The sequence below is a fragment of the Schlesneria sphaerica genome (genome assembly GCF_044336245.1).
In the GTDB taxonomy this organism is placed as follows: domain Bacteria; phylum Planctomycetota; class Planctomycetia; order Planctomycetales; family Planctomycetaceae; genus Schlesneria; species Schlesneria sphaerica.
The window spans coordinates 2,675,806-3,137,178 of the sequence record NZ_CP172346.1 but is presented as its reverse complement, the minus strand read 5'-3'; the positions used below and the strand labels follow the sequence as shown (position 1 = coordinate 3,137,178).

At 57.0% G+C, this 461,373-nt stretch carries 321 protein-coding genes, 6 tRNA genes and 1 rRNA gene (1 of these 328 only partly in view); 192 read left to right on the top strand and 136 right to left on the bottom strand.

Features of this window, described 5'->3' with window-relative positions:
- Nucleotides 1–137: 137 nt before the first annotated feature.
- Nucleotides 138–221 (bottom strand) — tRNA-Leu (locus ACGY09_RS11455).
- Between the two features lie 161 nt (nucleotides 222–382).
- Between ACGY09_RS11455 and ACGY09_RS11450 the strand changes: the two genes are divergently transcribed.
- From ACGY09_RS11450 to ACGY09_RS11230, 45 genes are all read left to right on the top strand, one after another.
- A tRNA-Thr gene (locus ACGY09_RS11450) sits at nucleotides 383–454 on the top strand.
- Between the two features lie 22 nt (nucleotides 455–476).
- Nucleotides 477–558 (top strand) — tRNA-Tyr (locus tag ACGY09_RS11445).
- Nucleotides 559–639: 81 nt separating this feature from the next.
- A tRNA-Gly gene (locus ACGY09_RS11440) sits at nucleotides 640–710 on the top strand.
- Between the two features lie 62 nt (nucleotides 711–772).
- Nucleotides 773–845, top strand: a tRNA-Thr gene (locus ACGY09_RS11435).
- Nucleotides 846–971: 126 nt separating this feature from the next.
- Nucleotides 972–2,168: an elongation factor Tu gene (tuf, locus tag ACGY09_RS11430; RefSeq protein ID WP_397571634.1), complete on the top strand. Its 1,197-nt coding sequence runs from the start codon at nucleotides 972–974 to the stop codon at nucleotides 2,166–2,168.
- Nucleotides 2,169–2,260: 92 nt separating this feature from the next.
- A complete protein-coding gene (rpmG, locus tag ACGY09_RS11425) occupies nucleotides 2,261–2,416 on the top strand; it encodes a 50S ribosomal protein L33 (protein ID WP_373650122.1) in 156 nt (51 codons plus the stop codon).
- A 15-nt stretch (nucleotides 2,417–2,431) separates the two neighbouring features.
- Nucleotides 2,432–2,504 (top strand) — tRNA-Trp (locus ACGY09_RS11420).
- Nucleotides 2,505–2,570: 66 nt separating this feature from the next.
- Complete coding sequence (secE, locus tag ACGY09_RS11415; RefSeq protein ID WP_397571633.1) at nucleotides 2,571–3,005, top strand: preprotein translocase subunit SecE; 435 nt, start codon at nucleotides 2,571–2,573, stop codon at nucleotides 3,003–3,005.
- A gap of 63 nt (nucleotides 3,006–3,068) precedes the next feature.
- Entirely contained in the window at nucleotides 3,069–3,638 is a 570-nt protein-coding gene (nusG, locus tag ACGY09_RS11410; RefSeq protein WP_373650124.1) for a transcription termination/antitermination protein NusG, read from the top strand.
- Between the two features lie 79 nt (nucleotides 3,639–3,717).
- Nucleotides 3,718–4,149, top strand: coding sequence for a 50S ribosomal protein L11 (rplK, locus tag ACGY09_RS11405; protein WP_373650125.1), 432 nt, complete (start codon nucleotides 3,718–3,720; stop codon nucleotides 4,147–4,149).
- A gap of 96 nt (nucleotides 4,150–4,245) precedes the next feature.
- Entirely contained in the window at nucleotides 4,246–4,950 is a 705-nt protein-coding gene (rplA, locus tag ACGY09_RS11400; protein ID WP_373650126.1) for a 50S ribosomal protein L1, read from the top strand.
- A 37-nt stretch (nucleotides 4,951–4,987) separates the two neighbouring features.
- Nucleotides 4,988–5,503 carry a 50S ribosomal protein L10 gene (rplJ, locus tag ACGY09_RS11395; protein ID WP_373650127.1) on the top strand — a complete coding sequence of 172 codons (516 nt, stop codon included), beginning with the start codon at nucleotides 4,988–4,990 and terminating at the stop codon, nucleotides 5,501–5,503.
- A 90-nt stretch (nucleotides 5,504–5,593) separates the two neighbouring features.
- The gene (gene rplL / locus ACGY09_RS11390) at nucleotides 5,594–5,992 is read left to right on the top strand and encodes a 50S ribosomal protein L7/L12 (RefSeq protein WP_373650128.1); all 399 of its coding nucleotides are present in this window, start codon (nucleotides 5,594–5,596) and stop codon (nucleotides 5,990–5,992) included.
- 361 nt (nucleotides 5,993–6,353) lie between these two features.
- A complete protein-coding gene (rpoB, locus tag ACGY09_RS11385; protein ID WP_397571632.1) occupies nucleotides 6,354–10,070 on the top strand; it encodes a DNA-directed RNA polymerase subunit beta in 3,717 nt (1,238 codons plus the stop codon).
- 125 nt (nucleotides 10,071–10,195) lie between these two features.
- On the top strand, nucleotides 10,196–14,473 hold the full coding sequence (gene rpoC, locus ACGY09_RS11380; RefSeq protein ID WP_373650130.1) for a DNA-directed RNA polymerase subunit beta': 4,278 nt from the start codon (nucleotides 10,196–10,198) through the stop codon (nucleotides 14,471–14,473).
- A 340-nt stretch (nucleotides 14,474–14,813) separates the two neighbouring features.
- A complete protein-coding gene (rpsL, locus tag ACGY09_RS11375; protein WP_373650131.1) occupies nucleotides 14,814–15,185 on the top strand; it encodes a 30S ribosomal protein S12 in 372 nt (123 codons plus the stop codon).
- A gap of 189 nt (nucleotides 15,186–15,374) precedes the next feature.
- The gene (gene rpsG / locus ACGY09_RS11370; RefSeq protein ID WP_373650132.1) at nucleotides 15,375–15,848 is read left to right on the top strand and encodes a 30S ribosomal protein S7; all 474 of its coding nucleotides are present in this window, start codon (nucleotides 15,375–15,377) and stop codon (nucleotides 15,846–15,848) included.
- A gap of 229 nt (nucleotides 15,849–16,077) precedes the next feature.
- Entirely contained in the window at nucleotides 16,078–18,156 is a 2,079-nt protein-coding gene (gene fusA, locus ACGY09_RS11365; RefSeq protein WP_397571631.1) for an elongation factor G, read from the top strand.
- A 281-nt stretch (nucleotides 18,157–18,437) separates the two neighbouring features.
- A complete protein-coding gene (rpsJ, locus tag ACGY09_RS11360; RefSeq protein ID WP_010587111.1) occupies nucleotides 18,438–18,764 on the top strand; it encodes a 30S ribosomal protein S10 in 327 nt (108 codons plus the stop codon).
- Between the two features lie 141 nt (nucleotides 18,765–18,905).
- Nucleotides 18,906–19,577, top strand: a complete 672-nt coding sequence (gene rplC, locus ACGY09_RS11355) for a 50S ribosomal protein L3 (protein ID WP_397571630.1) — start codon at nucleotides 18,906–18,908, stop codon at nucleotides 19,575–19,577.
- A 24-nt stretch (nucleotides 19,578–19,601) separates the two neighbouring features.
- Nucleotides 19,602–20,225, top strand: a complete 624-nt coding sequence (gene rplD, locus ACGY09_RS11350; RefSeq protein WP_397571629.1) for a 50S ribosomal protein L4 — start codon at nucleotides 19,602–19,604, stop codon at nucleotides 20,223–20,225.
- 85 nt (nucleotides 20,226–20,310) lie between these two features.
- Nucleotides 20,311–20,613 carry a 50S ribosomal protein L23 gene (rplW, locus tag ACGY09_RS11345; protein ID WP_397571628.1) on the top strand — a complete coding sequence of 101 codons (303 nt, stop codon included), beginning with the start codon at nucleotides 20,311–20,313 and terminating at the stop codon, nucleotides 20,611–20,613.
- Between the two features lie 24 nt (nucleotides 20,614–20,637).
- Nucleotides 20,638–21,495 carry a 50S ribosomal protein L2 gene (gene rplB, locus ACGY09_RS11340; RefSeq protein WP_373650136.1) on the top strand — a complete coding sequence of 286 codons (858 nt, stop codon included), beginning with the start codon at nucleotides 20,638–20,640 and terminating at the stop codon, nucleotides 21,493–21,495.
- Between the two features lie 52 nt (nucleotides 21,496–21,547).
- Nucleotides 21,548–21,817 (top strand): 30S ribosomal protein S19, encoded by a 270-nt coding sequence (rpsS, locus tag ACGY09_RS11335; protein ID WP_373650137.1) that lies wholly within the window; start codon nucleotides 21,548–21,550, stop codon nucleotides 21,815–21,817.
- Between the two features lie 53 nt (nucleotides 21,818–21,870).
- Nucleotides 21,871–22,242 (top strand): 50S ribosomal protein L22, encoded by a 372-nt coding sequence (rplV, locus tag ACGY09_RS11330; protein WP_397571627.1) that lies wholly within the window; start codon nucleotides 21,871–21,873, stop codon nucleotides 22,240–22,242.
- A 113-nt stretch (nucleotides 22,243–22,355) separates the two neighbouring features.
- Nucleotides 22,356–23,048 carry a 30S ribosomal protein S3 gene (rpsC, locus tag ACGY09_RS11325; protein WP_373650139.1) on the top strand — a complete coding sequence of 231 codons (693 nt, stop codon included), beginning with the start codon at nucleotides 22,356–22,358 and terminating at the stop codon, nucleotides 23,046–23,048.
- Entirely contained in the window at nucleotides 22,987–23,400 is a 414-nt protein-coding gene (gene rplP, locus ACGY09_RS11320; protein ID WP_373650140.1) for a 50S ribosomal protein L16, read from the top strand. The genes rpsC and rplP overlap by 62 nt, the downstream gene beginning before the upstream one ends.
- A gap of 130 nt (nucleotides 23,401–23,530) precedes the next feature.
- Complete coding sequence (rpmC, locus tag ACGY09_RS11315; RefSeq protein ID WP_373650141.1) at nucleotides 23,531–23,710, top strand: 50S ribosomal protein L29; 180 nt, start codon at nucleotides 23,531–23,533, stop codon at nucleotides 23,708–23,710.
- 110 nt (nucleotides 23,711–23,820) lie between these two features.
- Nucleotides 23,821–24,120 (top strand): 30S ribosomal protein S17, encoded by a 300-nt coding sequence (gene rpsQ / locus ACGY09_RS11310; RefSeq protein WP_397571626.1) that lies wholly within the window; start codon nucleotides 23,821–23,823, stop codon nucleotides 24,118–24,120.
- Between the two features lie 136 nt (nucleotides 24,121–24,256).
- Nucleotides 24,257–24,622 (top strand): 50S ribosomal protein L14, encoded by a 366-nt coding sequence (gene rplN / locus ACGY09_RS11305; protein ID WP_373650143.1) that lies wholly within the window; start codon nucleotides 24,257–24,259, stop codon nucleotides 24,620–24,622.
- A gap of 24 nt (nucleotides 24,623–24,646) precedes the next feature.
- Entirely contained in the window at nucleotides 24,647–24,988 is a 342-nt protein-coding gene (gene rplX, locus ACGY09_RS11300; RefSeq protein WP_373650144.1) for a 50S ribosomal protein L24, read from the top strand.
- A gap of 40 nt (nucleotides 24,989–25,028) precedes the next feature.
- A complete protein-coding gene (rplE, locus tag ACGY09_RS11295) occupies nucleotides 25,029–25,580 on the top strand; it encodes a 50S ribosomal protein L5 (protein WP_373650145.1) in 552 nt (183 codons plus the stop codon).
- A 144-nt stretch (nucleotides 25,581–25,724) separates the two neighbouring features.
- A complete protein-coding gene (locus ACGY09_RS11290; RefSeq protein ID WP_373650146.1) occupies nucleotides 25,725–25,910 on the top strand; it encodes a type Z 30S ribosomal protein S14 in 186 nt (61 codons plus the stop codon).
- A 4-nt stretch (nucleotides 25,911–25,914) separates the two neighbouring features.
- Nucleotides 25,915–26,304 carry a 30S ribosomal protein S8 gene (rpsH, locus tag ACGY09_RS11285; RefSeq protein ID WP_397571625.1) on the top strand — a complete coding sequence of 130 codons (390 nt, stop codon included), beginning with the start codon at nucleotides 25,915–25,917 and terminating at the stop codon, nucleotides 26,302–26,304.
- 30 nt (nucleotides 26,305–26,334) lie between these two features.
- Nucleotides 26,335–26,877: a 50S ribosomal protein L6 gene (rplF, locus tag ACGY09_RS11280; RefSeq protein ID WP_373650148.1), complete on the top strand. Its 543-nt coding sequence runs from the start codon at nucleotides 26,335–26,337 to the stop codon at nucleotides 26,875–26,877.
- Nucleotides 26,878–26,918: 41 nt separating this feature from the next.
- Nucleotides 26,919–27,281, top strand: coding sequence for a 50S ribosomal protein L18 (rplR, locus tag ACGY09_RS11275; protein WP_373650149.1), 363 nt, complete (start codon nucleotides 26,919–26,921; stop codon nucleotides 27,279–27,281).
- Nucleotides 27,282–27,329: 48 nt separating this feature from the next.
- On the top strand, nucleotides 27,330–27,812 hold the full coding sequence (gene rpsE, locus ACGY09_RS11270) for a 30S ribosomal protein S5 (RefSeq protein ID WP_373650150.1): 483 nt from the start codon (nucleotides 27,330–27,332) through the stop codon (nucleotides 27,810–27,812).
- The gene (gene rplO, locus ACGY09_RS11265) at nucleotides 27,813–28,280 is read left to right on the top strand and encodes a 50S ribosomal protein L15 (protein WP_397571624.1); all 468 of its coding nucleotides are present in this window, start codon (nucleotides 27,813–27,815) and stop codon (nucleotides 28,278–28,280) included.
- A gap of 8 nt (nucleotides 28,281–28,288) precedes the next feature.
- Entirely contained in the window at nucleotides 28,289–29,656 is a 1,368-nt protein-coding gene (secY, locus tag ACGY09_RS11260; protein WP_397571623.1) for a preprotein translocase subunit SecY, read from the top strand.
- A gap of 5 nt (nucleotides 29,657–29,661) precedes the next feature.
- Nucleotides 29,662–29,778, top strand: coding sequence for a 50S ribosomal protein L36 (gene rpmJ / locus ACGY09_RS11255; protein WP_373650153.1), 117 nt, complete (start codon nucleotides 29,662–29,664; stop codon nucleotides 29,776–29,778).
- Nucleotides 29,779–29,835: 57 nt separating this feature from the next.
- Nucleotides 29,836–30,222: a 30S ribosomal protein S13 gene (gene rpsM, locus ACGY09_RS11250; protein WP_373650154.1), complete on the top strand. Its 387-nt coding sequence runs from the start codon at nucleotides 29,836–29,838 to the stop codon at nucleotides 30,220–30,222.
- A gap of 140 nt (nucleotides 30,223–30,362) precedes the next feature.
- A complete protein-coding gene (rpsK, locus tag ACGY09_RS11245; protein WP_397571622.1) occupies nucleotides 30,363–30,743 on the top strand; it encodes a 30S ribosomal protein S11 in 381 nt (126 codons plus the stop codon).
- Nucleotides 30,744–30,800: 57 nt separating this feature from the next.
- Complete coding sequence (locus ACGY09_RS11240) at nucleotides 30,801–31,820, top strand: DNA-directed RNA polymerase subunit alpha (RefSeq protein WP_373650156.1); 1,020 nt, start codon at nucleotides 30,801–30,803, stop codon at nucleotides 31,818–31,820.
- Nucleotides 31,821–31,960: 140 nt separating this feature from the next.
- On the top strand, nucleotides 31,961–32,533 hold the full coding sequence (locus ACGY09_RS11235; RefSeq protein ID WP_397571621.1) for a bL17 family ribosomal protein: 573 nt from the start codon (nucleotides 31,961–31,963) through the stop codon (nucleotides 32,531–32,533).
- Between the two features lie 113 nt (nucleotides 32,534–32,646).
- Complete coding sequence (locus ACGY09_RS11230; RefSeq protein ID WP_397571620.1) at nucleotides 32,647–33,603, top strand: phosphate acyltransferase; 957 nt, start codon at nucleotides 32,647–32,649, stop codon at nucleotides 33,601–33,603.
- A 354-nt stretch (nucleotides 33,604–33,957) separates the two neighbouring features.
- Here ACGY09_RS11230 and ACGY09_RS11225 read toward each other — a convergent pair whose 3' ends face one another.
- The 3 genes from ACGY09_RS11225 to ACGY09_RS11215 form a co-directional block, all read right to left on the bottom strand.
- Complete coding sequence (locus ACGY09_RS11225; protein WP_397571619.1) at nucleotides 33,958–34,815, bottom strand: SGNH/GDSL hydrolase family protein; 858 nt, start codon at nucleotides 34,813–34,815, stop codon at nucleotides 33,958–33,960.
- A 69-nt stretch (nucleotides 34,816–34,884) separates the two neighbouring features.
- On the bottom strand, nucleotides 34,885–36,132 hold the full coding sequence (fabF, locus tag ACGY09_RS11220) for a beta-ketoacyl-ACP synthase II (protein ID WP_397571618.1): 1,248 nt from the start codon (nucleotides 36,130–36,132) through the stop codon (nucleotides 34,885–34,887).
- A gap of 85 nt (nucleotides 36,133–36,217) precedes the next feature.
- Nucleotides 36,218–37,495, bottom strand: coding sequence for a beta-ketoacyl-[acyl-carrier-protein] synthase family protein (locus ACGY09_RS11215; protein ID WP_397571617.1), 1,278 nt, complete (start codon nucleotides 37,493–37,495; stop codon nucleotides 36,218–36,220).
- Nucleotides 37,496–37,732: 237 nt separating this feature from the next.
- On the opposite strand from ACGY09_RS11215, the gene ACGY09_RS11210 reads away from it, so the two are divergent.
- Nucleotides 37,733–38,287: a hypothetical protein gene (locus ACGY09_RS11210; protein ID WP_397571616.1), complete on the top strand. Its 555-nt coding sequence runs from the start codon at nucleotides 37,733–37,735 to the stop codon at nucleotides 38,285–38,287.
- A gap of 105 nt (nucleotides 38,288–38,392) precedes the next feature.
- Here the strand turns inward: ACGY09_RS11210 and ACGY09_RS11205 are convergent, their stop codons facing one another.
- Nucleotides 38,393–39,949, bottom strand: coding sequence for a family 16 glycoside hydrolase (locus tag ACGY09_RS11205; RefSeq protein WP_397571615.1), 1,557 nt, complete (start codon nucleotides 39,947–39,949; stop codon nucleotides 38,393–38,395).
- 459 nt (nucleotides 39,950–40,408) lie between these two features.
- Between ACGY09_RS11205 and ACGY09_RS11200 the strand changes: the two genes are divergently transcribed.
- The 4 genes from ACGY09_RS11200 to acpS are packed head-to-tail and all read left to right on the top strand — an operon-like array spanning nucleotide 40,409 to nucleotide 44,943.
- On the top strand, nucleotides 40,409–42,853 hold the full coding sequence (locus ACGY09_RS11200) for an ABC transporter substrate-binding protein (RefSeq protein ID WP_397571614.1): 2,445 nt from the start codon (nucleotides 40,409–40,411) through the stop codon (nucleotides 42,851–42,853).
- 54 nt (nucleotides 42,854–42,907) lie between these two features.
- Complete coding sequence (locus tag ACGY09_RS11195; protein WP_397571613.1) at nucleotides 42,908–43,936, top strand: ABC transporter permease; 1,029 nt, start codon at nucleotides 42,908–42,910, stop codon at nucleotides 43,934–43,936.
- On the top strand, nucleotides 43,936–44,547 hold the full coding sequence (locus tag ACGY09_RS11190; RefSeq protein ID WP_397571612.1) for a hypothetical protein: 612 nt from the start codon (nucleotides 43,936–43,938) through the stop codon (nucleotides 44,545–44,547). Before ACGY09_RS11195 ends, ACGY09_RS11190 begins: the two co-directional genes overlap by 1 nt.
- Before the next feature lie 12 nt (nucleotides 44,548–44,559).
- Nucleotides 44,560–44,943, top strand: coding sequence for a holo-ACP synthase (gene acpS, locus ACGY09_RS11185; protein ID WP_397571611.1), 384 nt, complete (start codon nucleotides 44,560–44,562; stop codon nucleotides 44,941–44,943).
- 62 nt (nucleotides 44,944–45,005) lie between these two features.
- On the opposite strand, the gene ACGY09_RS11180 is transcribed toward acpS, so the two are convergent.
- The 3 genes from ACGY09_RS11180 to ACGY09_RS11170 all read right to left on the bottom strand — a co-directional run bounded on the left by ACGY09_RS11180 (nucleotide 45,006) and on the right by ACGY09_RS11170 (nucleotide 47,913).
- Nucleotides 45,006–45,455: a hypothetical protein gene (locus ACGY09_RS11180; protein WP_373650168.1), complete on the bottom strand. Its 450-nt coding sequence runs from the start codon at nucleotides 45,453–45,455 to the stop codon at nucleotides 45,006–45,008.
- 24 nt (nucleotides 45,456–45,479) lie between these two features.
- Entirely contained in the window at nucleotides 45,480–47,198 is a 1,719-nt protein-coding gene (locus ACGY09_RS11175) for an anti-sigma factor family protein (protein WP_397571610.1), read from the bottom strand.
- Between the two features lie 136 nt (nucleotides 47,199–47,334).
- The gene (locus ACGY09_RS11170; protein ID WP_397571609.1) at nucleotides 47,335–47,913 is read right to left on the bottom strand and encodes a sigma-70 family RNA polymerase sigma factor; all 579 of its coding nucleotides are present in this window, start codon (nucleotides 47,911–47,913) and stop codon (nucleotides 47,335–47,337) included.
- A gap of 385 nt (nucleotides 47,914–48,298) precedes the next feature.
- Here ACGY09_RS11170 and ACGY09_RS11165 point away from each other — a divergent pair, with 385 nt between their 5' ends.
- Together ACGY09_RS11165 and ACGY09_RS11160 are read left to right on the top strand one after the other, a co-directional pair.
- Nucleotides 48,299–48,643: an antibiotic biosynthesis monooxygenase family protein gene (locus tag ACGY09_RS11165; RefSeq protein WP_397571608.1), complete on the top strand. Its 345-nt coding sequence runs from the start codon at nucleotides 48,299–48,301 to the stop codon at nucleotides 48,641–48,643.
- Nucleotides 48,644–48,889: 246 nt separating this feature from the next.
- The gene (locus tag ACGY09_RS11160; RefSeq protein ID WP_397571607.1) at nucleotides 48,890–51,007 is read left to right on the top strand and encodes a DUF1501 domain-containing protein; all 2,118 of its coding nucleotides are present in this window, start codon (nucleotides 48,890–48,892) and stop codon (nucleotides 51,005–51,007) included.
- 146 nt (nucleotides 51,008–51,153) lie between these two features.
- Here the strand turns inward: ACGY09_RS11160 and ACGY09_RS11155 are convergent, their stop codons facing one another.
- Nucleotides 51,154–52,509 (bottom strand): right-handed parallel beta-helix repeat-containing protein, encoded by a 1,356-nt coding sequence (locus tag ACGY09_RS11155; RefSeq protein WP_397571606.1) that lies wholly within the window; start codon nucleotides 52,507–52,509, stop codon nucleotides 51,154–51,156.
- Between the two features lie 375 nt (nucleotides 52,510–52,884).
- Between ACGY09_RS11155 and ACGY09_RS11150 the strand changes: the two genes are divergently transcribed.
- The 7 genes from ACGY09_RS11150 to ACGY09_RS11120 all read left to right on the top strand — a co-directional run bounded on the left by ACGY09_RS11150 (nucleotide 52,885) and on the right by ACGY09_RS11120 (nucleotide 62,152).
- The gene (locus tag ACGY09_RS11150; RefSeq protein WP_373650174.1) at nucleotides 52,885–53,454 is read left to right on the top strand and encodes an NADH-quinone oxidoreductase subunit I; all 570 of its coding nucleotides are present in this window, start codon (nucleotides 52,885–52,887) and stop codon (nucleotides 53,452–53,454) included.
- A gap of 187 nt (nucleotides 53,455–53,641) precedes the next feature.
- Nucleotides 53,642–54,094, top strand: a complete 453-nt coding sequence (locus ACGY09_RS11145; RefSeq protein WP_373650175.1) for a DUF2203 domain-containing protein — start codon at nucleotides 53,642–53,644, stop codon at nucleotides 54,092–54,094.
- A 7-nt stretch (nucleotides 54,095–54,101) separates the two neighbouring features.
- On the top strand, nucleotides 54,102–54,677 hold the full coding sequence (locus ACGY09_RS11140) for an NADH-quinone oxidoreductase subunit A (RefSeq protein WP_397571605.1): 576 nt from the start codon (nucleotides 54,102–54,104) through the stop codon (nucleotides 54,675–54,677).
- A gap of 95 nt (nucleotides 54,678–54,772) precedes the next feature.
- On the top strand, nucleotides 54,773–55,297 hold the full coding sequence (locus ACGY09_RS11135; protein ID WP_397571604.1) for an NADH-quinone oxidoreductase subunit C: 525 nt from the start codon (nucleotides 54,773–54,775) through the stop codon (nucleotides 55,295–55,297).
- Between the two features lie 210 nt (nucleotides 55,298–55,507).
- Nucleotides 55,508–56,761, top strand: coding sequence for an NADH-quinone oxidoreductase subunit D (locus tag ACGY09_RS11130; RefSeq protein ID WP_397571603.1), 1,254 nt, complete (start codon nucleotides 55,508–55,510; stop codon nucleotides 56,759–56,761).
- A gap of 456 nt (nucleotides 56,762–57,217) precedes the next feature.
- On the top strand, nucleotides 57,218–61,435 hold the full coding sequence (locus tag ACGY09_RS11125; RefSeq protein ID WP_397571602.1) for a PAS domain S-box protein: 4,218 nt from the start codon (nucleotides 57,218–57,220) through the stop codon (nucleotides 61,433–61,435).
- A gap of 117 nt (nucleotides 61,436–61,552) precedes the next feature.
- The gene (locus tag ACGY09_RS11120; protein ID WP_397571601.1) at nucleotides 61,553–62,152 is read left to right on the top strand and encodes a cysteine hydrolase family protein; all 600 of its coding nucleotides are present in this window, start codon (nucleotides 61,553–61,555) and stop codon (nucleotides 62,150–62,152) included.
- A gap of 20 nt (nucleotides 62,153–62,172) precedes the next feature.
- Here the strand turns inward: ACGY09_RS11120 and ACGY09_RS11115 are convergent, their stop codons facing one another.
- Nucleotides 62,173–62,622, bottom strand: a complete 450-nt coding sequence (locus ACGY09_RS11115; RefSeq protein ID WP_397571600.1) for a MarR family winged helix-turn-helix transcriptional regulator — start codon at nucleotides 62,620–62,622, stop codon at nucleotides 62,173–62,175.
- Between the two features lie 224 nt (nucleotides 62,623–62,846).
- A complete protein-coding gene (locus ACGY09_RS11110) occupies nucleotides 62,847–63,326 on the bottom strand; it encodes a cupin domain-containing protein (RefSeq protein ID WP_397571599.1) in 480 nt (159 codons plus the stop codon).
- Between the two features lie 233 nt (nucleotides 63,327–63,559).
- On the opposite strand from ACGY09_RS11110, the gene ACGY09_RS11105 reads away from it, so the two are divergent.
- The 3 genes from ACGY09_RS11105 to ACGY09_RS11095 all read left to right on the top strand — a co-directional run bounded on the left by ACGY09_RS11105 (nucleotide 63,560) and on the right by ACGY09_RS11095 (nucleotide 67,137).
- Nucleotides 63,560–65,806 carry an NfeD family protein gene (locus tag ACGY09_RS11105; RefSeq protein WP_397571598.1) on the top strand — a complete coding sequence of 749 codons (2,247 nt, stop codon included), beginning with the start codon at nucleotides 63,560–63,562 and terminating at the stop codon, nucleotides 65,804–65,806.
- A gap of 306 nt (nucleotides 65,807–66,112) precedes the next feature.
- Nucleotides 66,113–66,505: a TraR/DksA family transcriptional regulator gene (locus tag ACGY09_RS11100; protein WP_373650184.1), complete on the top strand. Its 393-nt coding sequence runs from the start codon at nucleotides 66,113–66,115 to the stop codon at nucleotides 66,503–66,505.
- Entirely contained in the window at nucleotides 66,475–67,137 is a 663-nt protein-coding gene (locus ACGY09_RS11095; protein WP_397571597.1) for a signal peptidase II, read from the top strand. The genes ACGY09_RS11100 and ACGY09_RS11095 overlap by 31 nt, the downstream gene beginning before the upstream one ends.
- On the opposite strand, the gene msrA is transcribed toward ACGY09_RS11095, so the two are convergent.
- A complete protein-coding gene (msrA, locus tag ACGY09_RS11090) occupies nucleotides 67,103–67,717 on the bottom strand; it encodes a peptide-methionine (S)-S-oxide reductase MsrA (RefSeq protein ID WP_397571596.1) in 615 nt (204 codons plus the stop codon). The two genes, ACGY09_RS11095 and msrA, sit on opposite strands and share 35 nt — an antisense overlap.
- A gap of 404 nt (nucleotides 67,718–68,121) precedes the next feature.
- Here msrA and miaA point away from each other — a divergent pair, with 404 nt between their 5' ends.
- On the top strand, nucleotides 68,122–69,108 hold the full coding sequence (gene miaA, locus ACGY09_RS11085; RefSeq protein WP_397571595.1) for a tRNA (adenosine(37)-N6)-dimethylallyltransferase MiaA: 987 nt from the start codon (nucleotides 68,122–68,124) through the stop codon (nucleotides 69,106–69,108).
- A 64-nt stretch (nucleotides 69,109–69,172) separates the two neighbouring features.
- On the opposite strand, the gene ACGY09_RS11080 is transcribed toward miaA, so the two are convergent.
- From ACGY09_RS11080 to ACGY09_RS11060, 5 genes are all read right to left on the bottom strand, one after another.
- Entirely contained in the window at nucleotides 69,173–73,579 is a 4,407-nt protein-coding gene (locus ACGY09_RS11080; protein WP_397571594.1) for an inverse autotransporter beta domain-containing protein, read from the bottom strand.
- Nucleotides 73,580–73,802: 223 nt separating this feature from the next.
- Nucleotides 73,803–75,125: a GspE/PulE family protein gene (locus ACGY09_RS11075; protein ID WP_397571593.1), complete on the bottom strand. Its 1,323-nt coding sequence runs from the start codon at nucleotides 75,123–75,125 to the stop codon at nucleotides 73,803–73,805.
- Nucleotides 75,126–75,259: 134 nt separating this feature from the next.
- Nucleotides 75,260–76,150 (bottom strand): 4-hydroxy-tetrahydrodipicolinate synthase, encoded by an 891-nt coding sequence (gene dapA / locus ACGY09_RS11070; RefSeq protein WP_373650191.1) that lies wholly within the window; start codon nucleotides 76,148–76,150, stop codon nucleotides 75,260–75,262.
- Nucleotides 76,147–77,076: an NAD(P)-dependent oxidoreductase gene (locus ACGY09_RS11065; protein ID WP_397571592.1), complete on the bottom strand. Its 930-nt coding sequence runs from the start codon at nucleotides 77,074–77,076 to the stop codon at nucleotides 76,147–76,149. Before ACGY09_RS11065 ends, dapA begins: the two co-directional genes overlap by 4 nt.
- A gap of 106 nt (nucleotides 77,077–77,182) precedes the next feature.
- On the bottom strand, nucleotides 77,183–77,374 hold the full coding sequence (locus ACGY09_RS11060; RefSeq protein ID WP_397571591.1) for a hypothetical protein: 192 nt from the start codon (nucleotides 77,372–77,374) through the stop codon (nucleotides 77,183–77,185).
- A gap of 1,490 nt (nucleotides 77,375–78,864) precedes the next feature.
- Between ACGY09_RS11060 and ACGY09_RS11055 the strand changes: the two genes are divergently transcribed.
- Nucleotides 78,865–80,205, top strand: a complete 1,341-nt coding sequence (locus ACGY09_RS11055; RefSeq protein ID WP_397571590.1) for a hypothetical protein — start codon at nucleotides 78,865–78,867, stop codon at nucleotides 80,203–80,205.
- Between the two features lie 461 nt (nucleotides 80,206–80,666).
- On the opposite strand, the gene ACGY09_RS11050 is transcribed toward ACGY09_RS11055, so the two are convergent.
- From ACGY09_RS11050 to ACGY09_RS11030, 5 genes are all read right to left on the bottom strand, one after another.
- Complete coding sequence (locus tag ACGY09_RS11050; protein ID WP_397571589.1) at nucleotides 80,667–81,065, bottom strand: transposase; 399 nt, start codon at nucleotides 81,063–81,065, stop codon at nucleotides 80,667–80,669.
- Complete coding sequence (locus tag ACGY09_RS11045; protein ID WP_397571870.1) at nucleotides 81,059–81,487, bottom strand: transposase; 429 nt, start codon at nucleotides 81,485–81,487, stop codon at nucleotides 81,059–81,061. The genes ACGY09_RS11050 and ACGY09_RS11045 overlap by 7 nt, the downstream gene beginning before the upstream one ends.
- A 407-nt stretch (nucleotides 81,488–81,894) precedes the next feature.
- Entirely contained in the window at nucleotides 81,895–82,740 is an 846-nt protein-coding gene (locus ACGY09_RS11040; RefSeq protein WP_397571588.1) for a DNA-methyltransferase, read from the bottom strand.
- Between the two features lie 205 nt (nucleotides 82,741–82,945).
- Nucleotides 82,946–83,113 carry a hypothetical protein gene (locus ACGY09_RS11035; RefSeq protein ID WP_397571587.1) on the bottom strand — a complete coding sequence of 56 codons (168 nt, stop codon included), beginning with the start codon at nucleotides 83,111–83,113 and terminating at the stop codon, nucleotides 82,946–82,948.
- The gene (locus ACGY09_RS11030) at nucleotides 83,091–84,377 is read right to left on the bottom strand and encodes a DNA cytosine methyltransferase (protein ID WP_397571586.1); all 1,287 of its coding nucleotides are present in this window, start codon (nucleotides 84,375–84,377) and stop codon (nucleotides 83,091–83,093) included. Before ACGY09_RS11030 ends, ACGY09_RS11035 begins: the two co-directional genes overlap by 23 nt.
- 71 nt (nucleotides 84,378–84,448) lie before the next feature.
- Between ACGY09_RS11030 and ACGY09_RS11025 the strand changes: the two genes are divergently transcribed.
- Together ACGY09_RS11025 and ACGY09_RS11020 are read left to right on the top strand one after the other, a co-directional pair.
- Nucleotides 84,449–84,676 carry a helix-turn-helix domain-containing protein gene (locus ACGY09_RS11025; protein WP_397571585.1) on the top strand — a complete coding sequence of 76 codons (228 nt, stop codon included), beginning with the start codon at nucleotides 84,449–84,451 and terminating at the stop codon, nucleotides 84,674–84,676.
- Nucleotides 84,677–84,695: 19 nt separating this feature from the next.
- Entirely contained in the window at nucleotides 84,696–85,454 is a 759-nt protein-coding gene (locus ACGY09_RS11020; RefSeq protein WP_397571584.1) for a hypothetical protein, read from the top strand.
- Here ACGY09_RS11020 and ACGY09_RS11015 read toward each other — a convergent pair.
- Complete coding sequence (locus tag ACGY09_RS11015; RefSeq protein ID WP_397571583.1) at nucleotides 85,426–87,174, bottom strand: AIPR family protein; 1,749 nt, start codon at nucleotides 87,172–87,174, stop codon at nucleotides 85,426–85,428. The genes ACGY09_RS11020 and ACGY09_RS11015 overlap by 29 nt on opposite strands.
- Nucleotides 87,175–88,115: 941 nt before the next feature.
- On the opposite strand from ACGY09_RS11015, the gene ACGY09_RS11010 reads away from it, so the two are divergent.
- Nucleotides 88,116–88,757: a DNA alkylation repair protein gene (locus ACGY09_RS11010; protein WP_397571582.1), complete on the top strand. Its 642-nt coding sequence runs from the start codon at nucleotides 88,116–88,118 to the stop codon at nucleotides 88,755–88,757.
- A 660-nt stretch (nucleotides 88,758–89,417) separates the two neighbouring features.
- Here the strand turns inward: ACGY09_RS11010 and nhaA are convergent.
- The 6 genes from nhaA to ACGY09_RS10980 form a co-directional block, all read right to left on the bottom strand.
- Nucleotides 89,418–90,731, bottom strand: a complete 1,314-nt coding sequence (gene nhaA, locus ACGY09_RS11005; protein ID WP_397571581.1) for a Na+/H+ antiporter NhaA — start codon at nucleotides 90,729–90,731, stop codon at nucleotides 89,418–89,420.
- Between the two features lie 236 nt (nucleotides 90,732–90,967).
- A complete protein-coding gene (locus ACGY09_RS11000; protein ID WP_397571580.1) occupies nucleotides 90,968–92,161 on the bottom strand; it encodes a sensor histidine kinase in 1,194 nt (397 codons plus the stop codon).
- Nucleotides 92,162–92,609: 448 nt separating this feature from the next.
- Entirely contained in the window at nucleotides 92,610–93,284 is a 675-nt protein-coding gene (locus ACGY09_RS10995; RefSeq protein ID WP_397571579.1) for an ATP-binding protein, read from the bottom strand.
- A gap of 222 nt (nucleotides 93,285–93,506) precedes the next feature.
- On the bottom strand, nucleotides 93,507–95,210 hold the full coding sequence (locus ACGY09_RS10990) for an OprO/OprP family phosphate-selective porin (RefSeq protein WP_397571578.1): 1,704 nt from the start codon (nucleotides 95,208–95,210) through the stop codon (nucleotides 93,507–93,509).
- Nucleotides 95,211–95,693: 483 nt separating this feature from the next.
- Nucleotides 95,694–97,148, bottom strand: coding sequence for a sigma-54-dependent transcriptional regulator (locus ACGY09_RS10985; RefSeq protein ID WP_397571577.1), 1,455 nt, complete (start codon nucleotides 97,146–97,148; stop codon nucleotides 95,694–95,696).
- Between the two features lie 4 nt (nucleotides 97,149–97,152).
- Nucleotides 97,153–98,583, bottom strand: coding sequence for an ATP-binding protein (locus tag ACGY09_RS10980; RefSeq protein ID WP_397571576.1), 1,431 nt, complete (start codon nucleotides 98,581–98,583; stop codon nucleotides 97,153–97,155).
- A gap of 442 nt (nucleotides 98,584–99,025) precedes the next feature.
- Here ACGY09_RS10980 and ACGY09_RS10975 point away from each other — a divergent pair, with 442 nt between their 5' ends.
- The 3 genes from ACGY09_RS10975 to ACGY09_RS10965 all read left to right on the top strand — a co-directional run bounded on the left by ACGY09_RS10975 (nucleotide 99,026) and on the right by ACGY09_RS10965 (nucleotide 105,704).
- Nucleotides 99,026–100,390 (top strand): efflux RND transporter periplasmic adaptor subunit, encoded by a 1,365-nt coding sequence (locus ACGY09_RS10975; RefSeq protein WP_397571575.1) that lies wholly within the window; start codon nucleotides 99,026–99,028, stop codon nucleotides 100,388–100,390.
- Nucleotides 100,391–100,440: 50 nt separating this feature from the next.
- Entirely contained in the window at nucleotides 100,441–103,704 is a 3,264-nt protein-coding gene (locus ACGY09_RS10970) for an efflux RND transporter permease subunit (RefSeq protein ID WP_397571574.1), read from the top strand.
- A 230-nt stretch (nucleotides 103,705–103,934) separates the two neighbouring features.
- Entirely contained in the window at nucleotides 103,935–105,704 is a 1,770-nt protein-coding gene (locus tag ACGY09_RS10965) for a TolC family protein (RefSeq protein WP_397571573.1), read from the top strand.
- Between the two features lie 45 nt (nucleotides 105,705–105,749).
- On the opposite strand, the gene ACGY09_RS10960 is transcribed toward ACGY09_RS10965, so the two are convergent.
- Nucleotides 105,750–107,222: a lysostaphin resistance A-like protein gene (locus ACGY09_RS10960; RefSeq protein WP_397571572.1), complete on the bottom strand. Its 1,473-nt coding sequence runs from the start codon at nucleotides 107,220–107,222 to the stop codon at nucleotides 105,750–105,752.
- Nucleotides 107,223–107,561: 339 nt separating this feature from the next.
- Between ACGY09_RS10960 and ACGY09_RS10955 the strand changes: the two genes are divergently transcribed.
- Together ACGY09_RS10955 and asnB (ACGY09_RS10950) are read left to right on the top strand one after the other, a co-directional pair.
- On the top strand, nucleotides 107,562–108,671 hold the full coding sequence (locus ACGY09_RS10955; protein WP_397571571.1) for a glycosyltransferase: 1,110 nt from the start codon (nucleotides 107,562–107,564) through the stop codon (nucleotides 108,669–108,671).
- A gap of 11 nt (nucleotides 108,672–108,682) precedes the next feature.
- A complete protein-coding gene (gene asnB, locus ACGY09_RS10950) occupies nucleotides 108,683–110,629 on the top strand; it encodes an asparagine synthase (glutamine-hydrolyzing) (RefSeq protein WP_397571570.1) in 1,947 nt (648 codons plus the stop codon).
- Nucleotides 110,630–110,815: 186 nt separating this feature from the next.
- On the opposite strand, the gene ACGY09_RS10945 is transcribed toward asnB (ACGY09_RS10950), so the two are convergent.
- Both ACGY09_RS10945 and ACGY09_RS10940 read right to left on the bottom strand, forming a co-directional pair.
- Nucleotides 110,816–111,214, bottom strand: a complete 399-nt coding sequence (locus tag ACGY09_RS10945) for an Hsp20/alpha crystallin family protein (RefSeq protein WP_373650208.1) — start codon at nucleotides 111,212–111,214, stop codon at nucleotides 110,816–110,818.
- Nucleotides 111,215–111,256: 42 nt separating this feature from the next.
- A complete protein-coding gene (locus tag ACGY09_RS10940) occupies nucleotides 111,257–111,715 on the bottom strand; it encodes an Hsp20/alpha crystallin family protein (protein WP_397571569.1) in 459 nt (152 codons plus the stop codon).
- Nucleotides 111,716–112,192: 477 nt separating this feature from the next.
- Between ACGY09_RS10940 and ACGY09_RS10935 the strand changes: the two genes are divergently transcribed.
- Together ACGY09_RS10935 and ACGY09_RS10930 are read left to right on the top strand one after the other, a co-directional pair.
- Nucleotides 112,193–113,479, top strand: coding sequence for an efflux RND transporter periplasmic adaptor subunit (locus ACGY09_RS10935; RefSeq protein ID WP_397571568.1), 1,287 nt, complete (start codon nucleotides 112,193–112,195; stop codon nucleotides 113,477–113,479).
- 5 nt (nucleotides 113,480–113,484) lie between these two features.
- A complete protein-coding gene (locus ACGY09_RS10930) occupies nucleotides 113,485–114,714 on the top strand; it encodes an ABC transporter permease (protein WP_397571567.1) in 1,230 nt (409 codons plus the stop codon).
- Between the two features lie 371 nt (nucleotides 114,715–115,085).
- On the opposite strand, the gene ACGY09_RS10925 is transcribed toward ACGY09_RS10930, so the two are convergent.
- The 4 genes from ACGY09_RS10925 to ACGY09_RS10910 form a co-directional block, all read right to left on the bottom strand.
- On the bottom strand, nucleotides 115,086–116,543 hold the full coding sequence (locus ACGY09_RS10925; protein ID WP_397571566.1) for a c-type cytochrome: 1,458 nt from the start codon (nucleotides 116,541–116,543) through the stop codon (nucleotides 115,086–115,088).
- Nucleotides 116,544–116,552: 9 nt separating this feature from the next.
- Nucleotides 116,553–117,200: a redoxin family protein gene (locus ACGY09_RS10920; RefSeq protein ID WP_397571565.1), complete on the bottom strand. Its 648-nt coding sequence runs from the start codon at nucleotides 117,198–117,200 to the stop codon at nucleotides 116,553–116,555.
- Between the two features lie 76 nt (nucleotides 117,201–117,276).
- Nucleotides 117,277–118,011, bottom strand: a complete 735-nt coding sequence (locus tag ACGY09_RS10915; RefSeq protein ID WP_373650214.1) for a response regulator transcription factor — start codon at nucleotides 118,009–118,011, stop codon at nucleotides 117,277–117,279.
- 259 nt (nucleotides 118,012–118,270) lie between these two features.
- Nucleotides 118,271–118,975 (bottom strand): metallophosphoesterase, encoded by a 705-nt coding sequence (locus ACGY09_RS10910; protein ID WP_373650215.1) that lies wholly within the window; start codon nucleotides 118,973–118,975, stop codon nucleotides 118,271–118,273.
- Nucleotides 118,976–119,172: 197 nt separating this feature from the next.
- Between ACGY09_RS10910 and ACGY09_RS10905 the strand changes: the two genes are divergently transcribed.
- From ACGY09_RS10905 to ACGY09_RS10875, 7 genes are all read left to right on the top strand, one after another.
- Nucleotides 119,173–119,481 carry a hypothetical protein gene (locus ACGY09_RS10905; RefSeq protein ID WP_373650216.1) on the top strand — a complete coding sequence of 103 codons (309 nt, stop codon included), beginning with the start codon at nucleotides 119,173–119,175 and terminating at the stop codon, nucleotides 119,479–119,481.
- A 238-nt stretch (nucleotides 119,482–119,719) separates the two neighbouring features.
- Nucleotides 119,720–122,503, top strand: coding sequence for a serine/threonine protein kinase (locus ACGY09_RS10900; RefSeq protein WP_397571564.1), 2,784 nt, complete (start codon nucleotides 119,720–119,722; stop codon nucleotides 122,501–122,503).
- Nucleotides 122,504–122,803: 300 nt separating this feature from the next.
- On the top strand, nucleotides 122,804–123,859 hold the full coding sequence (locus ACGY09_RS10895; RefSeq protein WP_397571563.1) for an AAA family ATPase: 1,056 nt from the start codon (nucleotides 122,804–122,806) through the stop codon (nucleotides 123,857–123,859).
- Nucleotides 123,825–124,736, top strand: a complete 912-nt coding sequence (locus tag ACGY09_RS10890; protein WP_397571562.1) for a DUF58 domain-containing protein — start codon at nucleotides 123,825–123,827, stop codon at nucleotides 124,734–124,736. The genes ACGY09_RS10895 and ACGY09_RS10890 overlap by 35 nt, the downstream gene beginning before the upstream one ends.
- Nucleotides 124,737–124,929: 193 nt before the next feature.
- The gene (locus tag ACGY09_RS10885; protein WP_397571561.1) at nucleotides 124,930–125,577 is read left to right on the top strand and encodes a gamma-glutamylcyclotransferase; all 648 of its coding nucleotides are present in this window, start codon (nucleotides 124,930–124,932) and stop codon (nucleotides 125,575–125,577) included.
- Nucleotides 125,578–125,725: 148 nt separating this feature from the next.
- A complete protein-coding gene (locus ACGY09_RS10880) occupies nucleotides 125,726–128,212 on the top strand; it encodes a hypothetical protein (protein WP_397571560.1) in 2,487 nt (828 codons plus the stop codon).
- 73 nt (nucleotides 128,213–128,285) lie between these two features.
- Nucleotides 128,286–129,449, top strand: coding sequence for a TIR domain-containing protein (locus tag ACGY09_RS10875; protein ID WP_373650222.1), 1,164 nt, complete (start codon nucleotides 128,286–128,288; stop codon nucleotides 129,447–129,449).
- Nucleotides 129,450–129,497: 48 nt separating this feature from the next.
- Here ACGY09_RS10875 and ACGY09_RS10870 read toward each other — a convergent pair whose 3' ends face one another.
- The gene (locus ACGY09_RS10870; RefSeq protein ID WP_373650223.1) at nucleotides 129,498–130,868 is read right to left on the bottom strand and encodes a DUF1501 domain-containing protein; all 1,371 of its coding nucleotides are present in this window, start codon (nucleotides 130,866–130,868) and stop codon (nucleotides 129,498–129,500) included.
- A gap of 165 nt (nucleotides 130,869–131,033) precedes the next feature.
- Nucleotides 131,034–132,341, bottom strand: coding sequence for a DUF4832 domain-containing protein (locus tag ACGY09_RS10865; protein WP_373650224.1), 1,308 nt, complete (start codon nucleotides 132,339–132,341; stop codon nucleotides 131,034–131,036).
- Nucleotides 132,342–132,564: 223 nt separating this feature from the next.
- Here ACGY09_RS10865 and ACGY09_RS10860 point away from each other — a divergent pair, with 223 nt between their 5' ends.
- Nucleotides 132,565–134,064 (top strand): M81 family metallopeptidase, encoded by a 1,500-nt coding sequence (locus ACGY09_RS10860; RefSeq protein WP_397571559.1) that lies wholly within the window; start codon nucleotides 132,565–132,567, stop codon nucleotides 134,062–134,064.
- Nucleotides 134,065–134,111: 47 nt separating this feature from the next.
- Here ACGY09_RS10860 and ACGY09_RS10855 read toward each other — a convergent pair whose 3' ends face one another.
- From ACGY09_RS10855 to ACGY09_RS10820, 8 genes are all read right to left on the bottom strand, one after another.
- Nucleotides 134,112–135,698: a TolC family protein gene (locus ACGY09_RS10855; RefSeq protein WP_397571558.1), complete on the bottom strand. Its 1,587-nt coding sequence runs from the start codon at nucleotides 135,696–135,698 to the stop codon at nucleotides 134,112–134,114.
- Between the two features lie 736 nt (nucleotides 135,699–136,434).
- A complete protein-coding gene (locus tag ACGY09_RS10850; RefSeq protein WP_397571557.1) occupies nucleotides 136,435–136,866 on the bottom strand; it encodes a hypothetical protein in 432 nt (143 codons plus the stop codon).
- 108 nt (nucleotides 136,867–136,974) lie between these two features.
- Nucleotides 136,975–140,148 (bottom strand): efflux RND transporter permease subunit, encoded by a 3,174-nt coding sequence (locus ACGY09_RS10845; RefSeq protein ID WP_397571556.1) that lies wholly within the window; start codon nucleotides 140,146–140,148, stop codon nucleotides 136,975–136,977.
- Nucleotides 140,149–140,481: 333 nt separating this feature from the next.
- Nucleotides 140,482–141,681: an efflux RND transporter periplasmic adaptor subunit gene (locus ACGY09_RS10840; RefSeq protein WP_397571555.1), complete on the bottom strand. Its 1,200-nt coding sequence runs from the start codon at nucleotides 141,679–141,681 to the stop codon at nucleotides 140,482–140,484.
- A gap of 303 nt (nucleotides 141,682–141,984) precedes the next feature.
- On the bottom strand, nucleotides 141,985–142,362 hold the full coding sequence (locus ACGY09_RS10835) for a hypothetical protein (protein WP_397571554.1): 378 nt from the start codon (nucleotides 142,360–142,362) through the stop codon (nucleotides 141,985–141,987).
- Nucleotides 142,363–142,896: 534 nt separating this feature from the next.
- Nucleotides 142,897–143,748: a TIGR03067 domain-containing protein gene (locus ACGY09_RS10830; RefSeq protein ID WP_373650231.1), complete on the bottom strand. Its 852-nt coding sequence runs from the start codon at nucleotides 143,746–143,748 to the stop codon at nucleotides 142,897–142,899.
- Nucleotides 143,749–144,058: 310 nt separating this feature from the next.
- Nucleotides 144,059–145,492, bottom strand: coding sequence for a DUF1501 domain-containing protein (locus tag ACGY09_RS10825; protein ID WP_397571553.1), 1,434 nt, complete (start codon nucleotides 145,490–145,492; stop codon nucleotides 144,059–144,061).
- 9 nt (nucleotides 145,493–145,501) lie between these two features.
- Nucleotides 145,502–148,924, bottom strand: a complete 3,423-nt coding sequence (locus tag ACGY09_RS10820) for a DUF1553 domain-containing protein (RefSeq protein WP_373650233.1) — start codon at nucleotides 148,922–148,924, stop codon at nucleotides 145,502–145,504.
- A 318-nt stretch (nucleotides 148,925–149,242) separates the two neighbouring features.
- On the opposite strand from ACGY09_RS10820, the gene ACGY09_RS10815 reads away from it, so the two are divergent.
- A complete protein-coding gene (locus ACGY09_RS10815; protein ID WP_373650234.1) occupies nucleotides 149,243–150,532 on the top strand; it encodes a serine/threonine protein kinase in 1,290 nt (429 codons plus the stop codon).
- Here ACGY09_RS10815 and ACGY09_RS10810 read toward each other — a convergent pair.
- The gene (locus ACGY09_RS10810; RefSeq protein WP_373650235.1) at nucleotides 150,468–151,073 is read right to left on the bottom strand and encodes a Uma2 family endonuclease; all 606 of its coding nucleotides are present in this window, start codon (nucleotides 151,071–151,073) and stop codon (nucleotides 150,468–150,470) included. The two genes, ACGY09_RS10815 and ACGY09_RS10810, sit on opposite strands and share 65 nt — an antisense overlap.
- A 345-nt stretch (nucleotides 151,074–151,418) precedes the next feature.
- On the opposite strand from ACGY09_RS10810, the gene ACGY09_RS10805 reads away from it, so the two are divergent.
- Both ACGY09_RS10805 and ACGY09_RS10800 read left to right on the top strand, forming a co-directional pair.
- A complete protein-coding gene (locus tag ACGY09_RS10805; protein WP_397571552.1) occupies nucleotides 151,419–153,839 on the top strand; it encodes an FAD-linked oxidase C-terminal domain-containing protein in 2,421 nt (806 codons plus the stop codon).
- 2 nt (nucleotides 153,840–153,841) lie between these two features.
- Complete coding sequence (locus ACGY09_RS10800) at nucleotides 153,842–155,062, top strand: (Fe-S)-binding protein (protein ID WP_397571551.1); 1,221 nt, start codon at nucleotides 153,842–153,844, stop codon at nucleotides 155,060–155,062.
- A 124-nt stretch (nucleotides 155,063–155,186) separates the two neighbouring features.
- Here the strand turns inward: ACGY09_RS10800 and ACGY09_RS10795 are convergent, their stop codons facing one another.
- Both ACGY09_RS10795 and ACGY09_RS10790 read right to left on the bottom strand, forming a co-directional pair.
- Nucleotides 155,187–156,329 (bottom strand): class I SAM-dependent methyltransferase, encoded by a 1,143-nt coding sequence (locus ACGY09_RS10795; protein WP_373650238.1) that lies wholly within the window; start codon nucleotides 156,327–156,329, stop codon nucleotides 155,187–155,189.
- A gap of 188 nt (nucleotides 156,330–156,517) precedes the next feature.
- On the bottom strand, nucleotides 156,518–157,732 hold the full coding sequence (locus tag ACGY09_RS10790; RefSeq protein WP_397571550.1) for a class I SAM-dependent rRNA methyltransferase: 1,215 nt from the start codon (nucleotides 157,730–157,732) through the stop codon (nucleotides 156,518–156,520).
- 592 nt (nucleotides 157,733–158,324) lie between these two features.
- Here ACGY09_RS10790 and ACGY09_RS10785 point away from each other — a divergent pair.
- On the top strand, nucleotides 158,325–159,452 hold the full coding sequence (locus ACGY09_RS10785) for an HlyD family secretion protein (RefSeq protein ID WP_373650240.1): 1,128 nt from the start codon (nucleotides 158,325–158,327) through the stop codon (nucleotides 159,450–159,452).
- A 217-nt stretch (nucleotides 159,453–159,669) separates the two neighbouring features.
- Nucleotides 159,670–160,203: a hypothetical protein gene (locus tag ACGY09_RS10780; RefSeq protein WP_397571549.1), complete on the top strand. Its 534-nt coding sequence runs from the start codon at nucleotides 159,670–159,672 to the stop codon at nucleotides 160,201–160,203.
- 4 nt (nucleotides 160,204–160,207) lie between these two features.
- On the opposite strand, the gene murG is transcribed toward ACGY09_RS10780, so the two are convergent.
- Nucleotides 160,208–161,341, bottom strand: coding sequence for an undecaprenyldiphospho-muramoylpentapeptide beta-N-acetylglucosaminyltransferase (gene murG / locus ACGY09_RS10775; RefSeq protein WP_397571548.1), 1,134 nt, complete (start codon nucleotides 161,339–161,341; stop codon nucleotides 160,208–160,210).
- 289 nt (nucleotides 161,342–161,630) lie between these two features.
- Between murG and ACGY09_RS10770 the strand changes: the two genes are divergently transcribed.
- A complete protein-coding gene (locus ACGY09_RS10770) occupies nucleotides 161,631–162,488 on the top strand; it encodes a fumarylacetoacetate hydrolase family protein (protein ID WP_397571547.1) in 858 nt (285 codons plus the stop codon).
- A gap of 266 nt (nucleotides 162,489–162,754) precedes the next feature.
- Here ACGY09_RS10770 and leuS read toward each other — a convergent pair whose 3' ends face one another.
- From leuS to ACGY09_RS10750, 4 genes are all read right to left on the bottom strand, one after another.
- A complete protein-coding gene (gene leuS / locus ACGY09_RS10765) occupies nucleotides 162,755–165,667 on the bottom strand; it encodes a leucine--tRNA ligase (protein ID WP_397571546.1) in 2,913 nt (970 codons plus the stop codon).
- Between the two features lie 299 nt (nucleotides 165,668–165,966).
- On the bottom strand, nucleotides 165,967–167,106 hold the full coding sequence (locus ACGY09_RS10760) for a 5-(carboxyamino)imidazole ribonucleotide synthase (protein ID WP_397571545.1): 1,140 nt from the start codon (nucleotides 167,104–167,106) through the stop codon (nucleotides 165,967–165,969).
- Complete coding sequence (purE, locus tag ACGY09_RS10755; RefSeq protein ID WP_373650246.1) at nucleotides 167,103–167,603, bottom strand: 5-(carboxyamino)imidazole ribonucleotide mutase; 501 nt, start codon at nucleotides 167,601–167,603, stop codon at nucleotides 167,103–167,105. The genes ACGY09_RS10760 and purE overlap by 4 nt, the downstream gene beginning before the upstream one ends.
- Before the next feature lie 230 nt (nucleotides 167,604–167,833).
- Nucleotides 167,834–169,255: a hypothetical protein gene (locus ACGY09_RS10750; RefSeq protein WP_397571544.1), complete on the bottom strand. Its 1,422-nt coding sequence runs from the start codon at nucleotides 169,253–169,255 to the stop codon at nucleotides 167,834–167,836.
- A 684-nt stretch (nucleotides 169,256–169,939) separates the two neighbouring features.
- On the opposite strand from ACGY09_RS10750, the gene ACGY09_RS10745 reads away from it, so the two are divergent.
- From ACGY09_RS10745 to ACGY09_RS10735, 3 genes are all read left to right on the top strand, one after another.
- On the top strand, nucleotides 169,940–170,710 hold the full coding sequence (locus ACGY09_RS10745; protein WP_397571543.1) for an HpcH/HpaI aldolase/citrate lyase family protein: 771 nt from the start codon (nucleotides 169,940–169,942) through the stop codon (nucleotides 170,708–170,710).
- 243 nt (nucleotides 170,711–170,953) lie between these two features.
- Nucleotides 170,954–171,616 carry an HAD family hydrolase gene (locus tag ACGY09_RS10740; RefSeq protein ID WP_397571542.1) on the top strand — a complete coding sequence of 221 codons (663 nt, stop codon included), beginning with the start codon at nucleotides 170,954–170,956 and terminating at the stop codon, nucleotides 171,614–171,616.
- A gap of 141 nt (nucleotides 171,617–171,757) precedes the next feature.
- Entirely contained in the window at nucleotides 171,758–178,837 is a 7,080-nt protein-coding gene (locus ACGY09_RS10735) for a beta-ketoacyl synthase N-terminal-like domain-containing protein (RefSeq protein WP_397571541.1), read from the top strand.
- A 404-nt stretch (nucleotides 178,838–179,241) separates the two neighbouring features.
- Here ACGY09_RS10735 and clpP read toward each other — a convergent pair whose 3' ends face one another.
- Nucleotides 179,242–179,850: an ATP-dependent Clp endopeptidase proteolytic subunit ClpP gene (gene clpP, locus ACGY09_RS10730; protein WP_373650252.1), complete on the bottom strand. Its 609-nt coding sequence runs from the start codon at nucleotides 179,848–179,850 to the stop codon at nucleotides 179,242–179,244.
- A gap of 140 nt (nucleotides 179,851–179,990) precedes the next feature.
- Nucleotides 179,991–180,617 (bottom strand): ATP-dependent Clp protease proteolytic subunit, encoded by a 627-nt coding sequence (locus ACGY09_RS10725; RefSeq protein ID WP_373650253.1) that lies wholly within the window; start codon nucleotides 180,615–180,617, stop codon nucleotides 179,991–179,993.
- A gap of 469 nt (nucleotides 180,618–181,086) precedes the next feature.
- On the opposite strand from ACGY09_RS10725, the gene ACGY09_RS10720 reads away from it, so the two are divergent.
- Nucleotides 181,087–181,905 carry a segregation and condensation protein A gene (locus tag ACGY09_RS10720; protein WP_397571540.1) on the top strand — a complete coding sequence of 273 codons (819 nt, stop codon included), beginning with the start codon at nucleotides 181,087–181,089 and terminating at the stop codon, nucleotides 181,903–181,905.
- Between the two features lie 93 nt (nucleotides 181,906–181,998).
- Here the strand turns inward: ACGY09_RS10720 and ACGY09_RS10715 are convergent, their stop codons facing one another.
- Both ACGY09_RS10715 and ACGY09_RS10710 read right to left on the bottom strand, forming a co-directional pair.
- On the bottom strand, nucleotides 181,999–184,158 hold the full coding sequence (locus ACGY09_RS10715) for a serine/threonine protein kinase (protein WP_397571539.1): 2,160 nt from the start codon (nucleotides 184,156–184,158) through the stop codon (nucleotides 181,999–182,001).
- Complete coding sequence (locus ACGY09_RS10710) at nucleotides 184,155–184,763, bottom strand: sigma-70 family RNA polymerase sigma factor (RefSeq protein WP_397571538.1); 609 nt, start codon at nucleotides 184,761–184,763, stop codon at nucleotides 184,155–184,157. Before ACGY09_RS10710 ends, ACGY09_RS10715 begins: the two co-directional genes overlap by 4 nt.
- A 322-nt stretch (nucleotides 184,764–185,085) precedes the next feature.
- Here ACGY09_RS10710 and ACGY09_RS10705 point away from each other — a divergent pair, with 322 nt between their 5' ends.
- A complete protein-coding gene (locus ACGY09_RS10705) occupies nucleotides 185,086–185,646 on the top strand; it encodes a Crp/Fnr family transcriptional regulator (RefSeq protein WP_373650258.1) in 561 nt (186 codons plus the stop codon).
- Nucleotides 185,647–185,799: 153 nt separating this feature from the next.
- A complete protein-coding gene (locus tag ACGY09_RS10700; protein ID WP_397571537.1) occupies nucleotides 185,800–187,098 on the top strand; it encodes an SGNH/GDSL hydrolase family protein in 1,299 nt (432 codons plus the stop codon).
- A 48-nt stretch (nucleotides 187,099–187,146) separates the two neighbouring features.
- On the opposite strand, the gene ACGY09_RS10695 is transcribed toward ACGY09_RS10700, so the two are convergent.
- The 3 genes from ACGY09_RS10695 to ACGY09_RS10685 form a co-directional block, all read right to left on the bottom strand.
- Nucleotides 187,147–188,670, bottom strand: a complete 1,524-nt coding sequence (locus tag ACGY09_RS10695) for a DUF1598 domain-containing protein (RefSeq protein ID WP_397571536.1) — start codon at nucleotides 188,668–188,670, stop codon at nucleotides 187,147–187,149.
- A gap of 72 nt (nucleotides 188,671–188,742) precedes the next feature.
- Nucleotides 188,743–189,192, bottom strand: coding sequence for a hypothetical protein (locus tag ACGY09_RS10690; protein ID WP_397571535.1), 450 nt, complete (start codon nucleotides 189,190–189,192; stop codon nucleotides 188,743–188,745).
- A 175-nt stretch (nucleotides 189,193–189,367) separates the two neighbouring features.
- Nucleotides 189,368–189,553, bottom strand: coding sequence for a carbon storage regulator (locus ACGY09_RS10685; RefSeq protein WP_373650262.1), 186 nt, complete (start codon nucleotides 189,551–189,553; stop codon nucleotides 189,368–189,370).
- 341 nt (nucleotides 189,554–189,894) lie between these two features.
- On the opposite strand from ACGY09_RS10685, the gene ACGY09_RS10680 reads away from it, so the two are divergent.
- From ACGY09_RS10680 to ACGY09_RS10660, 5 genes are all read left to right on the top strand, one after another.
- Nucleotides 189,895–190,566 carry an OmpH family outer membrane protein gene (locus ACGY09_RS10680; RefSeq protein ID WP_373650263.1) on the top strand — a complete coding sequence of 224 codons (672 nt, stop codon included), beginning with the start codon at nucleotides 189,895–189,897 and terminating at the stop codon, nucleotides 190,564–190,566.
- A gap of 267 nt (nucleotides 190,567–190,833) precedes the next feature.
- On the top strand, nucleotides 190,834–191,901 hold the full coding sequence (locus ACGY09_RS10675) for a hypothetical protein (RefSeq protein ID WP_397571534.1): 1,068 nt from the start codon (nucleotides 190,834–190,836) through the stop codon (nucleotides 191,899–191,901).
- A 424-nt stretch (nucleotides 191,902–192,325) separates the two neighbouring features.
- The gene (locus ACGY09_RS10670) at nucleotides 192,326–193,135 is read left to right on the top strand and encodes an enoyl-ACP reductase (RefSeq protein ID WP_373650265.1); all 810 of its coding nucleotides are present in this window, start codon (nucleotides 192,326–192,328) and stop codon (nucleotides 193,133–193,135) included.
- Between the two features lie 218 nt (nucleotides 193,136–193,353).
- On the top strand, nucleotides 193,354–194,043 hold the full coding sequence (locus ACGY09_RS10665; RefSeq protein ID WP_397571533.1) for an SOS response-associated peptidase: 690 nt from the start codon (nucleotides 193,354–193,356) through the stop codon (nucleotides 194,041–194,043).
- Between the two features lie 191 nt (nucleotides 194,044–194,234).
- Nucleotides 194,235–198,983 carry a PQQ-binding-like beta-propeller repeat protein gene (locus ACGY09_RS10660; RefSeq protein ID WP_397571532.1) on the top strand — a complete coding sequence of 1,583 codons (4,749 nt, stop codon included), beginning with the start codon at nucleotides 194,235–194,237 and terminating at the stop codon, nucleotides 198,981–198,983.
- Nucleotides 198,984–199,729: 746 nt separating this feature from the next.
- Here the strand turns inward: ACGY09_RS10660 and ACGY09_RS10655 are convergent.
- A 16S ribosomal RNA gene (locus ACGY09_RS10655) occupies nucleotides 199,730–201,268 on the bottom strand.
- A gap of 618 nt (nucleotides 201,269–201,886) precedes the next feature.
- Here ACGY09_RS10655 and ACGY09_RS10650 point away from each other — a divergent pair.
- From ACGY09_RS10650 to ACGY09_RS10640, 3 genes are all read left to right on the top strand, one after another.
- The gene (locus ACGY09_RS10650; protein WP_397571531.1) at nucleotides 201,887–202,135 is read left to right on the top strand and encodes a hypothetical protein; all 249 of its coding nucleotides are present in this window, start codon (nucleotides 201,887–201,889) and stop codon (nucleotides 202,133–202,135) included.
- A gap of 187 nt (nucleotides 202,136–202,322) precedes the next feature.
- Nucleotides 202,323–203,417: an alanine racemase gene (locus ACGY09_RS10645; protein WP_397571530.1), complete on the top strand. Its 1,095-nt coding sequence runs from the start codon at nucleotides 202,323–202,325 to the stop codon at nucleotides 203,415–203,417.
- A gap of 58 nt (nucleotides 203,418–203,475) precedes the next feature.
- Nucleotides 203,476–204,240, top strand: a complete 765-nt coding sequence (locus ACGY09_RS10640) for an aldo/keto reductase (protein WP_397571529.1) — start codon at nucleotides 203,476–203,478, stop codon at nucleotides 204,238–204,240.
- An 88-nt stretch (nucleotides 204,241–204,328) separates the two neighbouring features.
- Here ACGY09_RS10640 and ACGY09_RS10635 read toward each other — a convergent pair whose 3' ends face one another.
- From ACGY09_RS10635 to ACGY09_RS10610, 6 genes are all read right to left on the bottom strand, one after another.
- Nucleotides 204,329–204,469: a hypothetical protein gene (locus ACGY09_RS10635; RefSeq protein WP_373650271.1), complete on the bottom strand. Its 141-nt coding sequence runs from the start codon at nucleotides 204,467–204,469 to the stop codon at nucleotides 204,329–204,331.
- A gap of 47 nt (nucleotides 204,470–204,516) precedes the next feature.
- On the bottom strand, nucleotides 204,517–205,371 hold the full coding sequence (locus ACGY09_RS10630; protein ID WP_373650272.1) for a hypothetical protein: 855 nt from the start codon (nucleotides 205,369–205,371) through the stop codon (nucleotides 204,517–204,519).
- Between the two features lie 72 nt (nucleotides 205,372–205,443).
- Complete coding sequence (locus tag ACGY09_RS10625; RefSeq protein ID WP_373650273.1) at nucleotides 205,444–206,127, bottom strand: hypothetical protein; 684 nt, start codon at nucleotides 206,125–206,127, stop codon at nucleotides 205,444–205,446.
- A gap of 406 nt (nucleotides 206,128–206,533) precedes the next feature.
- A complete protein-coding gene (locus ACGY09_RS10620) occupies nucleotides 206,534–207,253 on the bottom strand; it encodes an EscU/YscU/HrcU family type III secretion system export apparatus switch protein (RefSeq protein WP_397571528.1) in 720 nt (239 codons plus the stop codon).
- 119 nt (nucleotides 207,254–207,372) lie between these two features.
- Nucleotides 207,373–207,762, bottom strand: a complete 390-nt coding sequence (locus tag ACGY09_RS10615) for a Minf_1886 family protein (protein ID WP_397571527.1) — start codon at nucleotides 207,760–207,762, stop codon at nucleotides 207,373–207,375.
- Between the two features lie 206 nt (nucleotides 207,763–207,968).
- A complete protein-coding gene (locus ACGY09_RS10610; protein WP_373650276.1) occupies nucleotides 207,969–208,940 on the bottom strand; it encodes a 3'-5' exoribonuclease YhaM family protein in 972 nt (323 codons plus the stop codon).
- Between the two features lie 186 nt (nucleotides 208,941–209,126).
- Here ACGY09_RS10610 and ACGY09_RS10605 point away from each other — a divergent pair, with 186 nt between their 5' ends.
- Genes ACGY09_RS10605 through pta form a run of 4 tightly spaced genes read left to right on the top strand, consistent with a single transcriptional unit; the run spans nucleotide 209,127 to nucleotide 214,336 of the window.
- A complete protein-coding gene (locus tag ACGY09_RS10605) occupies nucleotides 209,127–210,236 on the top strand; it encodes a HEAT repeat domain-containing protein (RefSeq protein WP_397571526.1) in 1,110 nt (369 codons plus the stop codon).
- Between the two features lie 15 nt (nucleotides 210,237–210,251).
- Complete coding sequence (locus ACGY09_RS10600; protein WP_397571525.1) at nucleotides 210,252–210,983, top strand: plasmid pRiA4b ORF-3 family protein; 732 nt, start codon at nucleotides 210,252–210,254, stop codon at nucleotides 210,981–210,983.
- Nucleotides 210,984–211,012: 29 nt separating this feature from the next.
- Nucleotides 211,013–212,230, top strand: coding sequence for an acetate/propionate family kinase (locus ACGY09_RS10595; RefSeq protein WP_397571524.1), 1,218 nt, complete (start codon nucleotides 211,013–211,015; stop codon nucleotides 212,228–212,230).
- A gap of 12 nt (nucleotides 212,231–212,242) precedes the next feature.
- On the top strand, nucleotides 212,243–214,336 hold the full coding sequence (gene pta, locus ACGY09_RS10590) for a phosphate acetyltransferase (protein WP_397571523.1): 2,094 nt from the start codon (nucleotides 212,243–212,245) through the stop codon (nucleotides 214,334–214,336).
- Between the two features lie 18 nt (nucleotides 214,337–214,354).
- Here pta and ACGY09_RS10585 read toward each other — a convergent pair whose 3' ends face one another.
- Nucleotides 214,355–214,870, bottom strand: coding sequence for a hypothetical protein (locus tag ACGY09_RS10585; RefSeq protein ID WP_397571522.1), 516 nt, complete (start codon nucleotides 214,868–214,870; stop codon nucleotides 214,355–214,357).
- 248 nt (nucleotides 214,871–215,118) lie between these two features.
- Here ACGY09_RS10585 and ACGY09_RS10580 point away from each other — a divergent pair, with 248 nt between their 5' ends.
- Nucleotides 215,119–216,282, top strand: a complete 1,164-nt coding sequence (locus tag ACGY09_RS10580) for a M24 family metallopeptidase (protein ID WP_397571521.1) — start codon at nucleotides 215,119–215,121, stop codon at nucleotides 216,280–216,282.
- Between the two features lie 91 nt (nucleotides 216,283–216,373).
- Here ACGY09_RS10580 and ACGY09_RS10575 read toward each other — a convergent pair whose 3' ends face one another.
- Both ACGY09_RS10575 and cyaB read right to left on the bottom strand, forming a co-directional pair.
- Nucleotides 216,374–217,090, bottom strand: coding sequence for a YggS family pyridoxal phosphate-dependent enzyme (locus tag ACGY09_RS10575; protein ID WP_397571520.1), 717 nt, complete (start codon nucleotides 217,088–217,090; stop codon nucleotides 216,374–216,376).
- 64 nt (nucleotides 217,091–217,154) lie between these two features.
- Complete coding sequence (cyaB, locus tag ACGY09_RS10570; protein ID WP_373650284.1) at nucleotides 217,155–217,736, bottom strand: class IV adenylate cyclase; 582 nt, start codon at nucleotides 217,734–217,736, stop codon at nucleotides 217,155–217,157.
- Nucleotides 217,737–217,949: 213 nt separating this feature from the next.
- Between cyaB and ACGY09_RS10565 the strand changes: the two genes are divergently transcribed.
- Both ACGY09_RS10565 and ACGY09_RS10560 read left to right on the top strand, forming a co-directional pair.
- Entirely contained in the window at nucleotides 217,950–219,149 is a 1,200-nt protein-coding gene (locus ACGY09_RS10565; RefSeq protein WP_397571519.1) for a phosphoglycerate kinase, read from the top strand.
- Between the two features lie 249 nt (nucleotides 219,150–219,398).
- A complete protein-coding gene (locus tag ACGY09_RS10560) occupies nucleotides 219,399–219,905 on the top strand; it encodes a hypothetical protein (protein ID WP_397571518.1) in 507 nt (168 codons plus the stop codon).
- Between the two features lie 1,327 nt (nucleotides 219,906–221,232).
- On the opposite strand, the gene ACGY09_RS10555 is transcribed toward ACGY09_RS10560, so the two are convergent.
- Nucleotides 221,233–221,646 (bottom strand): DUF983 domain-containing protein, encoded by a 414-nt coding sequence (locus ACGY09_RS10555; RefSeq protein WP_397571517.1) that lies wholly within the window; start codon nucleotides 221,644–221,646, stop codon nucleotides 221,233–221,235.
- A 740-nt stretch (nucleotides 221,647–222,386) separates the two neighbouring features.
- On the opposite strand from ACGY09_RS10555, the gene ACGY09_RS10550 reads away from it, so the two are divergent.
- Nucleotides 222,387–223,085: an RluA family pseudouridine synthase gene (locus tag ACGY09_RS10550; protein ID WP_397571516.1), complete on the top strand. Its 699-nt coding sequence runs from the start codon at nucleotides 222,387–222,389 to the stop codon at nucleotides 223,083–223,085.
- A 252-nt stretch (nucleotides 223,086–223,337) separates the two neighbouring features.
- Here ACGY09_RS10550 and ACGY09_RS10545 read toward each other — a convergent pair whose 3' ends face one another.
- Complete coding sequence (locus tag ACGY09_RS10545) at nucleotides 223,338–224,222, bottom strand: alpha/beta hydrolase (RefSeq protein WP_397571515.1); 885 nt, start codon at nucleotides 224,220–224,222, stop codon at nucleotides 223,338–223,340.
- Nucleotide 224,223: 1 nt separating this feature from the next.
- On the opposite strand from ACGY09_RS10545, the gene ACGY09_RS10540 reads away from it, so the two are divergent.
- From ACGY09_RS10540 to ACGY09_RS10525, 4 genes are all read left to right on the top strand, one after another.
- Nucleotides 224,224–224,439, top strand: a complete 216-nt coding sequence (locus ACGY09_RS10540; protein ID WP_397571514.1) for a hypothetical protein — start codon at nucleotides 224,224–224,226, stop codon at nucleotides 224,437–224,439.
- Between the two features lie 308 nt (nucleotides 224,440–224,747).
- Nucleotides 224,748–226,004, top strand: a complete 1,257-nt coding sequence (locus ACGY09_RS10535; protein ID WP_397571513.1) for a PQQ-binding-like beta-propeller repeat protein — start codon at nucleotides 224,748–224,750, stop codon at nucleotides 226,002–226,004.
- Between the two features lie 459 nt (nucleotides 226,005–226,463).
- Nucleotides 226,464–227,927, top strand: a complete 1,464-nt coding sequence (locus ACGY09_RS10530) for a DUF1501 domain-containing protein (protein ID WP_397571512.1) — start codon at nucleotides 226,464–226,466, stop codon at nucleotides 227,925–227,927.
- A gap of 85 nt (nucleotides 227,928–228,012) precedes the next feature.
- A complete protein-coding gene (locus ACGY09_RS10525) occupies nucleotides 228,013–229,077 on the top strand; it encodes a TPM domain-containing protein (protein WP_397571511.1) in 1,065 nt (354 codons plus the stop codon).
- Between the two features lie 326 nt (nucleotides 229,078–229,403).
- Here the strand turns inward: ACGY09_RS10525 and ACGY09_RS10520 are convergent, their stop codons facing one another.
- Nucleotides 229,404–230,477, bottom strand: a complete 1,074-nt coding sequence (locus ACGY09_RS10520; protein ID WP_373650293.1) for a PfkB family carbohydrate kinase — start codon at nucleotides 230,475–230,477, stop codon at nucleotides 229,404–229,406.
- 437 nt (nucleotides 230,478–230,914) lie between these two features.
- On the opposite strand from ACGY09_RS10520, the gene ACGY09_RS10515 reads away from it, so the two are divergent.
- Nucleotides 230,915–232,945 carry an acetylxylan esterase gene (locus tag ACGY09_RS10515; protein ID WP_397571510.1) on the top strand — a complete coding sequence of 677 codons (2,031 nt, stop codon included), beginning with the start codon at nucleotides 230,915–230,917 and terminating at the stop codon, nucleotides 232,943–232,945.
- Nucleotides 232,946–233,602: 657 nt separating this feature from the next.
- Here the strand turns inward: ACGY09_RS10515 and rseP are convergent.
- The 6 genes from rseP to ACGY09_RS10485 form a co-directional block, all read right to left on the bottom strand.
- The gene (rseP, locus tag ACGY09_RS10510; RefSeq protein ID WP_397571509.1) at nucleotides 233,603–235,615 is read right to left on the bottom strand and encodes an RIP metalloprotease RseP; all 2,013 of its coding nucleotides are present in this window, start codon (nucleotides 235,613–235,615) and stop codon (nucleotides 233,603–233,605) included.
- The gene (locus ACGY09_RS10505; RefSeq protein WP_397571869.1) at nucleotides 235,588–236,754 is read right to left on the bottom strand and encodes a 1-deoxy-D-xylulose-5-phosphate reductoisomerase; all 1,167 of its coding nucleotides are present in this window, start codon (nucleotides 236,752–236,754) and stop codon (nucleotides 235,588–235,590) included. The genes rseP and ACGY09_RS10505 overlap by 28 nt, the downstream gene beginning before the upstream one ends.
- A gap of 402 nt (nucleotides 236,755–237,156) precedes the next feature.
- Complete coding sequence (locus ACGY09_RS10500; protein WP_397571508.1) at nucleotides 237,157–238,242, bottom strand: Gfo/Idh/MocA family oxidoreductase; 1,086 nt, start codon at nucleotides 238,240–238,242, stop codon at nucleotides 237,157–237,159.
- 63 nt (nucleotides 238,243–238,305) lie between these two features.
- Nucleotides 238,306–239,151: an acyl-ACP--UDP-N-acetylglucosamine O-acyltransferase gene (gene lpxA / locus ACGY09_RS10495; protein WP_397571507.1), complete on the bottom strand. Its 846-nt coding sequence runs from the start codon at nucleotides 239,149–239,151 to the stop codon at nucleotides 238,306–238,308.
- Between the two features lie 103 nt (nucleotides 239,152–239,254).
- Nucleotides 239,255–240,133 carry a UDP-3-O-acyl-N-acetylglucosamine deacetylase gene (locus ACGY09_RS10490; protein WP_397571506.1) on the bottom strand — a complete coding sequence of 293 codons (879 nt, stop codon included), beginning with the start codon at nucleotides 240,131–240,133 and terminating at the stop codon, nucleotides 239,255–239,257.
- 209 nt (nucleotides 240,134–240,342) lie between these two features.
- Entirely contained in the window at nucleotides 240,343–241,014 is a 672-nt protein-coding gene (locus tag ACGY09_RS10485) for an OmpH family outer membrane protein (protein WP_373650300.1), read from the bottom strand.
- Between the two features lie 355 nt (nucleotides 241,015–241,369).
- On the opposite strand from ACGY09_RS10485, the gene ACGY09_RS10480 reads away from it, so the two are divergent.
- The 3 genes from ACGY09_RS10480 (at nucleotide 241,370) to ACGY09_RS10470 (ending at nucleotide 245,627) form a co-directional block, all read left to right on the top strand.
- Nucleotides 241,370–242,836: a sedoheptulokinase gene (locus ACGY09_RS10480; protein ID WP_373650301.1), complete on the top strand. Its 1,467-nt coding sequence runs from the start codon at nucleotides 241,370–241,372 to the stop codon at nucleotides 242,834–242,836.
- A gap of 342 nt (nucleotides 242,837–243,178) precedes the next feature.
- Nucleotides 243,179–244,027, top strand: a complete 849-nt coding sequence (locus ACGY09_RS10475; protein ID WP_397571505.1) for a carbon-nitrogen hydrolase family protein — start codon at nucleotides 243,179–243,181, stop codon at nucleotides 244,025–244,027.
- A gap of 232 nt (nucleotides 244,028–244,259) precedes the next feature.
- On the top strand, nucleotides 244,260–245,627 hold the full coding sequence (locus tag ACGY09_RS10470) for a PQQ-binding-like beta-propeller repeat protein (RefSeq protein ID WP_397571504.1): 1,368 nt from the start codon (nucleotides 244,260–244,262) through the stop codon (nucleotides 245,625–245,627).
- A gap of 51 nt (nucleotides 245,628–245,678) precedes the next feature.
- Here ACGY09_RS10470 and ACGY09_RS10465 read toward each other — a convergent pair whose 3' ends face one another.
- Nucleotides 245,679–246,536, bottom strand: coding sequence for a formylglycine-generating enzyme family protein (locus ACGY09_RS10465; RefSeq protein WP_397571503.1), 858 nt, complete (start codon nucleotides 246,534–246,536; stop codon nucleotides 245,679–245,681).
- Between the two features lie 315 nt (nucleotides 246,537–246,851).
- Here ACGY09_RS10465 and ACGY09_RS10460 point away from each other — a divergent pair, with 315 nt between their 5' ends.
- On the top strand, nucleotides 246,852–247,868 hold the full coding sequence (locus ACGY09_RS10460; protein WP_373650305.1) for an SIS domain-containing protein: 1,017 nt from the start codon (nucleotides 246,852–246,854) through the stop codon (nucleotides 247,866–247,868).
- 213 nt (nucleotides 247,869–248,081) lie between these two features.
- On the opposite strand, the gene ACGY09_RS10455 is transcribed toward ACGY09_RS10460, so the two are convergent.
- Both ACGY09_RS10455 and lpxD read right to left on the bottom strand, forming a co-directional pair.
- Nucleotides 248,082–248,975, bottom strand: a complete 894-nt coding sequence (locus ACGY09_RS10455; protein WP_373650306.1) for an LpxI family protein — start codon at nucleotides 248,973–248,975, stop codon at nucleotides 248,082–248,084.
- 192 nt (nucleotides 248,976–249,167) lie between these two features.
- The gene (gene lpxD, locus ACGY09_RS10450) at nucleotides 249,168–250,268 is read right to left on the bottom strand and encodes a UDP-3-O-(3-hydroxymyristoyl)glucosamine N-acyltransferase (RefSeq protein WP_397571502.1); all 1,101 of its coding nucleotides are present in this window, start codon (nucleotides 250,266–250,268) and stop codon (nucleotides 249,168–249,170) included.
- 317 nt (nucleotides 250,269–250,585) lie between these two features.
- Between lpxD and aroH the strand changes: the two genes are divergently transcribed.
- Nucleotides 250,586–250,957, top strand: coding sequence for a chorismate mutase (aroH, locus tag ACGY09_RS10445; protein ID WP_397571501.1), 372 nt, complete (start codon nucleotides 250,586–250,588; stop codon nucleotides 250,955–250,957).
- Between the two features lie 183 nt (nucleotides 250,958–251,140).
- On the opposite strand, the gene ACGY09_RS10440 is transcribed toward aroH, so the two are convergent.
- The 6 genes from ACGY09_RS10440 to pilM all read right to left on the bottom strand — a co-directional run bounded on the left by ACGY09_RS10440 (nucleotide 251,141) and on the right by pilM (nucleotide 260,300).
- The gene (locus ACGY09_RS10440; RefSeq protein WP_397571500.1) at nucleotides 251,141–252,562 is read right to left on the bottom strand and encodes a DUF6513 domain-containing protein; all 1,422 of its coding nucleotides are present in this window, start codon (nucleotides 252,560–252,562) and stop codon (nucleotides 251,141–251,143) included.
- A gap of 159 nt (nucleotides 252,563–252,721) precedes the next feature.
- Nucleotides 252,722–253,636: a TatD family hydrolase gene (locus ACGY09_RS10435; RefSeq protein ID WP_397571499.1), complete on the bottom strand. Its 915-nt coding sequence runs from the start codon at nucleotides 253,634–253,636 to the stop codon at nucleotides 252,722–252,724.
- Between the two features lie 141 nt (nucleotides 253,637–253,777).
- Complete coding sequence (locus tag ACGY09_RS10430; RefSeq protein WP_397571498.1) at nucleotides 253,778–254,983, bottom strand: aldose epimerase family protein; 1,206 nt, start codon at nucleotides 254,981–254,983, stop codon at nucleotides 253,778–253,780.
- A 289-nt stretch (nucleotides 254,984–255,272) separates the two neighbouring features.
- Nucleotides 255,273–256,682: a DUF1501 domain-containing protein gene (locus ACGY09_RS10425; protein ID WP_397571497.1), complete on the bottom strand. Its 1,410-nt coding sequence runs from the start codon at nucleotides 256,680–256,682 to the stop codon at nucleotides 255,273–255,275.
- A gap of 325 nt (nucleotides 256,683–257,007) precedes the next feature.
- Nucleotides 257,008–258,702 carry a hypothetical protein gene (locus ACGY09_RS10420; RefSeq protein WP_397571496.1) on the bottom strand — a complete coding sequence of 565 codons (1,695 nt, stop codon included), beginning with the start codon at nucleotides 258,700–258,702 and terminating at the stop codon, nucleotides 257,008–257,010.
- 101 nt (nucleotides 258,703–258,803) lie between these two features.
- Complete coding sequence (gene pilM / locus ACGY09_RS10415; RefSeq protein ID WP_397571495.1) at nucleotides 258,804–260,300, bottom strand: type IV pilus biogenesis protein PilM; 1,497 nt, start codon at nucleotides 260,298–260,300, stop codon at nucleotides 258,804–258,806.
- A gap of 901 nt (nucleotides 260,301–261,201) precedes the next feature.
- Between pilM and ACGY09_RS10410 the strand changes: the two genes are divergently transcribed.
- Together ACGY09_RS10410 and ACGY09_RS10405 are read left to right on the top strand one after the other, a co-directional pair.
- Complete coding sequence (locus tag ACGY09_RS10410; protein ID WP_373650328.1) at nucleotides 261,202–262,203, top strand: SgcJ/EcaC family oxidoreductase; 1,002 nt, start codon at nucleotides 261,202–261,204, stop codon at nucleotides 262,201–262,203.
- Between the two features lie 119 nt (nucleotides 262,204–262,322).
- Nucleotides 262,323–265,121, top strand: a complete 2,799-nt coding sequence (locus tag ACGY09_RS10405; RefSeq protein WP_397571494.1) for a tetratricopeptide repeat protein — start codon at nucleotides 262,323–262,325, stop codon at nucleotides 265,119–265,121.
- A 322-nt stretch (nucleotides 265,122–265,443) separates the two neighbouring features.
- On the opposite strand, the gene ACGY09_RS10400 is transcribed toward ACGY09_RS10405, so the two are convergent.
- The 3 genes from ACGY09_RS10400 to ACGY09_RS10390 form a co-directional block, all read right to left on the bottom strand.
- Nucleotides 265,444–266,148: a PTS sugar transporter subunit IIA gene (locus tag ACGY09_RS10400; RefSeq protein WP_397571493.1), complete on the bottom strand. Its 705-nt coding sequence runs from the start codon at nucleotides 266,146–266,148 to the stop codon at nucleotides 265,444–265,446.
- A gap of 125 nt (nucleotides 266,149–266,273) precedes the next feature.
- Complete coding sequence (locus tag ACGY09_RS10395) at nucleotides 266,274–267,035, bottom strand: sugar phosphate isomerase/epimerase family protein (RefSeq protein ID WP_373650332.1); 762 nt, start codon at nucleotides 267,033–267,035, stop codon at nucleotides 266,274–266,276.
- 173 nt (nucleotides 267,036–267,208) lie between these two features.
- Nucleotides 267,209–269,095 (bottom strand): hypothetical protein, encoded by a 1,887-nt coding sequence (locus ACGY09_RS10390; RefSeq protein ID WP_397571492.1) that lies wholly within the window; start codon nucleotides 269,093–269,095, stop codon nucleotides 267,209–267,211.
- Between the two features lie 349 nt (nucleotides 269,096–269,444).
- Here ACGY09_RS10390 and ACGY09_RS10385 point away from each other — a divergent pair, with 349 nt between their 5' ends.
- The 3 genes from ACGY09_RS10385 to ACGY09_RS10375 all read left to right on the top strand — a co-directional run bounded on the left by ACGY09_RS10385 (nucleotide 269,445) and on the right by ACGY09_RS10375 (nucleotide 272,973).
- Complete coding sequence (locus ACGY09_RS10385; protein ID WP_397571491.1) at nucleotides 269,445–270,707, top strand: Gfo/Idh/MocA family protein; 1,263 nt, start codon at nucleotides 269,445–269,447, stop codon at nucleotides 270,705–270,707.
- A gap of 760 nt (nucleotides 270,708–271,467) precedes the next feature.
- Entirely contained in the window at nucleotides 271,468–272,436 is a 969-nt protein-coding gene (locus ACGY09_RS10380) for a hypothetical protein (protein WP_397571490.1), read from the top strand.
- Between the two features lie 36 nt (nucleotides 272,437–272,472).
- Nucleotides 272,473–272,973 (top strand): hypothetical protein, encoded by a 501-nt coding sequence (locus ACGY09_RS10375; protein WP_397571489.1) that lies wholly within the window; start codon nucleotides 272,473–272,475, stop codon nucleotides 272,971–272,973.
- A 148-nt stretch (nucleotides 272,974–273,121) separates the two neighbouring features.
- Here the strand turns inward: ACGY09_RS10375 and ACGY09_RS10370 are convergent, their stop codons facing one another.
- Entirely contained in the window at nucleotides 273,122–274,882 is a 1,761-nt protein-coding gene (locus tag ACGY09_RS10370) for an amidohydrolase (RefSeq protein ID WP_397571488.1), read from the bottom strand.
- 769 nt (nucleotides 274,883–275,651) lie between these two features.
- Here ACGY09_RS10370 and ACGY09_RS10365 point away from each other — a divergent pair.
- The 5 genes from ACGY09_RS10365 to ACGY09_RS10345 all read left to right on the top strand — a co-directional run bounded on the left by ACGY09_RS10365 (nucleotide 275,652) and on the right by ACGY09_RS10345 (nucleotide 282,269).
- The gene (locus tag ACGY09_RS10365) at nucleotides 275,652–277,589 is read left to right on the top strand and encodes an ABC transporter ATP-binding protein (RefSeq protein WP_397571487.1); all 1,938 of its coding nucleotides are present in this window, start codon (nucleotides 275,652–275,654) and stop codon (nucleotides 277,587–277,589) included.
- 158 nt (nucleotides 277,590–277,747) lie between these two features.
- Nucleotides 277,748–278,752: a glycosyltransferase family 2 protein gene (locus tag ACGY09_RS10360; protein ID WP_397571486.1), complete on the top strand. Its 1,005-nt coding sequence runs from the start codon at nucleotides 277,748–277,750 to the stop codon at nucleotides 278,750–278,752.
- 84 nt (nucleotides 278,753–278,836) lie between these two features.
- Nucleotides 278,837–279,682: a class I SAM-dependent methyltransferase gene (locus ACGY09_RS10355; protein WP_397571485.1), complete on the top strand. Its 846-nt coding sequence runs from the start codon at nucleotides 278,837–278,839 to the stop codon at nucleotides 279,680–279,682.
- A 93-nt stretch (nucleotides 279,683–279,775) separates the two neighbouring features.
- On the top strand, nucleotides 279,776–281,293 hold the full coding sequence (locus tag ACGY09_RS10350; protein WP_397571484.1) for a glycosyltransferase: 1,518 nt from the start codon (nucleotides 279,776–279,778) through the stop codon (nucleotides 281,291–281,293).
- 58 nt (nucleotides 281,294–281,351) lie between these two features.
- Nucleotides 281,352–282,269 (top strand): sulfotransferase family protein, encoded by a 918-nt coding sequence (locus ACGY09_RS10345; RefSeq protein ID WP_397571483.1) that lies wholly within the window; start codon nucleotides 281,352–281,354, stop codon nucleotides 282,267–282,269.
- 286 nt (nucleotides 282,270–282,555) lie between these two features.
- Here the strand turns inward: ACGY09_RS10345 and ppc are convergent, their stop codons facing one another.
- Together ppc and ACGY09_RS10335 are read right to left on the bottom strand one after the other, a co-directional pair.
- A complete protein-coding gene (gene ppc / locus ACGY09_RS10340) occupies nucleotides 282,556–285,315 on the bottom strand; it encodes a phosphoenolpyruvate carboxylase (RefSeq protein ID WP_397571482.1) in 2,760 nt (919 codons plus the stop codon).
- A gap of 510 nt (nucleotides 285,316–285,825) precedes the next feature.
- Nucleotides 285,826–287,292 carry a tetratricopeptide repeat protein gene (locus ACGY09_RS10335; protein ID WP_373650344.1) on the bottom strand — a complete coding sequence of 489 codons (1,467 nt, stop codon included), beginning with the start codon at nucleotides 287,290–287,292 and terminating at the stop codon, nucleotides 285,826–285,828.
- Between the two features lie 548 nt (nucleotides 287,293–287,840).
- Between ACGY09_RS10335 and secA2 the strand changes: the two genes are divergently transcribed.
- From secA2 to ACGY09_RS10315, 4 genes are all read left to right on the top strand, one after another.
- Complete coding sequence (gene secA2 / locus ACGY09_RS10330) at nucleotides 287,841–290,207, top strand: accessory Sec system translocase SecA2 (protein ID WP_397571481.1); 2,367 nt, start codon at nucleotides 287,841–287,843, stop codon at nucleotides 290,205–290,207.
- A gap of 157 nt (nucleotides 290,208–290,364) precedes the next feature.
- Complete coding sequence (locus tag ACGY09_RS10325; RefSeq protein WP_397571480.1) at nucleotides 290,365–290,832, top strand: MarR family winged helix-turn-helix transcriptional regulator; 468 nt, start codon at nucleotides 290,365–290,367, stop codon at nucleotides 290,830–290,832.
- 39 nt (nucleotides 290,833–290,871) lie between these two features.
- A complete protein-coding gene (locus ACGY09_RS10320; RefSeq protein ID WP_397571479.1) occupies nucleotides 290,872–292,311 on the top strand; it encodes an efflux RND transporter periplasmic adaptor subunit in 1,440 nt (479 codons plus the stop codon).
- Nucleotides 292,312–292,522: 211 nt separating this feature from the next.
- A complete protein-coding gene (locus ACGY09_RS10315; protein WP_397571478.1) occupies nucleotides 292,523–295,648 on the top strand; it encodes an efflux RND transporter permease subunit in 3,126 nt (1,041 codons plus the stop codon).
- Between the two features lie 112 nt (nucleotides 295,649–295,760).
- On the opposite strand, the gene dps is transcribed toward ACGY09_RS10315, so the two are convergent.
- The 3 genes from dps to ACGY09_RS10300 form a co-directional block, all read right to left on the bottom strand.
- Nucleotides 295,761–296,291 (bottom strand): DNA starvation/stationary phase protection protein Dps, encoded by a 531-nt coding sequence (gene dps / locus ACGY09_RS10310; protein ID WP_375314958.1) that lies wholly within the window; start codon nucleotides 296,289–296,291, stop codon nucleotides 295,761–295,763.
- Nucleotides 296,292–296,316: 25 nt separating this feature from the next.
- A complete protein-coding gene (locus tag ACGY09_RS10305) occupies nucleotides 296,317–297,159 on the bottom strand; it encodes an alpha/beta fold hydrolase (RefSeq protein ID WP_373650350.1) in 843 nt (280 codons plus the stop codon).
- A 618-nt stretch (nucleotides 297,160–297,777) separates the two neighbouring features.
- Nucleotides 297,778–299,031: a TIGR00300 family protein gene (locus tag ACGY09_RS10300; RefSeq protein WP_397571477.1), complete on the bottom strand. Its 1,254-nt coding sequence runs from the start codon at nucleotides 299,029–299,031 to the stop codon at nucleotides 297,778–297,780.
- 341 nt (nucleotides 299,032–299,372) lie between these two features.
- On the opposite strand from ACGY09_RS10300, the gene ACGY09_RS10295 reads away from it, so the two are divergent.
- The 5 genes from ACGY09_RS10295 (at nucleotide 299,373) to ACGY09_RS10275 (ending at nucleotide 304,818) form a co-directional block, all read left to right on the top strand.
- Nucleotides 299,373–300,428: a type II secretion system F family protein gene (locus ACGY09_RS10295; protein ID WP_397571476.1), complete on the top strand. Its 1,056-nt coding sequence runs from the start codon at nucleotides 299,373–299,375 to the stop codon at nucleotides 300,426–300,428.
- Nucleotides 300,425–300,943, top strand: coding sequence for a hypothetical protein (locus ACGY09_RS10290; protein ID WP_373650354.1), 519 nt, complete (start codon nucleotides 300,425–300,427; stop codon nucleotides 300,941–300,943). The genes ACGY09_RS10295 and ACGY09_RS10290 overlap by 4 nt, the downstream gene beginning before the upstream one ends.
- A gap of 160 nt (nucleotides 300,944–301,103) precedes the next feature.
- The gene (gene dprA / locus ACGY09_RS10285) at nucleotides 301,104–302,252 is read left to right on the top strand and encodes a DNA-processing protein DprA (protein ID WP_373650355.1); all 1,149 of its coding nucleotides are present in this window, start codon (nucleotides 301,104–301,106) and stop codon (nucleotides 302,250–302,252) included.
- 274 nt (nucleotides 302,253–302,526) lie between these two features.
- Nucleotides 302,527–303,585 carry a hypothetical protein gene (locus ACGY09_RS10280; protein WP_397571475.1) on the top strand — a complete coding sequence of 353 codons (1,059 nt, stop codon included), beginning with the start codon at nucleotides 302,527–302,529 and terminating at the stop codon, nucleotides 303,583–303,585.
- Nucleotides 303,586–303,603: 18 nt separating this feature from the next.
- Complete coding sequence (locus ACGY09_RS10275) at nucleotides 303,604–304,818, top strand: NPCBM/NEW2 domain-containing protein (protein ID WP_397571474.1); 1,215 nt, start codon at nucleotides 303,604–303,606, stop codon at nucleotides 304,816–304,818.
- A 15-nt stretch (nucleotides 304,819–304,833) separates the two neighbouring features.
- On the opposite strand, the gene ruvC is transcribed toward ACGY09_RS10275, so the two are convergent.
- Complete coding sequence (gene ruvC / locus ACGY09_RS10270) at nucleotides 304,834–305,385, bottom strand: crossover junction endodeoxyribonuclease RuvC (protein ID WP_373650358.1); 552 nt, start codon at nucleotides 305,383–305,385, stop codon at nucleotides 304,834–304,836.
- A 603-nt stretch (nucleotides 305,386–305,988) separates the two neighbouring features.
- Between ruvC and ACGY09_RS10265 the strand changes: the two genes are divergently transcribed.
- Nucleotides 305,989–309,546: a PVC-type heme-binding CxxCH protein gene (locus ACGY09_RS10265; RefSeq protein ID WP_397571473.1), complete on the top strand. Its 3,558-nt coding sequence runs from the start codon at nucleotides 305,989–305,991 to the stop codon at nucleotides 309,544–309,546.
- A 152-nt stretch (nucleotides 309,547–309,698) separates the two neighbouring features.
- On the opposite strand, the gene ACGY09_RS10260 is transcribed toward ACGY09_RS10265, so the two are convergent.
- Genes ACGY09_RS10260 through ACGY09_RS10250 form a run of 3 tightly spaced genes read right to left on the bottom strand, consistent with a single transcriptional unit; the run spans nucleotide 309,699 to nucleotide 312,535 of the window.
- Nucleotides 309,699–310,517, bottom strand: a complete 819-nt coding sequence (locus ACGY09_RS10260) for an SDR family NAD(P)-dependent oxidoreductase (protein ID WP_397571472.1) — start codon at nucleotides 310,515–310,517, stop codon at nucleotides 309,699–309,701.
- Between the two features lie 24 nt (nucleotides 310,518–310,541).
- Nucleotides 310,542–311,273, bottom strand: coding sequence for a hypothetical protein (locus ACGY09_RS10255; RefSeq protein ID WP_397571471.1), 732 nt, complete (start codon nucleotides 311,271–311,273; stop codon nucleotides 310,542–310,544).
- A 26-nt stretch (nucleotides 311,274–311,299) separates the two neighbouring features.
- Complete coding sequence (locus tag ACGY09_RS10250; protein ID WP_397571470.1) at nucleotides 311,300–312,535, bottom strand: aminotransferase class I/II-fold pyridoxal phosphate-dependent enzyme; 1,236 nt, start codon at nucleotides 312,533–312,535, stop codon at nucleotides 311,300–311,302.
- Nucleotides 312,536–313,328: 793 nt separating this feature from the next.
- Here ACGY09_RS10250 and ACGY09_RS10245 point away from each other — a divergent pair.
- The 4 genes from ACGY09_RS10245 to ACGY09_RS10230 all read left to right on the top strand — a co-directional run bounded on the left by ACGY09_RS10245 (nucleotide 313,329) and on the right by ACGY09_RS10230 (nucleotide 319,307).
- Nucleotides 313,329–313,802 (top strand): hypothetical protein, encoded by a 474-nt coding sequence (locus tag ACGY09_RS10245; protein WP_397571469.1) that lies wholly within the window; start codon nucleotides 313,329–313,331, stop codon nucleotides 313,800–313,802.
- A gap of 220 nt (nucleotides 313,803–314,022) precedes the next feature.
- Nucleotides 314,023–315,102: a ribosome small subunit-dependent GTPase A gene (gene rsgA / locus ACGY09_RS10240; protein ID WP_397571468.1), complete on the top strand. Its 1,080-nt coding sequence runs from the start codon at nucleotides 314,023–314,025 to the stop codon at nucleotides 315,100–315,102.
- Nucleotides 315,103–315,831: 729 nt separating this feature from the next.
- Entirely contained in the window at nucleotides 315,832–316,557 is a 726-nt protein-coding gene (locus tag ACGY09_RS10235) for a PEP-CTERM sorting domain-containing protein (protein WP_397571467.1), read from the top strand.
- Nucleotides 316,558–317,366: 809 nt separating this feature from the next.
- The gene (locus ACGY09_RS10230) at nucleotides 317,367–319,307 is read left to right on the top strand and encodes a serine hydrolase (RefSeq protein WP_397571466.1); all 1,941 of its coding nucleotides are present in this window, start codon (nucleotides 317,367–317,369) and stop codon (nucleotides 319,305–319,307) included.
- Between the two features lie 367 nt (nucleotides 319,308–319,674).
- On the opposite strand, the gene ACGY09_RS10225 is transcribed toward ACGY09_RS10230, so the two are convergent.
- A complete protein-coding gene (locus tag ACGY09_RS10225) occupies nucleotides 319,675–320,103 on the bottom strand; it encodes a hypothetical protein (protein ID WP_397571465.1) in 429 nt (142 codons plus the stop codon).
- Nucleotides 320,104–320,309: 206 nt separating this feature from the next.
- Entirely contained in the window at nucleotides 320,310–322,790 is a 2,481-nt protein-coding gene (locus tag ACGY09_RS10220) for an ankyrin repeat domain-containing protein (RefSeq protein WP_397571464.1), read from the bottom strand.
- A gap of 2,144 nt (nucleotides 322,791–324,934) precedes the next feature.
- Here ACGY09_RS10220 and ACGY09_RS10215 point away from each other — a divergent pair.
- A complete protein-coding gene (locus ACGY09_RS10215; RefSeq protein ID WP_397571463.1) occupies nucleotides 324,935–330,130 on the top strand; it encodes a PVC-type heme-binding CxxCH protein in 5,196 nt (1,731 codons plus the stop codon).
- Nucleotides 330,131–330,324: 194 nt separating this feature from the next.
- Here the strand turns inward: ACGY09_RS10215 and ACGY09_RS10210 are convergent, their stop codons facing one another.
- Nucleotides 330,325–331,800 (bottom strand): ATPase, encoded by a 1,476-nt coding sequence (locus ACGY09_RS10210; protein ID WP_397571462.1) that lies wholly within the window; start codon nucleotides 331,798–331,800, stop codon nucleotides 330,325–330,327.
- Nucleotides 331,801–332,331: 531 nt separating this feature from the next.
- On the opposite strand from ACGY09_RS10210, the gene ACGY09_RS10205 reads away from it, so the two are divergent.
- Together ACGY09_RS10205 and ACGY09_RS10200 are read left to right on the top strand one after the other, a co-directional pair.
- Nucleotides 332,332–334,257 (top strand): c-type cytochrome domain-containing protein, encoded by a 1,926-nt coding sequence (locus ACGY09_RS10205; protein ID WP_397571461.1) that lies wholly within the window; start codon nucleotides 332,332–332,334, stop codon nucleotides 334,255–334,257.
- Nucleotides 334,258–334,565: 308 nt separating this feature from the next.
- Entirely contained in the window at nucleotides 334,566–335,690 is a 1,125-nt protein-coding gene (locus ACGY09_RS10200) for a bifunctional transcriptional activator/DNA repair enzyme AdaA (RefSeq protein WP_397571460.1), read from the top strand.
- A 100-nt stretch (nucleotides 335,691–335,790) separates the two neighbouring features.
- On the opposite strand, the gene ACGY09_RS10195 is transcribed toward ACGY09_RS10200, so the two are convergent.
- Together ACGY09_RS10195 and ACGY09_RS10190 are read right to left on the bottom strand one after the other, a co-directional pair.
- Nucleotides 335,791–336,198, bottom strand: coding sequence for a hypothetical protein (locus ACGY09_RS10195; protein ID WP_373650370.1), 408 nt, complete (start codon nucleotides 336,196–336,198; stop codon nucleotides 335,791–335,793).
- 85 nt (nucleotides 336,199–336,283) lie between these two features.
- Nucleotides 336,284–337,252 (bottom strand): bifunctional N-acetylglucosamine-1-phosphate uridyltransferase/glucosamine-1-phosphate acetyltransferase, encoded by a 969-nt coding sequence (locus ACGY09_RS10190; RefSeq protein WP_397571459.1) that lies wholly within the window; start codon nucleotides 337,250–337,252, stop codon nucleotides 336,284–336,286.
- 347 nt (nucleotides 337,253–337,599) lie between these two features.
- On the opposite strand from ACGY09_RS10190, the gene ACGY09_RS10185 reads away from it, so the two are divergent.
- From ACGY09_RS10185 to ACGY09_RS10165, 5 genes are all read left to right on the top strand, one after another.
- Entirely contained in the window at nucleotides 337,600–340,791 is a 3,192-nt protein-coding gene (locus ACGY09_RS10185) for a PSD1 and planctomycete cytochrome C domain-containing protein (RefSeq protein WP_397571458.1), read from the top strand.
- Nucleotides 340,792–340,962: 171 nt separating this feature from the next.
- The gene (locus tag ACGY09_RS10180; RefSeq protein WP_373650373.1) at nucleotides 340,963–342,426 is read left to right on the top strand and encodes a DUF1501 domain-containing protein; all 1,464 of its coding nucleotides are present in this window, start codon (nucleotides 340,963–340,965) and stop codon (nucleotides 342,424–342,426) included.
- Between the two features lie 316 nt (nucleotides 342,427–342,742).
- A complete protein-coding gene (locus tag ACGY09_RS10175) occupies nucleotides 342,743–343,981 on the top strand; it encodes a hypothetical protein (protein WP_397571457.1) in 1,239 nt (412 codons plus the stop codon).
- A gap of 203 nt (nucleotides 343,982–344,184) precedes the next feature.
- Nucleotides 344,185–345,435, top strand: a complete 1,251-nt coding sequence (locus ACGY09_RS10170; protein WP_397571456.1) for a hypothetical protein — start codon at nucleotides 344,185–344,187, stop codon at nucleotides 345,433–345,435.
- Nucleotides 345,436–345,485: 50 nt separating this feature from the next.
- On the top strand, nucleotides 345,486–346,667 hold the full coding sequence (locus tag ACGY09_RS10165; RefSeq protein WP_397571455.1) for a M24 family metallopeptidase: 1,182 nt from the start codon (nucleotides 345,486–345,488) through the stop codon (nucleotides 346,665–346,667).
- Between the two features lie 34 nt (nucleotides 346,668–346,701).
- On the opposite strand, the gene ACGY09_RS10160 is transcribed toward ACGY09_RS10165, so the two are convergent.
- Nucleotides 346,702–347,238 (bottom strand): hypothetical protein, encoded by a 537-nt coding sequence (locus tag ACGY09_RS10160; protein ID WP_397571454.1) that lies wholly within the window; start codon nucleotides 347,236–347,238, stop codon nucleotides 346,702–346,704.
- A gap of 333 nt (nucleotides 347,239–347,571) precedes the next feature.
- On the opposite strand from ACGY09_RS10160, the gene ACGY09_RS10155 reads away from it, so the two are divergent.
- Nucleotides 347,572–348,090: a hypothetical protein gene (locus ACGY09_RS10155; protein ID WP_397571453.1), complete on the top strand. Its 519-nt coding sequence runs from the start codon at nucleotides 347,572–347,574 to the stop codon at nucleotides 348,088–348,090.
- Nucleotides 348,091–348,244: 154 nt separating this feature from the next.
- Here ACGY09_RS10155 and ACGY09_RS10150 read toward each other — a convergent pair whose 3' ends face one another.
- Nucleotides 348,245–349,171 (bottom strand): sugar phosphate isomerase/epimerase family protein, encoded by a 927-nt coding sequence (locus tag ACGY09_RS10150; RefSeq protein ID WP_373650378.1) that lies wholly within the window; start codon nucleotides 349,169–349,171, stop codon nucleotides 348,245–348,247.
- A gap of 390 nt (nucleotides 349,172–349,561) precedes the next feature.
- Between ACGY09_RS10150 and ACGY09_RS10145 the strand changes: the two genes are divergently transcribed.
- Nucleotides 349,562–350,272 (top strand): lysophospholipid acyltransferase family protein, encoded by a 711-nt coding sequence (locus tag ACGY09_RS10145; protein ID WP_397571452.1) that lies wholly within the window; start codon nucleotides 349,562–349,564, stop codon nucleotides 350,270–350,272.
- A 185-nt stretch (nucleotides 350,273–350,457) separates the two neighbouring features.
- Here ACGY09_RS10145 and rpe read toward each other — a convergent pair whose 3' ends face one another.
- From rpe to ACGY09_RS10130, 3 genes are read right to left on the bottom strand one after another with little or no spacing between them, the layout of a single operon-like run.
- Nucleotides 350,458–351,159, bottom strand: coding sequence for a ribulose-phosphate 3-epimerase (gene rpe / locus ACGY09_RS10140; protein WP_397571451.1), 702 nt, complete (start codon nucleotides 351,157–351,159; stop codon nucleotides 350,458–350,460).
- 44 nt (nucleotides 351,160–351,203) lie between these two features.
- Nucleotides 351,204–352,154 carry a metallophosphoesterase gene (locus ACGY09_RS10135; RefSeq protein ID WP_397571450.1) on the bottom strand — a complete coding sequence of 317 codons (951 nt, stop codon included), beginning with the start codon at nucleotides 352,152–352,154 and terminating at the stop codon, nucleotides 351,204–351,206.
- 27 nt (nucleotides 352,155–352,181) lie between these two features.
- Nucleotides 352,182–353,843 carry an NAD+ synthase gene (locus ACGY09_RS10130; RefSeq protein ID WP_397571449.1) on the bottom strand — a complete coding sequence of 554 codons (1,662 nt, stop codon included), beginning with the start codon at nucleotides 353,841–353,843 and terminating at the stop codon, nucleotides 352,182–352,184.
- A gap of 842 nt (nucleotides 353,844–354,685) precedes the next feature.
- Between ACGY09_RS10130 and ACGY09_RS10125 the strand changes: the two genes are divergently transcribed.
- The 9 genes from ACGY09_RS10125 to ACGY09_RS10085 all read left to right on the top strand — a co-directional run bounded on the left by ACGY09_RS10125 (nucleotide 354,686) and on the right by ACGY09_RS10085 (nucleotide 365,769).
- A complete protein-coding gene (locus tag ACGY09_RS10125) occupies nucleotides 354,686–355,819 on the top strand; it encodes a glycosyltransferase (RefSeq protein WP_397571448.1) in 1,134 nt (377 codons plus the stop codon).
- A complete protein-coding gene (locus ACGY09_RS10120; RefSeq protein ID WP_397571447.1) occupies nucleotides 355,819–357,033 on the top strand; it encodes a glycosyltransferase family 4 protein in 1,215 nt (404 codons plus the stop codon). The genes ACGY09_RS10125 and ACGY09_RS10120 overlap by 1 nt, the downstream gene beginning before the upstream one ends.
- 5 nt (nucleotides 357,034–357,038) lie before the next feature.
- A complete protein-coding gene (locus ACGY09_RS10115; protein ID WP_397571446.1) occupies nucleotides 357,039–358,583 on the top strand; it encodes an alkaline phosphatase family protein in 1,545 nt (514 codons plus the stop codon).
- Between the two features lie 546 nt (nucleotides 358,584–359,129).
- Nucleotides 359,130–359,492: a hypothetical protein gene (locus ACGY09_RS10110; RefSeq protein WP_397571445.1), complete on the top strand. Its 363-nt coding sequence runs from the start codon at nucleotides 359,130–359,132 to the stop codon at nucleotides 359,490–359,492.
- A 329-nt stretch (nucleotides 359,493–359,821) separates the two neighbouring features.
- Entirely contained in the window at nucleotides 359,822–361,120 is a 1,299-nt protein-coding gene (locus ACGY09_RS10105; protein ID WP_397571444.1) for an ATP/GTP-binding protein, read from the top strand.
- On the top strand, nucleotides 361,117–361,758 hold the full coding sequence (locus ACGY09_RS10100; RefSeq protein ID WP_397571443.1) for an RloB family protein: 642 nt from the start codon (nucleotides 361,117–361,119) through the stop codon (nucleotides 361,756–361,758). The genes ACGY09_RS10105 and ACGY09_RS10100 overlap by 4 nt, the downstream gene beginning before the upstream one ends.
- On the top strand, nucleotides 361,755–361,910 hold the full coding sequence (locus tag ACGY09_RS10095) for a hypothetical protein (protein WP_397571442.1): 156 nt from the start codon (nucleotides 361,755–361,757) through the stop codon (nucleotides 361,908–361,910). The genes ACGY09_RS10100 and ACGY09_RS10095 overlap by 4 nt, the downstream gene beginning before the upstream one ends.
- 414 nt (nucleotides 361,911–362,324) lie before the next feature.
- Complete coding sequence (locus ACGY09_RS10090) at nucleotides 362,325–363,692, top strand: sulfatase (protein ID WP_397571441.1); 1,368 nt, start codon at nucleotides 362,325–362,327, stop codon at nucleotides 363,690–363,692.
- Between the two features lie 79 nt (nucleotides 363,693–363,771).
- Nucleotides 363,772–365,769 carry a hypothetical protein gene (locus ACGY09_RS10085; RefSeq protein WP_397571440.1) on the top strand — a complete coding sequence of 666 codons (1,998 nt, stop codon included), beginning with the start codon at nucleotides 363,772–363,774 and terminating at the stop codon, nucleotides 365,767–365,769.
- 17 nt (nucleotides 365,770–365,786) lie between these two features.
- Here ACGY09_RS10085 and ACGY09_RS10080 read toward each other — a convergent pair whose 3' ends face one another.
- Complete coding sequence (locus ACGY09_RS10080) at nucleotides 365,787–367,316, bottom strand: hypothetical protein (RefSeq protein ID WP_397571439.1); 1,530 nt, start codon at nucleotides 367,314–367,316, stop codon at nucleotides 365,787–365,789.
- A gap of 368 nt (nucleotides 367,317–367,684) precedes the next feature.
- On the opposite strand from ACGY09_RS10080, the gene ACGY09_RS10075 reads away from it, so the two are divergent.
- Genes ACGY09_RS10075 through ACGY09_RS10065 form a run of 3 tightly spaced genes read left to right on the top strand, consistent with a single transcriptional unit; the run spans nucleotide 367,685 to nucleotide 372,241 of the window.
- On the top strand, nucleotides 367,685–369,421 hold the full coding sequence (locus ACGY09_RS10075) for a glycosyltransferase family 39 protein (RefSeq protein ID WP_397571438.1): 1,737 nt from the start codon (nucleotides 367,685–367,687) through the stop codon (nucleotides 369,419–369,421).
- Between the two features lie 60 nt (nucleotides 369,422–369,481).
- Nucleotides 369,482–371,437 carry an asparagine synthase (glutamine-hydrolyzing) gene (gene asnB / locus ACGY09_RS10070; protein ID WP_397571437.1) on the top strand — a complete coding sequence of 652 codons (1,956 nt, stop codon included), beginning with the start codon at nucleotides 369,482–369,484 and terminating at the stop codon, nucleotides 371,435–371,437.
- Between the two features lie 39 nt (nucleotides 371,438–371,476).
- Nucleotides 371,477–372,241: a 4'-phosphopantetheinyl transferase family protein gene (locus tag ACGY09_RS10065; RefSeq protein ID WP_397571436.1), complete on the top strand. Its 765-nt coding sequence runs from the start codon at nucleotides 371,477–371,479 to the stop codon at nucleotides 372,239–372,241.
- Nucleotides 372,242–372,250: 9 nt separating this feature from the next.
- Here ACGY09_RS10065 and ACGY09_RS10060 read toward each other — a convergent pair whose 3' ends face one another.
- Together ACGY09_RS10060 and ACGY09_RS10055 are read right to left on the bottom strand one after the other, a co-directional pair.
- Entirely contained in the window at nucleotides 372,251–373,294 is a 1,044-nt protein-coding gene (locus ACGY09_RS10060) for a hypothetical protein (protein ID WP_397571435.1), read from the bottom strand.
- Between the two features lie 165 nt (nucleotides 373,295–373,459).
- Entirely contained in the window at nucleotides 373,460–375,034 is a 1,575-nt protein-coding gene (locus tag ACGY09_RS10055; RefSeq protein WP_373650394.1) for an Hsp70 family protein, read from the bottom strand.
- 892 nt (nucleotides 375,035–375,926) lie between these two features.
- Between ACGY09_RS10055 and ACGY09_RS10050 the strand changes: the two genes are divergently transcribed.
- From ACGY09_RS10050 to ACGY09_RS10040, 3 genes are all read left to right on the top strand, one after another.
- On the top strand, nucleotides 375,927–376,520 hold the full coding sequence (locus tag ACGY09_RS10050; RefSeq protein ID WP_397571434.1) for a hypothetical protein: 594 nt from the start codon (nucleotides 375,927–375,929) through the stop codon (nucleotides 376,518–376,520).
- Between the two features lie 223 nt (nucleotides 376,521–376,743).
- The gene (locus ACGY09_RS10045; RefSeq protein WP_397571433.1) at nucleotides 376,744–379,149 is read left to right on the top strand and encodes a PSD1 and planctomycete cytochrome C domain-containing protein; all 2,406 of its coding nucleotides are present in this window, start codon (nucleotides 376,744–376,746) and stop codon (nucleotides 379,147–379,149) included.
- 129 nt (nucleotides 379,150–379,278) lie between these two features.
- On the top strand, nucleotides 379,279–380,691 hold the full coding sequence (locus ACGY09_RS10040) for a DUF1501 domain-containing protein (RefSeq protein ID WP_397571432.1): 1,413 nt from the start codon (nucleotides 379,279–379,281) through the stop codon (nucleotides 380,689–380,691).
- Between the two features lie 132 nt (nucleotides 380,692–380,823).
- Here the strand turns inward: ACGY09_RS10040 and ftsH are convergent, their stop codons facing one another.
- Nucleotides 380,824–382,830 (bottom strand): ATP-dependent zinc metalloprotease FtsH, encoded by a 2,007-nt coding sequence (gene ftsH, locus ACGY09_RS10035; protein WP_397571431.1) that lies wholly within the window; start codon nucleotides 382,828–382,830, stop codon nucleotides 380,824–380,826.
- 373 nt (nucleotides 382,831–383,203) lie between these two features.
- On the opposite strand from ftsH, the gene ACGY09_RS10030 reads away from it, so the two are divergent.
- The 5 genes from ACGY09_RS10030 (at nucleotide 383,204) to ACGY09_RS10010 (ending at nucleotide 389,765) form a co-directional block, all read left to right on the top strand.
- A complete protein-coding gene (locus ACGY09_RS10030; protein ID WP_373650399.1) occupies nucleotides 383,204–384,079 on the top strand; it encodes a DUF58 domain-containing protein in 876 nt (291 codons plus the stop codon).
- A gap of 573 nt (nucleotides 384,080–384,652) precedes the next feature.
- The gene (locus ACGY09_RS10025; protein ID WP_397571430.1) at nucleotides 384,653–386,539 is read left to right on the top strand and encodes a hypothetical protein; all 1,887 of its coding nucleotides are present in this window, start codon (nucleotides 384,653–384,655) and stop codon (nucleotides 386,537–386,539) included.
- 236 nt (nucleotides 386,540–386,775) lie between these two features.
- Nucleotides 386,776–387,849 carry a twin-arginine translocase subunit TatC gene (gene tatC / locus ACGY09_RS10020; protein WP_397571429.1) on the top strand — a complete coding sequence of 358 codons (1,074 nt, stop codon included), beginning with the start codon at nucleotides 386,776–386,778 and terminating at the stop codon, nucleotides 387,847–387,849.
- A 100-nt stretch (nucleotides 387,850–387,949) separates the two neighbouring features.
- The gene (locus tag ACGY09_RS10015) at nucleotides 387,950–388,513 is read left to right on the top strand and encodes a DUF1802 family protein (RefSeq protein ID WP_397571428.1); all 564 of its coding nucleotides are present in this window, start codon (nucleotides 387,950–387,952) and stop codon (nucleotides 388,511–388,513) included.
- Between the two features lie 376 nt (nucleotides 388,514–388,889).
- Nucleotides 388,890–389,765: an alpha/beta fold hydrolase gene (locus ACGY09_RS10010; RefSeq protein WP_397571427.1), complete on the top strand. Its 876-nt coding sequence runs from the start codon at nucleotides 388,890–388,892 to the stop codon at nucleotides 389,763–389,765.
- Between the two features lie 47 nt (nucleotides 389,766–389,812).
- Here ACGY09_RS10010 and ACGY09_RS10005 read toward each other — a convergent pair whose 3' ends face one another.
- Complete coding sequence (locus ACGY09_RS10005) at nucleotides 389,813–394,606, bottom strand: DEAD/DEAH box helicase (RefSeq protein ID WP_397571868.1); 4,794 nt, start codon at nucleotides 394,604–394,606, stop codon at nucleotides 389,813–389,815.
- 157 nt (nucleotides 394,607–394,763) lie between these two features.
- Between ACGY09_RS10005 and ACGY09_RS10000 the strand changes: the two genes are divergently transcribed.
- Together ACGY09_RS10000 and ACGY09_RS09995 are read left to right on the top strand one after the other, a co-directional pair.
- The gene (locus ACGY09_RS10000) at nucleotides 394,764–395,204 is read left to right on the top strand and encodes an RbsD/FucU family protein (RefSeq protein WP_373650404.1); all 441 of its coding nucleotides are present in this window, start codon (nucleotides 394,764–394,766) and stop codon (nucleotides 395,202–395,204) included.
- Nucleotides 395,194–397,215, top strand: coding sequence for an AAA family ATPase (locus ACGY09_RS09995; protein WP_397571426.1), 2,022 nt, complete (start codon nucleotides 395,194–395,196; stop codon nucleotides 397,213–397,215). Before ACGY09_RS10000 ends, ACGY09_RS09995 begins: the two co-directional genes overlap by 11 nt.
- Nucleotides 397,216–397,389: 174 nt before the next feature.
- Here the strand turns inward: ACGY09_RS09995 and ACGY09_RS09990 are convergent, their stop codons facing one another.
- Nucleotides 397,390–398,025 carry a DUF309 domain-containing protein gene (locus ACGY09_RS09990; RefSeq protein ID WP_373650406.1) on the bottom strand — a complete coding sequence of 212 codons (636 nt, stop codon included), beginning with the start codon at nucleotides 398,023–398,025 and terminating at the stop codon, nucleotides 397,390–397,392.
- 513 nt (nucleotides 398,026–398,538) lie between these two features.
- Nucleotides 398,539–399,228: a SufE family protein gene (locus ACGY09_RS09985; protein ID WP_397571425.1), complete on the bottom strand. Its 690-nt coding sequence runs from the start codon at nucleotides 399,226–399,228 to the stop codon at nucleotides 398,539–398,541.
- 18 nt (nucleotides 399,229–399,246) lie between these two features.
- Here ACGY09_RS09985 and ACGY09_RS09980 point away from each other — a divergent pair, with 18 nt between their 5' ends.
- The gene (locus ACGY09_RS09980; RefSeq protein WP_373650408.1) at nucleotides 399,247–400,233 is read left to right on the top strand and encodes a S8 family serine peptidase; all 987 of its coding nucleotides are present in this window, start codon (nucleotides 399,247–399,249) and stop codon (nucleotides 400,231–400,233) included.
- 188 nt (nucleotides 400,234–400,421) lie between these two features.
- Complete coding sequence (locus tag ACGY09_RS09975; protein ID WP_397571424.1) at nucleotides 400,422–401,747, top strand: GDSL-type esterase/lipase family protein; 1,326 nt, start codon at nucleotides 400,422–400,424, stop codon at nucleotides 401,745–401,747.
- A 285-nt stretch (nucleotides 401,748–402,032) separates the two neighbouring features.
- On the opposite strand, the gene ACGY09_RS09970 is transcribed toward ACGY09_RS09975, so the two are convergent.
- From ACGY09_RS09970 to ACGY09_RS09935, 8 genes are all read right to left on the bottom strand, one after another.
- Nucleotides 402,033–403,544: a sugar ABC transporter ATP-binding protein gene (locus ACGY09_RS09970; RefSeq protein WP_397571423.1), complete on the bottom strand. Its 1,512-nt coding sequence runs from the start codon at nucleotides 403,542–403,544 to the stop codon at nucleotides 402,033–402,035.
- Between the two features lie 101 nt (nucleotides 403,545–403,645).
- Nucleotides 403,646–404,554, bottom strand: a complete 909-nt coding sequence (locus tag ACGY09_RS09965; RefSeq protein WP_397571422.1) for a DUF58 domain-containing protein — start codon at nucleotides 404,552–404,554, stop codon at nucleotides 403,646–403,648.
- A 79-nt stretch (nucleotides 404,555–404,633) separates the two neighbouring features.
- Nucleotides 404,634–405,851: a hypothetical protein gene (locus ACGY09_RS09960; RefSeq protein WP_397571421.1), complete on the bottom strand. Its 1,218-nt coding sequence runs from the start codon at nucleotides 405,849–405,851 to the stop codon at nucleotides 404,634–404,636.
- A 419-nt stretch (nucleotides 405,852–406,270) separates the two neighbouring features.
- Entirely contained in the window at nucleotides 406,271–406,849 is a 579-nt protein-coding gene (locus tag ACGY09_RS09955; protein WP_397571420.1) for an isochorismatase family protein, read from the bottom strand.
- 118 nt (nucleotides 406,850–406,967) lie between these two features.
- Entirely contained in the window at nucleotides 406,968–407,798 is an 831-nt protein-coding gene (locus ACGY09_RS09950; protein ID WP_397571419.1) for a metallophosphoesterase, read from the bottom strand.
- A 261-nt stretch (nucleotides 407,799–408,059) separates the two neighbouring features.
- Nucleotides 408,060–409,325, bottom strand: a complete 1,266-nt coding sequence (locus ACGY09_RS09945; protein WP_397571418.1) for a tetratricopeptide repeat protein — start codon at nucleotides 409,323–409,325, stop codon at nucleotides 408,060–408,062.
- 534 nt (nucleotides 409,326–409,859) lie between these two features.
- The gene (locus ACGY09_RS09940; RefSeq protein ID WP_397571417.1) at nucleotides 409,860–410,306 is read right to left on the bottom strand and encodes a DUF423 domain-containing protein; all 447 of its coding nucleotides are present in this window, start codon (nucleotides 410,304–410,306) and stop codon (nucleotides 409,860–409,862) included.
- A 235-nt stretch (nucleotides 410,307–410,541) separates the two neighbouring features.
- Nucleotides 410,542–423,027 carry a DUF1583 domain-containing protein gene (locus ACGY09_RS09935; protein WP_397571416.1) on the bottom strand — a complete coding sequence of 4,162 codons (12,486 nt, stop codon included), beginning with the start codon at nucleotides 423,025–423,027 and terminating at the stop codon, nucleotides 410,542–410,544.
- Between the two features lie 240 nt (nucleotides 423,028–423,267).
- On the opposite strand from ACGY09_RS09935, the gene ACGY09_RS09930 reads away from it, so the two are divergent.
- Nucleotides 423,268–424,260 (top strand): AAA family ATPase, encoded by a 993-nt coding sequence (locus tag ACGY09_RS09930; RefSeq protein ID WP_397571415.1) that lies wholly within the window; start codon nucleotides 423,268–423,270, stop codon nucleotides 424,258–424,260.
- Between the two features lie 42 nt (nucleotides 424,261–424,302).
- Here the strand turns inward: ACGY09_RS09930 and ACGY09_RS09925 are convergent, their stop codons facing one another.
- Nucleotides 424,303–428,046, bottom strand: a complete 3,744-nt coding sequence (locus tag ACGY09_RS09925) for an FG-GAP-like repeat-containing protein (RefSeq protein ID WP_397571414.1) — start codon at nucleotides 428,044–428,046, stop codon at nucleotides 424,303–424,305.
- A 325-nt stretch (nucleotides 428,047–428,371) separates the two neighbouring features.
- Here ACGY09_RS09925 and ACGY09_RS09920 point away from each other — a divergent pair, with 325 nt between their 5' ends.
- The gene (locus ACGY09_RS09920) at nucleotides 428,372–429,817 is read left to right on the top strand and encodes a DUF1501 domain-containing protein (protein WP_397571413.1); all 1,446 of its coding nucleotides are present in this window, start codon (nucleotides 428,372–428,374) and stop codon (nucleotides 429,815–429,817) included.
- A gap of 198 nt (nucleotides 429,818–430,015) precedes the next feature.
- On the opposite strand, the gene ACGY09_RS09915 is transcribed toward ACGY09_RS09920, so the two are convergent.
- Entirely contained in the window at nucleotides 430,016–431,119 is a 1,104-nt protein-coding gene (locus ACGY09_RS09915; protein ID WP_397571412.1) for an alpha/beta hydrolase, read from the bottom strand.
- Nucleotides 431,120–431,454: 335 nt separating this feature from the next.
- Here ACGY09_RS09915 and ACGY09_RS09910 point away from each other — a divergent pair, with 335 nt between their 5' ends.
- From ACGY09_RS09910 to ACGY09_RS09885, 6 genes are all read left to right on the top strand, one after another.
- Nucleotides 431,455–432,783, top strand: a complete 1,329-nt coding sequence (locus tag ACGY09_RS09910; protein WP_397571411.1) for a lipopolysaccharide biosynthesis protein — start codon at nucleotides 431,455–431,457, stop codon at nucleotides 432,781–432,783.
- Complete coding sequence (locus tag ACGY09_RS09905; RefSeq protein WP_397571410.1) at nucleotides 432,780–434,102, top strand: O-antigen ligase family protein; 1,323 nt, start codon at nucleotides 432,780–432,782, stop codon at nucleotides 434,100–434,102. The genes ACGY09_RS09910 and ACGY09_RS09905 overlap by 4 nt, the downstream gene beginning before the upstream one ends.
- A 64-nt stretch (nucleotides 434,103–434,166) precedes the next feature.
- Nucleotides 434,167–435,576 (top strand): glycosyltransferase, encoded by a 1,410-nt coding sequence (locus tag ACGY09_RS09900; RefSeq protein ID WP_397571409.1) that lies wholly within the window; start codon nucleotides 434,167–434,169, stop codon nucleotides 435,574–435,576.
- Between the two features lie 113 nt (nucleotides 435,577–435,689).
- Nucleotides 435,690–436,751, top strand: coding sequence for an AAC(3) family N-acetyltransferase (locus ACGY09_RS09895; RefSeq protein WP_397571408.1), 1,062 nt, complete (start codon nucleotides 435,690–435,692; stop codon nucleotides 436,749–436,751).
- Nucleotides 436,752–436,762: 11 nt separating this feature from the next.
- Nucleotides 436,763–437,857 carry a hypothetical protein gene (locus tag ACGY09_RS09890; RefSeq protein ID WP_397571407.1) on the top strand — a complete coding sequence of 365 codons (1,095 nt, stop codon included), beginning with the start codon at nucleotides 436,763–436,765 and terminating at the stop codon, nucleotides 437,855–437,857.
- 58 nt (nucleotides 437,858–437,915) lie between these two features.
- Nucleotides 437,916–438,185 carry a hypothetical protein gene (locus tag ACGY09_RS09885; protein ID WP_373650427.1) on the top strand — a complete coding sequence of 90 codons (270 nt, stop codon included), beginning with the start codon at nucleotides 437,916–437,918 and terminating at the stop codon, nucleotides 438,183–438,185.
- Nucleotides 438,186–438,385: 200 nt separating this feature from the next.
- Here the strand turns inward: ACGY09_RS09885 and ACGY09_RS09880 are convergent, their stop codons facing one another.
- The 4 genes from ACGY09_RS09880 to ACGY09_RS09865 form a co-directional block, all read right to left on the bottom strand.
- Nucleotides 438,386–439,597 (bottom strand): Tm-1-like ATP-binding domain-containing protein, encoded by a 1,212-nt coding sequence (locus ACGY09_RS09880; RefSeq protein ID WP_397571406.1) that lies wholly within the window; start codon nucleotides 439,595–439,597, stop codon nucleotides 438,386–438,388.
- Between the two features lie 202 nt (nucleotides 439,598–439,799).
- A complete protein-coding gene (locus tag ACGY09_RS09875; RefSeq protein ID WP_397571405.1) occupies nucleotides 439,800–440,990 on the bottom strand; it encodes an FG-GAP repeat domain-containing protein in 1,191 nt (396 codons plus the stop codon).
- A gap of 89 nt (nucleotides 440,991–441,079) precedes the next feature.
- Entirely contained in the window at nucleotides 441,080–442,402 is a 1,323-nt protein-coding gene (locus ACGY09_RS09870) for a DUF1552 domain-containing protein (RefSeq protein ID WP_373650430.1), read from the bottom strand.
- 203 nt (nucleotides 442,403–442,605) lie between these two features.
- The gene (locus ACGY09_RS09865; RefSeq protein WP_397571404.1) at nucleotides 442,606–446,832 is read right to left on the bottom strand and encodes a DUF1592 domain-containing protein; all 4,227 of its coding nucleotides are present in this window, start codon (nucleotides 446,830–446,832) and stop codon (nucleotides 442,606–442,608) included.
- Nucleotides 446,833–447,115: 283 nt separating this feature from the next.
- Between ACGY09_RS09865 and ACGY09_RS09860 the strand changes: the two genes are divergently transcribed.
- Entirely contained in the window at nucleotides 447,116–447,487 is a 372-nt protein-coding gene (locus ACGY09_RS09860; protein ID WP_397571403.1) for a rhodanese-like domain-containing protein, read from the top strand.
- A 14-nt stretch (nucleotides 447,488–447,501) separates the two neighbouring features.
- Here the strand turns inward: ACGY09_RS09860 and lhgO are convergent, their stop codons facing one another.
- Nucleotides 447,502–448,698: an L-2-hydroxyglutarate oxidase gene (lhgO, locus tag ACGY09_RS09855; protein ID WP_397571402.1), complete on the bottom strand. Its 1,197-nt coding sequence runs from the start codon at nucleotides 448,696–448,698 to the stop codon at nucleotides 447,502–447,504.
- A 339-nt stretch (nucleotides 448,699–449,037) separates the two neighbouring features.
- Between lhgO and ACGY09_RS09850 the strand changes: the two genes are divergently transcribed.
- The 4 genes from ACGY09_RS09850 (at nucleotide 449,038) to ACGY09_RS09835 (ending at nucleotide 458,102) form a co-directional block, all read left to right on the top strand.
- On the top strand, nucleotides 449,038–449,643 hold the full coding sequence (locus ACGY09_RS09850; protein WP_397571401.1) for an RNA polymerase sigma factor: 606 nt from the start codon (nucleotides 449,038–449,040) through the stop codon (nucleotides 449,641–449,643).
- Nucleotides 449,644–449,823: 180 nt separating this feature from the next.
- On the top strand, nucleotides 449,824–451,248 hold the full coding sequence (locus ACGY09_RS09845; RefSeq protein WP_397571400.1) for a protein kinase: 1,425 nt from the start codon (nucleotides 449,824–449,826) through the stop codon (nucleotides 451,246–451,248).
- Nucleotides 451,249–451,394: 146 nt separating this feature from the next.
- Entirely contained in the window at nucleotides 451,395–454,145 is a 2,751-nt protein-coding gene (locus ACGY09_RS09840; protein WP_397571399.1) for a hypothetical protein, read from the top strand.
- Between the two features lie 474 nt (nucleotides 454,146–454,619).
- Nucleotides 454,620–458,102 carry a mechanosensitive ion channel domain-containing protein gene (locus ACGY09_RS09835; RefSeq protein WP_397571398.1) on the top strand — a complete coding sequence of 1,161 codons (3,483 nt, stop codon included), beginning with the start codon at nucleotides 454,620–454,622 and terminating at the stop codon, nucleotides 458,100–458,102.
- A gap of 75 nt (nucleotides 458,103–458,177) precedes the next feature.
- Here the strand turns inward: ACGY09_RS09835 and ACGY09_RS09830 are convergent, their stop codons facing one another.
- Complete coding sequence (locus ACGY09_RS09830; protein WP_397571397.1) at nucleotides 458,178–460,484, bottom strand: M56 family metallopeptidase; 2,307 nt, start codon at nucleotides 460,482–460,484, stop codon at nucleotides 458,178–458,180.
- Nucleotides 460,481–460,858 carry a BlaI/MecI/CopY family transcriptional regulator gene (locus ACGY09_RS09825; RefSeq protein ID WP_397571396.1) on the bottom strand — a complete coding sequence of 126 codons (378 nt, stop codon included), beginning with the start codon at nucleotides 460,856–460,858 and terminating at the stop codon, nucleotides 460,481–460,483. The genes ACGY09_RS09830 and ACGY09_RS09825 overlap by 4 nt, the downstream gene beginning before the upstream one ends.
- A gap of 428 nt (nucleotides 460,859–461,286) precedes the next feature.
- On the opposite strand from ACGY09_RS09825, the gene ACGY09_RS09820 reads away from it, so the two are divergent.
- Nucleotides 461,287–461,373, top strand: partial view of a hypothetical protein gene (locus ACGY09_RS09820; protein WP_397571395.1) — the 5' portion only. Its footprint extends 1,857 nt past the window's final position; the window shows 87 of its 1,944 coding nt (coding positions 1–87); it begins with the start codon at nucleotides 461,287–461,289; the stop codon falls past the right edge of the window.

Here is a 461,373-nt window from a genome sequence, read left to right as displayed (position 1 = left end):
AAAAAGAGACCCGACAATGTCGGGTCTCTTTTTTGTTGAAACTTCGAAGTAAGCTCATTCAATTCCGAGACTTACATCGAAGGATCTGCTGGCTTTCCCGCAGCACCCTCTGGTGCCTGATCGCGGCGATGCCATAGTGCCCAGGACAGGAATCGAACCTGCACGAGATTACTCCCACTAGGTCCTGAACCTAGCGCGTCTGCCAGTTCCGCCACCTGGGCAACAGGGGGGACAACCAAGATAAAGATTCTTCCTTTACGAGGCAAGCTACTTCGATCACAATCTGTCAAACAACGCGCGGAATCATTTTTGCGACAGCGCTTGCCAATCACAAAACAATCGCTATCATGCTCTCCCTCGCGGTAAAGCCGTCCGCTGCGCCGCTAGCGTAGCTCAACGGCAGAGTACCGGTTTTGTAAACCGGTGGTTGTGGGTTCAAGTCCCACCGCTAGCTTTTCTGCGAGGATTGCGATTCAGGCGGGATACCCGAGCGGCCAAAGGGGCCAGACTGTAAATCTGGTGGCTCTGCCTTCGCAGGTTCGAATCCTGCTCCCGCCATAATTTTAATCTAGGTGAGTCGCTGGTTGATTGCGCAGTGGATGGTGTTTCTGCAGGTTGTTTTTCGTTGAGAATTTGAACGCGGGTGTAGCTCAATGGTAGAGCTCCAGCCTTCCAAGCTGGTGGTGAGGGTTCGATTCCCTTCACCCGCTCTTCAGTTGACATGTCGGCTGTAACATACCATTGTGTGTGTTGCGGATTGCTGACCGGCGTCGCTGCTGTAGCTCAGTTGGTAGAGTGCGTCCTTGGTAAGGACGAGGTCAAGGGTTCAAATCCCTTCAGCAGCTTTGAAGTTCGGTTAATGGTCTAAGTGTCTTCGCCAAAGGCGGCGAAGCTGGTTTCATGTGGAATGTCTTCCGTTCCCGAGTTTTGGGTCGGTGGGACGGAGAGAGAAAAAGAGGACTGCGAGCAAAATGGCGAAGGAAACTTTTCAACGCACGAAGCCACACGTGAACGTTGGCACAATCGGCCACATCGATCACGGTAAAACGACAACCACGGCTGCCATCCTCGCCGTCCAAACCGCAAAGGGTATGGCCAAGTTCAAGAGCTATGCAGATATTGCAAAGGGTGGTACGGTCCGCGACGACACGAAGACGGTGACCATCGCCGTGAGTCACGTTGAGTACGAAACCCCAAATCGTCACTACGCTCACATCGATTGCCCAGGCCACGCTGACTATATCAAGAACATGATCACCGGTGCCGCTCAGATGGACGGCGCCATTCTCGTGGTTTCGGCTGCTGACGGCCCGATGCCGCAGACTCGTGAGCATATTCTTCTCGCCAAGCAGGTTAACGTTCCTGCTCTGGTTGTGTTCCTCAATAAGTGTGACCTCGTCGATGACGAAGAGTTGCTCGAATTGGTCGAGATGGAAATTCGTGACCTGCTGAATAAGTACGAATTCCCAGGCGACGATATCGCGATCGTTCGTGGTAATGCCAAGGGTGCCTTGGATAACCCCGCCGATCCAAAGTACAGCGAATGCATCACCAAGCTGATGGAAGCGCTGGATCGCGACGTTCCAGAGCCAGCTCGTGAAGTCGACAAGCCAATGCTCATGGCAATCGAAGACGTCTTCTCGATCGAAGGTCGTGGTACCGTTGTGACCGGCCGTATCGAGCAAGGTGTTCTCAAAGTTGGTGACAAGGTTCAGTTGCTCGGTCTGGCTGAGCCACAGGAAACCGTTTGTACCGGCGTTGAAATGTTCCAGAAGACTCTGGATCAGGGGATGGCTGGGGACAACGTCGGGGTTCTGCTCCGCGGTATCCGCAAGGAAGACGTTCAGCGTGGCCAGGTGCTGGCTAAGCCAGGTTCCATCAAGCCACACTCCAAGTTTGAGTGTCAGGTTTACGTTCTGAGCAAAGAAGAAGGTGGACGTCACACTCCATTCTTCAGTGGTTACCGTCCTCAGTTCTACTTCCGAACGACCGACGTGACCGGCGAGTCCACGCTGCTCGGTGGCGCCGAAATGTGTATGCCTGGTGACAACGTCAACATGCAGGTCACGCTCGGTAAGCCAATTGCAATGACCGAAAACGTCCGGTTTGCTATCCGTGAAGGTGGCAAGACGGTTGGTTCCGGCGTTGTCACGAAGATTATCGAGTAGTCTCGCAGCAATTGGTCTTGATGGCCGCCAGCGTTGATTCCTGAATCAACTGGCGGCCGTTGTTTGTGGTTGAGGGTGTCTGGAGAGAACACGTGGCTCGAGAGTATGTTTGGTTGGAGTGTACCGAAACTGGGTTGCGAAATTACCGAATCTCGAAAGAGACGAAGGGTACTGAGCGACTGGAGTTGATGAAGTACAATAAGAAGCTCCGACGGCACACGCTGCACAAAGAATCTCGGAAGAAGTGATCCTGTTCGCTTCGAACGGGCGTAGCTCAATTGGCAGAGCACTGGATTCCAAATCCAGGTGTTGGGGGTTCAAGTCCCTCCGCCCGTGTTTTGGGCACGAAAGGTATTAGAATACAGCTCGTGTTTAGGTGCGAATCGAGACCTGGAAGGACTTATGGCCAAAGTTCAGCGCGATACGCTGTTGAAAAGCATCTTAAGCACGGACCTCTATCAGCGTAAACAAGGGCGCGCAGTCAGACGTTGTACCGCAGGTGCAATTTTTCTGACGTTCGTGCTTGCGAGCCAGGCGTTGTATCACACAGTCCTTTTGGACTTCGGTACGTCGACGGCTTCCGCAGTGGTTGCGGTGATCAATGTCATTGGTGCCTGGTTTGCGTTTCGCGTGGTGAACTATCCGGTGTTCGCTGACTTCCTGATCGATGTTGAATCCGAGATGACCAAGGTCACCTGGCCGAGTTGGGTGGAACTGCAGCGGGCCACGCTGGTTGTGCTGGCGACGACGTTTCTGTTTTCGGCCTTGCTGTTCGGTTACGATATTGCATGGCAGAAGTTTTTGGAGATGACGGGGGTTCTCAGGCTGTCACGTTAGCCGACCCCCGTGAAAGTTGTGTGGGTCGGTTGCCGCGAGAGTCATTCTCCAAAGGGTTACAATATGACGACGGAATCCGGAGTCGAGGGTTCCCAAGACGGGCAGATGCTGTGGTATGTTTTGAAAATTCAAAGCAACCGCGAAAAGACGATTCGCGATTCGTTGTTGCGACGAATGCGGCAGGAAGGGTTGCAGGACTACTTCGGCGAGATCGTCATCCCAACCGAAAAGATCGTTGAGAACAGAAACGGGAAGAAACGGGTCATCGAACAAAAGCTGTATCCCGGCTACCTGATGATCCAGATGGTTTTGAATGACGATACTTGGTATCTGGTGAGAAGTACCGCAGGCGTCGGAGACTTCACGGGCTCGGCGGGTAAGCCATCACCAATGCCAATGCATGAAGTGCATAAGATGCTCGGAGCATCACACACGATTGCGGAAGAACCGGCCAAGGTGAAGCATGATCTGAAGGCTGGGGACAACGTCAAGATTATCGAAGGTCCCTTTGGGTCGTTCGATGGTACAGTCGGAAGTGTGGATGCGAGCAGCGGTAAGTTGACAGTAATGATTGAAATTTTCGGTCGCAGCACGCCGGTCGACGTTGAGGCATGGCAGGTTGAGCGGGTTTAGACTTGGTCGAGTGACTGAGTTCTTGCGGTCGGTGTCTTTAGTGTCTTGATTGGCGCAGACGACAGAGCGGAGATATCAGGTGGCGAAGAAAGAAGCGAAGATCAAGGCCCAGGTGAAGGTTCAGATCCCTGGCGGCAAGGCAACTCCTGCCCCTCCAGTTGGTACTGCGCTCGGTCCCCACGGGATCAACCTCGGCCAGTTCGTCATGCAGTTTAACGAGAAGACGCGTGACCTGAACGGGATGGTCGTACCCGTTGTAATCACCATCTTGGAAGATCGGTCTTTTACGTTCGTTCTGAAGAGCCCCCCTGCTTCCGTGCTGCTTAAGCAAGCCGCAAAGATTGCGATGGGTGCTCACAACGCTCGGACCGAAAAGGTCGGTAGCGTGACGCAGGCGCAACTGATTGAGATCGCGAAGACGAAGTTCGAAGATTTAAATACATCAAGCGTCGAGCAAGCTGCGAAGATGATCGCGGGAACCGCTCGAAGCATGGGCATTGAGGTGATCTGAGTGATCCGGTTTCGGGTTGTCAGTCATTCACGGTGCTGAGCCGTCGGGTCGGCATTATTCGCATCAACGTCGTTAACAGTGGTTTGGGTTTTTGAAATGGCTAATCAGTCAAAGCGGATTCGGCATCTCACGAAAGTTCTGGAAGCGACTCCTTCAGCGGACTTGCCAACAGCGATCGAGATTCTGAAGAATGTAGAAGGTTCTCTTCCCGAGAAGATCCGGAAGTGCCGATTCGACCAGACGGTAGCGATTGCTGTGCGGTTGGGCGTTGATCCGAAGCAGGCCGATCAGATCGTGCGAGGTTCAATCGTTCTGCCTCACGGTATCGGTAAGGCCCAGCGGGTGCTGGTCTTTACACAAGGCGATAACGTTGGCGTTGCTACGGCCGCAGGTGCTGACTACGTCGGCGGAAAAGATCTCGCCGACAAGATTCGCGGCGGTTGGATGGACTTCGATGTCGCGATCGCTACACCAGACATGATGGGTGTCGTTGGTCCGCTCGGTAAAGTGCTTGGTCCCCGCGGTTTGATGCCGTCGCCACGTGCGGGTACCGTCACCCAGGACGTCGCTTCTGCAGTTCGCGAATACAAAGCGGGTAAAGTCGAGTTCCGCGTGGATTCCGGTGGCAACGTTCACTGTGTCGTGGGGCGTTTGTCTTTCGATCATCAGAAGCTCGTTGAGAACACTGAGGCCTTGCTCAAGTATATCCGGTCCTTGAAGCCGTCGACTTCGAAGGGTCAGTATATCCGAAACGTTGCGATCGGTGCGACGATGACTCCGAGCATTACCGTCGCCGTATAGTCGACATTCGTAGTTCCTTCCGGTTGGTTTGAATTCCATGAGCAAGTACGTCAAAGATTTGATGATCGACGGCATTCAGAAGGTCGTCGGCGAATGTCGCGAAGTCGTTGTGGTCGACGTGTCAAAAGTTGACGCGGTCAATGCCAACAAGATGCGAATCGCTCTTCGTCAGAAGAACATTCGGCTGTTGAGCGTCAAGAACGCGGTCGCTCGTCGCGCACTCGGTGAAATTGGTCTATCTGGTGTCGGCTCCTCGCTGGTGGGTCCTTCCACCCTGGCGTTTGGTGGCGAAGACATCGTTGCCCTCGCTCGGGAACTGACCGAGTGGGCGAACAAGATTAAGGTTTTGGAAATCAAGGGTGGCGGACTGGGAGAGACTCCTCTCAGCGCACCTGATGTGGAAACACTCAGCAAGAGTCCAGGCCGCAAAGAGATGCTTTCGCAGCTCGTGGGTCTGATCCTGTCGCCAGGAGCTCGAGTTTCTGGTGCGGTATTGGGTGCCGGTGGTAAGTTGGCAGGTCAGGTCAAGACCCTGAGTGAGCGGACGGAATAGTCGCACGAGAGTGTCGCTCGGATGGTTTGGGCGGTTTGGATGTCGACTTGAAACAGAATTGTTAAAGACAATAAAGAAAGGTGAATTGGTATGTCCGAAGTGACGTTTGACGACACGACGAAGGAACTCGGCGACAAGATCGTTGGATTGACGCTGCTGCAGGCGAAGGCGCTGTCTGACTACTTGAAGCAAGTTCATGGTATCGAGCCAGCCGGTGGCGGCGTGATGATGGCCGCTCCTGCTGCTGGTGGTGGTGCAGCTGCTGCTGTTGAAGCGAAGACCGAATTTGACGTGATCCTCACCGGATTCGGTGACGCCAAGATCAACGTCATCAAGGTTGTTCGTGGTGCGACCGGCCTCGGTCTGAAGGAAGCCAAAGACCTGGTTGAAGGCGTGCCCAAGCCACTGAAGACCGGTGTTTCGGAAGACGATGCCAAGAAGCTGAAAGCGGAAATCGAGCAGGCTGGTGGTACTGCCGAGATTAAGTGATTTAGTTTCTGATCGATTCCTGCTGCCCAAACCACATTGTGACGACTTGTACTGAACGAATTTGGTGTCTTGATTGGCCCGGAAAGAATCACCGCTCTTTCCGGGCTGATCGCCCTTGTAGTCAAGGCATCGGTTCGCCTGTTGGTGGTCGGGTCACGTAAAGTTCGCGCCATGTACGAAGTGACTGTCTCCATTGGGTGAGTTGGCAGCCTTTGACGATTGTTGCGATATCCAAATTGTCTGCGGCATACCGATTTTAATGTAACGCAATCGTGGGCACTGCCTCGCCAGGCGACAAGGCGTCAGGCCGGTGCCGTTTTTGCGTTGCTCACCGCGGTTTGTCCTGAAGGGATTTTGTTCGATGCCCATTCCTGCCGTCCGTATCATCCAGACCAATGAAATTCGCAACTATGGGACAATTCAGGGAACGTTTGAGATTTCGGATCTGACACGGATCCAGACCGATTCGTATGTTCGCTTTCTCCAGCTTGAAGCCGATGCACGGGAACGTAAGGACGAGGGGCTCGAGGCGATCCTGCGGGAAGTTTTCCCGATCGAAAGTTACGACGGCAAGTACCGTCTTGAGTACATTAAATACGAACTTGGCAAACCACGCTATACCCAATTGGAATGCCGTCAGCTTCGCTTGACCTATGGTCGCCCGTTCCGCATCTGGCTGCGACTCGTCAAAGAGCAGCCGATCGAAGAAGAAGTTTATCTCGGCGACATGCCGATCATGATCGGCGGCGGTGAGTTCATCATCAACGGGGCAGAACGCGTTGTCGTCAGCCAGTTGCATCGTTCACCGGGAGTCGATTTTGTTCAGGGAGCTGAACCTGGCGAGCGTAAGCAGTTTTCCTGCCGCGTGATTCCCGAGCGTGGAAGCTGGATCGAGATCGTCATCAGTAAGCGAGATACACTCGGTGTCCGCATCGACCAGAGCGGTAAGTTCTCTGCGATGACGTTCCTCCGGGCGATGAATCCCGACTACGGTTCGAGTGCCAATCTCGTCAAGCTGTTCTACAAGACCGAAACGGTTAAGGTAAATCGAGAAGATTTAGTCGCGTACTTGAACGGAAAGTATGCTGCAGACGAGATCGTCTATCCTGCAAAGCATGAGAAATGCGGCGAGATTATCGTTGAGCTGGGCCACGTCATCAATAAGGCTGCCGCGGAAGAGATTGCAGGGTCGACGCTAAAGACAGTTGAGATCATCGAGACGATGGATGACCTCTTGGCGCTGTCCAGTATTCTGGAAGATCCAACGGTCACGCACGAAGACGCCTTGCTACGTATTTACCAGCGATTGCGTCCTGGGAACCCGCCGCAACTCGAGAAGGCAATCGAGTTGTTCAACGAGAAGTTCTTCGACGCCAATCGTTATCGTCTGGGTCGGGTGGGTCGTTTCCGCATCAATCGGAAATTTGATCAAGACATTCCCGATACAGAGATGACGCTGAAGGCCGAAGACATCGTTAACTCGATTCGATACGTCATCAAGCTGCGTATTGGCGATTCAGTGGCGCATGTCGATGATATCGATAACCTCGGAAATCGTCGCTTGCGAACGATCGATGAACTGGCTGCAGAAGAAATCCGAAAAGGGTTTTTGAAGCTGCGACGCACCGTGCAGGAGCGTATGCAGATGAAGGACGTCGAAGAGATGTCTCCTCGTACGTTGGTGAACCCGAAGAGCGTTTCGGCCGCGATTGAGTACTTCTTCGGGCGTGGTGAACTGTCGCAGGTCGTCGATCAGACGAACCCACTCGCCACCTTGACGCACGAACGTCGATTGAGCGCTCTGGGACCTGGTGGTTTGAACCGTAAGCGAGCGGGCTTCGAAGTTCGCGACGTGCACATCTCTCACTACGGTCGAATCTGTCCGATTGAGACCCCTGAAGGTACGAATATCGGTCTGATTTCCAGTCTGAGTATCTTCGCGAAGGTTGATGACTACGGATTCCTGATTACGCCGTATCGTGCAGTGGTGAATCGGAAAGTCAGCGAAGAAGTTCAGTGGCTGCGTGCTGACGAAGAGTCACGCGTGTTCATCGCGCCGGCAGATACGCATGTCGACAACGGCATGATTGCCGAAGATCGGGTGATGGCCCGATTCCATAACGACGTGGTCTGGATGGCATCCACCGATGTGCATTACATCGATGTTTCGCCGTGCCAGATGGTCGGTGTGTCCGCAGGTCTGATTCCGTTCCTCGAGCACGACGACGCCAACCGCGCGCTGATGGGTTCGAACATGCAACGGCAGGGCGTTCCGCTGCTGGTGGCAGAATCGCCGCTGGTGGGGACGGGTCTGGAAGCCGCCGTAGCTGAAAGCTCGGGAATGGTGCTGCGGGCCGAGAAGTCCGGAAAGATCACCTACGTCGACGCCGATCGCATTGAACTCGAAGGCAAATCGTTCCCGCTGCGAAAGTACACGGGACTCAACGAACGAACCTGCCTGAATCAGAAGCCGATCGTGAAGGTTGGTCAGAAGGTCAAAAAGGGAGAAATCCTTTGCGACAGTGCTGCCACGTCAAAGGGGGAGCTGGCTCTCGGTCGAAACGTGCTTGTCGCCTTCATGTCGTTTGAAGGCTTCAACTACGAAGATGCGATCATCCTGTCAGAGCGTCTGGTGAAGGAAGACGTCTATACGTCGATCCATATCGATGAGTTCGACGTGGAAGTTCGTGAGACCAAGCTCGGTCGCGAAGAATTCACCCGCGATATCCCCAACGTCAGCGAAAAGGCACTTCGTCACCTCGACGAAGTGGGGATTGTGAAGATTGGTACGTATGTCGAACCGGGTGATATCCTTGTTGGTAAGGTTTCGCCCAAGGCGAAGACGGAACTGACACCGGAAGAAAAGCTGCTGCACGCCATTTTCGGTCGTGCCGGTGAAGACGTGAAGAATGAATCTCTCGAAGTCCCCAGCGGTACCGAAGGGATCGTGATTCATACTGAGAAATTCTCGCGACGAATGAGTCTCTCGGAAGCGGACCGTAAGAAGTTCGAAGCCGAACTGAAAAGCGTTGAAGACACCAGTTACCAGACGATCTCGGCTGCATTCCGTGAGTTCCTCAAAGAATTCGAGAAGGCCTACGAGAAGAAGGTCACTGATGACGACTCACGCGACGTTCGCTCGATCACGGACGACAAGTTCGTGGCGACGTTTGCTGAGAGCTTCCTTACCAACTTCGAATCGCTGGACATCAAGAGTCCTCAGAAGCGGTCTGAGTGTAAGAAGGTGATCAAGGAGTTCTGGGGACCGGTCGAAGACGCCATTGATGCCCGCGATCGTAAGCTGAACACCATGAAGCGTGGCGACGAGCTGCCGAGCGGCGTTCTGCAGATGGTCAAGGTGTACGTGGCCTCGAAGCGTCAGATCTCTGTCGGGGATAAGATGGCCGGTCGGCACGGTAACAAGGGGGTTATCTCCAAGATCCTGCCAGAAGAAGACATGCCATTCCTCGCGGATGGAACTCCTGTGGACATCATTCTGAACCCACTGGGCGTTCCGAGCCGTATGAACGTGGGGCAGATTCTTGAGACTCACCTGGGATGGGCCGCAGCAAAGTTGGGCTTCAAGGTACGTAGTGCTGTGTTTGACAGCCCAAGCGAAGAAACCGTCCGTTCACTGCTTGTCGAGGCGGGGCTGCCTGAAGACGGGAAGGCTCAGTTGCACGACGGCCGAACGGGTGAGCCTTTCGAGCAGAAGACGACGGTCGGCTACATCTATATGTTGAAGCTGCACCATCTGGTTGAAGACAAGGTCCACGCCCGTGCGACGGGTCCATACTCATTGATCACCCAACAGCCGTTGGGTGGTAAAGCCCGATTCGGGGGTCAACGATTCGGCGAGATGGAAGTTTGGGCGCTGGAAGCTTATGGTGCGGCGTACATCCTGCAGGAATTGCTCACTGTGAAGAGCGACGACGTGGAAGGACGTACCAAGATTTATGAGTCGATGGTCAAGGGGGAGAACACTCTCGAGGCCGGTACTCCAGCGAGTTTCGAAGTGCTCAATAACGAAATTCGCGGGCTGTGTCTGAACATGCAGCTTGAAAAGAGTCCGAACTAGTTGGTGTTCCAGGCTGACGACTTTTGCCGGGGCGCCGTTTGTTGGATGCGGCGTCCCTGGTTGGTTGAGACAGCCGCAGTTTTCGCAAAATTCGACTTTCCGCCTGCCATATCAAGGAGCACGCCGTGAGCGTCGGTGAAACAACATACGATCGAGTGAACGAATACTCGGCAATTAAAATTGGCTTGGCGAGTCCTCAAGACATTCGCGGTTGGTCGTTCGGTGAAGTGAAGAAGCCAGAAACGATCAACTACCGCACGTACCGCCCGGAACGGGACGGTCTGTTCTGCGAACGGATCTTTGGACCTGAAAAGGACTGGGAATGTGCCTGCGGTAAATACCGTGGGATGAAATACAAGGGCATGATCTGTGACCGCTGTGGCGTGAAAGTGACGCACAGCCGGGTTCGCCGTAAGCGAATGGGCCACATTGAACTCGCCGCCCCTGTCGTTCATATCTGGTTCTTCAAATCAATGCCCAGCCGACTGGGGGCGTTGCTGAATGTCAAGACGACTGCTCTCGAGAAAGTCGTCTATTTCCAGGATTACATCGTCCTGGACCCGGGTGACACTCCCCTGCGCAAGGGGCAGTTGCTGACGGAAGAGGAAGCACGCCAGGCTCGGTCGAAGTACGGCGAAGGTACGTTCGATATCGAGATGGGGGCCGATGCAGTCAAGAAACTGCTGATGAGCCTCAATCTGGTTGAGTTGTCCGCGCAGTTGCGTGTCGAACTCAAGAAAACCACCAGTCAGCAGAAGAAGAAGGAGCTGATCAAGCGGCTGAAGATCTCTGAAGCGCTGCGCGACAGTGATAATAAGCCCGAGTGGATGGTGCTGGATTGCGTTCCTGTCATTCCACCCGATCTTCGTCCGCTGGTTCTGCTGGATTCCGGTAACTTTGCAACCAGCGATTTGAACGATCTTTATCGTCGAATCATCAATCGTAACAACCGTCTGAAGAAGCTGGTCGATCTCAACGCGCCCGAAGTGATCGTGCGCAACGAGAAGCGAATGCTTCAGCAGTCGGTCGATGCGTTGTTCGATAACAATCGTTGTAAGCGACCAGTCCTGGGTTCATCGAACCGTCCGCTGAAATCGCTGACGGACATGATCAAAGGCAAGCAAGGTCGATTCCGTGAAAACCTGCTCGGTAAGCGCGTCGACTACTCGGCACGAAGCGTGATCGTCGTGGGTCCGAATCTCGAGCTGCATCAGTGTGGTCTGCCAAAGAAGATCGCGCTGGAACTGTATCAGCCTTTCATCATTCGGCGACTGAAAGAACTGGGCCATGCAGATACGATCAAGAGTGCGAAGCGCATGCTTGAACGTCGCGACGAAGAGGTTTGGGATATTCTCGAAGAGGTCATCACCAACCATCCAGTGCTGCTGAACCGGGCTCCCACCCTGCACCGTATGGGGATCCAGGCGTTCGAGCCGATCCTGGTGGAAGGTAACGCCATTCGGATTCATCCGCTGGTCTGTAAGGGATTCAACGCGGACTTCGACGGCGATCAGATGGCAGTCCACCTGCCACTTTCGATCGAAGCTCAGGTCGAAGCCACGACGCTGATGATGTCGACGAACAACATCTTCAGTCCTTCCAACGGTGCGCCGATCATCAGCCCCTCGCAAGATATCGTGATGGGTTGCTACTACTTGACTTTGAAGAAGGAAGACCGTCCTGGTCACGGGATGATCTTCGCTTCGACCCAGGAAGTGCATACCGCTCATCTGCTCGGTAAGGTCACGCTGCACACGTTGATCAAGGTACGGTTGCCGAAGGATAAACGCGTCAAGGGCGAAGGGTCGGACGATTATTCACTCGGCGGGATCGTCGAGACGAGCGTCGGTCGGATCATGTTCAACGACATCCTCCCGCCGAAGATGGCGTACTACAACCAGACCATGAAGAACAAGGATCTGGCGAACGTTATCTCTGACTGCTACCTCGAGCTGGGACGTCGCGAGACGATCAAGCTGCTGGACCGGATGAAGGAAGTTGGGTTCCGTGAATCGACTCGCAGCGGTCTTTCATTCGCCGCCAGCGATTTGAAGACGCCGGACAACAAGGAAAAGGTGATTCTGGCTGCCGAATCGACCGTTCTCAAGAAGCAGAAGCTGTATGAGAAGGGCGTGATTACCGCGAAAGAGCGTTACGAGCAGGTTTTGGATACCTGGACGCACGCCAGCGATCTGATCAAGATCGCGATGATGGATGCGTTCAAGAACGACACCCGCGATAACGGCGCTTACGTCAACCCGGTTTACCTGATGGCGGACTCGGGTGCTCGAGGGGGTCAGGAACAGATTCGTCAGCTCGCTGGTATGCGAGGTTTGATGGCCAAGCCGAGCGGCGAGATCATCGAAACCCCGATTAAGGCGAACTTCCGTGAAGGTCTGTCAGTACTCGAGTACTTCAGCTCTACGCACGGTGCCCGTAAGGGATTGGCCGATACCGCATTGAAGACGGCAGACAGCGGTTACCTCACCCGTAAGCTGGCAGATATCTGTCAGAACATGGTTGTGACGACTCATGATTGTGGTACGACCAAGGGGATCACTCGTGGGGTCGTCTACCGCGGTGAGAAGGTGGAAGTCAGTCTGGCCGACGCCATCCGCGGTCGGGTCAGCCGACAAAACATCGTCAATCCAATTACTGACGAAGTGATTGTTCGTGAAAACGAAATGATCACCGTCGACATCTCGCGAAAGATCGAAGAACTCGGTCTTGAGAAGATTCAGGTCCGCAGCCCGATGACCTGTGAATCGGATCTGGGGATGTGCCGTCTGTGTTATGGGATGGACTTGTCCACCGGCTCGCTGGTGGAAGAAGGCTTGGCTGTCGGTATCATCGCTGCTCAAAGTATCGGTGAGCCCGGTACTCAGCTCACGATGCGTACATTCCACATCGGTGGGGTGGCAATCAAGGACATCCAGGAAAGCGAAATCAAGTCCCGTCGTCAGGGGCGTGTCCGCCTCGCTCGTATCCGCAGCGTGGTGAACGCTGATGGCAAGAGCGTGGTGCTGGGACGTAACGGCGAGCTGCTTGTTGTTGACTCCAAAGAGCGCGAGCTGGAGCGTTATACCGTTCCCACCGGTGCTGTGCTGCAGGTCGGTGAGAACGACACGGTCGAAATCGGGCAGGTGCTGTGTACCTGGGATCAACACTCCATTCCGATCCTCTGCGAAGTCGGCGGACGGGTTCGCTTCGAAGACCTCGTCGAAGGTCAATCCATTCGGTCTGAAAAGGATCCGAGCGGTAACATTCGTAAGACGGTCATCGAGCACAAAGGCGAACTGCATCCGCAGATCGTGCTGGAAGATTCGACCGGCAAGATCCTCGACTTCTACTACCTGCCCGAACGTGCAAGTATCGAAGTTGTCGAAGGTCAGCAGATCTCCGCTGGTACAGTTCTGGCAAAGAACCCCCGTGAAACGTCGGGTACTCAGGACATCACCGGTGGTCTTCCGCGAGTCACCGAACTGTTCGAAGCTCGAAAGCCGAAAGAGCCCGCGATCATCGCCGAGATCGACGGTGAAATTGAGCTCGTTGCCGAGAAGAAGCGTGGCAAGCGAATCATCATCGTTCGCGGAGCGGATGGAACCGAAAAGGAACACGTCATTCCTCACGGCAAGCAGTTGCTCGTGCATGCGAAAGACCAGGTCCGTGCGGGTGACGCACTCGTCCGGGGTCCACTCGTGCCGCACGATATTCTGCGAGTCAGTGGTGAAGAGGCTGTCCAGCAGTACCTGCTTCACGAAATTCAAACGGTGTATCGTTCACAACGCGTGGTAATCGACGACAAGCACATTGAAATCGTCTTGTCGCAGATGCTCCGCAAGTTGAAAGTGGAAGACGTTGGCGACACAACCATGTTGCCAGGCGTGCTGGTGGATCGATTCGAATTCCGAAAGATCAACCAGAAGCTGCAGTCCAGCGCACGGATCACCGACCCTGGCGATTCGGAATTCCAGGAAGGGGACGTCGTTCCCTTGGAGACCATCGAGCAGGTCAACCGGGAAATCGAAGCGTCGGGTGGGCCGCTGGTGAAATTCACCAAGCCGCGTCCTGCAAACGCCAGTACTCAGTTGCTGGGGATTACCAAGGCGGCCGTCCAGAGCGACAGCTTTATTTCTGCTGCCAGTTTCCAGGAGACGACTAAGGTATTGACCGAAGCGGCGATCGCCGGAAAGATCGATAACTTGGTTGGCTTGAAGGAGAACGTCATCCTCGGGCACCTGATTCCAGCCGGTACCGGTTTCCAGTTGCATCAGCAATCGGAAGTCAAAATCAAGCCGGAAGCGTTGGCAGAGATTTATGCTGAGCGAGACAGGATCATGGCCCAGCGAGCGAATCTGCTCAACGAGCCTGACTTGTCAAACAGTGCTGCTGATGTGAAGTAAGGGAAGTGTGAGAGGGAATTGTTATCAGGCCGATGAAGGCGTTGCCGATAAATCGAGAGAGTGGCCGAATCGGCCGAATCGAAATTCTGCAGCGCACTCATCTAAGCCTGATCACAGTACCGAAATGAAACCAATGTCTGGGATTGCGGTTTCTGTAATGCGTTTCTAAGATTTCCGGTCCGGTTCGACCTTGCGGCTTAAATAAAGTTTCAGCGGACCGGCTGAGTCTTCAGCGTATACCTTGAAGTTCTGTCGATCGAGATTTACACTGCTGAGTTCCGAGCTTGGGCGATTGATGCCGTTCGGAAGAGGCGACATTTGAAAAATAACAGGTAAAAGAATGCCGACGATCAATCAACTGATTCGGAAACCGCGCAAGCCTCAGCCCGTTCGCACCAAGAGCCCGGTGCTGGAAGGCTGTCCGCAGAAACGCGGCGTCTGTATGTTGGTCAAAACGGTAACACCGAAGAAGCCAAACTCAGCCCTTCGAAAGGTCGCCCGTGTGCGACTCTCGAACGGTAAGGAAGTAACCGCTTACATTCCCGGTGAAGGCCATAACCTGCAAGAGCACTCGATCGTGCTGGTTCGTGGTGGTCGTGTTCGCGACTTGCCAGGGGTTCGTTACAAGATTATCCGCGGTGTTCTGGATACTCTGGGCGTTGCCAAGCGTATGCAGGCTCGAAGCCGTTACGGTGCCAAGCGACCCAAGTAATCGGTTTTCGGATTCGCCCGAACGTGAAAATTTCGCGCGTTGGTGGGTCTCAGCCGTACGTGAGGTTTCAAGAGATTTCCGGGCACGGGTCCGGGTGGTGTGTTCTGTCGCGTGAAGGTTGTTTGTTGGGCTACGGTTCCAGTGCCTCGCCAATCCGCGCGTTGATTTTCTGTTGAAGAAGAATTTACGATGGCCGACAAATTTACTTGCAGTCGATCGCACCTCAAGCCAGATCCTCGGTATGGTTCGAAGCTCGCGTCGAAGTTTATTAACTGTCTGATGTATGATGGTAAGAAGAGCGTTGCTCAGCGCGCTTTCTATTCGGCAATGGATCTGATTTCTGAGAAGATCCCCGACAAAGAGCCGATCGAAATCTTCACTGTCGCAGTCGAGAACTGCCGCCCATCGCTGGAAGTGAAGTCGAAGCGTGTAGGTGGTGCGAACTATCAGGTGCCAACGCCGGTGAACTCCAAGCGTCAGCAGACCCTTGCGATTCGCTGGATCCTCGAAGTCTGTCGTGACAAGAAGGGGCGTCCAATGGATCGCCGTCTTGCTGACGAACTGATGGCTGCCTATCGCCGTGAAGGTGCCGCGATCACCAAGCGTGAGAACGTTCATCGTATGGCAGACGCCAATAAGGCATTCGCACACTTCGCATGGTAGCCCGCTGAACGGCCAGTTTGTGCTGGTGCTCGACGAGTGTAATGATGATGCAAGAAGACCCGGCGCCCTGTGGTGCCGGGTCTTGCCATTGAGTCTGCTGGCAGATTTGTCGATGGTAGCGTGATGGTGAGTTTGCTGTTGTTGCCTGGCCGTGCAGGGGTTTCTTGCTTCTGTGGTGTGTCCCGGTTCGAAGTATGTGTGCTGAGTTCTCTTTTTCTGGCGAGTGACTATGAGTGGTTTGATCAGCAAGATTCGAAACATTGGGATCATCGCACACATCGATGCTGGTAAGACAACGACGACTGAGCGGATTCTGTTTTACGCCGGTGCGACGCACCGGATGGGGGACGTTGACGACGGAACGACCGTCACGGATTTCGATCCGGAAGAGGCTGCTCGCGGGATTACCATCTACTCGGCGGCAATCTCCTGTCAGTGGCAGGGGCACGTGATCAACATTATCGATACGCCAGGTCACGTCGATTTCACGGCCGAGGTGGAGCGTAGTCTGCGTGTGCTGGATGGAGGTGTTGTTGTCTTCAGTGCCGTGGAAGGGGTGGAAGCACAGAGTGAGACGGTCTGGCGGCAGGCTGATCATTACCGTGTTCCCCGGATGTGTTTCATCAACAAAATGGATCGTATCGGTGCCGGCTTTGAGCGTGTTTTCGAGCAGATTCAGAGTCGGTTGCATGCCAGTCCAGTGGCGCTACAGTTGCCGATTGGTGAGGGGCCTGTCGAGCGGCAAGGTGGATTTTGTGGTGTGATTGACCTGGTCGAGATGAAGGCGCTGTACTTTGGTCGTGAAGATCAGGGTCGCGAAATCAGGGTGGAGCCCATTCCAGAGACAGAGTTTGAGCGAGCTCAGGAGTGGCGTACGAAGCTGATTGATTCCATCGCGCTGCTGGATGATGAGGCCTTCGCGATCTTCGACGAAACAGGCGATCTTCCCGTTGAGCAGGTGATTCGCGTGCTTCGAAAGGGCGTCGTCTCCTGCCAGTTGCAACCCGTGCTGTGCGGGGCTTCAAAGGATTACGTGGGGGTGCAGCCGATTCTCGACGGCGTGGTGCGGTATCTGCCGAGTCCGGAGGATGTGCCTCCTGTTGTGGGCAAGAATCCGAATCCGAAGAAGGCAAATGAAGAGGTTCGCAAGCCTCTTGATAGCGAGCCGTTTTGCGGTCTGGTCTTCAAGATTCATATCGATGAGCACACTGAACTCTGTTTTATCCGTATTTATTCTGGCGTTTTGAAGAGTCGTTCCCGGGTGTTGAATGCACGCACGAATGGCAAGGAGCTGATCAGTCAGCTTTGGCGAATTCAGGCGGACTCGCGTGAGAAACTGGAGGAGGCTGGCGCAGGGGATATTGTGGGGCTTGTTGGGCCACGCGACTCAGTGACCGGGGATACGCTATGCGATCCGCTCCATCCGATTCTGCTTGAATCGATCGAATTTCCAGAATCGGTGATTTCCATGGCGATTGAGCCAGAGAGTAGTGCCGATAGAAAGAAGCTCGAGGAAGTTCTATCGCTGATGGCCAAGCAGGATCCGACGTTTTCTCGGAATCCGAGTGAGGAAACCGGGCAGACGATTATCAGCGGGATGGGTGAGCTGCATCTGGAGATTATCAGTAAGCGAATTGAGCGGGATTTTAAGCTGAAGATTCGGACTCACCGGCCCAGGGTGACCTACCGTGAGAGCGTTTCCAAGGCTGCAGATTCAGAAGTTCGGGTTGAGCGGCAAGGACCTTCCGGGCCGCAGTTTGCCTTCGTTCGAATTCGAGTTGAGCCGACGAATAAATCGTTGCCGGTGGCTGTGGTGAATCGCTTGAAGCCAGGTGATCTGCCCGAGGAGTTGCAGGCGACGCTTGTCCGAGCGCTGCAGGAGCAGTTGGCTGGAAGTGGTGCGGTGGGTTATCCGTTACATGATCTTCAGGTGACGATTCTCGGGGCTCAGTATCGAGAAGGGGAGACGACGGAGGCTGCTCTTCAGTACGCGGCGGCCCTGGTGTTCCGGCAAGCGCTGGAGAAGGCGGGAACGATCCTGCTGGAGCCAGTGATGAAGCTGGAAGTGGTGACTCCAGAAGGGTTTGTGGGGAATGTGTCGGCGGATCTTAATTCCCGGCGGGCGATCATCGTCAATACGGAAGTGCGCGGGAACCTGGTTGTGATTGATGCAGAGGCGCCGCTGGCAACCATGTTCGGGTATTCGAATGATGTTCGGAGTCTCTCGCAGGGTCGAGCCTCCTATTCGATGGAGCCTTTGAAGTTCAGTGAAGCTCCGGCAAAGGTCTTGAAAGAAATGTTAGGATGAGATGGATTGTGAAAAACCGCTATAAACAAGCGGAATTGGCGGCTGCAAGTGAAAAAGCGCAGAAACCACAATCCCTTCGTTGACAATGTAAGCTGACAATAATAGTATCTCCGATCCCCCGCCGCATGGTTGTCACGCGGATGCTGTCATTACGGCGTCCCACAGTCAAAAGTGACGAGTCATTGCGAGGTGTTTCTGGGGAGTTCGGTCGCAGAAGTCGCTCTGTGGCTGATGTAAAGTTAACCGACTAACTGCACCAGTGTGTGCACAGGATTTCGCGAGTGAGCGCCATTAAACAAGATCGAATTCGGATTCGGATGGAGGCTTACGATCATTCTGTGCTGGATCAGTCGGCTGCAGAAATCGTGGATACGGCCAAGCGTACGGGTGCCGTCGTGCATGGTCCCGTGCCGTTGCCGACACGGATTGAGCGTTACACTGTGTTGAGAAGCCCGCACATTGACAAGAAATCTCGTGAGCAATTCGAGATTCGGACTCATAAGCGGTTGATCGACATTATCCAGCCGACCGGCAAGACTGTGGATGCGCTGAACAAGCTGTCGCTGCCAGCAGGGGTGGATGTCAAGATTAAGGCATCTGCTGGTTGATCTTGCGTTGAATGCTGAGCCGGCCATTTCTGCTGGTTCGCGGGTGTTGTTGGTGTTGTCTGTTGTTGCTCGCTGAATTGTGTCAGCGGCTCTTGTGGGGTCGGTTCGGCCGAACCCCGTCGCTTGAGAGGGTTGGTTGTCATGGCTGTTGGCTTGCTCGGTTGCAAGGTTGGGATGACGCAGATCTACGACGCTGCAGGGGCGGAAATCCCTGTGACTGTCGTCAAGGCCGGCCCTTGCGCTCTGTTGCAGGTGAAGACGGTTGAAGCCGATGGTTATGAGGCTGTTCAGCTCGGCTTTGCTCCAAAGCCTCGTCGATTGTGTTCACAATCGGAAGTTGGTCACGTCGCTAAGGTAAGTGACGCACTGATTGGTGCAAAGGTTCTGGGTGAAGGTGACGGATCGTTCCGTTTTGTGCGAGAATTCAAGGTTGCGGCAGGTGAGCCGAAGCCCGCTGTTGGCGATGTGTTGACCGTCAGCCAGTTTGAGCAGGGCGCGTTTATTGACATCACGGGTGTGTCAAAGGGGCGCGGGTTTGCTGGTGTGATGAAACGTCATAATTTCGGTGGTGTCTGTGCGAGTCACGGTGTGAAGAAGGTTCATCGCTCCGGCGGTTCGACCGGTCAGAGCACAGACCCTGGTAAGGTCTTCAAGGGGACCAAGATGCCAGGGCGAATGGGCGGAAAGCGTTCCACTGTTCGTCGTCAGAAGCTGGTTGCAGTTGATGCTGAACGAAATCTGCTGCTGGTTCGTGGTGCGGTGCCTGGGTTCTCCGGCGGCTATGTCACCATTCGTCCTACAAATTGCTATTGATCGATATCAGACAGGGTTATGACGATGCACACATTGCCAGTGTACTCTCAGGCAGGCGAACCCACCGGGGAAAACTTTTCTCTGGATCTCGCCAAGATTGCTGAGAGCGTTAATAAAGTACTGCTGCACGAAGCTGTCGTGATGTACCAGGCTAACCTGCGTGTCGGGACGGCCAAGACGAAGTCACGCGCTGAGGTGAGCGGTAGCGGTAAGAAAATGTATAAGCAGAAGGGGACCGGCAACGCCCGTATGGGTAACAAGCGGACTCCAGTGCGACGCGGCGGCGGTCATTGCTTTGCCAAGCGACCAAAAGACTGGGGGTATCGACTTCCAGCCAAGGCGCTTCGCCTGGCAACGCGGATGGCGATCCTCTCTAAGTTCGTCGATGATCAGGTGACTCTCCTGGATGGGATTCAGCTCGACGCTCCAAAGACAAAAACAATCAGTAGTCTTGTTGGTAAGCTCGGTCTGTCTGGGCAGTCCTGTCTCATCGCGATCGAGCAGCACGACCCGGTTGTCTGGAAGTCGTGCCGGAATATCGATCGGTTGTCGCTGTCACCCTGCGATGACTTGAACGCATTGAGTGTTTTGAGCCGTAAGCGATTTGTGATCACAAAGGCTGCTCTCAACCGTTTGCTTGCTCGGTAGGTCGTGCTGCAGGCGGAAGCCGGTTGAGTCAAAGTCGTTTGAGCAGATCGTGGTTTGAAGATTTTGTTGGTAGGGAAGGCGTATTGTGGCAACTGAGCTTTCAAGTGCGTTGAGCGTGTATAACGTCATTATAAGGGCGCACGTTACCGAAAAGGCGACGCACCTGGTTGAGCGGAGGAACATGTATACGTTCCTGGTCAACAAAGATTCGACCAAAACAGAGATTCGACAAGCGGTTGAAGAACTGTGGAACGTCCGGGTCGTGAGTGTGAAGACTGTGAGTCGGGTTGGTAAGCCTCGCCGTCACAAGATGCGCGAGACGACAGGGCCTGATACGAAGAAGGCAATTGTTGTTCTGCACTCAGAAGATCGAATCGCGTTCTTTTGATAATTGCTATTGAGGAAGATTCCGATGGGAATGCGATTTTATAAGCCGACCAGTGCAGGGCGCCGCGGCGGCATGGTCAGTGATTTCAAAGAAATCACTGATCGTAAGAAAAAGCCAGAAAAGTCGTTGCTTGAGCCATTCAAGAAGAAGGGTGGCCGCAACTTCCAGGGGAAGATCACGTCACGACACCGTGGTGGTGGTCACAAGCGGATGTACCGTTTGATCGACTTCCGACGCGAGAAAGATGGCGTCAACGGCCTCGTCACTCACATTGAGTATGATCCAAACCGAACTTCGCGCATTGCGCTCGTGCAGTACGCGGACGGCGAGAAGCGATATATCATCGCTCCCGAAGGTCTGGTTGCCGGTATGACCATCACCAATGGTCCCGACAGCGAGCCAAAGGTTGGTAACACGCTGCCATTGTCGAAGATTCCGACCGGGACAACGATTCACAATATCGAGATGCAGCCAGGTAAAGGCGCTCAGCTTTGCCGAAGTGCTGGCACCTCGGCTGTGATCAACGCAACGGAAGCCGGATGGGCGCAAATTACGTTGCCATCAGGTGAAGTGCGTCGTGTTCCTGCGTCATGCCGGGCGACCATCGGTCGCGTAGGTTATTCAGAACACTCCAGTCGTGTGCTCGCTAAGGCGGGTCGCGTTCGCTGGATGGGCGTTCGTCCTTATGTCCGCGGTTCTGCGATGAACCCAGTTGCCCACCCGATGGGTGGTGGTGAAGGTCGTCGTTCAGGCGGACGGCATCCGGTCAGTCCGACGGGCAAGCTGGCGAAGGGTGGTCGTACCAGAAATCCGCGGAAGCCAACACGCAACGCTATTGTGCGTCGGCGTAAGTCTGTCCGCTATGGCCAGTTGAAGCTCTGATTTTGATGATCTGGTTCTTCGCTCAGTCCTCTTGCATTCGTTGGAAAATAGGATGTCTCGATCGTTAAAGAAGGGTCCGTATATCGATGCTGGCTTGATTGCCAAGATCGAGAAGCTTGACTCGAACCGAAAGAAAGAGCCGATCAAGACTTGGGCTCGTCGATCAACGATCTCGCCCGAGTTTGTTGGCCATACGTTCCTAGTGCATAACGGCCGTACGCACGTCAGTGTGTACGTGACGGAAGAAATGGTCGGGCACAAGCTCGGCGAGTTCTCGCAGACCCGCTTGTTCCGCGGGCACGGGAACAAGGGTAATAAGTAAGGTTTGCAGAATACCAGGCGCGGTTCGAAGGCTTCGAATCGCCTGGCATTTGAATGAAACAACAGCATTTTCGGTCCGGTGTTAACATGGCTTACGTTGCAAAACTACAATACGCTCGAATTGCTCCGACGAAGGTTCATCACTTGTTGACCCTCGTGCGAGGAAAGACAGTGGACGCAGGTTTGGACACGCTGCGGTTCATGCCGCATCGGAGTGCGCGGATGATCGAGAAATTGATCAAGAGCGCACGGGCGAATGCTGAAGACCGTGGTGAGCGTAACGTCGGATCGCTTTACGTCTCGACAGCGACCGCAGGATCGGGTCCCACGCTGAAGCGTATCCAGCCTCATGCTCGCGGGATCGGCTTCATGATTAAGAAGCGGTTTACGCATATCACGATTGGTCTGGAAGCACGGAACAGCTGAAGATCGGGCCGGGCGAAATGCCGACGATGTTCGTCGACAGAAGATTTGTAGTTTTCGAGTGACAGATAGAACTTAAACGTACTCGTGGCGAGTGCGAATGGAGAACTCGGCAAATGGGCCAAAAGGTTCGTCCAACCGGATTTCGGTTAGGTATTTGCGAGGATTGGAGGAGTCGCTGGTACGCGACTAAAGCCGAGTTCGGCGACCTGCTGATCGAAGATCACAAGATTCGCGCGTTCGTCAAGAAGCGTTATGAGTTCGCTGCAATTCATAAGGTCGAGATTGAACGAACTCGCGATCAGGTGATTTGTCATGTTCATACGGCTCGTCCCGGGATCATCATTGGTCGCAAAGGCCAGGAAGTTGATCGTCTGAAGGGTGAACTCGAGGACCTGACTGGTCGGCATATGGATCTGAAGATCGTCGAGATCGGTCAACCCGCTCGCAGTGCTGTGCTGGTTGCAGAAGACATCGCACAACAGTTGGTAAAACGAGGCAGTTTTCGCAAAGTGATCAAGCGGTCGCTGGATCAATCGATGGAAGCTGGCGTCGATGGTGTGAAGATTGAGCTCTCTGGTCGCCTCGGTGGTGCAGAGATGTCTCGTACCGAAAAGGCTGCACGGGGATCGATTCCGCTCTCGACACTTCGAAAGCGAATCGATTACGGGCTGGCGGTCGCTCGGACAACGATGGGTACAATTGGCGTCAAGGTTTGGATCGATTTAGGCGACGAGGAGGTGAACGATGGCACTCATGCCCAAGCGGGTCAAGCATCGCAAAGAGCAAAGAGGACGCGTAAAAGGTAACGCGACGCGCGGTGCAACGGTTGCTTTCGGCGAATGGGGCCTTCAGACATTAGATGCTGGTCACATCCGTGGAAACACCATTGAAGCGTGTCGAGTTGCTGCAACGCAATACGTCCGTGGCGAAGGCAAATTGTACATTCGCATTTTCCCGAACAAGCCGATGACGGCTCGTCCGCTGGAAACGCGAATGGGTAAAGGCAAAGGGGAACCGGACCACTGGGTTGCGGTGATCCGTCCTGGTAAAGTTTTGTTTGAACTGGCTGGTGTTTCACAGGCTGCTGCGAAAGAATGTTTCGCCCGCGTCGCCTACAAGCTGCCAGTCCGCGTAAGAATGGTCGGAAGACACGTCTGATTTGTGTCGGATGAATTAGAGTGGTCGCGTCAATTTGAGTGAGAGCTGGTTCCTTCTTTCAGGAACAGCTCTCTGACGGCGACATTGAGTATCGGAGAGCATTGTGCATCGTTGCGATGATTTGCGTCAGATGGCGGTTGATCAACTGGAGAACCTGGCACTCGATTGTGCAAAGGAAGAGTTCGGTTACCGATTCGGTTCGCACGATGACGCCAAGAAGAAGGTTGGCCTCCGGTCATCCCTTCGTCGTCAGATTGCCCGTATTCTGACGGTGATCGCCGAGAAGCAGAATGCTGCTTCGGGTACTTGAGTTGAGTCGTTGCAATCGTCACTCGTGATGTAGACTCGTTAGTCAATGTCGTGATTCAGAAATTTGGTAAGAGCCCGTTCGGTTCGGCCGCGGCTGGCAGGAAATGATTTATGAGAAGGCGACTCGTTGGTGTTGTGGCTTCTGACCGTTGTGACAAGACACGAAGGGTCGAAGTTCGTCGTGTGTACCGTCACGCCAAGTATCAGAAGACGGTGACCGGAACGACCGTCTGCCACGCTCATGATGAAGAAAATGTCTCCAAGGTGGGCGATGTGGTCGAGATCATCGAGAGCCGTCCGATGTCGCGGCTCAAGCGATGGTGTGTCGTCAGCGTCGTGACCAGCGCAAGGAAGGCGGACTCGGCAATTCCTTACAACGACGCTCCTGCCACCGAATCGGCTCAGTCCTGATCCTGGATTGCTGTTGACGGTGTTGAGTTGAGACGTTGTGTTAGCGGATTTTGTAGCGGCCTTCACTCGAGAGAACAGTCGGCGAGCGGCCAGCAAAGACTCCTTGTCAATTGCGTCTGGGAAATTGGTGCCTTAAATGATTCAAATGCAGACAATGGTGAATGTGGCCGACAACACGGGCGCGAAAACCGCCCGCTGTATTAAAGTCCTCGGTTCAAATCGTCGCTATGCCGGCCTGGGTGACATCGTCGTAGTTGCCGTTCAGCGTGCTTTGCCTAACGGTGGCGTGGGCAAGAAGGCGGTCGTGAAAGGTGTTGTTGTTCGCACGCGGAAGCCATACCGACGCGTCGATGGCAGCTACATCCGGTTTGACGCCAATGCGATCGTTCTGGTTGACAACGATAACAATCCACGTGGTACCCGCATTTTCGGGGCTGTCGCCCGTGAGCTGCGCGATCAACGATTTATGAAGATTATCAGCCTGGCTTCGGAAGTTGTCTGAGCTGCAACATTGAAGGTAGTTATCATGCGGATGCGTAAAGGTGATCTTGTGGTGGTTGTCACTGGCGATGATGCCAGTAAGACTCCGCGTAAGGTTGTGCGTGTGCTGGATGGCGGTGAGCGCATCCTCGTGGAAGGTGTGAATCGCGTCTACAAGCATGTCAAGAAGGGCCATCCAAGCAGCCCCGGAGGCGGACGTGTGCCTCGCGACATGCCAATCGCCAGCTCAAACGCGATGGTTTACTGCAGCCAATGCAGTAAGGGCGTTCGGGTCGGGACGCGAGTCACTGCAGATTCACGAGAGCGATACTGCAAAGCGTGCAAGACATCACTGGGAACTATTGGTCGTAAGAAGGCTGACGCGTAGCGTTCGCCGGTAGATCTGGCGAATTGGTCAGGATAAGAAAATGTCACGGTTGCTTGAAAAGTATAAGACGACGATCCTTCCCGGTCTGAAGACAGCTCTGGGTCGCGAGAACGTGCACTCAATTCCACGGATCACTAAAGTGGTGGTCAGCATGGGTTTGGGGAAGGCACTTGCCGATCGCAAGCGGATCGATGAGGCTGTCGACCATTTGAAGACGATCGTTGGTCAGAAGCCACAGGTTACGAAGTCTCGCATCGCCGTTTCAGGTTTTCGGTTGCGTGAAGGTGTGGATGTGGGTTGTAAAGTGACGCTGCGTGGCGCACGGATGTACGACTTCATCGATCGCCTGATCACCCTGGCGTTGCCACGAGTCCGCGACTTCCGTGGTGTTCGGGCCACGGGCTTCGATGGAAACGGCAATTTCAGCATGGGGCTCAATGAGCAGACAGTGTTTCCGGAAATCGATCCGGATCGCGTCACCTACGTGCAGGGGATGAATATCGCGATCGTGACAACAGCAAGCAGTGATGCTGAAGCCTTGCTGTTGCTGCGGGAAATCGGTATTCCATTCGCAAAAGAACAAGTCGCCTGAGTCTCTGTCATCGCCGAATCGACTCCCTCGGTTGCAAGCGGGTTGGATCTCGGTCACGAAATTAAGCAGTACGTGGTTTTGAATTGAAAGTAGCTACGCCGATCCCGTGGATGACACGGACGCCGCAGTAGCGAGGGAGAGAAAATGGCAACGGCAGCGCATGTTGTGAAGGCGAACAAGAAGCCGAAGTTCAGCTCGCGCATCGAACATCGATGCCAGTTGTGCGGACGTTCGCGAGCGGTGTATCGCAAGTTTAAGTTGTGCCGCATTTGCTTCAGAAATCTGGCGTTGGACGGGATGATTCCAGGGGTCAAGAAGGCGAGTTGGTGACGTTATGGCAGACGGTGTGTCGGACATGATTACGAGAATTCGCAACGCGGTGAAGAACCAGAGCCCGTTTGTGAATGTACTTGACTCCAAGCTCAATCGTTCCATCTTGGACGCGATGGCTCGTGAAGGTTACATTTGGAGCCACGAAGCGCCAGCCGAAACCAAGGGCGTGATCCGTGTGACGTTGAAGTATGCTGCAGACGGTGGTGCGGTTGTGCGACACCTGCAGCGCGTCAGCCGGCCAGGTTGCCGGGTGTACTCGACCGTGGACAAGCTGCCACAGGTTTTGCAGGGACTCGGGGTTTGTATTGTTTCGACGAACAAGGGTGTATTGAGCAGTCGCGAGGCGCGTCAGCAGCGAGTCGGCGGCGAAGTGTTGTTCGTCCTTTGGTGATCGTCTGCGTATAGAAATTGAGACTAGAGAATGTCGCGAGTAGGTAAAAAACCGATTCCAATTCCGCAAGGGGTTACGTTCGCTTTCAAAGACGGTGTCGCAACCGCCTCGAAAGGGAATCGCACGCTGACTGTTCCTGTCGACAACCGGATCAGCCTGAAGGTGAACGATGGGAACACTGTTGTTGTTGAGCGAATCAACGATAACCGTGAGAGTCGCGCACTGCACGGACTGACGCGAGCCCTGGTCAACAACATGGTCGTTGGTCTGGTTCAGCCGTGGGAAGTCAAGCTTGAGATCGTCGGCGTCGGCTATCAAGCCGCTCTGAAGAACAATGTTATTTCGCTGCAGGTCGGTTTTGCGAACAACATCGAGTTGAAAGTTCCCGAAGGTGTTTCGTGTGAGCTTCCTGACAACACCCACGTGGTGATCAAGAGCGCCGACAAGCACGCTGCTGGACAGTTCGCGGCGAACATTCGCGCTGTGCGTCCGCCTGAACCTTATAAAGGTAAGGGCATTCGGTACGCGGGCGAGCATGTTCGTCGTAAGGCCGGTAAAGCGTTCGGTAGCTAAGTCAAGTCATTTGCTGATTCAACGGTGTCGAAGAGGTCTTTATGAACGGTCAGGAAATCATCGCGACGCAACGTCGCCGTCGTCAGTTTCGGGTACGAAACCGACTGAAAAGCGGTCGTCCCCGCTTGTCTGTCTTCCGCAGCGGTCGTCACATTTACGCCCAGGTGATCGACGACGCGACCGGTCAGACGCTGGCATCGGCTTCGTCACTGGATACCGCGCTCCGTGGTAAGGTTACCAGCGGTGGCAACTGTGCCGGAGCAGAAGTGATTGGACGCGAGATCGCCGAGCGGGCGCTGGCCAAAGGGATTAAGGCCGTTTCTTATGATCGTGGCCCTTACCGGTTCCATGGTCGTCTGGCGAAGTTGGCAGAAGCAGCCCGTGCTGCTGGGTTGGATTTCTAAGTCGATTGACCTTTTGGTTACGTGTCTGGGTGTCTGGAGATAAACAAAGTGGCGGGTGATAAATCAAATTCAGATTCCCCGGAACGCGTCGTCCAAATCCGGCGATGTGCTTGCGTGGTCAAAGGCGGACGTCGGTTCAGCTTTACCGCGCTTGTGGTTGTCGGGGACGGCGAAGGCCGCGTGGGATACGGTTACGGTAAGGCGGTTGAGGTTCCACTCGCGGTTGAGAAAGCTGTGAAAGCAGCCAACCGAACGATGATGCGATGCCCGCTGACCAAGAACTCGATCCCACACCAGGTGATTGGCAAGTATGGTTCAAGCCTCGTCATGCTGATGCCAGCGAATCCCGGAACGGGAATTATCGCCGGCGCTTGCGTGCGAGCAGTGGCAGAATCGCTTGGTCTGACCGACGTTTTGACGAAGGTTCGTGGATCGAGCAACCCCATCAACGTCATCAAAGCGACGTTCGATGCGCTGAAACAATTGAGAAGCCGCGAAGAGATCGGTCGGCTGAGAGAGGTGGGTGTCTAAATGATGATTCACGATTTGGGGCTTGAAACCCCAAGGAAAAAACGCAAACGAGTTGGACGCGGTATTGGCTCTGGCCACGGCAAGACCTCGGGACGCGGGCACAAGGGTGCCGGCAGTCGGTCTGGCCATAAAGATCGCGTCGGGTTCGAGGGTGGTCAGATGCCACTCGCCCGCCGAGTCGCCAAGCGTGGTTTCTCGAACAATCAATTCGCTCCGACTGTAGCTGAGATCAACCTGAAAGATCTCGACAAGGCATTCGAGTCAGACACCGTCGTCGATATCGCCGCTCTGCGTAAGGCCGGCCTGGCACCAAACGGCAAGGTCTCTGTTCGGATTCTCGGATTTGGCGAGTTGACGAAGCGGCTGACCGTGCATGCAAACCACTTCTCGCGGTCTGCTGAAGCGGCAATCGTTGCCAAGGGTGGCCGAGTCGAGCGATCCTTGCACAGCGCAGATTATGCTGGATAAACAAGTTCATGTTTAAGCACCTCCGCAACGTTTTTTCGATTCCCGAGCTTCGAAATCGGCTGCTGTTGACGCTGGTTCTACTGGCGGTCTACCGGCTCGGGTTCTCGATGCCTCTGCCATTCGTCAACCAGGAAGCGCTGGCAGAAAGCCTGTCGCGCCAGGGTGGCAGTGGCGTTGGTCAGATGATGAGCATGTTGTCGCTGTTCTCAGCGTCGAACATCGGTAATCTTACGATTTTCGGCCTCGGGATCATGCCGTATATTTCGGCATCGATTATCTTTCAGTTGCTTGGGACGGTTTATCCGCCTCTCGAAAAGCTGCAGAAAGAGGGCGAGGCGGGTCGGAAGAAGATCAACGAGTGGACGCGATATGCGACGGTGGTGATCTGCTTCATCCAGAGTTATTTCTGGATTGTTGTGCTTTCCGGTGGATCTGGCGGCAGTGAAAGAATCATTCTGCCTGAGTTTGACAATTTCTACATGCGGATTATCTGCACGGTGACGATGACGGCCGGCAGCGTGTTGCTGATGTGGATCGGGGAACAAATTGACGAGTATGGCGTTGGAAACGGCGTAAGCTTGCTGATCATGGCTGGCATTCTCTCCCGCCTTCCGACAGCACTGGGAAGTTTGATTGCACCCGCATTCAAAAGTGGAATCGGGTTGGGGAGCTCGGCCGGGATTGACCGCTTGATTCTTCTCGTGGTCGTCTTCTTCGGTGTCGTCTGGTGGGTTGTGCTGATCACGCAGGCGACCCGCAAGATTCCTGTCCAAAGCGCGAAGCATGTACGTGGGAATAAGGTCTACGGCGGCCGCGTCGATCATCTGCCATTGCGGCTTAACCAATCAGGGGTGATGCCAATCATCTTCGCATCGAGCCTGCTCATGTTCCCTTGGCTTGCGTTTAAGCAGCTCGCTGCGTTGAATATCGATTTTATGGGTTTGGGGGCGCTGTTCACGAAATTGGAGAGTGCTTTCTCGAATCACGGTGGTTTCCTCTACAATGTCTGCTACATCGCTCTAATTTTCTTTTTCTGCTATTTCTGGACGGCGATTACTTTCAATCCCACGGAAATGGCGTCGAATCTGAAAGATTACGGGAGCTTCATCCCAGGTTACCGTCCTGGTGATCGCACGGCGGCGTATCTGGAGCGAGTGATGACCCGAGTGACCTACGTCGGGGCGGCATTCCTGTCCCTGGTGGCGGTCATTCCAACGGTGATTTCCGGACTGCTGAATCTCGATGCCACGGTTTCGAGTTTCTACGGCGGAACTGGCTTGTTGATTTGCGTTTCTGTGGCGATCGATTTGATTCACAAGATAGACAGCTACCTCGTGGCCCGCCAACAACCCGGGTTGCTTGACGTGCAGGAGTAGAGACGATGAAGGTTCGTGCTAGCGTAAAGTTGATTTGCGAAGGCTGTAAGGTTGTCCGCCGCAAAGGTCGCGTATATATCATTTGCTCAACCAACCCACGCCATAAGCAGCGACAGGGTTAACAAGACTCGTTGGGCGTTGGGTAGTCAATAAAAAGTTTTTCGATTGGGTGATGAGTTATGCCGCGTATTCAGGGTGTGGATTTGCCGAACGACAAGCATGTCGTGGTGGCGTTGCAGTACATCTACGGCATCGGTGATTGGGTCGCGGCTGAGATCTGCTTCCGGTTAGGGATTGATCCCTTCCTGAAGGCGTCGGCGTTGACCGACGAGACCGTGTCCCGGATCACTGGATTGCTCGACAAGGACTACCTCGTTGAAGGTCAGCTCCGTCGTACGATTCAGCAGAACATCGCTCGTCTCCGAGATATTCAGAGCTATCGCGGGCTTCGTCATCGCCGCAACCTGCCCGTTCGCGGTCAGCGTACACGCACTAACGCCCGTACGCGTAAGGGCGTTAAGAAGACGGTTGCCGGTAAGAAGGGCGTCAAGGACATGAAGCACTGATCGAAATTCGATTCAGTCGATGTCTCGTTCGGCCAGTCAGGCGTATTTGTTCCATTGGGTGGCGTAATTGCCATCTGCACAGTAATCTGCCCTGCACAAGTGTGTCTCCGGGTTGTTGAATTTGGACTACAGGTTTCGTTATGGCAAAAGTTAAAAAACGCAAGGTGCGACGAAATATCACCCGTGGTATTGCGCACATTCAGGCGACATTCAACAACACGATCGTGACCATCACCGACGTAAACGGTGACGTGCTGTGCTGGGCTTCGGCCGGGACCGTTGGTTTCAAGGGGAGCCGTAAGAGCACCCCGTTCGCTGCACAGCGAGCTGCCGAGACCTGTTCGGAACGGGCCGCGAAGTTCGGTATGAAGGAAATGGAAGTCCAGGTCAAAGGTCCTGGCTCCGGTCGTGAGAGCGCGATTACCGGTCTTCAGACCTCGGGTGTCGTGGTTCGCTCGATTGAGGATATTACGCCAATCCCGCATAATGGGTGTCGGCCACGGAAGAAGCGACGCGTCTGATACCTTTGGTTCGGGCGTTCGTGGGTACGATTTTCGACGTTTGTAGGTGATTATTCAATGAGAATTCGCTGGCGCGGCCTTGAATTGCCGAATCGGGTCGTCACCGAGAAAGAGACCCTGACGAGCACGTACGGCAAATTTGTGATCGAGCCATTCGAGCGTGGCTTTGGTGCGACGATCGGAAACAGTTTGCGACGGATTTTGCTGTCGAGCCTGGAAGGTAGTTCGGTCACACGGATCAAGATTCAGGGTGTCCAGCACGAATTCACCACCATCCCCGGTATCGTTGAAGACGTCACGGACATCTGTCTGAATTTGAAGTCGGTTGTTGTTAAGAATCACGCTTTGGTTCCAAAGACGTTGCGTATTGAGCGTCATGAACGTGGCGTGGTGACCGCTGCGGATATCATTGTTGATGACCAGGTTGAAGTCTACAACAAGGATTTGGTCATCGCGACGATGACTGACGACGTCTCGCTGAACATCGAGATTCAGGTTGAGAATGGTCGCGGTTATTCCCCGGTCTCGGAACAGCCCGAGCATCAGAATGAAGTTGGGGTGATCCCCATCGACGCCATTTTCTCGCCGATCACGCGTGTTCGTTACAAGATCGAAGAGACGCGCGTTGGGCAGCGGACGAACTATGACCGATTGATTCTTGAGATCTGGACTAACGGGACCGTCACACCTGAGATGGCTTTGGTTGAGTCTGCCAAGATTCTGCGTAAGCATCTCAATCCGATCATCACTTATCGTGAGCCTGGTCCCGAAACGTTCCCCGACAGCGGCCTGCGTAATATGCATGAGTCGACGGGATACGCTCCGGTTGATCTGGAGTTGGAAGAACGGTTGTCACGTAGTTTGGCTGAACTGAATTTGTCGGTGCGGGCGACGAACTGTCTCGAGTCCGAAGGGATCAATACCGTTCGCGACTTGGTGACAAGGACGGAAGACCAGTTGCTGCAGGTCCGCAACTTCGGTGACACGACATTGCAGGAAGTTCGTGAGCGGTTGACGTCGATCAACTTGCGTCTGGGGATGCGATTGCCGCAATCGATGCAGCAGCGCGATCGCTAGAAGAGATTTTTGGAGTGATTGGCCCCTGATGCGCGTTGCTCGCGTTCAGGTTGTCAGTCGGGTAAAGTACAGCTTTCCGGTTCAGTCCGTTTCGACGTCTGGGCCGCTCGCAACATACTTGATATGGTTTTGAACAGATCATGCGACATCGAAAAAGCGGACGAAAACTGGGCCGGAATCAGAGTCACCGAAACTCGATGTTCCGCAACATGGCGACCAGTCTGATTTGTTCCAGCAAGCCGGACGCTGCCAGCGGCAATGCTCCTAAGGTGCCTGGACGTATTATCACAACCGTCGAGAAGGCCAAAGAACTGCGTCCCGTGGTCGAGAAGCTGATCACGATGGGCAAGAAGGCTCTTGCCCACCAGGATGCTGCTGCTCAGTTCGCGACTTCGGCTGCTCGAGGCAGTGCTGAATGGGAAGAGTGGCGAAAGTCTGATCGTTGGCAGAAGTGGAATGCCGCGATCGCTCCCGCCGTATCACTGCGTCGCCGAGCATTTGCTGCTCTGCGTAGCAAAGAAGCTGTGGCGATCCTGTTTAGTGAAATCGCTCCCCGGTTCCGTGAACGTCAGGGTGGTTACACTCGCGTTGTGCGACTGGCTGAGTTTCGTCTCGGTGATGCCGGGCGAAAGGCTTTGATCGAGTTCGTCGGTCAGAATGATCGCAAGAGCGTTCGACGTGGCGGAGCTGCCCGTTCGATCGCAACGACTTGATCGATCGGGTCAGGCGTTGTGGGCGCGTGAAATAGATAGCCTTCTTCAGCAGTATTGCTGAGGAAGGCTTTTTTGTTTTATGGTCTTGGATTGCTGTTGTTTGTGAGGTCCCGATGTCACTGCTGAGTTTTGGCTCTCTCTACCAGTTAGCGGATCAGTTGGCGTCTCCCCTGCCCGTCGTGGCTGCGGGAGGGGCAGATCGAACGGTTCTGGAAGCGTTATCGATCGCTCAGCGGCGCGGGTGGGTGAAGCCGATCCTGACAGGCTCGGTTGCTGAGATTGAGTCGCTGGCTCACGACCTTGATATTGAGTTGTCCGAGTTTCAATTGATTGACAGTGACCAACCCGCTGTGGCTGCAGTCGCGGAAGTGAAGGCGGGGCGGGCGAGTCTGCTGATGAAGGGGCAGATTGCGACGCCAGATCTCATGAAAGCGGTGCTTTCTCGTGAGAATGGCCTGCGAACGGAACGTTGCATCTGTCAGGTTGTATTGATGGAAATAGCAAGGGATTCCCGGCGTTTCCTGTTGTCGGACACCGGGATCACCATTCAGCCCACGCTGGAGCAGAAAGCAGATATTCTGCGGAGTATGGTCGACGTGGCGACGGCGTTGAGCGATGGAGCATCCAGTGAACTGCCTCGGATCGGAGTGATGTCGGCCACTGAAAAGGTGACGGAATCGATGCCCGATACTCTGGATGCCGCGGAACTGGCTCGTCGAAACCAGGCGGGCGAATTGCCGGGATGTATCGTACAGGGGCCGCTCTCGTTCGATCTTGCCTACGCGACAGACGCTGCGGAAAAGAAGCGGATCAGTGGATCTGTTGTCGGTGCTGCAGACGGGATGCTGTTCCCGAATCTACTGTCCGCAAATTTGACGGTGAAGGCGTTGATGTACACCGCGGACTGCAAGTTTGGCGGCGTGCTGTGCGGGGCGGCCTGTCCGGTGGTCTTCATGTCGCGAGCTGATTCGACAGAGACGCGGTTGAATTCGCTTGCTTTCACCTTGCGGATGCTGACCGCCAAGGATGAGTTTGTGCGGAGTGGGGGGCCGCAGGACGAAGGCTTGTAGAGGAAACCGGGGGGCCGCAGTTTGCTCTGCTCCGCTCTTCTCTGCCGTGCGATGCAGGTCAGGTCTCCGTTGCCCAGGCGAGTACTTCTTCTTCAGACTGCAGGCCGACGGTTGTGGCTTCTGGGGAATGTATCGGCCGCTTTCTGTGATGGGGGGGGCTTGTCTGCTCCTTCACACATCGTCGAGGATACGTCGACACGTGTCGGGACGGCTCCGGAGCTGAAACACCCCGGCAGCCGCGCTCAAGCGGCGAACTGGGGTGTCTGTCGTCTCGAATGAAGAGGGCCGAGTGTCGTAATGCGCTGAAGGCAGACTGGGAAATCAATTAGCCTGAGATCAACCTCACTTGAGGGTTCATGGCTTCACGAACTGCTTTCTGATCAGGGGAGTCAGGAACCTCGCTGTTTCGTCTCCGATGACGTGGTAACCTGCCAGATTCGGATGCCGATCGCCGAACCAGCCGGGAAGATGTCCAAAATGGGCATCCAGGCGGTTGTCGAGCACTTCGACGGTTGGGGAACTTCCAGGGACGACGAAGGGCTTCACAAATTCGCGTCGATTTTCCGGGATTTTATCCAGGGGAAAACGGCGGTAGTTGAGCATGTCAGGCCCCCGCTCCAGTTCCGCGGCGTATCGCGGGTAGATGTCGAAAAGCAGTAACCCTTCGGCCTTGGCGACTGCAACGTTCTGGTGGTTGATCCGCGTCGTCAACGCTTCATTTCCGTAGGGGATGACTGTCATCACGATGAGGGTGGCCTTCGGATGGTCGGTCTTCAGCCGCTCGATGAGTTCGTGATAATCCCTGGCAAAGTTCTCGTCGAAGTTTTCACGGCGGCCGACGTCATTCAAGCCGTAGCGAATGAGCACGTAATCGATACCGGGGAGCTTTGCAGCTTCCTTGTCGTAGCGGCCCGAGTCGAGCAGTCGGCGGATGTATTCGCCGCTCAAACCCAGATTGATGACATTGGTCGGAGGCAAATCCTGTTCAGCGGCCAGGAGTTCCCGAATGACGTCTTCCAGGTGAGGTCCTTTCGGGACATGTTGTTTGGGGATGATCCCTTCTGTCGTGCTGTCGCCCAGCAGCAGAATCTGAACTTTGCCATCGTGTTCGGCGTGTGCCGGGGCACCTCCGAAAAGGATCATCAGAAGGGTGACCGTCAGCAGGCTGAACGGCTGGATTCGAAGAGTGGTTCGTCTGGTGGCCAAGTTCATTCGCATCTCCCCTGATGTTCAAGTTGTCGGACCATGTTGCTGGAGCTTTTCATCCTGCCGGCGTGAACTTCAGTTCTCGACGGCGGCCAGGATGATGGACGAATTATGGCCGCCAAAACCGAAACTGTTGAGCATACCCATTCGAATTTTTTCATCGACGGGGGATGTATGGACAGTCTTTTTCAGCCATTCTTCGGATGGTTCGTCAAAGTTCAGCGTCGGGTGAATGACACCGTCGCGGATGGACATCGCGATGACGGCAGCGGCCACACTACCACTTGCGCCACAGAGGTGGCCGATCAGGCTTTTGGTGCAGCTGATTGAAAGTCGATCGGCCGCTCGTTCGCCAAATGCGGTCCGGATCGCTGTCGCTTCGGCGGCGTCTCCGAGTTCCGTGCTGGTGGCATGTGCGTTGATGTAGGGAATTTGCTCGGGCATGACGTGGGCATCCTGCATGGCAGCGCGCATCGCCTCCGCTGCACCGGCACCCGACGGATTGGGAGCCGTCATGTGATGGGCATCGGCGGTCTGTCCGCACCCCACGATTTCGCAGTAGATCCGGGCGCCCCGGTGGAGGGCGTGTTCATAATCTTCAAGGACGAGGATTCCAGCCCCTTCACCCAGCACAAATCCGTCGCGTCCCCGATCGAAGGGGCGACTGGCCTGGGTGGGAGCATCGTTTCGTTCGGAGAGAGATCGTGCAGCGCAGAAGCCAGCCAGGCCGAGCGGTGTGATGGGAGCCTCTGCTCCGCCAGTGATCACGATGTCACTCCGTCCGGTGCGAATCAGGTCACGGGCGGTGGAAATGGCGTCAGCGGCCGATGCGCACGCGGATGAGACACTGAAGCAGGGGCCGGTGACCCCGAAGTGAATCGAAATCGCCGCGGCCGCCGCGTTGGGCATGATGCGGGGAACGAAGAACGGGCTGACGCGTCCGGGGCCGACGTGCTGGAGCTTGATGCTCTCTTCCTCGAAGACTTCCATCCCGCCGATGCCGGTTCCGACGACGACGGCGGCTCGCCGGGGGTCGCCGCTTGTCGGGTCGAGTCCCGCGTCTTTCAGGGCTTCGATTGCGGCGACCAGTCCGTATTGCGCATAACGGTCGAGCCTTTTTGCCTGTTTGCCTCCGAGAATTTCGTCCGGCTGGAAGTTTTTGACTTCGGCGGCGATCCGGGTGCGGTAGTTAGAAGCATCGAATCGGGAGATCGTGCCCACCGCAGACTGACCGTCGCAGACCGCCTTCCAGAAGTCGGGCATATTGTTGGCTAAGGGGTTCACTGTTCCGAGGCCAGTGATGACCGCGCGGCGCATTTCCATGGGACGTCCTTGTCAGGTATTAACGGACCGCGCGGAATGGCGATCACGAGGAAACTTCGGGGGGAGAATCTTACGGGGGATTCACCTAGATTTGCGAGAACAGGAGCGACACGTTCTGACCGCCGAAGCCAAAGCTGTTGGAGAGAACGTGCGAAACGGGCAGTTCCCGCGCGGTGAGTGGGACGTAATCCAGATCACACTGAGGGTCTGGGGTCTCGTAGTTCATTGTCGGCGGGATGACGTTGGCGCCGATGGCCATGACGGAGAAGACGGCTTCGATCCCACCGCCGGCTGCGACCAGATGACCTGTCATGCTTTTGGTGCTGCTGACAGGAAGATGATCGGCGGCAGTTCCAAAGACCTTGCGGATGGCCAGAGTTTCCAGTGCGTCGTTCGCCTTGGTGCTGGTTCCATGCGCATTGAGGTAGCTGACGTCGGAGGGGTTCAAGCGGGCTTCCTGAAGAGCCAGCTTCATCGCGGTGACGGCTCCCCTCCCTTCGGGATGAATGTCCGTCACGCGGTAGGCATCGGCGGTGGAACCGTACCCGGTCAGCTCGGCGTAGATCGGGGCCCCACGCCGTCGCGCCGCTTCGTATTCTTCCAGAATGATGATCCCTGCCCCTTCTCCCAGGACAAAACCATTACGGTCCAGATCGAAGGGTCGCGATGCCCTGGTGGGGTCATCGTTACGCGTCGACAGAGTCGTCAACAGACAAAAACCAGTGACTCCGAACGGATGAATCATGGAGCTGCTGCCGCCCGTCAGTGCTGCATCGAGGAGTCCATCTTCGATCAGTTTGGCGGATTCCCCGATGGCTTGAGCGGCTGCGGCACAGGCCGTGAGGGTGTTGAGATTGGGGCCTTCGAAACCGAACTCCGCTGCGAGATGAGCGGATACCATGTGCGGTTCCTGCTCCATCTCTTTCGCGGCGTCGAGATTGGCCAGCACGAGCTGATTGAAGGCGGGGAGATCGCAGTTGCCATCCGTGGACGAGCGAGCCACCATGCTCATGAAAAGTTCAAAATCCTGACTTCCCTCGCCTGCACCGGTGTAAACGCCGATGCGGCCCGGATCGTATCCTGCCTGCTGCAGCCCCGAGTCCCGGACAGCTTGAGCCCCGGCAGCAATGGCAAAGTGAATGTTGCGTCCGGACTTGGGATATCGCTTTTGTACCTCTGGGAATGTCGTCCCAAAGTTCTTGACCTCGGCTGCGATCCGTGCGGGGTAGTTGGAGGCGTCGAATATGGAGATCGCGGAGACTCCCGACTGGCCATTCAGTAATGCGTTCCAGGACTCCGCGGGCGAGTTTCCGACCGGACTGACGCATCCCAGTCCAGTGACAACGACTCGTCTCTTTTTCACAAGTATCTCCTCGTTGGAACCGCATGTGAAAAACTTGTATATACAATTTCATGCAGCGTCAAGAGACGGGTTTCAAAGGGAATTGGCTGATCGATCGGGACACGAAACGCAGGCGGGGGTTCGTGCATCCGCGTGGCTCGGAATAGGATCAATGGCAGCCAATTCCAATCTTAGCGGTGTTATACTGCAGAAGAGAGTGTGATCGTGATTCCGGGCCAATTTGCTGAAAATGGTGAGATGTCGAGATTACAGCAGCGACTTCAGGATCAGCGGTTTCGAAACGACTACCAGTTGGTGGACGGCGCTGAGATGCATCGGGCAAACCCAGCGACATTTCACGTTCCGCCTGCTGTGCTGAAGCGTCAGGTCCGCCCGGGGCAATTCGTCGAGCTGCGGATCGATTCACCACGATTCTCGCTGCATGAGGAAGTCGCGGAGAAATGTCCGTGTCCTTCGTGCGCGGGGCCACTTTCCAAACCCATATTGAAGCATACGCACCCTGCATCCCTCTTTCCTTTACCCGACCGGGTGATCCCTTCACGTGGCTGGGGTGAAGACTTCTGGGGCCGGATCTCAGAACGAGTTGATGACCTCTTTCTGGGTGTTGTCGACAATGTGATGGTCGAGTCCCGGCTACATGGGGTTTGGTTTGGAAGTGAGATCGTCTTTCACGCAGACCATCTTCTTGCGGTGCATGATGTGCATCGTCGCGAGCTGGTTTCGGGGATGGACGTGCAGGACCTTAAAGAGTTGGCTGCGTGGCTGGCCGAACTGCGAGGCCCCACTACCTGAGAACACATGTTGATGACACGTGGTTTTAAGGTGACAGCCCATAAAGAGAAACGCTTCATGGGCTGTCGTCGTCAACGGTCTGAGTTCCAGGGGCTGCGAGGTTCTTTATTCGGCTGCGATTTTCGCCAGCTCGCCCGCTCCGGACTTGAGGCCATAAAGGAGCTGCACTTCATCGACGGACAACGCGCGGTCAAACACGGTCAGGTCGTCCATGTGTCCCACGTAGGCAGCACCGAGGACGAGCAGGACTCGTGACGGATCCCATGCGAATGAGAGATCCCAATTTTCAATCGCCCCTTGTCGGACGCCGTTGATGAAGAGTTGACCCGCTTGAGGTTTGCTCTTGTCATTGACGTTCTCCAGAGTGAATACCACATGAGTCCATTCTTCGCGTGAGAATGGGGCTTTCGCGACCTGAACCATGGGGCGCTTCTCAAAAGGAATATCGGCCCACTGGACATTGTTCGGATTCCAGATGTGGAAGAGGGGTCGAATGGCGTACCGGAAGAACCGAGGCGTTTCGTCCTTGGACCACTCGAGGAAGATGAAGCCTTTTTTCAGGTCGTCGCCAACAATCTGGACGGGGTCGCAGTAGCCGGGTTCAAGATCCAGATCGGGGTTGAGACGTAACCATGTGGAAACTGTGGTGCTCCAGTTCTTGTCGTTGTATCCAAGCACACCTCCATCCTTGTAGGTGGGGCGAAGGTTGTTCTTTCGAGTGAAGTGGAGGCCTTGACCGAATCGGCCCGCATCGGCTGAGAGACGAACGTCATCATTGGGTTTGGCAGGAACGAGGTTCGTGCCCTCAACGACATAGCAGGCCTTGTCGCCCCGGGCGAAGTCGGCATCCAGTCCGTGATCGAACGACGCGTGCAGAGTAAGGGCTCGCGCGAGGCGTGTCTTCGTTTCCTTGTCGGCTGCGGCAAGTCGCTGCTGTGCTTCGGCAGGCTCGATCTCATGCACGAAGATGTTTCGCCAGCGGATTTCTCCGCCGTGGGTTTGCAACATGATGGGGCCCTTCGCCGGCAGAGGCTTTGAACGGTCCCAGAAATTTTCCATGACAGCCCCATCGACGACGAGGTGATCGTTGAGCCAGACCCAGGTTCGGCTGCCGATCTGAGTAATTTTGAACTGGTTCCATTCACCGAAGGGGCGGTCGGCACGAACGAGTGGATCACGTCCCGCCGTCCAGGGAGTGTTGTTGAAGAGTCCGCCCGAGCCGAGGTGGGGGCGGCGTGTGGGAGCCTTGGGGTCGAAAACCTGGTTCCAGTCCCAGATCTGGACCTGCGGCGTTCCGCGAAGATAGATGCCGCTGTCGGCTTTCGCGACCGTCTTGTATTCAATCAGGAGATCGATGTCTCCAAATTCTTCCTCGGTGGTGGCATAAGGACCGTGACCATCGTTGACGAGTTCCCCATTTTCAACGGTCCAATTCTTGGGGAAGTCGAGTCGCTGCTGGGCGAGGTCTGCGGCTTTCTTGTCTCCTGTCAGATTCGTACCGTTGTGCGGATTATTGCCATACCAGCCGGCGAGATCCTTGCCATTGAAAATTGCTTTGAAACCTTGTGGAGGCTGCGGTTCTGCCGCAAGTGCGCTGCTGGGGCTCAGATGTTCCGCCAACGGAATCAGGGCAAGAATGGCAAGGCAGAAATTCACTCGCATCGATTGGCTCCGAGGTACAACATGGTGGACAGGACAGTTGTCGTGAGGGTCGCCGTCATATTCATGCCCGCCGCCTGGACGGGGCGAACTTGAGATCGAGAGCAGGATTCTATCGAAGTGCAGAATGGCATTCTAACGCGATCATGAACAGCCTGCATCCGGATCGGATCGTCCCATCGCATTTCCTTCTGCCCGAAGCCGATCGGCTCCCCCAGACCGCTTTGTGGTTTGGGAGATCCCTGTTCCGGAGATGAGAACCAAATGGATGATACGAGCAGGGGAGACGAAGTTGATGCTTGCTGTGATTTGGACTTGCGTCTATCTTCGGGTTACCTTTGAAAGGTAATTGTGCGATGATTCTGGACCCTTGAGGAGCGGGGATGCTTCACAACGTGTCAGAACAGCAGGTCGTCGGTCTCGCAATGTCTTCTGCGTGTCAGATAGGGAAGGATGCCGTCTATGGTTCGGTCTCACCAGTTCGCCGGTGCAGTCATTCTTGGTGTTCTGCTGTCGATGGGGTGTACCACCTCCAGCACTCCCGCCCCGGCCAAAACGTCTGGTTCGTCCAGCGCGACGTCCGAAAACACTGGCTCCGAAGCGAGTGGCGAATCGGTGTCGAAGGGATCAGGAACCAACGGGGCCGAGGCGAAGACCGCCTACTGGGAAGATTATCCAGACGTCCCGAAGATCGAAATTATGGCAGAAGTGGACGGCATCAAGATCCCCCGCATGCCGCCCAACAACGAAACGCTGTCACTTGCCGGACCGATTCCTGCTGATGTTGACAACGAGTGGGCCAAGTCGAGACCCAGTCAGCCCGTGTCCGGTGATGCGATCTCGATTCGGTTCAATTCCGAGCCTCGTGTTCTGAACCCCATTACAGAAACATCGGCCGTCCAGACGTATATCATGCAATACGTCAACGAAGGACTGGCCCGTCAGAATCCTGAGACGTTCGAGTATGAGCCGGGAATCGCAAAGAAATGGGTCGTCGAAGACTCCATCAAGCTCTCGCCTGATTATCCCGGGCGTGAACGCCGTGTCGCTCTGAAGGATGGAGAAGCCAAGGTTTCCTTCGAGATCGATTATGAAGTCGCCCCACCTGTTAACGGTAAACCTGCGGAATCGAAAACGATCTCTCTGGTCACATCGAATAAAGAAGGCCAACCGCAAGGGGGAGCCTGGGTTGGAATTTATCCTGTCGGAAGAATTCTGGGCGCCTCGACCACGGGCTACCACTATTGGAGCGACAGCAACGGTCAACTTGATGTCGGCGGATTTCCTGCTGGGAAATATGTCGTCAAGACGGGAGACGAAATCTTCGGTCAATCTGAACCGGGTGAAGACGGCAGTCTGATCGTTAAGCCGGGGACAGAAGAAAATCCTCTCAAAGAGGCACTGACACTTAAAAAAGACGAATGGCAGGACGTTCAGGCGAAGACCTACACGACGTTCTATCTGCGTGACGATGTGAAATGGTCAGACGGTGTCCCCTTCACGACCCGAGATATTGAATTTGGTTACGCTCTGCTGAACAGTCCGTATGTCGATGGCGATTCGATTCGGACGTACTACAGCGATCTGGTCGAGTGCACCGCACTGGGGACCCATACGATTCGGTTGCGATATCGACAGCAGTACTTCAAGGCTCATGAATTCTCGTACGGGATCTCGGCCTTTTCGCCACCGATCCATTTCTTTGAAGCGATCTTCAAAGAGAACGGTCGTGAGCTGACGCTGGCCCCGCTGACTCCGCAAGAAGAAGCCTCGAAGAACATGATCAGTGCTCGCGGGCAGGAGTTTGGCAAGTTCTTCAACACGGATGATCGCTATAACCGCAAACCACTGGGAACGGGTCCGTACATCGTCGACAAGTGGGAACGAGGCGACCGGGTCGAACTGGTGCGGAATCCTCATTACTGGGAGCCTGCCAAGGCGGGACACCTCGATCGAATCATCTTCAAGTTCATTATCGACCAGGTGTCGGCGATGGCAGCGATGAAGGCGGGTGAGATCGATTTCTTCTTCGACATGTCAGCCGAACAGTTTTTCGAGGACTGGCCGACGCTCGACAAGGAAACGCGTGAGACGTACGTGCGCGGAATGTGGTTCTCACCCATGTTCAGCTATATCGGCTGGAACCAGCTCGCGACGCCATTTAAGGACCGCCGGGTTCGAATTGCATTGACGATGTTGTTCGACCGGCAGGATTTCGTGGACAAGAAACTTCACAACGCCGGGGTGGTGGTCTCGGGAACGCAGTACCTGTTTGGTCCCGGGTATGACCGTGAAGTATTGCCGATTGCGTACGATCCCGAGGCGGCTCGTGAATTGTTGACCGAGGCTGGCTGGATCGATTCGGACAACGATGGGATTCTGGACAAAAACGGCGAGAAGTTTCAGGTGCTGCTGCGACTCCCCAAGGGAAAGCCTGTTAACGAGCAGATGTGCGAGATCATGCAGAAGAACTTCAAGAGCGTCGGGATCGACATGCAGATCCAGACCATGGAGTGGGCCTCGTTCATCGAGAAGCTGCGAGCAAAGGAATGTGATGCGGTCGCCCTTCGCTGGGCGATGCCGATTGAGAGCGATCCCTTCCAGATCTGGCACAGCTCGGAAGCGGCTCGCGAGAAACGGGGAAGTAACACGATTTCGTTCAGCAATCCCCTTGCGGACGAATTGATCGAGATGCTGCGTGTCACGCTGGATGAAAATAAGCGGAAGCGGATTCACCAGTCTTTTCACAGAGTGATTGACAGCGAGCAGCCGTACATGTTTCTCTGGATTCCGAAGGAATTCGGGGCGTACCACAAGCGATTCCGCAATGTGAAGTGGTACCGTCTGCGGCCCGGCTTTGATCTCTCAGAGTGGTACGTGCCGAAAGACGAGCAGGTTCACAAATAATGCGGCTTCGCAAGGTCGCCGTGTTCTCTCCACTATCCCAGATCGAGACGTGTTTTGGCCACTTACCTCCTCAAACGAATTCTGCTGATGATTCCGACGATGTTCGGAATTCTGCTCGTGTCGTTTCTGGTGATCCGTCTGGCCCCCGGGGATCCGGCGGCGGAAAAGTTTGGTGGAGCGGGACAGGCGTCCGCCGGTGTGAATGCAGAACGAGGGACGGAAGCGGCAGAGAAACGATTCCGTGAACGACACGGTTTCGATAAGCCGCTTCCGCACCAGTTCATGTTGTTTCTCAACCGGCTCGTCCAAGGGGACATGATCTTTTTCCAGACCGAGCAGAAGATCTGGCCTGAACTTTGGGATGCCCTGAAGGTCACGATGCTGCTGAACCTGATTGTCTTCACGTTGATCTATGTGGCGGCGATTCCCCTGGGTATCCTGAGTGCCGCCTATCCACGCCACATGTTTGATCGCGTCTCGACGGTCTTTCTGTTCGTGCTTTACAGCCTGCCGTCGTTCTGGGTGGCTGAGTTACTGCGTGAACTGTTCATGCAGAAATGGATCTGGACGAATCTGGGCTTCTCGAATTCCCCACTGCCCATCCTGGGACTGAAGTCCCAGAACTTCGATTCGATGCTCCCGTTCGAACAGTTTGTGGATTACGCGAAGCATATTGTGCTGCCGGTGCTCTGTATGACTTATGGAGGTCTGGCGTACGTCAGCCGGCAGATGCGAGCCGGGATGCTGGAAGTCATTCGTCAGGATTACATACGCACGGCTGAGGCAAAAGGGTGCAGCAAGCCTCGAGTGATCCTGGTGCATGCACTGCGGAACAGTCTCTTCCCGATCATCACGCTGCTCGCCTCGCTGCTGCCATTTCTGGTCGGTGGAAGCGTGATCATTGAGGTGATCTTCAATATTCACGGAATGGGGCTGTTGTCGTACGAAGGAGTGCTGCGCCGTGAGTACGATCTCGTGATGACCACGCTGATGCTGTCCGCCGTGCTGACACTTGTGGGGATTCTGGTCTCCGATATTCTCTACGTAGTGGTCAATCCGCGGGTTTCTTTCGAAGATAAGTAATGGACAGAGTCGGTCCTCACGATGCGCACGTGCCGGCGGAATTAGACGAGTCAGACGATTCGACGAGGGACTCGACACAGGGGGGCGGCGGATCGCTCGTCGTCTGGATGCTCGCCAGTTTGTTCTGCGTGGCCGTTCTTGCTCTAGCCGTCTCGCACGCACCTGCCCGCATCCGTCTGATCGGGCTTCTGTCGATTGGGTTTGGTCTGTTAGTGGGATGGCTGATCGTCTGGCTTGCCAATGTGTTTGAAGTACGGCCTTCTTTATGGACGTTATTCGTCTTCGCCGCTTCGCTGGCATGTGGAGGGTTCGTCTTAAGTACACTCCAGACGTTTCAACTCGATACCGCGATGCGTCAATTGTCGAAAGAGGAAGAGCTCGCCGCGAAGCTCATGCGGGAAATCGATCGACAGCGAGGTGTGGTCAAGGCGGACGAAACTGTTGTGCAGCGATTTCGGGAATTTCTCTCGCGACGAGTCCGACAATTGGGGGCGTGGCCAAGTCCCTGGCCCGAGGTCTTCTGGAGCGGCGAATGTCTGCTGACAGGGATCGCCGCTGGCGGTTTGTCGGTACGGCGGGCGTCAGCTTCCTCACGATCTCAACCTGAATAGAGGAGGCGGTTGATGATTGTGGGCTTAGGGACGGACATCGTTGAAGTTGAGCGAATCGAAAAAATGATCTCAGACCATGGAGATCACTTTTTAAACCGGGTCTTTACGGCGGATGAGATTCAACATTGCCAGCCTCGCCGCGAGCCGGCCCCGCACTATGCAGGGCGTTGGGCCGCCAAAGAAGCCGTGATGAAGGTGCTGGGGACCGGGTTTACACCGCAGGTCGGTTGGACTGACATCGAAGTCAAAGTCAGGTCCAGCGGTCAGCCGTACGTTGAATTGCACGGGGCCACTCAGCAGGTCGCGGTGGAACTCGGGGTTGATGAGATACTGATCACGATCTCACATACCAGGAAGTATGCGACGGCCACGGCTGTCGGCTTGCGAAGAGGCTGACGCAGAGAATTCAACCCCCGGCTGCAATTCATCGGGGCGTTTCTGGTCTCGACCTGCGTGGTTCAGTTCGAATGGCGCTGCTTATTCTTGAGGTAGTAGCTCTGGATTTCGGCGACACAGGAGCGACCGTTGGGGGCGAGCGTAGCACAGCGTGCGTCCGGCGACTGGGCTTTCAGCACGGCGGACTTGGTGCGGACGACGGTCCCTTCCGCCAGGTCGTCGTCAATGTCGTCCCGAGTGAGTCCAAAGCAACTGCATAAGGGAGCTGCGGGGTCTTTAATGGGAATGGGGCGAGTGAACTTGTCCCGCGTAACCTGTCCTGAAAAGTCATCGAAGAAGACGACATCGCACTGGCTGTCGGGGCAGAAGCTGGCCGATTCTGCGAGGCCACGACGAAGTTCGGGCGTCAGTTGCGCGTTGAGGGTTTGAGGGCCCACCGGCTGTCCCAGCGATTGACATCGAGGGCAGCGACTGGCGGTCTCGTCCGGTTCTCGGATAAAGGCTTTGTTCATGACAGAGCGGCACCCCTCAGTTGATCAGGGGACTTTGGAAGCCGGAGACTGCTCTGATCGCAACACGATCAACATCCTGACCAGTTTTTGAGTCCGATCGTTCCGGTCGGAAAGTGCTTGAGCTCGATTACGGGGGCCGAAATTCAGATCGAAGTTTTGAACCTGATTGGCTAACGGAGGAATCGCTGCCTGGGGGCCCATCCCCCCCATTACACCGTTTGAGATCCCGAGTGCAGGCATGCTTTCGCGTGAGACCCGGAAGTACGCCTTGTCATTACCAGAGGCGACGACGCCATTCGTTGTGTCGCGGTCTTTCTGCTGGGTTTGCCCCGGCTCTGGTTGTGATGGTTCGTCCGTAGCGGCGGGCTGGCTCCTGGCGCCATCGTTGGCGCTCGTCGCTCCGAAAGTCTCCGCGGGCTGCGAGGTATTGTTCCGTTCACCGAGCGAGTTGATCAATGCGTTCCGGGTTGCGAGATAGGTGACGGCGATATTCGCTTCCTCGTTGACTTCTTCCGGGAGTTCGACCGATTCACGATCCAGGTGTGCTTCGTTGGTTGGATCTGTTCCGGCGAGTGATTGGCTGACTTCCAATTTGGGCCCATAGTTCCCCACCATCGCCCGTGTTCCCGCTGGGAGTTCGATGGGTGGCTGAGGCGACCAGTTTCGGTAGAGATCGGGGTGAATCTTGATGAGGTCGTCGAGGGTGCTCGCGAGCTGGTCACCCGGAGCCCGGACATAAAAGACCTGCAGTTCATCGGACCAGTCAGATTCCTTACGGTCCGAATCACCTTTGAGTTGCCGGCGATCATCGAAGGCTTTGTGCTCGTCCCGCTTTTTCGCTGCCCCACTTGCTTCGTCGTTGACTTCCAGCACAGAGCGTTTCTGCAGCAGGAGCTTTAATTCTTCGGCCCCGCGTTCGATATCGACGACTGTCAAGTCAATGACTGCGACCGTGTTAGTAGGGTCCGCAATTCTGGATACGACGACGTCGCCATTGGTCAGTGACGAGAGAAAATCTTGTTGGGATTGCGGCTGGATCGTGTTTGTTACCGGATCGATCATCTCGGCAACGAGGACTGGAGAGATTTCTTCTCCCAGAGTGGGATCCGTCGACACGTGATCGGCAGAATTGAGCTTCGCACGAGGGGGAGCGTTTTCGTGCGATTCCATCGCCGCGCCTGCCGCGAAGCTGCTCATCGCAGACGCCGCTTCCATCTCTGCATTCATTGGCTGATCTATTGAGTCGACAGGCGCTGTGGCCTGCGACATCGCGATGCCGTCTTCCGGGGCCGCTTCGGGAGCGGCGGATTTTGAGAATCGGCCAAATGCGAGTTGATCCGGCGCGGGTCCCGTGTGTTCCAGTTCTGCCATCTGATCGGAGTTTTGATGGAGCGGCAGCTGCCTGACAGAGACCATTGCCAGAAGCGATGCCATGGTTGCCAGGATCCCGGCACCGAAAGCCGTCCATTCCCGACGCCAGCTACGGGCGGGGGTGGGATGTGAGCTGGGCGCGGTGGGGAGTGGAGCGGCGTCAACGCGTTTCTGAATATTGGCTGTCAGACCGGCAGGGGCGGACTCACGGGGAAACGAGTGCAGCAACGCGGAAAGCTTCGAGATTTCGTCGAGCTGTTGACGGAACTCGGGTGACGAGTCGAGTAATTGTTCAACTTCGGCGCGTTCGGCGGGTGTCGCTTCCCCATCGAAGTAGGCCGAGATCAACTCATCAGGAACCGGTAGGTTCATGGTACTGGTTTCTTCCTGCTGTCCCTCTGGACAGACTGCATTTACCTGAACAGAACAATAATCAAATTCCAGCGGGAAGTGCGAGATGAATCTTCATGATCAGAATATTTCCCCGCACTGCGATCACCCATCCCGCCTACAGTACCTCTGACTTCAACAGTACCGACAGTTTGTCACGTAACTCGATGCGGGCACGGTGGATCCGACTGCGAACCGTCCCCACCGGGACCTCGACCAGCTCAGCGATCTCTTCGTAACTCATTCCATCCATCTCTTTCAGCACCAGGGCGGTCCGAAATTCGTCCGAAAGTTCCGACAACGCCTGCTGGACAAGGCGTTGTCTGTCAGAAACTCCCAGTGCATACGACGGTTCGGTCGACGGATTCGCATCCGACGGCTCAACGCCGGTGGCGTCTTTGCGAGCTTCCAGGGAAACCGACATCCGCCGCGTCTTTCGCTTGTGGCTGACCGCTGTGTTGAACGCAATGCGGAACAGCCACGAGTAAAATTGGGACTGCCCTCGAAAACTTCCCAGTTTTTCGAAAGCCTGTACAAAGGCGTCCTGAGCCGCGTCCTGCGCGTCTTCCGTTGAACCGAGCAGATGCACCAAAGAATGAAAAAGCCGATTCTGGTACCGCTCAACGAGTTGCCCGAAAGCCTCCCGTCGACCAGCCAGGCAATTGTCAATCAGCGATTGGTCTGATATCTGGTTCACGATCGATTGCTATTAAGACGCTCGGTCAGAGTGGAAAGTTCCCATGCGTGGTCGTCTCAACTCTGGTTCTTTGTAAATGGGCAGAATTCGTCTGTTCCCGGCGGCTCACCAAGTCTTTGCGCCCCATTCGGGCTCCCGAAAGGACGATCGTCGCAGCCGCCATATGTCTCTGTCGAACTGATCGCGATCGCTTTGCGTTCGATCGAATGTGTCAAACAGAAATACTTCGTTCTGTCCCCTGCTGCAACAATCGGAACCCTCTTCAGGTGCCGTGTGTCCGACCTTCGGGTGAATGTCAGGGAATTGATGTTCTGGGGCGACTTTGACGGGTCGGCGGTTCATGAGCGGCTCTCGGCCTTATTCGGGAATCGGCAGGTGTAACGCGATGGTGGAACTGACTGGTGGGGCAGGAGAACATTTGAAGCCCCCGTACTACGCCGTGATCTTCACCTCAAAACGGTCAGTCGAGGACCCGGCAGGCTATTCGGGGATGGCAGAGAGAATGGAACAGCTTGCCAGCCAGCAGCCCGGCTTCCTTGGTGTGGAAAGCCACCGGGATCGTGACGGGCGTGGAATCACTGTTTCTTACTGGGCCGATCTGGCCTCGATCGGTGCCTGGCGAAGCCATTCCGAACATTTGCTGGCTCAACAGATGGGGAAGTCTGTCTGGTATGAGTCATACCATGTCCGCATCTGCCGGGTGGAGCAGGCCTATTCGTTCCCGGGTTGAGCAAGGTGCTGGCGAATCGGAGTTTCAGCACCAGAAAGGGGGGGGGGCGCTCGCGGAAACCTGTCTTGTTGGTGGGGGTGGAGTGAAGGTGCGACTTACCGGGCTGTCGCGGGGTGATTTGTCTCTTACTTGAGGGGGCAAATCTGGATTGACCGGATTTTGTTGCATCAATAGATAAGCATAGTGGAATTGGTGGCGGCGCGGTCATACAGTGGTCAGGGAACACATCAAGCTGTGGAGAATGCGATGCTGCGCCATCCGAGTGATCTGTCGTCCCTGCGAACCAGCCGTCGAAATGCGCTGCAAGTGGGGGGGCTGGCAGGCTTGTCCGCCTGTTTACCCGGTCTGCTGGGAAATTCCGTTCGTGCGGCGTCGGCCGAACAGGATCCGGTGAGCGGCCCGATGTTTGGGCGTGCCAAGCAGGTCATTTTCCTGTTTCTGGCGGGTGGTCCCCCGCAGCACGAAACGTTTGACCCGAAGCCGCAGGCTCCGCTGGAAATTCGGGGACCGTTCAAGCCGATCAGCACCAATGTCCCTGGCATCCACTTCAGTGAACTGCTGCCGCGCACGGCCCAGCGGGCTGAACAACTGGCGGTGATTCGCTCGATGTTCACGAATAATAATATTCATGGTGGCAGCGGTCACTGGATCTTGACCGGTCGGCCGATGCTCACTGGCGATGGAGAAAATGCACAACCGACCGACTGGCCGAATCTCGCCTCGGTTGTGAAGAAGTTCCGTCCGAGCGAGCGCGTTCCCGCCCTGACGTCGGTTTCGTTGCCGGAACTGTTCATCGGCAATGGAGGCAATATCGAGGCAGGTCAGTTCGGAGGCATTCTCGGGCCGCAGTACAGTCCCGAACTGATTGAGTGTCGTCCCTCTGAGTCGCAATCTTCTCTGGGGGGCTTGTACGCCAGCCGCGTTCCCGCCGAACACATGCAGAAGCGGGTCTCGCTGCTCGACGCACTTGGCCGGACGTTTGATCATACGCCGCGCAGTGCTACGGTTCAGTTGCATGAAGGGTTGAGGCGACAAGCATTCGATCTATTGACGACGGGTGCCGCACGGCAAGCGTTTCACCTGGAAGACGAACCGGACAAGATCCGGGAACGCTACGGTCGCAACCCGTTCGGACAAAGTGTTCTTTTGGCGCGGCGACTGGTGGAAGCTGGTGTGCGATTCGTGACGGTCAATTGGCCTCGTGTCCCCGGCGACCGGGGCGTGGAAAACCCGATCTGGGATACGCACGCGAGAAACTTTGACCGCATGGAAGATTGTCTGGCGCCGCAGTTCGATCTTGGCTTTACGGCCCTGCTGGATGATCTCAGGGAGCGTGGAATTCTTGACGAGACGTTGGTGATCGCCGTGGGTGAGTTTGGACGGACGCCTCGCGTGAATGGCAATGCCGGTCGTGATCACTGGGGATCGGTCTTCAGTTGTGTCCTGGCAGGAGCGGGGATTTCCGGCGGACAGGTTTATGGCTCAAGTGACCGGGAGGGTGCCTATCCCGCGTCTGACCCCGTCAATGCCGGTCATCTGGCCGCAACCGTCTTCCATCTGGTCGGGATTAACAGTCAGGGGACGTTTCCTGACCGATTGGGTCGGGAACTGTCGCTCACGGAATCAGAACCGTTGTACAAGTTGCTGGGTGAAGAACCTGCGACGACGCAGCGAACTGAGTCAACGGGGGATCTGGCCTTTGTTCCGCCGTACCAACCGGGCCTGCTGGCTTGCAAGGATTTTGAAACAACAACACATCTCGTTCCGCTGGACGGTCCCGCAAGTCCCAAAGGCTGGCGAGCCACTGTCCTGTCCGGCAACGGTGCTGGTTTTGGTGTGCGGCTCGACGAACCCAGTCGAACTCCTCGATCAGCCCTGCTGGGTATTTGGACGGCCAGCTCACAACAGGATGTCGCGATCCCCGTGAAGTCCAGCGTCGTGCTGGCTCAGCAGATTCGAGATCCACAGTCGGGGTATTTCACCATCAAGGCAAAGGTCTCTGCCGGTGGGACGAGTGCGGCGACGCTCGATTCACTGTTCATCACGAATTTCCGCTGTCGGCTGGTGTTCTTCCAATACCTGCACCCGAGCAAGACGGCGGTGGAGCGAATGGAGCTGGCTTCAGTCGAGTTCCACCCGATCTTCCTCGATGCGTTCGATGACCAGCTCTGCCAGACCATCACGCTGGAAAAACGTATGGCACCGACGCCGGGGATCAACTTCTCGTTTGGCTTGGGGGTCGGCGTTGCGGTGATGGTTGAGAATAAGCAAGAGGGACCGGTCACCATCGCGAAAGGATCGGGAGACGCCTATTTGCGTGTTCATCAGATCGACATTTCGTTTGACGGATGGACGTTCGCTTAACGGCGGTCTCATCCCCCTGCCCCGCAGGATGACTCCCGACAGAATGCCCCCGGTGGAGCACGGAACTGGCGCGGCGAGGCTCACTCGTTCCGCCATTCCTGCGCACGGTGTGGGCCGGGGGGCGTTGTTTGCGGCAGAAAGTGACGTCAGCCCTGGACGACATTCTGGCTGAAGCCACTGAAATGGTTGTCGACCAGTTTGATCTCTTTGGTCTCTTTGCCCAGTTTGATTCCAATTCGCTGAGCGGCTGCGCGTGTTTCGAGGATTTGATTCTCGCGAAGCGTCACCTGCTCGGTACCTCCCTGAACATCGATCGCGATTCCATCCGCGGGACCCGTGTTTTCGACGATGTTCTGCTCGATCAGATTTCGGTGTCCGCAGAATGAAGCGCCCCGTTCCGGCCGGAAAAGGATCCCCGTCTGTCCGCTGCTTCGGACCAGGTTCTTGCGGACAATATTATCGGTGTCGCGGTGCCCGATGGAAATTCCCTGCCCTCGGATGTCGAGTATAGTGTTCTCTTCGGCGAGTCCAAATTTCACTCCCCAGCAGAAAAAGATCCCAATCTGGCAGCGTTCGATCTTGTTCCGCCGCATCAGCGGCCGCTGCGAGCCTGAGCCCGGGTGCATACCGAGGTCAGCGTTATCGTGGCTGTGACAATCTTCCACCGTAACATCGTGGCAGATCTGCCAACTGAAGCCGTCACCGTTATTGTTTCGGGCTGTGACCTTGCGGATCTGAACCTGATTGACGTCCTGCAGGAAGAGGCAGCCACCGTAGTTGCCATCCAGGTGCTCGTTGTTGCCGCGATTCCCATCGAGAGTCAGGTTCTCAATGACCAGGTTTTCGACTTCCTCTCCTGTGACTAGTGGGAAGAGAGTCGAGCAGGTTGATTCTCCGATGATCCAGAAATTGTCACGCAGTGGTCGATCCAGTTTGAACCGGTTTCCCGATCGAGCGACAAGCGTTCGTTTGAGTACGGCAGGACTGCCGTTATGCGGGTTCCTGGTTCTGAGGCAGACGCTGTCCCCGACTTCAAAACCTTTCGCGTCGTTGAGCGTAATTTCCTGATCATACCAGTCGGAATCTTCCGCCAGTTTGGTTGTCACCGAGGCGGGTTTGGTGAGGATTGTATCTTCACCTGCGCCGAGCAGTCTTACGTGCGATCGCAGGTGCAGTGAACTTCTCAGCAGATAGGTACCTGGCTGGATTCGGACAGTTCCTCCTCCAAGTTGAGCAACGTAATCGATGGCGGCTTGCAGGACCTTGCTCGTCGTGCCGACGAGGTCTCCCTCCTTTTGCCCAACCGTCAGTGAGAGACGTTCATTCCAGTCAGGTTCGATGACCTTGTCGCCGGAAGTGGATCGCGACTTCGTCACGCGGGGGCGGCCATCAGGCTGACGCTCTGGGTCTTGAGCCAGCAGGTTGGGGAGCGATCCCGCGGCGATACTTCCGCCGGCTGCGAGACCGAAGAACTGACGTCGAGACCAGTGGGTTGGATTCATGACAGACTCCGGGGTCAAACGAACGAGTGTGATCCTTTGGCGAAGCGCAGTGACAATGACGGAATAAGCCGTGGATGCGTGAATTTCAACTGCAATGTGTGGAACGGGGGGGAGATCTTCCCGAGGGCGGGATCAACATTCGCGCGGGAATGCACGTCGCATCAGTGATGCGTGCGTGGGCAAGATTTGCTGAATCCGCTCTTCTCACTTGTGAGATCATGCGCGCCGGGTGGGACCCGTCGCTTGCGTTGGGGGGGAGGTGGCCTATAATCCTCAACGGTCTGAGATTGCAGTGGAGTCATGCGCAGTGATCTGACTTCACAGCTGACGCAACGGCGAGCGTCCCGCACGGCGTGATAAGATGAGACCCCTTTCATGCAGGCAATTCTGAACTTCCGAGACTGGTGCCGCAATGTCTACGTCGCAGTTTCGACGCTACTGCAGGGGATGTGGGTCACCATGCGGACCATGCTCCTGACCTACCGCAGAAAGACGTTCACTGAAGTTTTTGAATATCCTGAAGTTCCCATCCCCGTCAAAGCCCGGTACCGCGGTTTCCATCGATTCGATCTGACGACCTGCATCGGCTGCGAAAAATGTGCAGTCGCCTGTCCGGTCGATTGTATCTATATCGAGAAAGAGAAGAGCCCGGTCGGCAAGGGCTTTCGTGTGAATGGCTTCACCATTGACTACACCAAATGCATGTTCTGTGCATTGTGTGTCGAGCCTTGTCCGGTGGATTGCATATTCATGGGTTCGAACCACGATCTGAGCTGCTACAGTCGTGATGGCTGCATTGTCGACTACGCCAAGCTGCCATTGGAAGTCGCCTGGGGACAGGCGACGTTGAACCCCACGGCAGTGGCCGAGTCGAAGGTGCTTTATGAGCCAGTCTGGGTGAAAGGGGAAGAAAGTCCATTCCAATTCACTCCGTCTGAAGAGTAAAAAGGCGTTGTTGTTGTCATCCACGTTTTTAGAAGTGTAATGGCTATCAGGGGACGTCGGTTCCCGAGTTGTAGTTGTGGTTCCGAGTACTGATGAAACAATGCACTCGCATTGTTATACCGAGCGTTCCGGTCGTTCTACGCGAAATCCTGCTGCTGCGGAGCGGTAGCCAAACCAGGGAGTTTCGATGAGTGCCAAGCTGGCTCCGCGTCAGTATTTTTCGGTCGCCTCGGCAAATCAGACTTTGCCACTGGTGCGTGCAATCGTCAGTGATATCGTCGAGTTGTACCCCGAGGTTCGTGACCGTGAAGAACGTCTCATGAGGATCACCCGAGGTCGGTCAAAGGACGCCCGACCCGACGATCCGTACAGCGAAGAGGTCGAGCAGGTTCGTCGTGAGCTGGAACGCGACGTCGAACGCCTGCAAGGTTATATCGACGAATTGCTGGAACTGGGCGTTGAGTTCAAAGATCCCGTGATGGGGCTTGTCGACTTCCCCGCCATGCGCGACGGCGAAGAAGTTTGTCTGTGCTGGAAGCTGGGTGAGCCTGTCGTCGGTTTCTGGCATACGATTGATGCCGGTTTTCAAGGCCGGGAAAAACTGACCGAGACAGAGACCGACGTCACTCCGAAGGAATGATCCTGCCATGACTGAAGTTGTCGGACATTTTCTGGTCTTCACCGTCCTCGCCATTGTCTTTCTGATTACACCGCTTCTGATCGGAAAGCTCGTTCGTCCCCGGGTGCCGACACCCGAAAAGGACGCCAGCTACGAGTGCGGTGAGCCGTCAATCGGCAGCAGCTATATCCAGTTCGACCTGCGGTTCTACGTTGTCGCGTTGCTGTTCATTATCTTCGATGTGGAAGTGGTCTTCTTCTTCCCTTGGGCGACCGTCTTCGGGACGACGATGCAACTGGCTGATCCCGCCCTGTCGCTGGAAGCTCGGCGTCTCCTCTCAGAGCAATTGCTGTCTGCCAACCCTGGCTCAGTCACTCATGAATCGGCGATCAGTGCGGCGACGGCTTTGAAGCTGGGCTGGACGGCATTCATTGATGTCGCCGCTTTCTTCGCCGTACTCCTGGTTGGTTTTGCTTACGTCTGGAAACGCGGAGACCTCGACTGGGTCCGCTCGACGATCGAGCAGAAGAACAAGATTGGTTCCCCCGCCGGTCCGTTGTCGCATCTTTCCACGAAAAAGACTCCCCCAGTCACCGCCAGTTAGCTGAGACGTTCCGGGCTTAGACGTCGCGATTCGGGGTTGGATTGAGTGGTCGACGGTGACCTGGGCCGCACCTGCCGCAGCAAGAGACGAAAACTATGCAGATCCAAGATATCCATCAGAGATTGGTCTTGCAGTTTGGCGATGCGATCGTCGACCTGAAAGTTGAGACGAAGGACCCGTGGATTGAAGTGGCCGCGCGTTCAATTGCGGTCGTCTGCGAGTCTCTTCGATCAGATCCCGAGCTGAAATTCGAGGCGCTGAATGATCTGACGGGCGCCGATTGGCTGGAGACGGATCCGAAGAAAAAGACTCCTTGCGAGCCGCACGTCGAAGTCGTCTATCATCTCTACAGCTACTCGCTGAAACATCGTTGCAAGCTCAAGGTGAAGGTCCCTCGCTGGAAAGATGGGGTGGCGGGCGAGCTGCCCGAAGTTCCTTCTGTCGCGCATGTCTGGGGGATTGCTGACTGGCACGAGCGGGAGGCATACGACCTGGTGGGAATCCGCTTCACGAATCATCCTAACTTGCGGCGGATCCTGTGTCCTGAAGACTGGGAAGGCCATCCGCTGCGGAAAGATTATGAGTTTCCGCTGGAATATCACGGCGTGCGTGGGAAGTGAGTCTGCAGACAGGATTGCTGGTTCGGCCGTTCGTGCTGCTCTCGGTACAGACTGGTTTTGTGGACAGTGCCAGTCTGGTTTATCAAAGTTGATTTGCGAGTGAATCCCCTTCTCTGCAAGGGGTCAATTCACTGGTCTGCAACGAACTCAATTGCGAATTCGATCACCTCGTAAAGAGATCCATGGTTTTGCCCCTGGATGAAAGACATCATGAGCTTGACACTCGAAGACCCCCGCATCGTTGAGTTTGATGTTCGCACCGATGAAATGCTGGTGAATATGGGGCCGCAGCATCCGAGTACTCACGGAGTGCTGCGACTGTTGCTGCGAACGGACGGCGAGATCGTTCACGAGGTGACGCCCCACATTGGTTATCTGCATCGCTGTGCCGAGAAGATTGGTGAAAACCTGTCGCCGCCTCAGTGGATTCCCTACACCGACCGGATGGACTATCTCGCTGCGATGAACATGAATCTCGGATTCAGTCTCGCCATCGAGAAGCTGATCGGGATGGAAGTTCCCGAGAAGGCGATGACGCTGCGGGTCATCATCAGTGAACTCAATCGTATTGCCAGTCATCTCGTGGGTATGGGTGCTTACGGGCTTGATCTGGGGACTTTCAGCCCGTTCCTGTACGCGTTTCGCGAACGCGAAATCATTCTCGACCTGTTCGAAGAAGTCTGCGGTGCGCGTCTGACATACAGCTATCTCACGATCGGCGGTGCGACCCATGATCTGCCAGATCAGATCACAATTCCGCCCGGGCTGGCACAACTGACGGGCCGGGATCCCAATTTGAACCTGAGCTGGTCGGACGCGCTGCGGATGTTTCTCGACTGGATGGGGCCCCGAATCAAGGAATACCATACGCTGCTCACGCGGAATGCCATTTTCGTGCAGAGGACGGCAGGGTTGGGAATTCTCAGTCCCGAAATGGCGATGAGCTACGGCTGTACCGGGCCCGTGCTGCGAGGCAGCGGTGTCGACTACGACCTGCGGCGAGACGGTGAGCCCATCTACACACGGATGTATGAAGGCTACAACTTCAAAATTCCAGTGGCTCCCTTCAACGATTCGACCTTCGGAAAGATCCCTCCTGAAGTGCGCCTGGGGGATAACTGGTCTCGGTTCTTTGTGCGGATGATGGAAGTCGCGCAGTCGATCGAGATCGTTCGACAGGCACTTGATCGATATCCAACGACGAAGGGGGAGTATCGAGTCCCCTTCAAGATGAATCAGAAGCTGCCGACGGACGAGGTGTATCTGGAAACGGAATGCCCCAAGGGTTCGATGGGCTTCTACATCGTCGGCGACGGCGATGCGGAGCCGTTTCGGGCACGCGCCAAAAGTTCATGCTTCTGTAATCTGTCCATCACCGGCCCGCTGTGCCAGGGTGTGCTGATCGCCGATATTCCGTCCATCGTCGGTTCGCTCGACATCGTGATGGGCGAGATCGATCGGTAGTTGCACGCCTCTCTCAGGGAGGAGATGCGACGCCCGCTTGTCATTTCGGTTCAGTCGTGCATTCCGGGTATCGTGATCGAAGTTCGTGACGGGGCGGGGCGGTTTACGCTTGCGGCCAAGACTGGTGCGGTGCGCCGGTGTTCTTTTCCGGTCGCACAGGCTCGTCGGGATGTTTGTTCGGCGAAATTCAGCCCGGATACATCCGCTATCGGTTTCTCATGATTTCGCAGACTATAATTAAGTGAAGATAGAGCTCCACCCTTGTGAGACGAGGATTGAGGTCATCGGGTGCAATGGGCTCGTCGATGTGCCGTCTCGGGGGTGCTATTCCTGCCGGGCGGCGTGAAAAATGCAGCAATTTGTGTTCTATCGTTGTGGGACCACCAATGGGTGGACGCCAGTTCTGCTTTCGCTTACGCAGATTGACATCAATGAGACTTCGTAATCAGGCGATAAATGGCAGAATCGATGGGACGTGCGTACACTGACGCTGCATCAGGCGACTCGGGCAGAATTCTGTTGGTTGATGACAATCCGTCCAACCTGCTCGCTATACGCTCACTTCTCGAGGATCTGGCTCAGGACATTGTCGAAGTTCGCAGTGGCGACGAGGCGATTCAGCGAGCCGCGACTGAAGAGTTCGCCGTCATTCTCCTTGATGTGAAAATGCCCGGCCTCAGTGGTTTTGAAACCGCCGCTGCAATTCGATCGGGTGAGCGTTCTCATCACACCCCCATCATTTTGATCACTGCGGGAGATCTTGAGCGATCGCAGTTGCAAGAGGGTTACGCGCTCGGTGCAGTCGACTTCCTGAGTAAGCCGATCATGCCGGTTGCTCTTCAGGCCAAGGTCAAAAGCTTTGTCCATCTGTTTCAGGAGAAGCAGCGGGCACGACATGAATCTGACCAGTTTCGGTTGCTGGTGCAGGGGACGACCGATTACGCGATTTTCATGCTCGATCCCCAGGGGCGAGTGGCCACCTGGAACGCGGGGGCTGAGCGAATCAAGGGGTATCGGGCTGACGAGATCATTGGCCAGCACTTCACGAAGTTCTATCCGCAGGAGGCGATCGACCGGGGCTGGCCCGAGTATGAATTGAAAGTGGCCACTGCCGAAGGACGGTTCGAGGACGAGGGCTGGCGATTACGCAAGGACGGATCCCAATTCTGGGCCGTGGTTGTGATCACCGCTCTACGCGATGTGAATGGCAATCTGCGAGGATTCTCGAAGGTGACCCGGGATCTGACGGCCCGAAAACGAGTGGAAGAGTCGCTTCGTCAAACCGAAGAGCGATTTCGCCTGTTGATCGAGACAGCGACCGACTACGCCATTTTTGTTCTCGATCCCCAGGGGCACGTTGTCTCGTGGAATGCGGGTGCCGAGCGGATCAAGCAATACACGGCCCATGAGATTATCGGCCAGCATTTTTCGAAGTTCTATCCTCAGGAGGCCATCCATCAAGGCCGCCCGGACAACGCGCTGCGGCGTGCGCGGGAGGAAGGTCGGTATGAAGATGAGGATTGGCGGGTTCGCAGGGATGGTTCCCGTTTCTGGGCGAATGTGGTGATCGCGGCCCTGAAGGACGAGCATGGCCATCTGCGTGGTTTTTCCAAGATTACGCGGGATATGACGTCGCGAAAAGAGGCAGAGGAGAACACGCGAAAACTGATTGAAGAAGCCGCTGCCCGCAAGGCGGCGGAAGAAAACGCACGACTCATTCGGGATCAACGCGAATGGCTGCGAGTCACTCTTGCCAGTATTGGCGATGCCGTGATTGCCACGGACACATCCGGCCGGGTGACGTTGCTCAATCCGGTTGCGGAAGGGTTAACGGGTTGGACGATCGCGGAAGCGCAAGGTAGACCGCTCGACGAAGTCTTTGTCATTTGCAATGAGCAGACGCGGCGGACAGTCGAGAACCCGGTCGAAAAAGTGTTGCGCGATGGTGCCGTAGTGGGACTGGCAAACCACACCATTCTGATCGCGAAAAATGGGGACGAACATCCGATCGATGATAGTGCTGCACCGATCCGCAATGAAGCGGGGAACATGATCGGTGTGGTACTGGTGTTTCGCGACGTCACCGAGCATCGTCGAGCCGAACGTGAACTCAAGGCGAGTGAAGCACGGAAAAGCGCGATTCTGGAAACCGCGCTGGACGGCATCGTCACCATGGACCACCAGGGGAAGGTTGTTGATTTCAATTCAGCCGCAGAGAAGGCGTTTGGTTATTCACGAAGTGAGATCGTGGGACAACCCATGGCCGATTTTCTCGTCCCCGTGGCCCTGCGTCAGCAATTCTACGAGGGACTGGAACGCTACCTCCAAACGGGTATCGGCGCGCATGTAGGCCAGCGTCATGAACTGTCGGCACTCAACGCAGATGGCACGGAAACACCCTTTGAAGTCTCCATCACCCGTTCCACTTCAGAGGGCTTGCCCCTGTTCACGGCCTACCTGAGAGACATCAGGGATCGCAAACGGAGTGAGGCGGTTCTTCGTGGTCAAAAGCGAGTTCTGGAACTGCTTGTTCAAGGGGCACCGCTTCCGGATGTGCTCGATGCGTTGTGCGAAGTGATGGAGGGGAATGCCGAGGATAATCTCGTGGCGATGGTGCAATTAGCGAGTTCCGACGGCAAGCGACTTCGTGCAACGGCAGGTCGCCGCGTTCCTGCTGACTATTTCCGCGCGATGGACGGCATCGTGATCGGCCCCGATGCAGGAGCGTGCGGGTTGGCGGCTTTTCGAGGCGAGGCGACACTCGTTGCTGATCTTGCGAACGAGAACGTGACAGTTGAGAACCGGGAACTGGCACTCGCGCACGGGTTGACTGCGGGCTGGATTACTCCCATTCATTCCTCCGAGGGAAAGGTCCTGGGGACGTTCGCCGTTTACTTTCCGAACAGGCGTCAGCCCACTGAGGGGGAACGTCAACTGGTCGACGTTCTGACCAGTACGGCCAGCGTCGCTATTGAGCGACGTCGCGCGGAAGCTGCCGTCCGTGAGAGTGAGAAAACCGCTCGCTTCCTCGCAGAAGCGAGTGCTTCGCTGGCTGTTCTCGAAGATTTTGACAGCACTTTGCAGAAAGTGGCTTCACTGGCCGTTCCCCACTTTGCGGACTGGGCCACGGTCGATCTCGTCGAGGCGGACGGTGTCCTCAGACGCGTCGCCGTTGCTCATGTCGATCCCGTTCGGGTTGCTTTGGCTCATGAGGTCCACCGACGTTTCTCCGGTGATCAGATCTCGACGCGGGGGGCGTGGAACGTCATTCGAACGGGGCGGGCCGAGGTTGTTCCCGAGATCAGCGAAGAACTTCTCCGGCAATCCGTGAAAGATGATGAAGCGTTTCATGTCCTGCGGGAATTGGGGCTGAAATCCTACCTGGGAGTCCCCTTGAAGGTCCGCGGCAGAATCATTGGAGTGGTCACCTTCATCGGGGCCGAGTCGGGGAAGCGTTACACCGAAGTCGATCTTGTCACTGCCCAGGACCTTGCTGACCGGGCGTCAATCGCAATCGAAAATACGCGGATGTATCGCGAGTTGATTGATGCGGACAGACGGAAGGACGAGTTCCTGGCCACTCTCGCCCATGAACTTCGGAATCCTCTGGCCCCCATCCGCAATTCGCTTCAGATCCTGAAAATGCCGCAGGTGGACGAGGCAACCGCCAGACAGTCACGTGAGATGATGGAGCGTCAGGTTCATCATTTAGTGCGGTTAGTGGATGATCTCCTTGATCTTTCCCGTGTGATGCGTGGAAAGATTGAACTGCGTAAGGAAGCGGTGGAACTCGCGTCGATTGTGGCTCGCGCCGTCGAAACGGCCCGTCCACTCATCGATTCTCAGGGGCATCGTCTGGAGATCAGTCTGCCGGAGGAATCGCTGGTCATCGACGGCGATCCCGTGCGGCTCACCCAGGTTGTCGGAAACCTGTTGACTAACTCTGCCAAGTATACCGACGCAGGAGGTCACATCCATCTGACCATCCGACGCGAGGGGGACCTGGCAGTGCTCAGTGTGAAAGACACTGGTATCGGAATCGCACCCGAAATGCTGCCGCGAGTCTTTGAACTGTTCGTTCAGGCGGACCACGCAACAACAAAGGCCCAGGGGGGGCTCGGTATCGGACTCACGCTGGTTAAGAATCTGGTCGAGATGCACGGGGGAAGTGTGTCTGTGACCAGTGAGGGGTTGGGCCAGGGGAGTGAATTCACAGTCCGACTGTTGCTGATGAATCGCCAGCAGCAGAATGGTGACGACTCGAATCACACGGCGGACGGAGCAGAAGTTCCTCATGCGCGTCATCGTGTGCTGGTCGTCGATGATAATCAGGACGCAGCTCTCAGTCTGACCATGCTGTTACGCCTGCACGGCCACGAAGTACAGGTCGCCCATGATGGACTTTCTGCTCTAAAATTGGCCGAGACCTTTCACCCCGCTGTGATTTTTCTCGATATCGGCATGCCGGGGATGGACGGGTACGAAGTGGCACGTCGGATCCGTAAGAACCCTGAGATGAAAGGGACGGTGCTGACGGCCTTGACCGGTTGGGGGCAACTGGAGGACCGGCGTCGGACTGCAGAAGCCGGGTTTGACTACCATCTCGTCAAACCGCCCGAGCCACAGGCGGTTGAGAATATCCTGGCTTCGTTGCCGAAATCGATTTCTCCCTGACTGAGTGGGACAAAACTGCGGAGCGATGTGGCGAGCAACTGAGTGATCAATCGAACAATGCGCAGGGCGTGCCAGCCCTCTGAGGGGAGTGCTGGTAACTCGGAGTAAGGACGGATCATGACACGGCGGAATCGAGACCTTCATGGAAGTGCTCCAGATAAGTCGGCCGTAGCGTTGCTGCTGATCGATGTCATTAATGATCTGGATTTTCCCGAGGCGGAATCGATGCTGCCGCGCGCCCTTTCCATGGCTCAGCAGATTGCGGGGCTCAAACGGCGAGCCAGGGAGAATGACGTCCCCGTCATCTACGTCAACGACAATTTTGGCCGCTGGCGCTCTGATCTTCTCGCCCAGGTGGAACACTGCCTGCGTGACGGTGTCCGGGGGAAGCCAATCGTGCAGTCCCTGCGTCCCGAGGAAGACGATTACTTCGTGTTGAAACCAAAGCACTCGGGGTTCTTCTCAACGACGCTCGATACGTTGCTTGAGTATCTCGAAGTGAAGACCCTGATTTTGACAGGAATCGCGACCAATATCTGTGTCTTATTCACTGCGAATGATGCCTACATGCGTGACTTTAAGCTCGTCGTCCCGCAAGATTGTGTCGCCTCGAATACGCCCGAGGAGTGCGACTACGCCCTGGACCAGATGCAGAAGATCTTGAAAGCAGATATTCGTCCCGCGGACGAACTCTGCTTTGATGAGCTCAAAAAATAGTCTGTCGTGCAGCGTCGTGACTAACGTGGGGAGTTGAGAGACTTGATTCGGTGGATCGCGCCGTCCAGGAGTTTCAGTCCCTCGTCGCCGAGAATGGTCTTTGCCTGGGTCTGAGCTTGTTCCCAGGCGGGGATTGCTTGCTGCATGAGCCGCTTCCCTGCTTCCGTCAGGCGGAAGGGATGCGATCGCCCGTCCTCGTCAGGCATAATTTCCAGCCACCCTTTGGCCACCATTCGTTCGACTGTACGACTGAGAGTCGAAGCATCCAGTTCCAGGGATTTACAGACATCAGAGGGACGAGCAACTCCCAGCCTCGCGGTCACAGCCAGAATAATAAACTGCGTCAGTTTAAGGCCGAGCGGGCGCATGGCGTCGTCGTAGGTATTCGTTACCACACGGTTGAGCAATCGCAACCGCCCGGCAACGCAGGAGGTGGCGATTGTTTCAATGCTGGTCGCAGACTTGGCCATTCACGGGTCTCAGGGGGTTCCTCGATTGCTCGCTCAATGTATATGCAAGTAAACCGTCGTTCAAGAATGGGGCGTCGCTGGCTGGTTCATCGTAGCGCGGGACATCTGATGCTGTTCACCATATGAGTCTTGCTCGCGGCGGATTTGAAACCGCAGGCCACTACGGGAAGGGCGAATTCCGACTGACTATTAGGTAACCGGTTGGAGAAACCGTGGAGGTGTCATTATCGGGGGGGAAGCTGGATCTCGATGCCGTAGTTGGGGGCAATCTGAAGTAATTTCTGGATTTCTTCCATTGTCGGCGGGGGCGCGGTGACGGCGCCTTCGGCCAGAGGTACGCCGAATTCAAAAAACATCTTCTCCAAACCGGCAGGTGCGACCGTCACGAGCATTTTTGCGGGGCGATCGCTCTCGTTCTTGAAAGCGTGTGCGACCCCGACAGGCATGTTGGCGAACATTCCCGCGGTCGCAACGAACTTGCTGTCACCGATGGTGAATGTGATTTCTCCTTCGAGGATATAAAAACCTTCTACTTCCCGGCTGTGGGTATGGGGTGGAGGTCCTCCTCCTGGCGGGACGGTCGCCTCAAACTGAGAGTACTGTTGATGAGTTTCCTCCCCGGTCGCGAGAAAACGATAGACGTCTCCGACGACGGCGAGCGTTCTTCCTTGTTGAGCACTGAGCAAAGTTGGTTTTTCCGTCATCGTTCAAGAACTTTCCGATGGAATAGTGTGTCGTAAGTTACAACAGATTTCGTCCGTGCGGCATCGTTGTCGGCATGAACCGGTTCAGGCAGTTGTCCGTTCATCACTACGGTAGAGATCGCAGAATAAAAAGGAACGGGCTTCTCCTCTGAGGCCCCAATCCCGTTATAATTCTCGAGATCGATTCCCGTGCATGCAATGTCCAGGCGGTTTTCGCGTTGGGGAATGGAAGTATGAAGTGCCAATCAAAGCCTGACACAGTACGCGATATCGTATTGGCCAGCCTGTTCTCAATCATCCTGTTCGCTCCCGTCCGGGGTGCCGACGGACAGGAGGAACCCGTAGCGAGAACACGAGTTCCTCTCGGGCAGTTCGTGACGGTGACAAGCCCTGTTGACGATATTGTATACAGCCGGATTTCTTCCGCCGCCCTACGTCTTCAACAGCAAGCCACACAAGAAGATCGCCCTGCAGTGCTGGTGCTCCAGATCGAACCCGGGACCAGCCAGTTTCATCATATTCAGGGGCTGTCCAAGTTCCTGACTTCATCCCAGGTGGCGAACGTCACTACTGTGGCCTGGATTCCTGCGACCATCACGGGTCCCAATGTTTTGCTCGCCCTGGCCTGTAAACAAATTGTCATGCATCCGGATGCGGAACTGGGTGACATTGGTCGAGGCAAACCCCTCGAGGCAGAAGAGCAGCAAGCGATTCTCGCGATGGCTCAGAAACGCCACAACAGCAAAATCAATGCGGCGATCGTGAGGGGGATGATGGATCCGCAGGAGCAACTGTGGCGCGTCAGAGTTCGTTCAATGGCTGCGGGCACGGATGAACTGGAGACCCGCGTCGTGACGAAGGACGAGTTGGAAACGCTTCGTCGAACGAACGTTACGATCGAAAATGTGGAAATCGTCAAGGATCCCGGCTCGGTTGGGTTGTTTCGGGGTAGCACGGCGAGGTCACTGGATATTCTTGTCTCTCAAACCGCCGAGAATCGGACATCGGTGGCGACACTCTATGGCCTCCAGCGAGACTCGCTTCGCGAGACCGCATTCGAGAAGGAGAATCGCAAAGCCCGTCTGATCAAGGTGGATGGAATTATCGATCGACTTCAGGAAAGTTTCCTGATCAGGCAAATCAGTAGTGCGGTCGCCGATGGCGCACAGGTGATTGTGTTCGAGATCGACTCGCCTGGCGGGTTGCTCGTTGCCAGTATTACCCTGGCAAACGCTATTGCGGATCTTGAATCTAACAAGGTTCGGACGATTGCCTATGTTCCGCGAGAAGCGATCAGTGGCGCGGCAATCATCGCGTTAGGGTGTGACGATATCTATCTACGTCCCGATGCAAAGATCGGGGATGCCGGACCGATCGAGATGCGTCCCGGTCAACCGTTTGAGCGTGCACCGGAAAAAATCCTCAGCCCTCTCAAGGTGGCGCTGCGTGAGCTGGCCGAAAAAAAACATCGCCCCGCGGCCATTTGCGAAGCCATGGCTGACCGCACAATGAAAGTCTATCAGGTCACTCATCGGGATAGCGGCCAGATCTGGTACATGAGCGAGCTTGATATACACGCTTCCAATGGCGAGTGGATCCAGGGGCCCCTGTTGCGCGAAACCAACGGTGAACTGCTCTTCACTGCGAATGGGACCCGTGCACACGAGTTGAAGCTGGCGGAATCTCCCGTCAGTGACGTTGATGACTTGAAGGCCCGGATCGGTCTCCCTGTTTCGACAAAGCTGGTTCCGATCGCCAAGACCTGGGTTGATCGGCTGGTTTTCAGTCTAAATCATCCTGGAATGGTGATGCTGATGATCGTTTTGGGGGTCGCGCTGATTTATCTGGAACTGCACTTCATGACGGGCATCCTGGGGATTATGTCCGTGCTCTGTTTTTCCCTGTTTTTCTGGAGCAACTTCATGGGGGGGACAGCCGGATGGCTGGAGGTGGTCCTCTTCGTGCTTGGTCTGGGTTGCCTGGCTGTCGAAGCATTCGTGATTCCTGGTTTTGGAGTCTTTGGTGTCTCCGGCATACTGCTTGTGATCTGCTCGCTGGTGATGGCTGGCCATTCATGGACCTTCGATTTCATGACGAATATTGAGGAACTCACGTGGCAAACCGGCCAGATAATGCTGGCGTTCGGAATTGTTTTCGCGATTGGGCTGGCGATCACTCGGTATCTTCCCTCAATGCCGGGATTCGACTCCCTGGTTCTCGGCCCGCCCGGCGGGGGAGCCGACGAGCCACGTTTGCGGGGCGCGTCTCTCGCCGGGACAGTTGGATCGGGGGTTTCAATCGAAATTGGCGACAAAGGGCATGCCCTAACGATGTTACGTCCCGCAGGTAAAGCTCAAATTGAGAATAGGTCCGTCGACGTGATCAGTGAAGGCCCATTCATTGCTCCCGACGCAAACCTTGAAGTGGTTTCGATTTCCGGCAATCGCATCGTGGTTCGGCAAGTTCCGGAGAGAGCATGACGGCGCGGTAACTGCAAGTCGAACGCTCAAAACACCTTGGGCGCCACGACACGGCACCCGCTCGGGCCAGGAGCGTGGCAGGCCGGGCATCGTATTTCCTCTGGGGATCAACGTTTCAGTTCGGAATTTTGGCGGGATGCGCCGAACTTTCTATCGGCGCGGGTCGTAGGCCCCTGCGCGAATTGGCTCAAGGTAATTAAAGCTGTGCAAAAAGCCGCACCTTGATATTGGTTATGACAGAAACATATAATCCTCAGCTCGCCCTCTGTAGAGCACCGTGTGTGAACCTCGCGAGAGAACCTGGCCATGCTGAAGAAAACTGAGCTGGAAGAGTTTAAGGTTTTGTTGCAAAATCTTCGTGCACGTGTCCGTGGCGATGTCCTGCACCTGACCGCTGATGCCTTGGATCGGAACGAGAATGGCTCGGAGTCGAAATCTCCGACGCATCTCGCTGAGTTAGGGACCGAGACCTACGACCAGGAGTTTACGCTGCGGCGCGTGGAAAATGAGCAGGAAGTTCTTGAGGAAATCGAAGAGGCTTTCGAACGCATCAGTGACGAAACCTTCGGCGTTTGCGCCGGATGCCGCGAAGCGGGTCGCTCCCCAGCCAAGTCGATGATTCCCAAAACTCGCTTGCGAGAAATCCCCTACGCCAGGAACTGCGTCGAATGCGAACGGAAACGCGAGGCACGAATGTAACTTCAGGCGACGGGTCGGCGAGTAGCTGCGACACGGCGACTGCCACCTGTTCCTCTGCGTCCCGTCCCTGGGCGAGATACATCTGTTTTGCGGTCATTGCGGCCAGCGGTTTGATCGGTGATCTTTGGTCAAAACACGCGGTTTTCCAGTGGTTGCAACCGCATCACCAGCATGAAGTCTGGAGTGGCTCGTTTCTGGGCATTCCTGTCGACTTTCAGTTTGCCACGACATTTAACCTCGGTGCTCTGTGGGGCATGGGGCAAGGACAAACCTGGCTGTTCGCCTCACTCAGTGTTCTTGCTGTTTTTGTGCTGGTTTACTTCCTGTACACGGGTCAGGCGGTCGAGTCCTGGTGGCTGACAATCTCCTCTGGCTTACTCCTGGCCGGCACCCTTGGAAATCTTTACGACCGTCTCGGTCTGCACGGTCATCTCGATCTCAACGGCCGTCCGATTTATGGTGTTCGTGACTTCCTCGACTTCGTGTTTTTTAACGGGGGATTTCACTGGGCCACATTTAACCTGGCAGACAGCTATCTGGTCACTGGCGCCATTCTGCTGGTGTTGCAGTCTTTCACGCAGCCCGTCGCCGCTCCGGCTACTTCTTTGTCGGCGACGCAATCTTGTCCTTGAAGACCGCTCGGAACTTGGCGACTTTCCGCTTGATGACGGCATTGCAGTAAGGGGCGTCCGGATTGTTGCGGTAGTAGTTCTGGTGGTAGTCCTCGCCGGGGTAGAATACTTTCAGCGGCGAGATCTCGGTTACGATCGGTGAATCGAAGGCACCCGATTCGTCCAGCTTCTTCATGTACTCAGTCGCAAGGTTCTTCTGCGATTCATCGTGATAGAAGATCACCGAACGGTACTGCGTTCCACGATCCGCACCCTGACGATTGAGTGTCGTGGGGTCATGCGTCTTCCAGAATACTTCGAGCAGGTCGACGTAACTGACAACCTTGGGGTCATAGGTGACTTGGATGACCTCAGCATGCCCCGTGTTCCCTGTGCAGACCTGGGCATAGGTTGGGTTATCGACGTGCCCGCCACTGTACCCGGAGACAACCGACTTGACCCCCTTCAACTGCTGAAAAACGGCCTCGGTGCACCAGAAGCAACCGGAACCGAATGTGGCTTCCTCAAGTTTCGCTGCTGCGGGTGGGGCTGCCCCTTCTGATGCCGCTTTCTCATCGTTGCCGTTGGCGGATTCGACCATCTTCCAGTTTCCTTGTCCAAAGAGGATCGCGGCGGCGACTGACAGTTGAACGAGGAATCTGACTGCCGTTCTATCAGTTCCACTCGAGACGAACGTGGATGAGAAAGATGACGCCTGCATCGTTTGTCCTTTCAAAATGCTTCCTGCAGAAGCATAGTTACGGAACTGGAAGCAACTCGCTCGTTGCTGTCGAATCTGGCCGAACGAGTGGCCGAACCCAGCCATCTTCATTAAACATAGGCCTCGGCCGATTGATTGACAACGGTACTTTCGCCGAATTTCCTGCGTGGTAAACGTACTGCCGCAGAGGAATTTTCCAAACCGTCCGATGAGAGTCAGGGATGATCGCCGGGTCGCTTGCCACCCTGGTCCAAGTGACTCTGGCGATCGCAGGAAGGAACACTGTGGAATTTTCGGGCGAGCTCCTTTCCAGGTGCTGGTTTCTGGCTGGGCCTACGGCATGTGGCAAAACTGCCGTTTCGTTGCAACTGGCCCAGAAGATCAATGCCGAGATTATCGCGCTGGATTCGATGACCCTTTATCGGGGGATGGATATTGGCACCGCGAAGGCCACGCCCGAGCAACAGGCAATCGTTCCGCACCATCTGATTAATGTCCTGGACCCCAATCAGGATTACAGCCTGTCGGAATATGTCTCGGCGGCGGAAGGCGTCTGTCGTGAAATCGTCGGGCGAGGTCGCACTCCTTTGTTTGTCGGTGGGACGGGTCTGTACCTGCGGGGAGTCCTTCGAGGCGTCTTTGAGGGGCCACCCGCTGATTGGTCGCTTCGGGCACGATTTGAGGCCCTCAGCACTGAGCACGGCCCCCGGTTCCTGCATGATCGACTGAGTGAGGTCGATCCTGAAGCGGCTGCCCGCCTTCATCCGAACGACCAACGCAGGATCATTCGAGCCCTCGAAGTCTTTGAACTGCTGGGGCAACCTCTTTCGAACTTGCAGCGTCAAGGGCCGTTGCCGCTGGGTGTTCGTCCTCAGCAAGTCTACTGGCTGTCGCCTCCTCGGGACTGGTTGTACAAGCGAATCGACGACCGTGTCCGCCAGATGTTTGCCGAAGGGCTGGTCGACGAAGTGAAACGGCTGACCGCGCCACCCCATTCGCTCAGCCAGACTGCCCGTCAGGCGTTGGGCTATAAGGAAGTGATCGACTGGTTGGAGTCGATTAGCCCCGACTCCGGCGTCACGGGTGCTGATACGGTGCCACCCAAAGCCGCCGTCGAAGACCTGATTACTCTCATTCAAATGCGAACCCGGCAGTTTGCCAAACGTCAGCAGACCTGGTTCCGAAATCTCGAAGAGTGTCATCCCGTCGCCATTGAGAGAACTGAAAACGTTGACCAGATTACGGAAAAAATCCTCAGCATGAACCCCTGAATCAGGGAATCATGCTGAGGTGTCTCTTTCAGGTTCGATTCTGTCAGGACGAATCTCGGATCGATCAGGGGCCCGAGAATCCGTTGATCAGGAACTGGCCGAAGGTCGAATTCGTGGGCTGTTCAAAGTACCAGTTCTGCGAAGTAATACCTACGCCGTTGCCGTTGATGTTCACGATGTTGTTACGCACACCGCTGAGCGTGACTGGCGCCCCGGTGACCAGCGAGAAGTTGATCCCCTGGCCCAGGATCGGCTGAGCTCCAGTGATGTTGATGATGTTTCCGTTGAACGCGAACGAGGCGGGGGCCTGGATGTTTCGGAACAGCATCCCCTGGTTCAGCGGGCCCTGGGTCATCGTGATTTCATTGTCGAAGATATCAACAAACGAGTTTCTGGCGGTGGAGTTGGTGATCGAGATATCCGTTCCCAGGTCCGTCAGTGTCAGGTTGGCATTCACGGGTGGCGTGGTGAACGTCATCAGGTTTCGGCCAATGCTCAGGTTCGTCTGACTGAAGTTGTTGACGAAGATCCCGGTGTTGGCACCGTTGATCCCGGTGATGGTGTTCCCCTGGATCGCAAAGTTGGTCGTGTACCGGGTCGTCGCATTCTGAATCGCAAACGCGTTATTGAATCCCTGCAGGTTCATGATGTTGTTACTCATCGACGAGTTGATGTTGTCGACGACCGAGTTGGAGTCGATCTGGCCGGTCCAGTCGACGTTCACACCCGAAACGCGACCCACATCACCTGCCTGGACCAGCATGGCGTTGTTGTCAAACTGGAAGACCAGCGGAACACCGAATGTCTGGATCGGAATCGTGTTGACGATGGTTTCCAGGTCCCCACGAGTCCCCGAGACTCGGACCAGGTCCCCCGTGCCGGCGGCTCCGACGAATCCACCGAGGAACCCGTTGGTGTTGGTGTTGTTGGTGATGTTCCAGACGTACTTTCCGTTGGTGGGAAGAACCGTCGTGGTTTGTGGTTGTGCCAGGGGCCGCGTCGCGTGCAGGAAGATCGCGTGATCGAATTCATCGGTCCCGTTCAGATTGAACTGAGACGATTGAATGTCGACTCGCATGACGTTGCTGGCATCAATACCAACACCTGTCTGAACCCCCAGTCCCCCGATGTTACTGCTGATGTTCGAGTTCGCGACTTCCAGCTGGAGGATGTCCGAAGCCCGGATACCTACGGTGTTGTCCAGGATCGTCATGCTTCTGAAACGATAGCTGCCGGTCTGGATCAGGTTGGTATCCGTCTGTTCGACGTTGATACCGGCGATGGATGCGTCGGTGATCGTTCCACCCACGGTTTGTGGGTTAGGTGGCAGTGCACCGACGGTGAAGATGAAGTTGTCCAGCAGCGGAATCGTGGTGGCGTTGATCGCGTGGTTATTGACGAGGTTGATACCGTACTGTGGCGTTGTCGTGGTCGACGCGGCACTCGACACACTGGTCAAGTTCACGTTGATGGCAGAATTACGAATATCGACGGCGGTTCCGCCGAGGGCCGCGATGGTCCCCTGCCCGATCGTCAGGCCGGATGGGACGAGGGCTCCGATCGTCGATCCCACATTCTCAGCATAGAACGCAGTCCCTTCGGTCGCCGCACCCAGGTTGCCGATGTTCAAGGAGTTGAAGACGACGGAAGCACGGTTCCGCACACCGTCGAGGTCCCCGATGTTGACACCAATCGCGTTGAACCCGGCAGCAGCCGGTCCGGCGGCATTCTGAACGTTCAACGTCTGGAACGTCACAGTCCCTCGCAGGTCGGAGTTTCCTCGGATATCAAGACCAGGCAGGTTTGAGCCATTCTGGTTGTTGATCGTGGTCGTTCCATTGAAGGTAACGGGTCCGCGGTTGGAGCGGACAGCGATCCCGATGTCACCTCGTCCATTGATTGTGGTCGAAGCGGTGTTGAATCCACCGTTGAACAGGACGGTCGAGCTGTCGTCGAAGATATTGATGCCAATACCCGACAGGTTGCTGATCAGCGTGTCACCGTTCACCGTGAATCGACCGGTGTTTTCCGAGTCCAGTTCCCCGATCACGATCCCCTCGGAGCCATTCGTGATGCGGACATTGTTAAAGGTGACGTTCTTGGAGTTCCCCTGGTACTCGATAGCAGGCCGTGTGACGTTGCTGTCAGCGGCAGCAACGCTGGTCCCGGTTGTGAACGTGATGTTCGGTCCGGCGTCCGTCCCTGCGTTGTCATGAATGAAGATCCCGCGTCCCTGGCGGTTCAGGATGTTGATGTCGAATCCATTGCTGTTATTTGAGTCAATGTTGTTGTTGAAGTTGACGGAACTTCCCGCCGTCAGGCCTTCAATGTTGATCGCGTCTCCGGCGGATCCATCAATCGTGATCGTGCCGTTGGACGTGATGATCCCCGAGTTATTCAGGATGTTAAGTCCGATCCCGGTTCCGTTCGTCACGTTGAGATTGCCGAGGTTGATGAAGCCCGCAGAGTTCTGGACGAGCACCCCTTGTGCGTTCTCGTCGTTCACCGTCGAACGGGTGAAGTCAACAGTACTTCCCGCGGCGGTTCCCTGAATCACCAGAGCCCGGCCGCCGGTCCCTTCCACGTTGTTAATCACGCCGGGAGTTGGCACCAGCGCTCCCGAGGCATTACGCGGAGTGAGCAAGTCCTCGGTGAAGACCACGGTCCCCTGAGTGCCATTTACGAAGAACGTATTGGCATTGCTGGACGGGTCGTTAATTGTGTTTCCTTCAAACCGGACTGTTCCCTGTGTGTTGTTCAGGAACACAGCGGCCAGACCCGATCCCGAGACATCGGTCTGACGGACCGTGCTGTGGGTGGTGGAACCGATGATTCCATCGCCCACGATCCCTCGCAGGGTGGGATCGATGATCTGGAAGCCACTGAATTCCGAGCGGTTCGCCAGGGTGACCCCGTCGCCAGGAGCATCCGCAAAGATCGGACGCTCCCCAGGGCTGCCCGCCGCGATGACGTGTGGCAGCAGCAGCGTCGAGCCGTAGCCCGAGGTCGAGTTCATTGCGTTCGTGTTAACGACGTGCAGCACATTCGAGGCATCCCCCAGAACGCGGACGTCCGATTCCAGATTGACGTTCACGCCGGTGAACTGGCTGTCGGCATGGACGAAGATGATGTCGTGTTGCGAGCCTCCTTGAGCGTCGGCGAAGACCTTATACGGGTTCTCGACCGTTCCGTCGCCAACAACACCATTGACCGAGGTGGCTGTGGAGTTGCTGTCGACGTGGTTGAAAAAGTAGGGCAGGTCGGTTTCCGGATTGATCACCACGACATTCTCATCGGTGATCTCTTTCCGGCCTACAATCATGTTGTAGTTACGAATAACGGGTGTTGTCATACGGTCGTATTGCGATTTGCGCTCGCCCGGCGACTGCCTGAATCCCCCATAACTCCACGATCCCCCGAAGACAACGTTCGTTTTGAACTGGGGGTCATGAGTGACTTCGAGCTGAATCTGGATGCTGGGAATCGGACTGGCCTGGACACGAGTTCGCCAGCCACCGAAGGACTCAATCATATTGCTTTCGTACCAGTAACCACCGCCGAACACGCGCAAGTCATGTCGCTGTGGAATCGCACCGGGTATCGGAAAGCCGATTTCGCCGTCGAATCCGTGCAGCGCGGACGCGACCGTTCGCTGCTGATTGACTTGCAGAAAATGGCCAACAAACCGTTGAGTCCCGTCCAGATTCACCAGTGAGATCTGTTCATCGGAAGTCCCGGTGGGAAGATAGGCGTTGCTACGGATGTCATACCACTGGCCCAGGAACTCGGCACCGAAACCAATCTGACGGAATGTGGGACCACTTGTTGTGTCGTAATCGAAGAAGGCGTTCACGCCCAGAATGCGGTCAATCGTTGGCAGGTAACGGCGATAACCACCCCCCAGGTTGGCACCCCACGTATCGGCAGAACCCTTAAATGCCCGTAAATCGACGAAGAATAAGTTATTGTCGATCAGCGAGTAAGGCATCATCTCGATCGGATAGATCGCCTGCTTACGCCCGATGGCAGGACCTGTGAATCCGCCGATCCGGAAGAGGTTCCCAAGCGACTGGCCCGAGCGTCCTGAGAGCGTATCGCTAAACAGGAAGCCCCCATCATCCGGCTCCGGTCCTCCCATCTGTTGCATTGGCGGAGGAGGCATCTCCATTGGTCCCTGGCCACGGATGATCAGAGGAGTAATCGAGTTTCCCTGACCGCCCGAACGGCTGTCGGTCGTTTTGGACCGGACCCGTTCCGCGGTCGAAGCGCCGTCCTCTTCCGCGAGTCCGATCTTCTCGATCCATTCACGGGTCATCCGCGCTTCATCCTCTTCGAGGATCTGGGCCGCAGGCTGATCTTGGCCGCAGATCGCCTGCCAGGGGATGACCGCTAAGACTCCGAAGCAGATCCAAAGCAGTACCTGCATGGATCGGTCAAAGCGGTGATAACGACGTGAGAGAGACACGTGCATCGAGGCACCTCTACGATGGGCAGTCATGGCGCAGACCAGACGACGTCCGGACCTCGGACGACGCAGACCTGCAAACGATATGTCTGGGATGGGAGGGTCGCGTTGTAGTCACCGCTTCCAAACGCATCAACCCGAATTTGGGGGTGATTGAACGTGTCGACCCCCATTTCTGGGGTAAGTCGCACCCGATTCCAGCAAGAACTGCCGCCCGTAGGGAGGTTACCTACGATTTAAAGACGCGCTGGAGCTCTTCCAGCGAAGTTTTCCCCTCTGATACCAGTCGCAGACCATCTTTATGGAACGTCAGACAGCCTTCAGCCCGCGCAAGTGCCTTAATCTGGTCTGCAGGAGCCCCCGACGCAATCAGTTTGCGCAGCGGGTCCGAAACGATGATCACTTCCATCATCGCCACTCGACCGTAAAAGCCGACCCCTTTGCACTTTTCGCACGGTTCCTCTTCTTCACCGGTCTTCTCGTTGACGATCGGTTCACCCTTGCGATACAGAACCTTCGTTTCCGGAGGGAGACCCACCTTCTCCAGCAGTTTGGGATTGGGACGGAAGGCCTCGCGACATTCCGTACAGAGCAGACGGACCAGCTTGGGGCTGAAAACGGCGTCGATCCGCTCGCTCGCCATCTGCGGATCCCCTGCCCATTCGCGCAACTGCACGATCGCACTGGAGCAGTCTTTCGCCTGCATTTCGCTGACGATGCAGATGTTGTCGGCAACGCTGAAGAGTTGCTGAGCCGTATCCTGATCCCGGATCGGATCGACGAAGATTACATCCGCCTCTTCGCGCATCATTCGACCCATGGAGGTCGCAAGATCGTCGCCCGGGTTGACGTCGAATTTCTTGATATTCAGCAGTTCCCGCGTTGTATTGGCGATCGAATAGATCGAATACAGGTAAACGTCGATCCCGCGCAGCAGTGCGTAGGTGGTCGTCGTCACCCCGGACCCCGCCGGGCCACAGCAGATGATCAGGCCGTGCCGGTGGCCCGTGACTTCACGGATCGTCTGGCGCAACGAATCGCTGAAACCGAGATCCATCGGTGTTTCCAGCTTCTGGCTGAGGTCCCGAACGCGCACAACCAGTCGCTCGGTCCCCTCTGCCTGCGGCGTGAATTCGACCGAAAGCTCGTACTTTTTGCCCAGGAATTCGGCTTTCACGCCCCCCGACTGAGCCTTTCCTTTCAACCGAGCATCAAGCCCCGAAAGGACTTTCAACATCTGGAAGATGGCGGAGGCTTGCTGTTTGGCGAGTCGGCCACCGGAATAAGGCATTCCGTCGATCGAGAGAGCGACCTGAGCCCGCTCCCCTTTGACATCGACACGAATGACTTCGGCCCGCCGCTCGATCGCGTCCGTAATCAGGTCCTTGGTGGGACGCAGGGCCGCCTGGACCAGGCGCGCGTTCGCGGCCATGTCAGCGGTGTTTCCATTCATGGCACCCTGGAAATTCACCAGCTCGACATCGTCATCATCATCGTCGTCGTCTTCCTCGTGGCGGGTATTTTGATTCTTCTTTCCAAACCCGAAGACCATCAGATTCAGCCCCTCTCTCAACCAGTAAGGATCGACGCAACGGCGTTAAATGGGACTTAACGCCATTGTTCGCAGCAGACGATGCGGATTGGGATGTCTGCCAATCACGCGACAAACTCAAGTTACCATGCGCGCTAGGACAGCAGGCCATAAGCCTGCAATGTCTTTCGCAATCGTTCTTCTTCCGCAGCCGACAACGGCGTCAGTGGCAGCCGAAGTTCGCCCGTATCGCGGCCCAGCATCTTCATGGCGACCTTGACCGGAATCGGGTTGGTGGCGATCCCCAGCATGTCGCGGCACAGCGAAAACAGCTTGAAGTGCCAGCGCTGGGCTTCGGCCATGTCACCCGCCTTGAAGGCCTTCAGTAACTGGAGCATGTCGGCCGGAACGATGTTCCCCACCACCGACACAATTCCGCTCCCCCCCATGGCCAGCAGAGGCAGCGTCAGGCTGTCGTCACCGCTGAGAACGGTCAGATTGGTCTGGGCGAGTGTCTGAGAAGCCTGGTCCATCGAACCGGTGGCTTCCTTGATCGCGACGACACTGGGAATTTCGGCGATGCGGGCGACCACATCCGGTTCCATGTTCTTCGCGGTTCGGCCGGGAATGTTGTACAGAATAATCGGGATATCAACCGCTTCCGCGACCGCACGGTAGTGCTGGTAGAACCCTTCGCCGGTTGGCTTGTTGTAGTACGGGGCGACCATCATCGCTCCGTCAGCACCCGCCGACTTCGCAAAGCGAGTCAACTCAATGGCTTCGGCCGTGCTGTTGGAGCCCGTGCCCGCCATGACCTTGATCCGGCCGGCCGCATGTTCGCAGACGATCGCGATCACGCGTTCGTGCTCTTTCGTGGACAATGTCGGGGATTCGCCCGTCGTACCAACGGGACAAAGGCCGTTTGTCCCCTGAGAAATCTGCCAGTCGACCATTTTCTTCAGCGCGACTTCATCGACCTGACCATTCTTGAATGGAGTGACGATCGCGACGGTCAAACCAGCGAATTGTTCGCCTTTACGTATCATTGAACTGACTTTCTATTCTTCCAATCGATTCCCGACATTTCCGCCAATGCCAACATCAACGCGTGAGTCCCGTTTCGACCCCATCCCTTGGCTTTGACGGAGAGATAGAGCTGTTCGCCCAAGGCCAGACCGGGCAAGGACAGGCCCATCCGTTTCGCCTCGGACAGGGCAATTCCCATGTCCTTGATAAAATGCTCAACAAAGAAACCCGGATCAAAGTTGTCGCTGATGATGCGGGGGCCGAGATTATTCAGTGACCAACTGCCGGCGGCACCAGGGCCGACCGACTGCAGCATCGTGGAGAGATCCAGACCCGCCTTGTAGCCGTACAACAGCGACTCACACACGCCAATCATGTTCGTGGCAATCAGAATCTGATTGGCCATCTTGGCGTGCTGCCCGGAACCCGCTTTTCCCTGGTAGACCAGCGTCTTGCCCATCGTCGAAAACAGCGGGTTCAGCGAGTCAACCACCTCTTTGTCCCCCCCGATCATGATCGAAAGAGCCGCGTTCTTCGCGCCGATGTCACCACCGGAAACAGGAGCGTCCACACTGTGGACCCCTTTTTCACGGGCTTCTTCGTGAATCTCGACGGCCAGAGACGGTTCGCTGGTGGTCATGTCGACCAGAATCGTCCCGGCTTTGGATCCCGCCAGGGCACCGTTTTCGCCCAGCAGCACTTCCCGCACATCACTGGGAAATCCGACAATGGAAAAGACGACGTCCGACTGTTCCGCGACTTTCTTCGGACTGTCGGCCCACTTCGCCCCTTTTGCGACCAACGGGTCCGCCTTGGATTTGGAACGAGTGTACACGGTGGCGGCGTAGCCAGCCGCAATCAGATGGCCGACCATACTGGAACCCATCACACCGGTCCCAATCCAGCCAATTCGCGTCACACCTGGGCTGATCGCCGCTGACGTCATCGTCGTGATTCCATTTATCAGGTGAAAAAAGGGCGAAAGAGTGGCCGACGAAGGTCGTCGAATTCGCACGATCGGCTCACGAGTATACCGTCGACTAACTGCCTCGTCACGTAAGCTCCACCAAGGAAGCAGGCCCCGCCAGCGGGAGAACTCGTTCCGCCAAGGCGATCCCCTCCCATCCGGCCATCCCCCACATCGATTCCGCTGACTTCCCGAGGAAAAATCTGCCGAACTTCTGCAAGTTATCCAGGTTGTCGCGGTCGCGGGAAGGAAATGCACGCTGCGCGCGGTTGAGCATCTTGAGCACCTAATCAATCAATCCCCTGTTTTTCAAGGCTTTCCATTAGATGCTCAAGGTGCTCAACCGTGAGCACCTTGAGCATCTAATCAACCGGCCAAGTTGAAGCCGCCACCCCCGTCTGCAGCGAAGATTGTGCGCCGTCTCTGCGACTCCGCGCACCATTTCGTTTCCACCCTGTCATTAAATCGTCTGGGCTCTGTTTCACCTGATTCATCTGTTTCATCTGAGATGCCCCCTCCCCAACTCATCGAGTACCAACACGCCCCGCCCGCAAGAGTCAGAGACGAGAAAGTCCCTCGCGCCGAAATCCCTGGCCAGCCGGGCCAGTCCCCTGAAAATCTGTAAACCGTGATCAAAGCAGCACATGGGCCTGGCCAACGACTGGCCAAAGGCTGACCAGCTGGCCAGCCCCACTCTGTTTCACCCCTTCCCCATCCACCAAGATTCGTCGCCAAGACGGCACCGGCATGGCAGCGGCATCCTGCCGCTGTCTTCGATTCCTCCCCGTCCCCTCACAATACCCGCACATCCATCAATCTCCCCCCCTCTCTCATATGCGCCCCTTTGCCGTCGCGACGCCCACAAGATCCTGCCGACCAGTCGCGGTCGATGTCCAAATCTTCCTCTTCATCATCTAGATGCCGATGAAAGGCCCATGAGATGAAGGGGAGCAAATCGCCCTGGAGTTAAACGGCCAGAAAAACGGTACGTGCGGACCCTGCCCCATCTCGCTGTCGTCCTCCCCGCGAAGCTCCGATACTGCGAATCGGCCACTTCGCGCGTCTTTCTTATGTCCCCACATCAGATTGACTGGCGCAAGCAATGTCAGCAACAAACGGCAGTATCGCCATTGCAAACTTCCAAACCTCTGGAAGAAAGCTCACTTGCCAATGCGCCGGCCCGAGGGCACGGGCATCAAGATGCTGTCTGAAGGTCACTGTCCGAGCTGCGAGATTGCGGGCGTACATCGGCGGTCCCGCCCTTCCCGATGTCGACTGCGACGTCACCGTGCGGTGACCGAAAACGTGGCACCGGCTTCCAGCCGGTGATAGCTGAAGCCCAGCGGCTGGAAGCCACTGCCACTGATATCACAGATATGCAGTGTCAAAGTGGACCTTCCCAACTCATCTCTTCATCGTAGGTCGGTACCTATGGGTTGGGACGAATCAACCGTTCACATCTTTGGTCTGTAACGGACAAGGAAAGAACCAAACAAGGGCTTTTCGATCCGTAAGCGCCAATCCGTGGCACCAGTTTGCGAACGTGCACTACGAGATGTCACTGACATCGGTCTGGGCGGTTTCAAAGCAGTCAAGCGGAAGGTGATAGGGCGAAATCTTCTTGTTGGCGCGGGAAGCGGGAATCCACAACCGTTAATACATGCTGACATTCCCACGTTCGCCGAAGTCTGCTAACCACTCTCCGTCAGCCAATCTGGAATCTTGGCGTCCAGGCGCATTATCGATCCTCGGATGTGGAGCATCTTGATGAGTCGTCACTTCGCCAGTTTCCTCGTTGTTTTCACTCGACTCGTTTTTGCACCACTCATTTCAACGGCTGGTGCCGTCGTCTTGATCATCGGATCTACGCAGGCCCATGAGCCGCCGGAAAGGATCTTGCTGAAGGAGCAGAGTACAGAGGACCTAATCTGCGGGCTTGACTCGGCACCAAGTCCCCTCTGGTTATCGCTCGATGATCCAACACCCTATTACGAGGAGGTGCTTAAAGAGCTTATCGCGCGTGGTGGTTCGCGCGTTGAGCAGGCCTTGCGGGCGAAGCTTCGAACGAGTGCAGAAGTTCCACAACTGGCTCGAAAGCAACTTCAGGCGATGAAATCAGATGACGAAGGTCGGCGAAAACAGGCCGCGATTGTCCATAATCTGGAGCACAATCTGGAACGGTTGACGGCCTTGCGCCGGGTGCAGCATCGGGCGGATCCGCTGCAAATCATTGTCACGATTCCACCGACCGTAAAGGCGGGAACGCGATGCCTCCCTATTCTCGAGGTCGCACTGAAAAATCAGGACGTTGAAAAAATCCCGGTATGGATCAAGCACACAAACGGTTGTGCTCGCTGGGCCATTCACGTCTGGGATGATGATGGCAAGATGCTTCCGATTCGACACGGCGCGGCCCTTAATTTGGGGACGACGTGGTTCGGGCCGTTGGAATTCGGCGATACATCAGAGACGAAATTGTCCATGTCCGATTATGTGGACATCCAGGTACCCGGCGAATACAAGGTCCAGGTCCTGTACCACGATCAAATCGATATCGGCCAAGTCGAGGATGTTTTACTGCTGGAACGGCTGATTGTACTCAAATCCGAGCCGTTCGTTGTGCGAGTGGAACACGGACCCAAAATCACGATTGAATTGCAACCGGTCTCCATGCAGCAAGCACGGGACCTCATTCGCAAGCTGGACGGGAACCAGAAGCTGCGCATGGTAGTAGGAAAATACACCGACAACTTTCACAAATTCCTGGATCCGAAATCCGCACAGGGTGAACTGCTCACCATGAGTTGGCAAGCGGTTCCAGCGATGCTTGAGTCGCTGGAGGATGAGAAGCGATCGTTCCGCGAGCGAGCCTGGTTGTTAGCGTTGCTATATTCCATTACTGAAGAGCGTGGATTCGACCCCCGGATGGTAGTGGGCATATTGCCGAACTACGAATATCAGGAAGTAGCTGGCTCTGGCTGGCAAGGATCCTTCGAACAAAGCAGTTTCGATCAGAAGAGAGTCGATTCACAGCGAGAATTCTCGCGGAGATGGCTCCGCTTTCGCGATGACTACATCATCATCAAGTCACCAAGCGGGGCGAACTGACAATCGGCGTGCAGCGACGATGCAGCGCAGACGTGCAGTATCCCGGTAGATCTTCCCATCTGCATCGCGCAGCTGTACCAGCTTAAAGAGGAATTCAAAGCCACAGGTCTGACCGGTGCGGCACAATAGGATGCGCGCGAGCAGCACGCCGTTCCGATTCTGGAAGCCTTCCGAGTCCGGCTGAGAAAAAGACAGAACCGGGTGCTCCCATGAGCCCGATCGGGCGGGCCGTTACCTACGCGCTGAACCAGTTGAAGGCGGTATGCCGCCCGCAACGAGAACAGTCTACTGGAGATAGATAACACAGCAGAGCGGATGATGGAGCCTCCTCCTCATCCTGACGAAGAACATGCTGTTCGTCGCCGGTCTGCTCCCCAATCACTGGCTGAAGGCCCATCTCGAGAACCGCTGGAAGATCGAAGCGATCCGAAAAAAGAACGCCAAAGGTCCTAGAAGCAGTTTCAAAACCGGTTCAAGCATATCATTAGGCAGGCGAGGTGGAAAAAACCTTCGAAGAGATGCGGGTAGTATTCATGCCGGACAAGAAGTCTTCTCTGATAGCCTAACCAGCTGATCGTGCGTTCGACTTTCCAGCGACTCGCATATCTCCTCAGGCTTCGCCCGTCTTGTCGAGACGGCTTCTTCCGGCCTTTTCGGTGGGGTGTGATTTGCTCCATACCTCGCAGTTGGAGTGTGTCACGAACCCAATCCGCATCGGCCGCCTTATCGTACAGCAGCCTCTCTGGTCTCTGGCCAGCAACTTGAATGTCGACCAGCGTCTCGATCGTGTTGACTTCGGCGACCTGTGCAGAAATTGTGAACCCCGAGATGGGGACGCCGTTACCGTCCGTCATCAGCATGAGTTTCGTTCCTTTGCCTTTCTTGGTCTTAGCAACCTCGGCGCCCCTTTTTTTGCAGGCGAAATGGTGCCATCACCCATTGCCTGCGACCAGTTCAGCCGCTTCTGTCGATCAAGGGACTGAAGGAGTCGTTCCCACGTTTTGACCATGATTCCTCTTTCCGTCCACTCCTTGAGCCTTCGCCAGCATGTTGCAGGAGACGGGTATCGCTCTGGTAAATCTTGCCATCGCCCTCCGCTCTTCAGGACCCACAGAATTCCCTCCAGACACGGTCGAGGCTCGACTCGTGGTCGGCCTCCCAGTGGGGATGGAAGAGGGTTCGCAAACAGATCTTTGATGGAATTCCACTGGGCATCATCGAGAAAAGGCTTCGGGACCGTCCTGGACCCTGTCGTATTCGGCCGCCGTCGCTGGGGCCACATGGACAGGGTAATTCGCATGTAAGGGACTCCTTTCTCCCTTATCGGTATGCAAATTGCCTGCCAGAGTAGTTATTGCAAAAACAGGGTTTTGAAACTGCCTCTAACAGCAAGAAACCAACAAGAGAAAGAAACGCTCCACCCTAGACTCACCCCCGGTGGCCTACTTCACCGCGCGCTTACGGAGCAAACTCACCCCATCAGACGGGTCTGATCCCCAACCACTGGCTAAAGGCTATTTGGAGAACAGCTGGAGTGCTCCGATAACGGACAAATTTGATTATGCACGCATCGTATTTCACACCGTGGCCATCGTGTCGCTCGACATTGTGCTGATTGAGCGTGTTTCGTGATTCACTAAAGTGACGAGCCTTGCTGGCCGACGGTCATACCGTTAAGTATCGCAACAGTCAGGCAACACGCTTAGCTGGCGCAACCAAGCGGGCGTTACCACTGCGAACATACTCTGGATTCAGTTCGATTCCGAGGAACCGACGTTGCAGTGAATTCGCGACTAAGCAAGTAGTTCCTGATCCAGCAAATGGGTCAACCACTAAGTCACCCCTGTCAGAACACGTCTCAATTATTGGTCGGATGAGTTCAGGAGAAAAGGCTGCATAGTGGTCTGTGGCTGATGTGGTTGCTGCAACAGTTAAGACATCAGTTGGAATGCACCCCTTAGGGTTTAGTGTAAATCTTTGACCGTCACGCATTCTTGAATCATTGGCGTTAGGGCGTCGCTTGCTTTTTTCCCCGCCATAAATTTGTCCGTTCCCCCATCGACGAATTGTCACATCTGCATATGGAACGCGAATTGCATCAATATTAAAGCGGTAGCCTGACGGACGTTTTGTTAAAAACAGAATGTGTTCGTGACTACTGCGCCAGCGATTGCGGGGACTCTCAGGAGCGGGGGCAGGCTTCTTCCAGATTAGATCGTTCCGGACAACCCAGCCCAATTCATCAGCGACAATGGCTATTCGATGCGGCACAAGAAGTAACTTGCGATTGTGGTAAGTGTCACCAATCACCAGAAAGCAACTACCTTGTCTGTCGGTTGCACGCAGCGTTAATCGCAGAACTTCCTTTATTCGCTCAAGATATTCTGCTAGTGTGCCTTCTTGGCCGATTTGGTCGGAAACACCGTAATCTCGCTGTTTGTAGTAGGGTGGTGACGTCACCGTTAAAGCAATTGATTCCTTTTCCAATCCTTTAAGCACCTCGACGGCATCTCCACATCGAATCTCTCCCGTCATCGATCCGTCCCACTTTCAAGTTCTTCCATGAGCGTATTCATGCGGTTGACGACACTGCTGAAGTCGAGCGCAGTTTCATGTCCCAATAACTTCTACACCTTCCATCCACTCGTTCGGAGTTTCCGAAAGTCCGTTTTATCTGCCCCTCAATATTTTGTTGCCGGTATGGCACCAGCTTATGTTTCCGAGTAAGGATCCTCCACCCCTACCAGCAGTTGTCATCCGAGAATACTGCGGGTTTAATGGGCAAATAGACGAAGTCTGGCTTGCCGGTTAGGTTCGCGACATTCCTGAGATATGTCCAGCCCGATTCGGTGAAATTGGTAACCATTGCGACCTCAGCAAAGGTGTCATTTCCTCTCACCGCCTGCATCGTTCGCCGCTGTGACGGTGACATCTTGGCCACCGATAAATTCGCGGCTTTCAGCCTGATATGCGTCGAATACAGGCGTCAATACATTTTTATCAATCCACTGGATAACCGGCACACATACGGCATCGCCAAGCCCGTAAAGGTTCTGAATCGTATTTTTGACGAGTGGAAAGTCACCTGCTCCTTGCAGTCGAGCGTATTCCCTTGGTGACATCCAGCGAATCCGAAGCTGGCCACGATCGACGGCTATGATAATCTGTCTCGCACTTCCCCCTTTGGGAGTGCGCAGACATCCGGCCAACCCATCGAATCGAATCTCTGCTCGGGTTTTCCCGTTACGCTTGCGACGGTAGATCGTTCCCGTGAACTTCCCGCCGGATTCGAGCATTTCATCGACGATTTTTCGATGCCGATCACTCATCATGTCATGGTGTTTGGATACGGAAGTCGCATCCCACCACTCTTGATTGTCATCCAAGTCGATGATGTCGGCAATGTCCACGCGTTCTGCTTTGGGTTCACGCAAATCGAAAGCCGCCCAACCCGTGGGCAATTCGATCGCCTCCATTAGTTGGACAAGTTTGGGTGGTCTCAAAAACTTTCCGCCTGCGTCAATCCGACTTGACCATCGCCCTGAGAACCATTCGCTCTCTTCCTTGCGAACTGTCGGCGCTCCGTTCACAGATTCGTGTACACCGATGACAAAAATTCGGGGGCGACTTTGCGGTACGAAATACCGTGCATCTACGGCAAATGAATCGATCCAATAGCCGAGTTCCGCGAGAGCGCGAACTGCCGCCTCGTAGTCTTTGCCGTCCTGTGAAGTGAGGAAGCCAACCACATTCTCGAGCATAACTACCTTCGGACGGCGTCGGGCGAGTTCTTGCAGAACATTCACGAAGCCGAAGAAGCTTGAGGAATGGACGCCGTCAAAGCCCTTCCAGTTGCCAGCAAGCGAAGTGTCGATGCAAGGGAACGATGCGGTCGCGAGGAACGGCGATCCAGGGATTTTGGCAATCACTTCATCGCGATTCCACACGTCGCCCAAATGAAAATGGCCGTCAGAACCGAAGCAGGCCTCATAGAGCTGCCGCTTCTTCTCTGATATGTCATTGGCGTAGGCGCAGTACCACCCCGAGGCAGCGAGGCCCATTCGGACGAGGCCGATTCCTGCAAAGAATTCGCAGAAGACTTTCCGCGATGACGCTGAGGCCTCTTCCTTCAGTAGCTTAGGGGCGATGATGCCTGCTGTGGTGTCCCGCACTCCTGATCCTCTTATTTTCCGGGACGCAAAACCCGTGGATTTAAAGACCACTATAGTCGAAATTGCCGCACATGGACAAGGGAAAGGTGAAACTTCTGTTCGGAGCCCGCCTGCGTGAGCTTCGTAAAATTCGAGGCTACAGCCAAGAGGATTTTGCGCACCAAGTTGGGCTGGACCGAAGCTACATGGGCGGAGTCGAGCGCGGCGAGCGAAACATTAGCCTGGAAAATATTTGCCTTATAGCCGATGCACTTCAAGTTCCGCCTTCGACTCTGTTCGAGGGCTGGACGGAGTCATGATGACCCCGGAGCATAATTAATGCCAAGCACGACGCTCGAAGTTATTAATCGCCAGATCGACGAAGCACTCCCTGACTTAGAGAAATATCGGCCGACCGCAATGCAGTGGCATCAACGGGCAAAGCATGCGGCAGCCATTTTCGTCCCTTGGCTCGAATCCAATGCTCTCGCAATTAAGGCCTACGTCGAAGGTACTCTGAATGCTCCCAGTGAACTGCGTCGTATGTGGATGGAAATTCGACCGCATGTGCACTTGCCCAGAGAGCAGATCGAAGCTTTCGATCTACAGCTATCACTTGATGATGTGCTTCGTGAATCAGTGACCGGCGAAGTTGTTAGCAACGTCGTCACCAAGTTCCTCTTGGGGCATCATAGTGACCTGAAGAGCAACGGACGGAGTGACTATCCAGACGTATATGTCTCCACGTTGGACTATTCTGGTATTCCAGAATTCAAGAGGGATAAGTCGGGCGACGAAGAAACCTATGGAGCCGCAAGAAAGGGGAAAGAACAGAGGCCAGTCCGAGTTCCTGACGGGTTGGAAATCAAGACCTGTCGTAATCACATACGTGTGGATTGCCACAATCCCCATGCTGGTCTGCATCTGGCGCTTGTCTTCACTGAAGCCAGTCGGCTGTTTACTGTATCTGATCTCCGAATTGCATTCTTGAGGTCGGCCGATTATCGCGAATCGGGCCGGAATACGACTGCAACCACGGTCAAGTTCTCGTTCAATGGTGAGCGGTTCGTTACTCTGCTTTCGCGGAATTCAACTTAGATGACGTTGTTTTAGGTGCTGCTTTTGTGGTGTTCTTGTGGAGGTACCGTTCAATGTCACCATCTAGATTATTCGACTTCATTGCACCGTCAAGGTCGTTTGCGTAAGCGGGGTTTGCAGCGACTACATTCTTGAATGCAGACATCGCTGCCTCAAAGTGGGGACTAATTATTTGCTCGTTTGTCATCAGCGACTCGATCTGGCGTGGCATGGTGTGAATGTTAGTCCATTGATCAACCCCTCGCCAGAAAAATGCTCCAATCCTTGCGATATGAAACGCGCCGTTCTTGGCTAAGCGACGTGTGGTGTCGTCTGAGCTTTCTGTGCTCCCAGATTCTTTGAGCCATTTAACTGCAGATTTGTATAGCAAGAACGACAACACAAACGGCTCGATTACACCATCGTCGAAGATCTTCGAGTAGAGATCGCTCCAAACCCGGTACTTCCGACGTCGTGCGTCAGATGGCTTGCGCAGCACAACCGCAAGATAGCTCTGCGCGACCAATTCGTTGGGAGCGATTCTTGTGGGGTCGACGCCCGCCATTTTGTCATACTGACGAACTTTTCGCTCGTAGAGTAGTTTGTATTTGTTGAATCGCTGCTCCATCTCAACCTGTACTGAATCATTCGCCCTCAGGTCCCTGCTGCTAATGCGGTTCTGATTGTTCGTCGTCAGGACGATTTTATTCACCAGCACAGGGGGGGCCTCGTAGATGCGAAGAAGTACGAGGACATCCTTATGCAGAACCCTGTCCTTTGCGGCTCGGGCTAAAGTTGTTGCTGTTTGACAGCCGTTTACTATTTGAATGTTCTTAATTTTCACCACCGGCTGGTCAGGATCGGTGACCGCGTCGAAGCTGTCACACACGATTGTAATGCCGTTGTTCAGAAACCAGAATTGGTGGCTTTCTGCGCTGCTTATGCACGTGTTTCGAATGTCAGAGTTTACATTGCCACGCTCACCTAAGAAGCGTCTAATATTTGAATCGAAGAGGTATCCTGATTTATCTGCGTTGACTAGCTTGGCGATTTCTCGTCCAGGTACGCTGCAGACCATTCCCTTTAATCCAACTGCATGAAATTTGATGAGCGATGGATTATTTGCGTCGTATTTCATCTTAATGTCGGCGTTGATCTTCTTCGTTCTCTTCTCCGCGGCGCTGATTGCCTCAACTAACTCGTCGCTGCCCCAGATTTTGAGATTAAAGCTTTCGAACGTGCCGTTGTCATAAGTTTTTTTTATTGATTTCGCTTCCTGATTGAACTCAACAGAGCAGCCATTCGTATGACCCTTTGTAACGAATGCCACGACGAGCCGAATGTTCGATGCCCCCAATTCTCCTTGGGTTGAACGGTATGCTGAAATCCTGTCAATGAAGGACTGGTTCTTAAGCGTCTGCAATTCCAATTTAGGTTTATCGAAAATCCAGCTGAGGCCGTTCTTCATCAGGGCCAATTTGTTTGATTCGAAAGAATCGGTGTTCTTCACTTGGATGATGTAGACAGTCGCCTCATCTTCCTTGCTATCCTCAATGGTGATGGTGTCAATCTGCTTGTCGAAGCTTCCGTCAACGAGATCGGACGGGTTAAACGCATGAATGCTCTGGCCCGTAATGACCGAGTGCACGAGCCGCAAGAAGGCCATGTCTCTGTCTTTAAGGTTCAGAAGTTTTGCCGTGCTGTCAATGTGGTCATCGATGATCTGTTGGCGCAAAGACACTGCGGCCCTCCCGAGGAATCACGATTGCGGTTTGGAGTTTCGGATCACTTTACCGTCTAGTGAGCCTTTGTGCGATTACCTGGCAGGTTTTAAGGACGCGAACCTTAATCAACGACACAGGCGCGAAACGCGTGCTGACGCGTTTTCGACGGATGAACCGCCTGTTGTGCATGTGATCAACTTGGTTGATCGCCGGGCTTTCGGCTGGGGACCAATTCCCTGACCGGCAAGAACTATGTCCCTTGGAAGGGTATGGGGAGGCTGCTCAAACGCTATGCCGCCTACTTGGGGGCGAACTGCTGGGATTTGCGAGTCTTCTCAAATCACTTCCACCAGATCCTGCGGTCTCGTTCCGCTGTGGTTGCGACCGGGGATCATCCGGTACTCGCTCGACGGTGGTTGCTCCTATTTCCTCTCGGGAGGGATGACCACGGAAAACTAAGGAGCGGAATCAGGCCGAGTTTGATTTGATCCAGAACGATGCCCGGAAACTTGAACTCATTCGCTTGGGGTTGTCGGACATTGGTTAGGTAATTCAAAAGGGCAGGGTTCATTGAGTTTGGTTCTTGAAAATGCTGGCGCGATCAGCATGTAACAACCGCCACGAGCGGATGAAGCAGGGCCGCTGTACTATGTCTTGAATCGAGGCAACGGACGCCAGGAAATTGTACACGGGCCCGTTGATTATTCCGCATTCGGACAGATTCTTGTGGAAGGGTTGTGAAAAGGGAACTCGCAGGGATTTAAACATTGGCTCAAACAGGGAGGTCTCACGGGTTACCCGAATGGATCGAGCGAACGACCGCACGACTCGGTTTGGAATCGATCCTCTGAAATCGAGGACGTCCGCAGTTCCGCTTTCCCGATCCCCACGACTAGGGTAGAAACAATAAGTCCTGACGACTTTGTTACCTCTGACAAGCAGCGAAGAGGCAGAGAAAATGGTTCTGTCGGCAAAAGCAACGAAAATTGTCTCCGAGTTGACCCAAGATAAGCCCAAGCTTGGCGATCTCAAAAAACTGGGCGGGGAGATCAAGAAGGACCATGATCTGGCGATGGAGCTGTGGTCCACGGGGGAGTTCCATCCGCGTCTGCTTGCGACCCTCATTTTCGACCACAAACTGCTCACCGAAAGTGCCATCGACCAGCTTGCTTCCGATCTGCTGCAGCATGACCTGGAGCAACGGAATCAATTGAGTGACTGGCTGCTGGCAAACCAGCTCACCAAGAGCAGGAAGCTGGTCGCTCTGATTCCGACGTGGGAGACAAATCCTTCCCCGGTTTTGCGCCGCTGGTTCTGGTATCACCAGGCTCGCTTGCGCTGGACGGGACAGGTTCCTCCTGAAAATAGCGCGGAATTGCTGAAGTCTCTGGAAAAGGAGATGGCTGATGCGGAGCCGGAGGTTCAATGGGCGATGAATTTCTGTGCCTGCCAGATTGGGGTTCACGAGCCCCAATTTCGAGCCCGGTGCATCAAGCTCGGAAAAGCATTGGGGCTCTACAAGGACGAACACGTTTCGAAAAACTGTACACCGTCGTACCTTCCCGAGTTCATCAGGATTGAAGTTGCCAAACGTGAGTGACGCCCAGTAAACAACCAGTAAACAGTCAGTGGCATCGACGCGAGCACACCGCATCAATGATTGTCAGACAAGCGAGAGGAACTCGTCCGACTCAGTGTTGAATGAAGGCTTGAACTTATCCAAACATGCAGTGTCCCGTAGGGCGTGGCCTCCTCGGAGAAGCCGTCATTTCTTCTGGTTCGGGACGAAGGGGCGCACTGCATGCCCGAAGACGGTCATACAGTGGCATTCTTGGATTGAGAGGGGTTGGGTCTGAGGCGGGGGGCGGACGCGGTGTTGCCGCTGCGGATGACTTTGAAGGATTTGGTCCGCAGATTTCGCGGATTTTCGCAGATTAGTTTCTTGTTCTTGGAATCTGCGTCGCTCTGCGTTCTCTGCGGATCAAATCATTGATGTGCGGAATCATTGACGTGCGAAGGGGTGGTGCAGGCGCGGGGTGCATTCTCTGCTGCTGGTGCCGGGTTGGTGCGCGTTGCAGCCTGGGATGCATCGTGTGTTGGTCGAGCGGTCACTGTGGACTGGCAACCAGGAATTCGCCTTCTTCGCCGCAGGGGTCGACGTGAGGGGGAAGTTTGGCGAGCAGGCTCTGGTCGAACTCACGTCCGACGAATGTGGAGGGAAGCTGCCGAGGGACTGGTCCTTTGTGGCCGCTGAATCGAATTACGTGCTTCGTCGTGAAGCCAGCCATCTCAGTGCCGATAATCCGACCGTTGCAGAGACAATGGAACTCACGAGGATGCCGAGCTTGACGGAGTTCAAAACGCTGTCGTCGAAAGCCAATTCGGCAATCAGTAATGCCATTGTGAATCCAATGCCGGTCAATGTCGCACCGAAAAATATCAGCGTCCAATCCAGTTCGGGAGGAAGTATGGCCCAGCGGAATCGAACCGCCAAATAGCTGAACAGCACGACGCCGACAGGTTTTCCGAAAACGAAACCTGCAAATATGGCGAGTGTCAGTGATGTGTCAACCTGCATGGAGTAAAACGAGATGCCGGCATTCGCCATGGCGAATGCCGGGACGATCAATAAGGCAACCCAGGAATGAAGACCGATCTCCAGACGCTCAACGGGAGATAGTGCTTCCCGGGTCGCTGTATTTGCAAGCTGCAAATCCTGTCGGTCGCTTGTGTCGCCGCTCCAATGTTCACCACGAGGATAAGCAATCACACGCTCCAATATCGCGTGCAGGCGATCGTCCTTGACCCAGCTACGTGCAGGCGTCAGCAGTCCCAAGATCACTCCGGCGATTGTGGGGTGAATCCCTGATGCATCGAAAGTCAGCCAGACAAATCCGCCTGTCGCAAAATACGCTGGAAAATTTCTGATCCCCAGCGATGCAATCAGGACTACCACAGCAACCCCTGCTGCTGCCAGAGCCAGGGCGGTCAAATTCAAATCATTTCCGTAACCGAACGCGATGACGAAGATCGCGCCAATATCATCGAAGATCGCCAGCGAGAGCAAGAAGAGCCTCAAACTCTGTGGAATACGGGAGCCGAGAATCGCGAGGCAGCCAATCAGAAAAGCGGTGTCGGTCGACACCACCGTGCCCCAACCCTCCCAGCCCGTCCCACCGCGCAGTACCGACAAATAAACGCCGGCGGGTACGACCATTCCACCCAGTGCGCCGGCAAAAGACAGGGTTGCCAGTCGCCAATTGCGTAACTCGCCTAACACTGTTTCTCGTTTAAGCTCCAAGGCAACAAGGAAGAAAAATAGGGTCATCAATCCATCGTTGATCCAATGCTTTAGCGAATGTGTCAGTCCATAGTTTCCAAAATGGAACCCCAACGGGGTTTCCCAAAATGAAGAATAATGCGACGCCCACGGGGAATTCGAGAAAGCCAGCGCTACCAACGTGCAAAGGAGTAAGATGGTGCCAGACGCCGACTCAATATGGATAAACCGCTTGAATGTACTGGTAAGTGGATCCACCGACCTTGTCGGGAGCTGTTGTAGATTATCGTCCATGTCGAATTGGCCTTGCAGCTCGTCTTCACCGGGCGGGTGATCTCCTGGCTCGCCGGGGTGCGGAGGAGAGTCGCGTATACCGACACCACAGGGGTCAGCACAGAATTGAATGTTTTGACCTTGGGGAGTCAGGGGTGATGCATACTGAGTGTTAAAAATAAACAGGCGTACGACACGAGGTTGGCTTGAGTAGCCAGACGATTCCAAGCATCTAACGTGGAGAACGCACGCTTTTTTCAGATCACTTTGACGTGGATTTCGTCCAAAGCAACGTGCCGCGATTCCGCGCCGCTGTCGCGCGGAAGGCGCACAGTGAATTCGGTACCGAAATTCTTCGACGAGGTCACGTTGATGGTTCCCCCGTGCGATTCGACGACTGTGCGCGCAATGTACAGGCCGAGGCCAATGCTTCCAGGGCGGTTTACCTCTGGGTATTCCGCACTCGAGCCGCGGACGAGAGGATCAAAGATGTTTGCCATCGCACCAGGGGGGATCGGCGGGCCAGCGTTGTAGACCGTCAAGATGGCAACAGCACCCCCTTCTCCGCTTACTCTTAATTCTAATACGACGTCAGCATCATCGGGGCTATGTTGGATCGCATTGCCTAAAAGGTTCGAGACTACTTGTCGCAGACGGTCGATGTCCCAGTTGCCTCGCAATTCGCCTTCCGGTTTGAAGAAGATCTGGCGATTCGGATGGGTGGCGCGAAATTCGTTGACCACCTCTTGGCAGAGATCGCTCAAGTCCATCATCGCTGGCGAAACGGGCATCCCCGCTCCAAGTCGCGTGCGCGTATAGTCGAGCAGATCGCTGATCATCTTCGCCATCACGCCCACATTGCTTGAGATCTGAGAGCAAACTTTGGTTGCTTCGGTGGCGGGCTGCACCAAGTGGGGCAGCAGCGAGGCGGACATCAAAATCGAGTTCAGTGGATTGCGGAGGTCGTGTCCGAGAATTGCAAGGAAGAGGTCACGCGACTGGTCAACCCGTTTCGTGTAGCTGCTCACTGCCTTGGCAAGAGACTGGTCGATTGACTCGTTGAAGCGAGTCACATCATAGACATCACTATCATTGGGCGGAAACCCACTACCGTGCCACTGTCGAAGGACACTCGCGCGCAGAGCGCGATACTCCGCGACGACTTCCAGCAGACCAAATCCTGAGCCCAGTCGACCGATGGCATGTTGCTCGGAAGCGCCATTCAAGTCCTCGCCGTTGACCGTGTCCACGTGTCCTAGAGATTTGGCCAAACGTTCGGCTGGGCTTTGCACGGATCGCATATCTCGGACAGTCGCCAGAAGAATCTCATCCGCGTGATCTCGCAAAGCAAGTGCGTTGAGCTGCTTGCCAGTGATGCTGCTCCGCGCGAATGCGTCCCACTCCAGAAGGACGGGCTCGAGATTTGCGGTAATGAAATCGGCGAGGCGCATGCGTTCTCCCGTTTCGCTGCGTAATGCGCAACGGATGCCTGCTCAGCACCTCAAGATAGAGGTCTAGATAAAAATAGAGGTCTAGATGATTGTGCACCTGACCTGGAGGACAAAGCGCGTCTATCGAACGTCATTCAGCCGGAGAAACAGATAAAGCAACCGAAACATCAAAGATAATGAGTTATTGTTGCGTCAGTAGCGAAGCAGTAAAGGCCGGGGCGCGAAAGAAAGTTGAATGCACACCGTACACCTTGCTGATTTCCCCGCGACAAGTTGTCCGGACGATCAATTATCGGTGAATTATTCGAGGTCGCCACTTGGTTTTCATAACCGGGCAGTGTCTCTCGTCGAAGGTTTGGCAGAGGGAGCAACCCAATCCGCGGGTGTCTCCGCTCGCCCAGTTCCTGAGTTTTCCCTCTGACGTTATCCAGATTGGTGGAATGCTACTTCAAGGATTGGCGACGAGGTCGATGTAGTGGAAGCTGTCTCGCTCGGTCGTTTCGCCGAGGGTGACGGGGATGGGGTGCGTGAACATGGGGCCGGTGTGGCAGAAGGTGTGGAATTCCCCTTGTTCGCCGCAGGGGTCGACGTGAGGGGGAAGCTCGGCAAGCAGGCTCTGGTCGAACTCACGTCCGACGAAGGTGGAGGGAAGCTGCCGAGGGTCGATGCAGGTCAGTGTTGCGCGCAGACCTGCACTCACCATCGCGTGCGCCAGGTGGGGCGTCGCTGCGGGGGTTCCCCAGAGAGGGAAGATCGGTTCGATGCCTGATCCGTTGAGTTGCTGCTCACGATAGGTGCGAATGTCGCTCAGGAAGAGATCACCGAAAGCGAACGCGCGGATCCCCTCGGCGTGGGCTCGTCTGACGATCTTTTGCAGTTCTCTTTCGTAGATCTCATTGGGACAGGGCCAGGGAAGCGGGATTGTCCAAAGTGGTAACTGTGCCGCGTTGGCCTGAGCCTGGACGAGTTCCATTCTGACGCCGTGCATGGCGACTCGCTGGAGTTCTTCGTTGTAGGTGGTCACCAGGGCGACCACTTCAAACTGGCTGGACTGCCGCAAGATGTGCAGGGCCCAGGCACAATCCTTTCCGGAACTCCAGGAGAGCAACACGGGGACTTTCATAGAGTGGGTATTTCCATTACGGATTCGCAGTCGGGGTTGAGAACAGTGGGATGTTGTGGATGGAGAGGAAACCCGCTGGGAACGGATGCCCCCCGGCCAACCGCATTGATGCGGCGACCGGGGGGAGCCGTCAGTCAGGACTCAGCATTTCGTCAGGTGGCCTGTCGTGGGTCTGGTGTCTGCGGTTTCCGCTTATGGTGTGAACACGGCGGTTCAGGTTGACTAGAAATCCATCTGGCAGCGAGCGGCGATCATGTCGGTTTCGTTGCGGCGGCTGATGGCTCCTGCGACGGGTGCGGCGCCCCCGACTCCGGCGTAGTTGGAACTGGAGTGGATGTAGTTCAGCACCAGCTTGACGTTGGGGTTCACGTACCAGTTGAGGCCCGCGGTGTAGTCGGTAATGGTTCCTCCCTGAATCGATTTGTCGTTGAGGTCCAGGTGCGAAATTCGGCCGGCGATTTCCCAGGCTCCCATGCCGGTATTACATCCATCCCTGGTGAAGCTGAAGTTCTTGAAGGGAATGACCCGATCGATTTGTCCCAGTTTCCGGTCATAAGGACGATGTTCGCCCGTCAGGAAGTAGCCGACCTGAGTGTAAAAACCGGGCAGGACTGCGGTGGTGCCCGATTGGGTCACCAGATTGACCATCCCTTCCGACTGAACCGACAGAGGGCCGCGAACCCACAGCAGTTCCGTGCCGAGCACGTTGAAGAAGTTTACGGGCAGAGCCCCGGTGTTGACGAAGAACGGGGTCCCGTTTGCTCCGCCGGGAACCGGCTGGAAGCTGCTTCCTCCGCTCACGACGTTGGCGGACTGACCGATGTAAAGTTCGGGGATGGTGCGGAAGCTGGTCGTCTGTCCGGGCGGTGCATTGAAGTAGTGTCCGACCCCCAGATGCAGGTAGTCGGTCCCTTTTGAGGCTTCATCCCAGTACGGGACCCACGTGAATCGTTCCGCCGAACCGACCCCTCCCATATTGGTGTTGGTGAACAGTCCGCTCGACGTCTGGTTCTGAAACAGGGTGTTTCCGAACTGATCCTGACCTGAGGCAAAGACCGAAGCGGCCCACGTGGCTGACAGGTCCTCTGCATTATCGTAGAAACCAATCCCCAGCCGGCGAAAGGCGTCGAAGGGCTGGAACAGCAGGGAACGTTCCATGAAGGTCGTGTAGCGATAGCTGCTGGTGACTTCCAGGCTGAAGGGTTGTTTCCACTGACCGATGCGGACCGTTCCGAGGTAGGGGATGTTGGTCTGTTCGACGTAGACATCAGTAAAGGTGGGACGTCCGAAGAAGGCGAAGTCCATCTGGAACGCGTAGTTGACGTTCTCGTTGATCGCACCCTTTGCGCCGAGTCGAGCACGACGGAAGTCGGCACCGTTGGCAATGTGGCCATAGCTGAGCAAGCTGTTGGCATCTTGCATGAAGAAGCCGGTATCGGCCTGGAACGCACCGTTCATCTGAATGGTGGGATACGTCTTCTTGTTGAGTCGCTCAAGAACTCCTGCGATCTTCGACTCCACAGCACTCAGCTTGCTGTCCTGGGCGTGGTCGTCGCGAGGGGCGGCGACCGGGTGACGCCGCAAATAGTTTTCAATCAGGCTATTGATGCGTCGATCGTCGTCGGATTCGGGTTCCTCCTGAGCGGCGGAGTCATAGGGATCGGCGAAAAATGCCGCTCCGGGAGGGGGTGGCGGCATCTCGTCGAAATTCGCGGACGTGACGCTCGATTCCATATCCGCACGCAGAACACGGTTCTCCTTTTCCAGTTTTTCGATGCGGACCCGAAGTTCGTCAAAGACTTCCGAGGCAGAGACTTTGTGAGCGTGAAATGCCATCCCTGTGACGGCGAGAAGAGTTGCGAGAGTGGCTTGTACAAAGCGGCGACGACCAGAAGTCGACGGCGCAATCGAGATTCCATATCGCATTGGGGTGTCCATCAAAGAAGGATCTGAATTCGCTGCGATCCGTCATTCAGGCGGGATGACTCCAGTTGGCCACGGACTGGGCTCCCCCGACGAGTCGGCAGTTTCCTCTGTAGTGAATGTTTCGGAAATTCTGATTGGCGCACATAATCTCATGCGAAGATGGTGTAGGTGTTGTAAGCGATTGATTGAGAATAATTGGCAGTCTTTGTGAAATCGCCGCAGCTTTCCTGTCTTGCGCAGATTCGTTCCGGCCTGTTGTTCCGGCAACGAGGCACGAGTGGAGAGCGGATGTCAGGCGACCCATTTGCCTGCCGCAGAGGATGCCCGTTCTCGCCGCTCTTCAGGCGGTCGGAACTCAGACGGCGTTGAGAGCAGAGGGGCCGGACCGAGCCACCTGCGTTCAGGGTTGTTGCATGAGTTTGCGCGTCAATCGCGGGAACGCTGCCGCCGTTGGCAAGGGGGATGTCTGGCGAGAAGTTGAGTTCAGACTTGGCGTGGCGGGCGATTTTCTGCTTTCGCCATCAACGCGCGCAGCTTGCTGCGGACGGTCACGCGGCTGAGTCCCAGTCGATCTGCGGCCTGAGCCTGATTGTCGGACGTGTGGCGCAACACTCGTCCGATGATGTACTGATCGAAGTACTCGAGGGCCTTCCTGTAGATGTCGACTTCGTCGTCGATCAGCCAGCGATCAACCTTCGCGGGAATGGCATTCCACAATGCGAGGTCATCAGAAATCGGATCGAGGCTCAGGTCGTTGGTGGCCTCTTCTTCGTTCAGAATTTCAGCAGGCAGGAAAGCGGGGGACAGCACGGTGCCGGTGGCAGAGATGAGTGCTCCCCGGATGATATTTTGCAGTTCCCGGACGTTCCCGGGCCAGGAGTAATGGGTGAGGATATCGAGCGTCTCGGGGGCGATTGTCTGGACGGGGCTACCGACTTCCGCGGCATACCGGAACAGGAAGTGGTGGGCCAGTTCGGCGACATCTTCCTTTCGTTCCCGCAGCGGCGGCAGCGTGATCGTGACGCCTCGCAGGCGATAATTCAGGTCGCGCCGAAACCGCCCCTGCTTGATCAGTTGATCAAGATCATGATTCGTGGCGGCCAGAATCCGAACATCCGACTGGACGAGTTCGTTTCCGCCGATTCGTTCGAAACAACCGTCCTGCAGCAGCCTTAAAATTTTCGCCTGGGTTGCGGGGGCCATGTCGCCGATTTCGTCGAGAAATAACGTCCCTCCGTCACACTGCTCGAACTTGCCAATCCGGCGCTGATGCGCGCCGGTGAAGGCTCCTTTCTCGTGCCCGAACAGTTCACTCTCCAGCAGGTTTTCGGGGATGGCAGCGCAATTGATGGCCAGAAACGGCCCCTGGCTGCGGCGGCTGTGCTGATAAATTGCACGGGCGACGAGTTCCTTGCCGGTACCACTTTCCCCCAGGATCAGCACGTTGACGTTCTGCGGCGCGACGCGGCCGATCTGCTTGAAGACGTTTCGCATCAAAGGGCTGCTGCCGACGATCTGTTGTGGTTGCGATTCCGGGCGGTCGGCCTGGTTAATGAACGTGGGGACCTGAACCATGCGCCGAATGTCGCACGCCTGCCGGACCAGATCGCGGAGCAGGTTCATGTCGAGAGGTTTGACCACGTAATCAAAAGCACCATTCTTCATGGCCTCAATGGCGACTTCCGACGTACCGAAGCCGGTCATCAGAATGACGATTGCTTTGGGGTCGATCTCGCGGATCGACTTGAAGACGTCGAGTCCCGATTCATGCTTGAGCTTAATGTCGAGCAGAATGGCGTCGGGATTCCAGTCAGTGACCAGTTGCAGGCCCTGTTCACCGTTGTCAGCGGTCCGGACGTCGATATCGCTTTCTGAGAAAACGTCCGCCACACTGAAACGGACGTTTCGCTCGTCGTCGATGACCAGTAACTTCCCCATCGTTCTATTCCTTGCAATGAGATTCGCGTGTCTGAGGCAAGCGAACGACGAATGTGGCCCCGCCGCCAGGCACGTTTGTCGCGGTCAGTGTACCACCCTGCTCTTCAATTAACCGTTTGCTGATTGCCAGGCCCAGTCCCGAACCATTGGCGCGTGTGGTGACGAACGGTTCAAAAAGTCTTGCCAGGATCGCGGGCTCGATACCCGGTCCGGTATCAGAAAACTCGACGACCGCAAAGGACGTTTCGGGCTCGCACGACTGCCGTACTGTCAGGGTACCTCCCTCGGGCATCGAATCGATCGCGTTGATAATGATATTCACCAGCACCTGCTGAATCATGTTCGGATCACAGTGCAGTAACGCATGTGTGTTCCCGTTTTCCATAACCAGTTTGATGTGGTTCTGATAGAGGCGTCCTTCGAGCAGTGTCAGCGTTCGTTTGACGATGGCGGAGAGTTCGCAGTTCACGTAGTGCGGCTTTTCCGGTCGGGCGAAATCGAGAAGGCCCTGAACGGTGTTCTCCATTCTCGAGACTTCCTCGAGCAGGACGTGGAGTTGTTCTTCGGTGAGGGAATGAACCGGAGTTCGTTCTGCCGCACGCTGGATCAGAAGTTTGACCGATGTCAGCGGATTACGAATTTCGTGGGCGACGCCTGCGGCAACTTCACCGACCGCCGCGAGCCGTTCCGCTCGCAGCATCCCCTGTCGGGTTTCATGTAATTCATCGGCGACTCGTCGAAGATTGCGGACGACGTGATCGACCTGAGTTTCGATCAGAGATAACTCTTCCGGCGGGACATCCGAGATCACGTTGATGTGTCCCAGGTCGGTGTCGAGGTTTCCTTCCACGCTGCGGAGTGTCACGCTGATCTGGGACAGTGATCTCGTGAGACTGCGTGACATCCAGACTGCCAGACCCAGGCCGATCGCCAATCCCAGTACGAGTAGCACCGCTCGGACCACCATGACCGCGACGTCGGTGCGGCTGCGCTGATCGACGGCATCAAGGAGATGAACCTGTTCAGAGCGAATGAACTGCTGGCAGTCGACAATCAGATCCTGTAAGTCGGACGAGTCTTTCGGGTCGAGGGTCGTGGGATCCCAGGTGTCGACCCATGTGGCCATTCGGGCCAGCAGGACTTTGGAAGCGGGGTCGTCGAGTTGTCCCTGGAGCTTCACAATATCTGCAGAGAGGGCTTGTTGAAGTGATATCGTCTGTGCCTTGGCGTCGGGTTGCCCGGCCAGGGACTGCAGTTGCGAAAGCTTCTCTTGAATCCGAAGTGCGGTTTCCACGGTGGACTGGATTGAACTGAGTGCGGCGCGCTGTCGTTGATTCTGCCAGGGGACGTACATGGTGGTCGCCACACTGTGGACGATCCAGAGCAGTCCCAGTGCGACGGTTGGAAGACGAACACGTTGTGTCAGACGCCACATGCTCTGCCCTTGTAAACCTGGCGGTGCCTGTCATGCCCCGCAGGGGCGCAAGGCTCAGATCGCTCATGATAGTGAATCTCATTTCCATCGCTGCGACACCACCGGTTTTTCGCATCAGACCTGTTTCTGCTGAGCAGGGATGGACCCGCTTCAAGGTGAGTGAGGCCAGTTCTTCTCTATGGAGTGTCGCTAAGTGGACAGATTTCTCTCCGTTACGGGACAGAATTTGTCCACTCTCATCCGTCGTTGCCTCAGGTCGTTGAATCATGAGTCGAGGTTTCGTAGAAAGCTGAAAACGTCGCAAGTGTAGGGCCGTAAACTGTCGTAATTTCGATCGTTTTGCAGTTTGGATTTCTCAAGTCGGATCAACTGGTCTTTCGGCATACTTACTGCATAGTGCTGGCTAAGACGTTGAAACGTTGACCCCGAGGGATTGAGATCGATGGCAAAAGCAATTCGCAAACGAACATGGATCTTTGGGGCTGTGGTGGCAGCGGGCGCGGTTGGAGCCATCAATTATTTTCGCGTGTCGACCGACGCCGCTCAGCCTGCGGTGCCGCACGTTAAGCCAGCGACCGCTCCCTCTACGGTGACACGCGTGACCACCACGCGAGCCCAAGCGGGTGGTGCGGCGCGACAGACGTCTCTCCCCTGCTCTGCCCACTGGCATGACCATGCAGACTTGTTCGCGAAGGTGTCAGGCTATCTGGAAGAGCAGAACGTTGACATCGGCTCACCCGTGGAGAAGGGACAAGTCCTCTCGCGCATCGCGGTACCGGAACTGGAAAGTGATATCGAGCACGCGGAAGCGACGCGCGAGCAAACCCTGGCGGCCGTCAAACAGGCGGAAGCCCGCAAGGCCGCTGCGGTGATTGGACAGCGGGTCGCTGAAGCAACACATGCGAAAGCGATCGCGGATCGGGGACGCTGGGTGGCGGAACATACGTTCCGCGAAAAGGAATATCAGCGATTCAAGGCATTGAATAAATCTGACAGCGTCCAGGCGGCGCTGGTGGATGAGAAACTGTTTCAGTTGCAATCCGTCGAAGCAGGGGTCCAATCGGCTGAAGCAGCGGTGCTGACCTCGCGGGAACAGATTGCTGCCGCACAGGCTCAGACCGACCTCGCCGATGCGGACGTGTCCGCTGCGAAGGCGCATGCGCATGTCGCCACTGCGGCGCTCAACAAAGCGAAACTCTATGCCTCATTCGCCGAGATCGTCAGTCCCTACGACGGTGTGATCACGGTACGAAACTATCACCGTGGCGACTTCATCCGGTCTGCGGAAAAGGGGAACGGCCCCCCGATGTTCGTGGTGGCCCGTACCAGTCTGGTTCGCGTGGTCGTCTATATCCCCGATAAGGAAGTCCCTTATGCCCATGTAGGGGATGCAGTCTCCATCGAGTTCGACTCGCTGCCGGGCCGCGTCTTTGCGGGGACACTTTCCCGTATCGCTTACTCGGAAGATCGTAACACGCGGAGCATGCGAGCGGAGGTCGATCTGCCCAATGAGGATGGAGCAATCGTGGATCAGATGTACGGCAGAATGCAGATCCAGCTCGAACCCAGTGCCGAGACGTTGACACTTCCTTCCGTCTGTCTGGTGGGGGATCTTGCTGCAGGAAAAGGACAAGTCTTCATCGTTCGCGACGGTGTGGCGAGAAAGGAATCGATTTCGATCGGAGCTCACGACGGCGTCAACGTCGAGATCCTCGACGGCGTGACGGCGGAAGATAATGTCATCGTGCGTCCTCCCGCAGGACTCTCTGATGGAACTGAAGTGCACGCAGAAGCGTCCCGTTCCTAGCCACCGTCCTGCAGTTCTTCCGCCCACCTCCCCACCGAAAACGGGCCGTTATGAATAGTCTCATTCGTGGTTCTCTGGCTAACCCGTACGCAGTGACCGTGTTTTCACTGGCGATTCTGGTCATGGGTGTGCTGACACTTCAGTGGATTCCCATCGATATTCTGCCGGTGTTCAAGAACCCGGCTGTGCAGGTACTGACCTTCTACGGCGGGATGCCTGCGGTCGGAGTCGAAAAGAGTATTACAAACCGCATGGAGCGTGGGACGGGGATGGCGAGCGGGGTGGCTCGTCAGGAATCCCGTTCAATTGTCGGCGTGAGTATTGTCCGCAACTTCTTTCAGAACGGGACCGACCCCAGCGGCGCGTTGACCGAAGACAATTCGCTGGCTCAGTGGGAGTTTCCAACTCTGCCCCCCGGGACATTGCCGCCCGTGGTGTTGCCTTACGACCCCAGCAGTACGGTTCCGATCGCGCTGGTGGCTCTGGACAGCCCGACCGAATCCGAACAGGTGTTGTACGACGTCGCGCGTTACGAAGTGCGCAACATGCTGATGAACATCCCCGGCGCGATTGCTCCGGTGGTGTATGGGGGAAAGATTCGGGCGGTCATGCTGTATCTGGACCGCATCAAGATGCAGTCGCGACAACTGGCCCCGACCGACGTTATGCAGTCGATGGACAATTACAACATCTTCCTGCCCACAGGGAGTGTGAAGATCGGGGGGACCGATTATGCCATCGCTTCGAACTCGATGTATGACTATGTCGATCAGATGGAAGAGATTCCGCTGCGAAACAACTTTGGGAATCCGTCGTTCCTGCGGGATGTGGCGGACCCCAATGATTCGTCATTCATTCAAACGAACGTCGTGCGGGTGAATGGGCGTCGACAAGTGTACGTACCGGTCTACCGGCAACGGGGTGCCAGTACGCTGAGCGTTGTTGATGAGATTCGAAGACAGCTTCCCGAAATGCAATCCCGACTCAGCAAGTCGGATGTGAACCTGCAGTTGGTGATGGATCAGTCGGTCTACGTGCGGAGTTCGATTTCGGCACTGGTTCAGGAAGGGATTCTGGGTGCCATCTTGTGCTCACTGGTCATCCTGATGTTTCTCGGTCAGTGGCGAATGACACTGATTGCTGTGATCACCATCCCGCTGTCGGTGCTGGCCGCCATCGGTTGTCTGTACGCCAGCGGCCAGACGATCAACGTGATGACGCTGGCGGGGCTCGCCCTGGCGATCGGTCCGCTCGTCGATAACGCGATTATCTGTCTGGAGAATACGCACCGTCATATGTCGCTGGGAGTGCCGGTGCTGCGGGCCAGTTATCTCGGTTCCAGCGAAGTGGCCATGCCGGCATTGGTGTCGACGCTGTGTACGTTCCTGGTGCTGACACCTCTGGTGATGGTTCCGAGCATTGGTGAGTTTCTGTTCGGTCCCATGACGCTGGCGGTGTTCTTCGCGATGGTGGCCGCCTACATCCTGTCGCAATCGCTGGTTCCCTCCTTCAGTGCTCTGATGCTGAAGCCGCATGCCACACACGACGGACATGGTTCGCAGGGAGGACACGGCGTTGGACTTTTTGCACGGTGGGAACGACTGATCGATCGCGTGATTGCCGGCTATGTTCGCCTGCTGGACGGTGTGCTGAAGCAACGCGTGGCCACAATTGGGGGAGCGATTGCGGCGGTCGTCCTGATTACAGTCTTCCTGGGTCCGCGACTGGGACGCGAGTTCTTTCCCGAAGTCGATGCGGGGGCCTTCGAATTCACGGTGCGAGCACCTACCGGGACGCGAATCGAGGAAACGGAGCTGGCGGTCGAAAAGGTCGAGCATCTCATCCGGGAAGTGATTCCCGAACATGATCTGCAGATGGTCGTCGCTCAGATCGGAGTGACGCCTGATATCTCGGCTGCCTACACCCCCAACGCAGGTCCCATGGATGCACTGGTGAAAGTGCAGCTGAATCAGCACCACAAACATACTGCTCAGCACTACGTCCGCGAGCTGCGCCACGCGTTTGCTACTCATGCCGAGTTTGCACAGCTTGAGTTCTCATTCGATGCCGGGGGGATGGTGCGAAGTGCGTTGAATGAAGGAAAGTCGACGCCGATCAATATCCAGGTGACGGGAAAAAACCAGCAACTGACGAACGAAGTGGCACAGCAAATCCGCCGAGAGATTGCTGAGGTTCCGGGGGTGGTCGATGCACGCATCATCCAGCGATTGAACTACCCGCAGCTGACGATCAGTGTGGATCGTTCCAAAGCGGCCGCGCTGGGGCTCACTCAGCAGGATGTGATGAAAAATGTCGTGGCGGCATGTAATTCGAGCATCGCATTCAACAAACGCAACTTCTGGATCGATCCGGTATCCCGTAACCAGTACTACGTCGGTGTGCAGTACCCCGAAGACGACATCAAATCCATCGACACGCTGCTCGATATTCCGATCACCAGTCCGCAGCAGTCCTCGCCCGTCCCGCTGCGTTCGGTCGCGACGATCACGCGGACGACGGTGCCGTCGGAAATCACCCACTCGAACATTCAGCCGACAACCGATTTGACGCTGAACGTGGACGGTCGAAGCCTGGGTGAAGTTGCGGACGACGTGACGAAGATTCTGCACAAGTACGGGAAGCCGATCAGCAATGGAACGTGGTCGACCTTCGACCCGCGGCACCCAGGGGAATCTCAACTGCTCACGGGGTCCAAGATCATAATGGCGGGTGAGTATGCCAAGATGCAGTTGACGTTCACCAGTCTGGGGTATGGGTTGATCCTGGCGTCGCTATTGATGTACTTCCTGATGGTGGCCCTGGGGCGGTCGTTCATTGTTCCGCTGACCGTGATGTTGACCGTCCCGATTTCGCTGGGTGGCGTGATTCCGATGCTCTACTTCACCGGGACAGCACTGAATGTGCAGTCTCTGCTGGGAATTATTTTCGTGGTGGGGATCAAGGTGGCGAACACCGTTCTGATGACGGACTTCGCGCAGGAACTTCGTCAGAAAGAGGGGCTGTCTCCGACCGAGGCGATTCGAAAAGCGGCAGCGATTCGTGTTCGTCCCGTGACGATGACGGCGTTGGCGGCATTCTTCGCAATGGTCCCCGCAGCGCTGGCACTGGAACATGGGAGTGAAGCCAATGCACCGCTCGCCCGCGCGATTCTCGGCGGGTTGCTGGCGGGGGAACCGGCGACACTCTTCGTATTACCAGCGTTGTTTTCGCTCATGGTGCGTGATGAAAAGAAACCTGCGGTACCAGCCGTGTCAGTCGAGTCCGATGCAACAGCAGCAGTCTTGCCCGCCTGATTCTGCGGTGATCGTGCGAGAGAGACGGAGTGGCAGTGGTGGGGGCGGTTAACGCCGCTGGCCGGCACGAACCCCGAGCAATCGCCGTGAGAGGCGGATGAATCGTTACAGTCGGAATAATCGTTGCCTGAATTGTGACCTGGAATTCGGTTTCCAAGTGCGATGAATTGAGCGGAAGTCGATTAGTAATAGACAAGTCCAGGATGGACAGTGTCAGGGAGAAGGATCTCATGAGTTGGCGAAGCGGGAGCGCGATTGCGCTCATCTTTTGTCTGGCAGGTTGTGCCTCGTCAAGAACGAACACTATTGTTCAGCGAGACCATTCTCCGAAGACCTGGCACGTCACCTCGAAAGAGGACGGGGATCGAGCTGAATCGGCCACGGCAGAATCGGCCACGGCAGAATCGGCCGATGGCGCGGTGACGACGCGTAAGGTTCGACTGTCGAAAGACCTGGTGGTGTCGCAGGATCCGGCTCATACCCAGGCTACCGAGGAATCGTCCATTCGGAGTGTCAGCTCTGCCAGAACTTCCGGTGAACCGGCGGAGGACCGCTCGACGATCGTCCTCGCGGCTGATTCCCGGGAGGACTCTGACTCATTCGATGCATCCGAGGATGCACCACCCGAGCCAACAGGTGAAGGGGACGACGATCGTTCTTCCGACGCAATTCGGGATCGAGCGATCGTCGATGTCGAAGAGTCGCTGCCTCCCGGCTATCCGATCAGTCTCGATCATGTCTTGTCACTGGCCGATGCGCAGAATCCCAATGTGGCGTTCGCCCGCGAGCGAATTCTTGAGTCCTACGCCCGGGTTGATCGTGCTCAGGGACTGTGGCTGCCGTCCTTACGTGCCGGCGCGAACTACTATCACCATGAAGGGGAAGTTCAGGACGTGCTCGGAAACGTGTTCAGCACGAACAAGACGAATGCCTACGGAGGTCTCGGAGCCTCGGCAGGAGCAGGGTCGGGTTCACCGACCATTCCGGGAGTCGTGGCCCAATTCCACACAACCGACGCCATTTTCCAGCCCCGCATCATGGAACATCAGGCGGCGTCGCGACAGTTCGGGGCGACGGCCGCTCGGAACGATGTCCTGCGAAATACGGCGGTCGCCTATCTTGAGCTGCTGCGCGCGGAACAAAGCCTGGCGATCGCAGAAGAAGCCTTGTTCAACACGAAGAAGCTGGCGGAGTTGACCGGCAGCTATGCCGAGACAGGTCAGGGACTTCGTTCGGATTATGAACGAATGCTGGCGGAACAGGGGGTTCGTGAGGCAGAGGTGGCGGCCGGTGTCGAAGGGGTGCGGGTCGCGTCTGCACGCTTGATTCAACTGCTGCACGGGGATCAATCGGTCCGTATTTCGACAAACGAGCCGGTTGTCGCTCCACTGGCGCTACTGGACAAGGATGAGACGCCCGCGTCGCTGGTGGCGACCGCACTCACACGCCGTCCGGAACTGGCCGAGCAGCAGCACCTGGTCTGTGAAGCAGTTGAGCGATTGAACCGTGAAAAATATGCGCCTCTGATTCCGAGTGTTCTGCTCGGCATGAGCTACGGTGCGTTCGGAGGTGGACTGGGCAGCACGATCGGAAATACTAATGACCGACTCGACGTCGACGCCCTGGCCTTCTGGGAGGTTCGAAACCTGGGTGTGGGTGAGCGGGCTGCCCGGGGTGAAGCCGCTTCGGTCGTCAGGCAGAACCAGAAACGGCAGCTCGCGCTCATGGATCAGGTGGCACGCGAGGTCGTGGAGTTTCATGCAAAAGTCACCGAACGAGAAAAGCGGATCGAGTACAGCCGCAAAGGAATCATCGCGGCGGAACGCTCCTATCAGCTGAATACGGAACGCATCAAGAACGCCCAGGGACTGCCGATCGAGTCGCTACAGTCAGTTCAGGCTCTGGCGATTGCCCGTCTGGCGTATCTCAACGCTGTCATCGATTACAACACGGCTCAGTTTGAACTGTGCCGTGCAATTGGGTGGTTCGAGAATACCTGATCGAAGTTGACGTTTTGTGGTTTCAAGTTTGCCTGCCCCACCGGTCTATTCGGTGACCAGCAGCAGGAGCGTCGTCGTTCCGGCATTCACGAGAGCATGAGTGATCATGCACGGAACCAGTGAACCCCGCCATTCGCGGACGAGTGAGAAAACGGTCGCCAGCCCCATCAGGATCGGCAGGCCGAGTAACCCCTGAGGGTGGATGATGGCGAAGAGGAAACTGTTGAACAAAATCGCGAACGCAACACTCGGCACGTAACCCCAGTTCTCGCTGGCGGCCCGCAGATGCCGATAGAGGAAGCCGCGGAACATGATCTCTTCCGGTACCGCGGCAAAGATGGCGACGCACATGAGCTGGATTTTCGTCGTCCAGCTTCCTCGCAGGATATGATCGACAATTGGGTGTCCCGGTTCTGCCACGGCTTCTTCCGCGCCACTGGTCAAGCTGATCAGGAAGATCAGCAGGAACGTCACCACCATTGCTGCGGCGACCACGGGGGCTGCGGCGAGGTACGCTCCGATACCGACAAACGGAGCAGACCAGGCTTGAGGCTGAAAGGTCAGCCCCACATCTCGACGAACGTCTGACCAGCGGAGGCCTCTCATGACCGGCCACGCCAGCACGCCAAGGCTGCCGACCTGCGGAATGAACAGCCAGACCATGCTGCGGCTCGGAAGCGGCAGGAAGAGCACGACAACATTCAGTGTGACGAAGACCACCATCCACAAGGCAAAAGTCTCGGCATAGATGCCCGAGTCCCCTGCCAATGGACGGATTCCCGACTTCAACCAGCCCCCAATGGCCAGGCCCCAGAAGGTCAACTGAATCAGGGTACCGACGAGAAAGGCGACGAGAGCCAGTCCGAACGCGCCCATAATGGTAAACAAGGAACGGCGTGCCTGTTCCTTTAAGTTTTTGCGTTCGGTGTGGTCGTCGCTGTCCGGAGGTGTCATCGCCAGCCGGCCGACCCAACCGAGCCGTTCCTGCAGCAGAGTTCGGCCAGATTGCAGCTGCTCGGGAGAAATTGGTTCCTCCCCGTTCCGTTTACCGATCCGGGAAGTCTGAAGTTTTGTCAGAAAATGGACTGCCTCTGTATCTTCGGCGGACGCCTTCAGCGAACCGGCTTCGATTTGCGAATCGATGTCATCAATGACTTCAATTGCTTCTTCAGGCCCAATCAATTCCCCGACCAGGACGGCTCCAATCAGTTGATGCGTGACGGGACCGTGCCCGAACATCTCATCGAGTTGCTGCAGCAGGAGTTCCCGATTCTCCGGAAAGACCGACGATGCACCCACCAGATAGCGCGCTTGAATCGTCTGGATGGCGATGGACGAATCTGTCGCCGTGGGATCATCGCTCAGTTGCAGCGGCAGGGCCATCAGGACAACGGTGAGAATGATGGCGATCCACGCCAACCAGGTCCAACCGCGCGATCTCCTGACTGGGGAGTGTGTGTTCAAGAATTCCACTGGCGGGTCCGGCATGGGCGAGTCGTCGAACACGGGAGAATCCATGGGAAGTCCAAGTCGTAATTGGCTTGCTATTCTGTCGGGTCACAGGACGCTTCAGTGAACCGCATATCGTCGAATGCGACTCGCCTGATGTCCATACCGCAGGGGGCAGATTCACGGATTGATCGCCCTTTTGTTTGCCGCACTCGCCCCGTGTCCCGTCCCAAAAAAGGCAAGAATCGCGTTCCCCACCAGTTGAGGTGGATCTGTCTCAGCGGCGGATTGCGGATCAGCGGGGCACTGTGATGTCGAACCGGCGGGATGCACGATTGGCACTCTTTCGACGACCTGATTAGACTTGGCGCGGATTTCCGCGTTGCACCTTCCCGATATGAAAATACCGTGTCCAAGATTCGTCTGGTCTTATTGATTCCGACCCTCGACCGTTCCGGAGCCGAGAAGCAACTCGCACTGCTGGCGACCGGACTGCCGAAAGAGGAATTTGATGTTTCCGTCATCGCGCTGACCCGCGGCGGTCCCTGGGAAGAGGACTTACGTGCGGCGGGAATTCCGCTCACGATCATCGGCAAACGCTCCAAATTTGATCCGTTCGCCTTTATGCGACTCCGCACGGAACTCAAGCGACTGCAACCATCGATCCTGCACACCTGGCTGTTTGCCGCCAACAGTTATGGTCGCTTGTGCCGAGGAGCGATTCCCGATGCAAAGGTGGTCGTTTCTGAACGCTGTGTCGATCGGTGGAAAGCGGGTTGGCAGCTCTGGCTGGATCGACGACTGATCGAGAAGACGGATCGGTTAGTCGGTAACTCGCCCAGTGTCGTTGATTTCTACCGCGAGCTGGGGGTTCCGAACGAGAAACTGGTTTGCATTCCGAACGGAATCGAAGTCCCTGCGGCGCCCTCTTCCAGTCGTGCGACGCTGCGGCGAGCCCTGCTGGAAGAACTGCGGCTTCCTGCGGATGCCTTCGTCGCGGGGTACATCGGCCGGCTGGCAACGCAAAAGCGGGTCGAAGACCTGATCTGGGCCGTGGAGACGTTGCGACAAATTCGACCCAACCTGTTCCTCGTTCTGGTGGGCGATGGTCCCGAGCGCGAGCGGCTGGAGCGGTTTACCCGCGACATTGGCTGCACAGAGCATGTTCGGTTTCTGGGACACCGGGCCGATGCCGGACGCTGGTTAAACCTATTCAATGTGTTCTGTCTGGCCAGCAGCTTCGAAGGAATGTCGAACAGCGTGATGGAAGCGATGTCGGTCGGGCTGCCTGTGGTCGCGAGTGACATTCCGGCGAACCGCGAACTGGTCCTGCAGGGCGAGACGGGCTTTTTGCCGAAACTGGCGGACACGGTCGGTTACATGCAGTTCCTGCGTCGACTGATTGATGAACCCGGATTAGGCGAGTCATTGGGCCAGAATGGTCTCAAACGGATTCAACACTCGTTCAGTGTTTCGCGTATGGTGGATGCGTACGCAGCCTTGTATCGTAGCCTCTGAGAACCGATTTCATGTGTGGGATTGCTGGCGGGAGTTGGACTCAGGGAGCTGCGCCGCTCAGCGAACAGACTTTGCAGCGCATGACAGAAGCTCTCATCCATCGGGGGCCTGACGACGCGGGAGTCTACTTCGCCTCGTCGAATGGAACTCAGGGGGGCGGAGCGGCGCTCGGTTTTCGCCGGCTCTCCATCATCGATCTGTCCGGCGGTCATCAACCGATGTCCAACGAGGACGAGACGGTCTGGATTGCTTTTAACGGCGAAGTCTACAACTACCGTGAGCTGAAGCCGCAACTGGAATCGCTTGGTCACCGTTTCCGGACGTCGTCGGATACGGAATGCATCGTCCATGCCTACGAGCAATGGGGGCGCGACTGTGTGTCGCATCTGCGCGGAATGTTTGCGTTTGCCATCTGGGACGATCGTCGTCGCACGCTGTTTCTCGCTCGCGATCGCATGGGACAAAAGCCGCTGGTCTACCGACTGGCGGGGGGGCAGTTCACATTCGCCAGCGAGCTCAAGGCGCTAATGCGAGTCCCCGGTGCGACGCGCGAGATTGACCCGCGGGCAGTGGCCGACTTTGTCACGCTGCAATACGTCCCCCATCCTCGCAGCATCTTTCGGGGCTATGCCAAGCTGTCCCCCGCTCACTGGGCCGAGTTTCATGCGGATACCGGCGAATTGATCGTGCAGCGATACTGGGAAGCCCCCTTTGCTCGACCTGACGCGGCTGAGGCTGCGAGTTCAGTGCCGGAGCGAAGCCGGGAAGAATGGGCCGCCGACCTGCGAGAGACGCTCAGTGAGGCCGTTCGGATCCGCATGCGGTGCGACGTTCCGTTCGGAGCTTTTCTGTCCGGGGGAGTCGACTCCACGATCATTGCCGGGCTGATGCAGCAGCATGTGGATCGGCCCATTCAGACATTTTCGATCGGCTTCTCGGAGAAACGCTTCGACGAACGGAGCTATGCCCGCGAGGCGGCGGCGCATCTGGGGACCGACCATCACGAGTTTGTTGTTGATCCAACCTCGGTCGAGATGCTGCCGAAGCTGACATGGCACTATGACGAACCGTTCGCGGACAGCTCTGCCATCCCGACGCTCTACCTGTCGCAACTGACACGCAAGCAGGTGACGGTCGCCCTGACCGGAGATGGCAGTGATGAACTGTTCGCCGGTTATGATCGCTATCAGGCCGTTGATCTGGCGGCGCGAGTCGACAGCCTGCCCGCCCCCCTCAGAAGCCTGATTGCGTCTTCGTTCTGGCAAAAGGTTCCCACATCGGGTCAGCAGAAATCCCGACTCAGGCATTTGAAGCGGTTTCTCGCGGGGCTCAGTCAGACGGCTCAGCGGCGGTATACGAACTGGATCAGCATCTTCGACGATTCTCGCCGCGCTGAACTCTTCTCGCAGGACTTTCAGGAGACGCTGGGAGGCTATGACGGAGCGTCGTTCATCCTCGACAGCTATGCCCGCTGTTCCGAGTCTGACATGGTCCAGCGAACCTGCTGTGTCGACGCCGAAACGTACCTGCCGTGCGACATCCTCACGAAGGTGGATATCGCCAGCATGGCCTTCAGCCTGGAATGCCGCAGCCCCTTCCTCGATCATCGCGTGGTGGAACTGGCCGCGAGAATGCCGCGCAAGTGGAAGCTGCAGGGACGACGGGGTAAGCAGATCCTGATCAGCACATTTTCCGAACTGCTGCCTGCGTCGATTCAAACGCGTCGGAAGATGGGGTTCGGCGTTCCGCTCAACTACTGGTTCCGCAATTCTCTGCGGGAGTACCTGACGGACACACTGCTCGACCCCCGCTGCCTGAACCGGGGCTACTTCGACCCCGCTGCCGTCCGGCGATTACTCGAGGAACACATGAGCGGGAAATGGGACCATAGTCCCCGCCTCTGGCTGCTGCTGGTGTTTGAACTGTGGCATCAGCGGTTCGTCGATTCACGGGAATAACTGTCGGCCCGACCGCGCAAGGGGCGAATGCGTCTCGTATTCCCCGAACGCGGGACACGACCAGGATCTCCTGCGGCAGCCAGCGAGTGAGGGGGGCAGGACCGGGCAGGAGTTTGTCCCCTGTGGGACGCGTCGTGCTGGTCCCCTGAGGGCCCGGGCATGATCGCGTCCTGTGACTCACCGTATTCAGTCGGTCTGGATCTGGATTCGCCGTGGCTCGGGTTTCGCCAATCGGGGCAGAATCACCTCGAGCACACCTTGATTCAACTTGGCCGAGATCCGCTCGTGATCGACTTCATCACTCAGGATGAACGACCGCAGGAAGTGTCCGACCTGATATTCCTGATGGATGAGGCGTGCATCTGAGGGGACGGACGAAGAGACCTTGCCGTAAAGCGACAGTTTGTTGTCCTGCACCTGCAGTTCGAGCGAATCGGACGAGACGCCGGGAAGATCGGCCTGTAGCATCAACCCTTCGGGCGTTTCAAAGATGTCGATGGGGGGTGTGAACACAACCTGATCGACGGGATATTCCGGTGGGGGCGGAGGGGCGACCTCGGTCGCACGGACGATTTCGCTGGACATGGTCTTTCGATTCCTCAACGCAGGTGGTTGGTTCGTTCGCAGCTATTCCGCGGGGGATCGCGGGTTCCCGTTCACGACGGGAATCTGGCGAGGCTGCATCTCACGTGCTTTGGGCAGGCGAATACACAGGACACCATTCGTGAATTCGGCAGCCAGCTTCTCTTCGTGAATGTGATCGGGAAGTGTCAAAGAGCGTTGCCAGACGCCGCGAGGTCGCTCCTGTCGGCGGTAGCGGTCATCGGGAATTCCCTCTGGACCGGTTCGCCGTCCTTTGATCGTCAACACGCGGCCCGAGATCAGAACCTCAAGATCCTCGGGACGAGTCCCAGGCAATTCGGCCGTGATCAGAAACTCGTCGTCCCGTTCGTAGACGTTGACAGGTGGATACTGCCGTCCAAAACGAATTCCGTGAAACAGCGAAACCCGCGCGAGCAATTGGTCGACTTCACGCTCAAGATCCCGAAAAGGATCCCAAGTCTGTCCCCAGCGAAACACGGCCATCTCATTCCCCTTGATCGTCGGTGCCGACAATTCAGCTACTCCCGAGTTAGCAAACATCGTACCAATCAAAAACGACGTGGTTTTCCGGTTGCTCGATGAGAATTCGCCCCGTTCTTTACGGGACAGCGAAGCGAAACCAGGCGTGGCGTTCGACGAAAGCGGGACCACGAAGGCAGATCACTGCCAAACTGACAGAAGACGGTTGTCAGGTGGGCCCACTGGGTGTTTCCCGATTTGTCCCCCTGACAGACCTTGCGGCTGAGTTATCGTGCCAAAAAGAGGACCTCGGATACCGGGAGAATGAAAAGATCCTGAATTGAGCGGCCACTTCTTGTGGCTAACTGGGGCGACCACGCCCTATAGTGAGGGGACCGAGTGAGATTGCGTGGGATGATTTCCCGCAGGACGTTCCACTCTCCGCCAGAGATTCCGTATCTGACGCCGGCTGTGTGTTCTTCGATGTGGTGATTCCAGAACATGAAGATGCTTCTTCGATGGCTGCTGTTCATCCTGGTTCTGGTGGGAATCGGTTATGCGGCTGCCGCACCCATGCAGGCCTATCTCGCCAGGAGAAATCTGGTCCACTGGCGTACGGATAAGGTCGTGCAGGGTTCGATCAAGTCGATGGTGAATTCCACGGGCACCGTGAAGCCCAAGCTGCAGGTGGCTGTGGGAAGTTTCGTTTCCGGACCGGTGATCGAGCTGAATGTCGGTTTCAATCAGGAAGTGAAAGCGGGGGACCTACTGGCGCGGATCGATCCGCTGCTGTACGAAGCCAACGTCGCTCGCGACGAAGCCTCGCTGAGAAATCGTGAGGCGGACGTCGACCGCGTGCGGGCTCAACTGCAACAGGCCCGGAATGATGAGAAGCGGGCCATTGCGCTGCATCTCGAGGATTCCTCATTCATCGCTCAGGCCGAGATGGACAAGTTCAAGTTTGCCCGGTTGTCGCTCGAAGCGCAACTCAAATCCGCGATCACGGCAGTCAAGCAGGCAGAGGCGACTCTCAAGAATTCGGCGGCCAATCTGGGCTATACTGAGATCCGGGCCAAGATGGATGGAATGGTCATCGATCGCAAGATCAATGAGGGGCAGACAGTGGCTGCGTCATTTCAGACACCGGAGCTCTTCATCATCGCACCGGACCTGCGGAAAGAAGTCCATGTTTATGCTTCTGTCGATGAAGCCGACATCGGACAGATCAAGGCGGCTCAGGTCGAGCGGTATCCGGTGACCTTTACGGTCGATGCCTATCCCGACGAGCTGTTCGAAGGACACGTCGATGAAGTCCGACTGAATTTTACCACTTCGCAGAACGTGGTGACCTATCCCGTCATCGTGGCGGCACCCAATCCCGATCTCAAGCTGCTGCCGGGGATGACGGCCAGCCTGTCGTTCCAGGTAGCTTACCGTGAGAACGTTGTCAAAATTCCGAACGCCGCGTTGCGGTTCTACCCTGACGCGAAGCACGTGCGGGAAGAGGACCTGCCGATTCTGGAAGGTCATACGGAAAAGGTCAGAGAGCCTGACGAAGATCAGCCGCAGAGCAACAGCAACCTGGCCTCGGCCGAAGAGAGAACCCAACTCCGCAAGCAGCGTGACCAGCGACATGTCTGGGTGCAGGACGGGGCGAAGCTGCGTGCTGTCGCTGTTGTGACCGGCCTCAGTGACAGCCAGTATACGGAACTGGTCGAGGGGGAACTGAAGCCGGGAGAGGCGTTGGTGACGGGGATCCAGCCTCCGAAAGTCGGGGCGTCGCGATGAATCTGATGTTGACGCTTCGTATTGCCTGGCGAGCGCTGAACAAGAATCGAATGCGGGCCGGACTGACCGTGCTTGGGGTCGTGATCGGGATCGCTGCCGTCACGACGATGGTTTCACTGGGGCAAAGCGCCAGTGCTCTGGTACAAGGGCAGTTTCAGGCGCTGGGAACCAATATGATCCTGGTCTTCCCCGGCCAGCGCAATCGTGATGGCATTCAGCAGGCGATTGTGACTCTGACTGCGCGCGATGCGAAGGCCATCGGGGTCGAATGTCCTTCTGTCCTCGCGACAACCCCTGTGATCGGGACTTCAGGGCAAGTGATCTATGGCAGTTCCAACTTCAGTCCTCGCGAAATCACCGGGGTCAGCGAGGAATTTCCACTGGTGCGGAACTGGTCTGTGCGACAGGGTGAGTTCTTCTCCGAGCGGGATATCAGCAGCTCGAACAAGGTTTGTGTCATTGGGCACACGATCGTGGCCAAGTTGTTTCAGACGATCAATCCGATCGGAGAAACAATCCGGATCAAGAATATCCCGTTCCGCGTAGTGGGGGTGCTCGAGAAAAAGGGGGCCAACATGGTGGGACAGGATCAGGATAATCTTGTGCTGCTTCCCTATACGACCGTCCGGAAACGCCTGCAAGGTTCCGAATTTGATAACGTGGGGGCCATTATGGTGTCCGCCCGGTCGATGCAGGTCATGGCCGAGGCTCAGTTGGAGATAGACCAACTGTTGGCCGAACGGCATCGGATTCAGCCTGGCCAGCCACGCGATTACATCGTGCAGAACACGACGGAGATTGCGAATATCTTTGGTGCCGTGACCGGTACGCTGACGATGATGCTGGCGAGCATTGCGGCAATCTCTCTGGTCGTCGGCGGTGTCGGGATCATGAATATCATGCTCGTCTCTGTCACCGAGCGGACACGCGAGATCGGGATCCGGATGGCCGTTGGTGCGCGGGCGAATGATATCCTCAGGCAGTTTCTTGTCGAAGCGGTTCTGCTGTCGTGTGTCGGGGGGCTGATTGGTTTTCTGCTGGGCGTCGGTGCCTCCGTCGGACTGGTGACCCTGATCAATTCGTTCACCACCGGCACCAAGTGGACGCACGAAGTTTCGATTACGGCCGGCATCGTCGCTTTTTTGTTTGCCGCCGCGGTTGGGGTCTTCTTCGGTTACTACCCGGCACGCAGAGCCAGTCGCCTCGATCCGATTGAAGCCCTGCGCTACGAGTAATGCCTTGACTCGCAGCCGGCCCACGGGAGCCCTCCCGTAAACCCTTGCAGGGGTATAGGTCTCGGCATTTGACCGGCCTCAATCACTATTGTGCATTGTTTAACGAGCGAATTTCGCAGGCAGGAATGGGCTCCGCTGAAGTCGCGAATGGAAACCGAAGTCACGTTTGGGCCGATGCTCGCCCGATGAGAACGAGTCCGGAGAACTCTGTCGGCGGGGGCGGTAGTGGGGGGGCAGAGTTGGAGGGGTGGTGGCTATTGTTGTGGAAACCTCTTGCGGCTGACGCCGCCACGGTAGCCGCGAAGACGCGGCAACCGTGGCTATCCTTGAGTGGAGAATGAGAGTCGGTCCGCACAGGGCATGGAATGCCGTTACTCGGCTTCCAGTCGACCCTGAAAGAGTTTCGAAAGGGGGGACTTCAACAGGGCGGATCGGAAGTGGGTCCGATAGGCACTCTGCAGGAGCGGTAACTCCGACTCGTCTGCCGCCAGTGTCATCAGCGAGATGCTGCCCATTTCGTCTGTCGATTCCTCGCCGAAGTGCACTCGCGCCGGGGGATCGCTGGGATTACGTGGATTGTCTTTCGAGTTATCGTAGGTGATCCGTGAATGCAACCGGGTCCCTTTGGGGAGTTTGACGAACTCTGCAAACCGGTACTGCTCTTGCCAGGCGAAGTCCCAGTCGGGGATAGAGAGGATTGTTCGCCGGGTTCCGTCGGGTAGGGTTGCAGTAAGCGTCATCGATTTGCCGAGATAGTGAGCGTGTGCTCCGACTCCGAAGGCCTCGACATCCACGGGAAGGACGAAGGTGTCTTCGATCACATACTCTTTTTCACCCGGTGGGATATCGATGCCTTTGAACGCGCCGAATGCGGGCGGAAGCTGAATCGGCATAAAGCGGCGATTCGAAGGCTTTTTGGCAAAGTAGATGCCGACTGTGGAGGTTTCTTCTTCGGCTTTTCCTGACGGATGAAAGTGGGTGGCCAGGATCAGGTCTGATCCCGCTGGAACCCTGTACGCCAACCCATCCGGCAGCAGGTGCGGCTGTGCTCCCAGAGCCCAGCCACCTAGCGGGCCGAATGCCGGTGCGCCCGGAGTCGCTCTCTTTGCCAGAGGAGTGCGTTTCGGAGCCGTTTCGGGATCGTCGAAGGCCTGAGGTGGGACGGGACTACCCCGCAATTTCATCATTGCTCCCATTCCCCCTTTGAACCCCGGTTCATCATCTTCGGCTTCCAGCTCACGGCCGCGTCCGGTGGCGTCGAAGAAGAACAGCGAATGATGGACGACCGAACGTGCGCTGGGACGAAAGGCGATGGCGGCGATGAAGTGTTCTTCGGTCAGGTCGAGTGGAATCGTGAAATTCCGGTAGATATCGGGACCATCCGCAGGAACCTGGTAGGGCTGCTTCATCGAAACGACAAGATCCGGTTCGCCCAAGGTCCATCCACTGGCGAACTCAGGGAGTGCGGGCAAGTCAGCCGCGTTTCCTTCGGGCATCCCCTGATCGACCCAGTTGGTAATGAGCTCGATTTGGTCCTTGGACAGTCGTCGTTCGTAGAGGAAGGGATAGTCTGCGGGTTCCGCTTTCCAGGGGGGCATCAGCCGCTGCTTGACGACATCGGCGATCAGGTCCCCTCGTTCTTGAACATCGGCGTACGTCAGCAGAGGAAAGGGAGCTGCCTCGCCAGGCCGATGGCAGGTCGCACAGTTTTCAAAAATGATCGGAGCGATCTCTTTGGTAAAAGTCACATCCGCGAACGTGCTCGGCGTGTGAGACCACCAAGGCAGGATGACTGCGACGAAGACAAGCTGGCAGCGAAAGGACAACATACCTGATCCCTAGCGAGTGAGTAGTCGGGCGTCTGTTTTCGGCTTGGGAATATAACAACCGATCGCTTTCGTCGTCTCCTGTGGAACGGGGACTCCCTGAAGAATCGCATCCAGTGCATTTCTGAGGTCATGCTGGGTGGCTTTATAGCGGCGTTTACCCAGCGCGGCGTAAAGATTATCGATACGTCCTCGATAAAGGCATTTCCCTTCAGCAGAGACCACGGCGACTTCCGGCGCGATGGTGACTTCTGTCTCGCGAACCAATTCGTAGGATAAGTCTCGCAATACGGGAATTTCATATCCATAGTCGGTCGCGTGTTTCTTAGCGTCCTCAACGGAAAGGTCAGGACTGACATAAACAATAAACGACGCGATCTCCTGTTCAGCATATTGGGCTGCGATCCGCTTGATCTCGGGTGCATAAGCGTTCGAGATGGGGCAGTCAGGCAGCAGAAAGAACAGGATCGTTGCCTTGGCCTTGGCATTCCTTAGAGGAGTATGAGTCTGTCCTTCGAGGTCGACCAGTTCCACGGTATTTTCGGGAGGAGCCGCCTGGAGAGCCGAGCTGTACAGCGTGACGCAGAGCATGAGAGTGAGCATCGCCCTGCCCATTCGGGGGGGACGGTGGGAGTCTTTTTGATCGAATTGGCTGGACATTGGCGGTCTCCGTAAACGTGGACGGGTCGTCATTTCTCGCCCGTGACCGGTCAGATCGCAAGTCATCGTGCTCCCGTCAGGCTTCAGCGGCACGTGCGAGAAACCGGTATCCGGTTCCGCGCACTGAGACGATATACCGGGGCTGTGCGGGATCGGGTTCAAGAATCTTGCGAAGTCGCAGGACGAAGTTGTCAATAGTCCGTGTCGTCACATCGGCGGACTGATCCCAGACCTCTTCGAGGATACGGTGCCGCGAAAGCACTTCCCCTTCGTGCTCAATGAAGTAGCGCAATAGTTGCATTTCCAGTGTGGTGAGTGCGTGCTTCTTGTCACCGACGGACACTTCAAACGACTGGAAGTCGATGCGGACATCGCCGAAGGTGTAAACGCCCGAGATGACCCCTTCACTGGTGGTCCCATTGGAGGTGACGTCGGTCAGAATGGTCCGGTGTCGCTCCATCAGGTTCTTGACACGGTTCAGCAATTCGGGCAGTGCGAAGGGCTTTGTGATGTACTGGTCCGTGCCGACATCGAACGCGTGCATGCGGTCTTCGACCAGCGTGCGTGCGCTCAGCACGATGATCGGGACCAGCTTATTGGTGGTCCGGATGGCAGAACAGATTTCGTATCCGCTCATCCCCGGCAGCATCAGGTCTAGAATGATCAGGTCGATGGGCGGGACCGCCGTGTGAAAAATCTTCAGGGCCGTCGGACCATCCCCGGCGAGCAGTACTTCGTACCCTTCCTGTTCGAAATTGAATTTCAATCCCAACGCGAGGGCTTCTTCGTCCTCGACAATTAAGATCCTCATCGATTTTGCCCCAATCGCCCGTTGATTTCTGATGAAAATCGTCCTCAAAAATGGTGGACGAGGAATCGATCCTCGTTCATCGCGAGACAATGGCGAATTGTAAGGCATCCGGCCGGGAAAAGAATTCTCTTTCTGGGATTCCGTCGTGACTCCCGTGTTCGGTGCTGCAGTTCCGTACCGCAGTTCCGTGCTGCAGGAGAGACCGTTTTCCGTAAACGGCGAGAAAGAGAATTCGTCCGCTGTACGGCGCCAGGTCAGGCTAACGGAGGGGCTTGGCTCGACCTCCGTAACGGAGAGCCTGAGCGGCGAGTTCGATGACGTCACTGTCCATGCCGCTGGCTTCGAGCTGCCGAACGGCCGCATCGATGTCGTATGCGACTCGTTTCAGTTCGACTTGCCCATTTTCGATAATGGCGTAAGCGGCGCGGGGATCTCCATCCCGGGGTTGTCCCACGCTTCCCGGATTCAGGACCTGACGGTTTCCCAGGGTCAGGTGAAACGGAATATGGGTGTGTCCGACACAAATGAAGTCAGCTTCAATATTCGTTAATCGCCGTTCCCAGCCTTCCGCATCCGCAGCAAGATACTCATCCATTGGATCGCGAGGTGTGGCATGGACGAGATGAAACCGCAGGTTGTCGATCGTCACGTTCTGAGTGACGGGGAGTTGGGAAAGATATTTTAAATGCGAAGGACGGAGGATGTCCCAGTGCTGTTGTCGGGTGGCACCTGCAAGTCTGCGGAATCCCGTACCGACAGGGGGAGGCACCCGCTGTGCGACGGAGTGATCGTGGTTTCCGCGAATCGCATAGGTGACGTGTTTGCGTACCCAGTCGATGCAGGGGATCGGGTCCACGCCGTATTCGACGAGATCGCCGAGGAACAGACATTCGTCAAAAGTTTCACGAATGGAGCTCAGGGCCAGCCAGTTGGCGTGGATATCGGCTAGAACCAGGATTCTCATAGATCAGGTCGCAGATCTGTTTTTCTCGTTCATGGCGTGGCCCCGTCATGAAAGGGGTGATGGAAGTGAGCTGATTTCCGCTCCGACAGAATCTTGTGATTCTCCCAAGGTTCAGTTTAAAGCATCTTGACGATTGACGCGCGGGATCGATCTAATAGCGAGTCACTTCTTCATCGTACTTTCAAAAAAGAACGATCATGAGTTCATCCATCGATCATCTGACGCTGCGTGAAAAACTGCGTGATGCTGCCCATGGATTGCGTGAACTTGCCGAGCATCTCGAAATGGGATTTGTACCGAAAGTTCATGAACTCAGGAAGTTAAGCCGTCAGCCTGACCCGGGCTCGGATCAGCCCCCGGTTGCTGATGTCACGATTCGAAGCTATGTTTCTTCTGTTCTGGAGAGCGATCGCTTTACTGCAGGATTGAATGAGACGTTGGAAAAATACCTGAACTCAATACAAAAGGATGTGTCGGACGTCATTTTTCGCGGAAACGCCGGTTGAATCGTTCAGAACCGGACTTGATCCGCAATCGATGTACGGTGTTTTGGTTTTCCCCACTTGTCGGCAGGCTGTCACGGGCGAAGAATGCCGGCGGTCTCGGTTTCCATCAAGATTTCTATTCCCGTCGTACGACTTGATGCCCGTCAACCAAGCGCAAGCAACTCACGCACTTCTCGTTTGAGCCGTCTCAATACGGCGAGCAGATTCAATTTATGTATTCCCTTTTACGGCGTGCAACATGTCCAGCAGCCTGAATAAGCCTCAATCGGACTCGGGTCAGGGGACCAGCTCCGTATTGAGTTATTTGTGGCGCGGCAACAAAGGGGCCGGTCCCGAAACGGTGATCACGAATCCCCGCGTCATGTCCCTGACAGGATCGTCAGGCGATATCTCGGCGTCGGGCAATGACGTGGTTCCCCGCCTGTTTCCTACGGGGCATGACGCCGATCACGTCGCCGGCATCACCATCGGTCACTTTACGATTCAAAAGCGAATCGGTGTCGGCGGCATGGGCAGCGTGTTTCTCGCGCTGGACGACCGCTTGAAACGAGACGTCGCTTTGAAAGTGCTGGCGCCCTCTCTTTCACTGGATCAAACGTCCGTTCAGCGATTTCAAAATGAAGCCCAGGCCGCAGCTCGGCTGGATCACGATAACATCGCACGCGTCTTCTACTCGGGTGAAGAGGCCGGGCTGCATTACATCGCGTACGAGTACGTTCCGGGACAAAACCTGCGAGACCTGATTCGATCGAAAAAGTGGCTCGATCCCCCAGAAGCCGTCAACTACACGATTCAGCTCGCCGCCGCCCTGCACCACCTTTCGGGGGCCGGTGTCATCCATCGGGATATCAAGCCGTCGAACGTACTGATCACCCCGTTTGGCCGCGCGAAGCTGGTCGACCTGGGTCTTGCCCGCAAGACCTCGCTGGAAACCTCATTCGAATTGACGATTCCCGGAACAACCCTGGGAACATTCGACTATATCTCACCCGAACAGGCGCGTGATCCGCATAGCGTCGATGTCCGCAGCGATATCTACTCGCTGGGATGTACGCTGTACCACATGCTGACGGGAGAGCCCCCCTACCCTGAGGGGACGGTGCTGCAGAAACTGCTGGACCATCAGGACAAGGAACCCCCCGATCCAGCTCGCAAGAATCGCCGGGTCACGCCCATGCTGTCGCACGTCGTGCGGAAGATGATGGCCAGCGTCCCCGCGCGACGTTATTCGTCCCCTGCGGACCTGTTGCGCGATCTGTTAATTGTTGCTCGCAGCCTGGGGGCAGGAGCCGTCCCGGTCGACGGGCAAGTCTGGTTGACCGCGACCCGGTTCAAACCACCCTTCTGGCAAAGTAACTTCGGCTGGGTGGCCACCACCTGTGCGCTCTGTCTGCTGGTTGTTGCCGTTCAGTATTACCCCAAGCTGACCCAAGGGACGGCCGATCCGGGGCTCGCCGCAACTCGCCGGACAGCGCCCGCTGAGCCGTTCATTGTCGAGCCTCTGTTCCCAGACCGAAACGTTGAGACCGATTCGGGCCCGGCCAAAGAGGACTTCGTGGTGAAGGTCCCCGATGATCCGAAGAGATCATTGCTCGATTCGACCAGTTTCCTCGACCCGAAGAAACAGGCGACATCCACGATTGAACCCGAAGTCGCACGCGTTGAGCCATTTCCCCTGACGATTGGGACGATTCCCCAGGAACCCGCATTGCCCAGTGAGCGGCCCTCGACCCCTGCCGCCGAGCGTCCGACCATGTCCGAACGGACTACGCCGGAAAGGACTCCTCAGGAACGAGCCACGGCCGACCGAACGACGTCCGAAAGAATTGCGGAAACCAAGGCATCAGCAGAGATTGTTGCGCCGATTCGTATTGTGAACGGCAAGTCATACGACAGCCTGGAGGCGGCCTGTACCGAGGCGGCAGAAGCGGGCAGCATCATCGAGCTGAGGTACAACGGTGTCCGCAAGCCCGAACGACCGATTCGCCTGCCGAACAAAAAGCTGATCATTCGTGGTGCCGTCGGCTACCGACCCACGATTACGTTTGCTCCCACGGATCTCTCAGCGGATGGCTCACCTCACATGGTGACCGTGGCGGGGGGCTTGTTGGAGTTCGTAAACGTCGATCTGGCGATGGCAGTTCCCAACCGCGTGGGGATGGATCGCTGGGCGTTGTTCAGCCTGGAACGGCCTGAGCGAGTGCAGCTCAAGGGAGTCACTGTCACCGTCACCAATCCGTTCAGCAAGCCGGCCTGCATTTTTGAGCAGCGAGCACCGGTGGGGCAGAGTATTGATGGCATCGGTCTCCGCTTGGGCGGCATGCCGGTGGTGCCCCCTGAGACATTGATCACCGAAAGCTTTGTTCGGGGCGGTTGCGATCTGATTGTCATGCGCGACCCCGTCCCCGCACGATTTGAATTGAAAGATTCTGTCGTCGGCGTCGATGGAAACCTGCTTCAGTTGAAGCTCGTTTCCGACATGGTCGGGATGGAGCGGGAAAGCATCTCCCTGGAACTGGAACACGTGACCTGCCTCTTGGGACAAAGCCTGCTTTCGGTGGATGGGATGGGGGGGCTGTCTGAAAAGCTGCCGCCACTGTTCATCGATGCTCGCAATAACGTGATTTCGTGTGGACCGGGGCGACCCCTCATCTCCATGCGTGGTCTGTCGGAATTCATGGACTTCCAGCGGTCGTTCTCGTGGAAGGGCGATTTGAACTTCTACAACAGCATTGAGACGTTCTTGGAAATCTCGACCTCGCAACTGAGTGGGAATTCTCCGGCATTCGACTATGCCCAGTGGAAATCGTTCTGGGGATCGAATGAAGGGGTCCGTTCTGAAAATATGCGCGTGGTGAAAACGCCGGACAAGGTCTATTCCAGCCTCACGACAGATGACGTGGTACTGCTGGCCGATTCCAATCCGGCGATCAAAGGGGCCAGTGACGGTGACGCGGCGGGAGCCCCACTGAAGAAGCTCCCCTATCTTGATCGCACACGTGACGAAGACGCTCGGCGCTAGCGATTTGTTCAGAATCCAAGCGCCGCTGCCGCGGATTCGCCCGTGACGACGAAAGAGCTCTCCCTCGCATTAGAAGCGGGAAGGCACTGTGCCAAGAGGGAGATGCTGCATGAATGAGAAGCCTTGCATCGCTGCGGACTTCGAGGCGACGGCATGCCCCCCACGGATTTCTGCGGGACAATGCATCGGTTGTTCGGCCAAAACGTCTGCGGGGGTCGCGTCGGATTCGGTCAGCCGCTAGCATGATGATCTGAATCTGACGAGAAACCGACCTTTCCTATTATTGGAGACCGCGTCGTCATGAGCGACTCCGTTTCACAGGCAGAAATCGAAGCTTCGATCGCCAAGCTCGGCAAGGCATATCAGTCTATCCGCGAGCAGATGTCGAAGGTGATCATCGGGCAGGATGATGTCATCGAACAGTTGCTGATCGCTCTGTTCAGCCGTGGCCATTGCCTGCTGGAAGGGGTGCCGGGTCTGGCCAAGACACTGATGATCAGTACCCTGGCCCGCTGTCTCTCGATGAGCTTCGCACGCATTCAGTTTACCCCCGACCTGATGCCGGCCGACATCACCGGGACCGATGTGCTGCAAGAGAACCGTGAAACGGGCAAACGGGAGTTCCGTTTCATCACAGGTCCGCTGTTTCACAACGTCGTGCTGGCTGACGAAATCAATCGTACTCCACCGAAAACGCAAGCGGCGCTGCTTGAGGCGATGCAGGAACGCCAGGTGACCGTCGGTCAGATGCGTCACGTTCTGGCAGATCCGTTTTTCGTGCTGGCCACCCAGAACCCGATCGAGCAGGAAGGGACTTACTCGCTGCCCGAAGCGCAGCAGGACCGCTTCATGTTCAAGGTCTTCGTAAAGTATCCGACGTTCGCGGAAGAACGACAGATCGCCAAACGAACGACTTCGATCCAGGCCGACGACATTCAGCCGGTGCTGGACGCCGAAGAAATTCTGACGCTTCAAAAGCTGGTGCGGCAGGTTCCCGCCAGTGATCATGTGATTGATTACGCACTGGCGCTGGTGCGACAGACGCGCGTCGGTGAGGTGGGTGTACCGCAGTTCGTGGGTGAGCAACTCAGTTGGGGAGCCGGCCCGCGTGCCGTGCAGTTCCTGCTGCTGGGCGGGAAAGCCCGGGCGCTGCTGAATGGCCGGACGTACGTCTCGACAGACGATATTCAGGCCCTGGCGGCTCCGGTGCTGCGTCATCGCATCGTGGTCAATTTCTCGGCCGAGAGCGAGGGGATCACCTCGGACCACGTTGTCGAACAACTGATCAAGTCGACCCCGTCCAAAGAAGGCGAACTGACACGTGACCCAAACCTCGCGAAGATTTTTGCCGCCTGAAGCCATTGCGAGGATTTCCCGCTTGGAAATCCTCGCTCGCAATGTTGTGGAAGGCTTTCTGTCCGGTCTGCACCGCAGCCCCTACTTCGGTCAGTCCGTCGAATTTGCTCAGCACCGCGAGTATGCGCCGGGTGATGACATTCGACGAATCGACTGGAAAGTCTGGTCCAAGACCGACCGGTACTACATCAAGCAGTACGAAGAAGAGACCAACCTGCGGACCCTGCTGCTGGTCGACCAGTCAGAGTCGATGCAGTTTGGTTCGGGCAAGCTGACCAAGTACGAATACGCCTGTCAGATTGCCGCTTCGCTGGCTTATCTGCTGCTGCGTCAACAGGACGCTGTCGGGATTACGACGTTCGATTCCGAAATCCGTTCACGTGTCCCCTTCAGCAGCAAGCAGAATCATCTGCACGCGATCCTGGCAACACTGGATCAGAACCAGCCATCAAAGAAGACGGACCTGCAACGTCTGCTGGCTCAGGTTGCCGACGAACAGACGCGACGAGGACTGATCGTCGTCATCTCGGACCTGTTCGTTGATCGGCCCGGACTGTTCAAAGGCCTGAAACTGCTCCGGACTCGCGGTCACGACGTAATGGTGATGCACGTCATGGACGATGAAGAACTCGACTTCCAGTACAGTGGCACCACCAAATTTGAAGGGATGGAAGAGACAGGCGACCTGGTGTGTGACCCGCGGGCTCTGCGCGAAGGGTATCTCAAGGCAGTGACAGAATTCGTCGACGACCTTCATCGGAACTGCGCTCGCCAGATGATCGACTTCCAGACGATTCGCACCAGTGAGCATCTCGACGCAGCCCTGGCTTACTATGTCACTCACCGTGTCGGCATGCGGAAATCGGTTCGTTCCTGAACGTACGGCGGGGGCTCGTGATCTTGCTCAGCCGCCGTCACGGAGGATTCACGCTCACGCGGCTCACCGGTCGTTCGGTCGCCGGGATGCAGGTGGTTGCGGGAAATTTGCCAACAGCCGCCTGAATGGTACCGGCGTCGACCAATTCTCCGTTCAGACATGATTCCCTGTGCGTCCCGGATACTTCGAAATCATGCTCACCACTTTGGCGACTTGGGCCCAGCGGGAATGGCTTGATCCGTTGCAGACACTCGCTGACATAAGGTGGTGGGACCATGTTCCGCTCACGACGGTGGAGTCCCTGCTCACGGAACTGAATCAGACTGCGTCGGCAGCCCCGGCGGTTCGCGCCAACGCGGTGCGAAAAGCCCTCGGACAAGCAATCCTTCTTGCCAGCAAGTTGCTGAAGGAGGGGGAGCCATCGAGTCGTGACCGGTGGTTGGCTCTGGCCGATTCCACTGGCACACTGCCTGATGAGGCGATTCCGGGATTGTTTGAAACGCTGTTCGGAAGGCCCCTGACCCGATTAGCGGCTTATGGTTCGCTGCGGCCTGGGGAGTCGAACTTCGATCAGGTCTCGATGATCAACGGTTGCTGGGTCGACGGGAAGGTAAAAGGACGGGTCTGGCAACCGGACGAGTACCTGGAGTTCGCGTGGGATGTCACTGCGCCGGCGATGGAAGTTCGCGTTCTGATATCGTCAGATTTGTACGAACACATCGAACGACTCGATCAATTCGAGGGGGAATGTTACCGGCGAATTCTCGTCCCCGTCTTGATCGCCGAAAGTGTCTCGATCTGTCATATTTATGAAGGGGTTCGCATAGGCTTCCGGGTTTGATCGTCGCAGCATCTTATCCCGCAGGCCCGGCAGCTGATCCACCCCGTTCGTCCCGTCATCTCCGTCGACAGATCACCACGTCACTGTCATCAATCAACTGAATAAGTCGGACCGAGCAATTCCCTTTCTCCAACAGGGCCTCCTTCGAATGACGCATGATTCTCACCCTGCTGCTCAATCTCGATCTCGTAATTCTCACGCTCCTGCGTCGCGCCTGATCGTTGCCGCGTTGGCCGGACTATGGCTCGTTTGTCAGGGGCTCTCCGCAGAACTGAGCGGGGCCGAACAGGCCGCCGCCCGACCGGGGATGCTTGATCTTACCGAGGGCATCGTGGTCGCGCCCGAGGGGCTATCTGATCGCGAGAAGAAAGCGGTTTCACTACTGATCGAGGAAGTTCGCAAACGGACGATGGTCCGATGGACTGAACAGCAAAGCCTTCCGGTATCGAGCAACACTCCGGTCATTCTGGTCGGTCCCTTCAAGGTGATTCGCCCCGTGCTGTCGAAGTCGGGCTCCCGTGTGAAGTTGCCCGAGACGGCGGGGCCGAGTGAGGGATATCAGATCGAATCCCTTTCCTCCCCGAAACTCATCGCCGTTGTCGGCAACGATGAACGAGGTGTCCTGTTTGGTGTCGGACGGCTACTGCGGGAACTGCGGATGTCCCGCGGCCGGGTTGAACTCCCTGCGGACTTCCGTGAAACGTCCGCACCGGAAACTTCTTTGCGCGGTCACCAGTTGGGCTATCGTCAGAAGACGAATTCGTACGACGCCTGGGACGTGGACCATTGGGACCAGTACATTCGCGATCTGGCCCTCTTCGGGACCAATGCAATCGAGCTGATTCCACCTCGGTCGGACGATGCTCTCGACAGCCCTCATTTTCCCGTTCCACCGATGGAAATGATGGTCGAAATGTCCCGTCTGGCAGATGGGTACGGGCTGGACGTCTGGGTCTGGTACCCCGCCATGGATAAAGACTACGCCGACGCCGGGACCGTGGAATTTGCCCTGCGTGAATGGGAGGAAGTCTATAAGCGGCTCCCCCGTATTGATGTTGTCTTTGTCCCCGGGGGGGACCCGGGGCACACTCACCCGCTTCCGCTGATGGCCCTGCTGGAGAAGCAGGCGGCTCTGTTGCGGAAGTATCATCCCAAGGCCCAGATGTGGATGTCGCCTCAAAGCTTCAATAAGGACTGGGATGATGAGTTCTACCAGTTCATGAAGTCGGAACCGAAATGGCTGGATGGGATCGTTTTTGGCCCGCAGGTGCGGATGAGTCTTGAAGAGGTACGGCAGGCGATTCCTCAGCGGTATCCGATTCGGGGCTATCCAGACATCACCCATAGCACGAACTGTCAGCACCCTGTACCGGAATGGGACGTCGCCTTTGGAATTACGGAAGGACGCGAGGTGATCAACCCGCGCCCACTGAGTCAGGCCGAGATCTTCAAGTATTACCAGAAATCGACCGTCGGGTTTCTGACCTATTCTGAAGGGTGCAATGACGACGTAAATAAATTTGTCTGGAGCGGACTCGGCTGGAACAGCAAAACGCCCGTCATCGAAATCCTGCGGCAATACAGTCGCTACTTCATATCAGAGCAATTCACCGAGGAGTTTGCTCATGGTCTGCTGGCACTGGAACAGAACTGGGTGGGACCCTTACTCACTAATACAGGAGTGGAAACAACGCTGCATCAGTTTCAGGTTATGGAACAGACGGGGGGAGCACGCCTGCTGCTGAACTGGCGTTTCCAGCAGGCGCTCTACCGGGCCTACTATGATGCCTACCTGCGTGACCGGTTGATCGCAGAAACGGCTCAGCGGGCCGAAGCGGCGGATCTCCTGCGTCGGGCTGACCGCATCGGATCTCTCGTGGCGATCGCCCAGGCGGACGCGGTGCTGGATCAGGCCGATCTGAAGCAGGTTTCTCCGGCACGACGCGATCGAGTCAATGAATTGGGAGAAGCGCTGTACCAAAGCATCCGGATGCAGCTCAACAGCAAACTTCATCAGGGTGAGCATGGCCGGGGAACGTCGCAGGATACGATTGATCGACCATTGAATGATCGATTCTGGCTGAAGGGGCAGCTCACCCAGGTCCGAGCGGAGCAGAAGGAATCGCAGCGACTTCATGCCTTGAATGAAATCCTGAACCGAACGAATCCGGGGCCCGGCAGCTTTTATGACGACCTGGGAGATCCGCGTCGACAACCGCATCTGGTTCCTAATACCGTCCCGTTTGTCGAGAACCCCGACTTCCGTAAGTCCGTCTATACGAGTTTTGATTTTCGCGTCGATCGGCCGCGGGAATGGTGGACGAACGTGCTCTCGATGTATGACGCACCGCTCGTGATGCGATATGAAGGGCTCGACCCGAAGTCTCGTTATGTGGTCCGGGTTGTCTATTCGTCAGAACCGACTCGCAAATTGAAAGTCCGGATGGACGCGAACGGGGAAGTCGTCCATGACTGGATGTTCAAACCGGATGAAATGACACCGCTCGAATTCAACGTTCCCCCTTCCGCGACCAGTAAGGGTGAACTGACACTCCGCTGGACGCGCGAGCCCGGCATGGGTGGGAACGGACGGGGATGCCAGGTCGCCGAAGTCTGGCTGCTGAAGCAACCCTGATCCGCGTGGGCCACCGCCCGTTCGGCACGGTAGGACTCTCGGCACGTCGCTCTGTTAGCGGGGCCCCTTCGGCATGATCAACGCCGTGTGGGGCGATGCAGGGAACTATTCAACGAGCGGCCCGTGGAGGCAGTTGCCGAAGTCGCTATTCGTGCTGCTGACGGACGCGATCGTCGCTCGCTATATAGCGAGAAGTACCGCAACGGAGTACCGTAATCAGGCCTGCAGTCATCGATGTTCTATTCGCCGGGCAGGGACGCTCTATCGCGGAGCTGAAATGTTGCGAAAGCCAACGGTCTTCATTGGGTCTTCCTCGGAAGGGCTGAAAGTCGCTCAGGCGCTTGAGGCCGCCTTCGGTCAGCGAGCGGAAGTCGAAGCATGGAACTCTGGTGCCATTTTTCAGCGTCACCAGGACTTTCTGACCTCATTACTCAACACCGCCAGTCTCTATGAATTTGCGGTTCTCATTTTTACCAAGGACGATATCAGTGTGTCGCGCGGCAAGACGTATGCGGCCGCGCGGGACAATGTGCTGTTCGAGTTCGGGCTCTTCCTGGGCAAGCTGGGACCGCGGAGAGCGTTTACTCTTGTCGAAAGAGATCTCAAGATTCCCACCGATCTGCTGGGAATCACGCTCGATCAGTTCAGTCGCAAAAAAGACGGTCGTCCGACCGCCGAGTTTGCAGGAACAGCGGATAATATCGTCTCGCAGATCGTTACTCGGCATCACAATACGACCGAGTTTTCCCATCTGCCCGCGACGGCACTGGCAATCGGGTATTTTCATAACTTTCTGTCGCGCGTCCTGGATCAGTTAGATGATTTTGAGCCCGTACTCGTCGGCCGTCGCCGGTTCGATTACAGCACCTTTACGCTCCATGTCATTGTCCCGGATCGACTGGACGTTCTGGACCAGGATAAGTTCAAGAAGATTCTGCGCGGGCTGGAACCGGTGACGGTCAAGTGCCGACTTCGCGAGTTTCCCTTTTATATCAAGGGGATTCCTGCCGAGGGGACGACACATCTCGACTTGTTCGACATCCCCACAACGATGCGGGCCTCCCGAGAGACGATTTGTCGAGTCTTTCGTGAAGAATATGTCGGAGTGAATGATCTCCAGGTGCAGGCCGAGCGGCGCGAAGTATCGAACTTCGAGAGAACACTTCAGCTTCTGCTGAATGAGCACCCCCGATGGCAGCGTTACGTGAAGTTCGTCTATCTGTCCGATTTCCTTTGACGAACAAGTCCCAGCAACGCGTGCTGACGGCTCCCACTAGAGCTTCTACTAGAACAGTGCCGTGATGGGATTCCCATCGACAATGCGATGCGGCCGGCCGAGCGGGTCGTGAAGTTCTGCGTCGGGATTGATTCCCAGGCTATGGTAGATCGTCGCCAGCATGTCTTCCGGTGAGACCGGGTTGGATGCCGGGTAGGCCGCATCTTTGTCGCTGCTGCCGTAGACCTGTCCGCCACGGATCCCCCCTCCCGCCAGGATCGCGGATTGGACGCGCCCCCAGTGGTCACGCCCCTGCGTCGAATTCAGCATGGGCGTTCGCCCGAACTCACCGTACATGGCTACCAGGGTTTCATCCAGCAGGCCTCGTTCTGACAGGTCGTCCATCAGCGCCGCGAATCCGGGATCGAGGGACTTCAGGCAATACGGTTCGGTCAGCATGGACGTTCCCGCGTGGTTGTCCCACACGTTCGACACAACGCCGTTCGCGAAAACGGTCATCCACGAGATCGTTACCAGCCGCACACCCGCTTCCACCAGTCTGCGCGCCAGAAGCATCGATTCGCCCCATTCGTTCCGGCCATACTTGTCGCGTAGTGCCGGGTCTTCCTTGTCCAGATTGAAGGCATTCTGGGCAACGGAAGACGTGAGCATTCGGACCGCTTGATCACGATAAAGATCAATGTTTCGGGACGCCGCCAGTTGGTCGTAGCGTCGTTCCACCTGATCGATCGTGCGGACCAGTCCCTGACGTGCCAGCAGTCGTGTGTTGCTCAGGTCTTCCAGCAACGACATCGTGTGAGTTGGCTTTTCCGTTGAGCCCCCCGCTGCGGCCGCGATTTCCATGGGATCATGGGCCGCACCGAGCCAGCCAGCGTGAGTTCCCGAGTAGGTGACGCCGCTATGACCGATGGGGCGAGGGATGGTCACGGCAGCAGGAAGGACCCCCGGCTTCGAGAAGGCCGAGACCATCGACCCCAGGTTCGGTGCATCCAGACGATTGCGCTGATTTCGAGGGACGACGAGCGTATTGTTCACGCGTCCGGTTAACGTCCGATAGACGCTCGGTTCATGATTGTCGCTGTCGTGGGTTAATGAGCGGACGATGGCCAGCTTGTCGGTGTGCCGCGCGAAGTTCGGCATGTGCTCGCAGACGTCGATGCCGGGCGTCACCGTCTGGATGGGCTTGAACAGGCTACGCATGGCCGACGGGGAATGCGGCTTCATGTCCCACAGATCCTGCTGAGGGGGGCCACCCCAAAGGTAGATCAAGATGCAGGACTTTGCTTTACCAGTGGGAGTACTGGCAGCCGAGGGGGAGCCGTTAGCACGCAGTTGGTCGGCCCGCAGCAGTTGAGGAAGCGTCACGGCCCCTAAGCCGAACTGACCCAAACGTAACATGGCGTCGCGACGGTGCAACATGGTGGTGGCTCATTCAGTGGTCGTTGAATGCGAGGCTGCCAATTGATGGTATCAATCGTTATTGATGCGATCAATGTGCATTCGTGCGAGTGAACCATCCGCCAGGAATCTCCTCCGCAGGGGGCAGCGAGTCAGGCTGGGTCGACGGACACGTTCAGGTCCGTCTTACTGCAGATCAGCGTCGTAGGTGATTCGCTGGTTCTTGACGAGGCGGTCGCATTCGATCGTCAGGGTGGGAGCGGAACCTCCTGCATCGATCGTGAATTCTTTCACTTCTCCTGGAAGCAGCCCCTTGAGTGACTCCTTCGACCGAATTCCGTTCACTGCGGGGTGCGCGTCGTAGTAGATTGGCGCGATTCCGTCGTTCCGGACTTCGACTTTCGCTGCTGTTGCCGTGGCCTCAAATCGGGTCACGCGGAAGCGGTAGCCGCACGCCAGACTGGCGTCGCGAATGCGTGCGGGTGGTTGATGACGGGGCTGGGCATCTCCGATCATGAACGAAATATGGAAGCGGGCTGCATGTTGCTCAAAGGGGATCCCGTGCGGGCCCTTCGCGGAGAGCGCGGCCGTCTGATCGATCTTCTCGAAAAAGCTGAACTCGCCCCCCGTCGGGGCAATCTTCCAGCGGTCGCGCCGCAGCGCTTCCCAGTTGGGCTCGTTGTACTGGCTGTGTTTGGCATGGTTGAAGGAGTCGTCAAAGACTCCAAAGGGCAGGTCCAGCAGTTGTGGATCCGAAGCGAAAGGGGCATGATCCCCCGCGGCATCGACCGAAATCATCCAGGGAGTCTCTCGGAATGTTTTCCCCAGGTGCAGGGCAAATTCGGATTGAAACTCGCGTGAGGGAAACGTCTGGCCCAGCTTCATGGGACCGTCGTAGATGTGGTATTCGGCCCACAATCCGAATCCAACTTCCACAAAGGCGATCCGGGGATCTCGATCGTATTTGTCTGCAAACGTCGTAAAAAATTCGAGGACGAACCGGCGGAGTTCAGGGTGCGACCAGTCCGGAAATCCCGTCGTTTTATTCTCGCTCTTGCCGGTGGTCTCTTTGTAGTCGGGTAACTTTTTGATGTAAGCCGGAACCCCGGTCGGCTTTGCCACGTAGGTGTCGTTCCAGCGAATGATCGCCTGATGACCGCGTGAAGCGACGGCGTCGAGTAACTCTTCCAGAACGCTCCAGTTGTATTGACCCTTCTCCGTGACAATCTGGTCGTACTGGAGATAGCTGTATTCCAGCTGGATCGGCGCTGTCTTGACCGCCCCGTTGGTGGCCCACAGGACAATCCCCGTCATGGGCTGAACAGAATCAATCTTCGCCGCGAGTTTCACCGGCCGAAAGTCGTCGGCCGACATCACCGGACCGGTCGCGTGAAGGATCAGCAGAGTAATTAACGTAGAGAGACACCCCAGGGAAGGAGCGGGAAGTTTGAAACGCGTGGCTGCTTGACCGCATTCGCTGACTGGCGTGGACATAGGGTAAGCTGCTTTCCATTTCGATGCTTGCGACGATGTTTTGACCGCACGGGAAGTTCAAGGGTAGACAGTCATGCTCATCGATGCGAGTCCTGCGGAAGCGTCCTTCCGGGGGCTGGGCTCCTGACGACGTTTTACTCCCGACCGATTTGATTCGAGGTTCCGGCAAGCGTAGAGTTCGCAGTCATTCCGTCCACTTCATTTCAGGAAAGAATGGCCTCCCATGCGAATTGCCGTCGGTGGAATTTCTCATGAAACCAGTTCGTTCGCAAAAGTTCCCACCCGCATCGCCGACTTCGCGGAGGGATTCGGGCTTTTTCGCGGTCCCGAAGTCATTCAGCGATTCACGGGTTCGAATATCTGCACGGGGGGATTTATCGAGGCGGCCGAAACTCATGGCTTTGAGATCGTGCCGCTGCTCTGGGGCTTCGCCTATCCCAGTGGACTGATCGTCCGCGAGGACTACGAGGCGCTCAAGCAGGAATTCCTCGATCGACTGCGTGCAGCCGAAATGGAAGGGGGCCCGGTAGACGGGGTGTTGCTCGATCTGCACGGAGCGATGGTTGTCGAGGGAATCGATGACGGTGATGGCGACTTCATTGAAGCGGTTCGTCGCGCCGTTGGTAACGAACGACCGATCGGCGTCACTTTCGATCTTCATTCGAACCATACCCCTCGTCGCGTTGCGGCAGCGACAGCGATCGTCGGCTTCGACACCTTTCCGCACGTGGATATGGCGGAACGGGGCCGCGAAATGGCAGACCTCGTGGTGAGGACGATTCGGAAGGAGATTTGTCCGACGATGAGTCTCCACCAGTTACCGCTCTTCTGGAATACACCGACGCAGATCACAGCTCTTCCTCCCATGACAGACGTCATGGAGCGGGTGCACGAACTGGAACGTCGCAAAGGCGTTCTGGCCGTGACACTCGCGACGGGCTTTCCGTGGTCGGATGTTCCGGATGTCGGGGCAAGCGTGATTGCGGTGACCGATAGTGATCCGGCCCTGGCGAAGGCCGTGGCGGATGAACTGGGGACATGGATCTGGGAGCACCGGGAACGCTGGTATCATCCCATGAAATCAGTGGGTGAAGCCATCGCCGAGGGGGAACAGATTGGTCGTTACCCGATTGTCCTGGCCGATCATGCGGACAATACAGGGGGGGGATCTCCGGGTGATGCGACGGAAGTCCTGATCACGTTCCTGGAACGCAAACTGACCGACGCGTTGATTCTCTACATCGTCGATCCCGAGGTTGCACAACAGGCACATGTAGCTGGCGTGGGGGCTGTCATGACCGTGGATGTCGGAGGAAAATCCGATCCGCTGCAAGGCCCCCCGGTGAGAATGACAGCCACAGTGAAGGCCGTTTCGACGGGGGACTTTACGTATGATGGTCCGATGTATGCCGGGCTGACCGGCAACATGGGATGCTCGGCCTGGCTCCAGCAGGATGGTGTCTCTGTCGTAGTCGTTTCAGCGCATGAGCAGCCACTGGGGCCCGCCTTTGCCAAGTCTCTCGGAATTGATTGTCCGTCGATGAAGTACATCGCGGTCAAATCAGCCGCACATTTTCGGGCCAGTTTCGGAAAATTTGCGGGATCCATTTTCAACGTGGATACCAAGGCAATTCACACCCACGACTTCAGGCAACTCCCCTATCAGAAGCGGACACGGGCCGTGTTTCCGGTCGAGATTCCCCCCAGAGAAACCCATCGCTGAACGACACGCGACCTGCTCACCACGGTGGTTTCGCACGCGATCTCGACTTAATCCCCCGCTTTCGCATCGTCCGGCACGGGTTCGGGGGGAACGATGGATTCGTCTTCAGGATCGAGTTCGATGAGCGACGGCGGCACGGCGACCGGGGCAAAGTCGAAGACCGGTGGCAGCCCACCCCCTCCTCCACCCAGTGCCTGATAGGTGTTGACCACGGCTGAGACTTGCTGCCGTTTCGTTTCGATCAGGACCATGCGGGCGTCCATCAGGTCGCGCTGTGCGTACAGGACATCCAGATACTCGGTACGGGCATTCTGGAAGAGGCGTCCGGCGACATCGACGGACTCTTCGAGAGCTTCCAGTTGCTGCTTCTTGATTTCAATGCTCTTCCCGTAGTTCTCGACCTTAGAGACGCGATTGATGACTTCCGTGAAGGCGTCCAGAGTCGTTCGCTGATAATTGACCAGCGCCTGGATTTGCCGTGCATTAGCGCTCATGTAATCCGCCTTGATCGCGGCTCGGTTGATCAACGGCGCGACCAGGCTGCCGGCGACGCCGCCGACGATCGACTCGGGTGTGAAGAACAGGTATTTCGGATTGAAGGCTTCAAATCCGACTGTGCCCGTGATGTTAAGTGTCGGATAGAATCGGGCTCGTGCAACTTTCACATCCAGTCCCGCCGCCGCGAGGTCGCGTTCCGCCTGCCGGATATCGGGCCGGTTTGAAAGTAACTGCACCGGTACCCCGACATTCAGCGGCGACATGTGCAGTTCGATGAATCGATCCGAATGCCGTTCCACCGGCATCGGGTATCGTCCCAGAGCGAAGTTGATCCGATTCTCGGCTTCGATGATTTCCTGCTGAATGATCAGCTTTTCGCTGTGGTTCTTGCGGAGTTCGGCGATAAATCGCTGAACGGGCAACTCGGTGACACGAGCCGCTTCCTTCAGTGCCTTGGCGATATCGAGACTTTTCTCTTGCAGCTGAATAATGCTGTCGAGGTTTTCCAGCTTCTTGTCCAGGGCCATCAGGGTGTAGTAGTTTTCGGCCACGTCGGCGACCAGTCGAGTGACGACGTAGTTCCGCCCTTCTGCGGTGCCGAGATAACGCAGGGCGGCGGCATCACGGGCATTACGCAATTGACGCCAGATATCGACCTGCCACGTGAGATCGGTCGCAATCAGGAAGTTGGGAAGTGGTCGAGGAAAGTGTTGACCGGGAAGATACTGCAACTGATCTTCGACGGCCCCTTGGGGTGTGTAAACGCTGGGCTTCATCACCCCCGCTCCCGCACCGATGTTAAAGAAGGGAAAATAGGCCCCTTTCCGTGCGAGAATCTCGTTGTTGGCAATCTGAATGTCTTCGGCCAGGATTTTCAGTTGTTGGTTCCCGACGAGCGCCTCTTCGATCAGACAGGTCAGAACCGGATCGTTGAAGAATTCGGGGATCGAGACTTGAGACGAGTTCTCGGCACTGATGCGTCCGTTGAAAGTGTCTGGCAAGTCAGGACCCGGTTCCGCCTCGCGCAGGCAGGGAATGCGACACGAAGGGAGGACCAAGAGAACGATGCAGAGCCAGGCGAGAACCGTGTTGGGTTGTCGCCTCTTTCTGTCGTGGCCGTTCAGAAAATGACTCATCCATCTCATCCTTGATGAATTGATGCTCTGTGAGATTCCATCGGGTTGCCGCGTCTCGGTCGATCTGTCTTGCCCGTTCTCGGCGCGATGGTCTCTTGAGTGGGAACCATGTGACTGAGCGCTACGTTGCCTTAAATCTGACCCTTTCGCGTCCGCTATCGGGAGAATGCGAGAAGGGGTGGTGCAGCCTGACGACTCTGTCAAAATGAACTTCAGCCTGCGGTCGCAAAATTTTCCGGAGTGGTCGTTTCCAACTGTGGCGGAAACTGCCAGTCCGATCCTCGAAGACGCTTTTCAGTATTACATTGAGAAACTTGATTAATTCATCGACGGGCGGAATTACCGGCAGAAGCCAAAGAGAGGAAAAAACGAGCTAAATTAATAAGTTGATGGCGACCACTTTCGCGGGGATTACAGGGGCTTAAGTACGGAGTAACTCCCGGCACGTTCGATCGTTGCTGATCGTCGCGTTGGCCTTCCGCTAATGGAAATCGGGGCGGCTAGGGTTGATTGTTACGGAGATGTAATAAGATGGTGGGGCGACTATGACGAGGCTCAGCGTAGGTTCATCGACTGGGGTGTCGCTAAAGCTCACCGCAGGCAGGTTTGCCGTTCTTTGGCTTCAACCTTAATGTAATTGCTGGCAGTACGACGCTCGCAGTAGGGCGCCTTTGGTTCAGATTCGATGCCCATCGAGGGGGGCTTGCCACTACCACCTCGACGATCGATCTCCAGTCTAAGGCTCGTCCCCAATAGATTCATTGCGGGTCGAACAGTCGATGGAGTTCCCAGGGCTCCCCTGCTTCCGAGTTCCGGAACTGGAAGAGGTGGGAACTTGATTAGTCGTGTTTCCGCGAACGTCTGCGAGAGTATCAGGTGGAGTGAGTCGGTTTGCGGCGGACCGCTGAGGCTTCCTCCCTCCCCCGGGCTTCCGGATTCGAGTACCTGATTCCGACGGCGTTTCTATGGCTTCCGACTGGATCTCGGCGATCCCCCGTTTGATCGTATTCGGGGAAATCCGCAGCACTTTACTCACCAGGGAAATCCCACCCCAGCCGCGCTGAAGAGCTTCATTGGCTGCCCACAGCCGCCGCTGTCGCTCATTCAATGAATGGCGAACTTCGCGATAACGCTCTTCCAGTTCACGAATTGCCTGTTCCTGGTTCATGCGAATTCACAAGTTCTGCTTCGGAAATCAAGGGGATGTTGGAAGCCTGCTTTCTCATCAGCATGATCCCCGGAAATGCGGAGACGATCGGGGACCGCGACTGCGGAGTCAGGAGGCGTGTGACTCCACGGACTCAGTCAGTGGGTGATCCACTTCGTCCTGAATGAACTTGCCGCTGTTGTCGGTGATCTGACCGAACAGGTAATACAATCCTGGGATGACCAGCACACCGATGATCGTGCCGACCAGCATCCCACCTACCGCCGTCGTGCCGATCGTGCGGTTGCCGATTGCGCCGGGACCTGTGGCGCGAACCAGTGGAATCAATCCCGCAATAAACGCGAAGGATGTCATCAGAATCGGGCGGAAACGCAGTTTCCCCCCTTCGATGGCCGCTTCTTTCAGGCTGACGCCTTCATGGTGTCGCTGGACGGCAAACTCAACGATCAGAATTGCGTTCTTACCCAGCAATCCGACGAGCATGACCAGACCGATCTGAGCGTAGACGTCGTTGGCGAGTCCCATGTACTGCAGCAACGCAAAGGACCCAAAGATTCCGACGGGGAGCGAGAGGATTACCGAGAGGGGCAGAATGAAGCTTTCATACTGGCCCACCAGAACCAGGTACACGAAGATCACGACGATCAGGAAAATGTAGATCGCCAGATTCCCCTTGCGAGCCTCGTCATAAGAGAGGCCTTCCCAGCCAATGGAATAGCCACGGGGCAACGTCTGGGCGGCAACTTCCTGAATCGCCTGAATGGCTTCGCCACTGCTGTAACCTGGCGCGGGGGCTCCCTGAATGGCGGCCGACGGATAGAGGTTGTAGCGGTTGATTTCGTTAAGGCCCTGCTGCTTCTTAATGGTCATGAAGGCCGAGTACGGAACCATCTCACCCTGGTCGTTCTTGACGAACATATTCTCCAGATCTTCAGGGTATCGCCGGAATTCGGGCATCGATTGCACGAAGACTTTGTAGAACTGTCCGAACAGAATGAAGCCCTGTTCCCAGGTACTCCCCACGACAATCGAGAGATTATCCATGGCCTTGGCGATGGAGACACCTTTCTGCATGGCGATGTCGTTGTTGATCACCACTTCATACTGGGGATAGTTGCTGGCGAAGAAGGTGAAGATCCCCTTCACCTCTTTTCGTGCCTTGAGGGCTGTCATGAACTTCTCATTCACCTCTCCCAGTTCCTGGTAGTTATTTGAGTTCGTCATGTCCAGCACGCGAACCGAGAAACCACCGGCCGCTCCGAAGCCCGGGACGGCGGGGGGCTCGAAGAATTCCAGATTCACGTTAGAAATCTGCTTACATTCCCGTTCCAGCTCGCGAATGATCTCTTTGGAGGAGAGCTTCCGTTGTGACCAGCTTTTCAAATTGATCAGACAGGTCCCTGCATTGGATCCACGGCCTTCCGTCAGCACTTCATAACCTGCGAGTGAGGATACAGAATTGACGCCGTCGATCTTCTTCGCGATCTCGAGAAGTTCGTGGGCTTTGGCGTTGGTGTATTCAATCGTCGAACCGGGGGGCGTCTGCAGGATGCCGTAGATCATCCCCTGGTCTTCCAGAGGGATGAATCCGGCGGGAAGCTGGCGATTGACCAGATAAATGGCCACCGCAAATCCCCCGACCACCCCCAATGTGAGCAACCTGCGGGTCACGATCGGACGAAGGAAGGCGGCATATCCTCCCGTCACTTTCTCGACACCGCGATCAAATAGATGCAGCAGGATTCCCAGCGGTCCGCGCCGCTTGGGAGCCCCGGTGTGAGGTTTAAGAATCATCGCACACAGCACCGGGGTGAGTGTCAGCGCGACCACGCCCGACAGGACAATTGAGGTCGCCATGGTGATGCCGAACTGCCGGTAAAAGGTTCCCACCGGGCCTGTCATAAACGTCACGGGAACGAAGACGGCGGTCATCACGAAGGTAATGGCAATGATGGCACCACTAATCTCGTTGACCACTTCTTTTGTCGCCAGATAAGGGGAGAGATGCTTTTCATGCATCTTGGCATGAACGGCTTCGACCACCACGATGGCGTCATCGACCACCACGCCGATCGCCAGCACCAGGGCAAACAGCGTGATGAGATTGATCGACAGGCCGAAGATCTGCAGAAAGAAGAACGTCCCAATCAATGAAACGGGAACCGCGATCGTGGGAATGAGCGTCGATCGCCAGTCCCCCAGGAACAGAAACACCACCAGAGAGACGAGGACGAAGGCCTCTAAAAGCGTATGCAGCACCTGTTCGATCGACGCTTCAAGAAAGCTGGAAACGTCGTAACTGACTTCGAACTTCATGCCGGGTGGAAACGATTTCTCCTGGATCTCTTCGAGTTGTTTTTTGACCTCTTCGATGACCGTCGTGGCATTCGTGCCGGGAAGCTGTTTAAGAACGATGGCTGCGGAAGGTCTTCCGTCGATATCCGAATAGATATTGTAGTAAGACGGCCCCAGCTCAACTTCGGCGATATCCTTCAGTCGCAGAACCTCACCGTCGGGATTCGCCCGCAGGATAATGTTTTCATACTGCTCCGTCTTGTTATAGCGGCCGACCCATGTCAGCACGTACTCGACGGTTTGCGATGTCTTGCCCGTTGCCTGCCCCAGGCGACCCGGTGAACCAATCATGCTCTGGTCGGCCAGAGACTTCATGACATCATCGGCCGACAGATTGTAGGCACGCATCCGATCAAGGTTCAGCCAGACTCGCATCGAGTACTGGCGGCTGCCGAGAATGGTCGCGCTGCCGATACCGCGGACTCGCTTAATTTCCGGCAGGAGATTGACGAACGCGTAGTTGTACAGGAAGTTCTGGTCATGCCCGGGGTCGGTGCTGTAAATGTTGACATACATCAACATACTGGTCATGGCCTGCATGACGATGATCCCTTCACGCTCGACGAGCGGAGGGAGCCGGTTTTTGACGGTCTGAATGCGATTCTGCACATTCAGCACAGCGACGTTAGGATCGGTACCGGGTTCGAACACGATCTGGATCGTCGCTTCACCGGCACTCGTTGCGGCGGAAGCCATGTACCGCATGTCCGGTACGCCGTTGATGGCCTGTTCCAGAATCACCAGCACCGAATCGACCAGCACGGCCGCACTGGCCCCCGGATAGGCGACCGTGACGACCACGCTGGGGGGAGCCACCGACGGAAACTGCGAGATCGGAAGGGTCGAGATCGACAGTCCTCCCAGGAACAGAATGATGATCGAAATCACGATCGCAAGGGCAGGTCGGCGGAGGAACTGTGAGAACATGATTCAACGCGCTTCCGGTTGGATGGGCTGATGATTCTTGAGAGCAGTGAGCAGAAAAACGCAATCCACGTCGCAAGTTGTTCCATAGATACAGCGTATTAGTTACGAAGTCGCAAAGCTCGCCGATACGGGTCTGCCTGCTTTCGGTCCCGCTCACTCGCATGTCATGTGCGGAGGACCTGAGCCTGTCTGAAAACGAGCAGGTGGCAAGCGAGGCGGGGGCACAGGACGATCGACCGATCCCCACCCGGGCCGTCGATGATCGGCCCGGGAACGGCCCCTTGTCTTTCAACTGATACGCAGTGTCCGAATGGAGCGATATCGCGGTTCTGGTCACTCTGCGTGATACTTCAGATTGGCGACGACCTGGTCAGAGTGCAGCGCGTCGTATTCGACCTTGTCACCATCGCGGACCTGACGTACCCCTTCCAGGACGATTTTCTCGTCGACGTTCAGCCCTTTCTTCAGGACGAAGATATCTTCGAGTTCATTCTCGATGGCGATTTCCCGCTGGTGAGCCACATCGTCCTGATCGACCACAAAGACATATCGCTTGTTCAGGATTTCGAAGGTGGCTCGCTGCGGTATGACGATCGCATCCGTCACAACGCGGTGGATCAAAATATTGCCCGTCTGGCCATGTCTTAGCAGGCGATCTGGATTCGGGAAGTCGGCTCGAAACGGAATATTTCCCGTCTGGTTATTGAAGTCGGCCTCAATGGCGCCGATTCGGCCTACTTGAGGAAACTTGCTGCCGTCAGCCAGAACCAGCTCGACCTGCAAATCGTCCTGGTTCTGTCGCAGCTCGGCCATGTATTCCAGGTAGCGGGCTTCGGGAACGTTGAAGTACACCCACATCACGCTGTTGTCCGACAACGTCGTCAGACATTCTCCCTCTTCGACAAGACTTCCCTGCTGGTGCTGTAACCGATCCACGATTCCGTCAAAGGGGGCCTTCACCGTCGCAAAGTTGAGTTCCGCCTGCGCTTGTTTCACCTTGGCTTCGGTCTTTTTGACTTTCGCAAGATTCAGGGCGACTTCATTTTGCGAAACGACCTTGTCTTCGAACAGTTTCTTGCTGAAGTTGTACTCCAGTTGTGCCAGATGTGCTTCCGCCAGTTCAGCTTCCAGTCGGGCCTGATACAGAACCGGCATTACCGTGAACATCAGGTCTCCCGCCTTCACGGTCTGACCTTCCTTCACAGGAATCGCCTCCAGATAGCCTCGTTCAAGTGCTCGGACCTGGATGTGACGCTGTGAGTGAATCTGGCAGACGTACTGCTGGGTGATCGTGACACTCGTCGATTGAGGGGTCGTGGCGACGATTCGGTGCGTTTCCTCGTGATGCTCTTCCTCGTGCTTCTGGAAGAGTGACTCAACGCGTTCGCTCAGCGCATGCAGGCTTGCCGTGTCGACGACAGACTTCAGTTCTACACCGGACGCCGACAGTCCCATCCCACCGGCAACCAGGATTCCAGCGGCGAGCAGCAGCGTGATAATAGGGCGGTTCCTGACGAAGTGAAGAATGTTCATAGTGGTTATCGTTCCTGTAATTTTGAAGGCGAAAGTAATTCAAGGGGGATTGCGAGAAATCGCAATGCGAATGTAATGCCATGACTTAGCACCTCAGCCCACATGAGTGACTGACTCGGTGCAGACCTGTCTCGGATGACTCTCATCGCGAGAGTACTCGCTGGCTCAGCAAAGCATGAGCGACACCGTCGAGAGTAGACCTTGGAGTACTGCACGGTACGTTGTACGACCCAGTCCGTGAGGGGACCTCGCACAAGAGGTGCTCCATCCGTTTGGAAATTTCAGGCTGGCGGGAGAGGGTGACTAGCCGTAGGTGAGTTCGGCGTGGTCTCGAAACCATGCCAGATCGGAAGGGTAAGTCAGCGCATCCGTTGCACGGAGGGACTCAATGGGCGAGAGAAGCAGGAGAGTCACTGAGCGATCGATGAAGTGAGAGTTGCCCTCTTCAAGATCAATATCATCCGTGGGTGTGACCGGAGCAGCCTCCCCCGGCAAGGGGATGGAATCTCGATGGGTAGTCGAGTCGGCGCGGCTGCTGATGGAAAGAGGGTGCAGTCCCGAAGGCGAGAACGAGGCACAGCTTCTTGGCGCCACGGCAGAAAGCATGACCTGCGCCATAGCGACGAAGACGAGTGCTAAGGCGATCGTGGTGCGCTCAATGGAGGTGGGTTGCAGTGTCATAGTTCGCTTCGTCCACGGACGATGGGATGCTCTGCGGAGACAACATTCACGTATAAGCCCGGTGTGGCTGTTTCGGAGACCAGCGGACTAACATCGGCTGGTCGCGAAAAGTATCACGTCGGTTGTTCCATGATTGAGTTCTCTCGCACAGCCTTGCGGTGGGGTCTCGTAACAGGTGCAACTATTCTACCGGCCCGGTGAAGCGCCGGTCCTCAGCCCGCGCTTGACGGGAGCCCGACTGATCGACGCTCTAAAGACAAAGTACTGCAAGGATCGGCGATCTGCCAGACGGCATTCGTGCGAGATCGTGATTCCTAAGGAAGATTAAGGAAATGGTGCCGTCTTGCGGGGGTAAGGGGGAACTAACTGACTAGTTTCCCGGACGGCTGATGCTAGTGAGCTGCGCGGGAGTTGTTTCTTTTGCGAGCATACTAAATCAGCGCGTGCGAAGCTGGTCGGTCGAGACTCAAGGCTCGCTCCGGCCGGCGGCCCCACGTTCGCGGGGCCGGTGCGTGGCTTTGCGCTGGATTTGTGTCAGAGAGCCTTAACGGCTTTGCCGACGCGACCCATGTAGTCGACAAAGATCAGGTCTTTTTCGGAGATGGACCGGATTGTGAAGGGAAGCGTCTTATTAATGCGGCTGAGGTGAATCGAAGCGGTGCAGTGGAAGTTGAGAGTCCCGTTCTTAACGGACCAGTGCCCACTGGAGATGGGGGTCTCGACGAAGACTCGTCGGAACACGCGAAGCTGTTGGACCTCCCGTGTCGATGACCATTTGCCATCGCTCGTCATTTTGATCACCAGCACGCCCGCTTCATCCTGGAACCGCCAGGTGCCGGGGAGCATCTTGGAAACTTCGGCATCGGTGAGTACCTGACCTGCCTTGAGTGTCGCCGATGGGGTCGTGGGAGACTCTTCGTGGATTTCTTTCGAGTTGGCGTCGGGGATTCGCCGTAGCGTCATCAACATCCGTTTCGAATCAATCTTGGCCGAAAAGTCACTCGGACGCGGTCCGTCTTCGGGGTCGGAAATGCAGACGACCAGATTGCCATCTTCGAATTTGACGATCCCAGATGCTTCCTTTCTGTCACGGCTGACAAGATCGAAACCTTTGGGATTTTGTGTTCCATCGACGGCGAAGACGCGTGCATGCTTCTTACCGTCGTGACTGCTGGTGTAAGTGATGGCGTTGTCGATGATCTCGATCTTGCCACCGGAGGGAAGCCATTCCCGGATGGAATGATGAGGGATCACGTGTCCATTCTCGATCAGCTCGATCACTTCCCAGCGACCCTGAAACGGCTCGACGGCCGGATCTTTTTCCGCTGCGAATGCTGTGGCCAGGACGATCGCCGAGAGAAGATAAAACCTCCAGACACTTTTCATGCTTCCGACTCCATTCCGAAATAAAAGGGGATCCATTCCGAGCCGCGCTGCCACTCACGGAATGAAGTAAGGTCATTCCAGAGAACGCTGTCACGCATGCGGTCAGGAGCGACTATCTTAACATTCCGTGAACAGAGCGGAATCGTACGCATAGCGGGAATCTCTGTGCAGCACGTCGATCCCCCCTTGCGATCCTTCGTTCAGGTCGGCCCTCCTCTGGAAACCGATCCTGAAACGCGTCAACGCACCACCCCTGCTCGATTTGTGGGTCATGGAGCAGGAGCGGCGTTGTCGGACAGTCGAGAGCGCGTCACGCAAGGATGTCGTGAATGATCTCACCATGCACGTCGGTCAGACGGAAATCCCGACCTGCGTACTTGTAGGTCAGCTTCAGATGGTCGAGACCCAGCAGGTGTAGCATCGTCGCGTGCAGGTCGTGCAGGTGGACTTTGTCTTCGACTGCATAATACCCGTAGTCATCGGTTTTGCCGTAACGGATCCCCGGTTTGACTCCGGCACCCGCCAGCCACATCGTGTAACCCTGCGGGTTGTGGTCACGACCGTCGTCCCCCTGGGCGACAGGTGTCCGACCAAACTCGCCGCCCCACAGAATCAGGGTATCCTCCAGCAGGCCGCGGGCTTTCAGATCGATCAGCAGAGCCGCGATGGGCTGGTCAACCTCCATCGCGTTCTTGGAGTGATCTGCCTTGAGATTGCCGTGCTGGTCCCACTTGTAGCTATGGGTGCATTGCACAAACCGGACCCCTCGTTCGATGAACCGGCGGGCCATCAGGCACTGCCGGCCAAAGTTACGGGTGGCCGGTTGATCAAGACCATAAAGCTTTTGCGTCGCTTCTGTCTCGTCACCGATGTTCTGAAGTTCCGGGGCCGCCGACTGCATGCGGAAAGCGAGTTCAAACGACTCAATCCGGCTCTCCAGCACGTTGTCCGGGCCGGTCAGGGCGAGCTGATCGGAGTTCATTTCGCGCAAGAGATCGAGTTCCATTCGTTGCAGATGCCGCGACTGCTTTTCGGCATTTTCGATGAACGGAATCTTGGCCTGGTCGGAGGGGATGCTCGCGTTTCCCAGCGGGGTCCCTGAGTAGATTGCCGGCAGGAAGGCCGAACTGTAGGCGTTCACCCCTCCGTGCGTCAGCGTGGGACACATCGTGATAAAGCCCGGCAGGTCCTGGTTCTCGGTTCCCAGTCCATACGTGATCCACGAACCCATGCTGGGGCGGACAAAGGTGTCGCTGCCGGTATGCAGTTCCAGCAGTGCACCCCCATGCCGGGAGTTGGAACCGTGCATTCCGTTAATGATGCACAGATCGTCGACCTGTTTGGCGACATGCGGAAAAATGTCGCTGACCCAGGCCCCGCTCTCGCCATACTGCTTGAACTGAAAGGGAGATTTCAGCAGGTTTCCCGTGGGTGCCGAAAAGACGCGTGGCTTGGAGAACGGCAGCGGCTTCCCGTGATCCCGTTCGAGCAGCGGTTTGTAGTCGAACGTATCGACCTGGGAAGGTCCTCCGTGCATGAACAGGAAAATGACCCGCTTTGCCTTGGGCTCGAACTGAGCCGGTTTGGCGGCCAGCGGACTGACTTTGGACCGGGCTGCGTCGGCACGGACTTCCTCCGAAGTCAGGCCGGCCAATGCCAGACTGCCAAAGCCCGCCGCGCTCATCTTGAGCAGATCACGACGATTGAACACAGGCGTAAACGAGTAGCAGGGTTTTTGAGGCATTGGTTCCGATTACTCCACGTAGACGAATTCGTTGGCCGACAGGACGGCGCGGCAGAGACTGACCCACGCCCGCGTTTCGGTCTCACTCTCGGAGACCCCTGCCTCCGCCAGCGAAGCCCGCAATCGCTGCAGGTAACTGGCGGCACGAGTGACTTCGGTTTCGGACGGATCGCGTCCATAAGCCCGCTGATACAACTCTTTCGTGCGCGCGGCATGATCAAGTTCACTATGCGCGAGCAGTTGCTGTGCGAGAGGTTGAACCTGATCGAGCACGAACGCACTATTCATCATAAAGAGTGCCTGTGGTGCGACGGTCGTCTGATCCCGCTGGCCTGCCAACGTGCTGGGGTCTGCAAAGTCAAACGCCGTAAAAACTTCGTACAGAGCGGACCTGACGACGGGCAGGTAGATCGAACGACGATTGCTGTTGTAGAGCGCCGGATTCACGTTAGCGGTACTGGTGACGTAGTTGCGGTTAGGCGTCGTCAGCAGAGTACCACCCTGTCTTTCATCCAGTTGGCCGCTGAGGGCGAGCAGGGAATCCCGCAAGACCTCGACATCCATCCTCTGGCGATGAAAACGCCACAGCAGCTTATTATCAGGATCAGCCAGCGCCGCGGCCGCATCATAGTCGGTGTTCTGTCGATAGGTCGATGTGGCGGTTAACGCCCGGTGAAAGGCTTTCAGACTCCAGTTGCGTGGACTGTCCTGCCCTGACGGATATGCGCCGGAAAACTCGCTCGCCAGCCAATCCAGCAGTTCGGGGTGACTCGGCCGTTCACCGAGACGGCCGAAGTTGTCGGGGGATCGGACGAGTCCCTGTCCGAAGTGCCATTGCCAGATCCGGTTGGTCATCACGCGCGACGTGAGCGGATGCTGTGGACTGGTCAACCACTGCGCGAGTTCCAGCCGCCCACTCCCTTCCTGCAGTTCGTGCGTGGCAATTCCCAGTCGCGCCATGGAGTCGGTCAGAATTTTGGGAAGTTGGCGCGGCACCTGGCGGCCCAGAGTCAAATGGCTGCCGCGAAGATGGATTTTCAGATTTTCGGGAGTACTGTCGACAACGGCCATCACCTCGGGGAACTTGGGGATGGCAGCCTCACGGCCTGCCAGTTCGGCTCGCTCCATCTTCAGTTTCTCCTGCGTTTCCGCGGAGAATGCGGCTTCGATGTCGGGCGGAGTGCGGAAGGGGCCTTCCGGGTTTGTCAGCAACTGATGGGCGGCATTCAGGACCGGGTCCTCAAGTGACTTCGATTCTGTCGCAGTCTCCCTTTTCTGGAGGTCGATCCATGCCGCTCGAGTTGCCTCGAAGAGCTGGTCATAACGCTGTGCGAGGTCAGCCAGCGACGTTGGCTGGCTCTCGCCCAGCAGTCGGGCGATCCCATTTTCGGGGGCGGAGGGGTCGACGGTGAGCTGGCCCGTTGTGACAAACTGGTTCCATGCGGTCAGGATCGACTGGGGATCAGCCTTTGCGACTCTGATCGCCTCAGCCCATTGTTGCGTCAACGTCCCCAGGGGCTCGAATGTCTCACGTCCCCCTTCGCTGACGTCGGGTAAAAATGCGGGGGATTTGAGTTGTTCCGGTGCGACAGGGGTCAGCAGCAGCTTGTCGATGTGAGGGAAGAAATTGGGCTGTTCTAACCGGATCAGGTTCTTGCCGGCGTTCAGGGTGACATAGCATTCCACGAACCAGGTCTGACTGTCCGGGGTCCACGACCCGGTCACCTTCGATGCCGCATTCTTCTTGACGAGTCGCTGATTGACGTACGTCTTTACGGTACGCTCAGTGACCGCGGCGTAACGCAACTCGAACTGGTAAGTCCCTGCGGTTTCGACGTTGATGTCGTATTCGACGAAATTCGGAGTCTCTCCCCGGTTGACCAGGACCCCAATCTCTTTGCCGTAGGTCTCTTTATCCTTGATCACATTACCGCGATCGAAATCTTCTGCTTCGCGGAAAATTGCACCGGGAATTTGTTGCGGGTGCGGTTCGACTCCCCGTGGCTTGGCGGTGCTCAGTAACTCTGCAAGCTGCGTTTCACGGGTGGCGGCGAGCAGATACGAGCCCGACTGTTTTCTCGCGGATTCAATGGCCGCTGCTGTCGAATCACGCACAAGTTTCTCGACCGTCTCCTTCTGGACTTTGGCGAGTTGTTCCAGCGAATCCCGCTGCTGCAGTTCGAGGGGTGACGCCATCGGACGTTCGTGCCAGCGGGCCACGACGGTGAAGGTGTCCATCGTCTGCGTGCTCTTAAAGACACCCGCCAGACCGTAATAGTCTTCGGTGGAGAGAGGATCGAATTTGTGGTCGTGACAGCGTGCACAGCCCATTGTCAGTCCCATCACCGCCCGGGCGATGGTATCGACCTGTTCGTCGATGATGTCCATCTGCATTTTGACCGGGTCGTCTTCGGCGAGCATCTTCGGACCCAGGCACAGAAAGCCGGTCGCGATCAACCCGTCGAAGGCCTCGGGGGGGAGATGAGCTTCGGTCGAATTCGCATACGGTGAAGGAAGCAGGTCCCCGGCGATCTGTTCCGTCAGGAACCGATCGTACGGCTTGTCCTCTCGCATCGACTTCACCACGTAGTCCCGGTAGCGATAGGCGTTGGCGTAGGCCAGGTTCTCATCCATTCCGTTGGAGTCTGCATAGCGGGCAACGTCCAGCCAGCGTCGGCCCCAGCGTTCGCCATAGTGAGGAGAAGCGAGCAACCGGTCGACCAGTCTTTCCAGTGCATCCGGAGATTCGTCGCTGACAAAGTCGGCGACCTCGTGCGGTGTCGGCAGCAGGCCAATCAGATCGATCGTTAAACGGCGAACCAGTGTCCGCTTGCTCGCTTCAGGGGATGTCGGCAGCCCTTTGCTTTCGCGTTCTGCCAACAGGAAGTGATCGATGGGAGACCGGACCCAGGCATGATTCTGAACGGCGGGGGGCGAAACCCGTTGCACGGGCTGAAAAGCCCAGAATGCTTTTTGTTCGTCGGTGAATTCGGTGATGGTCGCTGCGGCAGGAGCGGGTGTGGCTGGCTTGGAATTCGGCCAGGGGAGGCCGCGACGGATCCAATCCGTCAGGATGAGAATATCGGAATCGGGCAACTTTGACTTGGGGGGCATCTGGACCACGTTGCGGTAGCCGATGACGTCGACGAGGAGGGATTCTTCTGGTTTCCCGCTGATCGCCGCAGGACCACTTTCACCCCCCTGAAGAATTTCTTCCCGAGAAGTCAGGCTGAGTCCCGCTTTGGGTTTGTCGCTACCGTGACATTCAATGCATTTCGCATGAAGCAGCGGGCGAACCCTGGTTTCAAAAAACGTCGCATCGGCCGCATCGTCGGCGACGGCCGAGTTGATCATTCCGATCCCGACAATCGCGGCCAGAAGACCCAAGCCCAGAAATCGCATGACCACTCCCACCAGAAAGTTCAGACGCATCGAAATCTGTTTGATTGTACGCCTCTTTGGCGTTGTTCGGAAGTTTGATTCGGTGAAGTCGCGTAAGAAGGTGTTTTCCCTTTCCCGATCGGGAAGGTGTGTGTGGGCACGATGAGTGAGGGAGGTATCGGTTTGAGGGAATTTGGTGGTTAGAGGGGGCTGCTCGACAGAGGTCTCGTTTCGCACGGTTGGGGTGGCGTTTCCAGGGAACCGGCGATTCTCAGGCCTGCTATTTCGGAATGATGGCGTTGATGGCAGACTGGAGATGGTCAAGCGAGATACTCGAACCACGTTTGATTTCAGGAGTTGAGGGGCACCATGCGAAACCGTTGTCTGGCAGCGCGTCAACTTCGGATGAGACTGACATTGCACGCCTGTCTGTGGTCGACCTTGATCATGTGCGGTGGGACCGGCTCCCGTCACTTCGCCTGGGGTGCCGAGGAACCGTCCAAGACAGCGGCGAGCCGCTTCTTTTTCACTTCTCAGGGGCGGACCGGACTTGCGACCTCGGATGGGACGGCGCTCACGTATCTTCGCTTCGACGCACCGGGACAGGCGACCTGGCAACCCGGAGAGACGTTTCGGGATGGGCGGCGTGTGGTCATCCTGAGTATGGAGCCGCGCCGGGATGGGCCGGGGCGACCGTTCGAAGAATACTACACTCAGACTCCGACGCACCTGTGGCAATATGATTTGATCACGGAATCCCTTGAGGAAATCTGTACCAAGGATCAACAGGCCCCCTTCCGCACGCCCGCGCTACTGCTCTCGGACGACCGATTATTGATTCAGGTGGTGAAGAATAAGGTCGGTCAGATCTACAGCGTCCGATTGGATGGGAGTGACCCGAAAGAATTTACCAAGGCCGGTGAGGGGCTGCCTTACGGGCTCAGCCTGAGCCCTGACGGGCAACGAGTGGCCTTTCATCTGGCCAGCCCCGAAGGATACCAGATCTGGACAAGCGACGTTGACGGAGGCAACCGCGTCCGCGTGGCGGCTCAGGCAGGACACCTTTATTTCGGGACACAGTGGTCACCGCAGGGGGACTGGGTCCTCTACGTCGATTGCCACTACCAAAGCGATCCCGGCCATGACTGGGCGGATGTCTGCATTGGTCGTCCGGATGGTTCGGAGCATCGCGTGCTGACCTCCGGGCAGTCGATGTGGTTCGCGGCGACGTATGGAAATGAGAAGGTCCGCGGCGGGGGATCGAATGTCCCTTCCTGGACACGTGACGGGCAGATCCTGTTTCCCCGTCGGACGGCCGATGCAAAGGTTCCCTGGCAGTATCGGATCGGAAAGCCTGATCTGGACCACTTCAACCGGGATTTTCTGCCAGACCAGGCTCAAGGAGGAACCCAGATCTGCAAGCTCAACCCGCACGACGGTTCGATCACGGAACTGACGCCTGGTAAAGAATCGGTCTGGGATTTTCGAGCCAGTGAATCGCCCGATGGGCAACAGATCGTGTTCTGCCGCGCGGCAACGGGGGACGTTCCTTCCATCTGGGTGATGGACCGCGACGGCGCCAATCCGCGGCAGATTACAAAGGGAATCGAGGACCTGGGCGCCGATCACCCTCGCTGGATTCCGTCACTTCGGCAGTGAAATTGACCCGGTCGTACACATCACCCAGGGGCAAGCCGACACCGATCGAGCGAAGCTCCGCGACCTGGTCGAGTCCAGAGACCGTGGTCAGCGTCCAGGTGTTGTCTTCATTCCGAAAGAACGTCTGGACCATCGGCTCGTCCTGGGAAACGAGCACATATTCTTGAAGAGTCGGGATCGTTCTGTAGTGGTCAAATTTCTTTCCCCGGTCGTAGGCCTCTGTACTTTTCGACAAGACCTCCAGCAACACCGTGGGATTCAGGGCAGTATCCTCGCGGTCGTCGTCAAATGTCAGATCACCGCAGATGACGCTTGCGTCGGGGTAGGTGTAGAGGCCGGTGGGGCACATCATCCGGAGGTCGTTGTCGTACGTCACGCAGGGCTGACCCTTCAGACGGTTATTCAATAGACTCAGCAGGTTTGTCTTGATTCGACTATGTCGGGCGGAACCTCCCGCCATCGCGAACATTTCGCCACGAAAGAATTCACTTCGAAACGGGGCCTGCCGCTCAATTTCCAAGTATTCGGAGGACGTCAGCATTCCGGATCGTTGAGGCAAACCCATGTTGAATGACTCTAACTCAAACTCAATTGGAGGTGCGATGATTATGATATCTGTTGTTTGGCGCGGCGGCGATTCGTCCAAATTTCAGTAAAAAGAGCCATCCGGCAGTCCGTTGTCATGCCCTGTTAAAGCATGTCCGAGCGGGGCACAAACAACAGAACTTCTGGAATTGTCATCAGCCGAGTTCCCAAATGCAATCTCCATCAACCTTGTGCTGGGTTGCGGTGAGTCTCTACAAATGCGTCACTCTCCCACAAGCAATTGCCGATACATCGTTGAAGTCGCTCTGCTGATCCCCGTTCGTGCTTAAAGACCGCTGCCATGAAGTCACATCGGCTGGAAAGTCTGTTGAAGAAATCGTCGGTTCGGGGCCGGGTCCTTACCTCACCGGCTCAACTGGCGGGTTATGATGCCGATGGGCTCGGTTACAAAACCTTTCGTCCCGATGCGGTGGTGATTCCCACAGATGCGGACGACATGATCCGCGTCCTCGCCAGTGCACGGCAACTTGGGGTGCCGATTTGTCTCCGGGGGGCCGGGACATCGCTGTCAGGTGGCCCCGTTGCTGCTCAGGGGGGCGTCGTTGTCCATACGTCCGGTCTCAGAAGTGTCCGGCACATCTGCAAGTCGGGTCTGTGGTGCGAAGTGGAATGTGGCGTCATTCTGAATCAGCTCGACGAAGTTCTGAAGCCGTACGGAATTTTCTATCCGCCCGATCCATCCAGTGGGCCAGTTTGCACACTGGGGGGGAACATCGCCATGAACGCTGGGGGGGCGCATTGTTTCCGCTACGGCGTGACTAGTAACTATGTGCTGGGGGTGGAAGCGATTCTACTGGACGGTTCCGTTCACCGATTTGGCGGACCGGCCGGTGGACGAGGCGACTGGCGAGAGGACTGGAAGCGATTCATGGTCGGTTCGGAAGGAACGCTCGCAGCCTTCACCCGTTTCTGGCTGCGGCTGCTGCCCCGCCCTGACAAGGTCTGGACGTTCCGAGCCACTTACCCGGACCTGATTACGGCCGAGCGGGCGATTCACGCCTTGGTCGCTCATTCCTCGTTTCCGGTCGCGATCGAACTGATGGACCCTCGCTGTGTCGAGATGGTTGAGAACAGTCCGATGGCCGTTGGGTTACCGAAGAACTCGTTCATGCTGTTATCCGAGATTGACGGACCGCCGGAACTGGTCGACGCACGAGTGGAAGCCGTCGCACAGATCTTGCGAGAGGCGGGGTCCCAGGATGTGGTCTTCAGCGATGATGACGAACAGCGTAAGAAGCTGTGGAAGGCACGTAAGGCCGCTGGTGGCCTGATGGGCCAACTGAGTGCTGATTTCGTCGTCCAGGATGCGGTGATTCCCAAACGGGCTCTCGCGGAGCTGCTGCAATTGGTCTATGACGAAGCGGATGCGGCGGGGATCCGCGCAGTGAATGTCTTCCACGCGGGCGATGGCAATCTGCATCCGAATTTTCTGTTTGATTCCCGCAAGCCGGGGGAGCTGGAAAAAGTCGAGCTGATTGGAAAGCGGCTGATGCAGCGGGTCGTGGAAGTCGGAGGTACGCTTTCCGGTGAACATGGAATCGGCAATGACAAGACCGCGTATATGCCGCTGGTGTTCGGCGCAGACATGACGCGGGTGCAACTGGCGATTCCGGCGATCTTCAACCCCCGACATCAGTTGAATCCGCTGAAGGTGTTCGCGGGTCGCCGGTTTGAAGAGACCAACGGAACTGCTCCGGCCAATGGCACTTCAAGCGGAAGTGCGGACCTGGCTCATGACGCTCCGCAGGAGGAAATCTACGAAAACGCTGCCACGACGGGATCTCGCTGCTTCACGCATTTCCTGGATGAAATCGATGGTGTTGTTTGCTTGAGTGCCGATGCGAAGCTGGCTGAGATCAAGGCGAAGGCATCCCCCAGTCGGCTCCGTTTTCCGCTGATTCTTGATCCGAACGCCACGCTGCGTGAGCAGGTGAACGCCACAGGGTTTGCACCCGCCTCGTCACGGTTTGGTCCCTATTGTGACAACATCATTGGAATGAACTGGCGGTTCCCGAGCGGAAAGGCGGTTCGGGTGGGGGAACGCGTCGTGAAGACGACGACGGGCTATGACCTGTTCCGGTTTCTGCTCTCCACAAACGGTCGCTTTGGTGAACCGACCGACTATGTGGTGCGACTGCGTCCCGATTGCGGGGTGACTCGTGTCTATGGGTTATTCGGTGAATCAACTGATGTCTTGCAAGCGGCGGCGGACCTGTTGCAGACCTGCTGGATGCACTGGCTGGACTCGATCGACTACATCATCGAGTCACCGGAGGACTCGGGCCACCTGCGGATCGTGGTGAATAGTCCGGTGTCAGAAAGCGCTCTGATCGATGACTTTGTTTCGTCATTCGCGCGGGCTCACGAACTGGTGTATCAGCCAGAAGCGGGAAGGGAGTTACCGACCGATGGGCTTCCTGATTTTGTCTTCAAGACGTCTCCGGAAAGCCTGCTGGCGATGACCAGAGAAATCGCCGGTCAGGGTGGAATTCGGTGCGTGGCGCTTTGTTATAACGGTGTGCTTCACGGATATCTCGATGATGAGACCGCTCGAGTCGACCGTATCCGGGGTCTGGTCGATGAGTACGCTCAACGGTTGACGATGGGGGGTGGGGACTGGTTCTCGCGGCACCTGCCGCCGGCCGAGATGTCACCACTGGAAGCGGACTGGGTTCAGTTACTCGAACAGGAACTTCATTGATTGTGACGACGTCAAATTCGAATCGCCCGACCGCTGCTCAGTCGTGTCATTCAATGGACCCTGATCTGCTTGCGAGTTGCGTTCACTGTGGTTTCTGTCTGGAAGTCTGTCCGACCTATAAACTGACCGGGGATGAGAATAACTCGCCCCGTGGTCGGTTACGGCTATGGCGCGAAGAGGCTGACGGACGGATTCCTCAGGATCCCTGGACTGACCACTACACTTCCGAATGTGTGGGCTGTCTGGCGTGTGAGTCGGCGTGTCCTGCGAATGTTCCGTATGGACAGATCTTCGAACAGGTCAAACATCAGCACGTCGCCCAGAAGCGGTCGCGTCCCCCAATCTCGTTGAGGTTTGCTGCAGGCTTAGCCCGGCATCAATCGCTGTTCAATCTGGCGATGTTACCGGCGCGACTGCTGCGGAAAGTCGGGATCCTGCCCCATCGGTTTCTCTTCAAAGGCGAGCCTGCCGCGTTTCAGTCGACGCAGGCCTATTCCAGTCACCTGATGCAGGTCCACCGGCCGACCGGTCCACGAGTGGCGCTGTTGACGGGTTGCCTGATGGAATCTCTCTTCCGCGAAATCAACTTCGCAACCGTGCGGGTACTGATCGAGAACAATATCCAGGTCGTCGTGCCGCCGGATCAGGGATGCTGCGGGGCGTTCCAGGAACATACGGGGATGGACGGCGTCGACCAACTGCAGGAACAGAACCGGATCGCTTTCGGGAAGCTGGATGTGGACGCGATCGTCAGCAATTCTTCCGGTTGCGGCCTGGCGCTGGGGAAGACCATGAAAGGCGAAGTCCCCGTTCGTGACGTGCTCGGTTTTCTGGGTGAACAGAACCTCGTCACACGGACGAGGAAGGACCAAGCGGCGCGCGTCTATGTGGATCTTCCCTGCCATCTGGTGCATGGTCAAAAGGCGGCTGGCATTCCCGCGAACGTGCTGGACGCGACCGGATATCAATGGGAACTGGCTCCCCAGGCACGTGACTGCTGTGGATCAGGTGGGGTCTACAACATTCAGAAGCCAGAGAACGCGCAGCAGATTCTCGCGCGCAAATCGGCATTCTTGAATGAGGCGGTCGGTACCCCCGTCATTCTGGCGACGTCGAATCACGTCTGCATGATGCAGTGGAACTCCGCGAGATCCACGGGGCTGGTGAAGCGTCCCTACGAAGTGCGGCACGTCATCCAGTTGCTGGATCCGTTGGGTTCCTAGCGGTTTGAAACAGATCCGTTATCCCTGATGGACAATGGGAGTCAGGGGACTGGCCGCAATTTGCAGTCTGTCCCAACCTCATTCGAACGAAGTCTGATCGAATGAGGTTGCCGGTCGGGGGAACTCAGTCGTACTGCTCTCGCGATCGCCGTTCTCGCGGCTGATCAGCGAGTGATTCTTTTCGCTTTCGGCCTGTAACGATCCAGTAATCGTTGGCTTCGGCCACTTCGACGTCCCCGTACCACAGGGGCATCCGCTCGACAAACCAGTTCGGGGTCTTGGTCACGATCAGGATTTTTGACTTGGGTTTCAGTGCCCGATGACCCGTGTCGAGGAACAAATCCGCGATCGCGTAGTTTGAGAAGTACGGCGGGTTAGCCAGGGCCAGGTCAAACTCGTCTGATGCGGGAGTTTCCCCTTCGGCATCCAGGGCATACGTGATCCCGGGAGCTTCATTCTTAGCGATCCCTCGTTCCAGCGACTGGATGGCGCGGGCGTTGGAGTCGACTGCGTGGACCGAGACATTTTCTGCCGCGAAGGCGGCGGCCAGGGAGACGGTACCGGCACCGCTTCCCAGGTCCAGGACCTTCATGCCCGGTTTGACGACCATTTTGTTCATCAAGGCCCGCGCGCCCCCGTCGATATGACGATGACTGAAAACACCGGGACGGCTGTACGCGTAGATGAGTCGACCCCGGTCACGAAACGCGAATTCGCAGTCGAAGTCTTTGAGTTTCTTCAGCGGCGCCACTTTCGTCGCGAGATAAACAGTCCCCTGCTTCCGGACGGGGCGACGTGTTACCTTGGGAAAAATTGCCCGTAACTCTTTGTGAATCCACTGATCTTCGTCGTTGTCGGTGGAAACGACCATTCGGCCCCCCTCGACCAGTCGCTGGTGTCCCTGCTGGAGCAGATCGCGGGTCAACTCGGCTTCACCCCCCTTTTTGAAGGCGAACGCCACGAGATCCGCTTCGTGATCGGGCAGATCCGGCTGGCAGATCAGATTCAGGTTCGGGGGGGGCGGTCCATCTTCGCTGATACGGAATTCGCTCTGCGTCCTGTGAAAAATATCGAGAAACCAGCAATCAACCTGAGCGTCAGGATGATCTGTCGCGTAGGCGACGGCAAACTGGGCACGCCCGGCCGACGTACAGATCACTCGTTTCCCCGACATGTCCGGCAGAGTGTCGATTAACAACTTCTCTTGTGGACGGATGAAAAACGAATGAGGGATCGTTTCTTCGACTTTTTTATTTCGACGTGACACGCGCGGCTCTGTGGAGAAAGTAGGAAGAAGTCTGTGGCGATCCCGGGCAGAGGAAATCGCCAGTATGGGCCCGGAACGGAGGCTATTCTACGTCAAAGGGGAGTAAATTCATTCCCCTTTATGATTTGAACGGCCAACAATGATGGCGATCGCTGGAAATCGGGTGGTTTCATCTCGTGAAACGACATCTACAGCACGCGACAAAGGTAGCACTTCAGGTAGTTCGTTTCGAGGCAGTGAATCGACGCGGGGTGGTCTGCGGCAGGGCCGCGTACCTCGAGCACCTGCAATCGGCGGTCTGCGTGCAGTGCCGACTGACTGAGCATATCCGCAAACATTTCGTGAGAGATGTGACCTGAACAACTGCAGGTCACAAAGAATCCACCGGGGTTGATCAGACCCAGTGCAAAGCGGTTCAGGCTGTAATAACCTCGTAACGCGGCATCGATCCCCTGCCGGTTGCGTGCGAGCTTCGGCGGGTCGAGCACCACGGTGTCGAACGTTTCCTGTTTGGAATGAAATTCTTCCAGAGCCTTGAAGGCGTCCTGTTTAACTGTCTTGAGTCGGTCCGCAACCCCGTTCAGCTCTGCATTGGAACGGGCCTGGGTGAGAGCCGCCTCTGACGCATCGACGGCGGTGACTTCGGCAGCCCCCCCGTTCACCAGGCAGTTCAGGCCAAAGCCACCGGTGTAACAGCAGACATCGAGAACTCGCTTATCTCGCACGAAGTCGGCGATCCGTCGGCGATTATCCCGCTGATCCAGGAAAAATCCGGTCTTTTGTCCTTCGGCCACGTCAATTCCATAGCGAACACCATGCTCGGCGATAAAAATGGGTCGAGGGGGGGACTGGCCCCAAAGCAACCCGTCGGTCAGTTCCAATCCTTCCGCCGCGCGAATTCCTTTCTCGGTTCGCAGCCAGATCCCTTCCGGTTGCAGGGTTTCGCGCAGGCTATCGAGGATGACTTCTTTGTGATTCGCCAGCGCCAGACTGGTCAATTGAACCATCAGCCAGCCGCCATAGCGGTCCACGGTCAGTCCCGACAGCCCGTCGGCTTCGCTGTAAATCTGTCGGCTGGCGTCCTGGGGCCCCTGTTGGGGCAAGAGGACCTTCCGCATCTCTACGGCGTCTGTAACTCTTTGCCGCCAGAAAGTTTCTGTCAGAGGGTCTGCTTCATCCCATGAGTAAAGTCGGACGGCAATCTTGCTGATCGGATTGAACAGACCCCAGGCGATGAACTGTCCGTCATGAGCGGTGAGGGCGACTGCATCACCGGGAGCCGGATTTCCCTCGATCCGGTCGATGGCGCCTTGGAAAACCCAGGGATGACGACTGAAAAAGGGGAGTGCTTTACGAGGTTTAATGACAACGCGTGCCGTGGAACCGGCGGAATGGACAGGCATGTCGGATTGTTTCAAGTGAGGAAAAAGTATTCGTTAACAGGACCGCCACAGTTCACGTGGTCGGCCCTCGGGTGCGGGACAGCGAGTGATCGCCACGGGAATCATTCTGCGGCGGCGGACCCCGTCCAATCCCCGGTGATCTTCGGGTTGCGTCATCCGGATCGAACTTCCTGTCGAATCTCAGCACCGACGGGCGTGGGGGAATCGGTTGAGGACGCATACAGATAACCGTTTCGTCATTTCTGGAAGACTGCCCGCTGATCATATCGCAAACGCGTGTGCAGGGCGCGGGTCGCGATGATTCCTGTTACCCGCGCTTCCTCATAAGGAGGGAATTTCGCTTCGACTGGAGTCTCGAAAATCGTTCCTCTCGGATTGGACGCTGCGGGAGCGTGTGCGTGGACGGAGGCGGGAACGGGGATCAACGAGTGTAGGTGACTTCACTTTTTGCCCCGGAACTGTTGGTTTTTGCGGGTTGTATCGACTCGTTTTTTGATTTCCGATTGGAATGGGCCGACTCTGTCCAATGAACATCCTCCGATTTTGCCGATCCGATGAAGGACTTTGTCACGCATTCTGGATGAAGCGCACCATGCCCGGCGAAATTTCCTCGACGACACACCAAGCCTCTTCCAGTTCCCTGATGTTCAAAGGGGTTTGCATCGGTCTGGCATTATTTGCAGGGACGGGATTCGCCTGTCTCTTCGAATATGTCGGCGAGCATTCCTATCCAGGGGTGCTGCAGTCCCGTTCGACGACGGTGTCCTCGAACTGTCTGGCTCAGGTCCGAGATGTGTCGGTCAAAGCAGGTCAGACACTCGTTCCAGGCGATTTGCTGGTTCAACTCGTCGATCCCCGCCTTGAGGATCGCATCATCAGCAAGCGTCGCGAAATCTCGGAACTGGAAGCCGAGATGAACCGGGTGAAAGTTGCGGCCGAAGTGGACCTGGCCTGGCGGCGACGAGAACTGGACGCGGAAGTCTTCGAGACACAGCTCAAGGAGACCGCGTTGGCACAGGAACGGCTTAACAAGCAGGTCGAGCAGCTTGCCTGGAAAGACCATCTGGCGAGCGCAGATTCGCTGGTCAGTCCGATGGGCGCGGAACTGAATAACCCCTTCAGTTCGCTGACGAAGCAGCTTCACCTTCCCGACGAACGCCGCCTGCAGGCGATGCTTCGTGAAGACGCTGCTGCAGCCTCCGCAGAGACTCTGGCGATTCAGGTCACGCTCTGTCAGGAACGACTCACCCGCCTTGCCGCCCTGGAAAAGAATCTGGAAGAACAGATTCGCAAGGGGTCGGGCGTGGATGTCATCGAGGCCAAATTAAACGGAGCCCGACAGGAGCTGGTTGCGCTGGAAGAGCAATCCAAAGAGCTGCAGATCATCAGTCCGACCTACGGCACCGTCGGGGAAGTCAAAGTTCATTCGGGCGATCAGGTCGCAGGTGGCGGTTCCCTGGTGGATATTCTGGACGACGTCCAGCGTCATGTGGTGGCGCAGTTGCCCCCGGGGACAGCGGCCCAGTTGAAACCCGGAACCAAGGTCACTCTTGTCTTTCCAGAGAATGATAAACGGATTGGAGTGATATCCGAGATCCCCTCGCACGTCACATCGTCATCGCGGAATGGCGAATCGTTCGTGGCTGTAAAGATCGAACCGGCTGGCAAGTTGTGGCCCAAAATCGCGATTGGTGCCAACGTCAAGGTCATGCTTCCGTAATTGGAATGACTCCGTCACAATGCCTCAATCCCGCAGCGAGACTGCTGCGGTCTGATGCGATAGCGCTGGTTGCGTCGTCTGAGATGGATCGCTCGATTCTTCTTTGCAGGCTGCATCTGCAGAATCTCTGCGGGTCAGTGTGAGAAACGAGTGGACTTCCGGACTGTAGCCTGTCGCACGTCCTGATTGAGTGATTTGATTTCGGAGCATGAAATTTATGGGGCACTCCCCGGCTGAACCCCCGCAAGGTCTCCTGGCGACGGTTGGGCAGTTTATTGCTCGCTTCTGTACGTCCGCCTGGGTCGGTGCTGCCACTCTTTTTGTGATTGTGGGAGTGGCCGAGGTGACGCGAGGCGGCTTCGACTCTGCCACCAAAGATATTCTCGTCGCACTCCGCTTTCCTGCGTATTACGTCTGCGGAGTTGTCCTGATGGGAAGCGCCTGGCTGGGGGCACTGATCGGAGGACCGTCGGCCACTTTCCCCCGGTTCCGCCGTACCGGAGCACTGATCTTCCTGGCGCTGTCACTTGGCGTGCTGGCGCTGGACTACGTTTTTGTCTATCTTCCTCTGCTGCGAATGGTCGTTCCCCCGGGCCAAGCCAAGTCGGCGTCGTTTACGCATTACCATGAAGCCTCGAAATGGGTCAATCTGGTCGGCTTGACGTTATGCCTGATCGCGACAGTGCTCATTCAGTGGCCTGTTCGCGTCACTCAGGTTGCAGAAACCCGGACACCAGATACCGCTGCCTAACGGCTTATCCGGCGCAGGGACTCACCTCAGCCTCGATGACATCCGCGATGGCCGCGGCTGCGTCCGGGTGGGCAAGTGACAATGCGGCATTTCCCATGCGATGACGCAAATGGGGGTCCCTGATGAGCTTCTCCAGGTTCCGGGATAACTGCAAAGCGGTCTCGTCAGAAGAAGGGGCATGTTCGACGAGGAGGGCGGCCTCGCGATCGACGAACACTTTGGCATTGGCATGCTGATGAGCGTCGGCTGCGTGCGGATAGGGGAGCAGAATTACCGGCTTGCCCGCACACGCCAGTTCTGCCAGCGTCGTGGCACCGGCTCGTGAAATGACGAGATTCGCACGCTCGTAGAGTTCTGGCATATCACGAAAGAATGACGACACTTCAGCTTTTAACCCCAGTTGGGCGTATGTTTGACGAGCGACCTCCACATAGCGAGGCCCGGTCTGGTGATCAATCTGCCAGTTGGCGAGTGGTTCGCGCAACGCCGCAACCGCTTTCAATACCGCAGCATTCAGCGAGTCGGCACCTTGACTTCCGCCGAGGATCAGCAAGTGTCGGCCAGTATCAACTGGAGAGACGACGGTGTCTGCATGATCTTCTGCGGGGTGGTGCAAGCGGGCAATCTCTGCGCGGACCGGATTCCCGGTGACCGTCACACGGCGAGCGCGCGGCAGATACGTTTGTGCCTCGGCGAACGAGAGGCAGACCTGATTTGCGTAGCGGCTCAGACCCCGTGTCGTCCGTCCGGGGATCGCGTTTTGTTCCAGCAGCACGACGGGAATTCGCTGGCGGCTGGCTGCATAGACGAGGGGTGCACTGGCGTAGCCACCCAACCCAATGACGGCGGCGGGCCGAAGTTCTTTCAGCAGTGCTTGGGCGCTGCGCCACGCCTGCCAGTTTCGCCAGAGAAATCTGACGGGGTTTCGTTTGAGAACCGCCAGTGATTCGACCGGCAACATGCGATGTTCGAGGTGGTGGTCCGCCGCGATGCTGACTTCGATGGGCCGGTTGGAGCCGATGAAAATGAGTCGGCGGGAAGGGGAACGCTGGCGGAGCTGTTCGGCCACGGCGATCCCGGGGAACAGGTGGCCGCCGGTGCCTCCCCCCGCAAAAAGGATTGTCGGCGCCGCTTCCATGACTTTCCGTTCCTCAGCTTGTGTCCGTAAGGCTGGTGCAAGTCCCTGACGTGATTTCGGTGGAGCGCGTGACGCCTGTGAGTTCCCCAGCATCGCTGCGGCGCAGAATCAGGGTGCATGCTGAACACGAACTCTGTTTCGCAGATTTGAGTTCGACCGGCAAGTTGAAGTGATGTCTGTACGGATGAAAATCCCTCCCGAGGTGACTAGAGTGTCCCGACGCCGTGCAAAACTGAATAATGAGAAGTCGTTTCACAGCCTCGCAGACACAACTACCAGGGAGACTAAGATGAAGCTGGCCACATTGAAAACCGACTGGGGACCACGAGTCGTTGGCGTTGCACTCGACGGACGCTTTGTGGATTTGTGTGAAGTGGATGTCAAGCTTCCCACCACCATGCGGGAAATTCTGGCCGCTCCAGAAGGTCTGATCGCTGCAGCCCATGCGCTGGCGGTCGGATCGGTCAAAGGCCCCTTCATCACGGGTCAGCTGGCGGCCCCGGTGGGAAATCCGGGCAAAGTCTTCTGTATCGGGTTGAACTATCGCGATCACGCGATCGAAACCAATTCGCCCATTCCGACCGAGCCCGTCGTCTTCAGCAAGTTTTCGCAGACCGTGATCGGTCCCGAAGACGCGGTGATTCTGCCGAAAGTTTCTCATGAAGTCGATTATGAGGCCGAGCTGGTCGTCGTGATTGGCAAGCAGGGAAAAAACATCCCGAAAGAGGAAGCTTACTCATACGTCGCGGGATACACCTGCGGTAACGATGTCTCGGCTCGCGACTGGCAAAAGGGACGACCGGGCGGTCAGTGGCTCTTGGGCAAGTCACCAGACACCTTCGCACCCACGGGACCCTACCTGGTCACCGCCGACGAAGTCGATCCACGCAGTCTGAAGATCGGTCTGCGTCTGAACGGCGAAACGCTACAGAATTCGTCGACAAAAGAGCTGATCTTTGGCATCGACGAAGTGATTGCTCATCTGTCGCAACTGATCACGCTGCAACCGGGCGACCTGATCTTCACCGGAACGCCTCCGGGTGTCGGTTCGGCTCGCAATCCGCAAGTCTACCTCAAGGCGGGCGATCGGATGGAAGTTGAAATCGAAGGGGTGGGTGTTCTCGCCAACCCGGTTATTGCTGAATGATCCCGGCTTGGTCGAAAAGCGGCTGATACGGATCCGTGGCGTGAATAACGCCGAATCAATAGAGAGAGCAGACCAGGACTCAGAATTGCCCCGGTCTGCTCTCTTTTTTTACGACTCATGCCAGAAACGGCCGTCGGGGCGAGTCCGCTCACCCGTGAAACGTCCCGGACCGACGTCAGTCTGCGGGCGTCCTGAGACGCGTCCGCAGACTGGTCATCTTTGCCCCCATGGCCGATGAGATCGGGAGGCGTTCCCTTCAGGAAAATCTACTTCACGACGAAGTTGATCATCTTACCCGGGACCACGATCGTCTTGACGATATTCTTCCCTTCGAGCTGACCAGCAATGACTGCGTCCGCCTTGGCCGCCGCTTCCGTTGTGGGCTGATCTGCACCTGTGGGGATCGTGATCTTGCCGCGCAACTTTCCGTTGATCTGCACCGGGATTTCGACCTCGGCTTCGATGAGGTATTTCTCTTCGTGAGTCGGCCATGGTTCGTACGCCAGCGTTTTTGAATGTCCCAGCAGTTCCCAGAGTTCTTCGGCCAGGTGCGGTGCGAAGGGGCTGAGCATCAGGACGAACGGTTCCATGACGGCTTTCGGGCGAACGTCCTGGCTGAGGAACTCATTCACAAATTCCATCATGCGGCTGATGGCCGTGTTGAATCCCATGGATTCCACGTCGCGCGTAACTGCCTTGATGGTACGATGCAAGGTTCGCAGTTGAGCCGCCGTCGGAGCGACATCCTGGACCTGAGGACACAGTTGGGCCTTGGTATCATTCGATTCATCGACGATCATTCGCCAGACACGACCAAGGAACCGGGCAACCCCTTCGACACCCTTCATGCTCCATGGCTTAACGGCTTCGAGCGGACCCATGAACATTTCGTACAGTCGAAGTGAATCGGCCCCGAACTGGTTGACCACGACATCGGGATTGATGACGTTGCCCCGGGATTTGGACATCTTATGGGCGCGGCTTTCAATCACGATCTCGGGCCGATCCTTCAGGACGAAGGCATCTCCCTTCTTCTCGACCGCCTCAAGATCAAGTACGACGGGCGTGACGACTTCACCGGTCTTTTCGACGACTCGTGTGGTGGCACCACTTTCATCGACATTCGCTTTCAAATCGCGTGCTGAAACGAAGGGAAGTGTCGCAATATCCGTCCCCGCATTTGTCCCCAGCACGTACCCGGTGAACTCGACTTCGCCCAGAATCATTCCCTGATTGACCAGTCGCTGGAACGGTTCTGCCGTCGAAACGTGTCCACGGTCAAACAGGACTTTGTGCCAGAAGCGGGAATACAGCAGGTGCAGCACGGCGTGCTCTGCCCCACCGACATACAGGTCGACGGGAAGCCACCGCTTTTCCAAGGCCGGATCCAGGAACCGCTCGGTGTTCTGGGGGTCGGCGAAGCGAAGGTAGTACCAGCACGACCCCGCCCACTGCGGCATGGTGTTGGTTTCCCGCTTGAGACGCACGCCCTCGGGCGAGGTTTTGTACAACCAGTTCTCTGGTGCCTTTGAGAGCATCGGATCAGGCGTACCCGTCGGTCTGAAGTCTGCCATTTCCGGCAGACGAACCGGAAGCTCGGTGACGGCATCGGTTCGCAGCAGACCGGTCGGTTGTCCGTTTTCGTCCAACTCGTGCCAGATCGGGAATGGTTCCCCCCAGTAACGCTGGCGCGAGAACAACCAGTCACGCAAGCGGTAGTTGACCGCCTTGCGTCCGATCCCCGCGGACTGCAGATCACTGGTCATTTTTGTCTTGAACTCAAGCGTCGGCAGGCCGGTGTACGCTCCCGAATTGATCGCGACGCCGTGGTGAAAGAAGCCCTGACTGACGTCGACGCTTCCGTCGGCGGGAGCCACGACGTGCGTGATGGGAATCTGGAACTGCGTGGCGAACTCGAAGTCTCGTTCGTCGTGGGCAGGAACGGCCATGATGGCACCGGTGCCGTAGCTCATCAGAACGTAGTCAGCGATCCAGACGGGGACCTGCTCGCCGTTCATCGGGTTCGTCGCGTAGCCACCGGTGAAAACGCCGCTTTTGTTCTTGGCCAGATCGGTTCGATCCAGATCGCTCTTCGTGGCCGCCTGCTGTCGATAGGCCTCCACGGCCGCACGTTGCTCTGGAGTCGTCAACACGGCTACCGCCGGATGCTCAGGGGCGAGGACCATGTAGGTGACGCCGAAGAGCGTGTCTGGCCGCGTCGTATAAATTCGCAAGACATCCGGCGAAGCTTCACGCGGGAAGCCATTCGTCGCACGGTTCGCCTTCCATTCTTCGTAAGCGGGGCCGTTCTGTCCGACGTAGAAATCGACTTCCGCACCTTCGCTGCGGCCGATCCAGTTTTTCTGCATCAGCTTGATCGATTCGGGCCATTGAAGATCGTCCAGTTCGTTCGCCAGACGGTCTCCGTAGGCGGTGATCCGCAGCAACCATTGGCGCAGCGGCACTCGCTCGACCGGATGCCCGCCTCGTTCGCTCTTTCCGTCGACGATCTCTTCGTTGGCGAGCACCGTCCCCAGCGCGGGACACCAGTTGACCGGGGCTTCATGTTGATAAGCCAGCCGGTGCTGATCCTGGTAACGTCTCACCGCGTCACTGCCGCGAGAGGCGATGTCGGCGGGAATCGGCAGGTCGGCGATCGGGCGCCCCCGTCCCGTGCGGGCCTTACCGTCGGGACCGGTCCATTCATGAGCGGGATCGTACCAGGTGTCGAAAAGCTGGAGGAAGATCCACTGTGTCCAGCGGTAGTATTCGGGATCTGTCGTCGCGAACTCGCGGCTCCAGTCATAACTGAAGCCGAGTGACTTCAGTTGCCGCTTGAACGTTCCGATGTTTTTGGCCGTCGTGACGGCGGGGTGAGTCCCCGTCTTGATCGCGTAGTCTTCGGCGGGCAATCCGAATGCATCCCAGCCCATCGGATGCAGCACCTGCTTGCCCCGCATGCGGTTAAAGCGGCAGACGATGTCCGTCGCGGTGTATCCTTCGGGGTGTCCGACATGCAGTCCCGCCCCCGACGGATAGGGAAACATATCGAGGACATAGAGCTTGTCTGACGCATCGGCACTGGTATCGGCCGGATCAACTTGAAACGTCTGGTGTTCGTCCCAATAGGCCTGCCACTTGGCTTCAATCCGCTTGACGTCGTCATCGTAACGAGGCATGACCTTCAGTCCGTTTCCGTATTCAAAAATGGTGTCAAGTTGTGATGATTCAGCATCAGGTGGGACGGAATTGTCTCGATCCGCGAACTGCAAGAGGACATCTCGAGGCGCTCTTCAGGTTCGGATCACGACAACCCCGGATCCAGGCGTCGCGAGAAATCGGCTTCCCACCGGTGTCACCCAGGCCGTTTCCGGCTTTCATCAGGAACTCCGTCTGGCCCCGAAATCATAGCGGTTTGGCAGGTTCGTACAATTTCGGTCGCTCCCCCGGAGGGGGGAGCGTGGCAGGGGGGCCCGATTCAGCGGAACTTCAATGCCGCACGGGCCTGCTTTGCGGTCTGTTCGGCTTCGTGCACAGTCGGAGCCAGCACGGTGAGGTGCCCCATCTTTCGCCCCGGTCGCGGATCCTGCTTGCCATACAGATGCAGCTTCAAATTGGGATGCCGCAACGCCGCCGTCCAGTTTGGTTCGCCGCTGTCCCAGACATCGCCCAGGAGATTCGCCATGGCCGAGGGAGACCGGAGCTCACCGGACCCCAGCGGCAGCCCGCAGATGGCCCGCACCTGTTGTTCAAACTGGCACGTGACATGGGCGTCGATCGTCAAGTGGCCCGAGTTGTGTGGACGGGGTGCTGTCTCGTTAATCAGTAATTGCTGATTTTTTGTGAGAAAGAACTCGACGCACATCACACCGACCACGTTCAGTCGATCAAGCACCGCACGTGTGATCTCGATTGCATCGGCCGCAACGGAACCGGGGACCAGCAGCGGGCAGACGGAAATGTCCAGAATGTGATTGCTGTGGACGTTTCCGATCGGGCCATAGCTGACAAACTGTCCGTCGAGACCCCGGGCGGCGACAACTGACAGCTCGCCTTCAAAATCGATAAACTTCTCGAGAATTGCCTGAGGAGCGTTCAGTTTGGCCCAGGCCGCCGGAAGTTCGTCTTCAGACCGAACGACGACCTGACCTTTGCCGTCATATCCCCAGTCCGCTGTCTTGAAGACCCCCGGCAATCCCTGCTGCTTCGCCGCCGCTTCCAGTTCCTCGAGCGATCGCACCAGTGTGAAGGGGGTGACGGGGAGACCGGCCTCTTTGAGGGCGGATTTTTCCCGATATCGATTCTGGGAGGTGTGCAGTACGGACCCGTCCGGGCGAACGGGACAGTACTTGCGGCAGACTTCGGTTGTTTCCGAGGGGACATTCTCGAACTCGAACGAGACGACGCTGACGCCGCGCGCAAATTCAGCGACCCGATCAAGGTCCTGATAGTCACAGCGGACTTCGACGTCTGCGACTTGCCCTGTCGGCGTTTCCGTGTCGGGAGAAAGGACATGGACGCGGTAGCCCAGGCGTCGTGCGGCAATGGTAAACATGCGGCCGAGTTGGCCACTTCCCAGCATTCCCAGCGTGGCACCGGGCAGAATCGGATTCGTCATGGAAGTGAATCTCCCAGTACCCGGTCGCGTTGACGGGTTTGAAAGTCGTGCAGTCGGGCTCGGAGTTCCGGACGGGTTGTGGCGAGGATGCGGACTGCCAGCAATCCCGCATTTTTGGCACCCGCCTCACCGATCGCCAGTGTTCCCACGGGGATTCCGCCGGGCATTTGCACGATGGACAGAAGCGAATCCATGCCGTTCAGTGCACGACTCTGCACGGGAACACCCAAAACGGGAAGGACCGTCTGCGAGGCGACCATGCCGGGAAGATGCGCTGCCCCGCCGGCCCCGGCGATGATCACTTCCAGGCCCGCCGATTCGGCCGATCTGGCGTAATCATTCATCAATTCAGGAGTTCGGTGAGCTGAAACAATCCGACATTCATGAGGAACTTCGAATTCCTGCAGCAGTTCCGCAGCGTGCCGCATCGTTTCCCAATCGGATTTGCTTCCCATGATCACCCCAACCAGTGGTGAAGGGGGACTGGAATCGGCCATCGAATCTCCTGTCGTTGCAAAGGAACCAGTTCGGCGAGGGCACAAAATACGGCCGCCGAACCGTCATGTTGGCGATTCCTCGCACAAGTTCAAGCAGCAATCGCTGAAACGGTCCTTCAGGGGCTGACGAGATCTACGGTGAGGCGCGACTGGCAGGGCCGATTTCAGCCTGACAGCGGTGTTTATTGCAACTTGCCACCAGCCAATAAAAGTATCTGTCTCGTTCGCGGCTATCCCGATGTCGCCGTCGGTTCCACGACCGACTTTTCAAACGGCTTGGGATCGATGGTGGCATGCAGGATTTTCAATTGAATGTTGATCTTCAGGCCGTCGCAGCGCTGGTGGATGATTTCGGGCATTCCGCTGAACAGCAGTGACGAATTCTCCTGGGTGTAGTAGCCCCCGATCATGCTGACTAAGCCCAGCAGGTCGCTGCAGAGGCTGAGGTACAGGAGATGGTCCCTGCGTGTTCTGGAATCATGCACGCCGAGGACATCTTTCGAGCTTTGATGGATACTGATCAGACTGACCAGTGAATTGAGTTCATGGAACCGCTTGCGATACGCCAGCATCTCCAGTCCCGTCAGGGCGAGAAACGCCAGCACAAGATTGATAATGATCCCCAGGAAGGCGTCGACCCCCTGAAAGAGTTCGCTCGTCTCACTGAGGCTGGGCTCATACTGGCCGGATGACATCGGGGTCTGCTCCCCGTCCAGCAGGTGACTTGCCGCCGCCAGCATGCGAGGTGTGATATCCTTGCGGGCGACGAGGTACGTTTTGACGGCATATGTGGCGACCGGTTGTTCCGGAAAGGGGGGAATGCTGAGAAGATATCCGGCCGGGATCGTGTGCGGGCTGAGATAGTCTAATTGAGCGACGCGGGCTCCCAGGTCGGGCGATGCGAGCACAAACCCCGCTTCTGAGAGTCGTTCTGCCGCTGTCAGGGCCTGCGGATCGGCGGGGTCCTTGACGACGAACACCGCATCGATGTCCTCGGACAGCGGAGACGCTTCATCGCCCGAAAGCAATTTCCAGCGATGGACAAACTCGATTTGTGAGTCGAGTCGCCAGGCACGAAGAAAATCTTTTGCGACGGTATGACTGCCCGCTCCTTCGACAGACGTGAGAACTCGCTTGATGGCTCCGAAGTGCGGAATGGATCGACGCACGAACCACAGAACCAGTTCCGGGTTACTCGTTTGGAACCGGGGAAGTTCTGCGGGAATTTCGACGCCCCCCTGAATGAATCCCAGATCGACCTCACCAGCAGAAACTTTCTGGACGGCTTCTCGCGATCCCGGTACGACCTCCTCGGTAAACCGGATTCGATCATCCTGCTGCATGCGGGATTTCAGTGCCTGAAAGTCCCGATCGGGGAGTGCGATTTTGAGGGTGGTCGTGCGAAAGAACTCAATGTAAATCCAGACGATCAACAGCAGTAACGCGATTGCCAGGAACGCGGCGGGGAGTCGGTGTACTCCGAAAGGACGCCTTAATTGTTGAGCGACATGTTCTGCGTCACGCGCCGCCGTGGCGACGCCTGCCGCCAGACTTCGTAGTCCGGCATGATCGGGAAGTTCGCGTTCAACTCGAAGTCGTACATCTTCGGCATTCTGAACGACGGGCCCGATTCTCAGACGTAGCCTGCTCACACATTACTCCCGCTATGTAGACGCGTTCATCGGTCTGATCATACTGATCGCCATGCTGACAGGGCGGCTGTGATAGTGACAGAGGTGATTCGGATCTTCCAGCGTTATGCTCGAGTTGACACTTGGATGAACGTGAGCAATGGAGTGCGGATCATGCTTTCGCAGGTTTCCGCTTGAGAAAGTTCAGAAGAAGGTCGTCGTTGTTTTACTGAATCGCGCTACGTGGAGCTTCCGGATGGACCCGTTTTCTCTCTTCAATGGTTTGGAAGCTGCGTTCTGGATCACGATCGGCGCTGCTCTTTTCATTCGCAGTCGGGGACCAAGTCGAAATCAGCACCTGGGACGTGTGGCCGCAGTCTGGTTCCTGCTGTTTGGCATTTCTGACATCTTCGAAATCTTTACGGGCGCGTGGTGGCGTCCGTGGCCGCTCCTTGCTGCTGAAAGGGAACTGCGTGATCGCATTAACCTGGTGCGGTATCAACTACCTGAGTCGAAATCGTGCACGGGGACGGTCCCACTAAGTTTCAGGAGCAGACCGTGGGCGGAGGTTGAAGCGAGGCCAGCAATCTGCTCTCGCAATTCGTTTGTTGGGGTTGTGCGACTCCGTAACGAAACGGGTAGGATAACTCCCTTTTCATCCCTTCCCCTGAGTGATGATTCTGTCTCCCCTATAAAGGAACGCAGATGCTGGCGAATCCGGTCAAAAAGTGTGTGGCAACGGGCGGTGTCTCGGTTGGGACGATGATGTTTGAGTTTAATACGACCGGAATCGGTCGGATTGCCGCTAATGCCGGGGCCGAGTTCGCTGTCTATGACATGGAACACACGGGATGGGATATTGAGTCCATCCGCATGCTGATTGCCACGACGCCGAAACCGAAGCTGGTTCCTATCGTTCGCATTCCCACGACGCAGTATCACTTCGTTTCGCGGGTGCTGGACACGGGGGCGATGGGAGTGATGGCTCCGATGGTCGAATCGGCAGAGGAGGCTCGGTTGCTCGTGCAGTCAGCGAAGTACCCCCCGATCGGACGACGTGGTGCCGCATTTTCGATTGCTCATGATGACTACAAGAATGATTCGATTGCGGAAGTGGTTCGTTCCGCCAACGCCGAAGTGCTGATCATCGCCCAGATCGAAACCGCTGCGGGTCTGGACAACCTTGATGAAATTGCCGCCGTTCCCGAACTCGATTGCCTGTGGATCGGACTCTACGATCTGGCGAATTCCCTGGGATTGCCGGGGCAGATGCAGCATCCCCGCATCCTCGATGCCATCGACCGGGTCCTGGCTGCCTGCGAGCGGAACCGAAAGGTCCCCGCTGTGCTGGTGACCAGTGTGGAAGAGGGACGGGCCCAGATTCAACGGGGATTTCGACTGGTTGCGTTTGGGGGTGATGTCTGGATTTACCAGTCGGCGCTGACGCAGGGGTTGGCGGCCGTGCGTGCGCCTTGAATCGTGGACGTTCACAGGTCACCCAACTAAACTTCGTGCTCAGAGTCCTCATCCTGATTCAACGGCCGATCCATCGGGACCGGCTGAACAAGTCAGTGTGCTTCTGAACTCACGCGCGAGCCCTCGTTGCGACGTGCCTGGCATGAGCGACATGGCTTGCAGGCGGATTCTGCTTTTGAAATGAGCTTGCCCCCTGCTGGCCAGGGTCGGCCGAGAGTACTTTGCTGGAACTTCAAGAACGCTATGACTGAGACGATTCCCCAGATTCAGGCCGTTTGTTTCGACCTGGATGGGTTGATGTTTAATACGGAAGATGTCTTCTACGTTTCTGCCGATGTTCTGCTGCAACGTCGCGGACTGAGAATGTCCAAAGGAGCGATGGATGCGATGCTCGGTCTGCGTCCGCTGGAGTCGCTAACGGCGTTTCGAGATTACATGAAGCTCAACGAAGAACCGGCGGATCTGCTGGCGGAATCTCGTGTGATCTTTCACGAAATGCTGAACGAACACCTCCGGCCGATGCCCGGCCTGTACGACTTATTAAATCTGATTGAATCCCGAAAGCTGCCCAAGGGAGTGGCGACGTCCTCGCCCCGGGATTATCTGGACGACATCTTCGAGCGATTCCAACTGGGACACCGTTTCCCTGTGAAACTGACGGCGGAAAGCGTGACTCACGGAAAGCCGAATCCCGAGATCTATCTCAAGGCGGCGGAACTGCTCGGTGTCCAACCTGAAAATATGCTGGTGCTGGAAGATTCGGGGACCGGTTCCCGCGCCGCCGCGGCCGCCGGAGCCTTTATCGTTTCTGTGCCGCATGATCACACGGCCAGCCATGACTTCAGTCGATCGAAGCATATCGCCAAGGGGTTGAATGATCCCTTCATCTGGAACCTGCTGTCCTAGCTGGATTTCGGACTGCCGCAGGGACTTTACCCGTGGCGGCTGTGAAAACTGGTCGAAACCCGTGGCTTGCGGTGGTTGGTCCGATTATCATGCTGGTTTGCCTACCTTGTGAAAATTGCTCAAACTGAAGTCTCCTACGTTATGCCGCCGACAGACCGTTCTGAACGTATCGCAATTGTCGGTGTTGGCGGGGTATTTCCGGGGGGCTCGAACCTCGACAAGTTCTGGCAGAACATCGCTGACGGGGTCGATACGGGGCGGTCCGTCCCCCCGGATCGCTGGTTCCTCGACCCGGCCAAAGCGGTCGACAAAGAGGGGCCGAAGCCGGATCGCGTTTACTCTGACTGGGGCTGCTTCGTCGAAGGCTTTCAGTTTGATCCCGAGGGACTGCGACTCGATCCAGCGTTGCTCCGTCAACTCGACCCCCTGTTTCATCTGGGCCTTCACGCCGCCCGCGCTGCTTTTCGAGATGCACGCGAGCTGGGTGGCACGGAACGCTCACGGGTCGGCGTGATTCTGGGGAACATTGTTCTTCCCACGGAATCGACCTCGGCGCTCTGCCGGGATGTGCTGGGGCGAACTCTGTTCGAACGAATTGTCGAGGCCGCAGCCGTTCCGGACGGGCGGCAAGATGAATTGAAGCAGGGGTCGGCGAAACTCGTCGCGGCGGGGAACTGGCATCCGTTGAACCGTCTGGCGGCGAGTCTGCCGGCCGTGTTGATTGCGGAAGGCCTGGGGCTGGGAGGTCCCGCGTATACGCTGGATGCCGCCTGTGCGTCGTCGCTTTATGCATTGAAATTTGCCTGTGAGGAACTGCTGGCGGGTCGTGCCGATGCCATGCTTGCCGGAGGGATGTCGCGACCCGATTGCCAATACACGCAGATGGGCTTCGCGCAGTTGAAAGCCCTCTCCCGTCGCGGACGGTGTGCTCCGCTCAGCTCTGCCGCAGACGGTCTGGTCGTGGGAGAAGGGGCGGGGGTCTTTGTCCTCAAACGCCTCTCTGACGCGGTTGCCGCGGGCGACCACATTTATGGCGTGATCGCCGGGATCGGTCTGTCGAACGATCGCGGCGCAAACCTGCTCGCACCTCACTCTGAGGGCCAACTCCGTGCGATGCGGTCTGCTTACGAGCAGGCAGGCTGGCGTCCGAGCGACGTCGATTTGATCGAGTGCCACGCAACAGGGACGCCGGTCGGTGATGGTGTGGAGATCGACAGTCTGCATCAGTTGTGGGCCGACGAGACCTCGTCCCCCGGCCAGTGCGTTATCGGGGGCGTCAAATCGAACGTTGGTCACCTGTTGACGGGGGCCGGTGCCGCCGGACTGATGAAAGTTCTGTACGCTTTCCGTCACGAGACGCTCCCACCGACGGCCAATTTTCAGCAGCCTGCGGCAGGACTGGCCCGGTCCGGCAGCCCGTTCCGTGTGCTGAGTCGTGCCGAACCCTGGCCACGGCGAACAGCGGACGTCCGTGGTACTGTGGGGGCTACCACCGGCATCACCCCTCGTCGTGCCACGATCAATGCCTTTGGCTTTGGCGGTATTAACGCGCATGTGCTGATTGAAGAGTATTGCGGACCGCATCATTCCAACATGATGACGCGGGTACTCGTTCCCGCGTCTCCGGCACAGCGACCCAACTCCACGGCAGACCGCTCGCTATCGCCGGCGCAGGATCTCGACATTGCCATCGTCGGGGTGGCCAGTTCCCGGGGTCTCCTCGCAACCGGGGGTCTCCCTGCAACGCAGAGTAATAGATCGGATTCACTCGCTTCGGACGACGCCTCAGAGAGAGCGAAATCTCCTTCCGATATCCGAGATTGGGGCGTCACTCACTCGGACTGGTTCCGAAACGAGTTCGCCGGTGCGGCGGAAGAAAGTACGGCAGCGGTGACGTCCGTAGAACTGCCCATGGGCGAGTTCCGTATCCCGCCACTGGAAATGCAGGACATGCTGCCCCAGCAGCAGTTGATGCTCAAGGTCGCCGCAGCAGCCCTGAAGGACGCTGACAGCGTTGCCGATCGTGCTGACCGCAGTCCGTCGGACGCCATCGCGCTTGGCAACGCCACGGGAGTTTTCGTTGGGATCGAACTCGACCCCAATACCACGAATTTTCACTTCCGCTGGTCGATCGAGGAACTGGCCTCGCACTGGGCAACGGCGCTCAACCTTGAGCTGTCGGATGAGGAACTGACGCAATGGACGGCAGAGTTGAAAGACTCGGTCAGTCCCCCCCTGTCGGCCAACCGGGTCATGGGCAACCTGGGGGGGATTGTCGCCAGTCGTCTGGCTCGGGAATTCAATGTAGGGGGACCGAGCTTCACGATTTCCGCCGATGCGAATTCCGGACTGCGGGCGTGTGCCGTAGCGGCCCAGAGTTTGCGCCGAGGTGAACTCGATCGAGCAGTCGTCGGGGCGGTTGATCTGGTCTGTGACATCCGTCATCGAGTGGCGGTCCTGCGGGAACGGAAGCAGAATGGCGACGGCGGCAATCCGGCGTTTGTGGATAGTGCGACGGCATTTGTTCTCAAGCGACGTGAAGATGCCGTACGAGACGGGGATCACATCCATGCGATCCTCTCGCGAATCGAAACGGATCCCGGGGAAATTGGACAGCTCTTCCCTGATGGTTCGACACACAGAGGCCATGCCGAACCTCCAGCCGACGGTCGCTCCCCTGCCGACGGTTTGACGGTGGAATCGCCGGCGGGTGCTGCGACAGGATTGCTGAGGCTGTTTACAGCGGTCGAATCGCTTTCCCGGCATGCGATCCCGGAATCTCCGTCGGGTGGCTGGATGCAGAACCGGGTGGAGCAGACTCGACCGATCACGTTGTCGGGTCTGGGCCCGGACGGCCGATCAATCCGACTGGAACTGACCACGGCACCCGGACCCGTTCGCAAAGCGGCTCTTGCCCAGCGGGCTGCTGCTCGTGAAACTCGCGCGGCGTTGCCCGTGGGCCTGTTCGTCATCGACGGGGATTCGGTCGAACAGCTTGAGTCCGGGGTGAATCAACTGAACGAACGCGCGGCGAACGCGAGTTCTGTTGCGACCCTGGCTTCGGACTGGTTTCGATCCCGGCCTCCTCAACCAGAACACCGCTGGGGACTGTCGCTAGTCGTTCGATCGCTGGCGGAAATTCCCGATGTCGCTCGGATTGCCGTCAACGCATTGCGTGACCAGCCCGCCGCTGTCCTGGATCGGCGCGTTCGTTTCACGCGCACACCGCTGGGGACTACGGGGCGACTGGCGTTTGTCTTCCCCGGTTCCGGGAATGCATTCCTCGGGATGGGGCGTGAGCTGCTGAACGCATTTCCGGAGGTGCTGCACCAGCAGTATCTCGAAAATGAACGGTTGCGAGATCAGTACCGTCCCGACCTGATCTGGTTCGGGGATTCAACCGCAGCAGTACTTGAACAGCACAAAGCGATGATCTTTGGGCAGGTGGCCCTGGGAACGGCCGTCTGTGACCTGCTGAATCGTCTGGGTGTCACGCCTGACGCCAGCATCGGTTATAGCCTGGGGGAATCCGCCGCACTCTTCGGGCTGCGGGCCTGGACTGACCGGGACGAGATGTTGCGACGGATGGAACAGGCAACGCTGTTCGGCAGTGATCTGGTCACACCGTTTGAAGCAGCCCGGCGCGCCTGGAATGTTCCTGCTGGTTCGCCCGTTCGCTGGACATCAGGTGTCATCGACCGATCGGCGGCAGTGGTTCAGGCGGCGATCCAGAACCTGTCACACGATCAGGGACGACCTGGTTCGTCTACTGCCGACGCATCAGGGGCACGGGTTTATCTGCTGATCGTGAACACCCCGCAACAATGTGTGATCGGTGGGGAAACAGATGGTGTCGAACGACTTGTCCGGGATCTGGGCGGAACTTTCGTTCCGTTTGCAGCACCGAGTACCGTTCACTGTCCGATCCTGCGGCAAGTCGAAGAAGCCTATCGGGCACTACACCTCATGCAGACGACGGTTCCTCTGGTGAAGCGGCCTCGAATTGGCACCGCTCATTACGAGCAACCGATCGATTTCTACAGCACGGCGTGGGGCCGGAAATACGAACTGAGCCGGGAATCGGCCGCCGAGGCCATTGTGGCGCAGGCCGTCAATACCATCGATTTCCCGCGGGTGGTCGAGCAGGCCTATTCGGATGGCGTCCGCCTGTTCGTGGAGATTGGTCCGGGAAGTTCGTGCACGCGGATGATCGATGAGATCCTGAGCGACCGTCCGCATCGTGCCCTGTCTGCGACCCCCTCGACCGCGTCCCCCCTGGTTGCGTTTTACGAACTTCTGGCTGTGCTGATTGCGGAGCGAATCCCCGTCGAACTGCGGTTCCTCTACGGCGACGCACGAACGACCGAAGCCACGATCACCAGTCCCTCCCCCACGAAGCGGGGTATTGTGACAGCGGTGGGTGGTTCTCCGTTCTTGGTGCCCAGACCAGCGAAGGGATGGCGAATCCCGCCACGAGCGTCCACTTTTGGAATGAATGTCATGACTCAGTTTGATGATATGGTGGCCGCCCGACTGCGTGCTCATGAAACCTATCTGCGTGTGACCGCGGAAGCTCAGCGGATCATGGCGGAACAGTTGGCGCTCTTCACCCGGATTGCTGCGGGCGAACAAGTTGCCTCGCCCGATCTCGTCGCGGGGCCGACGGTCTCCGATCCGGTGGAACCAGTGGAACCAGTCGCGCCGAATGCTGCGCCGCCTGTTGAAGAGTTGCCGCCGACTCCGCTGGTGGCCCCTCGCTCGCTGAACCGGGCGCAGTGCATGGAATACGCTATTGGCAAGATTGGTCGGGTGCTGGGACCGCAGTTCGCTCCGATCGATGAATTCCCGACGCGCGTCCGGTTGCCGGACGAACCGCTGATGCTCGCTGATCGGATGCTGGAAATTGAAGGCGAACCACTGTCGATGACATCAGGCCGTGTCGTGACCGAGCACGACATCCATGAAGGGGCCTGGTATCTCGACTGCAACCGCATTCCCACGTGTATTGCGGTCGAAGCGGGACAGGCGGACCTGTTCCTGTCAGGGTGGCTGGGAATTGATTTTCAGACCAAGGGCCTGGCCAGTTATCGATTGCTCGATGCGGTCGTCACGTTCCATCGAGAGCTGCCCGGTCCCGGAAAAACCATCAATTACAATATCCGCATTCTTCACTTCTTCCGTCAGGGACAGACATATCTGTTCCGCTTCGAGTTTGACGCGACGGTGGAAGGAGAACCGCTGCTGACGATGCGGGAAGGTTGCGCGGGGTTCTTCACCGCTGCCGAACTGAATAGCGGGAAAGGGATCATCCACACGGCTCTCGATAAGCAGGCACGTCCCGGAAAGTGGACCGGCAACTGGAAGGAACTGGTACCGCTCGCACGCGAAAGCTTCTCCGACGCTCAGTTGCTGGCCCTGCGGAGAGGGGATCTTGCCGCTTGCTTCGGTGCTCAGTTCGCACAACTTCCGCTCACGAACCCGGTCACCATTCCTGGTTTGATCCGATCAGCGTCAGCGGGGGCTGACGAACGCTCGAAGATGTGGCTGGTTGACCGCATTCTTCAGATCGAGCCGACCGGCGGGAAGTTCGGCATGGGAACGATCCTGGGCGAACTGGATATTCATCCGGATGACTGGTTTCTGACGTGTCACTTCTGTGACGATCAGGTGATGCCGGGAACGCTGATGTATGAATGCTGCATGCATACACTGCGGATCCTGCTGCTGCGAATGGGTTGGCTGGGTGAAGCGGACCAGATCGTGTATGAGCCGATTCCCGGCGTCCGCAGCCGCTTGAAATGCCGCGGTCAGGTTCTCGCGACCACAAAGAAGGTCTGGTACGAGATCACGCTGAAGGAAGTCGGCTACCGAGACTTTGACGCAGCCAGCGGTGCCCCGGGTGTCCCCTCGGAATCGTCGAGTCCCACCGCGACCCCGTACTGCCTTGCCGATGCCTTGATGTATGCGGACGGGAAACCGATCGTCGAAATTACCGACATGTCCGTAAGGATGTCGGGCCTGACGCGGGAGTTCATTGAGCGACTGTGGAGTTCCGCAGCGGCGCGTGGCGAAAAGGGCGTTGTCATTTCCTCACAGAAATTTACGCCTCGCTACGATCGCCGCCCTGCACTGTTTGACACCGACCGAATCACCGCGTTCGCCGTTGGTAAGCCGTCAGAAGCCTTTGGGGACCGCTACCAGGTCTTCGACGCGGAACGAGTCATTGCCAGACTTCCGGGACCACCGTTCCAATTCCTGGACCGCATTGTCGCGATCAGTGACTGTGAGCAGTGGGTGCTGAACCCAGGCGGAGTCGTCGTCGCTCAGTACGACGTTCCTCCCGATGAATGGTACTTCCAGTCGAACCGTCAGCGGCGAATGCCATTCGCTGTCCTGCTGGAAACAGCCCTGCAGCCATGTGGCTGGCTGGCCGCCTACGTCGGCTCTGCGCTCACCAGCGACACGGATATCTCGTTCAGAAACCTCGGTGGGACGGCAACACAATACCGGGATGTGACCCCCGCATCGGGAACGCTCACGACGACTGTGAAAATGACTCGCGTTTCCAACGCGGGGGGGATGATCATTCAGCACTATGACTTCGATCTTCGCTGTGACGATCAGCCTGTCTATGTCGGGAATACCTACTTTGGATTTTTCTCGCGTGCCTCACTGCTGAATCAGGTGGGGATCCGTGAGGCGAAACCTTTCTCGCCGTCGCCGGACGAGGCGAGTCAGGCCGAACGCTTCGCATATCAGGACCGAGCTCCCTTCGCGGATTCGCAGTTCCAGATGATCGATAACGTTCAAATCTCGCTGCAGAATGGCCCCTACGGTCAGGGCTTCGCCATCGGCACAACCAGGGTGAATCCCGAATCGTGGTTCTTCAAGGCTCACTTCTACCAGGATCCTGTTGTGCCAGGATCGCTGGGGCTGGAATCGTTCTTCCAGTTACTGAAATTCTACGCCGCTCGTCGGTGGAACGCGGGGCCGGATGCGCAGTTCCTGACACCGGTACTCCACGATCCCGCATCCGGGACGAGTGGCAAACACGAATGGGTCTACCGCGGACAAGTGGTGCCACGCGACCAGTTGGTGACCGTGACCGCTGTCATCAAAAGTGTTGACGACCAGCGAAAAACGCTGATTGCGGAAGGCTTCCTGTCGGTGGATGGACGAGTCATCTATCAGATGAAAGAGTTTTCATTGGGCCTCGAGTGACAAAGCTGCCAATGGCACGGCGTCGGAGTCTTCGCAGAAGCGGTGGCTTCTCGTTTTTTTGAAGAGGGTCAGAGCGCACTGCATGCCCGAAGACGGTCATACAGTGGCATTCACTTTGGGTCGGTCCCGGGCACGAGCACGTAGTCACGTCGGTTCGCATGCCACTGGCAAGCGGGAAGAGATCGAAGAAAGAGCCCTCCCTGGCTACTTTGGCCCGCTTCTTCGAGATCATTGACGAACGAGTCATCAAGGGATGGATGGAGGGTGGAAACCCCTGTGCAGGACTTCACCCAGGTCGACTCATTCGAAAAAGCCCCTTCAGCAATCAGGATTCGATCACTGAAGGGGCGTATTAAATACTCGTGATGCGTGAGGTGATTCCCGCCGTCGGGGCGAAAACCCGATTAAGACTGATGCGACGGTGGAACTGGCAATTGTTCAAGAACCGTGTCGATCAAACCGTAGTGGCGAGCCTCTTCGGCCGACATGAAGTTGTCTCGATCGGTGTCCTGTTCAATCTTGTCCAGGGTCTGGCCGGTGTGCTTGAACATCAATTCGTTCATGCGCCGCTTGGTGCGGATGACTTCCTTGGCATGAATTTCGAGTTCGACGGCTGTCCCCTGCATCCCGGCCAGTGGCTGATGGATCATGATGCGGCTATTGGGCAGTGCGAATCGCTTTCCCTTGGTTCCGGCTGTCAGCAGCATCGCACCCATACTGGCGCACTGACCCAGGCAGTACGTCGCGACGTCGCAACTGATGAACTGCATCGTGTCATAGATGGCCATGCCCGAGGTGATCGAACCACCGGGGCTGTTGATGTACATGTGGATGTCGGCCTTGCTGTCTTCGAATTGAAGGTACAGCAATTGAGCGACGATGCTGTTGGAGACATCATCATTGATGGCACTTCCCAGCAGAATGATTCGATCGCGAAGCAAGCGACTGTAGATGTCCATCGCCCGTTCTTCACGGCCGTTTTTTTCAATAACGTAAGGAACAAGTGAAGTCATATCGGGGAACTCGCTGATCGAGGGTGACTGTTTCAGGCGTTACGGATGATTCATCCGGTCGTATCGTTTCCGGTCGAGTCGCACAGGTGATTTCGCCCTCGGCACAAGGGAGAATCAATGCCTTCGTGCGACGTCGGCGATCATTTCGCGGCGGCCAGTTTTGCTTTGGGATTGACCAGAATTTCATCGATCAGTCCGTATTCTTTCGCCTGGTTGGCGTTCATGTAACGGTCGCGACCGGTATCCTTGGCAATCACTTCTACTGGCTGGCCCGTGTGGACAGCGAGAATCTGATTCAAGACTTCGCGGGTCTCGAGGATTTCCTGAGCCTGGATTTCGATGTCGGAAACCTGACCTCCCACTTCGCCATAAGGCTGGTGGATCATCATCTTCGCGTGAGGCAGGATGAATCGCTTGCCTTTGGTTCCACCGGCGACCAGGATGGCGCCGCCGCTGGCTGCCAGACCGACGCAGTACGTTGCCACACTGCACTGCAGGAACTGCATCGTGTCGTAGATCGCCATCGTGGCCGTGACCGAGCCGCCGGGCGAGTTAATGTAAAAATGGACGTCCTGGTGTTTGTTTTCTGACTGCAAGTACAGCAGCTTCATCACGATCAGGTTGGCACTGGCATCGTGGATCGGGCCATCCAGAAAGACGATCCGGTTCTCGAGCAGCAGATCGCCAATGCCCATCTGACGCTGGCGCGCATAGTCGCGTGAAGCATTCACTTGCGGCGACAGAGAACTACGAGACAGATCGAGCATGCAGCATCCTTCGTCAAATTTGGACGGAAAAAGAGAAAAGTTTGACAGTTTCCCATCGCGATGGACTCTTCAAAAGGAAGAGTAGGAATCTGCCCGGCAGCAGGCAAGGCTTGGGGGTTGAATTCCGCACTGTAGCGTAGCACCACAGTGTTGGTGTACTCGACCGGTCGGCGCCAAGGGGAAGTACACTGGAAGGTCCCTCCGGTCAAGATCGGGTCAACAGCCGTGACCCCCTCACCGCCTCCCTCCCATCGACCGCCCCGGATGGGTAGCTCGGTGACTGCATCATTTCATCATTTCAGAGAATGATCCAGGTTGTTTGGGTGGAGCGCGGTGCTTGGGCTGAATGGGTTGCCATGCGAATCCACGGTAACTCTTGAGATTATTCCGTATGTGTCATCCTGTGCTCACTATCACGCCGATAATAAGATCGTGAAACGGAATTCACTCAATTTGAAGGCAGGGGGGAATGGCGGATTACCGAGTACAACTGGATTCCTTCAGCGGTCCGATGGACCTGCTGTTGTACCTGGTCCGCAGGAACGAGGTCGATATTGTCCGCCTGCCGATTGCCAAGATTACATCTCAGTTTCTCGAGTTCCTCGAAGTTCTTCAGTTTCTCGATCTTGACCTGATTGGTGATTTTGTTGTCCTGGCCAGTTCGCTGATCGAAATCAAAAGTCGACAGGTCCTGCCGCGTGCCGAGGAAGAAACGACCGAAGTACCGCTGGCGGACGATCCCTGTAACGAACTGATCGAGCAACTGCTGGAGTATAAAAGGTACAAGGATGCGTCCGTTGCTCTGGAGGAACAGGCTGCGGAGTGGCAGGAACGTTATCCCCGACTGAGTGACGAACGGCCGACCGTCGGCAAAGACCCCAGTGAAGACTCCATCAAAGAGGTGGAACTTTGGGACCTGGTCAGCGCTCTGTCACGCGTGATCCAGAAGAAGGTTGTCGAGTCGACCTCCAGTATTCGTTACGACGACACACCCATCTCGGTTTACATCGACCGGATCGGGGCCAAGGTGCGCGAGAACGGACGAATGGCTTTCAGCGATTTCTTTGAAGGGAGCAACCTTCGCAGCAAGATCGTCGGAATCTTTCTCGCCATTCTGGAACTGTTGCGGCATCACGGTTTTCGAGCCGAGCAGCCCAACGAACGAGGGGAAATCTACGTCCTGCCCCCACTGGAATCACCCGCGGGCGAGTCCGCCCCCGCGTCGCCCACAGCAGAAGAAGCCATTCCGGTCAAAAGTGAAGTCGCCAGCAGTGATGAAACCGACTGAGACGCCGAAGTGGGAAGCCCCGAATCACTGACGCCGACACCGAGTGCGACCGGGTGGTGAGAACTTTTTTGTCCTCAGCGGCAGAAATCTCCCTCAGTCCCGTGGAGGAAATGGGGGAGGGTTTCGTAAGGGGGGGCGATCTTCCCGATGCTGGCCATTGTGCCGAATTCCCGGCGGGCCGAACGGAACCGGAGAGATCAGCGGACCGTGATAGGGTCGGCCCGTCAGCTTTTTCCATCGTTCCAGTTGCTCGGGGGTTAGATAGGCAAGCATCTGTTTCATGGCCGCCTGCAGGCGTATGGCGGTTCTTTCGGGTGGATTTGAACCCGGCTGAAAGCGATGGTCGACGTCTCGCATCGCTTCCATTTCAATTTCGCGATATTTCCGTTTCTGATCGCTGGACAGTTTGAGAGCTCGGACGACGTCGGGCTCACGCAGTCCTTTTGGCCCCTGACACTGCAGGGCAATCTGGGGCAGTCGCTGCAATTGCTGAGGGCTCAAAATCCCAGCCAGCTCAGCTTCGTTTTCCCTCGCGATGTCGAGCTGGCGCTGGCGGTACTCTTCGGGATTGAAATCAGGTCGCCCTCTCGGTCTGCGGCGCTGTCGATTTTCCAGACGGGCGAGCACCTCGGCAAGGCCGGCGCGCTGTTCGGGGGTCGCCTCCAGATCGTCCAGCACGGCACATTCACGCAGCAGGAACGTATGCCGATCCGCCTGAAGAACGGCCAAGTCGGCCAGAATGCCTTTGACCCGGTCTCGGGTACCTTCCAGCTCGTCCTGGGTGCTCAGGCTTTCTCCCCGAAGGTCGATGAACTCCTGATAGTAGGCGAGCGAAGTTTCGAGCAACTGCTTCCGTAATCCATCCTGAAAGGGCATGTCGGAAAGTTCGTCTTCGGCAATACGGATCAGTTCATCGGCAGCACGACGTGCGAGTTGGAAGCGGGCTTCTGCCTCAGCTGCACGTTGTCGCTCACGTCGGTATCCGTAGGCGAGGACCAGTGTGCCGCAGACCAGAAGTGCCAATGTCGTTTTGACGAACGCGGGATGCCGGCGCATCCATTTCCTCAGCTTGTCAAACAGCGTCGGCCGGCGTGCGAGGATCGGGCGTTCCTCGAGAAACCGTGTCAGGTCGGCCGCCATCTCTCCCGCCGTGGCATAGCGCTCAGCGGGGTTCTTGGCGATCGCCTTCAGTACGATCGTCTCCAGTTCAATCGGTATGGCGCGATTCACCTGCTGCGGGGGACGAGGTTCCTCATTGAAGATCTGCTGGAGCAGTGTGGGCCGATCCTGCGCCGCAAAGATGGGTTGCAGGGTCAGCAGCTCATACAAAGTCGCTCCCAGAGAATAAACGTCGGTGCGATGATCGACAGGAACCCGGCGACCCGCTGCCTGTTCGGGACTCATGTATCGCAGGGTCCCGACGAGATCTCCCGTCTGGGTGATTCCCACATCGGCGACGACTTGCGCCAGTCCGAAATCGGTCACCCAGACGGCTCCCTTGGAGTCGAGCAACAGATTTGCGGGTTTAATATCCCGATGAACCACGCCCGCTTCGTGAGCGTAATCAAGAGCTTCTGCAACCTGCTTCGCAATCTGAGCGGCCGAGCGGAACTGCTGGCGGTCGCGTCCGGTTTTTTGCGGGACGCGCAAGTTGGTGTTGGCGACGGTCACCAGAGGCTGATGGACGGCGGTCGTCGCTTCTGTAGGGGGGCGCGGGGACTCGCGCGCGTCGCCGCGCAGTTCCTGAATGACCTCGGCCAGCGAGCGACCGTTGATGAGCTGCATTGCGTAGAAGTGGACTCCCCGGTCACAGCCCACCGCATACACGGGCACGATATTGGAATGGTGAAGTTGTGCAGCGGCCTGAGCTTCGTTCTTAAACCGCTGTAACTGACGGGTGTCGAGGGCAGAGGCGAACGGCAGGACTTTCAATGCAATTCGGCGTCCGAGAGAAAGTTGCACTGCTTCGTAGACGACCCCCATGCCGCCGCGGCCGATTTCCCTCACAATCTGAAAATCGCCAATCGGACTGACGGGAAACTCCGGAAGAGGAGCGACCGGAGGAGCGGAGCGCATCGAATGCGCCAGTTCGATCCCATCGAAACAGTCAGAAAGGGCTTCTGCGAGCTCCGGGTAGAGTCGGAAGTAAGCCTGTCGATCGGGTGTGTGTCCCTGTTCGAGTTCCTTCAGGTAGTTCCGCGAGAGCTCGAGGATTCGGGGATCGTCTTCGATGTTTTCGGAATGCGAGTTCACTGGGTAACCTCGCCAAATTCTTTCTTCAACCGGGTCAGTCCCCGCAGCCAGAGCTTTTCGACGCTGTCCACGGTTTTGCCCATTCGTTCGGCCACTTGCGGGAACGACAGTCCTTCCAAGTGTCGCAGCACCAGCACCGTCTGATAGTCCTCGGGGAGGCGGCTCATCGCTTCCGCGACCTGAAGACTTTGTTCGCCCCGCATGGCTTGATGGCTGGGTGAACTATGACGATCGACGAGCATCTGCTCGAGGGCACAGGTCGATTGATCGAGTCCCACGGCCAGTTCTCGTTCGAGCGTCAGGTTTCGCGCCTGTGTCCCGACGTAACGGCGGACGACGTTAGCGACAGTGCCAGCCAGAATTGTGCGGAGCCATTTCGTCAATTGAGCTTCGGCCGTCCCCTGAAAGTGGGGGAACTGGCGATGGGCCTCCAGGAATGTTTCCTGGACGATGTCTGAAGCATCGACTTTTCCCTGCAGGCGTCGACCGATTTCAATCCGCGCCAGTAACCGCAGATAATTCTGGTAAGACTCGAGCAGGCGACCGAGCGTCGCCTGGTCGCCGGCCTGGGCCTGCTCAATCTCTCGGCGGACATCCGTGGGCATAAAACACCGGCGGGGTGATGTGTGCGTGATTCTTCAGCGTCATTATTCCTGTGGTTGACCAGATAGTCACGATGACAGCGGAAAGACCGCCGCACTTTTTCTCGGTTTCTCGACAGATTGGAGCACCGACACGAAAAAACTGGTCGCACGTACGACGGGTGAGTGCTCACCCAAGTGGGGCGTTCTGATTTAAGTCCCTTGGATGACAACGGTTAATTCAGGTGTTCGTCGCGGGGCCGGTTTGCAAAAGTCCCCTCGCACGCTAATGATAGAACTCAAGTCGAACCCCTGCCGCGCGCACTCGTTTAGCCGGAGCCAAGTCATGTCTCAGATTACGCCTGACGATCTCAAGCAGTTCGAGCTACTGGCGGGCTTTCGCGCAGACGAGCTGGCAGACCTCGCCTCGCGCATGACACTGCTGGAGTATACCGAGGGAGATGTGGTCTTCTCCGCAGGAGACTCGTCCCGTTCGCTCTATCTGATTCTGAGCGGCCGTGTGCAGATCGATCTCATCGGTAACACGGTGGATGAGACCAAACTGGTGGTCCTGGGGCCAAACGAAATCTTTGGCGAGACCACGTTCTTTCATGAGGCCGCTCATAACAACACCGCCTGGTGTCAGGGGCCGACCCGGCTAGCACAACTGACATACGCGACTTATGGACAACTGCTCAAAAGTCATTCGGTGATGGCGTATCACCTGGGTGCCAACGCGGCGCACATTCTTGCCGCGCGACTGCAGGCGACGGACGTCTGGATTCGGGAGGTGCTGGATCGCGATGAGCAGATCCATCGGCGGGAACTTCGCGAACGCTACCATGACGTCTTCCATCCCTCGTTCTCAACTCCGGGTGGATACGTGGGACTCGGGGGAAACTGGTAGTTTCCTGGTCCGTCGAGCCGCTCGTCTCTGACGCTTCATGGCCCGGAATGTCTGTCCGGGGCGATCCGGTGGAGCCCCTTTTTCTTGCTGTTTCTCTGTTCGCGTCGAGTTGCCTCTCGACGCGGTGACAATCCCATTCACGGAGCTGAAACCATGCTGCGACTTCGCCAGTGGTGCCTCATTGTTTTGACCTGCTTTGCCTCGACACTGCCCGCCCCCCTGCCCCGTGCGGAATCGGCCGAGTTCTTCTTCAAGGATGGCGATGTCGTTGTCATGATCGGTGACAGTATCACCGAACAGCATCTGTATTCGAACTATGTCGAAATGTGGACGGTGACGCGTTTCCCACACTGGAAACTGACGTTCCGGAACGTCGGCATTGGGGGCGATACCTCGGGAGGAGGCAATGCCAGATTCGCTCGCGATGTCCTGGCGTTCAAACCGACTGCGATGACGGTCGACTTCGGGATGAACGACGGACGCTACCGTGCTTTTGAAGAGGCGACGTTCAATCCATACATGAATGGACTGCAGGGAATGGCCGATCAGGCTCGTGCAGCCAGCATTCGGACTGCGTGGATCACGCCGCAGCCACTGGATGATGGAGCACAGGGACCGACTGCATTAACCGGATACAACCTGACGCTGGAGAAGTTCTCGGACGGAGTCAAAACGATCGCCGAAAAGAATGGCGGCATTTTTGTGGATCAGTTTCATCCCTATCTGACAGTTCTCGATCGGGCTCGCAAGCAGCATCCCAAGTATGAACGGATTACCGGGGGCGATGCCGTCCATCCGGGGCCTCCTGGCCAGGCACTGATGGCGGCGTCGATCTTGAAGGGGCTGAACTTCCCCTCGTTCATCTCTTCGGCTGAGATCGATGCGAAGTCCAAAAAGGTGGTGTCGCAGACGAACTGCAAGGTCGAAGTTGAAGGGGCAGCAGAGAACCGCCTGTCGTTCAATCGCACCGATGTCGCATTGCCCTTCTTCCCGATGGAAGCCTTCAGCATCCTGGAATTCGCTTCGATCCTCGACGAACTGAACGAGTACCAGTTGAAGGTGACAGGCCTGCCCGAAGGCAAATACGAGATCCAGGTGGGGGGCAAAGTGGTGGCAGAACGGACGTCAGAACAACTGGCCAACGGGGTGAACCTGGCTGCGGGTGTGCTGGCGAACGGCACCATCGCCGATCAGGTCAAAGAGGTTCGGGCGGCGATTGAGAAAAAGAATCGCTTTCATCATCAGTCCATATTCCGGGGCATCGTCCTGACGAGTCTCCCTGCCTGGGTTCACGAAGTCATTCCCGAGGGAGAGCTGACGGCCAAGCGGAATGAACTGATTCAAAAGCGGCTGTCGCAATTGCCGGCTCTCGATGAAGAGGTGGCCAAAGCACTGGTCATGAAGCCGCATCGATTCGACATTGTCCCCAAGGCAGACTCGGACGATCGCTGATCAGGTCAGGACCGAAAAGTGGACATCCCGTCTGCTGGCGAGGCCGTCTCAGCGAGAGGTTGCCTTCTTGGACGATCCCTTGTCGACGGCCGGGATGTCCCACCACCACGTGTGAGCCGTGCCGGGTGGAGTCACTACGGCTGACTTGCGGGTGAATTCTAACTGCGATGCCGTCCGGTCCGTTGCCTTGACCAGATCGGGGGGACGGTGTGTCGAAATCGTGACACCCCCCCCGACAAGTCCGATCACGAGATTGCCACTTTCCTTGAAGTTGACCAGTGAGGGGACTTGTTTCGGCGGGTTGAACGTCGGGTAGGTGAGTCGCTCGGCGTCGAGAAACAGGGATTGCTTCCAGCCAACACGTTCGGCCAGTTGTTCCTTTCGAATGAGCGATGCCAGCACGACCCAGTCGATGAGATTCTGAAGTTCGCCGAAAACAGGCGATTTGTCGGCCAGTTGCGCAAATTTTTGGGTGAACTGTTTGGCAAAGCCGTGGGTCGACTTATGAGTCGTCGTGGCGGTGGAGCGGTTGCCGAACTCATCGGTCACCTCATCTTCGGCCAGAAGCTGGGCCCGTTGACCCGTAAACTGGTATGAGAGGCCATCTTCGCTCTGATAAATGGCATCGTACAGCGGCACAAACCACCATCGCTGCATGACGTTCCCACCCTTGCCGAGCATGGCCAGGTGACTTTTCAGCCCTTTGACCGCGGGCTGTTCGACGCCGATGGCAATCCGCTTCATGCGGTAGTCTGCTTCCACCAGGATCGTCGCGAAATGGGAGTCTGGGGGGACACCATCGATCCGCACATCCTGCAGTCCCAGGATGTCATCCATCTGGTTGAACCGGGCTTCAACTTCCTGTTTCGTCGCAGGCACCCCTTGCCGAACGAACTTCTGCAGTTCTGCCAGACGAGCGGGAACAGGGTCGATGGAACACCCGATCTGCGGGGCTCGGGGAACCGTACGCAGGGCGACAATCAGGTCGTCCAGCCGCAGGACGGGGCGTGCTGACGCGACACCAATCATGCGTCCGACTGCATCGGGCGCAAATCCGTCAGCAGGTCCGGCGATGATCAGGTCCTGCTCTTCCGGTACGACGAAGATGTGCTCGATCCGCTGCAGCCCCGCGAGGTAGAAGACTTCGTCGGGGATCGGGTTTCCTGCTGCAAGGACTGCTTCCAGCTGCTTTTCAAGCTGGACCAGTGACACCATCCGCAGGGAGGCTGATTGGGTCAGATCCCGGGAGAGGTATTTCTTCGCAAGCATGTCGCGACGTTTTTTGTCGAGACCGTCATTCCCGTCCGCCGTCGTGACCAGCGAGAGGATGCCGTCCGCATCGATCCGGATCCCGGCGCTGGTGTTCTGGTTGTTCCCACCACCCCCGAGGCCGCCAAACCCCCCGCCGAATCCACCACCGAGACCCCCTGTCCCTCCGGCCCCTCCACCCACCTGGGCCATGCCGGGGTGGGCGAGTGCGAAGACCATCAGAGCGACTGTCAGAAAACGGAGTCCTGTCACCATTTCGACTTCTCCATGCTCGCGGTGTGGAATCTGTCGTCGATCCAGCATCGCGATATCTTACCGCAGTTGCGGAATTGTTCACGGAAAAAATCGGTGAGAGGACTCCCGTGGCCGTCCGTCTCAGCCGGCAGCCAGTTTAGGAATCACAACTTTCAGATAGCCCGAGATCCCGACGATCGCTGCGGCCAGAATCAGGACAACAAGTTGCCACCGCTTGGAATTCTTTCGCATCCCTTCGAACGCCTTGGAGCGTCCGACAAGTGCGGAAATCAGAAAGAAGACGGTGAACGCCAAGAGCATCTTGATCCCCATCAGCATGTGATAGGGCTTCGGACGAGGGGCCTGCACGGCGAGGTAGTTGTAGAAGCCGCTGACCAGAAAGAGCAAAATGCCGGCGTGGACGAACCGCTTCCACTTGTTCATCACCAGCTCTTTGAGCTTGTTATGCTCGTCGTCGGGAAGCTGCGATGCCGCAGGGGTGAGCACAAACCGGATGAAGAAGGCGCCACCGACAAGGATGATCGCGGTACCGACATGCGTCCAACGAGAGAGAATTGGAATCCAGTCCATCTGTTCACTTCTTAAAAATGGGGCCGATCAGGGTTTGCACGATGTGAACTCTACGAAACCTGCCGCCTTGCTCCAAGTCTGTTGACCCGGTGGTGATCACTCGACGCATTGCGACCCCATTACCTGCCTGAGGAGCAGCAACCCGAATTTCAGGGGAGCCCCAAGGGATCTCAGCTCAGGACTGCTTGTTCTCGACGCACGCAGGTGCACCGGGCTGATCGCAGTGATCCCGGCGGATGGACATTTCGGGGGGAGCATCAACACCCAGGCGTACGCGATTGCCCGAAATCTTCAGGACCGTGATCTTGATCCCGCCCGCGATTGTGATTTCGCCTCCTGACTTCCTTGATAGCACCAGCATGATTCCCTCCTCTGGCTGTAATTCAGTAACCCGTACACTTTGGGACCCGGCAATCGGAACAGATCGTCGCCCGATCCTCTGCAAGATGCATTCTGCTTGAACTGAGCGTGGGGCATGGACAGACGGTCAATTTTGTGGCCCGGGGCTCGTCGGCAAACTTGCTGCGTTCCAGAACTACGTGCAGTGAGGCAAAGAGTGTTGGAAGGGATTTGCGGCCTGTAACCGTTCTTGCTGGATCTGTCGCACTTTCGAACTGCTATAGACCTTAATTACCGTTTCGAATAGCTTCCGCGCACGTCGTTCATGGCTTGAACAAATCCTGTCCAAAAAAGGAGTTTTGGATGCGTCACGTTGGTGTGTTTGTCGTACTTTCGGGTTGCGTTGCGAGTTTGATTGGGTGCGGACAGACCAGCGGGCCAGCCGCGGCAGGGTCACGCGGCGGGATGGCCGTGGTCGATCTGGACAAGGTGGCCGCCGAAACCGGTCGTGACCGCCTTCTGGCCCAGTCGCTCGAGCTGGCTCAGAACACGCTGAATCAGGGCTACGCCAAGACCGTGGAAAGCGCCAAGGATCAGCTCGCCGCGAAGAAAAAAGGTCTCGGAACCGAGCCGACCGAAGATGAACTGAAAGAACTCTCTCAGATGGAGCGTTCGGCTGTGACGCAGTTGACCCAGATTCAGAACAAGGCACGGGCCGAGTTTGAACAGTACAAGCAGGTTCAGATCGCCAAGTTCCGCGCGGAATTGAAGCCCATCACCCAGGAAGTCGCTGCCAAACGGGGTCTCAGTATTGTGATTCCCAAGAACGAAGGCTTGCTGCTGTCGGTTGATCCAGGTGTCGACATCACCGACGAAGTCGTCAAAGTGCTGAAAGAAAAGCACCCCATTGCCCCCGCCGCTGCACAGGACGGAGCCGCGAAATCCGCACGAGCGATGTCTCCCGCAAACGCTTCCGGCGCTGCGAAGACCGCCGCTGCAGAAGAAGAGGAAGAACTGGACGAAGCGATTCGTTAATGATTAAGAGACAGTTCGACGCCCACCTGGCGTCATTGTCAGACCAGATTACCGGCGGCCCCGATCGTTTCTTCCGATCGGGGCCGCCTGCTTATTTTTTGATGGTCTTGGCGCAGTTACACAAAATGCGGGCGAGAACATGTGGTCCTCGTTCACTTGTATAGATGTCATCAAAGGGGCCGGTTTGTGTTGGACATGGTCAATCTCGCGGACGATAACCAGAGCCGCACTAACTGAACATCCTGGTTTTCCACGGCTGCATTTTTCATGAAGTCGCGTAGCAGACATCCATACCCCTTCGTCAAAAGATGGTGCCGGTTATGGCTCATCGTCGTCTGGGGTGTCGTGTTGACTCCGTTGATGGCGTTCGGACAGACTCCGGCGGAGGGGAGATCGTTTGTTCTTCCCGCCCCCGCTGAATCCGGGGCGGAAGCATCTCTTCCTCCCTCAACGCAGACGATCGTTCGCGGACCCTGCGACCCCGACTACTGGATCATCAGTACGCGTTGCGCGGAAGCGGAAGTCGAAGCCGGTGTCGGATACAACTATAAGGTCTATCGGTTCGAGGGACCGAATCCCGGTCGCTACAGCTCAATGGACGAGCTGCTCGCCTCTCTTCAACCCGGTGTGCCAGTGTGCTTTATGGCACATGGCAGTTTCGTCACCTGGGATTCCATGCTCAATGACTCGGCACAGACATATCGCTGGTTGCGGGGTGCGGCCCCCTGCCAGCCGGTTCATATGATCTTCTACACGTGGGCCAGTGATGACGTTGAATGTTTTATACCGGGACTGCGAGTGAACGTCCTGGGACGGCGTGCTTCCCTGAACGGGTTTTATCTTGCGGATCTGATCACAAAAGTGAGTCATCAGCATCCGGTTTGCGTGATCGGCCACAGTCACGGAACACGGATGGTGAGTGCCGCACTCCATTCCATGGGGGGCGGTGCTGTGGAAGGGCGATTCTTTGCGGGCGGTCCCCAACCTCCTCGCCGGATTCGCGTGATTCTGGCTGCGGCGGCGATTGATCATGACTGGCTGAATCCCAACGAGCGATTCGGGTTGGCTCTGAATCAGTGCGAAGCGGTGATCAATCTGAGAAACCACACGGATTTTCCCCTGACAATCTATCCTCTTCGCCGGCCGATTTCCGGTAAAGCTCTGGCCATATCGAGCTTCACCCGCCGCGACCGTGAGTTGATCGGACCGGCCAACCAGAAGATCGTTGACTACGACGTCACCAATCTGGTCGGCTTGGGACACATCTGGGTCCACTACTATTCCCAGCCGCAGATCGCCCAGGCGATCCGGCACTTCGTCTACTTCGACGAATAACGCGGGGTCGGTTTCTGGGGGGCTCCGGACGACGATGCAGCTCCCCACGTTCCTGTATTTTCTGATCGATACCGGGCCTGTGCGCCGACGTCGATCGAAGTTTGCGCTGGAACGACGGCCTTCCTTTCTGCCCGGTCGGTCTTCAAGCTGCCACGTTCATTCTCACGGGGTGTCAGCAGCGCAGAGGGGAATGAATTCCGGACGGCTCTCTGCGTACCTGCTGACAGTTGCGGGTTTTCCGGGCGCTGTTATCGTGTGGCGGCAGGAAGAAAATCGCTTCTGCACCGATTTGGGCAAGTTGATCAGGCTGATGACTGAACGTTTCACGGTGGGGATGAGGAAGAGACCCCGCTGTTTTCAACTTTTGTCGAATCGTCATACGCAACGTGGATGGAACCGCCGCTTCTGAACGAAGGAGATGCCGATGAGTTTGATGGCTGGGAAAAAAGGCTTGGTATTTGGGATCGCCAACGATTATTCGATCGCCTGGGCGATTACCGAACAACTGCATAAAGAAGGTGCGTCACTTGGGTTCACGCATCTCCCAGACAGGGATCCAGCCAATCCGAAGATGGAGCGGCGAGTGCGGAAACTGGTCGAGCCGATCGGGGCCAAGATGCTGGTTTCGTGCGACGTCCAGAAGGACGAAGATCTCGATAAGACATTCGCCCAGGCAAAAGAAACATTCGGGACACTGGACTTCATCGTTCACTCGATCGCTTATGCGCCGATGGACGATCTGAAGGGACCTGTCTACGGCTGCAGCCGCGACGGCTTCAAAACCTCAATGGATATCAGTGTTTACAGCCTGATGGCCATCTGCAAGCGAGCCCAGGAACTGATGCCAGACGGCGGCAGCATCATTACGCTGTCCTACCTGGGCGGGGAACGCGTCATTCCCGGCTACAACGTGATGGGATTGTGCAAAGCGGCCCTCGAATCCTCCGTCGGCTACCTGGCACACGAACTGGGCCCCAAGAAGATTCGCGTCAATTCGTTGAGTGCCGGGGCCATCAAGACCCTCAGTTCTTCCGCCGTCAGTGGGATCGACGTCATGCTGAAGATGTATGAAGCCCTCTCGCCGCTCCGCCGTCCAACCGACGTCGAAGAAGTCGGCAAGACAGGCCTTTATCTCCTCAGCGATATGTCGAGCGCTGTGACCGGAGAAACACTGCACGTTGATTGTGGTTTCCACATTATGGGAGCCCCTCCTCACGACGCCAAAATCCAGTGATCTGATCATCGCGGTAAGGCCGCTGTGATCTCGTACGGGAATTCGATCCAAGATCCCTCGCTGATGCGACGGGCGAAAGTGGAATCCAAGAAGATTCGACCCGCCCGCGTGTGCCAGTAAGGGATCTTCTCGTTTTTCAGCAACTCCTTCGCCTCATCACGATATAATGTCGGTCTGGGCCGCAGTGGCTGGGAACACTTTCGCCGAGGGTTCGACTGATGTGTGGGCGGATCAATTTGTGGATGTCGCCAGCCGAACTGGCTGACGTCTTCGAACTGTTTCGCGAGCCGGACTGGGAACCGCGTTATAACCTCGGTCCGATGCAGAAGACGCTGGCCGTGCGGCAGCATTCTGGGGGTGAACGGCTTGCAGAACCTTTGCTATGGGGGCTGATCCCTTCCTGGTCAAAGACAAAACTGACCGGCCCACCTCTGAATAACGCTCGTGCGGAAACCATTGATTCCAAACCGTCGTTCAGTCAGTCGTTTCAGCTTCGCCGATGCCTGATTCCCGCCAACGGGTTTTTCGAATGGAAGCGACTCGATTCGAAATCGAAGCAGCCATGGAATATCTTTCGGACGGATGGCGAGCCGCTGGCGCTGGCAGGGATCTGGGACCGCTGGCAAGCCGTGGATGGGACGGTCATCGAATCGTGCGCGGTCGTCACGACCGAAGCCAACTCGTTGATGGCCCAGATTCACGACCGGATGCCCGTGATCCTGGAAAAAGCAGACTGGAAAGCCTGGCTCGACCCCAAGCTGGTCGATATCGAAGTGCTCCGACGTTTCCTCGTCCCCTGCCTCAGTGAATTTCTCGCGGCAACCCCTGTTTGCTCACTGGTCAATAACGTGAAGTACGACAGTCCCGAGTGTCTGAAGCGAGTGACCGAAGTACGGACACTCTTTTAGACACACTTCAATTATCGCCGATGTGTCGGGCGAGGTCCTTTTATTCAGAATACCGCGGAAACCACAACCTATCCTCGTGTTATTCACACCGGTATACTTGCCGGGGCTTCGAACTGATACATGCCTGACTTCATTCGAAGTCAGTGGCTGATAACGATTCGATCCTGCTCGGTTCAACGAGGGATTCGATAATGATTCGTCAACGTACTCGACAATTCCGTCCGTGGTTAATTGCCGGATGTTTATTGTCTGTGTTTCTCACCCCGGTTCTGACGAATGGCGTTCTGCTGCGTGCAGCCGATGATGCTGAGCCTGCAAAAGAGGCGAACCCGACCGAGGACGATGTCCGACTGCTGAAGGGGCTGTTCCGGGAACTTTTCAACCCGAGAGCCAATGGCCAGCGCCGCCAGCGTGACATGGGCGAAGGGGGACTTCGGTCCACGGACGAAGGAGACGAAGAGAGCCCTCGCGACTCGATCGACAGTCGGGCCCCTCACGACACCAAGAATGAACAGGTGCTTCAGGCCGCAGAACGGGCGGTTCGACAGAAAAACTGGAAGCAGGCCATCGAGCTGCTTCAGAAGTTACTCGATCAGTCGGAAGACTCACTTCATCGTGCTGCGGGTGGATCGTGGCAGTCGATGCGAAAAACGGCCAATCAGATGCTTGGGCAAATGCCCGAATCGATCCTGCAGGAATATCGCGGTCAGTACAGCGGGCTGGCTCAGCAGCAGCTCGAAGCCGCGAAACGAAGCGGACTCACCCGTGACTTTGTGAACGTCGCAACTCGCTATTTCCACACCCCTGCCGGATACGAGGCTGCGAACTATCTGGGCTCGCTGCACTTTGACCGGTCTGAGTTTGGCCTGGCGGCGCGGTGGTTTGAAGAGCTGATCGCTTCACCGGCGAGCCTGACCCGTAACGACCGCTGGAAGCTTCAGGCGATTCTGGCGGTGGCTCGATCGGGAAAACAGGCCGAAGCCGACGCCTTGCTCAATCAGCTTTCACAAGGTCGAAGCACGCTGGTGACGCTTGGGGGGGGCAGTCTTCCAGCGGCAGACTGGCTGGGAAAAGTTCAGTTCAGCGCAACGCCACAGACCTTGGCCCTGGCCGACTGGACGCAGCTCTACGGGACGGCGGCTCGTCTGGGAACTGCCGTGGGGGGCGACCCTCTGCTCTCACCCGACTGGTTCTTGCCACTCACCTCGAGCCATACGGTGCGGAATGCCCTGAAGTGGCTCGTGCAGGATCTGCAGGATCAGCAACGGGCTCAGATCATGGCCTCTTCGCCATTAGTGATGGACGGCAAGGTCGTTTATCGGGATCTGCGGGGCATTCGCAGCGTCAACCTGGAAACCGGACGGCCGCTGTGGGAAAGCGTGGAAGGGATTTCGCCGGAACGGATTCTGGGTGGCTTACCCTCGCAGCAGATCGATTTGCAGGATGGCTGGCGGCTGCGCGGTAATGCATTCCAGAACATGAACGAGTTCCAGGGATCGGCTGCCGAATACAGCCCCTTGACGAGTCTGCTGTTTCGCGATGGTGCTCACGGAATCATCAGTGGCGATGGCAACCAGTTATTCGTCATCGAAGAGCATGGCATTCTGTCCCGCAATCAACCCGGTCAACACTGGGGCTGGGATGGAAATCCCGATCCGCAGGATCCGTTTGGACTTCCCTGGAAGACGAACCGCCTCGTCTCGTACGACCTGCATACCGGCCGAACACTCTGGACCCTGGGGGGCAGCGAATCTCGGGAATCATTCGACCCGCCGCTCGCCGGAACCTACTTCTATGGGACCCCTGCCGTTGCGGGCGAAGAACTGTTCGTGGTGGCCAGTAAAGGAGATGACATCCGGCTCTGGTCGCTGGACCGCCAGTCGGGATCTCCGTTGTGGTCGCAACTGATCGCTTACTCGGACACGAAGATTGATCTCGATATCGCCCGGCGATGGATTACGTCTCAAGTGGCAGTCGGCGACGGAGTCATCGTTTGTCCCACGACGGTCGGCTGGATCGTCGCCATCGACCAGTTGAGAAAATCGGTGCTCTGGGCTCACCGATACGCCCCCGCGACCAATCAGTCGAACCACGAGCGAGAACCGGGGTCTCAACTTTTGCCGCAACGCGAGCTGAACGCACTCTGGTGCCCCTCTGCCCCGATCATCAGCGGCAACTACGTTGTTTACACGCCGCAGGAAGAACCCGTGCTGATCTGTCTGAATGCGACGGACGGTCGCCGGGTGTGGGATCAGCCGAAGAACAATGGTCTGTACCTCGCTGGGGTCTTCGATCAGAAAGTGGTCGTGGTCGGGGAAACCTCCGTCGTCGCCTACCAGCTTACCAGCGGCAATGAATTGTGGACGGCACCGTTCGACGAAGGAGTACTCCCTTCCGGCCGCGGGGTCGTTGTCGAGGATCACTTCTACGTTCCGCTCAGCAACGGAGAACTGCGAACCATCAACCTCAAGACCGGGGAACTCGTGTCGCGGACGTTCGTGGCATCGCAGCAACCCCCGCTGGGCAATCTGGCCATGCACCGGGGGAAACTGGTGTCGCTCAGTCCCGCAGGTCTCACCGCATTCGGCCAGCGCGATGCACTGCTGCGGACGATCCAGGATAAACTTGCCGCCGATCCCAATGATGCCTGGGCTCTGCTCCGGTCGAGTGAAATCCAGCTTCTCAATCGTCAGTACCCGGAAGCAATTCAGCTACTGAGGAAGATTGACCGCCCGAAACTTTCAGAAGAGGAACAGGCACGACATCATTCCGCACTGGTGGAAAGCCTTTCGACCTTGATTCACGAAGATGTGCTGAATCGGGGTACGGAACTGGAGGAATTGCGGGAACTAGCTGAGACTCCGGCCGAGCGATTGCTGTTTCAGGAACTCTCGGCTGAGAGACTGCTGGCGGAGAATAAGCCGCTCGAAGCGTTTGATGTTTTCCTGCAGCTTGCCAGTGATCCCGGTAGCGGGTCAATCACGCGGACGGATAACACCCACGTCACCTCCAGCAGGACCGTCTGGTTGAGTGGTCGAATGTTTGATCTGTGGCAGGCCACCCCCGAGGACAAGCGGATCGATCTTGACCAGCGAATTTCCGCCGTCACAACTGCGGCATCCGAACAAAGTCGGGAGGCCTGCCAGGCGACGGTCCGACTCTTCTCATTCCATCCCGCGGCCGTTCACGCCCGCTTCAAACTGTTGGACTGGCTGGTCGCAGCAGAGGATTTCGCTTCTGCACGGCTTGTCCTCGAGCAACTGACGGACAGTTCGGACCGATCGGTATCGGAAAAGGCAATCGAGCAGTTGGCTCGCATGATGGTTCAGTTGAAGCAGCCTGCTGACGCTGTGCACTACTATCAAATTCTGGAATCCCAATATGGCGACGTCGTGGTCCGGGAAGGAGTCACCGGATCTGCCCTTGCCGCAGAAGCAAAAACGAGTTCCGAGCTGGATTTCGGGGAACATCAGCGAGGGGTGACCTGGCCCAGCACTCCACTACGGTCGGTGCAGTCCGTCGTCAATTATTCCCAACCTCCGCAGAACGTGACTCTGGAAACACAGCTTCCGTTCTTTGATCGATTGAGCTTTGATGCCTATCCCAATGAACAACGGCTGGCCATGGAGTCGGTTGCCAGTGGAAACGTCGAATGGATGGTACCTCTTCGCTCGGCCGTACGGGGCGTTGATGAAGGACCCTTCGTTGTCCAGCAGATTGGACATCAATTGTTCTTCATCAGCAGAGGAATCCTGCATGCAGTGTCACCTGTTGAACGAAAAATCCTGTGGTCCCGTTCACTGGACGAAAATGCGGACGGAATTACCTCCGGACGCCATTCCTCGCGACCGCTCGTCTTTTCGATGATGACCCCGGCAAGCTACGAGGGGATTCAGGGAATCATGCTTCAGCGAGCCCAACAGACGGGAAGTCTGGCAATTGCACAACCGACGTATCTCTGCGTCTACGGAAGGCGGTCGTTCTCTGTCATTGATCCCCAATCGGGTGAAATCCTGTGGACGCTGGACGGTCTTCCAACCAATGCCATCGTGGCGGGACATCGAGACGCGATTTTCAGTCTCGTTCCTGGAAAAGACGAGGTCTCAGCGTATCGCGCCCTGGACGGAAAGCCTTTGATCGTCGAAGGGGGGGCAAAGATCCTGAACAATGCCTTAACCTCACATGGCTCATCACTGCTGGTTCTGGATCAAGACGGCCCCAATCCGTTGCGAGCGCTCGGCTTGAAGCGAGAGAAGGTTGTATTGAGACTGCACGATCCTGTGGCCAACGCGACTCAATGGAAAATGGAATTCCCCGCTGGTTCAGTAGTTAGCCTTCTCGGTGACGATGAAGTTGTCGTTCTGAAGACGGATGGACAAATCCAGCGAATCGACATCGCAACCGGACGAGCCACCAGCCTCGAATCCATTCCCGCCAAAAAGGCCGCGCAGCGGAGTGAGAAGTACCTGTTTGCCGACGCAGATCGGATTTATCTGATCGTCAATTCGCGAGATCACGGAAATCAAACCTACGGTGAAAGTCTGGCGTCAATCCGAATGAATGGGACGCTCTATTGCTGGAACCGGAAGTCTAATGCATTCATGTGGCCGCCATGCGAAGTGAAGAATCAGAATCTCGTGGTGGACCGCTTCTCGACCCTGCCCGTGATTCTGTGCGTCTCCCGATCGTGGAAGCAGCGCGGCCGCATCAATATCGGGACTGGGACTCTGAACATCACCGCGATTCACAAACAGACCGGCCAGAAGTTGATCGATTCGGAAATTCCGTCGGCCTTCAGCGGCTTCCATGCGATCAGTTTCAATGTCGACGAGCCTTCGATCGACTTGAAGTCGTACAACATGCGGATGCGGTTGGTCCCCACTGACGGCCCGGTTGCCGCCGCCCCGGAAACCAAACCAGCTGCTCAAGCCAACAACTGATCACTCTGGATGAATCGACCGGATAGAATCGCCATTTGAAGCAGCCGGCCACGGCAACGCTTTCAGGGCGTGCCCGCTCAAATCGAAAACAGCGATTCAGGCGACTTGGCGGTCACCCGGTGGATGACCTGCTCCGTTCTCAGATTCTTCACGGCGAGACACGCCATAGAACCGGATTCGTGTAATTCGCCCAAGGGGCCACTGGATGATCAAACGAACCGACGTCGTGGCTGAGCATCGTTTCGCACGTTGGTCTGTTGAGTTGTTCCCATCCAGGAAGAAAGTCCGTGCGACGGGTAGAACAGACGACCCAGCCGAAGAATGGAGAAACTCGCTCAGCCCGCCTGGCTGGGATCCTTTTCTTCACAAGTACCGGTAGACGCGGGTCTCTTTCTTTACCGCGTTGGGAAGAGAACGTCGGACCAACCCCGAAGAGGAAACGCGAAGCGGAGCGGCATTCCACTATCTGCATCCCGGCTACGGCCAATGGTCATTCCAGGGTTTCAAGAATGACACTCTGGAAATTGCCGAAACAGCTCTGATGGGTTGGACGAAAAACGAAAAAGCCACCATCACGAATAAACGCGATGGTGGCTTTTTGTATGAACAGGCTGGAGAGTTGAGAATCAAGAATTGTCGAATGATGCGGACTGTTTGTTATTGATTTGAGTCACCGTGTATTGTTCGATCGACTGACGTCTTTCGAACCACGTGTGTCTCTGGCGCAATTGACCAATATCCTTTAGAAAGGAGGTGATCCAGCCGCAGGTTCCCCTACGGCTACCTTGTTACGACTTAGTCCCAATCACGGAGTTCATCTTCGGCACCTGTGTCCTTGCGGTTCACGCAGCGACTTCGGATGCCCCCCGCTTTCGTGGCTTGACGGGCGGTGTGTACAAGGCTCAGGAACACATTCACCGCAGCAATGCTGATCTGCGATTACTAGCGATTCCAGCTTCATGCAGGCGAGTTGCAGCCTGCAATCCGAACTGAGGGACGCTTTTTGCGATTAGCTTGCCTTCGCAGGCTTGCAGCGCTTTGTACGCCCCATTGTAGCACGTGTGCAGCCCTGGGCATAAAGGCCATGAGGACTTGACGTCATCCCCGCCTTCCTCCGGTTTGACACCGGCAGTCTCCTTAGAGTCCCCACCATAACGTGCTGGCAACTAAGGATAAGGGTTTCGCTCGTTTAGCGACTTAACGCGACATCTCACGACACGAGCTGACGACAGCCATGCAGCACCTGTGCATGTTCCGCTCTTGCGAGTGTGGCCCGACTTTCATCAGGTTGATCCATGCATGTCAAACCCAGGATAAGGTTCTTCGCGTTGCCTCGAATTAAGCCACATGCTCCACCGCTTGTGTGAGCCCCCGTCAATTCCTTTGAGTTTCAGCCTTGCGACCATACTCCCCAGGCGGAACACTTAACGCTTTCGCTACGAGAACGAAGGCCGAAGCCCCCGTCCTCCAGTGTTCAGTGTTTACGGCTAGGATTACCGGGGTATCTAATCCCGTTCACTCCCCTAGCTTTCGTGCCTCAGCGTCAGAAAAGGCCCAGTGTGCCGCTTTCGCTGCTGGCGTTCCTTCCGATCTCTACACATTTCACCGCTCCACCGGAAGTTCCACACACCCCTACCTCACTCAAGTCATCCAGTCTCAGGCGCAGTTTTCCGGTTGAGCCGGAAGATTTCACACCTGACTTAGATAACCGCCTACGCACCCTTTAAGCCCAGTGATTCCGAATAACGTTCGCACAGTTCGTATTACCGCGGCTGCTGGCACGAACTTAGCCCGTGCTTCCTCTGAGGCTCTGTCAAATACAAGAGATAGCTCTCGTATACTTCATCCCCTCTGACAGCGGTTTACAATCCGAAGACCTTCATCCCGCACGCGGCGTCGCTCGGTCAGACTTTCGTCCATTGCCGAAGATTCTCGACTGCAGCCACCCGTAGGTGTCTGGCCAGTGTCTCAGTGCCAGTGGTGGGGGCCATGCTCTCACACCCCCTAAGCGTCAAAGCCTTGGTGAGCCGTTACCTCACCAACTAGCTGATACTGCGTAAGCCGCTCCCCAGGTGGAATCTCACCCATTGCTTCCCGATCATCACGACCAGGAAGATTATCGAGTATTACCCACAGTTTCCCGTGGCTATCCTCGCCCTGGGGGTACGTCACCTACGTGATCCTACCCCGTTCGCCGGTGTCCCCCTTGCGGGTTCTCCCTCGACTTGCATGCCTAATCCACGCCGCCAACGTTCATTCTGAGCCAGGATCAAACCCTTTGAGTATTGTTTTCAGAAACGTGACAGCTTGACTTGCGTCTCGTCGTCACGAAAATGTTAACTTGGGTTTGTCCGCTGGCCACACGTTGACTGATCATGTGAAGGTCTTTCGACTTTCCTGATCGTATTGTCACAAGCCTTAAAAGACTTGTTAGACAAGGTCTTCATACGGCCAGCAACCACATCATACGAACAAAACTGATTCTCAAAATCTCTCCAACCATGTTTTCAAAGATCTGTTCCCACCGCAGTTGCGTCGCGTTTGTGTTGCGTTCGCGTCGTTGGCGGGAGGGGAATATTAGCGTCGTTTTTCTGAGTGTCAATCAACCGGGGGAAGTTTTTTTGAGAGTTTCCAAGTTTTTTCAAATCGCTCGCGGCGGTACACGAGAAACCCGTGAAAAATAGGGGTTTCTGCTTTCCTGCACCCACGGTGACATCGACGATAAGGCATGAAAATGGGTGGATGTTTTGATGGGTTCGGCGTGGGAGAGGCCGTTCCGACTGTTTTTGTGCCCGGGAGGGAATCCTGTGGAATAAACGCCGGTGAGGCGCGTCTATAGAGCAGAGGGGCACACCCGCTGCCGCGAGAGATAGAGAACCAACTCGAGTGAAAGAAGATTGAGAATGAAGAAGACTTCCGTTGCACTGATTCTGAGCCTGTTCGCAGTCGGCTGTGAAAACGCTTCCAAGCCTGCTCCCACCAGCGAACCTCCGACCATGCCGCCACACATGACGGCTCCTGCAGGTGCTCCAACGACTCCTCCCGCAACTCCCGAGAAGACGGAAGAAGCCGCTCCTGCTGATCCAACTGCTCCTGTCACCGAACAGCCCAAGGTAGAAGAACCCGCTCCCGCCGAGCCAAAGGCTGAGTAATGCCTGATGACCAGTGCGCTGGTCATTGGTCTGCCGATCTGATTGAATGAAAGTGGGGATGGAGTCAAACTCGATCCCCACTTTTCGTTTGTCTCGGCCAGGATTGGAAACATCGGGACTTGAGGCAGGCTGTTCGGGGCGGCCAGCAACGCCGCACTCTCATCGCTCATGACTTCCGAGAACCGCTGTGCCTTGTGATGGTGAATACAAAAGCGATGTCGAAACGCCGTCGCTTTGCCTGGATCTGAATCGATTCGAAGAAAATCTTGAGAAGCTTCAGGCTCTGCTCCCTTCCGCCGGGAAGAGCTGGAGGCCGCAGGTGGCGTATCACGGCACTTCCCAACTGGCTGCGGCGCAATTGCAGGCAGGTGCTGTCGGACTGACCTCCGGCAGTGTTGCAGAAGCGGAGTACTTTGCCTCCTGCGGCTTTCACGATCTGCTGGTCACGCAGTCCCCTGTCGGCTCGCAGCGAATTCGAAGAATTGCAGCGCTGTGTGGAACCACTCGTCTGCTGGTGACTTGCGACCACTATGTGCAGGCGCAATCACTTTCCGAAGAATGCGCGCGACAGGGGGTGACGTGTCGTGTGCTGGTGGAACTGAATCTCGGATCAGAACGGGCGGGGGTGCGGCCGGGGCGGGACGCGATTGAGCTGGGTAAAGGGATCGCTCGGCTTCCCAACTTGCAACTGTGCGGAATCACCGGCTGTGAGAGCTCATCCCCTGAAGAAAGCGATCTCTTGTTGCAGAGCGGTCAAGTGGGGGCCGCCCTGGGGGTGCTGGCTCACGCCCGTCACATGTTTGCCAAGAATGATCTGCGGTGTGACATCGTGAGTACCAGTGGGACAGGAGCCTTTCACCGGGTGCTCGCCAGTCCGGCTGTCACGGAAATCCAGGCTGGGAACCTCGTATTCGGGACAGAACGCATTTTTGACGGTGGCAAACCGGAACCACTGGAGCGGGCGCTGAGCCTGCTGGCGACCGTCGTGGGGCGTCCCTCTTTCGAGCGAGCGGTGCTCGACGTCGGGCGAACCGCCATGGGTGTCGGGAGCGGGCTTCCTGTTCTCCGCGGAGGAACCGATGCACGCGTCCTTTGCGTCAACTCTGATCACCTGGTTGTCTCTTTGGGGCCCGTCTCAGCAGAATGGAGAATCGGCGATCGAGTCGAGCTTGAAGTCGACTTTCCTCCGCTGACGACCCCGCTTCATCGTCAGATCCTCTGTTTTCGGGGAGAACGCCTGGAAGAGGTCTGGCCAGTTCATCGCCATGGAAACCTGATATGATGGCAGCATATAACACGACGCCCCACTGGGGTGAACTTTTCAGCGGGAAGGATGGACTGTGACGCGGACATTGGGTCGGACAGGTCTGAGCGTCCCGCCAATCGGGTTTGGTGCCTTCAAGATCGGTCGCAATCAGGGAGTGAAGTACCCGACGCCCTACGAGCTTCCTGACGAAAAGGAGGTCTCTCGCCTGTTGAACGCCGTCCTCGATCTGGGTTGCACGCTCATTGATACCGCCCCTGCCTATGGACTGAGTGAGGCGCGTATCGGTGACGCCATCGGGCATCGTCGCGGAGAGTTTATTCTGTCCACGAAAGTGGGCGAAACATTCGCCGACGGCGTAAGTACTTACGACTTTTCAGAGAGGGGCATTCGCACCAGTATCGAACGCAGTCTGCGCAAGCTGCGGACGGACTTTCTTGACGTCGTACTGATCCACTCGTCAGGGGATGATCTTCAGATCCTTCGTGAGACGCCCGCAGTGGAACTGCTGCAGCAGTTCAAGGACCGTGGAGTGGTCGGAGCCATCGGGATGTCCGGGAAGACCGTCGAAGGAGCCAGGCAGGCGCTCAACTGGGCGGACGTCCTGATGGTCGAATTCAACCTCAACGACACCACCCATGCGGAAGTTATTCAGGCGGCGTCTGATCGTGATGTGGCGATCTTTGTGAAGAAGGGCCTCGCCTCAGGCAAGCTCGCTGCCGAAGACTCAATCCGGTTTGTACTGGGACAATCGGGAGTCACCAGCCTGATCCTGGGGGGACTCAACCTGGATCATTTTCGAGAGAACTGGCGCGTAGGGCTGGAGTCGCGGCGCCCATGAATTCGGGGTGACAGCTGCGGCCGTCATGGCTCGCAAGCGTGATGACTTGCGAGTTCGGACCCTCTTCGGAATCGCTCACGGGACAAGTTCAGGGGGCGATTTTCCAGCCGTATCTGCCGAGTTCAATGACAAGCATGACCACGCCCATGATCAGTGCAGCCAGAGACACGAATAGAAGCGAAACGTAGATATCCGGAGCAGGAGCGTTGTCAGTGTTGCGTGGTGCCATGGAATTTGAACCTTCGTGATCCAGTGATGCTCGATGAATCTCGTTTGTTACAGCTTGGTGGTAACGGTGTCGCCTACGCTGATGGTCATGTTCTTCTGGCGGGAATTCGAGACGATATAACCGACAGCACGATCTGCCTGAACCAGCGTCAAGCGGATGACAGCGACGTACTTGTCACCACGGAAGACGGTCAGAGTGTGTCCGACGACCAGTCCATCATCCGATCCCACCGAGATCTGCACCAGTTCCCGTGAGCTTCGTTCGGCCTTGCGAACTTCGGTGACAACGCCTTCAACAGGTGGAGGTGGCGTTGTTTCGACGATCATCTGCTTGGGATCGGTCGTCAGCTCTTTGGAGGCGAGATACCCCTTCATGACCCGAGTGTCGTTCAGGAGCTGTTCGTATTTTTCGCTCACCTGCTGAAGCTGGATATCGAGAGCGAATCGCTTGTCTTCGGTCTCGTTTCGTTCTTTGACAAGCTCTTCGCGGGAAGCGAACAATTCGCTGTTCTTCGCTCGCTGCAGGTCGGCTTCTTTCTTTCGCTCGATCGCTTCAGCACTGGCCAGGGCGGCCAGGTCACGCTGCTGGTCGAGATCCTTCCGCAGTTGTTTGTTATCCGAATCCAGAGCCGTGACCTGAGCGGTCAGAGCGGTGTTCTGGCCGAGGAATTTCTGATTCTCGTCGGTCAGACGAGCGATCTTTTCTGCCGTGTCCGCACGTTCTTTATCGAACTCGGTCTGCATGTTGGCTGCTTTGGACTTCTGCTCGTTCAGTGCGGCAGTCGCCTTCTTTTCTGCGGCACGCCAGTTGGTCTGAGACGTAGACACCGCCACCGCGAATGCCATGAACATCACGCTCAGGACAAGATGCAGCACGACCAGAATTTTACCGACAGTTGTCATTGTTCTGCCTTACCGATTTAGTTACGCGAAGTACCAAGCTCGTGTTTCGCTCATCGTGGATTCGGTGGAATCTTACGATCCGTAGTCTGAAGTCTCTTCACCCAACTGCGCTTTGAGCAGATTCTGTCGGCGTTGCAGCCGCGCACGATTCTCTTCCAGTCCGGTCAGTTCGTCTTCCAGGGCTTTGAGTTGTTCCGTAGCCGAGAATTTGTCGTTTCTCAGGATCTCTAACTGGTTGGCCCGGCGGTAGCTTTCTTCCCGGCGATCCTGAGCCAGTCTCATCACGTCCTGCGTTTCCAGGGTCTTTTCCGAGAAGCGGTCGCCTACTTCTTTGAGGGCTGCAATCAGCTGCTGGATGTGGGCTTCATACGTCTTCAATCGCATCTGAACTCCCGCGTCGTCCTCAGGAATCGACTTCTTAACCAGTTCCAGAAACTCGGTGAGCGGCTGGACTTGAGGGGAAAGTTCCTGCAGTTTCTTGTTTGCGTCGTCAGCCAATCGCTTGCGGGCGTTCAGGACAACTTCCGCGATGATGGGTGTCTTCGGGGGGATTTCGCTGTCGCTTCTTCGGTGACGTACCGAGTACATCGTTTTTTCGCCCGCCTCGGCGTTGAAAACGAATTCTTTCTGCAGGTCCGCCGACCGCATTTCCCCTTTCCAGTCGGGGCCGCTGTAGGTCAATGCCAGCACGAAAGCCAGAAAGCCCAAGCTGGATGCGGTTACGAAAACCACCAGAATCTTGCCAATGGTATTCATGCGGGGCCTTCTGCCAAAATCGAAAGAACTCAGGCAATACGAACCGGGAAACTGCAAACTGCAATTCTCCCCAACTTTAACGGTTGGAGAATCTTACAGGTCTCGAAAAATCAAAGTCAACAAGAATGTCGGGGGTCGGAAGCTGCCTGGTCATTCACCTGATCCGCGCCGATTTACCCAACAAAAGATGATCCTTCTGTTGTTCGGCAATCGTAGAAACCGTCTTCAGATCGAATTCCCTGAAGGAATGAAGGGGAACAAAAGAGCCGTCACGCTTCCCGCCTGTAGCGATTAAGCCGGTTCACCTGAAGCGGGTTCCGTCTCAATCCGCTTCCAGAGGCAAGTCGCCGTCTTGTTGCTGGAGTCAGTCAGAGATGAGTCAGAGGTGTCAGAGATGAGGTGGATCTCAGGCGGCGGAACGGCGTTGCTTCATCCGCGGGTCAACCTCTTCCTCCTGTTGCTCACGCCGACGTTCTTCCGGTGTCATCATCAAGCGTTTCTCGCGGCGCCAGTAGCGGATTCCATAGTCCACCAAACCGACGAAAAGCAGAATCGTCGACAGTTGGATAAAGAGTTCTCCCAGCATCCGGACAGAATGCACCAGCATCGACGATGGCTCTCCTTGTCCGAGCGACAGGATCAACGGCATCTGGCGTCGCATGTAAAGCCACAAGGCGAACCCCAGTGCAACGGTACGGACGAGACTGATGATGAATTCTGTGGCTCGCTCTCCCTTTGTCAAACTTTGAAGTCGCCAGCGGGGAACCAACGCGGCGGGGCTCCACATCCACCCGGTCTGCATCCAGTTGGCCGCCAATCCCGCCCCCACGAGCGCGGCGAAGAAAGGGATCAGCAACATTAACGCAGTACGTCCCGCGTTGCTCGTGGCCAGTTCGAGTGAGGAACTCGCATTCACTTGAGGAACCGTGATCAGCGTCTTCTTAACGTAACCGGCAACGATCGCTGTCGCGGCGGGTGCGAAGGCCCACAGTAACAGGCTGGCAACAAGAAGTAAGGCAGACGCGGTCAGTTCCGGGCTGCGAGCGACATCGCCTTGCTGGCGGGCTTCGCGGCGACGTTTTTCCGTCGGCGGCAGCGAGCGGTCAGAATGGCCATCATCCATCATGGCTATCAAACCTGGTTAATACGCGATATCAGGGGGGGGGCTAGCAAGTGCCCTGCGGCATCGAACTTCCTGCGATGCCGTACAAGCCGGCGGGATATTCCCGTGCCGGCTCGTGGAGGTCAACAGCTTTTGAAGGCCTTGGAAACGTCGATCGTGTAACCGGTCATAAAAGCCTCTTCGAATGTGAATGCATCGACGAAGTCACTGAACCGGTCATTCTCGGTCTTTTTCATCTCGCCCAGTTCGATCAACTCGAACACCATCCGTCCGACATCGGCGGTGCAGTTGAGCCCCCATGAGCGAAGGACAACAGGAGCCATCATGCCGTAACGGCGTTGGCCCAGAATCTTGACTCCCTCGAGCAGTTCGCGAGGCAGAATGTGTCCGCCGGTTTCGCTCTGCTGGTCTCGACCGTACGCTTCTTGAGCGACAGCAAGTGCATCATTGATGAACAGGTAGGCCTGTGGATGAAACAGGAGCTGTGAGCGAGGCAACTTAGTGAGGGGCATCGTTTATTCGTCGAATCGTCTTGAGGAACCCAACGGTCAATCCATCGCGATCTAATCGGCTCGTCCTGGATGAATCCCGACTATACAACAGTTACTTGTTCTCGTAAAAGCCTTCACGCAAACCGACACTTCGCAAACCGAAGGTTTGGGAAATTGATTCTTGCAAGTGGAATCAATTGAATGACTTGCGGGTTCTGAACTCTTGTTCAAATTCGCTTGATTCCCTTGAAAATCTTACGATCCAGTCGCGGAATGAACAGTGTCCAATGCGAGCTGCCGTTCGGATCGTCTTGAATCGCTCTGGTAAACTCGTGCAATTTGGCATCCAGATTATCAATGACATGCAGCAGGATCGCCTCTGGTGTCATCGGCAACCGCGGGCTTCCAAATTCATACGAACCATGGTGACTCAGAATCATATGCTTCAATCGCCATTCCAGTTCCTGCGGGAATGGTTCGTTGGTCAGCTCAACCACCTTAAGGATCTTTGCGGTCAACATCTCGACACCGATCATGAGGTGCCCCAGCAGCTGACCTTCATCCGTGTAGCTGAAACCGGCAGCGCACGAAAGCTCACGCGTTTTGCCAATGTCGTGCAGGAAGACCCCCGCCTGTAACAGTTCCAGATCAATGTCTGGATAAACTTCGCACATCTTCTCGGCTGATTTCAGCAGCGTGACCACGTGTTCCACCAGTCCACCGGCGTACGCGTGATGGGCCTTCACACCGGCGGGTGTCTCGGCCAGTGCCTGCATAATCGTTTCATCGACCAGGAAAAATTCCATCAATGTTCGCAGATGGAAGTTTTCGAAGCCTAAGAGCGTCGTCCGCAACTGTTCCAGCAGCTGTTCGACCTTCACAGAGGACATTTTTTCAAAGTCCACCGGATCGACAAGGCTCGCAGAAACGGGATCGCAGTGAGTCAGAATGAGTTGCAGGATCCCCTGGAAGAGCTGGACTTTTCCCCGCACGCGAACGTAGGCACCAGTTTGAATTTCGGAACAGGAATCTTCCGAGACGTTCCACATCCGGCCATTGATCATCCCCGATTTGTCACGGAGATCGACGGACAAGTACAGTGCTGCGTTACGGTTAGCTCGAAGTTGCTTGTCGGACACAAGATAGACTTCGTCCACGATTTCGCCGTCATTAAGATCAGTTACAAACCGGCGAGACATAACGGAAGGTCCATTCTGGGCGGGGGCGACAATCGAGCGGGATTCGAATTCTAGGCCCGTCTGTCAGACCTCACAAGTAACCGACCTGACAGCCTGACACTTTCGCGTGCTTCAAATTATAATGCGGCTGACCTTTCAGTCTTCCCGCCGCAACCGAGGCGGCCGCCGCTCACCATCGGAAATGTTATGACGGACACTGACCTGGATTCCGCTGCTTTGCCGAGTCGTTCGTTTGAGAGCAGGCCGCCGCTGGCCGACGACTTGCCTCCGGTAAAGCCCCCGTCGGCAGGTTTCATTGTCCAACTGTTCATTTTCCCCGCTTTGATTGTCCTGGGCGTGGTTGCCATCTGGTGGATGTTTGGTCTGATTGCCGTCGGTGAGCAGGACTGGAGAAAGCTGGTTCAGGAGCTTCAAAGTCAAAATCTGCATGTTCGCAACCGTGCCATGTTCGGGCTGGCTCAAGTGCTGGAGCAGGATTCGCGTCGCGGCGAGCAGGGGCAGCAACTGAGAGGCAACCGCGAAATCGCTCAGGCACTGGCCGACCAGCTTGTGCTGGAACTTCGCAAGAATTCGACGGCGAAAGAAGCCGTTGCCATTCAGGAGTACCTGACGCGGGCGTTAGGGATGATGGACTCGGTCGACGCGGTGGCACCCGCACTGCTGGTCGCTCTGGAACCGCACAGGGAAGAAGATATACGCAAAAGTGCATTGGTTTCGCTCGCTTACATTGCCGGCCGTGCGGACGAAGTCGGTAAACCTTTAGGCGACAGCCAGATCGTCCAGACTCTGATTGGGACTTCCGGTGAATCGACTCCGATCATTCGCCAGACCTCGACGTTCACGCTGGGGCTGTTCAATTCCCCCGCAGTGACGCAGCAACTGGAGGTGCTGGTTGAAAATCCTGATCGGTTTACGGCGGTGAATGCCGCAATTGGCCTCGCCCGTCGTGGTTCAACAAAAGGCTTCAAAGTCTTCCGTGACGCTCTGGCGGAACCACTCGCACAGAGGGATGTGAAACAGCCTGCCGAACAGTCGAATACACTCCCATCCCCCTCTGGCGAGTCCTCTTCCTCGGCTTCTTCCACGTTGAACACAGATCCGTTTGGGGACCAGTTCCGGGTTCAAAAGAATGTCCTGAAGGCGGTGACCGATCTCGCGACCCGATTCGATAACGAACAGCGTGAAACGCTGATGCCCCTGGTTCAGCAATTGGCCTCGCAGCATCCCGAGATCCGGATTCGAGTCGACGCCGAGGGAGCGCTGAATTCCCTGAAAGCGGCTGCTTCCAGGAACTAATCGACGGAGCGCTTCATGGCTGGTAACAAAAAGTCCGGTCCTCACTCCAGGGAGGATGCCATCGCGGTCGTTGCTGCCATGAAGTTCTGGTCGCGGCTGAGCGAGGCGCAGGCCGCCGTCGAGATCCCCTTCATTCGGCAGGCCAAAACTCCCGCACCTTCCGTGCAACTGTTGATGAATCTTCCTCCGGCCCGGCATGACGATTCGCAGGTCTACTCGCTCAAGATCTCACTGAAGGGGGCCCGGCCCGAGATCTGGAGACGCGTCCAAACCCGTTCGATCTCTCTCGAATCCCTGCACAAGATCATTCAGGTCGTCATGGGATGGCAAGATGCTCATCTGCACGGTTTCGAAGTGCAGTCCACGCGAATCCCCCTGAAAGAGGAGGGGGCCGGCATCGACGAAGCGGGGGTCGAAATCTCGCAGTTCTACTCGGCGGGCTACAACGCATTTCAGTATACCTATGATTTTGAGGACAACTGGATTCACGACATCGTGATCGAAGGCTGCAGTCAGGCGTCCGGTGAAGTCACGTTGCCTTCCTGCATCTCCGGAGAAGGGGCCAGTCCCCATGAAGATACCGGCGGAATTCATGTCTGGCTCAGTCTGCAGGCCGCGCTCAAGGGAGCTTCCAAAATACGGTCTGAGGCGAAGGCATTACTCAAAGCTCGCCTGGGGCATACGAACATCTCCCGAGAGTTGAAAATCGAAGACATCAATCACCGGTTGCGAACGGAATTTCATTAGTTTTCTTAACGGCTTAATCGGGCAAACGCATGAAAGCGGACTGCGGACACGAAGCACTGATCATCAATTGCGGCAGCTCTTCGTTGAAGCTCGCATGGCTTGATGCAGCCACCGGCGTATTGAGGGCCAAGGGGCTTGTCGAGCGGATTGGTGAAATCGGGACGAAAGTCCGATTCACTCTGCAGGATGTCACGATCGAAAAGGAGATACCGGGTCTGGACCACGGAGCCGCGCTGCGGGACCTGGTGGGGCTGTGCTGGACTGGCGGAGTCCATCCGTCGTCGGTGGTAGCGATCGGTCATCGCATTGTTCACGGCGGCGAATTCTTCAGCCACCCGTGCCTGATTGACGACGAAGTCATCGCCCGGATCAGGGCCTGTGCCGAACTTGCGCCCCTGCACAATCCCGCCCATCTGGAAGGCATCAAAACCGCAAGGGATCTGTTCCCTGATCTGCCGCATGTCGCGGTCTTCGACACGGCCTTTCACCAGACGATGCCCGCAAAGGCTTTTCATTACGCGATCCCTTATCAGTGGTACGAAGAATTCAAAGCCCGCAAATATGGCTTCCACGGAACCAGTCATCAGTTTGTCTCCCGGGAAGCGGCTGTGCGTCTGGGACGCCCCGCCAATGACTGTCAGGTGGTCACAGCACACCTGGGGAACGGGTGCAGTGTATGTGCGGTGAAGAACGGGAAAAGCGTCGATACCAGCATGGGACTGACTCCTTCTGAAGGGCTCGTGATGGGGACACGCAGCGGTGATATTGATCCCAATTTGACGGAATACATTGCGGGAAAATCGGGGCTGTCGATCCGTGAAGTGAACGACATGATCAACCGAAAAAGTGGACTGCTGGGGATCTCGGGATTGAGCAACGACATGCGGACCCTGACCGACGCAGCCATTGCCGGGCAGCCTCGGGCGGCGCTGGCGATCGAGGTCTTCTGTTACCGGCTCGCTCGTCAGGTCCTGGCCATGTGTGCGGCCCTCACGCGAATGGATGCTCTGGTCTTTACTGGCGGAATCGGCGAGCACTCGGCCGTGGTCCGCGAAAAGACGCTTTCCGCTCTCACAATTCTGCGGCCCGAACTGGACCCTGAACGCAATCAGGCAAACGGCATTCATTCTCAGGGGCGAATCACGTGCGACAATTCGAACGGTCTGGTCGCACTGGTCATCCCCACCAATGAAGAATGGATGATCGGTCAATTTGCGGTGGAACTGTGTCAGAAGCACGATCAGTAAAGGCTGTCGCTCATGATGAAGAAGACGATCTTCCTCGTTCCGGTCCATGCGGACTGCGGACTCACGACTGTTGCCCTGGGGATGGTTCGTGCCTTTGATCAGCTTGGCGTGCGGGTCGCGTTCTACAAACCGCTCGATCACCAGCGTGAGCGTGAACATGGTCCCGAAAGATCGACGCACTTCGTTCGCACCATCACGCAGCTTCAGCCCTCCCCCTCGATTCCACTCGACCGGGCCGAACGCCTGGTCAGTGCTCAGGAACTCGACCGACTGCGGACGGAAATCATCACGGCCTTCCATCAGTCCACTCCTGACGCCGAGGTCGTGATCGTCGAAGGACTGGTCTCGACCCGCCAGTCGTCGATTGACTGGAACGAAGAACTGGTCGGGATCCTCAGCGCCGACGTGGTCCTTGTTGCGGCCGAAGGGGACCGGTCGAGCGACCGGCTGCGCCATGATCTCGAGACCGCTGCCAGCCCCTACGGCGGCATGCAGAGCGAACGGGTCATGGGATGCATTCTGAACCGTGTCCGACTGCAAAGCGGAGAGACGGGCGAGGCGGCCCGGTCCCGCTATGCCAAGGCCGTTGTTTCCCGGCCGCACGCCGATTTTTCTGTGATCGGGTGCATTCCCTATCACGCGGAACTGACTCACTGTCGGCCTCGCGATATCGCCGCTCATCTGAAGGCTGAGGTGGTCTTCGCGGGGGAAATCGATGATCGTCGAGTCAAACAAATTTCGCTGCTGGCCAGGCGAGTACCGCACCTTTTCTATACCTTCCGTCCGGGTGCCATCCTGGTCACGCCAGCCGATCGTGACGATGTGATCATCGCGATCGCCATGGCGGCTCTGAACGGAATTCCGATCGCCGGGCTGGTCCTGACCGGTGAACTTCCGATCGAAGAATCGGTGAAAGCGTTTTGCATGCCCGGTTTCCAGACGGGGCTTCCCGTCTTCTGGGTTCCCAAAAGCAGCTATGAAACGGCGACGGCGCTCTACGGGATGAGTCAGGAAATTCCCGCCGACGACACGCAGCGAATCCGCTCGGCGATGGAGTTCGCCGCGAGTCATCTCGATGAACGGTGGCTGACCGCACACCGCAGCAGCGATGCCGAACCCCGCATGTCCCCTGCGGCATTCTGTTATCAACTGACGGAACGGGCGAAGCTGGCGAACCGTCGGATTCTGCTCCCCGAAGGGGACGAACCGAGGACAATCAAAGCGGCCGTCATCTGTCAGGAACGTCGGATCGCTCGCTGTGTCCTGATGGGAAAGCCCGACGAAATCCGCCGCGTTGCTCACGGATTGGGACTGGAGCTTCCCGCCGATCTGGAGATCATCGATGTCGATTCGATCCGTGAGCACTATGTTGCTCCACTCGTGGAAATGCGAAAGAGTAAAGGGCTGTCTGAGCAGGCTGCGGCCGATCAACTGACTGATAACGTCGTCCTGGGAACCGTCATGCTGGCACAGGGCGAAGCGGACGGACTGGTGTCCGGAGCCGTCCATTCCACCGCCAATACGATCCGTCCAGCCCTGCAGCTCATTAAAACGAAGCCCGGTGTCAGCCTGGTGTCGTCTGTCTTCTTTATGTGCCTCCCCGATCAGGTCGTGGTGTATGGGGACTGTGCCGTGGTGACGGACCCCGATGCTCAGGGATTAGCCGAAATCGCCATTCAAAGTGCAGACTCGGCGAAGCAGTTTGGCATTACCCCTCGAGTCGCTTTGATCAGCTACTCGACAGGAACCTCCGGGAGCGGTGTCGATGTCGATAAAGTTCGGGAAGCAGTCCGCATCGCCCGAGAACTGCGGCCCGATCTCCTGATTGATGGACCTCTTCAATATGACGCCGCCTCGACACTCGACGTCGCCCAGACAAAAGCGCCGGACAGTGCCGTGGCGGGGAAAGCCACTGTGTTTGTCTTCCCTGACTTGAACACCGGTAACACGACTTATAAAGCCGTACAGCGTAGCGCCAATGTCGTTAGTATTGGTCCCATGCTGCAGGGGCTGAAGCGGCCGGTCAATGACCTTTCGCGAGGAGCACTGATCGACGATATCGTCTACACCATCGCCTTAACGGCTGTGCAAGCCACCCAAAGTTGAGCTCATCGTTCGCTGACATCATCGTTTTCGACGGACGATCGCCGGCGCCAGAAACTGCGGCGACTGAAGGACGTCATTTAGACTGGTTTCAATCTCTGGCAGCAGTTCATCTCCCGTCTCAGGGAGACGGCGGGTGATCACGCCTCCCTGGATGTCGCTCAGCACCTGCCTCAAGTCCGCGTGAACCCGTTCGCGAAACTGATCGACATCGCTGCTGGAAAGGTCGCGGCGGATGAGCGATGTCGTGGGTGAGGAACCCGGTTCATCACTCAAGTGTTCCCGGTGACGCTTCAGTTGAGCGAGTGTTTTTCCTTCTGTCCGGTAGAGCAGTCCATCGACATAGGCTCGCCGTAGCCGCTTCTGTGCATCGAATCGGTACATCAGATCGTGCCCACGATAAACGAACAGCCAGTCGAGAGCATTGAATCCCACCACGGCCAGTAATTGACCGTCCGGAGAACAGCATTCGATTCGCCGACTCAGCGACACCATCTCGGCCATCAAGTCTTCACGGTCTGATTCATTTTGAGCCATCTGTGCTATCTGCCTTCTTCGGTATCCCGTGCATCTGCATGAGTTTGCGTGATGCTCGGGTTATTCCGCTACTCGTTTCTTGTGACACTATGTCTTTTCGTGTTCTGAGCGCGGCGGTGAGTCAGTTCTCATTGGTATGATACCTGCTCAATTCTGGCGGTTGTCCTGATCGATCCTGAAAACTCCATTCACCGTACCCGTGTGCCGGTCGGCCGAATCCTGTCAAAAACAGAATGTGAGATTTTCCTATGAGTCCTTCCTCGGTTGACCTGTCCGATCCGCTGTCGTCCGCTGAGTTTGCGGTGATCGACGAAGATCGCCGGGTAGAGATCGATCGGCGTCACGCACTCGTTCGGGACTTGCTGGAACGGGAAGGCTATGCGGCCCTGCTGATTCAGCAACCGGGCAACTTTGCCTGGATCACCGGAGGGCAGCTCAATCAGCGCGGAGGACTGACCGGACAGACGGGCGCCGTCTTCGTCACTCCTGACGCTCGCCTGATCGCCTGCAGCAACGCCAACACGGCCCAGTTCTTTGAGGCCGAAGTCTCGGGGCTCGGCTTCCAGCTCAAGGAACGGCCCTGGTTTGAGCCCCGCGGAGTAATGGTCTCGGACCTTTGTCGTGGTCGACGCGTGGCCAGCGATACGGGGGTGAATGGGACCGATGATGTCAGCTTGCTCCTGCTGGGAATGAGGTTGCCCCTCTCTGACTATGAAGTCAGTTCCATGCGAGAGGCGGGGAAGATTATCGCTCATGCGGTCGAGGCGACCGCCCGGGGGATGACGAGAGGTCGTACGGAAGCAGAAATCGCCGGTGAAGTGGCACACCGACTGATCAAACGAGGCGTCGACCCGCAGCGAATCCAGGTTGTGGCCGACGGACGTGGACGCCGTTTCCGCTATTGGAATCACGATCAATCTCCTGTTCATCGCTACTGTACCATCTCCGTGGTCGGACGGTATCGAGGCTTGTTCGTTGGCGCGGCCCGCACGGTTTCATTGGGAGAGCCCCCTCGCGATCTGCTGGAGGCCTTCGAGCGTGCTGCTCTCGTCGCGGCGACGGGCATGTTCTTTTCACAACCGGAATGGGAACTGTTCGAAGTCTGGAGCCGTGTCCGCCGGATCTACGAAAAATCGGGAGCTGCCTCCGAGTGGCAACAGGCGGATCAGGCAGACATCGTCGAGTACGAATTTGGTTCGGTTCCGCTGATGCCCAGCAGCGAGTTTCGCCTCACCCCCGGTGTCCCCATTTTCTGGCATCCCTCGGTCGGTCCCGCCCTGCTGGGAGAAACCGTCGTTGTCACCAAAGAGGGAACCGAGGTTCTCACCCCCGCCACCGACTGGCCCACATTCCCGATCAGTGTCAAAGGGGTGAACGTCAAAATCCCGGCCATTCTCGTCGTGAATAACTAATCCTGGCGCGTGGCTGACGCGGCCTGTTTCCTGTCTCACGCTTTCTCCCGTCTCGTCAGGGGGCGCCAGACTCCCTTGAGCGAAGTCAGGTTTACGGCTGCGGGACTTCCAGTCCTTCGAAAAAACTGCTGCCAATCCGGACGATGGTGGCTCCTTCCTCGATCCCGACCTCGAAGTCGCCACTCATTCCCATCGAGAGTTGATCGAGCGACCAGCGGCCGTTGCAGTCCGCTTTCAGTCGGTCTCTCAATTCCCGGAGCTGCCGGAAATACGGCCGGGACGCTTCGGCGTCGTCGCTGAGCGGTGCCATCGCCATCAGTCCTGCAATCTCGACCGAGTCGGTTGTTTGCAGAGCCGGCCAGGCGGCGATCAACTCCTCCGCCGTGAATCCGTCTTTGCTCTCTTCATTGGCGATATTGACTTCCAGCAGGATGCGAGGCCGTCGTCCCAGCTTTTCGGCCTGACGAGCGATCTGCTCAAACAAACGAGTGGAATCGACCGAATGAATCAGGTCGGTCAGGGGCAGGATGTCTTCCACCTTGTTTCGCTGCAGGTGGCCAATCAGGTGCCAGCGAACGGCCGAGTCCAGCACTTCCGCCCGCTTGGCGAGTTGCTGCGGTCGAGCCTCACCCAGCTCCCGCACCCCCAGCAAGATCAGTTCCTCAACCCAGCTCAGCTCGGCATACTTCGTCACCGCCACCACCGTGATGTCGTGAGGTTGCCGGTGGGAGCGTGCGCACGCCGCCGCCACACGTTGTTGAATCGCCGCAAGATTTTCTCGCAATCGGTTTTTGCTTTCGTCACTCATCGCAGCCTCGTTTCTCCACAGCCTCGATTCACTCGGTTCGGGTACCAGAACAGGGGGGGGGGGCTCAATCTGCCTGCCGCGTGGCGTCGTCCCGGTCGATCAGCAGATTGAGGTACGACCGGGATTCGGCGACCTCAAGACCGAGTGAGCGGGCCAGTTGCCAGATGGCGGACTCCGCCTGCGTCCGTTCCCCCTCCTCGGCCAGGAGTTCAATTTCCAGGAACGATTGTCCCAGCTCGGGGACTTCATCCAGCGCCAGTTCAAAGTTCTGTCCAGACTGAACCAGTCGCAGTATCCGCCGCAACTTGCGCACTTCCCGGACGAAGCGAAAGCCGAGCAGGTCCAGCATCTGACGTAGCTGATCAGTGGCTTGAGAGCCCTCGTCGAATCCGACTTCAATTTCATGGCGCGTTTTCGCCGTGGTGCCGATCACCGCACCTTTATAGGTGACGCAATTCGTGTTTCCGACAGATCGAATCCGCAGCGCCTCGTCCGTCTGGCGAAAATCGCGGGACGGATGGTTGAAGTAACGATCGACGTGAGTCACCACGTCGTCGGCCGTTGCCCCCCGGTTCCGCAACAGCGATTCAATCGATGCGGGATCTTCGATGCGAAACTTCAATTCAACTTCATAGGTCTTGGTCATAGTCACTCCCGGTCGCAGTCTAATCGAGAAATCGTGTTCGGAAAGGGTGCCAGTCGGGTTCGAAATCGGAAGTGACCAGGGACCGACACCGTCGCAGCGCTTGGTTTCGCCCGTCTGGCTATCTAAAATGACGCGGTTCAACATAGATGATTCCCCCGTTTTGTGGAGGGGGCTCAATTCGCTAGGGTCTCCCAGGAAAAAGTACTCTCGATCATGGCCAAAAAGACCATTGCCGATGTCGACGTTGCAGGTAAATCCGTTCTCATGCGGTGTGACTTCAACGTACCACTCGACGATCAGCTTCACATCACCGACGACCGCCGAATCACCGAAGCCCTGCCGTCGATCAAGTCTGTTCTTGATCGCGGTGGCCGCGTGATTCTGATGAGTCATCTGGGGCGCCCCGAAGGGAAAGACCCCGCCGAAGACGCCAAGTTCAGCCTGAAGCCCGTCGCGGCCCGCCTGAAGGAAGTTCTGGGCTGCCCGGTTCATTTTGCTGCCGATACCGTCGGTGAAGAAGCCCAGGCCAAGTCGAAAGAACTCAAGAACGGCGAAGTCCTGCTGCTGGAAAACGTCCGCTTCAATAAAGGCGAAAAGAAGGGGGATGCAGAATACGCCGCCGTCCTCGCCGCCATGGGCGATATCTACTGCAACGACGCCTTCGGAACCTGTCACCGGACCGAAGGTTCGATGGTCGCCGTTCCGAACGCCATGACCGGCAAGCCCAAGGTTTGTGGCTTCCTCGTCGAAAAAGAAATCGCGTTCCTGTCGGACGCCATCGCCAATCCCGTTCGTCCGTTCGTCGCCATCCTCGGGGGGGCCAAGGTCTCTGACAAGATCATGGTCATCAAGAACCTGTTGACGATCTGCGACAAAGTTCTGATCGGTGGAGCGATGGCTCACACGTTCACCCTCGCGCGAGGCGGGTCCGTCGGACGCAGCCGCGTTGAAAGGGACAAGCTCGACCTCGCCAATGAACTGGTGGCCGAAGGGGGCGACAAACTTGTCCTGCCGCTCGACACCGCCTGCGGCGACGATTTCAAGAGCACCTGTAACAAGCAGGTGGTCCCCGTGGGCCAGATTCCTGATGAAGGGGGCTGGGAAGGGTTCGACATCGGACCGGCTACCATCGCCAAGTACTCGGAAATCATCAAAACCGCCAAGACGGTCATCTGGAACGGCCCGATGGGTGTGTTCGAAATGCCACCGTTTGACGCCGGAACCCGCGCCATTGCCGAGGCGATCGTCGCCAGCGACGCCACCAGCATCATCGGAGGTGGCGACAGTGCCGCCGCCGTTCAGCAGTTCGGTCTGGCCGACAAGGTGACCCACGTCAGCACCGGCGGGGGAGCCAGTCTCGAAATGCTCGAAGGGAAGAAGTTTGCCGCGGTCGAGTTGCTGGATAATAAGTAACCTTCGCGATTGAGCTTATGTCACTGCGGGGTTAACCCACAATGACCTCGCAGTGAAAGCGCCCTCGTTAGAACGGAGACATCAGCCTACAATAGGGTCTGGTGTCTCCGTTTCTGTTGTGAGAGATGACTGGTTGCCGAGAGTGACCAGCGGAGCACCGTGGCGGTCGATTTCATTGAAACGTCCTGTGAAAAGCTCCGTGGGTGCCGATTGGGCCTTCCGGGGAAAATCCGATGAGGGGGAGGTCGAATGTCTCTCAGTCTCGATCTGGCAGCAGCGCTGAATCCGTTAGTCGGCCAAACATTCGTTCCGCCGAAAACGGTCTCCGTTTCTGACGCCAGCGGACTGACCATCGCCGTCGACCTGATCTCGGTCGAATCGCTCGGTGTCGCGTGTGAGGAATTGAGTCTTACGGTTCCTGCTTTGGGCGCGGCCACGCTGGACACCCTGAAAAAATGGGCCAGCGACCTGTGCCGTCGCGTCACGTATCTGCTGGAAAACATCGGCCCGCTCGAATTCGACGCCCAGGGCCAGCAGGTCATGATCCGCTCAACCCCCCCCGACACGACGACAACCAGCGGCACCCGCTACTACGAAGTGATTCTGTCGCTACAGGGAGGGGGCCAGTTCTCCCTTCGCCGCTACCACAACGACGGCACAGGCAACGGCAGAACCCCCGTCCCTCTCCAGGTCACCCACGAACAGCTCGCCAAGCTGGTCAACGACCTGCTCGCCACGATCCCTACCAATCCCTGATCGGCAACCACCGGGACCGTCCATTCCTGACTCGCCCCGACGTCCCCGCACACACCGACCTGACCGCCCCATTGAAAAAACCGCTCCAATGCCACGAGTCGTGAGTCCCCGTCTGCCCAACGGGTAGCACCGGTTGACCGGTCTTCCGGGCTACCGGTGTGCGCAGCACAAGAGGTCCCCATCACGCATTGACGCAGAAAGACGTTTCGATCACGGGTGAGTCCACCTAAGGAGACCTCGTGCGGCTGTCGCCGCCCCGGTAGCCGCGAAGCCGCGTCAACCGGGGCTACCCTCCCGAGAGTCTTCCCCGTGGGCTGTTCCCCGTGCACCATACTCAGTGGACGAAGACCGCTGGACGAGCGCGATCCAGCACCGACATCCACATTCCCCGCCTCAGATCCGATCCCGAAAAAAATCACTTGAGCAAGTTGAACAAGTTGAGCAACTTCAAACCAAACCCCTATTTTTCAGGCCCCAATCGAACTTGCTCAAACCTTCAGTAAGTCGCTCAAAATGAACAACTTCTAAATCTGATGAGCAAGTTCCAAATTCATCCTGCGATTGCGAAGGCTGCTGAGCCAAATGCGAGATTGACACGATCGTGGACGCCTGACGGCCCCAATCCCTGATTTCCAGGGTTTTCCATAAGATGGGCATCCTACCGGACCCTGAGGAACTTGAGTACGAATCCATCGCGGTCGTCATTCCTTCTTCCCGAGTGCACCACATTCCATCCCCTGAGTTATCCAACTCTGGCGACACTAATCTTATCAAAATCCGACCTCGACAAACCCTCCCTCGAGCCGTCGTTTCCAATTGATTGGAAGGTAAGAATCGCCGTGACTTTCCTAGAGTTCGATTCCATACTGCAGCACAGAATACGTAGTGAGCTCCGGGACACAGCTTTGTTGCTTGGAACGTGGGTGCTGATTCATGCCGCTGCATGCCAGGTTAAATATGGGGCTTGTGGTCCTTTGACCAGACGTTAGGCCGTAACAAATCTCGTTTTGCTTAGTGCGACGCAGACACTCAGTGGCCCCGAAACGCGGCCGACGGGGACGTCGGCGATCCCGGGAACGCCGACGTCCCCGTCGGCAAGCAGGAATGTGAGGCTTCCAGGTCTCCTCGAAAATCGAAGGGTCATGAGATGACCAGAAATGAGGAAGTCGAAAATCAGATCAAAGCCGACCAGAACGTCGGTCGCGCGGAAACTGCAAATGGGCGAATGAGGAATTCAGAAATAGCCGACGGGGACGTCGGCGATCCGGGTGCGGGCGCAAGAGAGAGCTGATCACTTTGGACGACGATTCAGAGTGAGCTTCAAGGATCAGCGGTCCTCAGGTTCCCGCGATTCGGGGGCTGGGGCGGGTTCTGGTTTGAGGCCGAAGCCGACGGGGTCCATGTAGCAGTCGGCGGCGAGCCACCAGGCGCGGGCGTAGCGGAAGAGGATCAGGGGCATGATCAGGCAGTAGATCAGCAGGGGGACGGTCAGGGCCTTGTTGGAGATGTGGGCTCCGTAGTGCAGGGCCATGTAGGCGGATGTCATGGTGATCACCATGAACCCGTAGTTCAGGTACGTTGAGCCCAGGAAGTAGCCGGGGGCACGCTCGTACTTCAGCGAACAGTGCGGGCAGTGCGAATGCATCACCAGCAGTGACTTGAACAGGGGGCCGACGCCGCAGCGGGGGCAGCGCAGCCTTAGGGCTCGACTCATCAGTGACCCGGAATTGCTATCTGCCATGGAAATTCTCCTTCGCTGAACGGGTTGTTCGCCGCATCGCTGCGACGTGATTTTCGGTTTGTCTGGTTGCCGGGTGCTGGTGGGTTGGCGGTTCGTGCGGGTTTGACGGGTCGTTCGTCTGACCTGATTCGGATTGCTGTGCCCGGGTCTCGTCCTCCGCCACTCTAGGCTATCCCGAGCCCTCCATGTCGCGGGAGCAAGATATTCGCCCGCGAACGAACTGGCCGTCCTGATCGAATGGCACGTTCGTGGATCAGGCTCGCTGTTCACTCTTTCTGTTGTACAGACTTTCTATTGTACGGTGACGGGACACGAGGCGAAGCGGGAAAGAGGCGGGATGGTCTGCTTGCGGATGGCTTTTCCTGTAAACGGGAATTACCGGGTCGGTGATTTCTCGAGAAGGGAGGGAGCTTTCTCTTGCTTGGGAGCAGAACATGACTCGGGGTGGCATTGCGGATTCTGTACGAGACATGCGGCGAGACGCCTTCGGCATCCCACGGCCCCGTCCAATGGCCCCTTCCGACACGGCAGAGTGAACTGGCGGTCGATAAGCGGCAGGATGCCGCTTATACGGCGGTGGATGCCGTTTGCTGGCGTTGATCGACGGGACGGGGTTCAGAGCCTATTCTAGTCAGTGCCGTACGGAGGTGTCGCTTGGAAGAGCGGTTTGGCGCTGAGAATCGAGCCTCGCGTGACGCCCTGACCAATCCCCTAGAGGTTTTCTCTGTGCAGAGACAAACGTGTTTCTGTACTCCATTCACCGAGTCGACGCCGTGATCCCAGCTCCTGTTGTGCTCTTCGAAGATAATCATTGCCTGGCGCTGCTGAAGCCGGCCGGACTGCTGACGATGGGGGACCAGACGGGGGATCCGACGCTGGTCGACGTCGCGCGGGAGTATCTGCGTGAGAAATACCAGAAACCGGGAAATGTCTTCGTTGGGGTCGTGCATCGACTGGATCGACCGGTTTCGGGAGTAATCCTGTTTGCCCGGACGTCGAAAGGGGCCAGCCGTCTCTCGGAACAGTTTCGCGTTCACAGCATCGAAAAGACGTATCTCGCCGTCGTCGAAGGCCGGGTGACTCAGCCGCGCGGTGAGCTATGCGATGTGCTGGTCAAGAACCGCCACACGAACGTCGTCAATGTGGCGCATCGAGGTGAAGCGGGGCAGGAGTGCGTGCTGGGGTATGAGCGTCTGGACCGCTTCGGACGGTTCACGTTGCTTGAGATTCGGCCGGTGACGGGACGGAGTCATCAGATCCGGGTGCAGCTCGCTCACCAGGGCTGGCCGATTGTCGGGGACCGCAAGTACGGGTCACAAACGCCAGTCCCCGGTTTCATCGCGCTGCACTCATCCTCGCTGACGTTCCGTCATCCCACGACGAAGGAGCCGATCACGGTGGAGACTCCACAGCCGGAGTACTGGGACAGTTTGCTCTGACGGGTCTTTTGATGGGGTTGAAGGGGAGGGCTTTTCCGGGGTGGTCCCGCGGGGCACTGCTTCGGAGCGGATTTTCGAGGCAGTCGAATGGTGGTGTTCGTCTCTTTGATGGCCGTTGGACGTTTGCGGGACCTTTGGTCATTCGACGCGGGGTTTGTTTGGTTGCTTTCATGAAGCTGGTACCGCGGGGCACTGCTTCGGAGAGGACTCTCGAAGCAGTGGCATAGGGTGAGTCACTTCGTAACACTTGGGCTACGGGGTGATTTTGAGTTCTTTCAGCCACTGCAGGGACTGTTCCTGCCAGGCGTCCCACATGGGGCCCTGATAGCCGTTCAGGCCGTGGCCGCCCGAGGGGAGTTCGAGCAGCTTGCCCGGGACTTTTTGTTTCAGCAGTGCGTTGTAGAAATCGATGCTGTTGTGGATTCCGACCGCCTCGTCGTCTTTGGCGTGGGCGAGGAAGACCGGGGGTGTCTTGGGCGTGATCTGGAGTTCGTTCGAGAAGAGTTGGATGAGTTCCTCGGAGGGATTTTCGCCCAGCAGGTTGGTTTTCGAGCCGCCGTGTGTTTTCTCGTTCATTGTAATCACGGGGTAGATCAGGATCGCGAAATCGGGGCGGCAACTGATCTCTTTCAGGGCCTCATCCCCTTGCGGATCGCTTTCGCTGAAATGTGTGGCGGCGGTGGAGGCGAGGTGTCCCCCTGCCGAGAAACCCATGATGCCGATGCGGGCTGGATCGATTTTCCACTTAGGTGCTTCCAGGCGGACGGTCCGGATGGCTCGCTGCGCATCGTAGAGGGGGACGAACGAACGACCGGCTGGCAGTCGGTATTCCAGCACGATCCCCGTAATTCCGTGACCGTTCAGCCACTGGGCAATGCCATGTCCTTCGGCACCGGTGACCAGTCCCCCATAACCACCTCCCGGACAGATGACGATGGCGGTTCCATTGGGTTCCGGAGCGGGATGGACGGTGATCCAGGTCTCTTTCTCTTCGAACTGGCCGTCCCCGATGGGGGCCTGTCCTTTCCAGAGCTCAATCCGTTCCCCCTGGGGGGCGTCCTGACCGCGAAGTGCGTCTCCTCCGACAATCAGGCTGAGCATCAGGATGAGGCCGGCGTACCGGAGTTTCACTGTCATCGTGTCGTTTCCCCTGTTCGAACCAGAAGCTGCGGGCGGCACGTCCGCCTCGATTGAAGGAAACTTTTACGGTCTGGGAGGAATCTCTTCAAACGAGATGTCCAACTCGGGAGGGGGCGTGATCGGGCGGGGTGTGAATTCGTCCGTCGTGGGTCAGGTCGCCGGGGGCCGGGCCAACGTCTCGCCGGGATGTCGCGGTTCTGCAGCGCGGTTCTGAGGATCGGCCAACGAGGGCGAGCACCAGTGGGGGAGCGCGAGGGTGAGGGCGTTGCCAATCCAATTCGCTCAGCGATATATTCACAGGGGTTGATGCGGCTGGGAACAGGCATGTTCTCGGGACGGATCTTCGCGCCGGGGCCGTCGGCTTTCGAGGGAGGTAACTCCGGCGGAAAAGTGCCGTCGCGGGGGAATCCATGGCAGGCCGAGTGCCTGGGTGGAACAGCTAGTGTCGATCATCCAAGGGGGTATTTCCGGTGATGATCGGCCTTCAAAACGATGACTCACAGAAACGGAAGAAAGTCTCCGATGCGATTAATGACGCTTGTAGGATTGGCTGTGGGGTTGGCGGTGACGATTCCGGCGAATGGCGGAAACTGGCCCAACTGGCGTGGTGCTGGTCAAAACGGGGTCGCCGAAGGCTCAAATTATCCGACTCAATGGAGCGACACAGAGAATATTGCGTGGAAGGTGACGCTACCCGGCCGTGGATCCTCGACGCCGATCGTCTGGGGGGACCAGATTTTCCTGACCTGCGGTGTCGACGGACGGAATGCGATTCTGTCCTACGACCTCAAGGGGAAAGAAGTCTGGCGAATGATGGTCGGTGAAGAAAAGCCGGGCAAACATAAGAAGGCCTCGGGTAGTAACTCGTCCTGTGTCACGGACGGAACCTACCTGTACGGCTACTTTAAAAGTGGTGATCTGGTCTGTGCTGACTTGAAGGGCAAAGAGAAGTGGATCGTCAATCTGCAGGACAAATTCGGTAAGGACACGTTGTGGTGGGACCTGGGAACTTCGCCCGTCCTGACAAAAGATTGTTGCGTTGTGGCCGTCATGCAGACCGGCGGATCGTATGTGGTTGCTTTCGACAAGAAGACAGGGGATGTCAAATGGAAGATCGATCGCAACCTGCCAGCTCCTGAAGAAGCGAACCAGAGCTATACAACTCCGCTGGTGATAAATGACAACGGCGTGGAGACACTGGTCATCTGCGGTGCAGACCACGTGACGGCCTACGTGGCGAGTTCGGGTGAGGAAATCTGGCGGGTGGGTGGATTGAACCCCAAGCAGAACGGTTATTTTCGTTCCATCGCGTCTCCAGCCTTTCTGGATGGAATCGTGATTGCTCCTTATGCACGAGGCGAATCCGTGACCGCCATCAAGCTGGGGGGAAAAGGCGACGTCACAAAAACTCACGTGGTCTGGAAGAAAGAAGGAGAAGGTTCCGACGTTCCGACGCCTGCCGTGTCTCGGGGACGGGCCTACATCCTGGGAGACAAGGGAGTGCTGCACTGCGTCGATGTCGCGACCGGAGAGAAAATCTGGTCAGGCCAGACCGAACGCCATCGCACGGGGTTTTCTTCATCTCCGGTCATCGCCGGTGATAAAATTTATATCACGCGCGAAGACGGCAAGACGTTTGTTCTACAGAATGGGGACGAGTTCAAAATCGTGGCTGAGAATGAGCTGAACGAGACCCAGACCGTCGCCTCGCTCGTCCCTGTGAATGGGCGGATTCTGATTCGAACTGACGAAGAGCTGTACTGCGTCGGCCATCCCTGACACAGACGTGGTCCGCATGCCACCGCTTCGGAGTCTTCGCAGAAGCAGTGCGTTTTTTTGTGGGTTGAGTGGGGTAGGAGCACTGCATGACCGAGTACGGTCATACAGTGGCATTCAGGAAATCCCTGGCTTGGCAAGTCAGGGCATGGCTGCGAGAACGATTTCGTTTGTATGCCACTGCTTCGGAGTCTTCGCAGAAGCAGTGCGTTTTTTGTGGGTTGAGTGGGGCGGGAGCACTGCATTGACCGAGTACGGTCATACAGTGGCATTCAGGAAATGCTTGGCTCGGCAAGTCAGGGCATGGCTGCGCGAACGATTTCGTTCGTATGCTACTGTGTCGGGGTTTTTTGGCGACGTAGCGGCTGTGGGTTATTAGGTGCGGGCCGGAACACTGTCTGACCGAATAGGGTCGTGCAGTGACATGCTTTTATTCGTGATCAAGCGCGAGAGGATTAATTGATGGACCTGTTTCAGCAATATGCCCGCAACATTACCCGGCGTCACTTCTTTCAGCAGGGATCGAATGCCGTTGGTTGGGCGGCACTCGCGTCCTTGATGGGGCCGCCTGCTCAGCGGCCCGTTCTGGCTGCCGAGTCGGGGCCCGATCTGGCGGGATTACTGCATCACGCCCCGAAGGCTAAGCACGTGATCTATCTGCATATGGTCGGGGGCCCTCCGCAGATGGATCTGTTCGATTACAAACCCGTCATGAACGACTGGTATGACAAGGATCTGCCCGAGTCCATCCGGAACGGCCAGCGTTTGACGACGATGACATCGGGCCAGGCTCGATTTCCGATCGCTCCTTCCAAGTTCAAGTTTGAACAGGCGGGTGAATGCGGCATGTGGGTGACGGAACTGCTGCCGTGGACGAAAAAAGTCGTCGACGACATGTGCTTCATGCGAACGATGAACACAGAAGCGATCAACCACGAACCTGCGATCACGTTCATGCAGACAGGGAACCAGATTACGGGACGCCCCTGTCTGGGGGCGTGGACGTCGTATGGTCTGGGGTCGCTGAACGATGACCTGCCAACCTTTGTCGTGATGGTGGCCAATCCGACGAATACTGAGCAGGTCCAGGCGATTTCTGCCCGGCTCTGGCAATCGGGGTATCTTCCCGGAGAGCATGCAGGGGTTTCGTTCCGCAGCAGTGGAGATCCGATTCTGTATATCAATAACCCCCCTGGCGTTCCCAGCCAGATGCGACGGCGAACACTGGACGGTCTGCGGCAACTCAACGAACAGACGTACGCTCAACTGGCAGACCCCGAGACGCGGACGCGGATTGAACAGTACGAGTTGGCATACCGAATGCAGACCAGTGTCCCGGAGCTGACGAATCTGGCGACAGAATCGGAAGCGACGTTCAATCTCTACGGTGACGAAGCCAAGAAGCCAGGATCCTTTACGAACAATGTGCTGCTCGCTCGGCGACTCGTCGAGCGCGGGGTGCGGTTCGTCCAGATCTACCTCAACAACTGGGATACGCATGCGAATGTGGCCGGGCGCCTTCCGAGCCAGTGTCGGGACGTCGATCAGGCCTGCTATGCGCTGATTCAGGATTTGAAGCAGCGAGGCCTGTTTGACCAGACATTGATCATCTGGGGTGGGGAATTTGGACGGACAATTTATTCGCAAGGGGGCCTGTCGAAAGAAAACTACGGGCGCGACCACCATCCTCGTTGTTTCACGATGTGGATGGCGGGGGGCGGGGCCCGTGGAGGACAGATTTACGGGGAAACAGACGATTTCAGTTACAATATCGTGAAGGATCCTGTCTCGGTTCACGATTTCCACGCGACTGTCCTGCACATGATGGGATTCGATCACGAACGATTCACATACCGATTCCAGGGGCTGGATCAGAAGTTAACGGGGGTAGAGCCAGCCAAAGTGATTCCCGAACTTTTGGCGTGATCCGACGGTAACTCGACTGCGTTGTCCTTGCTGTAGGGGCCACGAGTGGTTGCCCGAAGGACAATTGAAACGAGGAGCCCACAAGATGTTGGGACAACGATCGAATCAGATGACAAAGCGGGGTCTGCTGTTTGGTGTCGTACTGGCGGCGATGACCACACTGGCTTCGGCCGGAGAGGTGGTTGACAAGGCCAAGTTTTTCAGTCCGGAAGCGATTGAGAAAGCCAATCGGGCGATCAGTTCGATCGAAAAGTCGTCCGGGCTGGATATCCAGATCGAGACGTATCCGACGGTTCCTGCGGACAAAGCCCAGGCTCTGGCGCGGATGGACCGCGAAGAAAAACAGGAATTGATTCGCGACTGGACCAAAGAACGGGCCAAGGCACTCAAGCATAACGGTGCGTTGATCCTGATTTGTAAGGATCCGGCACGAATCGAAAGCTGGTTCAGCGGCAGTCTGCGGGATCGGGGTTTCAGCCGATCAGACCGGGACGCGATCACGATGGCGATTGTGAGTGGCTTTAAGTCAAAAAATTACGACGAAGCGCTCACTGCGACGATCGGTAAAATCGGCGCTGTCTACTCCAGCCTGAAAGGTACGGGACTCAGACCAAGTCTGAGACCTTCCGGTTCCACTCCGCCTCCCCCACCGATTCCTCATCGCCAGGGGGGCGAGCGTCGGAATCAGACGACCTGGACGCCAGTCATCTGGGTCGTGGGATTGGTGCTGTTCGGAATCTTTGTGATTTCGATGCTGTCACGGCTGTTCGGAGGGGGAAGTAGCCAGGGGATGGCCGGGCCGGGACAGTATGGACGAGGCCCCGGGTATGGTGGTTATGGCGGCTACGGTGGCGGAGGCGGGTTCCTCAGTGGCTTGGCCGGGGGCCTGTTCGGCGCTGCGGCAGGACACTGGTTGTACGATTCGTTCTCTGGACGTTCCGCACATGCTCAGGAACTGCCTCATTCGCAGTCCGATCCCATGACTTCAGGAGGCTCATTCGGTGACGACAACCGCGCACAGGATGCGGGATGGAGCGACGAAGGGAGCAGCACGGGTGGTGGCTGGTTTGACAGTGGAGATGGTGGCGACTTCGGCAGTGGCGGAGATTTTGGCGACGGAGGTGACTTTGGAAGTGGTGACAGCTTTTAGTCCACGTCAGTGGATGTGAGTGATAACCCGAGACCGCTTCTGTTCGTGAGCGGAGAGTTCACGGCGAGGGGGCTTCGGGAAACGGGGAGGTCCGGCACCTGCGTCTCCTCACCGTTGCGTCTCCTGAGTGATTCTGTTCCGCAGCATCAGCGGATGTGAAGCGGGACCATGAGGCGCAAACGGCAGGGAGAAGTGGCATGCCTCCGGGGTTCGGATCGTTGCATCGGGGCTGGGGCGACGATCGACGGGATGACTGAATGCGACAGGGCGGGAAACCGATTGCCTTCCCGCCCTGTTTGCATTGACACACAGTCGATCCAGATGACTTAGCGCTGGATGCGGGCCGAGCCACCCTTGGCGAAGGATTCGACCTGTTCCAGTGTCGCCATCGTCGTATCGCCGGGGAACGTGGTGAGCAGCGCACCATGGGCCCAGCCGAGCTTGATGGCTTCATCGGGAGACTTACCGCTCAGCAAGCCGTAGATGAATCCCGCGGCGAAGCCGTCGCCACCACCGACGCGGTCGTACACGTCGAGTTCGCAGGTTGGTGCGTTGTAGGTCTTCCCTTCGTACCAGCAGACGGCACTCCAGTCGTGCCGGTTGGTGGTATGGACTTCCCGCAGGGTCGTGGCCACGACCTTGATGTTCGGGAGCTGCTTGGCGACGTCGTCCATCATGGCAACGAAGGCGGCAGGGTCGATTTTCGACTTGGCTTCTACGTCGGGGCCCTTCAGTCCCAGGCCCTTCTGCAGGTCTTCTTCGTTTCCGACCAGAACGTCGACGTTCTCGACAATCCGACGCAGCGTCTGCTGAGCCGTGGCAAGCCCGCCGGAGATCTGCCAGAGCTTGGCGCGGAAGTTCAGGTCGAACGAAACGATGGCGCCTGCGGCTTTGGCGGCCTTCATCCCTTCGATGATCAGGTCAGGTGTGGTCGAAGAGAGAGCCGAGAAGATCCCCCCGCTGTGGAACCAGCGAACGCCACCTGCCATGATCGACTTCCAGTCGAAGTCGCCCGCTTTCAACTGAGCGGCCGCTTCGTTACAGCGGTTGTAGAAGACGACGGGAGCGCGTACGCCCAGTCCCTGATCGCTGTAGACAGTGGCCATGTTAGGGCCGGTCACGCCGTCATGCTCAAAGCGCTTGTAGAACGGCTTAACCCCCATCGCGCGAACTCGCTCAGCGATCAGATCGCCGATGGGGTAGTTCACCATGGCCGAGGCGACACCGGTCTTGAGGCGGAAGCAATCCGACAGGTTGGCGGCGACGTTGAATTCTCCACCACTGACGTGAATACGGCATTCCGAGGCTTTACGGAAAGGGATGATACCGGGGTCAAGTCGGTGCACGAGTGCCCCCAGCGAAAGCAGGTCTAAATCGCCAGTGGGGGAAATCTTGAGCATGTTGTCTCCTGAGCAGTAGAAACGTGTATTGGGATTCGCGACAGACGCCCGCGGCGTCGCACGGGATGTGCGCCGGGAATGATAGTCGCTCGACCGATAAAATTCAGCCAATCCGCAGCGTCGGGTTCCTTCGGTGGCCCCGTGATCTCGCGGCGCGTCCGAACAAAGCATCTGGAGGGCTCGCCAAAGTGCGGCGATCTCTGGCCGATGTATTCGAATGCAGGGGTTGCGGATTCGCGTCTGTGACGGGATTCGATGAAGCTGACCTAAACGGGGTCGGAGATGCGGTATCGAGGTCATTTCTCGTGGCGGTTGCTTTTGAAACGACGCAGGACGTGTGACTTGCGCGAGCGACTTGGTTAGTCTCTTTCTTCAATCGTCATCCACTGCACCGGACTACTGAAACGGGATCACACGAATTGAAGAGCGAAACTGAGATGCACCGTCGCATGCTGATCGTTACGGTCTGTTTGCTGTTACTGAATAGTCGACTGGTCCTGGGACAGGACAATGGGGCCTCATTCCTGTCGTTCATCAAGAATCAGGCCCAGACGCTGCGTGCAGGGGACGTCCCCCCCGCGTCGATGGATGACTGGAAGCAGCGGCGTGCCGCGCTACGGGAGAACCTGCTGAAGGCGTGGGGTGGGTTCCCTGAGACAGACTGTGACCTGTCTCCGCAGGTGCTGGGGACCTTTCAGCGGGAAGGTTACCGCGTCGAGAAGCTGGTCTTTCAGACGCGCCCCGGAGTCTGGATGACGGCCAACGCCTACGTTCCTGATCAACCGGGGAAACGTCCTGCAATTCTGCAAGTTCACGGTCACTGGGCGGGGGCAAAGCAGGATCCGGCAGTTCAGTCACGGTGCATCGGGTCTGTCAAGCTGGGCTATTTTGTGCTTTGTGTGGATGCGTTCGGTTCAGGCGAACGAGCTGTTGGAAAAGCGTTGGGTGAATATCACGGTGAGATGACCGCGGCGACGGTGTTGCCCGTCGGACTGCCTCTTTCCGGACTTCAGGTCTATGAGAATCGACGGGCTGTGGATTACCTGCGGAGCCGGCCCGAAGTGGACCCGGATCGGATCGGCATTACCGGCGCCAGTGGCGGCGGCAACCAGACGATGTACGCCGGGGCGTTTGATGAACGGCTGAAGTGCGTTGTCCCGACCTGTTCGGTGGGGAATTATCAGGCCTATCTGGGGGCGGCTTGCTGCTTCTGTGAGGTGGTACCAGGGGCATTGCGATTCACGGAAGAAGGTGATGTGCTGGGACTCGCCGCGAACCGGGGGCTGATGGTGACCAGTGCGACGAAGGACGCCTTTCAGTTCTCTGTGGATGAGGCACGAAAATCGGTCGCCCGGGCCGAAGCGATCGCGCGCCTGTTCGGTACGTCTACCAAACATACCATCATTGAGTCGCCTCACGATTACAATCAGGAAATGCGGGAAGCGATGTATGGCTGGATGGCGAAGCACCTGAAGGGAGAAGGGGATGGTTCACCCATTCCGGAACCACCCGTGCAACCTGAGCCCCGCGAGATGCTGCTGTGTTACCCCAATGAATCGCGGCCGGACGACTATCTGACGATTCCTCGCTTTGCCGCCACCGAGGCGATTCGCCTGGCGGAACAGCGGCCCGTTCCCGCAGATCGAGCAGAATGGGAGAAGGCTCGGCCCAAGCGAGTGGAAAGTCTGATTCAGGTTCTGGGTGGACAGCCCGAGCGGACGGCTCTTGATCTGGCCGTCGAGCCGGGCAATTCGGATAAGGACCAGAAGCTGGCGTTCAACGTCGAACCGGGTCTACGGACCGTCGCACGCCGCGATCTGCCAGAAAAACCGGGTCGTCTGGCGATCGTGCTGGATCTGGATGGAGGCTTGGAGCGAGCCTGGTCGGGTGATCTGGCGACTCGTCTGCGTGACGGGGGCTGGGCTGTGGTGACTCCTGAGCTGCGAGCCACCGGACAGTTCGCCGATCCTCGGGACAAAATTGGTCACGCACCGGACCACAACACGGCCGAGTGGTCGATATGGATCGGTCGCCCGCTGCTCGGTCAATGGGTCTGGGACGTGCGCCGAACTCTGGATGCCATCGCTGAACGTGACGGTTCCTTGCCGCATGACGTTCTGATTACGGGGCAGGGAACGGCGGGGCTGGTTGCTTTGTGCGCCGCCGCACTGGATCAGCGGATCACGCGAGTGACCGCCGTCGATTCACTGGGCAGCTATGTGACGGATCAGCCCTATCGAGGCTTGCGGATGGGGCTGATGGTGCCGGGCATCCTGCGCGACTTTGGCGACGTGGGAGAGATTGCCGCTCTGGTGGCACCTCGACCGGTTACGATTCAGGGGGGAGTCTCGGGGGGCGGCCAGCCGCTCGATACGGCACGCCTGACCGCAGCCTACAGCAGCACCCGGAAAGTGTTTGAGCTACTGGAAGCACCCAGCGTGCTGCTGCTGCAGGGGGGACGAGACTGATTCGGCCGTTTGCGAAAGTTTGCGAAGTGGTTCAGGGGATTGAGTGATCTCAACCTCTGAACCACTTCCTTTTTCGATTCGCTCTGCTGGGACAGGGCGGAATGATCGGCCCCGCGTGGAAGAACGGCGGGGCTTTTTGCTGGACAGAGAGTGGACCTAAACCGTCAGAAGTGGCTCGATCCTGAGGTGGTAGTGTCATTCGAAGCCTCTGCGGGACCCCGGAACACAATGAGAAGCAGCGGTGCACTCGACGCCCGGAGCACCGTTCCAGCGATCCCGCCCAGGCGGGAAGTGGGAATGCCACTGTATGACCGTCTTCGGGCATGCAGTGCCGTTGCGGGTATCAATCGATGAAAAAACTCTGCTTTACCGTGCCATGCGAAGCAGTGGCTTATGACCCGAAGTAGTCCTCGTGACCACGCCCAATTGACCGCCGTCATGAGCAAGCCTCTGTGCAACGCCGCTGTCCGCTACAGGGACGTGGTTCTTGATTGCCAGGGACCCGGGCGTTGTGTCGGCTCAGAAAAAATCACAGGTCGGGGACAGCAGCTTTCCAATCAGAAATCGCCCTGTTCGAGGCTTGTTCTGATGGGAAAGGAGACTGTCCCCGACCTGTGAAAGAGTGCGAGACTCAGGCGGCGATTATGGCGCCGATCACTATTTCTTGGCGAAGGGGTGGATGAACAGGTCGAGGTACAGGACCAGGGCCATCAGGCAGAGCAGGAAGGCAAAGCCCGCGTAGGTCGCCCCGATCATGACTCGTTCACTTGGCCGTCGGCGTGTGACGGCTTCCCAGATCAGGAAGACCATGTGACCACCATCCAGCACGGGGATCGGCAGGAAGTTCAGCACTGCCAGGTTCACGCTCAGGAATCCCAGGAACAGCAACATGGCGATCCAGCCCTGCTGTGCCACCTGATAGGCGGCGTTGGCAATGCCCAGTGGTCCGTGCAGTTCCTTGTAAGAGACACGGCCCGTCACGAGGCTGCGGAGGGTCAGGTAGATGTTGAGTGCTGAGCTTTTCGTGTGAGCAAACGACATCATGCAGGCCTGGCCCAGGGTGTCGGCTTTCTGGACCAGCTGTTCGGCTTCCAGACCCAGACCGATGATCGGCAGCGGCCATTCGGGATCAGGCTGTGGTTCCAGCTCGATATCTTTCAGCTTGCCGTCTTCCAGAACCGTCAGTGTGACTTTTCGGTCGGGAAGCTGTTGAACCCGCCAGAAGGCAAACGCACAGTTGTTGCGGTTTTTCTTGCCGTCTGCGTCGTCCAGGTTAATGGTGTGGACGGCATCTTTGATTTCGTCCTGGGTCGGTGGAACTGTCTCACGGCGGGTGAGGCTCAGCTTCTTGATCGGTCCCGGTTTCACTCCCAGCTTCTCGGCAGAGCTTCCGGGTTCGACCGAGAGAATCACGGGCAGAATGTGGAAGGCGGCTCCGATCGACGGAATCGACAGAGGTTCCCCTTCCTGAACGGGCTGATCAAGCCAGCCGGGGATGTTGTCGGGTGTCAGCTTCAGGGTGACACTTTCCTGTCCCGCCCCGGTGTTCTGGCGGGTGACAATCACTTCGATCTCCTTGCCAGCTCGCTTGGCGAACTCGACAGGAAGCTTCAGCGGATCGATCTGCGTGCCGATGTTCAGGCCATCGAGCACGGCGAGCTTGTCATTCTTTCGCAGTCCCGCTTTCTCGGCAGGGGATCCCTGTCGCACAGCGGCGATGGGGCCGGAGTCCAGGGTCAGGCCGAGCGTACGGAAGAAATTATCCGTGATCGTGATTGTTTCGGTGGTGGGCTCGGGCAGCGTCTCGCCGTTTTCATCCTTGGCGCGCTGCACGGTCACCGTCAGTGTTGCACCGGCGTTCGCAGCGACTTCTCGATGGAAGTCCACGGATGTCGCAACGGGGGTGTCGTTCACTTTCTGAATACGATCGCCGCGGCGGAACGGCGGAGTGGCCCGTGCAGTCGCATGGCTGGGAGAGATCTGATAGACGGTCAGGCTTTCCATCGGGGTGACGCCGATACGGGGATGATTGCCCGACGCGTCTGGATTGACGGTGACCTGGAATGGGGACCCATCAGCGTGAGTTCCCTCAAGCTTCAGCGGACCGGACGAGAGTGCAACGGCGAGCTGCAGTTCCGGGAAAGTGCTGACGGAACTGTCGTTGATCTTGTTGATGCGATCGCCGGCATCCAGTCCTGCCTCCCATGCGGGCATTCCGGGGCGGACATTGCCAATCTGTGAGGGCGATGTGGGAAAGCCCGTTTTGAAGACAATGACGAAGAACAGCAGCGCGGTCAGGACGTTCATAATCACGCCGGCCGAGATGATCGCCATTCGCTGAAAGACGGACTTGGCGACGTAGGACCGGGGGTCCTGAGCGATTTCTTCGTTGGTAAGCTGACTCGGGTCGGCATCATCCTGACCCAGCATCTTGACGTAACCACCGAACGGGATCAGTGACAGGGCGTATTCGGTTTCGCCCCACTTACGGCTGAAGAGGACGGGGCCGAAGCCGATGCTGAATCGCTCGACAAAGACATTGCACCACTTGGCGACGGCGAAGTGGCCCAATTCATGTAAGAAGATCACCAGACCCAGCCCAATCGCCGCCAGTCCGACGTTGGTCAGGTTGTTAAAGATCTTCAGCAAGTCGACTGCGAGGATTTCCATGCTTGCATCTCCTTTCGAGCCCACTCATCCAGCCGAAGCAGCTCCGACAGGGATGGTTGAGCATCGAAGTTGTGTCCGTTCAGAATATCTCCGCAGGCTTGCGGGATCTCTGTAAATTTCAAGCTGCCATCTAAAAAACGCTGCACGGCAACTTCGTTGCCCGCATTCAATACCGCACCGCAGGTTCCCCCACGGCGAGCGACTTCAAATCCAAGTTGTAAAGCGGGAAACGCTTCGAGATCCGGAGGGAAGAATTCGAGCTGGTACGATTGAGCCCAGTTCATCGAGGGACCGGAAGCCGTCCATCGTTCTGGATAGGTCAATGCGTACTGGATCGGTAGCTTCATGTCAGGTGGTGAGAGCTGTGCGAGAACGCTGCCATCAATGAATTCGACGAACGAATGCACGATCGACTGCGGGTGAATCATTACGCCGATCTGGTCGAATTCAAGATCGAAAAGCCAACGGGCTTCGATCACTTCCAGCGCCTTGTTCATCATGCTGGCCGAGTCGACCGTAATCTTGGGACCCATTTGCCAGGTGGGGTGAGCCAGTGCCCGTTCGATCGTGACATCGCGTTCGAGCCGCTCTTTCGACCAGCCACGAAACGGCCCACCACTGGCGGTCAGTACGATCCGCTTCAGGTCTTTGCGTCGTCCTCCGAGCAGAGCCTGGAAGATGGCGCTATGTTCGCTGTCGACGGGGATCAGGTCTGCACCTGTTCTCGCTGCGAGGTCCATAACGAGCGGGCCCGCGACGACGAGCGTCTCTTTATTGGCGATGGCGACCCGTTTCTTCGCTTCAATCGCGGCCCACGCTCCACGAAGTCCGGCGGCTCCGACGATCCCGCAGACCACGGTGTCCACATCCGGGTGTGCGGAGATCCGTTCCAGAGCATCAGGTCCGAAGAGAACTTCGGTCTCACGCGGGAAGGCGTTGCCACCCATCTGCGCGCGGACCGCAGGGTCAGAAATCACGGCGAACTGAGGCTTGAACTGGTGACACTGCTGTGCCAGAGATTCCCAGCGAGCGTGCGCGGTCAAAGCCGCTACCTGCAGACGGGAACCGTGTGCGGCAATGACATCGAGACAACTGGTGCCAATCGAGCCGGTGGCGCCCAAGACGGCGATCCGGTTCATTTCGGGCAGTTCAAAGGGCACGCATCCCTCGCGGGGTCCTGGTGTTGAGGCACGCTTGCCATAACTCACGCCGTCACGGCTAATTGCGAATTTCCTCGAAGAACCCGCATTCTAGGTCCGGAATTCATTCCCAGCAATAGCGACGTGGGCAGATGCGTGTGGTCCCGCGTGACGTCAGATTCCGAAGTCACGATTGGAAATGAGCGGGCGCGGAGGACTAGTCCAGGGGCGTTAGAATGGCTTTGCCTGACAGCGTTGATGGCGGCCACAAGAAAGCGCCCCCATGGATGCGGCCACAGTGGATGCGGCCACAGTGGCGATGCCGCTGATTGCCGAGGCGCGCTGCGGTGCCTCCGCAAGTGGACGAACCTCTTTACGCAAGGAAGCGGCAGCTCGTGCAGATCAGGCGACGCGGCGAAGCGGTACCGTGGACTGCGGGTACGGCCCCGTCGGTCCCTGCGCGTGTCCATCCCACTGATGTTTAGCGACCTTGTCCAGAATGCGGTCTGCGACAGACATCGCGTCGAGTGCCTGCAGACCGTCGACCAGCGGTTTCTCGCCGGTCACTGCACAATGAACGAACTCACGCAGTTCCTGAGTCAGGGCGTCAGGGCCACCCGCTTCAACAGGCGCTTCTTCGATTTTGATGAACTGGCCGAAGACGTCCTTCTTCAATGCTTCCAGGTCGGCACCGGGTTGAGCTGCTCGTTGCAGCGGTGGCATTCCGTGAGTCAGGGCAAGTCCTGGTGCATAGCGTTTGACGTCCCGCTGATTCAGGTCGACAGTGACGCAACCGGACGCGGACCAGGCGGTCATTGAGCGAGACACCGTCGGGCTGATGCGACTGGCTGTGAGATCGGCGATGCAGCCGTTCTCGAAGTACAGTCGGGCCTGTGCCGCGTCTTCGTTCTGGCCCATCACGCCAATTCCGAACGCTTCACAGCGACTTACAGTACTTTTTACCAGTGAGAGAACGAGGTCAATATCGTGGATCATCAGGTCGTGGACGACGCCGATATCAGTTGAACGGAAGGTGTACGTGCTGGTTCGTTCGCACCGGATGTATTTGGGTGACGAGATCAGTTTCTGAGCAGACTGGAAGGCGGGATTGAATCGTTCGATGTGTCCCACCTGCAGCAGCGTTTCGTTCTGCGTCGCAAGTTCGACGAGTTCCCGTGCGTGCTTGACCGAACCGGCCAGGGGCTTTTCCACGAGGACCGGAATTCCCAGTTCCAGAAAGGCACCGGCTACCTTGCGATGGGCGACGGTGGGAACCACGACAGAAACGGCGTCGACGACATTTCGATCGAGCAGATCGTGGTAGTCGGCGACCCAGCACGTGTGATGCTTGTTGGCGACTTCCTGACCCCGCTGGGCCTGGCTGTCGGCAACGGCGATCAGCTCGACTCCCTCCATCTCACTGAGGATTCGAGCATGATGGCGGCCCAGAGCGCCAACCCCAATCACCGCGACTCGCAATCGTTTCATCGTAAAAACCTGTTTTCCCTGTCGACGCGACAACCTGCTGTGGTGGTTTTCCCGGTCGGCCGATTACGCGGCCTTGGTTTCTTCACTGGCGGAAGGCTTGCCGCGAAGGCTTTCGCGTGCTCGGCCATTCTTGCCTTTGGCGGATTGCTCACAGAAGTTGAGCAATGTCATGAGTTCGATCGGCAGTACCCCGTCGGTCTGTTCCGACAACCGTTCGCGAACTTCTTCCAGCTTGACGTGTTCCCGGAAGATCAGTTTGTAGGCCTGGCGGACCAGGTTGATGGCGTTCTCAGAGATTCCGCGTCGACGCATTCCGACGACGTTGACCGTGACGATTTCCGGCTTGTCGCTGCCGGCAGCCAGCATGAAAGGAGGAATGTCCTGAGGAGCCCGGCAACCGCCGCTGATAAAGCAGCCCGTTCCGAGTGTCGCGAAGTGGTGAACGACCGAGTTGCCCGAGACAATCGCATAATCCTGAACGTGCACGTGTCCACCGAGCAGACTGCCGTTGCACAGGATGACGTTGTTGAAGACGTGGCAGTTGTGGGCGACGTGGGCGTTCGCCATCAGGAAGTTACGATGACCAATCCGGGTCACACCGTCTTCCTTGTCGGCTCCGCGATTGACGGTCACTCCTTCGCGAAACAGGTTGTCGTCGCCGATTTCGACTCGGGTTGGTGAACCGCTGTAGCCGATATCTTGTGGCTCGCCCCCGATGACGGCTCCCGGGTAGAACCGGTTTCGGTCACCGATGATGGTGTGGCCGATCAGCGAGACATGGCTGTCGAGCTTGCAGGCGTTCCCCAGCTTGACGTGGGGACCAATGACGCAGAAGGGGCCGATCTCGACATCGTCGCCGATCTGAGCTTGAGCATCTACTTGCGACAAGGGTGAGATCGTTCGCGGCATGGTGTCGTCCTTGAATTTCGCTTGATCGAGATCACAGTGTTAGTATCGGTGTTTGCCGGGCTGTAGTTCACACAGTTGTCGTGGCGGGCGAGTGCCGAATCTGTCATGCGGCTTTGGAATGGGCCATTTTCGCCGGTTGGCTGACCTGGATCTTCTGGCAGATGGCATGGTTGGTGTTGTGTCCCGAGCGGTAAGCGCGGAAGTGACCATGCACATCGCACCCCATCAGGGCGAAATCTCCGATGCAGTCCAGAATCTTGTGGCGGACGCACTCGTCAGAGCTTCGCAACTGGTTGCCGATGACGCCGTCCGGTCCGAAGATCAGCAGGTCTTTTTCGGTGACGCGTGATCCGTACCCCTTCGACTGCAGCGCCGCCACTTCACTTTGCAGGATGAATGTCCTGGCGAAAGCAATTTCGCTGACGAATGTCTCGGGAGAGAATTCATAGGTCAGCAGTTGGGGCTTGATCGGGGAACGCATTCCGTAGTCGAGTTCGTAGCTGATGACGAGCGTTCGGTGGAAGATGGGGCGAACCGAGATCTCTGATTCGTCTGAAGCGGTTTCGGTTCTGGAGCTGGAATGAACAACCAGCAATGGCTGGCGTGCCGTCTGTTCGACCGTTCCCGCTTCGAGCAACGCTTCGACAAAGGGAAGGCAGGAACCATCGGCGCCCGGGGGTTCAGGAGCATTCAGGCGGACCAGGCAGTTATCAATCTGCAGTCCTGCCAGAGCGGCCATGACATGTTCCACGAGGTCGACAGAGGCTTCACCATTGGAGATGGCCGTCCGTCGCTGGCGGGGAACAAGGTTTTCAAGCCGGGCAGGGATCGGCTTCGTTCCGGCGAGGTCAGTTCGCTGGAATCGAATTCCGTAGTTCTCGTCTGCTGGAAAGAAGGAAACCGTGACATCGGCACCTGAAAGGAAACCGAAGCCCCGATATTCAGCAGGGCGGACGAGAGTTCGTTGGCATCTTGGAGTCATGGGTGTCACCCGGCGCTGCATGTCGTCGCAATCAGATCGCGAAAGTCCGCTCGGGTGAGAACGCATCCCCCGGCAACGAGACGTCCAGCGATGGCAGCGCGTATTTGAGAGTGGCCGCTGGTTTGGAAGTTAAGTACGAACGCACAGAGAATGGAAACCGACCCCGGACTAATCCAGGGTCGGGCGATTTTGCGTCCGTCGGTCGAAGACTAGTTGTTCTTCGATGCACCACCTGGGGTTGCGGTACGAGCAGGAGCCTTGCTTGAGGCTGCGTCTGGATTGAACTTCTTGTTGAGGCTTTCCAGAACGGGGGTGGTGATGTCTTCGTTCGGTCGGTAGAAGACGACCTGGCGGTTCATCCCCTGCAGCAACTGCTGTGGGTTCTCGGTGTCGAGATCTTCGCGGTTGAAGCGAATGATCAGGGTGTAGTTGAAGTGATTGGCGTACTTTTCCACCATGGTGGTCACTTCGTTGTAGACCTGCAGATAGATCTGCGATTCCTTCTTCAGGAATTCGCGTGACATCTGGCGGCGGAAGTTTTCGAATTCGGCAGCCTGCTTGACAGCCTGCTGTTCGACCTTGGAATACTCAGGAGCACCTTCGACGAGACTCTTCATCTTCTGCTGGAGTTCGACGATCCCCTTCTGCATGTCCTTGGCTTTTTCTTCGCTTTCGGCGATTTCCTGCTTCAGGTCTTCACGCAGGCTCTCGAACTTTTTGTAGTTCTTGAAGACGTAGGCCATGTCGATCAGGCCTACTTTATGAGGAAGATTGGTGGCGGCCGCGGCCGGTTCCTTGCTCTGACTCCAGGCGTCTCCCGTCAACGCGAGAACACCAGCGAGCAGGGCGATTGCGGATGCCGAAACGATAACTTTCTTCACGGCTGATGCACTCCTTTGCGTGGCCGAACGGACGAAAATCGGTTGTGTCGTGGTCGCGTCTGCTCGGCGAGCCAAATCCCTTGGCTTTCAACCGGCGGACAGGAAGACAATGGCATTTTGCACAGCTAATAAATCTCGTCAATACGAACTGCTGTCGGGATTCACTTTTAGGACTTCCTTTTATCGAAATTGACCTGTTCTGGCAGGATCTGCCGCTGCAATTCGCTTCAAAACGTCCAAAACGAGCTGACAAAGCGAAAGTTTCTCAAGCTCTCTGGGTGAATCAGACCTGCCAACGGTGTAGATTCTTCCACTCTTCAGCCCGTCCCCAGACCTGAATTCAGGATACCATGCGATGCCCATCGTGATCGGAGTGGATCTCGGTACGACCAAAATCACCAGTATCGCCGTCGACACCCAAACTGGAGTTCTGGTTGCCATCGGATCGGCCGCGAATGACGGTCGCGTCACGGCTACCGCAGACGCTGCACGAGGCCACTCCGAATGGGACGCAAAGCAAATCATCGCAGCCAGTTGCCGCTGCCTGGCGCAGGTTGCTGAACAACTGGGGAACCACGTCGGGGAGGTGATCGGGATCGGCGTCACCGGGCAGCAGCACGGAATGCTGCTGGTTGATTCTCACCTCAACCCGGTCTCTCCTTTGATTAACTGGCAGGACCGTCGAGCCCTCGAAATGTGTCCCGAAGGTGACAAGACCTGGCTGCAATCGGCCCGCGAGGCGATTGGAAACGAGGCCTGGAAACGGACGGGATGCTGGCTGCAACCGGGATTCATGGCAGTCACGCTGTACGAACTGGCGAAGCGTCGAATCGTGCCCGAAGGGGCACGTGCGCTGTTCATCATGGACTACTTTACAGCAGTGCTGACAGGTGCCGACCCCGTCACTGAACCTTCGTGCGCAGGAAGTAGCGGCGTCTTCCATGCCCCGACGAGAAATTGGGACGACCAGGCGATCAAAGCTCTGGGCCTGTCACGCGACTGGTTCCCACCGATCCTGGAAGCCGATCAGCAGGCGGGGACGCTCACCGACGAATATGCGAATAAGACCGGACTTCCCGCCGGAATCCCGATCTTTGCTCCGATTGGTGATCACCAGGCAAGTTTTCTGGGAAGCGTGGCCGATCCCACGAAGACGGTCCTCGTGAATGTCGGGACAGGTGCCCAGGTGGCGATGTTCACAGAGGGACTCGATTTTGTCCCCCCCATTGAGCTGCGTCCGTTTCCTGTCAAGGGAAACCTGTTGTCAAACGTCGGTCTGGCCGGGGGCTGGTCGTACCAGGTACTGGAACAGTTCTTCGGTGACGTTGGCAAGCAGCTCTTTCATGTGCCGTCGACCGAAAAGCTTTACAACGTGATGAACGAGCTGGCTACGGCGATTCCGTCGGGTGCGGACGGTCTGCGGTGTGAACCTCGCTTTTCCGGGACGCGACTTGATCCCACTGTCCGTGGTTCGATCACCGGACTGTCGCCGCAAAACTTCACGGCCGGACATCTGTGTCGCGCGATCCTGGAAGGAATGGGCCGATCCCTGCACGAAGGGTTTCTGGCGATTCAACAGATCAACCGGGCCAAGCCCACGATTCTTGTAGCGGCGGGAAACGGCCTGCGTGAAAATCCCCTGCTGGCCGAAATTGTTTCCCGCGCTTTCGACCTGCCGATGCTCTTCACGCGACATCGCGAAGAAGCTGCGTTCGGTGCCGCGTTAGTGGCCTGTGTCGGAACAGGTCAGTTCGACAGCCTGGAAGCGGCGGCCAATCGATTGATCGTGACATCCCCTGATCCGAAATTTTCCGTCTGCTAGTTGCGCGGGCAGCACCCCTTCCTGACGGATTGCTGACCAGGCTGACTAATAGGCTGACTAAGAAGTCCGGTACGGATGGGGGTGGGGGACATCGACGATGACGGAGTTGTCCGCTTTTGTGCTGCTGATGGTGCCGACGCAAGGGTAAGTCCCTGACGCTGAGTCGTGGTGAAGTTTGAGTCGAGGTGAAGTTCGTCTCGACGGGCGTTCGCCTCGAATGTCATGACGGGTGGATCCGGAAACCGCCCGTACCGCGATTTGGCAAACATCGCTGCGTCCTCCCGGTGACGTGATCTTCCTGTTAGGATGCCGTTTTCCCCTTCCCGTGTTGAAAGATGAGCTATGCGAATTGCGGCGATTCAGACGGATATCAAGCTGGGCGACAAGGCTGGCAATCTGGACCGAATGATCTCTTACGTGCGCGAGACCAGAAAGAATGGCGCCACATTCACCATCTTTCCCGAATGCGCACTGACAGGTTACTGCTTCGACAGTATTGAAGAAGCTCGCCCTTATGCTGAATCGATTCCCGGACCGTCCGTCGAAAAAATGGCGGCCGTGTGTAAGGAACTGGGGGTCTATACTGTATTTGGTATGTTGGAATCCGACGGTAGCAAAGTCTTCAACGCTCTGGCGCTCGTCGGACCCGAAGGGCTGGTCGCCTCGTACCGTAAGATCCACCTCCCTCGTCTGGGGGTTGATCGATTTACCGATTACGGTGACCGCCCCTTTGCTGTCCACGAAATCGCGGGGGTCAAGGTGGGTATGAATATCTGCTACGATGGAGGATTCCCGGAATCGTCTCGCATTATGACCCTGCTGGGGGCGGATCTGATCGTCCTGCCAACCAACTGGCCACCCGGCGCGGAAGGGGCAGGGGATTTCACCGTGAACGCACGAGCGATGGAAAATACTGTCTACTACGCGGCCGCCGATCGAGTCGGTGTGGAGCGGGGAGTGAAGTTCGTCGGCAAAAGCAAGATCTGCGATCCGCTGGGGAAGACGATCGCCTTCGCGGATCACACGGAAGAAGAAATCCTGTACGCCGATATCGACGTCACCCGGTCCCGTACCAAACATCTCGTCCGAACAGCGGGGATCAACGAAGTGGATCGGATTGCGGACCGACGGCCCGAGGTTTACGCTCCGCTGGTAGCGCCCCATTCTCTGAAACGGCCCGGCCGCGACTGATGACCGGAATATCGCACCGCTGGCTCACGCGGCCGAATTCCACGCCGGTGAGTTTGAAAGTGAGAGAGACAGGTGGGACGGTCACATCGCGGTCATGGACACCCCAAACCAGATTCTGAGATGACATCAGTGGACCCCGTTCGGAAGTGGAGCAGACTGGTTCGCTGAACCACGCTCTGGATCCCGTTCGCCTGACTAGACGTTTGCCTGACTAAACTTAAAGGATTGAAACATGTGCTGTCGATTGACTCGTCCGAACCGGGTAGTTCCGATTGTGATGGCAGCCTGTTTGTCGCTGGCATCCTCGTCGTTTGCAGATGACTGGCCACAGTGGATGGGGCCCGAGCGCGACGCCGTCTGGCGTGAAAAGGGGATCATTAAGACCTTTCCTGCTGATGGTCCCAAAGTTCGTTGGCGCACGAAGGTGGGCGGGGGTTACGCGGGACCTGCCGTGGCGAACGGACGGGTTTATGTGACCGACAAGCAACTTCCCACTGGCGAGAGTGACCCAAGCAACCCCTTCAGCCGGGAACGTCAAACAGCCTCTGAACGCGTCCTGTGTCTGGATGACAAAGACGGCTCGATCATCTGGAAGCACGAATACGATTGTCCCTACACGGTCAGTTATCCCGCTGGTCCCCGCACGACCCCGGTCATCAAGGACGGGTTTGTCTACACGCTCGGCTCAGAAGGACATCTCTTCTGTCTGACCGCCGACTCCGGCGAGGTCGTGTGGTCTCGTTCGTTCCAGAAGGATTACGGCCGTGATCAGACCCCTGTCTGGGGATATTCCTCAAATCCTCTGCTCGATGGCGACCGGCTGATCTGTCTGGTTGGAGGCGAGGGGACTGCCGTTGTCGCGTTTGATAAATCGACCGGCCGGGAGGTCTGGCGAGCCCTGGATTCCACTGGCGAACATGCATCGGGGTACAGTTCACCGATCATCGTTGAAGCGGGTGGGAAGCGGCAGCTCATTGTCTGGCATCCTTCCTCCATCAACGGCCTCGATCCGGAAACGGGCAAGGTCTACTGGTCGGTTCCCTTTACCTCACAAACGGGACTCTCCGTGGCCACGCCGCGAGTCGATGGTAATTTGCTGTTTATCACCGCTTTCTACAACGGCTCAATGCTGCTCAAGCTGGACGAGAAAACTCCGACCGCGACCGAAGTCTGGCGACGCCACGGCAAGAATGAGCGTCAGACCGATGCGCTGCACAGCATTATCAGCACTCCGATGATCGATCAGGGACATATTTTCGGGGTCTGCAGCTATGGCGAACTACGCTGTCTCGATTTGAAGAATGGCGACCGTCTATGGGCGACGTTCGAAGCGACCAGCGGAAGGTCTGCACGCTGGGGGAATGCCTTCCTGGTGAAGCACGAAGATCGGTACTTCCTCTTTAACGAGCAGGGGGATCTGATCATGGCGCACCTGACACCCAAGGGGTATCACGAACTGGGGCGAGCTCACCTGCTCGAACCGACGGGCCCTGCCGAACGACGCGACGTTGTCTGGACGCATCCGGCGTTCGCGAATCGAAATGTCTATGTCAGGAATGACCGGGAAATCGTGTCAGCCTCGCTGGCGGAATCGGAATGACCGCCATGGCGGCGGCCATCCCGGTTCGTCTCCGGGCAGACCAAGGACAGTTCATTTTGACTTGACGCAGCGGAAGCCGATGGCATCGTCTTTCGCTGTTTTTGATAATCCGCGCCGGGCAGAACTGGTCAGGAGCGGGTAGGCGTCCTTCCATGAGCCCCCCCGGATGACGATTTTGCTGGATTCATCCTCGGAGGTGACAGCCGAACCGTCCGCCGGAGCCTGCTCATAGTTGGGGGACCAGGCATCGGCCGTGAATTCCCACAGGTAGCCATGTATGTCATAGAGTCCCCAGGGGTTTGGCTTGAGGACTCCGACCTGCGGATCGTTGCCCGCGGCGTTGCCGGTATGCCAGGCAAATTCATTCAGGATGGATGTCGCTGGGGGAAAATCTGCTTTCGTTCGTGGCTCGTCCCCAAAGCTGTAGCGAGTCTCGGTCCCCGCGCGGCAGCAGTATTCCCACTCGGCTTCCGTCGGCAGGCGAATGGTTTCATCCTGTTCGATCAGTTTGTCCGCTCGCAGAGCCGCTGTCACCTTGCGACAGAATTCATTGGCTTCGTTCCAGGACATACGTTCTGCCGAATTTCGCGGCCCAGGCCAGCGACTGGGGTTGTACCCCATGACGGCGTGAAACAGGTTCTGCGGGACTTCGTATTTCGCGATCGCGAATGGTTTTGACAGTTTGACTTCGTGGACAGGCTTCTCATTCGGTTCCCCTTGGTCGCTGCCCATCTGAAAGGACGCAGGGAAAGAGGCTGTTCCGGGGGTAATCGCCACGAATTCGTCCACGAACGTCTGCAAAAGGTCGGTCGTCTTTTCTTCTTCCGCCTGGAGTCGGGCCGTGGAGGTCCATCCTGGCAGAAAGACCGTAGCGGTGCTGATCAGTGAGAGAAAACGACGACGTCTCATGTTCGTACTTTCTGCAGGGGTGAGAAAACATCAGAGGGCATGTCGAAAATCCAGATCGCCGCATCGGAGATGGCCTGTCAGCGGCATCTCAGACGGGCTACGTTCAAAGAAAACATATTCCGTTTGAGTCAGGCCGCAAAGTCGACCGGGTCGTGGAGGCGGTATCTGTTTTCATCGGCAGCGGGACAGTCGCATCAATCAACGTAATTGCACGCGTCCATCCGTGCGAACCGCGACATTGACAAAAGAGGTGCCCCCCTTCACGATCGTAGTCTTCTGGCAAGTGGTGTTTGAGAATCTCAAAGGAAATTTGACGTGATTGCAGATCGATCGCCCTACTCGAAGTTCAACCTCATTACCGACATGATTGCCGCGGCTGAGGTGATTCGAACGTTCGATCCTTCGGAGGTCAAGGCGACCGCCGAAGAGATTGGCAAGGTAGGGAAGCTGTTGATTTCGGGTGAAGGCTCGAGCCGGATGTTCCCCGCGAAGAGTGCCATTGCACACGCACGACGAAAGGGATGGCCCTTCACCATCGCAACAGAAGCAGGACGACAATCACAAGAGTACGCTCTGAGTGACTGGGCCGTACTGGGGATTTCGAACTCGGGTCGTACGGCCGAAGTCATTCGACTTTTCAACGCCTTCAACGCGGCGGGCCATACCCATCGTTACAGCCTGGCTGCTTTTGCTGAGTCGCCACTGGAAGCGCTGGCTGCTCGCGGTCATGTGCTGAAATGCGGAAAAGAAGGGGCTGTTGCCGCCACGAAAAGCGTTGTGGAACAGGCCTTGTTCTGCCGCGCGCTGGTCGAGGCGCTGGGTGGGGACACGTCACTCAAAGGGCGGCTGCCCAAGCTGGCTGATCAGTTTCTCGAGACGCTGGCTTTGCCAATCGACGCCGAAATTTCGCAGAAGATTGCTCAGGCAAACTCCATCTACTTCTCTGGTCGCAATGACGGTGTTGCCGAAGAGTTGACGCTCAAGACGAACGAAATCACCCGTAAACGGGGGGATTATCTTGAGGGAACTTACGCGGTCCACGGGATCGAAGAAGCGATGCAGGCCGACGATGTCGTGATCTGGATCGATCCCTATGAAGAATCCGAACAGAAGTTCCATGACGTGCTGGTCAAGGGTGTGGGACTGACCGTGATCGCGATTTCCTCGCGACCGACGCTGTTCCCCACGATCCAGATTCCCGACGCTGGGGATCTGAATGTCTTCCTGCAACTGGCCGCTGGCTGGAATCTGCTGGTCGAAGCGGGGCTACGGCTCGATATCAACATCGACAAGCCCGTTCGAGCCCGAAAAGTCGGGAACGAGTTCGTCTGATGCTCGTCTGCGATTGATCGGATCCCAAACGAAAAGTGCACTGAAGGTGACTCCTCCAGTGCACTTTTTGTTTCGCGAGTTGATCAGCCGGAGGGGGCGCCGCCTACTGCGGAACAACTCTGCTTGTAATTCATCGGGCAATCGCACGTTGGTGTGACAGGTGAAACGAACGCGGGAGCCGGCAGCGGACTCGCCCCCGCCGGACGTTCCGTTTCAGCCAGCGGCACGCATTTCCAGTTCGACCGCGCTGACGGCGACGATGGCGATTCCCAGTTTGTCGGCCAGTTCGATCACTTCCGGCTCGTCCAGAATGATCGTCTTGTCACTTTCGATCGCCAGCACACGGCCACCCGATTCGTGCATGGTCTTGATCGTCTGCAGTCCCACGGTCGGAACGTCGAACCGCATGTCCTGTTTCGGTTTCGCGGCCTTGACGACCGTGAATCCACCTCGGCGGCAGAGTTCGGCCGAACGTCGGATCGCGCGGTCGGTTCCTTCAATTGCTTCCACTGCAATGACGGCCATGTCGTGGACGATAACCGACTGACCGATATCCAACCGACCCATTTCTTTGGCCAGTTCAAAGCCGAAGCGGATGTCTCTCCATTGAGACTCCGTCGGTTTGCGTTTTGTCAGGAAACCATGTTTCACGAGAAGCTCCGGACAGTAATCGAGTGCGGAATCGAAGTAAATCTGATCGCGTTCGAATTCGCGAATCACCGCCAGCAACAGCGTATCATCTTTCCGGTCGCGTTTGGCGTACACCAGCCACATGTGGATCGTACGCCAGTCGGGCATGAGCCGCAGGATGCGGAAAGGTTGAAACAGAACGGTCTTTTCAATTTTTCCCGCCATGACCACACGATCGATGCGGGCCTTCTTGAACAGATTGATGGCTCGCCCAATCCTTGCCAGGGGCGCCTCGACGTAAGAATGGCAAATCGAGCGTAGCTCGGGAGCCGCCATCCCCATCACGCCGACACCATACACATGATGCCCCTGGTCCCGTGCTGCTTCGGCAAATGAAATTGGGAAACGTCCCGCCCCGGCTAACAGGCCGACGCGTCGCGCTCCCACTTTCAGTGATCTGTCGGTGGCTCCATCCATGGAGTCCAAGCCCTTCTAAATTCAGTTCCGTTTCCGGGGACGACTCGTCCTTGAGTTTCCCGGTCCTCAACGGAGATTACTGACCCTTCGCTGTCGTAAAGTCCACAAGCACCGTTCGGCCATCCTCAGCAGGATCGACCACGCGGTGTTTTCCGTCCTCCAGAACTCAATCTGGCTCCAGCACGCGTGAGTTTATCCCGCCGCGCGATGGGTGACCGGATCTGTTGCAGGAGGATTCCCCTTCAGTTTCTGTAGCTCTGCTGCCAACGCAGCGACCTGCTTTTCGAGGTCGCGGAGCTGGTCTTTCATGTCCGGCAGCCGCCGCATGGCGACGACGAGCCGCTTCTGTTCCATTTCGTGCGTCGCTGGTATACCGAGCCAGGTCTCGCCCGCGGGAACGTCTTTCAGAACACCCGCTTTGGCTCCCACTGTCGCCCCTGTGTTCATCTTGGCATGGTCACGCACACCGACCTGACCACCCAGCCGGACATAGTCGCCCGACTGACATGAGCCGGCCAGGCCGACTTGGGATGCGAAGACATTGTGACGTCCGACTTCGCAGTTGTGCCCAATCATCACCAGGTTATCGAGTTTTGTTCCTTCACCGATGATGGTCGGCCCGATGGCCCCCCGGTCGACCGTCGTGCACGCCCCGATTTCAACGTCATCCTGAATCTGGACTGAACCGAGTTGCGGGATTTTCTCGAACCGGCCAGCGGCAAAGCGATAGCCAAAACCATCCGCTCCAATCACCGCTCCACTATGGATGATCACCCGGTTCCCGATCGTGACGTCGTGGTAAATAACGACATTCGGATGCAGAACGACTTGGTCTCCAATCCGGCTGCCCGCTCCGATGACCACGCCCGGTAGCAGGTCGCAGTCGGCTCCAATCACCACATCTTCACCGATCCAGACTCCGGCCGCGACATGACAGTTCGGACCGATGCTGGCGGTTTCGTGAATGTGAGCGTGGGGCGAGATCCCTCGCTCGGGACGGCTGCGAATCTTGCGGAACAGGGGCAGTATCTTCAGGAAGGCGACCTGGGCGTCGGCAACGATGATGCGAGCGAAGCTGACGGAGTCGTCGATCATTGCCGCGACTTTGGCCGGCATCAGTACCGCGCCCGCCTGACAATCCTTCAGGCGTGAAACATTCTTCATGTCCGCCACAAAAGTGACTGCGGAAGGATTGGCCGACTCGATCGCCGCGGCGTCATCGATCAGACGCGCGGCATCGCCGCAGATTGTTCCATCCACCAATGCGGCCAATGATTCCACCGATTCAGTCACGCGGCGTCCTTTCCACGGAAGGCTTCTACGAACACAATCCCTCATGTTCCACACTCATTTTGTAAAAAAGTTTGCCAAATCAGGCAAGAGTGATCATGCAACTGTCATTCTTTCAAAGCCCGTTCGCCGATTCTGCAACCGGTGGACGACTGGCGATTTCGATCGAAATAGGGTATTTCTACCGCCGAAAAGCCCATTCAGTGACCAGAGAAATGGCATCCTGCGCTGTTCCGGCAGTTGGGCGTGTTTGGTTGTATTTTGAATAAGTCCCTTATTTCAGCAGTCTGCGTAAGCTGAATCGGGGAGGAGTCGTAAGCATGTCGGTGCGAGGTATTCGAGGAGCAACCAGCGTAGAGTTCGACGCGGCCGAGGAAATTCTCTCTGCCACGCGAGAACTGCTGAACGAACTGCTCCGGGCGAATGAGATCACAGAATTCGACGAAGTTGTTTCCGCCATCTTCACGACGTCGCATGATCTGACTTCGACTTTCCCCGCTGAAGCGGCCCGCGCGATCGGTATGAAACAGGTCCCGCTGCTGTGCGCATCCGAGATTGCTGTTCCCAGCAGCCTGCCCCGCTGCATCCGGGTCCTGCTGCACGTCAACACGGACAAGAAGCAGTCCGAAATCGTCCATGTCTACCTGCGTGAAGCCAAGAAGCTGCGACCTGACATGTGCAGTGCTCAGTGACAAAACGTGTACCTGAGGCGCCTTACCATTCGCCTTCACGTCCCTGGCATCACGCCGTCCATGCGGTAAGCCTCTTCGATCGAGCCCGTTTGCAAGTTGCTGGTTCGATCATGTCAGGGGGATGCGGGTCCCTGCTCGCTTCACAACGGAGCCGGCTGGTTTCGTCGAATTGGAAGAACCTGATTATTCCGCCGCCGGTGCGGGGGATTCGGATTCACCCGTTCGGTGCTTTCGCCGTTTGAGAGCACTGACTTCGTCGACGGTCAAAAATCCCCATCTCAGGGTTTCGTCCTGGATGTATTGCTTGCCGAGGGTCAGTGCTGTTCTGGCCTTGTTCAGTTCCATTCCCAGGTAGAAGGCATGTTCGGCGGTCATGGAACCGCCGGTGCTCGCCCGCATCTCGTCGAAGACTTCGTAGGGATCGCTGCCGTGCCAGTAGCCGTCACGATTCATCAGATGAACTTCGCCCCCCTCAGCGAAGACGCGGAAGTTCGGGTCGGTCAGTTGCCCCGCCATCGTCCGCAGGTTCTCGTCCCCGAGAGCGCGTCGTTTCGGGTCGCGGAGCATGACGAGCTGGCCCCCCAGATGCTTGGGCAGGACCCGATTCTGCACGCTGTGCCGCACCAGTCGCCGGGCCAGATCGAATTCGCGAACGGCGGTGGTCCCCCAATTGATGACTTCGGTCGCCAGGACGCTGGCAATCTGCAGCTCTTCGCAAATTGCTGCCAGCAGGAAGTTGACCCCGGCGCTATCGACTTCCGTCAGCTCGGTCAGATTCCCGACCCCCATCATCATCGAGATTTCGGGAAAGCGACGCCGTGTTTCAAAGTACCGCTGAAGCGACGCGGCAAAACCAAAGCCGATCGGCTCAAGGACAGGATCCAGCCGAAACGATCGCCCCGCCTCGGTCAGTTTCGCAATGGTCCCGTTCCAGGAATCGAGATTCCGCAGATCGTCCGGGATCACGACAAACTCGGCAGGGACCTTGCAGGCCCAGTCGACGTTGGTGCCGTTACAACTGAGGACCAGTTCGGCACCCGCTTCGACGGCCGACTCGACTTCCCTTTGATCAAAGCTGTCGACGGAAACGCGCAGGCCTTCAGACCGCAATTGCCTGACAGCGGCGGCGATCCCCGGCCAGGTTTCACCGGGAATACACCCCAGGTCGATGACGTTGGCGCCAGACTGCTGATACCGAACAGCCTGACTCAGTAGCTCTTGCTCACTCAGCCGCGGGGCGTGGTTAATTTCGGCCAGGATCTCGATGGAGTAGTCGTCGAGTGGCGGGATTGCTCGTTTGCTTTTGCCGAAGTGTTCCGGCAGGTCGAATAGATCCTTGGGGCCACGTTCGAACGGCAGTCCGAACTGGGAAGAGAGCGGCGACAGATCTCCCGTGCACCAGCCGGGGAGAATAACGCGACTGACACCGGCGGGCACCTTCAGTTTTCGCTGCACCCAGTTCACATGCATCAGGGCGGCGACAGAGATGCCGAGTACGGCGATTTCGTAGTCGAAGCCCGCTTTCTCGGCGAGTGGCTGAAGAACGACCTTCAACGACGGTTCCGCCAGTCGGCCGGTCACAAAAAGAAGACGTTCGCGCGACATGCGGACCACTGTGCGGCTGTGGGTGATCAAACAGGGATCGGTCAATCAGGATTCCAGACTGACCAGGGTCCGTCCCGATCGCTTCAGGGGCAGCCCAGGTCAATTTTCCATGATTGGACTGCCTGAGTCTTACCGGACGACTCAGACAATTATACCGAGCTACTGAATCAGATACTCTGAAGTAGCCTCGTCGACGCGGGGTGTCTGTCCCCCTCGCAGCACGCTGTTCCCCTGGAACAGGTTTCGCTGATCGACGGGAAGTGGGTTCAGCCAGTCCGACTCCTGGAACTGACCGCTCTGCGCGTAGGCCGTCAGTGCGTTACGGTAGCAGGCCAGTTCGATGTGTTCCTGCGGAATGCCGCGCTCTTCTGCCAGCTTGGCTGTTTTGGGGACCGCCAGGACGTCGGACTTGCCCCAGTCGGCTGAGCTGTCGACGATCACTCGTTCTGCTCCTGCGACTTGCAGAATGTCGACCATCCGGGCATTTCCCATCTTGGTCCCGGGGTAGATCGTAAATCCACACCAGTAACCGCGATCGAGCACTTCGCGGTAGGTTTCCTCATTGTTGTGATCGATGATGCACATGTGAGGTGAAATGCCATGCTCTTCGATGACATCCATCGTCCGGTACGTCCCCCGCTTTTTGTTGCGGTGAGGCGTGTGAATCAGGACGGGCAAGCCGACTTCCTTGGCCAGCTCCAGTTGCAGGCGAAGGAATTTTTCCTCGGTCGCGGTCTGGTCGTCGTAACCGATCTCACCAATTGCGACGACCCCTTCCTTGGTGGCAAACAGGGGAAGGAGATCCATGACCTGTTCGGCGAGTCGTTCGTTGTTCGCTTCCTTGGAGTTCAGTCCGATCGTGCAGTAGTGCCGGATCCCGAACTGCGCCGCCCGAAACCGTTCAAACCCGACAAGGCTCGAGAAATAGTCCTTGAAGGTACCGACTTCCGTCCGTGGCTGCCCCTGCCAGAACGCCGGCTCAATAATCGCCTTCACCCCCGCCGCCGCCAACGCTTCGTAATCATCCGTCGTGCGGGAAACCATGTGAATGTGAGGATCGATGTAGATTGACACAGGCGGCCTGTCGACTTTCTCTGACCGGGTTGCGGCGGGGCGGGTGGACCTGTTGTTCCTGTGGGATTGGCAGGCGAGTCCTTCAGGGGGGGACTCGCTGCCGTCCCGGTGGGGGTCTTGATTGCCAGGAGATGGCGGTGGTTACTGGACCGAGAACTTGTGTACCGTGGTCTGGCGATAGGTTTCGCCGGGGTTCAAACGCGTGGTGGGGAACTCGGGGCGATTCGGTGAATCCGGGAAGTGCTGGGTTTCCAGACAGAAAGCACCATGCTTCACGGCGTTTCCTGTTTCTCGCGTCCCCTCCAGATAGTTGCCGGTGTAGAACTGGACGCCGGGCTCGGTGGTGGAAATTTCCAGGACGCGGCCTGACTTGGGTTCGACGATCCGAGCGGCGGGACGAAGCTCTCCGGCGGTTCCGTTGATCACATAGCAGTGATCGTAGCCACCTCCCCCGTTGACCGTCTGATCGATGCGGGTCCCAATTTTTTCTGGCTTGGTGAAGTCCATGACGGTACCACTGACCGGGGCAAGTTCCCCTGTGGGAATCGAACCCTCGTCGACAGGAATGTACTTGTCACAAAAGAGGGTCAGTTCGTGATCGAGGATCGTTCCGTTGGCGGCGCCGGCGAGGTTCCAGTAGGCGTGGTTGGTCAGATTCAGGACCGTTGGCTTACCCTCGACGGTGGCTTCGTAGTCGATCCGCAGTTCGTTGTCGTCGTTGAGAGAATACGTGACGACCGTCTTGAGGGTTCCGGGGAATCCTTCTTCCCCATCAGGGCTGGTGTACGTGAGTTTGACGCCAGCGGCTTTTTCGTTCTGGAAAGGGTCGGCTTTCCAGAGTTTCTTCATGAAGTGCTCGATTCCGCCATGCAGATGGTGACCGCTGTTGTTTGCCGCCAACTGGTACTCTTCGCCGTCGATGGCAAATTTGCCGTGGGCGATGCGGTTGGCAAACCGTCCGCAGATCCCGCCAAAGTAGGGGCCGTTGACGAGAAATTCCTCGGGCGTGGCAAACGTCAGCGTGACATTTTCCAGCTTGCCTTCGCGGTCGGGAACTTCGACCGAGGTGATGATTCCGCCGCGGTTGATGATTCCCACTTTCATGCCATGCCGGTTTCGGAGGTTGAAAGCTTTGATTTCCCGACCGTCTTCGGTCTGGCCAAATGGTTCGGGTTGGACGGTCAGCATGGGTGTTTCCGCGGAATTGGTTTCGGTTTCGATCTCCGGAGTGGGCGTTTGAACGCCGGGAGCGGCAGGTGTGCTCACTCTTCCCTCACATCCCATGGCGATCAGCAAGCCGCTGAGCAACAGTCCCGTTGCCAGCCGTGGATACGGTTGTGTTTTCATGGTGCATCGTCCTGGTTCATGTAAGGCACGCCGGTCATTGAAGCCCTATCTTGGGTTTCGGTGACAAGGGATGCAAGTCTCACAGCTCCGTCAAAGCACTGCCTGCAAACTTTCACACCGCAGGGTCGCCGAGGGGGGACCATTCGGGCTCGGGAAGGAGGCTCTGTCACGCCGCCGCCCCGGGGCCTCATCGTCCCGCTATTCGACGCTTGGCTCAACAGGGGAGCATCGCAGGGAATCGAGTGCTGCTATTGACGCAAGCACATCCGGCCAACGGGGGTGGCGAAAGTTATACAAACAGTTCTCGAACCGGTCGTCCCGCCACGATCTGATGCGGTCGGTTCAGTCCGTCGTGCAGGACTTCTCCCGGTGCAACACCCAGGGCGTGGTACATCGTCGCGACGAGATCGTGAGGAGTCAGTGGTTTGTCGCTGGGGTAGGCTCCGTGTTTGTCGCTCGCTCCGTAGACCTGTCCGCCGCGGATTCCGCCTCCTGCCATCACGCCACAGTAGCAGTACGGGTGATGTTCACGTCCCACGCTGGCGTTAATGTGGGGGGACCGTCCGAACTCACCCACCCACACGACCAGCGTGTCGTTCAGTTGGCCCGACTGTTCTAGGTCGTCGAGTACGGCACTGAAAGCGCGGTCGGAAGGAGGAATCAGGTCGTTCTTCAGACGATTGAAATTGTTGCCGTGCGTATCCCAGAAGTTTTGGCCGTCATTCTGCCAGTTCACGGAGACGAACGGGACGCCGTGGTCAAGTAACCGGCGGGCGAGCAAGACGCTTTGTCCGTGAGTGTTGCGTCCGTAGCGGTCACGTGTTTCCGGTGATTCCTGCTCAAGATCAAATGCCTGTCGCACTGAGGAGGAGGTCAGCAGGCCGAACGCCTGCTGCTGTTGAGCATTCAGGCGGCGCGACATCGACGCCTCATCGACCAGACGGCGCTGAGTATCCATGAGCGTCAGCAGGTTCTGGCGACGGAGCAGACGGTCAGGCGACTGACCTTCGATTAATGAGAGCGAGGGGACTTGCCAGCCGGGGGCGTTCGGGTCTCCGGCTGCCAAAAGTGGATCGTACTGTCGTCCCAGCCAGCCGGAGTCTTGTCCGGGGGCCTGACCTCCCGGTGCTGCAGGGTGATAGGCGAACCAGGGGACCGTGACGAACGAAGGGAGTGCCCCCAGTGACGGCCGCAGCTTTGACATGACACACCCGATGTGCGGGGTATCGCGATCACTGGGGGGAGCCGCATCACTTTTGTTTCTGGGGGGAAGTTGCCCCGTCAGTGTCGTGTGTCCGCTGGAGAGGTGGGCAGGGTCGTCGTGACCCAGTGAGCGGATCACAGCCAGCTTATCCGCACGTTGAGACAGAAGCTGAAAGTTCTCAGAGAAATTGATGCCGGGGACGTTGGTCGCGATCGTCTTGAACGGGCCTCTCACCGCATCGGGGGCCTCGGGCTTGGGATCAAACGTGTCCAGTTGGCTCGGGCCGCCCCACATGAACAGCAGCAGGCACCGCTTCGCCCGTCCAAAGCCAATTTCACCTGAAAGAGTCTCGGAGGCGGTTACCTTTTTACCGGCCGTTCCCTGCAGCGCAGCCCAGCTTGCAGCGCCAAACATGCTGGCCTGAATGAGAGTTCGGCGTCCCACCAGCATTCCCGGCTGAGGCAACAGGGCGTCTGTTCTGTAGGGATTGATCATGCAGTACCCGGCAGGTTCAGAGGTTAGTTCAGCAGTGATGTCGTACTGAAGAATTTTCAGGAGTGCGGTGCGGGCTGTTCGGCAGGTTTATCGGTGGCAAGCGGTGCAGGCAGGACGCAACAGGTTGGGTTGATGCATTGTGGCGGATCATGGCGGGGGAAGTCAATTCCGGCTTGGCCAGCAGGCGACGAGGGTTGACGGGGGTTGACGGGGGTTGACGGGGGTTGACGGGGGTTGACGGGGGTTGACGGGGGTTGACGGGGGTTGACGGGGGCGCGAACTTCCGGGCAGCGTGCGGGCGGTGTCACCCCGCACGGGGGTGAAGTTATCGTCGCACCACCGGTGATTGTGCTTCTCTCAGTGTCTGTCCCGAATTGAGGCGTAGTTCCTTCTTGCCGATCTTCAGGATGATGTGGTTTCGGTTAATTTCTTTGACCGTTCCCTGAAGTTCCGCGACCGAGAACTCATCCCCCTCGTGCAACTCCGTCGTTTTATTTCGGGAGGCATCGTAGAAAAAGGCGCGCTTCACGTCTCCTTGTCGAAAGATCATATTGAGACGCGTGAAGAACGCTTCATCATCCTGAACGTCCAGCTTCAGCGCCAGCGTGGTCGACTGGGGTGGAGAATCATTGTCGGTGACAACCAGTGGCACGGTCAGTTCACCCGTGGGAATGGCGTCTCCGGGGGCCCAGGTCAATTCCCCGGTACGGTCATTGATTGAGAGCCCTTCAATGGGCTTACCAAGCTTCCACGTGTAGCGGGCCGTCGAGTCCGGGTTGTTGACGAGTTCGGGCTGAAATTTCCAGTCCCGGTTGAGATAGACGACGGGGGGAGGTGTGTCTGCCAGTTTGGGGATGGGGTTTGCATCCCGCAGTCGGATCGTCACTGTTTCCGTCAGGACGCCTTGCGGCGCCGACGGGTGCCGAATCTCGATCTTGAGCGGGTAAGCATCCTGTTTCACGTCGTTGCCGGGTCGCCATGTCAGACGACCTGATTTATCGAGTCGCAAGTTTGCGGGGGGATCCCCAACGAGAGAGAACTGCGGTTTTCCCTTTGATGTATCATAGCTGACTGCGTTTAACGTCAGTTCGATTGCCTTGCCCCGTACGAAAGGGCGTTCGGTGATCGGCGCGAGTTGCATCTTGTAGGGTGGTGCGGGCTTGACGAAAATGTTCGCCGAAACGAGCTGGGAAAAGGCTTCCTGAGTCGGTTGTGGCAACCCCGGAATCTGGCGAACAAGTTCAACCAGCGAACCCTCTTCGTGCAGGGACGAGGATGTCTGGTCGACGCCGCGGGTCACTGTCCATTTCCCACCTTCCATCTCCGTGACGGTCATGAATTCATTTTCAATGCGGATCTGAAACCCGGGCTCTTTGGGGAAGTCGTCGCCAACTTCGACCTCGATGGCGGTGGCGTCTTCCGGGGTGTCCGCTGTGAGGTTCGTTTGAGGAAACAACGTACGACGCGTCGGGGCATCCACGAGCGCGATCCCCTCGGCCTCGAGCGAGACCTTCATGAACGGATCGCCTTCGACTTCGGGCGAACTGATGTGCAACTGCGAGATACGATGCAGCAGGTTGGTGCGATAGAAGAGATCGAGGAAGCGGACGATCTGTTCGTAGCGGGCTTCGGCTTCGAGTCGAATTCCAACGGAAACGTACTCGTTCCCTTTGAGTGCGCGGCGCGCGGGCGAGACCTTCAGGTCTTCCATTTCGCACAGTTCCCCCAAGTCAGTCAACCAGCGCTGATACAGTCGTTCGGCGTTGGAAGCGTCCGGGCGTTTGAGCTTCCCTCCATCGGGTGGCAGACTGATCTGACGCGCTTCTTTCAACGTCTTGGCAGATCGAGCCAGATTCAAGAGCAGGTCGTCCTTCTCGGCGACCGATTTTGTCAGCCGCTCAAGCTGCTCGCTGCGCGCCTGGAAGGGGCCGAAAATGACGGAGTATGCCCAACCGCTTCCCTGCCAGACCACGACGAAGCCGACCAGGATTCCCAGGATGAGTTTTTCGCGAGGTTGCATGATTCCAATCCACGATTCAAAGGCGAGGCAAACTGATCCCGGCGATGTCAAACAGGGAGAGTGGGGCCTGACGAACTGATTCGAGCAGGTCCCGCAGGGTGTCATGGTTTTGCGGCGGGGGGCGACGGCGGTTTCGCGGGAGGGGCGGGTTTGAGTCGTTGCGGGCCCATTTCCATTTCGACTTCAAACCGGTTCTGGTATTCCGAGTCACCCTTGCCGGAGGTGATCGGCTTTTGTTTGATGCCGTTCTGGAACTTCGGCAGATCGGCCAGACGCTGAGCGAACTGCTCGGCCTCGAAGCGTGTTTTCGCGTTTCCTGCCGCTTTAATTCGGGCGATGGAATCGCCACTGCCGGGGTCGAATCGATAATCGGAAATGACCAGTTTATCGGTCCCTTCCATGACCTGATGAAGTTCGGCAATCTGTTGCAACTGGTTGACGCCACGGGCACGCCAGTCCTCCAGAGCCTTCGACGCCACGAAGGTCGGTTCACCCTCTTTCAACTGGTCCTTGAGTTTCGATTCCCTGAGCTGATTCTGATTAATCTCAGTGTCGTACGCGGCCAGACTTTGCTGGACCACGGCGGTCCCCGTTGCCAGAACGAGGAGTGCTGCAGCAGCGGCGGCAGCATAGTAGGGCTTGCGGGGATCCCGCTTCGGCGGGGGCTGACGGGGATTCAGCAGGTCCAGTTTGGGCGTGATCGCTCCGGACTGTGTGAATGCCAGTCCAGCAGCAATCGCGTAATGGGACGAGGGACCTTCCAGCTTTGCTGATCCCCCAGAAATTCCGCTTTGCAGAAACGGATCAAACCTCTCCGCGGGACAGTTCCAGCGTTTCGCCAGTGCCGCAGGAAGTTCACCCACATCAGCGTCGTCCCCGATCACCCAGGCCCGGTGCAATGTCCCTTCTGGCAGCCACGCCTGAACCTGAACCAGCAACCGCGAGACCTCGGCCAGCATCTTGGTCACCGGTGGAATGTCGTTGATCGACGACCACTTCACCGCGTGTGCTGCGATCAACTGACGCTGCGAAACCACCGCCAGTTCCATGCGGGCCTGATCTCGTAACACAATCAGGCTGGCCCCCGAAGTCTCGATCGCCTGTTTTGCCTCGCCGCGCGCAATCAGTTCCGTCAGTGCGAGCGAGCTGAGCGTCAGATGAGTCAGGTCGAGACCTGCCTCTTCCAGCAAGGTGCGAAGCGGGGTAACGGTCGACAGCAGTGCTGTGGCCAGCCAGACTTCTTTCTGTGAGACCCCCGCGCGCAGCGGCAGAGGAAGATAGTCAAGCAGCAGCTGGTCGAGCGATTGAGCGGTACGTGCTGCGGCCTGAAACCGGACGAGTGTCGGCAACTCGTCATCGGGCACGGACGGGAGTTCCAGCAGTCTCAGCACGGCGTCTTCGCGAGCCAGCGCCACGACGACCTGTTTGGCGTTGATATTGTGTCGGCGCAGGGTTTCACGCAGCCACTTCGCGCTGACGGGTTGCTCGGGCCAGCTCACACTGAACCCCCCGGCCACCCTGGGGTCGGCCGCGGTCGGGCTGAATTCGATCCCGGTCAGTCGATTTCGATCCCAGCTGAGGGCCAGTAGATCGGCCATAGTATTCCCTTGCTGCCCGACATGCCTGTTGTGGGTGAGTCCCGGAGGTCGTGTCCGGGACTCGTGTGTTCGTAAGGTCCAGCCTTCAGACTATGTAAAGGATACGCACGGGGGCGACCCCGAATAAAACTCGCTGCGCGATTTCAGGTCTTCTTCAGGCGAGCCTCGTTTCGGTCTCTTCGGTCAATTACGGCTGCAATTTGGGCAACTACCGGCAGCGACTGCCGATGGGCTCGTGATCGGAGTCTGTCCCGTGGCCGACATTCATTGTCTGTTCTCCTATATCGGCAATCGAAATCCTCGTCAGGGGGTTAAGGAAGAAATCCCCATCATTCTGGCGTTATCCCGGTTGCCGCAACAGGCACAGTCTGCCGCGATGTGTCGACGACAGGCGTATAATCCTGCGAGAGTGTCCGCGAAGCGGGCTGGGGTCTCGCGTTCACTGAGCGACCGTCGCGGCGGTGTCGGGGCTCCCCGCCACTGGAGGTTGCGAGGTCCTGCACCGTCACGGTGTGATGAGAGGAGAGAATCGATTGCGACATAACAGAGAAGCCGCAGCGGTGGGGATTCACCTTGAACTGCGTCGCATGATGACGGCTGTCGAAGAGTGGATGCCGGTCTGTTTCTGTGGGTTGTCGCGTCCCTATGAATGAGGATCGCAGACGGGAATGTGCTCATCGTCTGAGCTGGTACCGACTTGATAGCAGGTTTGGATTTCGGTATCAGTATAATCATTACTTCTCACAGATGGATCGCCCCGTCACTTCGATGGATCGCCACGGCTGGCACGATCTCAACTCACACTCAATCTTGTGTCGTTCACCATCGCGCGCGTCGATCATGTCGAGCTGCGGCTCGTCGTTCGATATCACGTGTTCTCTCTCCAGAAGGAATCGCACCGATGAGACTTGGCAACCTGACAGGTTTCGGATCGTTACTGCTCGGAATCGTGCTCACCGCCAATTCTGTAGCAATGGCCCAGGCGAGTACCAACGCTGCTGCCGATGCGGCAATCAAAGAACGCGTCGAAGGATTTGTGAAGGCCTACAACAGCCATAACAGTGACGCGCTGTCAGGTTATTTCACGGACGATGCCACGCTGATCGACGTTGAGGGAGCGGTAATCCGGGGCAAGACCTCGATTGCGGCGCAGTTTGCCGAGGGCTTTGCACAGTCGTCGACCTACAAGCTCGATTCGCAGATCGAATCCATTCGTTACATCACACCTGATGTGGCACAGATTGAAGGTTCCTCGTCACACACGGCCCCCAATGAAGCCCCGATCATCAATCGCTTTGTTTCGCTGGTGGTCAAGAAAGACAACGTCTGGAAGCTGGCGGAAATCCGTGATCTTCCTTCCTCGCAGGATGACATTTCTCCCGCCGACCGGCTGGCTGAACTGGAATGGATGATCGGCGAGTGGGTCGACCAGGGTGGTGATCTCAAGATTCACTCCGTTGTGCAGTGGGGCGAGAACAAAGCCTATCTCACGCGAAAGACGACCATCTCGGAAGGGGAAGAAGGGAGTCACAGCAGTCTGATGGTTCTGGCTTATGATCCACAGGCAGGCCAGATTCGCTCATGGTTGTTTGATTCGGCCGGGGGACGGGGCGAAGCCACCTGGATCCGCGTGGCAGATGATCAGTGGGTCCTTCGTGCTGCCGGGAATCTGTCCAACGGACTGCCCAATTCGGCGACTCAGGTCGTCACCATCGTCGGCAAGGATGCACTGAAGACGAGTTCATTCGATCGCATCATTGGTGGAGAAATCGCGCCCGATATTGATGAGATCATGATGGTTCGCAAGGCTCCTGCTGTGGGTGATAAAGCTGCGGCACCCGCCGCCAACAATCCTGCGGCACCAGCGCCCGGAGTTCCGGCGAAGCCAGCCCCTGCGAAATAATTCCGAGCTTTCGGGCCTGAATACTGTCGTTTCGATTGGAGGCCGTTCCGAGTTGACCGGGAACTGCCGGGCCATCGCATTCTGATTTCCATCAACGCTTTGCTCCAGGGTGTCTCACAATGTACAAGCGACTCGCTGTTTCTCTGATGGTTGCGGTCTGCCTGTCATTCCTTACCCCTCCCACTTTCGCTCAGCGCGGGCGACCGGGAGGTGGAGGCGGAGGACGCCCGGGTGGGGGCGGTGGCGGTGGCGGCCGACCAGGTGGTGGAATGTCACATCCGATGGGAGGCATGTCGCGGCCTGGTGGTGGCGGCGGCGGAATGGCCCGCCCCGGTGGTGGTGGGGGGATGTCGCGACCAGGCGGAGGTGGCGGAGGTGGAATGACTCGCCCGCCAACCCAGATGGCTCGCCCCTCGATGCCCAGCCGTCCATCCAATATGGGCGGAATGGTCAATAACCCGATGTCCAATCGTCCTTCGGGGATGTCACGGCCCAGTATGCCCAATCCGGGGATGGGCAATCGGCCGAATATGGGCGGAATGAACAGGCCGAACCTGCCCGGCGGCGTGACCGCCGGAGGTCAGCGTCCCACGATTCAGAATCGACCGAATACTCGTCCAGGTCAGATCGGTGGACCGGGAGGGGGCAACCGTCCTTCCGGAGGAATCGCCGGAGGTGTTCGGCCCACTATTCCAGGTGTCTCGGGGAACCGGCCTGGTGGGATCACGGGGACTAATCGTCCCGGAGGGATTCAGGGAGGGGGAAGCCGTCCGCCAGGTCAGATCGGAAACCGTCCTGGAATCGGAACGGGACCTTCCACGTTGCCCGGACAAGTCGGAAATCGCCCGGGGACTCGCCCCGGTGTCACTTTGCCAGGCCAGATCGGCAATCGGCCCGGCATTGGAAACCGCCCCGGCAGCGGCAGTCGCCCTGGGACGGGTACGGGTGGTCCCTCAACGTTGCCCGGGCAGATCGGCAGTCGACCGGGAACGGGACCCGGGATAGGACCGGGAACTCGCCCTGGTGACATTGGAGCGGGTTTTCGTCCTCCGATTACGACCGGGCCGGGGGGCTCGAATAATCGTCCACCATGGCAGGGGGGAAATCGTCCCGGCGGGGGTGCACGACCACTTCCCGGACAGATCGGTGCGTATCCCGGCGGGGGAGTGCGACCTCCCATTGGCGGTGGCACATCGCCTGGAAACAAGCTTCCCCCTGGTCAAATCGGTGGGAATCGACCGGGGGGGAACCGTCCCGGTGGGGGTGGCGGCGGCCAGTGGGCCGGAAATCGGCCACCCTGGAATGGCAATCGCCCCGGCGGTGGCGGCCGACCTGGCCTTGGCAACGGCGGCGTTCACGGCAACCGGCCCGGTGGAGGGAACTGGGGTAACTGGAATAGCGGAAATAACATCGGTAACAACGTCAACATCAATAACAATCACAACACCGTCATCAATCGGCCTGGAGGCAATTGGGGCGGGGGTTGGGGTGGTGGGAATTGGGGCGGAGGTAACTGGGGAGGCGGAAATTGGGGTGGTGGAAACTGGAATGGCGGTAATTGGGGCGGCGGTGGCCGCTGGGGTGGTGGCTGGGGCGGCCGTCCGTGGTATGGGGGTGGCGGGAACGTCATTAACAACAACTACTATGGACCCGGCTGGAGCGGCGCGAACTATGGAAACTGGTACCACGGGGGTGGAAACTTCTGGGGTGGCTTTGGCGCCGGACTGGTGACCTCATGGGGCGTGAACGCGCTTTTCAACCCAGGCATCGCTTACAGCAGCTACAGCTACTTCCCGTCTGCCTGGGCCGCGCCCGTTTATGGAAGCTGGGGGCTCAGTTCGATCTCATCCGATTGGATGTATGGCAGCTATGCCAATCCTTACATCACACCGGCAACCCAGACGGTGGTCATTCAGCAGCCTCAACCGGTCGTGGTGGAAGTGGGAAGTGCACAGCCCACTACCTCGCAAACAATTGTCGCCTATGACTACTCGAAGCCGATCGACACGACGGCGGCTCCACCCGAGCCGACGGCAGCCGAATCTGCGCAGAAGGTCTTCGAATCGGCGAGAGAAAGCTTCAAGGCCGACGACTTTGGACGGGCGTTAAGTCTGGCCGATCAGGCCCTGGTTCAACTGCCATCGGATCCCGTCCTGCACGAGTTCCGTGCACTTTGTCTGTTTGCACTGAAACGGTATGACGAAGCGGCCGCTGTCAACTACGCCGTGCTGTCTGCGGGACCAAGCTGGGATTGGGCGACGATGATCAATCTCTATTCGAGCATCGACGTCTATACAGACCAGCTTCGGCAACTTGAGAATTACGTGAAAGACAATCCCAACTCGGCAGCGGCACAGTTCCAGTTGGCCTACATTTACCTGGCGCAAGGTTCGAAAGAAGCAGCCGGTAAGCAGTTTGGTGAGGTTGTGAAGCTGCAGCCGGACGACACGCTCTCTGCGAAGCTCGCCAAGACCTTGAATCCCACGGAGGAGGTCAAAGAGGTTCAGCGAAAGCTGTCGAGCGAGTCAGTCTCCGTGCCAACGCCGGCTCCTGATGGCGACGGGACAACTCTGGCAGCCGGGGATCAGGCCGCTCCTCCTCCGCCACCGGAAAAGCTGCAGGGAACCTGGGTCGCTTCGCCCGATCCAAAGGTGAAAATCATCCTCGTTCTCAAGTCGGGCGGCGAGTTCACCTGGGCTGTGACGCAAGATGGGCGTACACAAACGATTCAGGGACAAGCTGGCTATCAGGATGATGTGCTGGTGCTGGGTCAGCAGGAGGGCCCACCGCTGGCGGGGAAGATCACTTATGACGAAGGGAAGAAGTCGTTCTCGTTCAAGCCGCCAGGTTCGGCAGAGAATGTGCCTGGTCTGAACTTCACGGCCGAACAGGATGGAGTTCCCCCTGCCGTCCAGTAATGGTGACGGGAACCGTCCATCCGACTTTCACGACCGTGTGCGATCGCACACGGTCGTGGCGTTTCGGGAGGATCAAAGTGGCTTCATCGTAACCCGGTAAGGACAATCCGGGGCGCGCGACTTGCCATCCGGACAAGCGGGAGCGACACCGCGATGACGATTCCCCAACAAAGGAGCGACTGATCACGTTTCCGGCTGCCATAGCCAACTTGAGCGCACACGCTGCGGGAGACCGTTCGCGAACGGAGCGGCTTACGGTGTGAAAGAAAAAAGCCAGGTCAACTGGTGCCACCCGGCTTTGTGAGTTCGCTGGAAGAGTGTGTCAGACGATGAACTGCTGGTCGGCCTGGACGATGACTTCGTAGGCGGTGGCACTGTCTTCTGCGGCGCGAAGTTCATCCACAAAACCGGGGGTTTGTAACAACCGCCCGAGTCTTGCCAGAACGTGCAGATGAGTTCGCGAGTCGCGACAGACGACCAGAAAGAACATATCCGTCATGACGTGATGGGGGGCTCCGAACGGGATGCCTGATGGCAGTCGGCCAAAGGCGATCACTGACTGACCCAGCGCGTCGGGAAGCGGGTTCCGCGGATGGGGAATCGCAACACCGTTCTCGAATGCGGTGGACAGGACGGTTTCGCGTTCCTGAATGGCAGCCAGCAGAGCCGCGGGTTGCCAGACTTCCCAGGTCCGTCCAGCCAGTTCGACGAGGCTTTCCAGGACCGAGCGTCGCGTGCGGGCTTCGAGAGGGACCAGCACCGTTTCGGGACGCAGGAGTGCTGAGATCGGATGGGGATCTGCGAACTCGGCTGAGCGGTGTGTCTGCTCAAGAACAGCCAATTCGCGATCGGTGTACTCACGCATTTCCTGTTCCAGCCAATGAGTGATCTCAGTGGGGTGAAACTGCCACTCGCCCGCCATTTTGCGCCCCGGTATACGACCGCGCTGGACGAGTTTCTCGATCTCGCGGCGGTCTCGCCCCAATTGACGAGCCAGCTCTTCGAGGCTGAACCATTCTCGCGACATGTTTCGGCCAAACATTCAAAGGGCGGGAAAAACCGTTGGTGGGAATCTGCAGAAGCAACCACGAGCGATAACAATCGTCACTTGGTTGCGAATCGGCACTCCGTTGCCCAGAACCATTTGCCGAGTTACTTGGGGGCGGTCGCCCGAAGCGACATCCCTTTCACCACCGCATGCGACTGTTCGATCAGGTGTGTGTAATTCGACTTCCACACATTACCCGACCAGACCTGAATGTCAAAGTAACCAGCGTACCCTGCTGACTGAAAGCCTTGAATCAGTTCTGTCAGCGGGAGCACCCCTTCACCTGGCATCCGGCGATCCTGTTCCGAACCGGGCACGCGATTGCTGTCACTTAACTGCACGATGTTGGTGATCGGCGCAATTTCGGGAATACGGCTCAGCAGGTCAGGCTCTTCAAACATCTGATAGGTGTCAAAGGCCAGACCGACGTGTGATGAGCGGATCAGGCCCAGCACATCCAGGGTCTCATCCAGCGAGTTGAGGTAAGTCCACTTTTTGCTGAACTGCCGATGCATCGGCAGCAGCGACAGTGTGACCCCAGCCCGTTCTGCGTAGTCCGCCATCTGCCGCATACCATCCACGACGAGCCGGCGGCTGTGGCGTACGGTATGTCCATGCTTTGACCCGCTGACACAGATCACGGTTTTCGCACCGACGATCTCGGCTTGATCAATAGCCTGCATGCCATCTTCGATGGCTTCCAGATAACTGAACCCGCAACCGCCTGTGAAGCCTCCAGCGAAGGACAGCGATGAAACTGTCAGTCGTGCGTCCGTCAGTGCCTGTGCGGCACGCCGTTCTCCAAAATCAGCAAGCTTGGGTCGCCACAATCCAATCGCATCAAAACCGGCCTGCTTGAGTTGCAAGGCTTCTTGAGCTAACGACCATTGGAATGTAGTGAGCTGACTTAATGACAGTCGAAATGGAGCGATTGACTTGGGAGATGCAGCATATCGGTCTAATAAATTCGGCAGATCGGCGTCCAAAGTGGAGCTTTGAACACTGTGCGGAGTAGTCGGATTGTTCACTCTTGGGTCTCTCAAGAGTTAGGATCGACGAGGATGAAGGGAATGTCCTCGCTGGGATGATGGTCAGGTTCTAAAGTCCCTGACCACACGGGGCAGAATTGTGCCCAACTCTGCGGCGATTGCCAAGAGCAGGCCGCGACTTTTATTGAGATAAGTAATTCGTGTCTGACTTGACGAGCAGATCTGTCTTGACATGCCAATCCAGCAAACTTTTCCGGGCCTGGTCCATTCATACGGAATACCGAATGGTTCTTTCCCGATCCCCGGGGCTGCGTTTCCGGTAGTAATTCCTGCGGGGCCTGGATGGCGCGCAGCGGAGCAACAAGCAACTGCGGAGCGACCCCCAGGATCAGTGATGTCAGGGCTGCCAGTATCCCGGCCACCAGGGCACCACGCCCGCCGGTGAACCGAGTCCGCGAGAGTGGCTGCTCGAGAAACAGTTCCCGAAAGAACCGGATGGCGATCCCCGCAATCGGGATTGAGGCGATGATCCCGAGGAAGATCAGGATGCGAAGGCTTCCATGAGGAACCAGAATGCTCGACAGCGTCTTGATGTGGACATTCAGACCCACGACGATCATCCACCAGCGCCCCCAGAATCCTGCCGTCCACGGTCCCCCTGCACAACTGATGAGCGAGGCCATGAGGACGATCGCAGGGATCACCGCGAAACGAGCGAGTCCCTTGAGGTCTTCCAGATACTCGACGCCACGCCCCCCACGGGAGAGAAACTCGAGTGTCCAGATGACCCCGCCGCACGCGACGAGCTGCACGACCTGGGTATAAACCAGGAGGGTCAGCGTTTCCGGCTCTGTGGGAAACTTGGCCCAGCGGGCATCGGGGTGCTGAAGCTCCATCGCCACGGCGATCAGACCAATCCCCAACCACGCGCTCTGCGCAATGACCAGGCTCTTGACCCATACGGGTATGGAGCGACTGCCTGCATTAAATCCACGAACGGCCATCACGGCCGAACGAAGAAAAGCGACCAGGCACAGGACGATCAGCAGGATGGTCAGCGAATCTCCCAGTCCCTCAAACACCACACCGCACAGGCGAATCAGCGCGATGCCCCCCGCCAGGGGGCCCGACAGCAGGATAAATCCGCATAGCGGACGAGGGGTGATATCGGAACCCGGTGCGTCGTTGTCGAGCAGGGCAACAACTCCCATCCGGCCATACAGTGAGAGAACGATCAGGCCCGCCGCCAACAGGATCAGTTTTGAAGGGGCTCCGATCGACGCCTCCGCCGATTGGGGTTGATAGGCGACGACGAGGATTCGCTTGATCGCGTCGAACTCGGTTGTTGCGAGTGTGTTCATCAGTAACGCGATCCCCAGCCACAACCCGATGGAGGTGAGCCAGTGAAGTTCGCACTGGTTTCCAGAGAACGTACCTTCTGCGGAGGGGGAACGGATCTCCGTCATTGGCTCTCCCGTCGCGCCAGTGACCGTCGCGAGTCGATTCAGCCGACGAAACGCCAGACCCGCTGCACCTGTGATCTCCAGCGACAGTCCCAGCGAGAGGAAATCATTCGACCGGGCGATCAACATCAGGCCCGCCAGGCTAAACAGAAAATATCCGTGGTCATTCGCCTCGTTCGGACTGACGGTATTTCGGTCCAGAAGAGCGATACCGGCGAGCAATCCGAATGCGAGGACCAGTCCCTGTTCTGACACGGCGAGCGGGTCATTGATCCAGACGCGATGCCGATGGATCGACTCACTCTGCTCTGTCGTCGTGACGGGGTCAAACCACAAGCAGGCCACCGCGATCAGCATGGCAGCCAGTGAAAATCCACCCCAGGCGAAACGAGGATGAACATTGTGGAAATGGCCCCAGACCAATGCGATGCCTCCGGCGGCGAGTAACAGCGTCGGCGGAGTCGGAAGGGGCATGAATGACCTTTTAACGACCTTGAAGAGGATCTGTATCGGAGTTCGCAGGAGGTAAACCGCAGTCCGACAGTCTCGTATTGATGCCGCAGGTGAGCAAGTCACGCGAAGAGGAATCACTCGCCGGAATCTCGACGACTCAGCGTTTCCGGCCGCAGCCGATCCGGACTTTGTCCACAATCAGGGTGGCCGCTGGGAGGTGGCAGCTACTCGTCCGGGAAGGCGTGGCCCTCCTCAAACTTGCGCAGACAAGTTACCCGGTCTCGATTGTGAATCTGCATGCCAGTGGTAATCATCTTCGGTCGACATTCCTCAGCAGATATCTGAATAACCTTTGATCGGGAATACGTCAGTGACTTCGCCTCTTCCTTCGCTTCGTGCCGGCATGGTTGGCATGGGAATGATTTTTGACGAGACCTACCGACCGTTCTTTGAACGAACGCACGGCGAAAGTCTGTTCGATCACCGGTTCGGTGTGATCAATGTCCCACTCGTCGCCGTTGCGTCAAAGACGGGGCATCGTGCGGAAGCCTATCGGAAGTCGGCCGGGTCACGAGTTTTCCCCTTCACCAGCTTTTCCGGAGAGGATTCGGTCGAGCAATTAATCGCGGCCAACGTCGATTTCGCGTGCGTGGCAACACCGGATAACAGACACTTCGATGCGGCGAAGAAATTGCTCGAAGCGGGAGTCCATGTTCTGATCGAGAAGCCCTCGGTCCTGGCTCTGGGGGAACTCGAGGAACTGGCCGCAATCGCCAAACGGAAGGGGCTACTGGCAAAGGTCGTTTACCATAAGCTGCTCGACCCGGATCACAAGAAGTTGCGAACGCTGGTCGCGGATCACGTGCTGCGTCACGTCAACAACGGCTACTGCTCGCTGCTGGAACCCAAGCAGATCTCGGGCAGTCAGTTTTCGGAATGGATCACCGGCCGTAATCCGGGAACGTATGTCGCGGTGCATTACATCAAGTTGATCGACTTCACGTTCGGCGGACGCCTCAAGACCGTGACCGCGACCGGCCAGCGAGGCATCGTCGGCCCCAAGGATGGACCCACCTGGGACAGTACCCAGATGCGGATGATTTACGAGTACGATGATGGTCGGGAAGCGGCGTTCGATATCCACACTTCGTGGGTCACTCCGGACAACTTCCCCGGTTACGTTGAGCAGGAAGTGCAGTTCCGCTTTGACAATGGAATCTGGAACGGGCATTCCCGTAAACGAGGCGTGGAATGCACGGTGGAAGGAGAGACACCGATCACCCGCAAGATCACGATGAACAACCACTACAACGGGACGTTCCTCGAGCCGTGGGGTGAACGATCCCAGCGCGGTTACGGAGTGGAAGTTCTCGAGCGCTTCGTACGAGAGCTGGGGTACGTCAAATTCGGTGGCACTTCAAGTGAGCAGCCGCAACGACTGGAACAGATGCAAAGCCTGGCTTACAACGATCTGACGGCGGACTGGCAGACAGTCGCGGCGGTTCAGGCACTCGAAGCCATTCTGGAGCGACAGGCCGCCGGCGAGCCCGATTGTGTAGTGCGTGTCGATCCGCGAGAACGTTCGCTCACACTGTATCGACCCGGTCAGGCTGCTCCCGTCAAGCTGCATTAGCATTCCATGCCGCTCTTGATGATCCTCGTTTCCGGCTAACCCCGATAAGGGGGTCCGGACACGAGTGCAGACAACGGCCTCACGTTCCCTCTCCTGGCTTCCCGACCTCAAGCCCGGAGAGGGTTTTCGTTTTACAGACACTCCCACTTCCTCTCTTCATTGCCTCCCCGCCAATGCGGCGACAGGAAAGCCGAATAGCTGAACGCCGCGATTTAGAGCCATGAGCCAATCCGACGCACCACGCTCTCCGAAAGGGACCCGGCTCTCGACGCTCACGTTACGGCGAACCGATTCGGCAACGTGATTGCGCTGCAAGTCGTTCGACCTTTTGGCTTTCAGAGTGACAGGGACTTGGTTGAGCCCATGCGGACCTGAATTTCAGCCAAATTCGGACGCGCGGAAAAACATCGCGCGGCGGTATCGGGGTGGCCTGCGCGACTATCAGGATGACGCGATCGAAAACACCGCGCGATCGCGAGGTCATTTACGGCACAGGAAGCTGGCAACGTGTTGGATTCCTTTGTGGGGCCTGATGGATCGGGACATCTGCGGTCAATTGCGATTTCACTTCTTCGCCTAAGGAAAGGGAAACCCATGCTCAGCATCGTTCGAAGCGGGGGGACGTTCGCAGCAACGGTGTTGCTGCTGATCAGCCCGCTTGCTGCAGTTGAATTACAGACCGAAGGGGACAGCGTTGCCTCAGCAGCGCAACCTGACAATGAGGCCAAGCCAGCAGAAGCCCCGGAATCACCTCCCGCGGATGCTGAAGCAGCGGCAGAAGCAGCAACTCCACCAGCAACTCCGGCTGATTCGCCTGAAGCCACACCCGACCGGCCGAAACAACGTGACCGGTCGGGACGTGGGTGGGGACGCGAACACCACCACCGCGGGCCTCACGGTCGACACGAAGGCTGGGGACCAGGACGAGGTGAGGGATGGGGCCCCGGCCGACATGGGGGACGCGGGCCAGGTCCGTTCCAGCACGGTCGCCGCTTCGCAGGCCGGGGGGGAGACTTCCATCGAGATCATTTCCGACACGAGGCCCACGAGGGATGGGGGCGCGGGTGGGGACGCAGTGGGGGGCATGGCGGCCCTGCACCGCGTGAATTCGCTCATCGAGGTGATGGCAATCGACCTGATCGTCATTTCGATCGTCACGACAGAGAGGGCTGGGGAAGGCCGGGGCGCGGTGGACCGCCGCATCATCGAGGTGATTTCGATCGCGACCGAGACTTGGGACGGAGAGAGTTCCGCCGCGATTGGGGGCCACGCGACGGGTTCGGTCCACGTGAACATCACTGGGCCGGGCGAGATGACGATGGTTCACATCGTGAATTCGGCCGAGATCGAGGCCCCCATCGTGGTCCCCGCCACTTCGGCCCGCCACCTCATCGATTTGCTGCACGGGACGGCCGATTCGACGGCCCGCCCCATCGACCCGGATTTGGCGCGCCGCGAGGGGGCGGCTTTCGCGAATTCGCTCATCGAGACGGTCGACCTGACTTCGGCCCTCCACGGCGCCCTCATCATCCGCACTCCGCTCACGAGGGGTGGAGGGGACGCGGACCCGACTGGGGCGATCGTGATTTCCGATCGGCTCGAAGTGATACGCACTGGGAAGGACGACGACATGCGGGATACCGAGGGGGACATGAGGGGCCTGACTTCCATCATCACTTCGGTCGATTTCGTGGCGGAGAGGGACACGGATTCGGTCGTGGCCCTGTGAGGCCCCCTCATCGGGTGGCCGAATCGGATCGTCGCGGTGAACGTCATCGACCTGATTTCGAGGGAGACCGCCCGCAACGTGAGTTCCGTGAACAGGGGCAGGGGGAGCGAGGAGATCGCGGACCTGGTCGCTTTTCCGCACCTCCACGGCACGATCGGGATCAGGCAGAACGCGAGGGGGCGCCAGATCGTGGCCCCCGCGCTGAGAGACGAGATCGGGATCATGGAGAAGGTTTTGGGCCGCCTCATGAGGGGCCAGATGGTCGGCATGGCGAAGGGGATGCACCTGACCGTCCTTCCCGCCGCCCGGGCTTCCGCGGCTTCCCCTGGGGACCGGGAGGACCGGGAGGTCCAGGGGGGCACCGTCCTCCTCCGGGGCATCGACCTCCCCCGGGCCGCGGTGGTCCGCCTGAAGGCCGTCCGGAAGAAGAACGAGGTCCCGGCAACGGGGGGCGACCCCCAGCCGTCGGTGAATTCGACGCCGAAGAGTTTGAGTTTGATCAACGGCCTGTCTAGCGATGACTGGCTGAAAAATTGAGGTTCAGTGTGAAGCCCTGATGATCCCATCGTCAGGGCTATCGCTGTTTCCTGTTCGCGAGCGAACAGAGTTTTCGTGAGGAAGGATGCCGGTGGGAGCGAGGTGCTGGAGTGGTGATTTTATCCCAGAGCAATCGGCTGCGGCGAAGTTACTCGGGGAAATCGGCGCTGCGGTAAACCGGCTCTCCTTCCAGCAGGGTCAGCAGTACCTTGGCCTGGTGGATCTCGTGGCGGGGAATCTCGAACAGATTACGGTCCAGAACAATCAAGTCCGCCGCTTTGCCGACTTCAATGGACCCCGTTTCCTGTTCCTGAAAATTGACGTAGGCTCCGTTAATGGTGTAGGCCGCCAGCATCAGCGAGAGGTCTACGGTTTCTTCCGGGATCCAGGCGGGCCCCGGACCCTCATTCAATCCCCGTCGGGTCACGGCAATCTGGATCGCTTCGAGCGGGTTCATGGAGGTGACTGACCAGTCGCTGCCACAGGCGATCAGGGCACCCGTCTCGGCCACACTGCGAATGGGGTACAACCAGCGGGACCGCTCGGGTCCCAGAATGGGCTGCGTCATGTTGACGATGTAGAGATCTGCATTCGCCCACAACGGCTGAAAATTGGCAATGACGCCCAGTTTGCGAAAGCGGCCAATGTCCGAAGGGTCGAACAGTTCGATGTGAGCGAGGTGGTGGCGCGAATCGCGACGGCCGTTCTGCCTCTGCCCCAGTTCCAGCGCATCGAACGAACATTGGATGGCTCGGTCGCCAATCGCATGAACGTGAATCTGAAACCCAAGCCGATCAAGTTCTACAACGAGAGGGTTCAGTACTTCCGGCTCGAAGTTGAGCCATCCTCGCTCTTGCGTGCCACCGAGGTAGGGTTGCAGCAGCGACGCTGTTCGTGACTCGATGACTCCATCTTCAAAGATCTTGACCGAAGTGGCCCGCAGTCGCCTTCCGCGGAACTTCTCTCGCCATTCGACGAATTGCGGAATCTGAAGCATCTGTTTGGCAGGATCGACACGCATGGCCGCGACGACCCGGACAGTCAGTTCCCTTGTCCGATCCAGTTCGGAAAGAGCTTTGAGGTGTTGTTCCGCGACTGATGCTTCCTGAACCGACGTGATCCCAAACCGGTTGGCGACCTCAAGACCCCGCCGCAATCCATTAAGATATTCGTCGGGGGTATACGGGGGGATTTTGTTGATGACCAGTCGGCTGGCGGATTCTCGCAGGGTTCCCGTCGGCTCACCCGTTTGCGGATCCCGTTCGATGCGTCCACGGGGCGGATCGGGTGTCTCACGGGTGATGCCTGCGAGTTTCAAGGCCATCGAGTTGGCCCAGGTCGAGTGTCCGTCGAACGCATCCAGCAGGACGGGGCGATCTGGCATGACTCGATCAAGGAGTTCTTTGCTGGGATTGCCCTCTTCCAGCGTGAGCGGCCATCCCCCGCCACGAATCCATTTCTTTTCCGGGTGCCGCAGGGCATAGGCTTTAACCGCGTCCTGTATGGCGGTCACCGTCGTCAGTCCATTGATGTCGCATTCACCCAGTTCAATTCCTCCGCCGATCAGGTGGACATGCGAGTCATTGAATCCTGGCAGGAGCATCTTTCCAGCGAGATCGATCTGACGAGTCTGGGGGCCCGTCCACTTCTGGATCTCCGCGCCATTGCCGACGTAGACGATCCGTCCTTCTCGAATGGCGACCGAGTCGGCCCAGCTTCGGGCGGCGTCGACGGTGTAGACAGCCCCGTTTCGAAAAATCAGGTCGGCAGGGGGCGAGGCGTAAGTTGACTCGGCCTCCCGTGGTGCGGCCGACAGAAGGTCGTCAGACGCTGATTGCGCAGGGCAAGGCGAGCCAGGCAACCAGGCCGACACGAAGGCGATGAGGAACAGCGGGTGTGGGAATCGCATGGCGATAGCATTCCTGCGCGAACGGGGTGGCGTTGTGGTGACCGTTTTCCGCCGAAGTTGGAGCACGTGGTCACCGGGTGCTGTTGTTCCTGTCAATGACTCGTTCCAAGTCTTCACTCGACCTTCATCTGGAAAGCCAATGCGAGATAGCTGTCCGTGACACACGGTCCACTGATAAATGGTGATCGTTCTTCGTCTCGCGATGCAGGAGACTCGGGGCAATCTCTTCGCGGTGCTGCCAGGATACGGCCGGATTATAAGATTGCGAATGAGAAACGTCTCTGGATGTCAGCCTGGTGGAGATTGTGGGGGGGGCTTCTCCCCGAGGTGCGAGCGTTTGTGAAAGAAAGTTAGCATCGCCGGAAAGGTGGATGCGGTCTGGTGACGGAGGAACTAACACTTTTGAACAGTGTTGGGGATTTCCGAAGCCAATTCGAGGATTCAGGCGAAACTGATTGGCCTGCGCGTGAGACTGATGTTCATCAGCGGTCGACGCTGGCAGAATATTTTTCTTTTTTTGAGACAGCGGACGAGCCCGTAATCGGTGGTAAACAACCAACCTGAATTTCGTGCAAGTTCAACGATAAGGGCATGAATGTAAGAGTTTAGTATCGTGTCAGATGATAGCGACGCAAGGTAAATGCAGTATTTCGGCACTGTAATTTTCGCCTTGTCTCATTTTTGCATTATCGATACGTTCCGATGCAAGCTCTAGCACGGCTGAGGTCTTGTTCTATTGCGGTAATCGCGGCAGGGAGGCTGCGTCTACATGAAGAACTATTGTCGGGCACTGCGCGAGGCATGGCGTCACTGGTTGACGTTAAGCATTGGCATCCTGTGCTCATTTGCGATGGCCTTTCTCTGGGGCGCTAACATCATTGCGCTCTTTCCCGTGATTGAAACGACAATCCACGGTGACACGCTTCAACAATGGAATATCAAACGGACTGAAGCGGTTCGAGATAAAGTCAATACGCTGGCTGCCGAGGTTGAAGCGGTCGTTCTGCCACCCCAGAACGATGAGCACTATCTCTCGATGCGACTCAAGCGTGATATGCTGCAGACCAAGCTGATGGCCGAACAGGTCAACTTGCAATCGCGTGAGCGACTGCAGCCCTGGCTGGAAGCGTGGCTGCCGACGGATCCCTTTAACACCGTCATTCTCGTGCTGGTACTCGTCGTTGCGGGAACGTTACTCAAGCAGATCTTCGGCATGGCGAACGTGGTGCTGGTCAACTATGTCTCGCAGAGTATCGCCCGCGAAGTCCGCATGCGAATCTTCAGCAAGGCGGTAACGATGGACCGTACAGGCTTTAACCACTTGGGAATCAGTGGTTTCATGGCCTATATCACTCATACGACTGACGGTCTGGCGCAGGGGATCACCGCGTTCTACGGGGGACTCGTCGCCGAACCGCTACGGATTCTCAGTTGCCTGACACTGGCCATGATTGTGTCGTGGCGGGTCACACTCGCTTCAATGATCTTCGCGCCCCTGATGGTCGTGCTGATGGTCTGGCTCAATCGTCGAATCCGGGGACTTGCGCGGCAGGCCCTCGATCGCTCCCTGGGGTTCCATCATGTGATTCTGGAAGTGTTTGGGGCTCTGCAGACAGTGCAGGCGAACACGATGGAACCCTATGAACGTGAACGCTTTCGGAAATCGACAAAACAAATGCGACGCATGGGGGTCCTGGGGAGTTTTTATAACGCCCTGGCCAATCCCATTACCGAAGTCTTCGGTATGTCGGCCCTCTGCACAGGACTGGGGGTTGCTGCCTATCTTGTCATCAGCCAGAAGACACACATCTTCGGTATCCGGATGACGGTCGATCCGATGAGTGTCACAGAGCTGACCGTGGTGTTTGGATTACTTGTCGGTGCGACGGAACCACTTCGAAAGCTGTCGGGGGTCATTGGTGGAATTAATTCCGGTTCTGCTGCGGCAAACCTGCTCTATCCACTCCTGGATGCTCAGTCCCGCATTGTGGATCCGCCTGAAGCAACGACGATCTCAATCCCGCATCGGACGATTGAATTCAAGAACGTCACGTTCAGTTATGATGGGATTCACGAAGTTCTGAAGAACGTCAACCTGACGATTCCGTTCGGAGAGCGGCTTGCTGTCATTGGTCCCAACGGCGGCGGCAAAAGCACGCTGATGAACCTGCTATGTCGCTTCTATGATCCGCAGAAGGGGGCCGTCACGATGGATGGTATCCCGTTGTGCGATCTGGCTCTGAATGACATTCGCAGCCGGATCGCCATCGTCTCGCAGCAATCGGATTTCTTTAACGAAACCGTTCTGCACAACATTCGTTATGGCCGCTGGGATGCTACAGACGCTGAGGTTGTTGAGGCAGCCAAAAAAGCGCGGGCTGACGAGTTTATTTCCGAGTTCTCCTGGGGTTACTACACGAATGTCGGGCCGAACGGTCAGCGTTTGAGTGGGGGGCAGCGGCAGCGAATCGCATTGGCCAGGGCCCTCTTGCGTAATTCCGAGATCCTGATTCTGGATGAAGCGACCAACCAGATTGATGTGGAAAGTGAAAAGCTGATCCATGAAGCATTGTTGCTTCATGCCAAAGATAAGACCCTGATCATGATTACTCACCGTCAGAGTACTCTCGAACTTGCGACTCGCATTATTCAAGTCGACCGGGGCGATGTGAAAGACGTCACCCATACCGTCAATCGCGCCGCCTGATTTCCCGCACGTATGCGTTTTCGGTGCTCTTGTCAGATTTATAAAAGCCTTGTCGTGAACCTGTCTGCGGCTCTGCAGGGGCCGTTTATGTTCTTGCTCGCAAAGACCAGTCTGCCGCGATCATCGCGGCCATTACACCTGATCTTGGAAGTCAAATAATGGACAAGGATTTCTCGTTCTCACTGGCTGATATTCCCGTCGCGCAAGAGTATCTCTCCAGCTATCTCGAACGAGTCGCGACCGGGCGGCAGCGGATGGCGCGGAGCCGGGCGGTGATCTGCGGATTGGCACGCAATGTCGAAAAGATCCTGCCCAAATCCATCGCTCGCATCGAGCGACTGGGGACCATGTTCGCGGACTATCGCGTGGTCATCTACGAGAATGATTCGACGGACAATACCAAGCCTTTGCTGCAGGAGTGGGCCCAGGCGAACCCGAAAGTCGATATCACGGTCGAACAACTGGGCGACCCGGTGAATCCCTGTGCCCGCTGTCTGAAACGTGCCGAGCGAATGGCCCGTTATCGGAATGAATGTCTCAACCTCATTCGCGAAAAGTATGCTGACTATGACCATGTGATCGTCGTGGATACAGACCTGGAATACGGCTGGAGCGACGATGGCGTCGCGAACACGTTCGGTCATGAGAACTGGGATTTCGTGGGGTCAAATGGCCTGATTCTGCGCCGGTGTGGCATCGCGTTGAATGCGTTCCTGCAGTACGACGCCTGGGCCTTCCGCAACGATGAAAACTTCACTCAGCTCTCCACTGCAGAAGTGAACTACATGAGCTGGCAGCGCGGCGAACCCCTGGTTCCGGTAATGTGCAGTTTTGGCGGGCTGGGGGTGTACCGGATGCCTGCTTACCTGGCGGGGACCTACTCAGGGCACGACACCGAACATGTCACGCACCAGCAGGTGGCACGCCCACGCGGGTTCCGCAATGTCTTTTTGAACCCGAGCCAGATCACTTTGTACGGACGCCATCATCGGCGTTCTGATCTCTGGATGATCCCCCTGATCACGGTCGGAACGCGCATCCTCGAATCGGCGCGTCTGGTGGCTGCCCCCTGCATCTCGCGAACATTTGTGGCCGCAACGCTCGATCGAGAAGGTGATTCACGCACCCGCAGATTTGGACTGCCCCTCACCACGAATCACTGACCGCAGTGACGAAGACCGCGACGGAAGTCGAAGCCGCAGACCACGAGTGATCGAAGAACAGCGTCCAAGGGAGGACACTTCACAATGACATCTCGGTTAATGAAACTCGCGAATCGGTGCTTTTCACGAACTTCAGAGTATCGGCAACTCGAGCCACTGCCGCCTTCCGGCCCTCGCGTTGTGGAAGCGGGCGAATGCGGGTTAATCGACGACGTCCGACGTGGCTGGTTCAACCGCACCAGTGGCGAACTGGCCAGAGGCTTTTCAATTACTGCTGACGATACCGTGGTCGACGTCGGGTGCGGTTTCGGCGATGTCTGTGCCTTTGCTGCTTCCTTTGGTGCCGAAGTCATCGGGACGGATATCGATCCAGACAGGATCGAAAACGTCAAGCGGAAGATGGAACGGTTTGCCCAGACGCCGTTCCAGGGGTATGTCAGCGATTCCAATCCGCTTCCTCTGGCAGACCAGACTGCCACCAAAGTCATTTCGATGGAGGTCATGGAGCACGTCGACGATCCGGCTCAATTTCTTTCCGAGCTTGTCCGTGTCGGCAAGCCTGGTGCCATGTACCTGATTACCGTTCCCGATCCGGTTGCAGAAACCGTCCAGACCAAATTTGCACCGTCGATCTACTGGGAAAAGCCGAACCACATCCGGATCCTCCAGCGGGACGAATTTGATCGACTGATCGAACAGGCGGGGTTAGAGCTGATCGAGCATACGCACACCGGTTTCTTCTGGTCGATGTGGTGGATTTTCTTCTGGGCCAGTCAGCAGGAGAAGATGACCCCGCAAGGACCGGTGCTTGAAAACTGGACCAGGACCTGGTTCGAACTGCTGCAGATCCCGAATGCCGAAACCGCGATTAATGCGCTCGACGCATTCATGCCCAAAAGCCAGGTTGTGATCGCCCGCAAACCGGTATGAGGGTGTCCGATCAGGACTGTGCCACGGACGCGGAAACGCTCGCACTGAAACCGACACTTAACTCTCGCAGTTGTCCGAAAGAGACAAACCGTTATGGACTGCACTGACGTGACGACTCACAATCACCCTGCAGACGCTCCTGCAGCGAAACGGATGGCCGTGCTGCTGACGTCTTACAATACGGGTGCTTGCAAGGGGCTGAACCTGGGTATCGCGGGTTATTCCCACGACATCGTGGCGAACCTGTTCATTCCACTGCTCAGCCGCTGGGGCGAGGTCTATGTCATTCCCGATCCCCGCAACAATCTGGAAGCGGCCATCCAGGAAATGCGGAATCGAAATCTGGAACCCGTTCATGTCAGTATCCTGCCGTTTCAGGATGTCTGCCTGACGGAATCCGCTCCGAACATTGTCGTCCCCGCCTGGGAATTTCCGGACATTCCCAATGAGGCATTCGACGACAATCCTCAGAATAAGTGGCCCGATGTGGCTGCCCAATGCAAGGCGGTCTTCGTCGGAGGGCCGTTCACGTTCGACGCACTTCGAAATGCGGGGATCACAGTGCCCATGCACATCGTTCCTGTTCCAACACCGGACCCCTACTTCGAACTTCGAGAATGGGCGCCACAGCAGTCTGTCAGCATGGAAATCCCGGCCATGGTTCTGCCCCAGGACATCCCGGCGACACCCGAAAAGGTTCGTCGGTTACCTGCTCGACAGCAGACCAAGCCGCCTCCTTCGGGGCTGAAGCGATGGGGGCTGGCGATTGAAGCTGGAATTCGCAATGTGACTCGTTCTGTGGTTGGTTCGTCGCTCTACGAGCGTTACGAGCGATGTCAGCGTGCGTTGAAGGCGGGGTACCATGCGACTCTGAGGCCGACGAAGCTTTCGACTCTTTATCGTACCAGTCCCGAGATTGAGTTGTCGGGAATTGTTTACACCAGCATCTTCAATCCGCAGGACGGTCGGAAGAACTGGTCGGACCTTCTCACCGGCTTCCTGATGGCGCTGGGAGATTGCAAAGATGCAACGCTGGTGGTCAAGCTGGCCGCCAGCCGCCCTGATGCGGCGCAAGGGATTCTCGATTACTACCGCGACCGGAATATTCCTCATCGCTGTAAGTTGATCTTCATCACGGAATTCCTGACGGAAAGCCAACTGCATGACCTGGCCGCCGCCAGTACGTTCTACATTCAGACAACCCGTGCGGAAGGAAACTGCCTGCCGCTGATGAATTACCTGGCGGCCGCCCGGCCCGCAATTTCACCCTGTCATACGGCCATTGCCGACTACTTCGACGATCAAGTCGGCTTCGTGGTCGAATCGCACCCTGAACCAGCCGCCTTCCCGCATGATCCCGAACTGCGTTGTCGGACCACCTGGGCGAGAATTGTCTGGCCGTCGCTGGTGAAGCAGATCCGGGCCAGTTACCGAATGGCCAAATCGGATCCGGATGCTTACAGGGCGATGTCCACACGAGCCCGGGAACGAATGAATGGATGGGCCAGTTCGGAAGCCGTCTGGAGCCGCCTGAGCGTCGCTTTGGATTCGACGGTTGCAGCGGCGAATCTGGAAGTAACACCACAGATCAAAGCCCGACGCGCGGCGTAGCGCGTCCGACATCGCTGTACTTTGTTTTGTCGTGCTCTACTTTGAAGGTGCTGAACCGATGAAGATTGATTTTATTGTCCCGGGCTTCAGCAAATGTGGCACGACATCGCTTTGTGCAATGCTCGCCGAGCATCCGGAAATCGGGATCCCCAATCCGCACGATGCCATCATGAAGGAACCCAGTTTTTTTGCCAACGAGTACCATCGTGGGTGGGATTCTTACTGGAAGCTGTTTGATGGTGTCGCGGAAAAACGACTGCACGGAGAAGGGAGTACCGTCTACTCGACGGAAGAATATGGCGAAGTCGTCGTCGACCGTTTGATGGAATATTTTCCTGACGTTCGCCTGATCTTTATCGCGCGTGACCCGTTTGCCCGGTTGGAATCGAGTTTCCGGGAGATGCATGACAGCGGATACAAGTACGGGATTGAACCCCCGGCGCGGATCGATGAGGCACTCAGGACCCTTCCCAACATGCTCAAGGATACGCTGTACTGGCAGCGGATTCAGACCTTCCGCCGCAAGTTTTCCGATTCTCAGATCAAGGTGATGTTCCTGGAGGATCTGGAAAGGGATCCCGCCACGGAACTCGCCCGATGCTTTGAATTTCTGGGTGTCGATCCGGGTGTTCAGATCGAATCGACCAATATTCGACTCAATTCCGGCCAGTCAAAACGACAAGATTCGAAAGTTCTGCACTTCCTCAAGTCGAACCGTTTCGCCAGCCCCTGCTGGAATCAGCTCCCCGAGGCGACCCGGAACTGGATGATGAAACGCCTGGGACTGCGGCAGAAGTTCCGCAGCCCGATCGAATGGCCGGCAGCGACGCGTGCGTGGGTGCTGGAACAGGTTGGCGACGACGCTCGTCAATTCCTCGAATTCTATGGCAAGCCGACGGATTTCTGGCGGTTGCAGATGAGTCTCTTCACGACTGCTGGCCAGAAGGAATTGCCTCGACGTCGCGCGGCAGCATAACCCTCGGTCCTGGAGGCTCTCTTGCCGGGTTTTCCCGATTGCGTGATGAATTCCGTGACTTGGCAAAAGTCGTCGTGAGCCAGGCCGGGTGGGCTGGTGCACGGTGGGCTGGTGCACGGTGGGCTGGTGCACGGTGACGGGGAACGGGGTGACTAAGAACGGCGTTGAGGGTGTTGAGGAATCTCTTGCGGCTGCGCCGCCCCGGTCGCCACGAAGACGCGACAACCGGGGCGACCCGAGATTGCGATCAGCCCCTGCTGGTGAGGTTGCAGAGGAACTCGCTGAATCAACCGGTGGTCCGCATTCCGGCGGCAATCCCCTGGACGGTCAGACGCAGCAATCCTCCCAGTCGCTCGGCGTCTTCAGGGGGCGTGTCTGCGGGCAGGCTTCTGCGGCGCTGCACGAGTTCAATCTGAATGAGATTCAGAGGGTCAATGTAGGGATTGCGCGCGTCAATTGATGCTTGCAGCCATGGAGTGGCCGATAGCAAATCTGTTCCCCCGGTGAGGGCGAGAATCGTCTTCCGTGATCGATCCCGTTCGACATCGATCAATCCCCCGAGCAGGTCCCTGACTTCGGTGTTCTGGACAAGATCGGCATAGCGGGATGAGATGAATTCGTCCGCTTTGGCCAGTGCCAGAGCAGCGTTCTCGATGGTTGCCTGAAAGAACGGCCACTGACGGTACATCTCGTAGAGAGTCTGCCAGTCGTTGGGGCGTTCTTCCAGTACTTCGGTCAATGCGGTGCCCAAGCCATACCAGGCGGGGATCATCGATCGATTCTGCGTCCATGAGAAGACCCAGGGGATTGCCCGCAGATCCGCCAACGTCCGTTCACCACGGCGTCGGGCCGGTCGTGAGCCGATGTTGAGGCTTTCAATCTCATCGATTGGTGTGGCCGAGCTGAAGAACTCGATGAAACCTGGCTGGTCCACCAGTTCGCGGTAGGCCTGATAAGAACGCCGCGAGAGTTGCTCCATGATGACTGACCATGCGGGCTTGGCCGTGCGTGCGGGAAGTGCACTGGCCAATAGCGTGGCGGACGTGACCTGTTCCAGATGCCGATACGCGATCTGGTCATCGTCGTAGCGTTCGGCGAGGACTTCGCCCTGTTCGGTCAGTCTGAGGCTGCCGTCGAGTGCTTCGGGGGGGAGCGAATAAATTCCACGAGCTGCCGGTCCCCCGCCTCGCCCCAGCGAACCACCCCGGCCATGGAAGAAGGTCAATTTGACGCCGTAGCGATCGGCCGTACGCTGCAGTTCGCTTTGGGATCGATAGAGTCCCCAGCAGGCGGCCAAGTATCCACCATCTTTGGTGCTGTCCGAATATCCGACCATCACGATCTGGCGTGACCCGAGCTTTTGCACGTGCGAGGCGTAGACAGGGTGCTTGAGAATCGCTTCCAGTGTTTCTGGTCCGCGTCTCAAATCACCAATCTTTTCGAACAGGGGTGCGATCGCTAACTGGTCTTCCAGGTTGGCGACGTCGGTCCCTGGCGGATTGCCCACCGACTGAGCCCACCGCCACAACCAGAGTACGCTGAGCATATCGCTGGGCGCGCTGGTGAGGCTGATGATGTGACTCCCCACGCAGCTCGGACCGAATGTGGCCATGGCTGCATGCAGCAGCCGGAAGAGTTCCAGCGTCTCGACCACATGGGGTGAAAGACCGTCGTGAGAGATTTCCTCTTTCCAGGGCATGGTCCGCGTGAGGACTTCCTGGCGTTCCTCTTCGGGAAGAGCTTCGAAGTTTGCTGTAATACCCGCCTTGGCGAAGATTTCTGTCAGCGCTTCGATGTGTCGCCGGGCATCCTGACGGACATCCAGTCGGTTCATGTGCAGTCCGAAAACGCGGACGAGATCCAGCCACGGGAGCAGTTCGTTTCGGATCAGATGCAGCGTCCCCAGGCCCTCAAGACTGTTGACCAGTTTGAGGACGTCCTGTTCGAGTTCAGCTCCGTCACGATAGGCTCCTTCGGGCAATTTCTCGCCGATCGAAGTGCCGAACGACTGTTCAAGACGCCATTCGATCACCGCGAGCCAGAGACGGCAGGATTCGGTGCTGGGGATCGTCTGGACACGTTCCAGAATGACGGGCCACTTCTTTGTGGCCGCATCAAACTCGTCATTCAGTTGCGGTCCCAGAGAGGACTCTTTCGTCGAGATTGAGAGAAACTCGGACAGTTGCCGGCATTGTTTCAAATGGGCTTCGATGGCGGCCTCGCGCAGCCACAACAGAGTCTGGGCCGTGACGTCGCGGGTGACATGGGGATGTCCATCTCGGTCTCCGCCGATCCATGAACCGAATTTCAGGAAGAGCGGCAGACGGAACTCGACTCCCGGGTAAGAGACCTCCAGGGCCCGTCGCAGATCATCATAGATGCCGGGGACGACCTCCCACAGGCGCGGGGCAATCGTCAATCCCCGGCGAACTTCCTGCAGGACCGTCGGACGGTTGGGACGCAGAAACTCGGTCTGCCAGAGCGCCGTCATCTCGGTGCGCAGCAGGTTTTCCAGTTTCTGGCGCTCACGAGGCAGCAGGTCCGCCAGGTCGAGGTCCTCAAGAGCCTGTCGCATGCGGCGCAGCTTCACGCGCAGGCTGCGACGCTTGGCCTCGCTGGGGTGCGCCGTAAAGACCAGTTCGATCGCCAGGCGATCGAGTGCCGACTGCGTTTCGACCGGCGTGAAGCCCGCTCCCTTCAATTTCGCAATCGCCTCTCCGATCGACTCACTGCGAGGTTGTGGATGGCGCTCCAGCTCTCGTGAGCGCAGAATCCTCACCCGGTGCCGATCCTCTGCGATGTTGGCCAGATCGAAGAAGATGCTGAAGGCGCGCGTGACGTCACGGGCGGTGGGCTCGTCGAGCGCCTCGATCAAGGCAGCGAGTTCACCCTCGGCTTCTTCCACGCCGGATCGACGTTCGCGGGCCACCTTGCGGATCTGTTCAACTCGCTCTAACGCCGATTCTCCTGCCAGCTCGCGGATGACATCGCCGAGCATGTCACCCAGCGTGCGTACATCACGACGTAGCAATTCATTATTGACCATGGCCAAGTGGGGTCCGCAAAGGAAAGATTCAAATGAGGTCCGAGCGGCAAACATCGTGCCGCGTCAGGAACTTGCGTCGAGGGCAAGTTGCAATCGATTACTGCATCGTAGTTTGTGCTCCGGTTTCGCGGTAGCGTGCGACTGTGAACTTCTCTTTACTCAGGCACGATGCCTGATTCCACAGCAGCACCATCCGTCTGCAGGAATTACACTCCTCTTCCGCCGGGCTATTGTTTCGCAAATCAGGTTCCTGCCAACGGAATAATCTTCGAAAAAGCGGACTTGCGAGGCGGAAAAGCCCAAGGGGGGCGCACATTCATCTTAGGCCGTTTACTCGGAACGACTCGCAAGTTGCACCATCAGAGCGACAGGGCAGGAGGTGGGCCCGAGGAAACGCAAACGCGTCCTCATCCGACGAATGCGGGATGAGGACGCGTTTGAAAGTTGATCAGGGTACAGTCGGTCTGCTGCGGAGGCAGGCGGCCTTCAGCGGTGGTGGCGAAGTGGATTTCAGACTTCGTCGCCGTGGTCCATATCGATATGAGCGGACTCGTCGTCGCCACCCTGAATTTCGGTCAGTCGCTGAGCCACGTCCTTGTAACCATAGTCGATGGCGAGAATATCAGAGTAGTATTTTTCGGCGGCAGAATTGTCCGAGGCTTCTTCCGCCAGTCGCCCGAGGTAGTAACTGCATTCCTTGAAGGGACCCGGGTTTTCGGTGGAACTGAGCTTTTCCAGGGCCTTCTCGAATTGCCTTTTGGCGAGGTTGTTCTGCTTTTTGGCCAGGAAGCACGACCCCAGACTGGTGAGGACCTGTGCCTCCAGCCGGATATCTTTCGAGGCGGCCTGCAGCAGAGGAATGGCCTTGTCGTACTTTTTACATCGCATGAACCGCTTGGCCAGTTCGTGCTTCAGCTTCAGATCATTCGGATAGCGGTCCGCTCGCCGGCTGTAGACTTCGATTTCCTGCAGCAGCAGTTCGTTGGCCAGTTCTGAAACAATCGCCCGGGAGGTCTCGTTCTGATCCCGTGCGGCTGCTTCCTTGGCGAAGTTCAGGTTTTGCCGGACCATGTCCAGTTCAACATCTTCCATCTGTTCGCGAATATTGACGTCGCCGCTGACGTCCAGAGCCTGCTTGTAGGTTTTCACAGACTCTTCCAGTCGTCCTTCGCGGCGGTAGTAATCCGCCAGTTTCTGGTAGTGCGCGACGTTCTGGGGCTCTTTTCTCATCATTCGCTGCAGGTCTGCTTCGACCGATTCGCCCGGTCCCAGCACCTGCTTATTGGTTTTGACGTCCCCTTTGACGGACTGTTCATAACCCTGTTTCGGAGCCGTATTCTGCACTTCCTTCGTCGACTCGGCTTCGTCATAGCCGGCCTGATGAATGGTCATATTGGCGCCGAGTGCCTGGATCTTCGACCGCACTGCACCATTGAGCGGATCGAGCTTCATGACCTTATCGAGCGTATTGATCGCCGCCGTAAAGTTCTTGCGCTGTTCGTAGATTTCCGCGAGTGCGATCAGGAAATCCTTGTTCTCCGGCGCGCTGTCAGGACTGGTTGCCTGTTCGAAGGCGAACGCGGCGATCTCGAGGAATCCTCGTTCACGGGCGGCGTCCCCCAGATCGGCATTGAACTGAGCATCCCAGGGATTGATGGCGAGGCCTTCTTCGGCGGCCTGATCCAGATCAACCCAGTTCTGGGCACTGCGGGCCTTGCGAATACGTCCTCTGACGCTCGATAGCTTGAGGAACGCCATGCTTGCGCCGGTCTTGTTGTCTTTGTATTTCTTCCGTTCACAGCCTCGCAGAGACTGTCGATACATCAGGTTATCGGGAACCATTTTGACGGCCGTCGCGAACATTTCGACCGCATAGTCCCAGTTCTGCTTGGCCATCGCCTGTGTGGCTCGATTGAAGCAATCCGCAGCAAGTTTGCGTCTACGTTGTTCCTCAGGTGAATAATCAGCGCCAGACATATTGCGGTCTCAGTAAATGCGATCATCGGATCAGATGGAAAACAATTCTCATGGCACGCGATTGTGCTGGATCGACGAAGGGAAAAATCGCTTCTCTCTGCCCAAATTTCAACAGCAGCTCAAATGGCAGGGACAGAGGCACATCGCGTGCGCTCGTGGGACAGTACCATATTTGAGCCCTCAACCCCAATGAACAAACAGAAATGAACAAACAGACTGCCAGTGGCCGTAGCCCGATTTTTCGCGCCCCCACGAGCGAACGCGTCGTCGGTCAAGGGGACGGATTTCCTGCGAATGACGGGAGTCTCTGTTCAATGCATTCTACCTGAATCATACGCCGGAGGTGGGCAGCGGCGAAAAATCGGTGCAACGGAATAACGAGACAATGGGTGCTGGGGGACACAGGGTTGCCTTCGCTGCGACAATGATGTGGTCCACCTCATCGCAACGGGGGACAGGAACAGATCGGTACGCCGACGGAGCGCGCCCAGGTGACGGTCCGCCCACGTTCATCGTTCTGCTGCAAACATTTCGTGCTGGAGTGCCGGATGCGTTTCTCATTTCGCAATTTGTTCACCACCCTGAGGCGCCTCAGCAACGGGGGAATCCGGCTGAGCAATCGCAATTACGAAACCAGCGTGGCTCAGATTCGTCAGCAGTCGCTGCCGCTGGCGGAACTGACAGAAGACGAACTGCGCCAACGGGCCACGTCGATCCGGGACCGTGTCCGAGAGGGCGTGTCGGTTACGGGCATCCTGATTGAGGCTTATGCCGTCATCTGTGAGGTTGCCAGAAGGACAGTTGGACTGGCTCCGTTCGATGTCCAGTTGCTCGCAGGGGTGGCACTTCACGATCGCAAGCTCGTCGAAATGCAGACGGGTGAGGGAAAAACGCTCGCTGCCATTTTTCCTGCGATCCTTACCGCCTGCGTGGGACGAGGAGTCCATCTGCTGACATTTAATGACTACCTGGCCGAACGAGATGCACAATGGATGGGCCCCGCGTATCACTATTTCGGGCTGACAGTGGGCCATGTCGTCCAGGGAATGGAAACGTCTGCTCGAAAGCAGGCGTATGGTTGTGATGTCACCTACGTGACGGCGAAAGAAGCGGGCTTTGATTTTCTGCGGGATCAGATCTGTCTGGACCCACAAAAAATGGTCCATCGCGGCTTCCACTGCGCCATCGTTGACGAAGCGGATTCGATCCTGATCGATGAGGCCCGGGTGCCGCTGGTGATTGCTGCGGCGGAACCGGAACACGTGCAGGACCTGTATCGGCTTGCGAACATGATTCGCCAGCTTCGTCCGGGGCGGGACTATGCGACGGACCAGCGATCACGGAATGTGAGCTTTCAAACGTCGGCGTTGAACCGATTGCAAAGTGAGCTGGGCTGCGGCGACCTGTACGACGAGCGGAACATTGATCTGCTGACTCGCTTGAATCTCGCACTACAGGCTGAGGTCTTACTGCATCGCGATAAAGACTACCTTGTCCGCAACGACGGTATTGCGCTGATTGATGAACTGACGGGGCGAATTGCACAGAATCGCCGCTGGCCGTATGGATTGCAGGCGGCCATCGAAGCCAAAGAAGGAGTGCAGATCCAGCCACAGGGAAGGATTCTGAACTCCATCACGCTTCAGCACTTTCTCGAGCAGTATGACCAGCGCTGCGGGATGACCGGGACGGCCCAGGCCGCTGCCGATGAATTGTTTGAGTTCTACAAGCTGAAGGTCGTTGTCGTGCCAACGAATCGAGCTTCGATCCGGCAGGACCTTCCCGACCAGATCTTCCCCCGTCGGCACGCGAAATTTCTCGGGCTGGTCTCCCGAATCGTGCCGCTGCATCGTGCGGGGACTCCCATTCTGGTGGGGACGTCCAGTGTCGAAGAATCAGAAATTCTCGCCGAGATGCTCAGCAATTCCGGAGTCACCTGTCAGGTGCTCAATGCCCGAAACGACTGGGATGAGGCCAGAATGATCGCCGAGGCAGGGGCATGGGGGGCAGTGACGATCTCGACCAATATGGCGGGCAGGGGAACGGATATTCGTCTGGGGGGAAGCGATCAGCGCGACCGCGAGCGGGTGTTCGCGGCAGGGGGCCTGCACGTATTTGGATTGAATCGCCACGAATCGCGAAGGATCGACGACCAGTTACGCGGCCGAGCGGGACGGCAGGGGGACCCTGGCCAGACACAGTTTTTCGTCAGTCTGGAAGACGATCTGATGGCCCGGTATGGACTGGGTGAGTTGCTGCCTGCCAGTCACAATCCGCACGCAACCAGTGGCGAAGTCGATCCGAGTGCGGGACAGATGATCGAGCACATTCAGCGCGTGATTGAAGGGGAATGCTTTGAGATTCGCCGGACCTTGAGACGGTATTCGTTCTGCCTGGAGCAGCAGCGTCGCACAATCCAGCAGCGACGCAGCCAGTTATTGCAGAGAAGTGTGACGCCGCGGCTCCTGCAAAATGTCGACCCCGAATGTTTCGAGCGCATGGCGAATGACGTGGGTGAGGACGTGGTCCGGGAAGCCGAACGGCAAATTACGCTCTGGCAAATCGACCAGTGCTGGTCCGAGCACCTTGCGCACGCCGCTCAACTACGGGATCAGATCCATCTGATCAGCATGGGGGGCTTCAATCCGCTGGATGAGTTTCATCGAGAACTGACGCGGGGGTTTCGGGACGTTACCGCACGCATCGACCGAAATGTCATTTCAAAATTGAAATCAATCCGTTTGACATCGCAGGGGATTGATCTGGCCGAGGAAGGGCTGCTGGGGCCTTCCTCCACATGGACCTACATGATCAACGATAATCCGATGGGGGACATGCTGCAGCGAATCAATCGCAACCTGAAGCGGTTGCTGACGGGTCCACAAGGCCCTCCTGCGTCACGTGGAAAAGTCTGATACTCACTGCCGTGGGATGACAACTGCCTGCGCGGATGTGAACTGGATGTGAATTTCTGTCGCAGTGGACAGGACCATCTTGACACAAAAAGCCGAATGCCCGGATATTGCGGTCAGTAAATAGTTCCATGATCGAATAATTCGCCAATGAGTTGTGATGAAGACAATCGATGATCGCGCTGTGGATCTGCAAGTCGTCGTCCAGGACATCCTGAAGCAATTTCAGTGTGTGAACGCGACTGTTGCAAATGGCCCTCACACCGAACTTCACGTTCAGGAACTGAGGGTCATCGAGCTGCTGGGGCAGGAAGGCCCCCAGATGATGCGCGAAATCGCGGAATACCTGAATCTCGCGGTGAATTCCGTCACGAGTATTGCGGACAACCTGGAACTGAAGGGGCTGGCTTGCCGCCTTCGCTCCGATGCTGACCGGCGAGTCGTCAAGATCGAGCTGACCCCGACCGGCCGGCAGATGTACAAATCGCTGACGGACACCAATTTGCGATTACTTCGAGGAATGCTCGGTGCGCTGACCGAGGACGAGCAGGAAATCTTTATGGTCCTGTTCCGGAAAATTGCCCGTGCAGGGCGACTTCAGGTCCAACTGTTGGCGGGCCACGACTGAACTCGCCCTGAGATTTATTAAGGTAATAAGGACGCCGCTATGGGTCAGGTTCTACTCCACCCCACTTCGAAAGACCCGGGTCGCATGGATGCGGCCGAGCCCGAGTCTTCCCCTGCTACGGCGTCCCCTGCGCCCCACCCCGCTCCCCAGACCCCATTCCTGCGAAAGCTTGCAGGATTCTTGCTGACCTGCTGTGCTTTTGTTGCGGGCTGGTACGTAGCCAACATGCAGGCAAACCAGCATCCCAAAGAAACGTTACCCTCTCACACGCTCGCACAGGAACGTGATCTGCAGGAGGTTGTGGTCACTGCGGAACCTGTCGCGATTCGTTCGGTTCAGCGATCCGTGGAAGCATTTGGAACGTTGTACGGTTTCGAGGAAGTTTCGATCTCTGCCCGTGTCGAAGGTCGCGTGCGCCAGGTACTGCATGATGTGGCCGACGAAGTGAAACCGTCCGAGCGTCTGCTCGAAATCGATTCCACTGACTATGAACTTGCTGTTCAGCAGGCCGAGCGAGCTCTGCATGTTGAACTCGCCAAACTGGGCTTGAAGGAATCTCCTCTGAAGTCGTTTGACCTCGGCCGAATTCCTTTCGTCGCGAAGGCTCGGTCCATCATGGAGCATGCCAAGGCGCGTAACGACCGGATCAGCCGACTGGCGGCCTCAAAAACGGTCAGCGCGGAAGACTCCGAGAATGCGGCCAGCGAATATCGGACAGCTCAAGCGGAGTACGAAAACCAGATCCTGCAGGCGGAAATGGATCTGGCGACGATCCAGTTAAAACTGGTCGGACTGGATGTCGCCCGTGAGCAACTGGCCAACACCAGGGTCCTGGTACCGACGCCGACGATTACCTTGCCGGGAGGTGATGACCTGACCTATGTGATTGCACAGCGATCCGTGTCGGAAGGGACACTCGTACGGCCCGGTTCGGAACTGTTCCGCCTGGTGATTAATCAGATTTTGAAACTGCGGGTTCCGGTTCCCGAACGTTACAGTGCCGATGTCAGGCTTGAGCAACCGGTGAATGTCTATACAGCCTCGTCAAGGAAGCCCATTACGGGCACGGTGACGAAAATCTATCCCACGGTCGATGCGACCACGCGGTCCTTTCAGGTCGAAATTCAGGTTCCCAACCCCAACGGGATACTGAAGCCAGGCAGTTTCGCCAAAGCAGCCATTCATACGCGGATCGACCCCGAGGCGGCGACGGTCCCGCTGACATCCGTCGTTCAATTTGCCGGGGTGACCAAGATCTTCGTGATGGAACAGGGGAAGGCCCGAGAGATTCCGGTCACGCTGGGAACGCAAACCACGGAATGGGTAGAAGTCGTTGAGCCCGAACTTCCTGCCGATGCACGGGTCATCACCAGTGGCCATACCATGCTGGCGGACCAGACTCCGGTGACAGATCGCCGCAGTATGGACGATTCCACCACGTCAGATCCGGACGGTGCGACCGACTCCAAATTGGAATAGCGGGAACGGCCACTCGCTGCTCGTGCCCTGAACAGGACGCGAAACGGCGTTGCCTGTCAGTGGGCTCTGGCGATCACCTGAATGAACGCCCTCAGAGCACTCAAGCCAGCGAGATCCTGTTCATAACCGAATCCCCAGTGGCTTGAGACGACATCACAGTCCGTTAGTGCTCAGCATCCCCTCGCAGACCGATCTACGAAAAAGAAACATTATGAATATCGCTGAGATCTGCATTCGTCGCCCTGTCTTTACCTGGGTGCTCGTGGCGATTCCGGTCGTGCTGGGGGTGGTCTCGTACTACAGCCTTGGGGTCGACCTGTTTCCGAAAGTCGACCTTTCGGCGGTTTCGATTTCCGCTCGTCTAGCGGGAGCCAGCGCCGAGGAAATTGAATCGACGGTTACCAAGCTGATCGAGGAAGCGGTCAACCAGGTTTCGGGTATTGAAGAATTGCGATCGACGACACGTGAAGGGATGGCCACGATCGCCATTCAGTTTCAACTGAGCAAAGACGGCGATGTCGCCGCACAGGAAGTTCGCGACAAGGTTTCGTCAATCCTCAATCAACTTCCCCAGGGAATGGAACCTCCCGTCATCAATCGCTTCGACCTGGATGCGGCACCCATCATGACGATCGGCGTTTCCGGGCGACGTGATGTCCGGGAAGTGACGGAGATCGCCAAAAGGCAGATTCAGGAGCAGTTGCAGACCGTCTCAGGGGTCGGTGCCGTGTTCCTTTCGGGCGCTCGAACGCGCGCGATTAACGTAATCGTCAACACAGAGAAACTTGCCGCGTTCGATCTGTCGGTTGAGGACGTTCGTCAGGCCCTGGTGACTCAGAACATGGAAGTCCCCGGCGGGATCGTCCATCAGGGCTCGCGGGAACTGGTGCTGCGAACACTGGGGCGAATGCAGACGGCTGCGCAGTTCAATCAACTGATTGTGGCCAATCGCTCAGGTCATCCGATCCGGATTCAGGACATTGGCCGGGCCGAAGATTCCGTGGAAGAACCGCGTGGACTGAGCCGACTTGACGGACAGAATGCCGTGAGCCTGTTCGTACAACGACAATCAGGAACAAATACCGTCGCCATTTCAGACGCGGTGCAGACCCGTCTCGCTCGGATCAAGCAGGCTCTGCCAGCCGACATCGAGGTCGAAATCATTCAGGACCAGGCTCGGTTCATTCGCGAGTCGATGGCCGAAGTCAACTTCCATCTGTTGCTGGCGGCCGTTCTGGTTTCAGCCACGATCCTGCTGTTTATCCGTGACTGGCGAACCACGGTGATTGCCACCATGGCGATTCCCACGTCAATTATCCCGACGTTTCTCTTTATGCACTACATGGGCTTCACGCTGAATAACATCACGATGCTGGCCCTGATTCTGGCCATCGGAATCGTGATCGATGATGCGGTGGTGGTGCATGAAAACATCTTCCGGCATATGGAAGAGTACGGGAAGGACGCATTCACGGCATCGCGCGACGGAACGCGAGAAATCGCTCTGGCCGTGCTGGCAACCAGTCTTTCGCTGGTCGTGATTTTCGTTCCGGTTGCGTTTATGGGAGGCATCGTCGGACGGTTCTTCAGCAGTTTCGGTCTGACGGTGGCGTTTGCCATTGTGATGAGTCTCTTTGTCTCGTTCACTCTCACTCCCATGTTGTGTGCCCACTTCCTGAAGCTGGAGTCGAACGAGGCAGGGCATACGCAATCGAAGGGGGGCTTCATCTATCGAACCGTTGACTACTACTACGGCCTCGTGCTCGCCTGGTCATTGCGACATCCCATCATCACGATGGCAGTCAGTCTGCTGGCTTTTCTGTCGACAATTCCGATTGCCGCTAACCTGGGGGTGAACCTCGTTCCTCGGGATGATCAGAGTGAGTTCCAGGTGTCATACATCACACCGGAAGGCTACACGCTCGAACGCTCTGATCAGGTGCTTACCGAAATCGAGCAGCGACTCAGCCAGTTACCGGGGGTTCTGCATCGATTCACCATCATCGGCCAGAACACGGGAGGATCGGGCAAGGGGCAGGGGGATGTGACTCGGGGGTCGATCTACTTCCGGATCAAGGAACTCGAAGAGCGTGAGTACACCCAGTTCGAAGTGATGGAGCGAGCCCGCGAGATTCTTCGTGACTATCCCGACCTGCGAACTGCCGTCTCGGATGTTTCGGCGATCGGGGCGACGGGACAGGATAGCCGTACGTTCCAAGTGAGTATCCAGGGACCGGACATTGATAAACTCGCCGAATACTCGTCACAATTTATTGAGCGACTTCGGCAGATTCCGGGTCTCGTCGATGTCGATTCGACGCTGGCTCTGCGAAAGCCCGAGGTGCAGGTCGAAATCGATCGTGATCGGGCCAGTGACTTGGGAATTCCCGTCCAGACCATCGCCAACAGCCTGAATGTTCTCGTCGGCGGTCAGATTGTATCCCGCTACAAAGAGGGGACTGAGCAGTACGACGTCTGGCTGCGGGCGGACCGGCCGTTCCGTGCGACTCCGCAAAGTCTGGAAAGCCTCACGATCCCCTCACCAACGGCAGGCCAGGTCCGGCTTTCGAGTCTGGCAACGCTCACGGAAGCACGGGGCCCAAGCCAGATCGATCGGTTCAACCGCCAGCGGACTGTCACGCTGCTGGCTCATCCCGACAAGGTCTCACTCAATGATGCAATTCAGCAGGCCCGGGTGATTGCCCGTGAACTCAACCTCCCGCCCGAATACGAAGTGACATTCGGCGGGCAGGCGAAGATGCTGGGCGAGACCGGTTATTACTTCATGGTGGCTCTGGGGCTGAGTGTCCTGTTCATGTACCTGATCCTGGCCGCTCAGTTCGAAAGCTGGCTCAACCCGGTCAGTATCCTGGCGGCATTGCCAGTGACGATTCCGTTTGGATTGCTGTCGCTGCTGATGTTCCGCACGCCGATGGATTTGTACGCGATGTTCGGACTGTTCATGCTGATCGGAATCGTGAAGAAGAACGGGATTCTGCAAGTCGACAAGACGAACGAATTGCGCGCCAGCGGCATGGAACGGACCGCCGCGATCATGGAAGCCAATCACACCCGGTTGCGGCCGATTCTGATGACGACCGTCATGCTGATTGCCGCCATGGTCCCGATTGCATTGGGGCGAGGTCCCGGTGCGGGAGCCCGCGCCAGCATGGCCAAGGTGATTATCGGCGGGCAATCATTCAGCCTGTTACTGGCACTGCTGGTCACGCCGGTGACCTATGCCATCATCGACAGTATCGGACAGTTACTGAGGAGGATCTATCGGCGAATCACCGCTGGGTGGTCCGTCGGGTCGATCCCGCAACCGGAACACTGAGGCACGAGCGGCAATGGCTGAGGCGTTGCCTCTCTCCCGGGAGCCGCAGTCATGCGGCCCCCGAGGTTGCAATCTGGTCGATTTCCCCAGGTCTGTGGGGAGTTTCCAGTGATTATCGCTCGGCCTGCAGGTGGGCTTCGACGAACCAGACCGACTTGTCGATGCCACGGGAGATTTCCGTGAACAGGTCCGCGGTGTCTTTATCTCCCAGTTCGTCGGCCTGGTCGATCCCCTGCCGGATCACTTTTCCGAAGGCCGCCAGTGCTGACGAGAGTGCATCGACGTGCGTTCGTCCATCGACCGCATTCAGTGGGTATTCCTGCAGCGTGCTCCGTTTGGCGACGACACGGGCGGTTCCTTCCGCGACGCCCCCCAACTGGACGGCGCGTTCTGCAATGTCATCGACGTAGTCTTCGACCTCTTCATTGATTTTGTCGAACAGCTCGTGCAGGCCGATGAAGTGAGGCCCTTTGACGTTCCAGTGCGCTTGCTTGGCCTGTGTTTGCAGGTCGATGGAGTCCGCCAATCGGGCGTTCAATAACTCGATCACTTTGACGCGGGTTGATTCAGGCAGATCGTTTTTTGTTTTGAACATGATCTTTCTCCTTTGTCGTACAGGCTTGGAATCGGTTGTGGATCTCACTTCGAGGGCGGGGAGGCCTGGACTGTTACTGCTGCTGTCGTATTTGCTTAAAGAAGGCCAGCAGATCTGCGTTGAGTTGGTCTTTGTGAGTGAAGGTCAGTCCGTGCGGAGCGCCCGGATAGACCTTCAGAGTTGATCCTTTGACCAGTTTGGCCATCTGCCGGGCGGATGCGTCGATGGGGACAATCTGGTCATCGTCACCGTGAATAATCAGTGTCGGGATGTTGATTTTCTTCAGATCTTCGGTGAAGTCGGTTTCAGAGAACGCCTTGATGCAATCGTAAGCATTCTTCAGACCCGCCTGCATCCCCTGCAGCCAGAACGCGTCGATCGTTCCTTGAGAAATGTTCGAGCCGTCACGGTTGGCTCCGTAAAACGGTGTGGTCAGATCCCGGAAGAACTGAGACCGATCTTTCAGGACTCCCTGACGGATTTCATCGAAGACTTCAAGGGGAAGGCCGCCGGGGTTCTTGTCCGTTTTCAACATCAAGGGAGGAACGGCGCCAATCAGAACGGCAGCGGCGACATGTCGGGTGCCATACCGGCCGATGTAGCGCACCACCTCGCCGCCCCCGGTCGAGTGACCGACGTGGATCACATTCTTCAGGTCGAGTGTTCGGACGATTTCTGCCAGGTCTTTGGCATAGGTGTTCATCTCATTTCCCAGCCAGGGCTGGCTGGATCGTCCGTGCCCGCGTCGGTCATGAGCGATGACGCGGTATCCTCGTTCGCTCAGGTAGAAGAGCTGTGGATCCCATGCGTCGGCACTCAGCGGCCATCCGTGACTGAAGACGACGGGTTGACCACGTCCCCAGTCCTTAAAGTAGATTCGGGTGCCATCGTCCATAGTAAGAAAGTTTGAGTGCATTCCGCATTCTCCGGTGTCTGAGACAGCTTTCTACATCCGATCACAGAATTGGATGATACTGCGGAGTTTGCACGCGTGGCAGTCCTACTCCGGTCTGGAATTTTCTCGGTCCGCTTCACAGTCGACAGGTGTTCCATGCAGAAATGGCTTGCGCCGCAGCGGAGATGTCCCGACCGTAGACGCTCGCAGCGCGAGGTACGAAACGGGGCGGATGAGCGTTGAGCCTGAGGCAATCTTCTTTCAACTTCTGCTCACCCGAGTGCACGAAGAGGCGTCAACCGGGGCTGCCTGGGTGTCTGGATCCATTCTGTTGGTATTGGTTAACTTCATCAAAAAACTTCTCGTTTCAAGGTGATGACGGCCTCAGGCGAAAGGGCCCTGTCCTTTCGACGGTCGTGGAGGTCACGACGACGTCGGGCGTCCCCTTTCTAAGCGAACAGGGTGGACACGAAGATTCGCCTCGCGCCATGGGTCCCCCAAAACAAGCCGGTGGCGTCTGTGGGACGACGTCTGACAACTGTCGGAAGGGGGGCCTTGGAGTCACGCTTCATCGATGATCAGCCCCCTCAGCCAGAGTGAGTTGCATACCGGATTGTTGGTACGCAGCAGGTGAACAGCCTAATCCTGCATCCCACCCAGTTCCTGCACCAGGACACGTAGAAATGGTTCTACATCTGTCACCAGACCCACTGACTGAAACGTACCCCGATCCGCGAGTTTGGTGACTGTCGCGGGATTAATGTCGACGCACACGGTTTTGACCCACGAGGGAAGCAAATTCCCGACGGCAATGCTATGGAGTGTCGTCGCGATCATCAGGCAGAAGGTGACTCCTTGAACCAGCTCGCGCATCCGGGTCTGAGCGACAAGCGAATCGGTAATGACATCGGGCAGGGGGCCATCGTCCCGAATGCTTCCCGCCAGCACGAACAGGATCTTGTGCTGAATGCATTCGTACATGATTCCGTTTGTCAGCACCTTTTGCTCGACAGCCTGCTGGATGCTTCCTAGTCGCCGGATCCGATTGATGGTCCTCAGGTGGTGCTCGTGACCTTCTTCGCTTCCTCCCCCGCTTTCCATCGAGATGCCCAGACTTGTTCCGTAAAAGGATTGTTCGATGTCATGTGTCGCCAGAGCGTTCCCGGCGAACAGGACATGAACGTAGCCGCGACGGATGAGCCAGCTCAGCAGTTCCCGGCTCCCCGTATGCACAACGGCGGGACCTGCAACGACCAGAATTCGTCCCTGTCCACTCGCTGCCCGGCGCATCAGTTCTGCAATTTCACGGACAGTCAGATTTTTGGGTTTTTCGCTGGAAACCGTACTGTTCATGAATCCAAACGAATGAGTCGACAGTCGGTCCCGACCGACGGGATGGACGCGTGTTCCCAGTCGTCCGACCACGATGTGGTCACCTCGTTTTACGTCCGCCATTGCCACGCAGCGGGCGGTTTCCTGCTTCGGGTCAAAACAAATTCCACAGTCCATTTCCTGTCGTTCCACAGGAATCCATTTGTTGCTCCAGCGCACTTCGGTCGGCTCGTTCGTCGTCGCGTAAAAGCCTTCGGGAAACGCCCCTTCAATATCGGCGGCGACCAGACGGATGTCGTGGTGCTGAACCGGCACCGCACCGTGCTGACCAATGGAAGTCAGGATCTGTTCGAGCGATTCCTGGGTCGGGGCCGAAACCGTGAGTCGGACGTAACTGGGGTCACGCCGGTTGTGACCAATGCGGATCTCCTGGCTTTGGTAATCTCCGCCGAGCGAGGTGATTTCGTCCAGCACTTTCGGTAAGAGCAGGCTGTCGATGATATGCCCGGCCAGCTCAACATCCTCGTGAAAGCTGGGCAAATGAGTCTGTGCGTTCATCATCGTGCTTTCCAAATCGGGGAATGGTCCTGTTACGGCAGGTCCCCTCCGAAGAGGGGTCTCGCCCGTTGCTGGTTCGTGCCCGTTCTCTGCTGCGATGTCGCTCCCGTGGACTCCCCCCCGAAAGACCAGGCCCCGTTTGTTGCGGGGCAGACTCTGTCGTGAGGGAATGACCACGATCGGTAGAATCATATCGATGAGGACAAGTCGGACGGGAAGACCTCGTGGACACAATTCTTTTCCATCCGGCGGTTTCGACTCTGGAGAAAGCGACAGAATGTCTTTAGGATAGTGTCACTCAGTTGCAGCCGGTCCCGACACCGTCGTTCAAAGAAAAGTTATCCATGACTCAATCTTCGTCGTCGCTGGATGATTTGATTCTGCTCAATCGCGAAATCGCAGCGCTGGTGAAGGCCGGAATTCCGCTGGAACTGGGGCTGAAGGGATTGGCGGGAAATGTGGGGACGCGACTGGGGGGGCTCTCGGAACGTTTGTCGAAACGCATGGCCGAAGGGACTTCGCTTCCGGATGCACTGGCTCTGGAAGGCCCGGCCGTTTCGCCCGTTTATACGGCTGTCATGGAAGCGGGGTTGTCGTCAGGCCGCCTGCCCGATGCATTGGAATCGATGGCCGCATCGGGGCAGGTCATGCAGGAGACACGTCAACGGATCCGGCTGGCGATTATTTATCCTCTGTTTTGCGGTGTCATCAGCTATGGATTGTTGGCCGGGTTTCTGACTTTCTTTCTTCCCCATTTGCTGAGGGGGATTGAAGGTCTAGGATTACCTTATCTCTGGCCGATCGAGGGTTTGAAGTTTCTGGATCAGCACAAGACGTATGTGACCCTGGTGATTCCGGCAGTCGTGCTGGCCGTGGTTGTGGTTACGGCTCTGTTACGGAAGAACGTCACCCGGGGATTATGGCAGTGGATGACCTCGTTCCGATGGGTCCCAGGCGTCGCCTCCATCCGTCAAAGTCAAAACTGGGCACAGTTCACCGAGCTTCTGGCCATGCAACTGGAACATGCGGCTCCTTTGCCGCGCGCGTTCCGCCTGGCGGCTGATTCCGTCGATCACGCAGGTTGGCACCAGGAATCACGAATGGTTTGCGAAAAGCTGGAACTAGGAATCCCGCTTCCCCTGGCGCTCGAGTCTTCCAGATTACTGCCACCCCTTGCCAGATGGATGATTTCGACGGCGGAACGGCAAGGGACACTGATTCCGACGCTCAGGCAGTTATCGGAAATGTACCGTCGTCGTGCGCTACTTCAGGCGGCCCGACTGAAGACATGGCTGCCGGTAATGATTACGATCGGGGTTACAGGGGTGATCGGTCTGGCTTACGGGCTGCTCTGTTTTATTCCCATGCGGGCACTTTTGATTGGACTCATGCAAGAATGACGGGCCGCTCTCCAGATTCACCGGGCGAGGCTGACAACAAACAAGGTCGCTCGACGGTTCCCGCATCACAACGGACAAATTCGATTTCTGGCCAGTACGTGGTGTTCGGTCTGATTCTGATTGGTTTAACGGCAACGGCGCTGCTGTTTGTCTATTGGGATCAGCAGACCAAGCCCTTCCGATCGCTGCGAGAAGCAATTGGCCGACAGTTCAGGCATGCGCGACCCAATGTCGAAGGGGGGCGTGAAAAAGGACGGGGACCGTGGACGCTGCGTGTTTCCATGACGGTCGATTTTCCCCCCGGAGAAGACTCGCAGCGCGCGACTGAGATCGTCGATCAGGTGGTCGCTCTGGCCCGGCAAAACTACGACATTTCGAAAGTCGAACGGATTGAAGTGAATCTGATCCAGTTCGTCCCGCAAGAACTCGCCAAAACGAGAAAATTTACGCGAGACCCACACGAGTCGACGCAGAAGGACAAGGGTGCTGCCGCCGAACCGGATGGGGCAACGTAAGGCCCACCAGTCCGCGACACACAGGACGGGATGAGCCTCCTCTGTCAGGCCGATTCTCCGTTTCAGGGATGCCACTCGCCCGATCCAGGGTTGACGAATTCGACGGGGATTGGCCACCATCAGACGTCAACGCGACGGAAGTTCTTCGCACGAGTGATGAATGGTCAAAGAGCTGTTCCCAGAGCCTGATGCAGACGCGCCCGATCCCGAACGTGATTTGATTGATGTGCTGAGACTCAATCTGGTTCCGGGGTTGGGACCCCGCACCTACCAGCTCTTACTGGAACGCTTTGGCTCGCCTCGTGGAATCCTCGAGGCGTCGGTGTCACAGTTGCAGTCGGTCCGAAACGTGGGTCCCCGGCTGGCGATGTCGCTCGTCACTCACGGTACCGAAGCGGCTGCACTCCAGGAACTTGAGCGAGCCCGCTCGGCGGGAGTCTCTCTCCATATTCGCGACACCCCCACTTATCCGGCAGGGCTGTGTCGAATTCCAGATCCCCCGACGCTGATCTATTGCAAGGGGACCCTTGTGGAAGCGGATGCCCTGGCGATCGGGGTGGTTGGCTCTCGACACTGCACCAGCTACGGTCGGCAGCAGACAAACCGGCTGGCACAGGCCCTCGCCCGGGTCGGTATTACCGTCGTCAGCGGGCTAGCGCGGGGAATCGACGCGGAAGCTCACAAAGGGGCACTGGAGGCGGGTGGAAGAACGATTGCAGTCTGCGCCACGGGACTGAATACCATCTATCCCCCCGAGCATCGTGAATTGTCCGAGGCGATTACGCGACAGGGATGCCTGATTACCGAATCGCCCATGGATCAGACTCCCAAATCCGGATTGTTCCCCCAGCGAAACCGGATCATCAGCGGGATGTCCCTTGGCGTCGTCCTCATTGAGGCGGGACGCAGCAGCGGTGCCCTGCACACGGCGCGGCATGCGATGGAACAGAACCGGGACGTGTTCGCAATGCCCGGTCGCGTTGATTCCGAGGCCAGCCTGGGGTGTCTCGACCTGATCCGCGACGGCGCGACACTGATCCGGGATGTGGATGACGTGCTGAACGCTCTCGGGCCGCTGGTGGCCCCGGTCAAGCGGACACCAACCGAAACGGTACGAAAACCGGCAGAATTGACACTTTCGGACCAGGAACGGCTCATTCTCAACCTGATGTCTGCCGAATCAACACCTGTTGATGAGGTCATCCGTGCGGCCAATATCGAGGCTTCTCGCGTCCTGTCGACGATCACGGTTCTCGAAATGAAACGTCTTGTCCGACGCCTTCCCGGCGGTTTTGTAGTACGGTCCTGACGCTCCGGTCGCGGTGGTTTTCGGCCTCATTCTATTCCGACCGCCTCCGTGGTCGATCAAGTGGACCGGAACGTCAAGGAGACGCGATCCGATGTTCCCGCGTTTGCTCAACTGCGGCTCAAATTTAAGGTTACGGGAATCTTCAATTCCCGGGTGGAGAGATTCTTCCCACCTATTCCCTCAACCTTCCCTGTACGGGTATACTTGGCATGTCATGCGCTACGGTCGTATGGTTGCCAGAGCTTTGTCGGGCGCGGCCCTGAACGAGGGACTTATGAGAAGACTTGCATCATGCTCAAGGGCGATCGTAAGCGGTGTTTGCCTGCTGACGTTGCTGGGCGGGGTCGCCTGGTCGGCGGCTGAAGTCTACACTCCTTCCAGTGCGGACGAAGCACGCAATCGCGTTCTCGCGTGGCTGGGTGAGCAAGGGCTTCCTGAAGCGCAACGTGACCAGGTGATGGCCATCTGGTCCGGGGTGGATGCTTCGACGAGTGCCGACCTCCTGCTGGAACGAGTCATTCAGTCGTTCGCACTCGTTCAACCCGAAGTCATGAGACTCGTTAACGAATGCAACACTCCACCGCAGAGCCCCCTGCCACCGCGGGCGGATTTTCTGATTCAATCGACACAGGGGCCATTCTTTCAGGCCAACATGAATCTGTTTTACGGTCGCCACCTCGTCGAACGCAGATTGTTCGATGAAGCCTGGGAAGTGCTGAAAAGCGTCGATCCCCGGCAAGTGGTCGATCCCTCATCGCTCTTCTTCTTCCAGGCGGTGGCTGCACAGGGGATGCTGGAACTGAAACCGGCTCTCGATGCCATTGAGCAACTGCTGACGAATACAGAACGGGTCCCGGTCCGGTATTCGGCGACTGCGACACTGATGCAGAGCGACCTAAAAGGGCTTGAGGAAAAGTCGCTGGGTGAACTGGCCCGCCTGATGGCCGATTCGGAACGCCGTCTGGACCTCGGCCGCGCCGGCGACAAAGTTCAGGGAGTTCAGGAACGGATTATCGCGAACCTTGATGAGATCATCAAAAAGGTTGAGCAACAGCAAGGTGGCGGTGGCGGAGGGGGGGGCGACGGACAGGGAGGAAACAGCAATTCTCCCGACGGGGCGGCCGATGACAGCCGTGTCAAAGGGGAGGAAGCTCCCGGTGAAACCGACAAGAAGCGATTCGAAAACAAGGGGAGCTGGGGAAATCTTCCCGAGAAAGATCTCGCCAAAGCCAAAAACGATCTCAACAAAAACTTCCCCTCAAATTACGAGCAGGCGATCGAGAAGTACACGAAGAAGCTGGCAGGTCGGGCCGCGAAGAAGAACAAGCAGTAGTACAGGAAGTCACTCACTATGCATTATGGCGTCATCCTCATTTGCCTTGCGATGAATCAGACACCGGCTGTCGAGGTCGTGACGCTGTCCGAAAAGCAGGTGAAAGGGACGATCGAATCACTCACTGCTAATGAAGTCGTGATCAAGTCGACCGAGGGAGCTGTTGTGGTTCCTGTTTCTGAATTGCTGACGATCCGGTCTTCGCAGCCTGTGGCGAACCCTGCGACTGACGGGAAATTCATCCTCAAACTGACCGATGAATCCCAACTGGGCGTTTCCTCATTCATTTCGGCGGGAAACACCGTCACGGTCGGTCACGCTGTCCTGGGTGACATTCAAATGCCGCTCACCGCCGTTTCGAGTGTCCGGTTCGCGCCTGCTGATCCCAAGGTCGATCAGGAATGGAATCAACTGCTGGAACGCAGTGTGAAAAAGGATCTCCTCGCGATTCGCAAAGGGGATGTGCTCGATCATCTCGATGGCATCATTGGATCGCTCAATGACACGACGCTTCAGTTTCAACTGGATGGCGACGACCTGTCGGTGAAGCGTGAGCGTGCCTTTGGGTTAATCTATTCCAAGCGGGACTCGACCTCGAAGAAGGCGACGGCCCGACTGGAGCTGGTGACAGGGGACCGACTGTCCGCCAGGCAGGTCGAATGGAACGGGAAGAAGTGGCGTGTTCGACTGGTCACGGGGCCTGATCTGGAAGTCGCTCCCGAGCAACTTTCGACGCTGGATTTCAGTCAGAGCAAGATCACTTACCTGTCGGACCTGGATCCTCGCAGCGTGAAATACACCCCTTATTTCAATTATCCCGGGGTGATTGTCTGGGAATATAAGAAGGATCGGGCCTTCGAGGGAAAGCCGATGTTCCTGGGCAAGGTCGAATACCGCAAAGGGCTGGCCATTCATTCGCAGACGCAGCTTCGCTTCCGTCTCGGCGGCGAGTACCGCAAGTTCCAGGCTGCCATGGGGATTGGTGATGAGATCCAGCAGGGAGATGCCAGCGTCATCGTGAAAGCCGATGAACGGGTCATCTTTAATGGTTCCGCAAAGACCCGGGTTGCCGAGGGGCCCCTGGCGGGCCAGCGTCCGGAACCGCAAAAGCTGGATCTCGACGTGACCGGCGTGGTCGAACTCGAAATCTTCGTGGGGTTCGGCAGCGAAGGTGAGGCAGTCACAGACATCGGCGACCGCGTCTACTTCGGCAACGCTCGACTCCTGCGTTGAGCGCTGGAACGCTCGTCAGTTGGAGATGATGTTCCGACAACTGTGATAGTGACACAGTGCGACAGCAAATGCGTCGGCAACATCGTTGGGTTCGAGGATCTTCTCGAGACGCAATTCATTGCGAATGGCGTGCTGAATCTGATCTTTCGAGGCTTTCCCGCTACCCGTCAGCAGCCGCTTGATCTGGGTCGCCGAATAGTGAATGACGGGGATCCCTGCTTCGGCGGCCGCGAAGAGAAGAGCCCCCCGGGCATGGGCCATCAGGATGGCCGTCTTCGGGAATTGAGGCGTCGAGAAGACCTGTTCGATTGCCAGGACTTGAGGTTTGTATTCGGCAATCACTTCTCGCAGAGACTGTCCCAGTTCCAGCACCCGCTCGGCGAGCGAAAGGTCTTTCGTCGACTGAATGACGCCCCCCTCGCGTAGAATGGGGTCGCACGTAGAACGCTCCAGAATCGCGTAGCCCGTTCGATTGAGGCCCGGGTCGACCCCCAGGACGCATTGGCCCCGTTGAATCGCGGTCACCTTCGTGGCGTTCAGTCTGGTCGCGAGGTTGGTAGCGGTCATGTGAGCTCGATTCCGCAAGCGGCCCCAATACATTGTCCGAGATCGAGCGAGTGCATCGCGGCGCTGGTGCTGGCCTGTGAGCACAGGTTCTGGCGATCGACTTCGGCCCAATCGGTCATCCTGTCGCTGTGGCGCCGTCCTGGTCGCCTCACTTTGTATCGACCCCCGTTCGTCACGGGAAGAGGGACTTCAGCGCCGGGCGTACTGATTCAGTGAACTCCTGAAATACCAACGCAATGGATCGTCGACTGTCAGAACGCTGAATCAGGCACGCTTTCGCCCAGAAAACGGGAATGACTCTGGGGTTCCGACCCGCAGGGGTGGTGGATTTTCCGCGTGGGACGGTTCCTGCAGGCTCGTCCTCGACCTTAAAGCAGGATCGATGGGGGCGTCGCGAAAGACGACAATTTCGACCCCTGGAATTTCGGGTAGCTCCCCCTTTCTGGCAAGAGTTGATAGAAATTGCGCCGCCCCTCATGAATCCCTCGCTGCCTGACGTGGTCACCGGTACAGTCCGGGCGGCAGGTGCGTGGGATCCACGCTGAGGTTGTCTCGCAGGTGAATCCCTAACCATTAAGTATCAATTTGGCGGACTGACACACCATGCTGAATGTGATCCCGAAGCAAGCTCGCGTGATCCTCGTTGTCACACTCTGCCTCATTTGGGCAGGACGACTCCTCGCGGGACCTCCCGTCGCGACGACAGAGCCACTGTCGCCAGCCGAGGAAGCAAAAAAATTCAAGCTCCCCCCCGGTTTCGAAATCCAGCTTGTCGCTTCCGAGCCGGATATTCAAAAGCCGATGAATCTGGCGTTTGATGCCCAGGGCCGACTGTGGGTGACTCATTCCATCGAGTACCCCTTCGCCGCAACCGATCCCGCTGCCGCACGCGATGGTGTGACTATTCTGGACGGCATTGGAGCCGACGGCAAAGCGACAAAGATCACCCGATTCGCCGACAAACTGAACATCCCGATTGGTGTTCTGCCCATGCCTAATGGGCGCGAGGTCATCGTCTGGTCGATCCCGAACATCTGGAAACTGACCGACACCGACGGTGACGGAAAGGCAGACCAGCAGGAGATTCTTTACGGGCCCTTTGATTTTGCGGATACCCACGGCAACCAGAACTCATTTCGTCTGGGACTGGATGGGTGGATCTACGCTTGTCACGGATTTCGCAATTCCTCAAAAATCAAACTGCGAGGCGAAGGGCCCGTCGTTCTCGAAATGAATTCGGGGAACACTTACCGCTTTCGTCCCGATGGTTCAGCCATTGAACAGATTACCTGGGGACAGGTGAACCCCTTCGGAATGTGCTTTGACAACCGCGGTGACTTCTTCACGGCCGACTGTCATTCGAAGCCGATTACACTGCTGCTGCGAGGCGGCTATTACGACAGTTTCGGCAAACCCCACGATGGCCTTGGATTCGCGCCTCTCGCGACATCGGATGATCATGGATCAACCGGCATAGCCGGGATCGTCAGCTACTCGTCTTCGCATTTTCCTCGTGAGTATCAGGGGGCCATGTTCGTCGGCAACGTCGTCACGAACATTGTTCATGTGGACTATCCTCAGTGGCGTGGATCGTCACCCTGGATTGAGAAACCTCAGGATTTTCTGACGAGCGAAGACTGGTGGTTTCATCCGGTCGACTTGCAGCTTGGACCGGACGGAGCCCTCTATATCTGTGACTTCTATAACTCGATCATCGGGCACTACGAAGTCGATCTGAAGCATCCGTTGCGAGATCGACATCGCGGGCGTATCTGGCGGGTTGTCTACACCGGTAACCAGGCTGGGGGAAAGAAGTTGACTCCGCCTGCTGTACCGAATTTCGTCACAATGAGTGAAGACGATCTGGTGAAACATCTTTCAGACGAAAATCTGGTGAACCGCGTTTTCGCGGCGCAACAACTGGAACAGCGATTTCCTCAGTCAGGAATTTCGAAGGCGCGCGAGCGCTTAAAGCAGACGCCCCCCTCAGACGAACGGCAAAAGGCCAGTTTGGCTGATGAGCGTGTTCAGACCCTCTGGCTGTTGTCGCGCAGTATGAAAGTGGACGAAGCGATGATTGATCGGTTTGCGCGTGATGAGGCCGCCGTGGTCCGGATTCATCTGGCCAAGGCGCTGGCAGAGAAAGAGAACTGGAGTCATCACGAAGGGCAAATTGTTCGGACTCTGCTGGGTGATTCCGACCCCTTCGTCCGACGTGCTGCCGCAGAAGCCCTGGGTCGGCATCCTCAGGCGGAAAATTTCCAGCCACTGGTTCACTTGTGGAGATCCACGCCATCAGAAGATGTGCAACTGATTCACGCCGCGCGGATCGCCTTGCGAAACCAGTTACGACCGACCGAGGCGGTCGACCAGTTAACGGAACAGAAGCTGACACGTGAGGAACTCGCCAGCGTCGCCGAAATCGCGCTGGCTGTCCCCAGTGAATCCGCGGCGTGGTTCACATTTGATTATGTGCAGAAGCATGAACTACCACAGCCGGTTGTCGAACGCAGTCTTGCACACGTAGCTCGGTATGTCAGCACCAAGCGTCTGGATGAAGTGGCGGCATATATTCAACAGAAGTTCCCGGGCGACATTCCCCGCCAGGCAGCCCTCTTTCAGTCTCTTTTCAGTGGGGTGACCCAGCGCGGAGCGAAATTGTCACGCGACACTGCATTAGGGAAATGGGGCGAATCTCTGGCGATGAAACTGCTGAGCCCTGATCGTCCCCGGTCGGCTCCGTGGGAGAACTTTCCACTGGCATCAGCAGCCACGGCCAGTCCCTGGGGTGTTCGACAGCGTGGTTCGACCGATGGCAACGTGGATGCCTACTTCTTCGACAGTATCGCCAACGGAGAAACGCTGACAGGAATCCTTCGCTCTGCACCATTTGCGATTCCAGAGCGCCTGACGTTCTGGATGTGTGGACATAACGGATTTCCGGGGTCGGCGTCGAAAGGAGTCAATCAGCTACGTCTGAAGCTTGTGGAATCGGGAGAGACGATTGCCAGAGAAGTACCACCCCGGAATGACGTGGCTCATGAATATTCCTGGGATCTCAAGCAATGGTCCGGTCAGCAGGGGGTTCTGGAAATTGTTGACGGGGATTCAGGGACGGCCTATGCCTGGGTCGCCGCGGGTCGGTTTTCACCCCCCGTGGTCGCGTCGCCTGTTCCCAATTTTTCGTTCGCGGACGTGACGCTGGTCACTGCGGTGCAGGTGGCCAATCAGCTTCAGCTCGACAAGCTGGCGAAGCCAATTCTGGCGCTGCTCGCCGATGCGCATGTGGATGTCCCCGTGCGGATGGCGGCCGCACAAGCGGGACTGAATCTGAGCCGGGAATCTGCCGTGACTGCTTTGTCAGAACTCGTGCAGAGCTCTCTCGAACCCGCCGGCCTGAGAACCTACGCGGCACAATTGCTGGGATCGGTCAACACAGCAGCCACGCGTGAGGCACTGGGTGTCGCCCTCAGGTCCGCTCCGGCACCCCTCCAGCAGCCGATTGCACTGTCGCTGGCGGGGACTCCGGAAGGAGCTGAATCGCTCTTCACGTTGATTTCGACGGGACGGGCGTCGGCGCGACTGCTGCAGGACAAGCCGTTGCTGGATCGACTGACAAGCCTGGCAATCCCTGACCTCGACGCAAAAATTGAGGAGTTGACTGAGGGCCTGCCCGACCCCGACGACCGCCTGAAACAGTTGATCGCTCAGTTTGCCGCGAACTTCGACAATGCTGATGCCACACCCGATGCCGGTCGGGCCGTGTTCAAGAAGTCCTGTTTCGCCTGCCATCGGATTAGTGACGAAGGGGGTAAGGTCGGGCCGCAACTGGATGGTGTCGGGCACCGTGGGCTGGAACGACTTCTGGAGGATGTTCTAGATCCGAATCGAAACGTGGACGCCGCCTTCCGGGCAAGTGTTGTCGTTAAGAACGACGGTCTGGTGGTGACGGGTCTCAAGCTGCGTGAGGAAGGAAACACGCTCGTCCTGGGTGACAATCAGGGGAAAGAAGTCCGCATTCCCACCGAAGAAATCGATGAGGTCCGGCTTTCCAACCTGTCCCCCATGCCGTCCAACTTCGCTGAGCAGTTGAACGAAGCCGACCTGCGGGCACTGGTCACCTACCTCTTGTCGCAGAAGCAGGCGGTGAAGAAAGAGTAGCCTGTCCGTTCGCCGCCGCTCTTGCCGTGCAATTCTGAAGGTTCATCCGGTCAATCGCCCGATGGCACCGGAGTGCAGTCACGCCGTGACGCTTGATTGCATTCCGGCGAATCTGTTCGGCTACTGGTGCGGAGAGCACCCGCGGGGAGGGCTCAGCCGCGGGTGGCGGCCTGTTTCAGGAAGCGGCGCGTGGTGACTCTGACGATCCATTCACCCAGGCTTGGCAGTGCCTGATTCAGTGTGAAGACCGGGCGAAGCGCCGGGAAATTGACAATCATGTCGGGACGGTCATTCCTGATCGCTCTGACGACGACCCTGGCGACCTTCTCGGCAGAGGTCGATCCGACGTACCAGGGAATCCGTTTCCCCGTCCGGTCCTTGATCACTTCATAGATACCCCCATTGTCGGCGAAGCCGGGGCAGATGGCACTCGCACTGACCCCCGTCTTGTAGAGTTCACCCCGCAGCGACTGCGTGAAGGCAATCAGCCCCGCCTTCGATGCGCCGTAAGCAGCCCCGAAAGCCGGACCAAATTTCCCGGCGGTACTCGCCATGTTCACAATGTGGCCTCGGCCGTTTTTCAGCATGTGCGGCAACACGAACCGGGTCAGAAGCAGGGATGCAGTCAGATTCGTCTGAATGGTCTGGGTAATGTCCTGCGGATCGATCACCTGAAACGGCTGAAAGGCTTCGATCCCTGCATTGTTCACCAGCACATCGATGGAACCCAGTTCAGACATCGTGGTCTCGACCAGCCGCCGCAGATCGTCTTCCTTCGCCACGTCCGTTTCCACGGGGACGACTTTGATTCCCAGAGAACGCAGTTCCGTGGCCAGTTGTTCAAGCTTATCCGCCGAGCGTGCTGCCAGAGCGAGATTCATCCCTTCCCGGGCAAGCTCCTTGGCGACAAGCATTCCGATCCCGCGTGAAGCCCCTGTGATCAGCGCCGTCCGGCCGCGAAGTTCCTTCATTCGTGTCTCCTTGGCTTCATGCAGTTACTGGGATGCCGACAAGATCGACGCGAGTTCCGCGGCGATCTGTTGATTCATCACCTCTTCCAGTTCGATCAGGCAGTCAGCCACGAAGGAACCGTCCATCAGGCGATGGTCGTAAGATAGAGTCACGCGGCATTCCTGCTGGTCGTCCATCGGACCATACGTGAGATTACTGGTCAGGAAGGCGGGTGGATCCTGGATTTCGACACCCTTCCCCGCCAGCGTTGTCAGGAAGAATGTTCCCGCTCGCCTGGCACGCTTTTTCGCAGCCACGTTCAGTGTCCACCACCACAAAAACCGTCTGAAGGGGGTCGGCAGTCCGCTGAGCTGCCATTGCTGGCGAAACACCTTGTTGGGCGGTTCGGTGAGAAAACGATCGAGACTTGCCTGCAGCTTCGTCAGGGGTTGCGTCTCGGGCTCGACGAAGCGGGACCAGAAGACCCACGGTTCATCGCGGTAGACGCGATGAGTGGCCAGCATCGCCACGTTCTGCGCGTGCTGATAGAGATGCGGCCAGGGCCACGATTGGTAGCTCTGCCGCAGTACCGGACGCCTGGCTGCAACGATGGCAAAGGCCTTGATGAAGATCAGGGCCCAGGAAATGCGCATGGGAAGCCGGGACCGCAGCTCGGCAACGCGGCTCAACCGAAATCGTCGGTCATGAGCACACGTTGCCGCTTGCTTGTGAAGACGAAGGACGTCCAGCGTCAGCCTTCGACTGCGCGGAATCACCAGACGTCCTGATCTTTGACTGTCCATCAGGCGGCCGGAGCTGCTTCGGTTTTCAGGCACGCCTGAATCTGGCGGACGGCTTGTCGCAGCCGCTGACTGTTTTCGACGATGGCCAGACGAAGGTAGCCTTCTCCTTCTTCACCGAATCCACGCCCGGGACTGACAGCAACGCCCCCTTCTTTGAGCAGTTTCATTGAGAAATCGATGGAGCCCATCTGTGCCCACGGTTCGGGGATCTTGGCCCAGACGAACATTCCCGCTTTGGGCTTTTCCACTTCCCAGCCGATGCGGGTCAATCCGTCGACCAGGGCGTCACGGCGAATCTGGTATTCCTTGGCGATGGCATCGACCGCAGGTTCGCAGTTTCGCATGGCGATGATTGCAGCGATCTGAATGGCCTGGAAAATCCCGTAGTCGTAGTACCCTTTGATCGTGGCCAGAGCACGGACCATCTCGCGGTTACCGGAACAGAATCCGATACGCCAGCCCGCCATGCTGAAGCCTTTGCTCATCGTGGTCATCTCGACACCGACATCAATCGCGCCGGGTGAGGCCAGGAAGCTGGGGGCTTTGTAACCGTCGTAGCAGACATCGGCATACGCGAAGTCGCTGATGACGAGGAACTTGTACTTTTTGGCCAGCACGACCAGTTCGTCAAAGAAGTCTTGCTCGATGCAGGTGCCCGAGGGGTTATGCGGGAAGTTCGCCACGACGAGCTTCGGCTTGGGATACAGATGCTCGCAGGTGTAGGCGATGTTTTTCAGGAATTCTGAGGGATCGCGGACGTCCAGGGCGATGACATTGCCGGACGCCAGCATGACCGAGTAGGCGTGAATCGGGAACGTGGGAGCGGGGACGATGGCCGTATCGCCCGGGCCCATCAGTGCCAGACACATGTGGCTGAAGGCTTCTTTCGAACCCAGGCAGGCGATGACTTCGTCGTCGCCATTCAGTTTGACGCCGTACTTTCGGTCGTATCGTTTCGCGACTTCACGCCGGAGACTGGCGATCCCGTTGGCAACCGAATAACGGTGGTTTTTGGGGTCGAGCAGGGCTTCCTGCATCTTGTCTGTGATTTGCTGATCCGGAGCATCGGTGGGGTTACCCATGCCGAGATCGATGACATCGACGCCGGCGACCCGCTGCTGGTATTTCAGTTTGTTGATCTTGCCGAACAGGTAGGGCGGCAATCGTTTCAGTCGATCTGCGACTGGAATCGAAAAAGGATTGTCAGCAAGCGGAATTTCCGACTCATTGCGCATGATTTGTATCTCGCTCGATCGCGATTTTCTCTGGGGGATGAACACTTCAGCGGAAACACTTTCCGTATCTTCCACGGCAGATTCTATCAGACACCCGAAAATGCCGGAAGTTCGGCTTTGAACGATCGTTCACGATTGTCCGCGCGACGTCTTCAATCGGTTTGGACCGGCGAATCACGGGCGGGACGACATCAACAGAGCGGAATTGGCAGCGGCCTGTAGATGTGCACAAAATTCCATCGATTTCCCCTCAACGCGGAACACCCGAAAAACGTGGCACCGGCTTCCAGCCGGTGGGTGGTCAGGTAGACAGGAGCCGGATCGCGCACCTACGGTCAGCGGCTGGAAGCCACTGCCACGGAGATCGCGATTCGCCGTGGTGCCCATTTGCCGCAATAAACGCGCGAAGGAGGAATCGACGCCATCCGTTTCGGCAGGTCGTTCCGCTCTCCCAAGTGATGTGGATCACCTGGAAGAAGGAGCTCAGGCAAAACGTCAACGTGATGAAGGAAAAGCGGCTAAATCCACTATCCGCCGCACAATATTCGGCGTGAGGATGCCAATTCCTTCAATCGCAGGCCGAGCCACTCGCTCTCGCAGCACGTCTTCCTTATTGCATATGCTGTGTCCCAATACTGTTCGGCATGCCTCCGTCGGAATGCGGGGATAATCACTCACGATCACTGCGGCTTCGACTTCCGTGACGTGAGAATCAATGGATGCAGAGCCGTAATAATGTTCAACGAAACGAGAACTGCCTCACGAAGAAGCAAGTAATCGAGGGACTGTGGAGATGCGATTTATCAAGGTGCAATCAAAATATCTTCTGTTGACGGTTGCGTGTTCAGTTGCTGTCTTCATTGTTGGCTACGCTATTATAATAGTGAGTTTGGAGTTACTATACTTCGAAGACGATGCTTATGCCAAATGGGGCGCCGTCGATATGGTTATCCGTTACATGCGCGAACATGAAGGTGAATGGCCGCGTTCGTGGGATGATCTCCGTGAATTGTACGACGCTGGGGGGGGGCGCGTTAGTGGTTCGACATTTGAGGAATATCAAAGTCGGATATTTATCGATTTTACGGCGGATCCAAAGCAACTCAAAGAGTTGTCGTTGCAACCGGGACCGGTGAAGTTTAACGTCATCGATGCGCGCTGGACTAGCAGCAGCTTCGGTGATGGTCCCAACGACCAACTTCAAAACTACTTTCGATTAGTAGCTCGAGAACAGGCTGAACAATCGAAGGTCGAAGTCACAGATTAAGTATTGAATGACGTGTTGAGAAAAAAAGGAGGCAGGTCTTTTTCTTTGGCCGCCCTCTTGGCCGTGTCGGGGAAACACAATGGGACACAGCGGACACAGCATATTCTGTTGACACAGGCGTCTAGTCGCCGATCGACCCAGCTTCGCGAAACGCGCGAACCCGTCGCCGGCCGTCACTGTCCTCATGGTGGACCGAAATGTTCTGTCGCGGGGAGTACGCTTGGAAATATTGAATCGTTGGGGCTGGAACGAGGACTGGTCCAGGCGCTTTACGCACCACGCGGAGGCGGGGTGTTTACCCGGCCGCGTCAGCGTCGAACATCGGGGGCTATACCACTGCCACGGGCTGCTCGGTGAGGGCGTCGCTGCCGTCAGTGGTCGTCTCCGCCATCTCGCCCTCACACGGGCCGACTTTCCCGCCGTGGGTGACTGGGTTGCGCTACGCATCTCGGCAGACGGCGGCCCTACCGTGATCGAGGCCGTACTCGAGCGAACTAACAAGCTCTCGCGTAAGTCCGCTGGCGAGTCCGGCGACGAGCAACTGCTCGCTGCCAACCTTGACGTCTTATTCCTGGTCACCTCTCTCAACCTCGACCTCAACCCGAGCCGTCTTGAGCGGTTCCTCGCCGCGGCCGCCTTGCCTGGGTGCCAACCCGTCCTGCTGCTGACCAAGAGCGACCTGTGCGATTCGGTAGCCGCCGCAGTCGCGGAACTCCGCGCACGGCTGGGAGACTTACTGATCCACGCTGTCAGCGCCATGACGGGCGAAGGCCTCGACGCCTTGGCGCCGTACCTGAGCTGCGGACAAACAGCGGCCATGCTCGGCTCGTCCGGCGTCGGTAAGTCCACACTGCTGAACCGGCTTCTCGGCCTCGACCGCCAGGAGGTCACTCCCGTGCGTACCGACGACGACCGCGGCCGGCACACGACGACGCGGCGCGAGTTGGTGATGCTACCCTCGGGCGGCTTGCTGATCGACAGCCCCGGCATCCGCGAGCTTCAACTATGGGCCGAGGGTTCCAATGTGGGCGCCGCCTTCAACGACATCGCCCGGCTCGCCGAGGGCTGTTTCTTCAACGACTGCTCCCACGTCCACGAGCCGCGGTGCGCCGTGCTGCAGGCGCTGGCTGAGGGACATCTGGAGCAGGCCCGTTACGACAGCTTCCTGAAGCTTCGGCGCGAATTGGTCTATGAGGAGGCTTGCTCGGACAGCCATGCCGCCCGAGAACGCAGGCAGCAGGAGCGGCGCAGTCACAGTATTTACCAGAAGCAGCACCGGCAGCAGAGGAAGCGCGGCTGAGTGGTTGATTGAAAACCGGCCGATGGAAGCTCGGATGCCATTTGTGTCAGTCTCTAATGCCGAATATTGCTCCACGTATGCGTCTGCGCCACTGCCGAAATCGACACCAAATCAGGATCAAGACAGCCTCACTCCGGGAATTGCTGGAGTTTCTGTAACGACCAGTTTCTCTAAGAGAGCCACCGCTGCTCTCGGACGAAGCCTTCTCGTTCCCGCCGCCTGATTCGGCTCGCGGTTTGGTTGTCACACCGTCCGAGAGCTCACGCAACGACGAGGTCGTCCGCTGTCTCTGGAGTTCTTCCCGAATGAACATTCTTGAATGTCAATGTGACCGTTCCGTGAATTGTGGTCTGAAAGTCATTTGAACTTAGCTCAGGCCGAGCACTTCAAGTTCAGAAATGATTTTGATTTTGTTGTGGAAAGATGAGAGGTCGGGTCTAGCATCTCAGCGTCGAGATACGAGCCCGCATCTCTTTTCGCCGGGGAGATCATCGAAGTCGACTTTTTGCAGCATCACTTGCGATGTACTGAGCGGGGTCAGGCTAGTAACCGTTCATGGACAGGAGGCCGGGCGAGATTGCTTCGTCTCTGTCAGGCCGCGATTTCGAAATTCCCAGCTTCTTAAAATCGCAATTTTATGCTGTCGCAGTGCGCCCACTGCCTGCCCGTAAACTGTGATCGCCCGCTGCGAGTCTTGTTCAACCTTCACAATGAATGCGGGAGTTAACTATGGTAAGTGGTTTGATTCGGTCGTTTCTAACACTGGCAGCTATCGGTATTCTGGTGAGCACGGCGCAGGCCGCCGTCATCGAAGTGACCAACCGCTCAGATCTGGGCGCTAATGATTTTGTGGATTGGAGCCAGTTGGGGCCAGTCGATTTCAGCAGTCCGATTACACTACCTTATGATGTGACGTCAAACAGCGGTTCTACGGCGACACTTTCGAAGCCTTCGGGCGTGATCTACGCCGATGTGCAGACTCCGGGTGGACCTTGGGGGGGAAACTTCGCTCCTGGCGACGCACTGCTTTACAATGGACCACAGTTCGGGATTGATAGCAGTCCGCTGACGATCGCCTTCGCTACTCCCGTATACGGAGTGGGGGCTCAAATTGGCGTCAATGTCGTGACATCGTCTGACTATCTGTTCGATGCGACGATCCGAGCCTACCGCGCTGATAATTCGCTCTTGTTCGAGCACGTTTTCAAAGATCTTGTGATGAACAATAAAGCGGATAATTCGGCTAATTTCATCGGTATTCGAAGTTCCACCGGAGAAATCGCATCAATCGAGATCAGCGTTCCCGCTTCGACTTCCTATGGAACGAACGATTTCGCGATCAATCAATTAGACATCAATTCCGTTCCCGAGCCTTCTACATTTGCGCTTGCGGGCCTCGGCGGATTAGGATTCGCTGTGAGAGCGGTCCGACGACGGCGCGCTGCTACCGTCTGAAATCAGAAGCTGCCAGAACAAACAAGAAGCCGCTCTTACCGGGCGGCTTTTCTATATTGATGAGGTGAGCACGCACGGGGGGACGCACGGGATGGAGCGACCGTCAATACTACTCGGCAGGAAACGAAGTAGAAGTGTTTCATGTTCTTCCATGTGTGAGATTTCTGCCGATCTCGCTGATTGTTTGATCTCGCGCTGCTGGTGAGCTGGCATGCTGGAAGAGTTGTGCGCAACGGCGATCGAGCGAGGATCTGATGCGCATGCGTAGAGATTTGCATCATTGTGAGCGGCTCACGCAGAGTCCGACGGTGGTGCCGTTGTTCGTAGTGAACTTGAGTCAATCGATGTGGCCCTGAATCTCGTCAAAGCGGATCCCCCCTGTCAGTGATCGCTCGGTCGCTCGAATGGCCGCATGGTGCAGTTGCGCTCGGCTTTTTTCCGAGTTCACAGGCACGCGTTCAAAGCAGAGTCACCGTGAGTCTCGACACCTTGCTTTTCGATCGTCTTGGAAAAATCTGCCTGCCGGATTTCAAGAAGGCCTCTATCAGAAATTGCTTCCCTCAGCCTCATGGGAGTGCTCTACTCTTGTCTGCGACTTCGATCGTCAAAACCGCGACTTACGCAGCAGCCAAAGCTGCGACCTGAGGTCCGAGGCGAGCCCAGGGGCGTCCGTCCCGGGGGTCCGCAATTTTTGGCTCCATTCCTGCTCGCACCGGAGAATCCCAGTCTCAAGGGAATGAGGCGGGCCGCGGCTGTTGATCGGGAACGCGTTGCTGAACATGACGTCCGATCACTTCATCGGTGAATAAATGAAACAATTGAGCGCTCGCGGCATTCTCAAATGCCATATGATGTTCTTGATCATTGGTGGAATTTCTCTCGCACTCCCTGGACGCGCGATTGGAAATGAATGGAGGGCGACGCACGGCGTTGATTCGCAACAGCTCCTGAAGTTTATCAGCGACGCTTCCAAGGCGGGTATGCGGCCGGAGTTTGTTCAAGGGTTTGATGCCGGAGATTCAGCCCAATTTGCGGCGATTGCTGTTAAGGATGGCCGGGAGTGGAAGCTGAGCCATGCTCTCGATGCGAAGGCGTTTCAGCAAGCGTTTGATCGATTCACGCGCCAGCAATATCGTCTGGCATGCGTGAGCGGCTACCGAGACGGAGTACGAGTTTGCTTCACCGGTATCTGGGTTAAGGATCAGAGGCCGTTGATCGCGTGGCGTGCCCGTCATGGGATTCCTGCGGCAGATTATCAGGACGTGTTCGACGAAAGTGTGAAAAACAATTTCATGCCCGTTCACGTTCAAGGCTTGACGACACCGGTGGGGGAAGTTGAGTTCTCTGCCCTCTTTCAACCAGTCGAGGTTCAACCAGTGCAGGCCACTTCGTGGATCGCACGACACAATCTTAGCGCGACTGACTATCAAGAGATCTTTGATCTGCAGAAGGAGATGCGTCCCGTCAGTGCCAGCGCATATCCGACGAAGGATGGCACTCGATTTACCTTAGTCATGATCAAGGATCAAACTTCATTCATTGCACGGCATGGCCTGAGTTCAGACGATTACCAAAAATTCTTTGATACCGCAGTCGCGGACGACTTCCGACCTACCTGCATTTCAGGTTATCTCGAAGACGGGACATTGAGATACGCGGCGATCTTTATCAAAGATCGGATGCCAAAAACGAGGCCGGCGACGAACCATCCGGTTTCAGGCCGGAGGATCCCTCAACTTTCACCCCTCGACCGGATTATGCTCTCGTTCATGCGAGACCGCTCGATACCGGCGGGAACGCTTTCAGTGAGCAGGAATGGGGGCATCCCCTTCTCACGCGGCTATGGCTGGAGCGATGACGCTCGCCGGCATACGCTTTCACCTGACGCTTCATTCCGTATCGCCAGTCTCACCAAGCCAATGACGGCAGCCTGTATCTACAAGTTAGAGCAGGAGGGGAAGCTTCATCGAAGCGATTCTGCATTTGGATACCTTGGCAAGGGGATTCTCGCTGATAGTGGAGTCGATGCACGTTTTCGTGACATCACGATCCAGCACCTGCTCGAGCACCAGGGAGGCTTTGACCGTGACAAGTCAGGCGATCCCATGTTCAATTCTCTCGAAGTTTCGAAAGACTTGTCCGTTCCGCCGCCAGCCCGCCCGGACGATATTGTGCGCTGGATGATTGGCCGCCCATTGGATTTTACTCCAGGAACGCAGACGCATTATTCAAATTTTGGCTATTGCGTTCTCGGACGCATTATTGAAAAGGTGAGCGGCATGAAGTATGTCGACTACCTGCGCGAACATGTCATGCTCCCGTTAAACGCTCCGACCGTGCGCGTTGCGTCGACCCTTGCAGAGTTTCGTGAGAAAGATGAGCCGATCTACTACGATCCGGGCAAAGCACCGAGCGTCTTTGCGGCGGATCGGACAGAACGGGTTCCGCTGCCTTACGGCGGCTTTTGCATTGAATCAATGGATTCTCACGGTGGGTTGCTGGCTTCGGCACCAGACCTTGTCAAGTTCCTCAATCAATATTGGATCGATGGCCGACCCCGCGGACCGAACGAATCGAAGTCGCATCTTTTTTTTGGAAGTTTGCCAGGCACCCACACCTGCTTTGTGCAACGGACCGACGGCGTCGTCTGGGCAGTCCTTTTCAATCAACGGGCCGATTCCTCAAATCTCGATTACAACGTGATCCAGGAGCAGATTGATGCGGCGCTTGACGAAGTAGACTGGCCCTGAAATCCGGCGATAAGCGGATTCATGAGGAACGTATGCTTGGAAGGAACATTCTCGCTGACGCGACGGAACCTGCCGTGTCAAGGTTCGATAGACCGATGCGACAGCGTTCAGAACCACGAATCGAGACAAGTTTAATGATCGCAAACGGTTTCAAACTATGTGGCTGGCTGCTTTTTTCGCTCGCAGGCATGGCCATCGGATGGCCGTTTTGCCTTGGAGGCTTGGTTCTGACGCGACCGCACTCGCCAAGCTTTCGCCGGAGGCACAAGATGCAATATCGTCGGCTGGCCATTAAAGATCCGTGGTGAATTCATCATCAGCTTCCAAGCCAGCCCGCCACCGAATCGGTAAACCCGCAGATTTCTGTTCAAAGTACCAGCGAGCCGAACTCCCCGGCCAGTCCCTGGCTTGTTCCACCAACCCGGCCCGCACGGGATTCCTGTGCCTGTAGTCCAGTTTTTTCTTCCACCTTGGCCCGCGACCCAATGTTGAATCCGTAGTCGCGTGCCTGCCCGATGGGTTCGGTGGAGTCAATCCGGGACCAGTCGCTCTGGAAACGCTGGGGCAAGACGGCTTTCAATGATTTCAAAGTCAGTTCCTTCCACTTGTTCATGAACGGACTCAATTGCCATGTTTCCGGGAACCAGATGAGAGCAAGGACGTGATCTGGCATGATCACAAATCTCAGGCGAAGCCCCTGATGCTGTGCCAGTCGACTCCCCATGGTGCCAATGACGATTTTCTTCGCTTGATCATGCGGTAGGTGCTTGCGCCCCTTGTCGCGCGAGAACGTCACAAAGTGAATCTGCTTCTAAGTGTCGTAAACGCGTCTTTCAAACATGGTGGACAGAGGAAAACTGCATGCGGTGATCCAAAAAAAAGGAACATTCATGGTATCACATCATGTCGCTTCGCGACCCAACCGCCCTGAACAGGCGGTTGGGCCACCCTGCGGCACGCCCGAACTCGCTGTCTGAGGCCTACGATTTTGGAATCCGCCCCTCATTCATTTTCCCGAAAATATTCGCACCCTGTCAGGCCTGCTAAATACCTTTTGAGATATAAACCATAAATTGACTTTTTAGCATCCGGAGCCAGTTGCGCCGCTCGTTCAGCTACGACGCTTGCTTTCTCGAATTCGCCATTCTCAGCATATGCTGCGGCAAGTGTATCGAGAATCGCAAAATATCGATTGCTGGTGATCCTGTTTGCTTCCTTAGCGAGTGACACGGCGGTATTGCCATCACGGAAATTGCGGTCAGGGCATGTGGCAAGGAGCCATGCAAGATTGTTGAAGCCCCAAGCGAAGCCGGGTGCCGTAGTGATTGCATTGCGATAGTTCTCCTGAGCCTCTTCAAAATCTTCTCGATTGGCCGCAAGCTGCCCACTCTGATAATAAGCGATTGCCTCTTCGAGCGAGCTGTCACCTGCTTGTGTGCGTAAATCTGAAAGCTCCATCCAGTATCCGGTTTGAAGGCTTGGATTGAGCTGCACGGCCGTTTCAAATTCAGAAATAGCGGTTTCGAGGTTGTCTCTGTTGCATTCGATCCGCGCAATTGCCGCGTGAAGCCTCGCAAGCTGAAAGGCAGTGTCGCCTTCGACGGGACCGTGAGAAACAGTTCGTTGTCGGAGCATATCGACTACCAGATCTGCCTTTTGATTGATTCCAATGTTTGTCAACGTGGTAACGGCCGCGTTAGCGACGTCGGGGTCCGAGTCCTCCAGTCGATGGACAATAGCTGGAACGATGACTTCGGCAGTGGCTTCGCTGCTGCCGAGCGCCCATACAGCGCAGTATCTCAAGTGCCAGGATTCGCTTTCCAGAGCATTGAGGACTCTCGTAACACAGTTCGGTTCCATGCTCATGGCAGCCACTAACTCGTCGACGGTCATGCTCAAGTCCTTCAGCCAATTCACGCAGCAATTTGCTCGAGCAAAGCAATCGTTCGCCGATTCAGGTTGCCGTGACATGATTCCACTGTACTCCTTGAGGGATTCCACATCGTCGAGCAGTTCGATGATTTCGCTTATGGTAGCCTCGTCACCCCCTTGGCGTATCTTCCTTCGTGCATACTGACGAACCGTCTTTCCTGACTTGCTGGTTGCGGTTGGGTCAGCCCCAAAGGCGATGAGCCATTTCGCCACAAGTGCATTTGGACATTCGATGAACCCGCAGAACAGATCCATTAAAGGGACCACACCCTTTTCATCGCGTTTGTTAGGGTCGGCACCATTCTTCAGGAGTATTTTTAAGCAGGTAAGTCGCTCGTTGCTGCATGCGTCATGCAACGCAGTCTTGCCTTGGCGGTCGCCGGCATTAACATCGGCTCCAAACTCGCACAGCAATTCAACCGCATCGTCCATATTATTGCCTGCAGCATGGATCAACAGAGGCAGATAAGCTTCTTTGTCATTCGGATCGGCACCCAAATCAAGAAGTAGTCGCATCACGTCGATCCGCGTCTCTTCGATATTGTCTGCACTGTCAGCTTTTCGAATAACAGGGCTCTTGCAAGCAGCCTCCAGCGGAGACATATCACAGTAATTCCATTGACATCGTCCGTTCGGATCAGCCCCGTCAGCTATGAGCCAATTGATCGCTGACGCATTTCCCAAGTGTGCTGCCATGACCAAGGCAGATTGAAGATCGGCAACTGCGCCATTTGCAGTGAGAATGGAGCAAATGCCAAGTTGGTCTGTTGCGGCGGCCGCAGTCCACGGAGTCACATTAGAACCGTCAATCGCGTTGAGGTCGGCGCCGGCTTCTATCAGAAGAATTGCAATATCCGTGTTCCCTGAAATGATAGATGCTGTCAAAGCCGTTCTCATTTCACGAGTAAATGAGCTGACTGGAGCGCGAGCGTTGAGGCATGTTCCCGTCGCGATAAGTCGCTGAATTGTCGTCATGTTTCCTTCATGAGCTGCTCGTACTAGCGCTTTTTCAGGGACAGCGGTAACCCCATTGCTTTCCAGGGACTTGGCAACTATCGGGCGGTCATGAAGTACGGCCAGTTGCCAGAGATCCTCACCGATTCCCCCAGAAATATTTGCGTTGGACTCAAAAAGACGCAGAGCACAGGTGTCATGACCGTTGATAATCGCGAGTTGTGATGGACTTAAGTTGTCACGTGTGTGATCCTTGAAATTGATGTTCGCTCCATCCGAAATCGCCGCTAGTACTCCCGACTCATCGCCTAGTTCTGCGGCGACGATTAGACGAGTGGTAGCGTTTTCAGCTTTCGCAGTGGCGGCACTTGTGGGTAGAGGAGTTTTGACTTCCCAAACGCCATCAACACATGACACTTTGGTGTCGTCGTACTCCTCAACAATTTGCACCAATTCATGATTAATCCCGAATTCCTCGATAATCGCTTCGGCCTCTTCACTGGTTTCAGCGGTGACTTCATAAATCGTGTAATGATTGACGATCTGCGTAAACTTCACATGAAAAGTTTTCTGCACAGGATTCATGTCGTCGCTCATATATGCGTGGTCCATCCAGTTGACTTTGATTTGACGTGTTATGGCATCAGCCTAATACTCCGGTATGCAAGTTGGGAGTCAGTCGACAAAACATACGGAAGTGGCTACACGAGTCGACGAGCAGAAAAGGGGGGAAGTCCATTATGGGAGTTTTCTTGCCATGTCTTGTTTTCTTGGGGTGGCTGCGTGAACGGAAGGTCGATTCGAGTCCGGGTTGTGTGGCTATTGCCGCGTGGCAGGAGTTCGAGACGAACGGACCTCGCACAAGCGACGTCCCAACCGCTTCCGCTTCTTTCTTCGTCAAGATGTGATTCACGCGAATGACGCAATCCGCAGGGCTCGCAATCGGCCAAGGGCAATGAATTGGCTTTTCCAGCTGCTCTTCTTCCTGGAGCCCCTGCAGATGCAGCCAGCGCCATAAGCTTCTCCATTTCCAGTCCTCTGCTCGCTGAACGAGTGTCGGTCGCACCAGCTTGTGTTCCACGTAACGAAGTACCGTACAGCGGTGTTCGTCCTCGTCGATGGGAAAGGGCTTGTCAGTCCCCTGATAGAAATACCCCGTTCGCCGGGTGCATGGGTTGCAGTTCTTGGCATGACAGAGAAGCTGTCTTCTGCGGAAGCTCGCGTCAACCCCTGATTGGATTTATCCCCTTTTCGGCCTGTACTTTGGATTGAGGTTCGGCAGTGTTACAAGGGTTTTTGTCGATTTGGTAATCCTGCCGAGGGACCGTCAGGACTACTTTGGTGGAGTGGGTTTGATCTGGCCCGATGTAGCCCTGTCGTTCCGCGACAGGATGGCCGAACCGGGAGCGGACCCGGGAGTGGGGGGCACCACAACCCGGGGGCGGGGGACACCACATGTTCTCGGTTTGGGGACTGCCGGTTCGCGCACCGAGACAGCAATTCCGTGGGGCGTAGGACACGGGGGCACTGTCCAGTGTCACGACTCGCTTTTCATTTTCAGCCTGTACTTTGGCTTGAGGTTCGGCGGTGTTACAAGGGTTTTTGTCGATTCGGTAATCCTGCCGAGGGACCGTCAGGACTACTTTGGTGGAGTGGGTTTGATCTGGCCAGATGTCGCCCTGTCGTTCCGCGACAGGAGGGCCGAACTGGGAGTGGACCCGGGAGCGGGGGAGCCCACAGGGGGCGGGGAGACCGCATGTTCTCGGTTTGGTGCGGAGCAGACATTGGGGCGAAGTTGCGTTGTGCAGGCGGTCCCGCTGTTCCACGAGACAGGTTGTTCGCTCTTCGTTGATCTGCGAGTCTGATTCCAGAGGTTTGGATGTTTGGGCTCGCGATGCGGCTGTTTGTTGCTGACACTGCTTTCCATGGTGATTCTGCTGCCGGAGAGGGGGAAAGCGGAACGAGATGTTCGGACCGCACAACCCGCACCGAATAGGTCTGATGGTGATGCGAGGGGGCGGGGGCCGTCCGTCCATGCGCTGCTGGCCAATCGACGTTTTTTGATCCGCAGCAAGACTAAATTCGCATCAGGACGATTTCGAGGCGGATGCGGACGGCGACAGCAGCAGCGATGGTGACGGGGCGGCAGTCGTCGGCATGTCGCGAGGGAAGTGAGGGACAGGTGAGTCAGGAATCGGAGTTTACTGCGTGGACGGGAAGTGTAATGGCATGAGGAGGGATCAGACACTGCGGCGGGATGCCGCTGCAATGCCGGAGGGGGGGCGGGCGTTCAGAATGAATGGCAGGGACCGCCGACGCGGTCAGGGGGAGGCGGGCTGGCCAACTGGCCAGATTTGGCCAGCCGGTTGGCCAGTCCCATGTGCCGCAGTGGTCAGGCTTTAAGCAAGTTTCGTGTGACTGGCCCGGCTGGCCAGCGGATTCCGGGATGCGGCCGAGCCTTCCATTCACAGAACTTAATCCAGACCATCAGGGGGGCGGTGGCTGCCTCTGATGCTATGCACCCCGATAGCCCGGCGCGTCGGTCTACAGGTGCTACCTGGAGGGCCTCGGCCGCTCGCTGAAATTGACGTCTGATCTGTTGTTCCCATTCACGATTGTTGCGAGGCCTCTGCGGGAAATAGAAGCCACCGACGGCGCTGCGCATCGTCTTTCGCTGGTATTTCGATGATGTTCCCATCAGACTGCATTGATGTTCTGGTTGAAGGTATCCGGAGATTCTCATGCGTGTCGTTTTGCGATTCCTGGTGGGGTGGATCTGTTTTGCAGGGGTTGCCGGCCTGACGCTGGCTGATGAGGCGACCACCATCCGGCTGAACCTGCGGAATCGGGTTGAAGTCGCTCCCAAGTTAAAACGCTGGCATACCGTAACCACTCCGACCGACTGGAATCCCCGGAAGACGGCCATTGTCGTCTGCGATATGTGGGATCAGCATTGGTGTCCTGAGTCCACGACGCGCGTGGCGGAGATGGCACCTCACATGAATGAGGTGATTCAGGCAGCCCGGTCCCTGGGGGTGTTCATCATCCACTGTCCCAGTGACACGATGGACTTCTACAAGGATACGCCGCAGCGGACGCGGGCTCAGGACGCGCCGATGGTGGAAACTAAGCGGCCGCTTGAGCGGTGGTGCAAGATTGATTTGACCCGAGAAGCCCCGCTACCGATCGATGACAGCGACGGGGGATGCGACTGTGCAGAACCCGTCAAAAATTATCGTGCCTGGTCGCGTCAGATTGCGGACATCGAGATTCACGCCGACGACGCGATCACCGATTCCGACGAGGCCTATCGCCTGATGCGTAGCCGGGGAATCGAGAATGTGATTGTCATGGGGGTACACACCAACATGTGTGTGCTTGGGCGTCCCTTTTCGATTCGGCAGATGGTCTATCAGGGGATGAACGTGGTGCTCATGCGGGACATGACGGACACCATGTACAACCCGGCGATGAAGCCTTTCGTCAGCCACTTTTCCGGCACGGATCTGGTTGTTGAGCACATCGAGAAATACTGGTGTCCCACGATCACCAGCAGCGACTTTCTGGGCAAGCCCCCGTTTCGCTTCGGGGCCGACAAGCGGCCGCACATCGTGATTCTTTCCGCAGAAGACGAGTATCGGACCGAAGAGACTCTGCCGATATTCGCTGGCAAGTATCTGCAGAAAGATTTTCGCGTCAGCTTCGTCTTCAACGATTTCTTCAACAAGTTCGATCTACCGGGCATCGATCAGGTGGAAGATGCCGATGTCCTGCTGGTCAGTGTCCGTCGTCGGCCGCTGCCGCCAGCGCAATTGGAGTTCATCCGGAAGTACGTGTCAGCCGGTAAGCCGGTCGTCGGGATTCGCACGGCCAGTCACGCGTTTTCGCTCCGCAGCGGGGTCGCCGATACGAGTGATTCTCAGGTTCCGCTTGAGGCCTGGCCTGAATTTGATCGCGAAGTGATCGGTGGCAACTATCAAGGGCATACCGCGAACGAGTCCAAAAGCCTGATTCAGATTCCGGAGGGGGTGACGCATCCGATCCTGACTGGTCTACCGACCGACGAATTTCCCAGCGCTGGAACGCTCTACCTGAATTCTCCCCTGCCGAAGGACTCAATGGAGCTTCTACGAGGCCGGGTGGAAGTGCTTGAGAAACAGGAACCCGTCGCCTGGACGTTTAAGCGGCAGGACGGAGGCCGCACGTTTTACACCTCGCTGGGCCACAAAGGCGATTTTAGTCAACCTCCCTTTCAGCGGTTGCTGCTGAACGCCATCTGCTGGGCTGCGGATATCGCCGTTCCGACCGACGATCAATTTGCGGCTGCCGGTGTGGCTCAGAAGGGACCTGAAGACGTTCCCTCCCCTTGGGTCCCGTTTACGGTCCCCGGTTTGTGGGAAAAGCAGCCCGGACTTGAGAGCTATGATGGCTTTGCCTGGTTCCGTTGCGAGGTCAAGATCCCTGAAACGTGGGCAGGGCGAGGAGCGTTTCTGCTTGTTGAGAACGTCGATAATTCCTGTGAAAGCTTTGTGAACGGTGTCAAGGTCGGCGTGAGTGGCGGGCTTCCTCCCAAGTACACGAATGGCGTTGACAACATCCATCGATACGTGATTCCCGAGAAGACACTGAAGCCGGGCGAGATCAACACAATTGCCATCCGGGTCTACGACGAAGGGGGGGCTGGTGGATTCAAGTCGGGGCCTCCTCAACTGATTGCCGGAAACGAAGCCATTTCCCTGGAAGGAAACTGGCTGTTCCGAACGGGTGACGACCTGGCCTGGGCGACGATTCCAACCAGCCAGCTCGCAGGAACTGGGGAGCAGCCTCCTGCGACTTTGGAGCCCTTTGCGAAAGTGATGCCGGCACCAGCAGTCAATCGGTTCGCGACGGTCATCCGACGCGAAGTTCAGCAGACGGCCTTGTCCCCTCAAGAATCGATGGACCACTTCAAGATCCCGGAAGATCTTGCGGTCGACCTGGTCCTCGCCGAACCCGAGGTGGCGCAGCCGCTCTTCATGAATTTTGACGAGCGGGGGCGAATGTGGGTGATGCAGTACCTGCAGTATCCCGAGCCTGCGGGGCTGACTCTGTTGAGTAAAGATCAGTGGTGGCGAGCGGTCTATGACAAGGTCCCCGATCCACCACCGCAGGGCGAGAAGGGCCTGGACAAGATCACGATCCATGAGGATACCGACGGTGACGGTGTTTACGATAAACATGTGACCTTCGTCGATGACCTGAATATCGCCACGGCGTTTGTGCAGGGACGCGGCGGACTGTGGGTGCTCAATCCTCCGTACCTTTTGTTCTACGCGGACAAGGACGGGGACGACGTGCCTGATGGTGATCCAGAAGTGCATCTCTCAGGGTTTGGCATCGAAGATACTCATTCGGTGGTCAGCAGCCTGCGCTGGGGACCGGACGGATGGCTGTATGGAGCCCAGGGGAGTACGGTCTCGGGGAGTGTTCGGATTGGCTTGCCGACGAAAGACGAGGGGAAGCGACCCGTTCCGACAGTGCATTCGCTGGGACAGAACATCTGGCGCTATCACCCCGTCACGCGCACGTACGAAATCTTCTCGGAAGGGGGCGGAAACGCCTTCGGACTCGAAATTGATTCGGCAGGACGCATTTTCTCGGGACACAACGGCGGAAATACCCGTGGCTTCCACTACATGCAGGGGGCTTATCTACAGAAGGGATTTTCGAAGCATGGCCCGCTGTCGAATCCTTATTCATTCGGGTACTTCCCGGCCATGGAGCATCACAACGTTCCCCGGTTCACTCACGAGTTCATTATCTATGAAGGGAGTGGGGGCCCCTTTGGTCTGCCCGCACGTTATCAGGGTAAGCTGTTCGGCGCGGCTGCGATTCTGAACCATGTGGTGATGAGTGACGTCGAGCGAGTTGGCTCCACGTTTAAGACGAAGGATATCGGCTACGCCATTGATTCTTCGGATACCTGGTTCCGCCCAGTCGACGTCAAAGATGGTCCCGACGGCGGGGTCTACGTCGCAGACTGGTACGATGGACAACTCGCTCATACCGCGAACTACCAGGGGGGACTGGATCGGGAACATGGCCGGATCTACCGGATTCGTTCGAAGTCGTCTTCGAAGCCGGGGCAACCGATTGCCGGGCTGCCGCAAAAGTCGATCGCCAATCTGACTTCGATGGAACTGGTGAAGCTCCTGGCCAGCCCGGATCGTTGGCATCGGGAGACGGCCCGCAGGCTGCTCGCCGACCGGCGTGATTCCGCGATCGTTCCTGCTGTGAAGAAGCAGTTGTTTGACGTGAAAGGGCAGTTGGCGCTGGAACTGTTGTGGGGACTGTATCTGTCGGGAGGGCTGGACGAAGCGACGGCGCTCAAGGGGCTGGATCATCCCGAGCCACAAGTTCGGCTGTGGTCGATTCGATTGCTCGCCGATGAACGGCGACTCCCCTCGGATATGGCCGCTCGGGCTGCCAGTCTCGCTTTGACGGAGCCTGACATCGAAGTTCGATGTCAGTTGGCCGCTTCAGCCAAACGACTGCCACCAGAGCAATCCCTTCCGATTCTGAAAAATCTGATGATGCGGGATGAGGATCTGGCGGATCCACGACAGTCACTGATGATCTGGTGGGGTTTAGAATCGACCATCGACCCTGCATCCCCCGCAGCTCTGACCGCAATCAGTCCGCAGACAAATCTGGCGGAAATAGAACGCCGTGCCGCCGGGAAGAGGACAGGCGAGGAGCCCTTGCTGCGGCTGTTTGAAGATCGCGCCCTCTGGACACGGCCTCTGGTTCAAAAAGAGATTCTTCCGCGGCTGATGCGACGATTCGCAGCAACGGGCCAGCGTTCGGACCTGGCGATTTGTGCCCGGCTGTTGAAGGCATCCCCGAACGCAGAGACGACGAAAGGACTGATGCAGGGATTTGAAGAAGCGTTCCTGGGACGATCCTTGAATAACGTTCCGGCGGAACTGGTGACCGCACTTTCCGCAGCCGGGGGAGGTTCGCTGTCGCTGAAAATTCGCCAGGGGGATTCGGCTGCCACGGAAGAAGCGCTGGTCGCGATTCAAGACGAGAAAACACCGGCGGGAAAGCGAGCGGAGTACGTCAACCTGTTCGGTGAGATCAAGTACCCGAAGGTCGTCCCTGTGCTACTGAAAACGCTCGTGACGACTCCCGATGATGGACTTAAGGCCGCCATCCTCACCGCGCTACAGGCCTATGGTGATGCCGAAATTGCTCAGGCGGTCCTTGAACAATACGGCAACTTCAATGAAGACGTGCGGGCTGTCGCTCAATCGCTTCTGGTCAGTCGCAAGGCCTGGGCGTTGAGTCTGCTGGACGCCGTCGATCGGGGAGATATCGTTGCGGCGTCGTTGCCGCTGGACACTGTCAGACGCATGACAGTCCATCGCGATGATCGAGTTGCTCAGTTGATCGAGAAGCACTGGGGCAGTGTCGAAGGGGCAACGAGTGCCGAAATGCAGCAGATGATGGAACACTTTGCGACCGTCCTGGTGGGGGCGGGTGATCCGTATCCCGGTAAGAAGATCTACATGCAGATGTGCGGCAAGTGTCACACATTGCATGCAGACGGTGGAAAGATCGGTCCCGATCTGACGACGTACAAACGGGACGATATCCGACAGATGCTGCTGCACATCGTGAACCCGAGTGCCGAGATTCGCGAAGGCTTTGAAACGCAAGTGGCAGTCTTGAAGGATGGCCGTGTCGTAACTGGATTCCTGGTCGAGCAGGATCCGCAAACGGTGACACTGCGCAGTCCTGATGGCCAGACGATTTCGCTCGAACGCTCGGAACTGGACGAGCTGAACAAGTCTCGCAAGTCGCTGATGCCCGAAGGTCAGCTCAAGGACTTGAGTGAAGAGCAGCTGAGAAACCTGTTCGCCTATCTCAGAAGTTCACAACCGTTGAATGACTGAGCAATGCGGACCAAGATCAGGAATTGATTCACTCGCGAGCGAAGTCGCTTGCGAGTGGATCGCTGGTAATAAAATCGGGAGGCGCACCGAGATCCGATTGAGTTTCGCATCTCACTAGGATCCATGTGGTTGTCGAGGCGATAAACTCTCGAGAACGATCCGTTCAACTTGCAACAAGCCGAGGCTCAGAGGGCTTACATCGTCCCGAAGAAGTTTTTCGCGCATTCGTGGATCAGGTCGATCGACAGGTTCACGGGGACCTCGTGGAAGCGGCAGATGGAACGGGCCATTTCCAGCAGGTCTCGCGGATCACTGGCGCGGGGGGCTCGTCCTCGATCGTAGTAATTTTCGAACAGGGTGTTGACGATGGCTTCGTCGTAGGCGATGTCCCGCTGGCGGCAGGCCATCTGGAAGATCACTGTATACAGTTCACGCGTTGGGGAATTGACCTGAAGTTTGTGTTTTGTCCGCCGCAGGAAGGCCTCATCGACGACCTCTTTCGTGTCGAGGTTGGTTGCGAAGATCGTGAGCTGCTCGAGCGGGAGCATACATTTCCGACCGGTGGACAGCGTCAGGTAGTCGGCACTCTCCTCCAGAGGAACCGTCCAGCGGTTCAGCAGGTCTCGTGCTGAAATTGTCTGGCGACCGATGTCATCGATCAGGAACATTCCGCCATTGGCTTTAATATGCATCGGTGCATTGTAGAAGTTCGCCAGCCGGTTGTACTTCAGTTCCATGAGATCGAGCGTCAGTTCGCTGCCGGTCAATACGACGGGACGCTTGATTCTGCGCCAGCGGCGATCGACGGCTCCATCCGGAAGGGCTTGCGAACCTTCCCCATTGGGCCCCGAGCGTCGGAATCCCTGATCTGCATCGTCGGTCGTCTGGTGAATCCCGGGATCGTAGAACGTGATGATGTTATTGTCCGCGAGGATCGCGTACGGGACATAGATTTCCCCGCAGAACTGACTCAGGAACCGTCCCAGACCCTTCGCAATGACAGTCTTGCCATTTCCGGGAGGACCATAGAGGAATAGCGATTTGCCGCTGCAGACGGCGGGACCCAACTCATCGAGCAGCGATGGGCGGATGACGTAGTCCTTGAATGCGGCACGCAGCGAAACCGGATTGCAGCGTGTCCCTGCTACGCTTTGCACGTGGCACTGTTCAATGTACTGCGCCAGCGGCACCGGAGCGGGCCCGACGTAACGGCAGTTTTCCACTGCCTCACGCGCTCGGATTCGTCCGTTTTCCGTCAGGGCAAATTTGAATGTCACGCTGCCGAGAACGTCCCCGCTTCCCGCTTCCACGAGACGCTGGTCTCGCAACATCAGCAATGGTTCTTCCACGACATCCAGCGGTAGGCGCAGCAGCTTCGAAAGATCGGAACCTTGCAGCACACCATGAACATACAGGGTCTTGAGCAACAGATCGGTCAACTGGCCCATGGAAAGACCGGTATCACTGACGGTGCGAGGGCTGCGGGGGGCTGGCGCGGGGGCTGCCTGCAGTGGAGGAACGTCCTCAGCCCAGGCGACTGCGGTATTGGCCTGCGGAGGGGCACCGACGGGGGCCAGCGGATAAGAATGCGATGGTCCAAGGGGAGCGACACCCACTTGAGTTCGATGAATCGTATCGATTGGTTCAGAAAATAGTTCAGTCGTTGGCATCTGCAGTACTTTCAAAACAAACGAGTATTCAACGACCTCGTGCCATTGCAGGAGACGTTAACTGGGCTTCGTTCATCCGTGTCTTGCATGTGAGACTGACTCAGTCTTCACTGACGCCCTGGCCATTCCCCGGCCAATGGAACTCACCCTTGTGTTCGTATCGGCCACTGGTTCCGAGCCCATGATTCGAAAGTGTCGATGAGGGGCATCTAGGCAAGTGAGGTTGCTTCGAGCCTCTTCCTTTTACCGCAGTTACCCAAGTTTGGCCGAAAAAGGGTGTTTCTGAGTCAATTTCCGCAGGTGATGTTGAGCTGTTCTCTCTGATTCTGCCTTTGAACGGCAAAATTTGCCGGTTTGCGACCCTGTGAGGGCTTTGTCGGCGCTTGACAGTGGGTTCACATCGGGCGATGCTGATTCCAAATGGGGCTGCCCCACCTGCCTGTTATTCCCGCCCTGCGATGTGACTGGTTTGGATTGTGAAGATTCCGCACCTGTCGACAATCCTCATCACTAGAGACTAAGGATCGCTCCATGCAGCGTATGATCAACGTTCTGATCGTCAATCTGAGTCTGTTGCTGCTGGCTCAGTGCGTCTACGCGGAAGAAGATCTGGAGCAGACCATCGTTCAGCAACAAAAGCTGGCGGATGAAGCACAGGCCCAGAAAGCAGCGGGCGAACCTGCCGTGATTGCCGCTCGAACCAAAGCAAAAGAACTGGCGGCCTCTCTCGCCGCTCTGCGAGTCGAACAGAATAAAGCGGAAGCCTCGGTCAAGGATGGCGAAGGGAAGCTGCCGAAACTTCAGGAGGCGGTGAAGAAAGCGACCGAAGAACGGGCCAAGGCCGAAGCAGAAGCGGCTGCGGCTGCCAAGGCCGCTCTGGAAGCAAAAGGGAAAGACACCGAAGCCGCGGAAGCCGAAAAGTCAAAAGTTGCCGCCGAGAAACTCGTCGCTGCCACGAAGGCCCTCGACGAAGCTCTGAAGGCCGTTCTGCCCATCGAAGAGGGCCTCGCCACTGCTCGCAAATTGATTGCTGAACAACCTGCCCGCACGAAGGCCGCAGAAGAAGCACTTGCTGCGTTTCAGCCTGAACTGCAGGCGGCTGAAGCGACCTACGCGGCATTGAGCAAAGAAGCCGTTTCGCGGTTGATCGACCTCGAAAAGAATCTGGTGAAGACCGGACGGCTGGTCTCATTCGCACAGCAGGTGGCTCCGATCTTTTCTCAGCGATGTCTGGCATGCCATAACGCCCGGACGGCCAAGGGGCGACTGAATATGGAGAACTTCGCCAACCTGATGAAAGGGGGCGAGAACGGGCCTTCTGTTGTCGCGGGGAATCCTGGTGACTCGCTCTTACAGATCATGATCGAAGATCATTCGATGCCCAAGGACGCCGATCCACTGCTGCCTGAGCAGATTGCGATCGTGAAGAAATGGATCGAAACGGGGGCCCGCCTCGACGCAGGGATCGCACCGACTTCGACACTCATCACGATCATGCCAAAGCTGGTTCAGCCGATGCCTCCTGAATCGTATCGCGTTTCCGTGCCAGTGATGGCGATCGCGTTCAGCCCCGATGGGAACTTGCTCGCGACATCCGGTTACCGTGAAGTGCTGCTCTGGAATCCCGCTGATGGTCAGCTTGTTCGTCGAATCAAGAACCTGGCGGAACGTCCCCACGATTTTGAATTCTCCAGCAATGGATCGACCCTTGCTGTGGCCGCCGGAACACCCGGTCAAATGGGCGAGGTCAAGCTGTTTAATGTGGCGGATGGCTCGCTCGTGGCTGACCTGTTCACAACCGATGACGAAGTTTTCTCGGTCGCCTTCAGCCCGGATGGAACACGGCTGGCCGCAGCCTGTGCCGATCGCTCGGTGCGCCTGTTTGACGTAGCAACCCGCCAGCAGCAGAAACTGATCGAAGATCACGCCGACTGGGTCTTGGATGTGGCCTGGTCGCCAGATGGAAAGCGGATTGCAACTGCCAGCCGTGATAAGACATCGAAAGTCTTTGACAGCACCACCGGTGAATCGCAGGCCACGTTCAACGGACACGCTCAACCTGTCTATGGAGTTGGCTTCCTTCCCGATGGAGCTTCCGTTGCGACCAGTGGTCGTGACAACCGGATCCGGGTCTGGACTGCGGCTGATGCCAAACAGGCTCGCGAAATTGCACTTGGGGGTGAAGTCTTCCGGATCACCATGCAGGGTGACGGAACGGCATTGAGCGGTAGCGCCGATAAACTGGCTCGCCAGCACAACCTGATCACGGGTGCCCAGGTCAAACAATTCGGTCCTCATGAAGACTGGGTCTACTCTGCCAGCTACCACGCTCCTTCGAAACGAGTGGCCAGTGGTAGCCATGACGGACAAGTCCGAATCTGGAACTACGATGATTCGACCGAGGTTCTGAAGTTCATTGCTGCACCGGGGCTTTCCACTCCCGTTGCCGCCAAGTAACTCCCGCTCTACCGGACCATGGGGCAAACAGACTGTCATGTAGCGGACGTCAGGTCGCTCCATTGCTGTAGAATCTGTTCCGATCCACGTGACGGAAGAGATCTGATTTTGCCCTTCGCGCTGGATGGGCAAACATCGGTTCGCTTCCGTCCGTCTTTTTGGTGGACCGCAAACACGTACCGAGGTCATTTCTGAAAGAAGGATGACCGCGCCCGAACTTCGGTGGCAGCAGGAAGGGACCACAAACTATACCCGCTGCACACAACCCCGATGTCCTTTAAGGGTTTTCAGTGGGAAGGGAACGAGTCGTGGTCTCATCGGAAGTCGAGTTGTTCATGAGCACATTGCCACCTGTTGCGGAAATGGAGCAGGCATACCTCAATCGAGATGCCTCGTATGACGGTCTGTTTTTTCTCGGAGTTCGAACCACGGGAATCTTCTGCCGACCGACGTGTCCTGCTCGCAGTCCCCTTCCCAGGAATGTCGAGTACTTTCCTTCCGTCGCGAAGGCGCTGTTTGCCGGGTACCGGCCCTGCAAGCGATGCCGACCGATGGCGGAAGTGAATCAACCGGATTGGGCCGCAGCTCTGCTGGCAGAGATCGACGCGGACCCCGGACGCCGAATTACGGAAAGTGATCTGCGGAGTCGAGGCCTGGATCCGGCGACCGCACGACGCCACTTCCTGCGGAACTACGGGATGACATTCCAAGCATATTCCCGAGCGCGGCGACTGACGAACGCATTCACCGGGATTCGTAACGGCGAGTCTCTTGACGGTGCCGCTTACGACAGCGGGTACGAATCGTTGAGCGGTTTTCGGGAGGCATTCGGGCAGACCTTCGCTTGTCCGCCGGGGAAGAGCCTCAATCGCCCCGTTGTCTTGCTGGCGTGGTTGACCAGTCCCCTTGGGCCCCTCATTGCTGGTGCTACTGATGACGGTCTCTGTCTGCTGGAGTTCACTGACCGACGGATGCTAGAGGCTCAGTTCGAAACCATCCGGAAATCGTTCCAGTCTCCTGCGGTCCCGGGAATGAATGTCCATCTCGAGCAGGTGCAGCAAGAGCTGGATGCCTATTTTGAAGGGCGTTTAGTCAAGTTTACGGTACCGCTGGTGTACCCCGGCACCGATTTTCAGAGACGCGTCTGGAACGAACTTCAGAGAATTCCCTACGGCGAGACCAGATCCTATCAGGAGCTTGCGACGACATTGGGGGATGCAGGTGCCGTCCGTGCGGTCGGTCGTGCCAACGGACTCAATCGGATCGCAATCCTGATCCCTTGTCATCGTGTGATCAACAAGGATGGGGGGCTGGGAGGCTATGGGGGTGGACTGCGAAGGAAGCAGTTTCTACTGGACTTTGAACGGTCCAACGCGCGAGCAATCGCCACAGGGGTGGCAGGTTCACAGAGGCTTGGAAGTTCATCGAAATGAGGAACCATCTCGATATTCCGGAGAGAATTTTTGCTTGAGCAATCCTTGCTCGATGGGATTGCGCAAGTTGTCTGGCGGGCAAGATCTGGCGACTCCGTTTTTACAAAGATATTCTGAGTACCCAGCAAAACAGAACGGCATCGCACAGGAGGGCCAGGGCGATTGCCACAGGGGGAATCGGAAACAGGGTGTTGTTGAACCACCAGGCAGCCAAGAAGCCGCTAATGACACCGGCTGCGGCTGCCATCATGGCGATCGAAGCTACGCAAAAAAGGACGGAAATCCAGTGTCCCATATCCAGTGACATTGCCGATGTCGATTGCACTGCGAGTGACCACAAAATCGAAGGAATGGACCCAGCGACACAGACACGAGCAGCGAGCGTGATCGCTTGATCTCGCTCTCTCTGCCAGCGAATGGCCTTATTTAATGCGTGTCGTAGTTCCCGCTCGTGAGCTTCCAGGTTGAGATGCTCATGTCGAGTATTATGACGCTGCTCGTTGTTCACGTTGTGGCCTTGAGCATGTAAGGTCCGACTGGAATATGCCCCGCTTCTGCACAACAGGATTGGTCACTAACTCGATCGGGGCGGTTCACGACTTGCGGAGATGTTTGAAGGGGCCCACCGTGGTCCCTGCTGCGATATTCAGTGGTCCTTCCAGGATAACGTGAGGTCCAATCCGACAGTTGTCGCCAATCACGACCGAGCCTGTGATGTGCGTGAATGGTTCGATAATGGTATCGACGCCAATTTGTACCTGGGGATCGATGAAGGTCTGATCGGGCATGACGATGGTGGTTCCGTTGACCATCCAGCGTGACATGGCGGATTGCTGCAGCGTTCGAGTGACTTGGGAAAGCTGTTCCCGCGTGTTGACCCCGAGTGCTTCCACCATGTCGAATGCCTCAAGAGCTACGACGGTGCGTCCTTGCTCCTTCAGGACGCGCGGGCAATCTGTGAGGTAGTACTCCGCCTGACTGTTGTTGGGTTGAATCTGTTCCAGCGAAGCGAGCAGGGCTTGCCCGTCAAACGCGTAACAGCCTGTATTAATCTCCTGAACCTTCTTCTCTTCGGGGGTTGCATCCTTTTCTTCGACGATCTTCTCGAAGGTGTTACCGGAACCACGGATCACACGTCCCAGTCCGAAGTTGGCCTGGGTCACGGCCGTTCCAATCACGCAGGCAGCCTGCTGCGCCTGCTGAATCTCGAGAAGCTGAGCGAGCGACTCTTTCTTCAGCAGGGGAGTGTCACCGGCGAGAACCAGCACAGGGCCATCGTGCGAGCGGAGTTGTTCTCGGCACATCATCACCGCATGACCGGTCCCTTTTTGTTCCGACTGCAACGCGAATTCGACGTCAGAGTGATACGAGAGGGCACCTCGTACTTTTTCTGCTTCATGGCCGACGATTGCCACGATTCGGGTGACGCCGGCGGACCGGGCTGCGTCCAGGACGTATTCGATCATGGGGCGACCGCAGACGTTGTGAAGCACTTTCGGGAGTGCCGACTTCATCCGTGTGCTCTTTCCCGCCGCCAGAACAATGGCCATTGAGCCTGCCATGCTACGTCGCTCCTTCCTGGATCCTGATTCGTTGTTTTCACGAAAGTTGAGACCCGCTATCTTCGTGTGATTACCGATCTTGGCAAGATCAAGCTTCGGGATCGACGCGATCTGACGTGACCAGATTTGCGAGTCAAATCCGGCTCTCACCTTGCTTTGATGCGTAAACTTGTTGAAAATAGACACGCCTGCCCGATGACCTGCCTTTGAGGAGGTTGAGTCGTGAAAATTCAGAGGTTCACGAGTCTCTTCCGATGCTGAACAACCCGCCTGTGCGCAGACGTTAAGCCTTCACCGAAACAGTCGAAGGCCCTGACGGTCAAATTCCTTCCTTCGCCGAGCGACGCATGAAAAGATTTCGTTCCCTTTCGAATGTTGGAACGGGCCTTCTGGCAGGTTCCGCACTGCTCGCCCTGTTCAGTCAATTTTCGGTCGCGGCCGATTCCACCGCAGCGGCCGCACCGGTGACTGAGCAACTGGTCTTTGAAAAGGACGTGCGCCCCGTCTTGAAGGCGTACTGCCTGGATTGCCACGGCGGAGAAGCCGAACTGTCCGGCGGTCTCGATCTTCGTTTGCGGCGGTTTATCGTTGCGGGTGGGGAGAGCGGTTCTGCCCTGACTCCCGGCGCACCCTCAGACAGCCTTGTCCTTCAGAAGATCGTCTCGGGTGAGATGCCACCCGGTGAAAAGAAGGTTCCCGCAGAAAAAATCCGCATCATCGAACAGTGGATTGCCGCAGGAGCACCCACGTTTCGCGATGAACCACTCAAGCTGGATCCTGGCATCGGAATCACCAGCGAAGAGCGATCTTACTGGGCGTTTCAACCGCTTCAGAGACCCGAAGTCCCCCCGGTAAAAGGGGGAGATCTGGTTCGTACACCGATCGATGCCTTCATTCTGGCGAAGCTCGAAGAACAGGACTTGAGCATCAATCCCGAGACGGATCGGTTCACACTGTTGAAGCGTGCCTATTTCGATCTGATCGGACTTCCCCCTTCCCTGGAAGAGACGAAGGCGTTTCTGGAAGACGAGTCGCCAAGCGCTTATGAAGCGATGCTCGAACGACTGCTCGCTTCCAAGCACTACGGTGAGCGTTGGGGACGGCACTGGCTGGATGTGGCCGGCTATGCCGACTCGGAAGGGGACGGTAATACCGATACCGTTCGACCCTATATCTACAAATACCGTGACTATGTCATTAAGTCGCTGAACGAAGATAAGCCTCTTAATCAATTCATCATTGAACAACTGGCAGGAGACGAACTCGTTCGTCCTCCCTACCAGAACATGTCACCAGAGTCGATTTCCACCCTGGTGGCCACCGGCTTCCTGCGAATGGCCGCAGACCCGACTGCCAGCGGACAGGGGAACACCGACGAATCTCGCAATCTCGTGATGGCCGATACCATCAAGATCGTTTCGACATCCCTGTTGGGAATGAGTGTTGGGTGCGCACAATGTCACGATCATCGCTATGACCCGATTCCGCAAGCAGACTATTTCCGTCTGCGAGCGATCTTTGAGCCCGCTCTGAATGTCAAAAACTGGGTCGCTCCGAGAAGCCGGGTTGTCTCGCTGTACACCGATGCCGATCGCGCGAAGGCAGCCGAAATCGATGCCGAGGCGAATAAGCTTCAGGCCGTCTACAACGAGAAGCAGGCCAGAATGGTTGCCGAGGCCTTTGAAAAAGCACTGGAGAAATTCCCTGAGGATCAGCGAGACGCGCTTCGGACGGCGTTCAAAACCCCCGATGACAAGAAGACCGATGAGCAGAAACAATTGGTTGCCACGAATCCGGGGCTGAATGTCAATCCGGGTGTGCTCTACCAGTTCAATAATGATGCGGCGGAAGAGCTGAAAAAAGATATGGCCGTCATTCAGGCCAAGCGGGCTGAGAAGCCGGTCGAAGACTTTATTAGTGTACTGACCGAGCCTGCAGGCGAATTGCCCGTGACGCACGTCTTTCACCGCGGTGACTATCGTCAACCCACGACACCGGTAAAGCCCGGCGACCTGACCATTGCAGCTCCGGATGGCGAGCGTTTCGAGATCGCTGAAAAGGCTGAGTCTCTTCCCTCTTCGGGACGCCGACTTGCCTGGGCTCAACACCTGGTTAACGGAAAACATCCGCTCGTAGGTCGAGTGCTGGCGAACCGGATCTGGCTGCATCACTTTGGACGGGGGATTGTTGATACCCCTGGCGAGTTTGGCATTCTGGGAAGTCGACCGACGCATCCTGAATTACTTGACTGGCTTGCCGATGAACTTGTCCGACAGGGCTGGAGCCTGAAGCGGATGCACAAGCTGATTATGATGTCATCGGTCTATCGCCAGTCCTCACGCCGGCTTGATCAGCGAGCCGCAAATCTGGACTCAGACGGATCGCTTTATTCGCGGTACAGTGTTCGACGACTGGAAGCAGAGATCGTTCGGGATCGAATGCTCGCGACCTGCGGGCGAATCGATACGACTCAGTTCGGTCCCTCCGTCGAAGTGATGGAAGACTTTGCTGGTCAGGTGCATGTAAAAGACGATTCCCCTCGTCGCAGCGTGTATATCCAGGCACGCCGCAGCAAACCGGTCTCGCTGTTAACAGCCTTCGACGCGCCTGTGATGTCCATTAACTGCGAACGACGCACGAACAGTACTGTCGCCTTGCAGTCGCTGATGCTGATGAACGGCGATTTCACTTTGAAACAGGCCGAACATCTCGCCAAACGTCTGCGGACGGAATCATCGGTGGATCTGGATCGTGAACTGACGGCTCGGTTCGAGACGCAATTCCCCAGTCGGTCGGCCGCCTGGCAGTATGGGATTGGAGCGGTCGACGTGCCGGCCCAAGAGGGAGCGGGGGCACTCGCCTCGGTCCGGTTCCAGCCACTGTCTCACTGGACCGGTCAACAGTGGCAAGCCGGGCCGGTATTCCCTGATCCGGTCGCGGGCTACGCACTGATTCACACTGCGGGAGGCCATCCGGGGGATGACACTCAGCGAGCGGTCATTCGCCGCTGGATCGCTCCTCAATCCGGGATCGTCTCGCTGGGGGGGGCGCTTCGACACCATTCCGACGCAGGAGATGGTGTGCGGGCTCGCGTTGTCTCGAATCAGAGAGGCCTGGTTGGCACCTGGACCGCCAAGACAAACAGTGTCGAAACGAATGTTCCCAAGATCGAAGTGCAGCAGGGAGAGATTCTCGACTTCGTAACCGATTGCATCGAGACCGTGACGAGCGATTCCTTCGAGTGGGGTGTCAAGTTGCAACTCACGGATGCAGCGGGTGCAGAACTCGGACGGTGGGACTCGGCGGCTGACTTCCATGGTCCGATTACGACGTCGATTCCTCAACAGATCGCCTGTGCCTGGCGATTGGCCTACTGTCGCCCGATCACTCCCGAGGAGCTGGAGATGTCATGTCAGTTCATGGAACAGCAACTCCAGACGCTCAGAGCCAGTTCGGCGGCGGGTGATCACGAGTCAATTGCGCTTTCGAGCCTGTGCCAGCAGATTCTGAGCAGCAACGAATTCCTGTACATCGATTGAGAGAATTTGGTCACCTGTCGCGAGGCGCCGCAGAGCCCCGCTGAGGAAACGCTGCCGATCGACGTGTCCTTCTGCTGAGAATGACCCGTTGTGACGGAGTAACGCCAGTCATTGCGATTCCCGTTTTTCCCTCCCGTGCTTGCGAAACGAATACGCCAAAGTGAGGCCCGTATGACAATGAACTTTCCCACGAATGGTTTGAATGGGACCCGAAGGCAGTTTCTGGCGACCAACGCCTTTGGGATTGGCAGTTTCGCTCTCGCATCGCTGCTCCGAGATCAGGGATTGCTGGCCGCACCTCCCGGCAAGCCGGCCGAGCACCAGATCAACGACCTCAAGCGTCGCGCACCGCAGGCCGCGCCGCGTGCGACTGCGATGATTTCCATGTTCATGCACGGGGGGCCGGCTCACATGGACTTGCTGGATCCCAAACCCGAACTCAGCAAGCATCACGGTCAGGACTATAACGGCGAGGTTGTGTTCAGCTTTGTTAATCGTGCCAGTAAGAAGCTGTTCGGCAGCCCCTGGAAGTTCAGTGCCCACGGACAATGCGGGACCGAGGTCTCGGAACTCCTTCCGCACACCGCTGATATTGTGGACGATATCTGCGTTGTTCGCTCAATGCATACGGGACACAATGGCCACGAAGTTTCGATTCGTTACTTCCACGGCGGCATTCCCGCGGTGACGGGACGTCCCACGCTGGGAAGCTGGATCGCATACGGTCTGGGCAGTGAGAACCAGAACCTGCCCGCTTACCTGGTTCTGGCTGATCCGGGTGGTCACCCCGTCGACGGAACATTGAACTGGTCGAGCGGATTCATGCCTCCACTGTTCCAAGGTACCGTACTACGGGCCGAGGAGCCACGAATCTTTAACCTCGACCCGCCACCCCGACTTCGCGGGCCACTGCAGCGTCAGAATCTGGACTTCCTGGCTCGTCTCAATCAGCGACATCTGGAACAGCATCCGGGGGAATCGGATCTGGAAGCGCGTATTGCCAGCTATGAACTGGCCGCCGCCATGCAGACCGAAGCCAAGGAAGCACTGGATATTTCTCAGGAACCAGAACACATCCACAAGCTGTACGGCCTGGATCAACCGCATTCCCGTGAATACGGGACTCGATGTCTTATCGCTCGACGACTGGTAGAGCGCGGCGTGCGTTTCGTACAACTCTTCCTCGACGGACAGCCATGGGACAATCACACCGATATCCGCAAGGGCCTGCCGGCTGTCTGTAAGCGAACGGACCAGCCTGCTGCGGCGCTCGTCAAGGATCTCAAACAACGAGGGATGCTCGATTCCACGATCGTGCATTGGGGTGGAGAAATCGGCCGGCTGCCCGTGAGCGAAGGAGAATTGAGCGAAGGGAATGGTCGAGACCACAACGGACAGGGATTCTCGATCTGGCTCGCCGGTGGCGGCTTCAAGCCGGGGATGGCCTACGGCGAGACCGACGAGGTCGGGCACCGCGCTTCGGTCAATGTGGTGACACCTAACGATTTTCAAGCGACGATCCTTCGTCAATTGGGGATCGATCATTCAAAACTGCTCTACCAGTTCAATGGCCGCGAGCAGCAGATCACCGATGGTCGATCGGCACGAGTCGTCTCTGACATCCTGACGAGTTGATGGCGCGGTCTGGCCCCCGAACCGGGAACTGCCGGACAGTGGAAGCGGTTCTCGTCGCTGGCATAAGGCGGCAGTCGGAAGATCGCGCGGCAGCTGATTGTCCCGTTCACAAAGTGTCCGTCGTGTCGACCGAACTTTTATGGTGATCGGCATTCCTCGTTGTGACGGTCAGCCGCAATTATTTACGGCGGCTTTTTGCGGGGCCAGCAGTTCAAAATTCTCTGAACTTGCGATACTTGGCCCCTTTTCTGATACCATTCCCTGAATGGTTGAGTTGTCATTCCCTTTGCGACTTCTCCCTGGAGGAGATCTGATAATGAGTCGATTTCGGTTATTGAAGTGTTCCACGGTACTGGCACTGGCAGCAGCGATTTTCATGCTGTCTGATTTGGCGATGTCCTGTCCGTTCTGCGCGGCGCCCTCTCTGACCTTGTCTGAGCAAGTTGCTCAGGCCGATGCTGTGGTGCTGGCCAAATGGACCGGCGGCCGACCTGCCAATCTTTCCGACGCGGGAACCACGGAACTTGAGGTCATCGAAGTCGTCCACCAGGCTGAAGGGGGGAAACTGGCTCCAGGTTCGCCGATCTCTCTGATTCGTTACCGAACGGCGAAGCCCGGTGATCAGTTCATGCTGTTCGGCACAAAAGTCGACTCGGCCATCGAGTGGGGCAGCCCGCTCGAGGTCTCCAAGGTCGCCTACGAATACATGCGGAATTCTCCCAAGCCGACAGTGGCTGCTGGCGAACGATTGAAGTATTTCCTCAAGTACCTCGAGTCCGAAGACAAGATGATCGGTGATGATGCGTTCGGCGAATTTGCCAATGCCGCCTATGCAGACGTTGCCAAACTCTCGGATGAATTCCCCCGCGAAAAGCTGCGAAAATGGCTGACGTCGAAAGATGTTTCGCCAGGTCGATTAGGGCTGTACGGCATGATGCTGGGGCTTTGTGGTAACGACGAAGATGTCAAGCTGATGCAATCCCGGATCCTCGAACCGACGGATGACTTCCGGCTGGGGATCGACGGGATCATGGGGGGCTACCTCTTGCTCACGGGGGAAAAAGGGCTGGATCTGATCGAAAAAGAAAAGCTCATTAATATGAGCGCCCCGTTCAGTGAAACCTATGCGGCGATCCAGGCGATCCGCTTCATGTGGCAGTACGGCGATGGGAAAATTTCCATTGAACGATTGCGGCAAGCGACACGCCTCCTGCTCGATCGACCCGAATTGGCAGACCTCGTCATCGCTGACCTGTCCCGCATGAAGGATTGGTCCGTGCAGGACAAACTGATGGTCATCTACGACGACGAGACGAGCTTCCCCTCCGTCAAACGGGCAATTGTCCGCTATATGTTGTCGAGCACTAAGGATCTGGGCGAAGCGAAAACGGAAACAGCCGATTCGAATGCTGGCGCTTCGGAACCTTCCAGCGAAAAGACCACAGTCGCTGAACTGCCCGCACACGTCATCAAAGGGCAGAAGTGCCTGGAAGAGCTGGAAAAGAAGGATCCCAAAACTGTCAATGAGGCCAAGCGGTTCTTCCTGCTCAAGTAGCCACGACTCTTCTGCAGCGACAAACCACGCTTCGGGTCTCGACGCGACTGGATGTCGATCCTCCTGATGCGTCGCCGCAGTTTGGATCCCCCAACCGGGTATGACGATGGAATGGATGTGACAGTCGTTCGGAATTCGGCGTTACAGGTCCCGTAATGCTGCTGAACTGGCTCCATGACGAGCCTTCTTGAGTGAGAGTTAAAATGCCACGGACTCGGCAGTTCGTACTCATGGTAGTTGCGACCACCATTACGGCAACGGCCGTATTGATGGCTCACGCCTGCCCTTATTGTCCGCCGACGGATTCCACGCTGAGCGAAAAGCTGGCGGAGTCCGATTCGGCTTGTGTGGTGAAGTTCCTCAACTCCGAAAATGGTGAGGAACTTTCCATGCAGAAAACCACTTTCGAAGTCCTGAAAGCGATCCGCGATTCGCAAAAGGCCAAGCTCGAGCCGAAGATCGTGACACCTTTCGGACTGACTGCCAAAGAGGGAGACCTCTTCCTGTTGATGGGGCAGCTTAAAGAGGACCAGATGGAATGGTCGCTGCCGATCGAAATGGACGAATTGGGCCGCGAGTATGATTACATCCGTAAAGCCCCTTCGCATGAACAACCGCAGGTCGAGCGGTTGGAATACTTTCTCAAGTTTCTGGATCACGAGAACAATGTGATCTCGAATGATGCGTTCTCGGAATTTGCTCAGGCAAAGTACGAAGACGTCGAATTGCTCGCACCGAAGATTTCGCGTTCCCAAGTCAGAAAATGGCTTGAAGATCCCAATCCCCAGCTCATTGTGCGACGAGCTTTCTATGGGATGTTGCTCGGTCTGTGCGGAAATGACGAGGACGCCGATTATCTGCATCAGCGCATCATGGCACCCATCGATCCTACGCAGAATCGGATCGGGATCGAGGGAATGATGGGGGGATACCTGCTGCTGCGAGGCGAGTCGGGACTGCGGGAATTGATGGAACGCAAGCTCGGCTCTCTTGAGGACGAGTTGTCCCCGGATGATCCTCGAATTGCTGATCTGGATGCATTGCGGACGACGCTTATCTTCTTGTGGGACTACCGCCGTCGTCAGTTTGGTGAAGAGACGCTGAAAGCGGCGATGCGGCGTTTTCTGGACCGTTCTGAATTTGCCGACATGGTCGTCGTTGATCTCGCACGCTGGAAGGATTGGGTTCCCCTGGAACGGCTGAAGAACGACTATGGCAAATATCCGTGGGATACCCGTTCTGCGAAGGAAAAGATCGTTGCCTATGCTCTGATGTGCCGGAAAGATGTCCCCGCGGAAAAAGCGGATCAACTGCCAGCACATGCGGTCAAAGCACAATCGTTTCTCGATAGTCTCGACCCCGAATTTGTTCAATCGGTGAAGCGAGGATTGGGAGGTTTTGTACCCCCCGCCAAGCCGTCCAAAACCAAATCGACTGCTACCCCGACCAATTAATATGAAAGCAGGGTGCCTTTCACGGGCTGATCCTGCTGGCGAGAAGAATCATGTTCGACCTGGCCGCGATTCAGTCTGCCGTTCGTGAAAGCCAACTCGATGGGTGGCTGCTGTATGACTTTCGTGGCAGCAATATTCTTGCCCGCCGCATTCTGCAGTTCGGGGATGGGCCTGTTGGCTCTCGACGCTGGATGTACTTCATCCCGGCTCATGGCGAGCCTGTGAAACTCGTTCATCGCATCGAGACCGGTGCGCTGGATCATCTGCCGGGCGACAAACAGATTTATCTGAAGTGGCAGGAATTCGAAGCGGGGGTTGCCAGTCTGATTGCAGGACGATCCCGGGTTGCGATGGAATATTCTCCGCGTAACGGGAATCCCTACATCTCGCGCGTGGATGCAGGCACGGTCGAACTCGTGACGTCCAACGGCTGCGAGGTCGTCCCTTCGGGAGACCTGATTCAGCTCTTTGAAGCCGTCTGGGATGACGACCAGTGGGCCATGCATCTGGAAGCGGGGCAGCACACGGATTCTGCGTTCGCGAAGGCGTGGCGATTCATCGCTGGCGAAGTTCGAACTCGCGGTGAGACAACCGAGGGGGCGGTCCGGGACGTGATCATGGATCACTTTGCCCAGCACGGCCTGACGACCTATCATCCGCCGATTGTGGGAGTCAATGCTCACAGCGGTGACCCTCACTACGAAACCGGTGCGGCACCGATCCGGGAAGGGGATTTCGTTCTGGTTGACCTCTGGGCGAAGCTCGACCGTCCGCGTGCGGTTTACAGCGACCTGACTCGTGTCGGCTTTGTCGGGACGTCGGTTCCTGTGCAATATGAGTCTATCTTCAAAATTGTCGCTGCGGCGCGGGATGCCGCGATTCAGCTCGTGCGGGACCGTTTTGCCGCGGGCCAGAAGTTACAGGGATATGAAGTCGACGACGCCGCGCGAGGCGTGATTGAGCTGGCGGGATATGGCCCGTACTTCGTTCATCGAACGGGACATAGCATCGGTCAGGAGACACATGGCAACGGGGCCAATATCGACAATCTTGAGACTCATGAGACTCGCCTGATCCTTCCTGGATGCTGCTTCTCTATTGAGCCGGGCATTTATCTGCCCGAGTTCGGAATTCGGAGCGAAGTCGATGTGTATGTCGACCGTCAACGGCAGGTCCACGTCACCGCGGGCGAGCTACAAACGTCGGTGATCCCCATTCTGAGCTATGAATGAGGTGTCCTGCCGAGCGACGGCTGCAGACTCGTCATTACTTGTGAGCTTCCATCCTGCCTGCTTGAGTTTCCAGCAATTCCAGAGCTGCGGGCAGCGTCATGTCTGGGGATTCGTCAAAGAGCGTGATGCTTCGATAGGGCGAGCGTTCCAGTCTGACCCCCTTTCGCCGACAGGTCATGGCACGAATGAATCGTCGTTCAATGAAAAAGGCTCCTGGGGAATCCATCAGTCGCTGTGAGAGAGACCCGGTCAGGGAGCGAGCTTCGCCCTGGGTCGGTTCGGCCAGTTGAGTATTCGCCGGACGACGAAGCCAATCCAGAAAGCGGTTATTTGATTGCTCACCCCGGAAAGGCCACCAACCGGGGACGCGGTGGGATGTCACCCCTTCCCACGCCCCATTCAGGCGCCGATGCAATCGGGGCAGAAACATCATCCCTTCGCTGGTCCCCACAAGATCACCATAGTTTGGCAGACGAGGACGTTCGACCCGAACCGGTCCGACCAGCATGAGTGGCGTACCGATGATCCTGTCGAGTAAGTCTGGCTCCAGATCGGGCTGGTCCAGAGTCATGGTTGTGCCACAGTCGGGGCACAACTCGGCGTGGGGTTCTACCCACGAGAGGCATCGCTGGCAAAAAACGATCAAGTTCTGCATGAAAACTGCCGCCGCCAATAGAGGAATGCCTGCAATTATGCTGATTTCGGCGCGAATTATGAAGCCTGTCCTGGTCCTTGGGCAGTCGACCGAGCCCTGTTCGAATGGAACCATCCCCTCCGCCCGGGTTTGAGAAACGGTTCTCCTTTGGTAGTACGTTCATCGCTGTGACTGAGTGGTGACGATTGGCTTGGGGGGGGATGAGTCGCAGACTTGACCCTTGAGCCTGCTTAATCGATCCTGCACCTCATGACGCCGCCACAAACAATTATCGTTGTTCATCCCCGAGAACGCCGCTCGAAATGCACTGTTCATCCCCTCCGCGCGGGGGGCCAGTTTCAGTTCTACAAGCATCCCCGTACTCCACCTGCACTGCCCGGTTACATTCGACTGGGGTTGGGGGGGCCTCTCCTGAGCGATGCCGACCGGGATTGCGGCTTACTGGTTCTGGACGGGACCTGGCGCTGGGTGGAACCCATGGAGCGGCTCGCAGCCACCGTTCCGGTACGAACGCTTCCTCCTCTGGTTACGGCTTACCCGAGGTCATCAAAGGTTCTCGATAATCCCGAAGGGGGGCTCGCCACGATTGAGGCGATCTACGCTGCTTATCGGCTACTCGGTCGTGATACGACGGGATTGTTCGACCACTACCGCTGGGGAGCCGAATTCATTGAAAAGAACAGCCAGTTCTGGCCCCCTGTTCCACCGTGTTTACCGGGCACTCTCGATGTCCCAAGTGTCGTACATCAGGAATCGCCTCTCCCCTAGTGGGAGGGAGGTTTTCATCGGGTCTGAGCCGTACGCCGGGAGGTCAGTCGTTCCGACAATTGCCGGGCAGGCAAACGAGCAGTGTCTGACCGAAGTCAGACACTGCTCGCATGGGTGAGCTGGTCTTCTCAGCGTGAGAAGGGACCGAAATGCCTCACGAGGCGATTTCGTTGTGCACGGTTTCGAGCAGCTTCTTCGTCAGCTTGATCCCTTCGACTTCGCTGTGCTTTGAGCCTTCGTATTCAATCCCGATCCAGCCGCGATATCCGTAGGACAGTACGATCGGAATCATACGGCGGTAGTCGGTCTTCGTTTCGTTGCCCGCTTCATCGAACTCATGGGACTTGGCACTGACCCCTTTGGCGAACGGCATCAGTTCTTCCGTTCCCTTGTAGCGGTCGTAGTTGACGTTGTTGGCAACCCGGAAGTTGCCAAAGTCGGGCAACGTGCCGCAGTTCGGGTTGTTGACCGTGTGAATCGTCGATGACAACCAGGTGCCGTTTGACGAAAGTCCACCATGGTTTTCAACGATCACCCCGATCTGGTGCGTTGCGCCGAACTCGCTCAGGCGTCGCAGTCCGTCGGCGGCGAGCTTCATCTGCTCCCAGTAGCTTCCGCTCGACTGTGCGTTGACGCGGATGGAGTGACAACCCAGGAACTTGGCGGCTTCGACCCACTTCTTGTGGTTGTCGACCGCTTCGAGGCGGCGCTTCTCGTCGGGATCGCCCAAAGCTCCTTCGCCGTCGCACATGATCAGCACGCTGGTCACGCCATGATCGTCAGCACGCTTCTTGAGTTCGCCCAGGTACTTCGTGTCGGTCGCCTTGTCCTTGAAGAACTGATTGACGTATTCGATCCCGTCGATCCCGAATTCGGTCTTGCTGATCTTGGCGAAGTCCAGCGGATCGGCCTTCTTGTCGAAGAATGTACGATGCAGGGACCATTGAGCCAGCGAGATCTTGTAGAGCGGAGCCTTGCCGTCAGCGGCCAGGAGTCCGCGCGTCATTGAGGAGGCGGTTGCCGTCGCGAGCAGGCCTGCGGATGCCGAAAGGAAGCCGCGACGCGAAAGTTGCAGAGTCATTGAGTTCACCTTAAACAGTCAAAAATACGCTGAAAGAGTCATCGCTCGTGATGTCTCTATATCGCATGGATCCCCCTTGCGGAAGGATGTGCGTGGTAATCATTTCAGATGATGGCTGTTGTGGAAACAGGGGAACCACGATTGAGCAGATTGACATTTCCCATTCGCGTGAATTCCTCTAGATTTCCCTGCACGATTTTGCTCGCGGTGAGAGTGGCAGAGTTCGGTCTTATGACGGCGTCAGTAAACCACGTTGCCGGGGACTTCCGTCTGTTGCTCGGCTGACCGCGTAGGATCGTTACTTTCGCAAAGTCAAGTTGTTTACAAGGATGTCGACAACGCAGGGGCCCCGAGTAGGGAACGGCCTTGCGAATCGATGGAGCCCCTCAAGTGAAGATTCGAAGTCGCTGGTTAACCAAATTTGCCGCATTGACCGCTGTGGCGACCTTCCGTCTCCTCTTCTGGACATGCCGTAAAAAGTTCCTGGGCGACGTTCTCGAACAACGCATGGATCCAACGGTCAACGATGAACACTTTGTGCTGAGTGTCTGGCACGATGCCCTGCTGCTGCCAACATTCGCCGCCCCCAAATGGCTGCGGAAGCGATGCTGCTGTCTCGTCAGCCAGCATCAGGACGGTTCCTACCTGGCTGACGCAATGGCCTGGATGGACTACACGACCGTGCGAGGGTCGAGTCGACGAGGTGGTGTCGAAGCACTGAGACAACTGCTGACCGATACGGCAGGTAAGCACATTATCGTCACTCCTGATGGACCTCGTGGACCCCGTCGCGTCATGAAACCTGGTGTCGCGTTTATCGCCTCTCAAACCGGACGTCGACTTTTGCCGGGAGCATTCGTCGTGAAGAACGGGTGGCGAGTGAAAGGGAGCTGGACGGATCTCGTCATCCCAATGCCCTTCACGACGATCTACCTGATTACCGGCCGTCCTGTCTCGATTCCTCAGGACACCCCACGTTCTCAACTGACCCAATATGTCGCCGCTGCTCAACAGGCGATGGACGAGATAAATGAAGAGGCCGAGCGTCTTGCGGGTCGCAATTCGCCGCAATCGGCGTTTCCTTCTGTGAAAGCGGCCTGAGCCACGAAAGTAACCCTCGGTTATTAAGCTCTCGATCAGAGCAGTCGTTCCCCGTTTGTGAACGAGTCAATCCTGGTCCTGATAACTGATCACTGTCAGGACGAGGGCCAATTTTTCAAATAGCGACTTCCTTCTGATCGCGACCGTCTGGCGGTTGTCGCAGACGGCACAAGATGCCAAGTTCCCTAGCCGTTCTCTGGAGCAGGGGATGTCGCCGCTACTGCCAGTTGCGTCAATTGATCAATGGCCGATCGGTAATCGGTTTCATCGAAGATCGAACTTCCTGCGACAAAGATCTGACAACCTGCCTCTGCGGCAGATGCGATCGTAGGGCCTGCAATTCCACCATCGATCGAAATCAGCGTCTGAGGTGACACCAGGGTTCGCAGCGTGCGGACTTTCTCAAGCACTTCAGGCATGAACTTCTGACCGCCGAATCCTGGTTGAACGCTCATCACCAGCACCAGATCACATTCGGCGAGATAGGGTTCGATCTGGGCCACTGGAGTTCCCGGATTGATTGCCAGCCCTGATTGCAGTCCGGCGGCCCGGATTCGCTTCAGCAGGTCTGACGGGTCTGGAACGGCTTCAATATGGATGGTGATCGCGTCGCATCCCGCCTTGACGTAGTCGTCCAGGTACTTGGCGGGATCGCTGATCATGAGGTGTGCGTCGAAGAACGCTTTGGTTCTTGCCCTGACACTCGCAATTACCATCGCTCCATAGGAAAGGTTCGGGACAAAATGCCCGTCCATCACATCCCAGTGCACCCAGTGAGACCCCGCGGAGACCAGTCGATCGATTTCGCGGTTCAAGTCACCAAAATCGCACTTGAGCATCGAAGGAGCGATGATCGGAGGCTTATAGAGTTCGAGGGAAATCGACATGTTTTTCTCGCATGATTTCTGGCTGACCCGTCGACGTATCTGAATCAGGCCGATTCTTCTCTGACCAGTCGAAAGACCGTCAGTTCGGGCCTGACGTTGATTCTGACTCTCATACTATGCCCCAGCGCTCGATTAACATAGAGGTGCCGACCGTCCTCCAGCGGAATTTCCCCAGCGGCATATCTCTTATTGCCGATCGGCAAGATCGGAGGGCCAAAGCAGGGTGGCTTAACTTGGCCACCGTGCGTATGTCCCGACAGGATCCAGCCGCGATAGTCATACCAGACCGGTAGATCGGCGACATCCGGATTGTGGCACAGGATCAGTGTCGGCAGGCTGAAGTCCGAGTCAGCGAGGACTCGCGGTCCGCCGAAATTGGGGCCCCAGTAATCATCAAACCCCACGATCTGCAGACCCCTCACAAACTTCGAGCGGTTTCGCAGAATCTGGATCCCGGCGTCTTCTGCTATTTGAGCAACGACGCTGGCGGCAGAGAGATCGTTCCACTGGAGTCCATAATCGTGGTTGCCCAGGATTCCCAGTGTGGCGAGTTTGCCCTGCGGAAAATGCTTCAGCACACGCTCCATCTTCTCGATCGGCAGGCTGCCGTCCCGGTGCAGCGTCAGGAAGTCACCTGTAAACACCACGAGGTCGGGAGCCCATTCCGACACTTGTTGAAACGCCTGTATCAGAAATCGGTCATCGACCTCGTGCCCGATGTGAACGTCACTGATCTGTACCAGCGTCCGATTTTCCAACTCGGCGGGAAGACCTCGGATGGGAAGCGGGCGATGAACCACTTCAATCCAGTGCGGCTCCACGTGCAAGGAGTAATAACCGACCCCCGCGGTACCCGCGACGAACGACCCAGCCACCCGTTTCAGCCAGTGACGACGCGTCACCGGGGGAGCCTGACGACTGGAATCCGCAGATGAAATGTCGTGGTTTACGGGCATCGATCCCTCGTGGTCTCGCGGCTGGTGGTAATACTCCATCAAGACTCGCTCCATAGCCGCCGAGGATTACTCGATCTCAAAGCGAGCCGCCATGGGCATGCGCCGGCCACTACCGAAGGCTCGGGCCGAAAGCTTGATTCCTGGCGGCATCTGACGGCGCTTGTATTCGTTCCGGTCGAGTTTTTTCGCGACCCAGCGGACTGTTTCGATCGGGAAGGATTTCCCCACGGTTGCCACCGATTCCTCTCGCTCGATCAGGCCCTCGAGGATCCCGTCCAGGATGGGATAAGGGGGGAGCGAATCCTGGTCGAACTGATTCGGGGCCAGTTCGGCACTGGGGGCTTTGACGAGGACGTTCCGGGGAATGACTTCGCGTTTTTCGCGAACGTCGTTGATGTAGTGACAGACGGCGTAAACGTCCCGCTTCAACAAGTCCGCCAGCACGGCGAAGCCTCCGGCCATGTCGCCGTAGAGGGTACAATATCCGACCGCCAGTTCGCTCTTGTTTCCAGTCGCCAGCGGCAGCCAGCCATAGTGATTGCTTCGCACCATCACGATTGCGCCGCGGATACGGGCCTGAAGATTCTGATCGGCAAGTCCAGCAGGGGCCGCAGCCAGATCCGCACCGATGATCGCCAGAGATTCGTAGGCCTTGTGAACTGCGTCGATCGGAACCACTTCGGCATTGATTCCCAGTCGCGTAGCCAGTGCTTCGGCGTCATCGACACTGTGTCCGGTGCTGTAGCGGCTGGGCATCATGATTCCGTGTACGTTGCTCGCACCACAGGCCTCGGCAGCGATATAGGCTGCCAGTGTGCTGTCAATCCCTCCGGACAGTCCAAGCACACAGCCGGTGAATCCCGACTTCTGCATGTAATCCTTCAGGCCCAGAATCAGCGCATCCAGCAGTTGCGCCGGGACGGGGGCCGCTTCCACGGCAATGGGGGAGCACAGTTGATCGAGGTCGATCAACTGCAGGTCTGGCGCGAACCCTTTCAGTTGCTGAACGACTCGCCCCTGGGCGTCCAGAACAATACTGTTGCCATCGAAGACCAGATCATCGTTTCCACCGACTTCGTTGACGAAGAGAAATGGGACCTGGTGCCGATTGACATGCCGTTTGAGGATCGCCTCGCGCCGTGAGGCCTTGTTCACTTCAAACGGGCTGGCCGAAACATTGATCAGGACATCAATCCCACCGGCAGCCAGTTCTGCGATTGGATCCGGGTAGCTGATCGGGTCGGTATGGTGGAAGGTATCACGCTCACCCCACCAGGCGTCTTCACAAATATGCAGCCCCATTCGCAGGCCGCGAAATGTGACGGGAGCAATCCGGTCTGTCGGTCGGAAGTAACGTCGCTCATCGAATACGTCATAGTTGGGAAGGAGTGACTTCTGTACTGTGGCGACGACTTTGCCGTTCTCCAGGAGACTGGCGGCGTTCGCAATCCGGTCTGCCGGGACATTCCACTCGGTGGGGTGGCCGACAATCAGTCCCACTCCCGCAGGAATCTGCCTGGCCAGCTTCTCGACGGCCTGATCACAGGCGGCAGTGAACCCTTCGCGCAGCAGCAGGTCCTTGGGGGGATACCCTGAAATGACCAGTTCCGAACAGACCACCAGGTCTGCCCCCATCGCCACAGCTCGCTCGGTCGCTTCAACGATGAGACGACAATTGCCGGTGATATCCCCAACTGTGGGGTTCAGTTGAGCGAGAGCGATTTTCATTTCGGGAGCTTTCCACTTGAGATTTCACGCAAACGATTTCTATTTGATTTGTTACATCATTCGACACACCAAGTCGAGAGGGTGTCAGTCCGAAAATACCGCAGTGTGACTGCGCCGGATCCCGGACATTCCTGAGTCAGGTCGGATCCGACCTGCTCCCTGGAGGAGTGTTACCAACCGGCCGTGTCGGAGGGCACCCGGCTGATGTATCCCCCGCAATTCGCACGTCAATGACAGCCGCGTATTTCCTGGTGGAAATCCTCCCGCGCAGTTTGCGATGTCGAAATGCGCGCTGCACATCTTTGAGCACCTTGAGCATCTAATTGCAGAAACCGCTCTTTTTCAGGGGTTTCCATTAGATGCTCAAGGTGCGCAAGCGTGAGCATCTTGAGCACCTAATCAAGCGGACCTTGCCTGCATCGTGGCGCAGATGTTCGGGCGTCTTGGCAATACCGTCCCCGCCACTGCAACGCAGCTTCCTCCGCAACGCAGACCGCAATGCAACGAGCATGATCCAGCTTTCCCTTTCAGAGTTGCGACAAAATAGCGACAAGAATAGATGGATAATACGGAGGCGTGGGGTATGCGTCAAGATGATTTGTCGTAAGGCGCCAGACTGAATCCATTGGTGGGAGTGTATACCTGTACTCATGGCACTGTTTCGCGATCGCACTTACGAGACTCGTTGTGCGTCATAATCATTACAACCGTACGCTCGCGCGTGTCCTTTCAGTCGTTCACGGAAATGATAATTGACTGTTCGGCTGTTTGATTTTTACGGTGGCAGAAACAGGCGTTTAGTTGTGCAGGGGTACGAGGTGATGGGGCGGGGAATCATCATATTGAGCATCTTTGACTGGTGGTCCCATTCCCACGGTCATTCCGATATGCAGCTTGCCCGGGTGCTGGCAAAGTCTCATCCGGTTCTGTTCGTGAACAGTATCGGAATGCGGTCCGCCAAACGGAGTCTGGGGGGATCGCTGATCAAACGGATTGGCCGCAAGCTCCGGAGCATGTCGCGGATTGCTTCCCGGCCAATTCCTGAACTGGATCTGGTTGTCTATACGCCCCTGTTCTGGCCCGCCTATTCCGGACTGCTGGGGAAGTTTAATAACGGCGGTCTGCGATCGCAGATTCAGTACAACGCGCGACGACTGGGGTTCGATCGCCCTCTGGTCCTGATCACGCTGCCCACATTTGCCGATCTGGCGCTGTCACTGGACCGCAGCGCTTTGTTGTACAACCGCAGCGATCGTCACGCCGATTTCCAGTACTCGGACCACAACGTCGTCGCGGCCAAGGAAGAGTTACTGTTTCGCAAATCCGACGCCGTCTTGTACGCCAGTCGTTCGCTGTATGAAGCAGAGATGGGACGCGCGACCGGTCGTTCGGTTTACATTGGTCACGGTGCAGACCTCGACCATTTCTGTCCCGAGGGACCCATCGCGGAGGAGTTTCAGGCGATTCCCGCACCGCGAGTCGGTTTCTTTGGAGACCTGCGCGAACACGCAATCGATTTTCCATTGCTGGAAAACGTCGTGCGGGCCATGCCTCACGTCCAGTTCATCCTCGGGGGCACGCAACTGGATGACCTCTCGGCCTTGCGTCGACTTCCCAACATCCAGTTCTTTCCTGCCTGTCCCCATGAAAACATGCCTGCGCGCTGGCGAGCCCTGGATGTCGCAATTCTGCCGTACAAAGTGACTCCCTGGACTCAGGCCATCGAGCCGATCAAGTTGAACGAAATTGCTGCAACGGGACTTCCTGCGGTTGGTACGCGCCTGCCCGCATTCGAGGACCGGGGCATCGCCATTGCCGAAACGGGCGAGGAATTCGTCCAGGCTATCTCCCGCGCTTTGAAACGCTCAGACCCGGTGCGTGCTGCCGCTGGCGAATTACGTCGCTGGGAAAGTATTGCTGAGCAGATCGAAGAGATCGCGGCGGACGTCTCACCAGTTTGTACAGGGGCTCCCTGATGCCTCATTCGAGAGAAGACCGCTTACACCTGGGCGTGATTGGAGCACGCGGGATCGGAGCTCTTCAAGGAGGGATTGAGCGGTACTGCTCCGAATTCTACCGCCACCTTCCCGCCGACCGATTCAAGATCACCATCTTCGTGCGGAAACCGTCGAAGGGTCTGGAAGACTGTAAGAACATCAACCTGGTTCGAATCCCGATTCTGAAATCCAGCAGCCTCGAAACCCCCCTTTACTCCATGATGGCTGTGCTCACCGCCTACGCGATGGGGGTCAAGGTGATTCACGTGCATGGCCTCAGTTCGTGTCTTCCCCTTCCGTTGGCGCGACTACTGGGCCTGCGGATCATCGTCCGCCATATGGGGGCCGAGTACGACCGTGTCAAATGGAACTTTCTGGCCAGACGCATACTGAAGTTGGGCGAGTATTTCTGTGCCCGCTACGCGGAATCGGTTGTCTGCCTGAACTCGGATATTGCGGAAAAATTTGCGGCCGCCACGGGACGTCGCGATAGTGTGGTGATTCCCAACGGGGTGAGCCCTCCCTGTGACGAAGCGGCGGAAAAACTTCCCGAGAACCTGGCGATTTCACCAGACTCGTATGCACTGGCGGTTGGTCGATTCGTCCCCGAGAAGAATTTTCATCAACTGATTTCCGCGTTTCTGACCGCCAGGCTTCCCTCATCTGCAAAGCTGGTGCTTGCTGGCGAGCCCGATTACCCCGGACCTTATGCGCGGCTGATAGAAAGCCTGTGCCAAGGGCACGAAGACCGCATCCTGCGAGCCGGGGTCGTATGCGGTGACGAATTGGTTGCCCTCTATCGTCATACCCGGCTGTTTGTCCTGCCGTCGTCGCACGAGGGAATGTCTTTCTCTCTCCTTGAGGCAGGCATCTCGGGCGCGCGACTGGTGGTCAGTGATATCCCCAGCAACAAAGAGGTTTGTCAGAATTTCGGGCGTCTGTTCCCGGTCGATTCTGAGGACGGATTGCGGGACGCCCTGGAGCAGGAATGGGTACGACCCCATTCGCAGAGAGACGTTGATGCGCAAATCGCGGAGTTCAGGCGGCGGTTTGACTGGCGTCAGGTGGCCAGTGCGACGGCGCCGTTACTGGCGGGGTCATCGAGAGTGTTGAAACAAAGTGAAGTCGAGTTGGTACAACCAGAGTTCCCACAATCGGCCGATGCGAAGGAACCTGCGAGAGAAGGGGTTTAAAAACTATGAGCCGAGTTATGGTGCTCGCTCTGTCCGAGGCCTCACCCGAACTGGTCCAGCAATTCTGTGATGCGGGGGTGATGCCGAATTTGTCCCGACTGATGAAGCGAGGATTGAGCGGGCATACGCGCTATTCCATTCCTTATCTGCTGACACCGCAGATGTGGGCGACGATTCTGACCGGACGCCGTGCCGGCAGTCATGGCGTTTTCGACTATTGGCAACGGCAGGACGGAGGCAAGTTCCTCGAAGTCCATGGTTCCGACGTAAAAGGCCCCAAATTGTGGGATGTCCTCGCCAGCAATGATCTGCCATCAGGCTGGGTCAATGTCCCGATGACATATCCACCGCCGAAGATTCCCGGTTTCACATTGTCCGGTCAGGATGCTCCCGGAGCGCATCCTTCCATTTCACACCCGCGCGAGCTGTTTCAAGAACTGACCAGCAGTCTGGGGCGGTATCATCACAAAGATATCTTTCCCGGGGGGCAGGGCAAGGCGACGTACGGTGAACTGCTTCCGCACGAGACGGTCTGGCAAAAATCCCTGCTTGAGCAGTTGGTTCACCGCGACGACTGGCGATTTCTGTTTGCCTACAACAGTGGCAGTGCCTTTGCACAGCACTATTTCTGGAAAGACATGGAGGAAAAAGGGAGCGTCACAGAGAAAGTTGCCGAGAAAACGTTTGCAGCCGCGGACGTGTTGATCGGCTCATTGATGAAAGCTCTCGAACCGACAGACACATTATTTGTGATTTCGGAATGCGGCGCGGGTCCGATCAAGGCGGGCGTTCGCCTGCAGAACTGGCTCGAGCAGAATGGATTCCTGGCTCGTACCGAAGGTCGCAAAGGGCCGTCGGCGACAGCCCGCCTGCTGACCAGTATCCGGACCAACGCGCAGCGCTATCTGCCCCGGAGTCTGTTCTTCTATGCGAATGCGATGCCCTTTAAGCAGTGGGTGCTTCGCCGGATCGCACACGATCATATTGACTGGTCGCGGACGCGAGCCTACCACCGCGGCAAGGGCGAGGGGAACATTTACATCAACCTCGCCGGGCGTGAGCAGCACGGGATTGTCAGGCCCGAAGAGTATGAGCCACTTCGCGATGAACTGATCACCGCCCTGCGGAAGCTGACTGATCCTGAAACGGGTGAATCGGCCGTGATCGATGTTCACCGCCGTGAAGCGCTGTTCGGCGATCAGGGAGTGGAAATGGCACCGGATCTGGTGATCGAGTGGCGGGACGCTCGTTATATGCCCGCCGAAACGCTTTCCGCAGACCAAGAGATCTTTTCCGAGCGCGTCCGCGAGTTCATGACGTGGCCCACCAGCGGCAGCCATCGCCCGGAAGGATTATTCGTTGCGGCCGGCCCGAATATCCGTCCCGGCAAGCTCGAAAAGCCAGTCGAACTCGTTGACCTCGCACCGACCTGGCTGCACGCGCTCGGATGCCCGGTCCCTGCGTCCATGAATGGATCCCCCCGAGTCGACCTGTTTCAGCAGGTCCATAACCCCGCTGCAGATCCTGCTGAACTGATCGCCCAGACGTGATCTGACGTGCATCCCCGCCAGAACATCAGCGGGGCCGATTTCCGTGTGCCCCAGAAGCTCCGTCGAGCGTCTGGGGCACATAGTCACAACAGGGGTTACGGATCGACGCTCGTTGTCCTGGAACCTGGTAACTGGAATGCGCCGCTAAGTCCGGCAGGTTAGTCTGTCCAACCGGCGACCTTCAGACGTTCTGCGTTTCAACCGTTCGATGGCAACTTTCCTGTTGTGATTTCCCATCGCAAGGGCGAATGGGGTCTTCAGTGGCACGCCGTTATTGAGGCGTGAAAAGTTCCACATTCTCAATACCTGAACACATCTTCCGTATTGCAGAATTGAGGTTTGTACCGCACAGTGGCAGGATGTCGAACGCAGACGATCAGCCCATCTTTGATTTTCACGTCATCCGGTTTACGTCTCGAAACACAATCTGAGTTGAATCCCATCCGGCATGGCCCTGTTGCGCTGCAATAGCCGTTGCTGTGTCCGGTGCGGTCCAGCCCAACGCTCATGTGGGTCGAACGAGTTCATGTCCCGCGAGGTAGTACAATGAGTGATCTCCAGAAGCTTGGAAGCTTCGTTCTTTGCTTGATTGCGACGGTCCTTCCCTTCGCGATGCACACGGTTGGGGCAAGTTATGGGACGGCGTCGGGAGCCATGATGGGACTGAGCATCGGATGTCTTGCCTCGTTGGCGCTCTTCTGGCTCGTTGTCTTCCAGGTACCGAACCGGGACGTTCATCAAACGATGGCGGTCTCATTGGCTGGCGCCGTCGGGCCTCTGATCAGCGAGATCACCGTGGGCTCGCGGGAATTTGAAACCCTTCGAACCGTCAATTTCCTGCTGCTGATCGTCCTGGCCGTCTCGATCCTGTGGGCCTTTTCTGCAAGCGATCAGGAAACCTTGCTGTAGTCCATGGAATAAGCGGCTGGCTTGTGTCCGTTGATAGTGAGCCTGGCAGATAGAAAGCGTTTTTCGTCAGACGCTGCTCGTGGCATTCAATCCCACCTGGTCTGTGGCACCGGGCTACTTTAAGTCGCCCGCGAGTAAGACCATCGGTATTCAGGCAAGTGCCGCTCAGCCGATTGACACTCGACTGCAAAGTCCGATTGAACTTCAGGTTGTGAGTCTTGCGATTGTTTCGCAAAGTCGGTGTTAAACCCGTGTTTAATGTCGCTTTGCGTGGGCTTTTCTCGCATAATTGGATTAAAGCGGTTTTGCGGCAGGAGAAAGGCCCCAGTATGCTTATCGAATTCCGCGTCGAGAATCATCGATCGCTCCGGGATGAGCAGGCGCTCTCGATGGAGGCGGCACGCATCGGAGATGAGACTGATAGCAGGCCGAGGGAAGTCCCGAATCAATCGATGAAGCTTCTTCCCGTCGTCGCAATTTACGGGGCTAACGGGAGCGGAAAGAGCAACGTCCTTGCCGCGCTCACGTATATGAAAGAAGCAGTGAATCTTTCTCATCGCTTGTGGGGGCCTGATGAAGGAGTTCCGAGGGAACCCTTCGCTTGGGGCCAAAAGCGGGAAGAGCTCTCGCTTTTCGAAGTTCAGATGATCATTGAAGGGATTCGCTACCAGTACGGATTTCTGTGCAACGACGTTGCCTTTGTTGAGGAGTGGATTTACGCCTGGCCTAACGGGAAGAAGCAGATCTGGCTTGAGCGTGAGGGAGATCAGTTCAAGTTTGGTGAGAATCTCAAAGGCGAGAATAAGGTGATCGAAGGGGTGACGCGTCCGAACGCTCTCTTTCTTTCGGCGGCCGCCCAACTCCGACACTCCCAGCTATGGCCGCTTTTCTCGTGGTTCGGGTCAATTCACTCGCTCAATCTGACGGGCGGCCCGGCAGCTCCGCGTCGGGTCCTTTCCACTCAATATCGTGACGAGCGAGAGCTCGTCGAAATGCTCGACGAATCCAGCGAGGGTCGGCAACGGACTCTGTTCGACGAAGATCCACCGGAGTCCGTACTCAACCAGTTCAAAGCGATGCTTCAAGCGGCCGATATCGGCATTGTTGACGTGAGACTCAATCGCGATGAATTGACCGGCGCCGGAAGGCCGCTTCGTGGAAGCCGGTTCCAACTCAAGCATCAGTCCGAATCGGATGATGCGTGGCTGCCGTTGGAGCAAGAGTCGGGGGGGACGAGAACGCTTTTCCGGCTGGCGTTTCCGATCCTGCGGTCGCTTCGAACCGGTTCAACGCTGCTTGTCGATGAGCTTGAGTCGAGCATGCACCCGATGCTGGCCGATCTGATCGTGAGGCAGTTCAACGATCCTGAGATCAATAAGCGGAATGCCCAGCTCATCTTTTCGACGCACGACACGAATTTGCTGGGGACACTGGTCGGCGAACCGGCGCTGAGACGGGATCAGGTCTGGTTGACCGAAAAAGATGCTCGCGGCGCAACCGTCCTTTATCCACTTACGGATTTCAAGCCGCGCAAGGACGAGAACATTGAGCGTGGGTATATCCAGGGGAGGTATGGGGCCATCCCGTTCTTGGGGGACTTCCGTTTTCCTGCCGGAGATGTCGAATGAAGGGCCCTAACCGCAATCGAAAACCGGGGCGAAGGGAGCCCTTTCGAGATCCCAGGCCGACGGTGCTTGTCTTTTGCGAGGGCGAGAAAACCGAGAAGCAGTACCTCGAAAAATTCGCTCGTTACCACAAGAACGCACTGATGAAGTTGGAGGTCGCCAAGGAAACAGGGGTACCATTCTCGTTGGTAAAGTTTGCGAGTCAGTACAAACGCGAGATCGAGAAGAACGCTCGACGTCAGAAAGATCAGAACATTGCATTCGATTCGGTCTGGTGTGTTTTTGACATCGATGATCATCCTCGTGTTTCCGATGCGAAGGAAATGGCGGCAGCGAACGGCATCCGCTTGGCGATTTCTAACCCTTGCTTTGAACTGTGGCTCGTCCTCCACCTGACCGACAGTCCCGGGATGCAGCACCGCGACAACGTGCAAAGCCTGCTTGAGAGCCTTGATTCGAACTACGACAAGGACGTCAAGCAGGTCGATTTTCCACGCTACGTGCATGGATACAAGCAGGCGGTCACGCGGGCCACGCGACTCGACGCTCTTGCCCTCTCCGTGGGAACTCCTGGTCACAACCCGACGACCAATGTCTACGAACTGACGGAACTGATTCTCAGCGGCGGGAAAGGAGAATGATGTTTACCACTGACGGGGCGTGCGATGAGCGTGCTGTCCGTCAGCCGGTGGATGGCCGGGAGGATCCTCTGAACGACTGGATGATGAAGGAGAGGATTGAACTGCAGGTGGCTCGCCGCAGATACGCAACAGGCGGTAGTATCAAGTATTGAGTGGCTCGCGGCTGTTCGCCTGAAGGAGCAATGTGGAGCAAGGTTCTCCGACTCCTTCCCACGGCAGTCGGAAGAAACTCGACAACTTTAGTCTTTCCAGTGATTGCTCCGCGGAAAACTCTGCGTCTGTGCGTGGCTCAACTTCATCACCTCAGGTTTGTCTCGGCCAGTTGGAAACGATCGGCGCTCGTGTGGACTTCGCGGTATATTGCGGAGTCGATGTCGCGTGCAACGTCCGATGTGGTGTCTGGATTAATTTGCCGAGCCGATCGTCTCTGTCGTGAAGGTCGTAAATTCTGCGAGTCCCTGGAGAACAGGTTTACTTACGCTACGGCTGTGAGTGGTTTCATGCGAAGATCTGTCGATTGGATGTATTGCCTGGCTGTTCTTGTACTCGCGTGGTGAGTTGAACAAATGGTGTTTCGCGCTCTTTCGCTGCTGGGGCTTTTCACAGTTTGTTTATTCGCGCTGAGGACGCTGGAGGGGGCGGAGCGTCCGAACGTGATCGTCATTCTGGTGGATGATCTGGGGCGAGGCGACTACTCGGGGTTTGGAACTCCGGACATCTTGACCCCGGCGATCGACCGGCTGGGGCGCGAAGGGATGACGTTCAACAACTTCTATGCAAATTCGTGCGTCTGCTCGCCGACTCGGGCTGCTTTACTGACGGGGCGCTATCCGGATCAGGTGGGGGTGCCGGGTGTCATCCGGCATACGGTCGATAATTCCTGGGGCTGGCTGGATCCTGCTGCCGTCCTGTTGCCGCAGTCGTTGAAAGCAGCGGGCTACCACTCGGCCCTGATCGGCAAATGGCATCTTGGTCTGGAGTCACCCAACACGCCGACAGAGCGCGGCTTTGATGACTTTCATGGGTTCCTCGGCGACATGATGGATGACTATTGGACTCATCTGCGAGGCGGCCAGAACTTCATGCGGCGGAATCGCGAGGTTATCGATCCTCAGGGACATGCGACTGATCTGTTCACGGAATGGGCCTGTGACTATCTGACGGGGCGGGCGGCAGTGCGGGATGCGTCCGGGCAGGCCGTTCCGTTTTTCCTGTATCTTGCCTACAACGCGCCCCATGATCCGATTCAGCCGCCGGTGGAATGGGTCGAAAGGGTTCGGCAACGCGTCCCGGGAATCGCGGACAAACGAGCCTCACTCGTCGCACTGATTGAACACCTGGATTCCGGGATCGGTCGCGTGCTCGACCGGCTGGAAAAGTTGCATCTGTCAGAAAATACACTGGTCATCTTCACCTCCGACAACGGCGGGGTTCTCGGTCATGGTGCGGTGAACGGGCCGTGGCGAAGCGAGAAGCAACACATGTACGAAGGGGGGCTACGTGTCCCCGCGATGGTCCGCTGGCCCGGTCGTATTGCGGCAGGGAGCCGGACGGACCGGATCGCCTTGACGATGGACATCTTCCCGACGGTGTTGGACGCGGCCGGGGTCGAAGCTGTTCCGGTCGCGGAGGGAATCAGTTTTCTGCCGACCCTGGTCGGTCAGGTCCAGGAGAACACCACGCGTGACCTGTATTTTGTTCGTCGCGAAGGAGGTCCCCCCTACGGAGGAAAGACGATCGAAGCACTGATTCGAGGCGATTGGAAGCTGATTCAGGACAGTCCGTTTAAGCCATTGGAACTTTACAATCTCAAATCCGATCCGGGTGAAACCACGAATCTGACCTCGCAGGAACCGCGGGTCTATCAAGAACTCTCGGCGGCGCTGCGGCGTCACATCCAGCAGGCAGGCAGAATCCCCTGGCAAGAGCCTTGAACAACCCGTTCAAAGCCGAGTTTCGACGAGCGGCGGTCATTCTCGTGTTGAAAGTCCTTTGGCGATTGAGGAGAGAGAAATGCGACATCGGTGGTCGGCCTGGTGTGTAATCGTCCTGACATCCGTGGGGTTCTTGAGTCCGGCTTTCGCTGCACCACCGGTCGTGGAGTTTGGACCGTTAACTGAACTTCGTACGGATGAAGGACGGATCTCCTTTGGGATGATTGTGAGTGCCGACGTCGTTTCCTGGTCCAGTCCCGATGCACGCGACTTACTGATTGGCCGTTTATGGGACGGCGTCTATCTGTATCCCTCTCAGGACCTGCAGTCGTTCGGTGAGCCAATCCGGTTGTGCGATCAACTGGGGCATGTGGTTCTGATGGTCGAGCCTTGGGGCCGCGATACCGACGGGCACGAACTGCTGATCGGTTGCGACCGGCTGGGAAATGTTTCACTGCTGCGCAAGGCGGGGCAGTACCCCGACATTCGGCTGGAGGTCGCTCAGAAGCCCTTGTTGATGTCGGACGGGTCGCCGCTCAATATTCCTTTTGTCAATCCGAAGTATCGATTGTCGTCGAATCCTGAGCAGCTCTGGCCCCAGGACTTCAATTACGCCTATCCGACAGTTTACCGGTCTCTCGATGGTGGTGAGGGTGTGATCTTTGGTGATTGGGGCGGCGAACTCTGGTACATGCCCCATACGGGAAACGAGGGACATGAGCCAGCCTTTGCAGGTCGTCTCTACAACAAGCGAGACGGTCGTCCGTTCGCTCGTCCCAAACATCTGCTGAAAGATGAACAGGGCGAGACGCTGCTGATGGGAACGGCGGCAGAGAATGGCATCCGTTATCCAGGGGGTGCTGCTCGTCCCGTGATGTACCACAATGAGGTCACCGGGTCGCATGGGTTGATCGTCGTGGGGGGGATGGAGCGAAATCAGATCCACTTCCTGCAGCAGGTCAAAACCGGTGCCGAGAATGAGCCGATCTTTCAGGATCATGGCGAGGTGACGATTGAAGGGCTGCCCGACGAAGGCTATGACCCCTACAACTACCATGCGGTGCTGACGCTGGTCGAGACAGGCGGAGGGCCCGATTTGCTGTTGTCTCGCGGTTGTGACATTGCGTACTGCAAGCGTCTGAGCAGCGATGGCGTTAAACCCCGATTTCGGTTTGACTACTGGCTGAGTGGGAAGAACGTACCGACGCGGGGCTATAACTTCACGGAAATCCTGACCGACCATCGAGGGCGTCGGTTTCTGCTGGAAAACGACACCTTCTGGACGTTCCGACAGATCACCACCGTACAGGGTGAGCCGAAGCTCTCATCGACTTCGTTTCCGCTTCTCGATCAGAACGGGATCTTCCTGGTTGAAGGCGAAACCGACATGCAGCACTTGGAAAAGTGGGGCTTTCATCGGGCTGCGTTGTGGAATTATGACGGCAGCGGCCAACAGCATCTGATTGTGGGGACAGATAAAGGTTTGCTCTACCTGCTGCGGCTGGAAAAGGACCTGGGGGTGGACAACCGGTTTGAGTTTCGTTCGTTCGGTCCCTTGAAGGACTCCCATGGAGAAGTCATTCGCCTGCATCACCGTGTTGTCGCGGCACCCGTCGATCTGAACGGGGACGGACGGCTTGATCTGGTACTGGCCGGGGCCACCTACGGTTCCGGCGACCCACGTCCCGGCAGTGGAATCTATTGCGTCTTGAACGAGGGGGAACTCGAAGACCAATCACCTGTTCTCTCGGCCGCCCAGGTCATCGAGACGGTCGGCCATGTTCATCCCGATTTCAAGATGCACCACGGGCAGGTTCAGTCGCTGGACTTATTTGGTACGGGCGAAAAGCTGGTGGTCGTCAGCACCCAGATCGGAGACGACTTTCGCGGATATGTCTATCGTCCCTCGAAGGATCGCATTGCTCTGGAGCATACTGGCGTCATCCTGCCTCCGATTTCGATTGAGGAGCGCCTGCTGGACTTGAAAGGGGATGGAACGTGGCAGTACGTTCGAAGTGGCGGTGAGTCACTGATTGCGAAGTACGCCACCGTCAAAATCCGAGCGAGCACGGACTGAGACCGGCACGGAGACACTTAGCGGGACATCAGGATCTCTTCGGTGGCTCGCGCATCTTCGGCGTATTGCTGGTCGAGTTCGACAAAGTCGACCCCCGTCAGTTCATCCAGACTGCTGGCTCGTGTTCTCGTCCGTTCGTCACTGCTGTAGAGCTGTGACAGATGTTTGACGATGGCTTCGCGGTATCGACCGTTGTCATAGTGCATGAAGAAGCGAGCCAGCCCTGCGGCCTGCGTGTAGTTTTTGGCCAGGTCAACAGAGCTCTGGAAGTCTTGCATTCCGTAGCTGGAGAATTCTCGTAACGGAACGTAGTAGCCTTTTTCCAGCAGGTTATGGCGTGCGCCGACGAAGCGGATGTATTTCGGGTCGCCGAGCGAGAACGAACCATTGCGGCTGCGGAACGACTCCATGTAGCAGGCGATTCCTTCGATGATCCAGAAGTGACTCCGCTCACTGATCGTGCGATTGACGTTGTTGCTTTCGAAGAACAACTGATGTGTCGCCTCGTGAAACAGCGTTCCCTCGTTGTCATTCATCGGGTCATGATAGAAGTGGGCGACCTTGTCGCTGGTCATGTAGACCCCGTTTGTCTGGTCGATGGAAGGGAAGAACTTCCTCAGCCGATTGAGATACTCTTCGCGCGTTCGATAGAAATGGACGGTGTAGGGTTTGTCGACCCGGACAGACTTGGCCGTGCCGTCGAAGACTTTTTGAAGTTGTTCGGGCGTGTGGAAGAATCCCGCAAAGGTTTCATGGAAGACACCGTAGAAATCTTCCAGCGCCTTCCCCATCGCGACTCCCTGTTCCAGGCTGACGTTGGTCTTGATCTGGTAATGGTCCGTGCGAATTTCCCAGGCGGATGAGAAGTCACGGCGGAGTTCTTTTTCTTTTTCGGCCGAGATCCAGCGGTCTTTGAATTTCCGCTCGCCAGCGATGTATCGGTCGACGTGAGCGCGGGGAAGCCAGCCGAATTCTTCATTCCAGACGTTCCCTTTGGTGACGATCTGGCTAAAGGCGAAGGGTGTGACCCATTCTTTGCCGAGGCGGACAAACCCGAGGATCTTACGAACCTGGGCGTGGTCGGGATCGTGGATGGCGGCTTCGCGAACCAGGTTATAGGCATACCCGGGAAAGCCCTGATGCAGTGCACCGCGAGACTGCTTGTACAGGTCTTTGGCGTATTCGCTTTCCAGATTACGGAGCTGCGTCTGCCAGTATCGTTCGTCCCCGACCACTCCCGCTGGAATCTCAGGTCGCACTTCGGTGGGAAGTTTGTCGACGCGCAAAGACTGCGAATCGGGAACGATGATGCGCGACCGGATCAGTTCAGCAGCTTCGGTGAGGGACTTTCCGTCACAGAAGACGGCGAGCTTTTCGAGCTGCTGTGAGAATTCGCGGAATCGTTCCTGATGTCGATCCTGGATGACCTGCAACGTGGTGCGCGTTCGGGGTGATTCCGCGATGCTTTTCACCGGCGAGCTGGCGAAAAGAAAGGTGCAGAAACCGACGAGACTTACCATCCGTCCGATGTGCAGCAACAAGTTCATCTCGATTCTCAAATTCCATCAGCCGTACGACAGTCGCGCAATCATGTCCCAGCAAGTCGGTTCATTCTAGAGAACGTCGCCGAGTCCTGATAGACGAGTTGTCTGGTGCAACAGTGTGCAACCGGACAGCATGCGCGTTGGACGAATGGGCATCGTCGATGTGATCGAAACCAGCGAGTTCAAGATCCATCCGCGAGAGATCACCGCCGCCACTCGTGGGACGGTCCGCTGGCCATGATCGCGGGCCGGAGGAAATCCGGAGTGGACACCCCTGTTGTCGGAAATGGCAACTTCGATTAAAAGCCATCTATTCGAGATCTTTCTCGATGGCACATTAACGATCACGCAGACGGCGAAAGGACGCGCCGATGAAGACATTGTGGCAATGGTTTGCCGGAGAGCAGCCCGCCCAGACCGATCACCAGACGTCTCCGCTCGGTTTTGCGGGGGACGTGGGTGAAACGGCGTCGGTCACCATTCCTAATCGACTTTCACTCAGTCGCCTGCTCGGTCTGTTTCTCTTGATCGGATTTCTTGCGCGGGCGATCCGGTACTACCTGTGCTTTCCTTTGTGGGATGATGAGAGCTTTCTCTGCGTCAATTTCATCAACCGCAGCTACGCCGAACTTTTGAATCCCCTGGACTACCATCAGGTTGCGCCAGTGCTGTTTCTGTGGGCCGAACGGGCCTGCGTGCAAATGTTTGGCTTCTCGGAATATGCACTCCGGCTGGTCCCTTTCGTCTGTTCGCTGCTCAGTCTGGTCCTGTTTCATCGGGTGGCTCAGCGGCTACTTTCAGGACCCGGTCTGTTATTCGCCGTGGCGATCTTTGCAGTGTCCTATCCCGGTATCCGTTACGGAGCCGAGGCCAAACCGTACGGCACAGACCTGTTTCTGTCGCTTGGTATCCTGGCGCTGGTCGTCGAATGGATTGAACGACGCGACCAGCGAATTCTGTGGGGTTTAGCAGCACTGATGCCGCTGGCGCTGGGGGCCTCGTACCCTGCGGTCTTCACCGGAGGTGGCTTGAGTCTGGTTGTGGGCAGTCTGCTGCTGGCTCAACGTGGAAGCCGGGCTGAGTGGTTGAGCTGGGTGGGCTGGAATGTCTCTCTTGTATTGAGCTTTGGTGTCTGGTTCACGCTTGTGGGGAAAGTCCAAAGCGGGGCAGAAGCGGAGTTTATGGGTGAGTACTGGAAGCAGAATTTTCCACCGGTCCGCCAGCCCCTGGAACTGCCTTACTGGATGCTGAAGACTCACGCGAGTGACTTTCTGGCCTATCCGTTAGGCGGGCCGAAATGGGCCAGCTCGCTGACGTTATGCTTATGCCTGGCAGGGTTGTGGCGACTGGTGTCGCAGCGCCGGTCTGTCTGGCTGGGACTGCTGCTGGGGCCAGCGAGTCTTCACTTTTTGGCGGCGGCACTGCAAAAGTATCCGTACGGCGGTCATGTCAAATTTTCGCAGTACCTGGCACCCATGATCTGTTGTCTGGCGGCGGTGGGGATTGTTCAACTGCTCGACTTGCGGACGCGGTGGGGTTACTCGGCAAAAACCGGGTTCGTCTGGGGGGCCGTAATTCTGGCGGCAGTTGGTTTTGGCGACATCGCTCGAGACCTGGTCAGCCCTTACAAAACGCGATCCGATGAACGGGCTCGCGCGTTCGCACAGGCCTTCTGGCCGGGGACTCACTTTGCCGAGGAAGTCGTTTGCCTGAAAAGCGACTGGGGATTGGACTTTGTCCCGGAGCAGCATCAGGAACTGAGCTGGTCGGCCCACTACTACTGCAACCGGGCCATCGAAGTCAGTCGTGGCCGATTGCACTCAGGCGACGAGAGCCGAGTGACGGTCGATCGACCGCTTCGCTGCGTTCTCTACCGGGAAGACCGATATGCGTTTGATCGTTCCGGACTGGAAAATTGGCTGCAGGGAATGCAGGAGCGATATGAGCTGGTCGGACGTGAAAGTGTTCCGCTTCCTCGTCGTGCCAAAGATGATCGCCGGCTGGTGACCATGGAGTACGTCGATTCCTTCCGGTTTGTTCCTCGAGCCGATTCGCGTCTGTCGACGCCGCTTCCGACGGCGGACGGGCGATTGAATCCGGCGAGGTAGCCATGTGAGATGCGTTCGTTCAACTCGATTCCTCTGGCCCGACTCAAAGATTGAGTTTCTATGTGTGGCATCGCCGGTCTCATCAGTTTGAACGACATGCCGGTGGAATCGGATTCGATCCGGCAGATGGTCGTCGCTCTCAAGCACCGTGGCCCCGACGCGCAGACAATTCACGTCGACGGGCCGGTCGCTCTGGGACATGCCCGTCTCTCGATTATCGATCTGGCCGCAGGACATCAGCCTCTCTTTAACGAAGATCGGTCGATCGCGGTTGTCTGCAATGGCGAGATTTACAACTATCGTGAATTGCGGAGCCAGCTTGTTCAGCGGGGCCACCAGTTTCGGACGGGAAGTGACTGCGAGGTTCTGACGCATTTGTGGGAAGAACGTGGTGCCCGGATGGTCGATGAGTTGCGCGGGATGTTCGCGTTCATTCTGTTCGATCGCCGCCGGGGGATCGTGTTTGGGGCTCGTGATCGGTTTGGTCAAAAGCCGCTGTTCTACGCCCTGTCTGAAAACCGGATCGCGTTTGCCTCGGAAATCAAGGGGCTGCTCGTACTGCCCGACGTTTCTCGAGAACTGGATCAGCAGGGACTCGACCAGTTCCTGTTTCACCAGTACGTACCTCAGCCTCGCACACTGTTTGCGGGAATTAAGAAACTCACCGCAGGAAGCTGTTTTGAAATTCAGGTCGCTCCCGACTTGCTCAAAGAGACTCCTCTGACGGCTGACTCGCCCGATTTGGCGGCCGGGGACCGATTCCGCGTGAGCTCGGGGCGAGACCGATTTGCCATTCGCAGCTTCTGGCGGCCGGAGATCCGGCCGGATCGAGCACTGTCGGATGCTGAGCACCTGGACCGAGTGGATCGGGCCGTGGCGGATGCGGTCGAGAGTCATCTTGTGGCGGACGTCCCCGTGGGTGTCTTCCTGAGTGGCGGGATAGATTCAAGCCTGATCACAGCCCTGGCGGCTCGAGCCACGGGCGAACCGCTGCAGACATTCTCCGTCTCGTTCCCACGGAGTGAACATGACGAGGCTCCTTACGCTAAGGCGGTCGCGGAGCGCTTTCGGACCCGACATCACGAGATTCCCTTCCAGCCGGCTGACATGAAAGCGGTGCTGGTGTCCGCGGCGACACTCTTCGATCAACCGCTGGCGGATATGGCGGTTCTTCCCCTGATGGCCTTGAGTCAGGCGGCGTCTGAGCACGTGAAGGTGGTTTTGACGGGGGACGGTGGAGACGAACTCTTTGCCGGTTATCGCAAGTACAAGCGAATGGCGGGAATTCCCGGTCGCTTCCGCTGGGTCCATCGAGCCAGTTCAGAGCTATTTCCCATTCCTCATCTGGCGGCCTGCCGTCCTGACCGGCTCGGTTTGCGAAAACTTCAAGCGCGGCTGGCGATGGCAGTCGCACCTGCTTGTCGCAGTCAGTACCAGCGGCAAAGCTGGGAAGGATGGGAGCGGCATTCGTTGTATCAGCCGGAACTGACAGAGAAACTGGCGGGCCGGTTTGAAGCGCTGAATGACGTGGATCAGGCAGAAACCTCGATGCTCGACCCGCTCAATCTGGCATTGCGCCAGGATCAGGGGACTTGCCTGGCTGACCGATTGCTGCTGAAAGGGGACTATGCGACGATGGCATCGGGACTTGAAGCACGGGCTCCGTTGCTCGATCATCTCCTTGCGGACGTGGCGGGGCGACTCCCCCTGCATTTGAAGGCGACGTCCCAGACGACGAAGGTGGCACTGCGGGAGATTGCGCGGCGTTATCTTCCTGCCGAAATCATCTCGCGTCGGAAGAAGGGATTCTCGATGCCACTGGACCGGTGGTTCCGCGGAGAACTGGCTCAATGGACGCGGCAATGCCTGATTGATGACTCTGTCACCCGTTCTCGCTATTTTCAGCGTCAGGCGGTGGAGCGTCTGCTGGCGGAACATGCCGCGGGGAAAAACCATGCGGCCCGAATTCATACGTTGCTGACATTTGAACTTTGGTCGCGGGCCTACGCCGCATAACATACTTCCGAACCTGTTCGCCTATTTCCGGATTCTGTGGTGTCCACTTTGGTTAACTCTGACTGGCTGCCAATTTCATTGCCCCTGGAGTTGTCAGCGGACGTGGTGCATGTCGTCCGTCTGAAACTCGATTTGCCCCCTGAACATTGGCTTCCGTTCAGTGACGTCCTGTCCGAAGAGGAACGTCAGCGGGCAGCCCGTTTTCGCTTCGACGAGCCACGGCGGCAATTTGTGACCTGCCGGGGAACCTTGCGGAAGCTGTTGGGAAGCCTCTGCCGGATTTCACCGAACGCCATTGAATTCCAGTATGGCCCGCATGGTAAACCCGGGTTGATGGTCCGCCAGGCGGACTCGCGGATTTCGGAACTCCAGTTCAGCGTGTCGCACTCGGGGTCTTTGGGCCTGATCGCCGTTTCCGTCGGCAAGGCGGTAGGCGTCGATGTCGAAGAATTCAGTCCCGCGGTGAAGCACCATCAACTGGCCGAACGGTACTTTGCACCGCCCGAAGCGCAGGAACTGAAGCGTCTTCCGGCCGAGCTTCAGTTATCGGGGTTCTACCGCGGATGGACGTGCAAGGAAGCTTATATCAAAGCGCTGGGGACAGGGCTGTCTCATTCGCTGAGCAGCTTTCAGGTGACGATTGATCCCGCTCGTCCCGCGTCGTTGTGCCACATCGACGGAAAGCCACGTGAGCCCGACCGCTGGACGGCGATGGCACTGGATGTCGGAGCACGTTACGCCGCCGCAGTGATGATCGCCGAACCAAACTGCCGCGTGCAGTGCTGGGACTGGTCTGCCACCTGACCTGCCCATTCAGTTCTTCTGTTTGACATGTGAGTTGTAAATCAGGAATGCCAATGGCAGACCGATGATCACAGTCGAAACGTATGGGAAGTACTCCAGGAAGCGGGGGAGGAAGTGCTTGTAGACACGGTCCCAAAGGACGAACGTGTCGAGCAATGCCGGTCCAGCGATTGCCCAGCACATGAAGATCATCCCCAGTTGCCTGCGCTGAGCCTTCTCTTCTTCTGTGTACTGGACGGCTTCTGGCTTACTTTTTGTTTTAACGGCTTTCTGGTCGGGGGAGGACTTTTTGCTCCCTTTGGAACCCTTGGCGGGTTCGGCGACCTCTTTGCGCATCCCCGGGGCGTAGTTCGCCGCGATCGCCTGATTGATCGACTTGCCGGAGGCGATGACCGGACGGATCGGCTTGCCGAACCGCAACCGGACTTCATCCTCGAGTTCCGAGTCGGGTTCATCCGCGCAAGCAACGACCACTGCAGTTTCGTCAATGAACAGTGGCAGACAGTTATGCCGACGAACAACGTTCTTCGGAACGGCGTCCATCGCATCATTATCCGGGACGAGGTCCGCCAGATCGACGTACGATCGACCGAGTTCGTTGGCGTAAGCTCGCGCGGCGGTCTCGTGATCGACCATTTTCAACTGCACGACCGCATCGCGCAGTGAGAGTCCTGTTCGGTCCGCGTGTGCTTTTGCTTCGCGTGCCTGGTCAGAGGTGATGACCTTTTCATCCTGCAGATAGGATGTCATGGGACGACGTCCAGTTTCGTCCCGATCATCGATGACGCGTCCCAGACTGCGATCGTATTCCTGCTTCAGTTCCTCATCGGTGAGGCAGAGCATCGCCTTCGCCAGCTCATTCAGGAGCGACTGCGATTCAATGGAGTACTGTCCGGAGGCGTATTTCCGGACGTGCAGATTCAGCTTCTTGTAGTTCTTCCGGATCTTGTCAGAGTCGTCTTCAAACTGGACAAGCCGGAGCAGCTGGTAATTGTTTGGCGGTCGCTGGTCCTCGGGGATCCCTAACCATTCTTTGTAAACGTCGATCGCCACCGGCGAACCTCCTGTAATGGTCAGCGTTCACAGGGGGAGGGCGACACATTTTCACTGCGACAACGACACTCCGCTGACGGCATTTCAATGATCCGTCCTGTCGCTCATCCGTGAAAATGGGTCTGCCCGCCGCGTTCTCCGTGCACGATGACCCTGTGTGATGTGCTATTCGACCTGGTAGTCTCGCGCCAGTTGTTCGAAGTTGTTGATCCCCTGATCGGAGAGACCCGAACTGCGTACGATTTCGGTCTTTGCAACGCGATTCCCGGTCAGTTCCTTGGCCGAGGCATGGATTCGACCGTTGGCATCGTAGCTGTAGGTGATTTCCACGGGGGAATTGGCGGGCAGATTGGGGGGCAGACCCACAATCTGGAAGTCGCCAATTTGCGTACAGGCTTCAGGATCACTCGCGTCCCCTTCCAGAATGTAGACGTGGATCGTCTTCTGGTTGGCCGAGTTGGTGACGAATCGCTGGCTGACGCTGAAGGGGATCGCCGAGTTTCTCGGGATCATGATGTGGTTGATCTTCCGAGTGCGGTCCTCTGGGCTGGAAACCTTGACCCCCAGTGAGTGCGAGTTGACGTCGGTCGTCTGGACCGATTTCAATCGCGCGGTTACGAGTTCGCTCAGACCTTCGATCCCACGATTTTCACGTGCTTCCAGAATTGCGGCATGGATGGCTGCCCCCTGGGCGACGGCTTCTTCGGGGCGAAGTTCACGCGAAGGTGTCCGTCCGCAGATCTCGGTCAGCATCGATTCGACCGAAGGCATGTAGGTCGAACCACCGACGAGCACGACTTCATCGAGGATCGATGGGTCGACGCCAGCTTGCTGAAGAACGAGCTCTGTCGTGTCGCGTGTACGCTGCAGCAGGTCGGACGTCATTCGCTCGAAATCTTTGCGAGTGAACTGCAGCGTCAGCGTCTTGCCGTGGAAGTATACCGACAGCGGGACCTGATTCTTGGTACTGAGAGCCCGCTTGGCGTCTTCGCACTCGACCGTGAAGTTACGAATGGCTTCGGGGTCGGTTCGTGGGTCATCGTTAAACTTGCGGTAGAACTGTTCTGCGACGTGGTCGGTGATTCGCTTGGTCCAGTCGATCCCCCCCAGCATCACGTCGCCGTCGGTTGCCAGTACGCGGAACTGTGTCGGCGTGTAGCGAACCACCGTGACGTCGAAGGTTCCCCCCCCCAGGTCGTAAACGAGAATCGTCTTGGAATCTTGCTTGAGGTCAGCGCGACCGAGTTCACCCTTCATCCAGGCGTAAGCGAGCGTCGCGGCAGTTGGTTCGTTAATGATGTCGACGACATTCAGGCCAGCAATGCGACCGGCGTCCTGGGTGGCCTTGCGACGAACGTCGTTAAAGTAGTACGGGACGGTGATCACGGCGTTAGCGATGGGGCCGATCGACTTTTCTGCGTCCTGCTTCAGCTTCTTGAGCACCAGAGCCGAGATGAATTCGGCGGTCAGCTTCTTGTTCTGGTAAACGACAAAGTAGTCTTTGTTACCCAGTTGTCGCTTGATCGCCTCGACGATGTGGTCAGGTGCTTCCTGCGAGATGCGCTCGAACGTGGGACCCACGACGACACCGTCTTCACCCAGTAACACGACCGACGGAGTAATGTTGCGCCCGTCTGCGTTCAGCAGTGAGACCGGCTGACCATCTCTGGTGAGCTGTGCAATCGCCGAGTATGTCGTTCCCAAATCGATGCCGACTGTCTGTCCTGCAAGAAATTTCATGACTCGTCGATTCCTGAATTGAATTGGCGATAGTGATGTGAGCGTGGACTGCGAAAAACGCTAAGTGTCTCGTGGCCCTCGAAACACGGCTTTATCAAGAATTGTCTGGAGCGGTATTCTTGCCGTGCTGCCGGACTTAAATCAAGCGCCCATCCCCCTTCGAGCCTCAACGAACTGAAACCAATCGGGGGAGTGTTCGATTTTGCGTCCGTATAATCTCTGCGATCCGAATGTTTTCGTGTTTTGTTTCTGCCACGGGTGCGACAGTCGTCGACTCAGCCGCTTCCGGAATCATGACTTCCAGACGGAGCGGGGAGCGGATGCACGTCTGGGCGATTCTCCGCGGGAAGGAGCTTCAGCAGGCCGTCCTTTCGCCATGCACGGACTTCTGCCAGGCTCGAATCGTCATTCAGATCGCTGCCCCTCTTCTGGCAGTCTGATGATGATGTCCTCGCACCACGAGAACGGGGCGCGGGTGTCACTTGAGATGAGATCGATCAAGGATCCTACGGTACCGGAATTGCAATCTACAGGAGACTCTCTCCTACCAACACGTTCAATATCACTGGGCAGGTACGAAGTTGGTCGCAATGTGACCGACGGGCACGGAAAGGTGCGCACCAAGTCCGTCAGGCACTCACTTATAAACATCACAGAGGTTCAGATGACAGAGAACATTCGATAAGGAGAACACCTGAAAGGGACGTCGGGGAAACCAATCCGGGATGGAATCCTTTAGTGGCAGGCTGGAACAACATTGAGCAGATTGAGGGCAAAATCTGACCACGCTGCTGCCGGTAATCGCATCACCCTTCGACCTGAGGAACATCTTGTGAGTATTGATCAGCAGAAAGCTTCAGGGCTTCAGGACTTTCGAACTCGAGTACATACGTTGAAACGCGAATTGTACATCGATGATTCGATCAGCGAGTCTCCTGACGAAGGGTTCTATGCCCGCTACTACATCACGACGGGACTGGTTCTGGGACTCTTCGGCGCGACGATCAGCCTCTTGATTAACGTGATGGGCGCTCCGCTCGCGGGAAAGAATCCGCTGGAACTGATCCGGGTTTATCTGACGTTTCCGCTGGGAGAGAAGGCGCTGCAACTGGCTGAAGGAAGTCAGAGTCTCTATGCCATGGGGGACGGCGTGATCCTCGCGATCGGTTGCCTGCTTTATCTGGTGACCGGCATGCTCTTGGGGGTGCCCTTCTTCATCGCGCTGGTGGGACTGACCGAAGGGCGATCGACCCTCTACCGGATGGTGATTGCCACAGTCCTTTCGACACTCATTTGGGCGATCAACTTCTGGGGGATCCTGTCGTGGCTCCAGCCCTTGCTGTTCGGCGGAAACTGGATCACCAATCCCGAACTCCTGCCCACATCGGTCGCGCTGGCAACGCATCTCATCTACGGCTGGACGATGGCCCTGCTCTATCCCTGGTCGGAATTCCAGGCATACGAGCAGGACGAACTTCAAGTCTAACTGCGATGACTGATGAATTGGTCTGTGAATTTACTCACGGCGTCCTTCTCACGGTCTACACTTCGTGCTGCCGGGTGAGTCCGATACGCGGGAAATCACGTGCATTTGATATATCATCGAATGCGAATACGTTTGCCCTCGATCGCTGACACGGTATGCTGCTGATTGCGCCGTACAAGTACTCGCAACAGCCGGCCGACTGTTTCAACGGGAAGGGCAAAGAGTGATTGGTGTTTTGCTGAGCTTGCTGCTGGCTGCGGAAGAACCCGCGGCACTTCAGAGCCCGACTACCGAACAGCTTCAATTCTTTGAATCGGATGTTCGGCCCGTTCTGGTCGAACATTGTCAGAAATGTCACGGTCCTCAAAAGGAATGGGCCGGATTGCGTGTGGATTCACGCGAATCGCTGCTGCGAGGTGGTGACTCGGGGGCTGCGATTGTTCCCGGTGAACCCGACAAGAGCCTGTTGATTCGGGCAATTCGCCACGACGATCCCGATCTCAAGATGCCAGAAGATGGAAAGCTGACCGACCGCCAGATTGCAAACATGGTGCGGTGGGTCGAGATGGGGGCTCCGTTCCCGGCATCGCAGCCGGCCAATGTGAGAACTCGCAGTAAGGATCACTGGGCCTTTCAACCGCTCGTCCCGGCTATTGTTCCTGAAATTCAGAACAAAGATGCTGCCGAGGCCCCCGTCGATCGGTTCATTCTCGCGCGGCTGGAAGCTCTCTCATTGCCGCCAGCGGCGCTCGCGGACAGGAACACGTTGATTCGACGAGTCACCTATGACCTGATCGGACTTCCTCCGACGCCCGAAGAGATTGCATCCTACGTGTCGGATGACCGACCCGATGCGCTGGAACGGGTCGTCGATCGACTGCTTGCGTCACCAGCGTACGGAGAACGTTGGGGACGGCACTGGCTCGACGTGGCGCGCTACGCGGATTCCAACGGGCTGGATGAGAATATTGCGCATGGCAATGCCTGGAAGTACCGCGACTATGTCATCGATTCCTTCAATCGTGACAAACCACTCGATCGCTTCATCGTCGAGCAGCTTGCCGGTGATCTGCTTTCGGCGGGGGACGAAACGCAACGGCATGAGCAGCTGATTGCCACGGGTTTGATTTCGATCGGACCGAAGGTTCTGGCGGAAGTGAATGAAGCGAAGATGCGGATGGATATCATCGATGAGCAGATCGATACTGTCGGTCGTGTTTTTCTGGGGCTGACACTCGGCTGCGCACGCTGCCACGACCATAAGTTCGATCCCATCGACACGGCGGACTATTACGGTCTGGCGGGGATTTTCAAAAGCACGCGGACGATGGAGACCTATACCAAGGTGGCCAAGTGGCACGAGCACCTGCTTCCTTCGGCGGCGGCAACGCAGATGCAGGCGACGTACGATGCCGACCTGGCACTGCGGAAAAAAGCGGTCGAAGAGTTCGTCGCAAAGACCAATCTGCAGGTCCGCGAGACACTCGACCCTCAGGCGACTCCTCCGGAAAGTCTGGAGTCACTCTATCCCGAAGCGGCCGCAGCCGAGCTGAAGAAACTGCGGGAAGAACTCGCTGCCCTGGAAAAATCCCCCCCCGAATTGCCGTCAGCCATGGGAGTGACTGAGGATCAAGTCACTGACGTGGCGATCCAGATTCGAGGTAATCCATTGAAGCTGGGAGAGGTCGTTCCTCGAAGGACGCCTCCCGTGATCCGCAGTTCACGCTCCCCCGAATTCGCGGCGACCGAAAGTGGTCGGCGACAACTGGCCGACTGGCTTATCGAACCTTCGCACCCACTGACTTCGCGAGTCATTGTCAATCGGATCTGGCGATGGCACTTCGGTCAGGGGCTCGTTCGGACCACTGACAACTTTGGGTTGCTGGGTGAAGCCCCCTCGCATCCCGAGTTGCTCAACTGGGTGGCTCAGCGGTTCGTCGCGGATGGGTGGTCACAAAAGAAGCTGCATCGACTGTTACTCAGTTCCAGCACCTACCGGCGCAGCAGCCTTCCCTCGGAGCAACTCGTCGCACACGATCCCGAGAATCGACTTCTAGGCCGAGCTTCCCTTCGGCGACTGGATGCAGAGGAAATCCGTGATTCGTTACTGAGTGTCAGCGGACAACTCGACACGATGATGGGAGGATCCCTGCTGAAAGTGAAGAACCGGGGATATCTCTTCGACCACACCTCGATCGACCTGTCCGACTATTCCAGTCGCCGTCGATCTCTTTATCTGCCGGTGATCCGAAACAATGTGTATGACGTGTTTCAATTGCTGAATTTCCCGGACCCTGCTGTTCCCACGGGGGATCGAACCACAACCACCGTTGCTCCACAGGCACTGCTGATGATGAACAGTGATCTGGTGATGCAGTCCGCGGAACAGTTCGCAGCACAGGTCCTCGCGATGGCAGACGACAACAACAGTCGGATCGATCGCTTGTATGCAGCAGCTTACGCCCGCAGTCCCTCGGCGGAAGAACGCCGGGACAGCCTGGATTTTCTGAGCAGGGTCAAGGCAAGCCTGGAGCAAGCCGATTCCGAAGTGGCCGAGCGAGACCTGAAGGCTTGGGGAATCCTGTGTCACACGATGCTGGCCTCAAATGAATTTATTTATCTGAAGTAGGTGACTCGGTCGGGGTGAACCCTGATCGAACCCGCCCGCAGCAAGTCGGGACGAGTGCCGCCGCTGTCTGCGGCACTGCGAGAAAAGATGTTGGGATCGGCTTTACGGAATTCGCAGTAAGGATTTTCGATGTTTCCTCTGGCGATGACTCGACGACAGGTACTCAAAAACTCGGCTGCGGGCTTTGGCTCGATGGCTCTGGCGGCGCTGCTTAACGAGACCGCTCGCGGGGAGACCAATTCGGCAAATCCGCTGGCTCCTCGTCCGCCGCACCTTCCTGCACGGGCCAAACGAGTCATCTTTCTCTTCATGAGCGGCGGGCCGTCGCAGGTCGATACCTTTGACTACAAACCGCTGCTGACTCGAGACGACGGTAAGCCGATTCCCTTCGAAAAACCAAAGGTCCAGTTCAATTCCACCGGCAATCTGCTGAAGTCACCTTGGCAATTCAAGCAGTATGGCGAGAGCGGTGGCTGGGTCAGCGAGTTGTTCCCCAAGCTGGCCGAACGAATCGACGATTTGTGCATGATTCATTCGATCCACGGATCGAACCCCGCACACGGCGGTGCGGTGATGAAGATTCATACCGGAAGCGACAACTTCGTTCGCCCCAGCATCGGGTCCTGGGTCAGCTATGGACTGGGGACGGAGAACGCGAATCTTCCCTCGTTCGTGACCATTTGCCCCACGCTCGCCTTCGGCGGGATTAATAACTGGAGCTCTGCATTCCTTCCCGGTGTTTACCAGGGGACGCCGCTGGGAGATGCCAGCATCCCGTCCGAGAAGGCGAAGGTGAAGTACATCGAGAATTCGCGTTTACCACGTGAGATTCAGCGGCTGCAGCTTGACCGCCTGTATCAACTCAACTCACAGCATCGTCAGCACGCGGGGCCGGAAGCGGCACTGGAAGCGAGGATCAATTCGTTTGAACTGGCGTTCCGAATGCAGTCAGAACTCCCCAAAGTCGAAGATCTGTCAGGCGAATCAGAGGCGACTCAGAAGCTGTACGGCCTGGACAACCCCGTAACGGCCAATTTCGGGCGGATGTGTCTCATGGCCCGCCGCTTTGCGGAGTCGGGGGTGCGCTTCATCCAGGTCACTCATAATGACAGCAAGGTGCAGTGGGATCAGCATTCTGATCTGAAGAATGGGCATGAGAAGAACGCGCGAGAAGTCGATTTGCCGATCGCGGGATTGTTATACGACCTCAAAGAGCGGGGCTTGCTGGACGACACGCTGATCTGGTGGGGCGGCGAGTTCGGACGAACTCCAACAGCCGAAGGGCCTGACGGCCGTGATCATAATCCGGAAGGATTCACCATGTGGCTGGCCGGGGGGGGCGTCAAAGGGGGACTGCACTACGGCAGCACGGACGACTATGGCTACTTCGCCGCACAGAACAAAGTGCACGTCCACGACCTGCACGCCACCATCCTGCACCTGCTGGGGCTGGACCACGAACGACTGACTTATCGCTACTCAGGCCGTGACTTCCGCCTGACGGACGTTGAAGGGAACGTCGTCAAAGAACTGTTCAGTTGAGACGGGAAATCAATCGAGGCCCATCCGTTTCAGGGGAATGGGCCTCGATCAAGCCGCTTCCGTCACAACTGGTGCGATGCGAAACTGGTGCGATGCGATACGTGTAACCACACCCACAAACCGAGCGTCGCATCAGCCCGACTGAGCCACATCGTCCTGGCCACTTTGCTCATCGGTCGGACGAAGTGGGGGTGGCGCTGGATGGACGAAAGTTCCCGGTTTCAGTTGCGGACCCGTCTTGTACTGGTCGAGGATTGCTTCCAGTTGCGGCTGGTCAATGACTTCTTTTTCGAGCAGTTCGCGTGTGATGTGCTCCATCACGGTGCGTCGCGAGACGAGAATTTCATGAGCTGTTTCGTAGGCCGCGTCGATGATGCGACGGACTTCCAGGTCGATCTCGCGGATGGTCTCTCCGCTGTGGGAATAATCGGCCGGGGCAGAACTCCCACTCAGGAAGGGATTGCTGCGTGATTCGCTGTAATGGACGCGGCCCAGTTTTTCGCTCATTCCGAATTCGGTGATCATCCGGCGCGCCAGATCGGTGGCACGCTGCAGATCGTTCGAGGCGCCGGTTGAGTTCTCGTGGTAGACGATCTCTTCGGCAGCAATTCCGCCGAGCAGAACGCAGATGCGGTTTTGCAGTTCCGTCCGTGTGATCAACTGGCGGTCGTCTTCCGGTCGCTGCAGGGTATACCCCAGCGCACCAAGTCCGCGCGGAATAATCGAAACCTTGTGAACGGGATCGACATTGGGCAGCGAGCAGGCGACCAGTGCATGGCCCACTTCGTGCCAGGCGACTCGCTGTTTGACTTCTTCGGGCATGACGCGGGCAGTTTTTTCGAGCCCCGCGACGACGCGATCGAACCCTTCGTCGAACTCGACTGTGGTGACAGAGGTCTTGTTCTTACGAGCGGCGAGAAGCGCGGCTTCATTCACGAGGTTCGCCAGATCGGCACCGACGAATCCCGCGGTCAGTTTGGCCAGATGCTTGAGATTAACTCCGTCATCCATTTTCACTTTGGCGGCGTGAACTTTGAGAATTGCTTCCCGTCCACGGATGTCGGGGCGATCGACCAGGATATGTCGATCGAAACGACCCGGGCGCATCAGTGCCGGATCCAGTGTCTCCGGTCGGTTCGTCGCCCCGAGGACAATCACGCTCTGGTCAGATCCGAACCCGTCCATCTCGACGAGCAGGGCATTGAGGGTCTGGTCCCGCTCCTCGCCGCCACCGGGAGCACCGTGACTACGGACTTTGCCGATCGCATCGAGTTCGTCGATGAAGATGATGGCGGGTGATCGCTGGCCAGCCTGCTGGAACATGTCCCGCACGCGTGCGGCCCCCACACCGACGAACAGTTCCACGAAGTCGGAGCCGGACAGACCGTAGAAGGGAACGCCCGCTTCACCGGCGACCGCTTTCGCCAGCAGCGTCTTTCCGGTTCCAGGAGGCCCGACCAGCAGCACTCCGCGTGGGATCCGTCCACCCAGTGCCTGATAGCGTCCCGGATTTCGCAGGAAGTCGACGATTTCCCGCAGTTCTTCCACGGCTTCATCAATCCCGGCAACATCGTTGAAGGTAATGCCGATTTCTTCCTGGGCGAAAAGCTTCCCGCGACTGCGGCCGAAGGCGATAGCGGAACCGGGCCCGCCAATCCGTCGAAAGACGAGCCAGACACAGAGCAGACAGACGCCGGTGAACAGCGCCAGATAACCAAGATCCCGGTAGGGGGAAGGGGGATCGTCGTAGCCCCAGTCAGTAATGTTGGACTCTCTCAGCAGATCGTCGAGGCGGGCTTTCTCGGCGTCGCTCATACTTCCGACCGAGACGGAGTATTGCTGCGGACCGTGTTTCGGATTGGGTGAAGATTTGGGCAGATCCTGAAATGTGATCGTGCTGTGACCGCGGCGCAGTTCGAAGACGTTGCCGGCATGGAGAGTGCGGTCTTCCAGGCGTTTGACGAATTCGCTGTACGTCAGGGACTTGCCCCGCCAGCGAGACGAGAAACTGAATAGCACCGCACCAATCACGGCCAGAATCATCAGAAACCAGAACAGGTTACTGGAATTGCCCTTATCGGGACGCTTGCCAGATGGCTCGGGAAGATTGGTCGGGCGTTTCGGTTCGGGTTTAGACATAAGAGACGCAACATCCTGACTGTCAGGCGACAAGCGCAATTCACGGACTGAGCGCAAAAAATGACTGTGGCAGTTACGCCACAGCGAAACCAATTAACTTTAGGTCGACTGCAAGGAGCGGTCAACTCCCGCGACGGCGCGCCAGGTGGTTCCGAGGGGATGCCACGCCAAGAGGAGGAGGACCGATCGGGAGGTGGAGAATGGAGCGAGATGTTCGAGTCAGGGGAGCGTGACTTCCCTCCTCACTTCAGTAATGTCATACTGTCTGAAACGAAACGCGGCGTCAGCTGACAAAGATGCCCTTGTTTACCGTTTGTGAGCGTCTGAATCGTGTCAGATCGATTCGAGCCCTGATGGGTAGCTGGAGAAACGAATGCTCTTCGACGGAGATTTTCTCAAAAAGCTCGAATATCTGTCGCTGATCTCGCGGCGCGTCTTCCGAGGTTCTGTGCTGGCCCAGCGGCGGACGAAACAGATGGGGGGCGGGATCGAATTTGCCGACCATCGCGAATATGCGGCTGGAGACGACTTTCGCCACCTCGACTGGAATGTCTACGCGCGACACGGTGATTTGCTGTTGAAGCGCTTTCAGGAAGAAGAAGATCTGCACGTCTATTTCCTGCTGGATTGCTCGCGCAGTATGGGCTTTGGTTCGCCAGCCAAGTTTGATCTGGCACGTCAGGTGACTGCGGCACTCGCTTACATTGCACTGGCGGATCTTGATCGCGTATCTGTCGTCGCTTACTCGCAGGAGATCATCGCCGATTTTCCATTGACGCGAGGCAAGGACCGGATTCTGTCCCTGCTGAAATTTCTCGAAAGCCTGACTCCTCAGGGTTCAGATACCAACCTGGGGCGAGTCGTCAACGGCTTCGTGATGCGGCCGCAACGACGAGGGCTGGCGATCGTGGTCAGTGATCTGTTCGATCCTTCTGGCTACGAACGAGGTCTCGATCTGCTGCGTCACCGGACCTATGAACCGCATATCATTCAGATTCATGATCCTGCGGAAGCGCGTCCCAACCTGCTGGGTGAAATTGAACTGGTGGATATCGAAACCGAGACGCTGCGGAAGGTCACGATCACCGAACGGGCGTTGCGTGACTACCGCCGCGCATTCGACGATTTTCAGGCTTCGATTGCCGCCTACGGAAAAAGGTACGGACTCGGCTGTACCCAGACCACAAATGAAGTCGACTTCGAAGATCTCGTACTGCGAATGATGCGCACCGCCGGGGCGCTGAATTAAGGGACTGCGTTAAACCGACGCCGCATTTCTCGTGGACTTTTCGCAGGTCACTCGCCATGCCACGCAAGCGGAAGGAGACCGGGAAACGAACCACTGACCGACTGCGGTGATTTCCCACAGTCGCCGGGGCTCTTTCCCAAGTAATCAGATTTCGGGATAGACATTGATTCAATGCAACTGTGAAACGCGGGGATCCGGTCGGTTTGGGGCCAGCTCAGGGGTCCCGTCGTTACGTTACTCAGGGTCCGAACCCAATCCTGCGGGATCCTTTAGAACACCGAATTTGCTGACTTGAATTCTCTTTCGGGTGGAGTACCTTCTGGCGAATCTGTCCTGCGGGCTGGCAACACATTTTGCAGTGCGGGGTGACGAAGATTCGGGTGGCCTGCTTGTCTCCGTTCGGTGTGTTCTGGTTGGACGATTGGTTACGATATAATCCTGTGCACTCTTTACTGACGGGACTTGGGCGAGACGGGTACCCAGTCGCCTGAAGTCAGTTGATGGGTCATCAGGTCGTTCCAGGGGCAGTACGACTATTGCGCGTTTACTAATGTTTAAGAAGGCCGCTGACCAATGCCTGTTAAGGTGAAGTGTCCCAGTTGCGAAAAAGTCCTCTCGGTTCCCGATGCGGCACGCGGAAAGGCCGTCAAGTGTCCGCAGTGCGAGTCGAGAATCGCAGTTCCTCGCGAAGAGGACAAAGGGGATTCCAGCGTCAGGACATCACGCTCGGCAGCGGCCAAATCCAAAGTAAAAAAGCCTGCGAAGGCTCTGGACAGTGAAGCGGCACTGGCGACGTTTGACATGCGTCGGGCCGAAGATACGGAAGCACGCATTTGTTCCAAATGCGGTTTCGACATGCAGTATCAGGACGAAGATGACAACGAGTGCCCCCAGTGCGGCTACGATTCCAGCGCGGGGGGCTTGGGTGCCAAGGCCCGGAAAAAGCAGTTGAAGGGACCCGATCCAGCGGACTTCTATCCGGGACTCGTTAAAGAGGCCTGGAAGTTCGTCGGGAAGAACCAGCTTCTCGCCTGGCGTACCGTGATGTACACGCTGGTCTGCTTGTGGATTGCGCTGGGGTGTGCGTTCATGTACCTGTGGGTCTCGATGTGGCCGCCCCGCATGTTTCTGGCCCTCTGCTTTACGGTCAGCTTCCTGGTGATCCCCGGCTGGATGTGGTTCCTGGACACGGAAGTCATCAAGCTGACGCTGGAACGCAAAGACAAATTCAAGAAGTTAAACTTTGATTTCTTTCTTGCCAGTGCGATGGGCGCAGCATTTGTCTTCTGGTGTCTCGTCGTGCTGATCCCGGTGCTTGCCATTCCTGCAGGCATTGGATACGCGCTGGTCAATTACAGCGGAATGCCAGATTATGTGATGGCAGTCTGTCTGGGACTGGGTGCCATTCCCGCGATCTGGATGCTGCCGGTTGTCATGTCACACATGACGATGCCCGTCCAGTACAAGGGCTGGATGGTGTGGAAAGTGATACCGATGTGTGCGAGGAATATCGCACCCCTGTCGTTCTGGATGCTCTGGTTCCTGATCACCAATGTGGTCAACATTGGTGGAGTGGTCGCGATCAGCACTGTCTACGGCCAGGAGATTGCCTCACTCGTACGGACGATGGAGTTCAACGCTGATGTTCGCCGGCAGGAATTTGCACGGATTCAGAACCCCAACACGAAAAAGAAGGGCGAAGTCGCCCCGACGCTCGAAAAACTGCCTGATCTTCAGCCGGTGAATTTTCAGCCACTGATTATTCCCGCTGTCATCTTGAGTCTGATGAGTGTGGTCAACGGTTTCACGTCGCTGTTCAACATGCGGACGAACGGCCAGTTCACCTACTACCACAAGAACTCGCTGGAACTGATCGACAAGCTGAAAGAGTACAAGTACAAGGCGAAACAGAAAGTTGACGAGGACGAGGATGAGAAGCCCAAGACCGCAGTACAACATCTGGTTGATGCAGCGGTCTTGAACCTGGTGTTCTGTCTGCTCGGTCTGGTGGGGGGGATGCTGTACGGGTCCTTGACGGAGGCTGGCGTTCCGAAAGGAATCGTGACAGGCCTGTGGGTGGGTGTCTCTTTTGCCGGCATTGCTGTGTGGATTAACTTTGTGAAAGAGGGATTTGCGGACAGCCCAGTGTGGGGAATTCTCAATCTGCTGTTCCATCCCATTTCCGGCCTGATTTTTGTGTCTAAGAACTGGGAGTATCGGCAGGGGCTCTTCTTCCAATGGCTGGTGAATCTACTCGTCTACATCCCGGTGTTTATTGGGGCCATTGCGTTTGAGGCGGTGGCAATTATGAAGTCTGGCGATGCGGGATCATCGGGGGCTGCTCCGCAGATGATGCAGCCGGGCCAGATGATGCCACCCGGTCAAATGATGCCGCCAGGGCAGATGGGACCTGGTGGTATGCCGGGGCCGATGCCGGGGGGACCTGCTGCAGGCCAGTAAATTCGGACGCTGGTTCGTTCCGCTGGACATAGTCCCTCATTCGCGTAGAATAGCCGTCACACCGCTCTCCTGCCCGGCTCTCTCGCCGGTCGATTCGAGTGGACACCGTCAGCGTTCGCCACCAACTGTGTGGAGCAGGAACGAACGGCCTGGTTCCTCGAATGATTCTGCGGACACACACCGGATACGGTCTCGTGTCCTCTTGAATAACTGCTGCTGAAGAGAGAGTGACATCGATGGCGACAAACAAAGACCTGTTCGACGATTCGACGATGACCTTCGGCGAGCACCTTGAGGTGTTGCGCTTCCACTTGATCCGCGCCCTGCTCGGGCTGATGATCTCGGTGGTCTTCTCGCTGGTTTTTGGTGAGCAGCTTGTCCGACTGGTCCGCCAGCCGATCGATGCCGCGCTGCGTCGTGCCAACGTGATTTCAGCCGTTCAGGACGACATCAAAGGTTACAGTTTTTGGGGTGGCATGTGGGCGTCCGTGAAAGGCCAGGTTGTCGCCCCTTCTGTTCGCGAAGAAGATAAGGAAGCCCTCAAGGTTCTCACAGAAGATGAGAAACGCGAGGTCAATATTGAAGTTTCTGCCTACGACCTGATTTCGCAGCTCCATCAGGCCTCGCCCGAGAGTTTTCCCGAACCTGCAGAAACTCTGAAAGAGAAGTCGCTGGTCCTTCCGGCCCGGTCGGAAGCCTTCCGTCAATTCCGCCGGTCGGCGGAAAAGGTCGATCGCCCTGTCACCCTGAATGTGCAAGAGGCTTTCATGACCTACATGAAAGTTTCATTCATTGCGGGCCTGGTGATTGCCAGTCCCTGGATGTTCTACCAGCTGTGGTTGTTCGTCGCGGCAGGGTTGTATCCGCACGAACGAAAGTATGTGCATACCTACCTGCCCATGAGCATCCTGCTGTTTCTGGGAGGAGTCGTCTTCTGCTTCTCGAATGTTCTGCCACTCGTCCTCGACTTCCTGCTGAGTTACAACGCGAATCTGGAACTGACGGCCCAGATTCGAATTTCTGAATGGATCAGTTTCGCCGTCATGCTACCGTTAATGTTCGGGATCAGTTTCCAGCTTCCGCTGGTGATGTTGTTCCTGACGAAGATCAACATCTTCACGGTAGACCATTACCTCGGACAGTGGCGACTGGCTGTGCTGGCGATCGCGATCATTTCGATGGTGCTGACCCCGACACCCGATCCGATGACCATGCTGATGATGATGACCCCGCTGCTGGTGCTCTACGGGTTAGGCATCGCCCTGTGCAAGTGGTCGACCCCCAGTTCCCCGCTGGGTGAGCCTGCCTGAGGTCCCCTGACCTTCGCCGACGACAGCGGGGATGTCAGACAAGTGCCGTGAAGCCCGTGGTGGCGGCCTTGTGCATTCGCGGGAGAAATGAGACGCAACGATGGAATCCGCCAATCGATTTGCTTTTAAGGAGTGGGCCGTCGTCTGTGAGGCGCTCGCGACGGGACGGCAGAGTCTGATTCTCCGCAAAGGAGGCATCCACGAAGGCCGCGAGGGCTTTCGTGTGGCGCATCGGGAATTCTGGTTGTTCCCGACCGGGTTTCACCAGCAACCCGACTCGGTCGTGGTCGACGCACAGCCACTGCTTGAGAAGGTCCTGCGCGAAGAACCACCATCAGACCAGGTTCATGTGCGGCACCACGCCGAAGTCGAACAGGTCATTTCGATTCAGGAGGAGTCAAAACTTCCACTGCTCCGTCCGTGGCACATCTGGTCGGACGAGACGGTTTCCCAGCGGTTCCATTACAAGTCGCCGGGTCTGTTCGCGATGCTGGTCCGCGTCCATCAGCTTCCCGCAGCGAAGGTGCTTGCCACGTCGTCTCATTTCGCGGGATGTCGGAGCTGGGTCGATTTTCCGGACGAACTTCCCACGACCGGGCTGACTCCGATTCTCAGTGAAGAAATCCATGCTGACCGTGTGCGACAATGGAACCTGTTGTTCTGACCGAGGCATCAGAAATGGCTCCAGAGCGTCCACGTCAACTGAGCCCCGCTACCCCGCGGGGAGTGTCGTCGACGGGCCAGCGGTTCAAGGTTCGCCCTGCGTCACGAATGCGGGTGGAATCCCTTCAGTGACTGGAACTATTCGCGTTCGGACGCGATTATCTCTGTTTCGCATGATGTCAGAATCAGGCAGACGAGTGACTCGGAAGGCCATTCTGAAGCGATCGAAAGACCAGGACAGAGAGGGGCACACGCTGCAGTGGCTCGCGGCCGTTTCTCATTCTGTTCCTGACACAGGCGATCCAGAATTCAGAAATTGATCCTGAAATCGTGCGTTCAATTTCATCGACATACTTTCATCAGATAACGGCGGCAACGTGGCTTTTCCTGGTTATGACTTCGCACCGCACTTCACCGAGATCGATGGTCTGCGAATGCACTACGTGGACGAGGGCCAGGGCGAAACGGTCGTCATGCTGCATGGAAACCCAAACTGGTCTTATTACTACCGGAACCTCGTTCATCGCTTGAAAGACCGGTATCGGTGTCTGGTCCCTGACCATATTGGCTGCGGATTATCCGATAAGCCGGGTGATGACCGTTACCCATTCTCGCTCGAACGACGTGTGTCGGACCTCAAGGCTTGGCTAAACCATTGTGGTGCGACCGAAAATCTGACGCTGGTCGTACACGACTGGGGGGGGATGATCGGGATGGCTTTCGCCACCGAGTTCCCCGAACGAATCAAGCGACTGGTCCTGTTGAATACGGGGGGATTCCACCTGCCCAAAACAAAGGGGGTTCCCTGGCAACTGAAGCTGGCACGCAGTCCCATCGGAGGTCTGCTGGTCCGAGGTTTCAACGCCTTCAGTCGGGGGGCCGTCCGTTCGTGTGTGACACGCAATCCCATGCCGAAGGATGTCGCGGATGCTTATTGTGCGCCGTACAACTCATGGGCCAACCGCATCGCCGTACATCGATTCGTGCAGGATATTCCGCTGAAACCGGGCGATCGCGGTTACGAACTCGTCACTCAGGTGGAAAACCGGCTTGAGCGATTGAAGGGAATTCCGATGATGATCGGCTGGGGTGACAAGGATTTCGTCTTTGACGAGCATTTCCTCAAGGAATGGCTCGCCCGCTTTCCAGAGGCGGAACTCCACCGCTACCCGGATTGCGGACACTACATCCTGGAGGACGCCAGTTCCGAACTGATTCCGATCATCGACGATTTCCTCTCGCGCCACCCGTAGTCGCAACTTGACGAAGGTCGCCGATCGATCGTCTTGCCACTGGTCGCTCAGTTCTTCTGCAGACAGGCTTTGAGATCGGATTTGCTGGCGGGGTCCACGGGGACCAGTGAGGGGTGCCGCAGCCGGTTCAGAATGGATTGCATGGCTTCCCGCGGTGGTTGTGCCAACCAGTAGACTTCACCCCCCTGGAGGTAGGCGACCGGCGTTCCGTCCAGGTAGGCAACGCGATTCGAGGCGGTCCTGGGGACCCGTTCCTGCCGCGTAACGATTCCCACCAGATTGAGCGGATCGGCCGCGGAAATCACGATCAGTTCTTGAGTCGGGCCTTCGTCACGCAGCCTCCGCAACTGTTGGATACTGTCCGCCAGAGCGAACTGTTCGCCAGCGACCCCCGCGATAAAGCGTCCACCACGGATTTCGCCTCGCGCTTCCAGTCGCCGCAAGACCTGCAGCAGGTCAAACCACGGCGGGGCACCATCTTCCCGGGCGAGCAAATCGCGAAACACGACACCCCAGCGGCGAAGCAGTTGCCACGCCCAGTCCTCGACCGTCCTGGTTGCGCGGGCACGGGCATCCTCGGTTGGAGTCCGAACTCCCGCCGCTTGTCCTTCTTTCAATGCGGCTGCTGCAGTGACAGTTCCTACAGGTACGCTTCCTTGCGCGGGGGCCAAGTCGGTTGGGGGAACTGTGTTTTCCAGATGGACGGGACGAATGGCCCACCGTCCGATGGCGGACTTGGTTGTTCGTTTACGCTCAACCTTCAGTCGGCTTGGCTTACGAGACGGGGTGGTCTTGTCACCCACCAGCGACCGAAGTCCTGCGAAGCCGTCGGCAGTTAAGATCCCTCGCGTGACTAACTCACCCAGGGCGTCTTCGAGATGATCCTGTAGCATTCGCGTTGCGACCAGCAGATCGGCGGCAAACATCGCTCCACGCTGCTGGAGGAGCGAATAGACTTGCCGGGCCACGCTGCTCAGTTCACCGACATCCATTTCAGGAGCGCGGCAGCAGAGCCATTCGGCGTCTTGACGCAGGAATAACGAAATGGGGGCGACGCGCGTCAGGCTGGCCATCGGCCGGGACTTTTCGGGATTGCGAGGTGGGGGGAAAAGGCGACCCCAACCGACCTCGCCCGTCAGGCAAAGTTCATCCAGCCATTCCGACTGATAGTTGTCGATGCGCAGCGGGAGGATATCCCGTTCCCATGCCACCGAGGGAATGTCGATTCCCTGCAGTTGTGCGATCACTTCAAACAGGCCGTTTGCGCCAGCTCGACGGTGCGACCATGAAACTCCGTGATGCCGTGTCAGAAACCGGATATACACCTCGACGCTGACCGGTTCGATCTGCTTTCGAAGCCCGTCGAGCGTCAGGCGATGGATGCGTGCCAGCAGTCGGCGATGGCACCACTCCGTCGTGGTTTCGCTGGGGAAATGCCGGCCTTCACCGGATTCGTCCGGGGCATCGATTTTGAGCTGCCCCGCATCCGGGTCCATTCCGCGATCCGCCGACTGCTGGAATCGACCTCGCAGGACCACTCCTTCACCTTCGAGAGCTTCCAGAGCGGCACTTGCCTGGCTTTCAGTGATTCCCGTCCGCTCGCTGACGCCCGTCCCGGTGATCGGACCACACGTTTCGAGCAGACCTCGTACAATGGCGACCCGCGCGTCCGTCGATTCCCAGTCATGTCGGACCTCGACCGGGACTTTGACAGCAGGGGTTAGAGTGGCACTCGGGAACGCGGCGAGGATCGCGGGAACGCGTTCGGTCGCCGCCCAGTATCGCCGTGATCCGGCTGCCATGAGATTCGCACCGGATCCCTTTTTCCGGCCAGAGCTTTCACTATGACTTTCTTGAAGAGGCGACTCGTCCGTGGGGCAGGTGACCAGTGTCGCTCGACCGTCGGTTGCCAGCTCGTTGAAAAATTCTCGCCATTCCACTCCTTCACTTTCGGGCAGCAGGATTCGGCTGAGGAGCGCATCATGCAGTTCGTCAGGGTTGCGGACAAAGGGCTGGGCTTCGAGCACGACCTGGAAGATCGCTTCCGGATCAAGTCGTCCCAGGTCCTGTACGCTTTCCACCGACAGCGAACGACGTGTCGACACCGCCCGGGCCCGTCGTTCCGCAACTTCGCCCCCATCCAGGAAGGCATAGGGATTGGCGTTAATGAGTTCGTAGCTGAACGGTGACGGCTCGCGCGTGTCGCGGGCAATGAATTCGATTTCACCCTGTTCGACACGGCGCAGAACCTCTTTCAGGGCATCCATGTCATGGGCTTCATACAGGCAGTCGTCCATGGTCTGTTTGACCAGCGGATGATCGGGCAGTTCGATATCACCGACGACATGCTCCTGACAGCCGGTCAGTTTCGGGAAGACTGCGGTCAGCAGATCTTCGCTGCGGAACCGCTGCAGGGCGGGGGGCACTTTCTTCCCGTGTTTGGCGCGCGAGACCTGTAGCGCCCGTGTTGCGTTCCAGCGCCAGCGGTTCTGGAAGATGGGGACCACTAGCACGGCCTGTTCGAACAACGCCTGGACGTTTTTGGGATTCAGCATGGGGAACATACTTTCCAAGGGAAAGCTGTGCTGCGGTCCCAGCGAGAGGACGATGCCGTCGTCGTCAGCATTGGCCTGAAGTTCGAAATCGAACGAACGACAGAACCGCTTTCGCATGGCCAGGCCCCACGCGCGCGTGATGCGTGTGCCGAATGGGGCGTGAATCACGAGCTGCATTCCACCGCTCTCATCAAAGAAGCGTTCAAACACGACTCGTTTAATGGTGGGAATCAGGCCAATCGCTGCTTTCTGAGCGCGCACATACTCCACAGCCTGGTGGGCTGTTTCCAGGTTGACGTGGGCTTCCAGCACCAGCCACTCTTCCGCAGCGGCAGGATCTTCGATCCGGGATTCAAGATCCTCACGCAGGCGTGAGACTTCTTCAGACAATTCGTACGTTCGTCCGGGGGCTTCTCCTCGCCAGAAGGGAATCGTGGGAGGGGCCCCTCCCGCATCCGTGACGAACAGGTCTCCGCCTCGCAGATAGCGAATTCGCCACGAGGTGTTACCCAGCAGGAAAATGTCACCGGACTGACTTTCGGTTCCGAAATCTTCGTCGACGGACCCTACCACGGTATGGTCTTCTTCGGTCACGACTCGAATCGCGAAGACTTCGGGAATGGCTCCCGCATTGGCGATTGCGGCCATGCGGGCTCCCGGCCGAGCCCGGACGCGTCGTCCGACCTGATCGTGGTGCAGGAAGACGCGGCTTCTTTCGCCACCGGGTGTCATCCCCTCGCTGAGGACGCGAATGATGCGATCAAACTCGTACCGCGTGAGTTCAGAATAGGGTGCGGCACGGCGTACGAGGTCAAAGAGCTGATCGGTGCCGTATTCCTGGCAGGCGACTTCAGCGACGATCTGCTGGGCCAGGACGTCGAGTGGCGCGACAGGGATCGGGACAATATCGAGACGACCTGCACGAATCGCCCGCATGATGGCCATGCATTCGAACAGTTCATCACGGGTCAACGCGAACAAGCGTCCTTTGGGAATCAGTCCCAGAGCGTGCCCCGAGCGTCCGATCCGTTGCAGGAACGTCGCGATATTCCGGGGTGAGCCGATCTGGATCACCAGGTCGACATAGCCGACATCAATCCCCATTTCGAGCGATGCGGTCGCGACGACCGCTTTGAGCTGCCCCGATTTCAGTCGCTGTTCTGTATCGTGCCGGTGTTTGTAGGCGAGCGAACCATGGTGGCTGCTGATGACATCTTCGCCCAGCAGCTCGCTCAGTTGATGCGTCAATCGTTCGGCCAGGCGGCGTGTGTTCACGAAGATCAGGGTCGCACGGTGTGACTGGATCAGTTCAACGATTCGCTCATTGACTTCGGCCCATTGCTCGTGCATGCAGACGGCGCCGAGTTCGCTGGGGGGGACTTCGATGGCCAGGTCCAGTTCCCGTCGATGTCCAATGTCGAGAATCACGGGCAGCGTCGGATCGCTGGGCCCGTGAACATCGTGAGTTGGGGAAGCCGCCTCATTAAGGCTCAGTTGATTGCGTGACGGAAGCGTGACAATGACTTCGTCATCGAACGGAAGCAGTCCCGTGCGGCGTCGACGTCGGGGGACATGGATCGACGTTTCCACACGCTCTTTCTTCGGTCCGCATCCGACCAGGAAGCGGGCAATCCGGTCCATGGGACGCTGCGTCGCCGACAGCCCGATCCGTTGCAGTGGACGGTTCGAGAGGGCGGCGAGTCGTTCGAGGGTGATCGCCAGATGTGAGCCCCGTTTGTCCCGCACCAGCGCATGGATTTCGTCGACGATGACCGTCTCAACCGACTGCAACGCTTCCCGGCTGCGGGGACTCGACAGCATCAGGTAGAGCGACTCGGGGGTCGTCACAAGGATGTGCGGAGGACGGCGTACGATGGCCGCCCGCTGCGCCGCAGTCGTATCTCCCGTTCTCAAGCCGACACGGACCGGTGGAATCTCGAGGCCCATCTCTTCTGCGAGAGCCAGAATCTCTGACAGCGGTTGCTCCAGATTGCGGTGCATGTCGTTGGAGAGAGCCCGCAGGGGCGAGATATAGACGACGCGGATTTCCGAGCCGAGGCAACCTTGTTCTGCCTGTTGAAACAGTCGGTCGATGGCGGCCAGAAACGCGGTCAAAGTCTTTCCGCTTCCTGTGGGAGCCGCGATGAGAATGTCACGTCCCGCGACGATTTGTGGCCAGCCCTGTTCCTGGGGTTCGGTCGGACCGGCGAAGCGGGAGCGAAACCATTCTTGGATGACCGGATGAAACAGACTCAGGGAGGTCGCGTTTGCGCAGCCAATCACCATATTGACAAAACCCACCTTCAGACGGCATCGTTGCTCCGTTCCACAACCTTCCTAGGCGCAAGTGGATCGGCTTCGATAGAAAGTTCAGGCACCGACCGAGTCTGTCGGCGTCGTGAAGTTCTGTGTCCATTCTATATTGCTATGACGGTGCTCGACCATGCTGAAGAAGATTCCTCCGATTATTTCGCCTGAGCTGATGTCAGTCCTGATGCGCATGGGGCACGGCGACGAAATTGTGATTGCTGATGGAAATTTTCCTGCCGAGAGCTGTGCCCAGCGAGTCGTGCGCGCTGATGGACATGGCGGCGTCGAGATCCTCGATGCCATTATGAAGTTTTTCCCGCTGGATACGTTCGTTGATCATCCCGCCAGTGTCATGCAACCCGTCGACGCGGGAGCGTCAGATCCCCCGATCTGGGCCGAATATCGCAAAGTGCTGTCGAAGCATGAAGGTCGCGAAATCGAACTCCGGCCCATCGAACGATTTCGGTTCTACGATTTCGCCAAGTCGGCCTACGCGATCGTCGCTACTGGCGAAACTGCGGTTTATGCGAACGTCATCTTGAAGAAGGGGGTCGTGATCGCAGATGAAAACTGATGGCGCCCTGCATGACGTAAGGTCCCGTATCGAAGCAGGCTATCCCCTGTTATTCCTCAGGACGAATGAGGAGGACCGGTGGGAGCGTAAACTGACAGAGCTTGCCTTGGAGACAGAGCGGAACCTCGTCACATGGACGATCACCAGAGGCTTACAGCCTGACGTCAGCCATGCTTCGGACAACCCCGTCAGCGCGACGCGACTGCTCGAACTGCTGTCGAATTTTCCCGAGGGTCATCTGTTCCTGTTGAAGGACTTCCATCCGTATCTGACCGACCCGGTCATATTGCGACGAGTGCGCGATCTGTTGCCGGAACTGGTCCGTCAGAAAAAAACACTGTTGCTGTTCGGGCCGGTGATGCAGGTTCCGGTTGAACTTGAAAAGGATTCCGTCAGGATCGAGCTTCCGCTTCCGGGGTATGAAGACCTGCGTGAACAGTTCGATCAGACGATCGGCGAATTGCACGAGACCGCTGCGTTGTCGCTGGTTCTTGACAGTGACAACGAGGATCGCCTGATCAAAGCGGTGATGGGGTTGACCAGCCAGGAAGCACGCCGCGCGTGGGTCCGTGCTCTGAAGGGTCGCTCACGGCTCGATGACGATGTCTTTACCCTGCTGATCGCTGAAAAGCGGACGCTGGCATCGGGGTCAGACCTGCTGGAATTTTATGACCTCGAGGAAAACGTCAACGACATCGGCGGGCTGGACCAGCTCAAAGGATGGCTTTCCAAGCGGGCCGAAGCGTACACGCCGCGAGCCCGTGAGCAGGGGGTGCCCTTACCGCGTGGCGTGTTACTGCTCGGGGTCCAGGGCTGTGGAAAAAGCTTAACCGCGCGCGCCACCGCTCGGTTGCTCAGTTTTCCCTTGATGCGTCTGGACATTGCAGCGCTGCTGGGGGCTCAGCGTGGCGAGTCTGAAAAGAACATGCGGACGGTACTGGAACTGGTCGAATCCATTGCACCCGCTGTGTTGTGGCTCGACGAAATCGAGAAAGGTTTCGCCGGGGTCGAAGGGGATGGAACGGGAGCCGCCGACGCAACGATGCTCAGACTGGTCGGGACCTTTCTGACCTGGATGGCCGAAGTACAGAAGCCAGTTTTCGTTGTTGCCACGGCAAACTCGGTCGAAAACCTCCCACCGGAAATGCTGCGCAGGGGGCGGTTCGACGAACTCTTCTTCGTCGATTTACCCAACTTTGACGAACGAAAGCATGTCCTCGGCATTCACCTCAAAAAACGGGGATGGAAGACCGAGCAGTTCGATCTGGATGACCTGGCGCGGCGAACCGAGGGGTTCAGCGGGGCGGAACTGGAACAGATTATTGTGACGGCCTTGATCGACGCGTTCGGCAAGGGACGGGTCCTGTCGCAGGAAGAACTCGAACAGGCATGGCGGACGACAGTTCCTCTGTCGGTCACGATGGAAGACAAAATTTTTGCGTTGCGAAACTGGGCTCAGGACCGCTGCCGCCGGGCCACGTCAGACAGCCGGGTCACCGCCATGCTCGAGGCAGAGCGCCGGTTCGATACCGGTCAGCGGGTGGTCGAAGCAGATCACCAGGTCCCGCTTGCACCCTGGGCTCAACTTGCCGCGGCAGGGCAGATCAAGGCCGCGATGGTCGAATACATCCGCAAAGGGGGAGAAGTTCTGTTTTGGGAGCTCGTGCGGGACTTCCAGCCGTATCTTGAAGTCACTGGAGAACAAGGGCTGGCGTCTCGATCGAACCCGAATACGGTCCTGTGGTCAGGGATGAGTCAGCCACTTTGCGAGTTGATTTGCGAACTCGTCACGGCGAAACGGATCTACATCCATCCTGTCGATCTGGAACGCTATAAGTCGGCGAACCAGGGACTGCGACTTCCGGTGCTTAAAGAACCGACCGACGAGAAAATTCCCCGCGCCGCGTGGCTCCCTGCTTCACTCCGAACGGCCCCCCATCCCATCCACAGTGCCCGGCTGTCCCGAATTGGACGGATGAAGCTGGCGGGAAGTGGCGATCGCAGCGCCTGACGGGAACGGGCCTTCTACGCCGTACAACCATGACTGACCGGATGAGAAGGGCAGGGAATGGTACGGCGCTGTCAGGATCAGAAGTGCACAATGAGCGGGGGGGGCAGACAATGAAAAAGTCCGGCAGAACGGATCGTGCCGGACTTGCGGATTCGTAATGATCCCTGCGGAAGCTCAGGAAATCGTAAAGGGTTCTGTGTTCAGGACAAACGGAAAGACGCGGGTGGGCTGACGGGGTGAGCCGAGTTTGTCCGAGTAGTTAATTTGGGCGGCACGATCAGCGGCGAATTGCAGTGTCGTGAATTCGAGACCGCAGAAATATTCCGTTCCGACTTCTGCTGCGACGTCTGCGAAGACTTCGCCAGCGGAGGCGGCATGGCGTCGGACGCCATGAATGCTGTTTTCTCGAACCTTGACACCTGCTGCCGAAAGCTTGACCAGTCCCTTGAGAAATCGTCCGACGGCGCTATCCGATCCGGTTGTTCGCAGCAATCGCTCCCAGTCTTCGTGCGATTCCCAGTAGTAACCGTGGTTGAAGTAGTCGAGCGCCAGCAGGTAGTGGCGATTTTCGAACCAGTTGGTTGGGGTCAGCATCTTGGGAGAAGGCTGTTTACGCTGATAGCTGTGACCTCGAGCATCGCGGTAAGGGTGCGGTGTATCTGTACCAGGAACGTAGGTGTAAGCCGGGAGTTCAGTTGACGGTAACAGGCGGGGAGCAACTTCGTCAGGGGGGGTAAGCATCATCCGGCTTCTGGTTTGCGGTTCGCTGGCTTCAGGGTTTGCACGTCCTTGTTTCGCGAGTGTGGTCATAAAACAGAGTTCCCATCAAAGTGTCAAAAAACTTGCGCGGCTCGGACTTCGATGCGTTGTGTCGACCAGAGATCCAACCCGCTGCAGGCGACTTCGACACAGAAGTCGCAATTCAAGGTATTGGCGATAAAGAACGACTCCAATCTGACGATGGCAATCGTGATCTTCCCATTTTTGACACGTTGGGCTCAGCAGGAAGGCGGAAAATCAAACAGGCACGCAAATTCCTCGAAAATTCGACTCTTTTCAGGAATTCCTCGCGTCGAGGATTTCGTTCTGCGCGTCAGATGGACCACCGACTTGCGGGAAAAACCTCCACCGTATCATGTCTGGTCTGGGATGCAGAGAAGTCAGTCTTTTCGATGAACAGAATAACCATTCATTCACAGAAGTGGAGATGAATCTGCTGATTTTTTCTAGAACAGCTCGAAATCCACGCCCCGACCCCCGCAGACTCGACAGCCCCGGCGCAGGCTTTCGATCGGTCGGTCGACCGACAGCCCGGCACGAACTTTAAGACGGCTGGGAATCCTGAAGTCCCCGCTTGATTCGGGCGATGACGCCGCGAAATCCCTGCTGTCGCGTCATCCCTAACACGGCATCCAGACCGACGTGCGCCACCATGTCGTCCGGCAAGGACAGCGCCGCCGAAACGGGTTCACCCTGCAGTCCGCAAACGACCAGTGCTACCAGTCCCCGGACCGTCGGCGATTTGGCGGGGACATCGGCTTCAAGGTGGATTTTTCCTTCCTGCGTACCAACCCACAGATGAATAGGGGTCTGGCATTCCTGGACACGGCAGGATTCCGGGAACGGCACGACTCGTTTTTCGGGAGAAACGGCAGGCAGCTCATCCGCAAATTCAACCAGCCATTGCAGTTTCTCTTCCGGCTCAAGATCGTCCAGTTCCGAAATCAGTTCGTTCAATCGCATGGAAATCGCAATCTTGCTGGGAATGGAGGGCAGTCCGTCCTGAAAGCCGGTATTCTCGGACCTGTCGACATACGCGGGCATCTCGGTCGAGTGCAATTTTACAGGGGCCGAATGGAAGTTATAGGCCACACCACTGGTTCCGGCCACCCGGGACGGTGCCAGCCATGGGGTCCACCGAGCCCTCCGGAAGGTGCCGGGTTGCCGACTGACGACGCCAGCGGTGACGCTCGGCCGTGTCCTGCAGGAAGAATCCGTGACGAAGTTCTGCATCTCAAGGATCCGTATACCATGATCAGATCAATTTTCATCACTGCGATTTGTTTATTCCCCGTGGGCCGGCTGGTCGCCGGCGAGCCTGTCGAGCCGCTCGCTTTTCAGCACGCCCGGGTCGTTGACGCCTGGGAAGCGTACAGCGATGTGCTGACGTTTGGAAAAAACCAGACGCTGGCTCTTTTGGACGATGGTTGCAAGCTTTCGATGCCGGAATGGTCCACGCCGGTTAATGGCGTTCCCAAAGTTCTCGTGACGTATGACAGTGTGGATGGCGATGACGACCCCCGGCACGAGGGACGGGGCTACCACGGATCCACGATCGGCGTCCCTTCGTCACTGAACTTCATGGGGAAATGGGGCGTGGCCTACAACAATCAGGTTGCGATCATTCGCGGACTGGAATGTTGCCACTGCAACGTCGCCGATAGCCTGCCGCTCTCACGCGGACTTCAATGGGTCATTGACCATCACAAGAAATACCGTATCACGGTCGTCAATCTGGCTCCCGTCGACGATCTGGCCCACGCCAAGCCGGTCGATACGGAAATTGACGACAAGCTGGCTCAACTGAGGGAACTGGGGATCTGGGTGAGTGCTCCGACGGGGAATCACGGGTTTGCGAACGGTATTTCGTGGCCCGCCTGCCAACCCAACTGTTTCGCCATCGGGGCCGTGCAACCGGGTGAAGACGTGGTCACGCAGGATCGGGATGCCAAAGTCGATCTGGTTGTTCCTGCCTCCGCAACCAGTTCTTCCAATGCCATTCTTTGCGGATCTGTGATGCTTCTCAGTGAAGCGATTGAGAAGACCGAATACGACTGGAAATCAGACGGGAAGAACCTCCCCGAAGCCATGCTCAAGATTTTCCAGACAACCGGCAAGCCCGTCACCGATGATGCGACAAAACTGACGTTTCAGCGACTTGACCTCAAAGCGGCTTTGGATCACGTGTTTGCTCACGGAAAGGATCCTCGAGCTTCAGCGAAAAAGCAGGATCAGTGAAATCGTGAGTTGGCTTCGCGCGACATGACGAATGCTGTCCGAATTCCAATCGCAACGGAATGAGGCGAGCCGTGTCGACCTGTCGCAAAGTCGACCCGATTCCACCTATGATAGCGAACCAGATGGGCATTCCCTGGGAATGCCTTTGAAACTGTTGAACTTGTGGTCTGTTCTCTCTGGACTTTGAAATGAAAACGTACACGCGCTGGTTGCCGCATGTCGGTGTGACTCTTCTTGTCGTCGCCATGAGCGGTTTGGGATACTTGACCACTTGTTCCTTGCTGAAGGCCCAGGATCAGAAAGAAAAAACGGGACTGGAGATCCCTGCAACGGATGCAGGCTTGCCGGGAGCGGGACCGATTCGCCGTGCGGACTGGTTCCGTGATCTATGGATGCAGCGGCGCACGGCGTGGTCGAAGCGGGTTGAAGCTGATCAGAATGCGCTCGTTTTTCTTGGCGACTCGATTACTCAGGGATGGGGAGATGACATTGGGGGCCAGTTTCCGGGGGTGAAAGTGGCCAACCGTGGCATCAGCGGTGACACGTCACGAGGCATCCTGATCCGACTCCGTGATGACGTGCTGTCTCTCAATCCTGCAGGCGTCGTCATGATGTTTGGGACGAATGATATCGGTGAGAAGGCCGATCCCAAAGATGTCGTCGGTAACATGAAACTGATCATTGCGAAGCTCAAAGCCCATAATCCCAAAATGCCGATTGTGCTCTGCCAGATTTTCCCCAGTTCGGCCACCGTCTCTCGCCCTGCTGACAAGATTCAGGAGACCAACCGGCTGTATGCCGAGGTCGTCAAAGGGGATCCCCAGGTGACTCTCATTGAGACCTGGCCTTTGTTTGCTGATGAGAAGGGGGATGCGAAAGCGGTCGAGTTCCCCGACCTGCTGCATCCCAATGAAATTGGCTATGCCAAATGGGCCGCCGCCTTGCGTCCGATCCTGGCAACGCTCAATTTCATCGAAACAACCGATGATGACTTTGCACTTGAAGAGGGGTACGTCAGTCTCTTCAACGGAAAAGACCTCACTGGCTGGGGGATTCGGGATCCTCAATCGCTGGCCCCGAAAGCCAGTGTTGATGGCAAAGAGGTAACTCCGGACGGTCGCTATCTCGCCCGGCACGGACGTCTGGTGATTGCCACTCCGCCAGAAGGACGCCGCGGCCAAGAGTTGTGGACGACGCGTGAGTTCCGCAAGGACTTTGTCTTGAAGCTCGAATTCCGGGCCACTCCGAATGCGGACAGCGGTGTCTTCATCCGGAAGCCTCAACTGCAATGCCGCGACTATCCTCTGGCGGGACCCTACAAGAACCTCACGAAGTACCGGCCGCAGGAGTGGAACGAACTGGTGGTCACGGTCAAAGGAAACGTGGCACACTGCACCTGCAACGGAGAAGTCCTGGAAGATGCTCTGCAACTGCCGGCATCGGGTCCGATTGGACTGGAGGGGGATCGGGGTCAGATGGAATACCGACGCATTCGCATCAAGGAAGCAAACTGATTTCGGCGATGTCGCGCTCGAGAATCAGGTTCTGTAGAGATCGCGCAGAGCGAACGAGGCACCATCGCCCTCACCGCTCTGCGCGGTGAATTCTTACCCCAAAACCTTCCAACTACCGAATGCCATACTTCCAGGCTCATCTCGTTTCGCATACGAGTGAGTTACTGGAAGCGTTCGCGGCATGAATGGCACTGATGGCGGCAAAGAAACTGGAGTCGCGCCGGGTCCGTGAAGGGGCGTATTTCTTTCGGTCAATCCTGTCAGCGATCTGCATCGTGGTGCGGATCAAGCACTCACCGGTGTGTGATCCGTTTTTGCGACCGCCACACTCATGATGGATTCTTCCGTCCATTCACTGGCCGGACGAACGTCACGCAGGATGCCGTCGGACATGACGCCAATTCGATCGCAGACAGCCAGGAGTTCCGGGAGGAACGAGCTGACGAAGAGCACGGCTTTTCCCTCGGCCGCCAGTTCACCCATCAATTTATAAATTTCGGCCTTTGTCCCCACGTCGATTCCGCGTGTCGGTTCATCGAGCAGCAGGATGTCGGCCTGCTGGTGCAGGACGCGTGCGATCGCCACCTTCTGCTGATTTCCTCCGGACAACTGTCCGATGGTCTGATCGGGCGAGGCCGCCTTGACCTGCAGTCGCTGCATCCATCGCCCTACTTCGCTGCGTCGCTGCCCGAGTCGCAAAAATCCGACACGAGTGTAGGGTTGGAGTCGACTGATCGTCAGGTTGTCTGCGATCGACTGATTCTGGGCCAGCCCTTCTTCTTTCCGATCTTCGGAGACCAGACCGAGTCCCGCATGCATACGGGCTTGCGTCTTATGTTCGATCTCGATCCCTGCGACTTTCACTTCGCCTTTTCGGACCGGGTCGAGTGCGAACAGGCAGCGCAGCAATTCTGTCCGTCCCGCCCCGATAAGACCGGCCAATCCCAGAATTTCGCCCCGTCGCAGCTCCAGCGAAGCTCCTACCGGTGCCCGGGTACCGCTGAGAGTCGTCACGGTTAACAGGGGTTCTCCGGGGGTATGCGGGACGACGGGGAACAGATCTGCGACTCCCCGTCCCACCATCAGTGAGACGATTTCCGAGTCGCTGACGTCCGCAAGCCGGCCGCTGCCAACAGAGTGACCGTCCCGCAGGACGGCATAGCTGTCGCAGACCTGACGGATTTCTTCGAGAAAATGGCTGATGTAGACGATTCCGTAGCCCGCACCCCGCAGCTTGCGAATGACGGCGAACAAATGATCGACGTCCTGCCGGGTCAGTGAACTGGTCGGTTCATCGAATACCAGGACCTTGGAATCGGAAGCCAGCGCCCGGGCAATCTCGACCAGTTGTCGAACCGCAATCGAGAGCTTTGCGACGGGGGTATTCGGCTGCAGGTCGGGGTGCCCCAGCAGGTCGAGCACCTTACGAACTTTCAGCCGCTGTGTCTTCCGATCACGCAGACCGTACCAGGAAGGTTCCTGGCCCAGCATGATGTTGTCTTCAACAGACATCTCGGGCGCCAGATTCAGCTCCTGATAGATCATGCCCACTCCCGCCATCCGCGCCTCGTGCGGACCAGCGGGGGAATAGGGCTGACCTGCAAGTTGCATGCTTCCGGAGTCTGGCTGATGAGCTCCACTCAGAACCTTCATGAGCGTGCTTTTGCCTGCGCCGTTTTCTCCAATCAGAGCCAATACTTCACCGGCCCGCACTGACAACGCGACGTCTTTCAGGGCTTGAGTGGCCCCGAATCGCTTTGAGATGCCGGACATGGTCAGCAGGTCGGTACCGGACATGGGTTTCTCGATTTCAGAACTCACGGGACTACCGGGGACTTTGTGTGATATCCGCAGGGAAAGAGCAGGCTACGAGAGAGTGAACCGTTGCGGAGCTTCAATCAGCGACGCCCCGCACGGTGCATTCGTCGCGACAGGAATTCGTGCAGATTCACTTCCAGTGGTTGATCCGTCCGCATCAGGACATAGTCCATATGGAAGTCGCGGGCGCTCGAGCGGATTGTTTTCAGGAATTCCTCGAACTCTTTCTGATAGGCTTTCCGCAACGCACGCGGTTCTGTCAGTTGCTCACCGAGGTTTTCGAGGCCCTTAAACAGGGTGGGGTCGACGAAGGTGAAATCCTGTTCTTCTGGGTCGATCACTTGCAGTAAGACCACGTCATGTCGGCGATGCTGAAAGTGCTTCAGTCCCTTTTTAAGCGTTTCAGGGTCATCAAAAAAATCGCTGATGATGACCACCAGGCCCCGCCGTTTGATCCGCTCAGCCAGATCGTGGAAAATCGGCCCGATCGACGATTCCCCACCGCTGGGACTTTGCTCCAGCGTGTGACAAAGCTGTCGAAGCTGAACTGCGGTGCTGCCGGGACGCAGGAATTGTCGGACGGATGTATCGAAGGTGGCCAGCCCGACAGCGTCCTGCTGATGGATGATCAGATAAGCAAACGCGGCGGCGATGTACTGAGCATACTCCAGCTTCGAAAACATCGCCTTCGGTGATCGATATGTCATCGACTCGCTGGTATCGACGAGCAGGTGGCAGACGAAGTTGGTTTCTTCGTCGTATTGCTTCAGGTAGATGCGGTCTGATTTGCCGAAGACTTTCCAGTCGACGTAGCGCAGATCGTCGCCGGGAACGTATTCGCGATGTTCCGCAAACTCGACCGAGAACCCATGGTAGGGACTCTTGTGCATCCCCGAGACATAGCCTTCGACAATCAATCGTGCCTTCAGCTCCAGCCCCTTCAGTCGGTTCAGGGTGGTCGGATCGAGGAAGCGTTTCAGAGCGTCCATAGCGGGGCATTCAATGCTGTTGGAATAAGAAAAGTCTCGACGGTCCCATCGCCGACCAGGGCCGGTCAACAGGTGCAGTTCACGGTTTTTTGTTCACGATGGGGATCAGACGCCGGACACGGTGGTTGATTGTATCGCTGATGACCAGTGAGCCATCCTTACCGAGGCAAATACCGTGGGGTTGCCATAACGGTGCAAGTCTGGCGGGGATTCCGTCTCCTTCGTATTTGTGGGATTGGGGGCCTACGCCAGCAATCGTCTGAAGAGTGTTGTTCCGCATATCATAGGCTCGCACAATGTTGTTTTCACCCTCCAGCAAGTAGAGCATTCCGTCAGGTGAGATCTTCATCCCGCGTGGTCCGTCGAACGTAGCTTGTCGAGGATCGCCGCCGTCTCCCGTGAATCCCCGCTCACCGGTTCCTGCTTTGTGGTAGATCCGACCGGTTTTTAGATCGACTCGCCACAATCGCTGTAATTTGAACGAGGCCACCCAGAGGGATCCGTCATAGATTCCCAACCCTTGCGGCATGGTCAGCGGTTCTTCGCGAGCGACGCCCCCATCCTGCGGGATTCCTTCGCTGCCCGTTCCCACGACGGTTTCAATGTGCCCGGTTTTGGCGTCAATGCGCCGGACGCGATGATTGAGGATGTCGCCGATGTAGATGTTGTCATGCTCATCCAGGGCAAAGCAGTGAGGGTGATTCAACTGAGCCTTCTTCGCAGGTCCGCCATCCCCCACACCGCCCGGTGTCCCGTCGCCAGCGATCGTCGTAATGATGCCCGTCTTGCCGTCGACACGTCTGAGTACATGGTTCCGCATCTCCAGGATCAGCATGTGACCTTTGGAATCAAAGCGGACCTCGTATGGTTCGAAGAGAGATGCCTGGGTGGCAGGGCCACCGTCGCCGTGGAGTCCCTGCTTGCCCGTCCCCGCTACGCTCGTCATCTCGTTTGATGCAGGGTCGAGTCGCAGGACGCGATGACTGCCGATGACGGTGATGTAAAGTGCCCCGTCAGGCCCATACTCAACTCCGAACGGAAGATCTACCGGGACGTCACAGGGAACGAGTGTCCGTGTGGGGGTGTCACCCGGTTGACTATTTCCGGCGATGGTTTCGATACGGTAGTTCGTGGCGGTCGGTCGAGATGCTTCTGTGACCGCCGATGGTTCGTCGGCCCGGCTGTATTGTCCTGCACCGAGGGACGAAAGGACGCTCACGACCAATGCGGCAGACCAGAATCGAAATCGTGTGCGGATCGCAGTCATCCATTCGCCCCATCGAGAGTCTGTTGTCATGCTGAGTCGCCGCCGCCGGTACTCCGGCGCATCGACGGTCATGTTAACGCGATGAACAGCAACGAAGTTATAACGGAATCTGCATCATGAGGGACGTAGGACGGGAATCTCACGGTCAGAATTCAGCGACGATGTGGCCAGCAGGCCCTCTTTGGAGGGGCCAGGATGCCGGGGCGCGTTCCTCTACTCAGCTGTTGAGAGGAAAGGCGGGGAACCTGTCTGGTTCACGCCAGGAATCGTCGTCCCCTTGACGCCCACCGTGACATCAGGCGTGGGCGGACACCCGGGGATGAGTAGTGCACGGGATAATGGGCTGCGCGCGAAACCGCGTGATCACGACGAGGGAGTAAACTCGCCTGAAGATGCCCCTGGCCGGTTTGCCGGGATTGGGATACGGGCAATTTCGGCAACGAGAGCAGCTAAACAGGGCGTGATTTTACGAGTGAGCTGAGCTGTTTGAACTCGGGGGCTTCGGCCGACTCGCACCATTCGAACACCACGCTTTCGGCGGTCGTGATAATGGCGCCAGCATTGGCCATGCGTTCCAGAGCGATGCGATGATCCAGGGAGCGACGGCTGGTGACGCCATCCGCGACGACGTACGTCTGATACCCGAGAGCGAGCAGGTCCATCACCGTCTGCAGTACGCAGACGTGCGATTCCATGCCTGTGACAACGATCTGAAATCGATCATCCGTGGCTTCGGCAGCGGTCGGCCATCCCGTACTCTCCGTTGCACTGAATCGCTTCTTCGGGGGACGTACGTCAGTGAACTTCGTCAATGGGGCAACTGTCGGACCCAATCCTGAAGGGTACTGTTCCGTGGCGACCACGGGAATTTGCAGCAGATTTGCACTGGCAGCGAGGATCCTGACGGCATCCACCAGACTGAATCGAGCCGATTCGTCGAGTGCGGCGACGAGTTTTTCCTGAATATCAACGATCAGCAGTCGACTGGATCGGCGATGCAGTAACTCGTGACTGCGGAGACCATTCATCGGGGTACCTTATTCTCTTCTTGATCTGGAATTCTGACGTCCGCGACAAGCACGGATTTCGATGGGCGCTGTACGTCACACGCCGATTGCGGTGCTCCAGCATTCCCTCAATGATGCTTTAGTATTCGTCTTTGCTGGAGCCCCAGAATTTCCACCACTTTGCCCCGGTCAGTTTTCCCATAACGCCGTCGCGACCACCCGACGAAATCGATTTGGCCGAAGTAATCAATTGTCGTTCCGGCAGCAGCACGCAGCTCAAATTCCCTTTTTCTCCGCCTGTTGTATCGACGAGAATTCGGCGAGGACGAAGGACGACCGAGGGGACTTTGACATGACCCGAGACGACTGTGAGCGGGCAATCGGCTGGCGGGTTCTGATGAACGAACAGCTTTTCACACAGCCACTGGGGCCGGTTCAGTGTGAAATCTTTCTCATGCAGAATCCGCAATTGGACTTTGAACGGCATGGTGGGATCGAGGCCCGCATGCACAAACAGCAACTCGGGATGTTCAACACACCACGGCAGTGTTGACAGCAGTTCGCGATGCTCGGCGGGAATCTTCGCGGCGAGATCTTCGAGGTTTCCGACCTCTGCCCCATACGAAGCAAAAGTGGATTCTGCGTTATAAAAAGTCGTCCATCGTTTGCCCCAGGAAGAGGCTTCACTCCCCGAGAGCCAGCCTAGTGCCGAGCACATGGCGAACTCGTGATTGCCCATGATGGCTGTCGTCGCTGGATGCTCGGCCATGAAATCCAGGACCATGTCGATCACCCCTTTCGAGTCGGGGCCCCGGTCGACGAAATCACCGATAAAGACCACCCAGCGATTCTGGAAACCGGGTGTCTGTCGCAAGCGGTCGAGGACAACTTCCAGCTTATCGGCCTGGCCATGCAGGTCACCAATGACGGCAATCGGACCTTGAATCTTCGTCTTCCACTGAATCGTCATGCACTTTCGACCTGCAATGAAACCCGGATTCATCCCAGCCCGTATGGACCAGGATGGTCAGCTCTGCCCAACGACCTGCTGGTCATCGCGCAAGATCCTTCATTCTCAAAAAGGGGGCATCCGCTGGAACGGCTTTGCACAGGGCAAACCTGTGCCGGCAGGAGATATCTCCCGCTGGCACGAGTTGTTGAAGCGGTGCCCGCCCGGCAGTTTCGCGCTTGGCCGCACGGTATCTTAGTTTCACCTGAATACAGACCGCCGTCAACGCAATCTTTTCCCAACTTCAGGATCCAGCGCCAATGCCTGTTGCATGGTGCTGTTCGCTTTTTCGACGAGGCCCTGTTCGGCGAGGACTTTGGATTTGGCGTAATAGGCTTCGGCGACATTCGGGTCGACCCGTCGCGACAACGCAAAATTCTCAATCGCCCGGTCGTAGTCTTTCAGGCTGAGGAACACATCACCCAAAACGGAATAGGCACCCTCGGTCGGTTCAATTGCCAGACAGGCCTCGGCATCGGTTCGGGCTTCGCTGATCGACTTGCGGCGCAAGTGGAGTTCGGCCCGAGCCGTCAACGCAGCGGTCGCACGGGGATTGAGCTTCAGCGCCTGGTTCAGATCCTCAAGGGCTCTGGATTGGTCGTTCACCTGCAGATAGTGATGTGCTCGCTGAGTCAGTTCGATGACTGGCTCCGCTGTGCTGGCGATAGCCGAGTTCAGTTGATGCAGTTGCACCAGCCACACAAGTTTCTTCTCGTCCGCCATGGCTTTGTCGATAGCGCCCTGCCGATAGTAGACCTCGCTACGGTGCTGGTAGTACTTAGGGTTGAGCGGGTCCAGCATCATTGCCTGAGTGAAATCGATGATGGCGTTTTCAAAGTCACCGACCCGCGCTCTTAGCAGACCACGGTTGTTGTACGCGTTGACGTACTGAGAATCGAACTGGATCGCCGCATTGAAGTCATTTAGCGCGTTCTCAATCTGGCCTGATTCCAGCTCCGCAAATCCGCGATTGTTGTAGGCGTCGACATACTGCATCTCGAGTTCAATCGCCTTGCTAAACTGCGTGATCGCCTCTTCATATCGTTGTTGAGCGATATAGACGAGACCACGGTTATTGTAGGCGTTGGTAAACCTGGGAGCTCGCTGCGTGGCTTGCTCGAAATCGGCAATCGCTTCGTCGAACTTTGACATGCTCAACGAGACGAAGCCGCGGTTGTTGTAGAGACGAGCGTCCTCTGGATTGAGCTTGATGGCCTGATTGAGATCCGCCAGGGCACCTTCATTGTTTCCACTACGATGGAAAGCGGTCGCCCGCAACGAGTAGAGAGTTTCGTCCTTCGGCCGTTGGTCGATCATCCCACTGAGTGCACTAATGGCACCATTCAGATCGCCACTTTGAAAGTAGGAAACGACTTCGGGAGGAAGTTCCAGATCCTTGGGGGCCTCGTCGTTCACTGTCGTCTTCGTTGTTGCACTACCGCATCCAACGGCAAAGGCCAGCATCAGCATCCATGCTATTCGTCGCATTTTTCGGCACTCCTCGCCATAGACAGAAATGAGAAGCCGTCGTGCGCCGCTTGTAATCGCGATGCCAAAATCGGTCAATCCCGGGTTGAAACCGTAACTCATCTGTTACAGGGATCTTGGGCTGAAATGGAGGGCGCCGCAGTCCGCAGAAACTGGCTAACTCTGTGTTCAGAACCGCTCTTACGAGTTCCAGAGCTGTTCTGAGCTTCGGATCACTCGACGACCCGCAAGCTTGAATCCCGACCCAGAATACGAGCGAACGACTGACGCGTGGCAAAGTCGGCGCACCACAAGAACCGCTGAGGCGTTACCGCAGCCGGGTTCCCCTGTTGGTTGGCGGCAGACGGGATCGTCGATTGCAATCACGACTGCAATCAGGACTGTGTTCCCTGGGACGAAGAGCGAGAGACGGGGGAGGAAGCCAACGGGATGTTGACCGAAGACATCCTCCGGTGATCAGTTCCCGTCTCCTTCTGGTGCGTCGACGGGCACACGGGAACGGCTACGATCGCCGGGGCCGTCGCTGATGTTTCGTCACGCCTGGGTCGGTTCAGCCAGAGGCTTCGTCGCGGCGATGGCGAGCGTGATCCAGCCAATGAGGAAGGCGACACCTCCGAAGGGCGTGACCGCGCCCCATTTGGTCACGCCCGTGAGAGTCAGCACGTAGAGACTGCCCGAAAAGAGCAGGGTTCCTGTGGTGAATGACCATGCCGCAATGCAGGCGGCGCGGGACGGTCGTCGCTGCATGACCAGGCCGGTCGCGATCAGGGCCAGGCCGTGAAACATCTGATACTCGGCACCCGTTTTGAAATCGTTTAAAAACTTGCTGGCCAGCGGTACTGTCTGGCCCGCCACAGTACGGGTCCCTCCGTCGTACTTCCGTGCGAACACCTGATCGAGAAAGTGAGCGGCGAAGGCTCCCATCCCCACCGACAGACCGCAAATCAGTGCTCCCAATGCAATCCAGCGTGATCCGGTCATGATACTTTCTTGCGCTTTCCGTAGGTGTTCGTAAGTCAGGCAAGGGATGCAGCGACTTCCCTCGATGCGGTCATCGTAACGCAGAGATTCCGTCCGTGCGAATCGATGCAGTCGATTGCGGGGACCACACTGCCGCGACCGGGGATCTTCGGCCGCGTCGCTCACCCCGTTCTTCTTCGCCCCTGCCGCGTGAGTGCTGCACGATAAGTGCAAGCAAACGAATTTTCGGGCGGAACTATTTCGATTGGCCACTGGACTTCAATGTGAAGCGAGTGAAGACGGCACTTCCCGATGATGTGGGCATCTCTGCCCGAAGGGTGAAGTTCCCCCCCGTGACGTTTCCGGTACCGATCGTTCCGGTGTAGGACAATGTCCACTCATCTGAATCGTCTCTTGCGATCAGGTAGTACGCCTTGTCACCTTTTCGTACCAGACGGAACCGGCCTGACGGAGCATTGTATTCTCCGTGGGTGTAAGTCCAGTCGTACTTGTCACCCGCATGATTTCCCAGCCCGGTGTAGGATGTGAGAATTCCGTCGGGCGCCCGACGGATTCCTGACATCATCTGGTGCGTATTCGCTGGTGCATTGAACGGTCCCCCGATATCCGCGAAGAGCTCAATTCGGGGAATTTGCCAGTCCTGCTGTTCGGTTCGGGATTCGAAATTGCGGTAGTCCATCGTCAGTTCAAAGTCACCGGTGAGGTCTGCGTCCCAGAGAAACCCGCAGCCAATTCCCTCAGCAGATGCATTTTCTCCGCGAATGATCTTGAGTCCATCGTCACGGGTTTCCACTGCATTGGGTGTCACTTTACCTGTCGGCTTGAGCGACGACGGCATTGGACTACGAAAATCCCAATCAATCCGCGTCTGCAATTCTCCCTCGGCGAATTGGAACGGCTTGGGGCCCATGTCCGCCAACTCCTGCTCCTGAAGCGACGGTAAGGTGCGTGGCCAGTTTCCCCGGTAAACAACATTCTTCACCCGGACGTCGGTCTGGTCGGCGTAGTGGAACAGGCCTAACTGTCGTTGATTTGTCAGTTCCACTGGCGACTCGTACACCTCGACATCATTTAACCTGATCGAGACGGTATCGCCTGTCAGCGTCAATTGCAGGCGATTCCAGTCATTCGGCTTGAAGGGAAGATCCGCGGGGCCGCGTCGCTCTGCAGCAATCACGGTGGAATTGGTGGGTGTAAGTGCTGAGGTTTCCCATTGCCCATCCGTCAGCCAATGCACTTTGACGCCGTCGGGATCCAGCAGAAACGACTTCCGACCGAGGGCAGGGTGAACCAGCGTTTGCCCGGGGACGTAGAAAAAGTCGTAACTCACGACGGAATCTTCGATCAGCGGACGGTGGTATCGCAGCAGACTCTGTCGTGCCCGGTCTGGGATCATCTCAAACTTGCGACCTTGAATTTCACCGTTTTCCAGCACCCAGGCAAGTTGTGAAGTATTGGGGTTTTGCTCGTTAGCCGACATCGGATCGTGGTACATGCCGGCCGTCCATCCGGTCAGTTGGTTCCCGGACGACAGTTTCAGTTCCTCGGGAATGGTCGGTTCACCTTTGATCCGGACCATCTTCGCGCCACCGGAGAATGTGCCCCAGCTCATGAGAGCTACCCAGGGGTCGGGATGATCTGGTAGAGCTTGCTCGAAGACAAACCGATCATTCAGGTAGTACTTTGAACGGCCCGGTTCGACAACCAGTTTCAGTCGACACCATTCGTTGAATTCCAAAGTCGGTTCGATCTTGGGACTCGACCAGTTTCCGATCAGGTTGCCCAATTCGACGACTGTTTTGGTGTATTGAGGACCGACCCACTGCGTGTTGTACATCAGTCGAATTTCCCTCCATCCGTATGTCGACACTTCGGCATCGACCGTGAACGACCCCGTCAGAGGAGACTGGAAGTACAAATAGTCGTGGCCATATCCCGCGAGATGAGAAACCCCCTCATCGTGGAACAGCCAGCGTGGAACAGGACCTCTGCCATGTGCGTCGGACCATTCGATCGAAACGGGAGTCCATTGCCCCTTAGGTGAGGCTGCTCCGGGGGGCGGGAACTGGTTTCTTTCCATCCAAGCCCGGCACTGATCTCGCAACCCGGTAACGCGGGCGTCCCACGCCTCCCCGAGACTTCTCTTGTGCTGCTGGTCGACCAGCAGGTTGAGAAGAGGCAAGGTCACCCCGCGAAGTTCCGCGTATCGCATTGCTTCGTCACTCACCAGCAATTCTGGCCAGCGATCGACGACCGAAGCGTCTTCGGGGATGGCCTGTGCGAGTTCGTGCAATTGAGGAATCAAGGCCGCGGCCTGTCCCAGATCCTCAGCGGCGATCGAAATCAGTATCTGAAGTGCCAGCTTTGATCGGACCGCGACAGGGGTCCGGGCAGGCGCCTCAGTTACCCGTTTTGAAAGCTCTTTCAGTTGGTTTTTCTGTTTTGCCAGATCCACCAGATCCAGGGCAGGGGCGAACACTTCCCCTCCTGGCCTTTGCCGGCGGAAGGTCAACGGACTGGAACTGGAGTCGTTTGTGAAGCGCGCTGCCAGCTGATTCGTACCGGTCAAATTGCTGTCGGATGTGAAACTCCCGTAGAGGCGAAATGTCCCATGATCGTCACCCGCCAGAACCCAGTCTGCCAGGCGTTCAAACCGCGCATCGTCCGGAAGCGAACGGAAGTGATTCAGCCGTTGATCCAACCCGTTGAAGTGAAACTTTTCTTCGATGGACTGGCTGAGTGCCTGTCTCTCTTCTCGCGTTCGCGGCTGAGTCGTCGCCAGAAGGTCGCCCAGCATCTCTGACGTGACAGTCTGGGGCCAGTCCCCTTTCAGGACGACATTTCGGACCCGCACAGAGGAAGATCGCTTATCATGATAAAAGCCGAACTGTCGGGAATTATCGGATTCCATCCGTCGCTCTGCGACAACGCTGCCGTTGAGCATGATGGAAAGGAGGTCGCCATTGAGGGTGAGTTTGACCGAGTTCCAGTCCTGCGGCTTTAAACTGACTCGACCACGCTGCATGTTCTCTTCGGTCAGTACATTGCTCGCATCAAGTCCCGCGTAGCCTTCCTCGATAGAGTTCCCCTCCGTCATCCAGTGTAAGTGCACGCCACGCTCGTCAAGCAGGAATGCAAGGCGATCCATCGTGGGGGCCACGTTGACACCGGTGACTCCGGGTTCGTACCAGAATTCGTAGTCAATCGTTTCTCCCTCCAGCAAAGGGCGATCGTAGTAGATCCGGCTTTGTAAGACGCCTGGGCTACCCAGTCCTGAGAAGGGGAGATAGCGTCCGTGAAGTTCCCCATCTCGGGCGGACCAGTCAGGATCGGTGATTTTGGCGAGAGGTTCTCCGTTATTACCTTCCGCGACGTGGTCCGGATGGCGGAAGGGACGCGTTTCTCCATAGAAGTCACTATCCCATCCCAGCAGGGAATCTTTTTCGATCAAGGTCACTTGCCGGGGAATGACTGGGTTTCCGGTGATCTTCAAGTTGGTCATTGCCGAGTTCCATTCACTGCTTCCAAAAAGAAAGAGGAATGGTGATGTGCTGGTCGACCGGGGCTCTGAGTACAGTAAGACATCATTTGCGTAGTAGCGGACTTCTTTGCCGGTGACCTCAAGCCGCGAGCGATTGAACCTTTCCTGCATCATCGGCGCAGGGGGCTTTCTCACCGTATCGGTGCGATTGCCAAGCGAGGTGAACTCGGCTTTCGAAGCGAGCTGCAAGGCGTTGAACAGGACACCCCCATAGCCCATCGCGCTCTCGGCAAAACGGCCCACCCAGGAATCGAACGAGACGGTAAATTCTCCCTCAAGCGGGTATTTAAAGTAGAGCTCGCTGCCACCGGGACCACAGACATGGCTGACGACGTCTTCGTGAATGATCCAGAGTGCGGGCAGGGGGCGGGCGGCTCCCGCAACGGCATGAGGGTTGGCTGCCGATGTCCAGTATTTCAACCCCTGATCCCAGGGCCGATCTGCCATTCGATCGGCGGCCGCAGAGCCGGTAAACGGAGCAAAGCTTTCTCGCCGTGCCAAAGACATCTGCCCTAAGTCGCGTATTCTTAACGTGGCCGCGACGGACTGTCGTGCCAGTTCCCGCCCGTTGTCGCTGAGGTGCGGATCAGCGATGGCGGCGTGAGCGACGAGCAAGTCTGTCGTCGAGAGGGGACTCGACGAGGGGGTCTGAGACGAAGCAAGTGCTTTGCGTTCGTCGATTAACTTAAGTAACGCCTCCTGAGCCTCAGTGCTCTTTCCATTTGCGATCCGTACCAGCATTAAGAGTGGCGCGGCGTTCTCAATATTCTGTTCTGCGAGAGGTGTCAGCACCGCCTGCAGCTCATCGAGTTTATCTGTCTTCGCTGCTGCGGCGATCAGTAATTCCGCGGTGCTCATGACCTGAGAGGACCTTGGTCCCCTGGGGGCATTTCCTCTGAGCGAATCAAAGCTCCCGGGGGCATGATCCCCCTGGACTACATCGGCAACAATTCGTACAGAGTTTCGCTCGGGGGTCGGCAGTGACCACTGCAGCAGCAGTTGATAGCGCTCCGCGTCGGGCAATGAAGCAAGACCTGCCAGGATGATTCCCGCAGACCGACCCGCAGGTTCCCGTCCGTAGTTCGCATTGAACTGCGTGTCGGCGTACTGGCCCAGGCATTTGAGGAGTTCCGTCCGTAACCCCGCACGAGCGTATTCCGCGGCGACCTTAATGGATTCCGCCCGGAGCCGGACTTGTCCGTAACCTCCGGAGTATCGGGCATACATCGGGATCAGAGAGTTCAGGTACTCTTCCAGGTGCTTCTTTCCCGCTTCCGTATTCTGATTGGCAAAATGGGCTCGAGCCAGTTTAAACCGGTACGTGCGCAACGGTTCTTCTTGTGCGTTACCCCGTCCGAGCTGAGAATTCTGCGTAAAATGTTCGACGGCCCGTTCGAACAGCTCCATTGATGCGGGATGGGAGCCGAACTGACTGAGAGCGGGAATGGCGACATGGCAGGCGAGTTCGCTGGAGTTCTGCAGAGTGTCCTGCTGCAGCCGCTGATTCAGGATCTCAAGTTGCTCTGTCGCCAGTGATTTATCGCGCGTGGCCAGGGCGATCTGGGCGAGCAGGACACGAGCCGAGAGTTCACCCAAAGGCTGTGTCAGCTTCGGTTCAATCAAGCTCTTGAGCTCGTCGACCTTGTTCGCTCGGATGGCAGAGAGTACCAGCAGAGATCCGACACTTTGAGGGGGCTGCGAGGGATCAACCGTGAGAGGCCGCAGATATAAGAAGACTTCAAGGGGCCGTCGCTCGGGCAGCACGGCACTCTTCAGCATTGAATACACGGCTTCTTCAGGAAACGCTTTTTGACGCCACAGATGTTCAATCACCGTTAAGCGTTCAGAGACCTTTGCGTAGACCTGGGACTGATCGTCCTGCTGAGGATTGCTGACTGTCGCGAACGGCTGATTCGGGTTGATGGCTTGAAGGGCATTTAAGGGGGGGCCTGATTGAAGTGCTTTTGACATGGCCTTGATCGACAGTTCCGTCAGTCCATTTTCCGCTGCCAGTTTCGCGATTTGAGTCGCTTTCTCGAACTGGTCGAGCGTTACGACGACTGACTTCATCGGCGGCGCCGGGGCAGGCTGTACGGACTGAACCTGGATTGCGTTTTGTCCGATGATCGCTAATGACACCATCATTTCCCAACGCGACAACATACGACGGGGCGCGGCCCGCTGAGTACTTCGATCGATTGAAGAGGGGATCTGGAATAGGGGAGTCTGTCGGGACGTGAATCCGGATCGATCGGCTGTCGGCAGCGACGCAGGCGTAACGGCAATCTTCGCGGGAATCACCGTGGCTGCTTGGTGTAGCGGTGGGACACCAAGAATAGTTTCCTCCAGGTCCTTGCACTGCGACGTGGCGTGTGAAACTGTGACGTGATTGCCAGGACGGACAGGATTGAACCCATTCAAGCTGGTTTTCGGCTCTTCCGGCTTCTTAGGCTTCTCGGGCGGTTTCGGAATGATGACTTCCAGCATTTCCGCCCAGCGACGTTCCGCTGCTGCGGGATCGCCCCTTTCCAATTCCAGTTGACCCCATTCCCGGAGGAGCGCCAGTTCAAAGCCTCGATCTGCCTGGCGCTGGGCCGCTTCCAAGGCACGTTCCGCCAGTTTCACACCGGCCGATCGCAGTGACTCCTGCTTGATGCAGTCGCGGCCGACGATCCAGAGACCGATCTGTGGTTTGGCTGCATCCCGCTGCGCGGCGGTGAACGTCCCCTTTTCCGGTGCGGGGTCGAGGGGCGTCCGTTCGACCAGGTCCACCAATTGCGTCACTGCCGTCTGGTAATTGTCGGCATCATTCAGCGCCTTCGAGATCTGAGCGACCAGGATTGACTGCGAAATATCATCAGAGCTTTTCGAGCGGAGTTCGCTGATCGCTGTTTTCGTCTTGTCAACCATTTCGGGGCTTGAGGTAATTGTCGTAACCAGGTTGGCAAGTGCGCTCGACATCCGCGTTACGTCCAATTCGCGGGAATCGATGATCAGCAGCAGATCGATTGGTTCCTCCTCCTCTTGCTGATCCGATTTCCTGCCGGAAAGCAGTTCGGGTAAGGCCTCAGGCTTGAGCCCTTTTAAGGCGGTCTGGAATCCCGTTTCGAGCTGCTTCTTTAACCGCTCGATTTGTTGAGCTCCGCTCGATCCCCCTCCGTAGACTCTGACTGCCGCAGTAAAATCTTCCGCTCTGGCAAGTTGTCCCTGATACACTCGAATAGCGTCCATCGGGAAACCGAGTGTGGAGATTTCCTGGCCGAGCGAAATGGCATTATTGATTCGCTGATAGGCTTCGTAGTCTTCGTTGCCGCGATGGCGAGTTGGCCTGGGTTTCGTGGCCTCAAGAATGATCCGACGAGCGTCCGCCTTGCGGCCTTGTTTGGTATAGAGGGATGCCAACGGCTTGCCAGGGGTGTACTGAAATTCGTTCTGCGTCATGATATCGGGATCTTTGCAGGCCGCTTCGAAATACCGGATGGCAAGTTCGGTACATTCATCGTGGGCTCGAAGTTCCTGGCCTATTTCCCATAGGGTGTAGTTTCCACGTTGTTGGCCTGCCTTGATCGTTTGTAAGACCGTTTCGAGAGTCTGTTTGCCTTCGGCCACTTTACCCCGACGCAGGTCGATCAGCGCCAGCAGGGCTTTGCCCCCTTCCCAGTGTCTGACCTTCTTCTGTGCGGCAACAATTTCTTCTGTCAGCTCGTCGAGCTTTTTGTTCGTCGTCGCAATCGTGAGGAAGCGGTTGATCAGCGTCTTGATCTGTCCGTCACCGCTGTAGCTTTGAATCTGCCCGAACCCATGCCATCCGTTGGACTGCTGGAGCGACGTTTCCGAAGGGATAATTCCCTGTCGGGCATAATCATAGATTTCCGGCATCTGCCAGAAGATGTCGTTATTCAGACTTGAGAGGAACTGTTGCCGCTGGTCGGGTAATTCTTTCCAGGCACGCTTGAATAATTCGACGGCGTGATCCCGTGTCTTGTCCTGGTAGGAAAGATTGCTGATGACGTTGGTCAGTTCCCAGGGGTTCTGACGAAATGCTTTGAGATCGAATTCCTTCAGAAGGGCGACCAGATCATCCATTTTGTCCGCATTTTGGAACGTATTGATAATCTGATAGAAATTGTTCCTCGCCAGTTGAGGATCTTTTTTCAACGCGACTTTGAAGTGTTCGACCGCTTCCTTGTGCTTCCCCTGCTGCAATAGCTGCTGGCCGAGAGCATAGCGGAATGCAGGGTCATCCTGTTTCGTCTCCGAGATTTTTGCCGTCAGCTCTTCGACTTTCTTCGTGTCTCCATTTGCTGTGTAGTACTCGATCAGAGTCTCGGTCAATCGCTGGGAATTGGGTGCTGACTTAAGCTGGTTTTCCACCTTCTTGATCATCTCGGGAAGCTTGCCCGATCGCTTCAGGACCATCAGGGCCTGTTGCCGCGTCCCGTTATCACCAGATCCCATGCCGCGCCGGCGTACGGCGTTCAGGACAGTCGAGGCATTGCTGGGAGACCGTCTGAGAAGTTGATGCGCGATTTGCGTTGCCAGATCGTTCTTTCCCTGTGACTGATACTGTTGCATCAGGCTGGCCAGGACGTCCGTTTTGTTTCCCGCTTGTCGACCGGCGCGGGACAGCACCGCTTCCGCCTGTTCATGCATCCCAAGCTGGTGCATCTGCTGAGCGAGCTGGATTTGCAGGTTTGAATCCAGCCGCAGCCCAAACAGTCGCTCTGCCGCCGTCCGGGCACGTTCAATATTTCCGCTGTTCACTGCCATACGCAGGGCAGTGATCTCACGTTGCTGAAGGGCCTGCTGGTCCGTTGCAGAAAGTGAATCGATAATGGCCAGGGCCTGATCGTGTTCCTGTCGCTGCTCATACAACCGGGCAAGTTCAAACTTCATTTCCGGATTTTCATGAAGTTGCTCTGTCGCTTGCGAGAGTACGGCAAGTGCTTCGTCCTTGTCGTCCGTCCACCAGTGCAGGTAGGCGAGCCCGAACTGCCAGAAGATCTTCTCGCTTTCCTTCATTTCCGGCGTCGCGACCTTCTGCTGGAACCGGGCGATGAGATCTTTCAAGGCCTCTGCGTCTTTGTAGATCACATAGATTTGGCGGAGCATTTGAAGTGTCGCCTGATCGTAGATCCGGTTTGCGGCAGGAAAATCGAGGTTCTCGTACTGCTGTTGATTTCCTTTCCACACATAGACGTAGCCACGCTGCTGATTCTGAACACCTCGCTGCGAGGCACTTCGTTGTGCGATGGCCGCAGGCGATTGCTGCTGTTCGTAACGTTGGATCGCCGTTTTGAGGTACCGATCCCAAAGTGGCAGGACGTCGCTGATCCCGTTCTTCTTTTGAGCACGGCGCGCCATCAACTGCGCGAGAATTTGGGACTGGTAATCCGGTGACTGGATGTATTGCGCGTAGTTGAACGATGCGCTGGAACCGCCAGTCTGGTTGCCCGGCGTTTCCGTCTTCAACGCGAGCATACGATCGAGCAGTATCATGGTATTTTCAAAATCGTTGCCTTGGATCAGCGTGGGAAGCAACATTGCCAGCTGCAGTGGCTCTTTGGCTTCTTCCACGGCCTTCTTCTCGAGCTGATTTGCTTCCTCACGGCGACCGCACCGCTTCAATTCCATGACGACTTGCTGCAAAAAGTTCTGCCCGTAACTCATTGCCGTCGTGGAATCGTCAATCGATCGATAGCACGACAGAACATGCTCCATCTCGTCGTGGCTGAGGGCCGCCAGTTTTGGATATCGGGGCTGAGATTCATCCGGGGTCTCGCCTTCGACAACGGGATCAACCGGAGCTTCTTCCTGATCAGGTTCAATACCGCGACCATTCAATGAAGCAAGATACATAGATTTGACTCCCGCATCCGCGTCGGGGCGCATCGAGAGTTTCTTCAGGATCACGTACATCGGTTTGGAATTGTTGGTCACCACCGAAAGGTAGTACCAATCAAAGAGTTCACGCTCTTTTTCGGATGCCTCGCCGAGTTGCCGCTGTTCATTGAGGAATTCAGCTTCCTTCCCCTCATGACGCGCCAACGAAGTTAACCAGCCCAGCGAGGCCATGCGGGCCGTGCCAAAATCCGACGGGATCCAAATCGGCTGCTGCTGGCCGCCGTAGTAGTTTTCGTTGTCCAGGCCGACCGCCTGACGAATTTGCCAGCTATGCTGCGCCCGCTGCATGAGGGGGTTGAGTGTCTGCGACGGGGTGACAAGAGCGCGACCGCGGCCTTGTGGTTTTTTACCCTGGCTCTGCCCGGCCAGACCCAGTTCATCATCCTTGAGTTTCAGTGCCAGGATCGCTTTGAACCGTGAGCGAGCTTCGGCGGCATTTTCATTCTCGGCTGACTTGGACTTTGCCAAGGCCACACCTTCCCGGTACAGCAGTTCCCAGTTTTTGGGCTGATCTCGTGTCAGTTTCTGGAGGATGCTCAGTGCCTGGGCGTAGTTCTCTTGCTTCAGCATGGCATCGACCGACTTGAGAACGGTATCGGGGTCTTTTTCTTCCGCTATGACGCGACTCATCAGTGCATAGGCTTCGTCTTTCTCTCCCCACTTCATCAGCAGTTGCGCCAGACGCATGTTCGAGTCTTTGCCCGGTGATGACTTCAACAACTGCTGCTGGAATTTGACGGCAGCTTCGAGATCGCCTTCCGATTCGCACAACTTGACGAGCTGCGACAACAATTGGATATCGCGTGTGTCTTCGGTAAGCAGTTTCTCAAGTTCCTGACGTGCGTTCCCGTCGTCGCCGGCGGTCTGATAGACCTGCGCAAGGCAGATCGTCATTTCACGTTGACGGTTTGGTTCACGGCGCAGTCGTTCCAATCGCTCCAGCAGTCGGTCGAGCTGATTGGTCTGCAGGTAAAGTTCAGTGAGTTTAGGAACCACGCCCAATCGGTCTTCGAGGTTCCCTGCATTGTCGAACGCCCGCCAGTACAGTTCGATGGCTTCGCCCGTACGAAACTGCTCACCCAGGGCCGCGGCGAGTAGCAACAGGCCTCTCGGTTCAGAAGGATTGACCCGGACAGACCGTCGCAGTGCGGACAATCCCTCTTCCGTTTCCCCCAGTTGAAAGCAGAGCTGGCTGAAGAACTCATACCCTTCCGGGTTGCCGGGTGCCGATGCAATCAGATCGCGACCTGCCTGGACGGCCTTGTCACGTCGTCCCAGCTTCTGTTCAAGCTGAGCAACCTGTTTCAGATATTCGGTACGGTAACGGCGATCGATGGCTGCCAGTCGCGTATTGACTTCCACCGCCGCCAGCAGATTGTTCTGCAGCTCTTGAATCCGGGCGGATGCCATCAGGACAGGTACCGACTGAGGTGAGATCGCGCTGGCTTTTTCGATCGCTTGAGATGCTTCTTTCAGTTGACGCTGGGATTCGTAGGCCCGCGCGAGCCAGTACCACTGCTCGGCATTCTCGGAATCCTTCTGGCTGGCAAGTTCGACAATTCTTTCTTTTAACTGATCGAGTGCTTCCAGTTCGCGAAGATCGCGGACGATCCAGGCTTCGCGCTCTTCATCATTGGCAGCCAGTTTCTGGACAAGGGCAAGCTGCGCGTGCGCTTCCTGATGTTTGTCAGCCTGGCTCAGCAGGTCCACCTGCTTGACTTGAAGTGAAAAATTCCGGGGGTCCAGTCGACAGGCTTCTGCGTTGGTTTCGACGGCTTCTGCGAGATAGCCAAAGCTGGAAAGAACTTCTGCAAGACGGGCGACGTTCGGAGCGGTCTTCAGCTTTCCGTCCGCGATCTCTCGCCACGTCTTCAGTGCTTCGTCTTTCCGGTCAAGCGAGTGATAGTATTCACCGAGGTATTCACGATACTGACTCTGATCCGGCGCAAGTTCGATGGCTCGCTTGTAGAACTCGAGAGCTTCGTCTGTCATGGCGGCCTGCCGAAAGAGTTCGCCGACCTGCGACGTGATGAGCGGGTCTTTTGGTTTGGCTGCGGTCAATCGTCGCCAGACAGCAGCAGCGTCGGCTTTTCGCGTTGCCTCGTCACGTGCGGTATCTTTGAGGATCAGACGGCCCCATTCGCGAAGTGTGTCTGGATTGTTCGGTTCGATTTTGTCCAGTTGCTCGTATTGGGCGATCGCCTCTGCATATTTCTGTTCGTACGTCAGTTGGCTGATCAGGGCATTTCGCAGTTCTTTCTTCTTCGGTGCCAGCTTCAGCCCCTTCTCAAGCCACGCCTGGGCTTCGGGGGTGCGGCCCATCCCTGCCAGCAGGCGAGCCAGTCGCGAGACCGCTTCCAGGTCTTCTGGCTTCCGCTTGATCCAGTCTTCGTAGTACGAGACCAGTCCCGACTGGTCGTCTGTTCGCAGGTAAATCGCTTCGATCCGGCGGCGGACCTCCCGGTACAACCAATTGTCGGGGTTCAGTTGTGAGAGAAGTTTTTCAAACTCGTTAATCGCTTCGGGAGCTTTCCCCAATTTGACCTTCAGTTCGGCAGCTTCCATTTCGAACAGCGATTGCCGGTACTTATCCTTCGTCATTTTGGCGAGAGCCTGGAAGCGGGGCAGAGCGGACTCGAACTGGTTCTCTTCCAGCAGCGTCGTGGCGATCTGCTCCTGCACCCGAGCATCATTGGGAAATTGCTTTTCCAGCCGATTCCAGACCTCCAGTGCCTGCTCGGTTTTCTGAGCACGCTGATAGACGCGACCCAGTGCCTGAAAAACGTCCAGCAGGTCGGCCTGAGCGGGCTTGCGCTTGATTGCACGTTCGAGCGCCTCGGCGGCTTTATCGGGTTGCCCGATCAGCACGAGAGATTGACCCAGATAGTAAGACGCCATCGAGTCGCCTGGGGCAGCTTCTTCGGCCTTTCCGAATGCTTCGACTGCAGCTGCGTCCTGACCCCGGAGTGATTCCAGCAGTCCAACGATCATCCAGGCAGGCCCCGCATTTGCCGGTTTGGCCCCCGTTGTCTTCTGTCGATAATCCTGAATCAGTTTTTCGAGTGAGCCCCGTTCCACGTGATAGCCATAAACTTTATCCAGGGCCGTTCCACGACGCGGGTTCTTCTCCAGTACTACCACGAAGCGATCAATGATGCCCTTTTCCCGGACCTCGTCTTGATCTGTCTCCTGACCGATTACGGCAGAGACCATCCAATGGCAGCACAGGAAACCAACGAGAACAAGACGCGACCCACCAGAGAAAGTACTGATCACAATGGCCTCCTGTAGATATGTTTTCGAGAGCCGCTTCGATCGATTGGACTATTCAAGAAAGAGCAGGGCTGTTCGGGTCCCCATAGAAGAGATGGCCCGATGAGCTGGAAATTTTTGTCTGAGGCATTTTGTCTTGCCGTGCTTGCGTTGGGAAGCGATCGGCGGCAGAATTTTGCCACACAGCGTTCATGACGCCGGTGCAAGGGCGACTCAGGTCTGTTCACAAACCGAAAGGCACACATGTCGACGACCGCAGAAACGCAGCAATTGTGTGACCAGTTTCGCAGCGATTTCACTAAGCTTCGCGACGAAATTGGTAAGGTGATTGTCGGCAACGAAGACATAATCCGGGGTACACTCATCTGTCTGATCGGTGGCGGCCACGTCCTCCTGGAAGGGGTACCCGGGCTGGGGAAAACGATGCTGGTTCGGACCCTGGCCGATGCTTTGCATCTCAAGTTTAACCGCGTTCAGTTTACCCCCGATCTGATGCCTGCGGATTTGCTGGGGACCAATGTCGTTCTGGAAACACCTGACAAACAGAAGAAGTTCGAGTTCCAGCAGGGGCCCATCTTTACTAACGTCCTGCTAGCCGACGAAATTAATCGTGCTACGCCGAAAACCCAGTCTGCACTACTGGAAGCGATGCAGGAGCATACGGTCACGATCGCCGGGCAGACCTATAAACTGCCTGAACCGTTCTTTGTGCTGGCCACGCAGAACCCGTTAGAAATGGAAGGGACTTACCCCCTTCCTGAAGCACAACTCGACCGGTTCTTCAGTAAGCTCATCGTCAAGTTCCCGGATCTGTCAGAACTTGAGACGATCCTGGACCGAACGACAGAAGCAAGAACTCCCCGCGCGGAACCCGTTCTTGTCGGCGAACGGATTCTTGCCATGAGTCAGTTGGCCAGACAGATTCCGATTGCGGACGATGTCCGCCGATATGGAATCTCGCTCATTCTGGCGACGCATCCCGATCATCATGCAGCACCCGACGTCACCAGGCGATACGTTCGTTACGGCAGCAGTCCGCGTGGAGCCCAGGCCCTGATCCTCGCAGCAAAGATCCTGGCCATTCTCGATGGGCGGTATCATGTTGCGCGAGATGACATCAAGGCGGTCGCACTGAACGTGCTGCGCCACCGCATCATCCTCAACTTTGAGGGGCAGGCGGAAGGGGTCCAGACTGACACGGTCGTCCAGGGCATTCTGAAAAGCGTCGCAGGATAAGTCCTTACACTTAGCCTCTGAGTTGACGAGCACCGTATCCGGCTACTGTTGGCGGATCTGATTCCAGAACTTCGTTGGACTGCGTTTGCGTGTCTGGTACTCACGCAGATACTGCACGTATTCCGCATCGTGCGGTCGCGGTTCTCCATCGCGATGTGCGTAGACGGTCATGGCTTCAAACGGCAGTGGTTCCACGACGTCACCATAAACCGTGTTCAAGTCGGCGTCTTTGTCCCAGCCTACGGAGTACAACACAAAGTCGCGAACCCACCCTGGGGGCAAGGGTTCGGCGGGTTCTGCGAAGGCAAGTTGAATCTCGTCCCCTGAACCGGTCACCACCAGCTTGTCATCGCGCTGTGTCAGCAGCGGCAGGACGTCGCCGAAGCGAGTAAAGTTGCCAAACATGGGGGGCCATGCTTCACCTTGAACCAGGTCATGATAGTCGAACTGATCGGGACCATTTCCGGTTGCTGGCCAGGAACGACGGGAGACCCCGCCACGGTCAGAGACGACAGCACGGACCAATTCCAGTTCCGTCTGCTTGAATGTCACCGTTGGGTCGTCAACAGTAAAGAAAACCGCGTCCCAGTAAATTTCTATGGTTGAAACGATCCGCAGGCGATGATCGTCGCCTGTGAACAATCCAGAAAGATCGACGGCGATCGTTTTTGTTTTCCCGCCCGGGAATCCCATGAAGGGCCTGACTTCCTGCCAGACACCCTGTGCGTCTGGAACGTAGATCGCCGGAGGGCGAGGTCGTGGCCCCACTGGATTTTGGGAAAACTGGACGCTGAGTGACGTGCATCCCGGATACATCCATCCTGTCAGAAACAGGGTGATCTGCTGTTTGCTGTGGTCACTCGATTCCGGCATTGGACCGAGGTCAAGCTCTAGAAAGTGCTCTTCCGTCAGACCTTGAGCCAGCCGGTGCTCGAACGTTTTCGTGTAGATCGCGTCACGCGTGTCGATCTGCTGCAAGAGATCGCGACCCTGCGGATCGCGAGCGGCAACCGGCCTCAAAGGTTTCTGCACTGTATGAATCTTGGGGGATGCCAGCTCGGCCGGTCCCACTTTTTCATTGGTGTAGATTTCGGTTCCGGCGGGGTGGTCGACGGCGAATAACTTGAACTGATCAAAGTATTCCGCTTCCCACAACTCTGCAGTGACCCGTAACTGGTACTCGCTGTCAACCGATTTCAACTTGGTGCCGTCGATCTTGATGTACTCCCATTCCCGCCAAGGAGCAATGACATGCTCGGCAAACTTCAATCCCAGAGGAGCATTCCAGAGCAGGTCGGTCACGAATTCGAATCGTTCGCCGTTCCACGTGTAGAGGTAGGGGCATGATCCGACGAGAAGCTGTGGGATCGAGAGTTGCTGGTTGGGATTGGGATTCACCACATTGGTCGGAATTCCGTTTGTCCAGAGGACCCGCGCGACATCCGCTCGCTGGTTGGGGCCGAGTCCGAAATGCGTGGTACTCTCCGTCACGATCTTGGACTGGTACCGCGCACCGGCCTTCAACTCCACCAATCCTCCCAGGTTGATGTGGTTGGTCCTCTTGTCGTTGTTTTGCTCTCCGGGTTTGACCTGATATCCGATCAACTGGATCTCTTGCCAGCCGTTCCCAGGATTGTCGGACTCGCGGCACTGACTGGAATAGCCGGTGACCCCCGCAGGCTGTACGGCAAGCAGATCCAGGTCGCCGTCGTGATCGAGATCTCGGACAACAACTCGTGCGGTTCCTGCCAGCCAGTCAGCGGCTGCCCGTGGAACTTCGGTGAATCGGCCCTGTCCATCACCTCGAAAGATGGTCGCATGGGTGGCATCGATCAGAATCGCATCCGTGGTTCCGTCATTATCAAAGTCACCGAGGCTCGCTGCTTTGATGGGGCTCGAACCCAGGCTGGATGACTGGACCTTCGTCACCGTACCACCTGGCGAAATGCGCGTGGTGGTGGCCGTCGCTCCGTCGGGGCCTGCCGACAAGATGTCCCAGGAAAGGTCACCGTTAAAATCACCGATGACCAGTGATGTCGCGTTCTTCAGGACAGAGAATTCGTCCAGCGAGTGAAACCGGAGTCGACCATGGCGAATATTCTCCAGCCATCCGGCACCTTCCGAGGTGGCGACCAGCAGATCGACGTCAGCGTCTTTGTCCCAGTCGACGATGGCCAGTCTGGTCACGGCGACGCCATCGGGTGGCAGGATCGACCGTGATGTCGTATCCTCGAATGTCATGTTTCCCCGGTTCGAGAAAATGCGAACACCGGTTGCTGTCGCTGCGACGAGATCCAGATCCCCGTCGTTGTCGACATCCACCACACATGCGGCAGTGACATCTTTGACACCCTCAAACGCGTCGCCTGCGGCTCGTGTGACGAGAGATCGACGCTCCGATTGAGGTTCTTTTTTATTCTCAAATAGCTTCAGCCCGGCGGCACCGTACAGGATCACATCCGGATCAGCCGTGTGAGTCAGTCGGCTCAGGCGGTATTCGTGTTTGAGGGCGTCTGCGGGTTGCTGTTCGGTAGGAAAGTTTTTGACCTCCTGGTCGACATCATCATCGAAGTCATAGGCGAGGATTCCCGAATAGTCTCCTCCCGTTTCGGATGTCGCCAATTGGTCCCACGTTTGCCCGTCACGGTTTCTCTGCCAGATGACGATGTGGCGATCCAGCAGGACCATCAGATCCGGGTCGCCATTCAGATCGAAGTCGGCGATGGCCACATCGCGACTTCCCGCTGCCTGCAGGTCCTTTCTTTGATCGGCCATGGGTTGGAAATGTACGGCGTTTGGAAGCGGGCCATCGGGCTCGGGCAGGTCTGCACGATCCTGGAAATCTTTGCCGAAGTCGAGCAGCAGATACTCCAGCGAGTCCAGTGCGACGAACCGCTTGTCGCGCGCCGCTTCGGAGATAATCAGGTTACGGAAGATGGTCATTGACCGTTGAGCGATCTGCCAATTCCCTTCCTGCGCTGCCATTGCAGACTTTTCCAGAATGTCGTGCAAATCGATGCGCGTATTCGTCTTGATCGTTTCAACGAAGGGGGCGATCGTCTCCTGCACACGTTTCACCTCGCTCGCGAATTCCGGATCCCGGCGTTGCACAAGCGTCGGCAGCCAGTCTTTGATGACGAAAAGGTTATTCGACTCTTTCTGATAGACAGTACGGAGTGCCTTGAATCCTTCCTCACCCAACTGTTCACCCGGAAGGACCTGGCTCAGCGCGAACAGGTCGTAGAAGGGGCCGACCGATCCCGGATTGAGACGAATCGCTTCCCGCAGTTCCTGCAGCGCAGTCTCGTTCTGATCCTGTTTGAGTGCGACCCTGGCTGCAATGAGGGGACCGATGAACGAGTCGGGGTCTGCACTGCGGAAGCTTTTGATTGCTTCATCGGCCAGGGTAGAAGCCTGTGCGAATCGCTGAGGATCGCGATGCTTGTCGAGTGCGTCGAGGGCCAACTGACGGCTGATCGCCAGGTTACGCGGCCCAAAGGGATCCGCTGGCAGCAACTGAATGATTTCCGTTAGCGCCGCATCGGCTTGTGCGAACTCGTGGTTTTCCAGATTGCCAAGCGAACGATTTCGCAGTTCGGACAACTTGATCGAGTCGTCGCGACTGAGCTTGACGGTCTCCGGCAGTAGGGGATCGACACCGGGGCCCCGATCGAGTTGAGGTGCGATGGCAAGCCACGCCACCGCCAGCAGCGACGCAGCGACTCCGGTGAGCAGAAAGGGGAGCAACCACAACGTGTTCTTGTTTCGCGCCGGAGGGGTGTCCATAGCGTCGCTTCTTGGCTGAGGAGAGGAATTTCTCGAAATTACGCACAGAGTAGGAAGTCGATCACAGTGATGCCAGTTCACCCCGGATTCGCCCTCTTTCCGGGGAATCGACCTCAGCCTTGAGGCAAGGAAAGGAAGCATAAACGGAAATAGATGCCTTGTTCGGGCAGGGGGAGTCACGGCATAATGGCCCCGACTGAAGGGAACGTTCAGTCAGCGTTGCCGGTTGCCCCCTGACAGGCTTTGTTCAGGCGTGGCCGAGTTCGGTGAGACAGCGTGTATCAACCAGGGCGTGGCGTAGAGAGAATTGCGGAGAATTCACTGAATGTCGTTTCAACGGAACTCACAAGAAGAGAACCTCAGGTCACTGGTTTGCCGTCGCGACTTGCTGAAAGTGGGGCCGCTCGCGCTGTCTGCTTCTGTGCTGCCGGGACTTCTGACCGGGACGTCCCACGCATCATTTGCTCCTTCGCCGACAGCCAAGGCCAAGTCCGTGATTTTCCTGTGGATGGGGGGCGGGGTCACACATCTGGACTCGCTCGATCCAAAACCGGACGCGCCGGAGCAGATTCGGGGGACCTTGTCGACGATTTCCACGGCGACCCCCGGCGTTCACTTTTCCGAAGTCTGTCCCAACCTGGCGGCGATTTCGAACGACTTGTGTACCGTTCGGTCCTTCTCGCACGACAGTGACGACCATCTCCTGAGTCAGGTCTACACCCTCTCCGGTCGCAAGGTCACGCAGGCGCAGTTGTTTACCGAACCGAATATTGGTGCGATCGTCCAATATCTGCTGGGACCTCGAAACGGCCTTCCCGGCTACATCGCTGTCCCGGGGATCACTCGGCCAGGACCACCCCCTCATAACTTGTTCGTGGGTGGATGGCTGGGGAATCAGTACGCTCCGTTCTGTGTCGGAGGCCAACCGGACCAGCCCGACTTCACGGTGGGTGAAAAGGAACTGATCCCTTCTCCCGTCGCATTCGAGGACTTGAACCCGCCCGAACTGAAGTTCCCTCACGAAGTCACCATCGGCCGACTGCAACGCAGGAGTCAATTGCGGTCGAGTCTGGAAGACTCACTACGAGGTGTTGAGCAATCCGGGGCCTTGCCGGCCATGGAAGGGCACTTCAGTGGAGCACTGAATCTGTTGACGTCGCCTCAGGTGCGGGATGCGTTCGACATTACAACTGAGGCACCCGAGGTGCGTGACGAGTACGGCCGGACCAAGATCGGCGGTCGCTGTTTACTGGCTCGCCGACTGGTCGAGGCAGGCGCCCGGTTCGTACTGGTCGACTATGGATACGACCCAGACTATGGCAACCTGTGGGATATTCATAACGTTCCCGAACAGAACTTTCCGCACGTCTCGGAGATGTGTAAACGGGGCTACAACGTCGCCGGCATGGATAAGGCGTTCGCCGCTTTGATCACCGACTTGAAGCAGCGCGGCTTGCTGGATTCGACGTTGATCGTGTATCTGACCGAGTTCGGCAGGACGCCGAAGATTAATTCGCTCGGTGGCCGGGATCACTGGGGGGCCTGCGGCTCGATGTTCTTTGCAGGAGCGGGAGTCAAGGCGGGTCAGGTGGTCGGGGCGAGCGACGGTCAGGGGGCTTACCCGACCACACGACCGATCGGGCCTGCGGATATCGCAGCCACGATGTACCACTGTCTCGGGATCGAATCCGAGACACGGGTCCCTGACCGCCAGGGAAGACCGTCACCGCTGCTGGATCATGGTCATGTGATCGATGAAGTGCTGGCCTGAGATTGCCGTACCCCGTTCTCCCCTGCGGTTCAGTGCAGAGGGAGACGTTTGGTCGTGAGAAGTACGAGGCCGGGGGCTATCGCACAGCCAAGTTGCGCGAAGTGACGGGACTGGCGCACCTGGGCAGTGGTAAGCCCTTCCACCAGACGGACTGCGGACGTTTCGCTGAGCGGTCACTCACGGCGTTTTGCGGCGTGTCTATTTTTTGCCTGGCATCAGGCGATCTTCCAGCCACTGGTAGGCTTCCCGGCGCTGGGCATCGGGGAATTCGTGTGGCGCGTCGGGGGTGACGAGCTTTAGCTCGTCGACGGCATCGAAGAGTTTGTAAACGTCGGTTGCTTTCTGGAAGGCCTTGCGAACGCCTTCCACTTCAAAGTTGCTGTCGTGCAGCGGCGAGTTGGAATAGACAGCCCGCGGAGCCAGACCAGCGAGGATCTCGTAGAAGTCAAACGGAACTTTGTCAGCGTTATTCTGATAGATGTCGCGAATGCGAGGCATGTAGCGATCACTGGTCCAGCCCACTAATGCCCCCTTGTAGTAATCGTGAAACGGGGTGAATCCGCAACTGGTGACGATGGCCTTCAAGCGTTCATCGAAGGTTGCAGTAAACAGCGCATTGTGCCCCCCCAGGGAATGCCCGATGACGCCAATCCGCTTCTGATCGACTTGGGGTAATGATTCGAGCAGGTCGACAGCGCGGATGTTGTTCCAGATCGCCTTCATAGACCCACTGGTGTAGTGCGCCCCCTGCTTCTTGAAGTCGTAGGGATACTCGCCGAACGAAGGGTAGTCTGGCACGATGCAGACGAAGCCTCGCTCGGCCAGTTCGTGAGCATAGTAGAGACTCTTCAGTCCCCCCAGTCCCGCAGGTTCGTCCTTGCCGACGTTGTTCGTCTGATGCAGACACAGCATTGCGCCGCGTCGCTCGTTGCTGGCGATCCCCTTGGGGATCAACAGCCAGGCCGGAACGCGGTCGTCCGGTTCAGGGGTGAACTTGATCTTGCGGCGAATGTACTTGTCGGTGATGTCTTCGGACAGGACCTCGACATCCAGGGGGACCCGTCGCGATTCGTCAGGCAGCGGCCCCATGACAATCTGCATGTTTTCGCGAATATGAGTCAGACGCTCCTTCCAGTCTGCCCTGGTTTTGACGGGCCGCTCATTTCCTGCTTTGGATCGAACGACAAGCAGGTTTGAGTGATCTGGATAAGAGACGATCTCTGACTGCGGCTGGTTCGCAGGGGATGACGCTGACAGAAGAGCACAGATTCCGAAGGAGAACACGCAATAGAATCGTCGCATTTTCGTCCTCGAGTGGGGGCAGGGTCAGCGAGTCAGGGCGTGTCGGAAATCCTTGTCAAAAGACTGGCACGACTGCAGACGCTGGCATCGTTCGGGTCGCCAAATCCTGGAAGCGACAAAGCCTAATTCTCGTGTCAGAGGAACGCAAGTTCGCTTGCAAGAACTACAAACGCAAACATTCGGGACTTGAGTTGGCACGGGGGATGGCAAATCCGGGATTGACACTCCGGGGTTTTTAATTGAGATTCCGCTCGCTTTTGCCACAGACCTTCATTGATGTCGTAATCCTGCTATTCCGGATGTCCATGAGCGCAACCTGCTCTGCACCAGCTTCGATGACTTCAGCCATTCGTCGGCCTGCCTCGCTGTCGCGTCGCAGTGGCCTGACCTCGCTGACGCTCCGTCTCGCCGGGGCGGGGGGAATGTTCCTCAGTCACATCGTGCTCGCACGCGCTCTGGGGGTCGAAGCGTTTGGAGAGTATTCTCTCGCCGTTGCCTGGCTGCAGATTCTGACAGTGGTCGGAAAGCTCGGTTTGGATAACACATCGTTGCGTTACGTATCTGAATACGTCACGCGGGGCGAAGTGGGAAAACTGCGTGGCTTTCTGGCGGAATCGGTTCGGGCGTCTCTGCTCGCGAGTCTGGGTGTCACCGGTCTGGGGGTGGTGACCGTGTTCGTCTGCTGGCCCCGACTGGGGGATCACGCTGCCTGGTGCCTGATTGTCGCCCTGACGGCGGTCCCGATCGTTGCCTTACGACAGATTCGGGAAGCCAGTCTGCGTGGTGTGGGCCGCTTATTGGAAAGTCAGATCGGAACGGCGATCTGGCCGCTGGTCTTATCGATTCTCGCAGGGACAGCCTGGTTCTCGCTGGGAGCTTCATTTACCTCGCCCGTGGCGATGCTATTGCATCTGGTCTCGTTGGGATCGGTGTTGCTTCTTGTTTGTCGCTACCAGTGCCGATTGCCTAATTCAGGTGATCAGTCATTTGCCCGTGACGAGTGCTTCTCGGTTTGGCAAAGCACCGCCATGGCATTTCTGTTTGCGGAAGTCTTGATCGCGGTGAAGGCCCGGGCTTGTATTGGACTTGCCGGTATGTTGCTCGACCGTCCGTCAGTCGGACTTTACGGCGCGATGGAAAAATTCGCGGACGTGTCGCTGCTGCTCAGTCAATCACTGGGAATCGTCATCGCTCCGCAGTTTGCGTCTCTGTATGCCGCAGGTCGATTTGCCGAAATGCGAAAACTGATGCGGCAGGGGCAGTTGCTTGGTCTGGGATTCACGTTGCCGGTCGCTCTGGCAGTCGGATTTCTGGGCGATTATGTCTTCGCTTTGCTGGGACCCGGTTATCGTGATGGCTGGTCCGTGCTGATCGCGCTCCTTGTTTCAGCCTGCATCGCGGCATTTTCAGGGCCTGCTGCGTATGTCCTGCAAATGACAGGACGTGAGCGGACGATACTCGCGATCACTGCCGCCTGTGCCGCGACCAATATTTTATTCAGTCTGCTGCTGATGAAGCGATTTGGGATTCTGGGACTGGGACTGGCCCAGATTGCTACCAGCCTGGTTTGGACGGCCGGAGTGCGTGGAGCACTTTGCTGGCATCCTGCCTGGCAGACCGCCACGGCAGACGAGCAGAACGCAGCTCAAGAGGTGACCGCATGAGGATGTTGTGGTTATGGATCCTTGCGGGGGTTGTCGCATGGCCCGTCCACTCGACGGTGGCCACCGTCGGGGGGAAACCGATCGACCTGATGTTGTCCGATCTGCTGTTCCTGGTCATGCCGATTGCTTACCTGTTCGTGAGGTCAACACCGACTGCACAGGAATGCGAACTGGCTCGTGCACCGATTTCCTGGTACCCGCTGACCCCCGCACTGGCACTGATCTGCATCATCTACATGACGGCCCTCGCCGGTGTCGGACTGGGGATCTCGGGTGAGACCGTGCGAGTCTTCTCAGCGTTCAAACTGGCGAAGCCGATCGGGTTCGTGCTGTTGGGAGTTCTGCTCGGATCCTGGACGAATCCGCTGGAATTTGTCGACGTCTTCGGCAAAGTGTTCGCCACGATTGCCGGATTAACGATCTTTTTCACGGTGACCGATCCCAGTTTTCCACTCGGGGAATGGGGTAAGTACATCTTCGAATTTGAACTGAGCGGCTATCCGAATTCCCCGATGAGCTTCTACGCAGTGCTGGTACCACTTGTTATGGCGGTGGCGGACAGTTCGCGAAATCCCACGCTACGGCTGATCTGCTGGGGGATCTCTGCTGGAACGGCACTCATCATTCTGGGATCGATGTCCCGTTCTTCGACGCTCGCACTGTTTTTCGGTGTGACGATCTACCTGGCAATGACAGGACGCCGTGCCTTCCTGGCCGTGAGCTTTGTGCTGATTCTCTTGATGAGTATTGTCGGGTTTGGACTATTCTCTGCATTACGTGACACTCAGGTGGTGACGGTGCTGATGCAGCGTGTGCAGGATCGTGTCGATCGCAGTACCGAATCTGAAGATCCTTCTTCGGGGCGTTTTGAGATCTGGGAGTTTGCTATCGAGTTGTGGGCAGAAAAGCCCGTGTTCGGCTATCTGTTTGAATCGTTCTCCCGCTATGCAGTGGATGTTGACACTCCGCACCAGCAGTATCTGGAGGTCCTCTATAAATGCGGGGGGCTGGGGCTGTTAATCTACGGCACTCTGCTGGCAAGTTGCTTAATGGTGACTCGCCGCTTGCTGCGGTTGACCGATATTGGCAGTCCGGCCTGGTATCGCCTGCATGCGATGGCAGCGATGTTGTGCGGGGTTCTTCTCGGAAACCTGACTCAACCGAACCTGACGTATTCGCTGACGGGGAACATGATTTTCCTGATGTTTGGTTGTCTCTGCAGCGCACGTGCTGTCGTGTCGGCGTCACAGCCTTTGTTTCGGCCAGCGACACGTGAGATTCCTCGACCTCATGTGCAAATCCATCGCTCGGCCGCATGAAGGAGTTTCGTTCGGCAGCAGAAACGTCTGCCAGAGATGGTTGTCCCACAGTGACCGTCCCGTCGTGAACCCAGTCCACCTCGACGGAGGACCAGACGGTCTCGCCAATCGCACGTTTTTCCTGCTCTATGCCTATTTCCATCCCGCCCGAAAGTTGCAGGTTTCTATGAAGACAAACTTGAGCACGCCAGCCCCATCGAACGGCTCTCCTTCGGGCTCAGCGGCGCCGGTCCCATTCAGCGAACATATTCGCCGTCAGTTTGAGAGCCAGCACCGCAGACACGAACTGGCGTCCGATCTCACCTGTTATCGTCCCGGCAATGCTCTGCATTCGATTCGCTACATCGCCCACCCGCATGGGTTGCACGTGGCCCGCTGGTTGAAAGTGCTGTCGTACACTCAGGCCCATGTCACGATTGATACTGCAAATCCGGTCCCAGCTTTTTCGAATGATTTCGTCACGGCAAATCCGGTACTGCCAGCATGGCTCAAGCTGCCGATGACGATCCGGTACTTCCTTGCTGGGCTGGCGCTTCGATACACAAAACCCGCCTGTCCCGACGAATTAATTCATGCCCATTGTGCCTCAGGTAATGGCACACTCGCATGGCTCAGTAGTCGACGCTACGTGCTTGGGACGTACGGCTCCGAGATTTACGGTGCACGGCAGCGTGGCCGGTTGTACTGCTGGTTGCTGAAGCAGATCCTGCAAAATGCCGAACGGATTTCAGTCGGTTCGTTCGAAAGCACAAAGATTCTCGTTGAGGATTTTCAGGTTCCGCCCGAGAAGATCTATTTCTTTCATCTGGGCTATGATGATGAAAACTTCTTCGCCCTGGACCATGCACAGCGGATGGAACTGAGGGCCATTCGTAACCTTCCTGTAGACGAACCCGTCTGGGTCATCAATCGCCGGACAGACCCTCACTACCGGACACAGGAAGTCGTGAACGGCTTCCTGTCGTATAGCCAGATGGGTGGCCGGGGGCGCCTAATCGTTCTGTGTGGCGATCACCAGCCGGAATATACGAAATCCATCTGTGATGAGATCGAATCGCATCCCCACGGTGACCGTGTTGTGGTCGTCGATCGGATGCTCAGCCCGAAAGAACTGGGGAGCTGGCTGCAGATCAGTGATTTCAGTGTCTCGGTCCCCAAGACAGATAACTTCTCGGTTTCGACTCTTGAATCACTCGCCTGTGGCGCGATTCCGATTCTTTCGAACCTGGAAGGCTATGCCATGCTCCGACACTGCAAGCCGGTTCAATGGATGACAAAGTACTCCGTCGCTGACTTTGCACAGATTTTTGCGAAAACGGCGGCGACCTGGCCAACGTCTTACCAGGCGAGCCGAAAAGTTTGTCTGCAGTTTGTCGCCGACGGTTACTCAACAGACGGCGCTGTTCGCGATATCGCCGCCTTCTACCTGGGTGATCGAAGTCGTCAGGCGGTCGTCACGAAGAAGGCTGCTTAAGCCTGCCTGACGGGGAAATCGAACGCGTCTCTGAGAGACGCGTTCGGGAAAGTTCTCACTCAAAGGCTTGCGTCGAACAGTCGGCCGATCTTGCGCAGCAGGAGTCCATGTTCATGGTCAATGAAGCAATGTGTCACACAGCAGTGCCGAACAGGGGTTTGGCATCAGAGGCCGCCGCGCGTTCGGCTGCACCGAAATTATTCTCTGGTCCTGCGGATGCATTCCAGGTTTTCGCCGAATGGTCGGCCCGGCAGATTTACTGGCGAAGTCCATGGCTGCGCGACCAGATCAAACGCTGGAAGACGAAGTCACAACCTGCAGTGCAGTTCGCATCCCGTGCAGACCTGAGCGACTATCTGACGTCGATCGGTGTCATCCCGGGATCACTGGTCATGGCGCATACCTCTGTGTCGGGACTCTCATTCGAGTCGACGGCAGGGGCTGCGAATTCGATCCAGAACTCGTTTCAGGTCGCTCAGGAACTTGTCTCGCTGCTGAAGGAACTCGTCGGTCCTGCGGGGACGCTGGTGATGCCGACGCATCCGATTTACAAAGCACAAGCAGCATCGCAAGCCAGAACGGGAGCACCACCCGTCTATAACCCCAAGACGACACCGTGCGGTGTCGGGTTGGCTAATGAAGTCTTCTGGCGGCAGGCAGGGACTCAGCGGAGCTTGTTTCCTCACAATACCCTCGCCGCCTGCGGACCACTGGCGGATGAGTTGCTCCGCGACAATCTGACCGAGCACAAGTCGCTGCCGCATGGAGAGGATTCAGGGTACTACCGGTTCTGTCAGCGAGACGGGTTGCTGATCAGTGTCGGTGTCCCTCTGGCAAGCTGCTTCACGCTGGTCCATGTCGCAGAGGAATCGCGCGACGCCCATTGGCCGGTGAAGAACTTTTTCGAAGAACGGGAATACGTTGTTCGTTCACAAGGTGTCGATCGGACCGTGACGATCCGAAAGACTCGTTCCGATTTCATGAAGTTCAGCTTCTGTCTGCGGAAGTTGCGTCGAGACCTTCTGCGGGAAGGTGTGCTGCACGAGGGCAAAGTCGGTTCTGTGCGGGTTGACTGGGCGTCGTCGGCAGAAATGATCGACTTTATCTCACGTCGCAACCAGAATTCCACCTATCCCTATTTCGGTACGGGGTTCGTTCCTCGGCCTGCCCCGTAGGAGCCCCCCTCATGTCAGCATCGATCTCGCTGGAAGGTCGACAAAAGAAGATCATTCCGGGGCGAGCCCTGTACGTGGCCGCCAACGGTGATCTGTATCTCTGTCGTGGCTGCCAGATTTATCGCTCGTGCGACCGGGGACAGACGTGGCTGCTGGATTGTTACGTCCCCTCGTTTGGCTGGAAGCATCATTGCTCGCGAGTGCGGGTGCTCGCACGATTACTGCGCTGGTACATCGCGGCCCTGCATGTGCTGCCGGACGGAAGCCGACTGGCGATTGCGCGGGACGGGATCTACCGTGCCGCGGCGGGTGAACAGCAGATGACGCGTGTCTTTCAAGTGGAGCGGGGTTCTCGCCCGTTGAACTTTTCCGTTGATGGCTCGCGGGTTCTGTTCGGGGAATACGGGAGTGGCCTTGAGAACTCTGAAGTGCTGATCTATGTCTCGGAAGACTCAGGTCAAAGCTTTCAAGCAGGCTTCCGCTTTCCACAGGGGGACATCCGGCACGTACATCACGTCATGGTGGACCCGTTCGAGGGGAACTATTGGGTTCTGGTTGGTGATTTCGGCAGGCAGACCGGTGTCGGTGTTCTTTCGCGTGATCTGAAGCACCTGGAATGGCTCGGACGTGGCACACAGCGGTATCGGGCTGTCTCGGCTCTGATTGATCGCGATGGCCTGACTTACGGCACGGATTCGGATCGAGATCACAATTTCATCGTCCGGCTCGATCGAAAGACGGGACGGATCGAGGAACTGCTTCAAGTGGAAGGAAGCTCACTTTACGCGGCTCAGTTCGGTTCACTGAGGCTGATCTCGACCGCGGTGGAACCAAATCCATATTGCCGTTCCCGTGAATGTTGTCTATATGGAAGCACCGAGGGGGGCGACTGGCAGCGGCTGGCCGCTCACCGGAAGGACGTGTTAAGCCCGGTCTATTTTCAGTTCGGAGCACTTGTACTTCCCTACACCCAGCAAACCAGGGATGGACAGTCACCGTCAGAAAGCGACTTGATGTACAGCGGTCAGGCCGTCACCGGACTCGATGGCCGCGTAGCCCTGATTCACGGAAACAGGGAGCCTGGCAACGTGGCCCGGGCAGCCTGAGCTGATTCACCCCGCAGTCGGATTTCTGCGGCAGACTGTTCTAATGGAGGAGAGATCCATGTCCACAGCCAACACCAGTTCCGTCGCAGAAAAGTTCACCGAAAGCGAAGTCATCGGACTGGTTGCCGAAGCTCTCGACGTTCCGGCTTCCACGCTGAACTCCGCCAGTAAGGCGGTCGACGTTCCTGAATGGGATTCGATGGGGATCCTGGGGATTCTGTCAGTGCTGGATCGTGAAGGGATCAAGTGCGACATCGGGAACACCGAATCGCTGCAGTCGATCGCGGGAATTCTGGAAACATGCCGCAGTGCAGGACGCCTGAAATAGTTCGGAACCGCGCGGCCGCATGATTGAGTGCCCGACGATTATTTGAGTGCCGTCGCTTCAGTCGGGGTGAACATTTAGCGTTTCCTTGGGGACTTTTTTGTATTCGCCGAGCGTGAGATTGATCTTTCGATGCTTGAGAACCTGGTTACGCCAGAACAGGTAACAGCGTCGGTCAGATGTCGCACAACCAATGCATTCTGTTACCGAATGAGCTCCAGTAACTTCCTCGCTGCGGCTTCGGCGAATTCGGTGTCGTTAATGTGGTGGTCCAGTTCCATCAGTTCTACCGCGCCATGCGTCGAGCGAATTCCGTCGAGCAGTGCCTGACGTGCTTCCGGATAGTCGAAAGGTTTATCCGTCTGATCGATGGCCGAGACTCCCTTTTGTGGAAACAGGATTGCAGTGGGGCCCTTTGCGGCCGCGGCCTTTCTTCCGAGTTCTGCTCCCAGTTGGCGGTTCTCGTCCACAGTCGTTCGCATCAGCGTCACTGTGGCATTGTGCTCGTAGAATTGTCGATTCTTGAACTGATCGGGAACGGTGTTTCTGGGGCCGAAGTTCACCATGTCGAGAGCCCCCACTGAGATGACTTGCGGCACACCTCGTCGACCCGCTGCTGTGAGACGCGTCGGACCCGCAGTCAATGTGCCGCCGACAAGTTCATCCGCCAGTTCGGTGGTGGTGATATCCAGAACTCCTGCGAACAGTCCGTCAGCGATCAGTCCTTCCATGGCTTCCCCGCCGGTCCCAGTGGCGTGAAATACCAGGACCTCGTATCCCGCCGCCTCAAGAATCTGCCGCGCCCGTTCCACGCAGGGTGTCGTGACCCCAAACATGGTCGCTGCAATCAGCGGACGATCGACTGATGGTGACGTCTCGCTCACAGAGGCGCCGCGCCGGACCATGCCCGCCATGGCATGCGCAGCATTGGTCAGAATGACGCGGCTGATTCTGTTGATGCCAGCGATATCGACGACCGCATTCATCATCAGGATGTCTTTACTCCCCACGTACGGACGCGTCTGTCCTGAAGCGAGTGTGCTGATCATCAGCTTGGGAACCCCCAGCGGCAGGGCCCGCATCGCTGACGTTCCGATGCTGGTCCCGGCAGATCCCCCCAGCGATATAATCCCGTCGACTTCTCCACGTGCGTGGGCTTCCCGTATCAGCCGAGTGGCCCCCAGCGCCGCCAGTGAGACCGCCTTGCCGCGGTCTCCTTCCCGACGGACGTTATCCAGCAACCACTCCGCAGCCTGAAACACCTCGTGCCGTGAAATGTCGGCGTCGATGACGGGCTCACCCAGGCAGCCCGTGTCGACGATGCAGGTGGGGATCGCGAGCTGGTGAAGTAAATCGCGAAGGAAACCGACTTCAGCCCCCTTGGTATCCAGCGTTCCCAGAAGATATACGGTCATCGAATTTCCTCGACTGCAGGAAGCGGACAGGCAGAGACTCGTTCGGGATCTGACCAGATCGGATACACGGCCTGTTACCTTGAAGCCATGGACTGGTGACACCGCGAATACGAAATTGCTGTACCTTCGCACTGACTGTAACACAGGCCGGGCGTGAGCCGAATTTTCTTACATCGCGGGAACGTGAGCCGGAACCACCGTCTTATTGCCCCCGGTTGAGGTACAGTTTGACATTTTGAGTCGCACGCCCTCCGGCAAGAAGATCCAGCTTGCCGTCCCCGTTGAAATCGGCAATCAGAGCATCCTCCACGGCGATGCCGCCATTGTCGATCACGTGTCGTGTCCACCTCTGTGAGGAAGGATCGTCTTGCGAGAAGACGTACAGCCCGGGACCCTTAATCTCACCTGTTCCCGGTTCACGGAAGCCGACCAGGATTTCATCCCCGCCGTCCCCGTCCAGGTCCGCGGTCCAGACGGCGTGCCCCTGTTTCAGCTCGGATTCGATGACCCGTCGTTCCAGGGGAAACTGACCTGATTTCGATTCGGTGTAGACTGCGACGCTGGTTCCGTGCATGGGCTCGACGGTCGCGACGAAACGCTTTCCCTGCTTTGTCTTCCCCAGCTTAATTTCGCCGGCCCCACGAAGTTCCGGTTTTGGTGATTCGGCCCCGCTGCCAATCCGCCGTTTCAAAAAGGCGTTTCCGGGACGGTGGATCACGAACAGGCCTTCTTCACTGGCGGTCAACGTATCTTGTGTGCCATCACCGTCCCAGTCGGCGTGTGTGTGACCGTGGACGCGATTCAGTGTCTCGTCAATCGGCGTCCCGATCCAGCGATCCATCTTCGGGTCCTTGGGAATTGAGAAGGCAAGCAGACGCACCCCTTCGTTCCCGTCGATACTGCGGTTTAGCGGCGACACCACCAGTTGCGGCTGACCTTCACCCAGAACATCCGCGAAGCTCATCCGGTGCGTGCTTTTCTCGTGGGCGATCAGGTGGACGGTCCAGGGATCTTCAGGTTTTTCGCCACGAGTCACCCACTGAATACTCCCCGTATTCGTCTTGATCCAACCGGCGCCCAAGGCGAAATCGATCTTGCCGTCGCCGTCGACATCGTGGACGGCGATGCAGACATTGTCCATTTCGGTCTGGTTATCGAGAATGACGTGCTTTTTCCAGGTCGGTGCTTCATACCACTGGAGTCGGTTTTCGCTGACCGCCACGATGTCGAGCTTGCCGTCTCCGTTAACGTCGGCTTTGGTAACGGCGTAACAGACGGCGCCAATCCTCGGATCGATGGTCTGCGCCGTGAACTTGGGACAACCGGCCAGAGCTGGCTGAATCAAGGTCAGGATGGAAGTGAAGAACGCGGCCATCGAGTAGCAGAGACGCATGAATACACCTTCGTGAACGATGCAATGAGATCGGCATTAGTCAGAAATTGAGCGTGGAATGGAATCCATTCCACGCTCAGGCCGGCAGATTACACCTCGGGCAATGCTTCAGTCGCATCGCCAAACTTGTCGAGGTTCACACCCATCTTGTTCATCATCGAGAGATACAGGCGGCACATCTGTCTGTTCGATTGCTCACGATAATCGAGGACTTTTCCGGTCTTGATCTGGCCGCCGCCCCGTCCCACCATCACGACAGGCAACTGAGTTGCGTCGTGGCTGCCGCTCATCATGCTCGAGCAGAACATCAGCATGGTGTTATCCAGCGCCGTTCGCTCCCCTTCCTGAATCGCGTCGAGTCGCCTTGCGATGTAAGCCACCTGCTCGACGAAGAACTGATTGACCTTCAACCAGTCTGGTGTGTCCGAGTGTGACAACAAGTGATGGATCATGTAGTCGACGTTGAGGTGCGGGAACCGCAGCGAAGAATGATCGTTATTCAGCTTCAGCGTGCAGATTCGTGTGGTGTCGGTCTGGAAGCCGAGCACCATGATGTCACACATCAGCCGCATGTGTTCGGCGATATTCTGCGGAATCCCTTCGGGCGGACGAGGCATGTTGGGCTTGTCGAGCGTAGGACGCCAGCCCTGAAGTTCACCCAGCTTTCCGGCGTTCTCGATGCGCTGTTCGACATCCCGGACTGAATCGAGGTATTCATCCAGTTTGCGCTGGTCTGCGGTACTGATCGATCGACGAATTTGCCGGGCGTCAGAAAGGACCGCATCCAGAACACTCTTGTCCCCGCGCTGAACTTCGTCCTTGAACAGACGATCGAAGGCGAGCGACGGATACAACTCCAGCGGCGTAGGTGTGGTTGGTGAGCTCCACGAAATGTGAGAGCTGTAGATCATCGAGTAGTTTTTATGGACAGATGGGTTCGCCGCCTCGCAGCCCAGCACCAGGCTTGGCACTTTGGTAGTGCGACCGTAGGTCTGTGCCAGTAACTGGTCGACGCTGGTTCCTGAATGAATCTCGCCCCCCGCGGCAAGGGGAGCTCCGGACAACAGGTTGCCCGTTTGCGAACTGTGAATGTTCCCTTTCAGAGCCTGTTCGTTGTAAAGACCGCGAATGAAGAGTGTCTTATCGCGGAAATCATTCAGTGGTGCGAGCACCTGGCCTAACTCGAGTCCCCCCGGTGTTTCCTTGGCCCACCACTCCCTGGCGTGAAAGCCGTTTCCCGCAAACAGCACGGCGAGCCGGACGGGAGGTTGACTTCCCTTCTCGCTGCCCCGTGTTTCGTCACCCCAAACCTTGAGTGATTCCATCCAGGGGAGAGCCATCGTGACTCCCAGCCCCCTCAGGAATGCGCGTCGGTTGAATGGATGCGAGACGGGCGACATGTCACGGCGCATGGCAAGGTTCCTTCGCAATTCGTTTTCAGATTGGTGAGGTCATCAACGTCAGAAAGTAAGGGGCAAAGTGAGCGGGTAATAGCGATCCTGGTATGGCATTGGCGCCCGGTTTCTTCACATTTGCAGCCCTGCTAGGGGATGCGGCGGGCACTCTTGCCGACGAATTCAAGTACACGAACAGCGTTCCGTTGTAGAGCTGTATTCTACTCCGGGACATTGCCACGTTGGAACCTGAATTGTTGACTACGAAGGATTGTTTCGACCGCGGCCGAGAATCGGTAATCATTCGATTGCAGGTTCGCGATCATTTCATCCAACAACGGTTCGTCAGACAACTGGACACCACGGGCGAGCGAATAACCGAGCAATTTCTTGCAGAAATGTTTCAGGAAATCGTTGCGACGGGCCTGCAGGAGATAATCTCGTAGACCAGACTCGCCGGTAAACCGCGTTCCGTTGGGCAGTTCGACATTGACATCGATGACTCGTCCACCCAGATCGCGATCACGACGGCGGCCAATCGCATCGAATCCCTCCAGCGAAAAGCCGAAGGCATCGATCCGGTCGTGACAATGAGCACACGCCGCATTACTGCGATGCTTTTCGGTCAATTCGCGGACGGTCAGATCTGTATCCGTTTCGCTTTCGGGCAGTGGTGGAATATTCGCCGGTGGCCGCGGCAGCTTTTCCCCCAGCAGGCTTTCCAGCACCCAGTTGCCGCGCAGAATGGGACTTGTGCGCGAAGCACCCGATTGCTGCGCCAATGTGGTCGCGAACGTCAGGATACCTCCCCGGCCGTACTGTCGAATGCCGTTAACGCGTCGCCATTCAGGCCCGTTCACACCGGGGATTCCATAGTGCTTCGCGAGGGATTCGTTCAGGAAGGTGTAGTCGGCATCGAGAACATCCAGTACCGAGCCGTCCCGTTGGAACAGGTCCACGAAAAACTGGACCGTCTCTTCATACATGTCATCACGCAAGTCACTGAACGTGGGGAAGACTTGATCGCTTTTTTCACTGTGCGAATCGAAGTCTCTCACCCCCAGCCACTGGCAGGCGAATTCGGTCGACATCGCACGAATCCGTTCTGATTTCAGCATTCGTCTGGCCTCGGCCACCAGCGTATCGGGTTCGTGCAGGTGTTCTGCGCTCGCCAGATGATTCAGCTCGGCATCGGGTGGTGCAGACCAGAGGAAATAGCTCAGGCGGCTGGCAAGTGCCCAATCATTCACAGGGACGATTTCTGTTTCCGCCGTCGTACTCGCAGCGAACGGTTCGACGCGATAGAGAAACGCAGGAGCGATAAGGACGCGTGCCAGCGTGTAACGGAAGGCCTCTTCATGGGGCAGCTCCTGCTCGCGCAGTTTCCGGTAGAGATTTCGCAGATCGTGGGTTTCCTGATCTGTGAGCGGTCGGCGATAGGCGCGGCTGGCGAACTGAATCAACTGATCGAGCTGACGGGGTTCTGCATCCACCAGTTCCTGCTCAAACTGCTTCGCGCGATCATAAATCGGTTTTCGCAGGGGTTCAAAAACCTTTGGGTCGGCATCCTGGGTGGCAAACTCCATCAACTGGTTGTACGCATCGACCAGGGTCAGGGCATCTCGACTGACGAAATGAAGTTCGCTCCACAGGCGGTCCAGTTTCCTCGCCTGCTCTTCGTTGAGCATCAGGTTGACCAGGTGGCGGTCTTCGCGGAAGAAGAGCGTCAACGTGACAACTTCGTCCACAGGGACAATGCGCGAATAGCACAGTGCCGCTGGGAACAGGTTGCGGAACGATTCGAATCCCGCTTCAACGCGCTTTCGGGCCGTGCTGGAGTCGCTGACCAGAATCGGCGTTGAGTGCTGCAGCACCCATTTGTTGTCCGTCCACTGGCTATTCGCATTGACCGCGGTCACTTTACTGGCGATCAGACCCGCAGCCGCGTCTGGTTTCGTTGTCAGGACCTGAAGTTGAACGGTACCTTCCTTGCCCGTCTCGGGATGAAGGATGCCTGACGTGACGAGTTCGTATCCCGCTGCAAAATCGGCTGGCAATCGAACTTCGATGACGGAAGGGGCCTTAACGCAAAGGCTTTCCGATTCGATCTTCTGGCCATTCGGGTGAACTCCGAAGAGCGCGGGGTCGGGGCCCCAGACGTCTGATTTCGCAGACGTTCCCGCAGTTTTGTTTTCCTTCAAGGCCGGTAGAGGCATTCCTCCGAAGAGTGGACCATTGAGGGATCGAAGCTGACGTCGCAGTTCCTGATCCGCGGTCTTTCCATTCTCGCGAGGTTCTTCGATCAGCAGTCTTTGAATTTCCTCCGCCAATTTCTGTCGGGCCGCAGGATCCTTCTCAACTTGCCACTTCGCCAGCAGTGACCCCTCGGGGATGACAGGTCCCTGGGACGCACTGTTGACGGGCTCTGTATAGAAGTGCCAGATCGCTTCGTTGCCGAAACGATCGGCATGAGGGTTACCGGCATGAATATCGGGAGACACGTCGGCGGAAAGGTCCCATGACCGGCCACCGCTTTCCGTAGAGGTGATTGTCAGATCGATGGCGGTCAGATCGCACGAATGATTTCCGTCGCGTGGTCCAATCAGCAGCGAGATGACGTCCTCGGGCTGGACTTTCAGATCGGCGATCGGATCCGCGACCACAACCTGGTCGCCATGAGAGATTCCGTTCCGCAGTCGCTGCCGCGTTGCACCGCGCCGCAATTCAAGAGTCCAGGTGACCCCGTTCCCGCACTCGGGATGAGCATGCTGAATCTTGGCTTCGACTCGAACGGCAGCGGACACCGGGCTCTTCCACCCGACCACAGCCTGACGGTCGGGTGATGGGTGAACGGTGACTCCGTGGGGCTTGAGATTTCCCGGAATCCGAACGTGCTCGCCCGACGAGTTGGCCACCATCAGGGGCGTTTCGTGACTTCCCCAACCTTTGGCAAAAGCATAACCCGAGATGTTCGAGAGCTGATTAGTGAAGTAGTTTTCGATCTGAACGTGCCCGCCCGTCCCGACCCCAACGTAGTTCAACCAGGCGGCGAGCAGGTCAGCAACGACTTTGTGACGCTTTGCAAGGTCCGCAAGTTCGACGTTACCCTGGGCGGCACCCGCTTCGGTGGCTGCAGCCAGACATCGCACTGTTGCTGCAAAGGAGCGATCACGCCGCTCGGCCAGTTCGGCGGTGACTCGGCGGACATCCCGCAAGAGTACATCCGGCCGGCCGGGTGCGACCAGGCGAGGCTGCTGCCAGACGACGTAGTCATGTTCGTTACCATCTCCGCCGTCCATCGTCGTGAGATAGACCGAGACCTGCTCGCCGTCGCTTGACGCGGGCAGTTTCATGCGGATGTCGGTTCGGGTGGTGATGGGACTGACAGGTTCCATCCACGCCTTGGGGCCACCCACTTTGCCGATATGTCCGATGCTGGTGAATCGCCATAACGCCTGCTGCCACTGAGCGATTTCTGCAGCAATTTGCGGAGTGTCCCTGGGAGTCGCGTCACGCCACTGGCTGCGAAGTCGATCGAACAGAAACGAAGGTTCCTCGCTGGTCAGCGTGCTCCAGAGCATTCGCAGATACTTCGGACTCAGGCTTCGTTCTTCCGCGACTTTCTCGATTGTCTTTCGCCCTGATTTCAGAGCGTCTCGTTCCTCCAGCGTTGCCAGCAGATACTTCGTGACGGGCAACCGGCCGCCACCATTGGTATCGAAAACGATTCCCTGCAGGTTGACCTGCGTTCCCCCCTCAGCGTCGGTGAACTCACCGTACACTCCACGAATCTGGGCGAGCAACTCATCCGTCCAGTCGCGCGGAGTCACCGTCGCAGAGAACCGAAAGCCGTGTGGCAAGAGGATCGCGTGATTGGCGATTTCTTTCGCGGCGTCAAAATACTTTGTGACCATCGCCGGAGACATGGCGAGCGCGTTGCCCAGGTTCGTAAACCCTTCACCCGCTGCGCTGTCGACCGGAAATTCTCGAGCTGGCGAAAGTGTGGGGACGCCCGTCAGGTCCCGAATCGTGTTGGTGTATTCCACATTATTGAGACGTCGCAGCACGACTCGTCCCGGATCACCGGCTCTCGATTTGGCTTCCAGTTTCAGGTATCCGCGCACCCATTGCTTGAGCCGGGTTCGCTCGGCGTCAGTCGGCTGGGGAGCGTCCTTGGGCGGCATCTGACCGCTCTCAAGCATCTCGTTGACCTTCTGCCAGACTTCCGGATGCTTGCGCACTTCGTCCAGCGAGGGAAACGCGGTCAGATCGATGTCCGCTTCGCTGAGCTCGGGTGAGTGACAGTTGTCACAAGTGCGAGAAATAATCCGACGAACGTCGTTAGAGTAGGATCGAGAGAACTCAGAAAAGTCCGTCGGCTCAGCGGCGAGCGTGATCCCGCAGGTCACGATGGAACCAGCGACTACCCAATTGAGAAATCTTACCATCTGCATTCGTCGCGCTCCGAATGATTGAATGAACCTCAATGTCCGTGCCCCATCATCGCAGGTTTTGCGATCGTATCAAACAGACACGATGCGTTTTTACTCAGATTGAGAAGGATCTTTCCGGTCGCGAACGGTGATTGCTTGTCGATGTCTGCGGCACTCTGATATTTTCAAACTCGGCCTGATTTCAGGTGAGCTTCGACGTTCTGGACGGAACCTCATCTCGATCAATTCTTAGAATGGACTTGTGGACACCAGAAGTGGTGCAGAAGGATATTACGATATGGCAAATCATGCGCCTCGCTTCCTGCAACTCGTTGAAGCCGTTCGGGGCAATATCCGCGAGTGTACGGTCCGGGACGTCGAGAAGAGGATCGCGGCCAACGAACAGTTCCTGCTGTTTGATGTCCGTGAAGAGAGTGAGTTCGCGCAGGGGCATCTGCCGGGGGCGAAGTCACTCGGCAAAGGGATCATCGAACGCGATATCGAAGCTCTTGTTCCCGATTTCGATCGCGAGATGGTGCTGTACTGCGGCGGTGGATTCCGTTCGGCCCTGGCCGCCGACAATCTGCAGAAGATGGGCTATACCAACGTCATCAGTATGGATGGCGGCTTTCGGGGCTGGAAAGAAGCAAATCTCCCCATCGAAAAATGATTCGGTGACTGTGGTCAGAACCGCGGAGCCAGTTTTTCGACTATCAGCTTTCCAATATTCAGAGAGGCGGTCGCAGCCGGGGAGGGTGCATTGCACACGTTGACGACCAGATCGTTCTCTTGAATCAGAAAGTCATCGACCAGTCGGCCATCTCGTGTCAGTGCCTGTGCCCGGACACCTGCCGGGGCAGGGACAAGGTGCTCGCTCTGAATTTCAGGGACCAGCCGCTGCAGCGCCGCCACGAATGCGTCTTTGCTGAACGAGCGATGGAATTCGTTCCAGCCCGCGCGCCAATGCTTCCAGGCCATCCTCAGGAAGCCGGGGTACGTCAGTGATTCGAGGGTGTCGAACAGATTGAAGCTGGTCTTGTAGTAACCCTCACGCGCGAACGAGAAGACGGCGTTGGGCCCACATTCGACCCCCCCATGAATCATGCGGGTAAAGTGGACACCGAGAAACGGAAACTCGGGATCAGGTACAGGATAGATGAGGTGCTTGCACAAGTGCTGCGCTGAGGGTTTCAGCTCAAAGTATTCGCCACGGAAAGGGATGATCTGGGCATTGGGCCGAACCCCCGACAGCCAGGCAAGTCGATCGCTTTGAAGTCCGCCGCAATTCACAACCAGACGAGCTTCCAGTTCGCCCGCTTCATTCTGAACGACCATACGGTTATCGCTGCGGAACATCCCCGTCACTTTGGCGCTCATCTTGATTTGACCGCCCGCCTGTTTCACGCGTTCGGCCAGCCGTTCTGCCACTTGGCGGTAGTCGACAATTCCTGCATCGGGAACGTGAATCGCCTGGACCCCCAGGACGTGGGGTTCAATTTCTTTCAGTCGCTCGGGCCCGATCAGTTCGCAGCGGATTTCATTGGCGAGACCTCGCTCGTAAATTCGTTCGAGCTGCGGGATCTCTTTGGAATTGACGGCAACGATGACTTTACCGCAGCGTTCAAACGGAATGTTTTCCTTCAGGCAGAATTCTTCCATCGCAAGGCGGCCATCGCGGCAATTGGTGGCACGCAGCGAACCGGGTTTGTAGTAAATCCCTGAATGGAGAACTCCCGAATTGTGGCCGGTCTGATGCTGAGCGACCTCGCGTTCTTTCTCGAGAATCGTGACCTTCCGGTCGGGAAACTGTTCCAGCAGACGGTAGGCCGTAGCCAGGCCGATGATCCCTCCACCGATGATGACGACGTCTGATTGCTGCATATTCCATCCTGTATGACTGGCTGGTGACCAACGCGAACATCCCGTCACGCCAGAGCACCCGCAGCAATATAGTTAACCTGAACGCTCGAAACTAACCATCCTGCCTGTAATTCCAGTCTCCCCGAACGGCTCGATCCAGTCGAACCACCTCAGGCATCGGCTGAGATGTCCGTCGCACAAGTATCCACTCCTGAATTAAAGGGAAAGTCCCTCGCCCCACGATCGTTCCGCGGGCAGGCTGCAAATTCTTGTAAGATTTCCGTGCGGCAGTTGTGTTACTTTTGTGGGCCGCATCGTGACACGAACCTGCACGGTTGGCCTCCTTTTCCTGAGGCATCAATGGCACCTGTTCCGGATACTCGACCGAGTCTTGTTCTGCGGCTCCGCGATACGCGGGATCAGCAGGCATGGACGACATTTCTCGAAATCTATCAGCCGCTCATTTATCGCCTGATTCGCACTCGACACGTGCAGGACGCGGATGCCCGTGAAATCACACAGGAGGTGCTGCTGGCGGTTGCAGGTTCAATCGATCGTTGGGAGGTTGATCCGGGGCGGGGGACCTTTCGGGGCTGGTTGTCCACGATCACACGCAATCTGGTTGTGAACTTCCTGATCAGACAATCGAGACATCCGCGAGGTCGGGGCGACGCGGATTTTCAGCAGGTGATGGTTGATCTGCCGGCTCCGGAAGGGGATGAGTCGGCACTCTTCGACCTGGAACAGCGCAGGCAGGTCTTTCGCTGGGCTGCCGATCGAATTCGGAATGAATTTCGAGAATCCCACTGGCTCGCCTTCTGGCGAACCGCCGTCGAGGGGCACCCGGTGGCTGACGTCGCACGTGAACTGCAAATTTCTACAGGCCTGATTTACGTCTCACGCAATCGCGTGATGAAACGGTTACGAGAAAAGGTGGAAGAATTTGAGAAGAAAGATGTTCGATAGTCGTTCCTTTCGCTGAGCAAGAACTTTTTCGCCTCGGTTTCGGCTGGCCCTGCGCACTCGTGCTGCGTCAGGGCCAACTGACAGAATCGATTCCTCGCTGAATCAGAGGGGACGCTAATTGATCGGCGGACCGTGATACGGCAATACGGCGTTGTCCAGGCAATCTCAAAGAGCTGAACCATGTTTACTCGCATGTCCCATTATGATCGGGAACAGTTACAGCGAATGCTGAATGGTGAGTTGCCTGAGGCAACCCAAACAGCCGTCGTGCGACATCTCGAAGACTGCACCGGTTGCCAGCAGCAGATGGAATCCCTGGCGGCCACGGCACATTGGTGGGAAGAAACGCGTGATGCGTTGGCGGGGCTCCAGCCTCACACGAATTCATCCGAATTCAGTGGACTTTCGATGCATCCAGCAGAGGAGTCCATCCGCACCGTTCCGCTTGATTTCCTCGCCCCTTCTGACAATCCGGCAATGCTCGGAAGGTTGGGTGAGTTTGAGATTCTCGAGGAGATCGGCTGCGGTGGAATGGGAATTGTGCTCAAGGGCTACGACCACGAACTGAACCGGTACGTAGCTGTGAAAGTGTTACACCCGTTCTGTGCGACGAGTGCCGCGGCACGGCGCCGGTTTGTCCGGGAAGCTCAGGCGGCGGCTGCAATCGTTCATCAGCATGTCGTTGCGATTCATGCCGTGGATGCCTCTCATCATCCGCCGTATCTCGTGATGCCGTATGTTCCCGGCGAATCGCTGCAGCAGCGATTGACCCGCGTGGGATCGCTGGATGTCGTCGATACGTTGCGGATCGGGCAGCAAGTAGCAGACGGGCTCGCAGCAGCACACGCTCAGGGACTGGTCCATCGTGATATCAAGCCAGGCAATATCTTGCTGGAGCGGAATGTTGAACGCGTGCTGCTGACCGATTTCGGACTGGCTCGCGCGGCGGATGATGCGAGTTTAACGCGAAGTGGGGTCATCGCCGGGACCCCTCAGTTCATGTCGCCTGAACAGGCTCGCGGGGATCAGGTCGATCACCGGACCGATCTGTTCAGTCTGGGAACGGTGCTTTACACGATGCTGGCAGGGCATTCTCCCTTCCGGTCCGAAACGGCGATGGGCGTCCTGAGGCGTGTTTGTGAGGAAACACCCCGTCCGCTACGCGAGATCAATCCAGCCGTGCCTGATTGGCTGGAAGCATTGATTGCCAGGCTGCAGGCGAAGCAGAGCGACGACCGATTCGAGGATGCCCATCAAGTTGCTGCACTTTTGCAGAACTGTCTGGCTCACGTTCAGCAACCAACACGGGTTCCGCTGCCGGTTGAAGTCATGGAGTTAGTCCGGCGGCCAACGCGAATAACGCGATGGCAATATGGCCTGGTTGCGATCCTGCTGTTCGGCGTATGCGGGGCAATCTGGGCCTCACGTCCCCCTGCGATTGTTCCCATGCCGCATGCCAGTGTCAGTCCTCCCACGGAGGCTGCGGTGTTAATGCCGACTCCCGCCGATGACGGAGCCAATGATGGATGGGATGACGAGTTACAACCCGAGACCGATGCAGTCCTGGGAAAGCTAAAGGCGTTAGAGAACGACAGTGAATTCTAAGGTTGACGGTTTCGGTGGTCACCGATAACCGCGTCGTCGTTCCGCCGAGGGATCCTGTGTCCGATGCAATTTCTCACTCGGACAGTTTGCCCGAATTGATGTTTACTGAAGCAACGATGTCTTCAACTGACAAAGAAAGAAATCCCATGGCGAGCAGATACAAACTGGCGAGTTGGATTGTTCTGGGCATCGTCGTGCAGGTAAGCATCATCCTGGGCACGATCTACTATATGGAGTCTCGCTTCGCCCAGGCGTTCTCGAGTCGGGATGCCCGTGGTTCCTCACACGAGAGCGATGTCATTCGTCTAGAGCACGGGGATGTGCCGATCCCTCATTCGGCGCAGTCGGATGACGATGACTCGGCCGTTCACGTCTCCGAAATTGCCGAGTCCCCGATTCCCGCGCCCCGAGTGCGGGAGTTGATCAGAATTGAACGAGGCTCTGCTACCGAATTCGCCAGATCGATCCGTGAACTTTTCGGAGACGGGATCAAAGTTTCAGCGGTCGAGAGCAGTAGTTCCGTTGTTGTGATGGCTGATCGAAAGACAATCGATGACATCGTCGCATTCGTTCATGAAGTCTCAAGGCGCAGTCACGAACTGGACGAGTCACAGTCCGAGCCCCCGGCTGGTGAGCAATTGCCTGAACCCGAGGATGAGATTCCCGATTCCAATTCAGTCGGGTTGACTGACACCGAACCGGTCGGAATTGATCCGATCGAGCCAAGTGAGGAAGGGGCCGCACCAGGGAATGTGACGACGTTCTTCCGAGTTCGAAGTGGTTCCCCCAAGAACATCGCGACGACGATCAAAGAGGTGTTCGGAGCCTCGGTCAAGGTGATCCCGGAACTCGAGAGCCAATCCGTGATTGTCGTCGCTGACCCGGCAACACAAGAACGTGTCAGCGATTTAGTGGAGAAAATCGAACCTGAGGCCAGAGAGCAGCCGGCCGGGAACCATTCGTCCGATGAGACAGACGATCCGCCGGCGGAAGGGGAGCAGGATGAGGCGATCGTCCATGGGATTGAGCCTCATCCGGTCGCCGATGCGCTGCCCTCAAACCTCTCCGACCGAGATCGAGTTTTCGCCGCAGAGGGCCCGATTGGTCTCCGCGAACCTCTGCCGCAGGATCATTCCTTTTCCGGCCTCTTCGTTCAGGATGCAGAGGATGCATCCTATGATCGACAGGCAAAACAGCTTGCCCGGCGGATTCGTGAGGCGAGGTCAGACGAGCGCCAGCGCCTGCTGCGGGAACTGGAAACCCTTACTGTTCGGCAATTCGAACATCGTCAGCAACTACGGCACCGAGAGTTTGAGTCCATCAGTCAACGACTTGAAAGACTGATCGCCAGCCACTCGCGACGTCAGGCTCATCAGGCCGAAATCGTCGAGCGACGGATCAAGGATCTGCTCGAGCCCGACGCGGATCTGCGCTGGGACGAACCGGGCACACGGGCAGAGCGTCTGGCCGACGTCGCTATTGCAGGGCCACTAGGCGAAACCGCAGCAGCGTTGCCACGCGACCCGGACACCAGAGTGACGACGCCAAAACGCGAATCTAAGACGAGCGACTTAAGCGAGGCCGAGCCAACTTACAATGGAATTACCTTGAGCGACTGGCTGCGCATGCTGCAGACGGAACGAAACGAGGAAAAAGTCGCTGAGGCCGTTCGCGCGATGACTTGTCTCGCAGATCGGGCAGATCCCGAAGAATTGGCAAAAGTCGTCTTTCGAACAATTCGCCTTCAGAACCCCGATACGATCGTGAATGGAATGGGATCTCAAAGGGGGATGGCAATACAGCAAGAGCCAGTGGCGATCGTGCGAGGGCTCATGTATGTACTGACGAAATTACCTGCCGAAATCGTCGTCTCCGAACTCTTGTCCTCGTTTCAGCAGTCCTCAGAAAACACGGCAACGCGAGAATTTCTCGGTTGGTTCCTGTACTCTCTTCAGCAGGACAGCATTTCCTTTTACAGTTCAAAGGGACATTCGGCTCCGCTGGACCCGGTTACTTCAGTGGAAGCACAAAAGCGTCTCCGGGGAGAGATTCGTCGCCGTTCCAGGGAATTCATCAGCCAACTCGTTGCGATTGCTACCAGGGACGAAAGACTGACGAATTGGTCGATCAGGTGCGCGGACATGATTCTTCGCATGAGTGAAGAGTCAATGAAATCCTACCCTGAACTTGTTCCTCTTGCGGAGCGATCACTGGAACAGCTTCCGACGGAATCAGGGGCGACGAAACTGAGCTCGCCCTTCTATCAGGGACCAGTTGCCGCACTGCTGCTGGCCGAAAGCGGATTGAAAACTGCTGTGGTTCTCACGTATGCGGAGAAGCTGTTGGCGACCGAGTTTGAAAACGGTATCCGGTGCGTCGTCGCGATCGCTCCTCATTCATCCGGCGCAGTGGATCTACTGAATAAAATTCTGGACCGGCACTCGAAGGTGTTTGATGAGTACTACGCCGCAGTCCGGAAGGAAAACGATGTCCTCAATCCCTACAGTTCTGCTCCAGCACATATCACGGAACCCATTCATGAGGTCGCGAGGATCATGAGTGCCCTCGGCGAGATGGGGACTGCTGCCAGTCCATCGCTTCCAAGGCTAAAGCATTACGCTGAATCAGAAATGTTTCGGTACCATCGAGTGTCGCTCCGGGAGCTTTCAGCGCCGCCAGGAGGACGGGGTATCGGGAGGGGGAGGGAATTCTCACTGCAAGATCTCGCCAGGGAAACGATCGTGAAAATCGAGAAGGCAAAGGCGCAGCTGGACCGCGAAACAGTTCCAGTTGAGGACGGAAAGGCAACAGGAGACCACTCGCCCACAGACCAGGACGGACTTGACGAGCAGCCCCGGGATGATGCACAAATTCCGTCAAATGGACGGGTCGACTAGGGGACCGGCGGCAATCGCGAGGGGAGTTCGCTGGAGGAATTTTTTCAGCAGCACGCATTCCGGGGAGGTGACCGCTGCGCCATGCAGGTGTGCATATTGCCTGGAAAAAATATGTTCTCCGAATTGTGCCGGCGTGTGTTCTTCACGGATGTGTTTTGGTTACTTGAGGACAATTAGCAGTCCCGTCGTCAGAACGCCCGAATCGTCCAACTTGTGGGCCTCCCATGAAAATCACCCCTCCCTGCGTCGTTGAATCAGAATTCAATTTTCTTCAGAACGATCTTCTTCAGATGGCGGGGGCTATTCACTGGGGAAGAGAGGTCTTCGGCGGCACATGAGTTGCCCGGTTTTCTGAGCGTCTGATTTTCCCGGGCGATGGTGTCCCACTGGCTGCATCTGGTCGGTTTCCGTGCAGCAGTTTGAACCGGGAGGCACCATGAACTAGGATCAGGATCGACTCAGGAGAAACCGAAATTGACTTGGCGCACCGTCCTTTCCCATGCATTCCTTACCATCATCCTCTCGGGAATGGTTGCCGTCGCGTACGCACAGGAGAAAGCCTCGGGGGATGATCCTCTACCGGCGAAGTCCACAAATGCGGCGACAAAGAACGGGAGTGAACTGACTCTTGAAGCGATTCAGGAACGGGTCAAGACTGTTGAGGAAAACAATGAGCTTGAGGCCGGTGTCAAAGCCAGGATTCTCGACAACTATGCCAAGACGCTGGTGCAGTTGAAGCAAGCCTCTGATGCCACTGCTCTCGGTGAGCAGTACGCTCGTCTGACCCGTGAAGCCCCCGAGACGCTGCAGCAAATCAAGCTGCAACTAGCGAAACCGGCCCCCCCGACTGCACCCGTGATCGCGCCTGACGCGACTCTAGCGCAGCTCCAGTCGATGCTGACCCAGGCGGAAAGTAATTTCACTGAGGCACAGAAGTCCCTACAGAGTCTCAAGGAGGAGCCTAAACGCCGGGCTGATCTGCGACTCGAGATTCCTAAAAATGCGGACTCGGCCAAGCAGCAACTCGCCGATATCGAGAAGCAGCTTGAGACCAAGCCCGCACCGGGTGAGTCAGCTGATTTAACAAATTCCGTGCATGCCTATCTTGAGGCACGTAAGCGAGCCATCACTGCAGAAATGGCGACGGCGCAGATCGAGTTGCAATACTTTGACTCGACGGGCGATCTCTTGTCGGCCCAGCGCGACCGCGCCGCACAGCGTGTGCTGGAAACGGAAGAACACGCCAAAGCACTTCGTGCCATCGTCAATGACCGTCGCCGGCAGGAGGCGGATCAGCAGGCGATTGAAGCGACTCGCGCATCTGTCCAGGCCCATCCCGCTGTGCGAAAAATTGCCGAGGTCAACGCTGCTCTTGCCAGCCGACGTCGGACGCTCGCCACGACCATCGAGAGGACGGCTCATGAAGTCGAACACCTGGATCAGGTCGTTCAGTTAATGGACGAGCAGTTCAACCGGATTTCCAAGCGATACGACACTGCGGGTACGACAGAAGCCATTGGACTGTTGCTGCGCAAGCAACGCGACGATCTGCCGAATCGAACCTCAAATGTGCAGGAAATCAATCGAAGGACGGCACTGATCGCAGAAGTGTGTCTGGAGTTGATCGACGACGAAGAAAAGCGAAGCGATCTGGCGACGATCGATCGACACGTCAAAGCGATCATGACTCACCTGCAACCTCCAATTCCCGAAAACGAAAAGGAGTACCTGCAGGAGAGTATCCGGCAGGTGCTGGAAGCTCAGCGTGACCTGTATGACTCACTGATTGCGGACACGAACAGCTATCTGGACAATCTGGTCGAAGCGGATGTCCGACAGCGACAGTTAATTTCCAAGGTCGACGAATATGCCGCGTATGCCGACGAACGAATTCTCTGGATTCGCAGTGCGAAAATCCTGGGGCTTGCAGATCTGCATCAGTTGATGCCGGCGATCAGCTGGCTGGTGAATGGAGAAAACTGGGTCACGGTCGGATACGCGATCTGGAATGACGTTTTGGACCGCCCTCTCCAGGCCTTGCTGCTCCTGGCCGCCTTCCTGATCCTCGTTTTGTTCCGGCGATTTCTTCGCACGAAGATCACGCAACTCGGGGAAATCGCCGCTCGCAGTAACAACACGGCCTTCTATCCAACGCTCTGGGTTCTCTTGATCACCGGATTGCTCGCGATCCAGTGGCCCTCGATCCTGTATTACGTCGGACACGCTTTAACGGCGACCGAACGAGGATCCGAATTCATTCATGCGGTCGGGCAGGGGCTGCGCAAAGCGGGGGTCATCTATGCAACATTCGAGATGCTGCGGCTCGTGTGTCGTCGGCACGGTCTCGGAGAAGACCATTTCGGCTGGAACAAGACGAGTACGCGGCTGCTTCGCTCCGCAATCTCGTGGTTCATGGTGTGTGGCCTTCCTCTAATCCTGATTGTGACCATCACGGAATCTCAGTCCAACGAGTCGATCAAGAACTCGCTGGGTCGGCTGGCGTTTCTGGGGACCCTGATCGCATTGATGGTCGCGGCCCATTACGTGATGCGGCCGGTGGGTGGGGCCCTCGAGTTTGCTTACGCGGCCGCTCCTAAAGCCTGGGCCACCCAGTTGAAGACCGTGTGGTACGTTCTGACGCTGTTGTGTCCGCTGTCTCTCGGCGTTCTGTCATTGTCGGGCTATCACTACACCTCGGTTCAGCTTGCCTGGCGATTGCTGGCAACGTTCTGGCTGGTGATCGGGCTGTTAATTGTCCACGCAACTCTGATTCGCTGGTCCTTGCTTTCGTACCGTGACCTGGCGATGCGGAAGGCCCGCGAGCGTCGTGCCGAAGCGGCCGCGGGGGGAACGCCCGCGGGGACACCCATCGCCGCCGCAGCCTCATTGCCGGGGAAAACGCAGGAAGAGGTCGCTCTTTCCGATATCAACAAACAGTCCCGCAAGGCTCTGCAACTGTTCATGGCGGTCGGCATGGCGATTGGGGTCTGGCTGGTGTGGGGCGATATCATGCCCGCACTCGGGGCGTTGCGGAATATCGAACTGTGGATGGTGGAAACGGCCAGTACGGACGGATCGGCTTCGACGACTGTCCTCAAGCCCGTGACGCTGGCCGACGTGCTGCTGGCGATCGTCATCGGATCGCTGACATTCACGGCCAGTCGCAATCTCCCCAGCTTGCTCGAAATCGCGCTGTTGCAGCGACTGCCACTGGATGCCGGGGTGCGCTACGCGATTACAACTGTGATCCAATACGCCATCACCGCTGCGGGGCTGGTCACTGCGTTTGGCGTGATGGGGATTGGGTGGAATAAAGTGCAATGGCTCGTTGCGGCCATCGGCGTGGGATTAGGGTTCGGGTTGCAGGAAATCTTTGCCAATTTCATTTCAGGTTTAATCCTGTTGTTCGAGCAACCCGTGAGGCTGGGCGATATCGTGACCGTGGGGGATGTCTCGGGGAATGTAACGCGGATTCAGATGCGTGCCACAACCATCACCGACTGGGATATGCGTGAGTTAGTGGTACCAAACAAAGAGTTCATCACCAGTCGGGTAATGAACTGGACGCTTTCGAGCAAAGTCTCACGCATGAGTATCACGGTCAACGTGACTCACGAAGCCAATCCCGATCGCGTCCGAAGTCTGCTGATGGAGATTGCCACCCGAAATCCTCTGGTCATCAAAGAGCCGGCACCTCATGCGCTGCTGGATGACTTTGGCACGAACTCACTCACATTCATTCTGCGGGTCTACATGGCTACGCGAGGAGATTATCTCGAACTGCGTCACGGCCTGCTCACTGAAATCGCCCGTGAATTTGAACGAGAAAACATCGAGTTCGCCTTCCCGCTGCGGGAAATTCACATTCGTCCCGCAGGCTTCGACCACATGAACTCAGCTCTCAACGGTAGCTTGGCAGGTACCTCAACAAACCACCAGGACGGCAAGCACGCTTAGCAAGATTGATTCAGGGGCGGACAAGTTCGAATCCGATTCCCCCCCCCCCCCCCGAGATTTCCGTATGAGTTGAGATCACTGAGAACGGGCCGTCGCTCCCTTCAGCGGCCCTTCGAGTTCATAGTCGGTCTCAATTTGTGCAGTTGCCAAGATCGTTTGCAGCTTGCTCCGCAACCGATCCAGTCTTTTGTTTTCGGCCAGTGTCTTTCGAATTTCCTCTTGGACTTCCTCAAGAGGCTGACGACGTGGCTCGATTCGCTTCGACACGCAAATCAGGCAGATATAACCCGGTTGTGAGATCACCTCACTCCACCGATTGATTGGGAGAGCAAAAAGCTGCCCCTCCAACTCCTGATCCCGCTTACTTCCCTGTTCAGCCCGATTGTTTGACGAGTACTGCACCGCTCGTGAGTTGGAATTCCGGCGAATTACTTCGTCGACCACTGCGTCATCTAACTGATCAATCTCGGCGGATAGTCTGGCCAGCATGTCTCGAGCAGCTTTGTCACCATCCTCAAGCGAACGCGCAACCCGCAGTTCTCTCCACCAGGCGACACCTGGTACGTCATACGATCGGGAATTCGCCTCATAGGCGGCACGGACTTCTGCAACGTCGATCGATGTGGGGCCATCCACCATCGCCACGAGATACTCCGTTGAGATCCGCTCCTGAACAAAGTGGTCCCTGATTCTGGCCAATGTTGTTCCCTTTGACATCAGGGAATGTTCGAGATCCTGAAGCGTGTCCACTCCGTGATCCCGCTTCAGGATCTCGATCTGCTGTTCGAATTGTTCATTCGCGTGTGCCTCCATGCGCTGGAACTGCTCTGGTTCCAGGCGGGTCCTTGCGGATTGCACGAGAATGACTTTTTGGAGTTGTGTTGAGATGTCGCGCTGAATGAGCGATCTCCGAAGTTGGTGGAAGTCGTCAATTGAGGGAATCGCGTCGCCGTGGCGAAGTGGACGATCAGCCGCTGCCTGCATCTGATCTCGAACACTGATCAGGTAGCCGCTGTAGCGGTCAAGTATCGCTTGGTTCGGAATAGGGACGCCGTTCACGGTTGCGGCCACCTCAGCGTTAAAAGCTTCCGTATCATCCGGCCAGAAGTGTTCCGGTGCGGCTTGGCTTGGAGGACCTGTTTCAATGGCGGTCGGAGCGATCTCGCACTTCCTCTGGAGTTTTTCCCCGAAATCCGCCCATTCCGATCCGGCGACGGATTGTAAAGTCTTGTTCTGTGACGAATCAGGGTAGCTCCCAGTACGCGCTGTGAGCATCCCGATGACGATCAGTCCTGATGCGACGGTCGCCAATCCCAGGGCAAGAAATTGCTTGATCGCTCCGGATCGAGGGTGGTGGCCAGGTGGCAGACATGCCAACTCATCCAGCCTTCGGCGGATCGTCGAGTGATGCGCCATGGCGATTCCCATGGTGCCGGTCCGTCGGAGATTGCGGGAATCAGCCGCGAGTCTGGCGACCTCAATGAGAGCCGTCGCGTACGTCTGCCAGCCCAACTGGTGAGTGCAATATCGATCACACAGACGCTCACGCAGGATGTCACCATCGCGTCGAACCAGCCAGGCGAGTGGATGGGGCCAGTAGAACGCTGTCATGAACTGTGTGAGAACTTTCCAGAAAAAGTCGTAGTTTGCGATGTGCGTCAGTTCGTGAATCAGAATGGCTTCTCTCTGCGAAGAGTTCGTATTCAGAACACAGCGTGTGGGGATCAGGATCACAGGAGAAAGCCAACCGAACGTCTGAGGGACTATCGTTTGGTCGGTTATCCGGACCGTCACCTGTCGGCGAACACGGAGTAAGCGCGTCCATTTTGCAATCCGACTGGACCAATCAGGATCTGACAGTGCTGTCCCGGTCGTACGCAGTTGTTCCAGTCGGCGAAGCGATCGGATGAGCCGTACGCACAGGAGAGTGACAGGACATGCATATACGACTGCGACGACGATCCAGATAACTGATTCGCTCGAACGCAATGAGCACAGGAATGCGGGGGATGCGTCAGCAGCGGCCCTGTTTGAACGAGCGTGGTGAGGTGACATCGAGAGAGTTCCCGCGGTATTCGACGGGAATGACTTGATATCAAGATTTTCGGAGCGGTCTGAACCCGTCAGGGTGGCCGCAGCGAACTCGTCCGTCTGCTTTGGCGCTTCCAGTTCTATTTCGGCGAACGCGGGCAGGAGGGGAATGGAAATTGACGGGAAGAACGCCATGGCAACGGGAAGGACCAGCAGTGCCACAATCGCGACACGCTTCCAGAGGGAGCACTGCTCAGGCCAGCGTTGCCCTGCCAGCAAAGTCATCAACACGCTGATTCCCAGAATCAACGAAGACTTGATAATGAGCGTCACCAGTGGGATTCCGGTCATTTTTTGCGTCCTTGCTGGAATTGATTCATCAGGTCGTCGAGTTCGTCCACGGAAAGCTGTTCTTCCTCAAGCAGTCGTAAGACGAGTTCATGTGGTGATCCCGAAAAGAACTGGCGGATGACATCCGTCAGAGTCTTCCCCTGTACCTTTTCACGCTTGATCAAAGGCTTGTAGACGTAGCTGCGACCACTTCTCTTATGGCTGACAAAGCCCTTCGTTTCCAGAATCCGCAGCATTGTCCGGACGGTCGAATCATGTGGCTCATCTGAGAGTCTGTGTCGAATCTCTTCTGCGGTCGCGGTTCCGAGCGTCCACAGCTGTTCCATGATTTCTGCTTCGCGGTCGGTCAGTGTGGGGGAGGGTTGGGGGGGCACTTGGCTTCCTGTTAAATGTTTAACAGATGGAGGGTAGTTCCGCTGGCGGATCTGGTCAAGTGAAATGTTAAATCGTTAACAGTTTCTGCGCTGATTGAGACGTCTGGGTTGCAGTGAGGATATGGACAACCGCTGCTGAGACATTTGCTGGAGGCCGGTCGTAGGTACGATACGGGCGAACCAGGGGCGGACTAGCAGATCCCGTCTGGTTCCTGTGTATGCGGTGCGATAGAATCGGGCGGATTGAATTTGCTCAAACTGGAGATGCCGCGATGTTCGTGGAGCGACTTCTGACAGATCACCGGGCACGGTCGTGCTCGATTATTCCCGCCCAACCCGCGATGCGGGAAAGCCTGTCTGTAAGACAGCCGCAGTCCCGTCATTGCTGCGTTTCAACTTTCCGCCCCGCTGGAGTCGTCTGGCTGGTGATGGCTGTTCTGACCCTCGGGATCGGGGGAGTGTTCGCACAGTCAGAGCCGGAAGAAACCGCTGCCGATCCGGATGCACCACCCAGC

What these genes read in the sequence shown, in the direction of transcription:
- ACGY09_RS09905 (WP_397571410.1), top strand. Translation starts at nt 432,780, where the DNA reads ATGAGGATGTTGTGGTTATGGATCCTTGCGGGGGTTGTCGCATGGCCC.
- ACGY09_RS10990 (WP_397571578.1), bottom strand. Translation starts at nt 95,210, where the DNA reads ATGCGATATGGAATCTCGATTGCGCCGTCGACTTCTGGTCGTCGCCGC.
- ACGY09_RS10235 (WP_397571467.1), top strand. Translation starts at nt 315,832, where the DNA reads ATGGTAAGTGGTTTGATTCGGTCGTTTCTAACACTGGCAGCTATCGGT.
- ACGY09_RS10100 (WP_397571443.1), top strand. Translation starts at nt 361,117, where the DNA reads ATGAAGGGCCCTAACCGCAATCGAAAACCGGGGCGAAGGGAGCCCTTT.
- ACGY09_RS10825 (WP_397571553.1), bottom strand. Translation starts at nt 145,492, where the DNA reads ATGCCTCAAAAACCCTGCTACTCGTTTACGCCTGTGTTCAATCGTCGT.
- ACGY09_RS10725 (WP_373650253.1), bottom strand. Translation starts at nt 180,617, where the DNA reads ATGCTCGATCTGTCTCGTAGTTCTCTGTCGCCGCAAGTGAATGCTTCA.
- ACGY09_RS10465 (WP_397571503.1), bottom strand. Translation starts at nt 246,536, where the DNA reads ATGAGACGTCGTCGTTTTCTCTCACTGATCAGCACCGCTACGGTCTTT.
- ACGY09_RS10675 (WP_397571534.1), top strand. Translation starts at nt 190,834, where the DNA reads ATGAAGTCGCGTAGCAGACATCCATACCCCTTCGTCAAAAGATGGTGC.
- ACGY09_RS10025 (WP_397571430.1), top strand. Translation starts at nt 384,653, where the DNA reads ATGCCTGTTAAGGTGAAGTGTCCCAGTTGCGAAAAAGTCCTCTCGGTT.
- ACGY09_RS11055 (WP_397571590.1), top strand. Translation starts at nt 78,865, where the DNA reads ATGAGTCGTCACTTCGCCAGTTTCCTCGTTGTTTTCACTCGACTCGTT.
- ACGY09_RS09865 (WP_397571404.1), bottom strand. Translation starts at nt 446,832, where the DNA reads ATGGTAAGATTTCTCAATTGGGTAGTCGCTGGTTCCATCGTGACCTGC.
- ACGY09_RS11115 (WP_397571600.1), bottom strand. Translation starts at nt 62,622, where the DNA reads ATGGCCAAGTCTGCGACCAGCATTGAAACAATCGCCACCTCCTGCGTT.
- lpxA (WP_397571507.1), bottom strand. Translation starts at nt 239,151, where the DNA reads ATGCCGCGAACGATCTCACCCTTGTCGCAAGTAGATGCTCAAGCTCAG.
- ACGY09_RS11175 (WP_397571610.1), bottom strand. Translation starts at nt 47,198, where the DNA reads ATGAACCTACCGGTTCCTGATGAGTTGATCTCGGCCTACTTCGATGGG.
- ACGY09_RS10560 (WP_397571518.1), top strand. Translation starts at nt 219,399, where the DNA reads ATGTCTCTCAGTCTCGATCTGGCAGCAGCGCTGAATCCGTTAGTCGGC.
- ACGY09_RS09830 (WP_397571397.1), bottom strand. Translation starts at nt 460,484, where the DNA reads ATGACCGGAATCCCACTGGTGACGCTCATTATCAAGTCTTCGTTGATT.
- ACGY09_RS09995 (WP_397571426.1), top strand. Translation starts at nt 395,194, where the DNA reads ATGAAAACTGATGGCGCCCTGCATGACGTAAGGTCCCGTATCGAAGCA.
- murG (WP_397571548.1), bottom strand. Translation starts at nt 161,341, where the DNA reads ATGGAAGCGGCGCCGACAATCCTTTTTGCGGGGGGAGGCACCGGCGGC.
- ACGY09_RS10975 (WP_397571575.1), top strand. Translation starts at nt 99,026, where the DNA reads ATGGCAAAAGCAATTCGCAAACGAACATGGATCTTTGGGGCTGTGGTG.
- ACGY09_RS10575 (WP_397571520.1), bottom strand. Translation starts at nt 217,090, where the DNA reads ATGAGTGACGAAAGCAAAAACCGATTGCGAGAAAATCTTGCGGCGATT.
- ACGY09_RS09975 (WP_397571424.1), top strand. Translation starts at nt 400,422, where the DNA reads ATGAAAACGTACACGCGCTGGTTGCCGCATGTCGGTGTGACTCTTCTT.
- ACGY09_RS10555 (WP_397571517.1), bottom strand. Translation starts at nt 221,646, where the DNA reads ATGGCAGATAGCAATTCCGGGTCACTGATGAGTCGAGCCCTAAGGCTG.
- ACGY09_RS11230 (WP_397571620.1), top strand. Translation starts at nt 32,647, where the DNA reads ATGTCACTGCTGAGTTTTGGCTCTCTCTACCAGTTAGCGGATCAGTTG.
- ACGY09_RS10520 (WP_373650293.1), bottom strand. Translation starts at nt 230,477, where the DNA reads ATGCTCAAGATTTCCCCCACTGGCGATTTAGACCTGCTTTCGCTGGGG.
- ACGY09_RS10370 (WP_397571488.1), bottom strand. Translation starts at nt 274,882, where the DNA reads ATGCGATTCCCACACCCGCTGTTCCTCATCGCCTTCGTGTCGGCCTGG.
- ACGY09_RS09930 (WP_397571415.1), top strand. Translation starts at nt 423,268, where the DNA reads ATGTCGACGACCGCAGAAACGCAGCAATTGTGTGACCAGTTTCGCAGC.
- ACGY09_RS09965 (WP_397571422.1), bottom strand. Translation starts at nt 404,554, where the DNA reads ATGGACGCTCTGAAACGCTTCCTCGATCCGACCACCCTGAACCGACTG.
- ACGY09_RS11180 (WP_373650168.1), bottom strand. Translation starts at nt 45,455, where the DNA reads ATGAACAAAGCCTTTATCCGAGAACCGGACGAGACCGCCAGTCGCTGC.
- ACGY09_RS11010 (WP_397571582.1), top strand. Translation starts at nt 88,116, where the DNA reads ATGGTTCTGTCGGCAAAAGCAACGAAAATTGTCTCCGAGTTGACCCAA.
- ACGY09_RS10410 (WP_373650328.1), top strand. Translation starts at nt 261,202, where the DNA reads ATGAGACTTGGCAACCTGACAGGTTTCGGATCGTTACTGCTCGGAATC.
- ACGY09_RS10280 (WP_397571475.1), top strand. Translation starts at nt 302,527, where the DNA reads ATGAGAAGACTTGCATCATGCTCAAGGGCGATCGTAAGCGGTGTTTGC.
- ACGY09_RS10680 (WP_373650263.1), top strand. Translation starts at nt 189,895, where the DNA reads ATGCGTCACGTTGGTGTGTTTGTCGTACTTTCGGGTTGCGTTGCGAGT.
- dapA (WP_373650191.1), bottom strand. Translation starts at nt 76,150, where the DNA reads ATGATACGTAAAGGCGAACAATTCGCTGGTTTGACCGTCGCGATCGTC.
- ACGY09_RS10430 (WP_397571498.1), bottom strand. Translation starts at nt 254,983, where the DNA reads ATGAAAACACAACCGTATCCACGGCTGGCAACGGGACTGTTGCTCAGC.
- ACGY09_RS10120 (WP_397571447.1), top strand. Translation starts at nt 355,819, where the DNA reads ATGCCTCATTCGAGAGAAGACCGCTTACACCTGGGCGTGATTGGAGCA.
- ACGY09_RS11045 (WP_397571870.1), bottom strand. Translation starts at nt 81,487, where the DNA reads ATGTGGCCCCAGCGACGGCGGCCGAATACGACAGGGTCCAGGACGGTC.
- ACGY09_RS11040 (WP_397571588.1), bottom strand. Translation starts at nt 82,740, where the DNA reads ATGACGGGAGAGATTCGATGTGGAGATGCCGTCGAGGTGCTTAAAGGA.
- ACGY09_RS10360 (WP_397571486.1), top strand. Translation starts at nt 277,748, where the DNA reads ATGGACAAGGATTTCTCGTTCTCACTGGCTGATATTCCCGTCGCGCAA.
- ACGY09_RS10620 (WP_397571528.1), bottom strand. Translation starts at nt 207,253, where the DNA reads ATGATGGATGATGGCCATTCTGACCGCTCGCTGCCGCCGACGGAAAAA.
- ACGY09_RS09850 (WP_397571401.1), top strand. Translation starts at nt 449,038, where the DNA reads ATGGCACCTGTTCCGGATACTCGACCGAGTCTTGTTCTGCGGCTCCGC.
- ACGY09_RS09890 (WP_397571407.1), top strand. Translation starts at nt 436,763, where the DNA reads ATGTCAGCATCGATCTCGCTGGAAGGTCGACAAAAGAAGATCATTCCG.
- ACGY09_RS10315 (WP_397571478.1), top strand. Translation starts at nt 292,523, where the DNA reads ATGAATATCGCTGAGATCTGCATTCGTCGCCCTGTCTTTACCTGGGTG.
- fabF (WP_397571618.1), bottom strand. Translation starts at nt 36,132, where the DNA reads ATGGAAATGCGCCGCGCGGTCATCACTGGCCTCGGAACAGTGAACCCC.
- ACGY09_RS09970 (WP_397571423.1), bottom strand. Translation starts at nt 403,544, where the DNA reads ATGTCCGGTACCGACCTGCTGACCATGTCCGGCATCTCAAAGCGATTC.
- ACGY09_RS09840 (WP_397571399.1), top strand. Translation starts at nt 451,395, where the DNA reads ATGGCGAGCAGATACAAACTGGCGAGTTGGATTGTTCTGGGCATCGTC.
- ACGY09_RS11120 (WP_397571601.1), top strand. Translation starts at nt 61,553, where the DNA reads ATGACACGGCGGAATCGAGACCTTCATGGAAGTGCTCCAGATAAGTCG.
- ACGY09_RS10260 (WP_397571472.1), bottom strand. Translation starts at nt 310,517, where the DNA reads ATGAAGGAACTTCGCGGCCGGACGGCGCTGATCACAGGGGCTTCACGC.
- rplA (WP_373650126.1), top strand. Translation starts at nt 4,246, where the DNA reads ATGGCTAATCAGTCAAAGCGGATTCGGCATCTCACGAAAGTTCTGGAA.
- ACGY09_RS11160 (WP_397571607.1), top strand. Translation starts at nt 48,890, where the DNA reads ATGCTGCGCCATCCGAGTGATCTGTCGTCCCTGCGAACCAGCCGTCGA.
- rpsQ (WP_397571626.1), top strand. Translation starts at nt 23,821, where the DNA reads ATGAGAAGGCGACTCGTTGGTGTTGTGGCTTCTGACCGTTGTGACAAG.
- ACGY09_RS10525 (WP_397571511.1), top strand. Translation starts at nt 228,013, where the DNA reads ATGTTGGGACAACGATCGAATCAGATGACAAAGCGGGGTCTGCTGTTT.
- ACGY09_RS10895 (WP_397571563.1), top strand. Translation starts at nt 122,804, where the DNA reads ATGAGCGACTCCGTTTCACAGGCAGAAATCGAAGCTTCGATCGCCAAG.
- ACGY09_RS10400 (WP_397571493.1), bottom strand. Translation starts at nt 266,148, where the DNA reads ATGTCGCGAGAATGGTTCAGCCTCGAAGAGCTGGCTCGTCAATTGGGG.
- ACGY09_RS10830 (WP_373650231.1), bottom strand. Translation starts at nt 143,748, where the DNA reads ATGAAAAGTGTCTGGAGGTTTTATCTTCTCTCGGCGATCGTCCTGGCC.
- nhaA (WP_397571581.1), bottom strand. Translation starts at nt 90,731, where the DNA reads ATGGACGATAATCTACAACAGCTCCCGACAAGGTCGGTGGATCCACTT.
- ACGY09_RS10095 (WP_397571442.1), top strand. Translation starts at nt 361,755, where the DNA reads ATGATGTTTACCACTGACGGGGCGTGCGATGAGCGTGCTGTCCGTCAG.
- ACGY09_RS10000 (WP_373650404.1), top strand. Translation starts at nt 394,764, where the DNA reads ATGCTGAAGAAGATTCCTCCGATTATTTCGCCTGAGCTGATGTCAGTC.
- ACGY09_RS10610 (WP_373650276.1), bottom strand. Translation starts at nt 208,940, where the DNA reads ATGTCTCGCCGGTTTGTAACTGATCTTAATGACGGCGAAATCGTGGAC.
- ACGY09_RS10810 (WP_373650235.1), bottom strand. Translation starts at nt 151,073, where the DNA reads ATGCTGACGTCCTCCGAATACTTGGAAATTGAGCGGCAGGCCCCGTTT.
- ACGY09_RS11050 (WP_397571589.1), bottom strand. Translation starts at nt 81,065, where the DNA reads ATGCTGATGACGGACGGTAACGGCGTCCCCATCTCGGGGTTCACAATT.
- ACGY09_RS11290 (WP_373650146.1), top strand. Translation starts at nt 25,725, where the DNA reads ATGGCAACGGCAGCGCATGTTGTGAAGGCGAACAAGAAGCCGAAGTTC.
- ACGY09_RS11080 (WP_397571594.1), bottom strand. Translation starts at nt 73,579, where the DNA reads ATGCACGTGTCTCTCTCACGTCGTTATCACCGCTTTGACCGATCCATG.
- ACGY09_RS10545 (WP_397571515.1), bottom strand. Translation starts at nt 224,222, where the DNA reads ATGACAGTGAAACTCCGGTACGCCGGCCTCATCCTGATGCTCAGCCTG.
- ACGY09_RS09920 (WP_397571413.1), top strand. Translation starts at nt 428,372, where the DNA reads ATGTCGTTTCAACGGAACTCACAAGAAGAGAACCTCAGGTCACTGGTT.
- ACGY09_RS10845 (WP_397571556.1), bottom strand. Translation starts at nt 140,148, where the DNA reads ATGTTCTCACAGTTCCTCCGCCGACCTGCCCTTGCGATCGTGATTTCG.
- clpP (WP_373650252.1), bottom strand. Translation starts at nt 179,850, where the DNA reads ATGACTTCACTTGTTCCTTACGTTATTGAAAAAAACGGCCGTGAAGAA.
- ACGY09_RS10970 (WP_397571574.1), top strand. Translation starts at nt 100,441, where the DNA reads ATGAATAGTCTCATTCGTGGTTCTCTGGCTAACCCGTACGCAGTGACC.
- ACGY09_RS11130 (WP_397571603.1), top strand. Translation starts at nt 55,508, where the DNA reads ATGAGCTTGACACTCGAAGACCCCCGCATCGTTGAGTTTGATGTTCGC.
- ACGY09_RS10155 (WP_397571453.1), top strand. Translation starts at nt 347,572, where the DNA reads ATGACGCCGCCACAAACAATTATCGTTGTTCATCCCCGAGAACGCCGC.
- ACGY09_RS09880 (WP_397571406.1), bottom strand. Translation starts at nt 439,597, where the DNA reads ATGACCGTATATCTTCTGGGAACGCTGGATACCAAGGGGGCTGAAGTC.
- cyaB (WP_373650284.1), bottom strand. Translation starts at nt 217,736, where the DNA reads ATGACCAAGACCTATGAAGTTGAATTGAAGTTTCGCATCGAAGATCCC.
- ACGY09_RS10290 (WP_373650354.1), top strand. Translation starts at nt 300,425, where the DNA reads ATGACGGGCCGCTCTCCAGATTCACCGGGCGAGGCTGACAACAAACAA.
- ACGY09_RS10185 (WP_397571458.1), top strand. Translation starts at nt 337,600, where the DNA reads ATGAAAAGATTTCGTTCCCTTTCGAATGTTGGAACGGGCCTTCTGGCA.
- ACGY09_RS10600 (WP_397571525.1), top strand. Translation starts at nt 210,252, where the DNA reads ATGGCTGGTAACAAAAAGTCCGGTCCTCACTCCAGGGAGGATGCCATC.
- ACGY09_RS10530 (WP_397571512.1), top strand. Translation starts at nt 226,464, where the DNA reads ATGGACCTGTTTCAGCAATATGCCCGCAACATTACCCGGCGTCACTTC.
- ACGY09_RS10085 (WP_397571440.1), top strand. Translation starts at nt 363,772, where the DNA reads ATGCGACATCGGTGGTCGGCCTGGTGTGTAATCGTCCTGACATCCGTG.
- ACGY09_RS11150 (WP_373650174.1), top strand. Translation starts at nt 52,885, where the DNA reads ATGCAGGCAATTCTGAACTTCCGAGACTGGTGCCGCAATGTCTACGTC.
- ACGY09_RS11125 (WP_397571602.1), top strand. Translation starts at nt 57,218, where the DNA reads ATGGCAGAATCGATGGGACGTGCGTACACTGACGCTGCATCAGGCGAC.
- ACGY09_RS10860 (WP_397571559.1), top strand. Translation starts at nt 132,565, where the DNA reads ATGCGAATTGCCGTCGGTGGAATTTCTCATGAAACCAGTTCGTTCGCA.
- ACGY09_RS10150 (WP_373650378.1), bottom strand. Translation starts at nt 349,171, where the DNA reads ATGACTCTGCAACTTTCGCGTCGCGGCTTCCTTTCGGCATCCGCAGGC.
- rpe (WP_397571451.1), bottom strand. Translation starts at nt 351,159, where the DNA reads ATGTCGATTTCCCTCGAACTCTATAAGCCTCCGATCATCGCTCCTTCG.
- ACGY09_RS10015 (WP_397571428.1), top strand. Translation starts at nt 387,950, where the DNA reads ATGGAATCCGCCAATCGATTTGCTTTTAAGGAGTGGGCCGTCGTCTGT.
- ACGY09_RS11095 (WP_397571597.1), top strand. Translation starts at nt 66,475, where the DNA reads ATGCGAACGGAAACGCGAGGCACGAATGTAACTTCAGGCGACGGGTCG.
- ACGY09_RS10300 (WP_397571477.1), bottom strand. Translation starts at nt 299,031, where the DNA reads ATGATGAACGCACAGACTCATTTGCCCAGCTTTCACGAGGATGTTGAG.
- secY (WP_397571623.1), top strand. Translation starts at nt 28,289, where the DNA reads ATGTTTAAGCACCTCCGCAACGTTTTTTCGATTCCCGAGCTTCGAAAT.
- ACGY09_RS10785 (WP_373650240.1), top strand. Translation starts at nt 158,325, where the DNA reads ATGCCCGGCGAAATTTCCTCGACGACACACCAAGCCTCTTCCAGTTCC.
- ACGY09_RS10695 (WP_397571536.1), bottom strand. Translation starts at nt 188,670, where the DNA reads ATGCTGGATCGACGACAGATTCCACACCGCGAGCATGGAGAAGTCGAA.
- ACGY09_RS11145 (WP_373650175.1), top strand. Translation starts at nt 53,642, where the DNA reads ATGAGTGCCAAGCTGGCTCCGCGTCAGTATTTTTCGGTCGCCTCGGCA.
- ACGY09_RS10925 (WP_397571566.1), bottom strand. Translation starts at nt 116,543, where the DNA reads ATGTTGTCCTTTCGCTGCCAGCTTGTCTTCGTCGCAGTCATCCTGCCT.
- ACGY09_RS10985 (WP_397571577.1), bottom strand. Translation starts at nt 97,148, where the DNA reads ATGGGGAAGTTACTGGTCATCGACGACGAGCGAAACGTCCGTTTCAGT.
- ACGY09_RS10475 (WP_397571505.1), top strand. Translation starts at nt 243,179, where the DNA reads ATGCGAATTGCGGCGATTCAGACGGATATCAAGCTGGGCGACAAGGCT.
- ACGY09_RS10760 (WP_397571545.1), bottom strand. Translation starts at nt 167,106, where the DNA reads ATGACGAATCCGATTCTGCCCGGTGCCACGCTGGGAATGCTGGGAAGT.
- msrA (WP_397571596.1), bottom strand. Translation starts at nt 67,717, where the DNA reads ATGGTCGAATCCGCCAACGGCAACGATGAGAAAGCGGCATCAGAAGGG.
- asnB (WP_397571437.1), top strand. Translation starts at nt 369,482, where the DNA reads ATGTGTGGCATCGCCGGTCTCATCAGTTTGAACGACATGCCGGTGGAA.
- ACGY09_RS10915 (WP_373650214.1), bottom strand. Translation starts at nt 118,011, where the DNA reads ATGAGGATCTTAATTGTCGAGGACGAAGAAGCCCTCGCGTTGGGATTG.
- ACGY09_RS09915 (WP_397571412.1), bottom strand. Translation starts at nt 431,119, where the DNA reads ATGCGACGATTCTATTGCGTGTTCTCCTTCGGAATCTGTGCTCTTCTG.
- ACGY09_RS10745 (WP_397571543.1), top strand. Translation starts at nt 169,940, where the DNA reads ATGCTGGCGAATCCGGTCAAAAAGTGTGTGGCAACGGGCGGTGTCTCG.
- ACGY09_RS11190 (WP_397571612.1), top strand. Translation starts at nt 43,936, where the DNA reads ATGGACAGAGTCGGTCCTCACGATGCGCACGTGCCGGCGGAATTAGAC.
- ACGY09_RS10685 (WP_373650262.1), bottom strand. Translation starts at nt 189,553, where the DNA reads ATGCTGGTGCTATCAAGGAAGTCAGGAGGCGAAATCACAATCGCGGGC.
- ACGY09_RS10335 (WP_373650344.1), bottom strand. Translation starts at nt 287,292, where the DNA reads ATGTCTGGCGCTGATTATTCACCTGAGGAACAACGTAGACGCAAACTT.
- rpsL (WP_373650131.1), top strand. Translation starts at nt 14,814, where the DNA reads ATGCCGACGATCAATCAACTGATTCGGAAACCGCGCAAGCCTCAGCCC.
- ACGY09_RS10080 (WP_397571439.1), bottom strand. Translation starts at nt 367,316, where the DNA reads ATGAACTTGTTGCTGCACATCGGACGGATGGTAAGTCTCGTCGGTTTC.
- ACGY09_RS10135 (WP_397571450.1), bottom strand. Translation starts at nt 352,154, where the DNA reads ATGGAGTATTACCACCAGCCGCGAGACCACGAGGGATCGATGCCCGTA.
- ruvC (WP_373650358.1), bottom strand. Translation starts at nt 305,385, where the DNA reads ATGACCGCTACCAACCTCGCGACCAGACTGAACGCCACGAAGGTGACC.
- ACGY09_RS10595 (WP_397571524.1), top strand. Translation starts at nt 211,013, where the DNA reads ATGAAAGCGGACTGCGGACACGAAGCACTGATCATCAATTGCGGCAGC.
- rplE (WP_373650145.1), top strand. Translation starts at nt 25,029, where the DNA reads ATGTCACGGTTGCTTGAAAAGTATAAGACGACGATCCTTCCCGGTCTG.
- ACGY09_RS10500 (WP_397571508.1), bottom strand. Translation starts at nt 238,242, where the DNA reads ATGAAACGATTGCGAGTCGCGGTGATTGGGGTTGGCGCTCTGGGCCGC.
- leuS (WP_397571546.1), bottom strand. Translation starts at nt 165,667, where the DNA reads ATGCCTCGTTACGATGACGACGTCAAGCGGATTGAAGCCAAGTGGCAG.
- rplL (WP_373650128.1), top strand. Translation starts at nt 5,594, where the DNA reads ATGTCCGAAGTGACGTTTGACGACACGACGAAGGAACTCGGCGACAAG.
- ACGY09_RS10805 (WP_397571552.1), top strand. Translation starts at nt 151,419, where the DNA reads ATGAAGTCACATCGGCTGGAAAGTCTGTTGAAGAAATCGTCGGTTCGG.
- ACGY09_RS10365 (WP_397571487.1), top strand. Translation starts at nt 275,652, where the DNA reads ATGAAGAACTATTGTCGGGCACTGCGCGAGGCATGGCGTCACTGGTTG.
- ACGY09_RS11165 (WP_397571608.1), top strand. Translation starts at nt 48,299, where the DNA reads ATGGTGGAACTGACTGGTGGGGCAGGAGAACATTTGAAGCCCCCGTAC.
- ACGY09_RS11025 (WP_397571585.1), top strand. Translation starts at nt 84,449, where the DNA reads ATGGACAAGGGAAAGGTGAAACTTCTGTTCGGAGCCCGCCTGCGTGAG.
- ACGY09_RS10380 (WP_397571490.1), top strand. Translation starts at nt 271,468, where the DNA reads ATGCTGAAGCAGCGGCAGAAGCAGCAACTCCACCAGCAACTCCGGCTG.
- ACGY09_RS09950 (WP_397571419.1), bottom strand. Translation starts at nt 407,798, where the DNA reads ATGACGATTCAGTGGAAGACGAAGATTCAAGGTCCGATTGCCGTCATT.
- ACGY09_RS10850 (WP_397571557.1), bottom strand. Translation starts at nt 136,866, where the DNA reads ATGAACCAGGAACAGGCAATTCGTGAACTGGAAGAGCGTTATCGCGAA.
- ACGY09_RS09960 (WP_397571421.1), bottom strand. Translation starts at nt 405,851, where the DNA reads ATGACAACAGACTCTCGATGGGGCGAATGGATGACTGCGATCCGCACA.
- ACGY09_RS10865 (WP_373650224.1), bottom strand. Translation starts at nt 132,341, where the DNA reads ATGTCCACGCCAGTCAGCGAATGCGGTCAAGCAGCCACGCGTTTCAAA.
- purE (WP_373650246.1), bottom strand. Translation starts at nt 167,603, where the DNA reads ATGGCCGATTCCAGTCCCCCTTCACCACTGGTTGGGGTGATCATGGGA.
- ACGY09_RS11060 (WP_397571591.1), bottom strand. Translation starts at nt 77,374, where the DNA reads ATGCTCAACCGCGCGCAGCGTGCATTTCCTTCCCGCGACCGCGACAAC.
- ACGY09_RS09945 (WP_397571418.1), bottom strand. Translation starts at nt 409,325, where the DNA reads ATGCGACGAATAGCATGGATGCTGATGCTGGCCTTTGCCGTTGGATGC.
- ACGY09_RS10705 (WP_373650258.1), top strand. Translation starts at nt 185,086, where the DNA reads ATGTCTCAGATTACGCCTGACGATCTCAAGCAGTTCGAGCTACTGGCG.
- ACGY09_RS10250 (WP_397571470.1), bottom strand. Translation starts at nt 312,535, where the DNA reads ATGCGCAATGAGTCGGAAATTCCGCTTGCTGACAATCCTTTTTCGATT.
- ACGY09_RS10870 (WP_373650223.1), bottom strand. Translation starts at nt 130,868, where the DNA reads ATGTTGCACCGTCGCGACGCCATGTTACGTTTGGGTCAGTTCGGCTTA.
- ACGY09_RS10875 (WP_373650222.1), top strand. Translation starts at nt 128,286, where the DNA reads ATGATCAACGCCGTGTGGGGCGATGCAGGGAACTATTCAACGAGCGGC.
- ACGY09_RS10210 (WP_397571462.1), bottom strand. Translation starts at nt 331,800, where the DNA reads ATGCCAACGACTGAACTATTTTCTGAACCAATCGATACGATTCATCGA.
- ACGY09_RS10965 (WP_397571573.1), top strand. Translation starts at nt 103,935, where the DNA reads ATGAGTTGGCGAAGCGGGAGCGCGATTGCGCTCATCTTTTGTCTGGCA.
- lhgO (WP_397571402.1), bottom strand. Translation starts at nt 448,698, where the DNA reads ATGCAGCAATCAGACGTCGTCATCATCGGTGGAGGGATCATCGGCCTG.
- ACGY09_RS10905 (WP_373650216.1), top strand. Translation starts at nt 119,173, where the DNA reads ATGAGTTCATCCATCGATCATCTGACGCTGCGTGAAAAACTGCGTGAT.
- secE (WP_397571633.1), top strand. Translation starts at nt 2,571, where the DNA reads ATGGCCAAAGTTCAGCGCGATACGCTGTTGAAAAGCATCTTAAGCACG.
- ACGY09_RS10840 (WP_397571555.1), bottom strand. Translation starts at nt 141,681, where the DNA reads ATGAACATTCTTCACTTCGTCAGGAACCGCCCTATTATCACGCTGCTG.
- ACGY09_RS10515 (WP_397571510.1), top strand. Translation starts at nt 230,915, where the DNA reads ATGCACCGTCGCATGCTGATCGTTACGGTCTGTTTGCTGTTACTGAAT.
- ACGY09_RS10215 (WP_397571463.1), top strand. Translation starts at nt 324,935, where the DNA reads ATGCGTGTCGTTTTGCGATTCCTGGTGGGGTGGATCTGTTTTGCAGGG.
- ACGY09_RS11155 (WP_397571606.1), bottom strand. Translation starts at nt 52,509, where the DNA reads ATGAATCCAACCCACTGGTCTCGACGTCAGTTCTTCGGTCTCGCAGCC.
- ACGY09_RS10580 (WP_397571521.1), top strand. Translation starts at nt 215,119, where the DNA reads ATGAGTCCTTCCTCGGTTGACCTGTCCGATCCGCTGTCGTCCGCTGAG.
- ACGY09_RS10305 (WP_373650350.1), bottom strand. Translation starts at nt 297,159, where the DNA reads ATGCACTCAAACTTTCTTACTATGGACGATGGCACCCGAATCTACTTT.
- ACGY09_RS11105 (WP_397571598.1), top strand. Translation starts at nt 63,560, where the DNA reads ATGAAGTGCCAATCAAAGCCTGACACAGTACGCGATATCGTATTGGCC.
- ACGY09_RS10405 (WP_397571494.1), top strand. Translation starts at nt 262,323, where the DNA reads ATGTACAAGCGACTCGCTGTTTCTCTGATGGTTGCGGTCTGCCTGTCA.
- ACGY09_RS10205 (WP_397571461.1), top strand. Translation starts at nt 332,332, where the DNA reads ATGCAGCGTATGATCAACGTTCTGATCGTCAATCTGAGTCTGTTGCTG.
- ACGY09_RS10165 (WP_397571455.1), top strand. Translation starts at nt 345,486, where the DNA reads ATGTTCGACCTGGCCGCGATTCAGTCTGCCGTTCGTGAAAGCCAACTC.
- ACGY09_RS10535 (WP_397571513.1), top strand. Translation starts at nt 224,748, where the DNA reads ATGCGATTAATGACGCTTGTAGGATTGGCTGTGGGGTTGGCGGTGACG.
- ACGY09_RS10350 (WP_397571484.1), top strand. Translation starts at nt 279,776, where the DNA reads ATGGACTGCACTGACGTGACGACTCACAATCACCCTGCAGACGCTCCT.
- aroH (WP_397571501.1), top strand. Translation starts at nt 250,586, where the DNA reads ATGTCGGTGCGAGGTATTCGAGGAGCAACCAGCGTAGAGTTCGACGCG.
- ACGY09_RS10935 (WP_397571568.1), top strand. Translation starts at nt 112,193, where the DNA reads ATGAAGATGCTTCTTCGATGGCTGCTGTTCATCCTGGTTCTGGTGGGA.
- ACGY09_RS10635 (WP_373650271.1), bottom strand. Translation starts at nt 204,469, where the DNA reads ATGGCACCACGCAACACTGACAACGCTCCTGCTCCGGATATCTACGTT.
- rplO (WP_397571624.1), top strand. Translation starts at nt 27,813, where the DNA reads ATGATGATTCACGATTTGGGGCTTGAAACCCCAAGGAAAAAACGCAAA.
- ACGY09_RS11110 (WP_397571599.1), bottom strand. Translation starts at nt 63,326, where the DNA reads ATGACGGAAAAACCAACTTTGCTCAGTGCTCAACAAGGAAGAACGCTC.
- ACGY09_RS10055 (WP_373650394.1), bottom strand. Translation starts at nt 375,034, where the DNA reads ATGAAATTTCTTGCAGGACAGACAGTCGGCATCGATTTGGGAACGACA.
- ACGY09_RS10170 (WP_397571456.1), top strand. Translation starts at nt 344,185, where the DNA reads ATGCCACGGACTCGGCAGTTCGTACTCATGGTAGTTGCGACCACCATT.
- ACGY09_RS10320 (WP_397571479.1), top strand. Translation starts at nt 290,872, where the DNA reads ATGGGTCAGGTTCTACTCCACCCCACTTCGAAAGACCCGGGTCGCATG.
- ACGY09_RS10995 (WP_397571579.1), bottom strand. Translation starts at nt 93,284, where the DNA reads ATGAAAGTCCCCGTGTTGCTCTCCTGGAGTTCCGGAAAGGATTGTGCC.
- ACGY09_RS10425 (WP_397571497.1), bottom strand. Translation starts at nt 256,682, where the DNA reads ATGATCAATCCCTACAGAACAGACGCCCTGTTGCCTCAGCCGGGAATG.
- ftsH (WP_397571431.1), bottom strand. Translation starts at nt 382,830, where the DNA reads ATGTCTAAACCCGAACCGAAACGCCCGACCAATCTTCCCGAGCCATCT.
- ACGY09_RS10650 (WP_397571531.1), top strand. Translation starts at nt 201,887, where the DNA reads ATGAAGAAGACTTCCGTTGCACTGATTCTGAGCCTGTTCGCAGTCGGC.
- ACGY09_RS10710 (WP_397571538.1), bottom strand. Translation starts at nt 184,763, where the DNA reads ATGCCCACGGATGTCCGCCGAGAGATTGAGCAGGCCCAGGCCGGCGAC.
- ACGY09_RS10930 (WP_397571567.1), top strand. Translation starts at nt 113,485, where the DNA reads ATGTTGACGCTTCGTATTGCCTGGCGAGCGCTGAACAAGAATCGAATG.
- rplV (WP_397571627.1), top strand. Translation starts at nt 21,871, where the DNA reads ATGAAACAACAGCATTTTCGGTCCGGTGTTAACATGGCTTACGTTGCA.
- ACGY09_RS09985 (WP_397571425.1), bottom strand. Translation starts at nt 399,228, where the DNA reads ATGCAGAACTTCGTCACGGATTCTTCCTGCAGGACACGGCCGAGCGTC.
- ACGY09_RS10615 (WP_397571527.1), bottom strand. Translation starts at nt 207,762, where the DNA reads ATGCCCCTCACTAAGTTGCCTCGCTCACAGCTCCTGTTTCATCCACAG.
- ACGY09_RS10585 (WP_397571522.1), bottom strand. Translation starts at nt 214,870, where the DNA reads ATGGCTCAAAATGAATCAGACCGTGAAGACTTGATGGCCGAGATGGTG.
- ACGY09_RS11035 (WP_397571587.1), bottom strand. Translation starts at nt 83,113, where the DNA reads ATGCAGGCGGTGAGAGGAAATGACACCTTTGCTGAGGTCGCAATGGTT.
- ACGY09_RS10740 (WP_397571542.1), top strand. Translation starts at nt 170,954, where the DNA reads ATGACTGAGACGATTCCCCAGATTCAGGCCGTTTGTTTCGACCTGGAT.
- ACGY09_RS10175 (WP_397571457.1), top strand. Translation starts at nt 342,743, where the DNA reads ATGAGTCGATTTCGGTTATTGAAGTGTTCCACGGTACTGGCACTGGCA.
- ACGY09_RS10295 (WP_397571476.1), top strand. Translation starts at nt 299,373, where the DNA reads ATGACTCAATCTTCGTCGTCGCTGGATGATTTGATTCTGCTCAATCGC.
- ACGY09_RS11140 (WP_397571605.1), top strand. Translation starts at nt 54,102, where the DNA reads ATGACTGAAGTTGTCGGACATTTTCTGGTCTTCACCGTCCTCGCCATT.
- ACGY09_RS10790 (WP_397571550.1), bottom strand. Translation starts at nt 157,732, where the DNA reads ATGCCTGTCCATTCCGCCGGTTCCACGGCACGCGTTGTCATTAAACCT.
- ACGY09_RS09955 (WP_397571420.1), bottom strand. Translation starts at nt 406,849, where the DNA reads ATGAATGGTCTCCGCAGTCACGAGTTACTGCATCGCCGATCCAGTCGA.
- ACGY09_RS10690 (WP_397571535.1), bottom strand. Translation starts at nt 189,192, where the DNA reads ATGGACTGGATTCCAATTCTCTCTCGTTGGACGCATGTCGGTACCGCG.
- ACGY09_RS10160 (WP_397571454.1), bottom strand. Translation starts at nt 347,238, where the DNA reads ATGACTCTGGACCAGCCCGATCTGGAGCCAGACTTACTCGACAGGATC.
- ACGY09_RS11000 (WP_397571580.1), bottom strand. Translation starts at nt 92,161, where the DNA reads ATGCGCCTCGCCGATTTCATTACCGCAAATCTCGAGCCCGTCCTTCTG.
- ACGY09_RS10420 (WP_397571496.1), bottom strand. Translation starts at nt 258,702, where the DNA reads ATGCAACCTCGCGAAAAACTCATCCTGGGAATCCTGGTCGGCTTCGTC.
- ACGY09_RS11020 (WP_397571584.1), top strand. Translation starts at nt 84,696, where the DNA reads ATGCCAAGCACGACGCTCGAAGTTATTAATCGCCAGATCGACGAAGCA.
- acpS (WP_397571611.1), top strand. Translation starts at nt 44,560, where the DNA reads ATGATTGTGGGCTTAGGGACGGACATCGTTGAAGTTGAGCGAATCGAA.
- rpsK (WP_397571622.1), top strand. Translation starts at nt 30,363, where the DNA reads ATGGCAAAAGTTAAAAAACGCAAGGTGCGACGAAATATCACCCGTGGT.
- rpsC (WP_373650139.1), top strand. Translation starts at nt 22,356, where the DNA reads ATGGGCCAAAAGGTTCGTCCAACCGGATTTCGGTTAGGTATTTGCGAG.
- ACGY09_RS10780 (WP_397571549.1), top strand. Translation starts at nt 159,670, where the DNA reads ATGGGGCACTCCCCGGCTGAACCCCCGCAAGGTCTCCTGGCGACGGTT.
- ACGY09_RS10960 (WP_397571572.1), bottom strand. Translation starts at nt 107,222, where the DNA reads ATGGATTCTCCCGTGTTCGACGACTCGCCCATGCCGGACCCGCCAGTG.
- dprA (WP_373650355.1), top strand. Translation starts at nt 301,104, where the DNA reads ATGGTCAAAGAGCTGTTCCCAGAGCCTGATGCAGACGCGCCCGATCCC.
- ACGY09_RS10770 (WP_397571547.1), top strand. Translation starts at nt 161,631, where the DNA reads ATGAAGCTGGCCACATTGAAAACCGACTGGGGACCACGAGTCGTTGGC.
- rplN (WP_373650143.1), top strand. Translation starts at nt 24,257, where the DNA reads ATGATTCAAATGCAGACAATGGTGAATGTGGCCGACAACACGGGCGCG.
- ACGY09_RS11135 (WP_397571604.1), top strand. Translation starts at nt 54,773, where the DNA reads ATGCAGATCCAAGATATCCATCAGAGATTGGTCTTGCAGTTTGGCGAT.
- rpmJ (WP_373650153.1), top strand. Translation starts at nt 29,662, where the DNA reads ATGAAGGTTCGTGCTAGCGTAAAGTTGATTTGCGAAGGCTGTAAGGTT.
- ACGY09_RS10115 (WP_397571446.1), top strand. Translation starts at nt 357,039, where the DNA reads ATGAGCCGAGTTATGGTGCTCGCTCTGTCCGAGGCCTCACCCGAACTG.
- rplC (WP_397571630.1), top strand. Translation starts at nt 18,906, where the DNA reads ATGGCTGTTGGCTTGCTCGGTTGCAAGGTTGGGATGACGCAGATCTAC.
- rpsS (WP_373650137.1), top strand. Translation starts at nt 21,548, where the DNA reads ATGTCTCGATCGTTAAAGAAGGGTCCGTATATCGATGCTGGCTTGATT.
- ACGY09_RS11205 (WP_397571615.1), bottom strand. Translation starts at nt 39,949, where the DNA reads ATGCGAGTGAATTTCTGCCTTGCCATTCTTGCCCTGATTCCGTTGGCG.
- ACGY09_RS09845 (WP_397571400.1), top strand. Translation starts at nt 449,824, where the DNA reads ATGTTTACTCGCATGTCCCATTATGATCGGGAACAGTTACAGCGAATG.
- ACGY09_RS09860 (WP_397571403.1), top strand. Translation starts at nt 447,116, where the DNA reads ATGGCAAATCATGCGCCTCGCTTCCTGCAACTCGTTGAAGCCGTTCGG.
- ACGY09_RS10835 (WP_397571554.1), bottom strand. Translation starts at nt 142,362, where the DNA reads ATGACACTGCAACCCACCTCCATTGAGCGCACCACGATCGCCTTAGCA.
- ACGY09_RS11200 (WP_397571614.1), top strand. Translation starts at nt 40,409, where the DNA reads ATGGTTCGGTCTCACCAGTTCGCCGGTGCAGTCATTCTTGGTGTTCTG.
- rpsG (WP_373650132.1), top strand. Translation starts at nt 15,375, where the DNA reads ATGGCCGACAAATTTACTTGCAGTCGATCGCACCTCAAGCCAGATCCT.
- ACGY09_RS10660 (WP_397571532.1), top strand. Translation starts at nt 194,235, where the DNA reads ATGATTCGTCAACGTACTCGACAATTCCGTCCGTGGTTAATTGCCGGA.
- ACGY09_RS10355 (WP_397571485.1), top strand. Translation starts at nt 278,837, where the DNA reads ATGACATCTCGGTTAATGAAACTCGCGAATCGGTGCTTTTCACGAACT.
- ACGY09_RS10670 (WP_373650265.1), top strand. Translation starts at nt 192,326, where the DNA reads ATGAGTTTGATGGCTGGGAAAAAAGGCTTGGTATTTGGGATCGCCAAC.
- ACGY09_RS10275 (WP_397571474.1), top strand. Translation starts at nt 303,604, where the DNA reads ATGCATTATGGCGTCATCCTCATTTGCCTTGCGATGAATCAGACACCG.
- pta (WP_397571523.1), top strand. Translation starts at nt 212,243, where the DNA reads ATGATGAAGAAGACGATCTTCCTCGTTCCGGTCCATGCGGACTGCGGA.
- rpoB (WP_397571632.1), top strand. Translation starts at nt 6,354, where the DNA reads ATGCCCATTCCTGCCGTCCGTATCATCCAGACCAATGAAATTCGCAAC.
- ACGY09_RS10470 (WP_397571504.1), top strand. Translation starts at nt 244,260, where the DNA reads ATGTGCTGTCGATTGACTCGTCCGAACCGGGTAGTTCCGATTGTGATG.
- ACGY09_RS09885 (WP_373650427.1), top strand. Translation starts at nt 437,916, where the DNA reads ATGTCCACAGCCAACACCAGTTCCGTCGCAGAAAAGTTCACCGAAAGC.
- ACGY09_RS10565 (WP_397571519.1), top strand. Translation starts at nt 217,950, where the DNA reads ATGGCCAAAAAGACCATTGCCGATGTCGACGTTGCAGGTAAATCCGTT.
- ACGY09_RS10490 (WP_397571506.1), bottom strand. Translation starts at nt 240,133, where the DNA reads ATGACTCCAAGATGCCAACGAACTCTCGTCCGCCCTGCTGAATATCGG.
- pilM (WP_397571495.1), bottom strand. Translation starts at nt 260,300, where the DNA reads ATGGCCGATCTACTGGCCCTCAGCTGGGATCGAAATCGACTGACCGGG.
- ACGY09_RS10920 (WP_397571565.1), bottom strand. Translation starts at nt 117,200, where the DNA reads ATGTCCAGCCAATTCGATCAAAAAGACTCCCACCGTCCCCCCCGAATG.
- tuf (WP_397571634.1), top strand. Translation starts at nt 972, where the DNA reads ATGGCGAAGGAAACTTTTCAACGCACGAAGCCACACGTGAACGTTGGC.
- ACGY09_RS10030 (WP_373650399.1), top strand. Translation starts at nt 383,204, where the DNA reads ATGCTCTTCGACGGAGATTTTCTCAAAAAGCTCGAATATCTGTCGCTG.
- ACGY09_RS10605 (WP_397571526.1), top strand. Translation starts at nt 209,127, where the DNA reads ATGACGGACACTGACCTGGATTCCGCTGCTTTGCCGAGTCGTTCGTTT.
- tatC (WP_397571429.1), top strand. Translation starts at nt 386,776, where the DNA reads ATGGCGACAAACAAAGACCTGTTCGACGATTCGACGATGACCTTCGGC.
- ACGY09_RS11075 (WP_397571593.1), bottom strand. Translation starts at nt 75,125, where the DNA reads ATGGTCTTCGGGTTTGGAAAGAAGAATCAAAATACCCGCCACGAGGAA.
- rpsM (WP_373650154.1), top strand. Translation starts at nt 29,836, where the DNA reads ATGCCGCGTATTCAGGGTGTGGATTTGCCGAACGACAAGCATGTCGTG.
- ACGY09_RS11240 (WP_373650156.1), top strand. Translation starts at nt 30,801, where the DNA reads ATGAGAATTCGCTGGCGCGGCCTTGAATTGCCGAATCGGGTCGTCACC.
- rpmC (WP_373650141.1), top strand. Translation starts at nt 23,531, where the DNA reads ATGGCGGTTGATCAACTGGAGAACCTGGCACTCGATTGTGCAAAGGAA.
- ACGY09_RS10980 (WP_397571576.1), bottom strand. Translation starts at nt 98,583, where the DNA reads ATGTGGCGTCTGACACAACGTGTTCGTCTTCCAACCGTCGCACTGGGA.
- fusA (WP_397571631.1), top strand. Translation starts at nt 16,078, where the DNA reads ATGAGTGGTTTGATCAGCAAGATTCGAAACATTGGGATCATCGCACAC.
- ACGY09_RS10480 (WP_373650301.1), top strand. Translation starts at nt 241,370, where the DNA reads ATGCCCATCGTGATCGGAGTGGATCTCGGTACGACCAAAATCACCAGT.
- ACGY09_RS10880 (WP_397571560.1), top strand. Translation starts at nt 125,726, where the DNA reads ATGACGCATGATTCTCACCCTGCTGCTCAATCTCGATCTCGTAATTCT.
- rplB (WP_373650136.1), top strand. Translation starts at nt 20,638, where the DNA reads ATGGGAATGCGATTTTATAAGCCGACCAGTGCAGGGCGCCGCGGCGGC.
- ACGY09_RS10720 (WP_397571540.1), top strand. Translation starts at nt 181,087, where the DNA reads ATGGCGGATTACCGAGTACAACTGGATTCCTTCAGCGGTCCGATGGAC.
- ACGY09_RS10440 (WP_397571500.1), bottom strand. Translation starts at nt 252,562, where the DNA reads ATGTCGCGCGAACGTCTTCTTTTTGTGACCGGCCGACTGGCGGAACCG.
- rplP (WP_373650140.1), top strand. Translation starts at nt 22,987, where the DNA reads ATGGCACTCATGCCCAAGCGGGTCAAGCATCGCAAAGAGCAAAGAGGA.
- nusG (WP_373650124.1), top strand. Translation starts at nt 3,069, where the DNA reads ATGACGACGGAATCCGGAGTCGAGGGTTCCCAAGACGGGCAGATGCTG.
- ACGY09_RS10090 (WP_397571441.1), top strand. Translation starts at nt 362,325, where the DNA reads ATGGTGTTTCGCGCTCTTTCGCTGCTGGGGCTTTTCACAGTTTGTTTA.
- ACGY09_RS10625 (WP_373650273.1), bottom strand. Translation starts at nt 206,127, where the DNA reads ATGAATACCATTGGCAAGATTCTGGTGGTTTTCGTAACCGCATCCAGC.
- ACGY09_RS10630 (WP_373650272.1), bottom strand. Translation starts at nt 205,371, where the DNA reads ATGACAACTGTCGGTAAAATTCTGGTCGTGCTGCATCTTGTCCTGAGC.
- ACGY09_RS10105 (WP_397571444.1), top strand. Translation starts at nt 359,822, where the DNA reads ATGCTTATCGAATTCCGCGTCGAGAATCATCGATCGCTCCGGGATGAG.
- ACGY09_RS10110 (WP_397571445.1), top strand. Translation starts at nt 359,130, where the DNA reads ATGAGTGATCTCCAGAAGCTTGGAAGCTTCGTTCTTTGCTTGATTGCG.
- ACGY09_RS11065 (WP_397571592.1), bottom strand. Translation starts at nt 77,076, where the DNA reads ATGACGTCAGCGGCGATCAGCCCAGGTGTGACGCGAATTGGCTGGATT.
- ACGY09_RS09875 (WP_397571405.1), bottom strand. Translation starts at nt 440,990, where the DNA reads ATGCGTCTCTGCTACTCGATGGCCGCGTTCTTCACTTCCATCCTGACC.
- ACGY09_RS10815 (WP_373650234.1), top strand. Translation starts at nt 149,243, where the DNA reads ATGCGAAACCGTTGTCTGGCAGCGCGTCAACTTCGGATGAGACTGACA.
- ACGY09_RS10390 (WP_397571492.1), bottom strand. Translation starts at nt 269,095, where the DNA reads ATGCCCCTTCCGACTCCGCCGACGCTGTTACTCGCCGCCGGAGGCATC.
- ACGY09_RS09870 (WP_373650430.1), bottom strand. Translation starts at nt 442,402, where the DNA reads ATGCGCCGTGACATGTCGCCCGTCTCGCATCCATTCAACCGACGCGCA.
- ACGY09_RS10505 (WP_397571869.1), bottom strand. Translation starts at nt 236,754, where the DNA reads ATGAACCGGATCGCCGTCTTGGGCGCCACCGGCTCGATTGGCACCAGT.
- ACGY09_RS10130 (WP_397571449.1), bottom strand. Translation starts at nt 353,843, where the DNA reads ATGAAAATCGCTCTCGCTCAACTGAACCCCACAGTTGGGGATATCACC.
- ACGY09_RS09980 (WP_373650408.1), top strand. Translation starts at nt 399,247, where the DNA reads ATGATCAGATCAATTTTCATCACTGCGATTTGTTTATTCCCCGTGGGC.
- rplD (WP_397571629.1), top strand. Translation starts at nt 19,602, where the DNA reads ATGCACACATTGCCAGTGTACTCTCAGGCAGGCGAACCCACCGGGGAA.
- ACGY09_RS10940 (WP_397571569.1), bottom strand. Translation starts at nt 111,715, where the DNA reads ATGGCCGTGTTTCGCTGGGGACAGACTTGGGATCCTTTTCGGGATCTT.
- ACGY09_RS10190 (WP_397571459.1), bottom strand. Translation starts at nt 337,252, where the DNA reads ATGGCAGGCTCAATGGCCATTGTTCTGGCGGCGGGAAAGAGCACACGG.
- ACGY09_RS10245 (WP_397571469.1), top strand. Translation starts at nt 313,329, where the DNA reads ATGCGATTTATCAAGGTGCAATCAAAATATCTTCTGTTGACGGTTGCG.
- rplF (WP_373650148.1), top strand. Translation starts at nt 26,335, where the DNA reads ATGTCGCGAGTAGGTAAAAAACCGATTCCAATTCCGCAAGGGGTTACG.
- ACGY09_RS10945 (WP_373650208.1), bottom strand. Translation starts at nt 111,214, where the DNA reads ATGTCCAGCGAAATCGTCCGTGCGACCGAGGTCGCCCCTCCGCCCCCA.
- ACGY09_RS10005 (WP_397571868.1), bottom strand. Translation starts at nt 394,606, where the DNA reads ATGGTGATTGGCTGCGCAAACGCGACCTCCCTGAGTCTGTTTCATCCG.
- ACGY09_RS10900 (WP_397571564.1), top strand. Translation starts at nt 119,720, where the DNA reads ATGTCCAGCAGCCTGAATAAGCCTCAATCGGACTCGGGTCAGGGGACC.
- ACGY09_RS09940 (WP_397571417.1), bottom strand. Translation starts at nt 410,306, where the DNA reads ATGACCGGATCACGCTGGATTGCATTGGGAGCACTGATTTGCGGTCTG.
- ppc (WP_397571482.1), bottom strand. Translation starts at nt 285,315, where the DNA reads ATGGTCAATAATGAATTGCTACGTCGTGATGTACGCACGCTGGGTGAC.
- rpsH (WP_397571625.1), top strand. Translation starts at nt 25,915, where the DNA reads ATGGCAGACGGTGTGTCGGACATGATTACGAGAATTCGCAACGCGGTG.
- ACGY09_RS10735 (WP_397571541.1), top strand. Translation starts at nt 171,758, where the DNA reads ATGCCGCCGACAGACCGTTCTGAACGTATCGCAATTGTCGGTGTTGGC.
- ACGY09_RS11235 (WP_397571621.1), top strand. Translation starts at nt 31,961, where the DNA reads ATGCGACATCGAAAAAGCGGACGAAAACTGGGCCGGAATCAGAGTCAC.
- ACGY09_RS10820 (WP_373650233.1), bottom strand. Translation starts at nt 148,924, where the DNA reads ATGCGTCTGAACTTTCTGGTGGGAGTGGTCATGCGATTTCTGGGCTTG.
- ACGY09_RS09990 (WP_373650406.1), bottom strand. Translation starts at nt 398,025, where the DNA reads ATGACCACACTCGCGAAACAAGGACGTGCAAACCCTGAAGCCAGCGAA.
- ACGY09_RS11210 (WP_397571616.1), top strand. Translation starts at nt 37,733, where the DNA reads ATGTCGAGATTACAGCAGCGACTTCAGGATCAGCGGTTTCGAAACGAC.
- ACGY09_RS10885 (WP_397571561.1), top strand. Translation starts at nt 124,930, where the DNA reads ATGCTCACCACTTTGGCGACTTGGGCCCAGCGGGAATGGCTTGATCCG.
- ACGY09_RS11100 (WP_373650184.1), top strand. Translation starts at nt 66,113, where the DNA reads ATGCTGAAGAAAACTGAGCTGGAAGAGTTTAAGGTTTTGTTGCAAAAT.
- rplR (WP_373650149.1), top strand. Translation starts at nt 26,919, where the DNA reads ATGAACGGTCAGGAAATCATCGCGACGCAACGTCGCCGTCGTCAGTTT.
- ACGY09_RS10265 (WP_397571473.1), top strand. Translation starts at nt 305,989, where the DNA reads ATGCTGAATGTGATCCCGAAGCAAGCTCGCGTGATCCTCGTTGTCACA.
- rseP (WP_397571509.1), bottom strand. Translation starts at nt 235,615, where the DNA reads ATGGAAATCCTCGCAGTCGACTTGCTGAAGATCTTTAACAACCTGACC.
- ACGY09_RS10230 (WP_397571466.1), top strand. Translation starts at nt 317,367, where the DNA reads ATGAAACAATTGAGCGCTCGCGGCATTCTCAAATGCCATATGATGTTC.
- ACGY09_RS10040 (WP_397571432.1), top strand. Translation starts at nt 379,279, where the DNA reads ATGTTTCCTCTGGCGATGACTCGACGACAGGTACTCAAAAACTCGGCT.
- rplJ (WP_373650127.1), top strand. Translation starts at nt 4,988, where the DNA reads ATGAGCAAGTACGTCAAAGATTTGATGATCGACGGCATTCAGAAGGTC.
- ACGY09_RS10665 (WP_397571533.1), top strand. Translation starts at nt 193,354, where the DNA reads ATGTGTGGGCGGATCAATTTGTGGATGTCGCCAGCCGAACTGGCTGAC.
- ACGY09_RS09895 (WP_397571408.1), top strand. Translation starts at nt 435,690, where the DNA reads ATGGTCAATGAAGCAATGTGTCACACAGCAGTGCCGAACAGGGGTTTG.
- ACGY09_RS10075 (WP_397571438.1), top strand. Translation starts at nt 367,685, where the DNA reads ATGAAGACATTGTGGCAATGGTTTGCCGGAGAGCAGCCCGCCCAGACC.
- secA2 (WP_397571481.1), top strand. Translation starts at nt 287,841, where the DNA reads ATGCGTTTCTCATTTCGCAATTTGTTCACCACCCTGAGGCGCCTCAGC.
- ACGY09_RS10855 (WP_397571558.1), bottom strand. Translation starts at nt 135,698, where the DNA reads ATGAGTCATTTTCTGAACGGCCACGACAGAAAGAGGCGACAACCCAAC.
- ACGY09_RS10910 (WP_373650215.1), bottom strand. Translation starts at nt 118,975, where the DNA reads ATGAGAATCCTGGTTCTAGCCGATATCCACGCCAACTGGCTGGCCCTG.
- ACGY09_RS09925 (WP_397571414.1), bottom strand. Translation starts at nt 428,046, where the DNA reads ATGGACACCCCTCCGGCGCGAAACAAGAACACGTTGTGGTTGCTCCCC.
- ACGY09_RS10345 (WP_397571483.1), top strand. Translation starts at nt 281,352, where the DNA reads ATGAAGATTGATTTTATTGTCCCGGGCTTCAGCAAATGTGGCACGACA.
- asnB (WP_397571570.1), top strand. Translation starts at nt 108,683, where the DNA reads ATGTGTGGGATTGCTGGCGGGAGTTGGACTCAGGGAGCTGCGCCGCTC.
- ACGY09_RS10700 (WP_397571537.1), top strand. Translation starts at nt 185,800, where the DNA reads ATGCTGCGACTTCGCCAGTGGTGCCTCATTGTTTTGACCTGCTTTGCC.
- ACGY09_RS09910 (WP_397571411.1), top strand. Translation starts at nt 431,455, where the DNA reads ATGACTTCAGCCATTCGTCGGCCTGCCTCGCTGTCGCGTCGCAGTGGC.
- ACGY09_RS10325 (WP_397571480.1), top strand. Translation starts at nt 290,365, where the DNA reads ATGAAGACAATCGATGATCGCGCTGTGGATCTGCAAGTCGTCGTCCAG.
- ACGY09_RS10455 (WP_373650306.1), bottom strand. Translation starts at nt 248,975, where the DNA reads ATGGATGGAGCCACCGACAGATCACTGAAAGTGGGAGCGCGACGCGTC.
- ACGY09_RS10180 (WP_373650373.1), top strand. Translation starts at nt 340,963, where the DNA reads ATGACAATGAACTTTCCCACGAATGGTTTGAATGGGACCCGAAGGCAG.
- rplX (WP_373650144.1), top strand. Translation starts at nt 24,647, where the DNA reads ATGCGGATGCGTAAAGGTGATCTTGTGGTGGTTGTCACTGGCGATGAT.
- ACGY09_RS11225 (WP_397571619.1), bottom strand. Translation starts at nt 34,815, where the DNA reads ATGAACTTGGCCACCAGACGAACCACTCTTCGAATCCAGCCGTTCAGC.
- ACGY09_RS10220 (WP_397571464.1), bottom strand. Translation starts at nt 322,790, where the DNA reads ATGAGCGACGACATGAATCCTGTGCAGAAAACTTTTCATGTGAAGTTT.